This window comes from Pseudomonas sp. JDS28PS106 (genome assembly GCF_036706555.1).
Lineage (GTDB): Bacteria > Pseudomonadota > Gammaproteobacteria > Pseudomonadales > Pseudomonadaceae > Aquipseudomonas.
The window spans coordinates 1-429,936 of the sequence record NZ_JBAJGT010000004.1; the positions used below are offsets into that span (position 1 = coordinate 1).

Consider the following 429,936-nt stretch of genomic DNA (forward strand, 5'->3'; position numbering starts at 1 on the left):
ACCATAGAGCATTGGAACCACCTGATCCCATCCCGAACTCAGCAGTGAAACGATGCATCGCCGATGGTAGTGTGGGGTTTCCCCATGTGAGAGTAGGTCATCGTCAAGATTCATTCCGAAACCCCTGTTTGCGCATGCAGACAGGGGTTTTGTCTTTTCCGGGTTCTGCAAATGCAGGAGACCAGGCATAAAAAAGCCAGCGCTCGTTTCCGGCGCTGGCCAGCGGACTATCCAGGAACGTCAGAACTCGTAGCTGAGGGTTGCGCTGACATTGCGCTCTTCTCCAACGTAGCAGTAGCTCAGGCTCGCGCAGGACGCGATGTAGCTTTCGTTGGTAAGGTTATTGGCGTTGACGCGTACGTCCAGACCTTTGAGCCCCACCTTGCCGAGGTCGTAGCCCACCGAGGCGTCATACAGAGTGTAAGAAGGCACCTTCATGGTGTTCTCGGCATCCGCCCAGCTGTATCCCACGTATCGCACGCCACCGCCTACACGCAGGCCGTCCAGCGTTCCGCTGTTGAACGCATAATCGCCCCAGAGCGAGGCCATATGCCTGGGCGCCTGGGTCGGAGAGTTGCCCTTGTTCTCGATCACATTGTCCGGCGTGCTCAAGGTGCTGGGCATTGACTTCGAATACTCGATATCAGTGAAGGTATAACTGCCCAAAAGCTTGAAACGCCCGGTCAGCTGCATGTGCGCTTCGAGCTCCAGGCCCTGTGAGCGAACCGCGCCTACCGGACGATAGAAGTTTTCCTGCGGCAACTTGGACGCCAGATTCTCCTGATCGATGCGAAACACCGAAGCGGTGTACAGGTCGTCCGTGCCCGGCGGTTGATACTTGATGCCTGCTTCCCACTGCTTGCCGTCGGTAGGCGCCAGAGGATTCCCCGCGCTGTCGGAGTAGGAGTTGGGGTTGAACGACTCCGAGTAGCTCAGGTAAGGCGCGATACCGTTATCGAACAGATACAACACGCCGGCGCGGCCAGTGGTCTTGGTGCGCTTGTCATTGATTTCAGTGCCTTCGGGCCGCCCTGACTCGGCGATCCGGTTTTCATCCGACGTCTCCACCCAGTCATGGCGAAGCCCTAGAGAGAACCGCCATTGATTCCACTCGATGAGGTCCTGGGCATAGACGCCGGTCTGCTCCAGGCGCCTCAGGTAACTGGTGGGACTGTAGTAAGAGATCGCGGAGTTTCCGTAAACCGGATCGAAGCCGTCGAGGGAGGCAACCGAGCCGCTGCGCCAGTCCACGACGGTTTTGCGCCGCTGGTAGTCAGCGCCCAGTAGCAAGGTGTGCTTGGCGTTGTCGGTGAAGAATTCCGCTTGCAGCATGTTGTCGACGATGAACGAATGCAGTCGCTCGTCACCGCCGGAGTAATAGCGGTTCAGCTCATTGCTGGTCGGGCTCGTCCAGCCATAGGCATAGACCTGATCGAGCTCGACCTTGGAGTCCAGGTAGCGGAAGTTCTGCCGGGCCGTGAAGGTATCGTTGAAGCGATGCTCGAACTGGTAACCAAAGGATTGCTGATCCCGGCTGTAACCGTCCACGCCCGGCTCGCCGTCGAAGAAGTGCTCGGAGATACGCCGACCGTTGCGTTGATGCAGGCCGCCGTCAGCCGGGATACCTCCGTGGTAGCCGCCTTCGGGGTCATGCTGGAGATAGGCCTGCAAGGTCAGAGACGTGTCTTCGGAGAAGTCGATGCTGACCGTCGGAGCCAACGCATAGCGTTTCTCTTCAGCGTGGTCGAACTGCGTGTCGGACTTGTCCACGAGGCCTGTCAGGCGATAAGCGATGCGCTTGTCGTCGTCCACAGGGCCGCTGAAGTCGAATCCCATTCCGCGCTGGCCCTGCGTGTCGACCGTGGCCTGGATCTGGTGATAAGGCTCATAAAGCGGCTTCTTGCTGGTCAACGCCACCAGCCCACCGGGCGAGCTGCGTCCATAGAGAACCGACGACGGGCCTTTGAGAATATCGACCCGCTCAAGAAAGTACGGGTCCACCTGCATGGTGCTGTAGGTGCCGCTGTCTCCCATCGACTTGAGGCCATCCAGATAGATGTTATCCACAGCCCCATCGTTAAAGCCGCGCATGGCGACATAATCGTATCGGTGAGTGGCGCCATAAGGATTGGTCAGCACGCCCGGCGTGTAGCGCATCGCCTGGGAGACGGTTTGCGAGCCTTGATCGTCCATCTGCTGACGAGTGACCACCGAGACCGATTGAGAGGTTTCCAGCAGGGCTGTACTGGTCTTGGTGGCAATCTGGCTGTGTGTCGCGTTGTAGCCTTCGGTACTGCCCAGCGCGTTGCCCAGCGCGAAACCGCGGATGTCGGTGGTCGGCAAGGCCAGCGCTTCGGTTTCGGCGCGATGCAGTACATAGGCATTGCCATCCGCGGATGCGGCTTGCAGCCCCGTGCCGCTCAACAGAATCGCCAAGGCCTGATCGACGGTGTAGCGGCCCTTCAGCCCTGGCGATTGCACGCCCGAGGTCTGCTGCGGCGTGGCGGAAAGCGTAATTCCCGCCTGGCGTGCGAACTGGTTCAGCGCGTCTCCCAACGGAGCTTGGGTAACGGAATAGTCACGCACACCGGTGGCCACAACGGCCGCGTCCTGTGCCGATACGTAGCTCGGCAGGACGGCCCCGCCTAGGGCAGTCGTCAGCAGAGCCAGGCGAACCGCGACGCGGAGTCTGTTTCGCGCTGTTGCATCGCAGATCGGGTAAGCATGATGTTCAAGACGCATTCGATTGGAGACGAGTTGCCGGATCATTGGGTGTTCCGAAAGGGAGGGTGATTTCTCTTAGCCGGACGAACCCGCAAAACCCGCCAAAAAGAATGGGGCTCAAGCCCGTCCGCGCAGGGTCACCCACCAGGGCGTGCGCGAGCTGAGCTCCACAGGCAGGGTCTTTGGCAGTACTGCCAGCAGCTTGTCCGTGTCGTCGAGACGAAACACTCCGGACAAGCGCAGGTCTGCGATCTCATCCGTGCAGCCCAGATGACCTCTGCGGTAGCGGGCCACTTCGGCGAGGAAGTCCCGCAGACGCATGTTGCGGGTCACGATCAGGCCATCGACCCAGGCGCTGGCATCCATGTCCGGGTTCTGTATCAGGCCGGCCCGCCCGCTGGTCACCCAATACTCCTGACCAGTGCGGACCGGGACAGCGTCTGCACCCGGCAAGCGGATCAAGAGTTCGCCCGCGCTCACGCTCACCTTGGTCCGCTGCTCATCCTGACGCACGACAAAACGCCCGTTGAGGGTTTCGAACAGTCCATGTCGACCATGGACCTGAAGCGGCGGTAATGCACGCTGCTGACCCCCATCGGTGACTACCAGTATCTCGCCTCGGGTAAGGACGACCGACCTTCGCCCGCCGCCGAAATGCTGATCCACCGCGCTGTCGGTATTGAGTTGCAGCCGCGTGCCGTCCGCCAGACGGAAACTGCCGCGCTCCCCGACACGGGTCGCGTAATCAGCGCGCCACTGTTGCACTGGCCCCGCATCGCGCGCCAGCCAGGCCCCCGACCCCAGCACCGCCACCCCCGACAACAGCTTCAGTGCCTGTCGGCGATCAAGGCGTCGCTTACTGTTATCCAGCGCCTGAAGCGCCGCCGATGGTACGGGCAACGCCTGGAATTGGCGGTTCAGCTCGCCGTTGAGCGTCTGGACGCGCTGCCAGGCACATTCGTGTTCGGCATTCTCGGCTCGCCAGCGCTCGCACCGTGCATAAAGGCGCGAGCAGGCCGGTTCGCCTTGCAGGCGCAGCGACCACTGAATGGCCTGCCTGACCACCTGCGAAGACGGCTGATGTGTCTGCGAATCCAGGCTCATGCCTCGTATCGCAACAGGTAACAGTGATAGAGCGCGTCGGCGACATAGCGCTCGACGGAGCGCAGCGAGACACCCATCTGCGCCGCGATCTGTTTGTGGGACAAGCCCTCGCATTGCGCCAACAGAAACGCCAGTCGGACCTTGGGCTTGAGGCCATCGAGCATTCTGGCGATGCTATCCAGCAGTTCGAACACCAGTTCGCGGGACTCCGGGGACGGCGACTCAAGCTCGGGACGATGCGCAAGCGCCTCCAGATACGCCCGCTCGATTTCTTCGCGGCGCCAGTGATCGATGACCAGACCTTTGGCGACGGTACGCAGAAACGCGCGCGGCGCTTGCAGTTCGATACGATCGCGCCGATGCAGCAGACGGATAAACGTGTCCTGGACCAGATCCGCTGCATCCGCCGCGTTGTCCAGCTTGCTCCGCAGCCATCCATGCAGCCAGCGATGATGGTCGACGTAGAGCGTATGCAGGCCTTGGTCATGAGAAAGCATAAAGGCGCGTCATCCTGGCGCTACGTAAATGATAATAAGTCGCATTGTCTGAAAGCGTCGTGGGAAAAGCAACAGCCCGATACGACAAAACCCGCCGTCTACAGCCCGGCGGGTCGTTGCAGGCTCGGATCAGGCGAACAGTGCCCGAAGGTTCTGCATGGCGTCGTCAGCGAATCCCTGGAGGAAGGCTTCAAAAGCCGGTAGCGGATCGCTGCTGCCGGTCAATGGGTCGGCGATGATCGTCCAGCAAGCCACGCATTGATCGGCGCCGGTCGGCTCCACCATCATGGCGGCCCAGAGGTTGCGCACCGGCAAACTGGTATGAATCAGGCTCCAGGTCATGAACAGCGCCTCGTCATCGCGACTGTTCAATTGCTCGATCGCCACGTTGCCATCCTTGAAACGCTTGTGGCGTACCGAGCCGCGCCCTTCACCGCTGACGACGATGCTGTCCAGCGCAGGAATGAATGCATGAAAGCCACCGAAATCGCCCGCGACGGCCCACACCGCATGGGCGTCGGCAGGGATTTCCACCGTGGCGACGACCCGGCACTGCGTCGGGTTGGCGATCAAGGTGTCCGGTTGCAGATCGTGCTGTTGCATATGCATGTGTTTCTCCTCGTTCGTGCAGGTAGGCGCGGAATCAGATGAACCCGATCCGCTTCAGGTAGGCGCAGCCCTTGTGCAGCAGCGCCGGGGTTTTACCGGGATACGTCTCGCCCATTTGCCGGACCACGGCTTGAGCGTTGGCAAAATCGATCATCGAGATATCGCCAATGTCTTCTTCGAAGCCGTCCAGGTAGAACCCCAGCACGCCGAACAGCGCATTGCGGCTATCCACCTCGTTGAGTCGGGCCTGCCACTGCTCGACGCTCACCAGGTCGAAGGCCAGGCCCGTCAGCCGGAAGGTGTCTACGTAGTCGCGCCAGCTCAGCGGCAGGGGATTCTGGAGGTTGAAGACCGCGCGGCCGGGTTGATACCGGCTGGCCTGAAAGCCAATGAAGCGGGCCAGGAAGTCCACGGGCATGAGGTCGAAGTTGATGCCGAAGTCGGGAACGACGCCCAGCTGCATCGAGCCCTTGAGCATCAGCATCAGCCGGTTCTTGTCCGGCTGGCAGACGCCGCTCTTGCTATTGAAGGCAATGTTGCCGGGGCGGTAGATATTGGCCTGGACCCCCAGCTGCGTGGCGCGTCCGAGTATCCGCTCGGCCACCCACTTGCTCAGGTTGTAGCCGTTTCTGAGATAGATTGGCGGCGTATCAGCGGCGGGAAGCTCCAGCACCTGACCGTCCGCATCTACTGAACTGCACGCCGACAGCGTCGAGACGTAGTTGAAGATTTTCTTGCTGCGGCCTTCGCACAGCTTCAGGCACTCATGGATCGGCGCGACATTGTCGCGGACCAGGCTCGCGTAATCCTGTACGTGGTTCACGTTGGCCGCGTTGTGCACCAGAGAACCGAAATCCCGATCCAGTCGCTCATAGACCGCGTCGCTCAAACCCAACCGGGGCCGGGAAATGTCGGCGGCGTGAATCGTGACCCGGCTTAGATCGAGATGTTCGAGCTGGTTATCGCGCAAGGCCTGAAGGAATCGCTGCTCGGCGCTCAGTTCCGCGGTTTCCCGCACCAGGCAGGCCACCTCGGTAGCGCCCCAGCCCAGCATCGCTTCGAGGATATGCACACCGAGAAAACCATTGGCGCCGGTGACGATGACTTTATGAACATCGCCCAACCGGCTCAAAGGCAGCACCGGCATGTCCAACGGGGCGTGGGCGTCGATGAGTGCTTGCGGGCTGATCGTGCCAGCGGCCTGCGCCTGATCGTCGATCAGCGCGGCCAGCGTCAGGATCGTGGGCGCTTCGATGAACCGGTTGATCGGCACGCTGCGGCCAAATTCTTCCCGGACGCCCAGCAGCAGGCGCGAAAGCAGAATCGAATGCCCGCCAAGGTTGAAGAAGCTTTCGTCGGTGGAGATATCGGCGCCGGGCAGCTCCAGCAACTCGCTCCACAGCGTCTGCAATCGTCCTTCGGTTGGCGTTTCAGGGGCACGCCGCGACGGCGAAACGGCAATGCCGGTCTCGATGCCCAGCAGCGCCTTGCGGTCGACTTTGCCATTGCCGGCAAAAGGCAGGCTTTCCAACTCGGTATACACGGCCGGTTGCATGTAATCGGGCAACAGGCGTCGAGCGTGGGCTTCCAGGGATTGCCGAGGCGTGGCGACGTCGGCTTGCGGCTGGGCGATGAACGCCAGGATTCGGCGCTGCGCGTCGATGACAACGGCGACTTGGCGATAAAGCCCGGCGTTGCGCAGGCAATGCTCGATTTCCTCCGGCTCCACGCGAAAACCACGAATCTTCACCTGATTGTCGCGACGCCCGGTCAGCTCAATGCCTTGAGGCGTCCATTTGCCGATGTCGCCGGTGCGATACGCACGCACACGCTGACCGTCCGGCAGCGGCAGCCACAGGTAACGTTCGGCCGTCAGCTGCGGATTGTCGATATAGCCGAGGCTGACGCCGGGGCCTGCGATGTACAGTTCGCCTTGGGTCTGCTCAGGCACCGGGCGCTGCTGCTCGTCCAGTATCCACACCTGACTGTTGGCGATGGGTTTGCCCAAATTGCGATTGCTGCCGGATTTCTCGAACTCGCCCGCTGTCACCAGGACCGTGGCTTCGGTGGGACCGTACAGGTTATGAAAATGACAGCGCCCGGCCAGACGCTCGATGACGTAGGGTTCGCAGACGTCTCCGCCGGTCATCACCTGTTGCACGGGAAGCGGCTCGTCCAGCGGCAGGATGCTCAGCAGCGCCGGCGGCAGGAAGGCATGGCTGATACCCTGCTTCAGCAGTTGCAGCAAAGGTTGCGGGTCGCGCCGCTCGTCTTCGTCAGGGACAACCAGCTCGGCACCGCTCAGCCAGGTCGGAAAGATATCGATCAGCGATGAATCGAACGCGAGCGTCGAGAACTGCAACACCCGGCTGTGTTCGGTCAGGTCTGCGTAGTCGGCGTACCAGGCCGTGAAATGGCTGAGATTGCGCTGACTGAGCAGCACGCCCTTGGGCTGGCCGGTAGTGCCGGAGGTATAGAGCGCCATGCAGGCCGAGTCGCCATCGGGCGAGCGCAGTACGACCGGTCGCTGGGTGGCATCCGCCTCGATATCACTGATGTCCAGCGCTGGAAACTCTGCCGCCGCCAGCGGGTGGGACCCGTCATGCAATAAGAGGCGAGCGCCGGCATTTTCCAGAATGAATTGCTGGCGCTGTACAGGCTGGGCAGGGTCCAGCGGCAAATAGACGGCACCCAGATCCAGGATCGCCAGAATGCCCGCATACAGCGCCTGGCACTTGGGCAGGCAGATACCGATCACCAACGGCTCATCGGACGACTCCGCCCATGCCGGCGTCGAAACCAGGTGGTGTCGGATGGCGAAAGCCCGGTCCCGCAGTTCCCGATAACTGAGCGTGGCGCCTGCGACTCGCAAGGCGGGCCGCTCGGCGTGAACGAGCAGACTGTGGCGCAACCGCTCGATCAGTGGGGTTTGCGCGAGGGCGAGTAGATCCGCTCGCGAAGTCAGATTCAGCCGATGGATGAACAGCAGGCGCTCAAGCGCCTGCAGACCCAGCTGCGCAGTGCTCTGCGAAGGCTGCGCGGTGGGCAGGCTGTCCAGATGGCGGGCGTCGCGCGCCAGACGACTGACGAGCAACGCGACGTCTTCCACCAGCGTCGTCACCGCTGCGTCACGCAGCATCCGGCCGTTACCGGATGCCTCGCCCGGCAACTCGCGCTGCACAATCAGGCGCTGAGCGCTCAGCGAACCGTAGCAGAACAACAGCTCAAGCCGCGGCAGACAGCTTTCCGGATCAGGACGCTGACCTACACGCAGGCTCAGCCGGGCCAGGCTCGCCGCCGCGGTCGAGCAGAGCGGGTCGGGATCGAGGCTGCCGTCGTCGATCAGCAGGTCGGCGCGCTTCAAGCGCTCGATAGACGAATCGTCGTCAGCCATCAGATGACAGAGGTCGTGACCATGATCGGCCAGTTCAGCGCTCAATTGATTCAACGCGGCGCTGTTGCCGATCAGCACGAGGTTCAGGCGCTTCATTGCGGCACCTCCTGATCCGGCAGATAGTCGGCCAGCGCCTCGCGCACGCAGGGGGCCTGCAGCATTGAGCTGAGGCTGAAGAAGCGCATGATGTTGGCCACCAGCGGATGCTGCGGACCGATGGGAAAACTCATCGCCTGTGCTTCTTCCCTGAGGGACCGCTTGACCGCATCACGCACCGGCAACTGTTCGATCAGCCGGAAATCAAAGCCGGTCTGAATGTCGTTGGTCAGGTAGTGAGCGATGAACACCGGCAGGATTCGCGCAATGCACTGGCGGTCTGTCTCCGGCGCGGTATGCCAGTAGATCCTCACCATTCGAGCCCAGAACCCGGAATGACGACCCTCGTCCAGCAGATGATCGGCCATCAGTCCCTTCACCGATTGCTTGACCGAGTCGTCCTTGGCGAAGGCCGCCACATCATTGGTCACGGTGTTTTCGGCAATGGCGACGCAGATCAACTCCACAGCGTCGCGCAGGTGCTCTGGCGCAAGGGCCAGCGCGGCGGGAATAGCCCGGCTCAGTTCGATCTCGTCGGGCAGCGCGATGGGCTCGATCCCGGTCAGGGCGACGGTCTGCTGCATGAAGTCCATCGCCACCAGCGCGTGATAATCCTCGTCGACCACCACCGTCATGGCGTCGTAGCGACACGCGAAGGGGAAGCGGATCGCAAAGCTGTTCTTGGCGATGGCGCGTGCGGTCTTGTCGACGATCTCGGTTTCGAAGATCACGACATCATTGATGAACTTGTACAGGCTCTGTACCAGCGCGTAATCCCGCAATTCGGGACATTCCCGCAGGAAGGTGTCGCTCAGCACTAGCGGTTGGCGGCTGAGTGGATAAATCAGGCGGTCGTCGTTTTCCACGAGCCTGCGGGGACGCGTCCGAATGGTGGCGCGGCCTTCCCAGCTGTCGACGAACGATCGGTAGTCTTCTGCTTTCATGGCGGATTCTTCCTTGTCGGATCGGTAGAAGTTCGTCAGGCGCTGACCTGCATGTCCCGCATGCTCAGGCGCAAGGTGTCCCAGAGCTGCATACGGCTCTCGACCGCGGCGATAGCGGCTTGATAAACCTCGCGCTGGCGCTGTTCGTCGCCGTTTACCAGGCGTGCAAGCAATTGCTCGGCAGCGGGTCCGTGGTCCTCCGAGTCGACCTCGATATGCCGTTCCAGGTAGTAGCGAAAGGTCGGCGCCTGTCCCGCGCCGATCTCCCAGCGGTCGAGAATGGTCTGGAACATCTGTGGGATGACGCTCTCACGCCCGTGGAGAAACGCAGCGGCCACACTGTGGGCCGGCGCATGCAGGGCGGTTTGCAAGGTATGGGTAACGAAGATGGAGGCGGCCTGGTCCGCGTTTACGCGTCGCAATGCGTCGGCGTAATCCACGCCCCGGTTCTGCAGATCCACGAAATGCTCGATCTGCGAAGTACTGGCGCCGATCTCGCGCATGGCATCCAGGTATAACTCGAAGTGGCTGCAATGACCCTGGGTGAGCCTGTCGTCGGATTCTTCGCCGAGCACGATTTCGTTGATCAGCCTGGCGGCGGACGGATCCACGGGTGGCAGCCAGGGAAGCCGGGTGCAGGTCAACTCCTGCTGCAGCCGTTTGGTCAGCGACATGAAATCCCATACCGCGAATACATGGGTCTCCATGAAACGCCTCAGTGCATCCAGAGAATCGATTTCGGAAAACAGAGGGTGACGGCTCAATGCGTGTTTCTTGTGTTCCAGAAGTTGCACTTGGCAAGACATAGTCGTACTCCGTAAGTTGAATGCTTCATCCAGTTATTACAAGTTTCCGATGTTCGAACAGCAGCCGGTGCCGACAGTGGTCCGGCGTAGCCGGCCCGGGCTGCGGGCGAGCGAGAGCCTGCCAGGTTGGCTGCTGTTATCGAGTCGGTCGTGCTGGCAAAACCGGCGGTTCATTGCTGCCGCTGAGGAGCCCGGGAGGATCAGGGTTTCGCGGGCGTTTGTTTCAATTGCCGATATTGCTGCTGGAAAAAGTTAGAACAAACCAAGTGTGTTGTGCAAATGTTTTATCGAAGTATTTTTAATTGCATTAACTTGAAGTTGATCGGGTCAGTGCAAAACTTCAAAGCAAGTTTTACATGGATGTAGACAGCCCTTTCGGCCTAACTAAGCCAAAATCGGAAATGACGAACGAATGCCTCGTCCAGCGCTGCCGTAATACCGAGTTGTCGTTTGTTATTTGATAGAAGTGGGCGGTGCAGGAAACGACTTCCCATGTCTCTACGCCCGTTTGAAAAGCTCCTTCAAGCGCGTCCTAGTGAGCGGACGATCACTGCCGATTCAGCGGCGAACGTCCCCAATCAGGCGTACCGTCCAGCTGGTTGCGCCTGATCAGAAGGGAGTGTGCCTTATTCCGGGGACACGTCCGTCGGACACGGAGCAGAACGAAGTAATGGGGGGAGGGTGCGCGAGCGCAGAACTGGCTCGCGGCGAATGATTCAGACGGGAGCGTGCTTGCGACGCCGAGCGGGTTTCTTTTCGGCTTCAGCACAGGATTGCAGGTAGGCAGTGATAGCTTTCACGCCGCGATTGAGGTGCAATCGCAACGCTTCGACCGCTTCGTCGACCGACTTTTCTTCAGCGAGCCGCAGCATCAGCCAGTGGTCGTCCTGCGCCAGCTTGCCCAGATTCATTTTCTCCAGGTTGAAACGCAGGAAGCGCTCCTCCTCATTCAGGCCTTGCTCGACCAGGCGCATCAGCCGGGCATTGCGCGCCTTGGCATACAGCGCCATGTGGAATGCCCGGTTCAGCGTACCCATGTGCGAATAGTCGGTCTCCACTTCCATCAGCTCGATGCACTGCCGGGCGGTAGCCAGGTCCTGGGCATCGAGCAACGGGATCGACAGACGCAGGGCTTCCGATTCCAACAGGATGCGCAGCGCATAGGCGTCGACTGCATCCTCGGTAATGAGCGGCGCCACCACTGCGCCCTTGTTGGTTTCGACCCGCACCAGCGATTGCGCTTCCAGCTGGCGCAGGGCTTCACGCACCGGCATGCGGCTCACGCCGAACAACGACGCCAGTTCCTGCTGGCGCAATGCCGTGCCGCTGGGCAGGCTCCCATCGAGAATAGCGTTGCGCACCTTCTCCTCAATGACGGCCCGGGCGAGGTTCGCTGGAATCTGCTCGTTGCCGAGCACAGCGCACAGAAAGGCTTCCCTGTCGGATTTACGCATAGGCATGGGACTTTACGACCTGTATGGAGCGAACGAGAAGAGCGGCAGCGGGCTTGAAGCAAGGTGCAGCGAGGGCATATTCCTGTCCGGAGGAAGAATGGAGACGTATGCCGTATTTTAGCGGGTCCTTAGAAACGGATCGCATGAGGATTTATACGCTTATGGACATTCCAGCGCGTTTTTATAACCAAAGGCAGCGCAAACCGAGCGCTTGAGAATCGTTCTGATCTTTAAGGTGCATCACGGACCTGTAGGAGCCAGCTTGCTGGCGATGCGCGCAACGCGGTTTGCCTGAACACCGCGTTGCCCCGTCCTGCTGTGCCGCGCGGCAGATTGCCTACCCCGCAAACCGCCCCGACACGAAATGCTGCACGTCATTGAACCCCGGCGTGGAGGCATGTCCGGGCGTGACCAGCGAATCGATGAACGCCTCGTCCTCCGGCGTAATCCGAACCTCCAGCGCACGAACATAACTGTCCCATTGCTGCTCGGTACGCGGCCCGACGATGGCCGAACTCACGGCCTGATTATTGAGCACCCAGGCGATGGCGAACTCAACGATGCCCACGCCCTTGCCCTGCACATAATCCTGGATCTGCTGGGCGATGCGCAGCGACTCGGCACGCCACTCGGTTTCCAGAATCCGTTTGTCCTGGCGACCCGCGCGGCTGTCGCTGGCGGGCGTCACGTCCGGCGCATATTTGCCGCTCAATACGCCGCGTGCCAACGGGCTGTAGGGCACGACCCCGAGACCGTGGAAGGCGGCGGCAGTAATCTGCTCGGTTTCCGCCTGCCGATTGACGATGTTGTAGAGCGGTTGGCTGATGACCGGTTTGTCGACCCCCAGACGCTGCGCGACGTTGACGATCTCGGCGATGCGCCAGCCGCGGAAGTTCGACACACCCCAGTAGCGGATACGGCCCGAGCGAATCAGGTCGCCAATGGCCGACACCGTGACCTCCAGCGGCGTGGCGTGATCCTCTTTGTGCAGGTAGTAGATATCCAGATAGTCGGTGCCCAGACGCCGCAGGCTGTTATCGAGGGCGTTGAAGATATGCTTGCGGTTCAGGCCGGCGCGATTGGGCGTTCCGTCCGCCGGGCCGATGGCAACCTTGGTGGCGAGAATCCAGTCACTGCGCCGGGCAGCAATGGCCTTGCCGACGATCTCTTCCGAGCGCCCGGCGTTGTAGACGTCTGCCGTATCGATGAAGTTGACGCCCTGGTCCCAGGCCTTGTCGATGATGCGTGCAGAGTCTTCGGCGCTCGTCTGCTCGCCGAACATCATCGAGCCGAGGGTCAGGGTGGAGACTTTCAGGCCGGACTGGCCGAGGGTGCGATAGGTCATGAGTCCTCCATGTCATAGTCGGGTTGCAAGCCGCCCATACTGGCTGCTTCGCAACCGGCTGGGAAAGAATGAAAAGACAGGTCGTTAGAAGGATAGGATCGATTCGGGCGACGTCACGGACTGCGCGCTCGACGGAACAGTGAGGAGCCGACCGTAGCCGGCTCCAGCCCCGTGCTCAAGACGACGGCAGTGCCGGCAGACCCCAATCCTGGAGCGGAAATTCGGCAAGCGAGGTGAGCACCAGATCAGCATGCGCATACTGCTCGCGTGGCATATGCGAATCCGGCACTGCCACCGCAGCCATGCCCGCCGCCTTGGCTGCCGTCACGCCGAATGGGGAGTCTTCGAACACCAGGCAGTCTTCCGGCGCGACCCCAAGCCGTTGCGCCGCCACCAGAAAAATATCCGGAGCAGGCTTGGCCGCGCCGACCTGTGGGTCATCGGCCGTGACTACGGTTTCGAACAGCTCGAACCAGGCGCGATGCAGCGTGGTTTTCGCCTTGAAGTAATGCACCGAAGAACTGGTGCCCACGGCAATCGGAATCTCGTTGGCGGCCAGATGCCTGACCAGCGCCTCGGCCCCCGGCATCGCCGCTGAACGCGGGAAACGCTCGTCGAGCATCGGTTCGCGAATTTCCAGAAATTCATCGACGGAAATCGGCAGCTCCAGCGCTTCGATCACGTATCCGGCGAAATCCCGCGCACCCCGGCCAATCGTGTGCTGCTTTACCGACCAGTCGAAGGTCTGCCCGTAGCGGCTGGCAATCAAGTGCGTCACTTCGGTGTAGATGCCCTCGGTATCCAGCAACAGGCCGTCCATATCGAAGATCACGGCCTTGATCGTGCGTCGCTTGTTTTGCTCTGCGCTCATGTCGTCACATCCGCTCATCAATTCGTGACCAGACTAACGGTTCGATCAAGAGTGTGGCTAGTCCCGGGCCATTCGCATTTCTCCCGGAGCGAAACCGCGCGCCGACCCGCAAAAGCGGGTTACGGCGCTGGGCCGGCTCCGCGCCCGGTGATAATCTTCTCGATCCTTTCGACAGCGCAGCCGCTGTCATTCCGTGATCGCATGCGGCGAGCAGGGAAGACCTCAACCAGCAGAATGGATATCGACGAGTCATATGAACAAGACAGCAGGTATAGCGGCAGGAGTCGTTGTCGTGGTGGGCGCATTGGCAACCGCGGGCGCCTGGTACACCGGCACGCAGCTGGAAACCGCCTTGAAAGACTCGCTCCAGCAGGGCAATCAGGAACTGGCTGACACTTTCAAGGGCACCAGTACCAGCGTGACCGTCGAGATGGTGTCGCTGGACCGGCACTTCTTCACCAGCACCGCGCATTATCGTGTCGACATCCAGAACCTGGACGACAGCACCCAGAGTTCCCAGTGGCTGCTGGTCGACCATATCGAGCACGGGCCGCTGCCGTGGTCTCGCCTCAAGACCCTGAACCTGATGCCGGTCATGGCGCTGAGCAATGCCGAGATCGAAAACAACGAAAGTACCGCCAAGCTGTTCGCCTTGAGCAAGGGCGCGGTACCCGTGAAGGTCCAGACCGCCATCGGTTACGACCGCTCCGCCAAAGGCTGGATGCAGCTCGCGCCACTGGAAATGAACGACGCCGACGGCACCTTCAAGTTCTCCGGTATGCGGATGGATTTCGAAGGCTCGGATAAAGCCGAAAAGCTGGCCGTTACCGGTAACATGGACGACCTGCAAATGAACGTCGATTCTCCGGAAGGCCCGGTGAGCATCGGCATCAAAGGGCTGACGTTCGACACCGGCGGCACCAAAGGCCAGTCGGGTTTCTACCTCGGACATTCGAGCCTGAAACTGCAGGACGCCGCCTTCCAGGCCGCCGGCCGGCCTGCGGTGCGCATCACCGGTCTGACCAATACCAACATGGCCCAGGAAGAGGGCGGCAAGTTCTCCGCGCAGGTCAACTACGACGTCGGCATGATCGCTTACGCCGACAAGGACGTAGGCTCGGCGCATATGGGCATCAAGATCGGCAACTTCGACGTGGCCGCAACCCAGTCGCTCTACGATCTGTACCAGACCAAAATCCTGCCGCAGCAACAAGCCGCCGCCGCATCGGGTATTCAGCAACCGCTGCAACTCGAACCGGCTGACGAACAGCGCATGAATGCCGATCTGGCAAAACTGCTGGCCGGCAAGCCACACATCGAGCTGGAAAAACTCTCGTTGAAGACCGCCAACGGCGAAAGCCATATGCGCGTTGCCATCGACCTGGCCGATCCAGGCTCGCTGGACCAACCGGCCAACGTTCTGGCGGCCAAGGCACTGGGTCAGATCGAGGCCAAGGTCGTTCTGTCCAAGCCGATGATTCGCGACCTCGCGACCCAGCAGGCCATTCGGGAGGGCCAGACCGACCTGAACCTCATCGCCCAGCAAGCCAACGCCGCCAGCGACATGGCGAGCGTCATGGCCGAAATGATGCAACTGGCGAAAGTCGACGGCGACAACATCGTCTCCAACCTGCACTACGCCAACGACGTCGTGGACTTCAACGGCCAGAAAATGCCGCTGCAAGCGTTCCTGGCGAATGTGCTGGGCAAGGTGGGGGCGTTGAGCGGGCAGTAAATCGATGGGCACCCGTCAGAACGGACAGTATTCGTTCTGACGGGTATCGCCGGATTACTGGGTCAGACCGACCAAGGTATCGGCCAGTAGGCGGGTACGCTGCGAAGTGCCGGACGTCATTTCGCTGGAGCCTTCCAGTTCGTTGAGAAGACCGGTCAAAGTGCCCACTTCCAGCGACTGCTCTTCAATGTGTTGAGCAACCTTGCGAATCTCTTCGGCAAGGCGATCAATGTCGGTTCCGATGTCACTCGCGTTCTGCGAAGTCTTCTGAGCCAGTTGGCGCACTTCATCCGCGACCACCGCAAAGCCACGACCCATGTCGCCCGCACGTGCGGCCTCGATGGCCGCGTTGAGCGCAAGCAAGTTGGTTTGTCCGGCAATTTGCTGGATGGTCTGCACCACCGATTGAATGCGCAGGCTGGACTTGGCCAGCTCACGAGAGCTCAACACCACGTCGTCGGCCTGATCGGCAAGACTCTTGACCGTCACGCCTGCCTTGTCGATGACCTGCTCCTGATTGGAAATGGTCTGCGACAGCTCGTCCATCGAGACGTGTAGTTCGCCAGAGTAGTGACGCAACTGATCGACAATCGCTTCCTGATCCTGATGAGCCTTGATAAGCACATCGCCCAGGTCGCTCAGCCCATTGAAGACAGGCTGAATCTGATCGTCCAGACCGGTCGGGTCGATGGACTGTACGAAGTTTCGTTGTTTGAACTGGTCGATCTGCTTGACCACCACATGGCTAAGCCCCGCGAGTTTCTTGATCTGCCGACGCAGGAAAAACGCCTTGAACTCCCCGTAGTAAGCGATGAAGTTATCGGTGTACTCGTCGCGGAACGGCTGACCCTCGTCCGTTCTGAAAAAGAATACTGCGGTCAGCGTCTGGTTGAGATTCAGTCCAAGAATTTCGCCGAACGTAGAAAACCCAACCACCGGAGTATCGCCGAACACATCATTCATGCGGCCCAGCTCAGCGCCGTTGTTCAGACGGCGCAGAATGCAGTCGCTGAGCAGACCCAGCAGGGGCTTGCCCGACTTGCCTTGCAGGAAACGAGAGAAGTCTCTGCGCGTTGCATCGATCATCGACGTCCGCTTGACCATCACAAGCTCTTCGCCCGGAGCGACGTCGCAAAACAGATGCACCCGATCGTTTTCATAGTCGATGCGCGCAATGGAGCGCACGAACAGTTCTTCGCCTACCCGGATAGCGAAGGAGTACTGCGCGAGTTTGCTTTCGAGTTCACGGCGCTCGCACTGCAACGCGTCACACAGTGCAGTAACCATGCTGCAGATCTCGCCCTTGGCGTTGACCACCTGGCTGATGTAGCGCTCTTCGAGCGACGCTGTCAGGACGCTGAGACTCAGCGAGGTCGGCTCGAAATTCTGACTTTTGAACACCCCGAAACGCACATTCTTCGCGCTCTTGAGAAACACGACCTGGGCGTGGTTTTGGTAACTGCGTTTGCCGTCATGAATAAGGGTTTTCTGAAAGTCGCCCTTGCCACCGGCGGAGCCTCCGACAAACAGGCATGGAAATCGCCCCGACTCGTAAAGCGCTTCCATGAAGAAGGATTCCGATGCCGATAGCCCGTCGAACGTGACATAGGCCAGAGTGTCACGGTGGTCGATGGAAGTGCTGATCTGGACGCGCTTTATAGAGTCGGTCAGACGTGCAATACGCTCGCGCATGGAAAGATGCTTGCCCCGACCGCGAATGTCTTCACTGTGCAGCGGGATATGGACCACTTCTGCGCTTTTGATCACGCTGGCATCGAACAGCGCCAGCACGATCCGGTCCCACTGGGCACCCGCGGCGCAGTACAGGGAATCGTTATCCGAACACAGCTCGCCTGACGTAGTGCACAGGCTGATTTTTGCGCTTGGAAAGCGCGCCGCGATGGTTCGGGCAACCTGATCGAAGTCGACGTGCGGCGACACGAAACCGGTCAGGTAGACAGGATCGATGCTGACGCTCGACAGCTTGTCATTCAGATCCCGGGCCGAGGTGATGACACTGAGTACACCACCGGCTCGTGACGCCTTGGCCTGAAGACGTTTAAAAAGACTCATGTTGGATCCCGCTAAAGATAAAAGGCTCAGGACCGAAAACAGGTCTGATACCTTGCCATCGGCCAGGAAGCCGTTTAATGCAGGCCGTGGCTGGTAGATTCTATCTATAGCGCTGATTCAGAACGTCGGGATGCAGGCGCTTTTCAACTCCTGTGAAATAGAAGTGCGCGAAATTACAGAATTTCTGGCGGGGGCGATGTACGGCATGCAAAGCTCTGAAGTACCCGGCATAGGGGGCGTGGAGCGAGCAGTAGGCGGTTCTGACCCGTCAGAACAAAAAGGTTTGTCCTGACGGGGAGTAACGGTTATTGAAAGCTTTTTAATAGTCGTTCGGCCACGTGTCCTTGATGCCTTTTGATCGCCGGTACAGGTACAACGCGACGCGTAGCGATATGAGCACAAAGGCAAATATTCCTACCGTCAGCCAAGTGTCGCCCAGATGCCTTTCCAACACGTTATAAAAGTACGCTACCGGAATGGCGATAGCAGTCATTATCAAGAAATACTTCATCGTTATCCTTGGCAGTCTTCGTGTGGGTCCTTCATAGGACATTTGACGATCTGCTTACCGGTCTGCCATGCAGCCTGGGTCGCGACTGTCGTTTTGATCGTTTTCGCATGCGCTGCTTTTCGCGCAGCCAGCTTCGCAGCTCTGTTTGCAGTGTTAGCGGCCTGACCGGATAACGTCCGCAGCGCTTTCGAAGAGTTGTACACCGTCTTGGCAGAACCGAGCAGGCCCGGAGCTACCGCTCCAAAGACGCCGGAGGCTCCGACGTGCTTCCAATTGATATCAACACATTTCCATTTGATATCCGTCAGGTCTCGGTCGTTGTCCCAGTTGTCTTTCATCTGCCCGAGCACTTGCTTGCCTCCCTGCATGCCGACTTCGACTGCCGCGCCTATCGCCGCCTTGACCAACAACCCCCCGATGATCACCAACGGCACAAACAACCCACTCGGGTCATAGGCAACCGAAGGAATGTTCAACGCATACACATACGCATTCGGTCCGCCCCTGAATCCGATCGGGTCCTGGCTGGCGTACCGGCCGACATCCGGCAGGTAGTAGCGATGGCGGTTGTAGTACAGGCCGCTTTCTTCGTCGTGATACTGGCCCTGGAAGCGTATCGGCTGGTCAGTGGCGCCTTGTTGGTCGGTAACGGCGCGCCAGTCATCGGTGCTGGCCTGCCAGAGGATCTTTCCGTGCTCATCGCTCAGTTGCAGTGGGGTGCCGATCTGGTCGGTGTGGAAGAAACCGATGACCGGGTCGCCCAATGTCGGGCGGCATGGGTCCGGCAGTGGCTGGTCGGCGGCTGCCATATCCCGGCGCACCGCCAACAGGTCTGGGCTATCCGGCTCGCAGCGCTGTTCCATGCGCAGGAGCGGGATGAAACCGTCCGGCTCGTGCACAGTGGTGCGCAACCCTGTCTCCGAAGCTTCGGCGCACTGGCGCTCGCCATCCCAGCCATAGCGCGTGACGCTGTACGTATCTCCTTGGCGCACGGTCTTGGCGATGCGCCGGGATAAAGCGTCGTAGCGGTAGGTCGCCTCGATCACCGCACCGTCGGGACGGTGGCGCAACACGTGCGTCAGCCGCCCCGCACCGTCGTAGCTCAGCTGTAGCCGGTTGCCGTCGGGATCGCGACGCTCGACCAGATTGCCACAGGGGTCGAAGCGGAAAACACAACCCTCGAAACGCTCGACGCGGTTGCCCGACCAGCGTGAGGGCGATGCGTCGGTGGCCGACATGTTATTGCTGGAATCGACATAGCCAGAACGATACAGCTCGTTGTGCTCGTAATGCGTCCGGGCGCTGTTCATGTCGTCTTGATCGGAGTCCAGGCGGTTGCCGGCCGGGTCGAAACGGTAGAGCCGCTCGGCCGCGGTGCCGCGCTGACTGGCGATCAGGTGGCCGCTCAGGTCATAGCGGTAGCGCAAGTCCGAGTGCAGGCTGTCGCTGATCTGCGTCACCTGGCCGAGTGCGTCATAGCGATAAGCGCGCTGCCAGTCTTGCGCGGCGGCCAGTTTCAGATGGCTGTGCGACAGGCGCCCGCCCGTATCATATTCCCGCAGCTGGCTGAACAGCGCCTGCGGCTTGCCTTTCAGCCGGGCATCACGGTGAGTCTCGCGGTGCAGCCCGTCGCGCTCGAAGCCCAGCTCGACCGGGCCCGCCAGTACTCCATGCACATGCCCCGAACCGTACGTCAGCCAATTGACTTCGGGAGCATCGCCATAGCGACTGGCCTCGCGCACGCCGAGTGGGTCGTGCCGGTGCTCAACACTGTAGACCCAGCCGTCAGCATGAATCTGGTTTTCCAGACACAGATTGCCGGCTTCGTCGTAGGCGAAACGCACCTCGCCTGCCGGATTCCGGACGCCGGCCAGCCGGCCGTCTGCGAGCCACTGGTAATGCTCGCTGAATGCGAGCGAATCGTCGACAGCGGGATACGCTGTGCTGAGCAAACGCCCGTTGCGGTCGTACTGGTAATGGATTTCGCGCTGATCGGCATCGATGCGCGTCACTAACTCGTCGGCAGGGTTGTAGCGATACGTTTGTCGGCGCCCGTCAAAACCGGTTTCTTCCACCAGACGATCCAGCACGTCATAGCTAAACCGCGCTTCGGTGCCGTTCTGGTTAATGAGCGTGCTCAGGCGACCGGCTTCGTCGTATTGCATACGCAGTTCCTCGCCGGCCGCGTCGGCAACCCGTGCCAGTCGTCCGCTGCGGTCCCAGAAGAACTGCGTGCAGCGCCCTTGAGTATCGGCCATGTGCGTCTGTCGGCCTTGAGCATCGTAGCGGTACGCAAGGCTGGTGCCGTCCGGCAAGGTCAAGCCCAGGACTTGCCCGAGCAGGTCGTAGGCGTAGCGGGTGATCTGGCCCGTCGGGCCGGTCTCGACCGTTACCCGGCCTTCGCCGTCGTACTCATAGCGCTGGGTCTGGCCGGAGCAGTCGGTGATGCTGGCGGGCAGCCCGAGGCGATTCCATTGCAGTGTCCTGACACCGCCCTTGGCGTCGACGATGCGTGTCGGCCGATCCGGCAGGTCGGTATCGTCGTAGTGATAGCGGGTCTCCCCGGCAGGGCCGTGGGCGCGGGTCAGGTTGGCATTGGCGTCGCGCTCGAAAGTCCAGCCGCGCCCCATGGTGTCGACCAGTTCCTTGAGCTGCCCGGTCTCTTCATCCAGTGTCAGACGGTAGCGGGTCTTGCCCGGCGTTTCTTCTTCCAGCAGGCGGCCCTGGCCGTCGAGACGGCGACGGGTCTCACGCCCCAGTGGATCGCGGGTCAGCACCAGGCGGCCGAACAGATCGTATTCGAATTCGACACGGCTGCCATCAGCGCGGACCAGCGCCGACCAGCGTTTCTGGCCTTCGTTACCCGCGAACTCGTAGCGTTCGACCCGCCCCAGGCTGTCTATGACGTCCGTGGCATCGGCGTAATAGCGGAACTCGCGAGTCAGCCCTTCGACTTCGCGCTGTTTCAGCACGCGGCCGTCAGGCTCATGCTTGTCCCAGGTGTAACGGACTTCCAGCGCGCCCGGTTCACCATGCGCCACCATGATGTGGTTGTTCCAGGCAAACACCCGGACGATTTCCCCCGCCCGGTCGCGCACCGCAACCAGATCGCCGGTCTCGTTGAACTGGTATCGAACCAGCCAATCGTTGCAAAGCGCCTGCGGATCGAAGTGTTCCGGAACCGGTCCGTTCGGGTTGGCGAGAATGACACCGCACAGGCGCACCCCATCGTCACTGGCCCCAGGCTCGCAGACGTGCTGATACACCAGAACATAGCTACGGCCCGCGCTGTCGCGAATGCTGGTGAGAAAGCCGCGCTGGCTCCAGCCGAACTCGGTCTGGTAGCCGCTGCGTCCGAAGGTCGAGTGCAGGCGCCACAACCCGTCGGGCTGGCGCTTAAAGCACAGGTGACTGGTGTCCATCAGGACCACGATAGTGTCTTCGCTGTGCTGCATCGACACCGGAACCGCAGCCCAACGGCCTTTCCAGGGCTGTGGCAGTTGTCCGGGCGTCTCGCTGCCGCCCCTGCGCAGCCACAGCTGCTCGCTGCCCGAGTACAACACTTTTCCGGGCTCCAGCGCCGGGAAACGAATGGCTCGCCCTTGGGAATCAATCAGCACGCACGCTTCGGCATTCAATTCCAGCAGCATGCTTTCGCCCGGCAGCCACCAACCCTGACCCAGCCTGCCCACCCGGGGATTGCTGGACAGATAACCGCGCCCGAAACTGAACGTGTCCGGCGCCGCCAGTGCGAAATCCACCTCTTCGGGCAGCAACTTGCAGCCCAGCATCGGATTCACCGGCTGGCCGACGTTGGGAATGCATGCCGACACGCGATCGGCCATGCCGACGCCCGCACTGCCGACATGCACGGTCGGCGAGCCGGTCGCAATGACGTTGCCGGAGACTTTCTCGCCAACATGGGAAACTGGCAGCCCGCTCATGTCAGGCTCCCCGATTGCAGACCGTTGACACGCCGGCCGGAAAGATCAGCAGTTGATATCGACATTGGGGGACAGAATCTCTATTTCAGAAGCAGTGATGCGGATCGTGCTCTGGCCGCAGGTCAGGCGGATCTCCTGATCCGCGGTCAGCTCAATGGTTTTGCTACCCAGTTGAATGCTCTTGCCGTCGAGGGTGATGGTCGATCCATCGTCGGTGCCGCCCACGGCCAGTTTGTAGCTGTCGCCAACCGACAGGGTTTTCTTCTTCATGACCTGGGTGGTCTGGTTCAGGCCCACGAAGGTGTTCATTGCCATGCCGACGTTCAGGCTGTAGCCCAGGCCCACGTTTTCCATGCGCCCGAGGCCCACGTTCTGCAGCGAAGCCATCAGGATCGTCTCGGACTTGTTCATGCCGATCTTGACCGTCTCGTTACGATCGACGGTTTTGCTGCGGTGGGCATGCACGGTGATGGTTTCGTTGTTATCCACCGTTTCGGTGCGGTCACGCCGGACATGCACCGTTTCGTCGTGATCGATGGTCTTGCGGCGGTCGTGGCCCACCCAGTGGGTTTCGTCGTTCTCGACCTCGATGTCCTGATTCCGCTCCGCATGGATATACAACTGCTCCGCCCCCTTCTTGTCCTCCATGCGGATTTCGTTGAAGTTGGCCGGCGTGCCGCCTTTGCTAGAACGGCTTTTCACGCCGCTCTGGGTCGCATTGGCCGGCAGGTCGTAAGGCACGGTCTGTTCGGCGTTGTAGACGCGGCCGGTGATGATCGGGCGGTCGGGGTCGCCTTCCAGGAAGCTGACGATCACTTCCTGGCCGATGCGCGGGATCTGCATCGCGCCCCAGTTCTTGCCGGCCCAGGCCTGGGAGACGCGGATCCAGCACGAGCTGTTTTCGTTGGACTGGTCATGGCGGTCCCAATGGAAATGCACCTTTACCCGGCCGTACTGGTCGGTCCAGATTTCCTCGCCTTCGGGGCCGACGACCCGGGCGGTCTGCGGGCCTTTGACGATCGGGCGCGAGGTGTTGGCCAGCGGCCGGAAGCTCTGCTTTGCATCGATACAGGTCAGCCCGCATTCGAACTGAATGCCTGCGGTGCCGCTGCCGCTTTCCAGGCTTTCCTGGGCCACGTAGTACCGGGCGCCGATGATCAGGTATTCGCGGTTCTGATCCTGGCGACCGAAGCCGGACAGGCTGAACAGATGACCCGAACCGAGGCCGCGTGCGTTGCCGCTCAGCTCGACCCGCTCATGCAGGCTTTGCAACGCTTCCAGGCGGGTGCGGGCGTAATGTTCGCCGTCCTGACTCTGCACGTAGGTGCCGGGGTAGTCGTAGAGCGGATAGTCGCCGGCCGTGTGCGGGCGCGGCATGGCCGAGCGCACTTCGATGCTGGCGGCCGGGCGCTGGAAGTCGTAGTCGTTGAGTTCCAGCGATCCGGGCTGAACCTCCTGGGCCAGACGCCAGTCGTCGATATGATCGCGCTCGCGGTGCTGGCCGTCGGGCGGGAAGTAGGGCACCGACTCGTAGCCGAACACTGTCTGATGCGCGCCGTAGGCATCGGCCAGCACCAGCACATGGCGGTCTTTCTCATGGCGGAAGAAGTAGTAGATCCCTTCCTGTTCCATCAGGCGGCTGACGAAGTCGAAGCTGGTTTCCCGGTACTGGACGCAGTATTCCCACTCTCGATACGGCCGGCTGAGCGCGTCTTCGAAATCGGAAAAGCCCAGGTCGCGAAACACCTGCTTGATGATCTGCGGGATGGTCTGGTGCTGGAAAATACGGCAGTCCGAAGTCCGGGTCAGCAGCCATAGCCAGGGGCGCAGCGACACCTGATAGCTGGCGAACTGACCGCGTTCGACGTTCTGGCTGCAACGCGCGACCACGCCATGGAAATAGCGCTGATTGCCGCCCGCCAGTTGCAGCGCGACGCTCATGGGCTTGCCCAGCAACTGGTTGAGATCGATGGCGCCATCGGCGGAGGTCAGTTGCAGGTCGTAGTTGAACAGCCGTCCCAGCTCGTCGCCGCCGCTCAGATCCTTGAGCAGCAGAACGTCCGGCCCCAGCGGGCTGGTGACGTGCGCCAGGCGGGTGAGTTGCTGGAAATTCATCGGTTATTCCGTCGCCTGATCGCTGAACTGCCCATGATCACTGAACTGCCCATCGCTGAACCGATAGTGCAGCTCGTTGGCGCTCCGGCTGATCCGCACCCCGGCCAGCGGCTTGCCGTCCAGCATGCGGGTCAGGAACTCGCGGCTCATGTCCGGCAGCAGGGTATTGGTCAGGATCGCGTCGATCATGCGCCCGCCGCTTTCGGTCTCGGTGCAGCGCGACACGATCAGGTCGATGACCTCGTCGTCATATTCGAAGGCGACCTTGTGGGTGGCTTCGACGCGCTTCTTGATCCGGTCCAGTTGCAGGCGCGTGATGGCCTTGAGCATGTCGTCGTTGAGCGGGTAATAGGGGATCGTCACCAGCCGGCCCAGCAGCGCGGGCGGGAAGATGTCCAGCAGCGGCTGACGCAGCGCCTTGGCGATGCTGTCCGGGTCCGGCACAGCGGCGGGGTCCTTGCACAAGCCTGCGATCAGATCGGTGCCGGCGTTGGTGGTCAGCAGGATCAGGGTGTTCTTGAAGTCGATCACCCGGCCTTCGCCGTCCTCCATCACGCCCTTGTCGAACACCTGGAAGAACATCTCGTGCACGTCCGGGTGGGCCTTTTCCACCTCATCGAGCAGCACCACGCTGTACGGCTTGCGCCGCACGGCCTCAGTAAGCACGCCACCTTCGCCATAACCGACATAGCCCGGCGGAGCGCCCTTGAGGGTCGACACCGTATGGGCTTCCTGAAACTCGCTCATGTTGATGGTGATGACATTCTGCTCGCCGCCGTACATGGCTTCGGCCAGCGCCAGCGCGGTTTCGGTCTTGCCGACACCGGAGGTGCCCGCCAGCATGAACACGCCGATGGGCTTGCTCGGGTTGTCCAGCCCGGCGCGGGAGGTCTGGATACGCTTGGCGATCATCTCCAGCGCGTGGTCCTGACCAATGATGCGCTTCTTCAAGTGCCGGTCCAGGTTCAGCACGGTTTCCAGTTCGTTGCGCGCCATGCGTCCCACGGGGATGCCTGTCCAGTCGGCGACCACCGAGGCCACGGCCTGATAATCGACCGTGGGCAGGATCAGCGGGCTGTCGCCTTGCAGATCGCTCAGGCGCTTCTGGAGTTCGACCAGTTGCGCGCGCAGGGCCTGGCTGTCGCCGTCGGCAGGCTCGCTGTCCACCACGCCCGCGCTGTCTCGCAGTTGGGCGCGGAGCGCGAGCAGCTCGTCGACCAGGCCCTTTTCGTCCGCCCAGCGGGTTTCCAGTCCGGCCAGTCGCTCATGCTCGGCAAGCAGCGCGGCCTGAGTGGCGGCGTGCCGTGCCTGGGTATCGACGCCGATGGCATGTTCCCGCGCGATGATTTGCAGCTCGGTTTGCAGCGCTTCGATGCGGCGGCGGCTGTCGTCGACTTCGGCCGGGACGGCATGCAGGCTGATGGCGACCCGGGCGCAGGCCGTGTCCAGCAGGCTGACGGATTTGTCGGGCAACTGGCGGGCCGGAATGTAGCGGTGAGACAGTTTCACCGACGCTTCCAGCGCCTCGTCGAGGATCTGCACCTGATGATGTTGCTCCATGGTCGAGGCCACGCCGCGCATCATCAACAGCGCCTTGTCTTCGGACGGCTCCGCTACTTGCACGACCTGGAAGCGGCGCGTCAGGGCCGGGTCCTTTTCGATGTGCTTCTTGTACTCGGCCCAGGTGGTCGCGGCGACCGTGCGCAGCGAACCGCGCGCCAGTGCCGGCTTGAGCAAGTTGGCGGCATCGCCGGTCCCGGCCGCGCCGCCGGCGCCGACCAGTGTGTGGGCTTCATCGATGAACAGAATGATGGGTTTGGGCGACGCCTGAACGTCCTCGATGACCTGGCGCAGGCGCTGTTCGAATTCACCTTTCATGCTGGCGCCGGCCTGCAGCAGGCCGACATCGAGGCTGCGCAGCTCCACGTCCTTGAGCGCGGGCGGTACGTCGCCTGCCACGATGCGCAGGGCGAAACCTTCGACCACCGCGGTTTTGCCGACGCCTGCTTCGCCGGTCAGGATCGGGTTGTTCTGCCGGCGACGCATCAGGATGTCGACCAGTTGGCGGATCTCCTCGTCGCGACCGACGATAGGGTCGAGCTTGCCGCTGCGGGCCTGCTCGGTGAGGTCCACGGTGTATTTGTTCAGCGCTTCCTGCTTGCCCAGCGCGCTGGGTGACAGGGCGCCGCTGGCTTCGCCCGGCACTGCGCCTGCGTTGAAACCGTCGCTGGCGCCGAGCGCGTTTTCCGGTGAATCGCCGACGTATTCATCGAAGCGCTCGCTCAGGGCTTCGACCTTGATCTTGTCGAACTCCCCCGACAGGCTCAGCAGGGCATGGCGCAGGCTCGGCGTCTTGAGAATGCCGATCACCAGATAGCCGGTGCGCACTTGGCTTTCGCCGAACATCAGGCTGCCGTAGACCCAGCCGCGCTCGACCGCTTCCTCGACATGCGAGGACAGGTCGGTGATCGAGGTGGAGCCGCGCGGCAAGCGGTCCAGCGCGTCGGTCAGATCGCGGGCCAGACGGGCCGGTTCGAGGTTGAACTGGCGCACCAGGCGATGCAGGTCCGAGTCCTGGAGCTGAAGCAACTGGTGAAACCAGTGCGCCAGTTCGACATACGGATTGCCCCGTAACTTGCAGAACACCGTGGCTGCTTCGATGGCCTTGTAGGCCACGCTGTTGAGCTTGCCGAACAGTGCCGCGCGGCTGATTTCACCCATGATGGTTGCTCCCTGAAGTATGTGCGGACGCTGTCGCATCGGCGTAATGCCGGGCGAGGATCAGGTCCTTGGCGTCGTGTGCGGGCTGCCCCAGCCAGGTGTTGAAACCCAGCCGCTGGCGCCCGTTGAGTTGGAAACGCGGGACCTCGGTTCGCTCCAGAACCAGATTCAGATCCCAGTCGAGTTCATGGCCCAGGTATTCGGCCACCCAGACCACCAGTTCCTTGAACGGTCGGCCGTCCGGCAGCATGCCCATGTAATCGGCAAGCTTGAGCGGCCCCAGGCGAATCCGAAATTTGTGCTGGCGATCCCATGCGTAACGGCCCAGGCAGAAATCCTCGCCCAGCCGGTTGCAGCCGACCCCGAGCCGACTGCGCTCCGGCAGCTCCAGCCACTGGCCGACGTATTCTTCGATTTCCACCGGCAGGCCGAAGTATTCCTGCAGGATGGCGCGCAGCCCGTCGGGATAGCGCGTCTGGGCCGCCAGATGCCCGCTGAAGTGCAGCCTGGCGGTGTCCGGAATCAACCCTTCGCCCGACAGGCTGGCCATGCCGCGCCCGCTTAGCGAAGCGAGCCGCAAGGACCAGTAATCATCGTCGGGCCGGTCGTGGCTGACCGTCGGCCGGGCTTCCGCCCAGGCGCGATAGAACAGGCTCAGTAAACGATGATGGAAGACGTCCAGAAAGCGTTTGCTGGCGCTGTCGGCATTGTTGCGCTGGCGGTCGCGCACGTATTCGGTGAGATGCAACGGCAACGGACCGTTAGGGCCGCCCAGACCGAAGAAGAATTGTTCGAGGCGGGCGGGTTTGTCGCCATCGCCCGGCTGCACTGAAGCCAGTGTGGAAGGGGCGAACGAACTCTCCGGCTGCTGGCCGAGACGCAACGGGTCGTCTGCCAGACGCAGCGAGCGACCGAGGCGTGGCAAGTCCGGCGATTCGCACTCGATACGACGCAGCGCCTGGAAGAAATCGTATTCCCAGGGCCGGTCCTGCATGTCGTTCAACGTGTTCACAGGGTCGGACGGCGTCCTGGTTTGGCTTTCCATCGCATGATCTCGCCGCGTTCGGTGGTACGTATCACCGTCTCGGTAAAACTGTTGATCGACACGTAACGTGTCAGGAAGCGTTCGAACACCGCGCCGAGCAGGAAAACGCCCGTGCCGCGGAACGCGTTCTCATCGAACTCCAGGGTGATTTCCAGCCCGCGACCGAACACGATCGGCCCCGGCATCGGCAAGCGCCGGGTGCAGGGTTTGCTGCTGACGCCGCGCAGTCCTTCGATCTGTAATTGCAGGGCAGCGTCCTGATCGTCGCCATACAGGCGCAGCAGTTCGCGCAATGCGGCCGCGCCTTGGCCTTGTTCGCTCAACGACAGGTAATTGAGCGAAAGCTGGCTGATCAGTCGCCAGGCCTTGTTGTCATGGGCATGGCTGGCGCGCGGCCGGCTTGGACCGGCCAGACAGCGAATCGACAAGACCGGGGCACTGTCGGCCAGAGTGAAATCGGTCTTGCCGCTGCCCACGTTCATGAACAACGGCAGGTCGCGGTTGGTGCACAGCGCGCTCAGCCCGAGCTGGCGCAGGTCGTGCCGGTAAGGCGCCTGCTGGCCGTCGACCAGGCTGATGAAGGTCTCGCTGCCGACATAGGTCGAGCGCGCGCCTTTGCGCCGCTGCTCGGCGGACAGCACGCGCGGCTCACGGCGCAGGATGTACCACGCCTTGTCACGGCCATGGCGCGATGGATCGCGCACGGCATAGAACGGCAGGAACGGCTGGTCCGGGCCGGTGCCGTGACCGGTCACCGACTGGAGCGAGTGAATCTCGAAGTCCATCGGCCGGGTGCGGTCGGCAATGGCGTGATGCTCGTGTACCCGGTCGGAAAGATGAATGCGGTCCAGGCGACGCGGAAACAGGTTGATCGCAGGCGTGCAGAACGGCACGAACTGCGTCGCGCCGACGCCGCTTTCCAGACTCGGGTCGAAGCGATCGAACAGCACGATCAGCTCCAGCTCCTGGCCGGCGCAGCGTTGTACGGCGCGTGACAGCCGGGCGAACTCCACAAACAGAAACCGCTGGGGCAGGGCAAAGTATTCCTGAAGCAGGCGATAGCCCTGGAACGCTTGCGGAACCACCGGCAGCGCGGCCTCGCGATCATCGAAGCCGCATGGCCGTAGCGCGTCGGCGGGCAGGCGCTCGACCCAGTCCGCGCCGGGCTGACGCACGAACACCGCGCAGGCGTTGCCCAGCAGCTGCTCGTAAAGGCGAAACGGCTGCTCGTCCGCGCCGCTGAGATACAGCGGCAGGCTGTCGAGCTCCAGCTTGTCAAACGTCAGTTCGGCACCGGTACGCAATGTGATGCGCAAACCCGCCTTGGCTTGCGGTTCGCTGGCGGCGAGTCGACCCAGCACGGCGGCAGGGTTGCCAAAATACTCTGCGTCGCTGACCTTCAGCGGCCATAACTGCACTTCATGGGCGGTGCGGTACTCGCAGGAGGTCTGCGAATCGCGACCCAACGCGCCGCGCAGCACGCTGCCTCGCGGCAGGGTAAAGCCCTGGCTCAAGGACCCCTCATCGGGGTCGGCATGCATTTGCACCACGGTCATCGATGGCGTGGGCGCCAGATAGTGCGGGTAAGCGATTTCCAGCAGGTTATGGGTGAAGGTCGGGTACTCGGCATCGAGCTTGAGCTGCACCCGGGCCGTGAGATACGCGAATCCTTCCAGCAGGCGCTCGACATAAGGGTCGGCGCAGTCCAGCCCGGACAGCGTCAGGCGGCCGGCAATCTTGGGATACTCTCGGGCGAACTCGGCGGCACTTTCGCGAATGTGCTGCAGTTCCTGGTTGTACAGCCCGAGCAGGCGTGGGTTCATGAACGTCTCCGTTGTTCGGCGGGCAGGACCTTGACGTGGCCGGATTCCAGATCCAGTTCGGTGCGCAGCAGCAGGGGCAGGGCGACCGGCTGCGCCCACAGATCGCCCTGGATCTCGAAGCTCAGGGCGTTGTGGTTCATCTGGTCACGACCGACCCTGGCGCGCACGCTCAAGGTATGCGCCAGGATGCGCGGCTCGAAGGTCACGATGGCACGATGGATCAGGCTTTCCAGCACCCCGATGTCCACACTCGATGCGCTGTTGCCGGCCAGCGCCGGCAGCCCGAAGTTCACCACCGAGGTGCCAGCCGGACTGTGCAGCGTCGTGTCGGCATCCAGCAGGGAAGTGGTGTTCAGCAACCACGCAAGGTCACGCAGCACCGACGCCTTGAGCTGGTTCAGGGACAGCACCCGCTTGTCCGCGCTTTCCTGCGGGTTGCCCGGATCGTCGTCGGTCAGGCGGTCGAGCAGCGACGGTTGCAGGCGCTCGCGCGGGTTCAGGTCGTTCACCAGTCGAACTGCCAGATCAGGACTTTTTGATCCCAGTAACCCGGACCGCATGCGGCAACCCGGCTGACCGGGGATACATCCAGCTTGCCTTTGTACAAGCGGATCGACTGCAGATCGGTTGCGCATTCGGTGCTTGGGGGCGGCAGAGGCTCGCTGCGCTCGACCATGACCACCAGCGCTTTGCGGTAATCTTCCACGCGCACCTTTTTCTGCTGGTCTTCGCTGAAACGGCAGGGCCATTTCATGTCCAGAACCAACGGAGCGCTGTCAGCGCGGGCCACGGCGCATCGGCCCTGTTCATCGATCAGTCTGATCTCAAGACCGCCAAGACTTGCCGAAGTCAGTCCCTCATGACGTGGCTCGGTTTGCGCGGCGCAGGCGCTCAGGCTGATCAGTAGAGCGATCGACATCATTGCCGCCAGCAGTGCGCGCATCATGTCAGCTCCCAGAACCAGACCGCTTTGGCGCGAAAGAAGTAGTCCCCGCCGCTGCTTGCCGTAACGCCGCGGTTCCACAGATCGATATGGTCACCGCTGGGCCGACCATCGGGATCGGTTTCCTGATAGTAAAAATCCTTGAAGAAAATGATCCCGGTCTTGCCGAGCAAACCTGTGCGCTCTGCGGCGCTGTTGCCGTACACCTTCGGCGGCCCCAGCTGTTGTCTTTTCCACAACCAGTTTGCCAGTGACTCGGCACCACGGGCGTGACCGTGTGCACAGCGTGGCTCGGTATAGGTGGACGAATTGACCGGCAGCGTTCGCTCGTTGCATAGCGCGATGCTGAGACGAATGGCGCATTGATTGGGCCATGGGCCGTCGCAGGCTGGCGCTCCGGGATGCGGAGGGTATTGATTCCACAAGTTGATGAAAGAAGGCTTGGCCATATTCAGTTTCCTTACCGTATTTCTCGCGGACTTCCCTGTGTCGATTGCCCCCGGCCTGAATCGCCGGGGGCTGCCGATCAGCGCTTGGTGTTGGAGCGAATGTTCCAGCCATACTTGATCGGGCCGCCTTCCTTGGAGCCGTCGGCTTTCTGCGGCTGGTAGTCGACCGTCACCTGAGCGAAGTTCAGGGTGACGTTTTCCACCATGCGGTCATCGCTGCCCGAGCCGCCGGTGCTCAGCGAGGTGATGATCACTTCTTCCAGGTTGATGATCATGTACTCGACCTGGCTTTCGCCGCCGGCCTTGCGCACGGTCAGTTTGACCTTGTCGATGTGCTTGCCGCTGGAGCAATGCATCATCAGGTTCGGGGTGGCCTTGTCGACGTACTTGGTGATCGACAGGTCCTGAATGTTCACCTTGCCCGCGCCGCCGCCGGTGCCCTGGTGCATGTTGCCGGACTGGGACATGCCCCAGCTCCAGTTCAATACGTCGATTTCGTCCTTGTGGGCCTTGTCCATCGACTCGCCCTTGATGTCACCGATCTTGATGAAAATATCGACAGCCATGTTTTCTCCTGATGTGGCATGGGCCACTGAGTGGTACGTTCACAGGCCCGTGGCGCGCGGTTTGCCGGCGCCAGGGCCTGTGATCCGATGCATTTCCTTGCGTGACGCGTGACGGTCAGGCGCCTTTTGCCGACGGCAGTTTCGAGACGAGTCGCAGCGAGACGGTCAGCCCTTCGAGCTGATAGTGCGGGCGCAGGAAGAACCGCGAGTTGTAGTAACCCGGATTGCCTTCGACGTCCTCGACCACCACTTCAGCCGCGGCCAGCGGATGCTGAGCCTTGGTGGTTTCGGTGGAGTGCGCCGGATCGCCGTCGACGTAGTTGAGGATCCAGTCCTGCAACCAGCGCTGCATCTCTTCCTTGCCTTTGAACGAGCCGATCTTGTCGCGCACGATGCACTTGAGGTAGTGCGCGAAGCGGCAGGTGGCGAACAGGTACGGAAGACGCGCGGCCAGGTTGGCGTTGGCGGTGGCGTCCGGATCGTCGTATTCAGCAGGCTTTTGCAGAGACTGGGCACCGATGAACGCCGCGAAATCGGTGTTCTTCTTGTGCAGCAGCGGCATGAAGCCATTTTTCGCCAGCTCGGCTTCGCGACGGTCGGAGATCGCGATCTCGGTCGGGCACTTCATGTCCACGCCGCCATCGTCGGTGGGGAAGGTGTGCGCCGGCAGGTTTTCCACTTCGCCGCCGGACTCCACGCCGCGAATCCGCGAGCACCAGCCGTAGTGCTTGAACGAGCGGTTGATGTTCACCGCCATCGCGTAGGCCGCGTTCGCCCAGGTGTACTTGGCGCTGTCCGCGCCGTCGGTGTTCTCTTCGAAGGCGAAGGCTTCCACTGGATCGGTCTTGGCGCCGTATGGCAGACGCGCGAGGAAGCGCGGCATGGTCAGGCCTATGTAGCGCGAGTCTTCCGATTCACGCAGCGAGCGCCAGCCGGCGTATTCCGGCGTAGTGAAGATCTTGCTCAGGTCGCGCGGGTTGGACAGCTCCTGCCACGATCCCATGCCCATCACAGTCGGCGACGCCGCCGCGATGAAAGGTGCGTGCATGGCCGCGCAGACCTTGGACAGCTCGCCCAACAGCTCGACGTCCGGAGGCGACTGATCGAAGTAGTAGTCGCCGACCAGGCAGCCGTAAGGCTCGCCGCCGAACTGGCCGTACTCTTCTTCGTACATCTTCTTGAAGATCGGGCTCTGGTCCCACGCCGTGCCTTTGAATTTCTTCAGCGTCTTGTGCAGCTCAGGCTTGGAGACGTTGAGGACGCGGATCTTCAGCTGCTCGTCGCTTTCGGTGTTGGACACCAGGTAGTGCAGACCACGCCAGGCACTTTCCACTTGCTGGAAGTCCTGGTGGTGGATGATCTGGTTGACCTGCGCCGTGAGCTTGGCGTCGATGGCGGCAATGATCGATTCGATCGACTTGATGGCATCGTTGGACACCAGGTCGGTCTGCGCGAGCGCCTGCTCGGCCAGGGTGCGCACGGCAGTTTCCACCGCTTCGCGAGCACGCTCGGTCTTGGGTTTGAATTCCTGCATCAACAGCGAGGCGAAGTCGCTGGACTGCTCCGCAGCCACTGGCTGGGCCTGATTTTCGCGAGTCAATTCGGTCATGATCGGGGTCCTGGTTACTCGTTGGGCTCGGAGTTCTGGGGCTTGGGCGCGCTGGCCAGGGCCTGGAGCAACGCAGGGTCCTTGATGGCTTTCATGATGATTTCTTCAGCGCCGGTCTTGCCGTCCATGTACGTCAGCAGGTTGGCCAGCTGAGTACGGGCTTCGAGCAGCTTGTTCAGCGAATCGACCTTGCGCGCGACGGCGGCGGGGCTGAAGTCGTCCATGCTCTCGAAGGTGATATCCAGGCTCAGATTGCCTTCGCCGGTAAGCTCGTTGGGCACGGTGAAGGCCACGCGCGGCTGCATCGCCTTGAGACGCGAGTCGAAGTTGTCGACATCGATCTCCAGGAACTTGCGATCCGCGACCGCCGGCAGAGGCTCGGCAGGCTTGCCGGTCAGGTCGGCCATGACGCCCATCACGAACGGCAGCTGGACCTTCTTCTCGGCCCCATATAGCTCGACGTCATATTCGATCTGGACACGAGGTGCGCGGTTGCGCGCAATGAACTTCTGAGAACTGGTTTTCGCCACGTTGCTCCTCCTTGTCGCTGTTGCGACGATGTTGGCGTCATCGGTCGTTGCCGGTAACGGGATTGCGTGGCCCGTGCTGCGACGTCCATAAGGACTCAGTCAGCGTCGGGCCCGCGCAAGTTTTCGAATTGGGACATGCCGTCAGGAATCAGATTGCGCACGATGGTCTCGAAGTCCGCATGCACCAGCTTCCGGGCCCGGTTCAGCAGCATTGGCAGCGGGCTGGACGGCTCGTGCCGCGCGTACCAGGCCAGGATCTGGTCGAGGCTGCGCACCACATCGTCGCGGCTGCCGATACCGGCACTCGGCCGAGCGACGGGCTGACTGCCGACTGATGCCATCTGTTCAACCGAGTCAACGGTGGGCTCCGATCCGGCCATTGCATCGCCGGCTTCGCTTTGGGCCGCTTCGCCGAGCACCAGCAGGCCCTGCTTGAGTGGCTGTTTCAACGCGGAAAGGTCCACGCCCTGTGCCGAACCCACCTGCTCCGAAACCAGACGCTCGATGGCCTCAGCCGTGCTCCGTGCGTTTTCCAAGGCTGCGCGGACGGCGTCCAGTTGTTCGGGATCGCAGTCGCGCAGCGCGCCGGACAACTCGTCGAGGCTCAGGTGCTCGTCGCTGAAATGCTGAAGGCCGCTGGCGTTCAGCGCGGCGCGCAAGGTGATGTTGCCGAAAACCCGCGAACGGACCAGCACGCTGTCACGCAACAGGCGCACGTTGGTATCGCAGGCTAGCCCCGAGAGCGCGTTGACCCGAACGGTCGGGTCGTTGTCATCGTCGGCGTCGAGCTGCGGGTACAGATCGGACCAGTAGGTTTCGAGCAACTGGCGGACCAGTGCCAAGCCGTCGCTCAGGCCCGCAATACCTTGCAGCGCCAATGTGCTCTGGACCAGAAAGTGGGTAATACGCAGATCTTTACTGCGTTGCAGCAGGCTCGCGCTAGTTTGCTCGATGGCTCGCCACTGAGGCGGCTCGGCCGGCTGAACGGCATCGCCCATGACACGCTCGGGTTTACCCTGGGCGTCACGCTCCAGTTGCAGAAAGTCTGCGTCATATTCCAGATCGTCGCCGCACGGATAGTTCGCGGAAACAGGGGCAAGCAACAACGCTACATCCACCAAAACCGATCTCCTTATCAAATCCGATGATGTATTGCTGTTTTGTGGGAAATTTTTCTTTAGCGTGCAGGAAATAAATCGTCAGCGATTTATCTTATGATGTCACTATGGAATCATAAGCAGGCTGGCGTTGTGCATTTTTGGTGTAGTACAGATGCGTTGTCAAGGTTAAGCTATGCACCGCTTGTGGGCCGCAACCCTCCGGGATCAGGGAATGTGCGGGCTTTCACATAACTGTTTCATTTGAGTGAAGCCGCTCTTGAAAGGCGGGGTATCAATTGCAGCACAATAGAGTGCCATCGCGTTATGCGTGGCATTGTGCATGAGGCGTTAATACGGCCAGCAAACTTTTCTTGAGTGTTCCATTCATGAGCGATATATGCAGGGAGGCGCAATGTCGCTGTGCTTGACCATCACGAGTTACCACAAGATTACACCTGGACAATGCCCTGAAAAGACATTGGATCAAGGCGTGATGGCAATTGGCCGTGGCCAGGAAAATGATTGGGTGCTTCCCGATCCTGAACGGCTGGTATCACAGAAACATTGCGTTATTCAGTACAAGGACGGTCGCTATTATCTAACCGATCTGAGTACCAACGGTGTTGAACTGGTCAACGCCGGCATCCGTTTGCGACGCGGCAACAGTGAGCCGTTGCAGGATGGAGAAATCATCCGTATCGGCGAATACGAACTCCGTGCCCGTATCGAGTCCGACATCCCGCTGGCCGATATCGGGCTGACCGGCGTGGACGCATCCAATAGCTTCGAAGCGCTGATGGCGCGTCAGGGCAGTCCAGCGACTTCGGCCGCTCCCTTTGCCGCCCCGGCGTCCGAAGCTCCGGCCACCGCGCATTTCGCGGGCGGTTCTTCCCAGGACACCTTCCCTGATCTGTTCGATTTCCTGACGCCGGCCAGTGCGGCGCCTGCGCCTCGACCTGATCACGTGCCTGCCGAGCTGCACGACTTCCGGCCGCCTGCGCCCTTGAGCCCGCCCGCGCCCGCGCCCGCCGCGTCTGCGCCGGCGGCTTCGCCAGCAGGTCTGATTCCCGATGACTGGGACCCGCTGGCCGATATGTCGGCGCCCGCGCCCTTGACGGCTCCCGCTTCCCCTAAGCCTGCGGCCGCGCCGGAAATCGAGCGCCCCGTTCAGGCTCCGCTGCCCGAGCCAGTCGCGCCGCGCCTCGATGCCAGTGAGTCTCCCATAGGCAGCACTGCCAACCAGTCGGACCTGCTGCAAGCCTTCCTGCGCGGCGCCGGACTGGACAAGCTGCGGATCGATAAGGCGCAGGCCGAAGCGCAGATGGAGGCCATCGGGCGCAGTTACCGGCTGATGGTCCAGGGCCTGATCGATGTGCTGCGAGCGCGTGCAAGCCTCAAGGGCGAGTTCCGCATGCAGCAGACGATGATTCAGCCGGTGGAAAACAATCCGCTGAAGTTCGCGCCGAATGCCGACGAGGCGCTGCTGCTTTTGCTGCGTGGCGACAGCCAGGCGTTCATGGCACCGGAACAGGCGGTGAATGACAGTTTTCATGATCTGCGGGCTCACCAGCTGGCGGTCATGGCCGGCGTCGAAGCGGCGATCAAGCATCTGCTCAAGCGCTTCGAGCCCGGCGAGCTGGAAGCGCGAATGGGCAGCAAGCCGAGCGGTTTGTCGAACCTGTTCGGCGGATCGCGTCAGGCCCAGTACTGGCAGCAGTTCACCACGTTGTACAGCGAGATTTCCCGCGAAGCCGAAGACGATTTTCAGGATCTGTTCGGCCGCGAATTCAGTCGTGCCTACGAAGAACACAGTGCGCGCCTGCGCCGCTCTTGAGCGGCCCTGACAGTCAATGCCCGAGGAATAAGGATGTATCGCAGCGTTGTATTTGCAGCTTTGACCCTGTTGCTGCTCAGTGCCTGTGCCAAGGATGTGCAGCCCCCGGCCCAGCCCCGCGAAGCCGATGCGGACGTCGCGGCCACGCTCGACTTTCAGGCCGTGGCCGGACTCAATCCCGGCGCCACCGGACAGCCCGCGCCCGTACGGGTGCGGGTTTATGAACTGAAGAACAGCGCGGCCTTTCTGCGCGCCGATTACTTCTCGCTGGCCGACCGCGCGCCAGCGACCCTTGGCGTCGACCTGATCGACCAGGACGAAGTGCTGGTCCAGCCCGGCGAACAGCGAGTCGTAGTGCGTCATCTGGCCCCGGCCACGCGTCATGTAGGGCTGGTGGTCGGCTATCGCGAAATCGACCGTGCGCAATGGCGCGCCGTGCTCGATGTGCCGGCTCGCGGCGCCAGCGAACACCGGGTCACCCTCGACGCCCGCGCCATGCGCGCCGACGTCGTTACGCCGCAACCCGCCGCTCAATAGTCAATCGGAGAACCCATGTCCTGGAACAATCGAGTGGTCTGGTCGGAAGGCATGTTCATCGGAACCCAGCACTTCCAGCAGCACGACCGTTACCTTGAAAACCTGATCGATGCGCGCAGTCGTCCGCTGTCCGTCGGTGCCTGGGGGTTTTCCGAGCTGCTGATCGATCAGGGCCTGCTGGCCCAGGGCAAACTGGCGATCGTCTCCGCCCGCGGCCTGCTGCCGGACGGCACGCCGTTCAATATTCCTCAGGACGATCTGGCACCCGTCCCGCTGTGCATCGACGATAACCTGCGCGACGGCGTGGTCTACCTGGCCCTGCCGCTCAAGCGCGCCGGGGCTCGCGACACGGTGGACGAAGGCGAAGCACTGGGTGCGGCGCGTTACGTCAGCCAGGTGCGCGAAGTGCGTGACGACAATGCGCCGTTCGAGAATCGCGCCCCGGTCGCCATCGGTGCTCGTGCGCTGCGCCTGCTGACTGCGCAGGACGGCGTGGGCGACTACGCGAGCATTGGCGTGGTGCGCATCAAGGAAAAACGCGCCGACCAGGCGCTGGTGCTGGACGACAGCTATATCCCGCCCTTGCTCGACGTGACCGCCAGTCGCTCGTTGTCGGCGTTTCGCAGTGAATTGCAGGGGCTGCTGCGTCAGCGCGGTCAAGCTCTGGCGGGGCGCGTGGTGGCCTCCGGTGCCGGCGGCGCTTCGGAAATCGCCGATTTCATGCTCCTGCAACTGGTCAATCGCGCTGAGCCGCTGATCAACCACCTGAGCCAGATCAGCCCGCTGCATCCAGAGCGTTTCTACAGCGAGCTGGTCAGCCTGGCGGGCGAATTCGCGACCTTCTCCAGCACCGAGCGACGCCCGGAGGATTTCCCGCGCTATCAGCACGACGATCTGGCGGCCAGCTTCAGTCCGGTGATGCAGGCGCTGCGCGAAGCCTTGTCGATGTTGATCGACAGCAAGGCGGTTCCGATTCCGATCGTCGAAAAGGCCTATGGGGTGCACGTCGCCATGCTGGCCGACAAGACCTTGCTGGACAACGCCAGCTTCATTCTGGTGGTGCGCGCCGACATGCCCGGCGAAGCCCTGCGCGGGCGATTCAGCCAGCAGAGCAAGATCGGCTCGGTGGAGCACATTCGCGATCTGGTCAACCTGCAGTTGCCGGGCATCGGCCTGTTGCCGCTGCCGGTCGCGCCTCGGCAGATCCCGTATCACGCGGGCTCGACCTACTTCGAACTGGATCGCGGCAGCGACCACTGGAAACAGCTCATGCACTCGGGCGGTTTCGCCTTCCATGTAGCCGGTGAGTTTCCGGGCCTGAACCTGGCTTTCTGGGCGATTCGAGGGTAAGTCGCGATGCAGATCGAAGACGATTCTTCCGGGGCCGGCGCCTCCGCCGGCGACCGCACCCAGTTCATGCCGCGTCCCGGCGGCCGGCCCGCGCCGACAGGCGCCGCACCCGCGCATGCGCCCTTGAACATGGCCTCCGCGCCGTTGCCGAGCGGCCAGGCGCAGGGCCTCAACCCGCTGGAAAGCGCGGCCGGTCCTTTGCTGGCTATGCTCACCCGGCTGCGCAACACCATCGCCCATCCGGCGTCGTCCAGCCTGCGCGCGCAGTTGCTGGGTCATTTGCGTGACTTCGTCGATCGCGCAGAGGCGGCTGGGGTGGTACGCGACAAGGTATTGCTGGCGCGCTATGTGCTTTGCACCGCGCTTGATGAGGCGGTGATGAGCACGCCTTGGGGCAGCAGCAGTGAATGGGGCAAGCAGAGCCTGCTCAATACCCATTACAACGAGTCGTGGGGTGGCGAGAAAGTCTTCAAATTACTGGAGCACTGCCTGCGGAGTCCTCGCGAGAATTTGCACATGCTGGAACTCCTGTACCTGTGCATGTGCCTGGGTTTCGAAGGCCGTTACCGGGTCATGAACAACGGCCGCAGCGAACTCGAAGCGCTGCGCGAGCGCACCAGCGCGGCGATTCGCAGCGCGCGGGGCGAACACGAACGCGAACTGTCCCCGCACTGGCGCGGCCTGACCCTGGCTCGCGACCGGCTGGCCCAGTTCATGCCGCCCTGGGTGGCGGCGGCTATTGGCCTGGCCTTGCTGCTGGTGCTGCTGTTCGCGCTGCGCCTGATGCTGGCTGCCGATGCCGAGCCGGTGTTCAAGCACATTCATGCGCTGGGCGAGATCCCCGTGCAATCCATCGACCGGCCTGCGGTTCAGCCGAAACTGATCGAGCGTCCACGTCTGGCCGGGTTCCTGGCCGAAGAGATCAAGGCCGGCAAGGTCGCGGTGGAAGACGCCGTCGACCGCTCGGTGGTGACCATTCGTGGCGACCAGCTCTTCGCCTCGGGCAGCGCCAACATCGTCGAAGACTTTCAGCCGCTGATGCTGCGCATCGCCGATGCCATCCGCAAGGTCAAGGGCGATGTCCGGGTCACCGGCCACAGCGACAACCGGCCCATCGCGACGCTGCGTTTCCCGTCCAACTGGGCACTGTCCCAGGCGCGCGCCGAGCAGGTCCTGCAAATCCTCGCCGCGAAAACCGGCCAGCCGCAGCGCTTCAGCGCCGAGGGCCGCAGCGACACCGAACCGCTGGCTTCCAACGCCACCGCCGAGGGGCGGGCGAAGAATCGTCGCGTTGAAATCACTGTGTTGGCGGAGGGGGTCGAGTGAAGGCGTTTTTCGGTTTTGTCATTCGCTGGGTCGTGCCGCTGCTCGGCCTGGTCGCCCTGAGCCTGATCGTCTGGTTCGTTGGCCCGCTGCTCGACGTGCTGGTGCCGGAAGGCCGTCGCTGGGCACTGATCGTGCTGCTGTTCGCGGTCTGGGTCGGCTATCGCGTTTGGCGAATCATCCAAGCCCGCCGACAGGCTGCGCAGGTGATGGCCGGTCTGGTCGCCGAAACCGCGCCGGACCCTGCCAGTGTCGCCACCGCCGAAGAACTCGCGACCCTGCGCCAGCGCATGGACGAAGCCCTCGCGTTGCTCAAGAAGGCACGGCTGGGCGGCGATCAGCGGCGCAATCTGTATGAGCTGCCGTGGTACGTCATCATCGGCCCGCCAGGTTCCGGCAAGACCACCGCGCTGGTCAATTCCGGGCTGCACTTTCCGCTGGCCGCGCAACTGGGCGCCGGCGCGGTGCGCGGGGTCGGCGGCACGCGCAATTGCGACTGGTGGTTCACCGATCAGGCGGTCCTGCTGGACACGGCCGGTCGCTACACCACCCAGGACAGCCACGCTCAAGTAGACAAGGCTGCCTGGCTAGGCTTTCTCGATCTGCTCAAGACCCAGCGCGCCCGCAGGCCCATCGACGGCGCATTCATCGCCATCAGCCTGTCCGATCTGCTGCTGAGCAGCGAGGCCGAGCGTGAAGCGCACGCCAATGCGATCCGCCTGCGGATTCAGGAACTGCATGCCCGGCTGGGCGTGCGTTTCCCGATCTACCTGATGTTGACCAAACTGGATCTGGTCCCCGGCTTCATGGAGTTTTTCGACGCCCTGAGCAAGGACGAACGCGCCCAGGTCTGGGGCATGACCTTCGCCATGGACGACGGCAAGAGCGCCGCCGGCCCGTTGCAGGACTTCCAGCGCGAATTCGCCGCCCTCGAACAGCGGCTCAACGCACGGCTGGTCGAGCGCCTGCAACAGGAACGGGACCCGGCGCGGCGCGACCTGATCTACGGCTTCCCGCAGCAGTTCGCGGCCATTCGCCAATCGTTGCAGCTGTTTCTCGACGGCGTGTTCAAGCCCAACGCCTTCGAAGAGCGCGCCTTGCTGCGCGGCGTGTATTTCACCAGCGGCACCCAGGAAGGCAGCCCTATCGACCGGCTGATCGGCGCGATGGCGCAGAGCATGAACCTGGACCGTCAGCATCTGGCGCGTCAGACCGGTACGGGCCGCAGCTACTTCATCGAGAAGCTGTTCACGGCGGTCGCCTTCGCCGAACAGGGGCTGATGGGCGTCGACCCCAAGGTAGAGCGGCGTCGCAAATGGATGGCTCGTGGCGTGCTGGCCGCGACGGTCGCCGTGGTGCTGGCGGTAGGCGCGCTGTGGCTGGTCAGTTACAACGCCAACCGCGATTACATCGCCCAGGTCGACCGCAAGGTCGCGCCGCTGGGCCAGACTGTGCAGAACCTGAGCCCGGCGCAGCGTGACGTGCTGGCGGTGCTGCCTTTGCTCGACGCGGTCCGCAATCTGGCGGGCGATCCGCCTTCCTGGGCGCAGGGCCTTGGGCTTTATCAGGGCGACATGCTCGAAGCCGAATCGGCCAGCGTCTATCGCAAGCTGCTGATCGCGGTCTTTGCGCCACGGCTGGTGACCCGCGTCGAAGAGCAATTGCACAGCGGGGGTTCGAGCGACTATCTCTACGAGGGCCTTAAGGCCTATCTAATGTTCGCCGACAGCGAGCATTACGATCCGCACTTCCTCAAGGCCTGGATCGCGCTGGACTGGGACCGCAGCCTGCCGCGCGACCTGCCGCCGCAGCAACGGCTGGCGCTGGGCGAGCATCTTCAGGCGCTGTTCGAGCGTCACCCGCCCAAGGCCCGACTCGATCAACGCCTGATCGACGATCTGCGCCGCCAGTTGCAGCAGTTGCCGGTCGCCCAGCGCGTCTATGACCGCGTCAAACGTCAGAAACTGCCTCAGGGCGTCACTGATTTCCGTTTGAGCGAAGCGGCGGGACGGGACGCGGCACTGGTGTTCAGCCGCAAGAGCGGCAAGCCGCTGGCCGAGCCGCTCAGTGGCCTGTTCACCGCCAAGGGCTACCGCGAGGGGTTCCTGCTCAGCAGTCTGAACCAGGCCGGCACACTGGCCGAAGAGCAATGGGTGCTGGGTCGCGATCAGGCCGAGCAACTGGACGTCGCCAGTCTGGCCGCCGAAGTGCGCCGCCTGTATTTCCAGGACTACATGCGCCACTGGGATGCCTTGCTGGCCGACATCGACTTCGTGCCCATCACCAGCGTGGCCCAGGCGGCCGATGTGCTGCGGGTGATTTCCGGACCGGCGTCGCCGCTCAAGAAGCTGCTGGCTGCTGTCGCGAAGGAAACCGATCTGCAGGAAGAACAACGGCTGCTGGCCGCGCAGGGCCAGAAGGCCGAAGACAACGTCGACCAGCTCAAGCAGCGCCTGGGCTCATTGCTGGGTCAGCCACAAACGACCAACAGCGCGGCGCCAACCATCGAGCAGGACCCGGTCAGCGCCCACTTCGCCGACCTCAAGGCGCTGGTGAGTAAAGGCGAAAGCGAACCGGCCGCTATCGACGGCTTGCTGAACGACATGAACGCCTTGTATGTGCAGGTCAGCGCCATGGTCGGCGCGAGCGGCGACGCACTGCTCGGCGAAGCCAAGAATCAGGCAAGTGCCGCGGCGGCGCGGGTCAGCCTGAGCGCCGAACGCCAGCCGCCAGTGGTGCAGGGGCTGGTCAAGTCGGTTGTCAACTCCACCACCAACACCATGATGGGCGGCGTGCGCAACCAGCTCAACGCCGCCTGGGTCAGCGAAGTGGTCAACGTTTACCGTCAGTCGCTGGCCGGACGCTACCCCATGTCGCCGGGCAGTTCGCGTGACGCCACGCTGGACGACTTCGGATTGTTTTTCGGTGTCGGCGGGGTGATGGATAACTACTTCCGCCGCTACCTGCAGCCGTATGTGGATACCTCTGCCAGCATCTGGCGCTGGCAACCGGGCGCGGCGCAGAAGCTGGGAATCAACGCCGGCGTACTGCAGACCTTCCAGCGCGCCAGCGCCATCCGCGATGCGTTCTTTCGCGCCGGCGGCACCCAGCCGAGCGTACGCTTTGAACTCAAGCCAGTGGCGATGGATGCCTCCATCACTCAGTTCCTGCTGGACCTCGACGGACAGCAGATCAGCTACGACCATGGCCCCAGCCGTCCGGTCGCCATGCAGTGGCCCAACTCCGGCAGTGCCGGTGTGGTGCGACTGTCGATTTCGCCGCCCGCGCCCAGCGGTCGCTCCGGCGTGAGTCTCGATGGCCCATGGGCCTGGTTCCGCCTGCTCGATCAGTCGGACCTGACCGCAGGCAATTCTCCAGACCGGTTCAGCCTGCGCTTGCGCGTCGATGGCGTGAGCATCGCTTACGAGCTGCGCGCCAACAGCGCGTTCAACCCGTTCAAGAGTCGCGTGCTGAGCGGCTTCAGCCTGCCGGAGCGACTATGAGCGGCCCAGGTTTCTACGGGAAAATCGCCAGCCGCGGCGATTTCGTCGGCCGGGATCTACCGCAGACTTTTATCCAGCCGTGGGACACCTGGCTGGCAGCCGGAATGCTCGCCAGTCAGCAACAGCTGGGCAGCGCCTGGCTCGATGCCTATCTGGTCAGCCCGCTGTGGCGTTTCGCGCTGGCGCCAGGCGTTTGCGGGCCGCGAGCAGTGGTTGGGGGGCTGATGCCGAGCATCGACCGCGTCGGGCGCTATTTCCCCCTGACGCTGGCTTTGATCGTCGAAGATGATCAGAGCCTGGCGAGCCTGATCGGCGGTGCCGATCAGTGGTTCGAGCAAGCCGAACAAGCGCTGCTGGACACGCTTGAACCTGACACGACTTTCGAAGCATTCGAAACCGCACTACGCCAGCTGGGGCGTCCGGTTTCGATCCCGCGCGGCGCCACAAGCGAGTTCGCCGGATTGCAGCGATTCGACGCCACCACGCCCGAAGCACGGCTTGCCGCAATGGCCGAGCAGGCTTGCGTGGGCGCCAGTCTCTGGTGGGGCAAGGGCTCGCACAGCATCGCACCAAGCCTGCTGCGCTGTCAGGGTTTGCCCGCGACGGCAGAGTTCGGGCGTTTTCTGCTGGGTCAGGAGGCGTCCGTCTGATGTCGTCGACTGCCTCGCTCGTCTACAGATCCGCCAGCTACAGCCACGTCGGCATGGTCCGACAGATCAACGAAGACGCCTTTCTGGAACAGGCCTCGAACGGACTATGGGTCGTCGCCGATGGCATGGGCGGTCACGCGGCGGGCGACTACGTCAGCAGCCTGATCGTCGACAGCCTGCGCCGCGCTCACGCCGATGATGCCCTGGACGCCTGGCTGGACGGCCTGCGTTCGCAACTGGACGACATCAACAGCGCGGTGCGCAAGGAAACCCTCAAGCGCGCGGTGAGCATGATGGGCAGCACGGTGGTGTTGCTGGCCGCGCGCGAGGATCAGGCCGTGTGCCTGTGGGCGGGCGACAGTCGCCTGTATCGGCTGCGCGACGGGGTGCTCGAAAGCATCTCCCGCGACCACAGCTACGTGCAGGAGCTGATGGACAGCGGCCTGCTCAATGAAGCCGAAGCGCGAGTCCATCCCCGCGCCAACATCGTGACCCGCGCCATTGGCGTTCAGGATCGCCTGGAACTGTCGCAGGTTCGCCTCGACGTGAAGCCCGGCGACAGTTTCCTGCTGTGCACCGACGGGTTGAACAAGACCGCCGACGACCACGAAATCCGCGAGGTGCTGGGGCACCCCGACCCGTATGAAATCGCCCGCAGCCTGGTCCATCTCGGGCTGACCCGCGGCGCGCCCGACAACATTACCGTCATCGTCGTCAAAGCCGGTTGAAGAAAGAGCACATGGATATACTGATTCCTGGATTCGACATAGAAGGTGAGATCGGCGAAGGCGCGATGGCGACCGTGTACCTGGCAACCCAGCGCTCGCTGGAACGCAAGGTGGCGCTGAAAATCATGGCCGCCTCCCTGGCCGCCGATCCCACGTTCTGCGAACGCTTCCTGCGCGAAGGCCGCACGCTGGCGCGTCTGTCCCATCCGCACACGGTTACCATCCATGACATCGGCAATGTCGGTCCGCTGTATTATATGGCGATGGAATACCTGCCCAACGGCACGCTCAAGGAGCGCATCGCCGCCGGCCTGACGCCGGAGCAGGGGTTGCGTTACATCCGCCAGATCGCCTCGGCGCTGGGCTACGCCCATGAGCAGGGCCTGGTGCACCGGGACGTCAAGCCGGCCAACATCCTGTTCCGCGCCGATGGCAACGCTGTGTTGTCGGACTTCGGCATCGCCAAGTCGCTGGACGACCGCACCCAGTTCACCCAGGCCGGGTTCGCGGTAGGCACGCCCAGTTACATGAGCCCGGAGCAAGCGCGTGGCCAGGAAATCGATGGCCGGGCGGATCTGTACGCGCTTGGCGTCGTGCTTTACGAAATTCTGGTGGGCGAGCTGCCGTACAACGGCACTGACGCGCTGTCCACGGCGCTGGCGCATCTGACCGAGCCGCTGCCCGAACTGCCGGTTCATCACGGTCGGTATCAGGACGTTCTCAGCCGCCTGCTCGCCAAGAATCCGGCCGAGCGTTTCCCGGACGCCAATGCCTTGCTGGCGGCTCTGGACCGGCTGGCGCAGATGGACGATGAGCGCACGGTGTTCCAGCCCGCAGCGCAGGTGGCGGCGGAGCGGGACAGTCTGGCCGGGCTTACTCCGGTGACCCTCCAGATGCCTGGCAATCCGTCTCCAGTGACCGCCGAGCCGCCGCCAACCGTCTCGCTCGACAAGCAGCCGGTTGCCGAAAAGCCACGTGGCGGCTCGCGGCTGACCTTGCTCGCGGTGGCCGTCGCAGCGGCTCTTGGCCTGGGTGGGGCAGGTTACTGGTGGCTGAATGCGGCCCCTGCGGACTCCACCCCGAGCGCCGCCGCTACAGCGGCGGACGCGCCCAGCGTGGCACCCGTCTCTGTTGCAACCGCGACCGATGCCGACGGCGGCCAGCGGCCGCTGTTGATGCCGGGCAAGAAAACCCTGTTCCAGCGGGTGCTCAGCAAGCCCGGCGCGGCCTATGCCAGCGAACCGGGCGCGTCCGCCGGCGAGCCGCTTCCGGCATTTTCGGTGTTGTATGTCTATCAGCGCCGTACCGTCGATGGCCGACAGTGGCTGCGGGTCGGCGCGGCATCCGACGGACGCAGCGAAGGCTGGCTGCCCGCCGAGCAGACCAGCGAATGGAAACAGAGCCTGGTGCTCAAGTTCACTGAGCGTTCCGGGCGCGCGCCGGTCATGTTCGTTCGCCAGCCCGGTGAACTGGAAAACCTGATCGCCGATCCCGCCGCCGCAAAGAAGCTGCTGCTCAAGGCTCAGGCCGAGCATGCCGATGACAGCCAGGTCGTCGCGCTGGAGCCTGCGGCCAGCGCCGTGCCTCAGGATCAGTTCTATCTGCTGCCGATCTTCGAATCCCGAGAAAGCTTCGATGAAAACGGCCAGCCGGTGCAGTTGCTCAACGTGGCGTCCATCGACCCCGGCAATCTGCCCCGGCACACCGCTGCGCCCGGCCAAAGCAGTCAGGCGCGCGCCGCCGATGCCTTCAGAACAGCGGTGGTGCTGGTAGTCGACACCTCGGTATCGATGCAGCCGTATATCGATCGGGTTCGCGACGTCGTCCACGAACTGCAAGGCAAGATCGCCCAGCGCGGCGATCTGGACAGCGTCAGCTTCGGGCTGGTGGGCTTTCGCAATAACCCGGAAAAGACGCCGGGTCTGGAATACCTGACCAGGACTCTGGTCAGCCTCGATGAAGGACGCGATCCGCAGCGCTTCATGGAACTGGCCGGGCAGGTCAAGGCCACGTCGGTTTCCAGTCATTCGTTCAACGAAGACTCGTTCGCCGGTGTCATGCAGGCGGTCAACGGCATGGACTGGTCCGGTTATGGCGGACGCCTGATTCTGCTGGTCAGCGATGCCGGCTCGCTGCGCAAGAGCGACCCGCTGAGCAGCACGCAAATGAACGAAGCCGAAGTGCGTCAGGCGGCGCTCGGCAAGCAGATCAAAATCTACGCGCTGCATCTGCGCACCGATGCGGGCAAGAAGAATCATGCTTCCGCCGAGCAGCAATATCGGGTGCTGACCGCCGATGCCAACCCGCAGATCGGCGATCTTTACGTGCCCGTTCCTGGTGGCGACGTGCGCAAGTTCGGCGAGAAAGTCGACGAAATCGGCTCGGTGTTCGCCGATCTGGTGCATCAGGTGCGCAGTGGTCAGAACCAGGCACTGCCGCAGTTGGGCGCCGCACCGAGCGTGGCGCAGAAGTCCGCTGCAGTCGGCTATGCCATGCACATGGATTTTCTCGGTCGCAAGTCGGCCAGTCAGGCACCGCAACTGGTCAGCGCCTGGACGGCCGACCGCGACCTGACCAATCTGTCGCTGCCGGCGTTTCAGGTCTGCGTCATGCTCACCAAGCTGCAACTCAACGACTTGCAGCAATCGCTCAAGCTGATCGTCGACGCCGCGCGCAAGACCCGGACTTCGCCCAAGGATTTCTTCCAGGAAATCGCCAGCGCCAGCGCTTACATGAGCCGCGACCCCTCGGCGCTGCGCAAAGGCGGCAATCTGGCCGAGGGCGGCGTGCTGGGCGAATACCTCGAAGGGCTGCCGTACCGCAGCAAATCGTTGAACATGACTCAGGATCTCTGGTTGTCGCTCAGCGTGGCCGAGCAGGAAGACTTCATCGACGAACTCGACTCGAAGATTCGCTTGTACGAAACCTTCCACAACGACCTGTCCAATTGGGTCCGCTTCGGCGACGCCGAGCCGGGCGACGCTTTGTACCGTGTCCCGCTGTCGACGCTGCCATGATGCTGAGCCTGCGCGATGTGCATAAAACCCGTGGAACCGGTCAGCAAGGCTACCGGCTGGTGGTGCCTCATCTGGAACTCCTGGCAGGGCGTCACTACGCCTTGATCGGGCCGAGCGGTTGCGGCAAGAGCACGCTGCTGGATCTGCTGGCTTTGGTGCTGGCGCCGGACCGCGCGCAACGTTTTGATTTCTCCACCGCTGACGGCGAGTTTGATGTCGGCGGGCTATGGCGTAAGGGCGACCAGGATCGCCTCGCCCGGCTGCGTAGCCGCCACCTGGGGTATGTGCTGCAAACTGGTGGCCTGCTGGGCTATCTCGATGTTCAGACGAATATCGCGTTGCCGCGCAAATTGCTGGGCCTTGCCGAAGACGGCAGCGTCGAGCGCCTGGCCGGACAGCTGGGCATCGGCGAGCAACTGCGCAAGAAACCGGCGGCCTTGTCAGTCGGGCAACGTCAACGCGTGAGCTGCGCCCGGGCGCTCGCCCATGGTCCGCAACTGGTGCTGGCCGATGAACCCACCGCCGCGCTCGATCCGCTCAATGCCGGGCGGGTCATGAATCTGCTGCTGGAGCAGGCAGGCCGACAGCGCGCCTGCTGCGTGATCGCCACCCACGACGAAGCGCTGGTGCGCGACGCGGGTCTGGAGATCCTGCGCCTGGCCTGCGAGCGCGACGCCCAGGGCGGCGTGGTGGCGACACTGGAGGCGCGGCGCTGATGACCACGATGCTGCTGGCGCGGATGGCCTGGGAAGATTATCGCGCTGATGTACGGCTGTCGGCCTGCACCGTGCTGGCGCTGGTGGCGGTAATGGCACCTCTGCTGGTGCTGTTCGGCCTCAAGTTCGGGCTGATCGAGAGCCTGACAGCGCGTCTCGAAAGCGATCCCTCGGTGCGGGAAATCGTCCCAATGGGTGGAGGTCGATTCTCCGCGCAATCCATTACGACGCTTGCCGCCCGTCCCGATATCGCCTTCGTGATTCCCCGGACCCGGCAGATTGCCGCGACCGCCAGCCTGACGCTGAACGACCGGCAGGCCGACGTCGAGATGATTCCGACGGCGGCAGGCGACCCCTTGCTGGGCGCCGTGTCCGCGCCCGTCGAGCTGAACGCCGTGGTCCTGAGCGCCACCGCTGCTGAGAAGTTGGGCGCGCGGGTCGGAGATAGCCTCGACGCTGGTTTCGGCCGCCAGGTGTCCGGCCGCATCGAGGTGCGCCGTACCTCGCTAAGGGTGACGGCGGTGCTGCCCCTGGAAGCGTTTGGCCGCGACGCCTTGTTCGGCCCGTTGCGCCTGCTGGAAGCCGCCGAGGATTACCGCGACGGCCGCGCCGTGCCTGAACTGGGCTGGGCCGGCGAAACCGCTGATTCGCAAGCGCAGCGCATCTACCCGGCGTTTCGCCTGTATGCCCGCGAGATTGAGGATGTGGAAAACCTGCGCCGGTACTTCGCAGAGCGGGAGCTGCCGATGTTCACTCAGGCTGCCGCCATCGCACAGGTGCAATCGTTGAGCCGCAACCTGTCCATCGTGTTCTGGCTGATCACTGGTCTGGCAATGGCCGGCGCTTGCGCGGCGATCTTTGCCGGCGCGCTGGCTGCGGTGGAGCGCAAGCGGCGCGACCTGTCGATGTTGCGCCTGCTGGGTTTCAGCAGCGGCGCGCTGCTGTCGTTCGTCGTACTACAGGCGTTGTACAGCGGCGTCTTCGCGGCGCTGCTGAGCGTCGGGCTTTACGGCGTCGCCGAGCAGGGCCTGAATCTGCTGTTCGCGCAGGTCGCCGGTGAACACATCAGCCAGCTGCTGCCTCGTCATTATGTTTTCGCGGTGCTCGCGGTCCTGGGTGTCAGCGCGCTGGCCGCGACACTGGGCGGCCGCCGGGTGGCGCGTATCGAAGCTTCGGAAGGAATCAGAGATGTTTGAATTGCGCAGGGTCGCTCTGGCACTGCTGGTCACAGGGCTGGGCCTGACCTCATCGGGCGCCGGTGCCGACGAAAACAAGCTGGACAACCCCAAGCCGCTGGCCGACGACGTCAGCCTGCCGTTGCCATGCGGCGGCGAAATGGTCTTCCGCTACGTCTATGTCCTGGCGCAAGGCAGTCTGGATGACCGTGAAATCAGCCTGGGCTATCCGTTCAGCGAAGGCGAGGCGGGGTACAAGCAGTCGTTCATTTCCGGCTATCGGCGCGACTTCATCAGCGGCCAGTTCACGGCTCAGGACCTGTCGCCGGAATGGCGCAAGACCATCAGCCCTTTACTGCCGAAGTCCGAAGCCGGCACGCCGCTCAAGCCGATGATGTACTTCGTTGGCAAATACGAAGTCACGGCCCGACAGTACGCGCAGGTCATGGCGCAGTCGCTGGCCAGCGGCGAAGCGCCTCCGGCCTGCGACGCACCCGGCGGCATGGAAGGGCGTCTGCCCAAGGTCAAACTGTCGCGATTCGAGGCCGAGCGCTTCGCCGCGGTCTACAGCGCCTGGCTGATGAAGCATCACCGCGAGCTGTTACCGGTCAGCGGCCGCGACAAGAGCGCGGACGATGGCGGCATCGGCTTTGTGCGCCTGCCGACCGAGGTTGAATGGGAATACGCCGCTCGCGGTGCGCAGGCCGTGAGCCGGCAAGACCTTGAAGGACGGTTGTTCCCGCGTCGTCTCGAAGGCAGCGAAACCGACGGCCCGCTCAGCGACTGGGCGGTCTTCAATCAGGTCGCCGGCGGCACCGGACAGGCCGCGCGCCTGATGCCCATCGGCACCAGGTTGCCTAACCCCATCGGCATGTTCGACGTGATCGGCAACGCCGCCGAGATGGTCCAGGAATCTTTCCAGCTGGTCCACGCCGGACGTCGCCAAGGCGCCTACGGCGGGTTCGTCGCCAAGGGCGGCAATTATCTGGAAGGCGAGGGCACGCTGTTCACCGGCATGCGTCGCGAATATCCGCTGTTCGCCGCCGACGGCACCGAGCAGAGCAATGAAACCACCGGTTTCCGGGTCGCCATCGGCGCTTTGTCGGCACCGCGCTCGCGTTACAAGGAACTCTTCGATCAGTGGCAGAAGGAGGGGCGTCTCGCCGCGCTGACCGATGATATCGCCACAGACGATGACCCCACCAAGCGGCTGGACAGCATCATCGCCGCTAGCGCCGACCCGCGTCTGCAAGCCGAGTTGGGGCTGGTCAACGAAGAACTCAAACGCAATGTCTCGCTGATCGCCAGGCAGCGGGAGGAAGCGGCGGGCAACCTGATCCAGTCGGCCGCGCTGGTGGCCGAGACCATCAACAACTACAACATTCGCCTCACCAACCTGAAGAAAAGCCAGCAACAGGCCGAGGCCGCGAAAGACGCAGCCAGCGCGCAACTGTTCGGCACTGCCATCGCCAACGGACGCAGCGCGCTGGATGGTGCGGTGGCGATCTACATCGACAACCTGGCGACCGGCACCCGCTACACCGACGCGGTGATCCAGGCGCAGTTTCAGCGGGTCAAGGAAGAACTCAGCCGCAAGCCAATCATTGGCAAGAGTCTGGTGACCCGCGCCACGTTGTTTGTCAGCCATGTCAGCGACTACCGCAAGAACAAGCGCGCTGACCCGGAAACCATAGTGAAGCAACTGCTGGAGTCTGCCGGTCAGCGATGACCCGGCAGCATTCAGCTGCAAGCAAGGGGACCCGGACTGCATGACGCTGCGCCGGGCCAGTCAAAACCTAAGGAAGAGAACGCAACTATGCTTTTGTCTCGTAAACCGCTCGTATCTGCCTCCCGTAGCCGCGCCCTGATGCTGGCGACGGCTGGCTTCAGCGCCGTACTGCTGACCGGTTGCGCCGGCTCGCCGGTCTCCAAGGTGGGCGCGTCCACCAAGGTCGAGTACTACCCGTCCTGCTACGAGCCGGTGCAGCATCTGCGCCAGACCGACTCGGACATGACCCGTTCGGTCGCTACCGGCGCCGCGTTGGGCGCAGTGGGTGGTGCATTGGCGGGCGCCCTGACCGGCGATTCCGACAAGCGCGCCCGTAACGTTGCCATCGGTGCCGCGGGCGGCGCGCTGGTGGGTGGCGCGGCCGGTTACTACACCGAGCGTCAGAAGCAGATCTCGGACGACAACCAGCGCATTGCGTCCTACGCGTCCGACATCAACAAGAGCGCGGGCGACATCGATCGCAGCACGGCGTACGCCAAGGCCTCCCAGTCCTGCTACCAGCGTGAATTCACCAGCCTGATCTCCGCTCGCAAGGCCAACACCATCAACGACACCGAAGGCCGCAAGCGCCTGGCGGAAATCGTTGCCGGCCTGAAAGAGTCCAACGACCTGATCGCGGCGGTCAACGGCCGTGCCAGCGAGGACCTGAGCAGCTACACCCAGGCTTACGAGAAAGACCTGCAACAGGTTGGCGTGAAACGTAACGACGTCGTGATCGTCGCCAATGCCGACGCGGCACCGGTTGCCACAACCTCGACCAAGAAGGTCAGCAAGGCCAAGCAGCCGGCCAAGGCCAAACTGCCGAACGTACCGAAGGAAGCGGTAGGCACCGAGAAAACCCTGCAACAGGCCAAGGCCAAGCAGGCTGAAAGCCAGCAGGTCGCCAATGCCGGACAGAGCCAGGTCAACAGCATGTGCAAGAACCCGGACGTGGGTGACTGGGCGCCGGTGCCTTGCCCGAACGTCTGATGCTTGATCCGCGACACTGATCGATACCTTCACCGGCCTCCCCAGGGAGGTCGGTGAGTCGATTCAAGGAAGACCGATGTCCCAAGTCATGATCGGACTGAACAACAGTCCCTCCCAGATAATGGCGCGGCAACGCGTCGAAAGCCTCGTCGACACGCGAAAGCTTTTCGCTGTGATCGATTCCGATCCGGGAATCGTCGGGGCGGGTGTCGTTTATATCGACGCCGATTTCAATGTTGTCACCCTTCGAGAATTCACGCCGATCTGCAGTATCCACCCCAAGCGGGTGATTCTGCGCGAGGCCAAGCGGCATATCACGCCGCAGCAGTTTGCCCAGCAGGTGCAGACCAACCCCAGAGAGTCGCGGCTGGTCTACGAAGCGCTTAATACCACGCTGTCGTGCGGCGGGGCGATTCTTGGCTGGATCGCCATATTGGGCGCCAGCGCTGCCACGCCGTTCACCGCCGGAGTCAGCGCGGTGATCGCCGGCGTTGGCGTGGCGTCGACCGTGGCCAGCACCGGTCAGTGCATGATCGGCCTTGCTCGCACGGTGAACGAATGGAGCGATCCGTCGGCCAACGACATGCTGGACGATGCCGAGTGGTATCAGAACGTCTCTTCCATCCTGGACGTGGTGTCCCTGATGGGAGTCGGCACCGCCGGGCTGACGACCTTCAAGCTGATGCAGGCGCGCAAGGCCGCCACCGGCCGCAGCTGGTATGACCTGACGCGAGAGCTGAATCGCCAGCAACGCAAGGAACTGACCAGGGAGCTGTTGAAGCTGCAGAACCCCAAACTCACCCCCAAGCTTCTGAAACTCCAGCAGCGCAGCGGCGCGCTGCCCAGGCGCATGACGCCGACCGAGCTGAGACCCGCGACCGTGCTGCAAATGCAGGATGTCTGGAGCATGGGAATAGGGCTGGCCGGCAGTGGCCGGGTGCAGAACCTGGCGGTAGGGCTTTATGAGGAGCTGGCCGAGTGACCAGCAGCGCATTGAAGGAGGAAGTGAAGATTGAGTAGTAAACATCGCGACAAGATCCGCGAAGAGGTCCGCAAGGCCGGGTACTTCTGGGACCCGCTTGCGCTGCTGGCTCGCTATTTCCCGACGTTCATCTGTTCGATCTTCATGTGCATCTTTTCCATCGTGATGGCGACGGTGCTTGTGACCCGGACCTGGTTCAGCGATCACCCGCAGCGGGCGGCTTATTCATGGCTGTTCATGATGGGGGCGTCGTTGCTCCTGACCACGGGCGGCTTTCTGCTCAGTCGCGGGCGGTTGTGGGCAACCTGGATACTGGTGGGCATCCTGACGGTCTGCCTGCTTGCGGTCTTGCCCACCGTGCCGACGCGTGGGCAGACATCCGATCTGGTCGCCTACGCGCTGGGTCTGTTGTTCCCGTTGCTAGGACTGTTATCGCTCAACAGCAAACGTAGCCGGGAGTTGCGTGAACAGCTGGTTTTCAACCGCTCGGCTCGAACGTCGTTGCGGGAAGACAGCTCGCGCAAGAACAAGGCAGGCCGCAAATAGCCCGGCACTTTCCGTCAGCCAATAAAAAACCCGCCGAAGCGGGTTTTGTACAAAGACCATTCCAACTTCCTGTCGGCAGCCATCCGGGCATGGTCAATCATCCTTGATCCTGGTGAACTCCTTGTTCACCAGTTGTTGGATCCAATCTTACGGGTATAACCCTTATGCACAAAGAGCGAACCGCGTAATCGCGTGTAAGCCTTTGGCTATACCCAAGTAGGATTTCTTCAGATTTAGAGGGTCAAGGCGTAAAGGAACCGGCGACTTCACAGTAGCGTTCGCGGGCGTCGACGCTCTTTTCGTCGCTGTCCCGCGCCGCTCTGCGGGTCCATTCGCGGCACAGCTCCTTGAAGTGCACCTGCGCGGATTTGCGGCATTCGCGGCGTTCGACGGAGCGGCTGGTGAAGTTTTCGCAGACGCTGTCCTGATCAATGCGATTGTCGTACTGGCGCCATTGCGCCCGGTAGCGATCGGAGCCGTCCCATTCGCGGATGGTCATGGAAACCTGGGTATACGGCCTGCGGCGCGGTTCTTCCTTGCGGGCGGCACCGGATTTGAAGTCTGCCAGGTAGCGGTCCGACACCATGCCCTGGCTTGCTGGCGCTGCTGCGGGACGTGGAACATCGCCAAAGCGGCAATTGAGCACGCTTTCATCGATGACATTGCCGTGCTTGATGCAGTTGTCCAGCGGCTGAGCAGCTGTGGGTGGCGGTTCCTGGGTGACAGGTTGCGGAACGGTATAGGCGACCTGCTGCACCGTCGGCGGCGCACTTGGAACGGAAACCGGCTCGGGGGCGGATGGCGCAGGATGTGCCGACTGGGCAGGCGTGGCTAACGTGATCGGTGTGGCTACCGGCGCGGGTCTGGTCAGCGTCGAGCCCAGCCAGTAGACCAGCCCGGCAAACGCCAGGCAGACGATGACCAGTCCGAACGGAAGCGGACCTTTGCTTTGGCGTGCAGGTTTGCGTCGTGGGTGAGAGCCCAGTACGACATCCACTCGATTCGGATCCAGACGCTGGATATGAGTGACGCCGTCGTCTTCGGTAGGTTGTTTGCGGAAATCCATTCCAGATCCTCGGCAAGCGCAGGGGCTGACGGGACCGGGTGTCAGTGCGCGAAAGGAGAGTTGTCGCCGGGGTATCGGCTGGAAGGGGTGTTTCTTGAGATGGTAAATCGCCAGCAAGCTGGCTCCTACCGCCGTTGTAGGAGCCAGCTTGCTGGCGATCAGCTACGGCAAATCAATGCCGCCAATGACGCTTGTGCTTACGATGGCCGTAGTGCTTGCCGCGATCGCCACGGGCGTGACGGTATTCACGGCGATCATGGCCGCCACGATAGCGGCGATCGTCGTCGCGGCTTTCGTTGCCCATGTAGTTGCCGAGCGCCGCGCCCGCGCCGCCGCCAGCTGCCGCGCCAACCAGGCCGCCGGTGCTGCCGCCGACGCTGCGGCCCAGTACGTTGCCGCCTGCCGCGCCCAGGCCGCCGCCAATCGCCGCTTCGGTGCGGTTGCGACGGTCAGCGCCGACCGCGCCGCCAGCCGCGCCGCCCAGGCCCGCGCCGATGGCCGCGCCGGTGCTGCCGCCGACCTGCTGGCCGACGACTGAACCGAGTACCCCACCCAATGCTCCGCCCACACCGGACTCGAGCGTACCGCCGGCTGTGGCGAAACCGCTCGCAAGGGTGAGAGACAACAACAGAATCGAGGAATACTTCATGTGCGAATTCTCGTAGGGATGACGGCGCGATCCTGAGGTCAGGAGCCAGCCCCTGGCAACGCAAATCCGACGAGTAACACGACTGAGACACAAATAGCTAAGTTACTGTTTTGGCTCAGGAACTTAACCGGGTTTTGGCAGTCTCAGGTTTCTTGAACAAGGCCCGTTTCTCGCGAAACGGGCCTTTTTTTGTGGCGGGATTTATAGCGGGCGGATCAGAGAATCCGGCCGTTGTCGCTGGCTCGCTCAAGGCGGATTGCCACGAACTTGGACGTTGGCGTATGGCTGCCGTCGCCCACGCTTTCCAGTGGCACCAGCGGGTTGACCTCAGGGTAGTAGGCCGCGGCCTGGCCCGCCGGAATGTCAAAGGCCAGCAAGGTGAAGCCTTTGACGCGGCGCTCCACGTCATCGCTCCAGATCGACACGATGTCCACCTTCTGGCCCGGCGTGAAGCCGAGACGGATAATGTCGGCTTCGTTGACGAATAACACGTCACGCTGGCCTTTCACGCCGCGATAACGGTCGTCCAGGCCGTAAATGGTGGTGTTGTACTGATCGTGGGAACGCATCGACTGCATGATCAGGTCAGGTGTCTGGCCGGTGGCGCTGATGTTTTCATGGATCAGCGTTCCCGGCAGCACGTTGGGCTTGAAGTTGGCGCGGGTCGAAGGCGTGTTCCAGCGACGTGCGCCAGCCGAGTTGCCCAGGTAGAAACCGCCCGGATGCTGCACGCGCTCGTTGAAGTCCTTGAAGCCTGGAATGGTGTCGGCGATCAGGTCGCGAATACGGCCGTAATCTTCCGCCAGCCACAGCCAGTCGACCGGCTTCTTGCCCACGGTCGCGTTGGCGATGCCGGCGATGATCGCAGGCTCCGAGCGCATGTGCTTGCTCAGTGGCTGCAACTGGCCGTTGGAGGCGTGCACCATGCTGAACGAGTCTTCGACCGTGACAGCTTGCGGGCCATTGGCCTGCATGTCGATGTCGGTACGGCCATAGCAAGGCAGGATCAGCGCGTCCTTGCCGTGGAACAGGTGGCTGCGGTTGAGCTTGGTGCTGATCTGCACAGTCAGGTCGCACTTGCTCAGCGCGGCGGCGGTGCGGTCGCTGTCCGGGGTTGCCTGGGCGAAGTTGCCGCCCAGGGCGATGAAGACCTTGGAACGACCTTCGGCCATGGCGCGAATGGCCTCGACCACGTTGTGGCCGTTCTCACGCGGAACCTTGAACTGGAAGCGCTTTTCCAGCGCGTCGAGCAACGCCACCGGCGGACGCTCGTTGATGCCCATGGTGCGGTCGCCCTGCACGTTGCTGTGACCGCGCACCGGGCACAGACCTGCGCCCGGCTTGCCGATGTTGCCGCGCAGCAGCATCAGGTTGGTGATTTCCTGAATGGTCGGCACCGAATGACGGTGCTGGGTAATGCCCATCGCCCAGCACATGATGACGTTCTTGCTCTTGGCGTACATGCGCGCCGACTGCTCGATTTCTTCGAGAGTCAGGCCCGATTGCGCGACGAGGTCATCCCATGAGGTGTCATCCAGAACGGCCAGGTAATCCAGCACGCCCTGGGTGTGTTCGTTGAGGAAAGCATGGTCGAACACCGACGGGGCGTTAGCCGCCTGTGCCTCACGCTCCCACTGCAGCAGGAACTTGGCCATGCCGCGCAGTAGCGCCATGTCGCCGCCCAGGGCAGGGCGGAAGAAGGCGGTGTTGGTTGGGCGATCGCCGTTGGTCAGCATTTCGAAAGGCTGTTGCGGATGCTGGAAGCGCTCCAGACCACGCTCCTTGAGCGGGTTGACGCAGACCACCTGGGCGCCGCGCTTGACCGCCTCACGCAGCGGTTCGAGCATGCGCGGGTGGTTGGTGCCGGGGTTCTGGCCGAGGACGAAGATCGCGTCCGCGTGTTCGAAATCCTCGAACGTCACGGTGCCCTTGCCCACGCCGACGCTCTGCGACAACGCTACGCCGCTCGCTTCGTGGCACATGTTCGAGCAGTCGGGGAAGTTGTTGGTGCCGTAGGCGCGCACGAACAGCTGATACAGGAATGCCGCTTCGTTGCTGGCACGGCCCGAGGTGTAGAATTCGGCCATGTTCGGGCTCGGCAGATTGCTCAGGTGCTTGGCGATCAGCGAGAACGCGCCGTCCCAGCTGATGGGCTTGTAGCGGTCGGTTTCCTGGTCGTAAACCATCGGCTCGGTCAGGCGGCCCTGGTATTCGAGCCAGTAGTCGCTCTGCTCAAGCAGCGAGCTGACGCTGTAGCGGGCGAAGAACGCCGGGTCGACACGGCGCTTGGTCGCTTCCCAGTTCACCGCCTTGGCGCCGTTCTCGCAGAACTTGACCATGCCGCTTTCCGGCGAGTCGCCCCAGGCGCAGCCAGGGCAGTCGAAACCGCCGTTCTGGTTGGTCTTGAGCATCATGCGCAGGTTCTTCAACGCGTTGTCGCTGCCCAGCCAGTGCTGGGTGACGCTGATCAGAGCACCCCATCCTCCGGCCGCGCCTTTATAAGGCTTGTAGCGGGGCGTCGGGGTTTTGTCGGCTTGGTGATGCATGCTCACGGTTGAATCTCCATCGCAGGGCTGTAGACCCGCGGCGCACTGTGCTGCGGCAGGTGAATTAAATTCAGGTTATGACGGCGAGCCCATTGCAGGGCCAGGCCGGTGGGCGACGACAGGCTGACCAGCGTCTGGATGCCGGCGCGCAGCACTTTCTGGATCAGCTCCAGGCTGCAGCGGCTGGTGACGACGGCAATGCCGCCTTCGATCGCGATGTCCTGGCGGATCAGCGCGCCGATCAGTTTGTCGAGGGCGTTATGGCGCCCGATATCCTCGCGGCCCAGCAGCAGTTTTCCGTTGCTGTCCATGAAGAGCGCGGCGTGCACAGCGCCGCAATGACGTCCCAGCGGCTGGAACTCACCGATCCGCTGACGCAGGCCGTCCAGCCATTCGACAGGCGGCAAGGGCGCGCCGGGCAGTACGGCAAGGTCGGGCAGGGCCTGCTCGACCGCTTCCACGCCGCACAAGCCGCAACCGCTGGTGCCGGCCAACTGACGACGTTGTTGCTTGAGGTTCCAGAACGCACGACTGGCGATCTCGACTTCCGCCTGCATGGCCGAACCACAGCCGCTGAGCTTGAAATCGTAGATGTCGTCACGTGACTCGATAATGCCGCTGCCCAGGCTGAAGCCGACGATGAAATCCTCAAGGTCGGTGGGGCTGACCAGCATGACCGCCTGGCTGATGCCGTTGTAGGCAATGGCGAGCGCAACCTCTTCGGCGAGCGCGGCCTGTACCGACTCATCGCCTTGAAGGTTCGAATAGCTGTAGGTCTTGCTTGCTTCGGGCGCGGGCGCGGACCCGATGGCAGGCGCGGATCCCGTGTCGTCCGTGCGCTTGACGTGCATGGCTCAGATACCGGCAGATTGATGGCTCTAAGCCTAGGCCTCTTGTCCGATACCGTCTAATCGCTAGTTCTGATGCACTGATAGATGACGTCGATCAATGTTTCAACGAGACATTTCTGTCAGGAGCGCGAAACAGGCTTCCGCCAGTGCCGAGCGGGGCGCGCTGCGACGCATGATCAAGCCCAGCGGCGCCAGCGTGCGGGCATCGGCGATCGGATGCAGACGCAAATGCCCGGCCAGGGCTTCGAGTCCACCGTCCAGTGGCATGATCGAGCAACAGAACCCGCCGTGTACCGCTTGCAGCATCTGATGAACGGCATCGGTTTGCAGCACTGGTTCAGGATGCAGGCCGCGACTGTGAAAGTTGTGATCGATCGACTGGCGGAAATGCATGCCGCTGGTCAGCAGGCCCAACGGCAGCTCCATCAGCTCCGCCCAGCTCAAGGGTTGTTCGCCGAAGCTGAAGTAGCGGTGGTCGTAGAGCAGGCCCATGTCGGTTTCGCTCAAGGCCATGGAGTCGAATCGCTCGCTGTCGAGCCGTTCGAGGAAGGAGACGCCCAGATCGATACGATTGCTGGCCAGTTGCTCCAGCACCTGCTCCGAGCTGAGCGATGACAACTCGAAGCGCAGATTGGGATGCAGCTTGTGCAACGGCTTGAGCAACAACAAGGGATCGAAGCTGGACAGCGGCACCACACCCAGCCGCAAGGTGCCCACCAGATGACCGCGACAGGCGGCGGCTTCCGCCTGCAAGCCGTCGTATGCCGCCAGCACCGTGCGCGCCCAGGCCAGTACGCGCTCGCCCGGCGCGGTGAAGCCTTCGAAACGCTGCCCGCGATTGACCAGCGCCAGACCCAGCTCTTCCTCAAGATTGCGCAGACGCATGGACAGCGTGGGCTGAGTGATATTGCAGCGCGCGGCGGCTTGGCCGAAGTGTCGGGTTTCGTCGAGGGCGATCAGGAATTTGAGTTGTTTGATGTCCATCTTCACTCCGAAAGTGCGATGCAAACCGTTGATCCTGCGCGCTGCGCAGAAAAGCTGAACGGACCACGCTGGTCGGAAGTCCTAATTTTCGTCTGCCTCAAAAGCTGATGTTGTTGCGGCAGGCACGGAAAATACCATCTATAGGAGGACGAGTAATGAGTGTGTTCAGTTTCCTGAAAGAAGCCGGGGAAAAAATCCTCGACGCGCTGACACCGGGTAACGCCAATGCCGACGAAGTCCTGAAGAAGCACATTTCCGAAACAGGGCTCGGTAATCCCAACATCCAGACCAAGGTCGATGACGGCACTGTCACCGTGACCGGTGAAGTCGCCAGCCAGGAAGAGAAGGAAAAGATCCTGGTGACCCTGGGCAATATCGAAGGCGTCGAGAAAGTGGACGACCAGATGACCATCGCCGCCGGCGCTCCGGCCGCTCCGCAAGCGAAGTTCGTCACTGTTCAGAAAGGCGACACCCTGAGCGCCATCTCCAAGAAGGTCTACGGCGATCCGAATCAGTACCAGAAGATCTTCGAAGCCAACAAACCCATGCTCAAGGACGTGAACAAGATCTATCCGGGCCAGACCCTGCGTATTCCGGAATAACCTTCCGCGCTATTTATGTACGACCCGTGGGAGGGAGCTTGCTCGCGACGGACGCAGCGCGGTGTTCCAGATGTACCGCGTCGCCCTGGTCGCGACCAAGGTCCCTCCCACATATGTCCCCTCGAACTTAGAGCCCCTTGATCAACTCCCGATAATCCTCGACCGCCGCAAACTCTTCAGTGTCTTTGGGTCCTTTCTGGCTGTTGGGCTGGCGGACGGCGAGCAGGTGAGCGACGCCGAACGCGCGGGCGCTGCGCAGCACCGGCAAGGTATCGTCGATGAACAGGCTGCGCGCCGGATCGAACTGTGTATCGGCCCGAAGCGCATCCCAGAACTGCGCGTTTTCCTTGGGAAAACCGTAGTCATGCGAACTGATCAAACGCTCGAAATAAGGCGACAGCTCGATTCGCTCCATCTTCAGGCTCAGCGAGTCGCGGTGTGCGTTGGTGATCATCACCACGCGCTTGCCCGCTTGCTTGATCGCAGCGAGAAAGGTTTCGGCGTCCGGCCGCAGGGCGATCAGGTGCGCGATTTCCAGCTTCAGCTCGCGGATCGGCATTTTCAGTTCCCGGCTCCAGAAATCCAGGCAGTACCAGTTGAGCGTGCCGGCGTTGTTCTCGAACAAAGGCTTGAGCTCCAGCCAGGCCATGGCGAAGCTGATGCCGTGTAGCTCGGCATAACGCTGCGGCAGGTGCTCCAGCCAGAAATGATCGTCGTAGTGCAGATCGAGCAGCGTACCGTCCATGTCCAGCAGGACGGTATCTATGTCGTTCCAGGGCGTAGGCAGCATTCTGGCCTCGTAACGGTGGGTGAGCGAATCAAGCATATCCGAGACAGACAATCGGAAAAGCCACGGTATAGTAACCCGTCCATGCATAGGAGCCCGTCATGCGCCAGAAACCTACCGTACTTGCCCGCGCGATCGTCGCCAGCAGCCGGCTGTTCCGCGTAGAAGAGCTGCAGCTGCGTTTCGCCAACGGCGTCGAACGCACCTACGAGCGGCTGGTCGGTCGCGGCTCGGGCTATGGCGCGGTCATGGTCGTCGCGATGCTTGATGCCGAGAACGCGATTCTGATCGAGGAATACTGCGGCGGCACCGATGCTTATGAGCTGTCGCTGCCCAAGGGGTTGATCGAGCCGGGAGAAGACGTGCTCGCCGCCGCCAACCGCGAACTGAAGGAAGAAGCCGGCTACGGCGCACGGGTGCTGGAGCACCTGACCGAGCTGTCCCTGTCACCCGGCTACATGAACCAGAAAATCCAGGTCGTGCTGGCGACGGATTTGTATGAAGAGCGCCTGGAAGGCGACGAGCCCGAGCCGATCCGCGTCGACCGCATTAATCTGCGCGAACTCAGCGGTCTGGCGCAGAACGAGCATTTCACCGAGGGGCGCGCACTGGCCGCGCTTTACCTGACTCGGGATCTTTTGACTCAACGTGGACTGTTCCAACCATGACCGATTCGTTCGACACGCTCCCGCACCCGCTGCTCGCCCCGGTCATCGGACTGGTCCGACTGGCGGGCGAACTGACCTTGCCGTTCTGGCGCGCCAATGTGACCGTCACTGAGAAGGCCGATCAGTCTCCCGTAACCGCCGCCGACATCGCCGCGCATCAAGTGCTGGCCGAAGGCTTGCGGGAACTGGACCCGACCATTCACGTACTGTCCGAAGAAGACGCGGACATCTCGCTCGCCGAGCGTGCCGGCTGGGAACGCTGGTGGCTGGTGGACCCGCTGGATGGCACCAAGGAGTTCATTTCCGGCAGCGAGGAATTCACCGTAAACGTGGCGCTGATCGAACGCGGGCGTGTGGTGTTCGGCGTGGTCTGCACGCCTACCGACAACCGCTGCTGGTTCGGTGGCGATGGGCTGGGCGCCTGGCGCAGCGATGACGGCCAGCAGCACACGCCGATTGCTGTGCGTAACCAGCCGGCCGAAGGGCAGGCCTTTACCGTGGTCGCCAGCCGGCGTCACTCCAGCCCCGAGCAGGAGCGCCTGTTGAACGGTCTGAGTGCGGCCGGGCTGGGACCGCTGGAAATGACCAACATTGGCAGTTCGCTCAAATTCTGCCTGTTGGCCGAAGGTGCCGCCGACTGCTACCCGCGTCTGGCACCGACCTCGCAATGGGACACCGCCGCCGCGCAGGGCGTGCTGGAAGGCGCCGGGGGCGCGGTGCTGCAACTCGACGGCCAGCCGTTCAGCTACCCGCCTCGGGAATCGCTGCTCAATCCGTTCTTCCTGGCCCTGCCGGCCAAAGCGCCCTGGCGCGAAAAGCTGCTGGAATTGGCGCAGGGCTGAACGCCGCGGATAAACCGATCGCCAGCAAGCTGGCTCCTACATGATCATCGCCGGCAATCTGGCCTTGCGTGATCGGCGCTGTCTGTGGGAGCCAGCTTGCTGGCGATGAAGGCAACGCCCATCACCGATGCAACACGTACTGCCCGGTAAACCGCACTGCATCTTCTTCACGGTCCTGCGCGGTGATGCGGGTTTGCAGGATCAGGCGGGCGCGGCCGCGGCGTTGATAGGTGGCGATGAACCGGTTCCATTGCGCCTCCTCCGGCGCATCGCACAGCACGATGGCATCCCCGCGCACCGGCAGCGGATAACTGATCTGGCCGTCCTGAATCACGATGTGCCCATCCTCGATCCCCGCTTCGCGCAGCCGCAGATGCAGCCAGCCCCAGCCCGCCAGCACCGCGCCACAATACAGGCTGCCGCCGAACAGCGTGCTCTTGTGATTGACGTTGGGCGCTAACGGCAAATGCAGACGCAACCGCTGCCCGTTCCAGTCCATGACCCGCAACCCCAGTTCGCGCGTTAGCGGAATGTCCTGATGCAGCACGGCTTCCAGGTCCTGCGCCGCCGTCGAGTCATTCCTGCTCATCGGCCGCTCCGTTACTGTCCCCAAAGCTCAGGCCATGCTTGCGCAACTTGTCATGCAGCGTCTTGCGCGGCAGACCCAGTGCTTCGGCCAGACTGCGAACCGAGCCATGCGGCCGCGCCAGTTCCGCGGCGATCAGGGCTCGCTCGAAACTCTCGACCTGCTCGCTCAAGCCGCCACTGGCCGGCGTCATTTCCGGCGCTTCGCTGCCTTCCAGCTCCAGTTCCAGGCCCAGCGCGAAACGCTCGGCGGCGTTTTGCAGTTCCCGGACATTGCCCGGCCAGTTATGCCGCAACAGCACCGCACGCTGCGCGGGTATGAGTTCGCGCTTGGGAATGCCGTGGCGCGCGCTGGCCGCGTCGGCGTAATGCTCGAACAGCATCAGGGCGTCGTCGCCACGCTCGCGCAACGGCGGGATGCGCAGCGATGCCACGTTCAGCCGGTAATACAAGTCAGCGCGGAATCGTCCCTGATCGGCCGCCTGACGCAGGTCTTCCTTGGTGGCGGCGATGATGCGGATGTCCAGCGGGATCTGCTGGTTGCTGCCCATTCGCTCGACGACCCGCTCTTGCAGCAAGCGCAGCAGTTTGACCTGCACATCCAGGCTCATGCTCTCGATTTCGTCGAGGAACAGCGTGCCGCCATTGGCGAACTCGAACTTGCCGATCCGCCGCTTCTGCGCGCCGGTAAAGGCGCCCGGCTCATGACCGAACAGCTCGCTCTCCACTACCGATTCGGCCAGCGCACCCGCGTTGATCGCCACGAAGGGCCCGTTGCGGCGGTTGGACAAATCATGCAGCGCGCGGGCCACCACTTCCTTGCCCGCGCCGGTTTCGCCCAGGATCAGCACGTCGGCGCGGGTTCCGGCCAGCGCGCCGATCTGTTCGCGCAGACGCAGCATCGGTTGCGACTGGCCGACCAGACGGGTGCTCAGTTGCTGGCGGTCGCTGAGCGCCAGGCGCAGGCTGCGGTTGTCCAGCACCAGACGGCGCAGGGCCAGGGCGCGGCGCACGCTGTCGAGCAGCGCGTCGCTGGCGAAGGGCTTTTCCAGAAAGTCGTAGGCCCCGGCCCGCATGGCTTGTACCGCCAAGGGCACGTCGCCGTGGCCGGTGATCAGCAGCACCGGCAACTCCGGGTCTTGGCCGTGCAAGTGATTGAGCAGTTCCAGCCCGTCCATGCCGGGCATGCGAATGTCGCTGACCACCACGCCCGGCCAGTCGCGCCCGATACGGCCGGCCAGGCCCGTGGCTTCGGCCAGGGTCATGACTTTGAGCCCGGCGAGGTCAAGCGTCTGGCTCAAGGCCTGGCGCAGGTGCGAGTCGTCGTCGATCAGCACTACTTGTATCTGGCTGTCGATGGCGGTGTCCGAACTCATGCGGAAAGATCCTCTTGAAGATTGGCCCCGGAGGCTCCGGCACGCAGTTTCAGGGTCAGCAGCGCGCCGCCGCTGGCATGGTTGGCGAACAGCAATTCGCCGTCGAGCGCGCGCATCAGCGTATCGCAGATCGCCAGCCCCAGACCCAGCCCTTGCGTGCGGGTCTTGGTGGTGAAGAACGGCTCTCGTGCGCGTGCCAGCGCTTCTTGGGTGAAACCGGGGCCGTTGTCGCGAATGTAGAGGTTGACGCCCTCGCTGGTCCGCTCGGCACTTATCCACAATCTGCGCGGCGGACCTTTTTCGGTCAGCGCGTCGAGGGCGTTGGCGAGCAGGTTGCCGAGTACCTGGCGCAAGCGGGTTTCGCCCGCTTGTACCCACAGCGTAGCGTCCGGCACGTCGCGGATCAGCTCGACTTCCATGGCGCGCCGACGCTTGGCCAGCAGGGCCAGCGCATCGTCGAGCGCCGGTTGCAGCGCGACGCTCTCCGGAGCGTGCCGGTCGCGGCGGGCGAAGGCCCGAAGATGGGCGATGATCGACGCCATGCGCCCGGTCAGTTCGCTGATCAGCTTGAGATTGCCGCGCGCATCTTCGATCCGCTGGTGATCGAGCAGCACGCCGGCGTTTTCCGCGTAACTGCGAATCGCCGCCAGCGGTTGGTTGAGTTCGTGGCTGATGCTGGCCGACATGGTACCCAGCGCCGACAGCTTGCCGGCCTGGACCACTTCGTCCTGCGCGCGCACCAGTTCCTGCTGCGCCTGCTCACGTTCAAGCACTTCCTGACGCAAGCGGCTGTTGAGGCCTTCCAGATCACTGGTGCGTTCGACCACGCGCATCTCCAGTTCGCGCCGAGCCCTGGCTTCGAACGCGATGCGGTCCAGGTAATGCCGTCGCCGCTGCATGACCAGACTCAACAGCAGCATCAACACCAGCAGGGCCGCGCCGCCAACCGCCACCACGGTTCGCACCTGCCGGTCGACCAGCGCGCGGGGCGCCATGATGCTCACGTTCCAGCCAGTCTCTTCGATGGCCTGGCTCTGGGTGATCCAGGCGCGTTCATCGAGCCCCAGCGGTCGCGGGTCGCGGGTCGGGTACGGCTGGATGGCGACAATGGCTTTCTTTTCGTCTTCGCTCAACTCACGGGTGGCCCGAAAACGCCATGCCGGGTTGGATGTCAGCACCACGACGCCGTTCTGGTCGGTCAGCAGCAACTGCTCGGGCGTCTTGCCCCACAGGGTTTCGGTGTGGTCCAGATCGACCTTGACCACCAGCACGCCGATGACCCGTTCGCCATCGTGCACGGGCGCTGCGAAGAAATAGCCACGCTTGACCGACGTCGTACCCAGGCCGAAGAAACGTCCGAGCTTGCCGGCCAGCGCATCGAAGAAGTAGGGCCTGAACGAGAAGTTGCGGCCGACGAAACTGTCGCGCTGGTCCGAATTGGACGCGGCCAGGGTCAGTCCGTCGCTGTCCATGAGGTACATGACGTCGGCGCCGGTCTGGCGAGTGATATCACGTAACAGCCGATTGGCGTTCTCGCGGGTCGGCTGATCCTGCGGGGCGGCGAGCGCGGCACGCAATGCCGGCAAATCGCCGAGGATCTGCGGCAGGGTTTCGTAGCGATGCAGGGTGCCCAGCAGGTTGGCGACGTACAGGTCCAGGGTCTGGCGGTTCTGACTCGCCAAAACGCCGCGATAGTAACGCTCGGCCAGATGTTCCAGCGGCCAGAGCAGCGGTGCCAGACAAAGCGCCAGCAGCGCGAGACTGCGCCAGCGCGGGCGATGTGGAGCGGGGGTGTTCATGCTCATGTGCGGATGGCCGGGCGGATGCGTCTTGAGCCGGGCGATAGCTGTCCGGCTGGCGAACCCGCATTATGCCTGCCGCCGGGTTGCCAGGCACTCCCGTGGGAGGCAGCTTGCTGGCGACGAACGATGATACGGTGGTTCAGTCGCACCGCGTCGCGCCGGTCGCGACCAAGGTCCCTCCCACAAGGATCGCATTCCAGACTGGTAGCGAAGAAAGCCCAGACACCGCAGTTCGGCAATGCGCCGCGCCGGTCAGGCCGCGTACATCCTGTACGCGGGCCGGCCGGTGACGAGGAGGGTCAGGGGAACAGGTCCGCCTCCTGCAGACTCTTGCCTTGCTGATCCTTGGCCGACAGCTTGGGCTCGGTCGCCAGTTGCCAGTCGATCGCCAGGTCCGGATCGTCCCAGCGAATGCAGCGCTCGGCGGAGGGGGTGTAATAGTCGGTGGTCTTGTACAGGAATTCCGCGTAGTCGCTGAGCACAACGAAGCCGTGGGCGAACCCTGGCGGAATCCACAACTGCCGGAAGTTATCAGCGGACAGCTTCACTCCGACCCACTGGCCGAAGGTCAGCGAGCTGCGGCGGATATCCACGGCGATGTCCAGCACTTCGCCCGCCGTGACCCGGACCAGCTTGCCCTGAGCGTTTTCGATCTGGTAATGCAGGCCGCGCAGCACGCCCTGTTGCGAACGTGAGTGGTTGTCCTGCACGAAGCGAGGCGCGAGGCCGGTCGCCTGCTGGAAAGCGCGCTCGTTGAAGCTCTCATAGAAGAAGCCCCTTTCGTCGCCGAACACCTTGGGCTCGAGGATGAGGACTTCGGGCAACTCTGTGGCAATCACATTCACTTGGCTTCCCCCGCCAGCTTGAACAAGTACTGACCATAACCGGTTTTGCCAAAATAATCGGCATGTCTGAGCAAAAGCGCTTCGTCGATCCAGCCGTTCTGGAAGGCGATTTCTTCCAGACAGGCGACTTTCAGGCCCTGACGATGCTCGATGGTCTGCACGTACGCCGAGGCGTCGAGCAGGCTGTCGTGGGTGCCGGTGTCGAGCCAGGCGAAGCCGCGCCCGAAGCGTTCGACCCGCAGATCGCCGCGCTTGAGATAGGCATTGTTGACGTCGGTGATCTCCAGCTCGCCACGGGGCGAAGGCTGCACATCCTTGGCGATCTGCATGACATCGTTGTCGTAGAAATACAGACCGGTCACCGCGTAGCTGGACTTGGGCGCCTTGGGCTTTTCTTCGATGGACAGCGCTGTGCCGTTCTCGTCGAAATCCACGACCCCGAAGCGTTCCGGGTCCTTGACCCAGTAACCGAACACCGTGGCGCCTGTAGGCTGGGCGGCGGCGCGGTGCAATTGCTCGCTGAAATGCTGGCCGTGAAAAATGTTGTCGCCCAGGATCAGGCAGACCGGGTCATCGCCAATGAACTCCTCGCCGATCAGGAACGCCTGAGCCAGGCCATCCGGACGCGGTTGTTCGGCATACTGGAAGCGCACGCCAAACTGGCTGCCATCGCCCAGCAGGTTGCGGTACTGAGGCAGGTCGTGAGGCGTGGAGATGATCAGAATGTCGCGGATGCCGGCCAGCATCAGCACCGAAATCGGGTAGTAGATCATCGGTTTGTCGTAGATCGGCAGCAACTGCTTGGAAATGCCGAGGGTGATCGGGTGCAGTCGGGTGCCGGAACCTCCGGCGAGTACGATGCCCTTGGTCATGCGATCAGATCCTTGTGGTCAGTGAAACCCAGTCGTTCGCCTTGGTAGCTGCCATCCTGGACCCTGCGGCACCAGTCCGGATTTTCCAGATACCAGGTCACGGTCTTGCGCAGTCCCGACTCGAACGTCTCTTCGGGTTTCCAGCCCAGTTCCCTCTCGATCTTGCCGGCATCGATCGCATAACGCTGATCGTGTCCGGGCCGGTCCACCACGTAGGTGATCAGATCGTTGTAATGGTTCACACCGGCAGGCCGCTGCGGCGCCAGCTCTTCCAGCAGCGCGCAGATCCCGCGCACCACGTCGATGTTCTTCTGCTCGTTATGGCCGCCGATGTTGTAGGTTTCGCCGATCTTGCCTTCTGTCACGACCTTCAGCAGCGCGCGGGCGTGGTCTTCCACGAACAGCCAGTCGCGAACCTGCTGGCCGTCGCCATAGACCGGCAGCGGTTTGCCCGCCAGGGCGTTGAGGATCATCAGCGGGATGAGCTTTTCCGGAAAATGGAAAGGGCCGTAGTTGTTCGAGCAGTTGGTGACCACCACCGGCAGCCCGTAGGTGCGATGCCAGGCGCGGACCAGATGATCGGAAGCTGCCTTGCTGGCGGAGTAGGGCGAGCTGGGCGCGTACGGCGTGGTCTCGGTGAACAGATCGTCGACCCCGTGCAGGTCGCCGTACACCTCGTCTGTGGAAATATGGTGGAAGCGAAACGCCTTGCGCTCGGCCTCGGGCAGCGTCAGCCACCAGCTTCGGGTCGCTTCCAGCAGGCTGTAGGTGCCGACGATGTTGGTCTGGATGAACTCCGAGGGCCCGTCGATGGAACGGTCCACGTGGGACTCGGCCGCCAGATGCATGATCGCCTGGGGCTGGAAGCGCTCCAGCACCCGGCTGACGGCGGGCTGGTCGCAGATATCCGCCTCGACGAACTCGTAGCGCGTGTCGGTGGCGATGCCGTGCAAGGATTCGAGGTTGCCGGCGTAGGTCAGTTTGTCGAAGTTCAGGACTTCATGTTCGGTGTTGCTGATGAGGTGCCGGATCAGTGCAGAGCCGATAAAGCCTGCGCCGCCAGTGACGAGAATTCGCATGAGCTGGTCATCTTCCTTATATGGCCTGGATGTTGTGCAGCATAGCCTGTGCATCTAGGGACCCTGCGCAAGCAGCATTGACCATCGGCACGCTTTACGTGATGAAATCTATTGATGGCGGCTTACGTGTATGTCGGAAAACCGTCACTCTGCTGACACAGCGGCGGGAGTGGTGGCCTGACGTCACCGGCCCTATAGTTGTGCGACGCCCCCGTCCCGCCGGGACCACTGACAGAGGTTGCACATGCCGCTCGCCACACTCGTTCGCCGCTCCAGCCTGCCTTGCCCTGACATTGGCGTTGAAGTCGCGCGAAACGTTCTGCAGCATCACTACGGATTGGGCGGCACACTCAAAGAACTTGGCAGTCAGCAGGATCGTAATTTCCTGCTCGATACTGGCACGCTTCGCTACGTGCTCAAGATCTGTCATGGCGATTATTCCACCGTCGAACTGCAGGCTCAGCATGCTGCCTTGCATCACCTGGGCAGCGAACTGGAAGTGCAGGTCCCGCAGGTGATCGGCACGCTCAGTGGCGAGCAACTGCTGTCACTCAACCTCGACGGTCAGCCGGTGCACGTCCGGGTCCTGAGCTTCATCGACGGGCAATCGCTGGCGCATGTGGGGCATTTGCCGCGCGACGTGGTGACACGGCTTGGCGAAGTCTGCGCCCGCGTCGATCAGGCGCTGGCCGGTTTCGAGCATCCGGGGCTGGATCGCGTGCTGCAATGGGACCCGCGTCATGCCCTGGCGCTGGCCAGGCATCTGCTGCCGGTGGTCGAGGATGCCGACGAGCGTGCCTGCCTGCTGGAGGCGAGCGAGCAGGCGCATCGGCACCTGTTGCCGCTGATCAGCGCGCTGCCTGTGCAGGCGGTCCATCTGGACATCACCGAACACAACGTAATGTGGGCGCGCACGGCCGAGCGGCAGTGGCGGATGCAGGGCATCATCGACTTCGGCGACTTGGTCACGACCTGGCGGATCGCCGATCTGTCGGTGACCTGCGCGGCGCTGTTGCACCATGCCGAAGGCGATCCGCTGTATATCCTGCCGGCCATTGGTGCCTATCACGCCATCAACCCGCTCAAGCCCGAAGAACTGCAGGCCTTGTGGCCGCTGATCGTCGCCCGCTCGACCGTGCTGGTGCTCAGCGCCGAGCAGCAGGCCAGCGTCGAACCGGAAAACGCCTACATCCAGGCCAATCTGGCGGGCGAATGGAACATCTTCGACGTCGCGACTTCGGTCCCGATGGCGTTGATGCAAGCAGCGATTCTTCGCGCAGTGGGCATCGAGCCTGAGCCGGTTGCGCAGCCTGCTTACCTACCGTTGTTGCCTCAGCTCGACGCAAGGATGCTGATACGGGTCGACCTGGGTGTACTCAGCGAGCATTTCACGGCGGGCAACTGGGAGCAGAGCGGCATTGACGAATACCTGCTCAGCCAGGCCGCTGGAAACAGCGGCTGGGCGGCGAGCCGGTTCGGCGAATATCGGCTATCGCGCACCGTTCCGGACAGCGCCGTGGAACCGGAAACCTGCGCCTTGCATGTGGAATTGCACTTGCCACCGGCGACTGCGTTGCAGGCTCCATTCCCCGGCACGTTGCGCCTGACCGCCGACGCGTGTCTGGTGCTGCAAGGCGAGCAGGTTAGCCTGAGACTGTGGGGCGCCTTCTCCGAACTGGCCTCGGGAACCACGCTGGCCGCGGGCGACAACCTCGGCGAGGCGGCCGGGTCCTTGCTGGTGCAGCTGTGCACCGCGCCTGAGCTGAGTCCGCCGTTGTTCGCCCGCCCGTCCTGGGTCGACGCATGGCGTGGGTTCTGTCCGTCGCCGTCCGTTTTGCTGGGGGTGGACTGCGACGCGCCGCCGCTCGCCGATCCTGTCGAACTGCTGGAGCGCCGCGACGCCAGTTTCGCCCGCTCGCAAAAGCACTACTACCAGGCACCGCCGCAGATCGAGCGGGGCTGGCGCAACCACCTGATCGACATGCAGGGCCGCTCCTATCTCGACATGCTCAACAACGTGGCGGTGCTCGGCCACGGCCACCCGCGCATGGCCTCCGAAGCGGCACGTCAGTGGTCGTTGCTCAACACCAACTCACGCTTTCATTACGCGGCCATCGCCGAGTTTTCCGAGCGGCTGCTCAAGCTGGCGCCGGAAGGCATGGACCGGGTTTTTCTGGTCAACAGCGGCACCGAAGCCAACGACCTGGCGATTCGCCTGGCCTGGGCCTACAGCGGCGGGCGCGACATGTTGAGCGTGCTGGAGGCCTACCACGGCTGGTCGGTCGCCACCGATGCGATTTCCACCTCCATCGCTGACAACCCGCAAGCGCTGACCACACGGCCCGACTGGGTCCATCCGGTGACTGCGCCCAACACTTATCGCGGCCCGTTTCGCGGTGAAGACACCACCGCGCAGTATGTGCAAAGCGTCGAACAGACCTTGGCGAACCTGGACCGACAGGTCGCCGGCTTCATCTGCGAACCGGTGTATGGCAATGCGGGCGGGATTCCGCTGCCGCGCGGCTATCTGCAACAGGTCTACGAAAAAGTCCGCGAGCGGGGCGGGGTGTGCATCGCCGATGAAGTACAGGTGGGCTACGGGCGTCTCGGTCATTATTTCTGGGGTTTCGAAGAGCAGGGCGTGGTGCCGGACATCATCACCATGGCCAAAGGCATGGGCAACGGCCATCCGCTGGGCGCAGTGATCACTCGGCGGGAGATCGCCGAGGCGCTGGAAGCAGAGGGCTATTTCTTCTCGTCGTCCGGCGGCAGCCCGGTCAGTTGCCGGATCGGCATGGCGGTGCTGGACGTCATGGAAGAAGAAAAACTGTGGGACAACGCTCGGGAGGTCGGCGACCGCTTCAAGGCCCTGCTCGAAGGCCTGATCGATAAACATCCGCTGGTGGGCGCCGTGCACGGGATGGGGTTCTATCTGGGCGTGGAATTCGTTCGCGACCGCCAGAGCCTGGAACCGGCGACCGAAGAAACCGCGATCCTGTGCGACCGGCTGCGTGAACTGGGCATCTTCATGCAGCCCACGGGTGACTATCTCAACATCCTCAAGATCAAACCGCCGATGTGCACCACGATCCAAAGCGTTGAATTCTTCGTGAGCATGGTGTCGAAGGTGTTGAGCGAGTTGGAGGCCTGACCGGTGATCCGATGGGTCCGGATCGCGGATGAATCCGCTCCTACTCGACTTATATCGGCCATTTAATTTTGATTTGTCAGAAGCGGGCGTCGATTTGGCTTCAAAAGCCGATTTCTATCGGCTATAAAAGCGCCCTGAATCTTTGTGAACCCCTCGACGCTTCGCTGGAGTCCCGACCATGACCACACTCACCACCACGCCACGCGCCGACGGCTTTCACATGCCCGCCGAGTGGGCGCCGCAAAGCCAGATCTGGATGGTGTGGCCCGAACGGCCGGATAACTGGCGTCTGGGCGGCAAACCCGCGCAGTCGGCGCATGTTGCCGTCGCCAAAGCCATCGCCCGCTTCGAGCCGGTGACTGTCGCCGTGTCCGCAGCGCAATACGACAACGCGCGGGCGCGTCTGGACATGCCCAACATCCGCGTCGTGGAAATCAGCAACGACGACGCCTGGGTGCGCGACAGCGGCCCGACCTTCGTCATCAACGACCAGGGCGAAGTGCGCGGCGTGGACTGGGACTTCAATGCCTGGGGCGGTTTCGACGGTGGCCTGTACTCGCCGTGGAACCTGGACTCGCAGCTCGCGCGCAAGATCATGGAAATCGAGCGCTGCCCGCGTTATGTCACCGAAGGTTTCGTGCTTGAAGGCGGTTCGATCCACGTCGACGGCGAAGGCACGCTGATCACAACCGAAGAATGCTTGCTCAACCGCAACCGTAACCCGCACATGACCCGCGAGCAGATCGAGCAGGTGCTGAGCGACAACCTGTCGGTGGACAAGATCGTCTGGCTGCCGGATGGCCTGTTCAACGATGAAACCGACGGCCATGTGGATAACTTCTGCTGTTACGTGCGGCCTGGTGAGGTGTTACTGGCCTGGACCGATGATCCCGAAGACCCCAACTACGCTCGCTGCCACGCGGCGCTGAACGTTCTGGAAAACACCCGCGACGCGAAAGGTCGGGCCTTCATCGTGCATAAAATGCCGATTCCAGGTCCCTTGTTCGCCACCGAGGAAGAGTGCGCAGGCGTCGATCAGGTGCACGGAAGCCAGGAACGCAACCCTTTGGTGCGTTTGGCCGGTTCCTATGTGAATTTCCTGATCGTCAACGGTGGCATCATCGCACCGAGCTTTGACGACCCGATGGACGAGAAGGCGCGGGAAATTCTCCAGCAGCTCTTTCCGGAACACGAAGTGGTGATGGTACCGGGTCGTGAACTGTTGCTCGGCGGCGGCAACATCCATTGCCTGACGCAACAGCAACCAGCGTCTGTCAAAGCCGCGTTGTAAAGCCCTCTATTGCGCAAGGGACCTGCCACTCTGGTCCCGTTTTTGCTCCTTCAAGCCCATCACCTGATGGGCTTTTCTTTAAGTAACACTTTTAAAGCTGGCTATTGGTCATCAGGTGGCAAAACGCCGATTTCATTCTCTGGAATGTCACACAGCGTGGGTAAATTGGCCGCTCATGAACGAAGAGGTAGTCCCCATGAACGCAGGTATCGGCATTTATCGGGCTCGCAATATGTCTGCCAGTAACGAAGCTCGCCACACCCTGGCGAATTGGCTGAGGATGAATCGACCTCTCAGAATGCCCACGGATATTCGCACCATGTTGGTGCATCGATATCCGGCGGGACTGCTCAATGACGCCGAAGTCGAGGCACTTATCGACGTAATCGACGACTAACGCCGCTGAAAACCGCTCTGCGACGCACATTTCGCTGATTGACACTCCGTAAGCCTTGCGAATAGCATTTGGCTCCCACCGGCTGTGGCAATGAGCCATGTACGTGCATCAGTAGACCACTGCGATGATTGCGTGCGGCTTCTTCTGCTCCTGTATCAGGAGTCGAGAAGCCCGGGATGGCCTTCGGGCTGTCGCCACAGCGTTTTATCCGCAGAAAAGGAAAACAAGATGCGTCATCACCGTTTGGGCTTGCTCGCACTGGGCATCATCAGCGCAGGTCAAGCCATGGCCGCGAATCAGGCTGACTCCAAAGGCTTCGTGGAAGACAGCAGCCTGGTCATCAACACTCGCAACGCTTACATCAACCGTGACAACAAGCACGGCGCTGAAGATCGCGGCGAGTGGGGTCAGGCGTTCATGGGTATCTTCAACTCCGGCTTTACCCAGGGCACCGTCGGTGTGGGCGTCGACGCATTCGGCTTCTACGCAATCAACCTGGACTCCGACCGTTCGCGCAGTGGCGCCGGCGGTGTCGACTTCTTCAAGCGTGATTCCAGCGGCGACCCGGCCGAAGACCTGGCTCGCGTGGGCGCGGCAGTGAAAGTCCGCTACTCCAACACCGTGATCAAGTACGGCGACCAGATGCCGCAACTGCCGGTGCTGAGCTACGACAATGGGCGTTTGCTGCCGGAAACTTACACCGGCACCATGATCACTTCGAATGAAATCGAAGGCCTCGAACTGGTTGCTGGCCGTTTCACTTCCCAGGTGCGTAAAAGCGCCACTGGTCACGACAGTGGTGGCCTGAAAAGCATCAACGTCTACGGTGGTAGCTACAAGTTCACCCCTGAGTTCACCGCTGCGTTCTATGCGTCCGATGACGAAGACACGTTGAAGAAGCAGTACCTGAACCTGAACTACGTGTTCGCGCTGCCGCAGGATCAGTCCCTGACCCTGGACTTCAACGGCTACAAGACCAAGCTGGACAAGGACTACGCGAACGAAAACTTTGATGGTGAGCGTGACAACAAGATCTGGAGCCTTGCGGCGACCTGGGCTGTCGGCATTCACTCCTTCACTTTGGCTCACCAGCGCAGCACCGGTGACACTGCCTACTATCCCTACAGCGGCTACCGCAATGTTGGCGGTACCAGCGATGGCGGCAACACCATCTACCTGGCCAACTCCTACTGGTCCGACTTCCATGCCAAGGACGAGCGTTCCTGGCAGGTGGCCTATGGTATCGACCTGTCGACGCTGGTCACTCCAGGCTTGAGCTACAAGACGGCCTATGTACGTGGCACCAACATCGACGACGGTACGGATCGTGGCAACGGGAAAGAGCGTGAAATCTTCAGTCAGCTGACCTATACCGTGCAGAGCGGCCCGGCGAAGGATCTTTCCATCCGTCTGCGTAATTCGTTCCTGCGCGTTTCCAACAACGCCAGCAACTACAACGCCGACGGTAACGAAACCCGTATCTTCGTCGACTACCCGATCAACGTCTTTTAATGACGTAAGCGCGTAGCGGTACAAGAATGCCCCGGTCTGTTGATCGGGGCATTTTCGTTTGTGCGCTACGTCCGTTAGAGCGGATCAGTCGTTCAGCGTAAACGCATGGAGCGCAAGGGAGAAGACACCAAGAAACACCCAGAAAAAACTGAACAGCCATGGCGCTCGCTTGGAGAACATCAGCGACTTCTTCGGCCCGGTCTCGCTGGATTCCCAGTCGCTGAACAACGGCGAATCGTCATACGCCAGACCGATCACCGGCTCGCTGCGCAGCAACTGCGCCTGCTTGTGATGCCAGTGCATGATGATGTCGCACGCCGCCCGGATTCCCGGCCAGGCGCTCACGGAGTTCAGCAGCCCGAACAGCGCGATCATCGGCGGGATAATCAGCGTGAACAATACGCCCCAGTCAGGATTCACGTTCGCCATGGTCGAGCCGTAGGCGATCACCAGGAACGACTGCGCCGACAGATAGGCGTTGGTGCGGTTGGACAGATTCGTCGTCTCGTAATGGATTTCCCGCCGGTAGAAATCCAGTCGCTCCTTGGGGGAACCGAACAGCCTGACGTTCTGCTCTTCGACGACGTGCTGCGGCGTCTCGTCAGTGATGATTCTGGGCACAGCCGTTACCAGGTTTTTAAGGACAGTCGGTAGACCCTGCGTTTTATGAGGTGTTCGAACTAATGCACAGCGTTTGTCGATCGTTCATGCTGTAACACCGTTCCAATGGAAGGAAAACGGCATGACCCCGCTCCCCGCGAACGCCTCGATACCCCTGCAAACCGAACGCCTGCTGCTCGTCCCGCTCAGCCTCGCAGACGCGCCCGCCGTCCAGCAGCTATTCCCACAGTGGGAAATCGTCCGCTACCTGAACAACCGCGTGCCATGGCCCTACCCGGAAGACGGCGCCTTGAGCTACATCCGCAACGCTGCATTGCCTGCTGTCGCCAAAGGCACCGAATGCCACTGGACCCTGCGCCTCAAAACCGACCCCGACCAGATCATCGGCAACATTAGCCTCATGACCGAACCCGGCAACAACCGAGGTTTCTGGCTGCACCCCGACTGGCAAGGCCACGGCTACATGAGCGAAGCCTGCACCACGATCAACCGCCACTGGTTCGAAACCCTGGGCCAACCCCTGATGCAAGTCCCCAAAGCCGCCCATAACCAGGGTTCAAAACGTATCTCCCAGAAAGAAGGCATGCGCCTGATCGAAACCCGCGAAGACGACTTCGTGGGCGGCAGAATGGCGACAGAAGTGTGGGAGATGACCCGGGAAGAGTGGTTGGCGAAGCTCTAGACCGGGGCATACAGGAACGCGGCGTTTTTGAAATCGACCCGCGACCGTAGTAGCATCGCCGCGCTTTCGCCCTCCGTCCGCTTCGGAACACGAAAGTCAGGACGGCCAGACACGTTAAGGAAAACGCAATGCAAGACTTCATCCGCAAAACCTTCGGCGGCCTCTCGCGCCAATACTACCTGCGCCAACTCTTCTTCGGCGCACTGTTCTTCGCACTCATCGCCTGGACAGCCCTGCAGAGCAAACAAGGCATCAATGTCGGCATCATCGTCTTCGCCCTGATCAGCACACTGCTCTACCCATACTCCCGCTTCGTCTACGAAAGCATCATCAACTTCATCATCGGCAACAACGTCTTCTTCGGAAACGCGATCATGATGATGACCGTAAAGCTGATGACCATGGCCCTGTGCTGGAGCATGGCGATATTCATCGCACCGGTGGGGCTGGTTTATTTGTACTTCTATCATCGGCGGGCGCTCGGCTAAGCCTGTCGGCACCGTGGGAGCCAGCTTGCTGGCGATAACGCCTTCAAGCGCTCAAGAACCAACGGGCCCTCTACTACGCATCTCAAACACCATCTGACTTGCGGTAGGGCGCGACTGCGAACCCATCCAATCCGCCCACCCCACCCGTCGTAGGAGCCAGCTTGCTGGCGATAAACACTCCCACTCGGCCAGGTATCACCAGGCGGTCCGCCACATAATTTCAGGCAGCACCTGGCTTGTGGGAGGGAGCTTGCTCGCGACAGCAAAGCCCAGGTCAACACCATCAGCCAACCCCTATACAGCATGCGCACCGGCGCTTGGACAGCGTCGATGTGGTGGAAAGGGCTGCTCGCTGCCAGACCGGTGACCAGACTCACGATCAGGTTGCGTTTGGCTTCGCGTTGTTGTTCGGTTTCGTCGGGGCTGGCTTCGGAGAACAGGCCGGTCAGCACGCCTGATGCCGCTGCACCGCCGCGCCTTGCTTTATAGCGCCCGATAGTTTTGAACAGCGTTTTCACCGGTACCGCGTCAGCCTTTGGATCTAATCAACGACCGTGGAAAAAGCTTATCTGGATCAGTAGGCGGAGACCGCGCCAATTCAAGTTGCTGACAGGGATTTCCTGCTTACACCTTGGGTACAGCATACCAGTGCTCTCCCTTCATACCCATTTGGTGCTCGACCCGAGGCCATCCTCTCAAGGTTTGAGCCTTGAACAGTTTTACCCAGTACTCTCCAGGTCGATAGGGCCTCTGGGTCAAACAGGTCGTGGTCTGTCCCCTATCGTTTATTAAGGTCAGTTCACGATTGCTCTCTCTGTGCTTTAGCTGAAGAAATTTCTATAAGCTATCTCCCACATTCCCCGTTCGCGAAGTTTTTTCTTCAGTGAACGCGAGGCGGCCATCCGGTGTACGGCTGACAATGTCGATACCGTTACCACTGCGGTTCTGCACAGCGAAGATGTCAGTGTGGTTGTTGTCACGTAAGAAGACCTTGGAGATATCTTCACCTAGGTCACCGACCTGCTGATTGGTTAGCTTCGAAAGATCTTTACCTCGGGTGGCTGAAAACAGATCAAGTGTAGTACCCGAAGTAACGGCTCCGCCTGTCTGACCTAGCCCTTTTGGATCAAGACTATAACCCCCCGCGTTTTCAACCGGTCTTCCATCTACAGTGGTAGCTACAGGCCCATAACTACCATCTGTTTTAGCGCTATAAGCACCTTCACCACTAGTCCACTGCAATGCGGGCTTGGCGTCTTGCGCCTTCGCAGCGATCTCGAGTTTACCCGCATAAGACATCTTTTCAAGCTGCTGCGTCCCGACCTTGATGCCGGTCTTGGCCAGTGCAACGCCACCCTTGGCAATGCCGCCGACACCCGTAACGAAACTGCCGACGGTCCAGATGAGATTGCCCATTTCCTCGCCAAGCGCGATGGCGTTCTCGTCGCCGCCTTGTTCAAGCGCGTTCGCCATGGTGTCGATCTGGGACTTGAGCTTGGTCGCCATCCCGTCGAGCATCTGGTTCTGGGCAGCGGCGTCGGTTACCAGGGCCTTCAAACCTTCCAGGCCCGCCATCGGGTCAGCGAGGAACTGGGCCATGCCTTCAACATCGCCCCAGCCGGACTGCACTAGACCTTTGCCAAGACCGAACTGGGTCAGTACGTCCTGTTTGCTGCTGATGTAGCCCCATTTACCCAGCACCTGGGCTTTCTCGATGACGCCATCGGCTTCTTCGTATTCTTTCTTCAGCTGAACCAACTGCTGAGTCGCCAGCCAGTTGTTATCCACAGCCGCGCCGGCGGCGCTGTTGGCGGTGGTGGCGTCGAGTTGCGGGCTGTTCGCTGCCAGACCGGTGACCAGACTCACGATCAGGTTGCGCTTGGCTTCGCGTTGTTGTTCGGTTTCGTCGGGGCTGGCTTCGGAGAACAGGCCGGTCAGCACGCTCGACGCCGCGGCACCGGCGGCGCCACTGCCGCAGCTCTGGCTGCTCGCCGCTGCACCGGCGCAGGCTACGAGACCGTGAAGGGCGGCATGCAGGGGTGTGCCCTCGACGAGTTTGCCCTCGGCGACCGGATCATCGAGGTAGCCGGCGCCTTGCTGCTGGGCGTAATTGACCACCAGGCCTTGGACGAACGCGCCGTTGGTGCCGCTGATATAGCCGCTGGCGGCTACCAATGCGGTGGTGATCTGGTGGTAGGTGCCGCCCGCGCTTCACTTCTTGCAGGTCGTCAGGTGATACAGATAGAGTGAAATTTAATTACAGGTTAAGAATGCAGGATGGGCGAGGATTTCTAACCTGTCTCTGGGGGTGTGATACAGCCTCATATTATCACGTATATATGTAATCAATACTTATGCGCACGGGTTCGAGATTAAGCGTTATCTCGCAGGCCGACCAAGCCTTCCCGTTTTCGCACAGCCCGTTAGATACGTATAGCTTTCTTAAATCGACCAGTAGCATGGTTAGATTTCTGACTGCCTTGCCATCTGGCTGGAACCACTCAACTTTCCCCTGATCATTTAAATAATCAAATTCATAGCTGCCCCCGTCGTCTTCTGCAAAAAGGCGTGCACGAGTGATTATTTTTTTAGCTGAGGAAGGGCCGGCTTCATATAGAAGTTGGCCGATTTTTTGATAGATATCTTGTTCGGTCATTGTCTAACTCCTTGCGGCGAATTCGCAAAGTCAACGATAACTGGGCGATCGCCACCGATTGAATAGCTAACGTTGAACCCGTCTGGTCTAACCCCAGAGTCCAGATAAATGGGTTCAATCTTTACACTGACTGATTTACCTTCTTTGAGCGCAGCCGCCCAAGTATTCTCCATGATCTTCCACTCACCTTTGTTCAAATTCCCATTCATCGGTAGCAGATTCAAGCGTTCGCCTGGACCGTTGAAGATGCTTGCGATCAAATGGCCACCTTCATCGCCCGCGATTCCACATTTTCCGGCCACGCATTGTTGATAAGTGTTTCGGTCATTTTTGGTCAAAACGAGGTCTGACTCTACTCGTTCAACTCGACCAAGGCTGTCTGTTTGATAGGTCTTGTTACCATCCACCTTATAAATAGTGTTAGGTTGTGGCTTGTTGATTTCCTTCGTCCACGCACCTTTTCCGCCTGACGATACTTCGACAGTCCGCAAGGTAGGCGCGGGATCTATCGGGTCAAGGTCCGGCTCATTAACCGGCGGTTTGTCAGGGTCGATGACTGGAGGTTTTGGTGGCACCTCGGCCTTCGCAGCGATCTCGAGTTTACCCGCATAAGACATCTTTTCAAGCTGCTGCGTCCCGACCTTGATACCGGCTTTGGCCAGCGCAACGCCGCCCTTGGCGACGCCGCCGACGCCGGTGGCAAAGCTGCCGACGGTCCAGATGAGATTGCCCATTTCCTCGCCAAGCGCGATGGCGTTCTCGTCGCCACCTTGTTCAAGCGCGTTCGCCATGGTGTCGATCTGGGACTTGAGCTTGGTCGCCATCCCGTCGAGCATCTGGTTCTGGGCAGCGGCGTCGGTTACCAGGGCCTTCAAACCTTCCAGGCCCGCCATCGGATCAGCGAGGAACTGGGCCATGCCTTCTACATCGCTCCAGCCGGACTGCACCAGACCTTTGCCAAGACCGAACTGGGTCAGTACGTCCTGTTTGCTGCTGATGTAGCCCCATTTGCCCAGCACCTGGGCTTTCTCGATGACGCCGTCGGCTGCTTCGTATTCTTTCTTCAGCTGAACCAACTGCTGAGTCGCCAGCCAGTTGTTATCCACAGCTGCGCCGGCGGCGCTGTTGGCGGTGGTGGCGTCGAGTTGCGGGCTGTTCGCTGCCAGACCGGTGACCAGACTCACGATCAGGTTGCGTTTGGCTTCGCGTTGTTGTTCGGTTTCGTCAGGGCTGGCTTCGGAGAACAGGCCGGTCAGCACGCTTGATGCCGCTGCACCCGCCGCGCCACTGCCGCAGTTCTGGCTGCTCGCCGCTGCACCGGCGCAGGCTACGAGACCGTGCAGGGCGGCGTGCAGGGGTGTGCCCTCGACGAGTTTGTCCTCGGCGACCAGATCACCGAGGTAGCCGGCGCCTTGCTGCTGGACGTAATTGACTACCAGACCTTGGACGAACGCGCCGTTGGTGCCGCTGATATTGCCGCTGGCGGCGGCTACCAATGCGGTAGTGATCTGGCGGTAGGTGCCGCCCGCGCCCCAGTTATCGGCTATGTCATCTGCTTCGGCTTTCAACTGCCTTGCGCCATCAATCAGGGTCAGGCGCTCGGCATTGGTCAGCTTGGCGTCAGGATCGGCGGCCTTGCCCTCTGCCGTCTCAGCGGCGCGACGCTTGGCATCGACTTCTTTGGCCTTGTCCGCAAACAAAGTGCCTGCTTCATTGGCGAACGCTCCAACGATCTCGAAGCCGGCGCGAATCTCTTCTTCGTCGAAGATAGGCTTGAGCGCGCCGCTGGTGTCGCGGTCGCTGGATACATCACGGTTCAGGCTTGCGACGGTCTGCTCGGCGGTCTGGCCGGTGCGTTTCTGCTGCTCGGCCTGGTCGGTAATCACGATGGCACCGCCACTGACTCCGCTGCGCGTCACGCTACTCGCATCGTCACTGGCGCTGATCGCAATCGGCAACGTCGCGCCATAGCTGTCTTCGGTTTTCGGCAGATCGGTTCCCGGCGTTTGCAAACCGCCGCTCTGGGCGTTGCCCTGTTGGTCCTTCCCGACCTGACGCCAGCCGCCTCCGACGGCGACCGAGCTGGCGTCGTACTCCGCCTTGTTCTTGATGTCGCGGCTGGTCAGGCTGGCGGTAACCAGCTGGTTATTGCCGTCCTGCACGGCCTTGTCGCTGCTGGCGATCACGCCACCGACCAGATCGGTGTTGCCGCCCACGCAAACAAAAAAGGCCCGCCTTTCGGCGAGCCTTTTCTGGTACTGCGTATGGTGCGGCACCAAGAGTCGAAAAATAGCATAACTATCTATATTCATTAGCAATTTAAAATTAATGTATGTAGTTCTATCCCTAAAACTATCCTGATACAACCGCCCAGTCGGTTGTGCCATTTCAAATAATTACGATTTGAAATCGCTACCAGGACTTCTAAAACGTAGGTGTGGGGCGGGTTGCATTGCATCGCGCCGGTAGCCTGCAACCCTGTGACGCTGATCGTTACCAGTAGGCCAGCCATTTGCAGCCATTTAGATCTGTAGAAATGCATGGCATTTAGATGCTGTTGCAGCATAACTCATTCATTGTTATAGATTTTCTTCAAGGTCTTAGGGTACCGGCTCCACCAGTTCATGATCAGCCTGCGCTCCTCGATGAACTCGGCCTTGTGGATATAAGCGGCGCGGACGTTGTTGCGCTCCTTGTGGCTCATCTGCCGTTCAATGGCTGTCTCCGACCACAATCCTGACTCGATCAGTGCGCTGCAGGCCATCGAACGAAATCCATGCCCGCAGATATCGGTTTTGGTGTCGTATCCCATCGTCCGAAGCGCGTTGTTCACGGTATTTTCGGACATGGGCTTCCAGGGTTTGGCATCCCCTGCGAAGACCAATGCGAATTTGCCTGTGAGTGCATGGATTTTTTCGAGTAGCGCCACTGCTTGGGGCGATAAGGGTACTAAATGGATATCCCCTGCCATCTTCGTACCCCTTGTGGAAAAGGGTACTCCCTCCAACGCGGGTCGAGTGTCCGGTATCTCCCAGGTGCCGCGCTTGAGGTCGAACTCGCTCCAGCGGGCGAAACGCAGCTCGCTGGATCGTACAAACACATGCAGCGACAGCATCACCGTCAGACGGGTAAGTGCCCGGCCTTTATAGGTGTCGATCCGCTCCTGCAGTTCCGGCAGTCGCGATAAGGGTAGAGCGGGGCGATGCACCACCCGCGGGGCCTTGATCGAGCCTTCGAGGTCGTAAGCAGGGTTTATAGTGATAAGCCGGAGGCGCTTTGCCTCGCGCATGATGCTCTGCAGGTAGTTTTGTACCCTTAAAGCAACGTCTATCGTTCCGCGCTTCTTGATCGCTTCCAAGGGCTGCATAAGGTCATGGGTGTCGAGATCAATAATGGCGCGTGCGCCGATCAGCGGGAATACGTGGGTTTTGAGGCGGCTCATCACTGTCTTGGAATGGCCTGGTGCCCACTTGGCCGACATTTCCGTATGCCAGTCGAGCGCAACGCTTTCAAAGGTTCTGCCTTTGATTACGGCTTCCGCCTTAGCTCGGTGTTTGGTCTCTATGGGATCAATGCCATCCGCCAGCATTCGCTTGACTTCCAAGCGCTTGCGGCGCGCATCGGCGAGACCAATGACGGGGTAGTTGCCGAACGAGGTCAGTCCTTCGCGTCCGTCAGGTTTGACGTAACGGAGCCGCCAGCCTTTGCGGCCATTGGGTTGGACTAGGAGGTAGAGGCCATCGCCGTCGAAAAGCTTGTAGGCGCGGTCTGTAGGTTTTGCCAAGCGGCAAGCTGCGTCGGAGAGCGGAGCTGTGGTGCGCGACATAAGGGTACTCCCTTTTATCGAAGGGACCTGTATCCCAAACTCTACCCTTAAAACGGTTGGAATCCACCGGTTTCTGACGGAAACCGATGGAACGCCAAAACGAAAAAACCCGCCAGAAGGCGGGTTTTTCGGGGGTTCCAGAGATTTTGAAAGCCTTCTATGGAACCTTGTATGGTGCCGGCACCAGGAGTCGAACCCGGGACCTACTGATTACAAGTCAGTTGCTCTACCAACTGAGCTATACCGGCGTAATGGCGGCTGAGTATACAGAGCCTGTTGGGCTTGTAAAGCCTAGCTGTCTGATTCGGTTGAAAAAAACGAGCAGCGGTGTCCGGCCCCGATTGGCGCTGGCGGCGCTGGGTAGGAATCGAGGGTGCGCGAGGGTAGGGCGTTTCCTGGCAGCGGCTGGGATTTGGCTTCGTACGCCCAGGAATTCAGCCAATATCTGCCGGGATATTGCGGGTCGGGTCGCGGGACGATGGAGTAAGCAGGGCAGGACTTTGGACAAGGTCTCAGCAATCAACGGCTTGCGGTCATGCGTCGTGAGGCAGGTTCGGGCGGTGGCGTTCGGGATGGGCATTCTGCCGGTAATTGCAGGCTCGGAGTGCGTTGCCTAGGCTTGGTTTCAACGGCCGGCGCCGACGGATGAGCGGCGAGGGTCGTTACTTTTCAGCCAGTAGACATGGATGTCTCTGAACGACGCGAGGGAGTGTATCCGGGTGCCGAGGGTGCGTAAGCGGTGGCCGGGGTTCACTGAAAAGGAATGCAAATATTCTGCACCCAGGTGGGATGGCGTCGATTGACCGTTCGACGGGGCGGTGGCGGCATCTTCACTGAATCGACAGCGTGTCTGGCTTCGGCCGGTAGGCGTGATGTCGATGGATCGGGAAATGCCCGGGTCTCAGGACTCGGGCATTTCTTTTGCCGCCGATCTGCTGGAGTTCGCCCTTTGCGTGCCGATACAGTTGGTGAGCAAACGGCCGACCGCCTTGAAAGCAGGTGCAATGCAGAAAACGCCCACGCATTACGGGCTGTTGAACGTCGCTCGCGATGCTTCTCCTGACGAGATCAAGAAGGCTTATCGCAAGCTGGCGCAAAAGCTTCACCCGGATAGAAACCCAAGCGTCGCTGCCTCGGATGAGATGGGGAGGGTGAACGCTGCCCACGATGTACTGGCCGACCCTCGCAAGCGGGCGGCTTATGACGCGCAGCTGGCGGAGCAAGGGCGTCAGGTCCAGACGGCAAGTAGCGCCCCAGTGTCCGCCGGGGCAAGAGGCACAACCACAAATGCACCCAGAAAAGCCCCGGCGAATCATAAGCGCCGCAAGGCACTGCGCTGGGCTGCGGTCTTCGCGGTGTTTTGCGCCGCCGGAGCGTGGATGGGGTATCAGCCTGATGCCAGCAAGTCGTACTTTCCAACGCCGCATGCTCCTGTTGCGCAGACCTGGGTCAAGCAGCCTTCTGAACCTCGCGAGCTGATCACTGGCAATCCGGTCCGGCTGGTGGACCCCGCGCAGCCCGACTGTGAAGTGCCTGCGCTCGATCCCCTCGGCGCACCCTGGCCGGAGAAAGCCGGGTATCTGTCGGGCATGCCGTTGCGCAAGGACAATGGCTGGTCGCAGATCACCGTCGACAATACTGGTGGCGAGTCTGCGGTGTACGCGAAGGTGACCGACGCTGTAGGTCGGAACACTTTTCGGCATGCGTTCATTCCCGCCGGCGCGGTCTTTACCTTTGGCAAGATGGACGCCGGGCTTTACTTGCTCAAGTACAAGATGTTGAACACCGGTTGCGCCTTCGCGTCGAGCCGCATTCAGTTGCAGGAGACGCCGATGGGCAGTCAGGTGAAGTCGACGATGTACAAGCTGACGTTGCGCAAGTTACAGAACCGCAACGTGCAGTTTTCCACGCTGCGCCAGGACGAATTTTAAACGGGAAGGGCCGCCAGACCCGCTCTGACTCGGCGTATTTGCAGGTTTCGTCTCTTTCTTTTGAAAGACATTTCCGAGAGAATCCGCAGCCGCTTGCGCCTCTCGATTCGCGCTTTTAGTCTTCGCCGGTCGCTGATTTTCAGTGATCGGGTTTAGTCGCCCGTGTTCGAGTTGAGGCGTATCGCGCCGCTGTTTCCCAAGCCCTTCTGGCTTGTGATTAATGGCGGCTGTGCGTAGGGCACCTTCGGGTGCGCCGGTTCTTAGCTCCCGGTTCGACTAACCTGCGTACGGCTGCCACCCACCCCTCGTTTAGTCGCGACTCGGTGGCAGTACCCATCATGGAGAGAGCTAAACGTGAACAGTGTTACCGCTGAAACATTCCTGGATTCAACTGCTACTAAACCCGTCCTCGACGAATCCATCGTCAGACGCGCCCTGGCCCACTACCTTCCCGAAACCCATTCTCAGGACGAAGACGCTACCGATCTTCAACCCACTCTGAACCATGCACTGGACTTCCTGCGTTGCGCCGCCGCCACTGCCTATGAACTTGGGGATAACCTGAGTGGCTCGAAACGCGACCTCGCCTTCGCCACTCTGCACATGATGAAAATGGCAAAAGCGATGGTGGAGCGTTCGCTGGAGATCGTCGAGCGTCCCGCCAGCGCATGACGACCCGCGAGGCAGAGGCTTTAGATGTTGATCCGGTGACTGGTTTCGTGCAGTTCCAGGCTATGCACCGCAAGCGTTATGCACAAAACTTCGGAGATAGTTCCCTACTGTAGGGAATGAAGCCGACGAAACGCCAATCTTGCGCAAGCCTTTGCTTTTAGAGGCTTTCAGCTTTGCTGGTCAGACAAAATCAGGGGCTTGAGTAACTGGCGCGCAAAGGGTTTTCAACACGTTCCGGATTTTCATCAACAGAGTTATCCACAGGCTGTGCACCGTGGTCATCGATCTACGACATGGCTGACGGCTGATGCGTCAGGTCTGTCAATCGACCAAACCAGGCTCGTCGTTTTCGCCGGGAGGCTCGGTGCTCTCGGGACTGTCAGGCTCCACTTGGCCTGAGTGACGCCACCAGGCAAGGGCAGCCACAACCTCTTTGCCAGTTACCTTGCTGATCATACGAACCATGTCGTATGAGCGAACGCCATCGACATGCTCGCTCAAGCTGGCAGCGGTATTGGCCCATAGCGGGTCTAGAACGAAGTCGATGCCGTTGGTCCTGGCCAGTTTTGCGGCTGGAACAAAGTCTGAATCTCCGGCGACCAGTACGATCACATCGGCCAACTTGTTCAGCGCTAGCGTAGTGATATCCATGCCCAGCTTGATATCGACTGCTTTCTGGTCGATATCAAAATGAAAGTCATCGTTTGATAGGTCGTTCCACGCTCTCAAGCCTTTGAGCAGATCATCGAGCGTGTGGTCATTGAGTCGCCAACGGCCGCTTTTGGACAACTCGCCAAGACGCAGGGCTGTCTTGCGACTTCGCTTCAGACGATCATGAAGCTCGCCTCTTACTTTGTAGGGCGGGTGCTCTTTGAAATTCATACTGCCCGGTGTCCTGTGGCCGACTGGAGGAATCGGGTAGCGGACCTGCTTGTCGTTTGGCGGGCAGTCGTAGTAATACACGCGATAGAGCTCTCTGGACTGGGCCCCTGGGTCCTCGATGTGGGCCTTCACAAGCCAGTGCACGATCTTGCTGAGATGCTCTGAAGACAGTACCAGGTCGCGTCCAAAATATTTTCGCGTGAAAAAACGAACCCGCTCGAAGAAAAAACCGCCATCAACCAGTACTGCTGTCCTTTTCATGCCACTTTCCTTGAGGCGAAAAAAAGCCCAGGACCGCCGGGCAGGTTCTAAAGATTGCCTGCGAGCTGTACTGGGCTGCGGGACGAATTCTGAGCAAGACGAACAGGCATGTCAACGAGGTTCGGTCTACAGGCCTCAGCTTTGCTGTCGCCAAATGTGACCGACCTCCGAATCTACGTTCAGATGAGACTGAAGCGCCTGAGAAGTCAGTGATCGAAGTGACTACCCCTTTTGCGCCACCATCAACAAGTTCCGCGGCGTCAGCCGACTCTCGCAAAACGTCCCGACCCGCACCTGATATCCCTGCTCGCGAACATACAGCGCCCGATCCAGCACTAGCCATAGCTCCAGCGGGCGGCGGAACAGGTTGCGGACCAGTTCCAGATTGCGCACCTGGGCCAAACGTTCCCAGCCTGCGGCTTCCAGTTCGTCCCAGTTGCGCGCGCCGGGGGCGGGCAGTTGTTTGAGGTCCGCCAGTTCACGGCAGTAATCGGCATAGGGCTTGTCGAGCCAGGCGACGGGCAGGGAAGGCGTGGGCAGGTATTCGTCGACGCCGCGCAGTTCGCGTTGCAGCAGATCGAAGCCCAGGCGGCGCGCCATGGAGGCGTCACGTTGACGTCTGACCCGGGCGCCGGCGGTCACGGTTTCGCTCAGCGGCAGGCCGAGGTCGTCCCGCGACAGTTGCAGGGTTGATTCACGGCCTGTGTTCGACAGTGGCTGATAAAGCTCCGCGTGGGTCCGGTTGTAGCAGCAGGGCGCAATTGCCATGTGCCGGCAACCGGTCTTGGTGGCCAGTTGCATCAGGCGGACGTGCAGGTCGCCGCAGGCATGCAGCGCGACCGGGGTGTGGTCGGCTTTTAGCTGAAGCGCCGCATCGTCGGCCAGAACGTCCTGCTGTAGGTGAGTGGCGGAGATGTGCAGGCGCTCGCTCAGGCACTGTCCTGCCTCGACCAGCGCCGGGTCGTATTCCAGGCAAGTCAGCGCCTGTCCTTGCTGCGCCAGACGTCGACCCAGATGGCCTTTGCCCGAGCACCAGTCGAGCCAGTGGGAAGGTGCGTCGTCGAACGTCAGGTGACGCGCCATTGCCTCGATCTGTTGCCATTTGCGTCCCGGCACGTCGACGCTCATACGCGACGAGGCCGGGGGCAGGGCTTGTGCGGGCAGTGCGCCGACCTGGGCGAGGATCGTCGCTTCGGCGGCCAGCTGTGGGAAGGGCGCGGGTGCGTTCAGTCGTTCCGGATGATTATGGTCAAGCTCCGCCTGCTCCAGCGAGCGGCCGCGCAGCCAGGTCGCCAGCTCAGGAAAGTCGGCCTCCCAAGGCAGACGGCGTTGCGTGAACGGCTTGGGGCGCCAGAGGGCCTGATGCGCGGACAGAAACCGGTCGAGCGCGCGAAATCGATCACTCAGGGCTTCGTTCTGCAGGTAGGGATCGGAAGACATAGTGGGCCGTATCGTTCAAGGAAGGGGCTGGCCGTGCATGGCGGGCCAGCCCCTTCATATCAGCGCCCCTGGCAGGCGTCTACGCGCAGGATGCGTTCCAGTAGGCGGAAGCCCTGAACCAGCACATAGGCCATGACCAGATAGAACACGCCCGCCGCGAAGAAGATCTCCACCGGCAGATAGGTGCGGGCGATGATGGTGCGCGCCATGCCGGTGAGTTCCAGCAGCGTGACGGTGCTCGCCAATGCGCTGGCCTTGAGCATCAGGATCACTTCGTTGCTGTAGGCAGGCAGGCCGATGCGTGCCGCGCGTGGCAGGACGATGTAGAACAGCGCCTTCCACTTCGACATGCCCAGTGCCCGCGCCGCCTCGACTTCGCCGGCCGGCACGGCCTGAATCGCGCCACGCAGGATCTCGGCAATGTAAGCCGCCGTGTGCAGCGTCATGGTGATGACCGCACACCAGAACGGATCGCGCAGGTAAGGCCAGAGCGCGCTTTTGCGCACGGCGTCGAACTGCGCCAGCCCGTAGTAGACCAGGAACAGCTGCACCAGCAGCGGCGTGCCGCGGAAGAAAAAGATGTAGGCGTAGGGCAGGGCGCGCACCGGCAGATGTTTCGACGAGCGCGCGATGCCCAGCGGAATGGCGATGATCAGGCCGGCGATGACGGCGATTGCCACCAGCTCCAGGGTCAGCGTCGCACCCTGGGCGAGTCGCGGCAGCCATTTGATGATGACTTCCCAGTTCATGACGCGCTCCTCATGAAGCCGCGAGCGGCACGTTTTTCCAGGAAGTACATGCCGGTCATCGCGATGATGGTCAGGCCCAGGTACATGAACGCCGCGACCATGTAGAAGGTGAAGGCTTCTTTGGTGAAGCCCACGGCGATCTGCGCGTGGCGCATGATTTCTTCCAGGCCGATGACCGACACCAGCGCGGTGTCCTTCATCAGGATCATGAACAGGTTGCCCAGGCCGGGCAGGGCGATGCGCCACATCTGCGGCAGGATCAGCTTTATGAAGATGCGCGAGCGCGACATGCCCAGCGCCAGGCCAGCTTCACGATGCCCCTTGGGGATGGCGAGGATCGCGCCGCGAAACACTTCGGTGGCATAGGCGCCGAAGCACAGGCCCAGCGCGATGACGCCGGCGGCGAACGCGTTCAGCGCCAGGTCCTGGACGCCGAACATCTCGCCCAGCGCGCGCATGCCATTCACGGTGCCGAAATAGATCAGCAGCACCCAGAGCAGTTCAGGGACGCCACGCACCAGGGTCGAGTAGGTTCCGCCCAGCCATTGCAGCGGCTTGTACGGAGAAGTCTTGGCGAGAGCGCCGAGCAGGCCTAGCACCAGTCCCAGGCACAGGGCCGAAAGAGCGAGCTGGACAGTCATCAGCGCGCCAGCCGCGAGGGCCGGGCCGAATCCATGTAGATCAATGTTCATGTGGTAAAGGCAGGCTTTGCAGAGGACGGCGCCGCCGCGTCCCCTTGGGGAAGCACGACGGCGCGGTCAGGCGGTTCAGAGGATGCTGAACGGGAAGTACTTGTCGTTGATCTTCTTGTAGGTGCCGTCAGCGATGATTTCCTTCAGCGCGGCGTTCAGCTTCTCACGCAGCGGATCGCCTTTGCGTACGGCGATGCCGATCTTGTCGTTCTCTTCGACAGGCTCGCCTTTAAATTCGAAGCCCTGGCCCGCGTCGCTTTTCAGCCACTCGTAGCTCACGTACTTGTCGGCCAGGATGGCGTCGACGCGACCGGATACCAGATCGAGGTAGGCGTTTTCCTGGGTGTCATACAGCTTGGCGTCGACATCCATGCCCAGCTTGTCTTCCAGCCAGGTGCTGGCGAGGGTCGAACGCTGTGCACCGATGATCTTGCCCTTGAGCGAAGCGACGTCGGTCTTGAACTCGCCGCCCTTGGGTGCCAGGAATTGCAGCTTGTTCGAGTAGTACGGATCGGTGAAGTCCACGGCCTGCTTGCGTTCGTCGGTGATCGACAGCGACGAGATCAGGAAGTCGAACTTCTTGGCGTTCAGGGCCGGGATGATGCCGTCCCAGTCGGAGGTGACCACTTCGCACTGCACTTTCATCTTGGCGCACAGGGCGTTGCCGATTTCATAGTCGAAACCGACGACCTGACCGCTCGCGTCCTTGTTGTTGAACGGCGGGTAGGCCGCTTCGATGCCCATCTTCAGGGTTTCGGCAAAAGCGTTGCCGGTCAAAGCCAGAGTGGCAGCTGCAACCAGCAGCAACTTCTTGTATGTCTGCATGAGGTGTTGCTCCGTTAACGGTTACTCGACATGAATTGTTTGCACCTTACCGACCGCGGGTTATCGAACACTTGCTCGGGTGTGCCCTGTTCTTCGACCAATCCTTGATGCAAAAAGACGATTTCGCTGGACACTTGCCGGGCGAAATTCATTTCGTGAGTCACCAGCAGCATCGTGCGACCTTCGTCGGCCAGCGCGCGAATGACGTTGAGCACTTCCTGAACCATCTCAGGGTCGAGCGCCGACGTCGGTTCGTCGAACAGGATAACCTTAGGCTGCATTGCGAGAGTTCGCGCGATGGCCGCGCGTTGCTGTTGCCCACCGGAGAGCTGGTTGGGGTAGGCGTGGCGCTTGTCGGCGATGCCGACCTTGGCCAGCAGCGCTTCGGCGACCTCGATGGCTTCGGCCTTGCTCTGGCCGAGCACGCGGCGCGGCGCCTCGATGATGTTGTCGAGCACGCTCATGTGTGGCCAGAGATTGAAGTTCTGGAAGACGAAACCGATTTCGCTACGCATCCGGTTGATCTGCCGGTTGTCGGCAGCCACCAGTTCGCCGTTTTTCGCGGCCTTGAGCTTGAGCTCTTCGCCAGCGACCAGAATCTGGCCCTGATGCGGGTTTTCCAGCAGGTTGATGCAGCGCAGCAGTGTCGATTTGCCGGAGCCGGATGAACCCAGGATGGAGATGACGTCGCCGTCGCGCGCGGTCAGCGAGATGCCCTTGAGCACCTCCAGCTCGCCGTAGCGCTTGTGCAGGTCGCGGATTTCCAGGGCGGGCGTGGCCTCAGCCATGTGGGGTCCTCATTGGTAACGAGCGCTCATTCCGAACAGCCGCCGCGTAGCGCGACGCCAGAGGTGTCTGGCGCAAAGCGTAGACGCAAGGTTGCGGCTGGATGAGGCCGACAGACGCGGTAGATGCCGAAACGATGGATCCTGTCTGGCGGCTGTGCGCGAAAAAGGCGCGATGTTGCCACCTTTGCCCGACGGTTGGAAGCGGCTTTTGCCAAGCGGCGCTCTATGTTGCGCACCATAAGAGTGCTTCCTTGGTCGGGGTGGACGTTTTCGGTGCGCGCGTGTTTCCCTGTTCTGAGGTGTTCAGTAACAAATCCTTCAAAAAGCGCTGCGTTGATCCATTGCAGTGCCCCCCTGCCGGATGACACTGAATCCCTCTGGATCGGGAGCGACGTCGCTTTTGAAATATTTTGGCGTACTTTTTGCGTCCAGAATAATCAACGGCACCGTTTCTTTCTTTTTACGAGCGCTTCGGTGTGCATCGGTTGTCTTGCAAAGGTAGTTTCAATGAGCAATACCGCTAATTCTTCCGAGCTCGAACAGGGCCTCAAACCCCGCCATATCACCATGTTGTCGATTGCCGGTGTCATCGGCGCCGGCTTGTTCGTGGGTTCCGGTCACGCGATTGCCGAAGCAGGGCCGGCCGTGCTGCTGGCCTACGCCGCAGCGGGTACGCTGGTGGTGCTGGTGATGCGCATGCTGGCCGAGATGGCCGTGGCTTCGCCTGATACCGGTTCCTTTTCTACATACGCTGACCGTGCCATTGGGCATTGGGCCGGTTTCACCATCGGCTGGCTTTACTGGTGGTTCTGGGTATTGGTGATTCCCCTGGAAGCCAACGCCGCCGCAACCATTCTCAACGCCTGGTTCCCGGACGTTGCCATCTGGGTATTCACCCTGGTCATCACCTTGCTGCTGACCGCCACCAACCTGTTCAGCGTAAAGAACTACGGCGAGTTCGAATTCTGGTTCGCGCTGATCAAGGTCGTGGCGATCATCGCTTTCGTGATCCTGGGCGTTGCAGCGATCTTCGGCCTGTTGCCGACCACGCAGGCCAGCGGTGTCAGCCATCTGTTCGACACCGGCGGCTTCATGCCTAACGGCATGGGCGCCGTGCTGGCAGCCATGCTCACCACCATGTTCTCGTTCATGGGCACGGAAATCGTGACCATCGCGGCGGCTGAATCGAAGAACCCGGGCAAGCAGATCACCAAGGCCACCAACTCGGTGATCTGGCGGATCTTCCTGTTCTACCTCGTTTCGATCTTTGTCGTAGTGTCGCTGGTGCCATGGAATGACCCGAGCCTGGCTGAAGTTGGCTCGTACCAGACCGTACTGAACGTCATGGGCATTCCGAATGCCAAGCTGATCGTGGACCTGGTGGTTCTGGTGGCCGTGACCAGCTGCCTGAACTCTGCGCTCTACACCGCTTCGCGCATGCTGTTTTCCCTGGGCAAGCGCGGCGATGCGCCAGCGATGTCCAAGCGCACCAGCCAGAGCGGCACGCCGTACTGGGCGGTGATGCTGTCCACCGGCGCTGCGTTCCTGACCGTGTTCGCCAACTATGTTGCGCCGGCTGCGGTGTTCCAGTTCCTGCTCGCCAGTTCGGGCGCGATTGCGCTGTTGGTGTATCTGGTGATCGCCGTGTCTCAGCTGCGCATGCGTCAGAAGCGGATCGCGGCGGGCGAAGCTATCGACTTCAAGATGTGGCTGTTCCCTTGGCTGACCTGGGCGACCATCGTCTTCATCGTCGGCGTGCTGACCGCCATGCTGATCGGTGAAGAACACCGCATCGAGATCGTTGCCACCGGCGTGCTGAGCCTGATCGTCGTGGCGGCGGGGCTGACCGTGGCGCGCCGGCGCAAGGCCGAGCGTACGAGTGGGGCTGCGGTGCTGAACTGATCGCCTGACCAATCGCCAGCAAGACGGATCGCCGCCCGCTGGCTCCTACGACGCCTGTAGGAGCCAGCTTGCTGGCGATCTGCCGCAAAGCGGCAGCAAGACCCTACCTGCCGGCCTTCTCATTCCTCAGCATCAACAATTCCGACGCCTTGTTGTAATCAGCCTGGAAGGCCGGGCTGCCTATCCATTCGATGGCGGTGTCTTCGTCTTCGTCATGAATGATGGCGCGGTACATGATCAGCAGGCCCATCATGAAATCGGTGGCCGGCTCTTCATCTTCCTCGGCGATCACTAGCTCCAGCACCGGGTATTGCAGGAACACCGCGCACATCGCCAGCTGGCTGATGGCTTCGGCCTGCTTCATGGTCTGGAAGAGGTCGTCGTAGTCGCCCGGATCGAAGCCGTTTTCCACGATGTCCTTGAAGTCGAATGTGCTCAGATCGATTTCGACGTCATCGAACGGATGGTCCACCAGCGTGGATTCGAAAACCGGATGCAGCGCGTTTTTCACCGCTTTGCCGGAGCGGTTCTGCTTGGCCTTGAGTTTGGCGCGCTTGGCGCGTTTTTGCTGTTTGTCTGGCGAAGCCATGAACGGATCCTTGGGCAGTAGGGTGCAATGGCCGCCATTGAAACGCACAGCGGCGCAATAGCCAAGCGCGCGCCGACGCCGATGCGCTGACGTACAAAAATCGCAGACAACAAAAAACCCGCACTAGGCGGGTTTCTTGAGTGCTTTCAGGTGTGACTGGCATCACCTGAAAACGGAAGGTGGTGCCCAGAGACGGAATCGAACCGCCGACACGGGGATTTTCAATCCCCTGCTCTACCGACTGAGCTATCTGGGCAACGGGGCGCATTAGACGTGTTTTTCAGGAGGTCGTCAAGCGTGTTGTCGAAAAAAATTTTAATTATTACCGACGCTTACGACCTTCATCGTCTGAAACCCTTTACTGGGCGGGCGGAACGTAGCCTTCGGCCTGTGCGTATTCCTCGCCGGAAAGGTACTTGTCCATCTCGGTCTGGAGGAATTTGCGGTCCTCGGCGTTCATCATGTTCAGGCGGCGTTCGTTGATCAGCAGCGTCTGGTGCTTCTGCCAGTCGGCCCAGGCTTTCTGGGAAACGTGGTTGTAGATGTCTTCGCCCTTGGCGCCCGGATAAGGCGGACGCTCCAGGCCTGGCAGTTCTTCTTTGTACTTGCGGCACATTACGGTGCGGGTCATGACGGTTCTCCTGCGTTCAACACATCGGCTGCGCGTTTGAGCAGCTTTTTCACCGGGGCGGCGAGGCCCAGGCGCGGCGGGGTGGCGAGGTTATACCAGAGCCAGTCGGCCTCGGCCACGTGATGGGCCGATACCTCGACTGGCACCAGCCAGGGCTCGATGCTCAACTGGAAATGGCTGAAGGTGTGCACCAGCCCAGGCAATTCATAAGGTTTGCCCATTTCCAGCGAGTGCTGCGCGGCGAGATGCTGGAGGTCGTCGAAGTCGTCGAGTTCCGGCAGGCTCCAGAGACCGCCCCACAAGCCGGTCGAAGGACGACGATAAAGCAGGATCGCGCCTTCGTGATTGGCGAGCATCGGCATCAGGGTACGCTTTTGCGGAATGCTCTTGCGCGGCTTGGGGATGGGGTAGCGGGTTTCCAGACCGAGCAGGTGCGCCTGGCAGCCGCGTTCGAGCGGGCACAGCAGGCAGCTGGGCTTGCTGCGGGTGCACAGCGTGGCGCCGAGGTCCATCATCGCCTGGGTGTAGTTGTTGACCCGCGCATGCGGCGTGAAGCGCTCCGCGGTCGCCCAGAGCTGTTTCGCCACCTTGGGTTCGCCGGGGTAGCCTTCCTGCGCGGTGAAGCGCGCCAGCACGCGCTTGACGTTGCCGTCGAGGATTGGCGCGCGAATACCCATGCTGATGCTGGCGATCGCCCCCGCGGTCGACAGGCCGATGCCCGGCAACTCGGTGAGCTGTTCGACGCTGCGCGGAAACTCGCCGCCGTGTTCGTTCACGACGATTTTCGCGGTCCTGTGCAGGTTGCGCGCGCGGGTGTAGTAGCCCAGGCCGGTCCACAGGTGCAGCACTTCGTCTTCCGGCGCCGCGGCCAGGTCCTGCACAGTCGGCAAGGCTGCCATGAACCGGTCGAAGTAACCCAGCACGGTGCTGACCTGAGTCTGTTGCAACATGATTTCGGATACCCAGACCCGGTACGGCGTGATGCCTTGCTGCCAGGGAAGATCGTGGCGGCCATGGCGGTCGTACCAATCCAGCACGGCGCTGGAGAATTGCTCGGGTTGCATGGTTTGGTGTGGTCTCTTGGGGTGACGGTGTCAGGGGGGTGGTTATCGCCACCAAGGTGGCTCCTACAGTCGTAGGAGCCACCTTGGTGGCGATAGATCGATCAACGTTTGAACAAACCCTTGAGGGCATCTTTCAGTTCGGGACTTACCTTGTCCCCAAGCTTTTCATCCAGCTTGTCCTCGAGCTTTTCGCTGATCCGGTCGCCGGCCAGTTTCGCCGCGATGCGGCCCAGGCCTTCGCGGTCCAGACGGCAAGCCTTGGCACCCAGCTCCAGCGGGCCGCGACACTGCACTGGCCATTCGATGCCGACGTAACGCGGATTGATCTCGCAGGCCGGGTCGGGCATTTCGCTCTTGTCGCCTTCGATAACGACGCCGACGCGATAGTCCATGCCCAGCACGCGCAGATCCACGTCGCCATTGCCGTTGACCGTCAGGCCGGGAATTCGCACCTTGAGGTCCGGGTTGCTGGCGACGCCGTTGCGCAGGACCAGATTGCCGGTGAGCTGCTGGAAGGGCGTGTCCTTGCCGCGCGGCTGACCGCTGAGCGTTTTGCGATTGAGCACCGAAATGCCCTGGCAAAGCTGTTGCTCAAGGTTGGCGTTGACCAGCACGCCGTTGTTCAGGGCAAACCCGGCGGTACCGTTGAGACTGTCGACCAAGGCTTTTTCGCTGTTGCCCTTGCCGTTCAGGTCGCTGTTGAGGGTCAGTTGACCGCGCACCGGAGGATTCTCGCCCAGGCTCTCCAGGATGCGCTCGACCGGCACACGGGCCACGCGCGTCTGCACGCTGGCCACGGGGACGTCCGGCCGCGCGTCCAGGTTGCCCTTGACTTCGAAGTTACCGTTGAACAGGTCGCCGCGCAGGCTTTCGACCCTGATCAGACCGCCCGCCGCCTGGGTCTTGAACGCCGCGTTGTCGATGGGCAGCTTGTTGACGATCAGTTTGCCGAAACTCAGATCGGCTTCTACATCCAGCGTGCGCAAGCGCTCCACCGGCAGCAGGCGGGCAGTGCTCCAGGCCACTTTGGTCGGCTGCTCCGGCAGCGGCGTGTCGCCGGCCACCGCTGCGGCTTCTCCGCTTTGCACTTCCGTCTTGCGCGCCGCCCGGGCGCCCTTGGATTCTTCGCTTTCGGCCGGGCGATAGCGGTCGGCGTCGAAGGTGTTGCCCTTGAGCTGGACGCGCAACGCCTGCTTTGCAAAGTCGGTGACCGCGATCCGGCCAGTGAAATTGCTGTCGTCCACTTTCAGATTGAAATCGTCGAGCACGGCGCTGTTGGGCGTGCCACTCAGGCGCGTAACCAGTTCCACTTTGCTCAATGCACCTTCGGCCATGGGCGGCAGCGGTTGGCCGATGGAGTCGAAGAAGGCGCGCAGGTCGAACTGCGCGACGGATAATCCACCGCTGACCTGTGGGGTCTTGTCCAGGTCGCGTACGCGCAATTCGCCCAGCGCGCGCAGTTGGTTGGCGGAGATCTTCATGCCGTTCCATTCGGCGATGTTGGCGGCCAGGTCGACCAGCAACTGACCCTGGGCAGCGAACGTCACGGTCTTGCCTTGCAGCGGCTCGCCCGCGGCTTCGCCAGACAGGCGCATGTCTTCGAACTGGTAGCGTTTGAGTGCACGATCCAGCCGCAGTTGGCCGACCAGCTCGGTCTTGGCGCGGACCATCGGCTGGTTGGTGCTCAGAAAGGCAGTCAGCTTGACCGGGATGTCCGACGTTTCACGAATCGCGCCGGTGCTCAACTGGATGCTTTCGGCCAGGAAGGTCTGGCCCTTGCGGGCGTCGCTGTAATCCACGCGCGCGTTGTTGACCGTCAGGCTGTCGATGTTCATCTGCAACGGCCGCGAAGAGCGTTCGCTGGTGCCGGTCTCGGGCGCGGGTTCGCCGGCGGTGGTCGGGGAGGGCTGGCTGGAGGTCGACGCAACCGGCTTGCCGATATCTTCCCAGTTGCCGTGGCCTTTCTCGTCGCGATGCAGGCTGAGGTTCAGCCCCTCGACCCGCACGTCGCTCATCTGCACTTCGCGACGCAACAGCGGCAGGACGCGCACCGACAGGCCGAGCATCTGCACATCGGCAAACGGTTGATCGGGCGCAACCAGCGTGGCGATCCGCGCATCGTGAAGCTCCAGGCCCAGCCAGGGGAACAGGCTCCAGCCGATATCGCCGTCGAGGGTCAGCTCGACGTTGGCCTTGTCGCGGGCCAGCTGGCGAATTTCATCCTTGTAGTCGTTGGGATCAAACAGATGGGTCAGGGCGAAGCCGAGAGCCACGATGATCAGCAACAACCCGAGAATAAACAGCCCCAGGATTTTGCCGAAAGCTTTCATGGGCGAGTCCTTGTGTCGATTGTTCAAAATTTAGCCCGCGAGTATACCGCTCCCGGCCATCGCTCGGGCTTCGAATGCCGTCAGGGTCAGGACTGCGGACACCCCGGCGGCTGTCAGCAAGCGTAGTGGAGCCATCGCGTGTTGACGTAGAAGCCAGCTTGCTGGCGATTGGATGCATCGCCAGCAAGCTGGCTCCTACGGTGTGTTTATGCATTGAAGTTATAAAGCGTAATTAAAGCCCGCCAATATCTCGCCGATAATTGATTACATCTATGAGTTCATAGATCACATGGATTAGTTGAAAAAATAAAACATGTAACAGTGGACTTACATCCATCAAGTGGTGGTAGTCTCCGCCTGCGCTGACCAGGTGCGGCCATTTGCCACACTTGGAGCATCCTAAAAACAGTCATCGCCCGGCGGCATGGAAGCTGTGGATGGTCGGCGAAATGTCCTGCGAGCTTTATACATATTGGGGTTAACACAATGAGCACAAGTACAGCCTTGGGCGGCGGTGTCGCAGCCGCCCAGCCTGCGTTCTTGTCCAAGGAACGCATTATCGCCAAGCCCGGTTTCAACCGCTGGCTTGTTCCGCCCGCCGCTCTGGCGATCCACCTCTGCATCGGCATGGCCTACGGCTTCTCGGTATTCTGGCTGCCATTGTCTAAAGCCGTCGGCATCACCGCGCCTGTCGCCTGTTCCGCGGACATGGGCTTCTTCGCTCAAGTCTTCGCGTCGACCTGTGACTGGCAGATCTCCATGCTGGGCTGGATCTACACACTGTTCTTCATTTTCCTGGGTTGCTCGGCAGCGATCTGGGGCGGCTGGCTTGAACATGCCGGCCCGCGCAAGGCAGGTGTGGTGTCGGCACTGTGCTGGTGCGGCGGCCTGCTGATCTCCGCGCTGGGTATCTATACCCACCAGATCTGGCTGATGTGGCTGGGTTCGGGCGTGATCGGCGGTATCGGTCTGGGCCTGGGCTACATTTCCCCCGTTTCGACCCTGATCAAGTGGTTTCCGGACAAGCGCGGCATGGCGACCGGCATGGCGATCATGGGCTTCGGCGGTGGCGCGATGGTGGGTGCACCGCTGGCAACCGCTCTGATGAGCCACTTCGCCTCGGCTGAAAGCGTTGGCGTGTGGCAGAGCTTCGTGGTCATGGCTGCGATCTACTTCGTGTTCATGATCGGCGGCGCGCTGGGCTACCGCGTTCCTCCGACCGGCTGGAAGCCTGAGGGCTGGACCGCGCCGGCGGCCAAGGCCAAGAACGCAATGATCACCAACCGTCACGTGCACGTCAGCGTGGCCTGGAAAACTCCGCAATTCCGTCTGGTATGGCTGGTGCTGTGCCTGAACGTTTCCGCAGGCATCGGCATCCTGGGCATGGCTTCGCCACTGCTGCAGGAAGTGTTTGCCGGCAAGCTGCTGGGCAACTCGCTGACCTTCAGCGAACTGAGCGCCGACCAGCTCAAGCAGATCGCCGCCATTGCGGCGGGCTTCACCGGTCTGTTGAGCCTGTTCAACATCGGTGGTCGCTTCTTCTGGGCTTCGTTCTCCGACTATATCGGCCGTAAAGCCACCTACTTCGTATTCTTCGCGCTGGGCTTCCTGCTTTACGCTTCGGTTCCGACCCTGGGTCACCTGGGCAGCGTCGCGCTGTTCGTGGCGGCGTTCTGTGTGGTGCTGTCGATGTACGGCGGCGGTTTCGCAACCGTTCCGGCTTACCTGGCCGACCTGTTCGGTACGCAGATGGTCGGTGCGATCCACGGTCGCCTGTTGACCGCATGGGCCGCGGCCGGTGTACTGGGTCCGGTTCTGGTCAACTACCTGCGTGAATATCAGCTGAGCCACGGCGTTGCCCGTGCCGATGCCTACGACATCACGCTGTACATCCTGGCCGGTCTGCTGGTGCTGGGCTTCATCTGCAACCTGATGATCCGTCCGGTGGCCGACAAGTACTTCATGACCGACGCCGAACTGGCGGCCGAACAGGCCATCGGTCACGACAAGGGCGCCGACGCCACCACTTCCCTGGAGTGGAAAGCGTCCCAGGGCAGCAAGCCTCTGGCAATCGCCGCATGGCTGGCCGTAGGTATCCCGCTGGCCTGGGGTGTCTGGATCACCCTGCAGAAAACCGCTGTGCTGTTCAACTGATAGCCCGCGGCTGAGTCAGAAAGCGCTCGCACTTCGGTGCGGGCGCTTTTTTTGCCTTCGATTGTTACAAATGCACGGGCTATATAGCCTTGATATAGCTTCGATGCAGGCTTCCTGTCGTCTGTTCGCTTCATGCGAGGCGCTTCTGGGCCTATAATGATCGCCTTTTTCGCCCAATGATTTCGCGGAGCTGGTGATGGCCGAACGTAAGGCTTACGTCGAGCGCAATACTCTGGAAACCCAGATCAAAGCCTCGATCAACCTGGATGGCACCGGAAAGGCCCGATTCAATATCGGCGTGCCTTTTCTTGAGCACATGCTGGACCAGATCGCCCGTCACGGGCTGATCGACCTGGATATCGAGTGCAAGGGCGACCTGGACATCGACGATCACCATACCGTTGAAGACGTGGGCATCACCCTCGGTCAGGCATTCAGCCAGGCCATCGGCGACAAGAAGGGCATTCGTCGCTACGGCCACGCCTACGTGCCGCTCGATGAAGCGCTGTCGCGGGTCGTGATCGATTTCTCCGGTCGTCCCGGCCTGCAGATGCACGTGCCTTATACCCGGGCCGTGGTCGGTCGTTTCGACGTGGACCTGTTCCAGGAGTTCTTCCAGGGCTTCGTCAACCACGCCAACGTCACGCTGCACATCGACAACCTGCGTGGCGTCAACACTCACCACCAGATCGAAACTGTGTTCAAGGCTTTCGGCCGCGCGCTGCGCATGGCGGTCGAGCTGGATGAACGCATGGCCGGCCAGATGCCTTCCACCAAGGGTGTGCTCTGATGCAGACAGTTGCGGTCATTGATTACGGCATGGGCAACCTGCACTCGGTCGCCAAGGCCCTGGAGCACGTCGGCGCCGGCCGTGTGCAGGTCACCAGCGATGCCAAGGTGATCCGGGAAGCCGATCGTGTCGTGTTTCCGGGTGTGGGCGCGATTCGCGACTGCATGGCCGAGATCCGCCGCCTGGGCTTCGACACCCTGGTTCAGGAGGTCAGCAAGGACCGCCCGTTCCTCGGCATCTGTGTCGGCATGCAGGCCTTGCTCGACAGCAGCGAAGAGAACGACGGCGTGGACTGCATCGGCATGTTCCCCGGCCAGGTCAAGTTCTTCGGCAAGGACCTGCGCGAAGACGGCGAGCACCTGAAGGTGCCGCACATGGGCTGGAACGAAGTCAGCCAGGTGCTTGACCACCCGCTGTGGCATGACATTCCGGATCGCGCGCGTTTCTACTTCGTGCACAGCTTCTACATCAATGCCGCCAACCAGCGCCAGGTCGCCGGTCGCGGTCACTATGGCGTGGACTTCGCCGCCGCGCTGGCCGATGGCTCGCGCTTCGCCGTGCAGTTCCACCCCGAGAAGAGCCACACCCACGGCCTGCAACTGCTGCAGAACTTCGCTGCCTGGGATGGCCGCTGGTAAACCATGAGCAGAACCCGCGCCAGACCGCCGATTCTCACGCTGACGGCCGAACAGGAGCAGGACGCGATCCACAAGCTCAAGCGTCTGTTCGCCGAGCGTTTCGAGATGGAGCTGGGGACGTTCGAGGTCGCGGAGGTGCTGGAGCTGTTTGGCCGCGAGATCGCCCCGCATTACTACAATCGGGCGATTTTCGATATGCAGGCGCTGTTCAAGGAGCGTTTCGAAGGCATCGAAAGCGACCTGTGGGCGCTGGAAAAAGACTGAGCGCAGCTTCAGGCTGCACGAATTGACAGGTACGCATCCGCGCAGCGTGCAGCTTGCAGCGTGCGGCTTTTGACGAAGGAAAAAATATGCTGATCATCCCCGCTATCGACCTCAAGGACGGCGCCTGCGTGCGTCTGCGTCAGGGCCGCATGGAAGATTCCACCGTGTTTTCCGATGACCCGGTGAGCATGGCCGCCAAATGGGTCGACGGTGGCTGCCGCCGCCTGCACCTGGTCGATCTGAACGGCGCCTTCGAAGGCCAGCCGGTCAACGGCGAAGTCGTGACTGCCATCGCCAAGCGTTACCCGCAGTTGCCGATTCAGATCGGCGGCGGCATTCGTTCGCTGGAAACCATCGAGCATTACGTCAAGGCCGGCGTGAGCTACGTCATCATCGGTACCAAGGCTGTCAAGGAACCCGAATTCGTCGCCGAAGCCTGCCGTGCATTCTCCGGCAAAGTGATTGTCGGTCTGGACGCCAAGGACGGTTTCGTCGCCACCGACGGCTGGGCGGAAGTCAGCAGCGTGCAGGTCATCGACCTGGCGAAGCGTTTCGAAGCGGACGGCGTCTCGGCAATCGTCTACACCGACATTGCCAAAGACGGAATGATGCAAGGCTGCAACGTCCCGTTCACCGCTGCGCTGGCTGCGGCCACCCGCATTCCGGTCATCGCCTCGGGCGGCATCCACAACCTGGGCGACATCCGTGCTCTGCTGGACGCCAAGGCACCGGGCATCATTGGTGCGATCACCGGACGCGCCATCTACGAGGGCACCCTCGACGTGGCCGAAGCCCAGGCGATGTGCGATCTGGAAGCGCGCGGCTAGGCCGATCCGCGGATCCGGTGCCTTTGTAGGAGCGCGCTTGCCCGCGACCGGCCGCAACGCATTGCAGATTGTCAGGAAGGTCGTTCCGACCTTGTCGCGGGCAAGCGCGCTCCTACATTTATGGAGATTGGGGTCATGGCCTTAGCCAAACGCATTATCCCTTGCCTGGACGTCGACAACGGTCGCGTCGTCAAGGGCGTCAAATTCGAGAACATCCGCGATGCCGGCGATCCGGTCGAGATCGCTCGTCGTTACGATGAACAGGGCGCGGACGAGATCACCTTTCTGGACATTACGGCCAGTGTCGACGGGCGTGATACCACGCTGCATACCGTCGAGCGCATGGCCAGCCAGGTCTTCATCCCGCTGACCGTCGGCGGTGGCGTGCGCACCGTGCAAGACATTCGCAATCTGCTCAATGCCGGCGCGGACAAGGTTTCGATCAACACCGCGGCGGTGTTCACCCCCGAATTCGTCGGCGAAGCCGCTGCACGTTTCGGTTCGCAGTGCATCGTGGTCGCCATTGACGCCAAGAAAGTCTCCGGGCCCGGCGAAACGCCTCGCTGGGAGATCTTCACCCACGGCGGCCGCAAGCCGACCGGTCTGGACGCCGTGGAATGGGCGAAGAAGATGGAAGGCCTGGGCGCCGGGGAAATCCTGCTGACCAGCATGGACCAGGACGGCATGAAGAACGGCTTCGACTTGGGCGTGACCCGTGCCATCAGCGATTCGATCGGTATTCCGGTCATCGCTTCGGGCGGTGTGGGCAACCTCGAACATCTGGCGGCCGGCGTCATCGAGGGTCACGCCAGCGCCGTGCTGGCCGCGAGCATTTTCCACTTCGGCGAGTACACCGTGCCTGAAGCCAAGGCCTACATGGCCAGCCGAGGCATCGTCGTACGTTAAACCCCACACCCCACGTTGTAGGAGCCAGCTTGCTGGCGATAGGATCAACGCGGCGCATCACGCCAGCTGCGTTAATCCCGTCGTCACCAGAACGGGGTGCCGCCCGTTGATTCCTGCAAACGCCATCCACCCCTTGCTACATACTACTTGAGTAGATCGTAGCGCGGCGCTGAGCGCTGCCCGGACATATCTATTGCACGGCTGCACAGCGCCACCGGCAATTTGTCCGGGTCGATCAGCAGCATATCCAGAATCCGCTGGTAGCCGGTGGTATCGTCACAGTCGACACCCAGCTTGTACTCATACCCGCTCAAGCCTGGGTGCGAATACTGCCACTGCACCCTGTAACCGCCGGCGTCATCTTTGCCGATATTGAGCACTGGCATGCGTGTAGGACCCGGCTGGGCAATTTCCATTGCGATCATCATCGGGTTGTTGATGAGCGGCAGCGATGGCGACTGCTCCTCTGAATCCACCCCAAGGATGCACAGGACATACAAGCCAGGCTCAGTACCGACCGGCTCATCGATGAGCGCATCCTTCGCGATCAGTGCCTGGCTGTAGTGATGAGGGCTGGCGCATTGTTGCGGATCCCGCACGGTCTTGTGCCGGTAAAAGGGCGTGCTCAGGTCGAACGCCAGCTTCCAGGTCGGCAGAACCACATCGCCCGACGCATCGTCCTTTATCCGTTTGAAATAACGAACCCCGTGATTCTTCAGCGTGATGGAGGCCGTCGACGGTAAATCACAGCCTTCGGCTTCCGGCATCAGCCAGCCATCCACAAAGCACTGCGCCAGCGTGTCTACAGGGTGCGAATAATTGCTAGCAGGCGCCCAGTGAGGTTGACCCTCGCGCACTTCGCAGGGCGCGTTTTCGAAACAGCGGTTTTCCTCCAGAGCCATAGCTGTCGATGTGGCGAGAATGGCCAGCACTTGGTTGGAGCGCCTATCTAGCAGGGGGCCGCCCGAGCTGCCCGGTTTCAGCCCAAAACAATGGTCTTTGTAGAACCGACGGTACACCATCGGGTGCTCGATCAGCGCTTCATGCGATACCAGGCTGCACGCTGACAGACGCAGCCCCTTTTCTTCATACTGAGTTGGCGCGCCGACGATAAGCACGTCGTCGCCGATGGCCGGCGTTTTATCGGCCAGTCGCAGCGGGTTGATACCGGCATCGATCAGGGTTTGGAGTGATGTGTCCAGTTCGATAATGGCGAGGTCCCGCCCTCGCAAGCTGCTCCAGCTGACCTGTTTGACGGCATAGCGCAAATGCTTCCCGGCGGTGTCATGGAAATAATTGAAATCCACATGGCCACCGCTGGGCTCATCCACAGTAATGTTCAGACTGTCGAAGGACACACAGTGGGCAGAGCTGAGCACATACGCTGGGGCGTCACCCTCCGTCTCGCCCTCGCGGGTATCTATCAACGTTGCGGTGCATTGCGCGTCTGGAGATTCCTCGTGCAACTGCAAGCGGCCGATGCCGTTCCAGCGGTCATGCAGGCCATCTGCGTTCAATAGCACCCTGGACCCGGCCTCCGGAGTCATCCCTTCACCCAGATCGGCGTTCGCGGTGAATGGCAGCAAGCCCGCGATACAGCACGCGCCTGCGAAGATTTTGATATTCATGATCGATCCTTGATTAAAACGATGTTGCCTTCAGATGAAGACTGCGCCGTTTAATCGGAGCTTTAGCCGTTAATCAAGGATGTTTGGGACAGCGACAGGAAATGCAGACGATGCCTACTTGTGCTGCGGAATCGAATTATCACTTGGGGTGAAGCATCAGCGATAAATGCCATGGGCGCCATGTCCCGACATGGCCCTGTTGCCCCGGTGCGCAATCATGCTCGGAAGGTCGATCCATTCAACGCCCAGTGATTTGAGTCGGGGCAGCTCACGCTCCAGAACATCCAGGGTAACGGGATAAGGGTGGCCGATGACTACCGCCGAGCCTTGCTTGTGGGCCAGTTCGACCGCGATACGTAACTGGCGGGTAATGGCTTCGGCCGTGCGTTCGTCATCGAGGAACACATCACGCGATACGCTCGCCAGACCGATTTTCTGCGCCTGACCGGCAGCCACGGTCCTGGCGCTGGTCCGGCTATCGACGAAAAACAGGTGCCGACGTTGCAGCTCCGTCATCAGCCAGCTCATCGCCACCGGCTCCGACGTCATCCGGCTGCCCATGTGATTGTTGATGCCCGCAGCGCACGGCACTTTCAGCAACGCAGCGTTCAGGCGGCTTTCGAGTTCAGCGATGGGAAGGCCCGGATGCCACGCGTACGGCCCGGTCGCCGGGTCCATTGGCATGTGCAGAATCACCGTCTTGCCGGCCTTGTGGCCCTGGCGCGCGAAATCGGTGGCGTGGGGCGTGTCCGGCATGATCGCCAGCGTCACGGGACCGGGCAGCGCGAGGGTGCGGCTGTCCCGCCCGGGACTCTGACCCAGATCGTCGATGATGACGGTGAGATAAGCCGCCGGCTTGAGCGGCGCCGGCCCTGGCGCCGCCTGCGCGACGCCGGCCAGCGCAAGCGCTAGCGTGAGGAACGCCAGTAAACGCATCCGCTTACTTGCCGCGCGTGATGTTCAACCCTTTGAGCAGGCTCAGGGCCTGACCGAGCTGGAAGTCATCGTCCTGCGGACGCGCCTTGGCAGAGCCGCCTTTCACAGTAGGTTTGTCCGCGCCGCCATTGCCGTTGCCCAGATGGCCGTACAGATCGGCTTCCTTGTAGTTCTCGCCATCCGCCTCGGTGGTCACCTTGCCGCGCGGCACGACGATATCCGGGTTGATGCCCTGAGCCTGGATGGAGCGGCCGTTTGGCGTGTAATATAGCGCGGTCGTGATCTTCAGCGCCCGGTCATTGTTCAGCGGCAGCACGGTCTGCACCGAGCCTTTACCGAAGGTATCGGTGCCCATGAGAATGCCGCGTTTCTGATCCTGCAGGGCGCCGGCGACGATTTCCGACGCCGAGGCGCTGCCCCCGTTGATCAGGACCACCAGCGGCACGTTTTCGCTGGCGTCGGCCGGGTCCGCGGAGAAGCGCAGCTCGGAATTTGCAATGCGGCCCTTGGTGTAGACGATCAGACCCTTGGTGAGGAAATGGTCGGCCACCTGCACGGCCGATTGCAGCACGCCGCCCGGGTTGTTGCGCAGGTCGAGAATCAGGCCGCTCATCTTCTTGCCGTTGTCCTTGCGCATCTTCGCCAGCGCCTTGCCGACTTCTTCACCGGTCTTGACCTGGAACTGGGTGATGCGGATGTAGCCGTAGCCATTCTCCAGCATCTGCGCCTTGACGCTCTTGACCTGAATGGTCGCCCGCGCCAGCGTCACGTCGAACGGCGTGCCACCGTCACGCACCAGCGTAAGGGTGATTTTCTCGCCGATCTTGCCGCGCATCTTGTCGACCGCTTCCTGCATGGTCTGGCCCTGAGTCGGCGCGCCGTTGATCTTGACGATCAGGTCGCCGGCCTCGATGCCAGCCTTGGACGCCGGGGTGTCATCGATGGGTGAGACCACCTTGACGAAGCCGTCTTCGACACCGACCTCGATGCCCAGACCGCCGAACTCGCCGCTGGTGCTTTCCTGCAACTCCTGGAAGTCCTCGGGCCCAAGATAGGCGGAGTGCGGATCAAGGTTGCTGAGCATGCCCTTGATGGCGTTTTCCAGCAGGGTCTTGTCGTCTACCGGCTCGACATAAGCTGCCTTGACCCGGTCCAGCACCTCGGCGAAGGTGCGCAGTTCTTCGAGTGGCAGCGGTGCCCTGGGCGCGGACGCACTTGTCGCCGCTGGTGCCGGCGTGATGATCTCGGCAGCTTGCGCCAGCGGTGCGCCGATCACGAAGGCGACAGCCAGGGCCAGCGAGGTGAGGCGGGACAAATGCAGCATGTCTAACGAACTCCTGGAGATTTTGATGCCCACTTATCCTTGAGTGCGACACCATTGGGCGGGATCGCTGGGGCGACCCTGCTGACGAATAGCAAAATACAACGCTGAAGTGTCCTGACCGCCACTGTTGCCTACAGTGGAAATCGCTTCTCCGGCCTTGACCACGTCGCCGGCCGCCTTGAGCAGGCTCTGGTTGTGACCGTACAGGCTCAGGTAACCATTGCCGTGATCGAGAATGACCAGAAGCCCGGCGCCACGCAACCAGTCGGCGAACACCACTCGTCCACCATGCACGGCGCGTACCTGACTGCCGGCGGCGGCGCTGATCATGACGCCGTCCCATTTGGTTCGTTCGTCATCACCGCGCGCTTCACCGAAACGTGCAAGCAGTCGACCATCGATTGGCCATGGAAGTTTTCCCCGCGCTTCGGCAAAGGGACCGCCATATGACGTCCCCGCGCTGGAAACCAGCGCGCCGGGGGCTTTGACCGGGCGTCGTGGTGCGGGTTCATCGTCGCCGGCGCGACTACTGGCCTGGGCTTCGCGCTCCCGTTGCGCCTGCGCTTCGCGTTCGGCGATCAGCGCCTTCTGTCGTGCTTCTTCCGCTTCGCGGGCCTGTCGGGCCAGGGTTTCCTCGATGGTCTTGAGGACCTTGGCGAGGTCGGCCTGATCCTGCTGACGCGCCTGCAGTTTCTGATCGCGTGCCTTGTAGTCCTGATTCAGCCTGGCGAGCGCCTGCTGACGTTCCTGACGCACTTTCGAGAGTTCTTCGGTCTGGCTGTCGAACTGGCTTTTCTGGACCAGCAGTTGCGCGTGCTGCAGGTCGATCTGCTTCTCGACTTCGGCCAGCTGGCGCAAGGTCTCGTTGAAGCGGTGCAATTGGGCCAGACGCGCCTGACTCATGTAGTCGTAGTAGGTCAGCGTGCGGGCGAATTTCTCGGGATGCTGCTGGTTGAGCAACAGCTTGAGGTATTCCTGCCGACCGCCTTGATAGGCGGCACGCGCCTGAATGGCGATCAGATGTTGTTGTTCCTTGCGGGCACTGTTGAGCCCGGCCTTTTCACCGTCGAGCTTCTGCAGCTCGACTTCGGTCTTTTTTAATTCTTTCTGCAGGACCTCGACCTGCTTTTCCAGCTTGCCCATTTCGGTTTCGGTGGCCTTGAGGTCTTTCTGCACACCGGCCTTTTCTTCCTGGAGCTTGCTGAGCACTTTCTGCAGCTCGGCCACGTCCTGTCGCGCAGCGTCTATCTGTTTCTGGGTTTGCGCGCGCTCATCATCGGCAAACGCCGGATTGAGCAGGCAGATCAAAGCAAGAGCGATCGAGGCGCGAAGCATGAGGGTAGGCGATACCGAGGAATTGTGAGAAAAAATGTCAGGCCTAGTATGCCCGCCATACGTTGCAAAAAGAACGCCCCGCGGCCATTGATCCGGGGGCTGGTCCGATGACGGCGGCGCAGCCGTGTCGACTGCGCCTGGTCCTGACGGTTATTGCTCTACCAGAATGGAGTGGCCGGTCATCTCTTGCGGCTTTTCCATGTCCAGCAGATGCAGCAGGGTAGGGGCTACGTCTGCCAGCACGCCGCCTTCGCGGACCTTGAGCGGGCGCTTGCCGTAATAGATGAACGGGACCGGCTCGGAGGTGTGCGCGGTATGCGCCTGACCCGTAGAGTCGTCGGTCATCTGTTCCACGTTGCCATGGTCGGCCGTGATCAGCGCTTCGCCGCCGACCTTTTCCAGCGCCTCGGTGATACGACCGATGCACACATCCAGGCATTCCACGGCCTTGACGGCCGCTTCCATGATTCCGCTGTGACCGACCATGTCGCCGTTGGCGTAGTTGACGATGATCACGTCATAGCGCTGATGCTCGATGGCGTCGACGATCCTGTCTGTGACCTCCGGCGCGCTCATTTCCGGCTGCAGGTCGTAAGTAGCGACCTTTGGTGAAGGAATCAGGATGCGCTCTTCCCCGGGAAACGGCTCTTCACGGCCGCCGGAAAAGAAGAAAGTCACGTGCGCGTACTTTTCGGTTTCGGCGATGCGCAGCTGGGTTTTGCCATTGTCGGCCAGGTACTGGCCCAGCACGTTTTTCAGGCTGCCCGGAGCGAAGGCGGCAGGCGCGGCGATGCTGGCCGAGTATTGGGTCAGCATCACATAGTTGACCTTCGGCTGACGTGCGCGCTCGAAGTCGCTGAAGTCGTTCTCGACGAAGACGCGGCTCAGTTCCCGCGCGCGGTCGGCGCGGAAGTTCATGAACACCACGGCGTCGCCGTCCTCGACCTTGACCGGTTCGCCGATGCTGGTGGCTTTCACGAATTCATCGTTCTCGTCGCGGGCATAGGCGGCTTCCAGGCCGGCAACGCCGGACTCGGCGTGAAATTCGGCGACGCCGTCGACGATCAGGTTGTAGGCGGTGGAAACGCGGTCCCAGCGGTTGTCGCGGTCCATGGCGAAGAAGCGGCCGATGAGGGTCGCGGTCCGCCCCTTGCCCAGGCGGGCGAAGGTCTGGTCCATCAATTCCAGGGAGGCTTTGGCGCTGCGTGGCGGCGTATCGCGGCCATCGAGGAAGGCATGCAGATAGATCTTCTCGGCGCCGCGCTTGACGGCCAGTTCGGCCATGGCGACCAGATGATCCTGGTGACTGTGCACCCCGCCATCGGACAGCAGGCCCATGATGTGCACGGCCTTGCCGGCGCCGACAGCCTTGTCGACCGCCTCGCAGATGGTCGGGTTCTCGAAGAACTCGCCGTCGCGGATGGCCTTGGTCACTCGAGTGAAATCCTGATACACCACACGTCCGGCGCCCAGGTTCATGTGGCCGACTTCAGAGTTGCCCATCTGCCCGTCCGGCAGGCCGACGTCCATGCCCGAGCCGGAAATCAGGCCGTGGGACATCGTCTGGTACAGACGATCCATGACCGGCATTTTCGCGGCCATGATGGCGTTGCCTTCGGGACTTTCGCTGTGGCCGAAGCCATCAAGAATGATCAGGACCAGAGGTTTTGGGGTGGCAGTCATGGGACCCACTCGAGGCTGGTTGAAGGAAGTAGGAAAAAGATCGGCATTTTAGGGACAAGTTCAAACGGCGTCACTGCCGTACGGACTTTGGCCGACCTTGGGTGCTGTGTATACTGGCCGACATTTTAACGCCCTGGAACCGACCGATGGTTGCTAATCTGCTTGAATTTGCCACGACCCATTACCTGATCACCGGCGCATTCGTCATCCTGCTGGTCATGCTCATCAGCTACGAGCTGAGCAAAGGCGGTCGCAGCCTCAGCACTGGTGAACTGACCGCGCTGGTCAATGCCGACCAGGGTGTGGTCATCGACGTGCGTCCGGCCAAGGACTACGCGGCAGGCCACATCGTCGGCGCCCTGAGCTTCCCGCAGGACAAGGTGCTGACCCGCACCGCCGAACTGCAGAAGCACAAGGACAAGACATTGATCATAGTCGATGCATTGGGGCAGCATGCAGGCACCACCGCCCGCGAACTGCTCAAGTCCGGCTTCAAGGCCGCGAAGCTGTCCGGCGGGATCTCCAGCTGGCGCGCCGATAACCTCCCTTTGGTGAAATGACATGCCCCACGTTCTCGTCTATTCCAGCGACTACTGCCCGTACTGCATTCGCGCCAAGCAGCTGCTCAAGAGCAAGAACGTGGCATTCGAGGAAATCGTCGTCGACGGCAAGCCGCAGCTTCGCGCTGAAATGACCAAGAAAGCGGGCCGCACCTCGGTGCCGCAGATCTGGATCGGCACGACCCACGTTGGCGGCTGCGACGATCTGTTCGCCCTGGAACGCGCTGGCAAGCTCGACGCGCTGCTGGCGTGACCCCAACCCCATTTAGCCCATTTTTGTGAAGGATCTGACATGACCGAACAATCGAACAACGCTGCCGCCACCAACGACGAAAACGGCCCTCAGTTTTCCCTGCAGCGTATTTACGTTCGCGACCTGTCGTTCGAAGCGCCGAAAAGCCCGGCGATCTTCCGTCAGGAGTGGACGCCGAGTGTCAGCCTGGATCTTAACACCCGTCAGAAGCAGCTCGAAGGCGACTTCTACGAAGTGGTTCTGACCCTGTCCGTGACCGTCAACAATGGCGACGAAGTTGCGTTCATCGTTGAAGTGCAGCAGGCCGGTATCTTCCTGATCAAGGGCCTGGACGACGCTTCGATGAGCCACACCCTGGGCGCGTTCTGCCCGAACATCCTGTTCCCTTACGCCCGCGAAGCCATCGACAACCTGGTTACCCGTGGTTCGTTCCCGGCGCTGATGCTGGCTCCGGTCAACTTCGATGCCCTGTACGCTCAAGAGCTGCAGCGCATGCAGGAAGCGGGCGAGACGCCGACTGTTCAGTAAGCGTTACCGCTTCAACAAAAAGCGCCCTTCGAGGGCGTTTTTTGTTATCGCCAGCAAGCTGGCTCCTACGAATGGTGTAGGAGCCAGCTTGCTGGCGATAATCAGACAAACCCATTCTGCCGCCATGCCTCATAAACCGCCACGGCCACGGTGTTGGACAGGTTCAGGCTGCGGCAACCCTCGCGCATCGGCAATCTGAGACGCTGGTCCGGGCCGAGGGCATCGAGGACTTCTGGTGGCAGCCCGCGGCTTTCAGGGCCGAAGATGAACGCATCCCCTGGCTGGAAGCTTACGTCGTGGAACGGCCGCGAACCCTTGGTGGTGAAGGCGAACAGCCGTGGGTGACCGATCTTCTCAAGACAGCTCGACAGGTCTGCGTGGGTCTGCAGCGTGGCATACTCGTGGTAGTCGAGCCCGGCACGACGCAGGCGCTTGTCGTCCAGCTCGAAGCCCAGCGGCTCGATCAAATGCAGTGTGCAGCCGCTGTTGGCGCACAGTCTGATGACATTGCCGGTATTCGGCGGAATTTCTGGTTGAAAAAGGATGACGTGAAACATGCACGGCTCCGAACGAAAAGACAGGGCGCATTCTACCCCTGAAGAGGACCCCAGACCGAAGCTATGGCCGCGCGTTCTTGGTTCAATGGCGATCGTCGGCTTCACGATCGGCACGATCATAGGGCGTCTGCAGCAACCCGATCCGGTCCAGCTGACGCAGATCGAAGAATTGCCGAGCGGCCTGGCACTCTGGTTCGACGATGAACCCCGCTTCAAGGGAGAAACCGTGGACGGCGCAGTGGTGGTCAAGGTCAACGCCTACGGCCAGCCGTGGAACGGCCAGTTGCGGTTCGACAGCAAGGTCGCGCGATGGAGGGTCGAGAGGGGGGAGAATGGATTGATTCTGACGCTGCTCGCGGCCCGTCCACTGCAGGGCGAATGGCACACTGCGGAAGTGGACGGGCGCTGGAGACTGGAGGTCAGTCTCCGGGAGGAATAAAAGAGGGGATTCCCCGGCCTGCCTGTACCAAGGTCCCCAAAACTGGTGATGTGATAGCTAATGCAGAGCGCGTGCCAGTTTCGCTTTCTATGCTGAGAAAATTGCGACTGTTCCCGCAATGCCTTTGTTTTCAGGGGTTAAACGGACTCAGCCAATCACGCGTCCCTTGATTGCCCTGTCGTTCAGAGCCGTATAGGGCAGGCAGCAGGCCATTTGCGCACAAATCTGGTGCGTGCTCGCCGGTTCATGCACATTCGGCTGTCATTTCCGAGCAAATCAGTTCACTTCGATGATCCCGCCTTTTCGTGCTCGGCGAATTCATACAGATGTTTCCATGTTGGCGTTCCTTCGGCATGCCAATTGCATTGTGCTCAATGGCGCCATGACATCGTGCAGGCGTTTTTGTTCCAAAGGCTCTCCGGCACAACAGAGGTTTCCGGCGATAAATGCGTGTGTTTTGCCCCGCGACAGGTCTTGATGCAGAAGTTTTGCAGCGGGCCGACGAAGGTGAAAGCGCGCACGGTGGCAATTGTCATAATTGCTGCTACGCGTTGGTAACTGTATGTTTTAAAAGGATTTAATTGTTTTTGGTGGGGTTGGCAGAGTGGGGTTTTTGCGCCGTGAGGTCATGGAATTGCCGGTAGAGCGGCCGTTAACCAAATGATCTGACGGATGACCTGAAAATATTTTTTGGGAATTAGCGAAATTGGCCGATACACTCGGAGCCGGCTGACAGAAACGGCCAGTGTTATAGCGGATAGGTCTAAGAGTGTTACCAACGGTTACTTCTGGATTTATCGCTTTTTCACTACCGTGCAGCCACCGAAAAAAACGCGGTCTAGTCATAAAAGTCTCGGGACGCACAGCAACCATTGGCCCTTAGAAGGCCGGGACTGTCGTCTGACGCGAATCCACGGGTCAGGACCCACGTCCGGCACCGTGGACTAAAAAAATTAGATTCACGAGGAGCGTAGTAATGAAGAAGTCGACCCTGGCCCTGGCCGTTACCTTCGGCATCATGGCCCAACAGGCCGGTGCCGCTGGTTTCCTTGAAGACAGCAAAGCGTCCATCAGTTCTCGTACCCTGTATTTCGATAATGATTTCAAAGAAGGGACCGACAATAACCGTGAAACCGCCACCGGCCTGAAATTCGACTACATCTCGGGCTTCACTCAGGGCACCGTTGGTTTCGGTTTGGACCTTCAAGGCGTTGTAGGTATTCACCTAGACGGCGGTCGCGGACGTCACCCGAATGGTAGTTCGATCGTTCCTAGCGACACTGACGGTTCGGCTGTCAGCTCTTGGTCGCGTGGCGGTGCGAACGTCAAGGCTCGCTTCTCCAAGACCGAACTGAAAGTCGGTAATGCTCTGGCTCCAAACCTGCCGATCCTAGTGAGCAACGACGGTCGTTTGCTGCCACAGGCCTTCGAAGGCGCTATCCTGACCTCGAAAGACTTGGACAACGTTACCTTTACCGCCGGTCAATTGACCCGTAGCATCGGTCGTGCTTCGTCTAACTGGACTGATTTGTCGGTTAACGGCGCCACTGCAAGCAGCGATGAGTTCCGCTTCGCTGGTGCTGACTGGAAAGTCACTAAAGACCTGACGCTGCAGTACTACTTCGCTAACCTGGAAGATTTCTACAAGCAGCACTTCTTGGGCCTGGTTCACGTCTATCAGATCTCGGACAACCAGTCGTTCAAGACCGATCTGCGTTATTTTGACAGTAGCTCTGACGGAGCGAACAGTAAGGGCACTGCTGGCTACACCTTTAACAACGGTTATGCCAAGAATCCCGGCGAGATTGATAACAAGACGTGGTCCGCCATGTTCACCTATACCCTGGGTGGCCACGCGTTCATGGTCGGTCATCAGCAGGTCGGCGACGACGGCGGCTTCGTTAACCTGAACCAGGGCAGCGTTCGTGACGGCCGTGGCCGTCCGGAAGGTAACGGCGGCGCAAGCTTCTATTTGTTCACTGACTCGATGATCAACGGCTTCACCCGTGCGGGTGAGAACACCACCTTCGGTCAGTACTCGTACGACTTTGCCAAGGCTGGTATTCCTGGTCTGAAAGCTTCCTTCGTCTATCTGCGTGGCGACGATATTCGTGGTAACACCGCAGCTACCCGCAACAACGACTACTCCGAGTGGGAACGCGACATGCGTCTCGACTACGTGATCCAGAGCGGTCCGTTGAAAGGTTTCGGCACTACTGTTCGTCACGGCACCTACCGCGGCGACGGTACTACCAACACCGTAGAAGACGTCAATCAAACCCGTGTCATCTTCAACTACACCTACAACTTCATGTAAGTGTATTGAGCTCCGAAGAAACCCCGCCCTCGTGCGGGGTTTCTTTTTGTCTGCGTTTCGCTAGCGCAAAAGGTTCTAACCAAATTTATTTCCATTCTTTTTAAAATTCCCCAGCCGCAGGCAAAGTGGTCTTGACTCTGGTTTTCCCCAAAACAATCAAGGAGCAACACCATGACACTGCGACTTGGCGACATCGCCCCGGATTTCGAGCAGGACTCCAGCGAAGGCCGGATTCGTTTCCACGAGTGGTTGGGAGATAGCTGGGGCGTTCTGTTTTCTCATCCGGCAGATTTCACTCCGGTGTGCACCACCGAGCTGGGCTTCACTGCCAAGCTCAAGGACGAGTTCGCGCAGCGCGGCGTGAAAGCCATTGCCCTGTCGGTCGACCCAGTGGATTCCCACGTCAAATGGATCGATGACATCAACGTCACTCAGGACACCCGGGTCAATTTTCCCATCCTGGCGGACGCGGACCGCAAGGTGTCCGACCTGTACGACCTGATTCACCCTAATGCCAGCGATACCTTGACCGTGCGCTCGCTGTTCGTGATCGACCCGAACAAGAAGATCAGGCTGACCATCACCTATCCGGCCAGTACCGGGCGTAATTTCAATGAAATTCTGCGCGTCATCGATTCCCTGCAATTGACCGACAACTACAAGGTCGCCACCCCCGCCAACTGGGTCGACGGCGAAGACGTCGTCATCGTGCCGTCGCTCAAGGACGAAGCCGAAATCGCCGAGCGCTTCCCGCGAGGCTACAAGGCAGTCACGCCCTACCTGCGCCTGACGCCACAGCCGAATCGTTGAAAAGTCCTGCCCCTGCGCAGGCGACGCGACGTATCTGAAGGGACGCACGCAACTGTGGGAGGCAGCTTGCTGGCGACGAAGGCGGCGCGGACTTTCAGAGCCACCGCGTTGCTGCCGTCGCGAGCAAGCTCCCTCCCACGAGAAACGTACGCAACCGTAGGAGCGGATTTATCCGCGAGGCGCGTAATGGTCACCGTGCTGCTTTCTTATATTCCATAAAGAAATAATCAAATGAAAAAATAAGATTTATAGATATAAAAAACTCCTGTTACTGTCACTTCCATTCCAGGCATTCAGCCTGAAAGCTTCGCCTTACTCAGCCGCCATCGGCCGGGCAGGTGACCATCCAATTGTCTGCAAAGGAGCGCGCCATGCGCACTATCGTTTTGCGTCGAGGCCTGGTCGCTCTGTTTGCCGCGGCGGTGTCTTTCGGCGTCATCACCCAGGCCCAGGCTGAAGACCTGCGCATCGGTTATCAGAAGTACGGCACGCTTGTGCTGCTCAAGGCCAAGGGTTCGCTGGAGAAGCGTCTGGCCGAACAGGGCGTGAAAGTGCAGTGGACCGAGTTTCCCGGCGGTCCGCAGTTGCTGGAAGGCCTGAACGTAGGCTCCATCGATTTCGGCGTGACCGGCGAAACGCCGCCAGTGTTTGCCCAGGCCGCCGGCGCCGATCTGTTGTACGTCGCCTATGAGCCGCCTGCGCCCACCAGCGAAGCGATTCTAGTGCCCAAGGACTCTGCGATCACCTCGGTCAAAGACCTGAAAGGCAAGAAGGTCGTGCTCAACAAAGGCTCCAACGTCCATTACCTGCTGGTGCGCGCACTGGAAGACGCCGGCCTCAAATATTCCGACATTCAGACCGTGTTCCTGCCGCCCGCCGATGCGCGCGCCGCCTTCGAGCGGGGCAGCGTCGATGCGTGGGTCATCTGGGACCCGTACCAGGCCGCCGCCGAGAAGCAATTGCAGGCGCGCACGCTTAAGGACGGCACAGGAATCGTCAACAACCACCAGTTCTATCTGGCGACCAAGCCCTACGCGCAGAAGAATCCGACAGTCATTCAAGCACTGGTCGAGGAAGTCCGCGCCGTGGGTGAGTGGTCCAAGGCTCACCCTGAAGAAGTGACGACCCAAGTCGCGCCCTTGCTCGGCCTGCCCGCCGACATCACCCTGACTTCGGTGAAGCGCCAGGGCTACGGAGCGCTGTTCATCACGCCGCCGGTGGTCGCGGCGCAACAGAAGATCGCCGATACCTTCCACCAGCTCAAGTTGATCCCCAAGCCGCTGAACATCGCTGATGTGGTCTGGACGCCGCCCGCCGCCGTTGCGAAAGCACCATGACCGGACAGTCCTTGAAGGAGACAACTCCATGAGCGTGAGTACCTCGCAACGTTTCGTTCACCGACTGGCGCCCTGGGCACTGCCCATACTGCTGCTGGTCATCTGGCAGCTGTCAGTCAGCGCGGGCTGGCTGTCGACCCGCATCCTTCCAGCGCCGAGCGCGGTCATTACCGCGGGCGTGCATCTGGTGGTCAGCGGTGAAATCTGGACTCACCTGGCAATCAGCGGCTGGCGCGCCGGCATCGGCTTCGCGATTGGCGGCGGTATCGGTCTGGCGCTGGGCTTCATCACTGGTCTGACGCGCTGGGGCGAGCGCCTGCTGGACAGCTCGGTGCAGATGATCCGCAACGTGCCGCACCTGGCGCTGATCCCGCTGGTGATCCTGTGGTTCGGCATCGACGAGACCGCCAAGATATTTCTCGTCGCCCTGGGCACGCTGTTCCCGATCTATCTCAACACCTACCACGGCATCCGCAACATCGATCCGGCGCTGGTGGAAATGTCGCGCAGCTACGGCCTGAGCGGGTTCAGCCTGTTCCGGCATGTGATCCTGCCGGGGGCGATGCCTTCGATTCTGGTCGGCGTGCGGTTTGCGCTGGGCTTCATGTGGCTGACGCTGATCGTGGCCGAAACCATCTCCGCAAGCTCGGGCATCGGGTATCTGGCGATGAACGCTCGCGAATTTCTGCAAACCGACATCGTCGTACTGGCAATCGTGCTGTACGCAGTGCTCGGCAAGCTCGCCGACCTGGCGGCGCGAGGCCTGGAGCGCGCCTGCCTGCGCTGGCATCCGGCTTATCAAGTCAAAACGGGCGGTGCCGCATGACGATCATGAAACAACAACCTCCGCATTTGTTGCGCGGCATTCCGCTGGCCGTACGTCAGCTGAAAAAAGCCTTCGGCAGCCGCACCGTACTCAAGGACATCGACCTGCACATCCCCGCAGGGCAATTCGTGGCCGTGGTCGGTCGCAGCGGTTGCGGCAAGAGTACCTTGCTGCGCCTGCTGGCCGGGCTGGACAAGCCCACCGAAGGGCAATTGCTGGCCGGCTCCGCGCCATTGGCCGATGCCCGCGAGGATACGCGGCTGATGTTTCAGGAAGCACGCCTGCTGCCGTGGAAAAAGATCATCGACAACGTTGGCCTCGGCCTGAGCGGCGACTGGCGCGGACAAGCGCTTGAGGCCCTGGAAGCGGTCGGCCTGGCCGAACGCGCCGATGAATGGCCCGCCGCCCTGTCCGGCGGTCAGAAGCAGCGTGTGGCACTGGCCCGCGCGCTGATTCACAAACCGCGCCTGCTGTTGCTCGATGAACCGCTGGGCGCGCTGGACGCCCTGACCCGCATCGAGATGCAGCAACTGATCGAAAACCTGTGGCGCAAGCACGGCTTTACTGTGCTGCTGGTCACTCATGACGTAAGCGAAGCTGTCGCCGTTGCCGACCGGGTCATCCTGATCGAGGAAGGTCGCATTGGCCTGGACCTGATCGTGGACCTGCCCAGACCTCGGGCGCGCGGCTCGCATCGCCTCGCGGCGCTGGAGACCGAAGTGCTCAACCGAGTGCTCTCGATCCCCGGAGCACCGCCCGAACCTGAACCCACTTCACCATTGCCCACGCAATTGCGCTGGGCCAATTAATCCCGAACCTCAAAAAGGAAGCCTTGCCATGACCATCAAAGCCATCAACGTACGCAACCAGTTCAAAGGCACCATCAAGGAAATCGTCCAGGGCGACGTGCTGTCGGAAATCGACGTACAGACCGCCTCGGGCATCGTGACTTCGGTCATCACCACCCGCTCGGTCAAGGAGCTGGAACTGGTGGTGGGCAGTGAAGTGATCGCCTTCGTGAAATCCACCGAAGTGTCGATCGCCAAGCTGTGATCGCAGGCGGCACAAGACCCCGGACGGTGAAAACCCTCCGGGGTTTTTTTGTCCGCGATCAACCGATCCGCTGGCGCCCAGGCAGGAAGGGTGGAAGGTAGAGACCGAGGTAAGCATCGAACACCCGCAAAGCTTCTTCGGCCATGCGCGGGGTGATTTCGCCATGCAGTTGGATCGACCGTGCGTACACCCTGTCGCCCAGTTCCATGGCCAGCGCGAACACATCAATGTCCTCAGGGAGCGCGGGAAGCTGGAAGTGGCGGTCGAAGACTTCCTGCATCAGGCGGCCCAGTTCGAGGTCGTGCTGACGGTCGGCCTGGTTGATTTCGGCCAGGCCGTGCTGCGCGAGGATTAGCTGACGCGCGGCGGCGTCGCCGTTGTAGATCTCCAGCATGCGCTGTTCGACCAGGCGGGAGAGGTCGCGCCAGTTGGCCAGTCGTTCATGTTCGATGGGCGCTTGCAGCGAGGCGCGAAAGGCTGCATGGATATCGGCGGTCAGGGCTTCAAGCAGGGCCGGCACGCTGGCGAAGAAGTGATAGACCGACGAGGGCGGGATGCCGGCACGTTCGGCCACGCTGTAGATGGACAGGCTCGCCACCCCTTCGACGGCCAGTAGCTCGCGCGCGGCGTCGAGGATCGAATCGACACGCGCCTGGCTGGCGGCGCGAAGTTTGCGGGGTGCGGCGGGGCGGGTCATCGGTAAGGCTCTTGGTGTGGGCGGGGGCAGGTGTAGAGGGAATGGTTTGGCGGATCGCCAGCAAGCTGGCTCCTACAAACTGAATGTGTAGGAGCCAGCTTGCTGGCGATTCAGGCCACGCGCACGAACCGATCAGACGGTATGCAGATACCAGTTGTACTCAAGGTCGGAAATGGAGTGTTCGAATTCCTCCAGTTCGCTCTCTTTGCACGCTACGAAGATATCGATGTATTTCGGATCGATGTACTTCGCCATGACTTCGCTGTCGTCCAGTTCGCGCAAGGCGTCGCGCAGGTTGTTCGGCAGGCTCTGTTCATGCTGCTCGTAGGAGTTGCCCTCGACCGGTGCGCCAGGCTCGATCTTGTTGGTCAGGCCGTGATGCACGCCCGCCAGGACCGAGGCCATCAGCAGGTACGGGTTGGCATCGGCGCCGGCGACGCGGTGTTCGATGCGTACGGCATCGGCCGAGCCGGTCGGTACGCGCAGCGCGACCGTGCGGTTGTCCAGGCCCCAGGTCGGCGAATTGGGTACGTAGAACTGGGCACCGAAGCGGCGGTACGAGTTGACGTTCGGGCACAGGAACGCCATCTGTGCCGGCAGGGTCTCGAGCACACCGCCGATCGCATGACGTAATGCGGCGTTCTGCTCGGGATCCTCGCTGGTGAAAATGTTCTTGCCATCGCGGTCCAGGATCGAGATGTGCACATGCAGCCCGTTGCCTGCCTGGCCTGGGTAAGGCTTGGCCATGAAGGTGGTGTCCATCTCATGGTCGTAGGCGATGTTCTTGATCAGGCGCTTGAGCAGCACAGCGTAATCGCATGCCTTGAGCGGATCGGCGACGTGGTGCAGGTTGACTTCGAACTGGGCCGGGGCGCTTTCCTTGACGATCGCGTCGGCGGGAATGCCTTGCTCCTTGGCGCCTTCGAGGATGTCCTGTAGACAATCGACGTACTCGTCGAGGTCATCGATCAGGTAGACCTGGGTCGAGTGCGGGCGCTTGCCGGAGATTGGGGAGCGGGGCGGTTGCGGACGACCGTTCACGTTCTCCTGGTCGATCAGGTAGAACTCCAGCTCGAATGCCGCGCAGATGGTCAGACCCATCTCGTCGAACTTGGCGACGACCTGGCGCAGCACTTCGCGCGGGTCGGCGAAGAACGGGTCGCCTTCGAGTTCGTGCATGGTCATGAGCAGTTGCGCGGTAGGGCGCTTCTGCCAGGGTTCGTTGCTCAGGGTGCCGGGGATCGGATAGCAGATGCGGTCGGCATCGCCGATGTCCAGGCCCAGGCCGGTGCTTTCCACCGTCGAACCGTTGATATCCAGGGCAAACAGGGAGGCAGGCAGGTTGATGCCTTTCTCGTAAACCTTGTGGAGGCTGGTGCGTTCGATGCGCTTGCCGCGCACCACACCATTCATATCTGCAATCAGAAGGTCAACGTACAGAACCTCAGGATGTTCCTTAAGGAACGCGTTCGCTTCGTTGAGCTGAACGGCACGCGGGGGTACCGACATGATGCAACACCTTTGTTGTTAAAAATATCAATCATCGAGTATTACGGGTTTCAGTCAATCCGAAAGCCAGGATGAAGTCAATAGAGCCAAAGGCCGCCCCAAATTAGCCCTGTGCGGCTGTTTTTGCTGCCATTTGGGGCGGGCTTTTCTGGCGATTCCCTTTGCTATCCGCAAGCCTTGGCGGCCTGTTCGGGCTCCTCACTGGAAAGTTGTATAAAAAAATGAACAAGGCTAAGCTCGATTGCGACCCATAGAGCAACAAAACCGGGGGTTCGATGCCTTTTCCTGTCATGAATGACGCGTATCCACGCCGTGTGCGCAACGGTCATCATGTCTGTCACATTAGCGTCCATAATGACCTGCCGCTGTACGTCACGACGTCCGGATCACCTTACCACCCATGATTTCAAACATGCAGGTGCCACCTTACCGCGTATTCGCGCCTGCCGAAACGAGTTGTACAGCATGACGCCGACGCGTCTATAACGCCTGATCCCGATCAGGACACGACAAACCCTGAGGTATTTATGAGTACCAACCTCGACCAGCTCACCGATTGGTTGAAAGAACACAAGATCACCGAAGTCGAATGCATGATGTCCGACCTGACCGGGATCACTCGCGGCAAGATCTCGCCGACCAACAAGTTCATCGCTGAAAAGGGCATGCGTCTGCCCGAGAGCGTGCTGTTGCAGACGGTGACCGGCGACTACGTGGAAGACGACATCTACTACGATCTGCTCGACCCCGCCGACATCGACATGATCTGCCGCCCCGACCAGAACGCGGTGTATCTGGTGCCCTGGGCCATCGAGCCGACCGCGCAGGTGATTCACGACACCTACGACAAGCAAGGCAACCCCATCGAGCTGTCGCCGCGCAACGTGCTCAAGAAAGTCCTCAAGCTGTATGCCGATCAAGGCTGGCAGCCTATCGTCGCGCCGGAGATGGAGTTCTACCTGACCAAGCGCAGCGACGACCCCGATTATCCGCTGCAGCCTCCGGTCGGTCGCTCGGGACGTCCCGAAACGGGTCGCCAGTCTTTCTCCATCGAAGCGGCCAACGAATTCGATCCGCTGTTCGAGGACGTCTACGACTGGTGCGAACTGCAGAATCTGGATCTCGATACCCTGATTCATGAAGACGGCACGGCGCAGATGGAAATCAACTTCCGTCACGGTGATGCGCTGTCACTGGCCGACCAGATCGTGGTGTTCAAGCGCACCATGCGCGAAGCCGCGCTCAAGCACGATGTGGCGGCGACCTTCATGGCCAAGCCGATGACCGGCGAGCCGGGCAGTGCCATGCACCTGCACCAGAGCATCATCGACATCGGGACCGGCAAGAACATCTTTTCCAACCCCGACGGCACCATGAGCCAGCTGTTCCTGCATCACGTCGGCGGCCTGCAGAAGTTCATCCCGGAATTGTTGCCGCTGTTCGCGCCCAACGTGAACTCCTTCCGCCGCTTCCTGCCAGACACGTCCGCGCCGGTGAACGTCGAGTGGGGTGAAGAGAACCGCACGGTCGGCCTGCGCGTGCCTGACGCGGTGCCGCAGAACCGTCGAGTGGAGAACCGTCTGCCGGGTGCCGACGCCAACCCTTATCTGGCCATCGCCGCCAGCCTGCTGTGCGGGTTCATCGGCATGGTCGAAGGCATCAACCCCAGCGCGCCGGTGGTGGGCCGCGGCTACGAGCGCCGCAACCTGCGCCTGCCGCTGACCATCGAAGACGCGCTGGAGCGTCTGGAAAACAGCAAGACCATCGAAAAATACCTGGGCAAGAAATTCATCGTCGGCTATGTCGCGGTCAAGCGCGCCGAGCACGAGAACTTCAAGCGCGTGATCAGTTCGTGGGAGCGCGAGTTTCTGCTGTTCTCCGTCTGATCCATGGAGGCTGCCGCCGGGCACAGGTCCGGCGGCCTGGCCGGACCGCGCCCGATCGAACATCGCTCAACGATTCAGGAGTGCCGCATGAGTGCAAACAACCCGCAAACCCTTCATTGGCAGACCTTGAGCAGCGAGCATCATCTTGCTCCGTTCAGCGACTACAAACAGCTCAAGGAAAAAGGGCCGCGGATTATCACGCGTTCCGAGGGTGTGTACCTGTGGGACAGCGAAGGACACCGGATCCTCGATGGCATGTCCGGTCTGTGGTGCGTTGCCGTGGGTTATGGCCGCCATGAACTGGCCGAGGCCGCGAGCCGCCAGATGCGCGAGCTGCCTTATTACAACCTGTTCTTCCAGACGGCACACCCGCCGGCGCTGGAACTCGCCAAGGCTTTATCGGAAATCACCCCGCCGGGCATGAGCCATGTGTTTTTCACCGGCTCAGGCTCGGAAGGCAATGACACCATGCTGCGCATGGTCCGGCATTACTGGGCATTGAAGGGCCAGCCGAACAAGAAAACCATCATCAGCCGGGTCAATGGCTACCATGGTTCCACGGTCGCCGGGGCAAGTCTGGGCGGCATGACTTATATGCACGAACAGGGCGATCTGCCGATTCCGGGCATCGTCCACATCCCCCAGCCTTACTGGTACGGCGAAGGCGGTGACATGTCGCCCGATGAGTTCGGCGTGTGGGCGGCCGAGCAGCTCGAGAAGAAGATCCTCGAACTGGGCGTCGACAACGTGGGCGCGTTCATAGCCGAGCCGATCCAGGGCGCCGGCGGCGTAATCGTGCCGCCGGACAGCTACTGGCCCAAGATCAAGGAGATCCTGGCGCGTTACGACATCCTGTTCGTGGCCGATGAGGTGATCTGCGGTTTCGGTCGCACCGGTGAGTGGTTCGGTAGCGATTTCTACGACCTCAAGCCGCACATGATGACCATTGCCAAGGGCCTGACCTCCGGATACGTGCCCATGGGTGGTCTGGTGGTGCGCGACGAGATTGTCGCGGTGCTCAACGAAGGCGGCGATTTCAACCACGGTTTCACGTATTCCGGGCATCCCGTGGCCGCGGCGGTGGCGCTGGAAAACATACGTATCCTGCGCGAAGAAAAGATCGTCGAACGGGTCGGGTCGCAAACGGCACCATACTTGCAAAAGCGTTTGCGGGAGCTGAACGACCATCCGCTGGTGGGCGAAGTGCGTGGCGTGGGCCTTCTGGGCGCCATCGAACTGGTGAAGGACAAGACGACTCGCGAGCGTTATGCCGGCCGGGGCGCGGGCATGATCTGTCGAACCTTCTGCTTCGAGAACGGCCTGATCATGCGTGCGGTTGGCGATACTATGATCATTGCACCGCCGTTGATCATCAGCTTTGCCGAGATCGACGAATTGGTGGAAAAGGCCCGCAAGTGTCTGGACTTGACCCTGGCGGCGTTGCAGGAGCCTGTTCGCGACATGTAGGAGCGGCTTTAGCCGCGATAGCGATTGCGAAATGCGCCGGGCCTGCGGTGGATGGTGTTGATGCGAAAACCTAACGGTCAGTGATAAAAACATTGGAGCTGTTTGCATGAAAAAATTTGGCAAGACCCTTCTCGCCGTCTCCCTCATGGGCGTTGTGGCAGCAGCTGCACAGGCCGATGACAAAGTACTGCACGTGTACAACTGGTCCGACTACATCGCACCGGACACCATCGCCAAGTTCGAAAAAGAGTCGGGCATCAAGGTCGTCTACGACGTGTTCGACAGCAACGAAACGCTCGAAGCCAAGCTGCTGGCCGGCAAGTCCGGTTACGACATCGTGGTGCCGTCCAACAACTTCCTCGCCAAGCAGATCAAGGCCGGCGTCTATCAGGAACTGGACAGGTCCAAGCTGCCGAACTGGAAAAACCTGAACGAGTCGCTGCTCAAAGCCGTTTCCGTCAGCGACCCGGGCAACCAGCACGCCTTCCCGTACATGTGGGGCTCGATCGGTATCGGCTACAACCCCGAGAAGGTCAAGGCTGCGTTCGGCGGCGATGCGCCGGTCAATTCCTGGGACCTGCTGTTCAAGCCAGAGAATGCCGCCAAGCTGAAATCCTGCGGCGTGAGCTTCCTGGATTCGCCGACCGAAATGCTGCCGATCGCGCTGCATTACCTGGGCTACCCGACCGACTCCCAGGACAAGAAGCAACTGGCCGAAGCCGAAGCGCTGTTCATGAAGATCCGTCCTTCGATCGGCTACTTCCACTCGTCCAAGTACATCTCGGACCTGGCCAACGGCAACATCTGCGTCGCGGTCGGCTACTCGGGTGACATCTACCAGGCCAAGTCCCGCGCCGAAGAAGCCGGCGGCAAGGTCAAGGTGAGCTACAACATTCCGAAAGAAGGCGCAGGCAGCTTCTACGACATGGTCGCCATCCCCAAGGATGCCGAGAACGTCGAAGGTGCATACAAATTCATGACCTTCCTGATGAAGCCTGAAATCATGGCCGAAATCACCGACGCCGTGCGCTTCCCGAACGGCAACGCGGCCGCCACGCCGCTGGTCAGCAAGGACATCACCAGCGATCCGGGCGTTTACCCGCCTGAGGATGTACAGGCCAAACTGTATGCCATCGCGGATCTGCCGGCCGCTACCCAGCGCCTGATGACTCGCAGCTGGACCAAGATCAAATCGGGTAAATAAATCTGTCATAAAAGCTGTGGATGCTGCGTAGCCCGGGCTGCGCAGCCTTCAACAGACAGGAATGTTGTCGAAAACTTTGCTGGATGGATCTTTAGAAGGTAAGTTGCGCGCCGGTTTCCGTTGTCCGGATGCGCTCCGGCTTCCAGGCTCCCCCTGTTAAAAGGACCCACTCTTTGTCTATTTCAACTTTCTCCAAAGCCCTGCTGGTCGGTGCCGGGTTGACGCTTGCAGTCAGCGCCCAGGCCGAATCCACCGTGCACATCTACAACTGGTCCGATTACATCGGCAAAACCACGCTGGCTGATTTCGAAAGCGCGACCGGCATCAAGCCGATGTACGACGTTTTCGACTCCAACGAAACCCTGGAAGCCAAATTGCTGGCCGGCCGGACCGGTTACGACGTGGTCGTGCCGTCCAACCATTTCCTGGGCAAGCAGATCAAGGCCGGCGCTTTCCAGAAGCTCGACAAGTCGCTGCTGCCCAACTACAAGAACCTCGACCCGGCGCTGCTCAAGCGTCTGGAAAAGAACGATCCGGGCAACCAGTACGCCGTGCCGTATCTGTGGGGCACCAACGGAATTGGCTACAACGTCGAGAAGGTCAAGGCCGCGCTGGGCGTCGACAAGATCGATTCCTGGTCGGTGCTGTTCGAGCCGGAGAACATCAAGAAGCTCTCCAGCTGCGGCGTAGCCTTCCTCGACTCGGCTGACGAAATGCTGCCAGCCGTGCTCAATTACATGGGCCTGGACCCCAACAGCACCAAGGAAGCCGACTACAAGAAGGCCGAAGAGAAGCTGCTGGCGATTCGTCCCTACGTGACCTATTTCCACTCGTCCAAGTACATCACCGACCTGGCCAACGGCGACATCTGCGTCGCGGCCGGCTTCTCGGGCGATGTCTTCCAGGCCAAGGCGCGCGCCGAAGAAGCCGGGAAGGGCGTGAACATCGCCTACAGCATCCCGAAAGAGGGCGGCAACCTGTGGTTCGACATGCTGGCCATTCCGGCGGACTCGAAGAACGTCAAGGCCGCCAGCGCGTACATCAACTACATGCTCGACCCCAAGGTGATCGCCCAGGTCAGCGATGAAGTCGGCTACGCCAACGCCAACCCTGCATCCGGGGAATTCATGGATCAGGACATCCGCACCGACGAAGCGGTCTACCCGCCGCAGGAAGTGCAGGACCGGCTATATGTAAACAGTGAGTTGCCACCCAAGGTGCAACGCTTGATGACCCGCAGCTGGACCAAGGTCAAGTCGGGCAAATAAAAAATCAGCGCCCGGTCGTGCAGGCCGGGCTGCACTTGTGTTGGGAGTTTCACCCATGGCAGTTGCCTCCGGCGCCTACAAGAAAGCCCTCGAAGGCGGTCAGCAACCTAAGCAGGTTCTGGTCAAGATCGACCGGGTCACGAAAAAATTCGATGAAACGGTTGCCGTGGACGATGTGTCCCTGCAAATCAACAAGGGCGAAATCTTCGCCCTGTTGGGCGGTTCGGGTTCTGGCAAATCCACGTTGCTGCGCATGCTGGCCGGTTTCGAGCGTCCGACCGAGGGCCGGATTTTCCTCGACGGCGTCGATATCACCGACATGCCGCCGTACGATCGTCCGATCAACATGATGTTCCAGTCCTACGCGCTATTTCCGCACATGACCGTGGCGGACAACATCGCGTTCGGCCTCAAGCAGGACAAGCTGCCCAAGGACGAGATCGATGCCCGCGTGGCCGAGATGCTCAAGCTGGTGCAGATGACCCAGTACGCCAAGCGCAAGCCGCACCAGTTGTCCGGCGGACAACGTCAGCGTGTGGCCCTGGCCCGTTCGCTGGCGAAGAAGCCCAAGCTGTTGCTCCTTGACGAGCCCATGGGCGCGCTGGACAAGAAGCTACGCTCGCAGATGCAGCTGGAGCTGGTGGAAATCATCGAGCGGGTCGGCGTGACCTGCGTGATGGTGACCCACGACCAGGAAGAGGCCATGACCATGGCCGAACGCATCGCGATCATGCACCTGGGCTGGATCGCCCAGATCGGCAGCCCGATCGATATCTACGAAACCCCGACCAGCCGGCTGGTCTGCGAGTTCATCGGCAGCGTCAACCTGTTCGAAGGCGAAGTGATCGAGGACATGGAAGGCCATGCGCTGATCCAGAGTCCCGAACTCGAACGCCATATCTACGTCGGCCACGGCGTGAGCACGTCCGTCGAAGACAAGCACATCACCTACGCGCTGCGTCCGGAAAAACTGCTGATCACCACCGAACAGCCATCTTTCGAATACAACTGGTCGCGCGGCAAAGTGCATGACATCGCCTACCTCGGCGGTCATTCGGTGTTCCACGTGGCATTGCCCGGCGGCAAGATGGTGCAGTCGTTCGTCGCCAACGCCGAACGCCAGGGCACGCGTCCGACCTGGGGCGACGAAGTCTACGTGTGGTGGGAAGACGACAGCGGCGTGGTACTGCGCTCATGAAGATTCGCAAGGTCAAACGCGCGCTCAAGCGGATCGCTCCCAATGGCCGGCAAGTGGTCATTGGCGTTCCGTTTCTCTGGCTGTTCCTGTTCTTCGCCCTGCCGTTCCTGATCGTGGTCAAGATCAGCTTCGCCGAAGCTGACGTGGCGATCCCGCCGTACACCGAGATCTTCAGCTACGCGGAAGAGAAGTTGCAGGTCATCCTGAACCTCGCCAACTACACCCTGCTCAGCGGCGACGATCTGTATATCTCGGCGTATCTCGGCTCGCTGAAAATGGCGTTTGTCAGCACCCTACTGTGCCTCCTGATCGGCTACCCGATGGCCTATGGCATCGCCAACGCCCGCAAGGACGTGCAGACCGTCCTGCTATTGCTGATCATGATGCCGACCTGGACCGCGATCCTGATCCGCGTCTACGCCTGGATGGGCATTCTCAGCAACAACGGGCTGCTCAATGCGTTCCTGATGTGGCTGGGGCTGATCGACGAGCCGTTGCAGATCCTCAACACCAACCTGGCGGTGTACATCGGCGTGGTCTATTCCTACCTGCCGTTCATGATCCTGCCGCTCTATGCCAACCTGGTGAAGCACGACCACAGCCTGCTCGAAGCCGCGTCCGACCTGGGATCGAGCACCTTCAACAGCTTCTGGAAGATCACCGTGCCGCTGTCCAAGAACGGGATCATCGCCGGCTGCATGCTGGTATTCATCCCGGTGGTGGGCGAGTTCGTGATTCCTGAACTGCTCGGCGGTCCGGAAACCCTGATGATCGGCCGCGTGTTGTGGCAGGAATTCTTCAACAACCGCGACTGGCCGGTGGCGTCCGCCCTGGCGGTCATCATGCTGCTGGTGCTGATCGTGCCCATCATCCTGTTCAACCGCAGCCAGGCCAAAGAACTGGAGGGCAAGGCATGAAGGGCTTTCGATTCTCGAACCTGATGCTGGTCCTCGGACTGGTATTCATCTACGCGCCGATGGTCATTCTGGTCATCTACTCGTTCAACGCCTCGCAACTGGTCACGGTATGGGGCGGCTGGTCGGTGAAGTGGTACGTGGGCCTGCTGGACAACACCCAGTTGATGGGCTCGGTGATGCGCTCGCTGGAAATCGCCTGCTACACGGCGATTGCGGCTGTCGCGCTGGGCACCATGGCGGCCTTCGTGCTGACCCGGATCACGCGCTTCAAGGGCCGTACCTTCTTTGGCGGTCTGGTGACCGCGCCGCTGGTCATGCCGGAAGTGATCACCGGTCTGTCGCTGTTGCTGCTGTTCGTGGCAATGGCGCAGTTGATCGGCTGGCCTCAGGAGCGCGGCATCGTCACCATCTGGATCGCGCACACGACTTTCTGCGCGGCCTACGTGGCGGTGGTGGTCTCGGCGCGTCTGCGTGAGCTGGACATGTCCATCGAAGAGGCGGCCATGGATCTGGGTGCGCGGCCCTGGAAGGTGTTCTTCCAGATCACCATCCCGATGATCGCGCCTTCCCTGGCGGCGGGCGGCATGATGTCGTTCGCGCTGTCGCTGGACGACCTGGTGCTGGCGAGCTTCGTATCGGGCCCTGGCTCGACCACGCTGCCGATGGAAGTGTTCTCGGCCGTGCGTCTGGGTGTGAAGCCGGAAATCAACGCTGTTGCGAGCCTGATCCTCTTGGCGGTATCGCTGGCGACCTTCCTGGTCTGGTACTACACCCGCAGCGCGGAAGAGCGCCGCAAGCGCGCGATTCAGCAGGCCATCGAAGAAGCCGCCGCGGATTCCTGGAAACAGCCGGAGCCGCGTCGGGCCGCGTGACGTTATCGCCAGCAAGCTGGCTCCTACACCGTCTCTGTAGGAGCCAGCTTGCTGGCGATTCGTCTCGCTGGCTGTAGGCGTATCACAAGATACACCGCGTCGCTTCCGTCGCGAGCAAGCTCCCTCCCACAATCGATACGCGAACCGTGGGAGGGAGCTTGCTCGCGACAGGGTCGATACGGTCTATCGGACAGATCGCGTTTCTACCGTGCCGGAACCAGCCTCAAAACCCCCTCCGTATGCGCTGCCACATCTTCGTCCGTAAATCGTTGCGGCACATACTCTCCTTTCACGAACCTCTCTGCCTGATCCGCATAATGCCGGTCGAACGGCACGCCGCTCTGGCCGACCGGGTTAATGCCCAGGCTATGCGCAGGGTCGGCGAAGTCGATCAGGCGGCGGGTCGAAGGGCCGTAGTTCACCGGCCACGGTGCTCGTCGGGTTTCCGAAGACAAGTTGTTCGGCACCTCATGGGTGCCGGGCGCGGCGAAGGGGCCTACGTTCAATATCAGGTCCAGCGGTTTCTGCGAACCCAGCGGATGCGCGTGCGTCAGAGTATGGGCCTTGCCCCAGGTCCACTGCTCGGGATCTTCGCCGTACAGCGACGTCAGGCGCGCCAGGCTGTTCTGCCAGGCAGCCTTTACGATGTCGGCACGTGTTTCCACGGCCGCAGTCGCGCGATTGTCCCACCAGGGCGACTGTGCATCGGCGGCGATCCGGGGCACGGCCGAATCCAGCACTCGGGTCGAGAGCAGGGTGCCGAACATCCCGTCGCCCAGTTCATCGTGAAACGCCTTTTCCACCACATCGAACAGCAACTGGTTGAACAGTGTCGCCGCCACTGACTCGACCGGATAATCGCCGTCCCACGTCGCCAGCTTTTCGACCAGCGCCTGCTCCTTCGGGTTGCCCGCGGCGGCGCGAAGGTCGGGCAGCAGCGAGCGAAGGATGCCCGGTGCATAGTCGGTGCGGGTGCCGAGCTGAAGTTTTGCGCTGGACTCCAGATCCCACTTGACCTGTGGACCGCTCAACTGGCGATTCAACTGCTGTCCGCGTTCGGCGGGATTGTAGTAACCGGGAATCTCCATGCCGGTGGGAGACAGCGGCTGGAAATTGGCCGAGACGATATAACCGCGCGCGGGGTTCTCTTCCTGAGGGTTGGCGCTGAAAGGGTAGAAACCCTGTTTGTCGGCCTGCGTGCTGCCGTCCAGCAGGAAGGCAGAATTCACGCCCGCCGGGCGCACCGGCAGTTGCGCCGCGGCCCACCATCCGATGTCGCCCGCCGCGTTGGCCCAGACGATATTCAGGCCCGGCGACTGGATCTTCTCGGCGGCGTTGCGCATCTTCTCCAGCGTGTCGGCCCGATTGGCTTCATAGAAACCGTCCAGAACCGGGTTTTCCGACACCAAAAACGACCACCACATGGCGATCGGGGCCTGCCCGGCCAGTTTGCCCATGACGTCGTTGACGATCGGGCCGTGGGGCGACTGGCGCAGGGTGATGGTCACCGGTGGCTGGCCTTTTACGGCGATCTGCTGCTCGGTGCTGGTCATCTCGACCCATTGCCCGTGGTACCACACCTGATTCGGATTCTGCGGGTGGGTCTTCTCGACGACGAGATCCACGTCGTCGTTCTGGAACATGGTCAGGCTCCAGCCGAAGTCGAGGTTGTGGCCGAGAAAGGCAAACGGGTTGAGCGCCTGATGATGGCCGTACAGCTCGAACCCCGGCGCTGAGAGCTGCGCCTCGTACCACACTGAGGGCACGGAGAAGCGGATATGCGGATCGCCCGCCAGCAATGGCTTGCCGCTGCGGGTCCGACTGCCGGAAACCGCCCAGGCATTGCTGCCTTCGAACTGCGGCAGGCCAGCGTCCTGCAGGGCGCCCAGGCTCAGTTGCGCCAGCTGGTCGAGGCTTTTCCAGTCGCCTGCGGTCAATGCGGGCTTCGAATCCAGCATGCCTTGCGGATGCCAGTCGAGATCGAACACCTTCAGGTATCCGGCGCCCAGCTGATCGCGAACGTAGGTCAGCAGAGGTTCGGTGCGAAAGGCGGCTGCGAAACTGTAGGCCAGATAGCCGCCCACGCTCACGGTGTCTTCAGCGGTAAAGGGACGTTTCGGGATACCCAGCGCATCGAACTCCATCGGTCGGGGATGGCTGTCCTGATACTGATTGATCCCATCCAGATAGGCCTGCAACGCTTGCCAGGTCGGGGTGTTCGGGTCCTGGCGGGCGACGTAGGCCGCCGCATGCTCGCGAATACGCAGGCTGCGAAACAGCTTGTCGGTGTCGATCAGGCGTGGCCCCAGGACCTCGGCCAGTTCGCCCCGGGACAGTCTGCGCAGCATCTCCATCTGGAACAGCCGGTCCTGCGCGTGCACATAGCCCAGGGCGCGATACATGTCGGCCTGATTGCCCGCCTTGATATGCGGCACGCCGCGCTCGTCGTAGCGCACGCTGACCGGCGCCTGCAGGTGATCGAGGGCAATCTCGCCGTCGCGTTGCGGCTGCTTGCCGCGCACGTACCAGATGCCGCCGACGACCAGTGCGACGATCGACAGGAGGAGAAGAATCAGGACGATCTTGAAGCTGCGCTTCATCGGGCTTCCTTGTGATAAAGGCGTTTGCAAAGGTCTGGCAGGCTACAGACTCAGGGCTTGGCCGGGTAGTCGGGCGTCATTGTGCGCCGGGTGTCACAGTCCTGGCTGTCAGACGGTTCAGTTTGAAAAGACGTAACTTGCCATGTCTGGTTTAACAGCCGAAGATCGGTGCACAACTGTGCACCGCCTTTGCCGATCTGGATGCCCGATGTCTGCGACTTTCGAACCCGATGAATTACGTTCCAGTCTTGCGCCTCTGAATGCCAGGGCTCCCCTTGTCGCGCATGCCCAGGCCTACCAGCGTTTCTATGGCCTGGCTCCCGGAGCTGACGAGTCTCCGATCCAGTGCTGGCTGGGACGGCTGGACGTAGGCGGTTATGAAATCGTCGGTCAGGTGTGGCTACCTGAAAACCCGGTGGCGACGATGTTCGTTTTCCACGGCTTCTACGACCACATGGGGCTGTATCGACATGTGATCGACTGGGCGCTGGCCCAGGGTTTCGCGGTCATTTCCTGCGACCTGCCGGGTCACGGCCTGTCGAGCGGCAGCCGGGCCAGCATCGACGACTTCGCCGAATACCAGAGCGTGCTGGAGCGGCTGATGCTCGAAGCCGAAACCCTCGGGCTACCGCATCCCTGGCATTTGTGCGGGCAAAGCACCGGCGGGGCGATCGTGATCGATCATTTGCTGCATCACGGCGTGGACAGTCCGGCACAAGGTCAGGCCGTGCTGCTGTCACCGCTGGTGCGCCCGCGCGCCTGGGGCTGGTCGCGGCTGAGCTATTACGCGCTCAAGCCGTTCGTGAAAGGAATCGCCCGGCGCTTCACGGAAAACACCACAGTGCCGGAATTCCTGCCGTTCCTGCTGGCCGACCCTTTGCAACCGCGTCGCCTGCCGACGGCCTGGGTAGGTGCGCTGGCTCAGTGGATCGTGCGCATCGAGCGGGCGCCCGCCTGCGCGCGCAGCCCGCTGATCATCCAGGGTGATGCCGACATGACCGTCGACTGGCTGCACAACCTGACGATTCTGAAAGCCAAATTCAGCGAGCCGCGGATTCTGATGCTCGATCAGGCCCGTCATCATCTGGCGAACGAGTCACCCGAGCTGCGGGCCTGCTACTTCAAGTTTCTCTCAGAGCGCCTGCGCTAGTCAGGACTGTCCGACTTTGCATTCAAGGCTTTCAGCTTTCGCCGCAGGCAGAAGTTGTCGACAGTCAGGGCTGTCATCGTGAGCAACCCCAAGATCGCGAAGCTGTCTTCTCCCAGGCCCTGCCAGAAAAGCGAAGCAAGGAAGGCGAACGCCAGGGCCGTGGCAAGCAGCGCTAAAGAGTCTTTCATACCATTGCGAGCCTGTGGCGATAATGGGCGCGTCCCGGGACGTCGGCACGGTAGATACCTGGGTATGAACTCAAATACTTTGAAAGCCAGTCAGGTTTCAGATTGTATTTTTCGGCTGTGAACAGCACGTCTCCTAGCGACGTTCCGTTCGCCAGGGTCCGACCGGTTGCCACGGCAATACTGCCGATGACGGCGCCAGCGTAATAAGCTGCTGAAACTGCACCGATGACAGCAAGCGCTTCCAGCTTTGTAGCCGCGCCGATAATTTCTCGCAGCGTTACGCTCGGCCCAAGCTTCTCAATGATCCCGAGAATCGTTGACGCAGTGCTTACTGCCGCCGTAAGGCTGCCGAAGAGGGACTCCGGCGCCGGTAGGTTTAGAGCATCCATGTTTTCTTTGAAATACTTGTAAAAATCAGACATTTTTCATCCTTGGAAAAAGCCGTGACGAGAATCGTCTAGCGAAGTACGTTCATGACGGAAATCCGGCTCCGCCTTGATCGGACAGAATACAGAATCGAGTTGTCAGTTGGACAGGGCGGAAGCGTTCTGGCCGACCGCAAGCCCGGCGCGGATCGCCGCTAGGGCTGCCTGGTAATACGCCTGGCCTTCGGCGGATTCGGCAAACGTGGAAAACTCTTCCAGTTCAGGGTCCGACAGCTCGCGATAGACGTATAGCAGCGTGTTGTTCAGGTCCGCGCTGATCTGGGCCATCAGCCGCTCACGCTGACCTTCGAGCATGCCCTGCGCCTGCCCGCCGCCCAGCAGGCCGGGAATCATCTGACTGAGACTGTCGGCCGCGACGCCCGCGATCGCCAGACTGACCTCGGCGCCGGCCTGCTTGGCGGGCAGGGCCTGGGACAGATGACCGATCAGCAGTTGGCGGGTGGCGTCGGCTTCGATGATCGGCAGGCCCTGGGCATGCTTGGCCAACTGGTCGGGACGCGTAGCGGTGAGTTCGGCCTTGACGATCTTGCGGCCCAGCGGCGACTGGAAAAACTGCAACGCCGGCGCAGGGTCCTTGAGGCTTTCCCGCAGGCGTCGTTCGGCGCGCTGATCCATCGCCTGCGGCGAGAAACGCTGGTTGCTGTTGTTGACCAGCGCCTGATAGACCGCCGGAGGCAGGTTGTCTTTATAGCGTTGCTGGGCGGCTTTGACCGCCTCGCTGAAATGCGCCCGTTGTTCCGGCCAGCCGGCCGCCTTGTAGAGCGAATCGTAGCTGTCTGCCCAGACAGGCACGGCACACAACATCAACAGCACAACAAACAAACGACGCATTCGGGACTCCTGTCGGCAGGCCGCTATTCTCGGGGTGTGAACGGGGCTTTGTCGAGTTATGACTGCCCCTGCCGAATGAAAACTCATGCGCACCACAATGCTGTATCCGGGCCTCTGTCGGAGCGCGGGGCTTATGGATACTATGCACGCCATGCACATACCCTCCGATCACCCGCTGCTGCTCCGCATCGTCGACGACCTGGCCGTTCAGGGCTGGTCGCGGCAGGATATTTTCCTGCCCGAAAATCTGACCCGTGAACTGGCGCTGGAGTGCCGCAAACGTGCGGCCGAAGGTGAACTGGAACCGGCTGGGATCGGGCGTGGCGCGGCGCAGGAAATTCGTGAGGGCATTCGCGGCGATCGTATCCAGTGGATCGAGCCGGGGCAGGCCGGATGCTGCGACGACTATCTGGCAATCATGGACAGCCTGCGCCAGGCGCTCAATCGCGGATTGTTCCTGGGGCTCGAAGACTACGAAAGCCATTTCGCCCTGTATCCGCCCGGCGCGTTCTACCTGCGTCACGTGGACCGCTTCCGCGATGACGACAAGCGCATGGTCTCGGCGGTGCTTTATCTCAACGACGCCTGGCTGCCGGAGCACGGCGGCCAGCTGCGCATGTACCTCAAGGACGAAGGCGCCTGCGACGTGCAGCCGGTTGGGGGTTGTCTGGTGGTGTTTCTGTCCGGCGAAGTCCCGCACGAAGTGCTGCCGGCGACGCGGGATCGCCTGTCGTTGACCGGGTGGTTCAGGCGGCGGGGGAATGAGTTGTTTGCATAAGAGATGGCTGCCGCTGCGCGTCAGGTCGCGAGCAAGCTCCCTCCCACCTGGCTGCATTCCAGATGTGGAATGTGCCTGCCTGACGGGCTTTCGTCGCCGGCAAAACGGATCGCCAGCAAGCTGGCTCCTACGGCCCAATCTGTAGGAGCCAGCTTGCTGGCGATAAAAAAGGAGACCCGAAGGTCTCCTTTTTTTGTGCCTGATCAGGAATCAGAACAGAACGCGGCAACGGATGGTGCCTTTGATCTGTTGCAGCTTGGCCTGCGCCAGGTCGGAGTACTCGGCGTCGACGTCGATGACCACGTAGCCGACTTTCTCGTTGGTCTGCAGGAACTGACCGGAGATGTTGATGCCGTTTTCCGCGAACACCTTGTTGATTTCGCTGAGCACGCCGGGAATGTTTTCGTGGATGTGCAGCAGGCGGTGCTTGCCGGGGTGAGCAGGCAGCGCTACTTCCGGGAAGTTGACCGACGATACCGAAGTACCGTTGTCGCTGTACTTGACCAGCTTCTCGGCGACTTCCAGACCGATGTTCGCCTGAGCCTCGGCGGTGGAGCCACCGATGTGCGGGGTCAGGATCACGTTGTCCAGGCCACGCAGCGGGCTTTCGAAAATGTCGTCGTTGGAACGTGGCTCGACCGGGAATACGTCGATGGCCGCGCCGATCAGGTGCTTGTCCTTGATCGCATTGGCCAGGGCGTCCAGCTCCACCACGGTGCCACGCGCGGCGTTGATCAGGATGCCGCCCTTCTTCATGGCGCGGATTTCCTTCTCGCCAATCATCCACTGGGTTTCAGCGGTTTCCGGAACGTGCAGGGTGACGATGTCGGACATGCCCAGCAGCTCGGTGAGGCTGGCGACCTGAACGGCGTTGCCCAGCGGCAGCTTGGTCAGGGTGTCGTAGAAATAGACCTGCATGCCCAGGCCTTCGGCCAGCACCGACAGCTGGGTGCCGATCGAGCCGTAGCCGATGATGCCCAGCTTCTTGCCGCGAATCTCGAACGAGTTGGCCGCGCTCTTGATCCAGCCGCCGCGGTGGCAGGAGGCGTTCTTCTCGGGGATGCCGCGCAGCAGCAGGATGGCTTCGGCCAGTACCAGCTCAGCCACGGAACGGGTGTTGGAGTACGGGGCGTTGAACACCGCGATGCCGCGCTCGCGCGCTGCGTTCAGGTCGACCTGGTTGGTGCCGATGCAGAAGCAACCCACCGCAACCAGTTTCTTCGCGCAGTCGAACAGCTCTTCGGTCAGCTGGGTACGGGAGCGAATACCGATGAAGTGAGCGTCGGCGATCTTTTCCTTCAGCTCGGCTTCCGGCAACGACTTGGTGTGGTACTCGATGCTGGTGTAGCCGGCGGCCTTGAGGACGTCGACAGCGGATTGGTGGACGCCTTCGAGAAGAAGGAACTTGATCTTGCTCTTGTCGAGGGAAGTCTTGCTCATCTGCGTAACCTGTATCCCGGAGAAAATGGCAGGGGCCGGATCGGCCATCAGGCTCGATTCGCGGGGGTCGTATGCTAGCATAAGGACCCCGCGAAACCTCAGTCCTGAACGTGAACCGTTCTCAGGATGCCCATGAATGGTTCGAGAGTTGAGTCGATGAACGTTTCTGTTTTGATTGACACGCTGAAGGCCCTGATTGACCCCTGCAAGGTGTTGACCGACACCGACTCCCTCGAAGTCTATGGCAAGGACTGGACGAAGCAATTCGCGCCGGCACCGTCCGCCATCGTTTTCCCGCGAACCACCGAGCATGTGCAGGCCATCGTGTGCTGGGCCAACGAGCATCGCGTCGCGCTGGTGCCTTCGGGCGGGCGCACCGGGCTTTCTGCGGCGGCCGTTGCAGCCAATGGCGAAGTGGTGGTGTCGTTCGACCAAATGAATCAGGTGCTGGACGTCAACCTGACCGACCGCACCGTGGTCTGCCAGCCGGGTGTCATTACCCGCCAGTTGCAGACACTGGCCGAGGAAAAAGGGCTGTATTACCCGGTGGACTTCGCGTCTTCAGGCTCCAGCCAGATCGGCGGCAACATCGGCACCAACGCCGGCGGGATCAAGGTCATTCGGTACGGCATGACCCGCAATTGGGTAGCCGGGCTCAAGGTCGTCACCGGCAAGGGCGACGTGCTGGAGCTGAACAAAGACCTGATCAAGAACGCGACCGGCTACGACATGCGCCAGCTGTTCATCGGTTCGGAAGGCACGCTGGGTTTCGTGGTCGAAGCCACCATGCGCCTGGACCGCGCGCCGCGCAATCTGACCGCCATGGTGCTGGGCACCAGCGACTTCAACTCGATCATGCCGGTGCTGCATGCTTTCCACGGCAAGATCGACCTGACGGCCTTCGAATTCTTCTCGGACAAGTCATTTGCGAAGGTGATGAGCCGTGGCGACGTGCCTTCGCCCTTCGATACCCCATGTCCGTTCTATGTCCTGCTGGAATTCGAAGCGGCCACGCCCGAGCTGGCGGATGACGCGCTGACCATCTTCGAACACTGCGTGGAGCAGGGTTGGGTGCTGGACGGCGTCATGAGCCAGAGCGAGCAGCAGTTGCGCAACCTCTGGAAGCTGCGCGAGTACATCTCCGAAACCATTTCCCACTTTACGCCGTACAAGAACGACGTCTCGGTCACCGTTTCCCGGGTACCGGAGTTCCTGGCCGAAATCGATGCCATCGTCAGCGAGCATTACCCGGACTTCGAAGTGCTCTGGTACGGGCACATCGGCGATGGCAACCTGCACTTGAACATCCTCAAGCCACAGGATCTGGACAAGGACGAGTTCTTCGTCAAATGCGCCAGGGTCAACAAGTGGGTGTTCGAGACGGTCGAGAAGTACAACGGCTCGATTTCCGCCGAGCACGGCGTGGGGATGACCAAGCGTGACTACCTGACGTACAGTCGTTCGCCGGTGGAAATCGAATACATGAAAGCCCTGAAGTCGGTGTTCGATCCCAACGAGATCATGAATCCAGGCAAGATTTTCCCGCTCTGATCTTTAGCCAATAAAACCAAGCACACTTAAAAGACCCAGGAGACGTCATGAGCTACCAGCACAAATATGCCGATGGAACGAGCATCCACTTCCCGCTGGGTAAAGTGGTGTGCATCGGCCGCAACTACGCCGAGCACGCCAAGGAGCTTGGAAATCCGGTCCCGACCGAGCCGCTGATTTTCATGAAGCCTGGCAGCTGCGTGGTGCCGCTGGAAGACAGCTTCAGCATCCCGACCGATCGCGGCTCGGTGCATTACGAGGCCGAGATCGTGGTGCTGATCGGCAAACCGCTGAGCAAGAACCCGTCGGCCGAAGAAGTGGTCGACGCCATCAGCGGCTTCGCGCCGGGCCTGGATCTGACGCTGCGTGATGTGCAATCCCGGCTGCGCGAGAAAGGCCTGCCCTGGGAACTGGCCAAGTGCTTCGACGGGGCTGCGGTCATCGCGCCTTTCCTTGCGGCCGGGACCTATCCTGATCTCACCGATATCGGCATTCGCCTGACGATCAACGACAAGGTCGTTCAGGACGGCAACAGCAGCCTGATGCTCAACCCGATCGTGCCGATGGTCCAGCACATGGCGGCCAACTTCTCGCTGCAAGCGGGCGACATCATCATGACCGGCACCCCGGCCGGCGTCGGCCCTTTCGAGCCGGGCGATCGCATTGTGCTGGAGCTGACCGGTCACAGCCGCTACGAAAGCGTCGTGCGCTAAGAAAAGTCCGGCCTGCTTTGCCGAACCGTCTGACACTACCGTCAGGCGGTTTTTCGTTTTTCCCTACCTGTTCCGATGAATTGTCGTTTTTTTCACAAACGATCTGGATAATCCTGCCGGCTCCATCTGGAGCGGTCGTTGTGGTGACGTCAATCTGCTTGGAACGATTCAATGGCTACTGCTTCCTCACTCCCGCCTTTCCCCCGGTCCTGGCTTGTCCGGATTCGCCCGTTTCGTCGGTATATCTGGATGGCGCTGGTTCTTTGCATGGCCTACGGCCTGGCTTTCGCCATGCATTGGGACGACCGCGCACTGCTGTGGCTGCGTGAGTCCTGGCAAAGCAAAGCCGAGCGTCATGCCAGTGTCTGGCTGCCCGATTACCAAGTGGATATCGACGCGAAGATTCTGCCGGGCATGGAAAAGGACGAAGCTTCCGACCTTGCCTACAACCCGGTCAGCAAAACCCTGTTCGCGGTCATGGGCAGAAACCCGTTCCTTGTCGAGCTGAGCCTCGAAGGCGATGTACTGCGCAAGATTCCCCTTGAAGGCTGGGCCAATCCCGAGGGCGTGGCGGTGCTGGAGGACGATCTGATCGCGATCACCGACGAGCGCAAGCATTTGCTGACCATTTCGAAAGTGACGGCGGACACCACCCGCCTCGATATCGCCGACGCGACTCAGTATGACCTGGGTCGCTCGGACAATCAGAACAAAGGATTCGAAGGTGTCGTCTGGGATCAGGCAAGGCACCAGTTGCTGCTGGGCGAAGAGCGACCCGCGGCGATCTTCACCTGGCGAGCCGACGGCAGCGAGATTCTCAAAGGCGAGAAGCGCAACGTTTCAAGCGATGCGCTGGACGTGCGCAATCTGTCGTCGCTGAGCATCGATCCGCGTACCGACCATACGCTGGTGCTGTCAGCCGATTCCCACCTGCTGCTGGAGCTGGACCGGAACGGCCGGCAAGTCAGCTTCATGACCCTGCTGGGGGGGATGAACGGGCTCAAGAGCACGATCCCTCGCGCCGAAGGCGTGGCTCTGGATGAAGACGGCACTATCTACATGGTCAGCGAGCCGAACCTGTTCTATTCGTTTCGCAAACATTGAGGGTCGAGAGGGTGTAAACACCCTCTAAGGCATAACGCCATTAAGCTTGGCTTCATCTAGCCTTGCTATTTGTACGGGCCTGTCAATGGAGTGAGCCCCCCTCAATGCGTCGCCTCAACCGTTATTCGCTCGTCATCCTCGTCCTGGCCGTCGTGGTTGCGCTGCTGTTCGTCGTCGACCGCCGCTTCCGCTTCGCCGACCAGGCGGCGTTCAAATGGCAAATGCTCTGGCAAGCCGACTCGGTGGACTCGCTGCGACTGGACCAGTATCGGGTGGAAGTCGAAGGGCAAGTCATTCAGGGTCTTGAGGACGATGTCTCGGCGCTCAGTTACGACCCGGACCGCAAAAGCCTGTTCACGGTGACCAACCAGCGAAACGAAATCGTCGAGCTGAGCCTGGACGGCCGGATTCTGCGGCGGATTCCGCTGACCGGTTTCGGCGATTCGGAAGCCATCGAGTACATCAGCCCAGGCGTTTATGTGATTAGCGACGAGCGCCGCCAGCGCCTGATCAAGGTCCAGGTCGATGACACGACCCGGACGCTGGATGCGGCCAATGCCGAGCAACTCACCCTGGCGCTCGGCTCAGGCGGCAACAAGGGGTTTGAAGGGCTCGCTTACGATACTCGGGACAAGCGCCTGTTCATCGCCAAGGAGCGCGAGCCGGTGCAGATTCTCGAAGTGCGCGGCTTCCCGCGTAATGGCGGCGATGCCCCGGACGTGGTTGAGGTGACATCGGACGAGAAGCGCAACGCTCGTCTGTTCGTCCGCGACCTGTCCAGCCTGCAATTCGACGAACGCAGCGGCCATTTGCTGGCCCTGTCCGACGAGTCCCGGCAGATCGTGGAACTCGACACCAAAGGGCATCCCGTTGGCAGCGCGTCATTGACCTCCGGCAACCTGGGCCTGAAGAAAACCGTGCCCCAGGCCGAAGGCATCGCGATGGACGATCAGGGCACCCTGTATCTGGTCAGCGAGCCGAACCTGTTTTATGTGTTTCGCAAGCCGGAAAAATAGAACGCCCGGCGGTAGATCCCGTGATGGCCGTCGCGACCAAGGTCCCTCCCACAACGACCGGGTTGCATTGGCCTGAGGTATTTCAATTTGAAATACAGACCCTGTGGGAGGGAGCTTGCTCGCGACGCAGACGACGCGTAATGGAAGGTGGAACGCTCAACGCGTCAGCGTTTTCACACCTTCAGCCGTACCCAACAACAGCAGATCCGCCGGACGCGCGGCGAACAGGCCGTTGGTGACCACGCCAACAATGGCGTTGATCGCGGTTTCCAGCGCCACCGGGTCGGTGATGCTCATGTTGTGCACATCGAGAATGATGTTGCCGTTATCGGTTACCACGCCTTCGCGATAGACCGGATCGCCGCCCAGCTTCACCAGTTGACGCGCTACATGGCTGCGGGCCATCGGGATGACCTCGACCGGCAGCGGGAAGGCGCCGAGGACCGGCACCAGCTTGCTGCCATCGGCGATGCAGATGAAGGTTTCGGCAACCGCAGCGACAATCTTCTCGCGGGTCAACGCAGCGCCACCGCCCTTGATCAGGTTCAAGTGCTCGTCGCTTTCGTCCGCGCCGTCGATGTAGAACTCCAGATGGCTGACCGTATTGAGTTCATAGACAGGAATGCCGTGGCCCTTGAGGCGCGCGGCGGTCGCTTCGGAACTTGCAACCGCGCCGTCGAACGCGGCTTTGTGTTTGGCCAGCGCGTCGATGAAGCAGTTGGCGGTGGAGCCGGTGCCGAAGCCGATGATGCTCTTGTCGTCGAGCTTCGGAAGGATGAAATCGACAGCTGCCTGAGCGACTGCCTGCTTGAGTTGATCCTGGGTCATGCGGGCTCCACGGTGCCTGAGGTATGCAAAAGGGCCAGCATTATAACGATGGGCGTCGTTCAAAGCCTCGCTATTCGCGTGGTCGTCCATCGGAAGCCTGTGCGGTTGTGCAGCGACCGCAAGAAACCCTAGACTTCCAGCCCCGCCCCAGCTGCCAGTGATGTCGTCCGATGCTTGAACAGTACGTCAAGAAAATCCTCACCTCCCGCGTCTACGACGTCGCCGTGGAAACCCCGCTGCATGGCGCCCGCCAGCTGTCCGAGCGGCTTGGCAACCAAGTGCTGCTCAAGCGCGAGGATTTGCAGCCGGTGTTCTCCTTCAAGATCCGCGGCGCCTACAACAAGCTGGCCCAGCTCTCGGCCGAAGAACTGGCGCGCGGCGTGGTCACCGCCTCGGCCGGCAACCATGCCCAGGGTCTGGCAATGGCCGCCCGCCAACTGGGCATCGCCGCCACCATCGTGATGCCCAAGACCACGCCCGAGATCAAGGTCGAAGGCGTGCGCTCGCGCGGGGCGCAGGTGCTGTTGCATGGCGATTCCTTTCCCGAGGCGCTGGCCCACTCGCTGAAACTGGTCGACGAGCAGGGCATGGTCTACATCCACCCCTATGACGATCCCGACACCATCGCCGGTCAAGGCACCGTCGCCATGGAGATCCTGCGCCAGCAGCCCGGCGCGCTGGACGCGATCTTCGTGCCGGTGGGCGGCGGCGGGCTGATCGCCGGCATTGCCGCCTACGTGAAGTACCTGCGCCCGGAGATCAGGGTCATCGGCGTCGAGCCGGACGACTCCAACTGTCTGCAGGCGGCGATGGCGGCCGGCGAGCGGGTAGTGCTCAACCAGGTCGGACTGTTCGCCGACGGCGTGGCGGTGGCGCAGATCGGCCGGCATACCTTCGAAGTCTGCCGTCAGTACGTGGACGAGGTGATCACCGTCAGCACCGACGAGATCTGTGCGGCGATCAAGGACATCTACGACGACACCCGCTCGATCACCGAGCCGGCCGGCGCTTTGGCAGTGGCCGGGATCAAGAAGTACGTCGAGCAGACCGGCGTCGCCGGCCAGACCCTGGTGGCCATCGAGTCGGGCGCCAACGTGAACTTCGACCGCCTGCGCCACGTCGCCGAGCGCGCCGAACTGGGCGAAGGCCGCGAAGCCATCATCGCCGTGACCATTCCCGAACAGCCGGGCAGTTTCAAGGCATTCTGCCAGGCCATCGGCAAGCGGCAGATCACCGAATTCAACTACCGCTACCATACCGACCGCGAGGCGCACATCTTTGTCGGCGTGCAGACCCATCCGGTCAACGATCCGCGCCACGCGCTGATTGCCAGCCTGACCGGGCAGGGTTTCCCGGTGCTGGACCTGACCGACAACGAACTGGCCAAGCTGCACATCCGCCACATGGTCGGCGGCCATGCCGAGCGGGTGAACGACGAAGTGGTGCTGCGTTTCGAGTTCCCCGAGCGGCCCGGCGCGCTGTTCAACTTCCTCGACAAGCTGGGCGGGCGCTGGACCATTACGATGTTCCACTACCGCAATCACGGCGCGGCCGACGGCCGGGTGGTAGCGGCGCTGGTGGTACCTGAGGAAGAACGCTATCTGCTGGGACAGGCGCTGGACGACATCGGTTACCCGTACTGGGATGAAAGCCAGAACCCGGCGTATCGTTTGTTCTTGGGGTGATGCCAATTCTGTAGGAGCCAGCTTGCTGGCGATGAACGATAATGCGGTCTGGCCGACAGATCGCCAGCAAGCTGGCTCCTACAGGGCCCAGGCTTTCAGGAAGAGCACGACATGGAATACATCACTGCGCTGAAAACCCTTCACATCGTCGCTATCGCGCTTCTGCTATTGGGCGGTCTGGGTTTGGCGACCGGTTTCATCAAGGTTCGGCTGGAAGGCGACAAAGACGTGCAGGCTCGTTTGCTGCAACGCCCCTTGTCGTTCGTCTGGATGCAGATGGCTTTGTGTCTGGCGATCCTGCCGTTCACCGGCTGGTGGCTGGTCCATCTGCAAAGCCTCTCGCTAGGCCAGACCTGGATACTCGCGAGCAGCGTGATCTATACCGTGGCGATTTTCAGCTGGGCATGGCTGGTCGCCCGGCTGAACCGTTTGCGTCGAGGCGAGGGTGGCGACGGGTGGTTCACGCTGGTGCTGGCAGTGTTCAGCGCCCTGGGCTTCCTCGCGATTGCGAGCCTGCTGATTTTCAGGCCCGCTTGAACCGGCTCATTTGCGCAGTGTGATCACCGGCCAGCCACGGCTTTCCGCTTCTGCGCGCAGACGCGGGTCCGGATCGACCGCTACCGGATGGGCGACCTGTTCCAGCAACGGCAGGTCGTTCATCGAGTCACTGTAGAAATAGCTGCCTTCCAGGCTCAGGGCGTTTTCTTCCAGCCAATGCTGCAAACGGGTGACCTTGCCTTCACGGAAACACGGCACGCCGGTCGTCCGGCCGGTGTAACGGCCCTCGGCCATCTCGCACTCTGTCGCCAGCAAGGTTTCGATGCCCAGGCGCTCGACGATGGGGCCGGTCACGAAGCGGTTGGTCGCGGTAATCACCACCAGCTTGTCGCCCGCTTCGCGATGCTTTGCGATCAGTTCCAGCGCCTTGGGCAGGATGATCGGCTCGATGCAGTCGCGCATGAAGTCGCGATGCCATTCATCGAGTTGAGCCATATCGGTGCGACCCAGGATGTCGAGGGTGAAGTTCAGGTAGTCGGTCAGGTTCAGCGTGCCGGCCAGGTAATCCTGATAGAACTCGTCATTGCGGGTTTTGTAGGTCGCGGTATCGAGGATGCCGCGCTCGCAGAGGTAGTCGCCCCAGGCGTGGTCGCTGTCGCCGCCCAGAAGCGTGTTGTCGAGGTCGAATAAAGCCAGACGCATGCGGTTACTCGCTGAATTGTTTGAAGAAAGGCGCCAAGAATACGAGGTTTTCACATGTCTTCACATAAGGTGGCAAGCCTCGTTGCTGGTTTGATCGCCTTTGTGGAACAATGCGGCGACATGCGTTTGCGAGGTTGTTGCCGTGATCGACCCCGATGGTTTCCGTCCTAATGTCGGGATTATTCTGACAAACGATGCTGGTCAGGTTCTGTGGGCTCGCCGTATTAACCAAGATGCCTGGCAGTTTCCGCAAGGCGGGATCAACCCGCAGGAAACGCCTGAAGACGCGCTGTACCGCGAGCTGAACGAAGAAGTCGGACTCGAACGACATGACGTGGAAATCCTCGCCTGTACTCGGGGCTGGCTGCGCTATCGTCTGCCGCAGCGACTGGTCCGTACGCATAGCCAACCGTTGTGCATCGGCCAGAAACAGAAATGGTTTCTCCTGCGCCTGATCTCCAACGAGCAACGGGTGCGGATGGATCTGACCGGGAAACCGGAGTTCGATGGCTGGCGTTGGGTCAGCTATTGGTATCCGCTTGGTCAGGTGGTGACATTCAAGCGCGAGGTCTACCGCCGCGCACTCAAAGAGCTTGCCCCGCGCCTGTTATCGCGCGACTGACACGGAGTTCGACCCCGAGCCATGCTCAATACGCTGCGCAAGATCGTCCAGGAAGTTAACTCCGCCAAGGATCTGAAGGCGGCGTTGGGCATCATTGTGCTGCGCGTAAAGGAAGCCATGGGCAGCCAGGTCTGCTCGGTGTACCTGCTCGACCCGGAAACCAATCGTTTCGTGCTGATGGCCTCCGAGGGTCTGAACAAGCGGTCCATCGGCAAGGTCAGCATGGCGCCCAACGAAGGCCTGGTCGGCCTGGTGGGCACCCGCGAAGAACCCCTCAACCTCGAAAATGCTGCGGATCACCCGCGTTACCGCTACTTTGCCGAAACCGGCGAAGAGCGTTATGCGTCGTTTCTGGGTACGCCGATCATTCACCATCGTCGGGTAGTCGGCGTGCTGGTCATCCAGCAAAAGGAGCGGCGTCAGTTCGATGAGGGCGAGGAAGCCTTTCTCGTCACCATGAGCGCGCAACTGGCAGGGGTCATCGCCCACGCCGAAGCCACCGGCTCGATCCGCGGTCTGGGGCGTCAGGGCAAGGGTATCCAGGAAGCGAAATTCGTCGGCGTCGCCGGCTCGCCGGGTGCCGCAGTTGGCGTGGCGGTGGTGATGCTGCCCCCGGCCGACCTCGAGGTGGTCCCGGACAAGACCGTCACCGACATCGACGCCGAGCTGGCCTTGTTCCAGAACGCCCTCGAAGGCGTGCGCAGTGACATGCGCACCCTGTCGGCTAAGCTCGCCACCCAATTGCGCCCCGAAGAGCGCGCGCTGTTCGACGTCTATCTGATGATGCTCGACGATGCCGCGCTGGGCAGCGAGGTCACCAACGTCATCAAGACCGGCCAGTGGGCGCAGGGCGCGCTGCGCTCGGTGGTCAACGAGCACGTCAAACGTTTCGAACTGATGGACGACGCCTACCTGCGCGAGCGGGCGTCGGACGTCAAGGATTTGGGTCGTCGCCTGCTGGCCTATCTCCAGGAAGCTCGTCAGCAGGCGCTGGTCTATCCGGACAACACCATTCTGGTCAGCGAAGAGCTGACCCCGGCGATGCTTGGCGAGGTGCCGGAAGGCAAGCTGGTCGGCCTGGTGTCGGTGCTGGGTTCAGGCAACTCCCATGTGGCGATTCTGGCCCGGGCCATGGGCATCCCCACGGTCATGGGTCTGGTGGACTTCCCGTACTCGAAAGTCGACGGCATCGATCTGATCGTCGATGGCTATCACGGCGAGGTATTCACCAACCCCAGCGACGTCATGCGCCAGCAGTTCACCAAGGTGGTGGAGGAAGAGCGCCAGCTTTCCCAGGGTCTCGACGCGCTGCGCGAGCTGCCGTGCGTGACCCTGGACGGGCATCGCATGCCATTGTGGGTCAACACCGGCCTGCTGGCCGACGTGGCCCGCGCCCAGCAGCGCGGCGCGGAAGGCGTGGGTCTGTATCGCACTGAAGTGCCGTTCATGATCAACCAGCGCTTCCCCAGCGAAAAGGAACAGCTGGCGATCTATCGTGAACAGCTGGCCGCTTTCCATCCATTGCCGGTCACCATGCGCAGCCTCGACATCGGCGGCGACAAGGCACTTTCGTATTTTCCGATCAAGGAAGAAAACCCGTTTCTGGGCTGGCGCGGCATTCGCGTCACCCTGGATCACCCGGAAATCTTCCTGGTTCAGACCCGCGCCATGCTCAAGGCCAGTGAAGGGCTGAACAACCTGCGTATCCTGCTGCCGATGATTTCCAGCACCCATGAAGTGGAAGAGGCGCTGCATCTTATCCACCGTGCGTGGGGCGAAGTCCGCGACGAAGGCACGGATGTGCCGATGCCGCCGGTCGGCGTGATGATCGAGATTCCCGCAGCGGTTTATCAGACTCGTGATCTGGCGCGGCAGGTGGATTTCCTGTCGGTCGGTTCCAACGACCTGACCCAATACCTGCTGGCGGTGGACCGCAATAACCCGCGCGTCGCCGACCTGTACGACTATCTTCACCCGGCGGTGCTTCAGGCGCTGCAGAGCGTGGTCCGCGACGCCCACGCCGAGGGCAAGCCGGTCAGTATCTGCGGCGAAATGGCGGGTGATCCCGCTGCGGCAATCCTGTTAATGGCAATGGGCTTTGACAGCTTGTCCATGAACGCCACCAACCTGCCGAAAGTGAAGTGGATGCTGCGCCAGATCAACCTGAGCAAGGCCAAGGAGCTATTGGCGCAGTTGATGACCAACGACAACCCGCAGGTCATCAGCAGCTCCCTGCAACTGGCGCTGAAGAACCTCGGGCTGTCGCGGATGATCAACCCCGGTTCGGTCAAAGGTCATTAAGACAAACGTCCCGCCGCGTCGCGGCCGTAGGAGCGGCCGGGGCGGCGTTCCGCTTTATCCGCGAGACGGTATAACGACCGACGCATTTGTGTTGAATGTACCGACGCTTCGCGGCTGAAGCCGCTCCTACAGGCTACGCATCTGATTACGGGGTCGTCGCCCTGCGCACGTTGCGCCCCACCGGGCCGACCTGGCTTTCGATGGCCCCTTGCAGCGGCTTGAGCATCCCGAACAGGAACGCCAGTTCGGCGACCACGAACAGCGGCCCGATGATCAGGCCGGACAGGTCGTCGACGAACGCCGGTTTGCGGCCTTCGAAGTAATGACCGACGAATTGAATCGCCCACCCGAGCACAAACAACCCTGTGCCGGCGCTCAGCCACACCAGCGTGGTTTGTTGTGCCAGTGAAGCACCCGCCCACAAGCAAAGCGCCAGCGCGATGCCCATGACCACGCCAAGCGCGCGATCAAGCCGCAGGTAGAAGACCGTGCTCGCGACAGCAACCGCCAGGGCCGGCGAGCACCAGAGCCCGGCCAGGTGCGTGCCAGGGCGCGACAACAGTACCGCGACAGCGAGCACAATCATCGGGATCCCTATGAAGTGGGTCACGATATTGCGCGAGTCCCGATGGTAAGCGGCGTATTGGCTCAGATGCTCGACGAGATTTTTCATTATCATTCGTCCCCAGGAACCTGTTGTCGCATCAGTAAGAGCGTGAAAAGGGAGCGTGTCTATGAATGGAGCATTATGGCGATCGAGGCTTATGGCCGACCGCTGGTTTTCTCACTTGCCTGCCGGATTGCAGGATAGCTTGCTGGCAGCCAGCCGCCAGCGTCGCAAGACCCCCGGTAAGTTGCTGTTCGCCAAAGGCGACGCGCCTTGTGGCCTCTATGCGCTGCTCGAGGGCACAGTGCGCATGGGCACCGCCGACAATCAGCGTCTGGTACCGAGAACCGAGGAAGTGCGTTTGCCGTACTGGTTCGGCGAGGTCTCACTGTTCGACGGGCAGCCTCGACGGCTGGATGCCCTGTCCATGGACCAGACCATTTTCCTGCATGTCCCTCAGGCCGCGCTGATGGAAATCCTCGACAAGCAACCCGAATACTGGCGACCGATGGCCGATCTGCTCGGCCGCAAGCTGGGTCTGGCGTTACCGCATCCAGAGAAGCTCAGCCGGCTGCCGCTCAAGGCCCGGGTCGCATGGCGAATGCTCCTACTATGCGAAGGCTATGGCGTGCTGAGCCACGCACGCCGGCTGATACGGCTCGAAGAAATCGAGGCCGACGCGGCATTGCCCGAGGTGCTGCGGGACATGCAGGAGCGCAAGATCATTCGTCTTGGGGGGGAGTGGCTCGAAGTGTTCGATGTGAACAAGTTGCGCAAGATGGCGAATCACTCCAGGGCGCCAGTGCTGACCGGTTAACGTCGACGATCTTCAGCGGGGAAGGGCATTGCGGTATTGCGCAGGGGTCAGCCCGGTCCAGCGCTTGAAGGCACGGCTGAGGTTGTCGGCGTCGCCGAAACCCAACAGGCAGGCTATTTCGCTGAGTGAGTTCTGCGGGTCGCTCATGTGCAGCAAGGCGAGGTCCTGCCGGCATTGGCCGAGCAGCAAGTCATAGCAGTAGCCCTCGTCGGCCAGATGCCTTTGCAGACTGCGAGGGCTGAGGTTCAGCGCTTCGGCGATACTTTGTGCCGAGGGCTCGCCATCGGGTAGCAGCGCCTCGATGGCCGCGCGAACCCGCTGTTCCCAGATCAGCGCACAGGGCTGTTCGCCCTCGGCGGCCTGGTCCAGCGCGTCGTCGAGATGGCTGTCGAAGCTGTCGCTGGCGAACTCCAGCATGTTGCACGCCGCCGAGAAGAACAGCGGCGCTCGGAACAGATCGTTCCAGGGCGCCGCATCCTGCGGCGCGGCTCGTTGCAGATAAACGCCCAACGGCGCATAGCCGCGTCCCAGGCGATTGCGGCAGGTCCGCAGGTAGATCGCGGCGAACGCGTCCAGCACTTCGTCGACCTGAGTGCATTCGCCAGGCGCATTGAAGCGCAACTGGTAACGGTCTCCGCTGCGTTTGAAGTCCAGGCTCAGGGCATCTTCGCCAGCCGGGTGGTAACGGACGATGCGTTCGAACACTTCTCGCAACGAAGCGCTGGCGACCAGGGCATAGCCTAGCGCATGAAAGGCACTGGGGCTGACGAAGCGCGACACGCGCAGGCCGAGCGCAGGATCGCCGGTCGCTTGGAGTGCCAGTGCCCATAGCCGCAGCGTGGCGCCTAGCGCGAATGTTGCCTGTGAGTTGTCGGCCTCGACCGCTTCGATTCCGGCTGCGGCACACAGCGTCGCGCTGTCCAGTTCCAGCGCGTCGAGTTGCTTGCACAGGGCGTGTGTCCAACTGGCGAGGCTGCCTGGCGCGGGCATTCGACCACCCTTCCTGTCTGAGTCTGGAACAAGGATGGAAGCATTTGTGAGGTCTTCGCAAGCGCGATCTGACTGAATGCATCTCAAAGGCGTATAGCATCTGTCACAGGAATGGCACGCTGGCGTCGTATTCCTGTAACGCTGAGGGGTTAGTGTTTGAGTCGTAAGCGATTTCTATCAAGGGCCATTCCTCAAGGCAGGGAATGGCCCTCTTTTTTGTCTTCTATATTCCTTTAAGAGCTTAATAAATAGCTCCTTATTCCTTAGGGAATATAAGTTGGCTCTTTATACTTGCCTCATGAAGCGCATGCAGGAGGCAAACCCCGTGCACAACGAACCGATCCGCTACCTGATCGTGCCCGGCTGGCAAGGGTCGCCCGAGGACCATTGGCAGACCCACTGGCAAAACAGCCTGCCCAACAGTGCCCGCGTGGAACAGGCGGACTGGTGCAAACCGCGTCGCGAAGACTGGATCGGTGAACTGCAACGCAGTATTGCCGCCCAGGATTCGTCGGTCATTCTGATTGCCCACAGTCTGGGCTGCGTGACCGTTGCTCATTGGGCGCGGCTGGCGCCTATGGAAACGCTGGCACAGGTCAAGGGCGCCTTGCTGGTTGCGCCCGCGGACGTCGATCGGCCCAACTGTCCGCCTGCATTGCGCAACTTCGCGCCGGTTCCCAAAGAGCCGTTGCCCTTTCCGGTGCAAATTGTCAGCTCCGACAACGATCCTGCGGTCAGCACCCGGCGTGCGCTGGAGATGGCCCGCGACTGGGGTGCGGAGATCGGGATTCTCAGCGAAGCCGGGCATATCAACGTGAAGTCGGGTCACCGGCGCTGGGAGCAGGGCTTCGCCTATCTGTATCGCTTGCAGAATCGCCTGGAGCAGCACGCCCGCCGCCGCGCCTGATTGTCAATCGGGCGCTTGCGCTCGTCGTTTTACCACTGCGCCTGATCCCGTCCGCGGGGTTGGGCGGGAGTCTTTCATGAACCTGCACGAATTTTCCGGTCAACCCTTGCTGACCTTCCCCGATGCCGAGAAAAGCCCTCTGAGCATCCGCGCCAAGGCGCTGGTGTTCGTCGATCCACGCTCGCGCCAGTTGCGCAGCGAAATGGAGCGTCTGGCTCCTCGCTCGCTGCCGGTGCTGATCCGGGGCGAATCCGGAACGGGCAAGGAGCTGCTGGCGCGCCATATCCATCGTGGCAGCGACCGCGCAGGCCTGTTCGTCTCGGTAAACTGCGGTGCCATCAGCCCGACCTATGCCGACGCCGAACTGTTCGGCCATGCGGCCGGCGCCCACAATGGCTCGGCCAGCAGCCGTGCCGGCTGGTTCGGCTCCGCCAACGGCGGCACGCTGTATCTGGACGAAATCGGCGACCTGCCGTTACCGATTCAGGCCAGACTGCTCGCCGCGCTGGAAAACCATGAAGTCGTGCGGGTCGGGGCGCATCAACCCAGCCCGGTCGATGTCCGTCTGGTCGCGGCCACCAGTATCGATCTGGCGCAGGCAGTGGCCGCCGGCAAATTCAATGACCGGCTTTATCACTACCTGAGCGAAGGCCGTCTGGACCTTCCCCCGTTACGGGACCAGCCCGGCAATATCCTGCCGCTGGCCGAATATTTCGTGGGGATCTACAGCCAGCGTCTGAGCCTGCCGATCCAGCTCATCAGCGAGGCGGCCCAAGCCGTGCTGGAAGCCCATGACTGGCCAGGCAATACCCGTGAGCTGGAAAACGTCATACATTTCGCGCTGTTGGTGAGCAGCGGGGATGAGATTCTTCCCGAACATCTCAATCTGTCCGGCCGTGACAGCTCCTTTAGCGATATCGAACGGGAGGTTCGCAAGATCCTGAGCGATGGCGACCCGGGCCGTATACAAGCTCTCAAGCAGGCGCTCGGCTTGTGAGCTGATGAAATGGCATAAGCATTTGCTTAAAAAGTATTTTCTCGGAATAAAAAATACCGGTAATGTCCGGGGCACGCCGCAGGCGGACAGACAAGCGGCCAACCTCATGATCGGACGTCGCACGGGCGATGTCGCGAGATCTTTCGCTAAGGACATTAAATGAAAAAGACGTTGTTGATGACCGCTCTGGCGGCTGCGTTCTCTATCGGCCTGGCTCAGGCCGGTGAAAAGCTGGTGGTCGGCGCGACGCCTGTTCCGCACGCCGAAATCCTTGAGCTGATCAAGCCTACCCTGGCGAAAGAAGGCGTGGATCTGGAAATCAAGGTCTTCACCGATTACGTGCAGCCCAACGTTCAGCTCAACGAGAAGCGTCTGGACGCCAACTACTTCCAGACCAAGCCTTACCTTGACGGTTTCAACAAGGGCAAGGGCGCCAACCTGGTGACCGGCGTCGGCGTGCACGTCGAACCTTTCGGCGGCTACTCGAAGGAGTACAAGAACCTGGCCGACCTGCCGGAAGGCGCGACCATCGCCATTCCCAACGAAGGCAGCAACGCCGGCCGCGCACTGCTTCTGCTGCAGAAAGGTGGCCTGATCACCCTGAAGGACCCGACTAACGCTCTGGCGACTCCGAAAGACATCGCCACCAACCCGAAGAAATTCAAGTTCCGTGAACTGGAATCGGCCGTGCTGCCGCGCGCGCTGGGTCAGGTCGATCTGGCGATGATCAACACCAACTACGCGCTGGAAGCCAAGCTCAATCCGAAGAAAGACGCGCTGATCATCGAGGGTGCCGACTCGCCTTACGTCAACTTCCTGGTCACTCGCGAAGACAACGCCAAGAGCGAAGCCATCGAGAAACTGTCCAAGGCGCTGACCAGCTCTGAAGTCAAAGACTTCATCAACAAGAAGTACGACGGCGCGGTGCTGCCGGCGTTCTGATAGCCCGCTGGTTCCCACACCGTCTGTAGGAGCTGGCTTGCCAGCGATCTGCCGCGCAGCGGCAGCAAAACCAAACGGCGCGGTTTGTCCAGGCAGATCGCGTCATCGGCCCTACGCGTGTAGGAGCTGGCTTGCCTGCGATCTGCCGCGCAGCGGCAGTAAAACCGCACGGTGCGGTATACAGCCATACCGCGTCAATGATCATCGCCAGCAAGCTGGCTCCCACAGTTTTGTAGGAGCTGGCTTGCCTGCGATCTGCCGCGCAGCGGCAGCAAAACGGCACGGCGCGGTATATCAGCTATACCGCGTCAATGATCATCGCCAGCAAGCTGGCTCCTACACAAACCTGTCCGGATTCCTCCTCCAGTTTCTAGGCCAATCCGCGCTATGCATATGCATTAACGGTATTTAAATTCCGTTTCTTATATCTATAAAGTTCCAGCTCTCAGTCAAATCATTGTTCTGGAGTCGGAGTACTCATGCCAGCAGCCTCCCTCGCTTCTTCGTCTGTCCAAGCCGAGAGCCAAGCATTCGACGTACGTCCGTTCGCCGACAAGGTCGGGGCGGAAATCGTTGGGCTTGATCTGTCCAAACCCCTGAACGACGCCGATTTCGCTCGCGTTCACCAGGCTCACCTCGATTACCACCTGATCGTTTTCCGCGACCAGCACATCACGCCTCAACAACAGGTCGATTTCAGCCGCCGTTTCGGTGTGTTGCAGATCCACGTGCTCAAGCAGTTCCTGCTCGCCAATCATCCTGAAATCCTGATCGTTTCCAACATCGTCGAGAACGGCCAGCCGATCGGCCTGGGCGATGCCGGCAAATACTGGCACTCGGATCTGTCCTACAAAGAGCTTCCAAGCCTGGGTTCGATGCTCTATGCCCAGGAACTGCCCAGCGAAGGGGGCGACACCTTGTTCGCCGATATGCACCAGGCGTGGGATACCTTGCCGCAGCATCTGCGCGAGGCAGTGGAAGGGCGCAAGGCCGTGCACAGCTACACCGCGCGTTACGCCGAAGGCCACAACGCCGCCAACTGGCGTCCGACCCTGACGGCGGAACAACTGGCCCAAGTCGTGGAAGTCAGTCATCCCGTGGTGCGCACCCACCCGGAAAACGGCCGCAAGGCGCTGTTCGTCAGCGAAGGCTTCACCACCCGCATCATCGGCCTGCCGGAAGACGAAAGCCGGGACATCCTGAACCAGATCTACGCCCACAGCGTGCGTCCCGAGTTCGTTTACCGTCATCAGTGGCAGCCCAATGACATGGTGTTCTGGGATAACCGTTCCCTGATTCACCTCGCCGCCGGTTGCCCGGCCCATCTGCGCCGTCGTCTGCACCGCACCACCATCCAGGGCAGCGCGCCGTTCTGATCGGGAGAGTTTTCGATGAATGCTGTAGTGCAATGCCACGCGGCCAGCCACGCTACGAATTCGCCACAGGCGATTCAGCATGCCACTGAAGCCTTGTTGCAGGTTCAGGGCGTAAGCCTTGAATACCGCACCGCCGAACGTGTGGTGCGGGCGACCCATCAGGTCAGTTTCGAAGTCGACCCGGCCGACCGCTTCGTATTGCTCGGGCCGTCCGGCTGCGGCAAGTCCACGCTGCTCAAGGCTGTTGCCGGTTTCATTCAACCCAGCGAAGGCCAGATCCGCCTGGCCGGCGCTCAGGTCAAAGAGCCGGGGCCTGACCGCATCGTGGTGTTTCAGGAGTTCGACCAGCTGCCGCCGTGGAAGACCGTCATCGAAAACGTGATGTTCCCGATGCTGGCTTCACGCACGCTCAAGCGCCCGGAAGCGCTGGAACGCGCGCGGTATTACCTGGAGAAGGTCGGCCTCAGTGCGTTTGCCGACGCCTATCCGCATACCTTGTCCGGCGGCATGAAGGCGCGCGTGGCGATTGCCCGCGCGCTGGCGATGCAGCCGAAAATCCTCTTGATGGACGAGCCGTTCGCCGCGCTGGACGCCCTGACGCGGCGCAAGATGCAGGAAGAGCTGCTCGAACTCTGGGAAGAGGTGCGCTTTACCTTGCTGTTCGTCACCCACTCCATCGAAGAAGCCCTGGTGGTGGGTAACCGCATCCTGCTGCTGTCGCCCCATCCCGGCCGGGTCCGGGCGGAAATCAACAGCCATCAGTACGACCTGCAAAGCCTGGGCGGCGTGGGGTTCCAGCAGACTGCCCAGCGTATCCATCGCTTGCTGTTCAACGAAGAAGAGAGCGGGCAGGGCGAGCAGGAGCTGAGCTTTCAGGATATTCGTATCGCTTATTGATGCCTTGGCCCGTAAGCGTTGGTACATCCGGGACAAATGTGTCGGTCCTGATGACGCATCGCGGATGAATCCGCTCCTACGGGGCCGATGAAGACTTTGAGATTGCACTCATGAACCATACAACCCCGATTCGCGAAGAATACGAGATCGCCTTGGAGCCCTTTACTCAGAAGGATCTGGCGCGCGACATTCCCCTGGTGCAACGCATCTGGCAGCGCGGCTGGGTCCGCAAAAGCGTGATCATGATCGTGCTGGCGGTGCTCTGGGAAATCGCAGCGCGCATTCAGAACAACGATTTGCTGCTGCCCAGCTTCCTGCAGACCGCCACGGCGTTCTATGACGGCCTGATCACCGGCGAGCTGCCCGGCAAGGTCTGGATTTCCCTGACCGTGCTGGTGCAGGGCTACCTGATCGGCATTGTGCTGGCCTTCGCGCTGACCACGCTGGCCGTTTCGACCCAGTTGGGCCGCGACCTGTTAGGTACGCTGACTGCCATGTTCAACCCGTTGCCGGCCATCGCGCTGTTGCCGCTGGCGCTGTTGTGGTTCGGACTCGGCCAGAACAGCCTGATCTTCGTGCTGGTCCACTCGGTGCTCTGGGCACTGGCGCTCAACACCTACGCGGGCTTTCTTGGCGTCTCGGAAACCCAGCGCATGGCCGGTCGCAACTACGGCCTCAAGGGTCTGCGTTTCGTCTGGCACATCCTGATTCCTGCCGCGCTGCCGTCGATTCTCGCCGGCCTGAAGATCGGCTGGGCGTTCGCCTGGCGCACCCTGATCGCCGCCGAGCTGGTGTTCGGTGCGTCCTCGGGCAAGGGCGGCCTGGGCTGGTACATCTTCCAGAACCGTAACGAGCTGTACACCGACAAGGTGTTTGCGGGTCTGGCCGCCGTAATCCTGATCGGGCTGCTGGTGGAGAACCTGCTGTTCGCCAACATCGAGCGTCTGACCGTCAAGCGCTGGGGCATGCAGCGCTGAACCGATAGCCACTGCCAATACCACTAAAGACACTGTGAGGAATGCATGACCAGGATTTTCAAGCGTCCGGCGCTGACCGCGTTGGCTACCACCTTTCTGCTCGGCGGCCTGCTCAGCGGCACCGCTCAGGCTGAAGGCAAGATCAGCATCGCTCAGCAGTTCGGGATCGGCTATCTGATCCTGGACGTGGTGCGCGATCAGAAACTGATCGAGAAACACGGCAAGGCCCAGGGCGTGGATATCGAAGTGAACTGGAACAGCATTTCCGGCGCTACGGCCATGAACGAAGCGCTGCTGGCCGGCGCGCTGGATGTGGTATCGGCCGGCGTGCCGCCGATGCTGACCATCTGGGACCGGACCAAGGGCCGCCAGAACGTCAAGGCCATCGCTTCGCTGGGTTCGATGCCCAACTATCTGCTGACCAACAACCCCAATGTGAAGACCATCAAGGACTTCACCGACAAGGACCGCATCGCCGTACCGGCGGCGGGCGTGGGCTTTCAGTCCCGGACCTTGCAGATCGAAACCGCCAAGCTGTTCGGTAATGATCAGTTCAAGAAATTCGACAATATCTCGGTCAGCCTCGCGCATCCCGACGCCACATCGGCGCTAATCGCCGGTGGTTCGGAGATCAACTCGCACTTCTCCAGCCCGCCCTTCCAGTATCAGGCGTTGGAGAACCCGAACGTCCACAAAGTGCTCAGCTCTTACGATGTACTTGGTGGGCAGGCCACGTTCAACGTGCTCTACACCACCGAAAAATTCCATGACGAAAACCCCAAGACCTACAAGGCGTTCTACGACGCCCTGGCCGAGGCCGAGCAGATCATCAAGGCCGACAAGCCCGCCGCCGCGCAGACCTACATTCGCGTCGAACAGTCGAAGCTGCCGTTGCCGCTGGTAGAGAAAATCGTCGCTGACCCGGAGATCGACTTCACCGTCACGCCGCAGCGCACTTACATCTATGCCGAAAAGCTACATGAGCTGGGCGTGTTGAAAAACAAGGCCGCCAGCTGGAAGGATTACTTCTTCGAAGAAGCGCACGGCACGCCGGGAAGCTGACCATTCAGGGCTGGCACTGGCAGGGACACCTAGCGTTTTTGCCAGTAGCTCGTCGCGGCGCATCGGGTGATGCTGAACGCCCGTCCGCGCCCCGACGAGTGAAGCTTCATGGTCACACGAGCCACCTACCATTACGATCCGCTGGATCGTCTCGCTGTTCGTTCCGATCCCACGCGAGGCGCGGAGCGGTACTTCTATTGCGATGATCAACGCTCGACCGAAATCGGGAATGGCCGGCACCGCCGCTTTCTGCGCAGTGACCGGCGCCTGGTGGCCCAGCAGGACGGCCTGGCAACTTTACTGCTCCTGACGGACCGTGCGGACAGCGTTCTGGCCGTCGCCGGTAACTCTCCGGAAATGATGCGCTATACGCCTTACGGCCACTATATAACTGCGGACATCCTGGCCGGAGCGCCCGGCTTCAATGGCGAGCATCCCGATCCACTGACGGGCCATTATCCATTGGGCAACGGCTATCGCAGCTACAACCCGGTATTGATGCGCTTTAACGGTCCTGACAGCTTGAGTCCGTTCGGCGAGGGGGGAATAAATGCGTATGCCTATTGCGCTGGCGACCCCATTAATCGGGGCGATTCAACAGGGCATCTGGCTTCCCCACATTTTTTGAGAACGTTTATCAAATTTGTACTCCCCGGCAAGGTCATCAACCTGAAGGGACATGTGGTAGATCTCGGAAAGGCCGCGCGCTGGCAGAAAGTGCCAAGAGCACCCAAGCCAGTACTTGAGGAAATGCCACGTGAGATTAAAGAAAAGATATTGGATTACATGGCTTGGAACGAGCCGTCGACCGTGGCTCGAGTCGATCGAGTGATGTATCGCCGTGTGATGGCTGAATCGGCAGCCCGATTTAAAAGGCTCAAGATTGCTGATTTGCCTTATCGACAATGGGTAAGCAAGCTGGACCAGATCGGGTTGAATAAAGTCCCAGGCATCACGCCCGGGTATCTAAAGCAACACGGCCTGTCGCATGAGATAGTGCGGGAATTGCAACGAAGTATCCGAGATGGCGAGTTCGAAGAGGCTAGTGCTGCACTTCAAGCGGCGCAACTCCAGGCTATGAATGGTGCCGGTTGGTAACTCGTCATGCCTTGAAGCGGCACATTTTCTCCTTCATGCAGAAGAAAACCTCATACTTCTGCCAGTTTTGCGCAGCTTATCTCTGGTTCAGACTGACCGCATCCTTGCTCAGCGCCAATCGGAGCCTGCCCATGAGAGCCTGCGCTCAGCGTCCTCAACAAAGCCGCACAGTTCTGTACGCCACCGACCGCGCCGGCAGCCTGCTGGCGCAGGTACAGGCCGGACAGCCTGATCGCTTTGCCTATACCCCCTTCGGTCACCGCCCGCTGATGGCGGGCATCGGCTTCAACGGCGAACTGCCTGACCCGCTGACCGGCCACTACCTGCTGGGCAATGGCTACCGCGCCTACAACCCGGTATTGAAGCGGTTCAACAGCCCGGACAGTCTGAGCCCGTTTGGCGAGGGTGGGGTGAATGCTTATGCGTATTGTGCGGGGGATCCGGTAAACCGGAGTGATCCAAGCGGGCATGATTTTTTTGACACACTAATTTCAGCCGTCTATGTCGGGGTTGCTTTGCTGACTGCAACCATTGGCGTGGTAGGCGCGCGCGGCTCCGTTCCTGCGCTGTTCAAGGGCGTAAAGGTCAAACCACTGACAAACCCTCCTTCTTTCAGGCCTCTTACCTTGACGGAGAAAGTATCGGCGACAGTCCCGCTAGGGGCGTTGGCAGCGAGCGCCAGCTGGTCAGCAGCGTTCGTGGTTCGTACCGTTGATCCTGACTCCCCTGCCGCGCGCCCGCTTGCCGTCCTCGCTGTCGGTATTACCCTGCCGACCTTCTTCATGCGTAGCGGGTTGTTTATACGCGCCGAAATGGCGAAGCGCGCTGTCAAGCAAGCGACTGACATTCGGGTAACCCGCCTGTAAAGGCGGCCGCTTATCAACCCGGCCACCCCCACGCTGGCTGATCAAGCATCCCCTGTCCAACGATAGCGGTCTGACCCAGCACCTTCTCCAGAATGATCGAATTGCACTCAGACGTCCGCTCCAACGCTGCAATCAAACGACTCGCATGAGACACCACCCACACTTGGCACCGCTCTGAAGCCTGCACGATCAGCCGGGCCAGAGCCGGTAGCAGATCCGGATGCAGGCTGGTTTCCGGCTCGTTGAGCACCATCATCGTCGGCGGTCGGGGCGTGAGCAGGGCGGCGACCAGTAGCAGATAGCGAAGCGTGCCGTCCGACAGCTCGGCGGCCGACAATGGTCGTAGCAGACCCTCCTGATGAAACTCCAGCCTGAACTGCCCGCCCGGTATTGCACCGATTCTCAGTCGGGCGCCGGGAAAGGCGTCGCTGATCGCGTCGTGCAAGGCGTCGCGGTCACCAATTTCGATGATGGTCTGTAATGCAGCCGCCAGATCGTGGCCGTCATGGTGCAGCACCGGCGTGCGAGTGCCCAACTGTGGCTGGCGTGCCGGTGCCTGGGCATCACTACGAAAATGGTCATAAAAGCGCCAGCCGCGAATCTGCTCGCGCAAATGCAGGACTTCCGGCGAAGTGCGCAGGCTGCCGATCTGGTCGAACAGGCTGTCAAACGTCGGTGTGTGCTGCGCCACTACATCCCAGCTTCGTCCATCACGGGCGCGGACCATGGGGCCTGCACGATCGACCAGCAGGCTGGCGGGTCGATAGACAGGCCCCGCCCAGATGCATTCTCTTTTGATCTCCGGGTCCAGCGCGAAGGCCGAACGGCTGGGCTCGGGCAGGCCCAAGGCAATCGCGTAGCTGAAGTCGTCTCCGGCAAACCCGAGCCGCAAGCGCATCGCATTCTGGCGCGGCCCGCCTTGCACCGGCACTTCGCCGTTTTGCATGCGCCGACTGATCTTCTCCGGCCCCGCCCAGAACGTGGACTCTAGCCCGCCTTCCCGCGCCAGCGCATTGATGACCCCGCCCTGTGCCGTCTCCGCCAGCAGACGCAACGCGCGATACAGGTTCGACTTGCCGCTGCCGTTGGGTCCGGTGACGAGATTCAAGCGACCTAGCGGCACTACCAACTGGTTGATCGAACGGTAATGGGCGACCGCGAGTGTCTTGAGCATTCAGGCTTCCTTGCTGCGCATGAGCGGACTGCGGGGAGTTTAGCGCGCTACGCGCGCATCGGGCATTGCCCGGTGGAGTAGCAGTAAGAACCTGACAGACTTGTCAGTGGCTCGCTTCTTCACAATGAGCGATGCTCACTACGCCCCGCAAAGGAGCCGGCCATGCAGACCCAAAGCAGATCCTGTTCATATCGATACGACGCGCTGGACCGTCTGGCGCTCAGATCGGCGGAGCAAAATGCAACGCAACGCTTCTACTGCACTGACCGGCTGGCTACGAAAAGCGACGGGGACCGTCATTATTCTTACCTGCAAGCCGGCGGAAGATTGCTTGCTCAACGGAGTAACACAGTTGATGGTATCCAGAACACGCTATTGGCAACCGGTAGCGCGAACAGCGTTCTGGCGGCCTGTTCCGATTCGCTCACCCGAGTCGCCTACAGCTCATATGGTCATCGCGAAAGCGCGACGCTGCCAACTGAACTGCCCGGCTTCAACGGCGAGCAGCCAGACCCGTTGACCGGTCATTACCTGCTGGGTAACGGCTACCGCGCATTCAATCCGGTGCTGATGCGTTTCAACAGTCCTGACAGTCTGAGTCCGTTTGGAAAAGGAGGGTTGAATGCTTATGCCTACTGCTTGGGCGATCCGATCAACCGAGTTGATCCAACCGGGCACTGGGGGTGGTTGATAGGTGCCGGGCTCATGGTAAGCGCAGTGGGTGCGGGCGCTGCACATTTCGCCACCAAAAAAACGAACCCACAGGTCAGCTTAGCCCTAGGAGTAGCCGCGCTAGGCTTGACGTCTGCTTCGGTGGCGGTTTTAGGGACGACAGCATTGACTGCGTTCAGCAAAATAGGGAACAGAGTCGCCGGACGCTTCAATCAAGGGCTGAGTGGAAAAGGGGCTGCGCGCAATCGCTTTGCTACTACTTCGGCTGGTCCGAGCCAGCAGGTACCCCTCTCACCCGAGCAGCTAGCAGCCCGACATGAAGAAGTGGCGTTAGAACAGGTCCAAGGCCAGATCCGAGACCTTCGACCGCACCAGGTTTCGAAGTATCTTAGGGACAATCCTCAGAATGAAGCGTATGTAAAAAAGCTGTCTCCACAGAATCTGCAGTCCTACCTCAAGGGCTCGGGCGACCACGTTGAGTGGCTAGAGCGCCTGAATAGAGCACATACTGGGCGCGGCCGCGGTTTTCTAGTGACTGACCTCTCGGCCTATCCGGCCCAACATGATGTCGTCTCAGTCCTTAGGAGCATGGGCAGGCTCTGACGAAGGAACCCTCCCGCCCCGACACAGTCGCATATTCACGTTATTCTTGCGTGATATCACGGTAGCACCTGGCAGCCGCAAAAGGAGCCTGCATGCCTGCTCGTCCCTCCCGAGTTTTTCCCCTGGGTCCGCTGGCCGTGCTTGCGGCTGCGCTGGTGGCGCTGGCTGGTTGCAGCGAAGAGAAGGCGCCTGCGCCTGACACGCCTCGCGTGTATGTCCAGACCGTCCAGACGGCGCGGTTTTCCGCTCCGGTTGCGCTGACCGGTGACATTCAGGCTCGCGTGCAGACGCGCCTGTCGTTCCGGGTCAACGGCAAGATCATTCAGCGCAATGTCGACGTCGGTGATCGCGTCACCGCCCGACAGGTGCTGGCGCGCCTGGATCCGAGGGATCTGCAGATCAATGTCGACTCGGCGGTTGCCGCGGTCGCAGCCGATCAGGCCCGGGTGACCCAGACCCGGGCTGCCTTCGTGCGCCAGCAGAAACTGTTGCCCAAAGGTTATACCAGCCGTAGTGAATACGATTCGGCCGAGGCCGCGCTGCGCGGCAGCGAGAGCGCGCTGAAAGCTTCTCAGGCTCAGCTCGCCAATGCCCGCGAGCAACTGAGCTACACCGCGCTGGTGGCGGATACGCCGGGTGTCATCACGGCGCGTCAGGCCGAGGTCGGGCAGGTGGTGCAGGCCACCATGCCGATTTTCGACCTGGCCCGAGACGGCGAACGGGATGCGGTATTCAACGTTTACGAGTCACTGTTCGTGCAGCCGCCGACCGATCAGCCGGTGCAGGTTTCGCTGTTGGACAACCCGGCGATCAAGGTCAACGGCAGAGTGCGCGAAGTCACGCCCGCCGTGTCCGCCCAGACCGGCACCTTGCAGGTGAAGATCGCCCTCGATCCATTGCCTGCGGGCATGGACCTGGGGTCGGTGGTCAGCGTCGGCCTGAGTCCGCCGGCCAATGCCAGCGTCGAATTGCCATGGGCCGCGCTAACCAAGGACCTGGGCAAAGAACTCGGCAAACCCGCGGTCTGGGTCGTCGACGAGCAAGGCAAGGTCAATCTGCGCAAGGTCAGCGTGATGCGCTATCTGACGTCCAGCGTAATCATCGGAGACGGGCTCAAGGATGGAGAGAAAGTCGTGACTGCGGGAGGACAGCTGTTGCATCCGGATATGCAGGTGGAAATCGCCGATACCCCGCAACCCACGGCCGCGCGGGTGCAGCCATGAGGCGCTTGTCGGGTGTTGTGCTGGGCTGTCTGATGCTGGCGGGGTGCGGCAAGGACGAACCGAAGCCCGAACCGGTCCGCCCGGTGGTGTCGGTCGAAGCCCGGGCCGAGTCGATGCAGGAGTTCGGCCGTTTCGCGGGCAATATCGAAGCGCGTTACGAGAGCGTGCTCGGGTTCCGGGTTCCCGGCCGGATCGCGCGTCGTGAAGTGGATGTCGGCAGCGAGGTGAAGAAGGGTGACCTGCTCGCAGTCCTCGATCCTACCGATCAGCAGAATGCCGTGCGTGCCCGCGAAGGCGATCTGGCGCGCATCGAGGCGCAGCGGATCAACGCAGAAGCCAACGCGCGCCGGCAGCAGGAGCTGTTCGACCGGGGCGTTGGCGCCCAGGCGCAACTGGACGTGGCGCTGACCGACCTGAAAACCGCCAATTCCTCGCGCGAACAAGCGCGGGCCGCCGCCGAGCAGGCCCGCGATCAGTTGAGCTACAGCGAACTGCGCAGCGACCATGACGCGGTAGTCACCGACTGGAAAGTCGAGGCCGGGCAGGTTGTGACCGCAGGGCAGGAAGTGGTGACCCTGGCGCGTCCCGACATCAGGGAAGCGGTGATCGATCTTCCCGCGTCGCTGGCCGACCAGCTACCTGCCGATGTGAAGTTCACGGTCGCCAGTCAGCTGGAACCTTCCATCAGCACGACCGCGACACTGCGCGAGATCGAGCCTCAGCCCGACCGCTCGACCCGTACCCGGCGTGCGCGCCTGTCGCTGACCGAAACACCGCCGGCGTTGCGCCTGGGAACCGCGATCAGTGTCACCCTGACTTCGGCGATCTCCCCACGGCTGCGCTTGCCGATTGGCGCGCTTCAGGAAGTCGATGGCAAACAGCAGATCTGGGTCATCGACCAGCAGAACCAGACCGTCAATCCTCGTCCGATCACGCCTGTGAGCCGCGATGCCGATGGTTTTGTGCTCACCGCCGGGGTCAAGCCCGGCGAGCGTATCGTGAGCGCGGGCGTCAACAGCCTCAAGCCGGGGCAGAAAATCAAAGTCGATGAGGAAAGCCCGCGATGAAAGGGAGCTTCAACCTGTCCGAATGGGCGCTCAAGCACCAATCGTTCGTGTGGTACCTGATGTTCGTTGGCCTGCTGATGGGCGTGTTTTCCTACATGAATCTTGGCCGTGAGGAAGATCCTTCCTTCACCATCAAGACCATGGTCATCCAGACCCGCTGGCCCGGCGCGACGGTGGACGAAACCCTGCTGCAAGTGACCGACCGCATCGAGAAAAAACTCGAAGAGCTGGATTCGCTGGACTACGTCAAGAGCTACACCCGGCCCGGCGAGTCGACCATCATGGTGTTCCTGCGCGATACCACGGACGCCGAAGCGATTCCGGAAATCTGGTATCAGGTGCGCAAGAAGGTCGACGACATTCGCGGGCAATTCCCGCAGGGCTTGCAAGGCCCGTCGTTCAACGACGAGTTCGGCGACGTCTATGGCTCGATCTACGCCTTTACCGCCGACGGCTTTTCCATGCGGCAGCTGCGCGATTATGTCGAGCAGGTCCGCGCCGAGATTCGCGAAGTGCCGGGGCTGGGCAAGGTCGAGATGATCGGCCAGCAGGACGAGGTGATTTACCTCAATTTCTCGACCCGCAAACTCGCGGCGCTCGGCCTGGACCAGCGTCAGATCGTCCAGAGCCTGCAATCGCAGAACGCCGTGACCCCGGCGGGCGTCATCGAGGCCGGGCCGGAGCGGATATCCGTGCGCACCTCGGGCCAGTTCGCTTCCGAAAAAGACCTGGCCGCCGTCAATTTGCGTCTTAACGACCGCTTCTACCGCCTGAGCGATATCGCCGATATCCAGCGCGGCTATACCGATCCACCCGCGCCGATGTTTCGTTTCAACGGCAAGCCGGCCATCGGTCTTGCCATCGCCATGAAGGACGGCGGCAACATTCAGAGTTTCGGTGAGGCGCTGCACGCGCGCATGGACGCTTCGACGGCCACGTTGCCTGTGGGTATCGGCGTACACAAGGTCTCGGATCAGGCGGAAGTGGTCAACAAGGCTGTAGGCGGTTTCACCAGCGCGTTGTTCGAAGCGGTGGTCATCGTCATGGTGGTCAGCTTTGTTAGCCTGGGTATTCGCGCGGGGCTGGTGGTGGCCTGCTCGATTCCGCTGGTGCTGGCGATGGTGTTCGTGTTCATGGAATACAGCGGCATTACCATGCAGCGTATTTCGCTGGGCGCGTTGATTATCGCCCTGGGCCTGCTGGTCGACGACGCGATGATCACGGTCGAGATGATGGTGACCCGGCTGGAGCTGGGCGAAACCAAGGAGCAGGCCGCCACTTACGCCTACACCTCGACCGCGTTCCCGATGCTGACCGGCACGCTGGTGACTGTGGCGGGCTTCGTGCCGATCGGCCTGAACGCCAGTTCGGCGGGGGAGTACACCTTCACGCTGTTCGCGGTCATCGCGGTCGCGATGCTGGTGTCCTGGCTGGTGGCGGTGCTGTTCGCGCCGGTCATTGGCGTGCATATCCTGAGCAGCAAGGTCAAAAAGAAAGACGAAAAGCCCGGCCGTATCGCCCGTGGCTTCAACAACAGCATGTTCTGGGCCATGCGCCATCGCTGGCTGGCGATCGGCATCACCATCCTGCTGTTCGCCGCGGCGTTGTTCTCCATGCGTTTCGTGCAGAACCAGTTCTTCCCGGCCTCGGACCGACCGGAGATTCTGGTCGACATCAACTTGCCGCAGAGCGCCTCGATCTACGAGACCCGCAAGGTCGTGGACCGGCTGGAAGCCAGCTTCAAGGACGATCCGGACATCGAGCGCTGGAGTACTTATATCGGTCAGGGCGCGCTGCGTTTCTACCTGCCGCTGGATCAGCAGTTGCAGAACCCGTTCTATGCCCAGCTTGTGGTGGTCAGCAAAGGCCTCGAGTCCCGTACCGCGCTGACCGAGCGTTTACAGAAGCGCCTGCGCGAGGAATTCGTGGGCATTGGCTCGTTCGTGCAGCCGCTGGAAATGGGCCCGCCGGTGGGGCGTCCGTTGCAATACCGGATCAGTGGCGAGGACATCGACAAGGTGCGCCAGCATGCCATCGAACTGGCGACATTGCTGGACAACAACGAGCACGTGGGCGAGGTGATCTACGACTGGAACGAGCCTGGCAAGGTCCTGCGTGTCGACATCAACCAGGATAAGGCGCGGCAGCTCGGGTTGTCTTCCGAAGACGTGGCGCAGCTGATGAACAGCGTGGTGAGCGGTTCGGCTGTGACTCAGGTACGCGACGACATTTATCTGATCAACGTCGTCGGTCGCGCCGAGGAAGCCGAGCGTGGCACGCCGGAAACCTTGCAGAACCTGCAGATCGTCACCCCGAGCGGCACGTCGATCCCGCTGCTGGCTTTCGCCAACGTGGGCTATGAGCTGGAGCAGCCGCTGGTGTGGCGACGGGATCGCAAACCGACCATCACTGTGAAAGGCGCAGTGCGGGACGACATGCAGCCCACGGACCTGGTGGCGGAGCTGAAGCCGGAAATCGACAAGTTCGCCGCCGGCCTGCCGGTCGGTTACAAGGTGGCGACCGGTGGTACGGTGGAAGAGAGCGGCAAGGCCCAGGGGCCGATCGCTCAAGTCCTGCCTCTGATGCTGTTTTTGATGGCGACGTTCCTGATGATCCAGCTGCACAGCGTGCAGAAGACCTTCCTGGTCGCCAGCGTCGCGCCGCTGGGCCTGATCGGCGTAGTGCTTGCGCTGATTCCGACCGGGACGCCGCTGGGCTTCGTGGCGATTCTCGGCGTGCTGGCGCTGATCGGTATCATCATTCGCAACTCGGTGATTCTGGTCACTCAGATCGATGCCTACGAACGCGCCGGCTATCTACCGTGGGACGCCGTGGCCGAAGCCACCGAGCACCGCCGCCGGCCCATCCTGCTGACCGCCGCGGCGGCGAGTCTCGGCATGATCCCCATCGCACGTGAAGTGTTCTGGGGACCGATGGCCTACGCGATGATCGGCGGCATTGTTATCGCGACGCTGCTGACCTTGCTGTTCCTGCCGGCGCTCTACGTGGCCTGGTACCGGATCAAGGAGCCGACGGACGAAGAGCGTGAGGCCAAGGAGCAGCAGAAGCATCAAGAGGCGAGTCAGCCCGGTTGACGGGCTGACTGCGAAAGCGAAGCGGCCTTGCATCAGGCCGCTTTGTCGCGTTCTGGGTTTTCGCCTGCTACTCATCAAGGTAAGAGGCGTAGAGTTGCATGTCGGTGATCTGGGCAGGCGCGTCGGCCGCACCGTCCTCGTCTACCTTTCTTGCGCTGACGACGGACATGTACAGGCCTTCGTGATCCTTCGGGAAACGTGTTAGCCCTTGGTAATCAAAGGTTTTCCAATCATCGGTCAGGTCCGTGAACAGCTTGCTCTCAAAATGGTATTCCTGGCCGGAGCGCGCCGTGATCATCACGAAAAGCCATTTGCCCATATGGGCCTTGGCATCGATTTTCGCTCTCAGCTGAAAGTTGACGGTAAAATCCTTCGGCTCCATCGAAGCCTCAACCTGTTGATCTATCTGGGTATCCGGCCGCAGCAGAAGGCTGTAGGTATTTCGTGTTTCTTCGCTTTTGTACTCAGTAAATACAGGAGTGCCGAGGTTCGGCGAAGTCCAGGGTTCGAACTGTTGATTTATAAACATTCCGTTGCTTATCAGATTGGTCATTTTCAATCATTCCTTGATAGGGCGGCTGTTGCCTGACAGGTAATCAGGTGCGTCAAGTCTGAAGCGCTGAAGACCTGCCGGGTACTATCGAAATTGATAGTGTGCGAGGACGTAATCGTATTTATCGCAAGGTGGCAACCCCTCTCGCGGCTCAACAAACACCGAAAGCAGTGCAAATCTCTCGCGGATGAATCCGCTCCTACACTGTGGGAGCCAGCTTGCTGGCGAAGAACGATGACGCGATCTGTCTGAATGAACTGCGCCGCTCGGTTTTGCTGCCGCTACGCGGCAGATCGCGGATGAATCCGCTCCTACACTGTGGGAGCCAGCTTGCTGGCGAAACGATGACGCGATCTGTCTGAATGAACTGCGCCGCTCGGTTTTGCTGCCGCTACGCGGCAGATCGCGGATGAATCCGCTCCTACGGCGAGCGTGATTGCAGGAGCGGATTCATCCGCGAGGCGGTGTGATGCCCGGCGCATTTTTTCCGGTTATCGATCGCCGCGCCGCCAGACGCTCGCCAGCCACGGCTGCTGATCCCTGGGCAAACCGGCGGGGCGGTAGTAGTGCTCCAGCTCGGTGAAGCCGGCTTCGGTCAGCAGCGCTCGCCATGTGTCGAGGTCGTGATACGAACCGTAGCGCTCGCCTTTCCAGCCTTCCTGATTCTGGCCTCTCGGGTTGGAGCTGAACAGCACGCCGCCGGGTTTGAGCGTGGCATGCAACTGACGCAAGACACGCGGCAGTTCCTGACGCGGCACATGAAAAAGGACGGCGTTGGCGAATATTCCGTCGAAACGCTCGGCGGGCAGCTCCAGCTCCAGGAAATTCTGCTGCCAGACCTCGCAACCCGTTTCCGCGCGGGCCATCTCTGCGAATCGCCCGGAGCCGTCCAGACCCACGGCGACATGCTCCAATGCAGCGAACGTCTTCAGATCGCGGCCCGGCCCGCAGCCCAGATCCAGAATCTGCAACGGCGCGGGCGCTTCGATATGGCGCAGCAGCGCGTCGATGTTCTGGCTGACATCGTGATCGCGCGTACCTTCACGAAAGTCTTCGGCTACCCGGTCATAGTGGCCGACAGTGGTTGCGGTGATCCGGGCCAGGGCCTGCGGGTCGAGTTTCATCAGCGGCAATCCATTCAGGAGAATGCCGCCAATATACGCCCGGCGAAAGCCAGGGTCAGCGCTTGTTCAAACCCCGCGCCAGCCTGTCGCCACCCAGCTGCACCACCGCTACAACGACCACCAGCAGCACGATGACGGTCAGCATGATCTGGGTATCGAAGCGTTGGTAACCGTAGCGATAGGCGATGTCGCCCAGCCCGCCGGCACCGATCGCCCCGGCCATGGCCGAAGAGTTGATCATGGTCACCAGCGTGATGGTGAAGCCACCGACGATTCCCGGCAGGGCTTCGGGCAGCAGGACGTGCCAGATGATATGCCAGCGCCGGCAGCCCATGGCTTGTGCGGCCTCGATCAGGCCGTGATCGACCTCACGCAGGCTGACCTCGGCGATACGCGCGAAAAACGGCGTAGCGGCAATGGTCAGGGGTACGACCGCCGCCCATACCCCATAAGTCGTGCCGACGATCATGCGAGTGAACGGAATCAGCGCGACCATCAGAATCAGAAACGGGATCGAACGGAACAGGTTCACGAAAGCACCCAGCACGCGATTGACCACAGGCGCTTCGAATATCCCGTCCTTGGCGCTGGTGACCAGAATTACCGCCAGCGGAATGCCCAGTACCAGTGCGATCAATGACGAAACGCCAACCATCAGCAGCGTGTCGAGCGTTCCTTGTATCAATCGGTCAAGCCACATAGCCAAGCACCTCCACGCGGGATGTCTGTTTGCGGGCGCGTGCCAGGATGTCTTCAGGTGCGTAAGGCGAATCGGTCACCGACACGATCAGCCGTCCGATGGCGCGCTCCTGGATACGTTCGACACCGCCTTGCAGCAGCCGGACCTTGCCACCCAGGGCCGCGAACAAGGCGGCCAGATCCGGCTCTTCCCGGCCGGCGCCGGTGAAATGCACGTCCAGCAACAGTGACGCCCGCAGGGTTGTTGGCTGCGCGGTCAGACGCAAGCGCATGTCTTTGGGAAGATCGGGCTGCAAAGGCGCGAGCAGAATCTTGCTGACGTCATGGGCGGGGTCGCCGAATACCCGCCAGACCGGTCCTTGTTCGACCACCCGCCCGTGTTCCAGAACCACGACCCTGTCGCAGATTTCGCGGATGACCGCCATTTCGTGGGTGATCAGCACCACGGTCAGGCCTAGACGCTGGTTGATTTCCCGCAGCAGGCCGAGGATCGACTGAGTGGTTTCCGGGTCCAGCGCCGAGGTGGCTTCGTCGCAGAGCAGGATTTCCGGATCATGAACCAGCGCGCGAGCGATGCCAACACGCTGCTTCTGGCCGCCGGACAGTTGCGCCGGATAAGCCTTGTGTTTGTCTTTGAGACCCACCAGTTCAAGCAGCTCGGCCACCTTGCGCTGACGCTTCGCCTTGGGTACACCCGCGACCTTGAGCGGCAGCTCGACGTTCTGCCAGACCGTCTTGGCCGACATCAGGTTGAAATGCTGGAAGATCATGCCGATGCGTCGTCGCAGTTCGACGAGCCGGTCCTCGTTGAATTCGCCAATGTCCACCTGATCGATCAGCACCCGGCCGCTGGTCGGCCGTTCCAGTCGGTTGATGGTGCGGATCAGTGAAGACTTGCCTGCGCCGCTGCGGCCGATGATGCCGAAGATCTCGCCGCGCTGGATCGCCAGGTCGATACCGCTCAGCGCCTGGACCGGCCCCTGGTTGCCCTCATAGGTCTTGCCCAGGCTGATGAAACGCACGTGAGCGCGATTCAGGTCCGGGTGCAGCTCGGCGTGCTGCGCCTCATGCCCGGATTCGAGGGGCAGCTGCCGTTGCAGGGAGGCGTTCATTGTTTCCAGCCCACTTGATAGAGCGTGCCGTTGACCTTGTTCAGAGAAGCGCGGACAACCGGCGAATGCTGGTAAATGTCGACGAATTTCGCCAGACGCGGATCGTCCTTGCGTTCAGGCTTGATCACGAACTGGATCACGTATTCAGGATGGTCCAGACCGTCGAACAGCAGCGCCGACTCGGCGGGGAAGGTCTTGGCAAGGCGGATGTAGGCGGGATAGCCCTGCACCAGGTCCGCATCATCGTAAGCGCGGACCAGTTGCACGGCCTCGACCTGGATGAGCTTGAGGTTTTTCGGATTGGCCGTGATGTCGTCCTCGGTCGCCTTGTAGCCCACGCCTTGTTTGAGGGTAATCAGGCCGGCTTTTGCCAGCAGTTGCAGGCCCCGGCCACTGTTGATCGGGTCGTTGGCAATGGCGACCGTGGCGCCGTCCGGCAGCGCGGCGAGGCTCTTGTACTTTTTCGAGTACAGCCCGACGTTGTTGATGATGCCCGGTGCATACGGCACCAGCCCGAAGCCCGCTGCTTCGTTGGCATTCGTCAGGAAGGGAATGTGCTGGAAGTAATTGACGTCGATATCGCCGGCAGCCAGCGTCACGTTCGGCGCGATCCAGTCGGTGAATTCCACCAGTTCGACCTTGAGACCCTGCTTGCCGGCCTCCTCGACGGCCGCTTCCAGAGGAATGGCGAACGCCGCGGTCGTACCGACTTTCAGAGGCGCATCGGCGGCATGGGCGGTAAGGGTCAGCAGGCCAAGGGTCAGGGCAATGAATGTTCTGGTCATGAAGGCTGTCCGTTCTCGGGTATTAATAGGGCTTGAATATGCAGGGATCGTGGGAGGGAGCTTGCTCGCGACGACGGCGGTACGAACGACGTGTCCCGCCGACCTTGTCGCGAGCAAGCTCCCTCCCACAAAGACTGAGGTGTTCCCATCACTGGTTTTCCCGCCGATAGCTCGCGCCGGTGTGCTGGGGCGGCAGACGGTCCGAGCCTTGCGGGAAAAGTTTGCTGCGCAGGCTGCCTTCCTCGTAGGCGGTCTTGTACGAACCGCGTCGTTGCAGTTCCGGAATGACCAGATCGATGAAGTCCGTGTAGCTTTCAGGCGTGACGATGCGCGTCAGGTTGAAACCGTCGAGACCGGTTTCGGCGACCCAGGCTTCCAGCTCGTCGGCGACTTGTCCGGGGTCGCCGATGATGTTCACGTAACGGCCACCCAGCGCGTGCTGTTCGAGCAATTGGCGGCGGGTTGCGTCATTGTTCTTCAGGGTGCCCGTGGCGGACTGGATGGCATTGCTCTTTACGTGCGGGATAGGTTCGTCCCGCCCGTACGCCGCGAAGTCGATTCCTGTGGACGCTGCGTAATGTGCCAGGCCGGCTTCGGCGCTCGCATAGCGGCCATATTCGGCAAATTTTTCGCGGGCCAGCGCTTCGGTCGTGTCCACCACGACGTTCAGACCCGTGAAGACCTTGATGTCCTGCGGGTTGCGCCCGGCCTGTACGGCACTGGCGCGGACCTTGTCGACTTGCGCCCGGGTGCCGGCCTTGTCCCGGCCGCTGATGAACACACACTCGGCATGTCGCCCGGCGAATTGCAAGCCGCGCTCCGAGCTGCCGGCCTGGAACAGCACGGGCGTGCGTTGCACGGAAGGCTCGCAGAGGTGGTATCCCTCGACTTTATAGAAAGCGCCGTGATGGCGGATCTTGTGCACCCGGTCCGCACGCGCGTAGATGCGCTTCTCGGGATCGTTGACGACCGCGTCGTCTTCCCAACTGCCTTCCCAGAGCTTGTACAGCACCTCCAGGTACTCGTCGGCCTGTTCATAGCGACGGTCATGCTCGGGTTGCTCGTCCAGCCCCATGGCGCGGGCGGCGCTATCCAGATAACCGGTCACGATGTTCCAGCCCACCCGCCCGTGGGTCAGGTGGTCGAGGGTCGACATGCGACGTGCGAAAAGGTAAGGCGTGTCGTAGGTCAGATTCGCGGTCAGGCCGAACCCCAGATTGCGAGTCACTGCGGCCATCGCCGAGACCAGCAACAAGGGGTCGTTGACCGGCAACTGGATGGATTCCTTGAGCGTCAGGTCGACCGACTTCTGATAGATGTCGTAGACACCGACGATGTCGGCGATGAACAGTCCGTCGAACAGACCGCGCTCCAGCAGGCGGGCCAGGTCGGTCCAGTACTCCAGGCTGTTGAACTGCGTGGAGTTGTCCCGCGGGTGCGTCCACAGGCCATGATTGATATGACCGATACAGTTCATATTGAACGCGTTGAGGAGAATTTTCTTGCGGACCATCGATACGGAACCTCTAGATAACCGCCGTCTTGGCAGTGTTGATCAACAGGGTCCGGTGGTCCGGTGCATATACCGTATAGATTTATTTGGAGCTTCAGAAAGTTCTTTTGGGAATAAGCATAGATAGAGATTTCCGCCGTTTTGATAGGGTGGTCAGGTTGGCGATGACGGAGAAGCAGAGAGCACCGGATTTCGGGGCAGTGGCAGGCATCCGGGTAACGTCGATGGCGTTACTCCAGACACCTCACCATCCGAGGGCGGGGGCTCAAGAGCGCTGCCGCGCTTCGGTCAGCGGCTGAATCCGTATCTCGCGAGGCGGAGCCCACAGCGAGTTGTTGCCGACGCGATCAATGATGCAATAAGTCGCTTCCAGCCGTTGCTCGTCGCCCGCCTCCAGGATCAGATCCGGCGGCACGATCAGGTCGACTGGAACGCCGACGTTCTCGGCTGTCAGTGGGGGAAGGTCCATGCGCAGGTCGCCCCATCGCACGGTAATTTCGTCATGCGCTGCCATGTTCAGGTAGGGCTCGATGGACAGCGGCAAACCGTGGGAAATATGCCGGCTCGTCAACCCGCGACGAGCTACCGACGGCGGTACGGTCAACGGCGCGAGTCCCTGGTTTTCTTCCGAGCTGGGACTCAATAGCTGCCCGCCCGGTGCGTCCAGTTTTACCCACAGTTTGCGACAGGCCGAGACTACGGGGCTGCCGCCGACCTTCATCACCTGATAGTAGGTGCGGGCTTTTCCATTTTGCAGAAAGCTTTCCGGCAGGCGCAGTGTGATGGTTTTGCCAAGATCGGAGGCCTTGAGAATCCTGGACGCGACATAACAGCCATTCCAGAACAACTCGATAAGGTCTCCAGTATCCATGTCGTCATAGGGCTCGACATGAACCATCAGGTGCGAGGCGACTTTCATGCCGATGCCTTGGCGGGTGGCCTGCGGAATTGTGGGGGCAGGCAGCCTGGGAGAGTAAGTGTTGCAAGATGTCCGGGTCATGTTCGAATACTCATGTTATCGAAGATGCGAGTAATAGAGGTTGGGGCATAAGTTCGAGCGAAAGTTGATAGGTGTCGATAATTACCCTACCGGGCAAGCAAGTGGCAAACATTACAAAGTATGGATATATAGAGTCGTTACAAGTCTCTTTTTAACCAAGTGTTACTTGAATCGAGCTAATGGGGTTCAGGGCTTCCTGTCAATATTTCTGCCCTGCGAATGCCCGGTTTAACCGAAAATCAGACGTTTCTCACGCTATGAGGCTTTTGCTCCTACATGAGCTATCGTGCAGTCCTACAGCGGGTCATCATGAGGTTGGCGGGGCGGGAGCGATGAACGTCTGGACCCGCTCTTGCAGACAACTTGCGTAAGTTGAATCCAAAGGCTGGCCGTCCAGTCGGAAAGATCTGGAGTATCCGTTGACCTTATAAAATCGATAAGAGGTGTCGGATCTTTCGGTCTTTAAGACGAAGATTCCGATCAATCATTTCTTGTGGAAATGTAAAGGCAAGCCCTTGCGACACCAACTCGTGTCGCAACGGCCAGTTTACTTGTAGGATCAGGCGCGGCTGCGCTCAAGAAATTGCCGGGTGCGCTCGTGTTGCGGATTGGCAAACAAAGCCTTGGCTTCGCCTTGCTCGACAATGACGCCTTTATCGATGAACACCACCCGATTGGCCACGTCCCGCGCGAAGCTCATTTCGTGGGTCACGATGACCATCGTACGGTTTTCTTCCGCCAGGGCGCGGATCGCCGTGAGTACTTCGCCGACCAGTTCCGGGTCCAGGGCTGAAGTCGGTTCGTCGAAGAGAATGACTTCAGGCTCCATCGCCAGGGCCCGGGCAATCGCCACCCGCTGTTGCTGGCCACCGGACAGGCGCCGCGGATAGGCGTCCTCCTTGCCGGAAAGACCGACCTTGGCCAGCAGGCTGCGTCCGAGCGCCACGGCGCTTTCACGCGCGACTTTCTTGACCACGACCGGACCTTCAATGACGTTTTCCAGTGCGGTACGGTGCGGGAAGAGATTGAAGTTCTGAAAGACGAAACCCACTTGCTGACGCAATCTGCGGATAAGGGCTTGCTGCTGGCTCAAGGGGCGGGCGCCGTCGATTTCGATATCGCCCACTTTGATCCGGCCGCTGTCGGGCGTTTCCAGAAGGTTCAGGCAGCGCAGCAGCGTGGTCTTGCCCGAGCCGCTGGGGCCGATGATCGCCACCACTTCGCCGGCCTCGACACGCAGATCGATGCCCTTGAGCACCGGCTGACCCTTGAATTGCTTGGTGAGTCGTTCGACCACGATCATGCTTCAGGACTCCAGGTCATGGCGGTTGACTCGTGCTTCCAGGCGGTTCTGCAAGTGCGAGAGCACAGACGCCAGGATCCAGTAGATCAAGGCCGCAGCCAGGTACATGGTGAATATCTCGAAGGTCCGGGCGGTGATCAGCTGCGCCTGACGGAACAGCTCCGGCACCTGGATCGTCGCCGCCAGGGCCGTGTCCTTGACCAGCGAAATGAAACTGTTGCCCAAGGGCGGCAAAGCGGTCCGCGCAGCCTGAGGCAGGATCGCCCGGCGCATGGTCTGCCAGCGGGTCATGCCAATGCTGGCTGCCGCTTCCCATTGGCCCCGATCCACTGCGCCGATGGCTGCGCGCAGGATCTCGCAAGCATAGGCACCCATGTTCAGGGAGAAACCGACCAGGGCCGCTGGCAGCGGGTCCAGCTCCAGACCCAGTTGCGGCAGACCGTAGTAGATCACGAACAACTGCACCAGAAGGGGCGTACCCCGGAAGAACGAGACGTAGATCCGGGCGATCCAGCTGAGCACTTTGAAACGCGACAGACGCATCAGTGCCAGGCCAAAGCCCAGCAACAGTCCGAAGAACATTCCGCCAAGACTGAGAATGACCGTGTAGTAAGCGCCCTTGAGCAGAAAGGGCGCCGAGTCCATCGCGAGCTGGAGACTCTCGTCGATCATTTGGTCACGTCAGCGTTGAAGTACTTCTGCGACAGCTTGGCGAGCGTGCCATCCGCGCGCAGTTTGTCGAGGGCCTTGTTGATGGCGTCCAGCAGTTCCGGATCACCCTTGCGCAGCGCAACGCCCGACTCCTGACGAGAGAACGGCTCGCCTGAAACGGCCAGCGTGTCCTTGGTTTTGGCAACCAGTTCGAGCGCGGCCAGACGGTCTACCAGAATGGCGTCGATGCGACCTACGCGCAGGTCCTGATATTTGGTCGGATCGTCATCGTAGGTGCGCACGACGGCACCCGGTACGTTTTCCTTGAGCCATTGCTCATAGTTGGTGCCCAGACCTACACCGACCTTCTTGCCGGTCAGATCCTGCGCGGTCTTGAAGGCGCCTTCGTTTTTCTTCTGGGTCAGCGCCTGGAGGCCGGAGATGGTGTAGGGCTCGGAGAAGTCGTATTTCTTCTTGCGCTCCTCGGAGATGGTCACTTGATTGACGACCGCATCCAGCCGTCCGGACTCCAGCGCGGCCAGGATGCCATCCCATTTGGTCGGCTGAACCTTGGCCTTGACACCCAGCTCCTTGGCAATCGCCTCCGAGAGTTCGACTTCGAAGCCGGTCAGCTTGCCGTTTTCGTCGACGTAGCTGAAGGGTGGATAAGTGCCTTCCACGCCGACATTGAGCGTGCCGCTGTCCTTGATCTTCTGCAGTTGCTCGCCCGCCATGGCCTGCCCGACGAGGCCCGTGCCGAGCACCACGCTCAGGGCCGAGAAAAGAAACGTACGACGAATAGCGGAAATGTTCATGCGAGCCTCTTTGTTATTCGATTGCCAAGGATGAAATGCCAAGTGCTGCTGCAATCTTCCGACCCGTTCACAGCGCGTTGGTTGGGTCTGGTTGCGCGGCGCGACTATATAACCGAATGCTTATGAAGAAAAATAACTAAAAACGATCTTCATATCCATTCGGGAAATATAGCGGCGCTGCCTGTCGTCCCGCGGTCTCAGCCGGCGAAGACCTGTGGATAGGCGAACAACGCCGGCGCGCCGCCGGTATGCAGAAATATCACCGGTCCGTCATTGAAACGATCGCGGCCGAGTCCGTCGAGCAGGCCGGCCATGGCTTTGCCGGTATAGACCGGATCGAGCAGCACGCCTTCATGGCTGGCGACCAGTTTGATCGCGGCCAGGGTTCCGGCATTCGGTTCGCCGTAACGGGGCCCGTAATATTCGTCCCACAGCTCTACCCGGAAAGCTTCCGGCAGGGAGACGCCGAGAAGTTCGGCCGTGCGCTCGGCAAGGCCCAGGACTTTCGGTAACTGCGCTTCTTCGCTTCGCGATACGGTCACGCCCACGACCGGCAGTTCCGGCATGCTGTGGGCCAGGGCGAGCGCCAGTCCGCTGTGCGTGCCGGCACTGCCGGACGGCAGCACGACAGCCGAGAAATCCAGCCCGGTCTGGCGGATCTGCTCGGCCAGCTCCAGCCCTGCGCGTACATAGCCGAGGGCACCTACCGGGCTGGAGCCGCCGATCGGGACCAGATAGGGTTTTCTGCCGCTGGCGCGCAGCCGCGCGGCGAGGGCGTGCAGCAGCTCATCGGCGTTGTCGAGGTTTTCCACCAGCTCGACCCTGGCGTCGAACAGATCAAGCAACAAGCGATTGCCGTTGCCCAGGTAGCTGGGATCTTCGGTGCCGATGGGGTTTTCCAGCAGCGCGACGCAGCCCAGCCCGAGACGCGCGGCCAGTGCGGCCGTCTGCCGAACGTGGTTGGACTGAATCGCCCCGGCAGTGATCAGGGTATCGGCGCCCTGGGCAAGCGCATCGGCGGCCAGATATTCCAGCTTGCGAACCTTGTTGCCGCCCAGTGCCAGCGTGGTGGTGTCATCGCGTTTGATGTAGATGTCCCGGCCCGCCCAATCGGATAGCCGCTCAAGCTTTTCCAGCGGGGTAGGGGCGCTGATCAGATCCAAGCGATGAAAGCGGGCGAGCTGTTGTTCGATCATGGGGAAATAAGCCAAAGGATAATTCCCGGACTATAGGCAGACGTTTCCTACACAGCAACCTGCCACCGTCGACGCGCCGGGCAGCGGGCACCGGAGCGAATTGAATTTTTTCGCCCGAATCTTTGCCGTAGAGTGATGCAACAGCGAACGGCGGCGTCTCGCCGCTTCTTTCAAGACAAGGAGAATCCAGCGTGAGCGATATTCCAGAAGCTCAGGGTCGTTCCAGCCATTGGCAGTTGCAACGGATCGTCAGCCAGCTGCGTGACGCCCGGGACGACTGGCGGACGCGCAACAGACGAGTCAGCGGCGAGCACGGCGGTCGGGAATTGCCTTCGCGAGCGGCCATGGGCGAAATACTCGAAGCGCTGAGCGGCGCGCTGTTCCCCATGCGCCTGGGGCCAGTGGACCTGCGCGAGGAAAGCGAGGACTTTTATGTCGGCCACACGCTGGATGTAGCGCTCAACGCATTGCTGGCCCAGGCACGGCTCGAACTGCGCTACGTGGCTCAGCAACAGGGCCGTGACACCACGGACGCCGACGCGCAGGCCCTGGCGCTGATACAGGATTTTGCCATCGCATTGCCGCAGATCCGGCGCCTGCTGGATACCGATGTGCTGGCCGCGTACCAGGGCGATCCGGCGGCCCGCAGCGTGGATGAGGTCTTGCTGTGCTATCCCGGTGTCCTGGCAATCATTCATCATCGTCTGGCGCACCATCTGTACCGGGCGGGGCTGCCGTTGCTGGCTCGGATCAGCTCCGAGATCGCCCATTCGGCGACCGGTATCGATATCCATCCCGGTGCACAGATCGGCCCGAGCTTTTTCATCGATCATGGAACGGGCGTGGTGATCGGCGAGACCGCGATCATTGGCGAGCGAGTCCGGATCTACCAGGCCGTGACCCTGGGCGCCAAGCGCTTTCCCGCCGACGACGATGGCAAGCTGCAAAAAGGCCATGCGCGCCACCCGATCGTCGAGGACGACGTGGTCATCTATGCCGGCGCCACCATTCTGGGCCGTATCACCATCGGTAAGGGGTCGACCATCGGCGGTAACGTCTGGCTGACCCGAAGCGTACCGGCAGGCTGCAACCTGACCCAGGCCAATCTGTTGCAGCATAACGACGGGACGTAGCGTCATCGTTCATCGCCAGCAAGCTGGCTCCTTGGGTCCGTAGGAGCCAGCTTGCTGGCGATAAACGATAACGCGGTTGGTCTGATTCACCGCATCGTCTGGTCTTGCTGCCGCTGCGCGGCAGATCGCGGATGAATCCGCTCCTACACGGTTCGTGGGAGCCAGCTTGCTGTGGGCGGCAATCCGGCGATGAACGATGATGCGATCTGCCTGAAACACCGCGCGGTTCGGTCTTGCTGCCGCTGCGCGGCAGATCGCGGATGAATCCGCTCCTACGAACAGCACCGCCCCTGTAGGAGCGGCTTTAGCCGCGATGAACGATAACGCGGTCCACCTGAAACAACGCGCAGTTTGGTCTCGCTGGCAAGCCAGCTCCTACGTGGCTTGTGCTCTCTTCATGAAACCTCCCGACAAGCGGAACGAACCCCTCCAGCTGGGCGTCATAGCCACGCCCGGAGCGGGGTGCGGCGGCCTGCGATTAGTCATTTCAGGCTCATTCATGTTTAAATTGAACGCTCGTTCAATAAAACAGCTGGTTCGCTGCCCGCTCACAACAGGAGGCTGACCTTTGCCATATCCGCTTTTCGCAATGCCGTTTCTTGCCACAGAGGTGCACCGCCCATGAGTGCATCCAATGCTTCGTCCAGCGGCCTGGTGCGCATGAATGCACCGGTTTTCTACTTCGCCGCCAGCTTCATCCTGATCTTCGGCTGCATCGTGATCGCCTTCCCGCAAGCCAGCGGCGAATGGTTGCTGGCCGCGCAGAACTGGGCGGCCAACACGGTCGGCTGGTACTACATGCTGGTCATGACGCTGTATCTGGTCTTCGTAGTGGTCACCGCCTTGTCCGGCTACGGCAAGATCAAGCTGGGTGCCGACCACGACGAACCGGAGTTCAGCTATTTGTCCTGGGCCGGGATGCTGTTCGCCGCCGGCATCAGCATCACCTTGTTCTTTTTCTGCGTGTCCGAACCGCTGACCCATCTGTTGCAGCCTCCGCAGGGCGATGCCGGGACAGCCGCCGCAGCGCGTCAGGGCATGCAGCTGCTGTTTCTGCACTGGGGACTGCACGGCTGGGGCGTGTTTGCTTTCGTCGGCATGGCGCTGGCGTACTTCGCCTATCGCCATAACCTGCCATTGGCCCTGCGTTCCGCGCTTTACCCGTTGATCGGCAAACGTATCAACGGCCCGATCGGTTATGCGGTGGACGGGTTCGGCATCATCGCCACGATCTTCGGCCTGGGCGCGGACATGGGGTTCGGCGTGCTGCACCTCAATTCCGGGCTGGATTACCTGTTCGGCGTCGCCCACACCCAGTGGATTCAAGTGGGTCTGATCACGCTGATGATGGGCGCGGCGATCCTCGTGGCGGTCGCGGGCGTCGACAAGGGCGTGCGCGTCATGTCCGACATCAACATGCTGCTGGCCTGCGCGCTGCTGCTGTTCGTGCTCTTCGCCGGTCCGACCCAGCATCTGCTCAACACCCTGGTGCAGAACATCGGCGATTACCTGGGCGCTCTGCCGGTCAAGAGTTTCGACGTCTATGCCTATGACACTCCCAGCGGCTGGCTGGGCGGCTGGACCGTGTTCTACTGGGCCTGGTGGATTGCCTGGGCGCCGTTCGTAGGGCTGTTCATCGCGCGTATTTCGCGGGGCCGCACCATTCGCGAGTTCGTGTTTGGCGTACTGCTGATCCCGTTGGGCTTCACTCTGGCGTGGATGTCGATTTTCGGTAACAGCGCCATCGAGCAGGTGCTCAACCATGGCATGACCGCGCTGGGCGAATCGGCGCTCAACGATCCCTCGATGACGCTCTATCTGCTGCTGGAAACCTATCCGTGGAGCAAAACGGTCATCGCTGTCACGGTGTTCATCAGCTTCGTGTTCTTCGTCACTTCGGCAGACTCCGGAACGGTAGTGCTTTCGACCCTGTCCGCCAAGGGCGGCAACCCGGACGAAGACGGTCCGAAATGGCTGCGGGTCTTCTGGGGTGTCGCAACGGCATTGATCACCAGCGGTCTGTTGTTCTCGGGCAGCATCGACGCGCTGAAATCAGCGGTGGTGCTGACGTCGCTACCGTTCTCGCTGATTCTGCTGTTGATGATGTGGGGCCTGCACAAGGCGTTTTTCCTTGAATCCCAGCGGCAGATCGCCCAAGGGTACTCGCTCGCGCCGGCTTCCGGGGCGCGGCGCGGAGGCTGGCGTCAGCGCTTGAGCCAGGCGGTTCACTATCCGTCCCGTGACGAGGTTTACCGCTTCATGGACCAGACCGTGCGCCCGGCCATCGAAGAGGTTACCGCCGTATTCATGGAGAAGGGTCTGAGCGTCGAGACGCTGCCGGACCCGGCCCATGACTCGGTCAGCCTCGAAATCGGGCACGGCGAAGAGCGGCCTTTCATCTACCAGGTGCAGATGAAAGGCTTCTTCACCCCGTCGTTCGCTCGTGGCGGCATGGGCTCCAAGCAACTCAACAATCGCCGTTACTATCGGGCCGAGGTTCATCTGAGCGAAGGCAGCCAGGACTACGATCTGGTGGGCTACACCAAGGAACAGGTGATCAACGACGTGCTGGACCAGTACGAGCGCCATATGCAGTTCCTGCATCTGGTTCGCTAGCTCCGGAGACGCCGGCGCTCTGAATGCAAGAGCGCCGGCGTCAGGGCATCAAGCGCTTTCCCACCGTCGATCTGTTCTATCAGAACCGACTGATTCCCAAGCCAGTCGATATCCAGCAAGCCGTCTGGCATTGCCCATGGCCTCTGCCTGACGCTTGCCGCCAGGGTTCAATTCGACACGAGGCTTCAATGACTTATATCGCCGCTGAAAATCGTTACGACAACATGCCTTATCGCCGCACCGGCCGCAGCGGTCTGGTGCTTCCGGCCCTTTCGCTGGGGCTGTGGCACAACTTCGGTGACAGCACGCCCATCGACACTCAGCGCGCCATGCTGCGCACGGCTTTCGATCTGGGGATCAACCACTTCGACCTCGCTAACAACTACGGACCGCCCTACGGCAGCGCGGAGACCAACTTCGGGCGTTTGCTGAAAGAGGACTTCCGTGCGTATCGCGACGAGTTGATCATTTCCAGCAAGGCAGGCTGGGACATGTGGCCGGGCCCATACGGGCAGGGCGGCGGCTCGCGCAAATACGTGTTGGCAAGCCTCGATCAGAGCCTGCAACGCATGGGCCTCGATTATGTGGATATTTTCTATTCCCACCGTTTCGACCTGGACACCCCGCTGGAAGAAACCGCCAGTGCATTGGCGACCGCCGTGCAACAGGGCAAGGCGCTGTATATCGGCATCTCGTCCTATTCCGGCGCAAAGACCCGCGAAATAGCCGAGCTGCTCAAGGAGTGGAAAGTGCCTTTGCTGATCCATCAGCCGGCCTACAACATGCTCAATCGCTGGGTCGAGAAAGATCTGCTGGCCACGACGCAGGAGCTGGGTACCGGTGTGATCGCGTTCACGGCGCTGGCTCAGGGGCTGCTGTCCAACAAATACCTGAACGGCGTTCCCCAGGACGCACGGGTGAACCGGCCGGGTGGCGGGTCCTTGCAGGCCTCGCATTTATCCGAGCAGAACCTGGCGCACGTGCGCGCCCTCAACGAGATAGCCCAGCGCCGAGGGCAGAGCCTGGCCCAGATGGCGTTGGCATGGACCCTGCGCGACCCGCGAGTGACCTCGGCATTGATCGGCGCAAGCCGGCCGGAACAGATCGTGGAAAACGTTGGGGCCCTGCAGAATCTGGAATTCAGCGCCCAAGAGCTGACCGAGATCGACCGCTTCGCCGTGGAAGGCGGGATCAACCTGTGGGAGAGGCCTTCGCTGGCTGAGTAGTGCATCGGCCTTATCGCCAGCAAGCCGGACGCGCGCGTATGTAGGAGTGAGCTTGCTCGCGATCTGCCGCGCAGCGGCAGCAAAACGGACAACGCGGTGTATCAGTCAAACCGCATTATCGTTCATCGCCAGCAAGACGGATCGCCGCCCGCTTGCTCCTACGGGCGATCTGCCGCAAAACGGACGACGCTGTGTATCAGGTAAACCGCGTTATCGTTCATCGCGGCTGAAGCCGCTCCTACGGGCGATCTGCGGTGGGCTCAGCCTTCCTCCGCCTCGTCGTCTTCCCCGCCGTCCACCTTCATGCCCAGTTCCTTGATCTTGCGCGTCAGGGTATTACGCCCCCAGCCCAGCAGGACGGCGGCATCGCGGCGGCGGCCGGCGGTGTGCTTGAGGGCGGTCTCGATCATGATCCGCTCGAAGGTCGGCACCGCGCTGTCCAGCAGACTGGACTGGCCACGGGCCAGGGCCTGATCGGCCCACTGGCGCAATGCCTGTTCCCAGTTGGTGACCGGTGCGGCGTCCTGCGGCAGGCTCAGCAGTTCGGGCGGCAGGTCGCTGATATGCACTTCGCGACCGGATGCCATCACTGTGATCCAGCGGCAAGTGTTCTCCAGCTGGCGCACGTTGCCCGGCCAAGGCAGATGCTTGAGGTATTCCTCGGTCTCGGCCTTGAGCAGCTTGGGCTCCACCGCCAGCTCCTGCGCGGCGCGACTGAGGAAATGCCTGGCCAGCGTCGGGATGTCTTCGCGCCGGTCCGACAGCCGTGGAATATGGATGCGGATGACGTTCAGGCGGTGAAACAGGTCCTCGCGGAACTTGCCTGCCTGCACCAGGGTTTCCAGGTTCTGGTGCGTCGCCGCGATGATCCGCACATCGACCTTGACCGGGATGTGCCCGCCGACCCGGTAGAACTCACCATCGGCCAGCACCCTGAGCAGACGCGTCTGGGTGTCGGCCGGCATGTCGCCGATTTCGTCGAGGAACAGCGTGCCGCCGTCGGCCTGTTCGAAGCGGCCGCGACGCAGGTTTGCCGCGCCGGTGAACGCGCCTTTTTCGTGGCCGAACAGCTCCGACTCCATCAGGTCCTTGGGGATCGCCGCCATGTTCAGGGCGATGAAAGGCGAGGCCGAACGCGGGCTGTGGCGATGCAGGGCATGCGCGACCAGCTCCTTGCCGGTACCCGATTCGCCGTTGATCAGCACCGTGATGTTGGAGTGGCTCAGACGGCCGATGGCGCGAAACACTTCCTGCATCGCCGGCGCTTCACCGATGATTTCGGGCGTGCGGGTCAGCGTGGGCGCGACATCCAGACCTTGCTGCTCTTGAGCGTGCTGATTGGCGCGCTTGACCAGCGAAACGGCTTCGTCGACGTCGAATGGCTTGGGCAGGTACTCGAACGCGCCGCCCTGGTAGGACGCGACGGCGCTGTCGAGATCCGAATGAGCGGTCATGATGATCACCGGCAGACGCGGATGCTGTTCGCGAATGCGCGCCAGCAGGTCCAGGCCGCTGGCACCGGGCATGCGGATGTCGGAAATGATCACATCCGGCTGCTGACGAGCCAGGCGGCTCATCACCCCGTCAGCGCTGTCGAAGCTCTGCGTGGTCATGCCTTCCTGTTGCAGGGCCTTTTCCAGTACCCAGCGGATGGAACGATCGTCATCTACGATCCAGACAGTTTCACTACGGCTCATGTCGAAGCTGCTCCTTGTTCCAGCGGCAGGAAGATCGAGAAGGTGGTCAGGCCGGGATGGCTTTCGCACTCGATCAGACCCTGATGCTGACTGATGATGTTCTGGGTAATGGCGAGTCCCAGCCCTGTTCCGTCCGGGCGTCCGCTGACCATGGGGTAAAAAATGGTTTCCTGGAGTTCGGCCGGAATCCCTGGGCCGTTGTCGATGATTTCGATCTTGCTGACCAGCCGGTGACGCACATGGCCGATCGTGAACTGGCGCATGGCGCGTGTGCGTAACGTGATCCGGCCCATGCGCAGCTCGTTCTGGCCGCTGATGGCCTGCATGGCGTTGCGCACGATATTGAGCACGGCCTGAATCATCTGCTCGCGGTCGATCAGTACGTCCGGAATACTCGGGTCGTAATCGCGCACCAGAGTGATGCAGCCCTGGCTTTCTGCTTCCACGAGGCTCGACACACGTTCGAGGACCTCATGCACGTTGGTCATCGCCAGCGACGGCAGCTTGTTGGAGCCGAGCATGCGGTCCACCAGATTGCGCAGGCGGTCTGCCTCTTCGATGATGACGTTGGTGTAGTCGCGCAGACTTTCCTCGGGCAGTTCGCGGGCCAGCAACTGCGCCGCGCCACGGATCCCTCCCAATGGATTCTTGATCTCATGAGCCAGGCCACGCACCAGCATCTTGGTGGTTTCCTGCTTGGACAACTGCGCTTCTTCCTTGGTGATGCGCAGCAGACGATCGCGGGGATGAACCTCCAGCAAGAGGAAGGTCTGGCCCTTGTCGAGGATGGGCGTGACAGCGTAGTCGACGGTCAGCGTCTGGCCGGTCAGCGCCGTGAGCATGGCTTCGCGCTTGGTGAAAGGGTGAGCCTGCTCGACTGCCTGGCGAAGGGAATTGAGCGCTTCGGCGGACTCGGTGAACAATTCGCTGATGAACTGCCCGTGGCTGCGCTGGCCGCTAATGGCGAGCAGCATTTCAGCGGCCGGATTCATGTACTCAAGACGCAGGTCAGCGTTGAGCAGAATGGTGGCAGTGGTCAGGTTGTCCAGTAACAGTCGGTGCAGCGCGTCGCTGATAGTCATGAATCGTGTCGACCTCTCTTGGCACATCGCAGGTGCGCAGTGCAGGCGCTGGTGGGTCTTTCAAGGCGTCCAGGCCAGGCGTCCGGTGTCGCTCGACGGCAGGCCGTATCAAGGAGTTGCAAGAACCAAACCAAAGGCTCCGAAAAGAAGCGCTCTTGCGTTCGGAATCGGGATTTCCAGAATTCGCTGCCCGCATACGGCGCTTTTCCAGCCAGGCTGGTGAACCATTATGGGATGCCGTGATACGTCTTGGGGCTCATAGTGCACCAAGGTGGTGCTTGCTTTGAAGAGCCGCCGGTTCAGAAGAACGGCAGGATGCTGACTTCTTCTTCCGGCTTGTCCTTGAGCGGACATTCCAGCCGGACGCCATAATCCTCGGCCTTGCACGGACGCACGGCGCGTTTTTGCGCCAGCGTGACTCGCTGCAAATGGAAAGGCTGATTGGGGGTCTTTTCCACGACACGCCCCCAGGCATCGAAGATCTCCACTGACAGCTGATGCGTGCCCCGGTCGATGTTGTGCAGGGCAAACACCGGGCTCCGGCCCGGCTCTCCGATGGCCTGGCCGTCTAGCATCAGGCGATACAAATGACCCGCTTGCAAGGGCGGCTCACTGGTAACGGTGACCAAGACATCGCCGCTGGTGCTGCTGACCACCGAATCAGGCTCGGGGGTGAGAATCCTCAGCAACTGATAATGCGCCAAGGGCGGCGCGGCTGGCGCTGACTGGGGCTGGCGGGGTTGGGGGCTCCGCGCGGGCGGCGCGCCGCTCATGCTGTTGCTCGGCGCGATCTGCACTCGCTGGGCATGCTTGCGAGGCTGATCGGTGAAGACCCGATTGCCGTTGGCGTCGATATAGGTATACACATCCGCCGACGCCAGCAGGCTCCAGAGCGAGAGCGCGCACGCCAGCAGGCGCGCCTCAAGGCCGATTGACATGGACTCGCTGCACCGTGAGCGTGAGGGTCGGACTTTGCTGGATAACGCCATCGGCATCCCGCGCGACGACCGCGAAGCTGTGTTCGCCCCGGTCGATGTTCACTACCTGGAAGCGAGGGATGTTGGAAGGTGGTCCATAAGGCTCGCCATCTACCACTAGTTGCAGGAAATGCCCCGGTCTCAGGCGAGGCTCGATTTTTACTCCGACGGTAAACGTTCCGTTGTTTGCGCGCAGTGCTTCGTCGACGGGCAGGTCGGTGAGTTCGAGGGTGCTGTAGGCGGCCTGGGGTGGTTCGGCAGTATCCGCTTGCCGAGTCTGCGGGGCCTGAGAAGACGGAGCGGGGGGCTCGATGCTGTTAAGTGGCGGCAGCTCGACAGTCCGGGCCTTGATCCCGTCCGGCGGCTGATTGCTGTAGGCCGTATTGCCTTGAGCGTCCGTGTATTTATAGATCTCTGCGGCGACAGGCAGGCTGACCACCAGCAACAGGCAAACCAGGCTTCGATACATGCAATTCTCGAATCGAATGGTGCGAATGGGCATCAGCATAAATCACATCCGGTGCCGCGTCAGTTCGAGGCTTGAAACAGTAAAGCCCCCCGAAGGAGGCCTTTTGACTATGCCATGATGGCCGACGAACAACTGTAGGCCGCAACGCGTCAGTTTGAAGCGCCCTTGGGTGCACACAAACCGGCTGTCGCGAGGACAAGCGCCTGATCGTGAATCGGATCGATGCTGTGGCGCTTGAGGCCGGCGCTCAGAAGGCTGGCGCATTCAGGAGCGTTACGCAGCGGCTGAAAATTCGCGTAGGCCTGGAGAAGCTGGGTTTGTAGACGGTCGAGCGCCGGGCGAATGTCCCTGCTCAGGTCTTGCCGTGCTATTTCCGGCGCGTGACCGGCTGTGCGCCATTGTGCATGAAGAGCGTTCTGGACTCGTTTGTTGGCTTCGATCTGAGCGCGGAACAGTTGCTGAACGCTGTCCGCATCCAGTTTAAATTCAGCCGAGCGATTTCTGGCGCTCGCAATGACCTGCTGTTCACGCGGAATGTCTTCGATCGCTTGACCGCTGTCCCACTTGCTCAGTGCCACTTGGTCGGCAACCGCCAGACGTTCGCTGATGGCTTCCAGCAAAGGATCGAGCGGGGCCGGATTCGGCTTAGCGTGAGCGATGTTTCCTGTCAGGCATGCCAGGGCGAGAAGCGTATGGGTCAAAGACAAGCGCATGAAGGTCTCCAGGTCGAACTATCAATAGTTATCGCGGCCCTCTGAGGTCAGGCGGCACCGGGGCTATCATCCGGTTTCATCGCAATCAGCCCGATTGGCCGGGATCGCGAGATGCCGTCATGATGCCTTCTAAGGGTTTGCGATGGCGGTCATTATTTACCGTACTCCATCTTTTTTTGCCCGCAAACGAAAGAGGCCTCCCGAAGGAGGCCTCACTGACGTCAATGGATCTGACGCGACTGGATCAGCAGCTGTAGTACAGCTCGTATTCCAGTGGGTGTACGAAGGTACGTACCTTGATTTCTTCTTCGCTCTTGAGCTCGATGTAGGCATCGATGAAGTCGTCGCTGAATACGCCGCCCTTGGTCAGGAACGCACGGCCTTTGTCCAGCTCTTCCAGAGCTTCTTTCAGGCTGCCGCAAACCTGCGGGATTTCCTTCGCCTCTTCAGGCGGCAGGTCGTACAGGTTCTTGTCGGCTGCATCGCCAGGGTGGATCTTGTTCTGGATGCCGTCGAGGCCGGCCATCAGCAGTGCGGCGAATGCCAGGTACGGGTTGGCCGATGGATCCGGGAAGCGTGCTTCGATACGACGGCCGCGTGGGCTGGAGACGTAAGGAATACGGATCGACGCGGAGCGATTGCGAGCCGAGTAGGCCAGCATCACTGGAGCTTCGAAACCTGGGACCAGACGCTTGTAGGAGTTGGTCGACGGGTTGGTGAAGCCGTTCAGTGCCTTACCGTGCTTGATGATACCGCCGATGAAGTACAGAGCGGTGTCGGACAGGCCGGCATAGCCTTCGCCCGCGAAGGTGTTCTTGCCATCTTTGGCGATGGACATGTGGACGTGCATACCCGAACCGTTATCGCCATACAGTGGCTTGGGCATGAAGGTCGCGGTGCGGCCGTAAGCGTCGGCAACGTTGTGTACGCAGTACTTGAGGGTCTGAACTTCGTCAGCCTTCTTGACCAGGGTGTTGAACTTGACGCCGATTTCGTTCTGGCCGGCAGTCGCCACTTCGTGGTGGTGAACTTCGACGACCTGACCCATTTCTTCCAGAGCGTTGCACATTGCGGTGCGGATTTCGTGGTCATGGTCGAACGGCGGAACCGGGAAGTAGCCGCCTTTCACGCCTGGACGGTGGCCCTTGTTGCCGCCTTCCACGTCCTGGTCGGACATCCACGAGCCTTGCTCGGAGAAGATCTTGAACATGGAACCGGAGATGTCGGACTTGAACTTCACTTCGTCGAAGATGAAGAACTCAGGCTCGGGACCGGCGAAGACGGTGTCACCGATACCGGTCGACTTCAGGTATTCCTCGGCGCGGTGGGCGATGGCGCGCGGGTCGCGATCGTAGCCCTGCATGGTCGAAGGCTCGATGATGTCGCAGACCAGGATCAGGGTCGGCTCTTCGGTGAACGGATCGAGCACGGCGGTTTCGTCGTCCGGCAGCAGGATCATGTCGGAAGCTTCGATGCCTTTCCAGCCGGAGATGGAGGAACCGTCGAACATTTTGCCAACTTCGAAGAAGTCGTCTTCCAGCGCATCGCGTGCTGGCATGGTCACGTGGTGCTGAGTACCTTTGGTGTCCGTGAAGCGCAGATCAATCCATTTAACGTCATGATCTTTGATGAGTTGAACCGACTTCGACATAGTGTCCTCCGGGTGGCTAAGAGCCGAATTCTAGTGATCGACTCTCGAAAATGTGGTGATGCCGGCGCAGATACTCTGCCAAGGCTACCTGCCTCACAAGGGAGCAATTTGCATGCCAGTGCCCCGAGATGGGCGCGATGCCTCAAAGACAAGCATTTACGGGGGCAGTGGGCTGCATTCGACAATAAGTGCGCACCTTAATGGCGCCTTGATTCACACCAGTGACTCATTATGGTGCATCGATGACCGGCCGTACGATAACTGGTTAAACCTTGAGCAATTTCCGCTATAATCCGCGCCCCCTCTTTTCCGGCCGGCATTCAACGCACCGTTTCCATGAAGCTAATCGTCAAGGTTTTCCCAGAAATCACCATCAAAAGCCCACCGGTCCGCAAGAAATTCATCCGGCAACTGGGCAAGAACATCCGTACCGTTCTGCGTGAACTGGACGCGGATATCGTCGTGGGTGGCGTCTGGGACAATCTGGAAGTCGAAACGCAGTCGACCGATCCGAAGATCCTGCACGGCATCACCGAGCGCCTGAGCTGCATGCCGGGCATCGCCAACTTCCTGCAGGTGGCCGAATACCCCTTGGGCGACATGGACGACATCGTTGCCCGCTGCAAGGCGCATTACGGCGACCTGCTGCCCGGCAAGATGTTCTCGGTCCGCTGCAAGCGCGCCGGTCGCCATCCGTTCAGTTCGATGGACGTGGAAAAATACGTCGGCAGCCAGTTGCGTCAGCAGTGCGGCGCCGCCGGTATCGAGCTGCGCAAGCCGGAAATCGTGGTGCGCATGGAAATCCGCGATCAGCGCCTGTTCGTCATCCACGATCAGCACAAGGGCCTGGGCGGCTACCCGCTGGGGTCGCTGGAACAGACGCTGGTCCTGATGTCCGGTGGTTTCGACTCCACCGTGGCGGCCTATCAGATCATGCGCCGCGGACTGATGGCGCACTTCTGCTTCTTCAACCTGGGCGGCCGCGCCCATGAGCTAGGCGTGATGGAAGTCGCGCATTTCATCTGGAAGAAGTACGGCAGCTCTCATCGAGTGCTGTTCGTCAGCGTGCCTTTCGAGGAAGTTCTCGGAGAAATCCTGGAAAAAGTCGATAACAGTCATATGGGTGTAGTTTTGAAGCGTATGATGTTACGCGCTGCATCCGCTGTCGCCGAACGTCTGGAAATGGACGTGCTGGTCACCGGCGAAGCGATTTCACAGGTTTCCAGCCAGACGCTGCCGAACCTGTCGCTGATCGACTCGGCCACCGACAAGCTGGTCCTGCGACCTTTGATCGCAAGCCACAAACAGGACATCGTCGACCTGGCAAACGAGATCGGCACCGCCGACTTCGCCCGGCACATGCCCGAGTACTGCGGGGTGATTTCGGTCAACCCCAAGACCCATGCCAAGCGCAACCGCGTCGAGTATGAAGAGCAACAGTTCGACATGGCGATCCTCGAGCGGGCACTGGAGCGCGCGAAGCTGGTTCCGATCGATCGGGTCATCGACGATCTGAGCCGCAGCGTCGAGATCGAAGAGGTCAGTCAGGCGCTGGCCGGTCAGGTCATCATCGACATCCGTCATCCGGATGCCCAGGAAGACCAGCCCTTGCAAGTGTCGGGTATCGAGATACAGACCGTGCCGTTCTATGCATTGAACAGCCGTTTCAAGGAACTGGATAACACGCGCCAGTACCTGTTGTATTGCGACAAAGGCGTCATGAGCCGCCTGCATGCTCATCATTTGCTCAGTGAGGGGCATGCCAATGTGCGCGTATATCGACCGAGCTAAGTGCCCGGGGCTGTTTGCCTGTGGCCTGCGTCACCGGCCCCCCGACACCAGTCGCCAAGCCGTAACGGCTTTTGCCGACTCTTAACTGTTAAATGGCTGTCTGTTTTCAGTCAGCAGACCGAATCCTCTGATCGAGATACACAAGTGATCGAAAATCTACGCAACATCGCCATCATCGCTCACGTTGACCATGGTAAAACCACCCTGGTCGACAAACTCCTGCGTCAGTCCGGCACTCTTGAGCGCAACGAGCTCAACGACGAGCGCGTCATGGACTCCAACGACCAGGAAAAAGAGCGCGGCATTACCATTCTCGCGAAGAACACCGCGATCAACTGGAACGGCTACCACATCAACATCGTCGACACCCCCGGCCACGCCGACTTCGGTGGTGAAGTAGAGCGCGTCATGTCGATGGTCGACTCCGTGCTGCTGCTGGTCGACGCTCAGGACGGCCCTATGCCGCAAACCCGTTTCGTGACCAAGAAGGCTTTCGAAGCCGGCCTGCGTCCGATCGTGGTCATCAACAAGGTCGACCGTCCGGGCGCGCGTCCTGACTGGGTTCTGGACCAGATCTTCGACCTGTTCGACAACCTGGGCGCCACCGACGAACAGCTGGACTTCAAAGTCGTTTACGCTTCCGCGCTGAACGGTATTGCCGGTCTGGATCACACCGACATGGCCGAAGACATGACCCCGCTGTACCAGTCGATCGTCGACAACGTACCTGCGCCGTCGGTTGACCGTGATGGTCCGTTCCAGATGCAGATCTCCGCTCTGGACTACAACAGCTTCCTGGGCGTCATCGGTGTTGGCCGTATCGCTCGCGGTCGCGTCAAGCAGAACACTCCGGTCGTCGCCATCGACACCGAAGGCAAGAAGCGCAACGGCCGTATCCTGAAGCTGATGGGTCACCACGGTCTGCACCGTGTAGACGTTGAAGAAGCGGCTGCGGGCGACATCGTCTGCATCAGCGGTTTCGACGAACTGTTCATCTCCGACACTCTCTGCGACCCGACCGCCGTCGAAGCGATGAAGCCGCTGACCGTCGACGAGCCGACCGTTTCCATGACCTTCCAGGTCAACGACTCGCCTTTCTGCGGTAAAGAAGGCAAGTTCGTGACCAGCCGTAACATCAAGGAGCGTCTGGACAAGGAGCTGCTGTACAACGTTGCCCTGCGCGTTGAAGAAGGCGACTCCGCCGACAAGTTCAAGGTTTCCGGCCGTGGTGAGCTGCACCTCTCGGTTCTGATCGAAACCATGCGTCGCGAAGGCTTCGAAATGGCTGTAGGCCGTCCGGAAGTCATCATCCGCGAAGTGAACGGCGCCAAGCAGGAACCGTTCGAAAACGTCACCATCGACATCCCTGAAGAATCCCAAGGCAAGGTCATGGAAGAGATGGGCCTGCGTAAGGGCGACCTGACCAACATGGCGCCGGATGGCAAAGGCCGTGTACGTCTGGAATACAACATCCCTGCTCGCGGTCTGATCGGTTTCCGTAACCAGTTCCTGACCCTGACCAACGGTGCAGGCATCCTGACTTCGATCTTCGATCGCTACGACACCATGAAGTCCGGCCACATGTCCGGTCGTCAGAACGGCGTACTGGTTTCGGTCGAAACCGGCAAGGCACTGACCTACTCGCTGGAAACCCTGCAGGCGCGTGGCAAGCTGTTCATCGAACACGGCCAGGACATCTACAACGGTCAGATCATCGGTCTGAACAGCCGTGACAACGACCTGGGCGTCAACCCTACCAAGGGCAAGAAGCTCGACAACATGCGCGCTTCCGGCAAGGACGAGACCATCGCTCTGGTTCCGCCGGTTCGTCACACCCTCGAACAGGCTCTGGAATTCATCCAGGACGACGAGCTGTGCGAAGTGACGCCGAAGTCGATCCGTCTTCGCAAGAAGATCCTCGACGAAGGCGAGCGTACCCGCGCTGCCAAGAAAGCCAAGAACTGATACCGGTTCCGGCTGAATGAAAACGCCCCCTGCCGCAAGGCCGGGGGCGTTTTTTTATGTCGTTGCACTCACCTGTAGGAGCCAGCTTGCTGGCGATCTGGCGCGAAGCGGCAGTCAGACGATTCGGTTCAGGTAAACCGTGTCATCGTCTATCGCCAGCAAGCTGGCTCCTACAAGTAAGGCATCAGAACTTCAGCGGCACCCGGCCGGAGTTGGCGTTCAGCGTGCCGCTGCTCTGGCGCTCGACTGCCTTGGGTTTGTAGGCGCAATAGCCTGGGCGCGGGCCGATCTTCGGATGGTTGCGGCAAGTGTCCGGGCGCTTGTCATAGATCGTGCAAAGGCGGCTCTTGCGGTCAAGGTACAGGCAGTCGTTGTTGCTCATGCGCTGCAGCGTGAAGATTTCCGATTTCTGGTTGTAGCGCTCGACGATACCTTCCTTCTGCAACCGCTTGGCGATGTTCTTCGCCGGCTCACCACGTTCGAACTCGTCGACCAGGCCGATGCGGATCAGGTCCTTGATCTTCACTTCGACCGGCAAGGTGCAGCAACTCGATATGCAGCCCCCGCACATGTGGCTGGAGTACTTGGCCCAGGTATCGAGACGGTCGATCTCTGCGGCGGCGATCAAGGTCGATTTCATTTGAATTCAGGCTTCCGGGTGAATCGGGCGCGCGATCATACAGCGTGGCGGCGGAGTTGTCCGCGAATCCTCTGTTTCGTAGACCGGCGGATCGCATCGCCAGCAAGCTGGCTCCCACAGGATTGTGATCTACGCCCCAAATGTTGGACACCCATCCATCATTTGGGGCGCCAATCATTACCCGTGGGAGCCAGCTTGCTGGCGATGCGGTCAATCGGCTTTTGCGATCAGATCCGCGAGATCACCAACCGCTTCCTGCCGCTCCGCCTGATCCAGCCTTGGGCGCGGATTGAGGGATGACCACTGGGGATGCGCGCGTGACCTGCTCAAGGGCTCGGGAAGCCGGCCCTGGCGCCAGGTCTTGTCGTCGGGGGAGGTCAGCTCGATGCTGTTCATGGCCGCATGACCCCGGACCCCGAGCGCGATCATCAGATGCCGCTGGCGCAATGCAAGCAGGCGCAGCACGCCTTCGTCGACAGTCAGTTCCCGATGGCCCTTGATCTTGCCCAGCAAACGGCCTCCATAACTGCGTGCCGTTTGCAGCGCGCCACCCGCAATCGCACCCACCAGGGCGGCCGCGCCGAGGGTAATGCCGCCGACCATCAGGTCGACGCCGGCGCCCGCTGCAGCGCCTGCCGCCACACCGCCGCCCACGCGGATGCCCAGATGCTTGAGCGTCTCGGGGTTGAACAGATCGTCGCCCCAGCGGCCATCCATCAACGGCAGGTCACTGGTGGTGACGTCATCCTTGCGAAACGCATACAGCTTGAGCAGCGCATCGACGCAACGCTGTTCCCGCTGCCGAATCGCCTGACGGAGCGCCTCGACGGCCTGCGCTTCAGCGGCGGCGTCTGTCTCGACGCTACGCCGACACGCCGCGCAGTCGATGAGCATGTCGGCGATCAGCCGCGCGGCGCTCTGACGACGTGCCTGGCGCTGCGCTTCCTGATCCTCGATCAGCCGCTCCAGCTGAGGGCGTGCGTTTTCCAGCATCAGCGCAAGGCTTTCATAAAGACGTCGGCCGCCGTCTTCTGGCGGCGCGACACTGTCGAAACGCACCAGCGCGTGCAGGCCCAGTCGTGACAGCGCTTCGCGCCACTCGGGTTCGCGATGATCCCGACTGGTCACGAAATTGAGGACCGGCAACAGCGGCTTGCCGCAGCTGGCCAGCACTTCCAGTTCATCGCGATATTTGGACAGCACGGGCTCGCGGGCGTCGATGACATAAAGCCCGGCGTCGGACTCCAGCAGCTGACGCAGTACCTTGGCCTCCTGTTCGAATCGCTGGCGAGCTTCGCTGCCTTCCAGAAACAGGCCCAGCCGCGCCGGTCCGTCGAGGCGCTCGCCGGGACGTTCGAGGCGTTCCAGATGGTCGAGCAGGGCGATGGCGTCTTCCAGCCCGGGCGTGTCGTACAGCTCCAGAACCGGCTGGCCTTCGACGGAAAGCCGCGCGCCTTCGACATGTCGGGTCGTGCTCGGGCGATGGGACACTTCGCCGAAATGCACGTCACCGGTCAGCGTGCGCAGCAGGGAAGTCTTGCCGACGTTGGTATGACCGACCACTGCCAGCTTGAGCGGGCGAAGCTTCGCGGATTCAGTCATGTCCCTTCTCCAGCCAGATCAACGATGCCGTTTCGGACCATGTCAGTTGGTGTTTCTCCAGCGCGGCGTGCCAGTCTTCCAGCCGCTCGGGATCGAGGGGCTGGTCACCGGGAGCCGGCAACAGCCAGATACGTGTTTGCGTGGCGCAGCGCGACAGCTCGGCGATCAAGGCCAGGCTGCCGCGATCCGGCGAGCGCCGCGGGTCGCAGGCGATCAGCAGGCGCGCGGGTGGATGAGTCGTCAGTTGCTCCAGCAGACGATGCCGGGACTCACGGCTGTCCAGCACGCCGGCATTCGCGACAGTTGCCGGCAATTCCGGCGGCCAGGGATGCTGACCGTCCAGTTCGATGGCGACGAGCACGCCTCCATCGCTTTGCGCAAGGTTCGCGCCGGACTGGACTTCGTGAAGCAGGGCAGGAGCCGCGTCGTTCACGCCGAGTCGTTCGCTGCTGGGCATCAGGCTTTCACGCAGTTCTGCGTAACCGGGTAATTCGACGTCCAGCTTCAAGCCGGCCCGCCCGCGCTTCCAGCGCCACAGGCACAGGAGCGCCATCAGCAGACGCGGCACAATCCCGTACACCAGCAGCACGCCCACCAACCAGGCCGCCCAGGCCTGGCGAGCCTGTTCGATGCCCAGCACGCCGTTGCCGCTGGCGCGAATCATGGCTTCGTCCGGCACGCTGAACCCCAGCATTGCCGGCAGGGTGCCAAGCGCTTGAGTCAGGGCCACGAAAGTGTCGCCGCCGAGAATAGTCGTTTCCCAGACGAAGCCGTAGCGACGGGTCGCCATCAGTGCCAGCAGCAGCGTCATTGCACTGAGCAGCGCGACCAGCCACAGGCCATGGACCAGCAGACCTAGCGCCCAGCGATTCAGCCGGCGACGTTGCAACAGCAGGATCAGTGCCGGGGCCAATTGCGCAGCCTGGGCGTCGCGCGCCAGCTTTCCGCTCAGCCATAACCAGAGGCGACCAAGCGCGCCATCGCCGCGCCCGGCAAATACCAGCCCCAGCACCCAGCCGATCAACAGCATCAGGTTCAAGCCGAGCAGGCTTCCCAGCGCCCAGAACACGTTGACCGGCGTCTGCCCGTCGCCTAGCGCGGCGAACGCCAGACCGGCGCCGCTGATGACGGCGAACAGCGCCAGCGCCAGCAGAGCCAGACGCGCGCCCTGTTTCCAGTGGCGCAAAGCGCTCAGCATGCCGTCACGCTCGGCCAGCCAGAGTGCGCGGTGAGTGATGCGGGCGGGCAGATCGCCCTCGGCGGCACGGGCCCGGCGATTGGCTTCCTGATCGTCAAGCGTGCCGGCCTGCTGTTCACGCAGGCGCACGGCTTCGGTCAGCCACAAGGTATCGAGTGGGGTCAGAGCAGTCACACGGCGTCTCTTCAAAAAATTCAGCGGTGAGGATAACCGCAGTGATGGGACTGAGTATCGTGTATCTCGGTTCAGTCTGATCCGGGCGCGGCTCTGTTATCCTGCGCGCCATGAATACACATCTCCCTCTCAGCCTGATTGCCGCGCTTGGTGAAAACCGGGTGATCGGCGTCAACAACTCCATGCCCTGGCATCTGCCGGGGGACTTCAAATATTTCAAGGCCACCACGCTGGGCAAGCCGATCATCATGGGTCGCAAGACCTGGGATTCGCTAGGTCGGCCGTTGCCGGGGCGTTTGAACCTGGTGGTCAGCCGTCAGGCTGAGCTGGTCCTGGAAGGCGCCGAGGTTTTCCCTTCGCTGGAGGCCGCAATGGCGCGCGCCGAACAGTGGGCGCGGGAGCAGGGGGCAGACGAGATCATGCTGATCGGCGGCGCTCAGCTTTACACCCAGGCGCTGGCGCAAGCCGATCGGCTGTATCTGACACGAGTGGCGTTGAGCCCGGAAGGCGATGCGTGGTTTCCGGAGTTCGATCCGGCGCAGTGGAAGCGGGTTTCGAGTGTGGAGAATCCGGCGGTTGACGACAAACCGGCTTATGTTTTCGAGGTGTGGGAACGTCAGGCGTAACAGGGGCTGCTTTGCAGCCCATCGCCAGCAAGCTGGCTCCTACGACGTCGAGTGTAGGAGCCAGCTTGCTGGCGATTAAGCGGTTCCCGAAAATTACGGAACCAGCTTATCCAGCAGCGCCTTGTCTCGCACCGCGCCCTTGTCGGCACTGGTGGCAAGCAGGGCATAAGCCTTGAGCGCGGTCGTCACCTTGCGTGGACGCTGCTCGACCGGCTTCCAGCCTTTCTTGTCCTGCTCGGCGCGGCGTTCAGCCATTTCCGCGTCATCGATCAGCAGATTGATCGAGCGATTCGGAATGTCGATCAGCACTTTGTCGCCGTCCTGAACCAGGCCAATCGCGCCGCCCGCCGCCGCTTCCGGAGAGGCGTGGCCGATGGACAGGCCCGAGGTACCACCCGAGAAACGACCGTCGGTGAGCAGCGCGCAGGCTTTGCCCAGGCCCTTGGACTTGAGGTACGAAGTCGGATAGAGCATTTCCTGCATGCCCGGCCCGCCTTTGGGGCCTTCGTAGCGGATGATCACGATATCGCCAGCCTGGACTTCATCGGCCAGGATGCCGCGTACCGCGCTGTCCTGGCTTTCGAAGATCTTGGCGTTGCCTTCGAAAACGTGGATCGACTCATCCACGCCAGCGGTTTTCACCACGCAGCCGTCCAGCGCGATGTTGCCGTAAAGCACAGCCAGACCGCCTTCCTGCGAATACGCGTGTTCCACGCTACGGATGCAGCCGTTCTCGCGGTCGTCGTCCAGGCTTTCCCAACGGGTCGACTGACTGAACGCGGTCTGGGTCGGGATACCCGCAGGGCCGGCCTTGAAGAAGGTATGCACCGCTTCGTCGTCGGTCTGGGTAATGTCCCATTTGGCGATGGCTTCTTCCATCGAAGGGCTGTGTACGGTCGGCAGATCGGTATGCAGCAGACCGCCGCGAGCCAGCTCGCCGAGGATGCTGAAAATGCCGCCGGCGCGGTGCACGTCTTCCATGTGGTACTTCTGGATGTTCGGCGCGACCTTGCACAGCTGCGGAACCTTGCGCGACAGGCGGTCGATGTCACGCAGGTCGAAATCGACTTCGGCTTCCTGCGCCGCAGCCAGCAGGTGCAGGATGGTGTTGGTCGAGCCGCCCATGGCAATGTCCAGCGTCATGGCGTTTTCGAACGCCTTGAAGTTGGCGATGTTGCGCGGCAGAACCGACGCATCGTTCTGGCCGTAGTAGCGTTTGCAGAGTTCGACGATGGTGCGGCCGGCGGTCAGGAACAGCTGCTCGCGATCGCTGTGGGTCGCCAGTGTCGAGCCGTTGCCCGGCAAGGCCAGACCCAGGGCTTCGGTCAGGCAGTTCATCGAGTTGGCGGTGAACATGCCGGAGCACGAACCGCAGGTCGGACAGGCGCTGCGCTCGTACTCCGCGACCTTTTCGTCGCTGGCGCTGCTGTCGGCGGCGATGACCATGGCATCCACCAGGTCCAGACCGTGGCTGGCGAGCTTGGTCTTGCCGGCTTCCATCGGGCCGCCGGAAACGAAGATCACCGGGATGTTCAGGCGCAGCGCGGCCATCAGCATGCCAGGGGTGATCTTGTCGCAGTTGGAAATGCAGACGATAGCGTCGGCGCAGTGCGCGTTGACCATGTACTCGACGGAGTCGGCGATGATCTCGCGACTCGGCAGCGAATACAGCATGCCGTCGTGGCCCATGGCGATGCCGTCGTCCACCGCGATGGTGTTGAATTCCTTGGCGACGCCGCCGGCGCGCTCGACTTCACGCGCGACCAGCTGACCCATGTCCTTGAGGTGGACATGGCCGGGTACGAACTGCGTGAAGGAGTTGGCGATGGCGATGATCGGTTTCTTGAAGTCTTCGTCCTTCATCCCCGTGGCGCGCCACAAGGCACGAGCGCCGGCCATGTTGCGGCCGTGGGTGGAGGTTTTCGAGCGGTAATCAGGCATTGGAGCACTCCGGCAAATAAGGCTAATCAGTGAAGGGAGTGAGCTTCTATTGACGTCGCCCGTGAACGGCAGTGACCGAAGACAGCGACGAAACCGACACCCACGGGATCACCGTGCGCTCGGCCTGAGCTCATAAACCCGCCGGGGGATGACTGGCGATGAATGTGGCCGATTCTACACCTGTCGCGCGCTCGTGGTCAGCCCATGGGGATGAAACACCGCGCCGTCTGGCGTTGCCGCCGCTTCGCGGCAGATCGCGGCTGAAGCCGCTCCTACGGGGTGTAGGAGCGGCTTCAGCCGCGATAAGGCGATATCAGCTATTGGGCAACAACCGGCAGGTGATGCTCTTGATGTAGCGCGTTTCGACGATCGCCGGGTGAACCGGATGGTCAGGGCCCTGGCTGCCGCGTTCCAGGAATTGGATGTTGCGGTCCAGGTGACGGGCGCTGGTCAGGAGGATGTTCTGCAGGTCGTCTTCAGGCAGGTGCATCGAGCAGGATGCGCTCACCAGAATGCCGTCCTTGGTGAGCAGGCGCATGGCCTGTTCGTTCAGGCGGCGGTAGGCGCCTTCGCCATTCTTCAGGTCCTTCTTGCGCTTGATGAACGCGGGCGGGTCGGCCACGATCACGTCGAAGCGTTCTTCACCGGCCTTGAGTTCTTTCAGGGCCTCGAACACGTCGCCTTCGATGCAGGTAAGCTTTTCCGCAAAGCCGTTCAGCGACGCGTTGCGCTCCACGCCATCGAGGGCAAAGGACGAAGCGTCGACACAGGTCACATCAGTGGCGCCGAACGCGGCTGCCTGAATACCCCAGCCGCCGATGTAGCTGTACAGGTCCAGCACGCGCTTGCCTTTGACGTAGGGCGCGAGGCGCGCGCGGTTCATGCGGTGGTCGTAGAACCAGCCGGTCTTCTGGCCGTCCATGACCGGCGCTTCGAACCTGACGCCGTTCTCTTCCAGCGCCACCCATTCTGGAACGGCGCCGTAGGCGGTTTCGACATAGCGAGTGAGACCTTCGGCATCACGCGCCGCCGAATCGTTCTTGAACAGAATGCCGCTTGGCTTGAGCACTTGAATCAGCGCCGCCAGCACGTCTTCCTTGTGGTTTTCCATGGTGGCGGATGCCAACTGGACGACCAGAATGTGATCGAAGCGATCCACGACCAGCCCCGGCAGCAGGTCCGAGTCGCCATACACCAGGCGATAGAAGGGCTTGTCAAACAGACGCTCACGCAAGGACAGCGCGACGTTCAGGCGGTGCACCAGCAGCGATTTGTCCAGCGGCAGCTTGATGTCGCGTGACAGCAGGCGCGCGCAGATCAGGTTGTTGGGGCTCATCGCCACGATGCCCAGCGGCTTGCCGCCGGCGGCTTCCAGCAGGGCCTGATCGCCCGCGGCAAAGCCGTGCAACGGGGTGGCGGCTACGTCGATTTCATTGCTGTAGACCCACAGGTGGCCGGCACGCAGGCGACGGTCGGCGTTGGGCTTGAGGCGCAAGCTAGGCAGGGACATGACGTCGCTCCGAAAAAAAGAGCGGGATTATAACCCGTCCTCCCGGTCATGGACCGGAAGGACGCGAATTTACTGAGCGGTCTCAGGCCGACAAGGCTTGAATCAGCTCACGATTGAACGCGGGAATGTCGTCCGGCTGGCGGCTGCTGATCAGCTTGCCGTCGGTAACCACTTCCTGATCGACCCAGTTGGCGCCGGCGTTGACCAGATCGTCCTTGAGGGTCTTGTAGCTGGTCATGGTCTTGCCTTTGACCAGCCCGGCGGACACTAGCAGCCAGCCGCCATGGCAGATCACCGCCAGCGGCTTGTCCTGGGCGTTGATGGTTCTGACGATGTGCTGGGCGTCGGTATCCAGGCGGATGGTGTCGGAGTTCTGGACGCCGCCCGGCAGGACCACAGCGTCATAGTTATTGACGTCGGCCGCCTTGAACGTCAGGTCGACCGGGAAATCATCGGCAGGCTTGTCATGGTTCCAGCCTTTGACCTGGCCGTCCTGGCTGGAAAGAATGTCGACCTTCGCGCCGGCCTGTTCGAGCGCTTCTTTAGGTCCGGTCAGTTCCGCCTGTTCGAAACCGTCGGTCACCAGCATCGCGATGCGTTTGCCATTCAGAGCGTTGGACATGAAAACCTCCAGTTATGGGCTTGGGTTCAGCGCGCGGCAGAGCCATTGGCCAAGTGTCCGTGCGCCCGTCTCAAGCATTCCGAAGCCAGACGGTTCTCAAAGTTCAGGAAATGTCCGGTGGTGTCGATAGACCGTTGACCATTAAGACGGCAGAATCGCAGACCGGCCTGGAGTAGATGACAATGTCCGAAGAGTTGACTTCCGATCAGATCCAACAAGCCCTGCAGGGCATCAGCGTGCCCCCGCAGCCCCAGATCATGGTGGATCTGCAGATGGAGCAGTACATGCCCGACCCCGACCTTGGGGTCATCGCGCGGCTGATCTCCCAGGACCCCGGTCTTTCCGGCGCGCTGCTGAAGATCGTCAACTCGGCCCATTACGGGCTGACGAACAAGATTGCGTCGATCCAGCGCGCAGTGAATCTGCTGGGCAGCCGCTCGATCATCAATCTGATCAACGCCCAGTCGATCAAGGGCGAGATGAGCGACGAAACCATCGTCACGCTCAATCGCTTCTGGGACACCGCCCAAGACGTGGCGATGACCAGTCTGACGCTTGCCAAGCGGATCGGCTCGCAGACCGTGGACGAATCCTACGCGCTGGGTCTGTTTCACGACTGCGGCATCCCGCTGATGCTCAAGCGCTTTCCTGACTACATGGACGTGCTGGAAGACGCCTACGCCAAGGCCGGCCCGGATTGCCGGATCGTGGACACGGAAAACCGCAAGTACCAGACCAACCATTCGGTCGTGGGGTATTACACGGCCAAATCCTGGCGCCTGCCCGGTCATGTCAGCGAAGCCATCGCCAACCATCACAACGCGCTGGCGATCTTTCAGGACGATTCCTGCCGCTACGCCAACCTCAAGAACCTGCTCGCCCCGCTGAAAATGGCGGAGCATATCTGCGAGTCCTACCGGGTGCTGGGTAATCAGTCTGAGGACCATGAATGGAATCTGGTCGGCCCGCTGGTGCTCGATTACGTCGGCCTGTCCGGATACGATTTCGAAAACCTGAAAGAGAGCATTCGCGAACTGGGCGCGCGTTGAGCGGCCTCCCGAATCGGCTTTGACGAGTGACACATGCCTGAATTACCGGAAGTCGAAACTACCCGCCGAGGCATCGCGCCTCATCTCGAAGGACAGCGCGTCAGCCGGGTCATCGTCCGCGACCGGCGCCTGCGCTGGCCTGTGCCCGAGGATCTGGATGTGCGCCTGTCCGGCCAGCGCATCGTCGAGGTCGGGCGGCGCGCCAAGTATCTGTTGATCCAGGCCGAGGCGGGCACCCTGATCAGTCACCTGGGCATGTCGGGCAACCTGCGTCTGGTCGAAGCCGGGCTTCCGGCGCTCAAGCATGAGCATCTGGATATCGAGCTGGAGTCGGGCCTGGCCCTGCGTTACACCGATCCACGCCGCTTCGGCGCGATGCTCTGGAGTCTGGACCCGCACAACCACGAACTGCTGATCCGGCTGGGTCCGGAGCCGCTGACCGACCTGTTCGACGGCGAGCGGCTGTTCGAGCGCTCACGGGGCAAGTCCATTGCCGTCAAACCTTTCATCATGGATAACGCCGTGGTGGTGGGGGTCGGCAATATCTATGCGACCGAAGCGCTGTTTGCCGCCGGCATCGACCCGCGCCGCGAAGCCAAAGGCATTTCCCGGCTGCGCTACCTGAAGCTGGCGATCGAGATCAAACGCATACTGGCCTACGCCATCGAGCGCGGCGGCACCACCCTGCGTGACTTCATCGGTGGCGACGGCAAGCCCGGCTACTTCCAGCAGGAACTGTTCGTGTACGGTCGGGGAGGGATGCCGTGCAAGGTCTGCGGCACGACCCTGCGCGAGATCAAACTGGGCCAGCGGGCGAGTGTGTTCTGTCCCAAATGCCAGCGCTGACCCCTAGGTGTGGGAGCCAGCGGGCGGCGATCCGTCTTGCTGGCGATCAAGGCGATAGAAGTGTGGCGCATTCAGCGGCGCATCGCCAGCAAGCTGGCTCCTACGGCACCTTGCTTAATGCTCGACGCTGTTTATAGTGAACAACACTACATCCAGCCGTGCCCGAAGGATCCAGTCATGAGCCTGTTTCGTATTCTTGCTGCCACTCTGGCGATCTTCATCGGGTTGCAGGCGATGCCCGCGGCAGCGAACGATATTCCCGCCGGCAGCGGCGATCCGGTCTACAGCATCCAGAATCCGCCGGCGTTCGCGATGATCGGCGACCTGCTGATTGCCCGCCCGCTGCTGATTGCCGCGACGGTGATCGGAACCGGGCTGTTCGTGGTGGCCGCGCCCTTCGCGGCTGCGGGTGGCAACCTCAAAGCGACAGGCAAGGCGCTGGTGGTGGATCCGGGCAAGGCCGCCTTCGTGCGCTGCCTGGGCTGCACGACCTCAGGCTACGGCAAGAAAGAATAGCCGCGACATTACGCCTTGCCGGTGATGATCCGGTACTTTTCCATCAGCTGTTCTTTGCTTTCGACGCGATTTTCGTCCAGCGGAATGCAATCGACAGGGCAAACCTGCTGGCACTGGGGTTCGTCGTAATGGCCCACGCATTCGGTGCACAGGTTCGGATTGATCACGTAGATCTCCTCGCCTTGTGAAATCGCCTCGTTCGGGCACTCGGGTTCGCAGACGTCGCAGTTGATGCAATCGTCAGTGATGATAAGGGACATGAATCACTCCTGCCGCAGGCCTGGCCGGGGCATATGAAAACCAATGCGGCGAATTGTGCCGCATTAAGCGTCGGTATGCACCTGCGGGTTCAAGTCCAGAGCGTCAGCGCTTGAAACGCTCAGTCAGCGCGTCGGCCACGGCTGGATGCACGAACTTGCTGATATCTCCGCCCAATGCCGCGATCTCGCGCACTAGTGTCGAGGAAATGAACGAATAGCGTTCCGACGGCGTGAGAAACAGACTCTCGACGTCCGGCGCCAGTTGACGGTTCATGTTGGCAAGCTGGAACTCGTATTCGAAATCCGAGACGGCCCGCAGGCCCCGCAGCAGAACGTTGGCATTCTGCTCTTTGGCAAACTGCGCCAGCAGCGTGGAAAAGCCCACCACTTCGACGTTCGGCAAGTGTTTGGTGACTTCGCGAGCCAGTTCAACACGCTGTTCCAGCGGGAACAGAGGGTTTTTCTTGGGGCTGGCGGCAACGGCAATGACCACTTGATCGAACAGGCGCGAGGCACGCTCGACCAGATCTCCATGGCCCTTGGTGATAGGGTCGAAGGTGCCTGGGTACAACACTCGGTTCATCGCGTCGTCCTGGTCGGAGTCCGTTGTGGGACTCGGATGGTATCGCAGCCTTCCCGGTGGGCCAAGCCGCAGCGCAGCAGGTAAAGGTCGTATTGCGCCGATTATCGACCATGTTTGATCCTCGGCCGGGCCGGACGCCGTGTATATTCGATCCATCGCCCAAGAAGATATTTACAAAATGGCTGCACTCGACAATACGGCGTTGAAATCGCTCTCAAAATGCTCATTTACTTTACGTAAACTCCGCTTTTTCGACCGATTTCGCCTTGTCTTGCCTTCGTTCGCCTATTTTGTAAACACCCTCTGGAGTCTGCCATGTCCATCGCGCAACTGATCAGTCCTCGACAACTGGCCGCACGGCAACGAGCACCGGGTGTGGTGATTCTGGATTGCCGCTTCGACCTCGGGGACCCGGATTACGGCCAGCGCTGCTATGCGCTGGGGCATATCGACGGATCGTCCTTCGCGGACCTGGAACGCGACCTGAGCGGGCCGGTGACCAAAGGCAAGACCGGTCGCCATCCGCTGCCTGATCCCGAAACGCTGGTCCAGCGTCTTCAGGCCTGGGGCGTGGACAACGACAGCGAAGTCATTCTTTACGACGATGGCCCCGGCGCCTATGCCGCGCGGGCCTGGTGGCTGCTGGCGTGGCTGGGCAAGCGTGACGGCGTGTCGATTCTCGACGGCGGCCTGAAAGCCTGGCATGCCGCCGGCCTGCCGCTGAGCCTGGACCCGCCGACCCTGCGGCCCGGCACCTTTTCCGGCGAGCCGGACATGTCGCTGGTGCTCAGTGCCGCCCGCTTGCAGGGCCGGCTGGGTCGCGAGGACATGACGCTGATCGATGCGCGTGCCGAACCCCGGTTTCGCGGCGAGGCAGAACCCATCGACCCGGTTGCGGGCCACATCCCCGGTGCGCTGTGTGCCGCGTTCACCGACAACCTGGACGCGGAAGGCCGTTTCCTGCCTCCCGAGCGACTCAGGGAGCGTTTCGCCGAAAAGCTTCAAGGACGTACGCCGGATCAATTGGTGGCCTATTGCGGCTCGGGTGTGACGGCCTGCCATAACCTGTTCGCCCTGTGTCTGGCCGGTTATCCACTGGGCAAACTTTACGCCGGCTCCTGGAGCGAGTGGATTACTGACCCAACGCGGGAGATTGCGACCGGCCCTTGAGGGTGTCTACAAAATGGCTGCGCTCGCCTGTTTTGTAAACACCCTCTGAGCGGTGGATCAGGAGGGGTACGGATTGTCCCGCTCGTGGGCGACGCTCAGCCAGAGGGGAATGCGTCGCTCCAGGTAATAACCGGGTTTTTTCAGGGACCCGTCGACGAACCCGACATGGCCACCCTTGGCGTGCAGTTCGAACTCGGTACAGGCCGACAGCTCGTCAGGCTCCGGCAGGCTGTGGGGAAACACGAACGGATCGTCCGCCGCCTGAATCACCAGCGTTGGCGTGCGGATGCGGCCCAGGAAATATCGGCTTGAGGCGCGACGGTAGTAATCCTGTGCATCCGCGAAGCCGTGCAACGGCGCGGTGACCCGGCCGTCGAAATCCCAGAAGGTGCGCATGTTTTCCAGCGAACCCAGCGCGGACAACTCGGCCAGCCCTTCGCTCAACCCTTCGTGCTGGAAACGGCGCTGTTTCTCGCGGACGTAGGCGACCATTTCCCGCATGAAGTGCCGTTGATAGATCCGCGAGAACCCCTGGCCCATTCGGTCCGCGCTCTCGTCCAGGCGAAAGGGTACCGATACCGCGACGGCGCCGAGCAATTCGCTGTCGGCACCGGCTTCGCCAAGATGCTTGAGCAGCACGTTGCCGCCTAGCGAGTAGCCCACGGCATAGAGTGGCGCCAGCGGACGCAGCGCTCGCAGATGGGCGATCACTTCCGCGAGGTCTTCGCTGGCCCCCGAATGATAGCTGCGCGACAGCAGGTTCGGCTCGCCGGAGCAGCCACGCCAGTTCAGGGCGACACTTGCCCAGCCTTGCGCGGCGAGGGCTTTTTGCAAGCCAGCGACATAGGGCGAATTCGACGAGCCGGTGAGTCCGTGCAGTACCAGCACCAACGGCGCGTCTGCCTGATGCGGGCCATGCCAGTCGAGGTCGAGAAAATCTCCGTCTTCCAGCCACATCCGCTCGCGGGTGCGTTCGAGCGTCGTTCGCTTGCGCCACAACGGCCCCCACAGCGTCTGCAAATGAGGGTTGCTCAAGCCGCGCGCCGGAACGAACGGCGTGGTGAACGAGAGGTGCGAAGACATAGTGGATACAGTCTTGTGGTTCATGAACCGGTGGCTGAGAAAGCTACGTTGCCACTAAGCACGCCGCGATCCAAGAGGGGATGTCCGCCAGTGCGACTGGCGGACCTTGCAAGGGAGGCCTAGCCGCGCTGCCAGAGCGCGTAATACACCTGTCCGGCTTTCTTCTCGCGATGCAGGCGCCAGTTGCCCGGCAACCCTGTCGTCGAGGGCGCGTTTTCACTTTCCGTATAGATCCAGGCGTTGTCCGCCAGCCAGCCTCGGCTTTCCAGCGTGGCGCAGGCCGAAGCCAGCAGCCCCTGGTGGAACGGCGGGTCGAGGAACACGACGTCGAACGGTGTGGCATCCGCGGTTTCCAGATGACGCAAGGCGTCTGCCTGTACCACCTGACCGTTGGTGCAGCGCAGCGTATCGAGATTCTGGCGCAGGCTGGCGATGGCCGTGGGGTTGCTGTCCAGTGCCAGACCAATGCTTGCGCCTCTGGACAGGGCTTCGAAGTACAGAGCGCCACTGCCGGAGAAGACGTCCAGGACCCTGGCACCGGCGATATAAGGCGCCAGCCAGTTGAACAGGGTTTCGCGTACCCGGTCAGGAGTGGGGCGCAGGCCGGGTGCGTCGGGGAAGGTCAGCTTGCGGCTGCCCCATTCCCCGCCGATGATGCGTAGCTGACCCAGGCCGTTATGGCCTTTCGGGCGTGAATTGACCATCAGTGCTCTGGAACTCCGGCAGGTTGTTCTACGGGTTTGTCGACGGGGGCGGGCAGTTCCTTTTGCGCCACAGTCGGTCCGACGGTGACTACCACCATCTTGTCGGCGCTCAGGTGCTTGTTCATCGCGGCCTTGACCTGCTCGACGGTCACGTTCTGCGCCTGGGTCATGTAGTCTTCCAGGTAGGTCAGCGGCAGGTCATAGAAGCCGATGGCGCCCAGTTGGCCGACGATGGCCGAGTTGCTGGCGGCGGTCAGCGGGAAGCTGCCGGTCAGCTCGCGCTTCACGTCGTCGAGTTCTTTCTGGGTCGGGCCCTTGGCAAGGAACTCGCGAACGATGTCCTGCACCAGTTTCAGGGTGTTCTGGCTCATGTCCGCGCGGGTCTGCAGGCCGATCAGGAAAGGACCGCGCACCTGCATGGCGGTGAAGTTCGACGACACGCCATAGGTCAGGCCGCGCTTTTCGCGAACTTCAGTCATCAGGCGACTGCCGAAGCCACCGCCGCCGAGCACCGAATTGCCTACGGTCAGCGCGGCATAGTCCGGATCGTTACGGTCGATGCCCAGTTGCGCCAGCATCAGGTGCGTCTGGTTGGACGGAAACTCGATATGGGTCACGCCTGCCTTGGGTTCGACCGGCGCGGTGGTTTTCGGCAGGGCCGGGCCTTTGGGCAGCGACGCCGAAACCTGGGCGGCAACGGCCTGCGCTTGTTCGCGCGACAGGTCTCCCACCAGCGCGATGACAGCATTGCCCGCGGCGTAGGCTTTGGCATGAAAGGCCTTGAGCTGCGCAATGTCGATGGCCTTGATGCTTTCCGGGGTGCCATCGCTCGGATGGGCGTAAGGGTGATCGCCGTAGACCTTGTCGAACAACGCCTTGCTGGCAATCACACCGGGGTTCTGCTTCTGATACTCGAAGCTGGCGAGCAACTGGTTCTTGATGCGGGCCAGGGAATCTGCCGGAAAGGTCGGCTTGCCGAGCACTTCGCTGAACAGTTTCAAGGCCGGCTCGCGCTTGTCCGGTGCGCTCAGGCTGCGCAGCGAAGCGACCGCCATGTCGCGATAGGACCCGTTGCCGAAGTCCGCTCCCAGCCCTTCGAACCCTTGGGCAATGGCGGTGACGTCCTTGCCCGCGATGCCCTCATTGAGCATCGCGTTGGTCAGGGTAGCGAGGCCGGGGGCGTTTCCGTCCTGGCTGCTGCCCGCCGCGAAGGTCAGGCGCAGATCGAACATCGGCAGTTCGCGGGCCTCGACGAACAGCACTTTCGCGCCTTCGGCGGTCTGCCAGGTCTGGATGTTCAGATCGCGGCGAGCCGGGGCCTTGCCGTTCAATTCCTTGAGGGTCTGCAGCTTGCTGCCCAGCGCCGGCGTGGAGGCAGCCTGGGGCGCGGCGCTCGAAGCGGCGTTGTCGGCCATGGCGAATGGGGCGCCGAGCGTGGTGGCGAGAGCCAGGCCAAGCAGCGCGTGACGTGATGCGGTGCGCTTGATCATTGGGCTTTCTCCTCGGGCAGAACGTGCGCGATGCTCAGGCGCTCGCGGCTGAAATAGGTGCTGGCGGCTTTCTGAATGTCCTCGGGCGTGACGCTCTGCAGCGCCTGGACCTCTTCGTCCATCAGTTTCCAGGACAGGCCGACGGTTTCCAGCTCGCCGATCATGGTGGCCTGGCTGGTGATGGAGTCGCGCTCATAGATGACTTCGGCGATCACCTGGGCGCGGACCCGCTCCAGTTCCTCTTTGGAAGGCGCCTTGGTCTTCAGTTCGTCCAGCTGACGCCAGATGCCGGCTTCCACGTCGGCCAGGGTCTTGCCTTTCTGGACGTTGGGCGTGGCGCTGATCATGAACAGGCTGTCGCCGCGGGCATAACCGTCGTACTGCGCCGCGGCGCCGGAAACCAGTTCTTCGCCGCGTTCCAGGCGGGTAGGGATCCGCGCGCTGTAGCCGCCGTCGAGCAGGGCCGCGATCAGGCGCAGAGCATTCACCGAGCGCTGGTCTTCAGCCGTCGCCACGCTGGGCACGTTGAAACCGTACATCAGGCTGGGCAACTGGGTCTGCACATGCAGCGTGATATGACGCTCGCCCGGCTCCGCCAGCTCCAGGGGCTTCTTGGACGGTGGCACTTCGCGGCGCGGAACCGGGCCGAAGAACCGCTGCGCCAGGGCCTTGACCTCGTCGGGCTTGACGTCGCCGACCACGACCAGTGTCGCGTTGTTCGGCGCGTACCAGGATTCGTACCAGTGACGCAGCTCTTCGACCTTCATGCGGTTCAGATCCGCCATCCAGCCGATGGTCGGGGTGTGATAACCGCTGGCCGGGTAGGCCATGGCCTTGAAGCGTTCGAAAGCCTTGCTCATCGGCTTGTCGTCGGTGCGCAGGCGGCGCTCCTCCTTGATGACCTCGATTTCCCGGCTGAACTCGTCGGCAGGCAGCTTGAGGGTCGCCATGCGGTCGGCTTCCAGCTCCAGCGCGACGCTCAGGCGGTCGCGGGCCAAGACCTGGTAATAGGCGGTGTAGTCATCGCTGGTGAACGCATTCTCTTCGGCGCCCAGGTCGCGCAGGATCAGCGAGGACTCGCCCGGGCCGGTCTTGCTGCTGCCCTTGAACATCATGTGTTCCAGGGCGTGGGACAGCCCGGTCTGGCCCGGCGTCTCGTAGCTGGAGCCGACCTTGTACCAGATCTGCGAGACCACGACCGGCGCCCGGTGGTCTTCGCGGACGATGACTTTCAGGCCGTTGTCGAGCGTGAATTCATGAGTGGGTTGCGGATCGGCGGCCAGTGCTGTCAGGGGCAGACAAATCGTGCTGAGCAGCAGGCCTGCGGCGCGGCGGGCTAGAGCATTCATTCGTAGTTCGAACCTGTAGGACGGCCCGCGTGAACTTAGCGTCGGCGGGCGCGGGGGTGTTAGGATACTGATCCGTTTGCGACAGAAACAGCCTCCACTGGCCGAAACCACATGAAACCTGTGTCCGGGCGCAGTCGAATGCCACCCGCATGGTACGGTGAGCCAGTGAACAAGCGGTCTTTAATGCAGTCTGTTTTTCATGTCAGAATTTTCCGGAGCGCTCTCTGGCGCTTCGCTACCTTGAGATAGCCGTCCTCCATGTTTGGTTCCAACGACGACAAGAAGAACCCAGCCCCGGCTGGCGAGAAGAAAGGCCTGTTCGGATGGCTGCGCAAGAAGACGCAGCCGGTCGAGCCGCAGCCGCAGGAAACCCCCGTTACCGAGTCCGCGCAGGGCGCGCAGACGCCGCTGCCGACCGAAGCGCCGCCCGCTATTGCGCCGGTCGCGACCGCTCCGGCTCCCGCGCCGCATGAGGAAGTACCGCCGGGCGAACCCGTGGCTCAGCCCTGGCTGACATTGCCGGTGGCCGACGAATCAGTGGCGCTGATCGACGAACTCGAGCCTGCCGTGCCGCCGCCGCTGCCGAAACAGGACGAGCCGCGCCCGACCGCGCAGCAAGCGAACGTCGAAGAGACCGCCTCCGAGCCGGCGCTGGATGTCATGCCTGTCAGCGTGCCGGAGCCGGTGCTGGTGGCGCCCGAGCCGACCCCGGCTCCCGTGCTTGAACAGCCTCAGGCCGCGCTGCCGGAGCCTGTCGTTGAAACGCTGCCCGTCGAAGCGGCTCCTGTCGAGGTGCCCAAGGCTGCCGAGACCGAAACGGCCAAGGTGGGCTTCTTCGCCCGCCTCAAGCAGGGCCTGTCCAAGACCAGCGCCAGCATCGGCGAGGGGATGGCGAGCCTGTTCCTGGGCAAGAAAGCCATTGATGACGACCTGCTCGAAGAAATCGAAACCCGTCTGCTGACCGCCGATGTCGGTGTCGAAGCGACCTCGGTCATCATTCAGAGCCTGACCCAGAAGGTTGCCCGCAAGCAGCTGACCGACGCGCAGGCGCTCTATACCTCCCTGCAGGGCGAGCTGGCGGCCATGCTCAAGCCGGTCGAACAGCCGCTGGTCATCAAGGCCGAGCACAAGCCATACGTGATTCTGGTCGTGGGCGTGAACGGCGCGGGCAAGACCACCACCATCGGCAAGCTCGCCAAGAAGCTGCAGCTGGAAGGCAAGAAGGTGATGCTGGCGGCGGGCGACACCTTCCGTGCCGCCGCCGTCGAGCAGTTGCAGGTTTGGGGCCAGCGCAACCAGATCCCGGTGATCGCCCAGCACACCGGCGCGGATTCGGCTTCGGTGATCTTCGACGCCGTACAGGCTGCCAAGGCGCGCGGCATCGACGTGCTGATCGCCGACACCGCCGGCCGCCTGCACACCAAAGACAATCTGATGGAAGAGCTCAAGAAAGTGCGCCGCGTGATCGGCAAGCTCGATGAGCAGGCGCCTCACGAAGTGCTGCTGGTTCTGGATGCCGGCACCGGTCAGAACGCCATCAATCAGGCCAAGCAGTTCAACCAGACGGTCGCGCTGACCGGCCTGGCCCTGACTAAACTCGATGGCACGGCCAAGGGTGGTGTGATCTTTGCCCTCGCCAAGCAATTCGGTCTGCCGATCCGCTACATCGGGGTCGGCGAAGGCATCGACGACCTTCGTACCTTCGAGGCAGAGCCGTTCGTTCAGGCGCTGTTCGCGGAGCGGGAGCGTACATGATCCGTTTCGAGCAAGTCGGCAAACGCTATCCGAACGGGCATGTCGGGTTGCACGAGCTGAGCTTTCGCGTACGTCGTGGCGAGTTTCTGTTCGTGACCGGGCATTCCGGCGCGGGCAAGAGCACGCTGCTGCGTCTGCTGCTGGCGATGGAGCGGCCGACCACCGGCAAGCTGATGCTGGCCGGGCAGGACCTGGGCCAGATCAGCAATGCGCAGATTCCTTTCCTGCGTCGCCAGATCGGCGTGGTGTTCCAGAATCACCAGTTGCTGTTTGACCGTACCGTGTTCAACAACGTCGCGTTGCCGTTGCAGATCCTGGGTCTTTCCAAGGCTGAAGTGTTCAAGCGCGTGGACTCGGCACTCGAACGCGTCGCTTTGTCCGACAAGGCCGAGCTGTACCCCGGCGACCTGTCCACCGGTCAGCAACAGCGGGTCGGCATTGCACGGGCCATCGTCCACCGTCCGGCGTTGCTGCTGGCCGACGAGCCGACCGGTAACCTCGATCCACGTCTCGCGGCGGAAATCATGGGCGTCTTTGAAGATATCAACCGGCTGGGGACCAGCGTGCTGATCGCCAGCCACGACCTGGCCCTGATCGCCCGCATGCGCCACCGCATGCTGACCTTGCAGCGTGGCCGACTGATCGGCGACGGGGAGGCCGGAGCATGAGCGCGACCCGCAGTCCCAAGGTGTCCGAGCGCGTAGCGCCTAAGGCCGCCGACCCAATGCCTAAGAAAAAACAGCGTCACGACCATGATGACGACGGTCCGGACTTCAAGACCTTGCTGGCGGCCTGGCTGGAAAGCCATCGCACCAGTCTGGCGGACAGCCTGCGCCGGCTTGGCAAGCAGCCGATCGGCAGCTTCTTTACCTGTCTGGTCATGGCCATCGCGCTCAGCCTGCCCATGGGCTTGTCGCTCCTGCTCAGCAACGTCGAGCGACTCGGCGGGTCATGGCAACGCGCCGCGCAGATCTCCATTTACCTGAATCTGGATGCCAGCAGTGCCGATGGCACCCGTCTGCGTGACCAGATCCAGGCCATGCCCGGCGTGGCGCAGGCCGAGTACATCAGCAGCGAGCAGGCGCTCGACGAGTTCCAGCAGCAGTCCGGTCTGGGCGAGGCGCTCAAGGAACTGCCCGATAACCCGCTGCCGGGCGTCGTGGTGGTAACGCCGGATGAGGTCGATAAACCGGCGCTCGAAGCCCTGCGCGCGCGGCTCGCCGAGTTGCCCAAGGTGCAGCAGGCGCAGCTCGATCTGGTCTGGGTAGAACGTCTGGCGGCAATCCTCAAGCTGGGCGACCGTTTCGTTTTTGGCTTGACGGTACTGCTGGTCTCGGCTTTGCTGTTGGTCATTGGCAACACCATCCGGCTGCATATCGAAAACCGTCGCACCGAAATCGAAGTCATCAAGCTGGTGGGCGGCACCGACAGCTACGTGCGCAGGCCCTTCCTTTATATGGGCGCGCTGTACGGCCTGGGGGCAGGTGTCCTGTCCTGGGGCGTGCTGGCTTACGGGCTCGACTGGCTGAATGACGCGGTGACGGGGCTGGCCGGATTGTACGGCAGCGATTTCGCCCTTGACGGCGTGCCTGTCGGCGACGGTTTTTCGCTCTTGCTAGGAGCGGTGTTGTTAGGGTATATCGGTGCCTGGATCGCGGTTGCTCGCCATTTGCGTGAGCTGGCGCCACGATAGGTTAAATTTTGTTTCACCCGTTGACTTATCTTGTTGTGGGAACTTGTCTAGCGGTTCCAAGTCAATTTGGCAGTACTCAACTGCACGAGTCATGTGAGTCGGAGGTTTTTTCGTATGACCACTTCTTTGCAACCTGCTTATGCTTTAGTCCCGGGGGCGAACCTCGAGGCCTATGTGCATACGGTCAACAGCATTCCGCTGCTGACGCCCGAGCAGGAGCGTGAACTGGCCGAGAGTCTCTACTATGAGCAGGATCTGGGGGCGGCTCGGCAAATGGTGCTCGCCCACCTGCGTTTTGTTGTGCACATCGCACGCAGCTATTCGGGTTACGGTCTGGCTCAGGCCGACCTGATTCAGGAAGGTAACGTCGGCCTGATGAAGGCCGTGAAGCGCTTCAACCCTGAAATGGGTGTGCGCCTGGTGTCGTTCGCGGTGCACTGGATCAAGGCTGAAATTCACGAATTCATCCTGCGCAACTGGCGGATCGTCAAGGTCGCCACGACCAAGGCGCAGCGCAAGCTGTTCTTCAACCTGCGCAGCCAGAAGAAGCGTCTGGCCTGGCTGAACAACGATGAAGTGCATCGTGTCGCCGAAAGTCTGGGTGTCGAACCGCGCGAAGTGCGCGAGATGGAAAGCCGTCTGACCGGCCAGGACATGGCGTTCGATCCGGCTGCTGAAGCAGATGACGACAGCGCCTTCCAGTCGCCGGCCAACTACCTGGAAGACCATCGCTACGATCCGGCGCGTCAGCTGGAAGATTCGGACTGGACCGACAGCTCCACCTCCAGCCTGCATCAGGCGCTGGATGTGCTCGACGAGCGCAGTCGTGACATTCTCTACCAGCGCTGGCTGGCGGAGGAGAAGGCCACGCTGCACGATCTGGCGCAGAAGTACAACGTCTCGGCCGAGCGTATTCGTCAGCTGGAAAAGAGCGCGATGAACAAGCTCAAGACGTCCATCGCCGCCTAACGCACCCGGCAGTGCAAAACGCCCCAATTAGTTCGGGGCGTTTTTGTTTGGGGCGGGCGATACACTGAGGTTCCGTACCGTGGGAGGGAGCTTGCTCGCGACAAAGCCGACGCGGTCTGTCTGGCAGCCCGCGTCACGCCAATCGCGGGCAAGCCCGCTCCCACAATGTGGAATTAGAACCGGCGGCTGTGATTCAACCCCGCCAGATAACTGTCCCCGCCCAACTGACGCATCTGCTGGCGTATCCAGCCGGCACGACGTGACACATAGCTGCCGGGGCGACTGGCGCTCCACTGACGCGGATTGGGCAGTACCGCCGCCAGGTAACTCGATTGCTGGGTGCTCAAGGCGCTGGCATTGACCCCGAAGTGGTGCTGTGCCGCGGCCTGGGCGCCGAACACGCCTTCATCCCACTCCACGCTGTTGAGATAGACCTCCAGAATCCGCTCCTTGGACCACAGCAGTTCGATCAGCATCGTGAACCAGGCTTCCAGCGCCTTGCGCACATAGCTGCGGCCGGACCACAGGAACAGGTTCTTCGACACTTGCTGGCTCAGGGTACTGGCGCCGCGAATCGAGCCGCCTCGCTCGTTATGCAGGATCGCCGCCTGAATGGCCTCGACGTCGAAGCCCCAATGCTCGGCGAATTTCTGGTCCTCGCCGGCGATGACCGCGACTTTCAGACTGTCCGCGATCCGCTCCCAAGGCTGCCAGGTGCGTTGCAGATCGATGGGCTGGCCATCGAACCAGGATTCGATCTTGCGTTCGACCATCAAGGCCGTTCCGGGAGGCGGGACCCAGCGCAGCGCCAGGACCAGAACGAAGCTGCCCGCTGCGAACCACAGCAGGGCTTTGACAGTGCGACGGAATATTAACTGCAGCATAGAGATGGCTTGGCCGAACCCGTTGAGCGGGCCATTATACAGACCGAGCGCTTTCCCACGATTCCTCCCGGAGATCCCGATGCTTCGCAGCTTTCTGATGCTGGCCGCTTTTTTTGGCTTCACTGGCGTGGGGCTGGGCGCGTTCGCCGCCCACGGCCTCAAATCCCGGCTGAGTCCCGAGTACCTGGCGATCTTTCACACCGGCGTGCTTTATCAGCTGATTCATGCCGTCGCGCTGTTGGGTGTTGCCGTACTGGCCGCGCAGCTGCCGGGCAGGATGGTGACCTGGGCTGGCTATGCCTTCGCGCTGGGCATCCTGCTGTTTTCCGGCAGCCTCTACGTGCTCACGCTTACCGGTTTCAGCAAGCTGGGCATCGTCACGCCATTCGGCGGGCTCGCGTTTCTGGTGGGCTGGGCGCTGCTCGGGATGACTGCGTGGCGGCTGGGCGGCAGCGCCTGAGCCGAGACGAATGGCAGCGCTTTGCCTTGGTCATCCAGAGCGATCGGGCTAGAATGCGGACCCCTTGAAAATGATGGCTGCTGACGCATGCGCATTCAGTTGAACGGTGAATCTTTCGAATTGCCCGACGGAGAGACCGTCTCGGCCCTGCTGACCCGCCTGGAGCTTGTCGGCCGCCGGGTTGCGGTGGAGTTGAACCTGGACATCGTGCCGCGCAGTCAGCATGAATCCACGATCCTGTCCGAAGGGGATCAGGTCGAAGTGGTGCATGCCATCGGCGGCGGCTAGGGCTGTGGCCCGCGCCAGGGCCGCAAAGCAGTGACTCCTGTCTAGTAGAAGAGGATTTTCGATGAGCAACGTACGCAGCGACAAGCCATTCGTCCTGGCTGGCCGGACCTTTGAATCGCGCCTGCTGGTCGGTACCGGCAAGTATGCGGACATGGAACAGACCCGTCTGGCCATCGAAGCCTCCGGCGCCGAAATCGTGACCGTGGCCGTGCGCCGGACCAACCTGGGCCAGAATCCGGGTGAGCCGAACCTGCTGGACGTACTGCCGCCGGACCGCTACACCATCCTGCCGAATACCGCGGGCTGCTTCGACGCAACCGAGGCGGTGCGCACCTGCCGCCTGTCCCGTGAGCTGCTCGACGGCCGCAATCTGGTAAAGCTGGAAGTGCTGGCCGACCAGAAAACGCTGTTTCCCAATGTCATCGAAACCCTCAAGGCCGCCGAAGTGCTGGTCAAGGATGGCTTTGATGTCATGGTCTACACCAGTGACGACCCTATCGTCGCTCGTCAGCTGGCCGAGATCGGCTGCATCGCCATCATGCCGCTGGCCGGCCTGATCGGCAGCGGTCTGGGCATCTGCAACCCGTACAACCTGCAGATCATCCTGGAAGAAACCAAAGTTCCGGTGCTGGTCGATGCCGGCGTCGGTACCGCTTCGGACGCGACCATCGCCATGGAACTGGGCTGCGAGGCCGTCCTGATGAACTCGGCGATCGCCCATGCCCAGCAGCCGGTGATGATGGCCGAAGCCATGAAACACGCTGTAATTGCCGGCCGTCTGGCGTATCTCGCCGGGCGTATGCCTCGAAAACTCTATGCCAGCGCATCTTCGCCGCTGGATGGCCTGATCAAGTAAGAGCCCGTTGATGACTGATACGCACGTTCCGCCCCCAGAATCGCCTGCAACCGAACCCGGCGATGAGCGCCAGCACCGCCGCATCAAGAGTTTCGTGATGCGTGCCGGGCGCATGACCGAAGGCCAGCAGCGCGGCCTGGATCAGGGGCGGCCGAAGTTCGGCCTGACACTGACCGACGCGCCGGTGGATTTCGATCAGGTATTCGGGCGCTCCGCGCCGCGTACGCTGGAAATCGGCTTTGGAATGGGCCATTCGTTGCTGGAAATGGCCGCCGCCGCGCCGGAGCAGGACTTCATCGGTGTCGAAGTGCATTCGCCGGGCGTGGGCGCGCTGCTCAACGGCGTGCTGACCCAGGGCCTGAGCAATGTGCGGGTCTATGACTGCGACGCGATCGAAGTGCTGAACCGCTGCATCGCCGATAACAGCCTCGACCGCCTGATGCTGTTCTTCCCGGACCCGTGGCACAAGAGCCGTCACCACAAGCGGCGTATCGTCCAGCCCGAGTTCGCGGCGCTGGTGCGCAGCAAGCTGAAACCGGGCGGCGTGTTCCACATGGCGACCGACTGGGGCCCGTACGCCGAGTACATGCTGGAAGTGATGAGCGCGGCGCCTGGTTATCGGAACCAGGCCGAGGACGGCCAGTACGTCCCGCGCCCCGCCGAACGTCCGATCACCAAGTTCGAACGCCGCGGCGAACGCCTTGGGCACGGCGTGTGGGATCTGAAGTTCGAGAAGGTCTGACCTGACCATGTGGGAGGGAGCGAAGCTCGCGACGCAGACAACGCGGTCTGTCAGGCAAACCGCGCGGGTGCCGTCGCCAGCAAGCTGCCTCCCACAATAGGGCGACATGCTTGGCTATCGCCAGCAAGCTGGCTCCTACGGGTTTTTGTGGGAGCCAGCTTGCTGGCGATTGGCATTATTTCCTGTCGGCAATCACTCCGATCAGAACCAGAACCACCAGCAGCACCGGCGCCAGGCTGTAGTTGTTGAACTGGCTCAGGCCGCGTACGACCCAGGGGGTGGCGTAGATCAGCGCCAGGCCGCTGCCGATGGTGCACAGCACTGCCAGCAGCGGTACTCGCAGCGCGCCGGCCATACTGCCGATGCGCTGTTCCAGCCAGCCTTTGATATCCCCACCGAACAGCACCAGCAGACAGCCCACCAGCGCCAGGGCGATTTCCGACAGGTTATTGCGGCTCCAGCGAGAGACAGTGGCAAGCAGGTCGAGTACGAGATCCATTCAGAGTCCTTAGGTCAGAAAATACTGCAACAGGTCGTTGAGGAACAGCTGGCCTTGCGGTGTGGCCACGAGCCGGTCCGGGTCGGTGCGCAGCAGCCCGCGTCGTTCCGCTTCCCGCCGGGCATCGGTCAGAGTGTCCAGACCAAGTCCCGTGCGCGCATGGAACAGTTCGGCTTCGACGCCATCGGTCAGGCGCAGCGCATTCATGAGAAATTCGAACGGCAGCTCATCGGCGCCCAGGCGCTTGGAACCGGCCTGAAACGGCTTGGCGGGATTCAGATAGTCCTTGGGCAGCCGGGTTTTCCAGGTGCGAACGATATGCCCGTCGGCGTGACTGAGCTTGCCATGGGCGCCCGCTCCGATCCCGATGAAATCGCCGAACGCCCAATAATTGAGGTTATGCCGTGCCGGTTTGCCGGGCTGGGCGTACGCCGACACTTCGTACTGGGCAAAGCCGTTGTCGGCCAGCAGTTGCTGACCGGTTTCCTGGATATCCCAGAGAATGTCGTCTTCCGGCAGCACAGGCGGCTGGTTCCAGAACACCGTATTGGGCTCGAGGGTCAGCTGATACCACGACAGATGCGTGGGACCCAGCGCGATAGCCTGACGCAGATCGTCCAGCGCCTCGTCCTGCGACTGATCGGGCAGGCCATGCATCAGGTCCAGGTTGAAGTTGTCGAAACCGGCCTGACGCGCCATGTCGGCGGCGCGAATCGCTTCGTCGCCGTTGTGGATGCGCCCCAGCGCCTTGAGCTTGGCCTCCTGGAAACTCTGGATGCCGATCGACAGGCGATTGATGCCCAGCCCGCGATAAGCCTTGAATTTCTCTTGCTCGAAAGTGCCCGGGTTGGCCTCCAGCGTGATTTCGATGTCATCGGCAAAACGGATGCGCTGCTCGACGCCGGCCAGCAATCGTCCCAGCGCCTCGGCGCTGAACAGGCTTGGTGTACCGCCGCCAAAGAAGATCGAACGCAGCTCGCGACCTTGCACGTGAGGCAGGTCCTGATCCAGATCCGCCAGCAGGGCGTCGACGTATTCCTGCTCGGGCAGGACGGGGCTTGCGGTATGCGAGTTGAAATCGCAGTACGGGCATTTGCGCACGCACCACGGGATATGGATGTACAGCGACAGCGGCGGCAATTGCGGCAGGACGATTCCGGGGCCGGACGACGTGAAACCGTCCTGGCCCGGAAACAACGGCTGGATACGGGTCATTGCAGGCCCAGGCGTTGCCGCAGCAGCGTCATGGCGCGGGCGCGATGGCTGAGCTGGTTTTTCTCCACGGGGCTCAGCTCAGCGCTGGAGCAATCACGCTCGGGCACCCAGAACAGCGGGTCGTACCCGAAGCCGTGCTCGCCGCTCGCCGCGTGCAGGATGCGGCCGTGCCACAGTCCTTCGCACAGAATCGGCAGCGGGTCGTCCGCGTGGCGAACCAGGGCCAGCACGCAGACGAACTGCGCGCCGCGCTGCTCGTCAGGCACGTCCTTGAGCGCATCCAGCAATTTGGCGTTGTTCGCCGCGTCGCCCTTGCCGTCCGCGTAGCGGGCCGAATAAATGCCGGGCGCGCCGCCGAGGAAGTCGACCGCCAACCCGGAATCGTCGGCCAAAGCTGGCAGGCCGGACAGCCGCGAAGCGTTGCGGGCCTTGAGAATCGCGTTCTCGACGAAGGACAGACCGGTTTCCTCCGGCTCGACCTGGCTGAATTCGCCGACCGAGCGCAGCTGCACGCTGTCGCCGAGCATGGCCTGGAGTTCTTTGAGCTTGCCGCCGTTGTGGCTGGCCAAAACAAGTTGAGTAAGGTTCATCACTGGCCTGGGAATAATTCCTGGTTGAAGCTGAAGCGATGGGTGGCACCGCCAGCCTGGACGCTGATATCGAAGATCCGGGTTTCCTGTCGCGGCACGGGGAACTGGGCGAGGAAGGACACCGCGCCGTGTTCCGTCACCTGCCTGAAGCGCAGCGGCGCCGCTTCGCCGGTCAGATCGCGAATGGTTCCGGTCACCTGCGCGGGTATCGATTTGCCGGCCTTGAACACCGAGACATTGAGCACGCCCTGATCCTTGTTGCGAATCAATTCGACGCTGCGCGCGATCTCAGGCTGCAGGAACGTCGAATTGAAGGTGTTGTAGTACACGGTCACATCGCCGAACGAGGCTTGCCGGGTGCTGCTGATCGCATCGGCTGCGATGGCCGCAGGGCTCAGGCAGGCGCTGAGCAGAAGCATTGCCAGACGACCCATGTCGGTTCTCCGCGAGGACACTGGTTAAACGGCGACCTGATGATCCGTCAGGCCCGGGCTGCTGACCCGGTAGATGCCGATCTCACCCAACAGATTAGGCCATAGCTTGCTGGCCCAGCCATGTCGATGCTGCTGATCGACAGCCAGTCGATCGATGACCTGCGCCTGACGCTCGCGGCACAGCTCTTCGAAGTCTTCGAAGGTGCAGAAGTGAATGTTGGGCGTGTTGTACCAGGTGTACGGCAAAAATTCCGAGACCGGCATACGGCCCTTGCTCGCCAGATACCAGCGGCAGCGCCAGTGGCCGAAGTTGGGGAAGGTGATGATGCACTGACGGCCCACGCGCAGCATCTCGTCCAGGATCCGATCCGGGTAATGCACGGCTTGCAGGGCCTGGGTCATGACCACGATGTCGAAGCTGTTGCTGGCGAAGTTGCCGAGGCCCTTGTCCAGGTCCTGCTCGATCACGTTGACGCCTTTAGCAACGCATTCGGCAATGTTGTCCGGGTCATTTTCCAGGCCGTAGCCTGTGACCTGCTTGTTGTCGCGCAGCCAGGTCAGCAGCTCGCCGTTGCCGCAGCCGAGGTCGAGGACCCGGGCGCCGGCGGGAATCCATTCCTGGATGATTTCAAGATCGGCTCTCATGACGGGCTCACAACGAAATTCGGTTCATGTAGTTGGAGAAGGCCTGCAGGTAACGCGGGATCGGGATCAGGAAAGCGTCGTGACCCTGAGGGGCATCGATTTCCAGATAACTGACATCCTTGCGCGCCGCCATCAGTGCATCCACCAGCTCCCGCGAACGGGCAGGGGAGAAGCGCCAGTCGGTGGTGAACGACATGACGCAGAATTTGGCGGTAGCGGCGGCGAACGTCTTCGCCAGATCGTCGTCATGACCGGCGGCAGGATCGAAATAGTCCAGCGCCTTGGTCATCAACAGATAGGTGTTGGCATCGAAGCGCCCGGAGAACTCCTCGCCCTGATAGCGCAGGTAGCTTTCGACCTGGAACTCCACGCTGTGGAAGTCGTAGTTGAGCTTCTCGCTCTTCAGGCCGCGGCCGAATTTCTCGCCCATCGAATCGTCGGACAGGTAAGTGATGTGGCCGACCATGCGCGCCAGCATCAGGCCGCGCTTGGGGATCACGCCTTTTTCCTGGAACGAGCCGCCGTGGAATTCAGGATCGGTAAGGATCGCCTGACGCGCGACCTCGTTGAAGGCGATGTTCTGCGCCGACAGTTTGGGCGCCGAAGCAATGGCCAGACAGTGGCGCACGCGATCCGGGTAACTGATGGTCCATTGCAACGCCTGCATGCCGCCCAGGCTGCCGCCGACGACCGCGGCCCAGGTGTTGACACCCAGCCGATCGGCGAGGCGCGCCTGACTGTTGACCCAGTCTTCCACGGTCACCACCGGGAAGTTGGCGCCGAACGGCTTGCCGGTCTCCGGGTCGATGCTGCTCGGCCCGGTGGAACCGTTGCAACCGCCCAGGTTGTTCAGGCTTACGACAAAGAACTTGTTGGTGTCGATCGGCTTGCCCGGACCGATGCAGCTGTCCCACCAGCCCGGCTTGCGGTCGTCGGTGCTGTGGTAGCCGGCTGCATGATGATGCCCGGAAAGGGCATGACAGATCAGCACCGCGTTGCTGCGCGCCGCATTGAGCTGGCCGTAGGTTTCGTAGATCAGGTCATAGGCGGCCAGTGAACGGCCGCAGGCCAGGGCCAGGGGCTCGTTGAAGTGAGCCAGCTGCGGCGTGACCAGTCCGACAGAGTCGTGAGGGAATACGGTGGGCATTGACCCTGTTCTCGCGTGAATGAGGCGTAAGTCTAAAGACCACGGGGGGGAGCGGCAAGATTGCTATGGCGCGCTGTGTGGCATCTGCTGTTGCTGCCGCGTTGCGGCAGATCGCGGATAAATCCGCTCCTACAGAAGCACGCGCTATCTGTAGGAGCGGCTTTAGCCGCGAAAAAAATCGTCAGATCAGCAGGCGCAGTACCTGTGGCATGCCGGTCATGGCCGCCAGGTTGTTGATGACCAGCATATCCAGCAGCTTGAGCACCAGGAATGCCAGGATCGGCGATATGTCCAGGCCACCCAGGTTCGGCAGAATGCGGCGGAAAGGAGCCAGCGCGGGTTCACAGATCTGGTTGACCAGCTCGGCGCCCGGGTTGTGGCTGTTCGGGGCAACCCATGACAGGATCACGCTGACGATCAGGGCGAAGAAGAAGATCTTCAGGAACAGGGCGGTCACGCCGATGATTGCCCAGATCAGCAGATGCAGCGGATCGCCTGTGGTGCCGTAGCTGAGCAGCAGGGTCAGCGCCATCAGGATAATCTGCACGATGATCGCCAGCACCAGCGACGACATGTCCAGCCCGAACAGGCTCGGAATGATGCGCCGCATCGGCTTGAGCAGAGGCTGCGTGGCGCGCACCGCGAACTGGCTCAGAGGGTTGTAGAAATCGGCGCGTACCAGTTGCAGCACGAAGCGCAACAGAATGATCAGCAGATAGAGGCTGCCAAGGGTTTGCAGGATGTAAATTGCAGCGGTGTTCAGTCCGATCATCGATCTGCTCCGTTATAGACTCGAAAAATTACTTGCCCAACTGCTCGGCCAGTTCCGCCGCGCGGTGATCCGCCGCGGTCAGCGCGGTCTCCACCAGCGCTTCGAAACCGCCCGACTGGAATGCCTTGATGGCAGCCTCGGTGGTGCCCCCCGGCGAGGCCACGCGACGACGCAGCTCGGCGGGATCGACTTCGCTGCCGGTCGCGATCAGCGACGAGCCCAGCGCGGTCTGCAGGGTCAGCTTGCGGGCGATGTCCTCGGGCAGGCCCAGCTTTACGCCAGCCGCGGTCATCGCTTCCATCATCAGAAAGAAATAGGCAGGGCCACTGCCGGACACGGCAGTCACCGCATCCATCTGCTTTTCCTGCTCGACCCATACGGCAATGCCGACGGCGGACAGCAACTGTTCGGCCTGCGCGCGCTGCTTCGCGCTGACGCTCTGGGTCGCGTAAAGACCGCTCGCGCCCTGGCGAAGTTGAGACGGCGTGTTGGGCATGCAGCGTACCAGCGGCTGGTCGCCCAGCCAGTTCGCCATGCTCGCGCAGGTGATGCCGGCCGCGACCGAGACCACCAGTTGCTCGGGCTTGAGGCTCGGCTTGAGCTTCTCGCACACGGCTTTCATCAACTGCGGTTTGACCGCCAGCACCACGACGTCCGCGCCTTGGATAGCCTGGGCGTTGTCGGCGAAGACCTTGATGCCGTATTCATTGGCGATGCGCTCACGGGTTTCCTCGCCCGGCGCGCTGGCGCGGATCATCGACGCCTCCACGCCCTGGGCGCGCAGCCCGCCGATGATGCTGGCCGCCATGTTTCCGGCGCCGATGAAGGCGATGTGAGTCTTGCTCATGACGAGATCCTTGTATGCGAAGTTATGGCTGGCCGTAATCACGGGCGCCAAAGAGAGCGGTGCCGATCCGGACCCAGGTGGCGCCTTGGGAAATGGCGGCTTCCAGGTCGTGACTCATGCCCATGGATAGGGTGTCGAGCGGCAGATTCAGAGCCTGCTGCAGGCTCGTTACCGTGGCAAATGCAGCCTGTTGCGCTTCGATATCGTCCGTGGGCTCGGGGATCGCCATCAGACCGCGCAGTCTGAGACGCGGCAAGGCACTGATCGCCTCGGCGAGCATCGGCAGATCCTGGGGCGTACACCCGGATTTGCTGGCTTCGCCACTGACGTTCACCTGGATGCAGATATTCAGCGGCTCCAGCTGCGGCGGGCGCTGTTCGGACAAGCGTTGAGCGATTTTCAGGCGATCCACGGAGTGTACCCAGTCGAAGTGCTCGGCGATTGCACGTGTCTTGTTCGACTGAATGGGGCCAATGAAATGCCAGCACAAGGGCAGGTCGCTCAGCTCGGCCTGTTTGCCCAGAGCTTCCTGCAAATAGTTTTCGCCAAAATCGCGCAGGCCGGCCGCGAAGGCTTCGCGAATGGCGCTGGCGGGTTTGGTCTTGCTCACGGCCAGCAGGCCGACGGACGCCGGATCGCGGCGTGCGGCGAGCGCCGCGGCATGGATTCGCGATTCGAGCGTTGAAATGTTCGCTGCTATCGTGGACATTGAAGTGTGCCGGCAAGCCTAAAGTCTGCGGCATTCTATGTGATTGAGGAGCTGTATGGATATTACCGAGCTGTTGGCGTTCAGCGCCAAGCAGGGTGCATCGGACCTGCACCTCTCAGCGGGTCTGCCGCCGATGATTCGTGTCGACGGCGACGTCAGGCGCATCAATCTGCCGGCGTTGGATGCCAAACAGGTCAAGGCGCTGATCTACGACATCATGAATGACAAGCAGCGCCAGGTTTTCGAGGAACATCTTGAAACGGATTTTTCGTTCGAGGTGCCCGGGGTGGCGCGCTTCCGGGTCAATGCATTCAACCAGAACCGTGGCGCCGGCGCGGTCTTCCGGACAATTCCGTCGAAGATCCTGAGCATGGAAGACCTGGGCATGGGCAGCGTTTTCCGCAAGATCGCCGATGTGCCGCGCGGCCTGATCCTGGTCACCGGCCCGACCGGTTCGGGCAAGTCGACGACGCTGGCGGCGATGATCGACTACCTGAACAGCAACAAGCATCATCACATCCTTACCATCGAAGACCCGATCGAATTTGTTCACGAGTCCAAGAAATGCCTGGTCAACCAGCGCGAAGTGCACCGCGATACCCACGGCTTCAATGAAGCCTTGCGCTCGGCCCTGCGTGAAGACCCCGATGTGATTCTGGTGGGTGAGCTTCGCGATCTGGAGACCATCAGGCTGGCGCTGACTGCCGCCGAGACCGGTCACCTGGTATTTGGCACGCTCCACACCACGTCGGCGGCGAAAACCATCGACCGGGTCGTGGACGTCTTTCCCGCCCAGGAAAAAGCCATGATCCGGTCCATGCTTTCCGAATCCCTGCATGCCGTGGTTTCGCAATCACTGCTCAAGAAAGTCGGCGGCGGGCGCGTGGCCGCGCACGAAATCATGATGGGCACCCCCGCGATTCGTAACCTGATTCGCGAGGACAAGGTGGCGCAGATGTATTCGGCGATTCAGACCGGCGGGTCGGTGGGGATGCAGACACTGGACATGTGCCTGGCGGACCTGCTCAAGAAAGGCCTGATCACCCGCGAGAGCGCGCGCGAGAAAGCCAAGGTCCCGGATAACTTCTAATAAACGGGCCTGCTGCTGGGCAGGCCCGGATCGATCAGCGCTGGACCACTCGAAGCTCGTCGCTCTGCTTGGGCAGCACACGCTTGGCAGTCTTGTAGTGACTGTTCCAGTAAGGCTTTTTCAGCGTGTCGACGGTGACCTTCTTGCCGCGTCGTGGCGCATGGACGAAGCGATCGTTGCCCAGATAGATGGCAACGTGGTTGATCCGGCGGCTCTTGATGTTGAAGAACAGCAGGTCGCCCGGCTTGAGGTCTTTGCGATCGACTTTCTGTCCCTGAGTCTGCGCCATTGCGTTAGAAGTGCGCGGCAGATCCAGCTCGCGCACGTCATTGAACGCGTATTTGACCAGACCGCTGCAGTCCAGACCCTTGCCGGGCGTGGTGCCGCCCCAGCGATAGGGCGTACCGACCGCTTGCAGTGCGCGCTTGACGACAGCGTTGCCCTGTTTGGCATTGATCATCGCAGCGGCCTTGGCCGAAGCGGAGCGCGGGGAATTCTTTCGCGAGAAAGGCATCTGAGCATCGCGATCGTTTTTGATCTGCAATGGGAGAGTGCCCATGTTCACAGGCGTCACGCGGGTGGCGACGGTCGGCAAAAATTGACCCTTCGCGGTAAAGCCAGTGAAGCTCGCGGGGAGTTGTTGCTCACGGTTGGTGGCGTGAGCGGCCAGTGGAATCAACAGGCAAATGGATAGCCATGTCTTGAAAAAAGGACGCATTGGATTGGCTCGTGGTGATCGGCGCGCAACTTTATAACAGCTTTTTTTGGGATCCCGATCCCATTTGTCGACTCGATCACACACGGACCGTTGCAATTTACGCGACAGACTCTTTCTTTTTTCGACGTAATCCCTTTAGTGACAAGGGTTTGGACGCAGGGGAGACGCTTAGATGCCATACGTCGGATTAGTTCCGTAAAGTCACATGGCATGTGTCTATTTTTTTCTATCGAGGCAAAGAGGTATCACATGAACGACTATCGACCCGACACCCACAGCAAGGTGCTGGGCTACCTGCTCTGGATCTTCGGCTTCCTGGGCGCGCATCGCTTTTACTACGGCAAGCCGGTGACCGGGACCATCTGGTTCTTCACCTTCGGGCTGCTGGGCATTGGTTGGCTGATCGACCTGTTCCTGATCCCGAGCATGGATCGTCAGGCGGATCTGCGCTTCACGCCGGGGTCGACCGATTACAGTCTGGCGTGGGTCCTGCTGACCTTTCTGGGCCTGTTCGGCGTGCACCGGATGTACCAGGGCAAATGGATCACCGGGATCATTTACCTGCTGACCGGCGGGTTGTTTCTGGTGGGTATCCTGTATGACTTCTGGACGCTCAACGACCAGATTTCGGTGAAGAACGCCCAGAACGGGTGAAATGTCACCGTGCCGCGTTGCCTGCATCGCCAGCAAGCTGGCTCCTACGAAGGGCGGGTCCGCGTAGGAGCCAGCGGGCGGCGTTCCGTCTTGCTGGCGATAAACCATTAAACGCTATAGCTGATCCGCCCATCCACCAGGGTGTAGCGAACCGCGCCGGGAAGGCAGTGGCCCATGAATGGACAGTTGTCGCCTTTGGACAGCCAGTTCTGGCCCGCCATGGTCGACGCCTGTGGATCGAACAGCACCAGATCCGCCGCGGAGCCTGCGCTCAGTCGACCTGCTGGCAGGCGCAATGCCTCGGCCGGGCCGCTGCTCAGGCGGGCGATCAGGGTCGGCAGATCCAGCAAGCCGTCTTCCACCAGGGTCATTGCCAGCGGCAGCAGCAGCTCGACACTGCTGATGCCTGGCTCGGTCGCACCGAAAGGCGCCAGCTTGGCGTCGCGTTCATGGGGCTGGTGATGGCTGGAGATGGCCTGGATCACGCCCGCTTTCACGGCCTCACGCAAGCCGTCACGGTCAGCGCGGGTGCGCAGCGGTGGCTGGACGTGATACAGGCTGGAAAAGTCGATCAGCGCTTCGTCGGTCAGGATCAGCTGATACAAGGCGACGTCGGCTGTCACCGGCAGACCACGGGCCTGGGCCTGGGCGATCAGGGCGGCGCCGCGAGCGCTGGTCAGCTGGCTGAAGTGAGCGCGTACGCCGGTCTGCTCCACCAGCAACAGGTCACGGGCCAGCGCGACCGTTTCGGCGGTTTCCGGAATGCCGGCCAGACCCAGGAAGCTGGCGGTCGGACCTTCATGGGCCAGGCCGCCTTCGGCCAGATCCCGGTCCTGCGAATTGAAAATCACGGTCAGGTCGAAGGTCGCCGCGTATTCCAGCGCCCGGCACAAGGTACGGGTGTTGCCGAAACTGCTCAGACCGTTGCCGAACGCCACGCAGCCGGCGTCGCGCAATGCCACCAGCTCCGCCAGTTGTTCGCCTTCCAGGCCCTTGCTCAGTGCGCCGATCGGGAAGACTTTGCTGTGTCCGGCTTCACGGGCACGGTCGAGGATGAGTTCGGCGACGGCCGAGGTGTCCAGCACCGGCTTGGTCCGCGGTGGGCAGCACAGGCTGGTGACGCCGCCCGCAGCCGCGGCGCGGGTTTCGCTGGCGATGGTGCCTTTGCGGCTGTAGCCCGGCTCGCGCAGGGAGACGTTCAGGTCGACCAGCCCCGGTGCGGCGATCAGGCCCTTGGCATCAAGGGTCTGGATCGGTTCGAAACCGGCGGGGGCCGCGCCGACTGCCAAAATCTTGCAGGCTTCGATGTGAAGATCGGTGACTTGGTCGAACCCGCTGCTGGGGTCGATGACGCGAGCGCCGAGAATGCTGAGCTTCACAGGGCGTTCTCCTGCTGGAACTGACGTTGTGCGGTTTGTCCGCTCATGGCCATGGAAAGGACCGCCATGCGCACGGCGATCCCGTAGGTAACCTGGTTGAGAATCACCGAGCGTTCGCCGTCGGCCACCGCCGATTCGATTTCCACGCCGCGATTGATGGGGCCGGGGTGCATGACGATGGCATCAGGCTTGGCATTCGCCAACCGCGCGGTGGTCAGGCCGAACAGGCGATAGAATTCGCCTTCGCTGGGCAGCAGGCCGCCGGTCATGCGCTCGCGTTGCAGGCGCAGCATGATGACCACGTCGACGTCCTTCAGGCCTTGGTCCATGTCGGTGTAGACCTTGACACCATATTGCTCGATGCCGATCGGCAGCAGGGTCTTGGGACCGATCACGCGAATGTCCGGGCAGCCCAGCGTCTTGAGCGCCAGCATATTGGAGCGCGCCACTCGCGAGTGCAGGATGTCGCCGACGATGGCGACCGACAGATTCTCGAAGCCGCCCTTGTGACGACGAATCGTCAGCATGTCGAGCATGCCTTGGGTCGGGTGCGCATGACGGCCGTCGCCGCCGTTGATGATCGCCACTTCAGGGCTGACGTGTTCGGCGATGAAGTGCGCAGCGCCGGAGTCGGCGTGCCGTACCACGAACATGTCGGCCGCCATCGCTTCGAGGTTGCGCAGGGTGTCGAACAGCGTCTCGCCCTTGCTGGTCGAGGAAGTCGACACGTTCAGCGTGATCACGTCCGCCGAGAGCCGCTGGGCCGCCAGTTCGAACGTGGTGCGGGTGCGCGTGGAGTTCTCGAAGAACACGTTGCACACCGTCTTGCCGCGCAGCAGCGGGACTTTCTTGACCGCCCGCGCACCCACTTCGAGGAAGGAGTCGGCGGTGTCGAGAATCTCGGTGAGCAGTTCGCGGGGCAGGCCGTCCAGAGACAGGAAGTGGCGCAGCTGCCCCTGATGATTGAGTTGCAGCGGGCGCTTGGCGTCGAGAGGCGTCATCGCAAAGGACTCTTATAAGGCGGTGGCGGTGGAGAGGTCTTGGAGTTCGAGCGCCAGCGGCGACGGGCCGCTGAGCTTGACGCGCTCGTCGGCACCCAGCGACAGCGTGGCTCCGACCACGTCAGGGCGGATCGGCAGCTCGCCGGCGTCCAGGTCCAGCAGGCAGACGAGGGTCACGCTGGCAGGACGTCCGTAATCGAACAGCTCGTTGAGCGCCGCGCGAATCGTGCGGCCGCTCATCAACACGTCGTCGATCAGCACCAGGTGCTGGCCTTCGATTTCGAACGGCAGCTCCGACGGGCGCACCTGAGGATGCAGGCCGTTCTGGCTGAAATCGTCGCGGTAGAAGGACACATCGAGGGTGCCCAGAGGCGCGTCGCTGCCCAGGGTTTCAAGCAAGGCCTGGGCGACCCAGACGCCGCCGGTGCGGATACCGATGAAGCGCGGCTCGCCGATGTCGCGGCGGCCCAGGTGAGCGGTCAGGTCAGAGGCCATCTGGCGAATCAGTTCGGCGGGGTTGGGCAGACTCATGATTGCTCCTTTGAGGCCCGAGGCGCGCGCAGGGCGATTGGCTCGGGCGGAAACTTGAAATCCGGGTATCTGGAAGCACGGACGGCTCGGCGGGTCACACCTTCAACAGTTCGGCGTTGGCCTCCAGCCAGCCTTGCAGCAGCAGGGCAGCGGCGATGGCGTCCACCGGGTTGTCCCGATAGCTGCCGCGCTGACCGCCGCGGGCCATGCGCTCGCCCTTGGCTTCGAACGTGGTCAGGCGTTCATCATGGGTATAGACCGGGATATTGAAGCGGCCATTGAGCTTGCGGGAAAACTTCTCGGCGCGGGCGCTCATTTCGCTGGGCGTGCCATCCATGTTCAGCGGCAGGCCGACCACGATGGCATCGGGTTTCCATTCGCTGATCAGGGCTTGCACCCGGTCCCAGTCCGGAACGCCGTTTTGCGCCTTGAGCGTGCACAGCTCGCGGGCCTGGCCGGTGATGGCCTGGCCGACCGCCACGCCGATCTGTTTGGTGCCGTAGTCGAATCCCAGCAGCAGACGCAATCCAGCCATCAGGCGTGGCCCGCCTGAGTCGAGAGCAGATTGAGATTCACCCCGAGGCGCGCGGCGGCGGCATCCAGACGCATGTCGCTGTCGACCTCGAACAGGATCGCCGGGTCGAACGGGCAGGTCAGCCAGGCATTGGCGGCCATTTCGGCGTCCAGCTGGCCAGCGTCCCATCCTGCATAGCCCAGGGTGATCACATTCTGATCGGGGCCGTAGCCGTCGGCGATGGAAAACAGTACGTCCTGGGACGTCGACAGCGAGATGCCGCCAAGGTCTACCGTCGCCTGGAAGACTTGCCCGCTGGGGTGCAGGACGAAGCCGCGGTCGGTCTGCACCGGGCCGCCGGCATGGATCGGTATCTGCTGGCAGCGCACCGGCGGTGGCAGCTCCGGTCGCAGTTGTTCAAGGACATCGGCCAGGGTCAGACTTTGCGGGCGGTTGATCACCAGCCCCATCGCGCCATTGGCGTTATGCTCGACAACGTAGGTCAAGGTCTGGGCGAAGTTCTCGTCGTGCATGTGGGGCATGGCGATCAAGAACTGATGCTTGAGATAACTCGGGGAGACTTTTTTCATGAGTCCTAGTGTGGCGCTGCGCAACTGGCCTGACAACTGTCAGATGCGCCCGCGCAGAGGTTTCCGGCGGGCCGGTCAGTTGCTGGAAAGCTTGTCACCTCGGGCAAACTTCCAGGTGCGGATGATCTCCAGGCGGTCGATGTCGGCAAGATCGCCGGTGAACGGCGCAAATGGTGCCGCAAGCCGCACGATTCGCTGCGCGGCCTGATCCAGCAAGGGTTGTCCTGAAGACTCCAGCACCAGCACTTCATACAGCGAGCCGTCGCGATTGATCGAAACCATCAGTCGCAGGTTGCCGTAGATATGCTTGCGCCGGGCTTCCTCGGGATAATTGAGATTGCCGACCCGCTCGACCTTCTTGCGCCAGTCGTCCTTGTACCACGCGCCTTTGTCGCGCATGGTCGAGGCGGCATTGAGACGGTGGATTTTGGGCCGCTTGGCGTACAGCTGTTGTTCGGCGGAGAGTTCGGCTTCGAGGCTGGCGATCTCGTTGCTCAGCTCGGAGCTGTCGAACGTCGGTGCCTCGCGCTTGGCCGGCTCCGGCTTGACCTCGTCACGCCGGGCGACCGTCTTGTTGGGGCTGGGCGCGGTGGTCGCGACAGCCGTTTTCGGCGCCTGCTGTTTTTCCACCGGCTTGCTCGCCGGAGGTGGCGTCACCTTGTTGACCTTGGTGTCCTGATACGGGGCCAGTTCGGTGGTCTTGAGCGTTTCCGCCTTGTCCAGCGTGCCGCTGCCCTGCTGGTTTTCCTGGGCGAGAAAATCCGCCTGCTTTGGTTTTTCCGGGCTCTTGAACGTGGCGAGGGTGATTTCCAGCGTCTGGGAGACCTGCTCGGGTTTGACGTAGGTGAAGCCCACGCCAAGGATCACCGCCAGGTGCACCAGCGCGGCGATCATCAGGGTGAAGCCCAGACGATCCACGGGACGCACGCCCGTTCGGGAAAGCTCTAGGGGTAAGTCGTGTCTGGCCATCGATGTCATCAGCGAATCAGCATCTCTTGAGCCTGCTTCTCGAATTCGGTTGCCTGTGCAGGCCGCGCATCATAACCCACAGTCAATGACGGGTTGCTCGCGTATCGGATGAAGGGCGCCATCGAGGCGCCCTGTCCGGCGATGCCGATCAGCGCGCCTGAAGTTTGCGTTCGATGGCGTCCATCAGCATGCCGCCGATGTTGGTGCCGAACGCGTTGTCGATCTCGCGAATGCAGGTCGGGCTGGTGACGTTGATTTCGGTCAGGTGCTCACCGATCACGTCCAGGCCTACGAACAGCAGACCTTTTTCACGCAGGGTCGGGCCGACCTCGGAAGCGATCCAGCGATCCTTCTCGCTGAGCGGGCGGGCTTCACCGCGTCCGCCGGCAGCCAGGTTGCCACGGGTTTCGCCGGCCGCCGGGATACGCGCCAGGCAGTACGGCACAGGCTCGCCATCGATCATCAGAATGCGCTTGTCGCCATCCTTGATCGCCGGCAGATAACCCTGGGCCATGATCTGCTGGGTGCCGTGCGCGGTCAGGGTTTCGAGAATGACCGACAGATTCGGGTCGCCTTCGCGGTGACGGAAGATCGAAGCGCCGCCCATGCCGTCCAGCGGCTTGAGAATGACGTCGCTATGCTGGCGGGCGAAATCACGCAGAATGTCCGGACGGCGACTGACCAGGGTCGGCGGAGTGCACTGCGGAAACAGCGTGGCGAACAGCTTTTCATTGCAGTCGCGCAGGCTCTGCGGTTTGTTGACCACCAGCACGCCCGCGCGCTCGGCCTGTTCGAGCAGGTAGGTCGAATAGACGAATTCCATGTCGAACGGCGGATCCTTGCGCATCAGGATCACGTCCAGATCTTCCAGGTCGCTGTCGATTTCGGCGTCCATCTCGAACCATTTGGCCGGATCGGCGAAAACTTTCAACGGACGCATCCGGGCGCGAGCCTGTCCGGCATTCTGGTACAGGTCCTGCTGTTCCATATAGAAGAGCGACCAGTCACGTTCCTGGGCGGCAAGGAGCATGGCCAGCGAGCTGTCCTTCTTGTACGAGATGCGCTCAATGGGGTCCATGACAATCCCTAGGCGAACGCTCATGGGCAATATCCTCTGATCGATTGGGCCGCGACGGCCATGAAATTGGCGTCAGGGTGGCCCTCGCAAAGCTTTGGGTCAAGGGGGCGGCCTGCGCGCGCAGCGGCGGCGTGCTTTATGGATTGAGCGGGGAGAGTATGCTAAAAAGGCTCGGCATCGGATCCTCGGCCAAAGGGGACCGATGAGGCAGTGCCATCAGACTCTCAATGCCACGCAGAATACGCAAGACTTCGCTGCGGCGATGGAATAGCAGACATGGAATCACACGCCTCAGCATTGAAAGTCATGGTCATCGATGATTCGAAGACCATCCGCCGTACCGCCGAAACCCTGCTCAGAAACGCGGGCTGCGACGTCATCACCGCGGTTGACGGTTTCGAAGCCTTGGCGAAAATCGCCGACAACCACCCCCGGATCATCTTCGTCGATATCATGATGCCGCGCCTGGACGGGTATCAGACCTGCGCGCTGATCAAGAACAATCGAGCGTTCAAATCGACCCCGGTCATCATGCTGTCCTCCAAGGATGGCCTGTTCGACAAGGCCAAGGGGCGGATCGTGGGGTGCGACCAGTTTCTGACCAAGCCTTTCAGCAAGGACGAACTGCTCAATGCGATAAAAGCTCATGTGCCGGGTTTCGTGGCGGCAGAACACTCTATTTCGTGAGGCCTGCGCCCGGAGGGTGTCGACACTCTCCAGGCGCAGGCCCGCTCTCCGACGGGGACTATCCATCCATGGCTCGAATACTGATCGTCGATGATTCGCCGACCGAGATGTACAAACTCACCGGCATGCTTGAAAAGCACGGCCATGAAGTCCTCAAGGCCGAAAATGGCGCCGATGGCGTAGCGTTGGCGCGTCAGGAAAAGCCCGATGCCGTGCTCATGGACATCGTGATGCCGGGGCTCAACGGTTTCCAGGCGACCCGGCAACTGAGCAAGGACGCCGATACCAGCATGATCCCGGTGATCATGATCACCACCAAGGATCAGGAAACCGACAAGGTCTGGGGCAAACGCCAGGGCGCGCGGGACTACCTGACCAAGCCGGTGGACGAAGAGACTCTGATGAAAACCGTCAACGCGGTATTGGCCGGCTGATCGCCGGAACTGCCATGGCCGAACCGCGCACTGCCTTTGAACTGCTGCTCGACATCGACCAGCGCTGTCGCGCGCGGGCGGCGGGGCTGCCGTTGCAGCAGACTCATCAGCAGGACTGGAACGGCATCGGTTTTCGTCTGGGCGAGCAGCGTTTCGTGGCACCGATGAGCGAGATCGCGGAGATCCTGCCCGAACCCCGCTACACGCCCATGCCCGGGGTCAAACCCTGGATGCTCGGTGTCACCAACCTGCGCGGGCGCCTGTTGCCGATCATGGACCTGTGCGGATTCCTCGGCAGGGAGCTGTCGCCGGTGCGCAAACAGCGGCGGGTGCTGGTGGTGGAACATCAGGACACCTTCGCCGGTCTGCTGGTGGACGAAATCTTCGGCATGCAGCACTTCAGCCAGATGAGCCTGATGCCGGAAGTGCTCGAAGAGATCGATCGTGTGGTGGCGCCTTATCTGCGCGGGCAGTTTCTTCGGGAGCAGGCGTGGCCGGTCTTCAGCCCGTTCGCCCTGACCAGCGCTCCCGATTTCATGGACGTAGCCTTTTAATTCGACGGCGCGGTCGCGTCGGTTTTTGCATTCCGGATCGCAGTGGGTCCAGGCGGGGGCCTGATAATGAGTAAGACTGGCAGGTCATTGGAAGGCGCTCGGAGCCGGTCGCAGATCGCGCTGCTGTTTGTCGCGCTGATCATCTTCATCGTGCTGCTGTTCGCCAACTTCGCGTACCTCAACACGCAATCCAACTACGACAAGCAGTACATCGGCCACGCCGGCGAGCTGCGGGTGCTGTCGCAGCGCATCGCCAAGAACGCGACCGAAGCCGCGTCGGGCAAGGCCCAGGCGTTCAAGCTGCTGACCGAGGCGCGCAACGATTTCGATCTGCGCTGGGGCTATCTCAAAGAAGGCGACCCGGTGACGGGGCTGCCGGCCGCGCCGTCCGGCGTGCATGACCAGTTGCGCAACGTGCAGAACGACTGGGACGCCTTGCGCGCCAGCACCAACGTGATTCTCGCCAGCGAACAGACCGTGCTGTCGCTGCATCAGGTCGCGGCCACCCTGGCCGAAACCGTGCCGCAATTGCAGGTCGAGTACGAAAAAGTCGTGGAGATTCTGTTGCAGAGCCGGGCACCGGCCAGCCAGGTCGTGCTGGCGCAGCGTCAGGCCCTGCTGGCAGAACGGATTCTCGGTTCGGTACACACCGTGCTGTCGGGGGATGAAACCGCCGTGCAGGCCGCCGACGCCTTCGGCCGAGATGCCAGCCAGTTCGGCCGGGTCCTCAATGGCATGCTCGACGGCAATTCCAACCTGCGCATCTCCCAGGTCGAAGACCCCAGCGCCCGAGCCCGGCTGGGCGAAATCGCCGAACTGTTCCAGTTCGTCTCCGGGTCGGTGGACGAGATTCTGGAAACCTCGCCGGAGCTGTTCCAGGTCCGCGAAGCGTCGGGCAACATTTTCAACATGTCGCAGACCCTGCTGGAGAAGACTTCGGTACTGACCAACGGCCTGGAAAGTCTCGCCAGTCGCCGGACGGTCAATTCGGTCGGCGGCTATGTGCTCGGCCTGCTGGCTCTGATGTCGATCATCCTCATCGGTCTGGTCATGCAGCGCGAGACCAACCGACAGTTGCGCGAGACCGCGCAGAAGAACGAGCGCAACCAGAACGCGATCATGCGCCTGCTCGATGAGATCGAAAGCCTGGCCGACGGCGATCTGACTGTCACGGCTTCGGTGACCGAAGATTTCACCGGAGCGATCGCCGACTCCATCAATTACTCCATCGACCAGTTGCGCGAGCTGGTCGTGACCATCAACCACACCGCCCAGCAGGTGGCCGCCGCGGTCCAGGACAGTCAGGCGACGGCCTCGCGGCTGGCAGCGGCTTCCGGGCATCAGGCCTTGCAGATCAACGCCGCGTCGAGCGCCATCAACGACATGGCGGCTTCCATCGATCAGGTTTCGGCCAACGCGTCGGAGTCCTCGGCGGTAGCGGAGCGCTCCGTGGCGATTGCCAACAAGGGCAACGAGGTGGTGCACAACACCATCAACGGCATGGACAACATTCGCGAACAGATTCAGGACACCTCCAAACGCATCAAGCGTCTGGGCGAGTCGTCCCAGGAAATCGGCGATATCGTCAGCCTGATCGACGACATTGCCGACCAGACCAACATTCTTGCGCTCAACGCCGCGATCCAGGCGTCCATGGCCGGCGACGCGGGCCGTGGTTTCGCCATCGTGGCCGACGAAGTGCAGCGCCTTGCGGAACGCTCGTCGTCCGCCACCAAACAGATCGAAATGCTGGTCAGGGCGATCCAGAACGACACCAACGAAGCGGTCATCTCGATGGAGCAGACCACCAGCGAAGTGGTGCGCGGCGCGCGACTGGCGCAGGACGCCGGCGTTGCGCTGGAAGAAATCGAAGGGGTTTCCCGAGTGCTCGCCGAGCTGATCGAAAGCATCACCGACGCAGCGCGTCAGCAGGCGGAGTCGGCCGGGCAGATTTCCCGGACCATGACCTCCATCCAGCAGACCAGTATGCAGACAACGTCCGGTACGGCCGCCATGGCGGAAAGCATCGGTGATCTGGCAAAAATGGCGAGTGAGATGCGCCGCTCGGTTTCGGGTTTTACTCTGCCGCCGAATCCGGAAGTCGGGTAATGTCCAGCGATAACTCACGTGACCGGGAAGAAGGCAGGGGTTGCCATGGCTGATCGTCACGACTATGTCGCCCTGGAATGGCTCAAGGGCGAGATTGCCGAAAGTCTCGCGCAAGCGCGCCAGGCGCTGGCGGAGCACGCCGAGGCGTCCGCCGGAAGCGAAGCGATGGCGCGCTGCCTGGATCTGGTCCATCAGGTGCACGGCAGCCTGCAGATGATCGAGTTCTACGGCGCGGCGCTGCTGGCCGAGGAAATCGAACAACTGACCCTGGCACTGGAACAGAATCGCGTCGCCCATCGCGCCGAGGCGCTGGAGCTGCTCGATGACGCCATGCTCCAGTTGCCGGCCTACCTGGACCGCATCCTCGAAGCCCGCCGCGACCTGCCGCTGGTGGTGTTGCCGCTGCTCAACGACCTGCGCAGCGCCCGGGATGAAAGTCTGCTGTCGGAGACCAGCCTGTTCGCCCCGCAATTGGTACAGGTTCCCGAACTGGATCCTCAAGAACTGGCCCGCCGCGACACGCCGGAGTTGCCCGGCTTGCTGCGCAAACTGCGCCAGACGCTACAGGCCGCGCTGGCGGGACTGATGCGCGAGCAGGGCGTGCAGACCCAGTTGAGTTACATGGCGAAGGTGTTCGCCCGGCTGGAACAACTCTGCGAAGACGCGCCCCTCGGCCCGCTGTGGCGGATCGCCTCGGCGCTGGTCGAAACAATGGTCAATGGCAACTTCACCAACAGTCCGGCGTTGCGCAGCCTGCTCAAGGACGCCGACAAGGAGCTCAAGCGCCTGCTGGAGCAGGGCGTCGCCGGCATCAACCAGCCGGCTCCCGAAGAGTTGCTCAAGAGCCTGTTGTTCTACATTGCCAAGTCCGACAGCCAGGCGCCGAGGATGCAGGACCTCAAGGATCAATACGCGCTGAACGACGCCTTGCCCGGCACCGAAGTGGTTGACCGCGAACGCGCGCGCATGGTCGGGCCGGACCGCGACGCGATGCGTTCGGTCATTGTCGCGCTGTGCGAAGGGCTGGTGCGGGTCAAGGAGCGGCTCGACCTGTTCGTGCGCGGCGACCGCCAGCACGTCAGTGAGCTCAACGCGCTGCTGCCGCCACTGCGGCAGATCGCCGATACCCTGGCCGTGCTCGGTTTCGGCCAGCCACGCAAGGTCATTATCGACCAGCTTGGTGTGGTGCTGGGCCTGGCCCAAGGGCAACGCGAACCCAACGATGCGGCGCTGATGGATGTGGCCGGCGCGCTGCTATATGTCGAGTCGACCCTGAGCGGCATGCTCGGCAGCACCGAGCCTTCGGACCGGGAGGAAAGCCGGCTGCCCACCACCGACCTGACCCAGATTCATCAACTGGTCATTCGCGAAGCGCGGCTGGTGCTGCAACAGGCCAAGGATGTGATCCTCGACTACATCGACGGTCAGTGGCAGCGGCAGCGGCTCGAACCGCTGTCCGGGCTGGTCGTGCAAGTACGCGGCGCGCTGGGCATGATTCCGCTGGCACGCGCCGCGAGCCTGCTGGCGGCCTGCAACGAGTACATCGTCGAGCACTTGCTGGTCGACGAGCAGCGGCCGACCTGGCTGCAACTCGACGCGCTGGCCGACACCCTGACCGGCGTCGAATACTACCTGGAACGCATGGGCGAAGACCCCGGCGCGCCGGGCGACCAGATTCTCGATCTGGCGCAGCAGAGCCTGGCACGACTGGGTTATCTGCCGGCGCCGGAGAACGTGCCGATCCTGGAAGAGGTCGTCACCCAGGATGAACTGCTGGACCTGGACGTCAGCCCCGCACAGAACATTGCCCAGCTGCTGGCCAGCCCGCTTTCCGCCGTCAACCCGCCAGGCCGCGACTTCCCGGCCAGTCTGCTGCCGCCCCCGGCCCATGAGACGTCGGTGGATGTGGAGCTGCGCGACGTGTTTCTCGAAGAAACCGAAGAGGTGCTCGACGCCTTGCGCGAGTACCTGCCGCGCTGGTTCGCCTCCCTGAGTCGCAGCGAAGTCGGCGATGCCGCCGCGCTGACCGAGATACGCCGGGCGTTCCACACTCTCAAGGGCAGCGGGCGAATGGTCCGGGCCCTGGTGCTCAGTGAGTGGGCGTGGGCGGTGGAAAACCTGCTCAATCGTATTCTCGAAGGCAGCGTGCAGGCCGACCCGCGCGTGCAGCAACTCATGTCCGAGGTGCTGGCGCTGCTGCCGGCCATCATCGAAGACTTCGCCGAGGGGCGGCAGCATCAGCGCGATGACGTCGACCTGCTGGCCGCCCGAGCGCGTGCGCTGGCCAGCCAGCAACCTGCCGAGACGGCCGAGGGCTTCGATCCTCAGCTGCTGGAAGTCTTTCGCCAGGAAGCGCAAGGACACCTCCAGGCGCTGGAGGGTTTTCTCGACGCTGCGCAGGTCGATGAGGCGCAGGCGCCGCCGATCACCGACGCACTGCTTCGCGCGCTGCATACGCTCAAGGGCAGCGCGCACATGGCCGGGGTGCTGCCGATCGCCGAACTGGCCAGCCCTCTCGATCAACTGGTGCGTGAATACAAGGCCAACCTGATCGCGCTGGGCGCCGAGGAAATCAGCGTGCTGCGCGATGCCTTGCCGCTGCTGCGCGGTGGCCTGCGACAACTGGACAGCGACCCGCTGGCGCCGATTCCCGGCGCGGCCAGGTTGATCCAGACCGCGACCAGCCTGCTCGACGATCGACTCGCCGCAGCGCTGCGCGATTCCGACAACGGCCTGCGCATCAGACACAACCCTGGACTGATCGAATCCTTCCTGGCCGAAGGCATGGACATCGTGCTCGACGCCGAAAGCCTGCTGCGACGCTGGCGCGAGCACCCCGGCGAACGCCAGGAACTCAATGCCCTGCTAGACGAACTGACGACCCTGGGCCACGGCGCGCACCTGGCGGACCTGCCGCAAGTCGACGAGCTGTGCGAAGCCTTGCTGGACCTGTATGGCGCCGTGGAAGAAAGCAGCTTGGGCATCAGCGAGCGATTCTTCGATGAGGCTGAACATGCCCACGAAGCCCTGATCGACATGCTCGATCAGTTGGCGGCCGGGCAGAACGTTGATCCGCGACCCGAATGCATCCGTGCGCTGCATGCCTTGCTGGATGACGCCCTTGATCCGGCCCAGACAGGATTGATCGAGCGCGTTGGCGCAACGTCCAGCATCACGGCCCTGAGCGATGCGACCCAGTCGCTCGAACGGCAGGCCGGCGCAGATGACCCGGACGACGGCATCGTCGAAATCTTCCTCGAAGAAGCCGCGGACCTGCTGGACAGCGCGGGACAGGCGTTGCAGCGCTGGCTGGACGAGCCCGAAAACGCCGCGCCGCTGTCGTCATTGCAGCGGGACCTGCACACCCTCAAGGGAGGCGCGCGGATGGCATCGGTCGCGCCGGTCGGCGACCTCGGGCATGAACTGGAAAACCTCTATGAAAGCCTGATCGATCGACGTTGCAGTTATTCGGCGCCTCTGGCCGATCTGCTGCTGCGCTGTCACGACCAGCTCGCGGTCATGCTCGAACAACTGCAACGCCATGAGCCGCTGTGCGACCCCGCGCGATTGATCGAAGCCCTGATCGACGCTCGCCGGGGGAATGTGCCCGACGTGGAGGAGCCACAGCCCGCGAATCCGGCGCCCGAAGACGATTCCCGGCAGAAAGACGCCGAGTTGCTGGAGATTTTTCTGGAGGAGGGCTTCGAGATCATCGAAAGCTCCGGTGCCGCTCTGGCCCGCTGGCAAGCCGATCCACAGAACCTGCTGGAAGTCGAAAACCTGTTGCGCGACCTGCACACCCTCAAAGGCGGCGCGCGGATGGTCGAGATCGCGCCCATCGGCAATCTGGCCCATGAACTGGAGTCGCTGTACGAAGGCCTGTCGAGCGGCGCGATGCGACCCGGTCCGATGCTCATGAGCCTGTTGCAGAGCAGCCATGACGTACTGGCCGACATGCTCGACGCCGTGCGCCACGACAAGCCGCTGCCCAACGCGGCGCTGTTGATCGACGGTATCCGCAAGCTCGCCAGCCTCGATCTGGCGCCTGTATCGCGGCCTGTCGAACGGGCCCGGCCCGCGCCGGTCGCGCCACCCGCGTCGGTCGCCGCCGATTCGGAGCCGGAGCGCATCGTGCCGGAAACCGTGAAGGTGGTCGCCGAGCAGCTGGAAAACCTGGTCAACCTGGCAGGCGAGACGTCCATTTTCCGCGGGCGAATCGAACAGCAGATCATCGATACCCAGGCCACCCTCGCGGAGATGGAGACCACCATCGAGCGTATGCGCGATCAATTGCGCCGTCTGGACGTGGAAACCCAGGGCAGCCTGCTCAGTCGTGAGCAGGCCCAGGCCGAACGGCTGGGCTATGAGGAATTCGATCCGCTGGAAATGGACCGTCATTCCCAGTTGCAACAACTGTCCCGGGCGCTGTTCGAATCCGCCTCGGACTTGATGGACCTCAAAGAAACCCTGGGCACCCGTGCCCGGCTTGCCGAGACGCTGCTGTCCCGGCAAGCCAAGGTCAACACTCAGTTGCAGGAAGGGCTGATGCGCACGCGCATGGTGCCTTTCGAGCGAATGGTCCCGCGTCTTCGCCGGGTGGTGCGTCAGGTCGCTCAGGAGCTGGGCAAGAAAGTGTTGTTCGAAGTCGGCAACGCCGAGGGGCAAATGGATCGCAGCGTGCTGGAGCGCATGGTCGCGCCACTGGAGCACATGCTGCGCAACGCCGTGGACCATGGTCTGGAAAGCACTGAAAAGCGCCTTGCGTCCGGCAAGCCGGAAGAAGGCCGGATCGATCTCAATCTGACCCATGAAGGCGGCGACATTGTCATCGAACTCAGCGACGATGGCCTCGGAGTCGATCTGGCAGCCGTGCGCCGCAAGGCCATCAAGCGCGGCATGATCCACGCCGACGCCGATCTTTCCGACCATGAAGTCTTGCCCTTCATTCTTCAGGCGGGGTTCTCCACCAGCGACATCATCACCCAGATTTCCGGGCGCGGCGTCGGCATGGACGTGGTGCATGCCGAGGTCAAGCAACTCGGCGGTTCGATGCTGATCGACTCTGTTCCCGGCAAAGGCACGCATTTCCGCATCCGGTTGCCTTTCTCGGTCTCGGTGAACCGGGCGCTGATGGTGGTCTGCGGCGAAGAGCAGTACGCAGTGCCGCTCAATACCGTGGACGGCATCGTGCGGGTCATGCCCGGCGAGCTGGAGGCGTGCTACCAGGCCAGCCCGGCGCGTTATCAGTACGGCGGCCGCAGCTATGAACTGCGGTATCTGGGTGAACTGCTGAATCAGGGGCGTCCGAGCCTGATCGGCGAAATGCAGGCGCTGCCGGTGCTACTCGTGCATTTGCAGGACCAGTGGGTCGCGGTGCAGGTTGATGCCCTGGCGGGATCGCGGGAAATCGTGGTCAAGAATCTCGGCGCGCAGTTTTCGCGGGTGCAAGGGATTTCCGGCGCGACCATTCTGGGCGATGGTCGCGTGGTGTTCATTCTCGACCTGATGGCCCAGATTCGCGTGCTGCAAAGCCGGCAGCAGGCGCAACTGGCCACCGGCGCCAACCCGCCTGCCTATAGCGAGATCGAGCACACCCGACCCGTGCGGGTCATCGTGGTGGATGACTCGGTGACCATGCGCAAGGTCACCAGCCGGCTGCTGGAGCGCCACGGCATGCAGGTGCTGACGGCCAAGGACGGCGTCGACGCGTTGCGCTTGCTGGAGGATTTCACGCCGGACGTCATGCTGCTGGACATTGAAATGCCGCGCATGGACGGCTTCGAAGTCGCCGCCCACGTTCGCAAGGACGAGCGCCTCAGGGACCTGCCGATCATCATGATCACCTCGCGTTCAGGCCAGAAGCATCGCGACCGCGCCAAGAGCATCGGCGTCAACGATTATCTGAGCAAGCCTTATCAGGAAACCATGTTGCTCGAAAGCATCGCCCACTGGACACAGGTCAATGCCTGAACGCACCTTGCAGGCCACGCGCCTGACGACCCTCACCGGCCTGCTGCTGCCCCTCAGCGACCGCAGCCTGCTGCTGCCCAACGTGGCGGTGGCCGAACTGATCGATTACCAGGATTGCAGCGCCGATCCAGACGCTCCTGCGTGGTATCTGGGGCAAATCACCTGGCGGGAACTGACCCTGCCGCTGCTCAGCTTCGAAGCCGCCTGCGGCGGGCGCACGCTGGTGGGCGGGCGGGCGCGCATCGTCGTCCTCAACGCGCTGGGCGGGCGAGACGACCTGCGTTTCATTGCCATGCTCGTTCAGGGCATCCCACGCTCCTGCAAGGTCGATAGCCAATTGAGCTACGTCGACGTTCCCCTGGCGGAACTGGAAATCGCCGCCGTCCAGATCGGCGAAACCGTCGCCCGCATTCCCGATCTGGTTGGTTTGGAGCAGTGGTGGGTGAATGCCAGCCGGTGAACCGCTTATCGCCAGCAAGCTGGCTCCTACGAGATCAGGTGTAGGAGCCAGCTTGCTGGCGATCCGCACCCTGCACATCCCCACCAAAAAACCATTAACCTGAGCGTAACAATCCCGCCTTGAGCTTGATTGATGCGCTACGCCTTTCGCTCCTAAGGTGTCCCACGACAGCGAAATCGTGGAGCGAGCATGACAACTATAAATTCCCCCGACGCGCGCTGGTCGCGTCGTCGCAGCGAGAAGCAGCGGCGGCTCGAACAGGTTCGGAGCCTGGCCGACGGCGTGGTTCTGCCCAGCGACAGAATCGTCGAGGCACTGGAAGCCCTGTTGGTCTCCGGCGACCGGGTGGTCCTGGAAGGCAATAACCAGAAACAGGCGGACTTCCTCTCCAGAGCCTTGGCCAAAGTGGACGCCGGCAAGGTGCACGACCTGCACATGATCATGCCCAGCGTCGGGCGCGCCGAGCATCTCGACCTCTTTGAACAGGGCATCGCCCGCAAGCTCGACTTTTCCTTCGCCGGCACCCAGAGCCTGCGCATCAGCCAGTTGCTGGAAGACGGCCTGCTGGAAGTCGGCGCGATTCATACCTACATCGAACTGTATTCACGTCTGGTCGTAGATCTCATCCCCAACGTGGTGCTGGCCGCAGGCTTCATGGCTGACCGGGCGGGCAACATCTATACCGGTCCGAGCACCGAAGACACCCCGGCGCTCATCGAACCGGCCGCGTTCAGCGATGGCATCGTGATCGTGCAGGTCAACGAGCTGGTGGATGACGTCAGCGATCTGCCACGGGTCGATATCCCCGCTTCCTGGGTAGATTTCGTTGTCGTGGCCGACCGGCCTTTCTACATCGAACCCCTGTTCACTCGCGACCCGCGACACATCAAGCCAGTGCATGTGCTGATGGCAATGATGGCGATCCGCGGGATCTACGAGAAGCACAACGTCCAGTCGCTGAACCACGGCATCGGCTTCAACACGGCGGCCATCGAGCTGATTCTGCCGACCTACGGCGAGTCTCTTGGGCTCAAGGGCAAGATCTGCCGCAACTGGACGCTCAATCCCCATCCGACGCTGATCCCGGCCATTGAAAGCGGCTGGGTCGAGAGCGTGCATTGCTTTGGCACCGAGCTGGGCATGGAGCAGTACATTGCCGCGCGGCCTGACGTGTTCTTCACTGGCCGCGACGGCTCGCTGCGTTCCAACCGCCAGCTCTGCCAATTGGCCGGGCAGTACGCGGTGGACCTGTTCATCGGCGCGACTTTGCAAGTCGACGGCGATGGACACTCTTCCACCGTGACCCGCGGTCGCCTGGCGGGTTTCGGCGGCGCGCCCAACATGGGTCACGATCCGCGCGGTCGTCGGCACGGCACTCCCGCCTGGCTCGACATGCGTCAGCAGCAAGGCGACGGCCCGGCCGCCTATCTGGAGCGCGGCAAGAAGCTGGTGGTGCAGATGGTCGAAACATTCCAGGAGGGTGGCAAACCCACCTTCGTCGAAACCCTGGATGCGGTGGAAGTCGCGCGCAAGAGCGGCATGCCGCTGGCGCCCATCATGATCTACGGCGACGACGTGACCCACCTGCTGACCGAAGAAGGCATCGCTTATCTCTACAAGGCCCGCAGCCTTGAAGAGCGTCGGGCGATGATCGCCGCCGTCGCCGGCGTGACTGCAATCGGCCTGCGCCACGATCCCAGGGACACTGCGCGCATGCGCCGCGAAGGGCTGATCGCCTTGCCGGAAGACCTCGGCATCCGTCGCACCGATGCCAGCCGCGAATTGCTGGCGGCCAAGAGCATTGGCGATCTCGTGCAATGGTCTGGCGGACTGTACAACCCGCCGGCCAAGTTCAGGAGCTGGTGATGAGCGCACTCAGACAAACACTCCGTAAAACAACCCTGGCCGACCGGCTTGCTGATCTAGCAGTTGATGCCTTGATCGACGAAGCGGATCTGTCGCCAAAACCGGCGCTGGTCGACCGGCGTGGCAGCGGCGCGCACAGCGACCTGCATCTGGGCCTGATGCATGCCTCGGCGATGTCGCTCTGGCCCGCTTTCAAGCAGATGGCCGAAGCTGCCGGCAATATCGGCGAGATCGGCCAGCCGTTGCGTGAAGCAGTGGGCCGGCTCGGACGCGAAGGCGAAGCGGCGATGCTGGTCACGACCGGGGGCGTCAATACTCATCGCGGCGCTATCTGGGCGCTGGGTTTGCTGGTCGCCGCAGCGGCACTGGCGCCTGAAGATCTGGCGCTGGAAAGCTTGTGCGAGCGTGCCGCGCGCCTGGCCCGAATCGAGGATCGCCACGCCGGTGTGCAAGCCAGTAATGGGCGTCAGGTCGCGCAAAAGTATGGCGCCCCCGGGGCCCGGGAGCAGGCGCAGCAAGGCTTTCCCGCGGTTCGCGAATACGGCCTGCCCCGGCTGCACGCCAGCCGCAACGCCGGAAGCGGCGAGCAGAACGCGAGACTCGACGCATTGCTGGCGATCATGAGCCATCTGGACGACACCTGTGTACTGCATCGGGCGGGGCCGCAAGGACTCGACGTCATGCAGCGAGGCGCGCAACGCGTGCTGGATGCCGGGGGCAGTGCCAGCCTGACCGGGCGTCGCTGTCTGCGCGAACTCGATCAGCAATTGCTGGCCCTCAACGCATCGCCCGGCGGCGCTGCGGATCTGCTGGCCGCTTGCCTGTTCATCGATAGCCTGGAGCCTGCGCTCGGCCATCCTGCGAGGAATAACTGAATGGAAACCCTGTCTTTCGAATTCAACGCCGGGCAGCCGCCGCGCCATCGCGCATTGGTGGGCTGTGTCGGTTCGGGTGATCTGGAAGTGATGATCGAACCCGGCCAGCCGGGCAAACTGGCGATCCAGGTGGTGACCTCGGTCAACGGCGCATCACAGCGTTGGCAGCATTTGTTTGAGCGCATGTTCAATGAGCAGACCCCGCCGGCCTGCAGCATCGAGATCCACGATTTCGGGGCTACGCCCGGTGTGGTCCGGCTGCGTCTTGAGCAGGGTTTCGAGGAGGTGGGTCATGACTGATGCCGCTCGTCTATTGAATCAACACAGCTTCATCGAGCTGGGCGCGCGTCAGCGAGCGCGGGCGTTGCTGGATGAAGGCAGCTTTCGCGAGCTGCTGGACCCGTTCGACCGCGTCATGTCGCCCTGGCTGGCGATGCAGGGCGTCGTGCCTCAGGCCGACGATGGCGTGGTGGTCGCCAAGGGAATGCTGAACGGCAAACCGGTGGTCATCGCAGCCATCGAAGGCTCGTTCCAGGGCGGCAGCATGGGCGAAGTGGGCGGTGCCAAGATGGCCGGCGCACTCGAACTGGCCGCCGAAGACAACCGCAACGGCATCCCGACCGCCGCGATCCTGCTCCTGGAAACCGGTGGTGTGCGCCTGCAGGAGGCCAATCTGGGGCTGGCGGCGATTGCCGAGATTCATGCCGCGATCGTCAACCTGCGCCAGTATCAGCCGGTGATTGGCATCGTGGCCGGCAGCGTCGGCTGTTTCGGCGGAATGTCCATCGCGGCGGGCTTGTGCAGCTATCTGCTGGTCACTCAGGAGGGGCGGCTGGGCCTCAACGGTCCGCAGGTGATCGAGCAGGAAGCCGGTATCGAAGAATACGACTCGCGCGACCGGCCCTTCATCTGGAGCCTGACCGGCGGCGAGCAGCGTTTCGCGACCGGGCTGGTGGATGGATTCGCCGCCGACGACGTCGCGGACATTCGCACGCAGGTCGAGCACTGGCTTGAGCAGGGCGTACCCGCCGAGCACCGCAGCGGTCAGTACGATCTGTTCCTGCAACGCCTGGCGCGGCTGGATACCCAGTCGCAGATCGAGCCGCAGACGGTTCGCAGTCTCTATCGAGGAGCGCAATCATGAGCGAATCGCAGCGCGGTTTGAACTGGTTTCAAGGGCTGAGCGCAGACGCGGCCCCGGTGGTCGGCCTGCCGGCCTCGTTGAAGGTGGCTGACGGGCAGATCGGCGAAGTGCCGGCGCGGTTCGTGGCAGTCGTGGCGGACAGCGATAACCGCTTTCCTCGCGCCCGGCAGGGTGAAGTCGGCCTGCTGGAAGGCTGGGGACTGGCGAAGGCGATCGATGATGCCATCGAGCTGGATCGCGCCGCCGGGCAGAAGCGCGCGCTGATCGCGATCATCGACGTGCCAAGCCAGGCTTATGGCCGCCGCGAAGAAGCCCTGGGCATTCATCAGGCCTTGGCCGGTGCCGTGGACAGCTATGCCCGCGCGCGTCTGGCGGGGCATCCGGTGGTGGGGCTGCTGGTGGGCAAGGCCATGTCAGGCGCCTTTCTGGCTCACGGTTATCAGGCCAACCGGCTGATCGCGCTGCGCGATCCGGGGGTGATGGTGCATGCCATGGGCAAGGCGTCGGCGGCGCGGGTCACCATGCGCAGCGTCGAAGAACTGGAACGCTTTGCCGCCAGCGTGCCGCCCATGGCCTACGACATCGAGAACTACGCCACGCTGGGGCTGCTCTGGGAAACCCTGTCGGTAAGCCGGATCGACCAACCGACTCAAGATGACCTCGCGCAAGTCCGGGAAGTGCTGGGGGCGGCGATCCGCGATATTCAGGCCAGCGGCAGCGGCCTCAGCGGACGGCTGGGCGGCAGTAATCGCACCGCTTCCGCCCGTGTTCGCCAGATGCTGCGAGCACAGTGGTCGTGAACGGCACGCCGGCGTTCATGCCCCATGATTTGCTCTGGGGACTGGCGCCGTGTGCCTTGCCCGTGGATGTGCCGGCCTGGGCGCTGGATGTGGTCGGGCGCGGTCATCCGGTCGTGGTGCGTCGCCAACGGCTGGCACATGGCCTGATCGCCGTGGGTGTGCGTGGCCCGGCGCGTGAGCAGCGTTATGCCACGCATATGGCTAAGGCGTGTGTTCAGCGCAGGGTAGTGCCCGAGGAGTTGATCGGCGTACAAAGCTCGGGCGTGCAATGGCCCGCCTTGCGAGCCTTGCAGGAAATCAGCCCGCTGATGAACACCCTGGGCCTGCGCTGGGGCGTCACCGGCAGTGCAGGCTTCGAACTGGCGAGCGGCGTTGCGGCGTTGCACTCGCACAGTGATCTGGACCTTATCCTTCGTACGCCTTGTTTTGTAGAGCGGCACTGGGCGGCGGAACTGGTCGATGCACTGGACGGCGCGTGCTGTCGGATCGACGTACAGTTACAGGTGCCGGCCGGCGCGATCGCGCTGCGTGAATGGGCGAGGGCGGATGCGAAAGTGCTGCTGAAAACGTCAGAAAGCGCTGTGCTGGTCAGTGATCCGTGGCAAATGCAGGAGGCTTGCGCATGAGCATTCTGTGGGCGTTTCCCGGTCAGGGTGCGCAGCAGGTCGGCATGCTGCGGGACCTGCCGGACGACCCGGTGGTCCGGGAATGCCTGGCGCAGGCGGCGCTCGCTCTGGGCGAAGAAGCAACGACTCTCGACACAGCCGAAGCGCTGCAATCGACCCGCGCGGTTCAGCTCTGCCTGCTGATCGCGGGAGTCGCCAGCGCCCGGCTTTTGCAAGCTCAGGGCTGTGCACTGGATTATGTGTCGGGCCTGTCCATCGGCGCTTATCCCGCGGCGGTCATTGCCGGATCGCTGGCCTTCGACGACGCGTTGCGGCTGGTGGCGCTGCGAGGCGAATTGATGCAAAGCGCTTATCCACAGGGCTACGGCATGACCGCAGTACTCGGCCTGGACCTGGCTCAGGTGGAGTCATTGATTACCGAGGTGCACCGCCCTGATTTCCCGGTTTATCTGGCAAACATCAATGCGGACAGCCAGATGGTCATCGCCGGTCGCACTGACGCCATGACCGAAGTCGCGCGCCGGGCAAAGCAGGCGGGCGCGGCTACCTGCAAGCGACTGGCAGTCAGCGTTCCGTCCCATTGCGCGCTGCTCGACAAGCCCGCCCAGGCGCTGGCCGATGCGTTCGCGAAGGTTCGCGTGCAGCCGCCACGCATCCGTTATCTGAGCGGCAGCACCGCGCGGCCCTTGATCAAGGCCGATCAACTGCGCGACGACCTGGCGTTCAACATGTGCCGGGTAGTCGATTGGCGCAGTACCGTGCAGACCGCTTACGAGCGCGGCGTGCGCTTGCAGATCGAAATGCCGCCTGGCGCGGTGCTGACCGGCCTGGCGCGCAAGGTGTTCGAACAAGGTACGGCGGTGGCCTTCCAGGGCGCCCGTCTTGACAGTCTGGTCGCGCTCTCGCGCGAGGAGGTAAGCCGCAACCCCTAGAACGGATGCTGCTGCGAAGGACAAAAACAACAACTTCGGCAACGCAATCGAGGAATAACAACAATGATTATCTACGGCGTGGCATTTCTGGGCTTCTGTACTCTGGCGGGGCTGTTCATCGGCGAGGTCCTGGGCAAGCTCATTGGCGTCCCGGCCAACGTGGGCGGAGTCGGTATCGCGATGTTGCTGCTCATAGGTCTGGGCAGCTGGCTGGCCAAACGCGGTCTGTTCAAGGGCAAATCCGAACAAGGCGTGGAATTCTGGGGCGCCGTTTATATCCCTATCGTGGTCGCAATGGCGGCACAGCAGAATGTATTCGGCGCGCTCAAGGGTGGGCCGATGGCGATACTGGCCGGCACGCTGGCGGTCGTCGTCGCATTCGCGCTGGTGCCTGTGCTGACCCGCATGGGAAGCCATCAGCCGGAAGTACCGGCGCCTACCAAGACCGCAGGGTGACCGCCATGTACGACTCTCTCGTGAAAGTGGTTACCGGATACGGACTGATCAGCGGATTCGCGGTCATCGGTATCACGATGTGGATCTCCTACTGGATATCCGAGAACTTCACCAAGGGCCGCCTGCATGGTTCGGCCATCGCGATTCTGCTGGGGCTGGTTCTGGCGTATGTCGGCGGAGCCATGACCGGGGGCCAGAAAGGCGTGGTGGATGTGCCGCTGCTGTCCGGAATCGGCCTGCTGGGCGGCGCGATGCTGCGTGACTTTGCGATCGTGGCGACGGCCTTTGGGGTCAATGTCAACGAACTGAAACGTGCGGGGTATGCGGGCGTGCTGTCGTTGTTCGTCGGGATCGGCACTTCGTTCATTGCCGGGGTCGGCGTGGCTGGAGCCTTCGGTTACACCGATGCGGTCAGCCTCACTACCATCGGTGCCGGAGCCGTGACCTATATCGTTGGTCCTGTAACAGGCGCGGCCATCGGCGCCAGTTCGGAAGTCATGGCACTGTCCATCGCGGCGGGTTTGATCAAGGCGATTCTGGTCATGGTCGCCACGCCGTTCATCGCCCCTTTTATCGGTCTGAACAACCCTCGCAGTGCGGTGATTTTCGGCGGGCTGATGGGGACTTCCAGTGGTGTAGCTGGCGGCCTGGCGGCAACCGACCCCAAGCTCGTGCCTTATGGCTGCCTGACGGCGGCGTTCTACACGGCTTTGGGTTGTCTGCTGGGGCCTTCGCTGTTGTTCGTGTCCATGCGTGGGATTCTGGGGTAGGGCCGTCTGATCGCCAGCAAGCTGGCTCCTACAATTTCGTGCGTAGGAGCCAGCTCGCTGGCGATCGCCGCACCGCGGATTGTCTGACGGACCGCGTTTCCTGCGTCACGAGCTTCGCTCCCTCCCACATGGACGGTGTTGCCGGACGCAGTAACCGTGGGAGGGAGCTTGCTCGCGACAAGAGCGACCCCGGTTACAGCTCCTGTCCAGCCAGCCGCCCTGCATACATCCGGCATTCCGCGACCAGCGCCAGCAGGTTCGGGTCGCGTTCGCGGGATTTTAGGAACACCATGCCGATGTGCTGCTGCATCCGGTAATGCGGCTTGAGCGCTATCAGTCGCACGCGGTTCTCATAGACGGCGGCGATGCGGCCAGGCAGCAGGGCATAGCCTACTCCCGAGCTGACCATGCTCAACAAGGTGAAGATATCGTTGACCTGCATGGCCACAGTCGGCTCGAAACCGGCCTGCTCGAATACCCGAACGCCGTCACGGTGGGTGGCGAAACCCTGGGTGAGGGTGATGAACGTGGCCTCACGCAATTCGCCCAGATCCACCTCGTCCCGGTCGGCGAACGGCGAATCGGTCGGTACGGCAAGAAAGATGTCGTCGGAGAACAACGGCAGACGTTCGCAGTCCGGATCATTGGTGCTGTCGTCCAGCGAAACCAGCATGGCATCGACTTCCATGTTCTTGAGCTTGTCGAGCAGGTCCATGTTCGAACCCAGGATCAGGTCGATGTTGAGTTCGCTGCGCCGAATCTTCAGCCCCATGATCAGCTGCGGCACGGTCTTGACCGTCAGCGAATACAGCGCGCCGAGCTTGAAGCGTGCGGCTGAGAATCCGGCGGCCTGCCGCGTCTGTTCCACGGTGGTGACCACGTCCTGGATCAGCTGGTGCGCATGCTCTTCCAGCACATAGGCGCTCTTGAGCGGGGTCAGGTTCCTGCCTTCATGCTTGAACAGCGGGCAACGCAAGGCGCTTTCCAGCGAATGGATCGCACGATGCACGCTGACGTTGCTGGTCTGCAATTCGGAAGCGGCGCGGGCAAGATTGCCGGTGCGCATGAAGGCGAGGAATATCTCCAGTTTCTTGAGCGTCAGCTCGTCGTCGATCTGCATATCGTTGCGTTTGCCGTATGAGTGCGCGGGTTGCGCCCGAAGACAGGAACCGCGAAGCTTTGCGGTTGTGTCAGGGTAAATGGGTAACGAGCGGATGTATTACGGAGAGAAATTCAACGCATGGTCGCATCTCGTGGGCGCCGTGCTGGCAACGGTAGGCGCGGTGTTGCTGATTATCAAGGCCGCGCTGCAGGGTGATGCCTGGAAAGTGGTCGGCGTCGCGATCTATGGCGTTTGCCTGATCGCGCTGTATAGCGTATCGACGGTCTATCACAGCTTGCGCGGGCGGGCGAAACACATCATGCAGAAGGTCGACCATTTTTCGATCTACCTGATGATCGCCGGCAGTTACACGCCGTTCTGTCTGGTCACGCTGCGAGGCGCCTGGGGCTGGACGCTGTTCGGGATCGTCTGGGGATTGGCGCTGATCGGCATCCTGCAGGAGATCAAGCCGCGTTCGGAGGCGCGGGTGCTGTCCATCGTGATCTACGCGGTGATGGGCTGGATCGTGCTGGTGGCGGTTCAGCCGCTGCTGGCCATTCTGGGTACGGCCGGCTTCATCTGGCTGGCCGGTGGCGGGATTCTGTACACCGTCGGCATCCTGTTCTTCGCCTTCGACCATATCCGCCACTGGCACGGCATCTGGCACCTGTTCGTGATCGGCGGCAGCCTGATGCATTTCGTGGCGATCTGGGGTTATGTGTTGTGAGCGGATTTATCGCCAGCAAGACGGATCGCCGCCCGCTGGCTCCCACCGCGTGCCCAGTGGGAGCCAGCTTGCTGGCGATGCGTACTCTCTAAAAATCCCCCCACAACTGCTGCGCAACGCTGAGCGCCACCACCGGCGCGGTTTCGGTGCGCAATACACGCGGGCCGAGGCGGGCGGCGTGGAAGCCGGCGTCCTGCGCCTGGGCGACTTCGGCGTCGTTCAAGCCGCCTTCCGGGCCGATCAGGAACGCCAGGGTGCCCGGCTTGTCATGGCTGGTCAGCGGCTCTGCGACCGGATGCAAGACCAGCTTGAGATCGGCCTCGGTCTGCCTGAGCCAGTCGGCCAGCGGCATGGGTGAATGAATGACCGGCACGACCGAGCGCCCGCACTGTTCGCAGGCGCTGATCGCGACCTGCTGCCAGTGCGCCTGACGCTTCTCGGCGCGTTCATCTTTGAGGCGCACTTCGCAACGCTCGCTGACGATGGGAGTGATTTCGCTGACCCCAAGCTCGGTTGCTTTCTGGATGGCCCAGTCCATTCGCTCGCCTCGCGACAGGCCCTGGCCCAGATGAACACGCAGCGATGATTCGGCCTGGCCGGGGAAGCTTTCGGTGAGCCGGACATGCACCCGCTTCTTGCCCACTTCCAGCAAGGTCCCGCGAAACTCCTGGCCAGAGCCGTCGAACAGTTGCAGCGCGTCGCCTTCAGCCATGCGCAGCACGCGTCCGATGTAGTGCGCCTGGGCCTCGGGCAGTTCGTGATCGCCAAGGGACAGCGGAGTATCGGTGAAGAAGCGGGACAGTCTCATGGGTTGTCTCTGGCAAAAGTAAGCATTGGGGTGATTCTGATAAAGCTGTCGCGAGTCCGGTTTTAACCCGGATCGCGAAAATCGGGATGGAAGTTTTCCGGTACGGCCACCTGAATGCTGCTGCGCGTGGCAATGTCGATGCCCTCCGAGGCAACTTCGGCGAGGAAATCGATCTGCTCGGGCGTGATCACGTAAGGCGGCAGGAAGTACACGACGCTGCCCAGCGGACGCAGCAACGCGCCGCGTTTGAGTGCGTGCTGGTAGACCTGCATGCCGCGGCGTTCCTGCCACGGATAAGCGACCTTGCCGGCCTTGTCCTGAACCATCTCGATGGCGAGGGCCATGCCGGTCTGGCGCACTTCGGCCACATGCGGATGGTCGGCCAGATGAGCGGTGGCCGTTGCCATGCGCCGGGCCAGCGCCTTGTTGTTCTCGATGACGTTGTCCTGCTCGAAGATGTCGAGCGTCGCCAGCGCGGCGGCGCAGGCCAGCGGATTGCCGGTGTAGCTGTGGGAATGCAGGAAGGCGCGCAGCGTCGGATAGTCGTCGTAGAACGCGTCGTACACCTCATCCGTGGTCAGGCACGCGGCCAGTGGCAGGTAGCCGCCGGTCAGCGCCTTGGACAGGCACAGGAAGTCCGGACGGATGCCGGCCTGCTCACAGGCGAACATCGTCCCGGTGCGACCAAAACCTACCGCGATCTCATCGTGAATCAGGTGCACGCCATAGCGATCACAGGCTTCGCGTAGCAGCTTGAGGTAGATGGGGTGGTACATGCGCATGCCGCCGGCGCCCTGAATCAGCGGCTCGATGATCACCGCCGCGACGCTGGCATGATGCTCGGCCAGGGTCTGCTCCATGACCGCGAACAGGTTGCGCGAATGTTCCTCCCAGCTCATGCCTTCCGGACGGTGGTAGCAATCGGGGCTGGGCACCTTGAGGGTGTCCATCAACAGCGCTTTGTAGGTTTCGGTGAACAGCGGCACGTCGCCGACCGACATCGCCGCCATGGTTTCGCCGTGGTAGCTGTTGGTCAGGGTGACGAAGCGCTTCTTGTCCGGCTGACCGCGATTGAGCCAGTAGTGAAAGCTCATTTTCAACGCCACTTCGATGCACGACGAACCGTTGTCGGCATAGAAGCAGCGGGTCAGACCCTCCGGCGTCAGGTCTACCAGACGCTCTGAAAGCTCGACCACCGGCTGATGACTGAAGCCGGCCAGGATGACATGTTCCAGCTGGTCGACCTGATCCTTGATGCGCTGATTGATCCGGAGGTTGGCATGGCCGAACACATTGACCCACCAAGAGCTGACGGCGTCGAGATAGCGTTTGCCCTCGAAGTCCTCCAGCCAGACGCCTTCTCCACGCTTGATCGGGATCAGCGGCAGCTGTTCATGGTCTTTCATCTGGGTGCAGGGGTGCCACAAGACCTTCAGGTCACGTTGCATCCACTGGTCGTTCAGGCCCATTGGCGGTCTCCGGATAGCAACTCGCAGGATGCGAGGACAAACAATCGCGCAAGCCTATGCAATGCACGGGCGAGCGACAACCTCTTGTGTCGCCGGGACGATGGCATAGAGATGGCTGGCGGCCATCTTTGGCGTGTCGTATGCTGCGCCGCTGTTCGTAATCCCGGGCGTTCCTGGCCCTACCTTCCCTGTGATTTTTTCGGAGTTTGCAGAATGCTTTCCGGGTGGCTGCGCGCCTGCGCGCTGGTGGTAATCGGGTTGGTCAGCGTCACGACGCTCGCCGATGAAAAGAACAAGACCGCAATCGTGGTCGGCGCCGGTCTTGCGGGCCTGACCGCTGCTTATGAGTTGCAGGCCAAGGGCTGGCAAGTGACCGTGCTCGAAGCGCGCCCCAGTCCCGGCGGCCGCTCGGGGCTGGCGACCAGCGAATGGATCGGCAACGCCAAGAGCCAGCCGGTCCTGAATCGTTATCTGGATGCGTTCAAGATCCAGAGCGTCCCGGCGCCCGAGTTCGTCCGCACGCCCAGCTATCTGATCGACGGAGTCCACTTCACCCAAGCGGATCTGGCGGTCAAGCAGCCCGCTACCGCCGAAGCGATCAAGCGCTACGAAGAAACCCTGGACAATCTGGCGCGCTCCATCGAAGACCCGGAAAACCCCGGCTCCAACAGCACCTTGTTCGCACTGGATCAGATCAACGTCGCCAACTGGCTGGATCGCCTGAACCTGCCGGCCACCGCGCGCCAGCTGATCAACCAGGAAATCCGCACACGCTACGACGAGCCGTCGCGCTTGTCGTTGCTGTACTTCGCCCAGCAGTCGCGGGTCCATCGTCCGGCGGACGAGCGCGACCGCCGTGCCGCGCGTCTGCCCGGTGGCAGCGCCGTCCTGGTCCAGGCTTTCGCGGGGCAGATCAAGACCCTCAAGACCAACGCCCCGGTGTCGGCCATCGTACAGGACAAGACCGGCGTGACGGTGAAGGCCGGCGCCGCCAGCTACACCGCGGACTACGTAGTCGTGGCCGTGCCGTTGCGCGCTCTGGCGAAGATCCAGATGACGCCCGCGCTGGACACCAGGCACCAGGCCGCGCTGAAAAGCACCAACTACGGATGGCGCGATCAGATCATGCTCAAGTTCAAGACGCCGGTCTGGGACAGCAAGGCGCGTCTGTCTGGCGAAATCTTCAGCAACACCGGCCTTGGCATGCTGTGGATCGAACCGGCGCTCAAAGGCGGCGCGAACGTGGTCATCAACCTGTCCGGCGACAATGCGCGGATCATGCAGGCCTTTGGTGACAAGCAACTGGTGGATCAGGTGCTGATCCGTCTGCATGCGTTTTATCCTCAGGCACGCGGCGCCTACACCGGTTATGAGATTCGTCGCTACAGCGTCGACCCGACCACGGGCGGGTCTTATCTGGCCTACGGTCCGGGGCAGATCAGCAAATTCTGGCGGGTCTGGGAAAAGCCCGTGCAGCACGTGACTTTCGCCGGCGAGCACACCGACACCTTGTACCCGGGTTCGCTGGAAGGTGCATTGCGCAGCGGTCAGCGCGCGGCGAGTCAGGTCGTCGATCTCGCGGCGGGCAAGTCGTTCGAGCCGGTCAAGGTCGTACCGCCCGCGCCACCTGCTCCGGCCAAGGCCAAAGGCAATTTCTTCACCAACCTGTTCGGCGGCTCTGACGCTGAAGACGTCAAACCTGCAGAGCCTGCCAAGCCGGTCGAGAAAATGCCGGAACCCGCGCCTGTTCAGACTCCGATCCCGGTAGCGCCTGTGATCGCGCCGGTCGAGGCGCCCAAGCCTGTCCCGGCGAAAGCGGATGCCAAGGCACCCGCGAAAAAGTCTTCGGGCAAAGAGCCGGCAAAAAAGGAGCCGGCCAAAAAAGAACCGGCGAAGAAGAAAGAGCCGGTCAAAAAAGAGTCGGGCAGCAAGTCGGCGAAACCCGCTGAAACAAAGAAAACGCCGGCCAAGGGCGAGGCGGTAAAGAAGACTTCCGCCAAGCCGGCCAGCGAGGCAGCGCCCGCCGAGAGCAAGAACTGACTCAGCCAGGCAACAATGCGAAAAGCGCGGTTTTTACACCGCGCTTTTTTGTATGCGTTATCCCGGCGCAACACCCGTCCGGATAAATGTTTCGCGAATTCGCTCGTCCGTTGTACAAGCGGTATTCACCCATTAGCCGTTCATCCGGGCTGCCCAGCCGATAGTCGTCGCAGAGTTTTACCTGAATGGATTTGTCCCGATGCTCAGCGGCGTAACAGCGCTGAAACGCTTGCTGACGAATCTGACATCAACGGCGGTTTCCAAGTCAGCGAAGTGTCATCGAGTTTTTAGATGAGTCAGAGCGAAATTTTGCGCTTTCAATCGATAAATAAGAAGCTAGTCTGTTGGCACTTCTAACAAGGTAATGGCAATGCAGCTACATAACTCATCCGAGCGTTACGGTTTGCTCAGCATCATTCTGCACTGGGGCGTCGCCATTACAGTGTTCGGTCTGTTCGCACTGGGGTTGTGGATGGTCGGTCTGGACTACTATGACTCTTGGCGCAAGGCCGGGCCGGACTTGCATAAAAGCATTGGCCTGACGTTGTTCGCCGTGATGGTGATTCGCCTGGCCTGGCGATTGATCAGCCCACCGCCACCGCCGCTGGACAGTTACAGCCGAGTGACGCGCATCGGCGCTCACCTGGTGCATCTATTTCTGTATGCGGCATTGTTCGCGGTGATGATCGCCGGTTACCTGATTTCCACGGCTGACGGCGTCGGCATTCCGGTGTTCGGCCTGTTCGAAGTGCCGGCTCTGGTAAGCGGGCTGGCTGATCAGGCGGAGACCGCGGGCACGATTCACCTGTATCTGGCCTGGGCCATCGTTGTATTTGCGGTGCTCCACGGTCTTGCTGCGCTGAAACACCATTTCATCGACCGCGACGTGACGCTCAAGCGCATGTTGGGTCGCCACTGATCGTTCAACCAAAAACGGGAATAAAAGTATGTTGAAGAAGTCTCTCGCTGCACTGGCTCTGGGTACCGCTCTGTTGTCCGCCGGTCAGGCCATGGCTGCGGATTATGTGATCGACAAGGAAGGCCAGCACGCTTTCGTCGACTTCAAGATCAGCCACCTGGGTTACAGCTTCATCCACGGTACCTTCAAGGACTGGAATGGCGAGTTCAGCTTCGATGCCGCCAAGCCCGAGGCCAGCAAGATCTCGGTCGAACTCAAGACCGCCAGCCTGTTCACCAACCATGCCGAGCGCGACAAGCACATCAGCAGCAAGGACTTCCTGGACGTTGCCAAGTACCCGGAAGCCAAGTTCGTCTCCACCAGCGTGAAATCCACTGGCGAGAAAACTGCTGACGTGACCGGCGACCTGACTCTGCACGGCGTCACCAAGCCGATCGTGATCAAGGCCACCTTCAACGGTGAAGGCAAGGACCCGTGGGGCGGCTACCGCGCAGGCTTCGACGGCACCTCGACCCTGAACCTGAACGACTTCGGCATCAAAGGCCCAGGCCCGACTTCCCAGACCCTGGACCTGAACATCAGCTTCGAAGGTCTGCAGAAGAAGTAAGCCGCTATCGCCAGCAAGCTGGCTCCTACACATACTGTAGGAGCCAGCTTGCTGGCGATGATACAAACACAAAAACGCCCCGAACCAGTCGGGGCGTTTTTGTTTCTGTCGGCGATCAGCTATCGCGATTACGCGTCAGCAGGGCCGGCTTTTCGCCGCGTGGCCGGCTTGGCAACTGGTCCAGTTGCTCAGCAGACGGGAAACGGTCGAGCTTCGACTCTTTGTGCATGATTTTCGGTTGCGGCTGGCTGTCACGCGCATTGTTGACCGCCGGTTCCGGACGCTGGTCGCGAGCTGGACGGCGGTTACGCGCCTGACCGTCACGCGGCGCGCCGTTGCGCGGAGCCGAACCGTTACGCTTGGGCGCGCCGGTGCCGTTGCTGGAACCGCTACGGCCGCTGCCATTGGTGTTGCGACCCTGACCTGCCGGGCGAGCCGCGCCGCCAGCAGCCGGGGCGGCACCTGGACGGCGACCACGACCTTGCTGCTTGCCTTGATACGGGCTCACGTAGTCGGCACGATTACCGAAGTTATCGACATCGTCATCCAGAAACTCGTCGGGAGCGCGGTCCGGAGCCGGACGCGGAGCGCCTTGGGCGGCGCGTTGCTCGCCACGTGGTGTCCCCTGGCGCGGTTTTCTTTCGCGAGGCTGACGGGCAGGGCGTTCTTCACCGGACGCAGCCGCGGCCGGTTTTTCCTTGCCCTTGTCCTTGCCTTTGTCGCGACGGCCACCGTTGTTCTTGTCGCCTTCGCTGCGTTGTCCACGGCCACGCCCATTGCGGGTATCGGGCCGCTCACGTACTTCCGGCTTCTCGGCTTCGACCGCCGACATGTCGAAGCCCATCAGATCCCCGTCCGGAATCTTCTGCTTGGTCATGCGCTCGATGCTTTTGAGCAGCTTCTCTTCGTCCGGCGCCACCAGCGAGATGGCTTCACCGGTACGACCGGCGCGGCCGGTACGGCCGATACGGTGCACGTAGTCTTCATCGACGTTGGGCAGCTCGAAGTTGACCACGTGCGGCAGCTGGTCGATGTCCAGGCCGCGTGCGGCGATGTCGGTCGCGACCATGATACGTACGTCACCGGCCTTGAAGTCGGCCAGCGCCTTGGTGCGCGCGTTCTGGCTCTTGTTGCCGTGGATCGCGACAGCGCTCAGGCCGTGCTTGTCCAGGTACTCGGCCAGACGGTTGGCGCCGTGCTTGGTGCGGGTGAAGACCAGTACCTGTTCCCAGGCGCCGAGCGTGATCAGATGCGCCAGCAGGGCACGCTTGTGGCTCGAAGGCAGGCGGAAGACACGCTGTTCGATCCGCTCGACCGTGGTGTTGGGTGGCGTGACTTCGATGCGTTCCGGGTTGTGCAGCAACTTGCCGGCCAGCGCCGTGATGTCGGCGGAGAAGGTCGCCGAGAACAGCAGGTTCTGGCGTTTGGCGGGCAGGCGCGCAAGGACCTTCTTCACATCGTGTACGAAACCCATGTCCAGCATGCGGTCGGCTTCGTCGAGCACGAGGATTTCAACGTGGGACAGATCGACACTGCCCTGGCCGGCCAAGTCCAGCAGGCGGCCGGGGCAGGCCACCAGCACGTCGACGCCGCGCGCCATGGCCTGGACCTGCGGGTTCATGCCGACACCGCCGAAGATGCAGGCGCTGACGAACTTCAGGTCGCGGGCGTATAGCTTGAAGCTGTCGTGCACCTGCGCGGCCAGTTCGCGGGTCGGGGTCAGGACCAGCACACGCGGTTGGCGCGGGCCGTGACGCTGGGATTTGTCCGGATGACCGTTGGGAAACAGCCGCTCCAGAATCGGGAGGGCGAAGCCACCGGTTTTACCAGTACCTGTCTGTGCCGCCACCATCAGGTCGCGACCTTGCAACACGGCGGGAATGGCCCGCTGTTGCACCGGAGTAGGCTGGGTGTAGCCCGCTGCCTCGATGGCGCGGACTAGAGCCTCGGAGAGACCGAGGGAAGCAAAGGACATGAGTAATCCTGTTCTGTTGGAGCTTAAGCTCAAGGGATGTCTTGCCTGGCGCGAATGGCGTGTATGGACAACGCGATCCCGTCCGGTCCTGCGGGGTCTTTAGTGCATCTTGTCACGTCGGCGCGGGATGAAAAATGCGCTATAGGCGTGAACGAGGTGACTTCTGCAAGACCGAGCGTCCGGGCGTAAGCCTGGCGGGAAGGCTGGAGTATAACAGAGCAAACGCAGCGCGCTGCTTTCCTGCCGCTTAACGGCGCGGGTTGCGGCGCAAGGCCGCGGACCCGCGTTGGTCGGTCGATCTCAGCGGGGCAGCTTGAGATTGTTCCAGACCGCCAGGCTTGGTTCAGCCTGGTTCAAGGTGTAGAAATGCAGGCCCGGCGCGCCGCCCTGTAGCAGACGGTCGCACATTTCGGTGATGACCTGCTCGCCGAACGCCTGAATGCTGGCGGTATCGTCGCCGTAGGCTTCCAGTTGCTTGCGGATCCAGCGCGGGATTTCCGCGCCGCAGGCGTCCGAGAAGCGCGCCAGCTTGGTGTAGTTGGTGATCGGCATGATGCCCGGCACGATCGGGATGGTCACGCCCAGCTTCTCCACGCGCTCGACGAAATGGAAGTAGCTGTCGGCATTGAAGAAGTATTGGGTGATCGCACTGTCGGCGCCGGCATTGGCCTTGTTGACGAAGTGCTTGAGGTCGTCTTCGAAGTTGCGCGCCTGCGGATGCATTTCCGGGTAAGCGGCGATTTCGATGTCGAAATGGCTGCCGGTTTCTTCGCGAATGAAGGTCACCAGATCATTGGCGTGACGCAGCTCGCCGCTGGCCATGCCCATGCCGGACGGCAGGTCGCCGCGCAAGGCAACGATGCGCTTGATGCCGGCCTCGCGATACTGGGCGAGCAGGCTGCGCAGGTCTTGCTTGCTGTCACCGACGCACGACAGGTGCGGCGCGGCAGGTACTTTCACTTCGTTTTCCAGCTGCAGCACGGTGTTCATCGTGCGGTCGCGGGTCGAACCACCGGCACCGTAGGTGCAGGAGAAAAAATCGGGGTTGTAGCTTGCCAGCTGACGCGCGACGGTCAGCAGCTTTTCATGGCCAGCGTCGGTCTTCGTCGGGAAGAACTCGAAGCTGAAACGACGGACTTGGCTCATAGGGCCGATCTCATGTAGGAGCGGATTCATCCGCGAAAGCTCGGATAGACGCCGATCTCGTGTAGGAGCGGACTTGTCCGCGAAAAGGTCGGAACGACCTCCGGACAATGGTCGCGAGCGCCATGCGCTCGATCGCGGGCAAGCCCGCTCCTACAAGGGAGCAGGCATGCCCCGACAATCAGTAGCGATAGGCATCCGGCTTGAACGGACCTTCGACGGTCACGCCGATGTAGTCGGCCTGGGTCTTGGTCAGTTTGGTTACCACGCCGCCGAAGCCGCGCACCATTTCCAGCGCCACTTCTTCGTCCAGCTTCTTGGGCAGCACTTCGACGGTCAGACGCTGGGCCTTGTGCTCCGGCGACAGATCGGCGTACTTCTGCTCGAACAGGAAGATCTGGGCCAGTACCTGGTTGGCGAACGAACCGTCCATGATGCGGCTTGGGTGGCCGGTTGCGTTGCCCAGGTTCACCAGACGACCTTCGGCCAGCAGGATCAGGTAGTCGTCGTTCTGCGGATCGAACGAACCGGCGCCGGTGCGGTGGATCTTGTGCACCTGTGGCTTGACCTCTTCCCATGCCCAGTTCTTGCGCATGAAAGCGGTGTCGATTTCGTTGTCGAAGTGACCGATGTTGCACACCACGGCACGCTTTTTCAGGGCCTTGAGCATGTTGGCATCGCAGACGTTGACGTTACCGGTGGTGGTGACGATCAGGTCGATCTTGCCCAGCAGCGCCTTGTCGGTGCATGCCTCGGTGCCGTCGTTCTCGCCATTGATGAACGGCGAAACCACTTCGAAACCGTCCATGCAGGCCTGCATGGCGCAGATCGGGTCGACTTCGGTGACCTTGACGATCATGCCTTCCTGACGCAGGGACTGGGCCGAACCCTTGCCCACGTCGCCGTAGCCGATCACCAGCGCCTGCTTGCCGGACAGCAGGTGGTCGGTACCGCGCTTGATCGCGTCGTTCAGGCTGTGACGGCAACCGTACTTGTTGTCGTTCTTGCTCTTGGTGACGGAGTCGTTGACGTTGATTGCCGGGATCTTCAGCTCACCCTTGGCCAGCATGTCCAGCAGACGATGCACACCGGTGGTGGTCTCTTCGGTGACGCCGTGGATCTTCTCCAGCATCGCCGGGTATTTCTTGTGCAGGATCTCGGTCAGGTCACCGCCGTCGTCGAGGATCATGTTGGCATCCCAAGGCTTGCCGTCCTTGAGGATGGTCTGCTCGATGCACCACTCGTATTCTTCTTCGGTCTCGCCTTTCCAGGCGAAAACAGGGATGCCGGCGGCGGCGATGGCGGCAGCGGCCTGGTCCTGGGTGGAGAAGATGTTGCAGGACGACCAGCGAACTTCGGCACCCAGGGCAACCAGGGTCTCGATCAGCACGGCAGTCTGAATGGTCATGTGGATGCAGCCCAGAATCTTCGCGCCCTTGAGCGGCTGGGACCCAGCGTACTTGCGGCGCAGGCCCATCAGAGCCGGCATTTCGGATTCGGCGATGAAGGTTTCGCGGCGGCCCCAGGCAGCCAGGGAAATGTCGGCGACCTTGTAGTCGTTGAATTCTGCGGGCGTGATTACAGCACTCATTGAGAGTCTCCATTCCATAAAAATGCGAATGGGCGCCGTTGTGCGTTTAAGGCTGGCCGGCCGGTCGGCCGATCAAGCAACGCCCCATCCGAGCCTGACAGGAAACCTGCTGCAGCGCCCCTCGGACAGGTGGCGGGAACGGCATCGAGCGATGATGACCGTTTTGAAACGTCCGGCAGTATAGCCGCGCTGGGTTCCGGACCCAAGGCTTTCTATCGGTTCCTTGTGTATCGGCAGGCTCTGCCGCAGCTGTATGGCGATATATACATTTACCGCACCTTGCGTCGGCGCGGCTCGTAACCTCGAAGCCGTTCACATGGAAGCCGGCAGTTGCCGCTTTCCGTCATAGCGCGAATGCGCAAGGAGCAACACCATGAATTTCAACTCGAATGGATTCGAGTCCAGCGCCGGCGGCGTGTCGTCTGGCGAACCAGACATTCTCGTTCGCGATGCAGGCCCCAGGCATATCACTATCACCGGGCAAGCGGACGGTACCTGCCATCTGGAACTGGCCGGCGCACCCATTGCCAGGCTCATTCTGAGCGGCGGCGGAGCCAAGGGTTTCGCCTATTCGGGCGCCGTGACCGCCCTGGAGAAGCTTGGCGTGATGCCGGGGATCGCTTCGGTGCATGGCTCGTCGGCCGGCGCCATCATGGCCGCCCTGATCGCCTCGGGCATGGACGCGGCACGCTTCGATGCGCTGAGCGACGATACCGATCTGCTGTCATTGCTCGACAGCCCCAACGAAGCCGTCAGCTGGTTGCAGCGCGGTTTTGCCCGGGTGGGGGAAATGGCGGAAAAAGCCCTGCCGGGCACCGTCGGCGGCTTTACGCGACTGCTGTTGAGCGTGCTGCCACGGGTGCAATCGGAAGCCGTGCCGCTGCAAACGCTGATCCGCGATCAGACGCGCATCGCGGTGCTGTCGCTGATAAACGAAGGCCATCCCGCCGAAATCCTGGCCATTGGCAAGCGTCTGGAGGCAGGCGGAGTCGTGACCTTCAATGACCTGGCGGTGCTCAACCGGCATATTCCGCAGATCAAGCAGCTCAACATCACCGGCACGGCCATGCTGGGTGAAGTCCCCCAACTGGTGGTGTTCAGCGCGGCGCTGACGCCCGACCTGGACATCGCCATCGCGGCCCACGTTTCCGCGTCCCTGCCGGTAGTCTTCCGTCAGCCGGGCCAGAGTGGGCTCGGATTTCAGGAACTCGATGAGCTGACCTTCTTTCAGGACGGCGGAGTCCTGCTCAATACGCCAGTGCCGCAACTGGTGGACCCGGCTCTTGCGACCGACCTGCTGTCCGGGTCGGACATGCTGATTCTGAAATTCGAAAAAGCCCCTTCGTCCGGCGAGCGCGGGGGGCTGAAAAAAGTGCTGAAAGACTGGTTCGTCGGTGCCCCGGTAGCGGCGGGCCGTGAGTATCAGAATCTGACCCTCAAGACCTTTGCCGCGCAGACCGTCATCGTTCCTCTGCGCACCGAGAAGGGCGATTTTTCCAGCGCGCTGGGCGGCACGCTGAATTTCACCATGAGCCGGGAGATTCGCAACCATCTGCAGGAGCGCCTGGAGCAGGCGGTCACCGCGCATCTGGTCGAGCGCACGGCGCGGCGGGAGCGCTACGAGTTCGCGTCGCTGACCGAGGCCCTGTTCAGTCTCGATGATGCCATGCTGGCCGACATCCAGCCGCTGGCAGCCGGCAGCGTGGTCAGCGAAGCGGTGGCCTGGCGTTCCAGGACGCGTGAGATCCTGATGCGTCTGAACACGCGAGTCGAGGCGGGGGGCAGCGGTTCGGCGTTCACCCTGACCCGCGAAATGCAGAACGACATCGAGCAACTGGACGCGCTGGCAACGGATGCCACCCGTCTGCAATGGCTGGCGCTGGAGTTCAACCGCTATGACCTGCGAGGCGCCGGCCGCCTGCTCGACAGCCTGCGTGGTCAGGACCCGTCATCGACCGTGCTGGGCGCTGCGATGCGAGAAAAACGCAAGCGGGAAATTCGCACCATTGCGGGCAACATTCGCAAGGCGGTGATCTTCCCGTCCCTGCATCTGTTCATGCAGACAAGCGACAACACCGAGGTGCTGCTGCGCGCGGATCAGATGCTGTTGCAGGCGACGGCGGCGGAGGAGGTCAACCGCGTGCTGGATGAGATCATTCACAAGTATCGGTCGCGCAACCGGCTGCCGGGTAAGTGGTGGACGCCGAGAACGGTCGAGCTGGCGACGGCCTGGAAAATTCGTGAATGAAGGCGATACAGCGAAATCATGGGCGCGGGCGGGATGCTCTGCCATGATGTCGGGCATCTTTATGGCAGATGGTCAGGAGTGCACATGAACTTTCATACCCGCAAATGGGTTAAACCCGAAGATCTGAATCCCAACGGCACCCTGTTTGGCGGCAGCCTGTTGCGCTGGATCGATGAAGAAGCGGCCATCTACGCGATCGTTCAACTGGGCAATCAGCGCGTGGTCACCAAGTACATCTCCGAAATCAATTTCGTCAGCGCTTCCCGGCAGGGCGACATCATCGAGCTGGGTATCACCGCGACCGAATTCGGCCGCACCTCGATCACCCTGACCTGCCAGGTGCGCAACAAGATCACCCGCAAGAGCATCCTGACCGTGGAGAAGATGGTGTTCGTCAACCTCGGCGAAGACGGCCTGCCCGCGCCGCACGGGCGTACCGAAATCCGCTATATCAAGGACCAGTTCGACATCCCCGCAGGCGAAGGCGCATAGGACCCGTAGGAGCGGATTCATCCGCGAAAAATCGCCAAGCCCACCGAATACGGTGTCTGCCACGGCCTTTTCGCGGATGAATCCGCTCCTACAGCTGGCCGACAGCGGCTCGGCAGCGCATTCATGTTGTCGCGAGCAAGCTCCCTCCCACGGTGACCGCCTGATAAATCGGAAAGATTCGGGCACGTGGTTGCTTGTGGGAGCCAGCGGGCGGCGATCCGTCTTGCTGGCGATGCGGTGAGTCAGATACAACGCGTCGTTTGCATCGCCAGCAAGCTGGCTCCTACAGGGGTGTGTAGTTAGCGGTAGCGGATCTGTGGCTTGGGCTTTTCGTAGAACACCGATTCGCCTGGTGTGCGTTCCACGACGTCGATCAGCTTGAGCCAGGTGTCCAGATCGTCGGTGCTGATCTTGGTGTCGGCCTTGTCCTTTTTCCAGAGGCTGTCCAGCAGGTTGAAGAAGCCGGTGTCGTTGAGCAGGAACTTCGCCGCGGCCTTTTCCTTGTCGTCGCCGTCGTTGAGGATCTTTTCCAGGTCTTTCTTGCTGACGATATCGTCCTTGCCGTTCCAGTCATCCCACTTGTCGCGGATGGTTTCGATCTCTTCCTTGTGCGCTTCGTAGAAGGCCTTGTTGTAGACGTCCATCGGCAGGCCGTTGGTGTTTTCGCCGTAGATGCCGTTCTGGTCCTTGTGCAGGCTTTCGTCCAGGCGAATCATCGATGAGCCTTGGTCCTGCGGCGTTTCCTGGAAGTGTTTCCATTCCTCGGTCTGGTAATCGAAGATGCTCTGGTCCGTCGGCGCGTCCCGGCCGTCGTATTCGTAGAAGCTGTAGCGAGCGTATTCCAGCTTGTCGCCCCAGTCGTCCTGGGCGAAGCCGATTTCCGCCTGGTCCTTGAACCACTGGCCTTCCTTGTCGGTGGCCTTCTGTTTTTTCTGGTGATCGACGAACACGCTGATGATCCCGGTGATAATCCCCAGACCCGCGGTAATCAGAAACAGGGGAGCGGTCGCGCCGGCAATGGCACCGATGGGACCCAGCAAGCCCGCAATGCCGATGCCGCCGGCAATGGTGCCGGCGACGCCGGACACGATCTGCAGGCTGCCGTTGGCAATCGCCAAGTCACTGCCGGACTTGATGCCGTCCTTGATGGCGATGCCGCCCATCACGATGTCGGCGATGCTCATGATATCCGGCGCGACGCCCAACACCTTGACCACCGAACCGGCGATACGCGCGGAAACGCCCGGCACTTTCGGCGCGTCGGCACTGCCCACGCTCTCGATATTCTGGGTCACGCTCTGTACATCGAACAGACTGCCCGCGCCACCATTGCCCGCGACGGCCTGGCCCACTGACGCGCGCATGTTGTCGACGACATCGTCGGCCGGTACCGGGCGGTTGTCGGTCTCAAGCATGACGTTGATCGACTCGCGGTCGATTTCGCCGTTGCCAAGCATTTCACTCAGGTTCACCCGCTCGTTGTCGGCTGGCACCGTCTGACCGTTGCGCTCCAGCTGCTCCTCGATACCCGCCACGAAGGCTTCGCGGGTTGGCGGCGTCAGGTCGCGGGCGATGAAATGGTCGACGGCATCGGAGTACAGTTTGTAGACCGAATCCGAGTAGCTGGCGTAACCGGAGCTGGAAACGGATTCCGGAACCGGTGTGTTGGCGGCGCGCTCGAGGTCCGCTGCCAGGTTGCTGGCGTCATCGGCGTCCAGCGGCGGCAGGCCGCTGGCGGCCCGCTGCGCATCGATGCTCTGGCTGATCGTTTCCTGAGTGATGTTCAGGTTGAGGTCTTCGGCCAGTTCATTAAGGTTGCCGTATTTCGAATAATCGGCGGGCGGTGTGCCGCCGGAGCGCTTGACGATATCGTCGAGCAGCTCGCGGCTGACGTCTTGGGACAGCGTGCCGGCTTCGTTGACCTCGTTGATCAGACCGATCTGGTCCATGACGTCGCCGATGCTGCTGCCGACCCGGATACTCTCCAGCTCGTACACGCTGCCCAGCCGGCTTTCCAGCCCTTCGTCGACGCCTGGCACGTTGTGGGTGCTTTGCGCCTCATCGATTTTGGCGCCCCACAGACCTTCCTTGCCCCAGATTTCCGGTACGGATTTGCTCAGTCCCAGGAGTTCGGCAGTGTTGGTATGGGTAAACAGATCGAATACCCCGGTTTTCTCGAACTGCGCGCCCGAGCCCAGGAAAGTGATGAAATCCTTGGCGATCGCCAGACGCTCCAGCGGATCGTCGCTGAGCTGGCCGTTCTTGGCCGACAGCATGTAAATGGCGCCGCCCAGTGAAGTGAAGCCCGCCGCGGTGCCGAACACGCCGCCCTGATTGAGCTTGCCGATGGCTTTCTTGAAGCCTTCCTTGTCCTCGGCGCCGACGTACTTGCCGGCCAGGTTTTCCTCGAATTGCGCCTGAGTGATCTCGCCGGCGTTGAGCTTGTCGAGCTGGCTGGATAAGTCGCTGAGCTTGGTCTTGTCTTCCAGCAGCTCGTTGATGAACTTCTCGATGGTGTCCTGGGTGCGGCGCGGCAGATCCGCCATGCCCTTGATGCCCTGTTTGAGCGCCGAGAAGATGTCCTTGAGCGCCAGCTGTTTGTACTCGTCCGGAATGCCGCCCGGATCGGCCATCAGCTTGTCGACTTCGGCCATGACACTGTTTTTCTTCAGCTCGTTCTGAGCGTCTTTCGCCAGTTCAGGATCAAGCAGTTCGAGGCTGGAGAGCAGCCGCGCGACCTCGGCCTGGCCTTCGGAATTCTTGCCCGCCTTTTCCAGATCGTTGAGATACTCGACGAATTCCAGGCTGGTGAGTTTGCCGTGCAGGTCCTTGGCGAGCGACTCCTTGTCACTGCCGCTGACCTTCTCGATGGCCGCATCGATCTCGGCCTGGTATTCCTTGCCGATCTTGTCTTTCTCGCCGTCGCCGCTGGCGAAGAGTTCGGTCAGTGCCTTGTCGATGCTGTTGCCGTCCAGGATGTCCTGCATGTCGGCATCGGTCAGGGTTTCGCCTTCGTCATCGAACTTGCGCCAGGTCTCCCCGCCGCGCGGGTCTTCGATATAGGGTGTGATGGTACGGCCGCTTTCCATCGACGCCTTGGCCTGGATCGCCATGACCAGCTTGTAGATATCGCTGTCCTTGTCGACTTTCTTTTCGTCCACCAGCTTCTGGTACTTGTCCATCAGGTTCTTGGTGGCGAGCTCCACCACGGTCAGCTCCGCGGAGTCCTTGTCTTTCTCGTCGGACTTCACGCCGGTTTTCTTGCTGAGGATGTCCAGCTCGTCGAGATTGCCCATGCCGTGCTCGTCGCGAATCTTCTGCACGTCGCCCTGCACGTTCGAGCTGTTGACCTCGGCGACCCGGTCATAGAGTTCCTTGTTCTGGAATTCAGACACCACGTACTTTTTGCCGTCGCGCGTTTCGAACTGGATGACGCCGTTGCCGAATTCATCCCTCGAGCCGGTCAGTACGATGTCATGTTCGGCGACATACAGGTTTTCGTCCGCCAGCTCGCGCCCGGCGTTGTTGACCCGGTCCTCCAGCGTGAAGCGTGACAGGCCCATCTGCTGGGCGGCGGCGAACAGCTCGGGGGTCAGCGCCTTGGATACCGTGATCTTTTCGCCATCGTGCTTGACCAGCGTGACCACCTCGGCGGTCTCCAGGTCGCCTTGCCATTCAAAACTCTTGATGTCGCCCCAGGCCGGCATTTCGGTGTTGCGGTCGGCAACGGGGGTGCCGTCTTCGATGGCCTTGTCGATCTGGGCTTTCTGGGACGGGGACTCGTTCAGATCAAGCAGTTGGGTGAGGAATTTGAACAGTTGCGGGTTGGTCGAAGCTGCCACGATGACGCCCTGGCCATCGCGCTCGTAATGCATGTCGCCGTTTTCCAGAACCGACACCTTGGTGCCATCGATCGGCGGCCAGACTTCGTTGTCCGTAGCGATGCGATCAGGCTTCTTCGCATTCTGGTCTTTGTTGGTCGACAGGCTGCGGCGCAGTTTGGCGTCGAAGTCGGGAAGGGAATCGCCGGGCACATTGGAGTTGGGTTGAACGTTCATGGCGCCTCGCAAGATAAGGCTGACCTTACCGAGCAAGGTCCGCGAAAGAAGGGTGCGAAAAGGACTTCGCCGATTCTTACTGATCGCGGCTGTAAAATGCTGTGAAACGTTGTGATTCACGGCGAACGTGATGGCTTTATAATGGCCCGGACATTGCGCCCGGGCCATGCGGCACTACCGGCTCTGTAGAGCCCGCAGCCAGGCGAGACCTTGTGAAGTGTCGCCCTTGGGACGGTATTCACAGCCGACCCAGCCGGTGTAGCCAAGACGGTCGATTTCGTCGAACAGCCAGTTGTAGTTCAACTCGCCCATGTCCGGTTCGTGACGGTCCGGCACGCCGGCGATCTGGATATGGCCCACGCCCGCGAAATCCCGACGCAGGGTGGCGGTGACGTCACCTTCGACGATCTGGCAGTGGTAGCAGTCGAACTGCACCTTGAGATTGTCGGCACCGACCTGCTTGCAGATTGCCTGGGCCTGATCCTGACGATTCAGGAAGAACCCCGGCATGTCGCGGGTGTTGATCGGCTCGATCAGGATGGTCACGCCCGCGGTCTTGGCCTGGCCGGCGGCGTATGCCAGGTTTTCCAGGTAGACGGCCTGATGACGCTGGCGCAGTTCTTCGTTCGGCAACAGACCGGCCATCACGTGAACCTTGTCGTTGCCCAGCACCTGAGCGTATTCCAGCGCGCGGGCGACGCCGTCGCGGAATTCCGCTTCGCGGCCAGGCAGCGAAGCGATGCCGCGCTCACCCTTGTCCCAGTCCCCCGGCGGTGCGTTGAACAGCGCCTGGACCAGTCCGTTGTCGCTCAGGCGCTGTTTGAGTTCCTGCGCGGTGTACGCGTAGGGGAACAGGTACTCGACCGCGCCGAAGCCATCGGCGGCCGCGGCCTGGAATCGATCGAGGAAATCATGCTGCGGATACAGCATGCTGAGATTGGCGGCGAAACGAGGCATAGGGGCTCCAATATTCTCGATAAAGGGTCAGACGAAAGGCCAGAGCAGCAGGGTAATCACGAAGCCCAGCGTGCCCAGCAGCGTGACCAGTACCGTCCAGGTGCGCAAGCCGTCGGCCACGTTCAGGCCGGCAAGCTTGGTGAACATCCAGTAACCGGCGTCGTTGATGTGCGACATGGCCAAACCGCCACCGCCCATTGCCAGGCACAGCAGTGCCATGTGGTTGGCACTCAGATCGAGGGTCGCGATCAGCGGGCTGAGAATACCGGCGGTGGTGACCAGCGCGACCGTGGTCGAACCCTGGACCGCGCGCAGCAGCAGCGTCAGCAGGAAGCCCAGCGCCAGTACCGGCAGACCGGTCGTGCGCAGCGCTTCGGAGACTACGGCACCGATACCGGTGTCGACCAGCACCTTGCCGAACACGCCGCCGGCACCGGCAATCAGGATCACCATGGCCACACCGGGCAACGCCGAACCGATCACGTCGGACACCTGAGTGCGACTCCAGCCACGGCGCGAGCCCAGCAGCCAGGCACACAGCAGGGTATCGATCAACAGTGCGACCAGCGGAGCACCCAGTACCGTCAGCACGCCACGCAGCGTGGATTCGGCGGGCAGCAGCGTGGTCGCCAGCGTGCCGAGCAGGATCAATACGATCGGCAACAGGATCAGCGCGATGATCAGGCCGAAACCTGGCGCAGGCGCGGGCGGCAGCTTGGCGGCCAGGCTGCCGGCGCTCTCTTCGACACCTGAAGTCTGGGTGTGAGTGGCTTCGCGGACGGTGGAATAGTCGTTGCGCGCCCAGGCTTCCAGGTCTTCGTTGGTGACGTGCGGGCCGTAGACTTCAGCACGGATGTCGTCGGTCATCGGGTAAGTCTTGCGGGTCATGCGACCGGCGACGAAGTAGCCGATCACGCACAGCACGGCGACGATCGGGATGCCCAGCATCAGCACGCGACCCAGGTCGGCGCCCAACTGGCTGGCCGCCGCGACCGCACCGGGGTGCGGTGGCAGGAACGCATGCACGGCGAGCAGGGCGGCGCACATCGGCAAGGCGAAGATCAGCAGCGGCTTGCGCGCTGCTCGTGCCACGCCATAGGCCAGCGGCATCAGGATGATGACGCCCACTTCGAAGAACACCGGGATACCGACCATGAAGCCGGCGACGGTCAGGGCCAGCGGGGTGCGCTTGTTGCCGAACCGGTCGATCAGGGTGCGGGCCAGCGCTTCGGCGCCGCCGGACAGCTCGATGATCCGGCCGATCATCGCGCCCAAGGCAATGATGATCGCGATATGGCCAAGGGTCTTGCCCATGCCGCCTTCGATGGTCGCGACCAGGTCGGCGGGTTTCACGCCAGCGACCAGCGCAACGATGATGCTGACCAGCATCAGTGCCACGAATGGCTGGAATTTGTACTTCAGAACCAGAAACAGCAACAGCGCGATACCGGCGCCGGCGACAAGCATCAACATCAACGGGGTCATGCCAGCGTGCTCCCACAGGAATCGAGCGAGACGGACATAGGCGAGCGGGCAACCTGAGAATGGCAATAAGTCATGCTTTTCATTCCTGATTGTTATTGTTTTCCGGCAATGCCGGGGTGACGGATTTGAACCGGAGCTCGAGGCCTCGCAAGGCCTCGTGCCTCAGCAGCGAGCTACCACTTGGCGCCGAACACCTCGCGCAGCTCATCGAGAGCCGCGGTCTGAAGCGGTGTGGGTTTCGGGTCAGTCATCAGCCACAGACGAGCGGTTTCTTCCAGCTCTTCCAGGGCATAGCAGGCCTTGGCGACCGAACTTTCCCAGACCACCGGGCCCAGACGTTCCAGCATCACGCCGCGCACGCTGTTGGCGAGTTGCGCGACACGCTCGGCGACCACCGGCGAGCCGGGGCGCTGATAGGGAATCAGCGGGATATGGCCAACTTTCATGACCTGATAGGGCGTCAGCGGCGGCAGAATGTCATCGTCCTGCCAGACGCCGGCCAGTGTCAGCGCGACCAGATGCGTCGAATGGGTGTGCACCACGCCGCCCACTTCCGGATTGCGGTCATAGACCTGGCGGTGCAGCGCCAGCGTCTTCGACGGCTTGTTGCCGGAGACCCATTCACCGGCCAGATTGACCTTGGCGATCTCGTCCGGATGCATGCGGCCCAGGCAGGCGTCGGTCGGTGTGATCAGCCAGCCGTCATCCAGACGGGCGCTGATGTTGCCCGCGCTGCCGACCGTGTAGCCACGACCATAGAGCAGTCTGCCGACGTCGCAGATTTCCTGGCGTAAAGCCTGTTCGTCGATCATCAGGCTTCTCCCGCCAGTTGTTTGAGGGCCTTGGCGAAGAAGTCGCGCGCGCCGAAGTTGCCGGATTTGAGCGCCAGTGCCAGCGGCTGTGCGCCACTGCTGACGGTGGCCGGAACGCCCGGATCGATCTGCGCGCCGATTTGCAGCAATTGCACGCCAAGCGCCTGCACGACAGCGCCGGAAGTCTCGCCACCGGCGACCACGAAGCGCCGCACGCCTGCGTTCAGCAGGCCCTTGGCGATCTGGCCCAGTGCTTCTTCGACCATGGCGCCCGAGCGCTCGACGCCCAGCTCTTTCTGCACCGCCTTGACTTCATCCGGCGTGCTGGTCGCGTAGATCAACACGGTCTGGCCTGCATCGCGTGCGAAAGCAATGGCCTGTTCGACCACCGGCTTGCCCGCTGCCAGATCCAGAGGATTGATGCGCAGGGCAGGGCGACCGGCTTCCAGCCAGGCCGCGACCTGACCGTTGGTGGCAACCGAAGCGCTACCGGCAAGCACCACTTCGCCGCCACTGATTTCGATGCGCTGCGCGGCATCGATATCGCGCAGCTTGCCAGCCTTGCGGAAGTTGCCCGGCAGACCCAGCGCCAGACCCGAGCCGCCGGTCAGCAGCGGCAGGTCGGCGCAGGCTTCGCCGAGGGTGTAGAGGTCGGCGTCGCTCAGCGCGTCGGCGATAGCCATGCCCACACCTTCGGCGCGCAGTTCGGCGATTTTCTCGCGAACCTTGTCGGCGCCCTGGGCGACGGTGTCGTAACGCAGCAGCCCGACCTTCTTGCTGGTCTGGGCCTGCAACACACGAATCAGATTGGCGTCGGTCATCGGGGTCAGCGGATGGTTCTGCATGCCCGATTCGTTCAGCAACTGGTCGCCGACGAACAGGTGACCACGGAAGATGGTCCGGCCGTTCTCCGGAAAAGCCGGGCACGCGACGGTGAAGTTGCCGCCCAGCTTCTCCAGCAGTGCTTCGCTGACCTGGCCGATATTGCCGGCGGCCGTGGAATCGAAGGTCGAGCAGTACTTGAAGAAGATCTGCTCGCAGCCACGCTCGCGCAGCCACTCCAGCGCGGCAAGGGATTCCTCGACGGCTTCGGCGGTCGGCGTGGTGCGCGACTTGAGGGCAATGACGATGGCGTCGGCGTCGAGGCCCGCGGCCATTTCAGCCGTTGGAATGCCGATGCTCTGCACAGTGCGCATACCGCCGCGTACCAGCATGTTGGCGAGGTCGGTCGCACCGGTGAAGTCGTCGGCGATGCAGCCCAGCAAAGGGCGGGAGGAAGTCGAAGTCATGGTGATTCCTCAGTCCTTGGCTTTCGGCAGGTCGATGCCCGGGAAAATCTTGATCACGGCCGAGTCGTCTTCGCGGCCGAAACCTGCGCTGGACGCCTGCATGAACATCTGGTGAGCGGTGGCGGACAGCGGCAGCGGGAATTTGCTGGTGCGCGCGGTATCCAGGACCAGGCCCAGATCCTTGACGAAAATGTCCACGGCCGACAGCGGGGTGTAGTCGGCTTTCAGAATGTGCGGAACGCGGTTCTCGAACATCCAGGAATTGCCGGCGCTGTTGGTGATGACTTCGTACAGCGCGTCGGCATCGACGCCTTCGCGCAGGCCCAGAGCCATGGCTTCGGCGCTGGCGGCGATGTGCACACCCGCCAGCAGCTGGTTGATGATCTTGACCTTGGAACCCAGGCCATGAACGTCGCCCAGACGGTAGACCTTGCCTGCCATGCCGGCCAGCACGGCTTCGGCTTTGGCGTAGGAGTCGGCGGGGCCGGAGGTCATCATGGTCATCTCGCCAGCGGCGGCCTTGGCGGCACCGCCGGAGATCGGCGCATCGAGGTACAGCAGATTCTGTGCGGCCAGACGCTCGCCCAGCTCGACCGCGAAGGTCGGCGCGACAGTGGCACAACCGATGACCAGGCTGCCAGGACGCAGGGCCGCAACGGCACCGTTCTCACCGAACAATACGGTTTCGGTCTGCTCGGCGTTGACCACTACGGTAATGATCACGTCGCAGGACGCGGCCATGGCGGCAGGGGATTCGCAAGCCACGCCGCCTTCCTGGGCGAAAGCTTCAGTGACGCTGGTGCGCACGTCGCAAGCATGGACATTGAAGCCGCTGCGCAGCAGGGAGCGGGCAATGCCCAGGCCCATCGCGCCCAAGCCGATAACGCCAACGTTCTGAGTAGTCATGCAGTAATCCTCGATTCAGTGTCGATGCCCGCTGCGCCGGCAGTCGGACGAGAGTGTTCTGATCTGTGAATCCGATAGTGAACCTGTGAGTGAATAATGTGAAGTCTTTTTTGTTTTTAACAAATATTCACATCGAAGATTCATACGGGCACAAAAAAGCCCCTGCGTGAGGGGCTTGATGGGAGGGGGCACACGCTCCCGTAGGAGCCAGCTTGCTGGCGATAAGGCGCTGTAGTTGTGGCGTCTGGTCTGACGTTTCGCCAGCAAGCTGGCTCCTACAGGTGTAACGCAGCCTCAGCGTTTGCCGCTCACTGGCGCCAGCAACAGCTCGATCCGCTGTTTGCGAATGCCATCGGCGGCCGCTTCGGCCAGGGCGGTGTCGGTGATGATGGTGTCGAACTGGTCCAGGCTGGCGATCTTGTACATGCCGAAGGTGCCGTACTTGGAACTGGTCGCGACCAGCACCGTCTGCGATGCCGACTGCATGGCCGCCTGCTTGACCTCGACCTTCAACGCCGATGGCGTCGTGGTGCCGCGTTGCAGATCCCATGAGCTGGTGGACATGAACGCCACGTCCGTCGCGAGCTGGCGCAGCGTGGCCGCCGCCAGCCCGCCGACGCTGGACCGGTTGGGATGATCGAGCAGACCGCCGGTGTGAATCACGTCCACATGCGTCGCGTCGGCCAGCGCGTTGACGATCCCGAAGTCATTGGTCACCACGGTCATGCCGGACATGGCGGTGATGTACGGGACGATTTCCAGCGTGCTGGTGCCGGCATCCATGTAGATCGTCATGTCCGGGTGCAGCAGGCCGGCGGCGAGGCGCGCCATGGCCTGCTTGTGCGGCAGCTCCACTACGGCCTTGGACTGGTGGCTCGGCTCGCTGTGCACCTGACTGGCGATGCGCACCCCGCCGGTCACCGAATAGGCGCGCCCTTCCTGCTCCAGCAGCGCGATATCGCGCCGAATGGTCATGTGCGAGCAGTCGAACATCTCCATCAGCTGATGAACGCTGAGCACCTGATGCTTGCGCAGCTCGCGCAGCATCAGCTCGCGGCGCTGATCCGGGATCATCGGTGTGCCGCCGGCGATGGCGAGTTCCTCGTCAGTGGACATTACTGCTCCTGTGCATCGATGGACCGCCCGCGGCAGGCGGACGGTCCGGGCATCTTAGCCAAACGCGCCGGCAATGGAAGCGCCTGGCGAGACACGGCTAGTGGGAAGCGTCCTGCGGGGCGGCGGTCGAACCGGTCACCGCGCGCACCAGCTTGCCGATGGTCAGACCCTGCAACAGAATCGACAGCAGCACGACGATGTAGGTGATGCTCAGCAGCAGATCACGCTCCGGGCCAACCGGCAGCGCCAGCGCCAGGGCCACCGACACGCCGCCGCGCAGGCCGCCCCAGGTCAGGATGCGAATAGTGCCCTGCGGTACATTCCGCCAGCGGCGCAGCAACAGGATCGCCGGCGCGACGGTCACGAACCGCGACAGCAGAATCGCCACCGCCAGCAGGCCCGCGGCACCCAGATGCAGCCAGGAGAACGGCAGCAACAATAGCTCCATGCCGATCAGCGCAAACAGCAGCGCATTGAGCATGTCATCGAGCAGCTCCCAGAAGCCGTCCATGTAGCGGCGAGTCATGTCGTTCATCGCCAAATTGCGCCCCAGGTTGCCGATGATCAGACCCGCCACGACCATCGCGATAGGACCGGACACATGCAGTTCGGACGCCATGGCCGAGCCACCGATCACCAGCGCCAGGGTCAGCATCACCTCGATCTGATGCTGCTCGATGCTCTTGATCATCAGGTACACGGCGTAACCGATCAGACCACCGAACAGAATGCCGCCTATCGCTTCGTGGGCGAAAAGGATCGCGGTTTCACTGACGCTCGGCGTTTCGCCCAACTGTGCGATGCCCAGCAGAACCGTGAACACCACGACCGCCGTACCGTCATTGAACAGCGACTCGCCGACAATCGTCGTTTTGAGCGGCTTGGAAGCATTGGCCGTACGCAGCACGCCCAGTACCGCGATAGGGTCGGTCGGCGAGATCAGCGCGCCAAACAGCAGGCAGTACAGGAAACTCACGTGCCAGCCGAACAGCGAGAAGATCCAGTAGGACAAGGCGCCGATCACGGTGGTGGCGATCAGTACGCCAAAGGTCGCCAGCAGGCCGATGGGCCAGCGATAGCTACGCAGGTCGGAGAGATTGACGTGCAGCGCGCCCGCGAACAGCAGGAACGACAACATCCAGTTCATCAGCAAATCGCCAAAGTCGATCTGGCCGATCAGTTGTTGCACATGTGCTTCGAGTCCCGGAAAGCCGATGACGCTCAGACCTTGAAGTATCAGCGAGAACAGCAATGCTGTAACCATCACGCCGATGGTGGGCGGCAGACCGATAAAGCGGAAGTTCACATAGGTCAGCAGTGAAGTGAGGCAGATAAAACCAGCAGCGAGTTCAAGCATCCGTTTTCCTGTAATTCCAGTTCAAAATCCTGCCCGACAGCAGTGACTGGCTGTTACCCGGGCTTTACTAGGATGTGCGGGGGTGGACGGCGGACACATGCAATGCGCGTGTCGGGGAGGCGTTGACCACAGGAGCGGCCGTACGTTGCAAATAAGCCACGAACCTTTCGGCCGGACCTCGCTCTTAGCTTGCAGCCGGCCGGCCGGCAACAATGCCCAATCAAGAGGATGATGTATGACAGTTGCTTTCTGGTGCGTAATGGTTGCCTTCCTGCTACCGGTGATCTGCGCGGCGATCGCCAAGTTCGGCAGCGGCAAGTTCAAGTCCGGTCATAATCGTGACCCCAGGGCGTTTCTCGACACACTCGAAGGCTTCCCGCGACGTGCCCATGCGGCGCAGCAGAACAGTTACGAGGTCAATCCGTTCTTCGCGGCGGCGGTGATCATCGCGCACATCACCGACAACGCCTCGCTGGTGACCATCGATGTGCTGGCGGTGCTGTTCCTGACCAGCCGTCTGTTGTACATCATTTTTTACCTGGCCGATCTCGCCGCCCTGCGCTCGATCATCTGGCTGGTCGGCCTGGGGCTGATCATCGCCCTGTTCGGATTCGCGGCCGTCCCGGCGGGCTGATGACCCGTATTTCCGCGTAGGAGCTAGCTTGCTGTGGGCGGCATTCCGACGATCCGCGAAGCGGCAGCAAACCTGACGATGCGGTGTATCAGGTAGATCGCATCGCCAGCAAGCTGGCTCCCACGGGCGCCGGTCCGGTCATTCCATCACTCCGGCGGCTGGACCTTTTCCAGTTCCGATTGCGCGTCCTGCAGTTCCTTGCGTGATTCGGCCAGCTTGTCCTTGCGCTTGTTGATGCGTTCCGGATCGCCCTTGGTCATCGCCTTGTTGAGGTCGTTCTGCCGGCGGCTGACTTCGCGCTTGGCGTCCAGTACCTTCTGTTCGCGCTGCTTGAGCAGGGAGGTCTCGCTGCAGTTGGCGTTCACCTCGCTCAACGCCTTTTCCAGGCCGATCTGCTGATTCTTGTTCCCTTCGGCTTTCGCTTCCTGGATTTTGCTGCTGATCTCCTGGCTCTTGACCAGGCATTCAGGCACCGGCGGCGCTTCTTGGGCAGCCAGCAGCGGGGTTGCCAACAGCGTGCACCCGGTCAGCAACACCAGCGATGAGAAAAACTTCATATCAACTCCTTGCAATCCGGGCATAAACGACGATGAAACCCGGCATTGAACGTACTTAAAAACCCTTGATGCCTTGCGACCTGAGTTCGGTGCTCAACTCGCGCACCTGCGGGTCTTGAAAAAAGGCATGGAGCGCCAGGGCTCGACCCGGCCCGATGCCCGGTTGAGCCTGCCACTGCTCCAGGCTGCGGCTCGCCAGTTCGCTCCAGTTGTCCGGCAAGGACGCCTCCCCGGTCGGTGGCAGGCCGATGGCCCTGAGCCAGCTGTGGAAGGGGCGCTCCCGGGCGATCCGCGAACTGTCGAGCAGTTTAGCGCTGCTTCGAGCGGCAAAGCCCGGAATCTTATCAATCTGTGATTGCTCCAGGGACATCCAGTCGAGCAAGCCTTGTATTTGCCCGGCCTCGATCAACTTGTCCCAGGTGCCCGGCCCGATGCCGGGCAGCGCCAGACCACGCTTGCCAGCGAGCCAGACCAGCCGGGCGCGAAACTGGCTTTCGCAGCCGGGCGTCGGCTGCCAGCAACTGAGGTCGTGATAATCCTCCGCGCGAGGAATATTCAGCTCGGGCCGCTCTGCCGCCCGGGAGACCACGCTGTCGAAACGCGGAATCGTCAGGCCCGCGAGGCTCACTGCCACCAGGTCACCCGGCCGGATGTCCAGCGCCTGCCAGCGTTGCAGCGAGCCGACACTGATGCGGCTGATGGTGCGGTCATCGAGCCGGACTGGCTTGAGCTCGAGCATCGGCGTGATTCTGCCGCTACGGCCGATGTTGAAGCTGACCTTGCGCACCTCGGCCAGTGTCTGCGCATGCGGATACTTCCAGGCGGCAATCCAGTACGGCGCCCGGGCCTGCCAGCGCGAGGCGTCGGGGCGTTCGCTCTGGCGCAGGACCACGCCATCGGATGCGAACGGCATGGGATTGCGATACCAGTGCTCGCGCCAGGCACTGGCCTGCTCGAAGGTGCGCACCGGTTCGCTGAATCCGAGACTGTCGTCCAGACCCAACGCCTTGAGTCCCGCCAGCCGCTCTTCGATTGTCGACGGACCGTCCGGCCAGTCCCAGACGAACAGTCCGACATTCGCACCTTGCTCAGGGGTAATGGATGTGCGGGCCAGCAGCCCGGCAACTTTGCTCCGGGCGTTCAGGCCGCCCGCGCTGGCCTGGACGTGACCTGGAAGCTTCCAGTACAGCTCCGCCTGCAGAACGAGGGTTTTTTGCCAGGGCAGGGTGGCGGGGATTGCCGGGATATTCGCGGCATGCGGCAACCAGTTCTGACCTCGCGTTCCATCGCCCCGGCTGATCAATTGCACCAGCCGACCGTTCCGATAGGTAAGCGTCACGGCGACGCCGTCGACCTTGGGTTGAATCCAGACGTCGCTTTTGCCCTTCAGCCAGGCGTGTACAGCAAGCTCGTCGGGAAGCTTGTTCAGTCCGGTATGGGCGATCGGATGCGCGACGGGCCCGGCGGAGCGGGCAAGCGGGTCGTGCTCGTCCAGCGGAATGGAGGCGAAACAGCGCTTGAGGCTCGCGAGTCGTTGCAACGACTGGTCATAGAGTTCGTCGGCGATCAGCGAAATGCCGTCGCGGTGATAGCTCTGGTCCCATTCTGCAATGCGTGTCTGCAGAACGGTTATTTCCGACCGGGCCCGGTCGGGCTGCCAGTCGGGGCACGGGTTGGCTTCAGCCGTGATGCAGTAAAAGGCGAACGCGCCGCATAGCAGAAGGGAATAAGGCGAAAACATCGAAGCGTCCTTGCTTGGAAGATGAGCAAGGAAGGCTAGCGGGAGAGGATCAAGGAGAGAAATCGGGGTCGTTGCGGGGTTTTTCGGAGTTGTGTCAGGACACAGCTGATCGCCAGCAAGCTGGCTCCTACGGGGTATGATGTAGGAGCCAGCTTGCTGGCGATATGGCGTGCAGCCTGTTACAAACCAGCCGCTACGCGCAGCGCTTCGGCGCGGTCGGTTTTTTCCCAGGTGAAGGCGGTGAAGGTGTCGTCGCCGACGGTCATTTCGTACGGGGTACGACCGAAGTGACCATAGGCGGCGGTCGCCTTGTACATCGGGTGCAGCAGGTTGAGCATGGTGGTGATTGCGTATGGACGCAGGTCGAAATGCTCACGCACCAGCTGGATGATCTTGTCATCCGACAGCTTGCCGGTGCCGAAGGTGTTCAGAGAGATCGAAGTCGGCTGCGCGACGCCGATGGCGTAGGAGACCTGGATCTCGCAACGCTCGGCAAGGCCCGCGGCGACGATGTTCTTGGCGACGTAACGACCGGCGTAGGCGGCGGAACGGTCGACTTTCGACGGGTCCTTGCCGGAGAACGCACCGCCACCATGGCGAGCCATGCCGCCGTAAGTGTCGACGATGATCTTGCGACCGGTCAGGCCGCAGTCACCCACCGGGCCACCGATGATGAAGTTGCCGGTCGGGTTGATGTGGAACTGGGTGTCCTTGTGCAGCAATTCGGCCGGAATCACGTGCTTGACGATCAGCTCCATCACGCCTTCGCGCAGGTCCTTGTAGGACACATCCGGGTTGTGCTGGGTAGACAGTACGATCGCGTCCACGCCAACGACCTTGCCGTTTTCGTAGCGGCAGGTGACCTGGGACTTGGCGTCCGGGCGCAGCCAGGGCAGCAGGCCGGATTTGCGGGCCTCGGCCTGACGCTGTACCAGCTGATGCGAGAAGGAAATCGGCGCAGGCATCAGCACGTCGGTTTCGTTGCTGGCATAGCCGAACATCAGGCCCTGGTCGCCCGCGCCCTGATCTTCAGGCTTGGTGCGGTCGACGCCCTGGGCGATGTCCACCGACTGCTTGCCGATGATGTTCATCACGCCGCAGGTCGCGCCGTCGAAGCCGACGTCCGAGCTGTCGTAGCCGATGTCGAGAATGACGTTACGCACGATGTCTTCCAGATCGACCCAGGCCGAAGTGGTCACTTCGCCGGCGATGATCGCCACGCCGGTCTTGACCAGGGTTTCGCACGCTACACGGGCGTACTTGTCTTCAGCGATGATGGCGTCCAGTACCGCATCGGAAATCTGGTCGGCGATCTTGTCCGGGTGTCCTTCGGACACGGACTCGGAGGTGAAAAGTGAGTATTCGCTCATCTCTACGGGTTTCCTGATTGTTTACCGATGGTGAGTGTCGCCAGCCGGTCGCTGAAAATGGCGGACCTGAATCTGGAAACCATTACGTAAGCCTATATAGAGGCTTTCCCCGGGAACTAGCCCCGCAGCGATGGCCCAACGGGCCAGATCTTCCTGTTCGAAACCCAACCAGAGATCGCCACAGGCTTCCCGGGCCCAGCTCTGGTCGTGGCTGCACAATTCCGTCACCAGCAGGCTGCCGCCCGGTCGCAGGTGGCCGGCCAGCTGTTTCAAGGCGTCGGCCGGAGCGGCCAGATGGTGAAGCACCATGTTCAATACGACGCAATCGACCTGCACTTTACTGGTGTCTGCCAATGCATCGGCCAACAGCAATTCCACATGAGTCAGGTTCTGGCGCGTGCACAGCTCGCGTGCCAGCTCCAGCATGGCCGGACTGTTGTCCATCGCCGTGACGTGCTGAAAGCGGCGCGCCAGTTCCGGCAGGAAACCGCCGTCGCCAGGGCCGACTTCCAGTGCCGTCGCGCCCGGATCGAAGCTGAGCTTGTCGAGCAACGCCAGCAGGCTCTCGCGATACTGGGCGAGCCCGGCGATAAGGTCCTGCTGGGCGCGGAACTTCTCGGCCGTACGGGCAAAGAAATCCTGGCTGGCCAGCGCTCTCTGCCGATGGACCCGGTCGATTCGCTCCAGCACCTCGACCGGCAGCGTCAGTGCGTCGACTTCATCGAGCAGGGCCGCATGAAGCCTGCCCCCCGGCCGTTCCGTATGCGGCAGGGCGCGCCGATAAAAGATCGCATTGCCCTCGCGTCGGGTGGCGACCAGGCCTGCCTGGGCCAGCACCTTGAGGTGATGGCTCATGCCCGACTGACCTATGGCAAAGATCTGCGTCAGCTCCAGCACTCCGAACGAATCGTTGCTCAAGGCGCGCAGGACGTTGAGTCGCAACGGATCGCCCCCGGCCTTGCACAGGGCGGAGAGGTCGTCGCAATCGTCGGGGCGCAGCGCGGAAACGGGCAGGTTCATAAGCATCGCAGTCTAGAGAGCGATACCGAGAGTCGCAAGTTCAATATCAAAAAGTTTTGATATTGCTCGATGCCCGGCTGCGTCACCCCGCTTTGCGGGCGCTGTTGTCAGCCGGCGTTACGGGTCGATACGTCTTCGCATCGGGAAAAACCACCTATGGTTACTATCTGTCATTGCCCCCGGACAGTCCCTGAGGGAAAATGGCCGTCTTTTTCAGATCCCATTCCTTCTTTCCAGGAGATCAGCGATGCCAAGCCGTCGTGAGCGTGCCAACGCCATTCGTGCCCTCAGCATGGATGCCGTGCAGAAAGCCAACAGCGGCCATCCCGGTGCCCCGATGGGCATGGCGGATATCGCCGAAGTGCTGTGGCGCGATTATCTGAAGCACAACCCGGCCAACCCGGCGTTCGCCGACCGTGACCGTTTCATCATGTCCAACGGGCATGGTTCGATGCTGATCTACTCGCTGCTGCATCTCACCGGCTACGATCTGTCCATCGACGACCTGAAGAATTTCCGTCAGTTGCACAGCCGCACGCCGGGTCACCCGGAGTTCGGCTATACCCCTGGCGTCGAAACCACCACCGGCCCGCTGGGCCAGGGTTTCGCCAACGCCGTCGGTTTCGCTGCCGCCGAGAAGACCCTCGCCGCCCAGTTCAACCGTCCGGGCCACAACATCGTCGACCACCACACCTATGTGTTCATGGGCGACGGCTGCATGATGGAAGGCATCTCCCACGAAGTTGCTTCGCTGGCCGGCACCCTGCGCCTGAGCAAGCTGATCGCCTTTTACGACGACAACGGCATCTCCATCGACGGCGAAGTCGAGGGCTGGTTCACCGACGATACGCCCAAGCGCTTCGAGTCCTATGGCTGGCAGGTCATCCGCAACGTCGACGGCCATGATGCCGACGAGATCAAGACCGCCATCGACACCGCTCGCAAGAGCGATCAGCCGACCCTGATCTGCTGCAAGACCACCATCGGTTTCGGCTCGCCGAACAAGCAGGGCAAGGAAGAATCCCACGGCGCGCCGCTGGGTGCCGACGAAATCGCCCTGACCCGCGCCGCCCTGAAGTGGACCCACGGTCCGTTCGAGATCCCGGCCGACATCTACGCCGAGTGGGATGCGAAGGAAAAAGGCCTGGCCGCCGAAGCCGACTGGGACCAGCGTTTCGCTGCCTACTCCGCCGCGCACCCCGAGCTGGCCAACGAGTTCATCCGTCGCATGAGCGGCGAGCTGCCGGCCGATTTCGCCGACAAGGCAACTGCCTACATCAATGAAGTCAACGCCAAGGGCGAGACCATCGCCAGCCGCAAGGCCAGCCAGAACACCTTGAGCGCGTTCGGCCCGTTGCTGCCTGAATTCCTGGGCGGTTCGGCCGACCTGGCAGGTTCCAACCTGACCATCTGGAAAGGCTGCAAGAGCATCACCGGCGAAGACCCGAACGGCAACTACCTGCACTACGGTGTGCGTGAGTTCGGTCAGGCGGCGATGATGAACGGTATCGCCCTGCACGGCGGTTTCGTACCGTACGGCGCGACCTTCCTCATCTTCATGGAATACGCTCGCAACGCCGTGCGCATGGCCTCTCTGATGAAGAAGCGCGTGATCCACGTGTTCACCCACGACTCCATCGGTCTGGGCGAAGACGGTCCGACTCACCAGCCGGTCGAGCAACTGACCAGCCTGCGCACCACGCCGAACCTGGACACCTGGCGTCCGGCCGATGCCGTCGAATCGGCAGTGGCCTGGAAATACGCCATCGAGCGCAACGACGGCCCGTCGGCGTTGATCTTCTCCCGTCAGAACCTGCCGCATCAGGCTCGAGACGCGGCGCAACTGGCTGATATCGCCCGTGGCGGTTACGTGCTGCGCGATTGCGACGGCGAGCCGGAGCTGATCCTGATCTCGACCGGTTCGGAAATCGGTCTGGCCGTGCAGGCGTTCGACGCGCTGAGCGCCAAGGGCCGCAAGGTACGCGTGGTTTCCATGCCGTGCACCAGCGTGTTCGAAGCTCAGGACCCAGGCTACAAGCAGTCGGTTCTGCCGCTGCAGGTCAGCGCCCGTATCGCCATCGAAGCTGCCCATGCCGACTACTGGTACAAGTATGTCGGTCTGGAAGGTCGCGTGATCGGCATGACCACCTTCGGCGAGTCGGCCCCTGCGTCGGCGCTGTTCGAAGAGTTCGGTTTCACGCTGGAAAACGTGCTGAGCACTGCCGAAGAGCTGCTTGAAGACTGATATCAGATCTGCCCCGTTGTCGGAGCGACCTTGGTCGCGAAAAAGGACAACGCGGTGTGCCATTAGCACCGCGTTGTTGCATTCGCGAGCAAGCTCGCTCCCACTGGGGCTCATAATTTCCTTGTGAGCCAGAATGCCCCGACCCCGTCCTTACAAAGTCGCTCTGAACGGTTACGGCCGAATCGGTCGTTGCGTGGTACGCGCATTGTGCGAGCGGGGTGCCGGGGCAGGGTTTGAAGTCGTTGCCATCAACGACCTGGCCGACATGGCCAGCCTCGAATACCTCACGCGTTTCGACTCCACCCATGGCCGGTTCCCCGGCGAAGTGCGAGTCGAGGGCGAATACCTGCACATCAATGATCACCGGATTCGCGTCCTGCGCAGCCCGACGCCGGAAGGCATCGACTGGGCCGCGCTGGAAGTCGATCTGGTGCTCGAATGCTCGGGTGTCTATAACACTCGCGAAGATGGCCAGCGCTTTCTCGATGCCGGCGCGCCGCGTGTGCTGTTTTCCCAGCCGATGGCCAGCGAAGCGGATGTCGACGCCACGGTCGTGTTCGGCGTCAATCAGCACGAACTGACCGGCGATGAACTGCTGGTATCGGCAGCGTCCTGCACCACCAATTGCAGCGTTCCTTTGCTGCGCCTGCTGGACGAGGCGCTGGGGCTGGACTACATCACCATCACCACGATCCACTCGGCCATGAACGATCAGCCGGTCATCGACGCTTATCACCACGAGGATCTGCGTCGTACGCGTTCGGCTTTCCAGTCGATCATTCCGGTGTCGACCGGTCTGGCTCGCGGGATCGAGCGATTGCTTCCGGAACTTGCCGGCCGAATTCAGGCCAAAGCAGTTCGCGTACCCACGGTCAACGTCTCGTGTCTGGACATCACGCTGCAAACCGCGCGTGATACCGATGCTGTCGAGATCAACCGGATCTTGCGCGACGCCGCTACCCGCGGCCCGCTCAAGGGCTTGCTGGCCTACACCGAATTGCCGCATGCCAGCTGTGATTTCAACCATGACCCGCATTCGGCTATCGTCGACGCCAGTCAGACCCGCGTGTCCGGCCCCCGGCTGGTCAACCTGCTGGCCTGGTTCGACAACGAGTGGGGCTTTGCCAATCGAATGCTCGACGTCGCGGAGCACTTTCTGCGCGTCGCGGACCAATAACAGTAAAAACAGGAACGCCACATGACCGTGTTGAAGATGACCGACCTCGATCTGCAAGGTAAGCGTGTACTGATTCGCGAAGACCTCAACGTACCGGTCAAGGACGGCGCTGTCAGCAGCGACGCACGCATTCTCGCTTCGTTGCCGACCATCAAGCTGGCGCTGGAAAAGGGCGCGGCCGTGATGGTCTGCTCGCACCTGGGTCGTCCGACCGAAGGTGAATTCTCGGCCGAGAACAGCCTCAAGCCGGTCGCCGACTACCTCAGCAAAGCCCTGGGCCGTGAAGTGCCGCTGATCGCCGAGTATCTGGATGGCGTAGACGTGAAAGCGGGCGACGTGGTGCTGTTCGAAAACGTGCGCTTCAACAAGGGCGAGAAAAAGAACGCCGACGAGCTGGCGCAGAAGTATGCGGCGCTGTGCGATGTGTTCGTCATGGACGCGTTCGGCACCGCCCACCGCGCCGAAGGTTCGACCCACGGGGTCGCCAAGTTCGCCAAGGTTGCTGCGGCCGGTCCTTTGCTGGCTGCCGAGCTGGAAGCCCTGGGCAAGGCGCTGGGTTCGCCGGCCAAGCCGATGGCTGCAATCGTCGCAGGTTCCAAGGTGTCGACCAAGCTCGACGTGCTCAACAGCCTCAGCGCGATCTGCGACCAGTTGATCGTGGGCGGCGGCATCGCCAATACCTTCCTTGCAGCTGCAGGCCACAAGGTCGGCAAGTCGCTGTACGAGCCGGATCTGCTGGACACCGCGCGCGCCATCGCCGCCAAGGTCAGCGTGCCATTGCCGGTGGACGTGGTGGTTGCCAAGGCATTTGCCGAAGACGCCGAAGCCACCACCAAGCTGATCGCCGACGTGGCCGATGACGACATGATCCTCGATATCGGCCCGCAGACCGCCGCGCACTTCGCCGAGCTGCTGAAATCCTCCAAAACCATCCTGTGGAACGGCCCGGTCGGCGTCTTCGAATTCGACCAGTTCGGTGGCGGCACCCGCACCCTGGCCAAGGCGATTGCCGAAAGCCCGGCGTTCTCCATTGCAGGCGGCGGTGACACGCTGGCGGCCATCGACAAGTATGACGTCGCTCAGCAGATTTCCTACATCTCCACAGGCGGCGGTGCGTTCCTCGAGTTCGTGGAAGGCAAGGTCCTGCCAGCGGTGGAAATGCTCGAACAGCGCGCCAAGAGCTGAGACGGCTCAGGCAAGGGAGTGGCAGATGACCAGGGCGTTACCGTTGTTTTTCATGGCCGGCCTGCTGGCCGGCTGTGCAAGCGGACCGGCAGAGGAAGATGCGCAAGCGACGGCCCAGGCTCAGCCGCTGCAGCTCAGCTGCTATCAGGCCAGATGGCAGGCTGAGACAGTGCCTGTCATCTACAAGCGCGGCGGCCGCGAGGTATGGGATCGTTACGAATTCATGCCTCAGGTCGGCAACGTGGCGTGTCGCTGAACCGTCGCTGAACCGTTGTCGGCAACATCTGCCGCGCGTGGCGGTCTGTAGTGGTGAATCACTTTCCGAAAAGGAGTGTCGCCATGAAAATCGCCGCCCTGGCGCTTGTAAGCTGCTTTGCCGTTGCAGGCTGTAGCGGTTCCGGAACCCACGCCAGAACCTGTGAAGTATTCAGCCCGGCCTCCGTGGATGTACCAACGACCGACAACGCCCAGCGCGTCGAGTCGCGGGTCACTGGCGAGCCGGTCGACGATCGTAACCAGGAACAGAACTGCCCCTGACAGACCGAAGCGCTCGCCGAGTGCCGGTTGTCGGGCAGGCCAGGAGAATGAATGAAAGGCTTGTTGGCACTTGCGGCACTGGCGATGCTTGGAGGCTGCGCGAGCAGTCCGGCCCCGCAGCAAAGCGACCCATGGAACCATTGGCGTTGCGATAGCATGGCCGAGGTGCACTGGCGTTTCACCGATTCCAGCGAAAAGCAGGTCGATGTGCGCCTCAACGAAAGCGATCAGGTCTTCAGGCTGCAGGCCGAACCCGGCGCTTCGGAAGGGACGCTCTTCACCAACAACGTGCTGGCGTTCGTCAAAAAGGGTCACGAAGGTGTGATCTACTGGGACGCTACCAATGATTTGATCGGTCGCGGCTGCAAAGCCAGGTAATACGCAGCCGATGCACCACCCGCACGGCTGCCCGCCGCTGCGTATAACTTGAACAGCGGCCGCCGCTACGGCAGGCTTGCACGATTAACGACCCTACCGGGAGAGAGACAGACAATGGCACTTATCAGCATGCGCCAGATGTTGGACCACGCCGCCGAATTCGGTTACGGCGTTCCAGCTTTCAACGTAAACAACCTGGAACAGATGCGCGCCATTATGGAAGCGGCCGACAAGACCGACTCTCCAGTGATCGTTCAGGCTTCGGCCGGTGCCCGCAAATACGCCGGCGCCCCGTTCCTGCGTCACCTGATCCTGGCCGCGGTCGAAGAATTCCCGCATATCCCGGTCGTCATGCACCAGGACCACGGCACCAGCCCCGATATCTGCCAGCGCTCGATCCAGCTGGGCTTCAGCTCGGTCATGATGGACGGTTCGCTGGGTGTCGACGGCAAGACGCCGACCACCTACGAATACAACGTCGACGTGACCCGTCGCGTCGTTGCCTTCGCTCACGCCTGCGGCGTTTCGGTGGAAGGCGAACTGGGCGTTCTGGGTTCTCTGGAAACCGGCATGGCCGGTGAAGAAGACGGCGTGGGCGCGGAAGGCGTTCTGGACCACAGCCAGATGCTGACCGACCCGGAAGAAGCGGCCGACTTCGTGAAGAAGACTCAGGTGGACGCCCTGGCCATCGCCATCGGCACCAGCCACGGCGCCTACAAGTTTACCAAGCCGCCTACCGGCGACATCCTGGCGATCGAGCGCATCAAGGAAATCCACAAGCGCATCCCGAACACTCACCTGGTGATGCACGGTTCCTCGTCCGTTCCGCAGGAATGGCTGAAGGTGATCAACGAATACGGCGGCGACATCAAGGAAACCTACGGCGTTCCGGTCGAGGAAATCGTCGAAGGCATCAAGTACGGCGTGCGCAAGGTCAACATCGACACCGACCTGCGTCTGGCGTCCACCGGTGCAATCCGTGAGTTCATGGCCAAGAACCGCAGCGAGTTCGACCCGCGCAAATACCTGGCCAAGACCGTCACCGCCATGCGCGACGTCTGCATCGCGCGCTACGAAGCGTTCGGCACCGCCGGCAACGCCTCCAAGATCAAGCCGATCTCCCTGGACGCCATGTTCGAGCGCTACGCGCGCGGCGAACTGGATGCCAAGATCAACTGATCGACCGCGTCATGAAAAAACCCGCAGAAATGCGGGTTTTTTATGCGTCGGTGAAAAATCATCGCCAGCAAGCTGGCTCCTACAGGGTGAATGATCGTAGGAGCCAGCTTGCTGGCGATGGGAACGACGCGGTGCATCTGGAATACCGCATTTGCCGCTTTGCGGCAGATCGCGGATGAATCCGCTCCTACAGTCGATAACGTCGGATCACGCGGCCTTCATCAGCCCTGCGCAAGCGGTCTTGAAGGCTTCGTGCTGGTATTTGTTGAGGGTGCCGGGCAGGTCGAACTGATGTTTCTTGTTCTGCGCGTTGATGGTCTGGGGCGATACCAGCACCACGTCGCAATCGGTCATCAGCTGCAAGACCGTCTCGATCTTGAAGGTGGTGGGGCCGCCGGCGAATTCGCCCTTTTTGCTGCGCTTCTTGATGGCGATATGGCTGATGCCGTTCTCCCGCAGGAAGTTGGCGATCTGCGTCGCGAAGGCTTTTACACTGGCGGCTTCGTCGTCATCCGCCAGTGCCAGCTTGCGGGTCGCCAATGGCACGTGGGCGACGCCGCTGGCCGTTCGGCTTGCCAAGGCGAAGATCGCTTCGCTGCCTTTGATTTCTACACCGCAAATGATCATGAGGACGCCTGAGATTCTGGTTCAAGGATGAAACAGGTTATCTCATAAATCGCCTCATTCCTGCGCGATCGATTCCAGGTACTCGGAGCGTTCATCGCTCATGCGCGCGATGCAGTCGTTTTCGCTGATGGTGTAGGCCTTGCTCCCGGCCGCCGACGGGAAGACTTCCACCGCGCAATCGGCATCACGCAGCTTTTCCCACGCCTGCTGCGCGGTCTTGAGCTTACTGGTGAAGTCATTGAACTGGGTCTTGTTGGCGACGAATTGCGATTGAACCCGGGCCAGCAGGTTCTGGAAGTTTTCCTTGAGCAACTCTTCAGCGGTATGGCGGCTGTAGACCGAACACTCCAGGGTCTGGCTGTCGCCGTCGACACCGTCACAAGGCGTGGTTTCGGGGTCTTCGGCGGCGTGAACGGCGGTCACGGCAGTCGCCATCAAGGCCAGGGTGAGGACAAACGCTTTCATCGGGTCGCTCCGCTTCATGGATGCGCTGAATTCTGGCCCAAGCGCGCGGTAAAGAACAGGTATAAGAAGCGGGGTCGCACGGCAGTCCGCTCCAATGTCGCAACTTGACGCTTTCGGCAAACCCCCTGTCGTTTTTGCACCCGGCTCCGCCGACCCGGCGGCATATGCTGGCCCCCAACAGCACCGGCAACCGATCGGTGCGGAACATTGAAGGGGACAGCCTGATGAGCCCAGCCGAGTTGCACGCCGACAGCATCGTCATTGACGGGCTGATCATTGCCAAATGGAACCGTGAGCTGTTCGAAGACATGCGCAAGGGCGGCCTGACCATGGCCAACTGCACGGTATCGGTATGGGAAGGGTTCCAGGCCACCATCGACAGCATCTGCAGCAGCATGAAGCTGATGCGCGAAAACAGCGATCTGGTGATGCCGGTCAACACCACGGCCGACATCCGCAAGGCCAAGGAGCTGGGCAAGACCGGCATTCTGTTCGGTTTCCAGAACGCCCATGCCTATGAAGACCAGATCGGCTACGTCGAGGTCTTCAAGAAGCTCGGCGTGGGCATCGTGCAGATGTGCTACAACACCCAGAATCTGGTCGGCACCGGCTGCTACGAGCGCGACGGCGGACTGTCCGGGTTCGGCCGCGAGATCGTCGCCGAGATGAACAGGGTCGGCGTCATGTGCGACCTGTCCCACGTAGGCTCCAAGACCTCCGAAGAAGTCATTCTCGAATCGAAGAAGCCGGTGTGCTACTCCCATTGCCTGCCGTCCGGGCTCAAGGAGCACCCGCGCAACAAGTCCGACGCGGAACTGAAGTTCATCGCCGATCATGGCGGCTTCGTCGGTGTGACCATGTTCGCACCGTTCCTCGCCAAGGGCATCGATTCGACCATCGACGACTACGCCGAAGCCATCGAATACACCCTGAACATCGTCGGGGAAGACGCCATCGGTATAGGCACCGATTTCACCCAGGGCCACGGTCAGGAGTTCTTCGAGTACCTGACCCACGACAAGGGCTACGCCCGGCGCCTGACCAACTTCGGCAAGATCATCAACCCGCTGGGCATCCGCACCGTGGGCGAGTTTCCGAACCTGACTGAAACCCTGCTCAAGCGCGGTCATTCCGAGCGGGTGGTGCGCAAGATCATGGGCGAGAACTGGCTCAACGTCCTGAAAGACGTCTGGCTCGAATAACGTTTTCGCAGCCCTCTCACCGAATTGCACTCCCGCTGTCAACGCACAGCGGGAACGAACCCGAATGTCTGGAGTTTGACCCATGGCAAAGATCGCCCCGCAACTGCCCATCGAAGTCGACAGCGAAACCGGCGTGTGGACGTCCGACGCGCTGCCGATGCTGTACGTGCCGCGCCATTTCTTCGTCAACAACCACATGGGCATCGAGGAAGTGCTGGGCGCCGACGCCTATGCCGAGATTCTCTACAAGGCCGGCTACAAGTCTGCCTGGCACTGGTGTGAAAAAGAGGCCGAATGCCACGGCCTGGAAGGCGTCGCGGTGTTCGAACACTACATGAAGCGCCTGTCGCGGCGCGGCTGGGGCCTGTTCAAGATCCAGGACATCGATCTGGACCAGGGCACGGCCAGCGTCAAGCTGGAGCACTCCTGCTTCGTGTACGTGTACGGCAAGGTCGGGCGCAAGGTCGATTACATGTTCACCGGCTGGTTCGCCGGCGCGATGGACCAGATCCTCGCGGCTCGCGGCAGCCAGATCCGTACCGTAGCCGAGCAGGTTTACAGCGGCTCGGAAGAAGGTCATGACGACGGTCTGTTCGTCGTCAAGCCAGCTTAAGCAAGGCGAGGTTCAGGTTATGGCTTTCGAGGCGATGTTCCAGCCTATCCAGATCGGCAAGCTGACGATACGCAACCGCGTGCTCAGTACCGCGCACGCCGAGGTGTACGCCACCGACGGAGGGATGACGACCGACCGGTACGTCAAATACTACGAAGAAAAGGCCAAGGGCGGCATCGGCCTGGCGATCTGCGGCGGTTCGTCCAGCGTTGCCATCGACAGCCCGCAAGGCTGGTGGAAGTCGGTCAACCTGGCGACCGACCGGATCATCCCGCATTTCCAGAACCTGGCCGACGCCATGCACAAGCATGGCGCCAAGATCATGATCCAGATTACCCACATGGGACGGCGCTCACGCTGGGATGGCGACCACTGGCCGACCCTGATGTCGCCCTCCGGCATTCGCGAACCTGTACACCGCGCGACCTGCAAGACCATCGAGCCCGAGGAAATCTGGCGCGTCATCGGCAACTACGCGAGCGCCGCAGCGCGCGCCAAGGCCGGGGGTCTGGACGGCGTGGAGCTGTCGGCCGTGCACCAGCACATGATCGATCAGTTCTGGAGTCCGCGGGTCAACAAGCGCACCGACGAGTGGGGCGGCAGCTTTGAAAACCGCATGCGCTTCGGCCTGGAAGTCATCAAGGCGGTGCGCAAGGAAGTCGGCCCTGACTTCTGCGTGGGCCTGCGCATCTGTGGTGATGAATTTCACCCTGACGGCCTCAGCCACGAGGATATGAAGGAGATCGCCAAGTACTACGACCAGACCGGCATGATCGATTTCATCGGGGTCGTGGGTTCTGGCTGCGACACCCACAACACCCTGGCGAACGTCATTCCGAACATGAGTTATCCACCGGAGCCGTTCCTGCATCTGGCAGCCGGGATCAAGGAGGTGGTCAAGGCGCCGGTCCTGCACGCGCAGAACATCAAGGACCCGAATCAGGCGACGCGCATTCTGGAAGGCGGCTATGTCGACATGGTCGGCATGACCCGCGCCCATATCGCCGATCCGCATCTGATCGCCAAGATCAGGATGGGGCAGGTCGATCAGATCAAGCAGTGTGTCGGCGCGAACTATTGCATCGACCGCCAGTACCAGGGCCTCGACGTGCTCTGCATCCAGAACGCCGCGACATCCCGCGAGTACATGGGTGTGCCGCACATCATCGAAAAGTCCGCCGGACCGAAACGCAAGGTCGTGGTGGTGGGCGCGGGGCCGGCTGGCATGGAAGCGGCGCGGGTATCCGCCGAGCGGGGTCACGACGTGACGCTGTTCGAAAAGAAAGAGGCCATCGGCGGCCAGATCAGCATCGCCGCCAAGGCTCCGCAACGCGACCAGATCGCCGGCATCACCCGCTGGTTCCAGCTGGAACTGGCGCGCCTGAAGGTCGACGTGAGACTCGGCACCGCCGCCGATGTAGCGACGATTCTCGATCTGCGTCCGGACATCATCGTCCTGGCCGTGGGCGGGCATCCGTTCCTGGAGCAGAACGAGCACTGGGGCGCCGCCGAAGGTCTGGTGGTCAGCAGTTGGGACGTGCTGGACGGCAAGGTCGCGCCGGGCAAGAACGTGCTGGTCTACGACACCATTTGCGAGTTCACCGGTATGTCGGTCGCCGATTACCTGGCGGATAAAGGCAGCCTGGTGGAAATCGTCACCGACGACATCAAGCCAGGGGTCGCGGTTGGTGGCACCTCGTTCCCGACCTACTACCGCAGCATGTACCCCAAGGAAGTGATCATGACCGGGGACATGATGCTGGAGAAGGTCTACCGCGAAGGCGACAAGCTGGTGGCAGTGCTGGAGAACGAATACACCGGCGCCAAGGAAGAGCGGGTGGTCGATCAGGTGGTGATCGAAAACGGCGTGCGCCCGGACGAGGCGATTTATTACGCGCTCAAGGAAGGTTCGCGCAACAAGGGCCAGATCGATATCGACGCATTGTTCGCGATCCAGCCCCAGCCGTGCCTCAGCGAGCCGGGTGATGGTTACCTGCTGTTCCGGATCGGCGACTGCGTGGCCCAGCGCAATACCCATGCGGCGATCTATGACGGATTGCGGCTTTGCAAGGATTTTTAAAGGCTTGCTGTAGGAGCCAGCTTGCTGGCGATGCGGTTTGTCCATCGATACCTGGGTGACTGAACCGCCGCGATCGCCAGCAAGCTGGCTCCTACGGGTGTTGCGGCAAGCCGCCTGTCCAGTTCTGCCTGCAAGACCGCAAGGTCCCGGGAGCTTCACATGTTAAGCACCATTCTCCCCATCCTGCTGTTCACGGCCCTGGCCCTCGCGGTGCTTGGCGCCTGGCGGCGCGCAAGCCTGTGGCGTAACGGCCGGGCGTCGAAAGTCGATCTGTTGGGCGGCCTGCTGGCAATGCCCAAGCGCTATCTGGTCGATCTGCACCACGTGGTCGGACGCGACAAGTACATCGCCAATACTCACGTTGCCACGGCGGGCGGGGCGGCAGCGTCCATTCTGCTGGCAATCGCGGTGCATGGTTTCGGCCTGCAGCACCGTGTTTTGGGTTACGCGCTGCTGTTGACGACGGTCCTCATGTTCATCGGCACGATCTTCATCTACCGGCGTCGTATCAATCCGCCCGCGCGTCTCTCCAAAGGCCCGTGGATGCGCCTGCCGAAAAGCCTGCTGGCGTTTTCCATCAGCTTCTTCCTGGTGACGCTTCCGGTCGCGGGTATCCTGCCGACCGATTTTGGCGGCTGGTTGCTGGCCGGCATTCTGGCGCTGGGCGTCGCCTGGGGCGTCAGCGAGCTTTTTCTGGGCATGACCTGGGGCGGACCGATGAAGCATGCGTTCGCGGGCGCTTTGCACCTGGCCTGGCACCGCCGCGCCGAACGCTTCGGCGGTGGCCGCTCCACCGGGCTCAAGCCGCTCGATCTTGCCGATCCCGACGCGCCACTGGGCGTGGAAAAGCCCAAGGACTTCACCTGGAATCAGCTGCTCGGCTTCGATGCCTGCGTGCAATGCGGCAAATGCGAAGCCGCCTGCCCGGCGTTCGCCGCCGGACAGCCGCTGAACCCCAAGAAGCTTATCCAGGACATGGTCGTGGGTCTGGCGGGCGGCACCGATGCCCGATTCGCCGGCAGCCCCTATCCGTCGCTCGACGGCAAGGGCAGGCCGATCGGCGAGCATGGCGGCGCGCCGCATCAGCCCATCGTCAACGGTCTGGTCGAGCCTGAAACCCTGTGGTCCTGCACCACTTGCCGCGCCTGCGTCGAAGAGTGCCCGATGATGATCGAGCACGTGGACGCCATCGTCGACATGCGTCGTCACCTGACCCTGGAAAAAGGCGCCACGCCCAACAAGGGCGCCGAGGTGCTGGACAACCTGATCGCGACCGATAACCCGGGCGGCTTCGCGCCCGGAGGCCGCATGAACTGGGCCGCTGACCTTGACCTGCCGCTGATGAGCGAGCGCAAGGCCGCCGATGTTCTGTTCTGGGTGGGCGACGGCGCATTCGATATGCGCAACCAGCGCACATTGCGCGCCTTTGTGAAGGTGCTCAGGGCCGCAGGCGTGGATTTCGCGGTGCTGGGAATGGAAGAGCGCGACAGCGGCGACGTCGCCCGGCGTCTGGGCGACGAAGCGACCTTCCAGATGCTGGCTCGCCGGAATATCCAGACGCTGTCCCGATACGACTTCAAGCGCATCGTCAGCTGCGACCCGCACAGTTTTCATGTGTTGAAAAACGAATACGGCGCGCTTGGCGGCCACTATGAGGTCCAGCACCACAGCACCTTCATGGCCGAACTGGTGCAAGACGGCGCGTTGAAGCTCAAAGCGCATAAAGGCGCCAGCGTGACCTATCACGATCCCTGCTATCTGGGCCGCTACAACGGCGAGTACCAGGCACCGCGCGACGTGCTGCGCGCGCTGGGCATCGAGGTGCGGGAAATGCAGCGTTCCGGCTTCCGCTCCCGGTGTTGCGGCGGCGGTGGCGGAGCGCCGATCACCGATATTCCAGGCCGCCAGCGGATCCCCGACATGCGCATGGAAGACATTCGGGAAACCGGTGCCGAACTGGTCGCTGTGGGTTGTCCACAGTGCACGGCGATGCTCGAAGGCGTGGTTGAACCCAGACCGCTGGTCAAGGACATCGCCGAACTGGTGGCCGAGGCCCTGGCCGACGACGCGCCCGCCGCGCCCAGACCGGTACAGGTAAAACGTGAACCTGCGGAGGTGCTCTGATGAGCGATATTGTTCGCCGCGACCCAAGGGTTGAATGGATTGCCCGCAACCGGCTGCATCCTCTGCATGCGACCCTGCAACCGGCCCAGCTTCGCTGGATGGGGCCCAATGGCGTGATGCGCCGCATCGTTCACAGCATCGGCTTCATCGGCCCGAACGGCATCAAACGCATCGACCGCAGCGGCGCCCAGCAAACGGCGACCGGCAAGCGCCAGACCAGTGTCGAGGTACAACTGCCGCTGCATCAAGTGCCGGCCCCGGCTTTCTATATCTGCGTGGTACCGGACATGGTCGGCGGGCGCTTGAGCGCTCATGACCGGGATCTGCTCGGGCTGGCTCATCAGATGGCAGGAACGGACGGCGCTGTGCTGGCCGTGGTATTCGGCGAGCACAAGGAAAGCGCGTTTGACACGGCGGGCGTCGATCGCCTGCTGACGCTCGACGGCGAAGAGTTCGCCGGGTACGCACCGGAGCAACGTATTCAGGGCCTGCGCGCTGTGGATAACCAGTTCGGCCCGCGTCACTGGCTGCTGCCTGACAGCCGCACCGGCGGCGGCGAGCTGGGCAGACGTTTTGCCGCCAGGCTGGGCGAGCGTCCCGCGACCCGCGTCTGGCAAGCGACTGCCGAACGCTGCACGGGGCGAGCAGGCGCAGGGCAAAACGATTTTTCCCGGCCGTTGCCAAGGTTGATCCTGGCGTCCGCGGAATGTGCCGAGCCTGTCAGCGAAACCCGCCACGAGGCGCTGCCCGTGGAGTTATCCACACGTGTGCCGCGCAGCCTGCCGCGAATCGAGGATCTGGGCGCAGTGGCGGTCGATCCGGCAATCATCCCCATGGCCGAAGCCGAATTCATTGTTTCCGGCGGGAACGGCGTCAAGAACTGGGAGCTATTTCACGAAGCCGCAGCAGCACTGGGCGCCACTGAGGGGGCCTCGCGCGTCGCGGTCGACGACGGCTTCATGGGCCGTGAACGTCAGGTCGGTGCCAGCGGGACCTGGGTGACTGCCAGGGTCTACGTGGCTGTGGGTATCTCTGGCGCCATCCAGCATCTGCAGGGCATAGGCGCCTGCGACAAGGTGGTGGCCGTCAATCTGGACGTCGGCTGTGACATGGTCAAGCGAGCCGATCTTTCGGTGATCGGCGAAAGTCACGAGATTCTGTCGGCCCTGATCCGGGCGGTCGAGGCCTGGCGCAACGGGGAGAAACGCGATGCGGCATGAGTCGGCGGCACAGCCTGTGGACAACAGTGCCCTTCGTATCCTGACGCTGGTTTCGGCCGGCGCTCACCCCACGTCGGGCCGGACCCGTCGCGCCGAGCAAGATGCCCGCGCCGTCGAACTCGGTCTGCAACTGGCCGGCCAAACGCTGGAAGTGCTCCACGCCGGCGATCCTCAGGAGCCGGCGTTGCGGGCCTACATGGGCATGGGACTCGATGCGCTGCATGTGCTTGAACAACCTGCCGGCTCAGATGTAGTGCCGGCCTTGCTCGATTATCTGCGTCATCACCCGGCTCAGATCGTCCTGACTGGCAGCCAGGCGGAAACCGGCGAAGGCTCGGGCATGCTGCCCTTTCTCCTCGCGGAGAACCTGGGCTGGCCTCTGGTGAGTGGCCTGGCCGAGGTCGAATCCCTGGAAAACGGCATGGCGCTGGTTCTTCAAGCACTGCCGCGTGGCCAACGGCGGCGGCTGAAAGTCCGGCTGCCGTTTCTCGCCACTGTGGATAACGCAGGGCCAAAACCCAGGCAAAGCGCTTATGGCCCGGCCCAGCGCGGCGCCCTTGAAGTTGAGCACGTTGAAACAGTGACCGATGAGTTACTCACAAGCGACGCGCTTCAGCCCGCCAAACCGCGTCCCAAGCGCCTGAAAGTGGTCAAGGCCAAGAGCGGCGCTGACCGTATGAAAGCAGCGACCGCCAAAGCGAGTGGCGGCGGGGGTCAGGTGCTCAAAGGCATGACTCCGGAAGATGGCGCGGCCGCTATTCTCAAGTTGCTGATCGAAGAGGGTGTAGTTCGCTGATATTCGACTGTTACACACAATCCCTGTGCGTCCGGCTGTGGATAAGATGTTCGTCTCTGCCTGAAGGCCTTGTGCTGCGCGGCTTGTAGAGCATTGATCATTTAGTGATCAGCCAAGTGGTCAGATTCTTCTGTGGACAGTTTGAATTTTGGACGATGTCCGGCGCGATACTGCCCACAATCTCTGTTGGCCTCCCTGTGGACAAGATGTTGGTGGTCCGCTGCAGCCCTTGTAAAGCAACGTTCTTAAGGTTTCGATCATATTTTGACCAACGCAGACTTGCAGCTGGTGATTCGCTTGCAGACATCGTAAAACCCAATGGAAAGGAGATTTCCACAGCTGATCCGCAATCCCAGACAAGTTGTTCCCAAAGTCTGTTGGCCCTTCTGTGGATAAGGTGTTCGTCATCCCCTGCAAGCCTTGTGATTCGCGGCTTTTAAGCTTTAGATCAAAAAACGTACAGCCTGCGGAAGCCGCTGATGCTCTCCGCAACGCCGCAGATACCTCGCACCCTCACATGGAAAAAACCTTGATACTCACAATTGCTGTGGGTGGTCTTGTGGATAACTTGTTCGCGAAGCGCGAAAGGCCCGATAGGGTGGCGTTCCACTTTAGTTGGTTATTTTTTGAGCAGATTTGATTTTGGGGCGTGGATGTTGGGCTGCTTCGCAGCCCATCGCGGACAAGTCCGCTCCTACAGATACGCTCTTCTGCACAGCGGCGGACTCGTCAGGCAGCATAGTGTGAATCAGAAAAGGCTCACTCGTGATTCACTGCCACGCCTTTCAGATAAGGCGCAGGCTCGGCGCCGAGGTTGTTCAGCATGCGGGAGCTGTACCAGTCGATGAAGTTGACCACGCCGAACTCGTAGGTCTTGGAGTAAGGGCCGGGCTGGTAGGCGGTGGAGTTGATGCCGCGCTGGTTTTCCTCGGCCAGGCGGCGGTCCTGGTCGTTGGTGGCGTCCCAGACTTCGCGCATGCGCTGGACGTTGTAGTCGACGCCTTCGACCGCGTCCTTGTGCACGATCCATTTGGTGGTGACCATGGTTTCCTGGGCGCTGATGGGCCATACGGTGAACACGATGATGTGGTCGCCCATGCAGTGGTTCCATGAATGCGGCAGGTGCAGGATGCGCATCGATCCCAGGTCGGGGTTCTGGATGCGACCCATGAGTTTCTTGCAGCCGACTTTGCCGTCCAGGGTCATCGAGACGGTGCCCTTGAGCAGCGGCATGCGCACGATGCGGTTGCGCAGTCCGAAGCTGGCGTGGGCGTAGGGGATTTTTTCCGCATCCCAGGCGGCGGCCGAGGCGGCGACATGATCCTTGAAGGCCTGGTCCGCGCGGGGGTCGGTGACGTCGTCCCATTCCAGCAGAGTCTTGAGCAGTTCCGGGTGCGAGCCATTGCAGTGGTAGCACTCGCGGTTGTTTTCCAGGACCAGTTTCCAGTTGGCCTTTTCCATCAAGGTGGTCTGCACGGCCACCTTGGTGTTTTCCATGTCGTACGGCTCCATGTAGTGGCGCAGGGTCGCCAGGAACTCGTCGATGGCCGGCGGATTCTGCGCCAGGCTGATGAAGATATAACCCCCGGCGGTCTTCACATGAATGGGTTTGAGGCTGAAGTTCTTCATGTCGAAGTCATCGCCCATTTCCGTACCGGCATAGAGCAGGCGGCCGTCCAGTTCGTAGGTCCACTGGTGATACGGGCAGACCAGTTTCGCAACCTTGCCTTTTTCACTGGTGCACAAGCGCGATCCGCGGTGACGGCAAACGTTGTGAAAGGCGTTGACGCTGCCGTCCGGGCCGCGCACGACCAGCACCGGGTTCTTGCCGATCTGCAGGGTCAGGTAGTTGCCCTTGGCCGGGATTTCGCAGGTCATCCCGGCGATCAGCCACTCCTTGTGGAAGATCTCCTGCATGTCGATGTCGAACAGGCGCTCGTCGGAGTAGAACGGCTGCGGCAGCGAATAGGTGCGCTCACGGTTGTGCAGCATTTCGGCGGTGGCCTTGCGTGCAGGTTCCAGCGGGTCGCCCAGGCTCAAGGTTGCGGTGACGTCCATTTTCAAGTCCTCATGACCGCACCCGGGCGGCCTGCGAATGTGGCTAATACGGTTGTCGGAGTGTGCACGCAAACGACCGCGGTCGTTCAGCTTATGGGTAATGTTTTCGTAACGATCCGGTGCGCAGTGTGGAGCCGCCCGAGGGCCGAACCTTATCCATGGGCGACACGGCCGAATCCGTTTCCGACGCCGGAGCCGCCGTAGACCGGGGCTGGTCGCGGTAAGCATGTGAATGTCGCAGACAGGTAAACGGGCGCTTTGGGCGTTAAGCAGAATTCACATCACGAAAGGCCGGTGGTCGGCCATGGAGAGCCAGCATGTCGCAAAGTTTTCTGAGCCCGGTAACCACCCAGACGTGGGCAAACGGTCGTCATCTCGTCAGGGTCGTCAAGGTGATTCAGGAAACCTGGGACGTACGCACCTTCTGCTTCATGGCCGACCAGCCGATCATGTTCTTCTTCAAGCCGGGCCAGTTCGTGACCCTGGAGCTGGAGATCGAAGGCGTGCCGGTCATGCGCTCCTATACCATCTCCAGTTCGCCTTCCGTGCCGTACAGTTTTTCCATCACCATCAAGCGGGTGCCCGGCGGCAAGGTTTCCAACTACCTGCATGACACCCTGCATGAAGGACAGGAACTGGCCGTTCACGGACCGGTCGGGCTGTTCAACGCCATCGATTTTCCGAACCCCAAGATTCTCTATCTCAGCGGCGGCGTCGGCATTACCCCCGTCATGTCCATGGCTCGCTGGTTCTACGACACGAATGCCAACGTCGACATGGTATTCGTGCACAGCGCCCGCTCGCCCAAGGACATCATCTACCACCGCGAGCTGGAGCACATGGCGTCGCGGATCGAGAACTTCAGCCTGCACCTGGTCTGCGAGAAGCACGGCCTGGGTGAACCTTGGGCAGGCTACCGGGGTTATCTGAATCAGAAGATGCTGGAACTCATGGCGCCGGACTTCATGGAGCGCGAGGTTTTCTGCTGCGGGCCAACGCCGTACATGAATGCGGTCAAGCGCCTGCTTCAGGACAACGGTTTCAACATGGCGCAGTACCATGAGGAATCGTTCGGCGCGACGCCGCCCGAAGCACGCGCCGACGCGGTGGAGCAGGCGGAAATCGCCGCCGAGACGCCGGACGTGGATGTGGCGGACCAGCATCAGGTGGAGTTCACCGACACCGGCAAGAGCATTCGCGTGGCGCCGGGGGAAACTGTGCATGCCGCGGCGGCCAAGCTTGGCCTGATGATCCCCAAGGCCTGCGGCATGGGCATCTGCGGAACCTGCAAGGTCATGAAGCTCAGCGGCGAAGTGGAAATGGAGCACAACGGCGGCATTACCGATGATGACGTTGCCGAGGGTTATATCCTGTCGTGCTGCAGCGTGCCGAAAGGGGATGTGCGGATCGAGTATTGAGGATTACACAGTGTTGTAGGAGCCAGCTTGCTGGCGATTTAGATGGCGCGGTTTTCTGAAATATCGCGTCGTCCGGATTGCTGCCGCGTTGCGGCAGATCGCCAGCAAGCTGGCTCCTACGGGGGGCGGTAGGAGCCAGCTTGCTGGCGATGAAGACAACGCGCAGCGTCTGATTCAGGCATGACTCTGCTTGTAAGCCGCCAGCGCCGGCAGCAGTTGCTGGTCGATTGCCTGACGCACGGCCGGGAGGATGGTCGCGCGGCCGGTCAGCATCTGTTCCACCATTCTTCGCAAGGCGACGGCGCGTTCGCCGGTCAGGCCGCATACGGCCTGCGCACAGGCCTGTTCGGCCGTTGCGCCGCTGGGCATTTCGAAGCCCAGCGCCCTGAGTTGCCCAAGCAAGTCTTCCTGGTCGATCAAATCGGCGTGCATCATCGCGTTGCTTCCTGTGGACGGGGTTTACCTGATTCTGGTGGGGCCTCATGACCACGACAACCCCGCGCGACGCCCTTTGGCCGAAACACCTACGGTCAGGTCGTTTTCAGTTAAGTCGCCTGCGGCGGGATCGCCCACGACAACTTTGTTAAACTGCGCGGCCTTCCAGGAGCTGCCATGAATTACCGTCACGCCTTCCACGCCGGCAACCACGCCGACGTGTTCAAACACATCACTCTGACCCGCTTGCTGGCCCTCATGGCTCGCAAGGAACAGCCTTACGCCTACCTCGATACCCATGCGGGGCTGGGTCTTTATGACTTGCAAGGCGATCAGGCCACCCGCACCGGTGAATGGCTCGAAGGCATCGGCCGTCTGTGGGGCGCCGAAGACGTGCCTGCCCTGGCGGCGGATTACCTTCAGGTACTGCGCGACATGAACCCGGATGGCGAGCTGCGTTACTACCCCGGTTCCCCTGAACTGGCACGCCGCCTGACCCGCGAGCGCGAGCGGGTGCTGCTCAACGAGAAGCATCCCGAGGATGGCCGTCTGCTCAAGGAAAACATGAAGGGCGACCGCCGCGTGGCCGTCCACCTGGGTGAGGGCTGGCATGTTCCACGCGCGTTGCTGCCGGTGGCGGAGAAGCGCGCGGTGATGCTGATCGATCCGCCGTTCGAGCAGCTAGACGAGATGAAACGCTGTGCGGTGGCGCTCAAGGAAACCATCGGCCGGATGCGCCAGACGGTGGCTGCGATCTGGTATCCGGTCAAGGACCAGCGCCAACTCAAGCGTTTCTATCAGGACCTGGCGGAAACCGGCGCGCCCAAGTTGCTGCGCGTGGAGTTGTATGTGCATCCGCTGGATACGCCGGCCAGCTTGAACGGCTCGGGCCTGGCGATTGCCAACCCGCCTTGGGGGCTGGAGGAAGAGTTGCGGGAGCTGATGCCGTATCTGGCCGAGAAGCTCGGCCAGACCAGGGGCGGGTGGAAGATGGATTGGTTGATTGCGGAGTAAGCGATATTGAGGGGTTATCGCCAGCAAGGCGGATCGCCGCCCCGGTGGCTCCTACAGGGCCGGTGTAGGAGCCAGCTTGCTGGCGATCAGGCGCTCTAGCGCGCAACCTCGCGCATCGGCTTGCCGCGCGCCGGGCGGTCGCCGGCCTTGAAGTAGGGCGCGGTGCTGCGGGGCAGAGGCTGACGGCCGCGGATTCGGTCGGCGATCTTCTCGGCGATCATGATCGTCGGCGCGTTCAGGTTGCCCGTGGTGATTAGCGGCATGATCGAGGCATCGACCACGCGCAGTGCTTCCAGCCCGTGCACGCGGCCCTGACCATCGACTACCGCCATTTCATCGGTGCCCATCTTGCATGAGCAGGACGGGTGATAAGCCGTCTCGGCATGCTCGCGGACGAACTGGTCCAGCTGTTCGTCGGTCTGCACTTCGATACCAGGGCTGATTTCCCGACCGCGATACGGGTCCAGCGCCGGCTGCTGGATGATCTCGCGCGTCAGGCGGATCGCATCGCGGAATTCCTGCCAATCCTGCTCGGACGACATGTAGTTGAAGAGGATGCTCGGGTACTCACGCGGGTCGCGGGACTTGATCTGGACCCGGCCACGGCTTGGCGAGCGCATGGAGCCGACGTGCGCCTGGAAACCATGCTCTTTCACGCCCTTGGTGCCGTTGTAGTTAATGGCGACCGGCAGGAAGTGGTACTGAATGTTCGGCCACTCGAACTCTTCGCTGGAGCGGATGAAACCGCCGGCTTCGAACTGGTTGCTGGCGCCGATGCCCTTGCCGAGGAACATCCATTTCGCGCCGATCGGCGGCTGGTTCCACCACAGCAGCGACGGGTAGAGCGAAACCGGCTGGGTGCAGGCGTATTGCAAGTACATCTCCAGGTGGTCCTGAAGGTTCTGGCCTACGCCTGGCAGGTCGTGCACCACCGGAATATCGAACTGACGCAGCAGCTCGGCGGGGCCGACACCGGAACGTTGCAGAATCTGCGGCGAAGCGATGGCACCGCTGCACAGCAGGACTTCCTTGCGCGCACGGGCCCGGGTAGCGGTATCGCTGCCGCCTACCAGATACTCGACACCGACGGCTCGTTTGCCTTCGAACAAGATGCGGTCGGTCAGCGCGTGGGTGACGATGGTCAGAGTCGAGCGTTTCTTGGCTTCGTCCAGGTAACCGCGCGCGGTGCTGGCGCGACGGCCATTGGGCGTCACGGTCCTGTCCATGGGGCCGAAGCCTTCCTGTTGATAACCGTTCAGGTCGTCTGTCCGTGGGTAGCCGGCCTGCACGCCCGCTTCGACCATGGCGTGGAACAACGGATTGTTGCCCTGCTTGGGCGTGGTCACGCTGACCGGGCCGTCACCGCCGTGGTAGTCGTTCGGGCCGATGTCGCGAGTCTCGGCCTTGCGGAAGTACGGCAGGCAATCGAGGTAGCTCCAGTCTTCAAGACCTGGCTCCTTGGCCCAGCCGTCGTAGTCCATGGCGTTGCCGCGGATGTAGCACATGCCGTTGATCAGCGACGAACCGCCCAGGCCCTTGCCGCGACCGCACTCCATGCGACGGTTGTCCATGTACGGCTCCGGCTCGGTCTCGTAGGCCCAGTTGTAGCGGCGGCCTTGCAGCGGGAACGCCAGGGCGGCGGGCATCTGGGTGCGGAAGTCCGCGCGGTAGTCGGGACCGCCCGCTTCGAGCAGCAGAACGGTGACGCCCGGGTCTTCGGTGAGACGGGCTGCCAGCGTGTTACCGGCCGAGCCGGCGCCAATGATGATGTAATCGAATTCCTGGGTCATGAATAAGCCCCTCGTATAGATAAATCGACAGGGGAATGCGTTGCGCACTCGACCCCTAGCACCCCATGCTGGAGCGCGGCCTGAACCGGCCGGGTCCAGACAAGGCGCGCCCGTGCAACTGAGCGCGCGTGCCTGGACGAAGGTGGTGGATCAGAACACCGACGCGTATTCGCCCAGCTCGACCTGAACGGACTTGATGCGGGTGTACTGCGCCAGAGAGCTGATGCCGTTCTCGCGGCCGACGCCGGATTGCTTGTAACCGCCGACCGGCATTTCCGCGGCCGATTCGCCCCAGGTGTTTATCCAGCAAATACCGGCTTCCAGCAGGTGGATCACGCGGTGGGCGCGGTTCAGGTCGCGGGTGACGATACCGGCGGCCAGGCCGAAGTCGGTGTCGTTGGCGCGGCGCACCACTTCCTCTTCTGTGTCGTAGCCAAGAATGCTCATCACCGGCCCGAAGATTTCCTCGCGCACGATGGTCATGTCGTCGCGGCAATCGGTGAATACGGTCGGGGCGACGAAAGCGCCCTTGGCGAACTCGCCGTCAGTCAGGCGCTCGCCGCCGCACAGCAGGCGCGCGCCCTGTTCCTTGCCCTTGGCGATGTAGCCAAGCACGCCTTCCATGTGCTCGAAGCTGACCAACGGACCGAAGTTGGTGTTTTCGTTCTCGGGATTACCGGCGCGGATACGCTTGACCCGCTCGACGATCTTTTCCTCGAAGGCCGCTTTCAGCGCGTTCGGCACGAATACCCGGGTGCCGTTGGTGCAGACCTGTCCGGTGCTGTAGAAGTTGGCCATCATCGCGATATCCGCCGCGCGATCAAGATCGGCGTCGTCGAAGATGATCAGCGGCGACTTGCCGCCCAGCTCCATGGTCACTTCCTTGAGCGACGAGCTGGAGGCGCTGGCCATGACTTTCTTGCCGGTGTCGGTACCGCCGGTGAAGGAAACCTTCTCGATGCGCGGGTGCTCGGTGATCCAGCTGCCGACTTCACGGCCGCTGCCGGTCAGGACGTTGAACACGCCGTTCGGCAAACCGGCTTCGGTGTAGATTTCCGCCAGTTTCAGGGTCGTCAGGGACGTCACTTCGCTGGGCTTGAAGATCATCGCGTTGCCGGCCGCCAGTGCGGGCGCGGATTTCCACAGGGCGATCTGGATCGGGTAGTTCCAGGCGCCGATGCCGGCCACCACGCCAAGCGGCTCGCGGCGGGTGTAGACGAACGATGAGGTGCGCAGCGGGATCTGCTCACCCTCGATGGCAGTCGCCAGGCCCGCGTAATACTCCAGCACGTCAGCGCCGGTGACGATGTCGACCGCGCGGGTCTCGGAAATTGCCTTGCCGGTGTCCAGGGTTTCCAGTGCCGCCAGCTCGTCGTTGCGCTCGCGCAGGATATCCACGGCCCGGCGCAGGATGCGCGAGCGCTCCATGGCGGTCATGGCGGCCCAGATTTTCTGGCCTTTCTCGGCGCTGGCAACGGCACGTTCCAGGTCCTCTTTGCCGGCGCGCTGCACCTGGGCCAGCACTTCGCCGTTGGCCGGGTTGATGGCGTCGAAGGTTTCGCCAGTGCTGGCGTCGACATAACCACCGTCGATGTAGAGTTTTTGCAATTCAAAACGGGCCATAGAGTCCTCGCAATTCGGTTGGGGGCGGTGACTGAAGACAGTCCGGGACGAGCGGGCAGGGCGCCTCAGCTCGTCGCTTTTGCCAGTTGCAGATCCAGGTATTCACAGGCGATGCGTTGCGCCTGCTCGGTATCGAATTCGTCTCCCGACAGCGCGCCGCGCAGCCAGAGGCCGTCGATCAGCGCCGCCATGCCGCGGGCCGCGCTGCGTGCCTGCTCCAGCGGCAGAACACGGCGGAATTCACAGCACAGGTTCGAATACAGGCGGTGATCGTTGATGCGCTGCAAGCGGTGCAACGAGGGCTGATGCATGCTGGTGGCCCAGAAGGCCAGCCAGGTCTTCATTGCCGGGCCGTTGACCTGGCTGGCGTCGAAGTTGCCCTCGATGATCGTTTGCAGATGCGCTCGCGGGCTGCTGTCGCCCAGTGCCTGACGGCGCTGCGCGATGCTTTTGCTCAGGGCGGTCATCAGGTGGCGCATGGCCGCTTCGATCAGACCGTTCTTGTCCTGGAAGTAATGGCTGATGATCCCATTGGAAACCCCGGCCAGACGCGCAATCAGCGCAATGCTGGCGTCGCTCATCCCCACCTGATCGACCGCCGTGAGCGTGGCCTGGATCAGCTGTTGACGACGGATGGGTTGCATACCGACCTTGGGCATTGCGGAAGTCTCCTGGGCGTTTCACGCCGGTGGTTCTGCCAGTGGGTCGACACAGTCTAGTTATTTTTTATTGAACGATCAATCAAGAAAAACGGGTGGGCGCGTGAAAGCCCCGTAGGGTGGGGCTTTCAAGGAATGCGCTAACAGACGTAGGAGCCAGCTTGCTGGCGATAAAAGGATAAATGCGGTCTGTTTGAGGCCCCGCGTCGTTGCCATCGCCAGCAAGCTGGCTCCTACGAGATAGTGTAGGAGCCAGCTTGCTGTGGGCGGCATTCCGACGATCAGCCGTGGTTTCGGCCCAATAGCGCGTGGTACAGCTCGCTGTCGCCCAGGATGCCGACGACGCGGTTGTTGTCCTGCAGCACCAGTTTGTTGCCGGTCTGGTAGCGGATCTGCAAGGCGTCGCGCATGCCGATGTTGGAGCTCACCAGGGTCGGGCGGCGTTGCAGGCTGGCGACGTCCTGGCCGGGTGCCCAGTTCTGCAAATCCAGTTGCGTCTCGCCCTGACGCGCGCCTTTGATGACATTGCCGTCCGCCAGATCGAGCCATGAATCGCCGCTAGGGTCCAGGCACACGGAGCCGTTGATCTTGGTGCAGTCATCGACGGTGCGCATCAGGCTGCGACCGCACAGCACGTTCAATGGATTGGTGTGGGCCACGAACGAGCGCACGTAGTCGTCCGCCGGGTTGAGCACGATCTGTTCGGGGACGCTGTACTGCACGATCCGGCCGTCTTTCATGATGGCGATGCGGCTGCCCAGTTTGAGCGCTTCGTCCAGGTCATGGCTGACGAACACGATGGTTTTGCTCAGTTTGCTCTGCAACGCCAGCAGTTCGTCTTGCAGGCCTTGGCGAATCAGCGGGTCAAGCGCGGAGAAGGGTTCGTCCATCAGCAGAATGTCGGCATCCATCGCCAGCGCGCGGGCCAGACCGACCCGCTGCTGCATGCCGCCGGACAGTTCGTCGGGCTTCTTGTTGCGCCACTGGGTCAGGCCCACCAGCTGGAGTTTTTCGTCCACCAGCTTGCGTCGTTCCTTTTCCGGACGTCCCTGCATTTCCAGACCGAAGCTGATGTTTTCGCGCACGGTCAGCCAGGGCATCAGGGCGAATTTCTGGAAGACCATGGCGATGCGCTTGGTGCGCATCATCTTGAGTTCGGCCGCCGTGCAGTTGGCGATGTTGATCTGGCTGCCTTCATGCTCCACGTACAGCGCGCCACGGCTGACAGTGTTGAGGCCGTTGATACAGCGCAAGAGGCTTGATTTGCCGGACCCCGACAGACCCATCAGCACGCAGATTTCGCCTTTCTGAATATCCAGGCTGGCTTTTTCGACGCCGACGATCTGGCCGGTTTTCTTGAGGATCTGGTCACGCGAGAGGCCCTGGTCCAGCAGTTTGAGAGCCTCACGCGGATCCTTGGCGAAGATGACGTCTACCTGGTCGAACTGGATGATACTCATGCGTCGGACCCTACCTTGGCATCGGGTTGTTTGCAGATACGGTCGAGCATGATCGCCAGCAGGACGATCGCCAGACCGGCTTCGAAGCCCAAGGCGATGTCGGCGGTGTTCAATGCGTTGACCACGGGTTTGCCCAGGCCATCGGCGCCCACCAGCGCCGCAATCACCACCATCGACAGCGAGAGCATGATGCATTGGGTAATGCCGGCCGCGATGCTGGGCATGGCGTAGGGCAATTCGATCCGGGTCAGCAACTGGCGGCGTGACGAGCCGAAGGCCTTGCCGGCATCGAGCAGTTCATGAGGTACATCGCGAATGCCCAGGTAGGTCAGGCGGATCGGCGCCGCGATGGCGAACACCACCGTGGAGATCAGACCGGGCACTACGCCGAGACCGAACAGGGTCAGCGTCGGAATCAGGTAAACGAAGGTGGGGACTGTCTGCATCAGGTCCAGTAATGGCCGGATGACGGTGTAGAACATCGGTTTGTGTGCCGCAACGATGCCCAGCGGTACGCCGATCAACACGCAGACCACCGTGGCGAACAGCACCTGCGCCAGGGTCTCCATGGTTTCCTGCCAGTAGTGCAGGTTGAGGATCAGCAGGAAGGCGAGGGCGACGAAGACGGTCAGGCCCCATTTGCGCTGGATGAAGTGCGCCAGCGCTGCAATCAGGCCGATCAGCACCAGCGGATTGAACCACGTCAGGGCGAAGGTCAGGCCATGAATCATCATTTCCAGCGTCGAGGCGATTGCATCGAAATAGTCTGCGCCGTTGCGCGTCAGCCAGTCGACGAACGAGGCGATGTATTCGCCCAGAGGGATTTTATGATCAGTCAGCATGGTTCGTGTCCGCTTGCGGAAAAATAAGAAGCGGGCGGTATCGCGCCCGCGACCGGTTTACTTCGTAAGCTGAGCCTTGGCCGCTTCCAGCCCCGGTTTGCCGTCGACAGTGGTAACGCCCGCCAGCCAGCTGTCGAGCACCTGCGGGTTGTTTTTCAGCCAGGCCTTGGCGGCCGCTTCGGGTTTCATCTTGTCGTCCAGGACGTTGCCCATCAGCTTGCTTTCCATGTCCAGCGTGAACGACAGGTTCTTGAGCAACTGGCCCACGTTGCTGCATTGCTCGGTATAGCCCTTGCGGGTGTTGGTGTAGATGGTGGCCTGGCCGAAGTTGGGGCCGAAGAACTCATCGCCGCCGGTCAGGTATTTCAGCTTGAAGCGCGTGTTCATCGGATGCGGTTCCCAGCCCAGGAACACCACGTCGGTGCCGCGCCGGGCGGCACGATCGACCTGTGACAGCATGCCCGCCTCACTGGACTCGACCATCTTGAAACCGGCGCTCTTGAGGCCGAAAGCGTCCTTGTCGATCATGCTCTGGATGAGCCGATTGCCATCGTTGCCCGGTTCGATGCCGTAGATCTTGCCGTCCAGCTCCTTCTTGAAGCGCGGAATGTCCGCAAAGTCCTTCAAACCCTTGTCGTAGAGCGCCTGAGGAACGGCGAGGGTGTATTTGGCGTTTTCGAGATTGGCGCGCACCGTTTCGACGGTTCCGGCTTCGCGATAAGCCTTGATGTCGTTTTCCATGGTCGGCATCCAGTTGCCGAGGAATACGTCCATGTTCTTGCCATCGGCCAGCGACTTATAAGTCACCGGGACGGAGATCATGGTGGTTTTGGTCTTGTAGCCCAGAGACTGAAGGACCACGCTGGTCACTGCGGTGGTGACGGTGATGTCCGTCCAGCCCACGTCGGAGAAATTGACGGTGTGGCATGCGGCCGGCTCCGCAGCCTGGGCCAGCAAGGGGCTGCCGAGCGCGACTGCCAGCAACAACGATTTGGGACCTTTCATCAGATGGACTCCTTTTGATTTTTCTCGGCCGTCCGCGTGCGAGCGCCGGTGCGGCATATGTGTGGGAGAGACATTGCGGGAAAGCTCCATCACTGCGTCCGGCAACCGGTCGTCCCGATCATCCACCAGGGAAAATCAAACGCCTACAGGGGGCGTCGTAACCAGTACAGGAGGGGTCGTATCCAGTATGAGCGGCGTCGTTTACAGATTCTTCCCGTCCCGAGGACATGTAATGGCGCCGTCGAAAGCGACCTGAGGTCAGGGCGCCAGACGGAGTCGGAAGCATCGGGCTGCAACATTCAGCGTAGTCCTTTGCGCAGCGAGTACCGAGCGCCGAAGCGCTGATTTGAACCCCGGCGACGGAGGTAAGTTCAGGATCCGGATGGCGCCTGAAGGCGTGCTCGATTTGTGCTCATCCGTGGCAGCGTTCGCCACCTTTTAGCGCGAAACCGCTGATTGATAGCGCGTTGCCAGCACCCTGTGCATTGGGTAGCAGTCTTGAAACAACCCGCGCCTTTCGCCACACCCAAGTGCTACCTAAGTGCTCACTGGAGCGAGCCGGCCGACGAAGTGGCGTCGCTATTGGGCAATAACGTCGCTGCCGGATAGACACATCGCGACGTCGTTTTCTGGAGATCTTGAATGGGCATTCAAGTTTCGGCATGGGTTTTGCGATTCAACCGCAAAGCCCTGCCTTGCGCGGGGGAGATAAGAAGAGGCTTTCAGGCCTATGCCCGTTCAGCGTGAGGAGATAACGTGATGACTTCCTTGAATGCACAGCCCCAGAACCGCGCGCCGCAATCCATCGGCTTTCTCCTGTTGGACAACTTCACGCTGATTTCCCTCGCCTCCGCGGTCGAACCTCTGCGCATGGCCAACCAGCTCTCGGGTCGCGAGCTATACCGTTGGACCACGCTGACCGCCAACGGCAGCCAGGTCTGGGCCAGCGACGGCCTGCAGATCACTCCCGACGCCGCGATGCACAACGCGCCATCCCTGGACACTGTGATCGTCTGCGGCGGCGTCGGTATTCAGCGCTCGGTAACCCGCGAGCACGTAAGCTGGCTACAAGGGCAGGCGCGCCAGTCACGACGACTGGGCGCGGTCTGCACCGGCAGCTGGGCGCTGGCCTGTGCGGGTCTGCTCGACGGTTTCGAATGCAGCGTGCATTGGGAGTGTCTGGCGGCGATGCAGGAAGCCTTTCCGCGGGTCGCGATGAGCACCCGACTGTTCACCCTTGACCGCAACCGTTTCACCAGCTCGGGCGGCACCGCGCCGCTGGACATGATGCTGCACCTCATCAGCCGCGATCACGGGCGCGAGTTGTCGGCGGCGATTTCCGAAATGTTCGTGTATGAACGCATCCGCAACGAGCAGGATCACCAGCGGGTGCCGCTCAAGCACATGCTCGGCACCAACCAGCCCAAATTGCAGGAAATCGTCGCGTTGATGGAGGCCAATCTCGAAGAGCCTATCGATCTGGACGAACTGGCGGTGTATGTCGCCGTGTCGCGCAGACAGCTGGAGCGGTTGTTCCAGAAGTATCTGCATTGCTCACCTTCGCGCTATTACCTCAAGCTGCGCCTGATCCGCGCGCGGCAGCTGCTCAAGCAGACGCCGATGTCGATCATCGAAGTGGCTTCGGTGTGCGGGTTCGTGTCGACGCCGCACTTTTCCAAGTGCTATCGCGAATATTTCGGGATTCCGCCACGCGACGAGCGCGTCAGTTCGAATACGACTCAGCAGGTCGCCATGATGCCGATACCGCAGGCGCTGGTGCTGGCGCCGCTGTCCGGACCGCTGTCGGCGTTGAGCCAGGCGCGCAATGAATCGACGTTTGCGAGTGTAAGGTTGTAAGCGTTTATCGCCAGCAAGCTGGCTCCTACACATAGTCTGTAGGAGCCAGCTTGCTGGCGATGACCGGCGTTACAGGCTGAACCGCGCAACCATGGTGTTCAGATCCACCGCCAGGCGCGACAGCTCGGTGCTGGCGGCGGAGGTCTGGTTGGCGCCGTTGGTGGACTGGGCGGACAGGTCGCGGATGTTCACCAGGTTGCGGTCGACTTCACGGGCGACCTGAGCCTGTTCTTCCGCGGCGCTGGCGATGACCAGATTGCGTTCGTTGATTTCTTCCACCGCCGAGTTGATGGTGTCCAGCGCAAGGCCGGCGCCCTTGGCGATGTTGAGGGTCGACTCGGCGCGCTCGGTGCTGTTGCGCATCGAATCCACGGCATGTTCGGTACCGCTCTGAATGCTGCCGATCATGCGCTCGATTTCGCTGGTCGACTGCTGGGTGCGATGCGCCAGGGCGCGGACTTCGTCGGCCACGACCGCAAAACCACGACCGGCTTCACCGGCACGCGCCGCTTCGATGGCCGCGTTGAGGGCCAGCAGGTTGGTCTGATCGGCCAGGCCGCGAATCACGTCCAGCACCTTGCCGATGTCACGGGACTCTTCGGCCAGGTTACCGATCAGTTCGGCGGTGCTCTGCACGTCGCTGCTCATGCGCTCGATGGCGCCCACGGTTTCCATGACCAGATCACGACCGTCGCCGGCCGAAGAGGTAGCGGCTTTCGACGCTTCGGAAGTGCTGGTGGCGTTGCGGGCCACTTCTTCGACAGCGCTGGTCATCTCGTTGACGGCAGTAGCCGCCTGCTCGATCTCGTCATTCTGACGGGACAGGCCGCGCGCGCTTTCGTCGGTGACGGCATTCAGCTCTTCGGCGGCCGAGGCCAGTTGCGTGGCCGAGCCGGAAATGCGGTGCAGGGTGTCACGCAGTTTGTTCTGCATAGTCTGCATGGCTGCCAGGAGGCGACCGGCTTCATCCTTGCCATCGACCGTGATCGGCCGGGTCAGGTTGCCTTCGGCAATATGCTCGGCGGCAGTCAGGGCGTCGGCAATCGGGCGAGTGATGCTGTTGGTCAGCAGCATGGCAAAGATGATGGTCAGTACGGTGGCCGCGATCAGCAGGCCCACGACCAGATTGAACGCCGAATCATATTGAGCAGCAGCCTTTTCCTTGGTCAGAACCAGCTGATCGGTGTTGTAGTCGACCAGTTTCAGGAGCACCGCGTTCATCTCGTCCGAGTTCTTGAGCATCTCGTTGTTGAGCAGGTCCTGCAGTTCGCTGACCTTGTTGGCCAGGGTCAGGCTCTTCAGGCGCGCCTCCAGACCCCGGTATTCGTTGAGCAGCTTCACGTACTGGTCGTAGAGCGCGCGCTCTTCAGGGCTGCTGATCAGCTTTTCATAAACCGCCTGGGCATCGGTGATCTGCTTGTTGCGCATGGCGAACAGATCGAGCGTCTTCTGCTGGATGTCCGGCTCACGGTTGACCAGCAGGCGATAAGACAGCACACGCAAGCGAATGCTGACTTCGGTGAAACGGTCGAGGCTCTTGATGCTCGGCATGGCGTTTTCGGCGAGCATATCGGTGGCGCCGCGGATCTTGCTCATCTGCGAGAGGGCGAACACGCCCAGGATCAGCATCAGGCTGCCGATCAGGGCAAAGCCCAGGAACGCGCGCGGAGCGATATTCATGTTACGCAAAGACATAATTGCTTCCAGAGGTAAGGCGCGTTCCATGCGGTTTTTTCATTGGTATGAGCTCTTGCTAACTGCCTATCGGTCAAGAAATTCAAGTCTTGAGGCGTCAGTCATCGGCTTGAGCAGGTAGAGCGCGGTGGCGTGCTTCCAGTCGTGGCAGGAAAAGCGCTGTAAGCCCTTGTCAGGCTTAAACAACCGGATTATCGGTGATGGCAATAGGATGGCGCGCTGCGCTCTTTTGTCGCATGGACCGTCGGTCTGACGAACAGCAGGAACCGCTCGGCCGATTCACAGTCACAAGCCCCCTATGCATCTGCGGTAATCACCGGGTGCCGGCGGTTATCGGTTGACGCTGGCACGCGCAGTGACTTTTCTTTATCGTGTGCGCCCGTTGAAATCAGCTCGAGAAATTCAAAATGTTGGAAGCGTCCCTTAGCCAATTGGAACAACTTGTTGGTGACCTGCTGCAGCAGAACCAGAAACTGCAGGAAACGAACGCGCAACTGGCGGCGGAGCTGGCTCAGGCCAAGGACGAGAACGACAGCCTGCAACTGAGCCTGATGGAACAGGAAGAGAAGCAGGGCAGCACCGCAGCCCGCATTCAGGCGCTGGTCGAGCGCGCCACCAGCGCAAGCGCTGTCGGCGAATGAACTACGACAGGAATGGGGTAACCGTTCTTTCGATCCTGGGGAACGAGTACTCGGTCAAGGCTCCGGACGGAGAAGACCAGACTCTTCTGCAAGCGGCGGCGATGCTCAAGGCATCGCTGGCCGACACCAAGCGCAAATACCCCAGCCTGATTGGCGACCGCCTGCTGGTGCTGGCTGCTCTCAATCTGTGCTCGCAGCAGATCGAGATGAAACAGCAGCACAAGGTCGAGCTGGAGCGTTGTCAGGAGCAGATCGACGCGACCGTGGACGCGATCTCGAAGAGCCTGTCGCAGGTCTGACAGCCAGGGTCCTGTAATCAGCCGCCCATCACCAGCCGGATATCCGCCGCCAGCTCCCGCACGCGCGCTTCTTCAGTGTCCCATGAGCACATGAAGCGCGCGCCGCCGCTGCCGATGAAGGTGTAGAAACGCCAGCCCCGCGCCGTCAGGGCAGCAATCGCCGGTTCCGACAGCTGCAGAAACACGCCGTTGGCCTCGACCGGAAACATCAGCTCCACGCCGGGAATGTCCCTGACCAGTTCAGCCAGCAATTGCGCGCAGCGATTGGCGTGGCCTGCGTGCTTGAGCCAGGCGTCGTTTTCGAGAAGACCCACCCACGGCGCTGACAGATAGCGCATCTTCGACGCCAGTTGCCCGGCCTGTTTGCAGCGATAGTCGAAATCTTCCGCCAGGTCGCGGTTAAAGAACAGGATCGCTTCGCCCACCGCCATGCCGTTCTTGGTGCCGCCGAAACACAGCACGTCCACGCCGGCCTTCCAGGTCAGTTCAGCCGGCGAGCATCCGAGGAATGCGCAGGCGTTGGAAAATCGCGCGCCGTCCATATGCAGATTCAGGCCCAGCTCCTTGCAGGTGTCGCTGATCGCCTGCAGCTCGTTGGGGCGGTAGACGCCACCGACTTCGGTCGCCTGAGTGAGGGTCACAACCCGTGGCTTGGGGTAATGGATGTCCTGGCGCTTGAGCGCCACTTCGCGGATCGACTCGGGGGTCAGCTTGCCGTCCGCGCTACGGGCGGTCAGCAGTTTCGATCCGTTGGAAAAAAACTCCGGCGCACCGCATTCGTCGGTCTCGACGTGGGCGGTTTCCGAGCAGATGACACTGTGATAGCTCTGGCACAGCGCCGACAGCGCCAGCGAGTTGGCCGCCGTGCCGTTGAAGGCAAAAAACACTTCGCAGTCGGTTTCGAACAGACGGCGGAAATCATCCGAGGCGCGAGCGGTCCATTGGTCGTCGCCGTAGGCACGTTGATGGCCTTTGTTCGCCTGTTCCATGGCTGCCCAGGCTTCAGGGCAGATGCCGGAATAGTTGTCGCTGGCGAACTGTTGGCTTTGGTCTGTCATGGCCGATTCCTTGTGGACATATATGCTGCGCACTGTAGCGAACATTGTGGGGCGCAGCCACGTCTTGCGTGCGTGACAGGCCTGTACGAACGGGAGCGATATGGATCTTTCCAACCCGCCTTATCTGCCGGGGCGCGACAGGGCGCTGGACCTGCTCAAATGGCTGGCGATGCTGTGCATGGTGCTGGACCATCTGCGTTACGTCGGCTGGTCGGTGAACGAGTTGTACGTGCCGGGTCGCCTGGCATTTCCCTGGTTCTGTCTGGCGATTGCCGTCAATCTGTCGCGGCGCAGTGCGGCCCTCACGGCACCGCGCGTGCAATGGCGTTATCTGGCCTGGCTTCTGGGCTTTTCCGCGTTGTCGGAATTGCCTTACCGGATGTTCATGATCGACGCGACGACGCTCAATGTGATGCCGACGCTGGTGCTCGGCTTGCTGATCGCGCAGGGCTGGGCACACCGCAACCCGGCGACGCGGGTCATGGCGCTGGCGGCCTTGCTGGTGGCCGTGCTGTTTCAGAAATTCCTGATGTTCGGCTTGCCGGGAGCGCTGTTGCCATTTGTCTTTATGCTGGCGCAGCGGCGGGCGCTCTGGCTCGCTCTCATCCCTGGCGGGTTCTGCGTGGCGGGGAACGCGTGGCCCGAGATGTTCGCCGCTGCCGAATGGGGTGACCCGATTTCCATCGCGGCGATCATCGCCTGCCTGCTGGCGCCGCTGCTGGGCATGGCGCTGCTGCGCTACACGCTGCCGTTCAAGGTCTGGCCGATGCGGCGCTGGGCGTATGCGATCTACCCGCTGCATTTTCTGGCGTTGCTCGGCCTAAGGGTTTTATAACCCGACCGTAGGAGCCAGCTTGCTGGCGATCCGTCTTGGCGACCCCTTATTGCCAGCAGGACAAATCGCCAGCAAGCTGGCTCCTACGGTCACGGGGACGCCGAAATCGTGATGGACAAACCCCGCCGCCGCACTTATCTTGCGCAGCAGGCCGCCTCATGTGGCCAACGTCGCTCGGACGGTTCCGGGCGCTTACGTATGCGAGATACCTCATGGCTGACCAAGGTTCGCCGCGCCGCTTTGCGCGCATCGATCGACTCCCCCCTTATGTGTTCAACATCACCGCCGAGCTCAAGATGGCAGCCCGTCGTCGCGGCGAGGACATCATCGACCTGAGCATGGGCAACCCCGACGGGCCGACGCCGCCGCACATCGTCGAGAAACTGGTGACTGTCGCCCAGCGCGAAGACACCCACGGCTATTCCACCTCGCGGGGCATTCCGCGCCTGCGCCGGGCGATCTCCAACTGGTACAAGAAACGCTACGAGGTCGAGATCGACCCCGAGAGCGAAGCCATCGTCACCATCGGTTCCAAGGAAGGCCTGGCGCACCTGATGCTCGCCACGCTGGATCAGGGCGATACCGTGCTGGTGCCCAACCCCAGCTACCCGATTCACATCTACGGTGCCGTGATTGCCGGCGCCCAGGTGCGCTCGGTGCCGCTGGTGCCCGGTGTGGATTTCTTCGCCGAGCTGGAAAAAGCGATCCGCGGCTCGATTCCCAAGCCCAAGATGATGATTCTCGGCTTCCCGTCCAACCCGACCTCGCAGTGCGTGGAGCTGGACTTCTTCGAGCGCGTCGTGGCGCTCGCCAAGCAGTATGACGTGCTGGTCGTCCATGACCTGGCTTACGCCGATATCGTGTACGACGGCTGGAAAGCGCCGTCGATCATGCAGGTGCCCGGCGCCAAGGACATTGCGGTCGAGTTCTTCACCCTGTCCAAGAGCTACAACATGGCTGGCTGGCGGATCGGTTTCATGGTCGGCAATCCCGAGCTCGTCGGCGCGTTGGCGCGGATCAAGAGCTATCACGACTACGGCACCTTCACACCGTTGCAGGTCGCGGCCATCGCCGCGCTCGAAGGCGACCAGCAGTGCGTGCTGGACATTGCCGAGCAGTACCGGCAGCGCCGCAACGTGCTGGTCAAAGGTCTGCACGAACTGGGCTGGATGGTCGAGAATCCCAAGGCGTCCATGTATGTCTGGGCCAGGATTCCCGAAGCCTATGCCCACCTGGGATCGCTGGAGTTCGCCAAGAAGCTGCTGGCCGAAGCCAAGGTCTGCGTATCGCCGGGTGTCGGCTTCGGTGAGTATGGCGACGATCACGTGCGCTTCGCGCTGATCGAAAACCAGGACCGCATCCGCCAGGCGGTGCGCGGCATTCGCGGCATGTTCCGGGCGGACGGGCAGTTGCCTGGCAAGGCTGTCTGATCGCGACGCTTCTAAAAAATCCCCGGCCTGGCCGGGGATTTTTGTTTGTCTCGCTGACTTTGTAGGAGCCAGCGGGCGGCGATCCGTCTTGCTGGCGAGAGGCCCTTTCAAGCGAAATTTTTGCAATGTCTGGATTAGCGCTTCGCCAGCAAGCTGGCTCCTACAGGGCCGGCGGAAGCAGCATGTCGTAAACGCGCCTTTGTGTGACGTCCGCAGGCAATTGACCTGCCTTTCCCAGCCCTACCATCGCTTGCAAATGGACACTTGATGTCCTGCCAATAAATCGGGCGCAGCGCCGCTGGGAGAACCGCGATGTTCAGCAAGCAAGACCAGATCCAGGGTTATGACGACGCACTGTTGGCGGCGATGAACGCCGAGGAACAGCGTCAGGAAGATCATATCGAGCTGATCGCCTCGGAGAATTACACCAGCAAGCGCGTGATGCAGGCCCAGGGCAGCGGCCTCACCAACAAGTATGCCGAAGGCTATCCTGGCAAGCGCTACTACGGCGGTTGCGAGTATGTGGACAAGGTCGAACAGCTCGCCATCGACCGCGCGAAACAGCTGTTCGGCGCCGATTACGCCAACGTCCAGCCGCACTCCGGCAGCCAGGCCAACGCGGCGGTCTACCTGGCCCTGCTGCAAGCCGGCGATACCGTGCTAGGCATGAGTCTGGCCCATGGCGGACACCTGACCCACGGTGCCAAGGTGAGTTTTTCCGGACGGCTGTACAACGCCGTGCAGTATGGCATCGACACTTCTACCGGCCTGATCGACTACGACGAAGTCGAGCGTCTGGCGCTCGAATGCAAGCCGAAGATGATCATCGCCGGCTTCTCGGCCTACTCCAAAACCCTGGATTTCCCGCGCTTCCGCGAGATCGCCGACAAGGTCGGCGCTTACCTGTTCGTGGACATGGCACATGTCGCCGGTCTGGTCGCGGCAGGGCTGTATCCGAACCCGCTGCCCTATGCCGACGTCGTGACCACCACCACCCACAAGACCCTGCGCGGTCCGCGCGGTGGTCTGATCCTGGCGAAATCCAACGAAGAGCTGGAGAAAAAACTCAACTCGGCGGTGTTCCCGGGTGGGCAGGGCGGCCCGCTGATGCATGTCATCGCCGCCAAGGCGGTGTGCTTCAAGGAAGCGATGGAACCAGGCTTCAAGGCCTACCAGCAGCAGGTGATCGACAACGCCCAGGCGATGGCGGAAGTCTTCATCGCCCGTGGCTACGACGTGGTCTCCGGCGGCACCGACAACCATCTGTTCCTGGTCAGCCTGATTCGCCAGGGCCTGACCGGCAAGGATGCGGACGCTGCCCTCGGCCGTGCCCATATCACCGTCAACAAGAACTCGGTACCCAACGACCCGCAGTCGCCGTTCGTGACCTCCGGGCTGCGCATCGGCACGCCAGCGGTAACCAGCCGCGGTTTCAAGGTCGCGCAGTGCACCACGCTGGCCGGCTGGATCTGCGACATCCTCGACAACCTCGGCGACGCCGATGTCGAGGCCAATGTTGCCCGCCATGTCGCGGCACTGTGTTCCGATTTCCCGGTTTATCGCTGAGTCAGGAGTAGCCCTTCATGCAACATTACTCAGGCTTCGGCCTTTTCAAGCACTCGCTCAGCCATCATGAAAACTGGCAGCGCATGTGGCGCACGCCGACCCCCAAGCAGGTGTATGACGTGGTCATCGTCGGCGGTGGCGGGCACGGGCTGGCGACGGCGTACTACCTGGCCAAAGAACACGGCATCACCAATGTGGCGGTGATCGAGAAGGGCTGGCTGGGCGGCGGCAACACGGCGCGCAACACCACCATCGTGCGCTCCAACTATCTGTGGGACGAGTCCGCGCATCTTTACGAACATGCCATGAAACTCTGGGAGGGCCTGTCCCAGGACCTGAACTACAACGTCATGTTCTCCCAGCGTGGCGTCTACAACCTGTGCCATACCTTGCAGGACATGCGCGACTCCGAGCGCCGGGTCAGCGCCAATCGCCTCAACGGCGTGGATGGCGAGCTGCTCAATGCAAAGCAGGTCGCCGATGAAATTCCGTACCTGGACTGCTCGAAGAACACCCGCTACCCGATCATGGGCGCGACCGTTCAACGCCGCGGTGGCGTGGCTCGCCATGACGCCGTGGCCTGGGGCTTCGCCCGCGCGGCGGATGCGCTGGGCGTGGACCTGATCCAGCAGACCGAAGTCACCGGCTTTCGCAAGGAAAACGGCGTGTGCATCGGCGTGGAAACCAACAAGGGTTTCATCGGCGCCAAGCGCGTCGGCGTCGTGACGGCCGGTAACTCCGGACACATGGCAAAGCTGGCCGGGCTGCGTCTGCCGCTCGAATCCCACCCTTTGCAGGCGCTGGTTTCCGAGCCGATCAAGCCCATCATCGACAGCGTGATCATGTCCAACGCGGTGCACGGTTACATCAGCCAATCGGACAAAGGCGACCTGGTGATCGGCGCCGGTATCGACAGCTGGATCGGCTACGGCCAGCGCGGCTCGTACCCGGTCATCGAGCACACCATTCAGGCCATCGTCGAAATGTTCCCGGTGCTGTCGCGGGTGCGCATGAATCGCCAGTGGGGCGGCATCGTCGACACCACGCCCGACGCCTGCCCGATCATTTCCAAGACACCGGTTCCCAACCTGTTCTTCAACTGCGGCTGGGGCACCGGCGGCTTCAAGGCGACTCCCGGCTCGGGCAACGTCTTCGCGGCGAGCCTCGCCAAGGGCGAGATGCACCCGCTGGCCAAGCCTTTCTCCATCGAGCGCTTCTACAACGGCGCACTGATCGACGAACACGGCGCCGCCGCTGTAGCCCACTGACCGGAGAACGCGACCATGCTGCACATTTTCTGTCCTCACTGTGGCGAGCTGCGCTCCGAGGAAGAGTTTCACCCACAAGGCCAGGCGCATATTCCCCGCCCGCTGGACCCCGGCGCCTGCACCGATGAGGAGTGGGGCGATTACCTGTTCTTCCGCGACAACGTGCGCGGCCTGCATCACGAGCTGTGGAACCACGTCAGCGGCTGCCGCCAGTACTTCAACATGACGCGCAACACATTGACCTACGAGATTCTCGAAACCTATCCGATTGGCGCCCGGCCCAGCTTTACCGAAAAAGCAGCCAACGGTGAGGGAGACAAGGTATGAGCCAGAACAATCGCCTGCCCAACGGTGGCCGCATCAACCGCAGCAACGTGCTGAACTTCTCGTTCAACGGCCAGACCTATCAGGGCTATGAAGGTGACTCGCTGGCGTCCGCGTTGCTGGCCAACGGCGTCGACGTCATTGGCCGCAGCTTCAAGTACTCGCGTCCGCGTGGCATCTTCGCGGCAGGTTCGGAAGAGCCCAATGCGGTGCTGCAGATCGGCGCGACCGAAGCGACCCAGATTCCCAACGTGCGAGCCACCCAGCAGGCGCTGTATTCAGGGCTGGTGGCGACCAGCACCAACGGCTGGCCGAGCGTGAACAACGATGTGATGGGCATTCTCGGCAAGGTCGGCGGCCAGCTGATGCCCGCGGGCTTCTACTACAAGACCTTCATGTATCCGCAGTCCTTCTGGATGACGTACGAAAAGTACATCCGCAAGGCGGCGGGTCTTGGTCGCTCGCCGACCGAAAACGATCCTGACAGCTACGACGCGATGAATCAGCACTGCGACGTGCTGGTGGTCGGCGCCGGCCCGGCCGGTCTGGCTGCCGCGCTGGCGGCCGGTCGCAGCGGCGCGCGGGTGATTCTGGCCGATGAGCAGGAAGAGTTCGGCGGCAGCCTGCTGGACAGCCGCGAAAGTCTGGACGGCAAACCGGCTGCCGAGTGGGTCGCCGCCGTGGTCCAGGAACTCAAGGGCCTGCGCAACGTGACCTTGCTGCCCCGCGCGACGGTCAACGGTTATCACGACCACAACTTCCTGACCATTCACGAGCGTCTGACCGACCACCTTGGGGACCGCGCGCCCATCGGCATGGTGCGTCAGCGCATGCACCGGGTCCGGGCCAAGCGCGTGGTACTGGCAAGCGGCACCCATGAGCGTCCGCTGGTCTATGCCAACAACGATGTGCCGGGCAACATGCTGGCCGGCGCGGTTTCCACATATGTCCGCCGCTATGGCGTTGCGCCCGGCAAGAAGCTGGTGCTGTCGACCACCAACGATTACGCCTACCGTGTCGCGCTGGACTGGCTGGACGCCAGCCTGCAAGTGGTGGCGATCGCCGACGCGCGGCATAACCCGCGCGGCCCGCTGGTGGAGGAAGCCCGTGCCAAAGGCATCCGCATCCTGACCTCCAGCGCCGTGGTCGAGGCGCGTGGCACACGTCGCGTCAGCGCGGCGCGGGTCGCAGCCATCGATCTGAATGCCCATAGCGTGACCAGCCCCGGCGAGTGGCTGGAATGCGATCTGATCGCCAGTTCCGGCGGCTACAGCCCGATCGTCCACCTGGCGTCACATCTGGGCGGCCGGCCGGTCTGGCGTGAAGACATCCTCGGTTTCGTGCCGGGCGACGCACCGCAGAAGCGCGTTTGCGTCGGCGGCGTGAATGGCGTCTACAACCTGGCGGATACGCTGGCCGACGGTTTCGAAGGTGGCGTGCGCGCGGCCAGCGAAGCTGGCTTCAAGGCGGTCGAGGGCGTCATGCCCAGGGCGCTCAGCCGCGCCGAAGAGCCTGCCGTGGCGCTGTTCCAGGTGCCTCATGAAAAAGGCACTGCCCGTGCGCCCAAGCAGTTCGTCGATCTGCAGAACGACGTGACCTCGGCAGCCATCGAGCTGGCGGTCCGTGAAGGCTTCGAATCGGTCGAACACGTCAAGCGCTACACCGCGCTGGGCTTCGGCACCGATCAGGGCAAGCTGGGCAACGTCAACGGTCTGGCGATCGCCGCCCGGTCCTTGAACGTGACCATTCCCGAGATGGGCACCACCATGTTCCGCCCCAACTACACGCCGGTGACCTTCGGCGCGGTGGCCGGACGTCACTGCAAACATATCTTTGAGCCGGTGCGCTTCACCGCGCTGCATGCCTGGCATGTGAAGAACGGCGCCGAATTCGAAGACGTCGGTCAGTGGAAGCGTCCCTGGTATTTCCCGCGCAACGGCGAAGACCTGCATGCGGCGGTGGCCCGCGAGTGCAAGGCGGTGCGCGACAGCGTCGGCCTGCTGGACGCCTCGACCCTCGGCAAGATCGACATTCAGGGCCCGGATGCCCGCGAGTTCCTCAACCGCGTTTACACCAACGCCTGGACCAAGCTGGACGTGGGCAAGGCCCGTTATGGCCTGATGTGCAAGGAAGACGGCATGGTGTTCGACGACGGCGTGACCGCCTGCGTCGCCGACAACCATTTCATCATGACCACGACCACCGGTGGTGCGGCGCGAGTGCTGCAATGGCTGGAGCTGTACCAGCAGACCGAATGGCCCGAACTGAAGGTCTACTTCACGTCCGTCACCGACCATTACGCGACGCTGACGCTGTCGGGTCCCAACAGCCGCAAGCTGCTCAGCGAGGTCACCGACATCGATCTGGGGCGGGAAGCTTTCCCGTTCATGACCTGGAAGGAAGGCCAGGTCGCCGGTGTACCGGCGCGGGTGTTCCGGATTTCATTTACCGGCGAGCTTTCCTACGAGGTCAACATCCAGGCCGATTACGCCATGGGCGTGCTGGAAAAGATCGTCGAGGCCGGCAAGAAGTACAACCTGACGCCGTATGGCACCGAGACCATGCACGTCCTGCGGGCCGAGAAGGGCTTCATCATCGTCGGCCAGGACACCGACGCCTCGATGACGCCGGACGACCTGAACATGGGCTGGTGCGTAGGCCGGACCAAGCCGTTCTCATGGATCGGCTGGCGGGGCATGAACCGCGAAGACTGCGTACGCGAGCAGCGCAAGCAGCTGGTGGGCCTCAAGCCTGTCGACCCCGCGAAATGGCTGCCGGAAGGCGCGCAACTGGTCTTCGATCCCAAGCAGGCCATCCCGATGGACATGGTTGGCCACGTGACATCGAGCTACGCGCATAACTCGCTGGGTTATTCCTTTGCGATGGGCGTGGTGAAGGGCGGCCTCCAGCGCATGGGCGAGCGGGTGTTCGCGCCGCTGGCGGATGGCAGCGTGATCGAAGCCGAAATCGTTTCATCGGTGTTCTTCGACCCGAAAGGCGAGCGCCAGAACGTGGAATAAGTTCCGGCCGGTGGATGGCGATGTGGGAGGGAGCTTGCTCGCGACGAGGCCGGTACATCCGCAGCCTTGACGTGATCTGGCGAGGCAGTCGCGAGCAAGCTCCCTCCCACAAGATTGGCGTTGTGCCAGTCGCCTCCCGTACGCAACAACAGAATTCATAACAGGTGATTCATGAGCACAGTCAACGTTTACCAGCAACGCCCGGACACCGGCGCAAAAGCCGAATCGCCGCTGTTCCATGCCGGTTTCGAGACTCTGGTGGGCAAGGGCCGCGCCAGTCCTGGCGTGTTGTTGCGCGAGAAGAAGCTTCAGGGTCATCTGACCCTGCGCGGCGATGCCCATGACCCGGCGTTCGCAGCCGGCGTACACAAGGCGCTGGGCATGGAACTGCCCGCCGCGCTGTTGCTGGTGACCAGCGGCGAGCGCTCGCTGCAATGGATGGGGCCGGACGAGTGGCTGCTGATCGTGCCCGGCGGGGAAGAATTCGCCGTGGAGCAGCAGCTGCGCGATGCGCTGGCGGGGCTGCACATCTCCATCGTCAACGTCAGCGGCGGGCAGACGATTCTCGAACTGACCGGCCCCAAGGTGCGCCAGGTGCTGATGAAATCCACCAGCTATGACGTGCACCCCGACAACTTTCCAGTGGGCAAGGCGGTGGGTACGGTGTTCGCCAAGTCGCAGCTGGTGATTCGCCGGACCGGCGAGGAAACCTGGGAACTGCTGATTCGCCGCAGTTTCGCCGATTACTGGTGGCTCTGGTTGCAGGATGCATCCGCCGAATACGGCCTGGGGATCCAGGCATGAGCCGAGCGCCCGACACCTGGATTCTGACCGCTGACTGCGCCAGCGTGCTGGGCACCGTCGATGCGGTGACCCGTTATCTGTTCGAGCAGGGATGCTATGTCACCGAGCACCATTCGTTCGACGACCGGCTGTCCAGCCGCTTTTTCATTCGCGTGGAGTTTCGTCAGCCGGAAGGCTTCGACGAAGAGGGTTTCAGGGCCGGGCTGGCGGAGCGGGGCAGGGAATTCGGCATGCTCTTCGAACTGACCGCACCGGACTACCGCCCCAAAGTGGTGATCATGGTGTCCAAGGCCGATCACTGCCTGAACGATCTGCTGTACCGCCAGCGTATCAACCAGCTGGCGATGGACGTGGTCGCAGTGGTTTCCAACCATCCGGACCTGGAGCCGCTGGCTCGCTGGCACGGAATTCCCTACTACCATTTCCCGTTGGACCCCAACGACAAGCCGGCGCAGGAAGCCAGAGTCTGGCGGGTCATCGAAGAGTCGGGCGCTGAACTGGTGATCCTCGCCCGCTACATGCAGGTGCTGTCACCGGAGTTGTGCCGCAAGCTGGATGGTCGCGCGATCAACATCCATCACTCGCTGCTGCCCGGCTTCAAGGGCGCCAAGCCCTACCATCAGGCCTACAACAAGGGCGTCAAGCTGGTGGGCGCGACAGCGCATTACATCAACAACGATCTGGACGAAGGCCCGATCATCGCCCAGGGCGTGGAAGTGGTGGATCACAGCCATTACCCCGAAGACCTGATCGCCAAGGGGCGGGACATCGAAGGCCTGACCCTGGCCCGGGCCGTGGGGTATCACATCGAACGACGGGTGTTTCTCAACGCCAACAGGACGGTGGTTCTCTAACGATTTCGAAGATCCCACAATCAAGCTGATCGACAAGCAACCCATGCGTTGCGGCAACACCGATGTAGAGCAGCGCATATCTCCGCTACAACAATAAAAGCGAGGTGAAAGCATGTCTGGTAATCGCGGTGTAGTGTATCTCGGCGCTGGCAAGGTCGAAGTACAGACCATTCCCTTCCCCAAAATGCAGGACCCACGTGGCCGGCGCATCGAGCATGGTGTGATCCTGCGCGTGGTTTCCACCAATATCTGCGGCTCGGACCAGCACATGGTTCGCGGTCGTACCACTGCCCAGACCGGCCTGGTGCTGGGTCACGAGATTACCGGCGAAGTCATCGAGGCCGGGCGCGACGTAGAAAACCTTAAAGTCGGCGATCTGGTCTCGGTGCCGTTCAACGTCGCCTGCGGCCGGTGCCGCAGCTGCAAGGAACAGCACACCGGCGTGTGTCTGACGGTCAACCCGGCGCGTGCCGGCGGGGCTTATGGCTATGTCGACATGGGCGACTGGGTGGGCGGTCAGGCTGAATTCGTGCTGGTGCCCTATGCCGATTTCAACCTGCTCAAATTGCCGAACCGCGATGCGGCGATGGAAAAGATCCGCGACCTGACCTGCCTGTCCGACATTCTGCCGACTGGTTATCACGGCGCGGTAACCGCGGGCGTAGGACCTGGAAGCACGGTATACGTGGCCGGTGCCGGGCCGGTGGGTCTGGCGGCGGCGGCTTCGGCCCGGCTTCTGGGCGCGGCGGTGGTGATCGTCGGCGATGTAAACCCGACCCGTCTGGCGCACGCCAAGGCGCAGGGCTTCGAGATCGCCGATCTGTCCCAGGACACCCCATTGCACGAACAGATCGCGGCACTGCTCGGCGAGCCGGAAGTGGACAGCGCCATCGATGCGGTGGGCTTCGAAGCTCGCGGCCATGGTCATGCCGGTGCCCAGTCGGAAGCTCCGGCCACCGTGCTCAACTCGTTGATGGGCGTGGTGCGGGTCGCCGGCAAGATCGGTATCCCCGGGCTGTATGTGACCGAGGACCCGGGCGCCGTGGATGCCGCGGCCAAGAACGGCAGCCTGAGCATTCGCTTCGGTCTGGGCTGGGCCAAGTCCCACAGCTTCCATACCGGCCAGACCCCGGTAATGAAGTACAACCGCCAGCTCATGCAGGCGATCATGTGGGACCGCATCAAGATCGCCGATGTGGTGGGCGTCGAAGTTATCAGCCTCGACGATGCACCGCGTGGTTACGGCGAGTTCGATGCGGGCGTGCCGAAGAAATTCGTGATTGACCCGCATAAGTTGTTCAGCGCGGCATGATTGATCGCCAGCAAGCTGGCTCCTACAGGTGCCTGTACGGGCCAGCTTGCTGGCGATAAAACATGCGTCCAGATAGGAAAGAACCACCATCCCCAATGCCACTGCGGGAACAAGCCACCGACCCTCCAGTCCAACCGAGTGTTTTTACCGCCTACTCAAGGGCGGTTCCGGTTCAAGAGGTCGATCACATGAACACCGCACGCGGCATGGCACTGGCAACTCTGATGGCTCTGGCGGCGACGCCCGCTCTGGCCTTCAATCTCAACGACGCAGCGAATGCGGTCTCCAACGCCACTGGCGGCAATCAGAAAGCGACCGCCGCACCTGAAGCGGCAGGCCTGCTCAACGCGCTTGGCACCCAGCTCAACGTCACCCCCGAACAGGCAGTGGGCGGCACCGGTGCGCTGCTGGGGCTGGCGAAGAACAAACTCACAGGTTCCGATTATTCACAACTGAGCAAATCCGTTCCTGGTCTGGACCAGTTGTCCGGCCTGTCGGCGCTCGACAGCCTGGGCGGCAGCGGGCTGGGCAGTCTACTCGGAGACTCGAAACAGTCGGGCAACAGCTCGATGCTCAATCAGGCACTCGGCAATGTGCAGGACATGGGTGACGTGAACAGCGCGTTCAAGGCGCTGGGCATGGACAGCAGCATGGTCAGCCAATTCGTGCCGGTGATCCTGCAATACCTCGGCCAGCAGGGCGCCAGCGGCTCTGCCTTGCAGAGCCTGAGCGGTCTATGGGGCGCTGGCGGCTGATTCCTGGCGCAACTGCTCGATCCGTGCGTTCTTCTCGATCCAGAGCTGGTTGACCCAGCCCTGGATCTTTTCGCGAAACACCGGATCGTTCTCGTAGTCGCCCTGCCATAGCGAAGGGTCGAGTTCGCGGGTGCGGATGTCGACGATGACCTTCGGCACTGCGCCGCAGAGCATGTCCCAGAAGCCCGGGATGCGATCGCCCGGATAAACCACCGTCACGTCCAGGATGGCGTCCAGCTGTTCGCCCATCGCGGCGAGCACGAACGCCACGCCGCCGGCCTTGGGTTTGAGCAGGCTGGAGTAGGGCGAGGCTTGCGCGCTGTGCTTGGCCGGCGTAAAGCGGGTGCCTTCCAGATAATTGACGATGGTCACCGGCTGGCGCTTGAACAGCTCGCAGGCGGCCTTGGTGATTTCAAGATCCTTGCCCTTGAGTTCCGGGTTCTTCGCCAGGAATGCCTTGGAGTAACGCTTCATGAATGGATAATCCAGCGCCCACCACGCCAGACCCAGCAGCGGTACCCAGATCAGTTCCTTTTTCAGGAAGAACTTGAAGAACGGCGTGCGGCGATTGAGGGCCTGGATCAGCGCGGGAATGTCCACCCAGGACTGATGGTTGCTGATCACCAGATAGGAGGTGTCGGTGCGCAGTCCTTCGTCGCCGCGAATATCCCACTGGGTCGGAATGCAGGACGCGAAGATGAGCTTGTCGATCTCGGCCCAGGTTTCGGCGATCCACATGACGGCACGGGAGCAGTGATCGCGCAGATCGCCCTGAAACACCAGTTTGAGCAGGGCAAAGACCAGCAGGGGACCGATCAGCACCAGGGTGTTGATCAGCAGGAGCAGGGTAACGAAACAGCCGGTGAGCACGCGGCGCATAGAAGACTCGGGTGGGTGCAGGGCCGGCAATGATAAAGATCCTTGCCGCCGAACGCCAAATGCACAGGTGCTTACAAATGTTTCATGCGCTAACAATTTTGTCGTGCCCATTCGGGCGATAGCGAACCGATGAGTACCACACTGTCTAAAGCCTGCGCCCGTCAGGCGCTGACTCTGCGAGGAAATGCATTCGTGAAACCGATTCTGGCGCTTTTGTCCCTGTTCGCTCTGCCGGTCATGGCGGCCGAGCCGACCCTCTATGGCCGCTATGAAAACATTGCGGTCCTCGATATCGGCCAGACCTTCAAGGCCAAGATGGACACCGGGGCCCTGACCGCCTCGCTGTCGGCCAAGGACATCGAGCTGTTCAAGCGTGATGGCGATGAGTGGGTGCGCTTCCGTCTGGCGACCGAAGGCGCCGGCAACAAGACTTACGAACACAAGGTCGCGCGGATCAGCAAGATCAAGAGCCGCGCGGATGGCGAGGAAGACGAGGAAGACATCGACCCGGTCAAGCGGCCGGTCATCGATCTGGAATTGTGCCTGGGCGAGAAAAAGCGGACGGTCGAAGTCAATCTGGTCGACCGCAGCCACTTCAATTATCCGTTGCTGATCGGTGCCAAGGCGCTGCGTGAGTTCGCCGCGGCGGTTAACCCGGCCAGGCGTTATACCGCGGACAAGCCCGATTGCGATTGAGCCGCAACCGGGGCGGCGGTCAGATCCGTGGCTCGGTTGTCTGCATCGACGGTCGCAGGCTGACTTCCTGATACCAGGCGGCCAGTCCGGGGAAGGCGCTGCGCCAGTCGTAATCGGGCTGACGGAAGTCCAGATAACCCAGCGCGGCCGCCACACTGATCGAGGCGACGTCGAACGCCGCGCTCAATTCAGCGACAGCTTCACGCTCCAGAAACGCCAGCGCGCGCTGGATTTTCTGTTGCTGACCGTCCAGCCACTCTTCCCAATGCTTTTCCTGCGGACGCAGCGCTCGCTCGTAGCGGATCGCCAGCGCGGCATCCAGCAAGGCGTCAGCCAGCGAGGTGAGGGTCAGACGCCGCCAGCGAGCGGGGCCGTCGCGAGGAATCAGCGGATTGCCGACGTGCTGATGGTCCAGATAGTCGAGGATGACGCGACTGTCATGGATAACGCTGCCATCGGCCAGACGCAGCGCGGGCAGCTTGCCGGCCGGGTTGTGCTCGTTGAGTTCGGCCGACGGACTGACCGGTGTCAGCGAGGTGGCCTGCAGAGCGACTCGCTCGAATTGGCCGGTTTCGTGAAGCAGCACGACTACCTTGCGGGCGAACGGAGAAGCTGCGTTGTAGAACAGCGTCATACTGGGAGCTGACATGGGATTTCCTCGAAGGGACGGATGCCCAGCCTAAACAGCCGGCAAGCGGGGCGCAACGGCTTTCAGAACGACTGGGATTGCCTGCCTCGACGCCAGTGCCCCAAGGCCTGTTCCAGCCGCGCGGGACTGTCGATCTGCTGTTTGCGCGCATGACTGAACAGAATCAGCGCCAGTTCGGCGGTGACCAGTGCGTCGGCGCTGGCGTTATGGCGCTGTTCGGCGTGCAGGCCGAAGAAACGGGTCCAGTCATCCAGCCCCGACTGACGCGGACCGGCCTGCCCGAACAGCATCGGCGCAATCTCCGCGACATCCAGAAAAGGATGCTGCAAACGGTAATCCAGACTGTCTCTGAGCGCGCGCCCCAGCATGTGCTGATCGAAGGGGGCGTGAAATCCCAGAATGGGGCTCGGCCCCACGAACTCCATGAAATCCAGCAGCGCTTCGACCGGCTCGCTGCCGGCGGCGATCGCACTGGGGGCCAGCCCGTGCAGGAGCACCGCCGGGCTGACTTTATGGGCGGGGCGCTGCAAGGTGCGCTCGAACTGCTGGCCGAAGTCGATGGCGCCATCCTCGATCACGATCGCACCGATGGACAGCACGTGATCGCGATTCATGTTCAGGCCGCTGGTTTCGAGGTCCAGCACCACCCAGCGCTGCTGGCGCAACGGCTGCTCGCTCAAGGGCGCGGGATTGCACAGACGGGCGAGGCGTTCGGCCTGGGCCGGATCGAGCGGCGTCCTGCGCGGACGCGGCCGCAACCATTCGAACAGTTTCATAGTTGATAGCGCAGCGTCAGGCTCGACTGCAGACGCTGTGCCTGGCGGAAGGATTCGCGCAGGATGCGTCGGTCGAGGTGGTTGAGCGTGTCCGGGTCGATCCGGTTGGAATAAGCCTGATTCTGCCGGCTCTGCACCTGATGCTGCTGCATGCGCGTCTGCTGGATGAACTGATAGGCCTCTTCATAGGCCGCGCCGTCCAGCGGGTCGACGACTTCGCGTTCCACCAGCTGACGCAGGCGATCCAGGGTGCCGACCGCGCCGATACCGTTGGCCAGCGCCAGGAGGCGGGCGCCGTCGACGAAAGGCGTGAGGCCTTCCACCTTGAGGTCCAGCGTGTCCTTTTCGGCGCCCTTGCGCGCCAGCACGAAGTCCCGGAAGCGACCGACCGGCGGGCGATGGCGCAGAGCATTGTCCGCCATCATGCGCTGGAACAATCGGTTGTCGCCCACCTGCTCCAGAATCGAGCGGCGCAGTTGCTCGACGCCTTTCTCGTCGCCCCACACCACGCGCAGGTCGAAGTAGATGCTCGATGCCAGCAGGTTTTCAGGCGTGGCCTCGCGAATGAAGGCCGCGAAACGCCGTGCCCATTCAGCGCGGGACAGGCAGAGTTCGGGGTTGCCGGCCATGATGTTGCCTTTGCACAGCGTAAAGCCGCACAAGGCGAGCGCCTGGTTGATACGCTCGGCCATCGGCAGCAGCACTGCGCGGATCTCCGCTGCATGGGCCGCGTCCCGTGCCTCGAACAGAATGCCGTTGTCCTGATCGGTATGCAGCGTCTGTTCGCGGCGACCCTCGCTGCCGAAGCACAGCCAGCTGAAGGCAACGCCGGGATCGCCGCGCTCTTCCAGCACCAGTTCGATGACCCGGCTGACCGTATGATCGTTGAACAGCGTGATGATCTGAGTGATCTGGGACGCCGAAGCCCCATGAGCCAGCATCCGGTCGACCAGCTGCACGATGTCGCCGCGCAGGTTGGCGAGCGCTTCAATGCGCGGCGCCGTGCGGATGGTTCGGGCCAGGTGCACCAGATCCACCCGTTGCAGCGAAAACAGGTCGCGTTCGGACACCACGCCGCACAGGCGGCCGGCCTTCACCAGGCAGACGTGGGCGATGTGCCGGCCAGTCATGGCGATGGCCGCATCGAACGCGCTGGCATCGGGGCTCAGGTGAAAAGGCGACGGGCTCATGTGTCGTTCGATGGGCGCGCTGAAATCGGCGTTCACATCGGCGACGATCTCGCGCAGATCGCGAAGGGTGAAGATCCCCCGGGGTGACTGGCGCTCGTCGACGATGACGATGCTGCCGACCTGTTGCTCGTGCATCGCCTTGACCGCCTCGCGCACCGGAGTGTCGGGACTGCACATCACCGGATGGCGCATGGCGAGTTCGCCGAGCCGGGTGTTCAGGGAATACTGACTGCCAAGGGTTTCCGCTGCACGTTGCTGAACCTGCTGATTGACCAGATCCAGCAGGCTGCTGACGCCGCGCAAGGCGAAGTCGCGGAACACGGCCGAGAGCGCGAACAGCTTGATGAAGGCCTGTTTGTTCAGTTGCAGGCAAAAGGTGTCTTCGGCGGCCAAGTGTTCAGTGCGGGTCGCGCGCTCGCCGAGCAGGGCCGCCAGCGGGAAGCATTCGCCGGTACTGATCTCGAAAGTGGTCTGTGCACTCCCGGCGCCCGAGCTGCCACGTTCGCCGACGACCTGGCCTTGCTTGACGATGTAGAAATGTTCCACCGGGCCATCGGATGGCTTGATGATGCTTTCACCGGCGGCATAGAAACGAAGCTGGCACTGCTCGACCAGATACGCCAGGTGAGCGTCTTCCATCTGATTGAACGGCGGGTATTTCTGCAGAAACTGCATGGTCCCGTGGATGTTCTGCAACACCGCCGTCTTGCCTGCCTGGGTGAAAGCGTCTGCCTTGCTCATGAGCCATACCGCGTTTTTGTTATGGGTGTCATGGTCGGTCGCTTGCACGACAGTGCCCATTGGACGTAAGTCTTACGCGCTCTGAGGCTTTCCGGCGTACCCGCGAAATGTATAAGCTAGCGGGCGATCGCATCGCAAGGCGCTCGAACGAGGCGCGAGAAAGCCGACGAAACGTGCCGCAAGTCCTGAGGATCTGCGGTCAGAAGGAAGTCCAGGGAATGATGAGACCGTAATGATTGACCACGACATCCTGAGCGATGAAGAGCGTGACGCCCTCTCGGAAGTCATGCTGCAACCCGGTTGTGAAGCGCCGCAACGGGTCCTGATCGTCGACGACGACAGCGATGCGCGAGAGCTGCTGGCCGAAATCCTCAGCCTCAACGACATCAGTTGCCTGACCGCCTCGGGTGGCGAAAGCGCAATGCACCTGCTGCGTACCCGCCAGTCGATCGGCCTGCTGATTACCGACCTGCGCATGGCGCCCTGCAACGGCCTGGACCTGATCCGCCAGGTGCGCGACTCCGATCATGCGCAGCTGCCCATCATCATCGTTTCCGGCGACGCCAACGTGCGCGACGCCATCGACGCCATGCACCTGAGCGTCGTGGACTTCCTGCTCAAGCCGCTCAACACCAAACAGCTGGTGAAACTAGTCAAGCGCGAGCTGGGGATGAGCGACTGACCAGCCGCTGATGCACACCCGATCCCTGTAGGAGCCAGCTTGCTGGCGATCTGCCGCAAAGCGGCAGCAAAATATCTGCAGCTTTGGGCAATCGCCAGCAAGCTGGCTCCTACGTAATTAGCCAGCGCCTACCGGTGCCGACACCTACACCCCGTTGCGGGCCTTGAACTCGCGGCGCCGGCGGTGCAGCACCGGTTCGGTGTAGCCGTTGGGCTGGCGGGTGCCTTCGATGACCAGTTCGACCGCCGCCTGGAACGCGATGTTGTTGTCGAAATCCGGGGCCAGCGGGCGGTAGGCCGGGTCGTTGGCGTTCTGTCGGTCCACCACCGGCGCCATGCGCTTGAGGCTGTCCATGACCTGAGTCTCGCTGACCACGCCATGCCGCAGCCAGTTGGCCATGTGCTGGCTGGAAATGCGCAAGGTGGCGCGGTCTTCCATCAGGCCGATGTCATGAATGTCCGGCACTTTGGAACAACCCACGCCCTGATCGATCCAGCGCACCACATACCCCAGGATGCCCTGGGCGTTGTTGTCCAGTTCGTTCTGAATGTCTTCCGGGCTCCAGCTGGTATCCAGCGCCAGTGGAATGGTGAGGATGTCGTCTACCGAAGCGGGCGTACGCTGGGCCAGTTCGGCCTGCCGGGCGAATACATCGACCTTGTGATAATGCAGGGCGTGCAGCGCCGCAGCGGTCGGCGACGGCACCCAGGCGGTATTGGCCCCGGACATCGGGTGGCCGATCTTCTGTTCGAGCATGGCGGCCATGAGGTCCGGCATGGCCCACATGCCCTTGCCGATCTGTGCACGACCTTGCAGGCCGCACGCCAGGCCGATGTCCACGTTGGAATTCTCGTAGGCAGCAATCCACTTCTCGGCTTTCATCTGCGCCTTGCGCACCACCGGGCCTGCTTCCATCGAGGTGTGAATCTCGTCGCCAGTACGATCCAGGAAGCCGGTGTTGATGAACACCACCCGCTCACTGGCCGCCTGGATGCAGGCGGCAAGGTTCACGGAGGTGCGGCGCTCCTCATCCATGATCCCGACCTTGAGCGTGTTGCGTGGCAGGCCGAGTACCTGTTCGATCCGGCCGAACAGTTCGTTGGTGAACGCCACCTCCTCGGGGCCATGCATCTTGGGTTTGACGATGTACATCGACCCGGTGCGGCTGTTGCCGCGCGAGGTAGTGCCGTTGAGGTTGTGGATCGCTGCCAGGCTGGTCAGCAGGCCATCGAGGATGCCTTCGGGGACCTCGTTGCCTTCCTTGTCGAGAATGGCGTCGATGGTCATCAGATGCCCGACGTTACGGATGAACAGCAGCGAGCGACCATGCAGGGTGATCTCGCCACCCTCTGGCGTGGTGTAGACCCGGTCCGGATTCATGGTGCGGGTAAAGGTGCTGCCGCCTTTGGTGACCGACTCCGCCAGATCGCCCTTCATCAGCCCCAGCCAGTTGCGATAGACCACGACCTTGTCGTCGGCGTCGACGGCGGCGATGGAGTCTTCGCAGTCCATGATGGTCGTGAGCGCGGCTTCGACAAGGATGTCCTTCACGCCCGCCGGATCGGTCTGGCCGATCGGGCTGGAGGCATCGATCTGAATTTCGAAATGCAGGCCGTGATGCTTGAGCAGTACCGCGAAGGGGGAGTGGGTGTCGCCCTGCACGCCGATCAGTTGAGCGTCGTCCTTCAGGCCGGTGTTGCTGCCGCCCTTGAGGCTGACCACCAGCTTGCCGTCGATCAGTTTGTAGGCGGTCGAGTCCAGATGCGAACCGGCGGCCAGGGGCGCCGCTTCATCGAGAAAGGCGCGGGCGAAAGCGATGACCTTGTCGCCACGGACCTTGTTATAACCGTGACCTTTTTCGGCGCCGTCCTGCTCGCTGATCGCGTCGGTGCCATAGAGCGCGTCGTACAGCGAGCCCCAGCGCGCATTGGAAGCATTGAGAGCGAAGCGGGCGTTCATGACCGGCACGACGAGCTGAGGACCCGCCATGGCGGCGATTTCTTCGTCGACGTTCTCGGTGCTGATCGAGAATGCGGGGGCGGGCGGCAGCAGATAACCGATTTCCTGGAGGAACGCCTTGTATTCCGCCGCGTCGTGCGCCTGCCCTGCGCGTGACTGATGCCAGACGTCGATCCGGGCCTGCAGCTCATTGCGTTTGACCAGGAGCGCCCGGTTGACCGGGGCCAGGTCATGGATCAGTCGATCCGCTCCGGCCCAGAAAGCAGCGGTATCCACGCCGGTTCCAGGGATGGCTTCGTTCTGCACGAAGTCGAACAGGACTTTGGCAACCCGAAGGTCGCCGACTTGAACGTACTCGGTCATTGCTATTGCCTCACTCTGCTCAGCAGGAGCGCTCTGTTATTGGTTTTTGATATATGTAGTGCGCGCCGCGAGATACTACATGAGGCGCTGAAAGCTGCAAATGCTCCTGAATCCATTGTCCTGTAGACGGATGAAACGGCCTTCAATTGTTCCACAAAAACGCCGGACGGGTATATGCGGCCCGGAGCCGGTCCCTGCGCGAGGCTTGCCTATACTTGCTCGATGTTTGCCGGGCATGCCCAGGCCATTTCAAGAACAGCAGAGGAAGTCGCGCGTGGAACATCTCGTCGTCACAGTAGTTGCTCCGGACAAGCCCGGCCAGGTCGAACGCATTGCCGACTGCATTGCAGGACAGGGAGGCAATTGGCTTGAAAGCCGCATGTCGCGGCTCGCCGGGCAGTTTGCGGGCATCCTGCGGGTCAGCGTGCCAGCCGACAACCGGGAGGCCCTGGTAACGGCGCTGAACGGGTTGGCCGAGCATGACATTCGGGTATTGCTGGCGGAGAGCGCCGCCGAGGGCGATCCCGAGGTTGTCTGGAAACCCATTAGCATGGAGCTGGTCGGCAACGATCGACCAGGGATAGTGCGCGACATCACGCGGCTGCTGACCGAACAAGGCGTCAACGTCGAACGTCTGGTCACCGAGGTGACACCCGCGCCGATGAGCAACGAGCCGCTGTTCCACGCCGACGCGATCCTTGGCGTGCCGCAGACCCTGGCGCTGGAAGACTTGCAGGCCAGGCTCGAAACGCTGGCGGATGATCTGATGGTGGAGCTGGTGTTGCGCACGGACCTGTAGCCGGCGACATATCCAGCGTTATCCTGCACCTGCCTGTGGATAAGCTGGGGGAACTGCGCTGCAGGCCACATCTTCCAAGGCTTTGATCCGGTTGATCAAAAAATGATCAGAATGCCGCGCTTGTGCACAGTTATCTTGAGCGTGCCTGTGGATAAGCGTTGGAGAAGCGCCTGCAGGCCCCAAATGACAAGGCCTGCAGAGAGGTGATTAATTTTTGATCAGGCACGCCGGCGCAGGTTGATCCAGGCGTCGACGCTGTAGATCGCCAGCCCCGCCCAGATGAACGCGAAAGTAATCAGCGTGCTGGGGCTCAGATGTTCGTCATACAGCGAAACCGCCAGCACCAGCACGATGGTCGGCGCCAGGTATTGCAGGAAGCCCAGGGTGGTGAACGGCAGGTGACGCGCAGCCGCGTTGAAGCAGACCAGAGGCACCAGTGTGACCGGCCCGGCCGCGGCGAGCCACAGGGCCTGGCTGGTGGTCCAGAACTCGGGCTCGATACTCATGGCCGAAGAGTTGAACAGCAGCCAGGCGCAGGCGATGGGCACCAGCATCCAGGTTTCGACGACCAGCCCCGGCAGGGCGGCCACCGGCGCTTTCTTGCGGATCAGTCCGTAGAAACCGAAGGTCAGTGGCAGTATCAGCGATACCCAAGGCAGGTTGCCGACATGCCAGACCTGCTGGGCGACGCCGGTCGCTGCAAGCCCCACGGCCAGCCACTGCATGCGCCGCAGGCGTTCGCCGAGCAACAGCATCCCCAGCAGCACGTTGATCAGCGGGTTGATGTAGTAGCCCAGACTGGCTTCGAGCATGCGGCCGTTATTCACTGCCCATACGTAGACCATCCAGTTCGCCGCGATCAGGCTGCCGCTGAACGCCAGCACCGCCAGCCGCCTCGGGTTGTCACGCAGCTCGCGCCACCAGTTGGGGTGTTTCCAGACCAACAGCAGCAGCGAGCCGGACAGCGCCGACCACAGCACTCGGTGAATGATGATTTCAAGCGCCGGGACGCTGGCGATGGCTTTGAAATAGATGGGGAACAGTCCCCAGATGATATAGGCGCTCAGGCCGAGCATATAGCCACGGCGCAAGTTGGGGGTTTGCATGGGTCATCCTTGCTGCAAGAAGTGTTTCGCGGATCAACGGGTCAGATAACGGCGCCTGCCGGAGCAGGCGTTCAGGAAAGAGGCATGGTTCAGAACAACTTCAGAGGCTCCTCGTTGAGCGCCGCGAGCTGCTCGCGCAACGCCAGAATGTGCTCGCCCCAGTAGCGTTCCGTGCCGAACCAGGAAAAGCTGTGCGGGAACGCCGGATCATCCCAGCGGCGCGCCAGCCAGGCGCTGTAGTGCATCAGGCGCAAGGCGCGCAGCGGTTCGATCAGCGCCAGCTCGCGGGGGTTGAAATCGTGGAACTCCTGGTAGCCGTCCATCAGTTCCGACAATTGTCCGATACGTTCATGGCGGTCGCCGGCCAGCATCATCCAGATGTCCTGCACGGCAGGCCCCATGCGGCAGTCGTCCAGATCCACAATGTGGAAGGTTTCTTCGCGACAGATCATGTTGCCGGGGTGACAGTCACCGTGCATGCGAATGTTCTGGTGGGGCGTCGCGGCGTAAGCATCTTCCACCCGCTTGAGCAGATCGCGGGCCACGGATTCGTAGGCGGGCAACAGGCTGCGCGGGATGCAGTCGTTTTCCAGCAACCAGGTCACCGAATCGCGTCCGAAGTTCTGCACTCCGAGTGCTTCGCGATGCTCGAACGGCCGGATAGCGCCGACCGCATGGGTTCGGCCCAGCAACTGACCCAGACGATACAACTGGTCGAGGTTGCCAGGCTCGGGCGCATGTCCTCCGCGTCTGGGGAACAGCGTGAACCGAAAGCCGGCGTGCTCGAACAGGGTCGAATCGTTGTGCACGAGAGGTGCGACCACGGGGACTTCGACCTCCACCAGCTCGGCGGTAAAGCTGTGTTCTTCCAGGATCGCTTCGCTGCTCCAGCGCTGCGGCCGGTAGAACTTGGCGATCAGCGGCTGGCTGTCCTCAATGCCGACCTGGTAGACGCGGTTCTCGTAACTGTTCAGGGCCATGACGCGCGCGTCGCTGAGAAAACCGATGCTTTCTACGGCGTCGAGAACCAGGTCGGGGGTCAGTGTTGCAAACGGATGCGCCATGTTCACTCCTGCGCGCGGCAGGTTGCCGCATCGGACCGCTGATGGTATCGCAGACCGGGCCGGGTTCGCCAAACGCCGGGCTGTTTTATTGTGCGAGGTTTCTCGGTTGCGGTTGTCACTGAAACGTCACCACTCGTTCTCCGTATCGCCATCTGCAATCGTTAAGGTCGCCGCCAATGAGATCGATCTCAAGCGAGTGATCAATGCCGGATCTGAAAGCTGTGGCGCAATTGGCGGGGGTATCGCGGGCAACGGCCGCGCGAGCGTTCGCGTCGCCCGATTTGGTACGCCCCGCGACCCGGGATCAGATCTTTGCCGCTGCCCGCGAGCTGGGGTTTCGGCCCAATCGTCTCGGTCGTCAACTGCGTCTGCAAAGCACCAATCTGATTGGCGTGGTGGTGCCCAACCTGCTCAATCCGGTCTTCGCCGAACAATTCCAGGCGATGGAGCACGCGGCGCGGGCGCGGGGCTACAACCTGCTGCTGGCGACCACCGATTACGCCAGCGAGCGCGAAAGCCAGGTCGTCGAGGAACTGCTGCGGCAAAGGGTCGACGGGCTGGTGTTGACCGTGACCGATGCTGAACGCAATCAAGTGCTGCACAACCTGACCCGCGAAGACACGCCCTTCGTGCTGGCCTACCACCAGACCGAGAACCCGAACTACAGCGCCGTCTCTGTGGATAACCGCGCCGGCATGGCGCTGGCGACCCGTTATCTGCTGGCCGCCGGGCATCGACGCGTCGCGATGGTGGCCGGGCCGGCCATGCAGTCCGATCGCGCGCGGCTGCGTTACGCCGGGTATTGCGACGCCATGCGCGAGCAGGAATCGCGGATTTACCCGGTCATCGAGATGCCCGACCACACTCGCGCGGACTTCGCGGCGCTCGAACTCTTGCTGGGCGGTCCTGACGCGCCTACCGCGCTGGTCTGCTCCAACGATCTGCTCGCCATCAGCCTGATCGCCGAGCTGCGCCGCCACGGCTGCAGCGTGCCCGAGCGCGTGTCGGTCATCGGTTTCGACGGGATCGCGCTGGGCACGCAGATGCACCCGACACTGTGCAGCGTGGTTCAGCCCATTGCCGAGCTGGCGCGGACCGTCATCGACCAGTTGCTGGCGCAGATCGCCGGAGCGCCTCCTGTTTCCCACTGCCTGCCGTGCCATATCCGGCCCGGCGAAAGCGCTCGACTGAAACCCATCTCGCCCGAACTTTCCGGGCCTATCGAGGAGACGCTTCATGCTCAGCTTCAGTAAAACCCTGGCCGCTTTGCTGCTGTGCGGCGCGGCCACTCTTGCCCAGGCCGCTGAAACGGCGATCTGCTACAACTGCCCGCCTGAGTGGGCCGACTGGGGCACGCAGCTCAAGGCCATCGCCGACAGCACCGGTGTTCAGGTCCCGCTGGACAACAAGAATTCCGGCCAGTCGCTGGCGCAGATCGTCGCCGAACAGGGCGCCCCGGTGGCGGACGTGGTGTATTACGGCGTGACCTTCGGTTTGCAGGCGCAGAAAGCGGGCGTCGTCGACAGTTACAAGCCCAGGTACTGGGACGAGATTCCCGCGGGGCTGAAAGATCCGGCCGGACACTGGTTCGCCATTCATTCCGGCACCCTCGGCATCATGGTGAATGTCGACGCGCTGGGTGGTCTGCCAGTGCCGCAGAGCTGGGCCGATCTGCTCAAGCCCGAGTACAAGGGCATGGTCGGTTATCTCGACCCCTCCAGCGCTTTCGTCGGTTACGTCTCGGCGGTCGCGATCAACCAGGCCATGGGCGGCTCGCTGGATAACTTCGCGCCAGCCATCGACTACTTCCAGAAACTGGCGAAGAACTCGCCCATCGTGCCCAAGCAGACTGCCTACGCCCGCGTGCTCTCGGGTGAATTGCCGATTCTTGTCGACTACGACTTCAACGCCTATCGCGCCCGCTACAAGGACAAGGCCAACGTCGCGTTCGTGATCCCCACTGAGGGCACCATCAGCGTGCCCTACGTGATGAGCATGGTCGCCAGGGCCCCGCATCGCGCCAACGCCGAGAAGGTGCTGGATTACGTGCTGTCCGATGAAGGCCAGGCACTGTGGGCCAAGGCTTATCTGCGCCCGGTGCGCTCGAAGGTGCCGGCCGAGGTGGCGTCGCAGTTCCTGCCCGATCGCGACTATGCCCGGGCGGGCGTGGTCGATTACCAGCAGATGGCCGGCGCGCAGGAAGCCTTCGCGGCGCGTTACCTGCGTGAGGTGAAATAAATGTCCGCCTCGCTGGAGCAAGTGCGTGCCGTGGGACAAGGCAAAACGTCCTGGACTCGCCTGCGTCCGACCGCTGCAATTGCACTGGCTCCGGCAATGGCGTTGTTGACGGCGTTCTGGCTGTTGCCCTTGGCGCATCTGATCGTTCTTGGCGGCCAGGGCCGTGACGGCGGTGACAGCGGCTACTGGCAGGTATTGAGCAGCGCTCAGTATCTGGGCAGCCTGGCGCAGACCTGTCTGTTGGCGGCGGTCGTCACGCTTGTGGCGCTGGTCGTCGGCGGGATCAGTGGCGTATTTCTCGCACGCCAGCGCTTCTTTGGCCGCTCGGCGCTGGTGGCCTTGCTGACCTTTCCGCTGGCGTTTCCGGGCGTGGTCGTGGGTTTCCTGGTGATTCTGCTGGCCGGGCGCCAAGGCATTTTCGCGGCGCTGGGGATGCACTTGGCAGGCGAACGCTGGATCTTCGCCTACTCGCTGGCCGGACTGTTTCTGGGTTACCTGTATTTTTCGATTCCGCGCGTGATTCTGACCGTGATGGCGGCCTGCGAGAGCCTGGACCGCAGTCTTGAAGAAGCGGCGCGCTCGCTGGGCGCGGGGCACTGGCGGGTGGTTTGCGACGTGATCGTACCCGGACTGGCGCCGGCGCTGGTGTCGTGCGGTGCGATCTGCTTCGCGACATCGATGGGCGCTTTCGGCACGGCCTTCACCCTGGGAACGCGCCTGAATGTCACGCCGGTCGCGATCTATAACGTATTCACCAATTACGCCAACTTCACCGTGGCCGCTGCGCTGTCGGTGATTCTGGGTCTGGTCACCTGGGCGGTGCTGCTGATTGCACGGCGTCTGGTCAAGTCATCGGGGGCCGCGCTGTGAAACGCTCGTCGCTGTTCTTCATGCAACTGGCGTTCACCTTGCTGGTGTGCACTTTCATGCTGGTGCCGGTGGTGCTGTCGTTGCTCGCCGGGTTGACCCGCAACTATTTCCAGGGACTGTCGAGCGGCCTGACCTTCGACTGGCTGGCGCAAGTCTGGCAGGCCTATGCGCCAACAGTGTGGCTGTCGCTGCAACTGGCGCTGGCCTGCGCGGTTTGCGTCTGCATCATCGGCGTGCCTGCGGCCTACGCGCTGGTACGGATGAACAACAGGTTCAGCCGGGCCTTCGAAGAACTGATGGTGTTGCCGGTGGCGATGCCGGGGCTTGCCAGTGCACTCGCCTTGCTGCTGACCTACGGCCAGTTCGGCGCGTTCCGTGGCAGCTGGATCTTCATTCTGGTCGGGCATGTGTTGTTCACCTTGCCGTTCCTGGTCCGTCCGGTCATGGCAGTGATGCAGCGCCAGCAGTTGCCGGTGCTGGAAGAGGCGGCCGCCAGTCTTGGGGCCGGGCCGATCCGACGCTTCTTCACCGTGGTGGTCCCCAACAGCCGGGCGGGCATTCTTGCCGGTGTGCTGATGGTCGTCACCCTGTCGCTGGGTGAGTTCAACCTGACCTGGATGCTGCACACGCCCATGACCAAGACCCTACCGGTCGGCCTCGCTGACAGTTACGCCTCGGCGCGGCTGGAAGTCGCCAGCGCCTACACCCTGCTTTTCCTGTTGCTGATCGTGCCGCTGCTCATTGCGTTGCAGGCCATCAGCGCCCGACTTTCCCGTGGAGACAGCCAATGAGCGGAACCACCATTCGCCTGCAAGGCTGCCGCAAGGCCTTTGCCGACGGCACCGTCGCCGTGCACGACCTGAACCTGACCATCCAGCCGGGAGAAACCCTGGCGATTCTCGGCCCGTCCGGCTGTGGAAAGACCACGACCCTGCGCCTGATCGCCGGGCTGGAACGTGCCGATGTCGGGCGCGTGCTGTTCGACGATCAGGACGTCACCGACCTGCCGATCGAGCGCCGCGACGTGGGCATGGTGTTTCAGAACTACGCGCTGTTCCCGAATCTGGATGTGGCCGGAAACATCGTTTATGGCCTGAAGATCCGCGGCGTATCGCCTGCCTTGCGAAACAAGCGCTGTGCTGAATTGCTGGACCTGGTCGGGCTGCAGGATCACGGCAAGCGCGGCATTCATGAGCTTTCCGGCGGTCAGCGCCAGCGCGTGGCGCTGGCCCGCGCTCTGGCGCCGCGTCCGCGCGTTCTGTTGCTCGATGAGCCGCTCGCGGCACTCGACACGCAGCTTCGGGAGCGCTTGCGCAGCGAGCTTGATCAGTTGCTGCGCGGGCTGGGCATCACGGCCGTGTTCGTTACCCATGATCAGGGCGAGGCCATGGCGTTGGGGGATCGCATTCTGGTGATGGAGAAAGGCCGCGTGTCCCAGCTGGCGACGCCACGGGAAATCTATCAGCAGCCCGCCAATGCCTTCGTCGCGGGCTTCGTCGGCAATCTGAATGCCTTCGCGGTCAGCGGGCGTACGGCGTTCGGCCTCAAGGTCGAGGGCGGGGTATTGCCCTGGCACGACGCCCGAACGCCCGCGACCGTGTATTGCCGCCCCGAGCATCTGCGCCTTGCCACAGCCCACGCGCATGTGAGCGGGCGTCTGGTGGGGCAATTCTTCCAGGGTGCGCAGAACCGCCTGCTGGTCGACGTCGGGGCGGGACAACCGCTGCTTGTCGATAGCAGCGACAGCCAGATCCATGCGCTGGGCGCCATCGTTGGCTTGAATGTCGAGCCTCAGGTCCTGTTCACCCTGCATTCGTAATGTCGCTTTCGTAGAGAAATCATCTTGAACCAACCGTTTCTTATTGCCCAGATCAGCGACCCGCACCTCAAGGCCGGCGGCCGTCTTACCTACGGCGTCGTCGATACCCTCGCCGCGCTGCGACGGGCCGTGGAGCACATCAATGCCAGCAAGCAGCGCCCGGACATCGTAGTCATCAGCGGGGATCTGGTGGATTTCGGCCGTGCCGATGAATATGCGGTGCTGCGTCCGGAACTGGAGCGCTTGCGGATGCCGTTCTATGTCGTGCCGGGCAATCATGATGATCGGGAAAACCTGCTGGCCGCCTTCGCCGATCACGTGTACCTGCCGATCTCGCCTGCCGGCTCGCTGGACTGGGTCGTGGAAGAACACGCCGTGCGTTTGATCGGTCTGGACACGACCATTCCCGGCGAGCATGGCGGTCGTCTGGACTACCTCCAGCTCGACTGGCTCGACACCCAGCTTTCACGCCGCCCGGATGTGCCGACCGTGCTGGTCATGCACCATCCGCCGTTCATCAGCGGGATCGGCCACATGGACCTCGCGCCCTTCGGTAACGCGACGGCACTGGAGCGGGTGATCGCCCGGCATCCTCAGGTCGAGCGTCTGCTGTGCGGACATCTGCACCGGCCGATGCAACGCCGGTTCGGCGGCAGCCTGGCCTGCGTCTGCCCCGGCACCTCGCACCAGATCGTCCTCGATCTGGACGAAGCCGCACCCGCCCATTTCAACCTGGAGCCGGCGGGATACGTACTGCACCGCTGGCACCCGCAGGAGGGGTTTCTCAGCCACAACGCGGTGTTCGGGGAATATGAAGGGCCGTACCCGTTTTATGATGCGAATGGGTTGATTGACTGAGGTCGGCTGTCTGATTTGGAGTACCTACATCGCCCTCGCGGCCGCTTCGCCAGCAAGCTGGCTCCCACAGAGTGAAGGCGTGACTGGCATGCGTGGGAGCCAGCTTGCTGGCGAGGGCGGTGGTTCTGTCACCATCAAATCCAGATGGCATCCCATAATGAATAGTGGCGGATGCTGGTGACCAGACCGGCACGCAGCGGATTGGCGACGATGTAGCGAGCGTAGTTGATCAGATCTCTTTCGTCCCGAATGGCCTTGTCATGAAAACCACGCTGCCAGACCGGTCCCTCGCAACTCCTTGCCTTATTGACCGCAATTGCGGTTCTGGATTTCACCCTCTGTACCAAGCCTGGCAAAGACCCTTCTTTCAACTCCAGTAACCAGTGAAAGTGGTCCGGCATTACAACCCATGCCTTTGAGCTGACCAGATTCTGCTCTTGCGCATGCCTCATCTCCTTGACCAGCAAGCGTCCTGCCAACCAGTCCGTGAAGATCGGTGCTCTGTTCAGCGTCGTAGCCGTGACCAGATAGATCTGGCCCTGGCAGGAATAGCGACCCGTACGTAAACGACGGGAGTTGCTTCGACTGGACATTCCGTTGCCCTCGGATAGAAAACAGAACGTAATCTACCGCCGGAATCACCCAGGTAACGTCGTTCATGAGTGGCCGGATGTTACGCGGGATTGGCTTATCGCCAGCAAGCTGGCTCCTACCAGGAAGGGGGTAGGAGCCAGCTTGCTGGCGATAGCGCGAGGGCCTCAGGCGCCGATCACGCCGCCGTCTTCCCGGGTGATGACCATCACCGAGGAACGCGGTTTGCCGTTGGGCAGGTGTTCGGGGAAGGTGGAGCCGCCGTTTTCGCCCGGATGCTGGATGCCGATGAACATGGCCTTGTAGTCCGGTGAGAAGCTGATGCCGGTGACTTCGCAGCCGATCGGCCCGACCATGAAGCGGCGCAGTTCGCCTGTGTCCGGGTCTGCGCAGAGCATCTGGTTATTGCCCATGCCGGCGAAGTCGCCCTTGTTGCTCGAATCGCCGTCGGTTTGAATCCACAAGCGGCCAGCTGCGTCGAAACTCAACCCGTCGGGGCTGTTGAACATGTTCTGCGGGTTGATATTGCTCGATCCTCCCTGCGGCGTGCCGGCGTGAACCGTCGGATTGCCGGCCACCACGAACAGGTCCCATTCGAACTCCATGGCTGAGGCATTGTCCTCGGCTTCTCGCCAGCGCAGGATCTGCCCGTACTGGTTCTTCGCCCGAGGGTTGGGACCGCCGACCGGTTGACCCTCCTCGCCGCGCTTGGCGTTGTTGGTCAGGGTGCAGTAGACCTGGCCATCCTTGGGGCTGACGACGATCCACTCCGGACGGTCCATGCGCGTGGCTTTCACGACGCTGGCGGCCAGCCGAGCGTGGATCAGCACTTCGGCCTGGCTGTTGAATCCCGCGTTCGCGTCCAGACCATTCTTGCCGTGGGTCAACTCGATCCACTGGCCTTTGCCCTTGGGGCGATCCGGGTTGCTGTCACCGGCGTCGAACTGCGCAACGTACAAAGTCCCGTGATCGAGCAGGTTGCGGTTGGCCTTGGGGTCGTCGTGATTGATCTTGTCGCGGCTGATGAATTTGTAGATGAACTCGCCACGCTCGTCGTCGCCCATGTACACCACGGCGCGGCCGCCCTTGGTTTGCGCGAGGGCTGCGTTTTCATGCTTGAAGCGACCGAGCGCGGTGCGCTTGACGGGTGTGGACTTGGGGTCGAACGGGTCGATCTCGACCACCCAGCCGTGGCGGTTGACCTCGTTGGGGGTTTTCGCGACATCGAAGCGTGGGTCGTGGAGGTGCCAGCCGATTTCCTTGCTGGCGGCGACCACGCCGTAGCGCTTCAGGCCGGCGTCGAATTTCTGCTGCGGGTCGCTGCTGCCGAAGCAATCGGTGAAGTTTTCCTCACAGGTCAGATAGGTACCCCAAGGCGTCTTGCCGTTGGCGCAGTTCTGGAACGTGCCCAGGACCTGCGTGCCGCTCGGGTCGGCGGCGGTCTTGAGCCAGCCATGACCGGCTGCCGGCCCGCTGAATTGAATGGGCGTGTTGCCATGAATGCGGCGGTTATAAGGAGAGCTCTGAACGAACTGCCAACGGTCGCCGGCGCGCTGGATTTCTATGACCGACACGCCTTCGGCGGCCTGCGCCTTGCGCACGTCTTCGGCCGACTGCGGCTCTTTGCCGTGATCGTACAGATAGCGGTAGTTGGTGTATTCGTTGTTGATCGCCAGCAGTGCCCGGTCTTCATGGCCGGGCATCGGGAACAGACTCATGCCGTCGTTATTGTCGCCGAATTGCAATTCCTGGGCTTGGGCCGTGCCTTTGCCGCTGGGATCGAAGGCCGGGCCGTCGACGTGCAGCGGCTGGCCCCAGCTGATCAGCACCGAAGACCGATAACCTGGGGGAAGGCTGATGTCATCGGTGGTGGCGGCCGGGATGCCGGGGAACCCGATCAGGCTGCTCGTGGCCGCGCTGACACTGTTGGCCAGCGCGCTGCGACTCAGCAGATGGCCGCCGAGAAACATGGCGGCGCCGCATAGCGCGCCGGCGCTGATGAAACCACGGCGGGTCAGACCCACCATGTTTTCCAGATCGGTTGACTGATTTTCTTCTAATAGTTTCATCATCACGGCTCCCATCGGACATGGCAGCCACATTAGTGCGCGCGTATGACGTCTTTGTGTCCGGATGATGACGCCGTACTCGCTACACAAGCGTGCCCAGCAGGACCAGGCTCGGCGGGAATCGCACCAGCACTTGGCTGCCGGCTGCCAGATGCTGTTCGACCAGATGCGGAGCAGGCGCAAGCGCACAGAGTGTCTGGCCCCCGGACAGCCCGATGCGGACTTCGCTGGGACTGTCATGAGCCTCGCGGATATCTTCAATCAGGCCGGGCAGGGCGTTCTGCTCGTCACCCTGCGGGGTATCAGGCGATGCTATTTCCAGAGCGCCTGCCTTGATCAATGCCACCACATCGATGCCGACCTCAAGCTCTAGGCGCTGTGTGCTTTCATGGGTGATGGCAGCGTCGAGATGCAAGTTGCCCGCCAGTCGCAGGCGAATCAGATCGTGATGGCCGCTGCCAGTGATCTGCACGATGCGCCCGAGCAGCTGATTACGGGCGCTGGTGCGCAGCATCAGGCGATTGAGCAGCGCCAGATCACCGTTCTGACTGTCTTCGGCAGCGAGTATTTGAGCCTGCAGATCCTGCAATCGCAGGTACAGGCGCATGACGCGCTGCCCTTCCTCGGACAGTACCGCACCGCCACCACCACGGCCGCCGACGGCGCGCACGACCAGTGGCTTCTGCGCCAGATTGTTCAGCTCATCGATGGCATCCCAGGCTGCCTTGTAACTCATGCCCGCGCTCTTGGCCGCGCGGGTGATGGAGCCTTGCTCGGCGACGTGACGCAGCAGCTCGATGCGTTGCGGACGGCGCGACAGGTGTTGGGTCAGCGATGGAGGCAAGGACATGGCGCGGAATTCTGTGATCGTCGGTGCGGCCAGTGTAAGCCTGAGAGCCGGCTTCAGTCTTGCGGGCTCGGGGTTCTCGCCAGGCAGTAGACGTCCACCCGCTGCGCGCCGGCCTTGAGCAGAAGCCGAGCCAGGCCATCGGCGGTGGCCCCGGTGGTCAGCACATCATCGATCAACGCAACGTGCATGCCTTGCAAGCGCTCTGAATCGCGCAAAGCGAAGGCATCTCGCAGGTTACGTTTGCGCGCCCGGGCGTCCAGACCCTGTTGCGGCGGTGTTTCCTTGAGGCGCAGCAGTTGAAGGTTGTCCGAAGGAATCTTTAGTGCATTGCCGATCCAACCCGCCAGCATGGCGGCCTGATTGAAGCCTCGCTCGCGCAGACGTTTTTTTGCCAAGGGCACCGGCAGCAGGAGATCAGGCGGCTCAAGCCCTTCATCGAAGCGGTATCGCAGGTGCCGGCTGAACAGTTCACCCAGCAACCGGCCCAGCGGCCATTTGGCGCGGTGCTTGAAACGCGTGACGAGGCTGTCGACCGGAAATTCATAGCGCCAGGGCGCGATGACCTGAGTGAAGGCCGGCGGCCGGACACGGCAGGGCTCGCACATGACCGTCGGACCCAGCACCGGCAAGGCGCAGGTCTCGCATTGGGCTTCCAGCCATGGCAGGTCGGCCTCGCAGGCCAGGCACAGCGGATACGGCGCCTCGCTCGGCTCGTCGCACAACAAACATATTTGACTACTATTTAACCAGTTGTAAACCAGTCGCCTGAGATCCGGTTGACAGTTCAATGCCGATCCTTAACTATGCCAGAAATTCCTTGTTACTCCGGGGGTTGACCGTCCCCCAAGACCTCTGGAAACCCGGCTGACTCCAGCCGAGAAGAAACCCAAGAAAGCAGAAAAGGGAGCCGCCCGATGAGCGCCAGCACCACCGCCACTCTCCGTCATGACTGGACGTTAGCCGAAGTCCGGGCGCTGTTCGAACAGCCATTCAATGACCTTCTGTTTCAGGCGCAGACGGTGCACCGCGCTCACTTCGATCCTAACCGGGTGCAGGTCTCGACCTTGCTCTCGATCAAAACCGGCGCCTGCCCGGAAGACTGCAAGTACTGTCCGCAGTCCGGCCACTACAACACCGGCCTGGACAAGGAAAAACTGCTGGAAGTGCAGAAGGTGCTCGAAGAAGCCGCGCGCGCCAAGGCCATCGGCTCGACACGCTTCTGCATGGGCGCCGCCTGGAAACATCCGTCCGCCAAGGACATGCCTTACGTGCTGGAAATGGTCAAAGGCGTCAAGGCCATGGGTCTGGAGACCTGCATGACCCTGGGGCGTCTCGATCAGGAACAGACCGAAGCGCTCGCCAAGGCCGGGCTCGATTACTACAACCACAATCTGGACACATCCCCGGAGTTCTACGGCAATATCATCACCACCCGGACTTACGGCGAGCGGCTGCAGACCCTGGCCTATGTCCGTGAGGCGGGTATGAAAATCTGCTCCGGCGGCATTCTGGGCATGGGTGAGTCCGTGGATGACCGTGCCGGCCTGCTGATCCAGCTGGCCAACCTGCCCGAGCATCCCGAGTCGGTGCCGATCAACATGTTGGTCAAGGTGGCCGGCACGCCGCTGGAAAATGCCGAAGATGTCGATCCGTTCGACTTCATTCGTATGCTGGCGGTCGCCCGGATCCTGATGCCTCAGTCCCATGTGCGCCTGTCGGCCGGTCGCGAGGCTATGAATGAGCAGATGCAGGCGCTGGCCTTCATGGCCGGGGCCAACTCGATTTTCTACGGCGACAAGCTGCTGACCACCGCCAACCCTCAGGCAGACAAGGACATGCGTCTGTTCTCCCGCCTGGGCATCAAGCCTGAGGCTCGCGAAGAGCACGCCGACGAGGTGCATCAGGCTGCCATCGAGCAGGCGCTGGTAGAGCAGCGCAACGACAGTCTGTTCTACGATGCAGCGTCGGCGTAAGCCAGTATGTCCTTCGATCTGCGCGCCCGGCTCGACGCCCGGCGCGATGCGCAGCTGTATCGCCGGCGACCGCTTCTGCAAAGCCCGCAGGGCCCGCAAGTGGTGGTCGACGGCCAACCCTTGCTGGCGTTCTGCAACAACGACTATCTGGGGCTCGCCAACCACCCCGAAGTGATTCGCGCCTGGCAGGCGGGCGCCGATCGCTGGGGCGTGGGCGGTGGTGCTTCGCATCTGGTGATCGGCCACAGCACGCCTCACCACGAACTCGAAGAAGCTTTGGCCGAGTTCACCGGCCGGCCGCGGGCGCTGCTGTTCTCCAATGGCTATATGGCGAACCTGGGCGCGGTAACCGCGCTGGTGGGGCAGGGCGACACGGTGCTTGAAGATCGCCTCAACCACGCTTCGTTGCTGGACGCCGGTCTGCTCAGTGGTGCGCGTTTTTCCCGTTATCTGCACAACGATTTGCAGAGTCTGAATGCTCGTCTGGACAAAGCGATCGGCGATACGCTGGTGGTGACCGACGGCGTCTTCAGCATGGATGGTGACATTGCCGATCTGCCCGCCCTGGCGCGCGCGGCGAAAGCCCGTGGCGCCTGGCTGATGGTGGACGATGCGCATGGCTTCGGTCCGCTGGGGGCATCCGGTGCGGGAATCGTCGAGCATTTCGGGCTGAGTCTGGACGATGTGCCGGTACTGGTCGGCACCCTGGGCAAGTCGTTCGGCACGGCCGGCGCGTTCGTGGCCGGTAGCGAAGAATTGATCGAGACCCTGATCCAGTTCGCCCGCCCCTATGTTTACACCACCAGCCAGCCGCCCGCGCTGGCCTGCGCCACGTTGAAAAGTCTCCAGTTGCTGCGCAGCGAGCACTGGCGACGTGAGCATCTGGCGCACTTGATTCAGGTATTCCGGGAAGGCGCCACACGGATCGGCCTGCTCCTGATGGAAAGTGTTACGCCTATCCAGCCGATCCTGATCGGCGACGCCGGGCGCGCCTTGCAGCTGTCCCGGCTCTTGCGGGAAAGGGGCTTGCTGGTGACTGCCATCAGACCGCCAACCGTACCGGTGGGCGGGGCGCGTTTGCGGGTGACCCTGTCCGCCGCGCACAGTGAAGCCCAGGTACGAATGCTGCTGGAGGCACTGGCGGAGTGTTATCCCCTGCTGGATGCGGACGAACCGAGGGAGTCGCATCATGCGTAATCGTTTGATCCTGCTGCCAGGCTGGGGCCTTGGCGTTTCACCACTGGAGCCGCTCGCCGCTGCATTGCGCGGGCTGGACGAGCGTTTGCAGGTGGATGTCGAGCCGCTGCCCGAACTCGACAGCAGCGAAACCGCCGACTGGCTCGACGAACTCGATGCCAACCTTCCTGACGACACCTGGCTGGGCGGCTGGTCGCTGGGCGGGATGCTGGCGGCGGAACTGGCGGCGCGTCGCGGCGAACGCTGCTGCGGCTTGTTCACCTTGGGCAGCAACGCCTGTTTCATTCCACGCGGTGCCTGGCCCAATGCGATGCCCGAGGGTGACTTTGGCGCGTTTCTGACCGGCTGCAACGCTGACCCCGACGGCACAATCAAACGTTTCAGTCTGCTCTGCGCCCAAGGGGCGGCCGATCCGCGCGGGCTGGCCCGGCTGCTCAAGTCCGCGGCGCCTCACGCCGGGACGCGAGCGCTGGCCAACGGCCTCAAGGTGCTGGAGCAACTGGACACTCGCGGTGCGTTACAGACCTTTCGAGGTCCGCAATTGCATCTGTTCGCCGGGCTGGACGCCTTCGTTCCGGCCGAGGCGGCTGGTGACCTGCTGGCGTTGCTACCGGATGTCGAAGTCGGCGTCATCGAACAGGCCAGCCATGCTTTCCCCCTGGAAAACCCCCATGGCGTCGCGGCGGCGATCCATGCTTTCTTGCACGAGTCCGGCGATGACTGATCTTTCCAGACCCAAATTACCGGGCACCCTTCCGGACAAGCGCCAGGTCGCGGCGTCCTTTTCGCGAGCGGCCGGCAGTTACGACAGCGTCGCGGCATTGCAGAGAGCGGTCGGCGGCCATCTCATGGCGTCCCTGCCGCAACAGCTGCGCCCGCGGCGCTGGCTCGATCTGGGCAGCGGCACCGGCTATTTCAGCCGAACGCTTGCCGACACATTCGCCGGCAGCGAAGGCATCGCGCTGGATATCGCCGAAGGCATGCTTCGCCATGCCCGTCCGCTCGGCGGCGCGCAATATTTCGTCGCTGGCGACGCGGAGCGCTTGCCGTTGAAGGACGGCAGCCTGGATCTGATCTTTTCCAGTCTGGCCGTGCAGTGGTGCCCGGATTTTGCCGCAGTGCTGGCCGAGGCTCGACGCGCGCTGCGGCCCGGCGGCGTGTTTGCCTTCGCCAGCCTGTGCGTCGGCACGCTGTATGAGTTACGGGAAAGCTGGCGGGCAGTGGATGGCCTGGTGCACGTGAACCGTTTTCGCGAGCTGGAAGATTACCAGCGTCTGTGTGCCGCCAGCGGATTGCAGATCCGCAGCCTTGAAGTGCGTCCCCACGTGCTGCATTACCCGGATGTCCGCAGCCTGACCCATGAACTCAAGGCTTTGGGCGCACACAATCTCAACCCTGGCCGCCCGAATGGCCTGACTGGCCGCGAACGAATTCGGCGGCTGGTCGAAGCGTACGAAGGCTTCCGCGATGACGCCGGGCTGCCGGCCACCTATCAGGCGGTGTACGCCGTGCTTGAGAAACCGATGATCCAGGAACAAACCGCACGATGACCGCCGCCTATTTCATCACTGGAACCGACACCGACGCAGGCAAGACCACCGTTGCCGCAGGCTTGCTGCATGCAGCGCGTCTGGCGGGACGCAGCACGGCGGCGGGCAAGCCGGTCGCGTCGGGTAGCAACTTGTCGCCGGAAGGTTTGCGAAACGCCGATGCCTTGGCGCTGTTGGCCGAGTGCTCGCTCGATCTTCGCTATGAAGAGGTCAATCCGTTCACGTTCGAGCCAGCCATTGCGCCTCATCTCGCAGCGCGTGAAGCTGGTGTCGAGCTGAACGTGGACGCACTGCTTGCGCCGATGCTGAAGCTGCTGGGAAAGGGCGCAGACTTCACCCTGATCGAAGGTGCCGGCGGCTGGCGTGTGCCCTTGGCCGGTCAGAGCAATCTGTCCGATCTGGCGATGGCTCTGGATTTGCCGGTGATTCTGATCGTGGGCGTGCGGCTGGGCTGTATCAATCATGCACTGCTCAGCGCCGAAGCCATCGCCCGGGACGGTCTGAGGCTGGCCGGCTGGGTGGCGAACATCATCGAGCCGGACACTTCGCGGCTGAATGAAAATCTGGCAACGCTGGAAGAGCGGCTGCCGGCTCCGTGTCTGGGTCGCGTGCCAAGGTTGGGGCAGGCGAGTGCCGCGCAGGTGGCATCTTATCTGCATTTGGAGCGTCTGAGTCGATCCTGAGCGGTCGCGCTCTATCGTGCGGCGTTGTGCCATTAGTCTTTTTTTCGGGCAATTCGCGGCGTTTGCTGATTCAATAGCGCTGTTCGCATTTCTGAACCGAGGACGATGCCATGCAGATTTCCATGACCAACACGCTTTATCCAGGACTCGGTGCCATCGAGGTCGGGCAACAGCGCGTGGATCAGGCTGCCACGCAGATCGCCAGCACCAACATCGAGGTGTCCGGCAGAAGCCAGTCTTCGGATTTCCAGTTGGAAAACCTGCGTTCCGTGGAGCGCAGCCAGCGCTCCGACCTGTCGGCCAACATCGTTGAACTGGCGGCTGGCAAGGAGCAGATCCAGGCAGGCCTGGCCGCGCAGAAGGCCAGCGACGAAGCACTAGGCACGCTGATCGACACCTACGCCTGATCCCGCTGCTGTTGCCATAATGACGCCGCGCCCCTTGCGCGGCGTCATTTTTTGAATCGCTTCGCATCACCGCGCTGTATCCACGCTGTCCTCTCCCAAGCCTCTACTAGACTTTCCTCGACACGCGATTCTCGCGCCAGGCCTTTGCCTGCGCGGCGTTCAGTGCCGTGATGACGAATGGTGGTCGCGACGCTATTGACAACAATCAGGCTAAAACGTAAGTTTCAAACACCTGTTTGACCGTCAAGCATACGAGCCTCTCGTGTGTCCCGAGCAAGCCGCCGGCGATCGTTCGGTCATTCGTTCCAGGATTCATCAGCAGAGGTTTATCGCTATGCCTGATTACAAGGCCCCCTTGCGTGATATTCGTTTCGTTCGTGATGAGCTGCTCGGTTACGAAGCCCACTATCAAAGTCTGCCGGGCTGTCAGGACGCGACGCCTGACATGGTCGACGCCATCCTCGAAGAGGGTGCCAAGTTCTGCGAGCAGGTGCTGGCGCCGTTGAATCGGGTGGGTGACATCGAAGGCTGCACCTGGAGCGAAACGGGCGTCACAACGCCTGCCGGTTTCAAGCAGGCCTACAAGCAGTTCGTCGAAGGCGGCTGGCCGAGCCTGGCGCATGACGTGGAGCATGGCGGGCAGGGGCTTCCCGAGTCACTGGGGCTGGCAATCAGCGAAATGATCGGCGAGGCGAACTGGTCGTGGGGCATGTACCCCGGCTTGTCCCATGGCGCGATGAACACGATTTCCGAGCACGGCACGCCCGAACAGCAAGAGGCGTACCTGACCAAGCTGGTGTCCGGCGAATGGACCGGCACCATGTGCCTGACCGAACCTCATTGCGGCACCGACCTGGGTATGCTGCGCACCAAGGCCGAGCCACAGGCGGACGGCAGCTATAAAGTGACCGGCACCAAGATCTTCATCTCCGCCGGCGAACACGACATGGCCGATAACATCGTGCACATCGTGCTGGCGCGTCTGCCGGATGCACCGGCGGGCACCAAAGGCATTTCGCTGTTCATCGTGCCCAAGTTCCTGCCGTCCACCGATGGCGGGATCGGCCAGCGCAACGCAGTCACCTGCGGTTCGCTCGAGCACAAGATGGGCATCCACGGCAACGCCACTTGCGTGATGAACTTCGATTCGGCGACCGGCTTCCTGATCGGCCCGCCGAACAAGGGCCTGAACTGCATGTTCACCTTCATGAACACCGCACGCCTCGGCACCGCATTGCAGGGCCTGGCCCACGCTGAAATCGCTTTCCAGGGCGGCCTGAAATATGCCCGCGACCGCTTGCAGATGCGTTCGCTCACAGGTCCCAAGGCTCCGGACAAGGCCGCCGACCCGATCATCGTCCATCCAGACGTGCGTCGCATGTTGCTGACCACCAAAGCGTTCGCCGAAGGCACGCGTGCGATGGTCTACTTCACGGCCAAGCAGGTGGACATCGTCAAATACAGCCAGGATGAAGAGCAGCGCAAAGCCGCCGACGCGCTTCTGGCGTTCATGACGCCGATCGCCAAGGCGTTCATGACGGAGGTCGGTTTCGAAGCGGCGAACCATGGCGTGCAGATCTACGGCGGTCACGGCTTCATCGCCGAGTGGGGCATGGAGCAGAACGTGCGCGACAGTCGCATCTCCATGTTGTACGAAGGCACCACCGGTATTCAGGCGCTGGACCTGCTGGGTCGCAAGGTGCTGATGACCCAGGGCGAAGCACTCAAGGGCTTCACCAAGATCGTCCACAAGTTCTGCCAGGCCAACGAAGGCAGCGAAGGCGTTCAGGAATTCATCACGCCGCTGGCCACGCTGAACAAGGAATGGGGCGAGCTGACCATGAAGATCGGCATGGCGGCGATGAAGGACCGCGAGGAAGTCGGCGCCGCTTCGGTCGACTATGTGATGTTCTCCGGTTATGCCTGCCTGGCCTACTTCTGGGCCGACATGGCCCGCGTTGCTACTGAAAAGCTGGCGGCCGGAACGACCGAAGAGGCTTTCTACCGCGCCAAGCTGCAGACCGCCCGCTTCTACTTCCAGCGCATTCTGCCTCGTACGCGCACTCACGTTGCAGCGATCCTGTCAGGCGCCGCCAACCTGATGGATATGAAAGAAGAAGACTTTGGTCTGGCTTACTGATGAGCTGAGCCGCGTCCGTACTATCCAACCGCCTGGTCTTCGGATCAGGCGGTTTTTTATTGCCTGCGGTTTGGTTCTGTTAAAGAACCTTCACACTTTGCGCATAAACCTTTTGGATTTCCTGCCGTTACAGAAAAAGTCATCACTGAATGATCCTGCTGAATGCATTGTTCGCTGGATGCGGGCACAATGCCATCATTCGGCCTTTTGGCCCGGTGCCGACCAGGAGTCGTATTCTTGCTTCGTTTGTCCGCTGCGCGTGTCAGCCATTTTCTACCCGCCCTGGCGCTTCTGATCGCCGGGCTGGCGGCTGCCTACGTCAGAGACCTGAGTGTGTTCTTCACCTCGCTGTTCAACGTACTGCCGACGTTGATTCTGTTGCTGGGTGGCGCCTATTGCGGGGTATACCGGCGACAGCGCGAGCTGTTTCTGATGATCACGGTCTACGTGGCCTATTTCCTGCTCGACACCCAGACCGACTTCTACCGCGACAACGGTCGGGTGCGTGAAGACGCGGCCGTGATCTTCCACCTGATATGCCTGCTGTTGCCGGTGATGTTCGGCCTGTACGCGGCCTGGGAAGAGCGAACGCATCTGGTCCAGGATCTGGTCGCGCGTCTGGCGGTGCTGGCGGCGGTGGGCGGCGTTGCGCTGGGGCTTGAGCAGAGCTACCCGGTCGAGCTGCAGGCCTGGCTGGCCGATATCCGCTGGCCGGCGCTGCATGGCGCCTGGATGACGCTGGTGCAGCTGTCCTATGCGATGTTTTTCGTTTCCTTCGCCGTGCTGATCTGGCAGTACCTCGAAAAGCCGCGGCCCCTGCATGCCGCCCAGCTGGTCGGCCTGATCGGATTGTTCTGGGCCCTGCCGAAAACCTTCATCCTGCCGTTCACACTCAACATCATGTGCAGTCAGGTCATGCTGATGATTGCCGCGGCCGTTGCCCATGAGGCCTATCAGATGGCCTTCCGCGATGAGCTCACCGGCCTGCCCGGTCGTCGCGCGCTCAACGAGCGCATGCAGCGGCTGGGACGCAGCTATGTGCTGGCGATGAGCGATGTGGATCATTTCAAGAAATTCAACGATACCCACGGCCATGACGTTGGCGATCAGGTGCTCAGGCTGGTCGCGAGCAAGCTGTCGAAAATCACCAGCGGTGGCGGCAAGGCTTATCGCTATGGGGGCGAGGAATTTGCCATCGTGTTCGCGGGCAAGACCGTCGAAGAGTGTCTTCCGCATCTGGAGGCCATCCGCGAAACCATTGCCAACTACGAAATCCAGTTGCGTAACAAGGAGAACCGTCCCCAGGACGATCAACAGGGCCGACAGCGTCGCGGGGCAATGGCTGCGACGAGCGTGTCGGTCACGATCAGCATTGGCGTCGCCGAGCGCCAGCCTGAACACCGCACGCCGGAAGAAGTCCTGAAAACCGCCGACCAGGCGCTTTACGCCGCCAAAGGCGCCGGGCGCAACTGCGTCATCGCTCATGGTCAGCAGAACAAACGCGGCGCCGTGCGCACCTCCGAAGCCTTCGGTTGATCCTTTCGCTCCGGCATCCTCCGGGGCTCGCTTTACCCCCCGCAATTGCTCAAGCCAATGCCTGCTTATGTCGGCTTATAAGCGTGACTGTTGAATACTGCATAGTCACGACACGACCCTATGTCTCTGAAATGTTGTTCGGGTAGACTCCGAGCATCGACTCCCGGACCGGCGCAAGGCATCGCGCTCACCGGCTTCATCACGCTGTCTGCTTCTCGAATGCGAGGTTTGCCATGGCCGATTATCAAGCCCCTCTGCGCGATATGCGCTTCGTCCTCAACGAAGTCTTCGAAGTCTCGAAACTCTGGGCCACGCTGCCGGAGCTGGCCGGGGCGGTAGATGCGGAAACTGTCGACGCGATTCTCGAAGAGGCCGGCAAAGTCACCAGCAAAGGCATCGCGCCGCTGAGCCGGGGCGCTGACGAAGAAGGCTGCCACTGGAATGACACCGTGGTCACGACCCCGGCCGGGTTTCCCGAAGCGTACCGGACCTACGCGGAAGGCGGTTGGGTCGGCGTTGGCGGCAATCCGGAGTTCGGCGGCATGGGCATGCCCAAGGTGGTTTCCGCTCAGGTCGAAGAAATGCTCAACTCCGCCAGCCTTGCGTTCGGTCTGTATCCCATGCTGACTTCCGGGGCTTGCGTGTCGATCAACGCCCACGCGACCGAAGCGCTCAAGGCCAAATACCTGCCGAACATGTATGCCGGGACCTGGTGCGGCTCGATGTGCCTGACCGAAGCCCACGCGGGCACGGACCTGGGCATCATCCGCACCAAGGCGCAACCGCGGGCCGATGGCGCCTACGAAATCACCGGCAGCAAGATTTTCATCACTGGCGGCGAGCATGACCTGACCGAGAACATCATTCATCTGGTGCTGGCCAAGCTTCCCGATGCGCCGGCCGGCCCCAAGGGCATTTCGCTGTTTCTGGTGCCCAAGTTCATGGTCAATGACGATGGCAGCCTGGGCGCGCGCAATACCGTCAGCTGTGGTTCCATCGAGCACAAGATGGGGATCCAGGCCTCGGCGACCTGCGTGATGAACTTCGATGCCGCCGTTGGCTATCTGATCGGCGAGCCGAACAAAGGCCTCGCCGCCATGTTCACGATGATGAACTACGAGCGGCTGGGTGTCGGCATCCAGGGTCTGGCTTCCGGCGTGAGGTCTTACCAGAATGCGATCGAATACGCCCGCGACCGCCTGCAAAGCCGTGCTCCAACCGGCGCCCAGCACAGCGGCAAGATCGCGGACCCGATCATCGTTCATCCCGACGTGCGCCGCATGCTGCTGACCATGAAAGCCTTCAACGAGGGCGGGAGGGCGTTTTCCAGTTACGTTGCCTTGCAGCTCGACATCGCCAAGTTCAGCGAAGACGAACTCGCCCGCAAGCGAGCGGATGACCTGGTGGCCTTGCTGACCCCGGTCGCCAAGGCATTCCTGACCGATCTCGGCCTGGAAACCACGGTTCATGGACAGCAGATTTTCGGCGGGCACGGCTATATCCGCGAATGGGGCCAGGAACAGCTGGTTCGTGATGTGCGTATTACCCAGATCTACGAAGGCACCAACGGCATTCAGGCCCTGGATCTGGTCGGGCGCAAGATCGTCGGTTCCGGCGGTGCTTTCTATCAGCTGTTCTCGGATGAGGTCCGGCAATTCATCGAGACGGCAGACGCCACGCAAGCCGAGTTCACGCGGCCGTTGAGCGCGGCGCTGGAGAAGCTCGACGAGCTGACCGGCTGGGTGCTCGATCGCTCCCGCACCAATCCGAACGAGATCGGCGCCGCGTCGGTCGAGTATCTACACATGTTCGGCTACACAGCCTATGCGTACATGTGGGCGATGATGGCCAAGGCTGCAAGCGGCAAGGAAGCGGCGGATGAGTTCTACGCCAGCAAGCTGGGAACGGCGCGTTTCTACTTCGCAAGATTGTTGCCGCGGATACATTCGCTGGATGCGTCCGTGCGCGCTGGCAGTGAATCCTTGTATTTGCTGGATGCGGGGCAGTTCTAAGGGGAAATCTGCTTGTAAGCTTTTGCTTACACGATATGCCGGAAAATGCCCCTATCGCAAAAATGGATCCAAAGTTAATCTACTTTCCATGGACGCCGCGCAGGAAGCGCACTTCACAACAGGGACACGTAGGGATGCCTGCCAGGATGGTGGGACGAAAGGGAAGTCAGGGAAACAGTCTGGAAAACCCCGCTTAGGCGGGGTTTTCTTTGTCTGCGATTTGGCATTTGTCCGGCTTTGCAATCCTGACTCGCGACGTCTGCAACATTCTGCAAACAAACCCTCCCGTATAGAGTCATCCCCTGATAGCAGCCTGCCAGAGCGGGTGGAACCCTCAAGACCGGCCAGGGTCGATTAGCTGTCCGGCCTGCGAAAGGCCGCTAATCGGGAGCTTACTCATGGACATCATCCGCATCATCTTCGCCATCCTGTTGCCTCCGCTGGGTGTGTTCCTGCAAGTCGGCCTTGGCGGTGCGTTCTGGCTCAATATCCTGCTGACGATCCTGGGTTACATTCCCGGCATCATTCATGCGATCTACATCATCGTTACGCGAAAATGATGTGGGTGGGTGAATTTTTATCGCCAGCAAGCTGGCTCCTACGAGGAATGGTGTAGGAGCCAGCTTGCTGGCGATTATTTGAGCACATCGCAATAAAACTGCCACTCCGCTTCCAGCGCATGCGCCTGGTTGCTCGCCTTGCGGAATCCGTGGCGTTCATCCGCATAGAAATGCGCCTGGGCCGGAATTCCGCGCTTGAGCAACGCATCCAGCATGGCGCGGGTCTGTTCCGGGACGACCACCGCGTCCAGCTCCCCCTGGAAAAATACCACCGGCACCGTGATGCCATCCGCGTGCAGCAGGGGCGTCCGCGCGTTGTAGCGCTCCACATCCTGCACAGGATCGCCGATCAGCCAGTCCAGATAATCGCCTTCGAACTTGTGAGTGGCTTTTGCCAGGGCAATCGGGTCGCTGACGCCGTAAAGGCTCGCTCCAGCGCGAAACACCTGTTGGAATGCCAGGGCGCACAGCGTCGTATACCCGCCGGCGCTGCCGCCGCGGATGAACGCCTTGTCCGGGTCGATCAAGCCACGCTCGGCCAGATGAGCGACCACGGCGCAGGCGTCTTCGACGTCCACGACACCCCAGTTCAGATGCAGACTCTGCCGATACTCACGTCCGTAACCGGTGCTGCCACGGTAGTTCAGATCCGCGACGGCGAAGCCACGCTGGGTCCAGTATTGGATACGCGGGTCGAGCACCGGATAACAGGCCGACGTCGGCCCGCCGTGGATGAACACCACCAGCGGAGGCCTCTCTTCGCCATGCATCGCTGGGTAAAAATAGCCATGGGCGTTGCCGGAACCACTGGGATAGCTCAGCGGCTGCGGGCGGCTGATGCGCTCCGGTGGCAGCGGCGCGCCACCTCCGGCGAGGACCGTGGTGCTGTGGTCGGTGCGCGATATCGCAATCACCGCCGAGGTGCTGACCGCCGACGCGGCAATGCAGTAGATGAAAGCCTCGTCCAGCGCCAGACTCCGAAAGCGGCTGTAATCGCCGCTGTAGTCCTCGATCGTGCCGTCCGCCCCGCGCAGCCCCAGCACGCCGGTACCGTTGTCGAACCAGGTGGCGAGATAGCCACCGCTGACCGGCAGCCAAGTGCAACTGCCCAGCTGCCAGGGCGCGGACGAGTGGTCCGCCGTTGCGGCCGGCAAAGGTTCGAACCCTGAAGCTGTCTCGCCCCAAGGCTGCCAGAATCCGTTCAGGTCATTCAGGCAATACAACAGCCCGTGTGCGTCGAAGCGCGGCTGCTGCAAGGACTGTTCGGCATTGTCTCCCGAGACACAGCGCGGCGCCGACCAGCTTCCGTCATCCTGACGCTGCGCGCACATCAAGCGGGTGCTGGTCCAGGGCTGATGCGGCCGCTGCCACTCGATCCAGGCCAGACGTGTGCCGTCGGCGCTGACGACCGGCGAGGCGTAGAAGTCGGCACCCTCGGCCAACAGCGTGCGCTGACCCTCCGTCAGGTCAATGGCGACCAGCCGGTGCGTCCTGTCGTCTTCCTCGACGGCGAGGATCTGACCGTTGCTGAAGAAGACGCCGCCATAGTGCTTGTCGCCTTGGGTGAGCTGTACCGGCGTGGCGCCATCCAGCCCTTGGCGATACAACTGTTGATCGCTTTCATTGACAAACACCACTGCATCGTCCGCCAGACAGAAAGACCCGCCGCCGTATTCGTAGACCCGGCTGCGGGCACTGAACCCCTGCGGCGTCAGGCAGTGGGCTTCACTGGCGTACCAGTGCCAGATTCGGCAGGCGCCATCTTCAGGACGGTATTCGTTCCAGAACAGGCCGGCCGAGTTGACATCCAGCTCGGCAAAATCGACACCGGCTGCAACTGCCTGGGCTGCGGTCAGCGGCTCAGGAAGATTTGGCGATGAGACGTGAGTTTCGTTCATTGCGGAAGGCCAGTTGTTCGATGGTTTGAGTGGCGGTCTCGGCCTCATCCCGCGCCTGGGTAATCAACCCATGGTGTGGGGATTTACTACAGACCGGGTCGGCATTGGCGGCATCGCCGGTCAGCATGTAGGCCTGACAGCGGCAGCCGCCGAAGTCTTTCTCTTTCTCGTCGCACGAGCGGCACGGCTCGGGCATCCAGTCGTAACCCCGGAAACGATTGAAGCCGAACGAGTCGTACCAGATGTGCTGCATGCTGTGGTCGCGCACATTGGGAAACTCGATCGGCATCTGGCGAGCGCCATGACAGGGCAGGGCCGTGCCATCAGGCGTCACGGTGAGGAAAATGCTGCCCCAGCCGTTCATGCAGCCTTTAGGGCGTTCTTCGTAATAGTCCGGCGTCACGAAGATCAGCTTGCAGGGACGTCCCTCTGCCGCGATCTTGTCGCGATACTGGTTGGTGATCGCCTCGGCGCGCACCAGTTGGTCTTTGGTCGGCAGCAGCCCGACGCGATTGAGATGCGCCCACCCGTAGAACTGACAGGTCGCCAGTTCGACGAAATCCGCTTCGAGGGCGAGGCAAAGCTCGATGATCCGGTCGATACGGTCAATGTTGTGCCGATGGGTCACGAAATTGAGCACCATCGGGTAACCGTGTTTCTTCACCGCCTGGGCCATTTCCAGCTTCTGCGCGAAGGCTTTCTTCGAGCCGGCGAGCATGTTGTTCACTTGCTCGTCGCTGGCCTGAAAGCTGATCTGGATATGGTCCAGGCCGGCTTTCTTGAAATCGATGATTTTCTGCTCGGTCAGACCGATGCCGGAGGTGATCAGGTTGGTGTAGAACCCCAGCCGGCGCGCTTCGGCGATCAATACCGCCAGATCCTGACGCACCAGCGGTTCGCCGCCGGAAAAGCCGATCTGCGCCGCACCCATCTGCCGCGCTTCCTGCATGACCTTGAACCACTGCTCGGTGGTCAGCTCCTGCCCCTGCTTCGCGAAGTCCAGCGGGTTGGAGCAATAAGGGCATTGCAGCGGGCAGCGGTAGGTCAGCTCGGCGAGCAGCCACAACGGCAGGCCGGTTTCCGGCCTGGGCGGCATCAAGGGGTTGGGTGTCGCAAGGGCCATATCAGTCAAGGGTGATCCAGTTCTCTTGGCGAGCGTGCTGCATGAATTCGTCGACATCCAGTCCCAGTTCCGGAACATTGGGGAACTTGCTCTGCAGTTCACCGATGATCGCCGCCACGGTGCGTTGTCCGTCGATCAGGCCACCGATCCAGCCCGCGCTGTCATTGAGCTTGATCATGCCTTCCGGATAAAGCAGCACATTGGCGTTCTGCGCCCGCTCGAACTGAAAGCGATAGCCGGGGCGCCAGGTGGGGACGAGGTTGCGGTCGAACTTGTTCATAGGGCAATCCCTTTGTGCCAGACCCGCTGGTCTGTGACGCTGTGGTACGGCGGACGGTTCAACTCGTAGGCCATGCTCATGGCGTCCAGCATGCTCCACAAAATGTCGAGTTTGAACTGCAGAATTTCCAGCATGCGCTGCTGGCTTTCATAGGTAGTGTAGTGCTCGAGCGTAATGGCAAGGCCATGCTCGACATCCCGGCGCGCCTGGGACAAGCGCGTGCGGAAATACACATAGCCCTCGGGGTCGATCCAAGGGTAGTGCTGCGGCCAGCTGTCCAGGCGCGACTGATGAATCTGCGGGGCGAAGAGTTCGGTCAGCGAACTGCTGGCCGCCTCCTGCCAGCTGGCGCGGCGGGCGAAGTTGACGTAGGCGTCGACAGCAAAACGCACGCCCGGCAGGACCAGTTCCTGGGAACGCAGCTGGTCCGGGTCCAGCCCGACCGCCTGGCCCAGACGCAGCCAGGCCTCGATACCGCCGTCCTCACCCGGTGCGCCGTCGTGATCCAGCAGGCGCTGAATCCACTCACGACGGATCTCGCGATCCGGGCAGTTGGCGAGGATGGCGGCATCCTTGAGCGGAATGTTCACCTGATAATAGAAACGGTTGGCGACCCAGCCCTGAATCTGTTCGCGGGTTGCGCGGCCTTCATACATCGCCACGTGATAAGGATGATGGATGTGGTAATAGGCGCCCTTGGCACGCAGCGCCTTTTCAAATTCGGCGGGGGACAGCGCAATGGCTTCGCTCATGTCTTGCTCCGTTGGGTCCGGTTGAACATTCTCTACAGCTCGATGCTCATGCCGTCGAACGCGACTTCGACGTTGCGGCGGACAAGCTCGGCGCGCTCCGGAGAGTCTTCGTCGAGAATCGGATTGGTGTTGTTGATATGTATCAGCACCTTGCGCTGCCTGGCAAAGCCATCCAGCACTTCGAGCATGCCGCCAGGGCCATTCTGCGCCAGATGGCCCATCTCCCGACCGGTGCGGGTGCCGACGCCGCGGCGCTGCATCTCGTCGTCGTCCCATAGCGTCCCGTCAACCAACAGACAGTCGGCGGCGTGCATCTTTTCACGCAGCGAATCGTCCACCTGCCCCAGACCGGGCGCGTAGAACAGTTTGCCGCCAGTGCGCAGGTCTTCGACGATCAGGCCGATATTATCGCCCGGATGTGGGTCGAAGCGATGCGGCGAGTAGGGCGGAGCCGCGCTGCGCAGTGGGAACGGCGTAAAGCGCAGATTCGGACAGGCTTCGACAGTGAAGCTGCCTTCCAGCGCGATGGGGTTCCACTTCAGTCCACCGTTCCAGTGCTTCAGCATCTCGAACAACGGAAAGCCGGTGCTCAGGTCTTCGTGGACCATATCCGTGCACCAGACTTCGTGCGGGCAGCCTTCGCGCAGGCTGAGCAGGCCGGTGGTGTGGTCGATCTGGCTGTCCATCAGGATGATGGCGCTGATGCCGGTATCACGCAGCGCGCGGCCCGGCTGCATGGGTGCGAAGCCTTGCAACTGAGCACGGATGTCCGGCGAGGCGTTGCACAGGACCCAGTTCACGCCATCGTCGGAAATGGCGATGGACGACTGGGTACGCGCCAGGGCGCGCAGGCTGCCGTCGCGAAAGCCCGCGCAGTTGGCGCAGTTGCAGTTCCACTGGGGAAACCCGCCACCGGCGGCGGAGCCTAGAATCTGGATGTACATGTGAGCTTCCTGATGACCTGGAGCGCAAAAACAAAGGGCAGCGTTACCAAAATAAAAAAGCCCCGGCGAACCGAGGCTTTCCAGCGCGTTGAGATCAACGGCTAGCGAAGTACATGGTGACTTCGAAGCCGATGCGCAGGTCGGTGTAAGCAGGTTTAGTCCACGACATAGGAGACTCCTTCATGTGAATGCTACGGTGGGTGACATCATCTTAGTGCACCCCCGTGGGAATACGTTCAGATGGTTAGGGAGCTATGTTACTCAATTTAACAATTATGTTGGGCCAGAATATTCATGAAAGTCCGTTACCGTTCAGGTAAGGATTGAGTTCTGTTGCTCAGGACCCGCCAGCCAGCCGCAGCGCTCGCCAGACGGTCTGCCGCATCCAGCAGCTGCTGAGCGTCCAGCGCTTCGAAAGCATGACGCAACAGCTTGAAATACTCGGGACCATGACCTGACAAGTGGGCATGCCACCGCAGTTCAGCCAATTGCTCATTCGGCAGACTGTCAGGATCGAACTGTGCTGCCAGGGCCCGTGACTGTTCGGGCACACTGGCTGACGCGATCAGCTCCGGTAGCCGTTCGATGAAACCTTCAATATGCTGCATCAGTTCCTGAGCCGTGCACGCAGGCGACTGCGCGCCGAACAGCAGTCCGGTGCGGCCGGCGATCTGTCGTATGCCGCTGAATACCGCATAACCGAGTTGCAGCTCGACCCGCAGGCGCTGATAGAACGGCCCCTGCATCAGATGCCCGAGCATGCGCCACGCCGCTTCGCTGGCGATGGACGCGTCCGGCGCCGGACAGAACACCAGCACCGCATCCTCGGCTGATCCCGACCCGTGTACTGACCAGTGCTGACCCGGCGTGGCCGGTGGAAACGGAACAGGCGTTTCCAGAGCAAGGCCGGGCGTCAGGCTCAGCGCAGCGTTTACCGCGCTTTCATTGGCTGGCGACAGACCGACTGCAAGCGCAGTCCAGCGGGCGGTTTCCCAGACGGGTTGCGGGCGGCCGACGTCGGGCGGAGTCCCCTCGTCGAGAACGGCATCTGGCAATGCGGCCAGAAGCTGGCGAATGGGAATGGGCGGGACATCGTTGTCCGCCTGGGCGTCTTGACCGATTCCAGTCATGTCCGCACGCCGCAGAGTGCGCATCGCATGTTCGACGACCAGCGCCATTGATCGCTGGACGCCCGCCAGCCTCAGTTGCCAGTAGCGGCCATGCGCAGTGAGTGCCAGGTTGATACCCGCTTGCCGGGCGTCGTCGATCATGCCTCGCAGCAGGTCCTGTAACCGTCGCAACAAGGCTGGCTGAGCCGAATGCAATTCCCAGCGCAGGAATAGGGCCGCTTCAGTGCCTGGCTCTGGCGCCGCTTGCAGAAAAGGATTGGGCGCCGGGAGGTGCCATTCGGGAGGCTGGGCCAGGAGGTGCGGCATCGTCCGGGGTTCGAGCAGCGATTCTGGCGACAACCGCGTCAGCAGAGTGGTCAGGGCCGCTGCGCCGCCTTCGCTCAGACCGGCTGGAAGATTCCGACACCAGCGATGCGCCAGCTCCAGCGCGCCGCAGGTCTGCAGACGCAGTTGCTGCATGTCGTTGTATTCGTCGACCCGTTCGGGCCAGTGCGCCTTGAAAAACGTCAGCCAGCTGAAGAACAGCGCGGCGATGGTGTCTTGCCGGGCTGAATCGGCACCTTGGAATTCGACGTCGAGCAATAACTGGCCGTTGAATTGATAAAGGGGCGCGGCCTTTAGCGAACCGGCGAGGCCCTGGTGTTGCAACTCGGCGATCAAGCCGCCGGGTTTGGACGAGGACAGCCAGTGGCATAGGAAGGCTATTGCTTCGTCTGATTTTTCAGGCAATTGTTCGCAGGCGAAGAGTATGTGTTGCCGAGTCTTATCGCTGTAGGAGCCAGCTTGCTGGCGATTATCAAAACCCAACACAGGAGGCGCCGCCTGCGCCACTTTTTCCCCTATCCGAAACACCCCGCCATGCGCTATCGCCAGCGCCCGCAGCTCATCCAGCGACTGCGGCCCGCTCAGGCACAAGGTCAATTGCCCCGCTTGATAGAAGGTCGCGTAGTAATCCTTGAGCGCCTGCTGAAAGGCAGGGTTGGGCACCGCCAGGCTATAGCGGTTGCCGGCATGGAAACCACGAAGCGGGTGCTGTGCATCGAGTCGGGCGAGCAAGGCGGATTGATGGCGCGCTTCAGCGTCCCGGCTCCAGGCGATGAACTCCGCATGCAGCACTTCCCGCTCGCGGCGCTGCTCGTCCGGGTCCATGCGTGGATAAGCGAGCATGTCGCACAGCCGCTCCACGCCACCGGCCAATGCAGCGGCCGGTAGCTCGAAGAAGTAATCCGTGGTGCGTTCCCGGGTGCTGGCGTTGATTTGCCCGCCGTAGCCCTGCACATAGCGCATCAGATTCTGCTCGGCCGCGAAGCGCTCCGTGCCGAGAAAGAACAGGTGCTCCAGAAAGTGGGCGAGGCCCGGCCAGCGGGAAGGAGCGTCATGGCTGCCTGCCGCTACCCGCAACGAGGCCGCGCTGCGCTTGAGCCGGACCGCGCTGCACAGCACGACGTTCAGGCCATTGCTCAGGACAAGCCGTTCGATTTCAGGGACGTTCAAGGCAGGCATGGCCGCTTCCACTAAAGCACTCGATAACAGAGCGCCATGCTAGCGGATAACGCTCGCCGACCGTAAGCGATCAGGGCTTGCCCAGCGCTGTGTACAGCTCGGGACGCCGGTCGCCGAAGTAAGTATTGATAGCTCTGGAGGCGCGGACTCGCTCAGGCTCCAGCGTCGCGATCAGCAGGGTTTCGCTCCGCTCGGCCATGGCTGCCAGGCTGCCGTCCGGCGCGCACATGCTGCTCAGTCCGCAGTAATGGATATCGCCTTCGCTGCCGCAATAATTGGCGTAAACCAGATAACTCTGATTCTCGAAGGCCCGCGCCCGTACCGTGACTTCGCAGACGAAATCATAGGGCGCCATGTTGGCGGTCGGCACCAAAATCAGGTCGGCTCCGGCCAGCGCCAGTCGCCGGGCGTTCTCGGGAAATTCCACGTCGTAGCAGATCAATAGGCCCAGTCGCCAGCCATTCAGCTCGACGATGGGAAACTCATCGCTGCCGGGGACGAACATGGCCTTGTCCAGTTCGCCGAACAGATGGGTCTTGCGGTAGTTGCACAGGCTATGGCCCTTGGCATCGATCAGTTGCACGGCGTTGTAGATCTGGTCATCGATGCTGCGCTCCGGGTATCCGTAGAGGATCGCGATGCCGGCGCTCTGGGCGATGGCGGCCACCTGGGCTGCCGCCATGCCGTCGCGCGCCTGAGCCAGCCGGTTCACCGCCTCGCTGCCGATGTTGTAGCCGGTGAGAAACATCTCCGGGCACACCAGCAGCTGCGCGCCGTCGAGCGCCGCCGCCCTGGCCTGGCGCTCCAGCCGGGTCAGATTGCCGTCGATGTCCAGGGGCAGCGGCGGACATTGGTAAAGTGCAACGCGCATGAAGGTTTCCTTGTCAGTCGGCCAGGGCGATCGGGCCGATATCGTTGAACACATCGCCCGGACCCGGATTGTCGGCGTGAGTCTTGCCGCCAAAATGGGTCATGATGCCCCAGACCGCGTTCAGCGACGTCTGCACCGCGCCTTCCACCCAGGCCGGCGTCCAGGACACATCGTCGCCGGCGATGAACATGCCCCGCTGTTCGGCAGGCATATCCTGTTGCATGAAGTGCGCGTACATCCGCTGGTTGTAGCGGTAATGGCCGGGCAGGGCGCCTTTGAACGCGCCGAGGAAATGCGGATCGGCCTCCCAGGAGATGGTGATCGGGTCACCGATGATCCGCGCGGCGATATCGACTTTAGGGTAGATCTTCTTCAGCGCGTCCAGCGCGAGCTTCACGCGTTTGTCGACGGGCTGCGGGAGCATCTTCAGCGCATCGCTCATCCACGAGTACGACAGACAGATGACGCCCGGCTTGTCATCGCCGTTGTCGAACAGATAAGTGCTGCGGGTCAGGCGGTCAGTGAGCGTCATGCTCATCAGATCACGTCCGGTTTCCGGGTCCTTGTCCTTCCAGAAGGGGCGGTCGACCATCACGAAGGTTTTCGAGGACTGCATGTAGCGAGTGCGATCCAGCGCCATCCACATCTTCTGCGAGAACAGCGATTCCTCGCATTCGATCTGCGTGGTCAGCAGCCAGCTCTGGCAGGTGGTCAGCACCGCCGAATAATGGCGGGTATCACCCCAGTTGTCGGTCACGGCCAGGCTGCCATCCGCCGCCCGGGCGATGCGCTTGACGCCAGGACGAGGCGCGCCGCGGTGCAGCGAGGCCAGACTGGTGCCTTCAGGCCAGTGAGCGCATCGGTCCGGCACGTGGTTCCACAGGCCCGTCGGCACTTGCTGGACGCCGCCGACGATCAGATGCTGATGTTCATCGCAGTTGGTCATCACCACGCGAAAGATTTCCAGCATCGAGTTGGGGAAATCCGAATCCCAGCCGCCGGTGCCGAAACCTACTTGGCCGAAGACTTCGCGGTGAAAGAACGACAGCTTGGCGAAGGCCTTGGAGGTGGCGACGAAATCATAGAAAGTGCGGTCGTCCCATAGCGGCACCAGCGTGTTCCACAGCTCCTTGAGGCGTGGGACGTCGCGATCGCGGATGGCCTGCTGTATGTCGGAGAATTGCGCGCCAGTCTCCAGCGCGTCCGCCCAGGCATTGGCCACGTCCTGAAACAGCTCCGGCAGATCCGAAAGCATCTGGGCGTAATGGGTGGTGCCTTCCAGGTCGATGACCGTGCTGCCGGATGCCGCCGTCAGCGGATTGGGAAAAGGTCGCGACTCAAGGCCCAGCTTGTCGACATAGTGAAAAAACGCGGTCGACGAAACCGGAAAGCGCATGCCGCCCAGTTCGGCAATGATGCCTTTAGCGCCCTCGAATTCCTGAGAGCGCAAACGCCCCCCCATCTTCGACGCCTCGTACACCACAGGCTTGAGGCCCAGCTTCATCAGTTCGTACGCGGCCACCAGTCCGGCAATGCCCGCGCCGATGATCGCGACTTCACTGCCGTGATTTTCCTTGGGGATGCTGCCGAGTCCCGCCGGATGCTCGATCCAGTCATCGAAGGGAAACGGGAAATCTGGACCGAAAATGGTGACCGGCTTCTTGCCGTTTGCGGGGTGACGATTCGTCTTCATGACAGGACCTTGCTGACCACTGCGAAAGCAACAGTCTAGTGAAGGGCAGCGCCGTTAATAAGACGAAATATGTCGTCGGTCTGACCTGTCTCGCTGCAAAGTGACGAACTTTAACTACATTCTGTAGTTTGCCGCTAAACCGGCTGCCCGCGATCAATCTTGTTGCTGAGGATGATTGAAGTGGTGGTCTTCTCGACGCCATCGACGCTGCCGATCAAATCCAGCAGGTCGTCCAGTTGCTCCGGCGAATCGGTCCGCAACCAGGCAACGTAATCGAACTCACCACTGACCGCGCACAGTTGCTGCACTTGCGGCAGCACGCTCAGCCGGCGAAGTACCTCTTTGCCCGAGCGGGGTTGCACGGTAATGCCGACGTAAGCCTGCAATCCGCCGCCGACCACCCTCTGACTGAGCCGCACGCCATAACCGGTAATGATTTTGCTGCTCTCAAGCCGGGCCAGACGTGACGTCACCGTGGTACGGGCGATGCCCAGTTGCCGCGCCAGCGTCGCGACGCTTTCCCGCGCATTGATTTGCAGGGCGGCAATGAGCTGGCGATCGATCTCGTCGAGCGCTGGCGGTCGCGGGTCGGACATGGCGTTCCCTCAGAATTTCCAGCGCTTGGCCGTCTTGGCCAGACGCGCTTGCAGACCGTCGAGATTATGCGCCAGTTGCACGTTCATCAGGTGATAGCCCAGCAGCTCCGGAGGCACCGGCGTTTCGGATTCCAGCGTGGTGTCGGTGGTGCGCTTCAGACGTTCGGTGGCCCCGGTCTGCAACGCGCGCGCCATGCCGATCAGCTGGCGGCGAATCTGCCGGTAATCGGCATCCATCGAGGCTTTCAGCGCGCTGCCTGCCGTCTCGTCCAGATTGGCCGGGCGAATGTTGGCGAGGATCTCCAGCGCGCTCAGACACATGCGGAAATGTCCCTGGATGGCATCCAGTTCGACCATGGAAATCTTCACTTCCTTGGAAACCGACGGCAGCAGCGAACGCAGTTGCAACATGGTGCTGTTGAGTCGCGCGGTCAGCTTGAGATGCTCATCGGCGGTCACCGGCTGCCCCTGGCTAATCCGCCCGTACACCTTGGCGCAATCTCGCAAACCGCTCGCCAGGTTATAGCGCCAGGAAAAAACGGCATACAGCGGCAACGCGAAGGAAAACGCCAGTGCCAGGGCGATCCCGATCAGGATATCCACGGTACGCCATAGCCCGTCGCTGATCGGGTTGTAGCCATGACCCGCGACGATGAACAAGGTGATTGCCGACAACAACGCGGTATAACCGCCCTTGCCAATGGCGTGGTAGGCGAAGAATCCGCACATCACCGCCATCATCGAATAGGTCAGCAACGGCATCTCCAGATAACCCTGCTGCACCACGATGAACAGCCCCAACCCCGCGCCGATCAAAGTCCCGTACGCTCGCTCCACCGACTTCTTGCCGATATTGCCGTGATGCTGCAAACCGCCGATCACGATCAACATCGTCACCGATGCCCATTCACCATGCGGCAGATTCAGGCCTGTGGTCAGCAGAATCGTCACCAGCAATCCCACCGCGATCCGCGCCGCGTGAATGTAGCGCGCATGCCGGTAACGGCGATACGGATCCAGCAGCGGACGCAGCACGGGACGAAGCCAGGAAGGAATAAAAGCGGAGCGGGAATTGGTCATGCGTTAAGAGACCGCGGAGGAGGGAAAGAAGTCCGTGATTGGATGGCGGTCGCAAGCAATAAGCCACATGCATATAGGCGTGGTGGCTTGCGTCGCACTCTGACCAGTCAGGCGACCATCCTTCATATCGGTTCCGAAACGGGAAAGCTGAGTTGCGGTTTGGCAAGGACAGGATCGTCAGGATACGCATGACCAGCAGATCCCATATCTCGTACTGCGCCCGCCGCCGGGTAATCGTACGAGACATCCTTTGTCGAGCAGATCGCTCAGATGACGGGTCGCCGTGGCCTTGGATACTTTTGCGACAGCCTGATATTGCGCCGCGCTTATCCCACCCTCGAAGCCGCGCGCTCCTCCATCCAGCAAGCGGTTCAGCACCTTGATCTGCTCGGTGGAAAGATCGTCGCTGCGGTGTGCTCGCCAGAAGCGGCTCTTGGCGATAACCTGTTCTATATGTGTCAGAGAGCGCTTGATACTGTGCAAAAGCGTCCGTAGAAACCATTCCAGCCAGCTCGTGATATCCAGCGTACCTTTCTGACTGGCTTCCAGCGCATCGTAGTAACCGGCCCGGTCTTCCAGAATACTCGCAGACATGGCGTAAAGCCGAACTGCCTGATGATCGGACTGCGCAAAAGCCAGATCGGTCAGCGCCCGGGTAATACGACCGTTGCCATCGTCGAACGGATGTAGCGTGACGAACCACAAATGCGCAATACCTGCGCGTATGAAGGGGTCAAGCTTTGAGTCATTGCGGCTACTGGCAAACCACGCCAGGAAGGCGTCGAGCTCTGGCTCCAAGGATGCGCGGGGCGGAGCTTCGAAATGCACGACTGGATTGTCCAGACGCCCGGAAACAACCTGCATTGGCTCCAGACCGCGCAGTCCGCCAATGTGAATCTGCGCGGTCAGCAGGCTGCTGATATCTGCAAACAGCCAGCAGTGCCAAGTGAAAAGACGTTGCAGGGTCAATGGCTGATCGAAACCCCGCGTGGCATCCATCATCAACTCGGCCAGTCCCTCGCTGCCAGGACTGGTTTTGCCACTGTCGGTCACACCGAGCCTGCGAGCCAGAGAGGAGCGAACCGAACTGACATTGAGCTGCTCGCCCTCGATAGCGGAGGACGTGATGATGTTCTGCAACAGCGTATCGAGTCCTTCTTCCACCCGATCATAATCGACCGCCGCGCTCGCCATGCCCAATAGACAACCTTGCATCCCGGCACATTCACGAAGAAGCGGCGCAAGCCGATCGCTGTCCCAGTGAAAGCCAGGCCAATCCGGCTGTTGCCAGATCCAGAAGGGTTCAGTCATGACGAAGACTCGGCTGTGAGCCGAATAACCAGTTTATTCGGCTCATGATGTGAGCCGATTGTGGGGCGGATTCGGCTCGTCGTCCAGAGTGGGGTAGACCAGAGTCCAGAAACGCAAAAGCCGCGCAACGCGCGGCTTTGAGGTTGGTGGGCCCACACGGACTCGAACCGTGGACCAAAGGATTATGAGTCCTCTGCTCTAACCAACTGAGCTATAGGCCCTCAGTAGGTCGCGGATTATAACGGCGGTTTCGCGGCTGTGCTATCCGAAAAGTCGGAATCGTGTGTCAGAAGAAAATTCCGGCAGAAGGCATCGGGATGCAGGGGGAGGCTGATGATGTAGCCCTGGATCTGTTCGCATCCTTCGGCGGCGAGGAATTGTCGCTGTTCGCTGTTCTCCACGCCCTCGGCGATGACGGTCAGTTGCATGCTGCGTCCCAGCGCGATGATGGCGCGGACGATGGCGGCGTCGTGGGTGTCTTCCGGCAGACCGCGTACGAAGGACTGGTCGATCTTGAGGATGTCCAGCGGCAGCCGTTTCAGGTAGCTCAGGGACGAGTAGCCGGTGCCGAAGTCGTCGATTGCCAGTTGTACGCCCAGCTTCTTGAGTCTGTGCAGCACGGCCAGCGCTTCTCCGGTCTGGCTCATGATGAAGTTTTCGGTGATTTCCAGTTGCAGGCAGCCAGGTTCGAGGCCGTTGTCGTCCAGCAGTTGCTCGATACGCGTGACCAGGTTTGGTTGACGCAGCTGGGCACCTGCCAGATTCACCGACAACGGCCCGAACGGTCGATACGTCTGGCGCCATTCGCGCATCTGACGGCAGGCGCTTTCCAGCACCCAGTCGCCGATCTGCAGGATCGTGCCGTTCTCTTCGGCCAGCGAGATGAAGTGTTCGGGCGGCACTTCGCCAAAAATCGGGTGGCTCCAGCGGATCAACGCTTCCGCGCCGACCAGTTGGTTGGTCAGCACGCTTATTTTGGGCTGGAAGGACAAGCTCAGTTCATTACGCTCCAGTGCGCGCCTCAGTTCCTGTTCCAGCGCAATGCGCTCGCTGGCCTGGGAGGTGAGGTCGCGGGTGTAGCTTTCGATCCGGTTGCGGCCCTTGGCCTTGGAGCGGTACATGGCGGCATCGGCATTCTTGACCAGTGTCGCGACGTCCGTGCCATCGGTAGGGAAGAGGCTGCTGCCGATACTCGCGCTCATGTAGAACTCATGTTCTCCCGCCTGGAAGGGAGCGGTGAAACAGCCGAGCAGCTTGTTGGCGATGGTTTCGGCGTCGCCAGGCTGGGAAAGGCCGGGCAGGAGCACGATGAATTCGTCGCCCCCCAGTCGCGCCACGGTGTCGATGTCGCGCAGGTTCTCTTTGAGACGCTGAGCGATGCCTTTGAGCAGCAGGTCGCCGACCGGGTGGCCGAGGCTGTCATTGATGTGCTTGAACCGGTCCAGGTCGAGAAACAGCACGGCGCCCAAGCTTCCGGATTCAGCGCTGTGCACCAGCGCTGCCTGCAAGCGGCTTTCGAACAGGGTTCGGTTTGGAAGGCCGGTCAAGGGGTCGTGGTGGGCCTGATAATCCAGCCGTGCCTGAGCGTGCTTGAGGCTGGAAATGTCGGCAAATACCGCGACGAAATGAGTAATGGACTGGTCTTTGCTGCGCACAGCGCTGATGGTCAGCCAACTGGGATACAGCTCGCCGTTCTTGCGACGATTGCAGATTTCGCCTTGCCAGTGGCCCTCGGCGGTCAGCTGGTACCACATGGCCGCGTAAAACGCGCTGTCGTGCTGGCCTGAGGCGAGCAGGCGCGGCGTCAGGCCGATGGCTTCCTGCTCGCCGTAGCCGGTGATCTCGGTGAAGGCTCGGTTCACAGCATTGATACGCTGCGACGTATCGGTGATCAGCACGCCCTCGGCGGTACTTTCGAATACCGTTGCGGCCAGATGCAGCTTCTCCTGCATCTGCTGGCGTTCGGTGATGTCTCTGGTGATGGTGAGAATGCAGTCCTCGCCGGCAATCAGTACCGGGTGAGCGGACAGCTCACACACCCGCAGATGGCCATCCGCCGCGCGGATGTGCATGCGGAAATCCTTGACGAAGCCATGCAGTCTGAGTTGTTCGAGCAACTGTTCACGCTCGCCCGGATACGCCCAGAGCTTGAGCTCGACCGTCGAGCGATCGCGGCATTGGCGCTCGCTGTAGCCGGTCAGCCGGGTGAAACCCTCGTTGACCTCGACCACCATGCCGTCCTGTTCGCGGGTGATAGCCATACCATCGGGGGACGCATGGAAAGCCTTGGCGAATTTTTCCTCGGAAAGCTGCAGCTGCTGCTGCGCCTGTTTGAGCGGCGTGATGTCACGCACGATCACCAGAACGGCGGGGGTTGAGCTGAAATCGAAAGGCTCCGCCGACAGCAGGCCGGAAAAGGTACGACCGTCCTTGCGACGCATCGGCATTTCCAGGTTGCGAATGTTGCCTTTCTGCAAGCGCTCGATCAGCACAGGTCCTACGCCGGGTACGGCCCACAGATTGAGCTGTGCGGGGGTCTTGCCGACCGCTTCTTCGGCGCTCAGGCCGGTCAGTTCGGTAAAGGCCCGGTTGGCATCCAGAATGGATCCGTCCGACAGGCGAGCGATCATCATGATGTCCGGGCACTGGGCGAACACTGATGCAAACCTGCCTTCGGAGAGACGTAACGCTTCTTCTGCCAACTGGCTGTCACTGATTTCGATCATTAATCCACGCATAAGTGGCTCACGTCCGTGCTGTCTCAGGCTGTCGATCTAGCGGAGCGGCGACGTCTCATGACCCGGCGGGGTCGTAGCGACGCCGGAGCGTTACCGCGTTGATTATGTGGAGACGACTTCACGTCTCCTGAATGCACGATGCTGTGCCATGACTCAGGCGGAGGTTTTCTTTCAGGAACGACACATAGTTGTAGGCCAGATTGCCGGGGTTTGCCTTCCCGGCGACGACTGACCGGTCCGGCCATGAGGCGAGGGGCTTACGGCTGCCTTTCCGTTATTCATTTCGCCGCTCGCGCGCTGAATCCGCCTTTGGCATGTCAATTGGCCGCCTGTTCAATATAGTCGGGGTTCGGCAAATGAGAGGAGGTTTTGCGACAGGGTAGGAAATATTTATCTGTTCGGCTTTCGAGACAACAAAACCCGGGCCCTAGAAACGCAAAACCCCCGGCGGGCCGGGGGTTCTGGTATCAGGTGCGCTTACTCGTCGAGGAACGAGCGCAGATGCTCGCTTCTGGTCGGGTGACGCAGCTTGCGTAGCGCCTTGGCCTCGATCTGACGGATCCGCTCGCGGGTGACGTCGAACTGCTTGCCGACTTCCTCCAGCGTGTGGTCGGTGTTCATATCGATACCGAAACGCATGCGAAGCACCTTCGCTTCCCGAGCGGTCAGGCCCGAGAGTACTTCGCGGGTCGCTTCCTTGAGACTCTCGACGGTCGCCACATCAATTGGCGACTGCATGGTCGAGTCTTCGATAAAGTCCCCCAGATGCGAATCTTCGTCGTCACCGATCGGGGTTTCCATGGAGATCGGCTCTTTGGCGATCTTCAGGACCTTGCGTATCTTGTCCTCAGGCATCTCCATGCGCTCGCCCAACTCCTCGGGAGTAGGCTCACGACCCATTTCCTGCAGCATCTGGCGGGAAATACGGTTCAGCTTGTTGATCGTCTCGATCATGTGTACCGGAATACGGATGGTGCGTGCCTGGTCGGCGATCGAGCGAGTGATCGCCTGACGAATCCACCAGGTGGCATAGGTCGAGAACTTGTAGCCGCGACGGTATTCGAACTTGTCCACCGCCTTCATCAGACCGATGTTGCCTTCCTGGATCAGATCGAGGAATTGCAGACCGCGGTTGGTGTATTTCTTGGCAATCGAGATCACCAGACGCAAGTTCGCTTCGACCATCTCTTTCTTGGCGCGGCGGGCTTTCGCCTCACCGATCGACATGCGACGGTTGATGTCCTTGATCTCGGCGACGGTCAGGCCGGTTTCTTCTTCGAGCGCGGTCAGCTTCTGCTGGCAACGCTGGATATCGGGTTGCAGGCGGCCGATCGCTTCAGCGTACTTGGCCTTGCCTTTGGCCAGTGCATCGGTCCAGCTCTGGTCAACTTCGTTGCCAGGGAACTGGCGCAGGAAGTCGGCGCGTGGCATGCGGGCGTCACGGACGCACAGCTGCATGATGGCGCGTTCCTGAGCGCGGAGACGATCCAGTGCGCTACGAACGCGCTCGACCAGGCCTTCGAACTGCTTGGGCACCAGCTTGATCGGCATGAACAGCTCGGCGAGGGCAACCATCTCGGCAATGGAATGCTTGTCGTCGCGACCGTACTTCTTGAGTGCCTTGCGAGTGATTTCCATCTGCTCGGCAACGGCGCCGAAGCGCTGCTGGGCCACGACCGGGTCCGGACCGCTTTCAGTTTCTTCCTCGTCATCGGAATCGCCGGATTCGTCTTCGTCGTCCTCGTCTTCCTCGGCCTTGGCGGTCTTCGGATCAACTGGAGGCGGGACTTCCGCAGGCGGCGCAATGCCGTCGTCGGGATCGATGTAGCCGCTCAGAACGTCGGACAGGCGGCCACCTTCGGTGGTGACGCGCTCGTATTCGGAGAGGATGTGCTCGACCGTGCCCGGGAAGTGCGCGATCGCGCTCATTACTTCGCGGATGCCTTCTTCGATACGCTTGGCGATTTCGATCTCGCCTTCGCGGGTCAGAAGCTCTACGGTACCCATCTCCCGCATGTACATGCGAACGGGATCGGTGGTGCGTCCGATGTCGGTTTCAACCGCAGCCAATGCCGCCGCCGCTTCTTCTGCGGCTGCCTCATCGGTATCGGCATCGGCCAGCATCAGGGCGTCTGCATCCGGAGCACTCTCGTGTACCGGGATCCCCATGTCGTTGATCATGCGGATAATGTCTTCCACCTGCTCCGGATCTGAAATATCCTCAGGCAGGTGGTCGTTGACCTCTGCGTAAGTCAGATACTTCTGCTCACGGCCCAGAGTGATCAACTCTTTAATACGAGACTGCTGTTGCGCTTTTCCGGACATAACACCCTATCCACTGAAGGTCTTGGCGGGCAAAAAACAAGCCGAGGATTATACCCGAGCTAGGACCTCACGCGCCAGTTGAGGTCGGGTTTTGTGCAGAAACATCGCGATTGAGCAGTTTGAGCAGCAGAGCTTTCTCTTCTGCCGACAGACCCGTTTGACGTTCCTTGCTGATCAATTGATCCAGGCTTCGCTCGCGTTGGCTCGCCGATAACCTAGTTATAGTGTCGAAAAACTGTTGTTCAAGGTTGTCGGCCTCGATCAACCATTCCTTTTCCGCCAGTGCGCGCAGCAGACGACCCTGTTCGGTGCCATGCCAACGCGCTATCAACTGTAACGACCGAAGGTTCGGATTCTTTTGCCGCGCTTCGATCAATGCCACCAGCAATTGCGCTTGAGCATGGTCTTCTGCGGCGAAGTGGCTTGCATTTTCGACTTTTTCAGCCAACTCCGGGTGATGCAGCAAAGTGCGCAGCGCCGCTTGCATCGGCGGTTCGACTGCGGTCGGAACGCGTGGCGCGCGAGGTTCGAAGTCCTGACGCTTGCCTTTTTTGTCCCAGGGCTTCTTGTCCCATTTTTTCTGATTCGGACCGCCGGCTTTCTTGGGCGCCCATTCCTGCTGCGTTTCGTAACCGCCCGGTTGCTGATAATCGGCAAAATCAGGCATCGCGTCGTAGTCGACGTACGGATCGTAGCTGGGCGGCGCCTCGCTGGGCGCGCTCTGCACCAGTTGATTGACCGCCTCGCCGGTCAGGCCGGTGATTTCGCTCAGGCGCTGGCGCATTAGGGTCCGCAGGTTGGCGCCCGGCACCTTGTCGATCAACGGAGCGGCCAGCGTTGCAAGATGAGCCTTGCCTTCGAGCGACCGCGGATCGGCCTCGCGGGTCAACTGCTCGAAGAAATAGTCCGCCAGCGGCTGAGCATGCTGATTGATGCGGGCCTTGAAGGCGTCTGTACCTTCAGAGCGGACCAGAGTGTCCGGGTCTTCGCCTTCCGGCAGAAACAGAAAGCGCGCCCGCCGTCCGTCCTGCAGGCTGGAGAGCGTAGCTTCTAGTGCTCGCCAGGCGGCATTGCGGCCGGCCTGATCTCCGTCGAAGCAAAACAGGACACTGGGCACCACTCTGAACAGGCGTTTGAGGTGCTCTTCACTGGTCGCAGTGCCCAGCGTCGCGACAGCATTGCGCAGGCCTTGCTGGGCCAGGGCAATGACATCCATGTAGCCCTCGACGACGATGATTTCGTCGAGGTTACGGTTGTACTTGCGGGCTTCGAACAGCCCGTACAGTTCCTGACCCTTGTGGAAAACCGGCGTTTCCGGAGAGTTCAGGTACTTGGGCTTGTCGTCGCCCAGCACCCGGCCGCCAAAAGCGATGACGCGACCGCGCGAATCGCGGATGGGAAACATGACCCGATCCCGAAAGCGATCATAGCGCTTGCCGGTTTCAGCGTTCTCGATCAGCAGGCCGGCATCGATCATGACCTTCTGCTGAAGCGTGTCGCTGCTCAGATGCTTGTAGAGGTTGTCCCAGCCGGGTGGAGCAAAGCCAAGCCCGAAGTCGCGGGCGATCTCGCCGGACAAGCCCCGGCCCTTGAGGTAATCCACCGCAGCCTTGCGAGCGGGATGGCTTCTCAATGCCTGACGGTAAAAGTCCGCCGCAGCGGTCAATAGCGGGTAAAGCGGTGAGTCGGTCGGTTGACGAGGCTTCTGACCCTTGGAGCTCTGTTCGCGGGGCACTTCCATGCCCGCCGCCTTGGCGAGGTCCTCGACGGCCTGGGGGAAATCCAGGTTGTCGTGGTCCATGATGAAGCCAAGCGCGTTGCCGCCCGCGCCGCAGCCGAAGCAGTAATAGAACTGCTTGTCGGGGCTGACACTGAAGGACGGTGTCTTCTCTTTGTGGAACGGACAGCAGGCGGTGAAGTTCTTGCCCGCTTTCTTGAGCTGCACGCGCGAACTGACCACATCTACAATGTCGGTCCGGTTCAGCAGGTCATCGATAAAGCTTTGGGGAATCAGCCCGGCCATGGCGTTCTCGTCGTCAGGCGTATCGCAAAAATATCGTGGAGACTGTACGAGCCTCGTGCCGGTCTGTCAGCCGTCTTTTGCGCGGACGTAACGGCATGCATCGATGCGCACGGATATAAGGACGCAATCGTCGATCAGGCAATGGCTTCGTGGAAACAGGCGAGCGGCGTCGCGAGGGGGACGCTGCCTTGGCTGAGCTTCTCGCGAAGTCATCAAGGCATACTCGTCTTGCTCATCGATCGAAAAATCTCGTCCGGGCGGACGCGATCGACGGCGCCTGAGAGCAGGCAATCAAGCGTGATGCTGTAACTGTAACTGTAACTGTAACTGCAACTGCAACTGCCGACAGCCCGGCTGTAGGCCGGGCAAGGCAGAAGCTTGCGACGTCAGTCTGTAATCAGTACAGACGAACGGCGCGGCGCTGTTCGCGCTGAACTTTCTTGGCGTGACGCTTAACAGCAGCGGCTGCCTTGCGCTTACGCTCGGAAGTCGGCTTCTCGTAAAATTCGCGGCTACGAACTTCAGCCAGAACACCGGCTTTTTCGCAGGAGCGCTTGAAACGACGCAGAGCTACGTCGAAGGGTTCGTTCTCTTTAACTTTGACGGCTGGCATCCAGAGCTACCTTCATTCATTACCGGGGTCGACGCTTCAGGCAGACATTGCACAAAAGTACGTCGGTTTTTAAGGGTTGCGGATGTTAACCCCTCGCCGAGAGGAATGCAAAGCCTCTGATCGAAAACCGCTGGTCGGCGCCTTGGTCGAGGACTATCATGCGCGCCTTCAAATCTGCCCCCCACAAGGCGCAAACCCATGTTAGTACTGGGATTAGAAACTTCCTGCGACGAAACCGGCGTCGCACTCTACGACAGCGAACGCGGCCTGCTGGCCGATGCGCTGTTCAGCCAGATCGACCTGCACCGGGTCTACGGCGGCGTCGTTCCGGAACTCGCCTCGCGCGATCACGTCAAGCGCATGCTGCCCTTGATCCGCCAGACGCTGGCGGAAGCGGACTGCGTCGCCACCGATATCGACGCCATCGCGTACACGGCAGGTCCGGGTCTGGTCGGCGCATTGCTGGTCGGCGCTTCCTGCGCCCAGGCGCTGGCATTCGCGTGGGACATTCCCGCGCTAGGCGTTCATCACATGGAAGGGCATCTGCTGGCACCGATGCTCGAAGAGCAGCCACCGCAGTTCCCGTTCGTCGCTTTGCTGGTTTCCGGCGGCCATACGCAGTTGGTGCGGGTCGATGGCATCGGCCGTTATGAGCTGCTCGGCGAGACGCTGGACGACGCCGCCGGCGAAGCATTCGACAAGACCGCCAAGATGATGGGGCTGCAATATCCCGGCGGCCCGGAAATTTCCCGCCTGGCGACTCAGGGTGTAGCCGGTCGATTCGTGTTTCCACGTCCGATGACCGATCGCCCTGGCCTGGACTTCAGCTTCAGCGGTCTGAAAACCTTCGCGCTCAACACCTGGCAGCAGTGCCAGAGCACTGGGGACGACAGTGACCAGACCCGTTGCGACATCGCTCTGGCCTTCCAGCAGGCGGTCGTGGAGACTCTGACCATCAAGTGCAAGCGTGCGCTCAAGCAGACCGGCCTCAAGAGCCTGGTGATCGCGGGCGGCGTCAGCGCGAACAAGGCACTGCGTTCGTCGCTGGAAACCATGCTTGGCGAGTTGCGAGGTAATGTCTATTACGCGCGTCCGCAGTTCTGCACCGACAACGGCGCAATGATCGCTTTCGCCGGTTGCCAGCGTCTGCAGGCAGGACAAAAGGAAGATCTGGCGATCAGCGTTCAGGCACGCTGGCCGATGGAGCAACTGCCGGCCATCTAGGTAGTTCGCAAAGCGTTGTCAGAAATGCCGTTCGCGCCCGGCGAGCAGGTCGCGTAGATTGCCTCGGTGGCGCCAGACGATCAGCAGAGTCAGGACGGTCATGGGCAGCAAGGCGCGAGGTTCCTGCCAGGCCAGCAGCGGCAGGGTCAGCGGCGTGGCGATCAGCGCGGCCAGTGAGCTGGTGCGGGTCAGGTAGAAGGTGAGCAGCCAGATCATGACCGCCAGGGCAGCGGCCGGCGGATAGAGGCCCACAAGCATGCCGGCGGCGGTGGCGACACCTTTGCCACCCTTGAACCGAAAATACAGCGGAAACATGTGGCCTACTACCGCGCAGACGCCAATCCAGGCTTGTTGCATGGGACCCAGGCCGCAGGCGCTGGCAAGCAGCACCGGCAGCAGACCTTTGCACAGATCGCCCAGCAAGGTCAGCACCGCCAGTTTCTTGCCGGCCAGACGCAGCATGTTGGTCGCGCCCGCATTGCCCGAGCCGCTGATACGTGGGTCCGGGCTGCCGGTCAGACGGCTGAGCAGGATGGCGAAGGAGACGGAGCCGAGCAGGTAGGCGAGAGCCGCCAGTGACCAAAACATGCGAACCATTCCGGGCGAGGTTGCCCTGATTCTAACGGCGCATCGCGCCCTTGTCGTGCAGTGGAGAGTGGGGCTTGGACAGAGTTTTCATCGACGGACTGGAAGTCGATACGGTGATCGGCGCCTATGACTGGGAGCGCGGTATTCGTCAGTGCCTGCGCCTGGACCTGGTTTTCGCCTGGGACAACCGACCGGCTGCCGCTGGCGATGATCTGAGCAAGGCGCTGGATTACGCCAGTGTGTCGACCCGGGTGCAGGCCTTTGCCGAGCAGGCGCAGTTCCAGTTGGTGGAAACCTTCGCCGAGCGTCTTGCCGAGGTGTTGATGAACGAATTCGGAATCACCTGGCTGCGTTTGAAGGTGACCAAGCCAGGCGCGGTTCCTGCCGCTGCAGGCGTGGGCGTGGAGATCGAGCGCGGATGTCGCTGACCCGGATTTTCCTGGGGCTCGGGAGCAATATCGAGCGCGAAAAGCACCTCCATGCGGGGCTCGACGCGCTGGATTCTTTCCTGAGTGACCTGAGCTGCTCGCCGGTTTTCGAGAGTCAGCCAGTGGGTATCAAAAGTGGGCCATTCTTCAATCTGGTAGTGTCGGCGCTGACCGACCTGCCTCTGATGGAGCTGGATCGACGCCTCAAGTTCATCGAGGCCGACAACGGGCGTTACGCGCCGGATCGCAAAGGGCTGCCACTGGATATCGATGTGCTTCTGTATGGAGAGCAGGTCGGCAGCTTTGACGGCCTCGTCCTGCCGCGCGCCGAAATTCTCAAGAATGCATTCGTGCTGTGGCCGCTGTCGCTCATTGCCCCGGATCGTCCGCATCCCGGCGTGGGCATAGCGTTCGACCGGTTATGGGCCGATACGAAGATCGACCAGCAGCTCTGGCCCGTGCCGTTCGAATGGCGGGGCCTGCCGTTGACGCCGCCGGAGTTGCTGGCAGATCGCGGATGAATCCGCTCCTGCAGATCGCGCAAATCCCGTAGGAGCCAGCTTGCTGGCGATGAAGGAAGAGGCGGTGTGTCTGAAACACCGCGCTGTCCGTTTTGCTGCCGCTTCGCGGCAGATCGCGAGCAAGCTCGCTCCTACAGGATTTGCACGCGCTGTAGGAGCCAGCTTGCTGGCGATGAAGGAAGACGCGGTGTGTCTGAAACACCGCGCTGTCCGTTTTGCTGCCGCTTCGCGGCAGATCGCGAGCAAGCTCGCTCCTACAGGATTTGCACGCGCTGTAGGAGCCAGCTTGCTGGCGATGAAGGAAGACGCGGGTGTGTCTGAAACACCGCGCGGTCCGCTTTGCTGCCGCTTTGCGGCAGATCGCGGATGAACCCGCTCCTACGGGTTTTGGGCGACGATCAGCCGTTATACTCGGCCTTGTAGATTTTCAGCGCATCCAGCCGGGCGTGTTTCAGTGCGTCTCCGAGCTGCTGACCTTTCAACCCTTTTTCCAGCAAAGGCTGAACCGATACGGCTCGTGCCGCTTGCGCCGCGCCCCGTAGATAGTCGGCTTGTGGATAATCACGCTGTTCGAAGCCATGACGTCCGCGCGCATCCATTTCGCAGACGGCGATGAATTCTTCAAACCGCTGGGGTCTGCGGTATACGTCGAAGCTTTGCAGCAAGTCCAGAACGGTCGAAGGCTTGAGTTCCAGCGCCCGGTGTCCATGGGTGTGGTATTTGCCCGCCAGCAGGGCCAGTTCCTGGCAGTCCCGAGGGACGCGGAAGCGCTCGTTGACCACTTTGATCAAGCGCTGGCCGGTATGCTCGTGGGCAATGTGGCGAGGCCACTCGGATTCAGGCGTCAGTCCTTTGCCCAGATCGTGCAGCAGACACGCCCAGCGTACGGTGAGCGGGTGTTTGTGAATGGCCGACTGTTCCAGCACGCTGAGCACATGGACACCGGTGTCTACTTCAGGATGATGGGCCGGTGGCTGGGGAACGCCGAACAGCGCTTCGACTTCAGGCAATATCTCCTTGAGCGCGCCGCATTCATGCAGGACCTCAATGAACACCTGCGGTTGGGCTTCCATCAGGGCGCGGGAGATTTCCTTCCAGCTTCGCTCGGGTGTCAGGGCCTGCAACTCACCTGATTCGCTCAGCTGTCGCATCAGCTTCAGCGTCTCGGGTGCCACCTTGAACCCCAGCGGTGCATAACGCGCCGCGAAGCGCGCTACCCGCAGTACCCGCAGTGGATCTTCGGCGAAAGCGGGCGAAACGTGCCGTAACCAGCGCGTTTCCAGATCCCGCTGGCCGTCATAAGGGTCGATGACATTGCCTTGCATGTCCTCGGCCATTGCATTGATGGTCAGATCGCGGCGAATCAGATCCTGCTCCAGCGTGACGTCCGGACTGGCATGGAACACAAAGCCGCCATAGCCAACCCCGCTCTTGCGCTCGGTTCGCGCCAGAGCATATTCCTCGCCCGTGAGCGGATGCAGGAAAACCGGAAAGTCGGTGCCGACCGGCCGATAGCCTTTGATCAGCATCTCATCGGCGCTCGCGCCGACTACCACCCAGTCGATGTCGGTCACCGGCTGTCCGAGCAGACGATCCCGAACCGCTCCGCCGACTTTGTAAATCTGCATAAAAAACCTCCGTAAGCACGACAGGATAAACCTTGTCTCGCCCTTACGGAGGTTAAAACTGCCCTTGACGTGAAAGGCGCTAGAGATGAACGACCGCCAGGTCGAGTCGCGGATACTCGTTGCCGGTGTGCTCGCCGCGAGGCGGCACGTGATGTGTCTTCACGATCTGATCGCCTTGCAGAGTCTCCAGGTGGATATCGAAACCCCACAGACGATGCAGATGCTTGAGCACTTCGTCGGTGGAGTCGCCCAGCGGTTTGCGGTTGTGCTGTTGATGTCGCAGGGTCAGCGAACGATCGCCGCGCCGATCGATGCTGTAGATCTGCACGTTGGGTTCGCGGTTGCCCAGGTTGTACTGGGCCGCCAGGGTCTCGCGTATGGTGCGGTAGCCCGATTCGTCGTGGATTGCCGGGACGATCAGCTCTTCTTTCTGGTCGTCGTCGAGGATGCTGAACAGCTTGAGGTCCCGAATGACCTTGGGCGACAGATACTGGAGGATGAAGCTTTCGTCCTTGAAGCTGGTCATGGCGAATTTGACGGCCGTCAGCCAGTCGGTTCCCGCAATGTCCGGGAACCAGCGCCGGTCTTCCTCGGTAGGATGCTCGCAGATCCGGCGAATGTCCTGGTACATGGCGAAACCCAGAGTGTACGGGTTGATGCCGCTGTAATAGGGGCTGTCGAAGCCAGGCTGGTAAATCACGCTGGTGTGCGACTGGAGGAATTCCAGCATGAACCCGTCGGTCACCAGACCTTCGTCATACAGATCGTTCATCAGGGTGTAGTGCCAGAAGGTGGCCCAGCCCTCGTTCATGACCTGGGTCTGACGCTGTGGATAAAAGTACTGCGCGATCTTGCGCACGATGCGCACGATCTCGCGCTGCCAGGGTTCGAGCAACGGCGCATGCTTCTCGATGAAGTAGAGAATGTTTTCCTGGGGTTCGGCCGGGAATCGGGCGCTGTCCTCTCTGTCGAGTTTGTCGGCGCTCTTGGGGATGGTGCGCCACAGATCGTTGATCTGCCGCTGCAGATGCTCCTCGCGGTCTTTCTGCCGCCTCCGCTCTTCTTCGGCCGAGATGGGGTAGGGGCGTTTGTAGCGGTCTACGCCGTAGTTCATCAGCGCATGGCAGGAATCGAGCAGATCTTCCACGGCATCGATGCCATGGCGTTCTTCGCACTGCATGATGTACTGCTTGGCGAAGACGAGATAATCGATGATCGAACTGGCATCGGTCCAGGTACGAAACAGGTAATTGCCCTTGAAGAAGCTGTTGTGGCCGTAACAGGCATGGGCGACCACCAGTGCCTGCATGCAGATGGTGTTTTCTTCCATCAGATAGGCGATGCAAGGGTCGGAGTTGATCACGATTTCATAGGCCAGACCCATCTGGCCTCGCGTGTAAGACTTTTCCGTGCTGAGGAAGTGTTTACCGTAGGACCAATGGTGGTAGCCGAGAGGCATCCCCACCGAGGCATAGGCGTCCATCATCTGCTCGGCCGTGATCACTTCGATCTGATTAGGATAAGTGTCCAGGGCATAGCGCTCGGCGATACGGCTGATTTCCCGGTCGTAGGCCTGGATCAGTTCAAAGGTCCACTCTGACCCCGTGGATATGGGCTGGCGTTTCTGCTCTCGAGCGGTCATGACACTAACCTTCGCTGGAAGAGTTCACGGAATACCGGGTAGATATCACCGGCCGACACCAACTGCTGTTGAGCGAACGTGTCGGCGAACTGCTCGCCGATGCGTTCGTACTCGAACCACAGCGCCTGGTGTTCGCGCGGGGTGATTTCCACATAGGTGTAGTACTGCACGAACGGCATGATCTGTTTGGTCAGGATTTCCCGGCAAATGGGCGAGTCATCGTTCCAGTTATCGCCGTCGGAAGCCTGGGCCGCATAGATGTTCCACTCATTGGCGGGATAACGCTCGGCCATAATTTCCTGCATCAGCTTCAAGGCGCTGGAAACGATGGTTCCGCCAGTCTCCCGAGAGTAGAAGAACTCTTCCTCGTCCACTTCCCTGGCGCTGGTGTGGTGGCGGATGAAGACCACTTCGATCTTGTCGTAGTTACGCTTGAGAAACAGGTACAGCAGGATGAAGAAGCGCTTGGCCACATCCTTGGTGGCTTGAGTCATGGAGCCGGACACATCCATCAGGCAGAACATGACGGCTTTGGAACTGGGATTGGGCTGCTTTACCAGCAGGTTGTATTTGAGGTCGAAGGTGTCCAGGTACGGCACGCGCCGGATTCGCGCGCGCAGCCGTTCGATTTCGCCTTCGAGCTCCTGAATGTCGCCGAAGTTGTCGGGCTCTTCGCGCTTGAGACGCTCCAGCTCGTTCAACGCCTCCTTGAGCTTGCCACGGCTGCTGCCTGAAAGGGCAATACGCCGGGCATGGGCCGAACGCAGGGTGCGGATGATGTTGATACGCGATGGATTGCCTTCGTTGCTGATTCCGGCCCGTACGGTCTTGAAGGTGTCGGTGCCGGTCAGGTTGCGCTTGACCAGATTGGGCAGTTCCAGGTCTTCGAACATGAATTCGAGAAACTCTTCCTGGGTGATCTGGAAGACGAACTCGTCCATGCCCTCGCCGGAATTGCTGGCCTTGCCGGGTCCTTTGCCTGCGCCGCCGCCCTGAGGACGTGCGATACGCTCGCCGGTAGTGAATTCCTTGTTGCCAGGATGCACGACCGTCTGTTTGCCGCCGCGGCCATGATGCAACACCGGTTCGTCGATATCCCTACCGGGAATGCTGATCTGCTCGCCATGCTCCATGTCGGTAATGGAGCGACGGCTGACGGCTTCTTCCACTGCCTTCTTGATGTGATCACGATACCTGCGCAGAAACCTCTGACGGTTTACCGTGCTCTTGTTCTTGCCGTTGAGACGTCGGTCAATCACATAGCTCATAGGCCCTCCGGGCAGCTGCAAGTAGAAAGCAGCTTCAAGCCACAGGCCGGTGACGGTCGGCACAAGGGAGCTGACCGGTCGGGCTTGTGGCCTGAAGCTTGTAGCTTACCGCTGCATTACTGCGACTTGCGTACGCGCAGATACCACTCGGAGAGTAGACGTACCTGCTTGTCGGTGTAGCCCCGTTCGACCATTCGAGTGACGAAGTCGTTATGTTTCTGCTGATCCTCTTTACTGGCTTTGGCGTTGAAGCTGATGACCGGCAACAGGTCTTCGGTGTTGGAGAACATTTTCTTCTCGATCACCACCCGCAGTTTTTCGTAGCTGAGCCAGGTCGGATTCTTGCCGTTATTGTTGGCGCGGGCCCGCAGCACGAAGTTGACGATCTCGTTGCGGAAATCCTTGGGATTGCTGATGCCCGCCGGCTTCTCGATCTTTTCCAGCTCTTCGTTCAAGGCGACACGGTTGAGAATCTCGCCGGTTTCCGGATCGCGATATTCCTGATCCTGAATCCAGAAGTCCGCATACAGCACATAGCGGTCGAAGATGTTCTGCCCGTACTCGCTGTAGGATTCCAGGTACGCAGTCTGGATTTCCTTGCCGATGAACTCGATATAGCGTGGCGCCAGGTATTCCTTGATGAAGCGCAGATAGCGCTCGCGGGTTTCCGCCGGGAACTGCTCCTGTTCGATCTGCTGCTCCAGTACATACAGCAGGTGCACCGGGTTGGCGGCAATTTCATGGGGATCGAAGTTGAATACCTTGGACAGGATCTTGAACGCAAACCGCGTGGACAGCCCGTTCATACCCTCGTCGACGCCAGCGCTGTCGCGGTACTCCTGGATCGATTTTGCCTTGGGATCGGTGTCCTTGAGGTTTTCCCCGTCATACACACGCATCTTGGAATAGATGTTCGAGTTTTCGGGCTCCTTGAGACGTGACAGCGTGGTGAACTGGGCCAGCATCTTGAGCGTGTCGGGCGCGCAGTGCGCCTTGGCCAACGAGCTGTTGAACAACAGTTTGTCGTAGATCTTGATCTCGTCGCTGACCCGCAGGCAGTACGGCACCTTCACGATATAGATACGGTCGATGAAGGCTTCGTTGTTCTTGTTGTTGCGGAAGCTATGCCATTCCGATTCGTTGGAGTGCGCCAGCAGAATCCCGGTAAAGGGAATGGCGCCCAGCCCTTCGGTACTGTTGTAGTTGCCTTCCTGGGTCGCGGTCAGCAATGGGTGAAGCACCTTGATGGGCGCCTTGAACATCTCGACGAATTCCATCAGGCCCTGGTTGGCCCGGCACAGCGCGCCCGAATAGCTGTAGGCGTCGGCGTCGTTCTGCGGGTACTCTTCGAGCTTGCGGATATCGACCTTGCCTACAAGCGCGGAAATATCCTGGTTGTTTTCATCTCCCGGCTCGGTCTTGGCGACCGCGATCTGGTTGAGGATCGAGGGATACAGCTTCACTACCTTGAACTGGCTGATGTCGCCGCCGAATTCGGCAAGACGCTTGGTGGCCCAGGGCGACATGATGGTATTCAGGTAGCGCCGGGGAATGCCAAAGTCTTCTTCGAGAATCGCACCGTCTTCGCTGGCGTTGAACAGCCCCAGCGGAGATTCGAATACCGGCGAGCCCTTGATGGCGTAGAACGGCACCTTTTCGATCAGTTGCTTGAGTTTTTCAGCCAGGGACGACTTGCCCCCGCCCACCGGACCGAGCAGATAAAGAATCTGTTTCTTCTCCTCCAGACCCTGTGCCGCGTGCCGGAAATACGAAACGATCTGGTCGATGCATTCTTCCATGCCGTGGAAGTCCGCAAAGGCCGGATAGCGACGTATCACCTTGTTGGAGAAAATCCGCGACAGCCGGGAGTTGGTGGACGTGTCCACGAGTTCCGGCTCGCCTATCGCCAGCAGAAGACGTTCCGCGGCGGAGGCGTACGCACTGCGATCCTGTTTGCAGAGCTCAAGATACTCCTGCAAGGAGAGCTCTTCTTGTCTTGTAGTTTCGAAGCGTTGTTGGAAGTGGCTAAAAATACTCATGACGTCACCTCGCTCGATACGTAGAGCCGGCGGCGGATCGTCAGTCGATGCTGGCAGCAGCTGAGTATCCAGATGCTATTTACCCCCCAGAACACCATAAAGGTAACTACCGATGACCCACGCGCCGGTGTACCGGCTCTCCCCTGATTACGGATGGCCTGTGGCTAAGGATAGTTCGGTTTCTGAAAGATAAAGGCAGGATGCGCGAGAAGTGACCTTGACCGTCTGTCACGTGAGGCGCGAGCCCGCATAACACGCGGGATCGGCCGGCATAAATATTTTTTCGGATCAGCCTTGCGCGATTTCGCCGGGATAGGTCGTACGCCAGAGCTCGAAGCCGCCGTCCATGCTGTACACCTCCGAGAACCCCTGGCCGGCGAGGTAGGCAGCGGCGCCCTGGCTGGAATTGCCGTGGTAGCAGACGACGACCAGAGGCTTGTCCAGATCGGCATTGGCGATGAAGCCAGCCACCGACTGATTATCCAGATGCAAAGAGTCAGGAATGTGACCGTTTTCGAACGTCTGCGGGTCGCGGACATCGACCAGCACAGCGCCCTGTTCGCGCAAGGCGTGGGCCTGTTGCGGCGGGATGCGTTTGAATTCGCTCATCGAAGAAACTCCAGAATGGGTTTAGCGCGCGACCGGGGCAACCGTGGAAGCGGTTACGGAGCGCGTGGAGGGATTGCCTTCGGTGTTGCAGTCGCAGCGAAGACGTTCGAGGGTGTCGAGATTGAGCAGGGTCATCGCGCCTCCCCAGACGCAGCCGCTGTCCAGTGCATAGACGCCCGGTTCGTCGCAGCGGCCTTCCAGCGCGGCCCAATGCCCGAACACGATCTTCACCGATCGCGTCTTGCGATGCTTGTGGCTGAACCAGGGCGCATAGCCGGGTGGAGCAGTGTCCAGCCCTTCCTTGGCCTTGAGGTCGAGCTTGCCGTCGCGATTGCAGAAGCGCATGCGAGTGAAATAGTTGGTGATGACCCGCAGCCGCGCAACCCCGCGCAGATCGCCGCTCCACTTGGCAGGCTCGTTGCCGTACATGTCGTTGAGGAAGGGTTCGATCAGCGCGTCGTCGCGCAATACTTCCTCGACTTCCTGCGCATGCCTCAGAGCTTTCTTCAGAGTCCACTGCGGAGGGATGCCAGCATGCACCATGGCGATATTGCGCTGAGCGTCGTAGTGCATCAGTTTCTGTCGACGTACCCAGTCGAGCAACACATCCCGGTCCGGCGCTTCAAGGATTTCGGTCAGGGTGTCGGCCTTTTTCAGGCGGTCGATCCTGCGCGACGCAGCGAGCAGGTGCAGGTCGTGGTTGCCCAGCACACAGGTCACCGCTTCACGGATGCCATAAAGGTAACGCAAGGTTTCCAGCGATTGCGGGCCGCGGTTGACCAGGTCACCCACAAGCCACAGCCGGTCACGGGCAGGGTCGAAATCGACGTGGGCAAGCAGACACTTGAGAGGCTCCAGACAACCTTGCAGGTCGCCGACTGCATACTCCGCCATCAGTGGAGAGCGCCCGGTACGGCAAGGCGGAACGGTGCGATGACGGCGTCGAAGCGTTTACCGTCGTCAGCGAGCATCTGATAGGTGCCCTGCATGTTGCCCACCTTGGTGGTCATCACGGTTCCGCTGCTGTAGGTATGGCTCTGCCCCGCCTGAATCAGCGGCTGCTGGCCGACCACGCCTTCGCCACGCACTTCTTCGACATGCCCGTCACCGTCGGTGATGATCCAGTGACGTGACATCAGCTTGGCTGGAAGCTCGCCATTGTTGTGCACGGTGATGGTGTAAGCGAAAGCGAAGCGGTTCTGCTCGGGCTGCGATTGCTCTGCGAGAAAGCGGGTGACGACGCTGACGTCGACCTGGTAACGGGAATCGGACATGCACTGGGCCTTGAAAAGCTTTAGCGAAACGTCTTGAGTACGCCTTGAAGGTTGAGTCTAGGACAAGTCGGCGGAGGTTGACCAATTGCATCGCGCCGCCGACTCTCGCCAGCTGTTTTACGCTGCGGCGTTCTTGTCGCTCAGCTGGTCCGCCAGACGTACGAACGCCGCCAGGTCCAGTTGTTCCGGACGCAGGCTGCCGTCGACACCAGCGGCCTCGATTTCGTCGGCGCTGAGCAGCAGTTTCAGTGTATTGCGCAGGGTCTTGCGACGCTGGTTGAAGGCTTCGCGAACGATGCGCTCCAGCACCCGATGATCCTTGGCCGGATGCGGCAGGGTTTCATGGGGCACCAGCCGGACAATGGCCGAATCCACCTTCGGCGGCGGGTTGAAAGCGCCCGGGCCGACGTTGAACAGATGCTCGACGCGGCAGTGGTACTGAACCATGATCGACAAGCGACCCCAGTCGCCACCGCCCGGGCCCGCGGCCAGGCGCTCCACGACTTCCTTTTGCAGCATGAAGTGCATGTCGCGAATCAGGCTGGCGTTCTGCAGCAGGTGAAAGATCAGCGGCGTAGAGATGTTGTAAGGCAGGTTGCCGACCACGCGAAGCGTATTCGGCTCGGCGCCCAGGGTATTGAAGTCGAACTTCAGCGCATCGCCCTGGTGCAGGTTGAAATTGGGTCTGCCGGCGAACTGGCTGTTCAGGATCGGTACGAGGTCCTTGTCCAGCTCCACGACGTCGAGCCGCGCGCCGCTGTCGAGCAGGCCCTCGGTCAGGGCGCCTTGGCCCGGTCCGATTTCCAGCATGCGGTCTTCGGGTCTGGCGCGGATCGCGCGCAGGATCTTGTCGATGATGCCCGCGTCATGCAGGAAGTTCTGCCCGAAGCGCTTGCGCGCCCGGTGCTGGTATTGCTCGGTCATGGATGTGTCTCTGCCATCTGGTAGGCGGTTTGCAGCGCGACGCGCAGGCTGCCGGTGTCGACGTTGCCAGTACCGGCCAGATCCAGCGCGGTGCCGTGATCCACGGACGTCCGGATGATCGGCAGGCCGAGCGTCACGTTGACGGCCGCGCCGAAGCCTTTGTACTTGAGCACCGGCAATCCCTGGTCGTGGTACATCGCCAGCACTGCATCGCAGTGCTCCAGATATTTGGGGGTAAAAAGAGTGTCAGCGGGCAGGGGACCGCGCAGGTCCAGGCCTTCGCCACGCAGGCGCTCCAGGGTAGGTTCGATAATGTCGATTTCTTCGCGGCCCAGGTGTCCGCTTTCGCCGGCGTGAGGGTTGAGGCCGCAGACCAGAATGCGCGGGCGAGCGATGCCGAATTTGTTGACCAGATCGGCATGCAGAATCCGCGTCACGCGTTCCAGGCGATCCGGGGTAATGGCATCGGCCACTTCACGCAAGGGCAGGTGAGTGGTGACCAGCGCGACGCGCAGATCACCGGTCGCCAGCATCATCACCACCTGCTCGGTATGCGTCAGCTCGGCGAGAAATTCGGTATGCCCGGAAAACGCGATGCCACCCTCATTGATCACGCCCTTGTGGACCGGGGCGGTGATCATCGCGGTGAAGTCGCCATTCACGCAGCCTTGGGCCGCACGGGTGAGCGTCTCCAGGACGAACGCCGCGTTGGCCTCGTCCAGCCGGCCGGTCACGACCGGTGTCGCCAGCGGCGTATCCCAGACATAAAGACTGCCGGCAGGCGCCGGAACATCGGGAAATGCATCCGGCGTCACCGCCAACAGGCTGACGGCCACGCCCAGTTGCGCGGCCCGCTCCACGAGCAGGTCACGACTGGTAATGGCAATCAGGGGGTGGGGCTGGGCGTGACTGGCGAGCAGCAGGCAAAGGTCGGGACCGATGCCGGCAGGCTCGCCGGGTGTTACTGCGAAACGTCTGGGCTTCACTGAGCGGCCTGGGCTGCGCCAGGAAGCTTGATTTCCACGTAGGCTTCGTCACGGATCTGACGCAACCAGGTCTGCAGCTCTTCGTCGTATTTGCGGTTACGCAATACGTTGAGGGCCTGCTGATCGCGAGCCTGACTGGTGGCGTCTGTGGCGCGACGGCCCAGAACTTCCAGCACATGCCAGCCGTAAGCGGTCTTGAACGGCTTGGACAGCACACCCTGCGGGGTTTCGTTCATGACTTCGCGGAACTCGGGCACCAGCGAATTAGGATCGACCCAGTTCAGGTCACCACCATTCAGCGCCGAGCCCGGATCTTCCGAGAAGCTCTTTGCCAGCTCGCTGAAGTCATCGCCGTTCTCGATGCGCTCGTAAATCTTCTGCGCCAGACGACGGGTTTCTTCTTCGCTACGGATTTCGCTCGGTTTGATCAGGATATGGCGAACGTGCACTTCGTCACGCATTTGCGCCTGACCCTGACCGCCGCGCTTTTCCAGCAGCTTGAGGATGATGAAGCCGCCGGGCGTGCGAGCAGGAGGCGTGACGTCGCCGACCGGCATCGAACTCAGCATTTCCCCGAAAGCAGGAGGCAGCTGAGCCGCCTTGCGCCAGCCCATGTCGCCGCCTTCCAGCGCGCTTTCGCTTGCCGATTTCGCGATGGCCATCTGGGCGAAATCCGCGCCTTTCTTCAGCTGGTTGTAGATGTCCTGAGCCTGTCTAGCCGCTGCCTGGATGGCGTCCGAGGAAGCGCTGTCCGGGGTCGGGATCAAAATATTGGCCAGGTGAAACTCTTCCGAAAGCTGAGCCTTGCCCAGGTCAGAGGCCAGGAAGTTCTTCACTTCCTGTTCCGAAACCTGAATGCGCTCGGCCACCCGGCGCTGGCGCACGCGGCTGATGACCATCTCGCGACGGACCTGCTCACGAGCATCGTTATACGACACACCGTCATGGGCCAGCGCGGCACGGAACTGTTCGAGGCTCATGTTATTGCGCTGGGCAATGGTAGCGACGGCCTGGTTCAGTTCCTCGTCGGTGATACGAATGCCGGAGCGCTCGCCGATCTGCAGTTGCAGATTTTCCAGGATCAGACGATCCAGAACCTGCGACTGCAACGCTTCGGCGGGCGGAGTGCCGCCGCCGCGCTTGGCGATGGTCTGTTGAACCTCATGAACACGCTGGTCCATCTGGCTTTTCATGATCACGTCGTTGTCGACGATGGCCACTACGCTGTCCAGAGGCTGCACCGCCGCATGCGCGGCGCCGCTCAGGAGTAACGCGCCCAGCATCAGCGGGCGCAGACAATCAGAAAGCTTGGTCTTCACGTTCACGATAACCTTGGATGCCTTGGTCGAGGAAGCTTTCAACTTTGGCGCCGGTCACGCCGCCCAGTCCCTTCAACACGATTTGTAGGAATATGCCGCGGTCGCCTTTTTCATTCTGAGGCGCTTCCTGGCTGTACTCGTCGTAGTCGACCCAGTAACGGTTGATCAGACGCAGTTTCCAGCAGCAGTTGTCGTATTCGAAACCACCGAAGGCTTCAAGAGTACGGTCGCGGTTGTAGTCATACTGCCAGCGGCTGATCAGGCTCCATTGTGGAATAATCGGCCAGATGACCGAGAAGTCATGCTGCTGGATCTTGTAGTAATCCTTCACATAACCCGGAGTGCCCGGCGTACCGTAGTCGCCGCCGCCCACTGTCCATTTCCCAGTGGTCTGATCGTAACGAACCTGGTCGTTGCGATAGCGATAACCGGCGTTGATGATCTTGCCCGGATTGTCCGCTGGCTGGTAGTGGAACATCGCGCTTCCCGAACGGGTGCTGCGGCTGTCCGGATCCCAGTTGAAGTCGGACGTGAATCGCCAGTCGCGGTTATAGCGATATTCGTATTCCAGCGCGTATGGCGACACGTTGGCCTGGGCATCGTCACGATCAGCGAAAACAATGCCCGGCAACTGGACTTTACGGTCGGCGAAATAGAAAGCCTGTCCGATGCTGAAGCGCTGGCGTTCGAAACCGTTATCTTCGATCCAGCGGTTGGTAATGCCCAGCGACAGTTTGTTCTCGTCGCCAATACGGTCGTTGCCGGAGAACCGGTTATCGCGGAACAGCGAAGCGTAGTTGAAGGTGGTTTCGCCGGTGTCGAATACCGGAATGTCACTCTGATCCTTCTCTGGGACATAGAGATAGAACAGGCGCGGTTCCAGGGTCTGGCGGTAGTCTTTGCCGAACCATTGTGTATCACGGTCGAAGTACAGGCCGCTGTCGACGCTGAAGATCGGCACGCTGCGGCTCTGGCTGCTGCGATACTTCTCGCCGCTTTGCAAGCTGGTCTTGCCCTGGCTGTCCAGATCCAGATCGTATTGCGTGTAGACGTATTTCAGCTGCGGCTTGAGGAAACCGTAGGTCCAGTTCATTGGCAGGCTGACGGCCGGTGCCAGATTCAGGCGGTTGCCGTTGGCGCGAGCAAGACCGGTGACGTTGTTGTCGAGTCTAGGCTCCCCGACGGTCCCGTCCGCATTGAACGGGCCGCCATCTTCATTGAGATAGCGGCCATTGCGCAGATCGCGCTCGAAACGCACCAATTCGGTCTGATAGTCGAACTGCAAACCGCCAGGCTTGAACGGCAACCTGCCGTCCAGCGTCAGCTGTGGCATGCGGTTGTAAGGCGTGATGTAGCTGACGGTCGCCAGTTTGTACTGCTGGGCGTTAAGCCGTGCGGTGTAGCCCTCGCCGCGATAGGTCAGCGCGCCTTGCTGGTTGACGAAGTCAGTACTGGTCACGCCGATCTGGTCAGTGTCCAGATCCTGGAAGTAGTAAGGATCGCTGATGTCGGTGTAGTCGACCTCGGTCAACCAGCGCGAATCCAGGCCACCCTTGTGCTGCCAGTTGAGCATCCAGCGGGTCTTTTCGTAATCGGACTGCAGTTTGCGGTCGTCATTCTCGTCATTGAGATAGGCGCCGCCAACCTGGCCTTCGCTGCTCTTGGTCAGGTAGCGGAACTCGCCTTCCATCAGCAGGCCACGCTTGGTCATGTAGCGCGGGTACAAGGTGGCGTCGTAGTTGGGCGCCAGGTTGAAGTAGTAAGGCGTGACCAGTGTGAAGCCGTTGTCGCTGTCGCTGGCGATGGTCGGCGGCAGGAAACCGGACTGACGACGGTCGTCGATCGGGAAGTAGATGTACGGGGTGTAGAACACCGGTACATCCTTGACCCGCAGCGTGACGTTGGTCGCGGTGCCGAAACCCGTGGCCGGGTTCAGCGTGATGTTGTTGCCTTTCAGCGTCCAGGCGTTGCTGCCCGGTTCGCAGGAGGTATAGGTACCGTCCTTGAGACGGATGATCGCGTTCTCCGCACGCTTGGCGTACAGCGCGTTACCGCGGATGTTCGACTTGTGCAGGACGTATTCGGCGTTGTCCACACGGGCCTCACCGGTGTCGAGCTGCAGTTCGGCCTTGTCGCCGACGATCAGCGCGCCGTTGTCGCGCAGACGGACGTCGCCGTTCAGCTCGCCACGGTTTTCGGCCTGGTGCAGGGCGGCTTCCTGAGCCTGAACCTGCATGCTGCCCTGACGAAGCACGACATCGCCGGCCAGGGTCGCCACCTGGGCTTCCTGCTCGTAGCGCGAGGCCTTGGCGCCGACAAACAGCGGCGCTTCGTTCATGGGGGTCTTGTCATCCATGCCCGGGCGGATCGGCTCGACGTAGGCGCCGGAGCAATACGGACCGGTTTCGGCCAGTTGCGCGGGCGTGAGCTTTTCACGAGGCACCCAGTCGAGGTGACTGTAGTCAGGGCTACGCGACTTCAGGCCTTTGCCTTTGGCCTCGGTCACGAGTTGGGTCGTGGGGACGGACTCGCCGGCCTCGACAGTCTCCGAAACCACGGTGCCGTTCGAGCTGACCGACGTCGCGCTGTGCACGGGACGTGGAGGCAGCTCCGCGGCGGCGTTGGCCTTGGGAGCACAGTTCCAGCCACCCGCAGCAGAGACCGAGCAGTCATACTGTTCTGCCGCGACCACGAACTGAGTGGCTAGAGGTTGCAATGCCAGCAGACTGCCGGTTACAAGCAACGGAAATTTTTTACGAAACGCGGGGGATTTCAATGCCATCTTATTAGTCCGGGCTTCCTGCGCGCCATCTGCCCGCGGGGGGGCCGCACGCCTCTCGATGGGCTGAAAAAGATTCCGGATAATAAAGCATGACCCGCTTGACGGCTAGCGCCGTCGGAGACCCTTGTAATGCAAGATCAAGATATACGCCTGCAATCCCTCAAGCTTTGGCTCGATGAGCAGCTGCCAGCGCTATTCGCGGACCGGGATTGGGGCGCCGTGCCCCCGGCCACGTTGACCGGAGCCAGCAGCGATGCCAGTTTCCGGCGTTACTTCCGCTGGGAAGGAGGCGGGCGCACTTTTATTGTCATGGATGCGCCGCCACCCCAGGAAAACTGCAAACCATTCGTGGATATCGCTCATTTATTGAGCAAGTCCGGCGCCAATGTCCCGCTGATCTACGCGCAGGATCTGGCTCAAGGCTTCCTGCTGCTCAACGACCTGGGAACCCGTACGTACCTGGATGTGATCGATGCCGAGAACGCCGACCGCCTGTTCGCGGACGCCATCGATACCTTGCTGGCCATCCAGCAACTGCCGATGGACACTCCGTTGCCCAGCTATGACGTCGCCTTGCTGCGGCGCGAACTTGAGCTGTTTCCCGAGTGGTATGTGAAGCGCCATCTGCAGATCGAGCTGGATGCCGGACAGCTCGCCGCCTGGCAGCGGGTCAGCGACATGCTGATCGAAAGCGCGCTGGCCCAGCCGCAGGTGCTGGTTCACCGCGACTACATGCCACGCAACCTGATGCTCAGCGAACCCAATCCCGGTGTGCTGGACTTTCAGGATGCTGTCTACGGCCCGGTGACCTACGACGTGACGTGCCTGTTCAAGGACTCGTTCCTCAGCTGGCCGCAGGAGCGGGTCAGCGGTTGGCTGAAACAATATTGGGAAAAGGCGCGTGCCCTGGGCATCCCGGTGCAGGAAGATTTCGCCAGTTTCGAGCGCGCCAGCGACCTGATGGGTGTGCAGCGCCATCTGAAAGTGATCGGGATCTTCAGCCGCATCTGTCATCGCGACGGCAAACCGCGTTACCTGGCCGACGTGCCACGCTTCTTCGCCTATATAGAAGCCGTGCTGTCCCGCCGTCCGGAACTGGCGGAACTGGGTCAGCTGCTCACCAGTCTCCAGCCGCCGGCCGAGGCCCACGCATGAAAGCGATGATTCTTGCCGCCGGCAAGGGCGAACGGATGCGGCCGTTGACGTTGCACACCCCCAAGCCGCTGGTACGCGCCGGCGGTGTGCCCCTGATCGAATACCACCTGAATGCGCTGCGTCGGGCCGGTTTCGACGAGGTGGTGATCAACCACGCCTGGCTGGGGCAGCAGATCGAAGATCATCTCGGCGAGGGGCAGCGCTTCGGCCTGAACATCCGCTATTCGCCGGAAAACGAGCCACTGGAAACCGGGGGCGGAATCTTTCGCGCGCTGCCTTTGCTGGGCGACGAGCCGTTCGTGATCGTCAACGGCGACGTCTGGACTGACTATGATCCGGCCGCGTTGCGCAAACCCTTGACTGGCCTGGCGCATCTGGTGCTGATCGACAACCCGGCCCACCATCCGGGCGGGGATTTCTGTCTCGACGGCAATCAGGTGCGCGATTCAGGTTCCGGCTCGCGCTTGACCTATAGCGGCATCGCCGTGCTCAGTCCCCGGCTGTTCGCGGGCTGTACGGCGGGGGCGTTCAAACTCGCGCCCCTGCTGCGCGACGCAATGAATCGTGGCGAAGTGAGCGGCGAGCATTACGCCGGCCGCTGGATCGACGTCGGCACCCTGGAACGACTGGCCGAAGTCGAGCGCGCGCTGGCGGAGGTGCGCTGATGCTGTGGCCCGGTACGGTGCTCGGCGCGGGTGTTGGCTATGCCATCGCGGACATTCCCGGAGCGATGCTCGGTGTACTGCTCGGGCAGGCGGTCGATCGTCGTCTGCAATTGCAGACCTGGGCGCATCTGCGGGAGCGGCTCGGCGGACGCCCTGCCATTCACGGCGACGAACTGCTGTTCGTGCTGCTGGGGCGACTGGCCAAGAGCGGAGGGCGCGTCGTGGCCAGCCATATCGAGCAGGCCAGGGCGGAGATGCGCAGCCTGAACCTGGACGAAGCCGGCCAGCGCCGGGCGATTCTGGCGTTCAACCGTGGCAAGGACGGGGTCGACGGACTGCGTGGTTACCTGCGCAGTCTGCGCAATCAGCCGGACCTGGGAGACAGCCTGATACATGCCTGCTGGCGCATGGCGTGGGCGGATGGCAAGGCGACGCGGCACGAGCGCGACCTGATTGGCATCTGGGGCACATGGTTGGGCTGGACCGACGTGCGCGTCGAGGCCGTTGCGGCCGAATACGATCCGAGGCGGCGACCCAGGAGCGTCGGCGGCGCGGACGAGTACGCTGGCGCGCTCAAGTTGCTGGGCGTGCAGGCCGACTCGGACCCGACCAGTATCAAGCGTGCCTACCGGCGTCTGCTCAGTCGCCACCATCCCGACAAGATCGCCGGGGCCGGCGCCAGCCCGGTGCAGGTGCGGGCGGCGACCGAAAAAACCAGCCAGTTACATCGGGCTTACGGCGTGATCAAGGCCAGACGCGGGTTCTAGCCACTGCGTCTGTGTCACTGCGCTTCGACCCAACCGCGAACCCGACGGAAAAGCTGTTCCTGCTCGGCTTCGCTGTTGCCGGCGATATCGATCAGGCCGATCTGCGTGAAGCCCGGGCCTTTGTTGCGCTTGCTGGCTTGGAGGCGATCAGTGGCCGCACGCTGGAGCAGATTCTTGTAGACCACATCCGCGGTTTTCATCTTGAAGGTCGGGATCATGTCCAACAGCGATGGCTGGGTGTCGACCGGCTCCCTCGCGGCCACCATGACGAACTTCTGTACCGCCGCCGGGTGCCGCTCGCTGAGGTAGCGCGCCGCCCAGTAAGCGCCACTGCTGTGACCCAGCAGTACAATGCTGCGCGCCTTGTTTTGCTGCGCAAAGGCGACAGCACTGTCGATACGGGCGAATAGCCGCTCGGCTTGCGCCTTGGCGCGCTCCTCGGTAGCCGCGTTCGCTGCCTCGGCGCTGGCCTGGGCATCAGCGGCCGGTTCAGGCGGCGCCGACGCGTCTTTTTCTGCTTCAGGCTTGGCGTCGGTCTGCCCGGCTTGCGCTGCCGGATCGGCCTCGCGGGGCATCAGCGCCTCGTCCTGCACATCAGGCAACGACAGGCTCAGGGTCGACCAGCCGGCATCCGGAAACTTGCGCCGCAGCGGGCCGATGGTGTCTGGTCCGTCAGCGGATTCACCGGCACCTGGAATCAGGATCACCGCGCCCTGTGGATCTTCGGTGTTGGCCGGTTTCCACAGCGCCAGGAAGCTTTCGTCGCCGGCTTGCAGTTGTTGCAAATCCTGGCGAGGCAGTTGGCGTTCAAGGGCAATGGCGTCTTCCTGCGAGCGGGTCAGAAGCGGCGCGCGTTCGACCGGCGCCTGCTGCGCCGGGGCATCCTGCGCTGGCGCCGGATCGGCCGCCACGGCGGGCAGTGAAGAAATCGACAGTGACAGCAGCAAGGCGGAAAACGCTGCGCGGTTGGTGTATGGCATTGAAAATTCCAGGCCGGAAACTGTCCCGGCAGCCTAAAGGGTTGGGGGGCTTTTGTCAGGCATGCGTGGCTGGCCTGACTCGCAGAGACATGTAACTGGCTCGCGGCCCGCTTTGCGTTTCTATCGGCGTCCCGGTCCGACTCTTGAAGGCAAAGGCGGGACGGAGCCGCACCGCTTATGCCGATTTGCGAGTGCTTCAGGCTCATCTAGTCTGAGAGCTACGCAGACATGGCAAAGGTGCCGGTGATGAGCGACTTCGACGCAAGCGCTGAGGTGAAGAATGCTCTGGTCAGTTTCCGGGGCGTGCAAAAGAGCTATGACGGCGAAACGCTGATCGTCAAGGATCTGAACCTGGACATTCGCAAGGGTGAGTTCCTGACGCTGCTCGGTCCTTCGGGCTCCGGCAAGACCACCAGCCTGATGATGCTTGCCGGCTTCGAAGCGCCGACGGCAGGGGAGATCCGTCTGGACGGACGGGCGATCAACAACGTGCCGCCGCACAAGCGTGACATTGGCATGGTGTTTCAGAATTACGCGCTGTTTCCGCACATGACAGTGGCCGAGAACCTGGCCTTTCCGTTGTCGGTACGCGGCATGGGAAAGTCCGAGATCGGCGCCAAGGTCAAGCATGCGCTGGGCATGGTCCAGCTCGACAGCTTCGCCCATCGTTATCCCACCCAGTTGTCCGGCGGGCAGCAACAGCGCGTCGCCCTGGCGCGCGCGCTGGTGTTCGAACCGCAGCTGGTGCTGATGGACGAGCCGCTCGGGGCGCTGGACAAACAGCTGCGCGAGCACATGCAACTGGAGATCAAGCATCTGCACAGACGCCTCGGGGTCACGGTGGTCTACGTGACCCACGACCAGGGCGAAGCCTTGACCATGTCGGACCGGGTCGCGGTCTTCCATGAAGGCCAGATCCAGCAGATCGCCGATCCCCGCAGCTTGTACGAACGCCCGGAAAACACCTTTGTCGCCAACTTCATCGGTGAGAACAATCGCCTCAACGGGCGCCTGCTCAGTCAAGAGGGAGAGCGGTGTGTCGTGGAACTGGAGCAGGGAGAAAAAGTGCACGCGCTGGCCATCAACACAGGTTCACCCGGCGCGCCGGTCACGCTGTCGATCCGGCCGGAACGGGTCAGCCTCAATGGCCGCAGCGACAGCTGCATCAATCGGTTTTCCGGGCGAGTGGCGGAGTTCATCTACCTGGGTGACCACGTCCGTGTCCGGCTGGAAGTGGCCGGCAAGTCCGATTTTTTTGTCAAACAACCCATCGCCGAGCTCGATCCCGCGCTCAGCGTCGGGGATGTCGTACCCATTGGCTGGCAGGTCGAGCACGTCCGCGCGCTCGACCCCTTGCCGCCAGGGCGCTGATCAACGACCGCAACCGCAGACCAACATTGCTCGTGGGAGAAAGGACAAATGCCGACATCACTGAAGTTCACCGCTATCGCATTGGGCGTGATCTGCGCCGGGCAGGTCATGGCGGCCGACCTGACGGTCATTTCCTTCGGCGGGGCCAACAAGGCCGCCCAAGAGAAGGCCTTCTATGCGCCCTGGGAAAAAGCGGGCAACGGCAAGGTCATCGCCGGCGAGTACAACGGAGAAATGGCCAAGGTCAAAACCATGGTCGATACCCGGAGCGTGTCCTGGGATCTGGTGGAGGTCGAATCGCCCGAACTGGCGCGCGGCTGTGACGAAGGCATGTTCGAGGAACTGGATCCGTCGATGCTTGGCAGCGAATCTGATTATGTGGAAGGTGCAATCACGCCGTGCGGGGCAGGATTCTTCGTCTGGTCCACGGTGCTTGCCTACAACGCCGACAAGCTCAAGAGCGCGCCCGCGAACTGGCAGGATTTCTGGGACACGAAGAAATTTCCCGGCAAGCGCGGCTTGCGCAAAGGCGCCAAGTACACGCTGGAGTTCGCCCTGATGGCCGACGGCGTTGCGCCCAAGGACGTTTACGAGGTGCTGGCGACCAAGGAAGGCCAGGATCGCGCGTTCAAGAAGCTCGACGAACTCAAGCCGAGCATTCAGTGGTGGGAAGCCGGCGCCCAGCCGCCGCAATATCTGGCCTCGGGTGACGTGGTCATGAGCTCGGCCTACAACGGACGCATCGCCGCGGTGCAGAAAGAAAGCAACCTGAAAGTGGTCTGGACCGGCGGCGTGTACGACTTCGATGCCTGGGCAATCCCGAAAGGCTCGAAGAACGCCGAGGCGGCGAAGAAATTCATCGCTTTCACCCTGAGCCCCGAACAACAGAAGACCTATTCGCAGAACATCGCCTACGGCCCGGCCAATACCCAGGCCGTGAAGCTGCTGGATCAGGAAACCCTGCAGAACATGCCGACCACGCCGGAGAACATCGCCCAGCAAGTGCAGATGGACGTGGCGTTCTGGACCGATAACGGCGAGTCGCTGGAACAACGCTTCAACGCCTGGGCCGCCAAGTGAAATCCTGGCGTTGAATGAAGTCCGGCAGCGCATCGGCAGACGGTGCGCTGCTTCATTGCTTCAGCGGAGTTCAACATGGTTACCACGATGTCCACGACCGAAGGTTCCGGCCCCAGCCTCAAACAGCGCCTGGCTCGGGCCGAGCGCGTCAATCGCTGGAAGGCGCAGGGTCTGATCGCGCCGCTGGTGATTTTCCTGCTGCTGGTTTTTTTGGTGCCTATTGCCGCGCTGCTTTACAAAAGCGTCGAGAACCCCGAGGTCGTGACCGCGCTGCCGAAAACGGTCGAACTGCTGCACAACTGGGACGGCGCGGCGCTGCCGCCTGAAGCCATCTACAAAAGTTTCGGCGTCGAGCTGGCGGAGACCCGGCGCAATGCAACCCAGGGCGAACTCGCCAAGCGCTTGAACATGGAGCTGCCCGGTTACCGCAGCCTGTTGAGCAAAACGGCTCGCGCGTTGCCCTTCAAGACCGAGCCCGCGTCGTGGAAAGATGCCTTGGTTGCACTGGACGCGCGCTGGGGCGAGCTGGCGTATTGGCAAGCCATCCGGCGTAACGCCAGTGGCACGACCGCTTACTACCTGCTCGCCGCGCTCGATCGTCGCATCGACGAGCAGGGAAGCTGGGTAGCAACCACGCCCGATCAGGCGATCTACCTGGACATCTTTGCCCGGACGTTCTGGATGGGGCTGGTCATCACCGTCATCTGTCTGCTGCTCGCCTACCCGCTGGCGTATCTGCTGGCGAGCCTGCCGGCACGTCAGAGCAACCTGCTGATGATCCTGGTCCTCCTGCCGTTCTGGACATCGATCCTGGTGCGGGTCGCCGCATGGATCGTGCTGCTGCAATCGAGTGGTCTGATCAACAGCGCGATGCTGGCGATGGGGATCATCGATAAACCGCTGGAACTGGTCTTCAACCGGGTCGGCGTCTATATCGCGATGGTGCACATCATGCTGCCGTTCATGATCCTGCCGATCTACAGCGTGATGAAGAACATTTCGCCCAGCTACATGCGCGCCGCCGTTTCGCTTGGCTGTCATCCCTTCGCCAGCTTCTGGCGGGTCTATTTTCCACAGACATACGCCGGCATCGGCGCCGGGTGCCTGCTGGTGTTCATTCTGTCCATCGGCTACTACATCACCCCGGCGCTGCTGGGCAGTCCGAACGACCAGATGGTCAGCTACTTCGTGGCGTTCTATACCAACACCAGCATCAACTGGGGCATGGCGACCGCGCTGGGCGGGCTGCTGTTGCTGGCGACCGTGATCCTGTACCTGATTTACAGCTGGCTGGTGGGTGCCAGCCGCATGCGTCTGAGTTGAGGAGCGTCGCCATGTCCAAGCCGTACGCTTCATCCGTCGAGCGCCTGTGGTTCTACGTCCTGCGCATTTTCTGTGCGCTGGTGCTGCTGTTTCTGGTGCTGCCGGTGCTGGTGATCATTCCCCTGTCGTTCAACTCGGCGAGCTTTCTGGTGTACCCGATGCAGGGATTCTCCTTGCAGTGGTACGAGAACTTCTTCGCCTCGGCGGAATGGATGCGGGCCCTGCGCAACAGTCTGATCGTCGCCCCGGCCGCGACCGTGCTTGCCATGGTTTTCGGCACCCTGGCGGCGATCGGGCTGACCCGGGGCGATTTTCCTGGCAAGCCGCTGGTGATGGCGCTGGTCATTTCGCCGATGGTGGTGCCGGTGGTCATCATCGGGGTCGCCAGCTATCTGTTCTTCGCCCCGCTGGGGCTGGGCAACAGCTACACCGCGCTGATTCTGGTGCATGCGGTGCTCGGCGTGCCCTTCGTGATCATCACCGTGTCGGCCACGCTTCAGGGGTTCAACCAGAATCTGGTCCGCGCCGCGGCCAGTCTGGGCGCATCACCGCTCACCGCGTTCCGCCGGGTGACCTTGCCGCTGATCGCGCCAGGCGTGATTTCCGGGGCGCTGTTCGCCTTCGCCACCTCGTTCGATGAAGTGGTGGTGACCCTGTTTCTCGCCGGACCCGAACAAGCGACCCTGCCACGCCAGATGTTCAGCGGAATCCGGGAAAACCTCAGCCCGACCATTGCCGCGGCCGCGACCCTCTTGATCGCGTTTTCCGTGGCATTGCTGCTGGTGCTGGAATGGTTGCGCGGGCGCAGCGAAAGGCTCAGAACGCAGGCCGGGCCTCATTGATGCGCAATGGCAGTGCCGGCTTTTGCTGCTGTGCAGCAGATCGCGAACGAGATCGCTCTCATAAGAATTACGCTCGTTGTAGGAGCGAGCTTGCTCGCGATCTGCCGCAGGGCGGCAGCAAAATCTGACGGCACGTTCTTTCAGACGAATAGCGTCATCGATCATCGCCAGCAAGCTGGCTCCTACAAATAACTAGATCGTGCAGGTCGCGCAGGAGCGCGCTGGGGCGGATGGTTGGAGTACAATGCGCGCCACCGTGATTCCGCTCAGACAGGTGCGCCATGCAGCCCTTCGTTATTGCCCCATCGATCCTTTCCGCTGACTTCGCCCGTCTGGGCGAGGAAGTCGACAATGTCCTGGCCGCTGGCGCCGACTTCGTTCACTTCGACGTCATGGATAACCATTACGTCCCGAACCTGACCATCGGCCCGATGGTGTGCAGTGCGCTACGCAAGTACGGCGTCACCGCGCCGATCGACGTGCACCTGATGGTCAGCCCGGTGGATCGCATCATCGGTGATTTCGTCGAGGCCGGCGCCACCTATATCACGTTCCACCCCGAAGCCACCCAGCATATCGACCGCTCCCTGCAGCTGATACGCGAAGCGGGTTGCAAGTCCGGGCTGGTGTTCAACCCGGCCACGCCGTTGAATCTGCTGGAATACGTCATGGACAAGGTCGACATGATCCTGCTCATGAGCGTCAACCCCGGCTTCGGCGGTCAGAAGTTCATCCCCGGCACCCTCAACAAACTGCGTGAAGCCCGCGCGCTGATCGACGCTTCCGGCCGCGACATTCGCCTGGAGATCGACGGCGGCGTGAACGTCAACAACATCCGTGAAATCGCCGCCGCCGGCGCGGACACCTTTGTGGCCGGCTCCGCCATTTTCAATGCGCCGGACTATCGCGAAGTGATCGAGAAAATGCGCGGCGAACTGGCTGCCGCCCGCGCATGAGCGGCTTCGAGCAGCTGTTCCCAGGCACTCTGCCCAGGCTGATCATGTTCGACCTGGACGGAACCCTCGTCGATTCCGTACCGGATCTGGCCGTGGCGGTGGACAAGATGCTCGTTCAGCTCGGCCGCCCGAAAGCGGGACTGGATGCCGTGCGGCAATGGGTCGGCAATGGCGCGCCGGTGCTGGTGCGCCGGGCCCTGGCCGGTTCCATCGAGCACGCCAGCGTGGACGACGCGCTTGCCGAGCAGGGCCTTGAGCTGTTCATGCAGGCCTATGCCGAGAAGCATGAGTTCACTGTGGTCTATCCCGGAGTACGGGAAACCCTGAAATGGCTGCAGAAGAAGGGCGTCGAAATGGCGCTGATCACCAACAAGCCGGAGCGCTTCGTCGCGCCGCTGCTGGATGAGATGAAGCTGGGCCGCTTCTTCCGCTGGATCGTCGGTGGCGACACCCTGCCGCAGAAGAAACCCGATCCCGCCGCGCTGTTGTTCGTGATGAAAATGGCGGGCATCCCGGCTTCCCAGTCGTTGTTCGTCGGCGACTCGCGCTCCGACGTGCAGGCGTCGAAAGCCGCCGGGGTGGCCTGCGTGGCACTCAGCTATGGCTATAACCACGGTCGTCCGATCGAGGAGGAAGCGCCGGCGCTGGTCATCGATGATCTGCGCAAGCTGATTCCCGGTTGCCTGGAGCAGGACGCTGGGATACTGTTGCCCGACATCGAACACTCCCCCCGTAGAGATTCCATCGTGGTGGTCACTCGCAAACTCTGGATGAAAGTCATCAAGGCCCTTGCCCGCTGGCGTTGGCGCGCCTGACTCATTCAAGCCGGCTTGCCGGCACCGTTTGCCTGACTGACCGTTTTCCCTCACACCACGAGGCTCATGATGAATCGCGAAGAATTCCTGCGTTTGGCCGCTGACGGCTATAACCGCATTCCCCTGGCCCATGAAACCCTGGCCGACTTCGATACGCCGCTGTCGATCTACCTCAAGCTGGCCGATCAGGCCAATTCCTACCTGCTCGAATCGGTGCAGGGCGGCGAGAAGTGGGGGCGTTACTCGATCATCGGTCTGCCGTGCCGCACTGTGCTGCGGGTGCACGGTCATCACGTCAGCATTACTCGGGACGGCGTCGAGACCGAAAGCCATGATGTCGAGGATCCGCTGGATTTCGTGGAGCAGTTCAAGGCGCGCTACAAGGTGCCGACCGTAGCCGGGCTGCCACGCTTCAACGGCGGCCTGGTGGGCTACTTCGGCTATGACTGCGTGCGTTATGTCGAGAAGCGTCTGGCCAACTGCCCGAACCCTGATCCGCTGGGCGTTCCGGACATTCTGCTGATGGTGTCCGACGCCGTGGTGGTGTTCGACAATCTGGCGGGCAAGATGCATGCGATCGTGCTCATCGATCCTGCCCAGGATGACGCCTACGAAAGCGGCCGCGCGCAACTGGATGCCCTGATGGACAAGCTGCGCCAGCCCATCACCCCACGTCGCGGTCTGGACCTGACCCGGCCTCCGGCCGCCGATCCGGTGTTTCGTTCCAGCTTCACGCAGGACGATTACCAGGCCGCCGTCGACACCATCAAGCAGTACATCCTGGCGGGCGATGTGATGCAGGTCGTGCCTTCGCAGCGCATGTCCATCGATTTCAAGGCTGCGCCCATCGATCTGTACCGCGCGCTGCGTTGCTTCAACCCGACGCCTTACATGTACTTCTTCAACTTTGGCGACTTCCATGTGGTGGGCAGCTCGCCGGAAGTGCTGGTGCGGGTCGAGGACAATCTGGTGACGGTGCGTCCGATTGCCGGCACACGACCGCGCGGCGCCAACGAAGAAGCCGATATGGCGCTGGAGCAGGACCTGCTGTCCGACGACAAGGAAATCGCCGAGCACCTGATGCTGATCGACCTGGGCCGTAACGACACTGGCCGCGTTTCCGAGATTGGCACGGTGAAGCTGACCGAGAAGATGGTCATCGAGCGCTATTCCAACGTCATGCACATCGTGTCCAACGTGACTGGACAGCTCAAGCAAGGCCTCAGCGCAATGGACGCATTGCGGGCGATCCTGCCGGCGGGCACCTTGTCCGGCGCGCCGAAGATCAGGGCCATGGAGATCATCGACGAACTGGAGCCGGTCAAGCGCGGCGTCTACGGTGGCGCGGTGGGTTATCTGGCCTGGAACGGCAACATGGACACCGCCATTGCGATCCGCACCGCAGTGATCAAGAACGGCGAGCTGCACGTACAAGCGGGTGGCGGGATCGTGGCCGATTCGGTGCCTGAGCTGGAATGGGAAGAGACCCTTAACAAACGCCGCGCCATGTTCCGCGCGGTGGCGTTGGCGGAGCAGGGCTGAGCGCGTTCCCCCCAGACACCGCGTCATCGTTTATCGCCAGCAAGCTGGCTCCTACACAGGTTTCTGTAGGAGCCAGCTTGCTGGCGATCCCGTCTCAGAAATCCAGACTCAACGCCACGCTCGCGCCCTGATGCGTCAGGTCGTCGTTCTTGCGCCAGTTATAGTTGGCTCGCAAACTCAGGTCGCGGGTCAGTTGCTGTTTGAATCCCAGGCTGGCGCGGTTCAGGTTGCGCTGAGGTGTATAGCCCGGCAGCGTGAAGTCGAGACTGGGCACGCTGTTGAGCGACATCGTCACGGCCTGCTGATCGGTTTCGTATTCACGCTCGTGAGCGAACTCACCAAACACCTGGGTCGATGAGGTCAGCTGGAACTTGCCCTGCAAACCCACGCCCGCGCGGCGGGATTTGCGGGTCTGGTCGCCGTAGGTGAGCGCGGTGGAACGGGTGCCCTGTTCGGCGTAGCCATCGACGTCGATATGGGCATAGTCGGCGCTGATGAAGGGCGACAGATGCCAACGACTGCTGGCACCGGCAAAGTCGAAACCGAGCCGCGCACTGGCCGCCCAAAGCTCGCCATCGGTGTCGCCTTTCTCTTGGCCTTCGCCGCCGCCCAGGGCAAATTTGCGCTCCGCGTTTTCATAATCCAGCTTGCCGCTGGACGCCGACAGATCGCCCCACCAATGGTTGGCCTGGTACTGCAGGAAAACGGTGCCGATATAACCATTGAGCTTGTAGTCCGAGTCCTTGGGGCCGGCTTCCAGATTCTGCCGATACGCGCCAGCCAGCAGACCGGTCCGCCAGTGCTCGGCGAAACGCCAACTGCCGCCCAGCGCCACGTTGTAGCCGCGACCTTCCGCATCGGTGGAATAATCCTGAGCGTCGAAGTCAGTTCGCTGCCCTCCGGCGGCCAGAATGGTTCGCCATTGACCGACGCCCTGCCAGTCGCCCCAGTCGCTCAGCCACTGGCTACGCAATTCGTCCTGATGACCGCGCAGCGCGGTATTGGCCATTTCCGGCAACAGGCTTATTTCCCACGGGGCTGACAGCAATGAGTAGGCGTAGTCGGCCAGCAGACGCTGGCCGCCGGCGGTGGGGTGCACGCGATCATTGAAGAACAGGCGGTTCGGGTCTGGCGTGGCGCTGTTCAGACCGTAGGTTTCGTTCTCGTCGCAGTTGTCGCCGCTGAAGCAGGTTCCCACCAGGTCCTGATCCGCCGCGAAACCGAAGCGGGCAGGGTCGGCGAGGGTTTCCGAGATCAGCAGGGGAATGTTCAAGGGGATGATCTGCGCATCGATGCCTTCGAGGCGGCGGATCAACCGGTCATTGAAATCTTCGCTGAGTCGCGACGTGATCGATTGCAGCGGCGTGTCGTTCAGGGCGGGCGTCTGGCCTATGTCCGGCAGCATCCATATCGCGAAGTAACGACCGCCCGCCTGTTGCAAGACCTGCACACTGTCGGCGAGCTGGTCAGCGGCGTCTTCGGCGTCGCCGCTGCTCAGGACACGGCCCTGGAGGAAGTCGTTGCCACCGCCGGTCAGGTAGTAGAGCGCGTTCGGGTCGGCGCGGAAGTTGTTGGCCGGCAGATAGCCGGTCCGGGTCCGTAGCACATCACCCGAGCCACTGGTATCGGGTGTCTCCACCCGGGATTCGGACGTGATCGCGTCATAGATCTGATCGGTGCGATCGCCGCCTACCGCCCAGTTGTTGCCATCCGGCAGGCCCAATGCTGCGTTGACCGGCGACGTCGACGCGTTCAGGTCATTGGGCGAGATATTGAGCGCCCGGCCGAGCAGGGTGGAGGAATTGGGGCCGACGATCTCGCCGCTGCCGTCCCGGTAGGTGGGGCCTGTGCGATTGGTGAAGCGCAGGGTCGCGCCCGGTGGGCCGTCTTCGTCCGGGAACTGCCCGGCGTCCGAAAGACTGTCACCGAATACCACCATGGTTGAATAGGGGGAAGGCGCTGCCTGAACGCTGGCGCAAGCCAGGGACAGCAAGCAGGCCGCGAACGGCACTCGCAGTGATCGATGAATCATGGGAGGGGTCCTTGGCGTTTTATTCTCTCAAGGAACCGTAGCAAGCCTGCTCATCCCCGCCAGCGCTTGAGCCGGAGCAGGGGGCAGTAACCGCCCAATGGTGCGCCGCTCATCGAATCGGCCGCCCGCAGCCTGCTATCCGTTGCCTGTTATCCGCAGCCTGCTGGAATAATCGTCAGCTCGGGGCCTGAGGGCGCGCTGTCATATTGCACCTCATGCCCGCGTGCGCTACTGTGCCGAAACGTACGAACGAGACCCTCCCGTGACGATTGTCAGCAAACTCTTGATGCGCGTTATCAAGGCCCACGCCCGCTGGCGTTGGCGCGCCTGACTATTTCCCTGCCGGCCCCGCCGGCCCGATCCCTGTATGCCTTCGATCCACCCGCGATACCCCAGGTCCGGCCCTGCGCCGAGACTTCGCCGGGCGCGAGCGGACAACAAACCCCGAAGGCGTGAATGACTGTCAGTGAATTCCAAAGGTTGATAGCAAAATGCTGCTGATGATCGACAACTACGACTCCTTTACTTACAACGTCGTGCAATATCTCGGTGAGCTGGGCGCGGACGTAAAAGTGATCCGCAACGATGAGCTGAGCATCGCTGAAATCGAAGCCCTGAATCCGGAGCGGATCGTCGTGTCCCCCGGTCCCTGCACGCCCAACGAGGCGGGCGTCTCGCTCGACGTCATTTCCCATTTTGCCGGCAAGCTGCCGATCCTCGGCGTCTGCCTGGGCCATCAGTCGATCGGCCAGGCGTTCGGTGGCGATGTCGTGCGCGCGCGACAGGTCATGCATGGCAAGACCAGCCCCGTGGTCCATGAGGATCACGGCGTGTTCGAAGGCCTGAATCATCCGCTGGTCGTGACCCGCTATCACTCGCTCGTGGTCAAGCGGGACACTTTGCCGGACTGCCTGGAAGTGACCGCCTGGACCGAGCTGGAAGACGGTTCGGTAGACGAAATCATGGGCCTGCGCCACAAGACCCTGAATATCGAGGGCGTACAATTTCACCCCGAGTCGATTCTGACCGAACAAGGTCATGAGCTGTTCGCCAACTTCCTCAAGCAAACCGGCGGCAGTCGTCAGGGTTAAGGACTTTTATGAGCACCCCAATGAGCATCAAGACCGCGCTGGATCGCGTGGTCAACCAGCTGGACCTGAGTACCGCCGAGATGCAGGACGTCATGCGCGAAATCATGACCGGCCAATGCACCGAAGCGCAGATCGGCGCGTTCCTGATGGGCATGCGCATGAAAAGCGAAACCATCGACGAGATCGTCGGCGCGGTGTCGGTGATGCGCGAACTGGCCGGGCAGGTTCGTCTGGAGACGCTGGACAATGTGGTCGACATCGTCGGGACCGGCGGTGACGGCGCCAATATTTTCAACGTTTCCACCGCCTCGGCTTTCGTGATTTCCGCAGCCGGCTGTACGGTCGCCAAGCATGGCAACCGGGCCGTCTCGGGCAAGAGCGGCAGCGCCGATCTGCTGGAAGCGGCAGGCGTCTATCTCAACCTGACGCCCGTGCAGGTAGCACGCTGCATCGACGGCGTGGGGATCGGCTTCATGTTCGCCCAGTCGCATCACAGCGCCATGAAGTACGCCGCCGGTCCTCGTCGCGACCTGGGGTTGCGTACCCTGTTCAATATGCTTGGCCCGTTGACCAACCCGGCGGGCGTTCGCCACCAGGTGGTCGGTGTGTTCAATCAGGCGCTGTGCCGCCCGCTGGCCGAAGTGCTGCAACGGCTGGGCAGCAAGCATGTCCTGGTGGTCCATTCCCAAGACGGACTGGACGAGTTCAGCCTGGCCGCGCCGACTTACGTCGCCGAACTGAAAAACGATGAAGTGACCGAATACTGGGTGCAGCCTGAAGACCTCGGTATGAAAAGCCAGAGTCTGTACGGTCTGGCGGTCGACAGCCCGGCCGCGTCGCTGGAGTTGATTCGCGATGCGCTGGGTCGTCGCAAGACCGAGCATGGCCAGAAGGCCGCCGAGATGATCGTGCTCAATGCTGGCGCCGCGCTTTACGCCGCCGATCACGCTTCCAGCCTCAAGGAAGGCGTGGAACGTGCGCATGATTCGCTGCATACCGGCCTGGCCCGGGAAAAACTGGAAGAGTTGGGCGCCTTCACGGCGGTATTCAAGCAGGAGAATGAAGGATGAGCGTGCCAACCGTACTGGAGAAAATCCTTGCCCGTAAGGCCGAGGAAGTCGCGGCCCGGCGTGCCGCTGTCAGCCTGGCGGAGCAGGAACAGCGTGCTGCCGCAGCCGATGCGCCTCGGGGGTTTGCCAATGCGCTCATCCAGCAGGCCCGGCTTAAACAGCCTGCCGTGATCGCCGAGATCAAGAAGGCTTCGCCAAGCAAGGGCATTATCCGCGAAAACTTCCAGCCCGCTGAAATCGCCAAGAGCTATCAGGCAGGCGGCGCAACCTGCCTGTCCGTGCTGACGGACATCGATTTCTTCCACGGCGCCGACGAATACCTGCAACAGGCGCGCGCCGCCTGTCAGCTGCCGGTGATCCGCAAGGACTTCATGATCGATCCCTATCAGGTCGTCGAAGCACGCGCGCTGGGCGCCGACTGCATCCTGCTGATCGTCTCGGCGCTGGACGACGTCCGGATGGCCGAACTTGCAGCGGTCGCCAAAGGCGTCGGTCTGGATGTGCTGGTCGAAGTCCACGATGGCGATGAGCTGGAGCGTGCCCTGAACACCCTCGATACGCCGCTGGTAGGCATCAACAACCGCAATCTGCACACCTTCGACGTCAGCCTCGAAACCACGCTGGACCTGCTGCCGCGCATTCCCCGCGATCGTCTGGTGATCACTGAAAGCGGCATTCTCAACCGTGCCGATGTCGAATTGATGGAAATCAGCGACGTGTACTCGTTCCTGGTAGGTGAAGCCTTCATGCGAGCCGAGCAGCCCGGCATGGAGCTGCAGCGACTGTTCTTCCCCGAACGCGGCCCCGCGGTCAGTGCCGCGCCGCTGGACTGAGGCTCAGGTCATGTCCGGGCCGGTCGTGGAACTGTGCGTGGAGAAAGGCCTTCAGGCCGAGCTGGATTTGCTGGGCTCGGTCTGCGCTGGCGATGCTGATCATGGGTTGCTGTTCTGGCGGCCCAGTGACCGCGCGCTGGTGATGCCGCGGCGCATGAGCCGCTTTCCCGGCTTCACGGAGGCCAGCGAAACCCTGGCGGACGGCGGCTGGCCGATTCTGTTGCGCGAAACCGGCGGCGAGCCGGTTCCGCAGTCGTCGGCCACGATCAATATCGCGCTGGTCTATGCCCAGCCGGACCATGATCCGGACCGCGAGCGCATCGAGCTCGCCTACCGGCGGCTGTGCCAGCCCATCCTGGATATGTTGACCCGCGCCGGCGGCGAAGCATCTCTGGGAGAAGTGGAAGGCGCATTCTGTGACGGCCGTTTCAACGTCAACCTGGACGGTCGCAAGATGGTCGGCACCGCCCAGCGCTGGCGCCAGAGCCAGGGCGGAACTCGCCCGGTGGTGCTGGTGCATGGCGCGTTGCTGGTGGAGAACGAGCGCGAATCGATGGTCGCCGCGGTCAATCGGTTCAACGAGCTGTGCGAACTGGACGCGAGAGTCCGGGCCGAAAGCCACATTGCATTGCACGAAGCCTTTCCCGAAGCCCATGGCTTCGATCAGTTGCATGAGGCTTATCTGCGAATGCTCGAAACGCTCTGAACCAGCGCTTCAACGCGTTCCGAACACCACCATGGTCTTGCCTTTCACATGGACGAGATTCTGCTCTTCCAGTGCCTTGAGCACACGCCCGACCATTTCCCGCGAGCAGCCAACGATCCGGCCGATTTCCTGGCGGGTGATCTTGATCTGCATGCCGTCCGGATGGGTCATGGCATCCGGCTGCTTGCACAATTCCAGCAGCGTGCGCGCTACCCGGCCGGTGACGTCGAGAAACGCCAGGTCGCCCACCTTGCGCGTGGTATTGCGCAAACGGTCCGCCATCTGAGCGCACAACGAATACAGGATGTCCGGGTAGATTTGCGTCAGCTCGCGAAACTTGACGTAGCTGATTTCCAGGACTTCGCATTCGCTCTTGGCCCTGACCCAGGCGCTGCGTCGGATTTCACTGCCCGACTGGTCGAACAGTCCGAGTTCACCGAAGTAATCCCCGCTGTTGAGGTAAGCGACGATCATTTCCCTACCCTCATCGTCCTCGATCAGGACGGTGACCGATCCCTTGATGATCAGGAACAAGGACTCGGCGCGATCGCCTGCGCAGAGGATGTCGCTTTTCGCGGCACAGCGACGGCGTTGCGAGTGGGTGAGCAACTTGTCCAGGTTTTTTATTTTTGAGGGCGGGGTAATTGCGACCATGCGTGAATTCCAAAAGATCCTTCGCCAAACGGCATTGTTCTATATATCGGCTGCGCCCGATTTATCGGGAGGGATTTGACATCACTTTGACCTCATTTGGGAAATTTCCTACTTTTTTTCGTTTCAAGCTGGTCGAAAGCCGCAGCCGAGCGCTTGCCGGGCTTGTGCTAAGCTTGTCGGCCTTTTTGATCAGTGGAGACCGGGACGATGAAGGCACGCATTCAATGGGCTGGCGAAGCCATGTTTCTCGGCGAGTCCGGCAGCGGCCACGTTGTGGTCATGGATGGACCGCCCGAGAGCGGCGGACGCAACCTGGGCGTGCGTCCCATGGAAATGGTGCTGATCGGCCTGGGCGGCTGCAGCAATTTCGATGTGGTAAGCATCCTCAAGAAGTCTCGTCAGCCGGTCGAGAGCTGCGAAGCCTTTCTCGATGCCGAGCGTGCGGACGAGGATCCCAAGGTCTTCACCAAGATCCACCTGCACTTCGTGGTGAAAGGTCGGGGTCTGAAGGAAGCCCAGGTCAAGCGAGCGATCGAGCTGTCAGCAGAGAAATACTGCTCGGCGTCGATCATGCTGGGCAATGCGGGGGTGAAGATCACTCACGATTATGAAATCGTGGAGTTGGGCTAGGTAGGAGCCAGCGGGCGGCGATCCGTCTTGCTGGCGATTTGCGGCAATCGCCAGCAAGCTGGCTCCTACGCGATATGTGTTTAAGCCGGTCAGATGCGATAGGTGCTTTTGGTCATCACTTTGGCCAGCATGCTCATGCCGAACTTCACCGGCGCGGGGAAGCGGAAGCCGCCGGCGTCCAGCGCCGATTCGGCGTGGTGTTCTTCGTCAGCCAGCATCTGTTGCAGAATCGCCCTGGACTTCGCATCTTCGGCGGGGAGCTGTTCCAGGTGTTCGCTCAGGTGCTTGCAGACCTGATCCTCGGTCGCGGCAACGAAGCCCAGACTCACCCGGTCACTGATCAGCCCGGCCGCGGCGCCGATGCCGAACGACAGTCCGTAGAACACGGGGTTGAGCACGCTGGTATGACTGCCCAGCTGGCGAATCCGCTGTTCGCACCAGACCAGATGATCGATTTCTTCCTCTGCCGCGTGTTCCATCGCCTTGCGGACCTTGGGCAGCTTGGCCGTCAAGGCCTGTCCCTGGTAAAGCGCCTGCGCGCAGACTTCGCCGGTGTGGTTGATGCGCATCAATCCCGCGACGTGGCGGGCATCGGCTTCTTCCATCTTGTGTTCAGGCTGAACGACAGCCGGAGATGGACGATGGGAGTGGCCGCTCGACGGCAGCAGGGTGCGCATTGCGCTGTCGGCCTGCAGCAGCAGCCGATCGAGGGGAGAGTAGTGACGTTCGGTAGCCATTGGCACCTCCGGAATGAACCATGGCCGGAAGTCTACCGCAATCGGCCCGGCCCGGCTTGAGCTGAATCACCCTGCTAGCCGCATGCCGGCAGGGTGTCCACAGCTGACACTCAGCCCGGCGGCCAGTTCATCTGGCGCTGACCCAGCACGTGCATATGAATGTGGTAGACGGTCTGGCCACCCAGCGGATTGCAGTTCATCACGACCCGGAAGCCGTCGTCGCAACCCAGTTCCTTCGCGAGGCGCTGAGCGGTGAACAGAATATGTCCCGCCAGGCCCTTGTCTTCCTCGGCCAGATCGTTGAGCGTGCGGATCGGCTTTTTCGGGATGACCAGAAAATGCACCGGCGCCTGTGGGGCGATATCGTGGAAGGCCAGCACCTGATCATCTTCGTAGATGATGTTGGCCGGAATCTCCCGGTTGATGATCCTGGTGAACAACGTGTCCATTACCCTGTGCTCCTTGTCAGTGGATGAAGTCGCTGCGAGCGATTCCGGAGTGTACTGAACGTACCCGCATGACGCCCGCCCGATCTGGTTTCAACGTGGGCAGCACGCCTTGTTTCGGTAGCCGCTGATCTGACGCGCCAGCCAGCGCGAAACCAGTCGCGGACTGAATGCGCGCCATCTATTGCCGGCACCCGGAATGATCACCGCGCGATTCTTCGCCAGCGCCCGCACGGTGTAGAGCGCGACTTCCTCTGGCGTCATCATGTTCTGTTCATTCACCTGAAGTCGAGCGGTGCGGAAGAACGCAGTGCGGGTCGGGCCGGGGCAGAGTACCGACACCTTCACGCCACTTTTGCGGGCTTCCTCGCGAAATGCCTCGGAGAAATGCAGTACGTAGGCTTTGCTGGCGCTGTAAGTGCTCATCCAGGGGCCGGGCTTGAAGCCGGCGACCGAGGCGACATTGAGGATCTGACCTCCACCCTGAACGGCCATCAGGTTGCCGACCGTATGACACAGGCGGGTCAGCGCCAGAATGTTCAGATCGATCAGGTCCTGCTCGGTGCTCCAGTCCTGGGCCAGAAACGGACCGCCGCTTCCGATGCCCGCGGCATTGACCAGCAGATCGATCTGGTGGGCTCCGTCTTCCAGCTCCAGCAGGAAACCCGACAAACGCAGCGGCTCTCCCAGATCGCAGGCACGAAACAGCACCTCGACGTCGAAACGCTGAGTCAATTCCAGGGCGATGGTTTCCAGCAGGTCGCGCCGACGTGCCACCAGGATCAGGCTGCGACCACGGCGCGCCAACGCTTCGGCCATCGCCAGGCCGATGCCGCTGGATGCGCCGGTAATAAGGGCGTAACGGGTCATGCAGTTCTCCACTCGACGTATCGCAGGTCCGGCGATGAGACCTGCCGTCGAACGTTGGCGTCACGTTTCATGACGTCCTTCCTCACTCGGATAAATTGCACTCGGATCGATCGGTTCCACCTCGACGTCCACATCATCGTCAGCCGGCAGAGACTGCTCGTATTCGATCGTGGATGTTTCGATCTGCTCCTGCACGGCGGTAAGGCCGCCGGCCAGCGCCGCCAGGATGACCAGTGCGATGACGGCAAGCCAGGACCAGGCAAGGATTTTGACGGCGCGGGTATTGGGTGGAGCGGGTGGGCCGTAGCGGTTGGGACCGGCGTTGCCGGGCATCGCGACCAGAACCAGCGGGAAAACACTGCTGATGAAGGGTACAAGGTTGAGCAGCAGCACCCAGCCGGACCATCCGGCATCGTGGGCGCGCTGCACGCCGATCTGCACGCTGACACAGATATAGGCCGCCGCCAGAACCGCCGCGAGCAGTCCTCCCAGGGTCAGGTCGATGCTCATGATCAGCAGACAGGCGAAACCGGCCGGCAACAGCACGAGGCTCACCACCAGCATCCATGCCAGATACCGCGCGCGGCCGATCCGTCCCTGGACGCTCAGGACCTTGAGCGTGGAATATCGCGGCAACTCCGGACTGACGTCGGCGCGCGGCGGTGCGTAAGGTGACGGTTGTTGTGGGGCAGGAGCGTCGTCCAGATTGAAGGCGATCTCCTGATCGGCCTCGATCCGCGCTTCGACACCGGCATCATGCAGCGCGGTGAGGTAACGTTCGGCTTCGGCGTAGGGCACGCCACGCTTCAGGGCGACCGGATCGCCATTGAACAGTTTTTCGACGGCGGCCGGCTCGCTCTTGAACAGTCTCGCCAGATTCAGTCTGGCTTCATCCGGCGAGGTGCCCGGCCGGACCTGGCCTTCGAACATGATCTTGTAATGAGTGTCGGTCATGACGGCTTCCTTGGTCCGGACGGCACGAGCGTGCATCACGCATGGGTTAGAACGGTTTGACGACGACCAGAATGACGATGGCCAGCAGAATCAGCACCGGCACCTCGTTGAACCAGCGATAGAACGTATGGCTGCGGCCGTTTTCACCACGGGCGAAGCGTTTTACCTGCGCCCCGCACACATGGTGATAACCAATCAGCAGGACCACCAGCGTCAGCTTGGCGTGCAGCCAGCCCTGGCTGAAGTAACCGCTGGGGCTGAATGAAACCAGCCAGGCGCCGAAGACGATGGTCGCGATCATGGCCGGCCCCATGATGCCGCGATAGAGTTTGCGCTGCATCACGTTGAAGCGCTCGCGGCTGACGGCGTCTTCGCTCATCGCGTGATACACGAACAGGCGCGGCAGGTAGAACAAGCCGGCGAACCAGCAGACCATTGAGACGATGTGCAGCGCTTTGACCCATAAAAAGAGCATTTTTCTGATTCCCCAGGTTCACGGTGCCCGAATAGTAGTGGCTGGAGCGTCCATACGTCACGTTGTCGGTTGTCGCATTGTTCTCAGCCCCATATCATCGACCGCTTTCCAGTTGGTTCGTTGAGGGCAGGTTATGGTCAAGGTCGGAATTGTCGGCGGCACGGGTTACACCGGAGTCGAGCTGCTGCGTCTGCTGGCACAGCATCCGCAAGCGGAAGTGGTGGTAATTACCTCTCGCTCGGAGGCCGGCCTTCCCGTTGCCGACATGTACCCCAACCTGCGAGGCCACTATGACGGCCTGGCTTTCAGCGTTCCGGACGTTGCCACGCTGGGCGCATGCGACGTGGTGTTCTTCGCGACTCCTCATGGCGTGGCCCATGCGCTGGCGGGCGAACTGCTCGCGGCCGGAACGCGGGTCATCGACCTTTCCGCGGACTTCCGTCTGCAGGACCCGGTCGAGTGGGCCAAGTGGTATGGCCAGCCCCATGGCGCACCCGAACTGCTCAAGGATGCTGTCTACGGTCTGCCGGAAGTGAACCGCGAACAGATCAGAAATGCACGCCTGATCGCGGTGCCGGGTTGCTACCCGACGGCCACCCAACTCGGTTTTCTGCCGCTGCTGGAGGCGGGCATCGCCGATACCAGTCGACTGATCGCCGACTGCAAGTCGGGTGTCAGCGGCGCCGGCCGCGGCCTCAACCTGGGGTCGCTGTATTCCGAGGCCAACGAAAGCTTCAAGGCCTATGCTGTCAAAGGCCATCGCCATTTGCCGGAGATCAGCCAAGGACTGCGTCGCGCGGCGGGCACCGAAGTCGGCCTGACGTTCGTGCCACACCTGACGCCGATGATCCGCGGTATCCATTCCACCCTGTACGCCACCGTGGTCGATACCTCGGTCGACTTGCAGGCACTGTACGAAAAGCGCTATGCGGATGAGCCTTTCGTGGATGTCATGCCAGCCGGCAGCCATCCCGAAACCCGCAGCGTGCGTGGCGCGAACGTATGTCGTATCGCCGTGCATCGCCCTCAGGGCGGCGACCTGGTCGTCGTGCTCTCGGTCATCGACAACCTGGTCAAGGGCGCATCGGGCCAGGCGGTGCAGAACATGAACATCATGTTCGGCCTCGACGAGCGCGCGGGCCTGTCTCACGCGGGCATGATGCCTTGATGGCTTGCCGGACTGCGGGCATAGGTCCGCGATCCGGCGTACCGCTACTCTGCAAATAGTTGACCGGATTTCTAGGACAAGCGGATAATGCCCGCCATTACGCATTACGACGGCTTACGCCGGGAGATATCTGACATGAGCGTTGAATCCTTCACTCCTACGGCGCTGGAATTCACCCCCGGTGCTGCGCACAAGGTGAAAACCCTGGTCGATGAAGAAGGCAATGATCGTCTGAAACTGCGCGTTTTCGTGACCGGCGGCGGCTGTTCCGGCTTCCAGTATGGTTTTACTTTCGATGAAGACGTTGCGGACGATGACACCATCGTCGAGCGCGAGGGCGTCAGCCTGGTCGTCGACCCGATGAGCTTCCAGTACCTGGCCGGTGCCGAGGTGGATTATCAGGAAGGGCTCGAAGGTTCCCGCTTCGTCATCAAGAACCCGAATGCCACCACCACCTGCGGTTGCGGCTCTTCGTTCTCGATCTGAACTTTAGCTGCATAGCAAAACGCCGCGCATTAGCGCGGCGTTTTGCATTTCAGGGGTGCTCAAGCAGGGTAGATGGCACCCAGCACGCGCAGGCCCCGCGCACCCGTGACCGTCGGCCGGTTGGCGGGGACGCCTTCCAGACAGCAATGAGCAAGCCAGGCGAACGCCATGGCTTCGACCCAGTCCGGGTCCACGCCGAACTTCGCAGTGCTGCTGACTGCCGTATCCGGCAACAGCTCCGCCATCCGGGCCATCAACGCTGTGTTGTGCGCTCCGCCGCCGCACACCAGAAGCTCCTTGGTGCCGGTCTGCGCGGAGCGCAGCGAGTCGGTAATCGACAGAGCGGTCAGCTCGAGCAGGGTAGCCTGCACGTCTTCCGGCGCAAGGGCGGGCAACTGAGCCAGGTGCCTGTTCAACCAGCCCAGGTTGAACACTTCCCGTCCGGTGCTTTTCGGGCCTCGGGTCAGGAAGAACCCATCGCTCAAGAGCTTTTCGAGAAGTGCCTGGTTAACCTGGCCACTGGCGGCCCAGTCACCATTACGGTCGAAGGGAAGGTTGCGCTGTGCCTGAATCCAGGCATCGAGAAGCACGTTGCCCGGTCCGCAGTCGAAGCCGGAAACGGGGCAGTCGGATTCAATCAGGCTCAGATTGCTGAAGCCGCCGACATTGAGAACGGCGCGCTGATCCTTGTTGTCGTCGAAAACCGCTTCGTGGAACGCTGGAACCAGCGGCGCTCCCTGACCGCCGGCGGCGATGTCGCGGCGGCGGAAATCACTGACTACGGTGATTTCCGTCAGCTCGGCGAGCAGAGCCGGGTTGCCGATCTGGATACTGAAGCCTCGCGCCGGCTCATGGCGGATTGTCTGGCCGTGGCTGCCGATAGCGCGAATCTGCCCGGCCACCATATTCTGCTCTTCCAGCAGGGTGAGCACACCTTGCGCGACCAGTCGAACCCAGCGTTGCTCGGCCACCGCCGCCCGGGCGAGTTCGTCGTCGCCGGTGGAGCACAGTCCCAGGAGTTCGGCGTACAAGTCCTCCGGCATCGGAATGTAGTGAGTCGCCAACAAGCGCGGACGATCGTCCTGCTCCAACAGTGCGATATCGATCCCATCGAGGCTGCTGCCGGACATCACACCTATGTAGAAGGAGGCCATGGATTACCTTTTATTGGAGGCCAGAGTGGTGGCCTTTTCCTGATCCATGCGCGCCATCAACGGCTGGCTCTGCTGCATGAACCGCTGTTTTTCGGATTTGGCGATAGGGTCCGCCATTGGAAGCTTCTGTCCCAGCGGATCGACGTGCACGCCATTGACCTGGAATTCATAGTGCAAGTGCGGGCCGGTCGACAGGCCGGTCGTTCCAATATAGCCGATCACCTGGCCCTGCTTGACGCTGCCACCGGTTTTTATGCCTTTGGCGAAGCCCTGCATGTGACCGTAGAGGGTGCGATAAGTGTCGCCGTGCTGGATGATGACGGTGTTGCCGTAACCACCTCGGCGGCCGGCGAGCAGCACTTTGCCGTCGCCGGTTGCCTTGATCGGCGTACCGCGTGGAGCGGCGTAGTCCACGCCTTTGTGTGCACGGATCTTGTTGAGGATCGGGTGCTTGCGACCCATGGAAAACATCGAGCTGATGCGCGCGAAATCAACCGGAGTACGGATGAACGCCTTGCGCATGCTGTTGCCTTCGGCGGTGTAGTAATTGGTGTTGCCTTGCTTGTTGGTATAGCGGACGGCGGTGTATGTCTTGCCGCGGTTGGTGAAACGCGCTGACAGAATGTTGCCGGTGCCGACCACCTTGCCGTTCACCACTCGCTGCTCATAAACCACATCGAATTCGTCGCCCTTACGAATGTCCTGGGCGAAATCGACGTCGTAGCCAAAGATGTTGGCCATGTCCATGGTCATGCTGTGGGAGAGACCTGCGCGCTGGGCCGAGGACGACAGTGAGCTGTTGATGACGCCATGCGCGTAAGCGGTGCGCACATTGGGCTTGCTCACCTCACGGTTGAAGGTGAAGCCGCTCCCCGTTCTGGTCAGGCTGATGGCTTCCAGGTCGTTCAGTCTAGTGTGGAGCTGCTTGAGCTGCCCGTCGGCGGACAGTTCGAACTGCAGGACCTGGCCATTTTGCAACTTGCTGAACTGACGCGCCTGTTTATCGCTTGCCAGGACTTCATGCATGGTTGCGGCGGGTAATCCCACCTTTTCGAATAAAGTCGAGAGAGTGTCACCCTTTGCGACTACGATTTCCCGGTGATTGGGATCAACGGCCTTGACGGGTTCGGCTTGCGCGGTGCTCTCGGGCTGTTCCGGGCTTTCGTCGATCTGGGCGAAGGGGGAGGCCGAGGATTCAGGTGTGGCTTGAACGGCTTGCGGAGCGTCTTGAGTCTGTGCGTTCTGATTGGCGGGCATTTCCAGATCGAGCGCGAGATTCGTTCGTTTCGCTTCTACCTCGCTGGATGGGAAAACCAGGAGAGCCAGGCTCAGCAGGGCGGCGATACCGCTGGCTGCGACCAGGTGACTCTTCGGATAAAGCGGGGGCGCTTTAGGCGGCGTGTCTATCATAGGTAATTTGACTTTGAAAAAGGTGAAATGGAAAAGATGAATGACATGATGAAGATGAAATAACTGTATAAAATATAACCAAAACCTGCTCGAAGCAACCCTCGCAAGCATCGGCATCTGATTCGTGGGCGCAGGCAGGGCAAAGACTTGTAAACGGGTGCTGATCTTGTATGGTTGGTGCCCTTTGAGAAGGGGCTTGTATGAAGTCGGTTGAGGAGCAGCTGGCGCTGATCAAGCGCGGCGCGGATGAACTGCTGGTCGAGGCCGAGCTGGCCGAGAAAATCAAGCGCGGGCAACCGTTGCGTATCAAGGCGGGTTTCGACCCTACCGCGCCGGATCTGCATCTGGGACATACCGTCCTTATTAATAAGCTTCGCCAGTTCCAGGAGCTGGGGCACCAGGTCATTTTCCTGATCGGCGACTTCACCGGCATGATCGGTGATCCGAGCGGCAAGAGCGCGACCCGTCCGCCGCTGACGCGCGAGCAGGTGCTTGAGTATGCCGAGACTTACAAGGCTCAGGTATTCAAGATCCTTGATCCCGAAAAGACCGAGGTCGCGTTCAACTCCACATGGATGGACAAGCTCACCCCGGCGGACTTCATTCGTCTGTCGTCGCAGTACACCGTGGCTCGCATGCTTGAGCGGGATGATTTCGACAAGCGCTATAAAGGCAGCCAGCCGATTGCCATCCATGAATTCCTTTATCCGCTGGTACAGGGCTACGACTCGGTCGCGCTGAAAGCTGACGTCGAGCTGGGCGGCACCGATCAGAAATTCAACTTGCTGATGGGGCGCGAGCTGCAGCGCTCTTACGGTCAGGAGCCGCAGTGCATCCTTACCATGCCGTTGCTCGAAGGTCTGGACGGCGTCAAGAAGATGTCCAAGTCCCTGGGCAACTATGTAGGTATTCAGGAAGCGCCGGGTGTGATGTACAGCAAGCTGTTGTCGATGCCTGACTCGCTGATGTGGCGTTACTTCGAACTGTTGAGCTTCCGCTCGATGGAAGAGATCAACGGCCTCAAGGCCGAATGTGCGGCGGGTGCCAATCCTCGCGACATCAAGATCCTGCTCGCCGAAGAGTTGATCGCGCGCTTCCATGGTGAAGAAGCTGCGGCCAATGCTCACCGCTCCGCGGGTAATCGCATGAAGGAGGGCGAGTTGCCGGATGACTTGCCCGAGCTTACTGTCAGCGCAACTGAAGATATGCCCGTCTCGGCCGTCCTTAATAAGGCAGGCTTGGTAAAGAACGCGGCGGTGGCTCGTGACTTGCTCGCTTCCGGCGGTGTACGTATAGATGGTGAAGTCGTGGATCGCGCCTTTGTATTCAAGTTGGGCGCTACCCATGTTTGCCAGGCCGGCAAGAAGGCTTTCGGGCGTGTAACGCTGGTTGCCGAATAAAATTGAAATAAAGGGTTGACGGGCGATTTAATGTCTCTATAATTCGCCCCACTTCCGGCGCAGACGGAAACGAAAAAACCTTCTGATTCAACGAGTTACAAGGTTTTAAAGTCAAGTCAGCGAAGAAGCAGCGTCGATCCGGTTGATCGACAGCGGTGAGAAAAAAGAGTTTGACACGCGGTTGTAACGCTGTAGAATTCGCCTCCCGCTGACGAGCAACGCAACAGGTTGATCGAAGCGCAAGTGGTTGAAGTTGTTCGGTAAAATGAAAAACTTCTGAAAATAACCGCTTGACAGATACAGAGGACGCTGTAGAATGCGCGCCTCGGTTGAGACGAAAGGCTCAATCCACCGCTCTTTAACAACTGAATCAAGCAATTCGTGTGGGTGCTTGTGGTGTCAGACTGAAGTCAACAGATTATCAGCAACCCAAGTTACTCCGCGAGAAATCAAAGATGTAACCAGATTG

At 61.6% G+C, this 429,936-nt stretch carries 381 protein-coding genes, 3 tRNA genes, 1 rRNA gene, 6 pseudogenes and 1 riboswitch; of the genes and pseudogenes, 190 read left to right on the plus strand and 201 right to left on the minus strand.

Annotated elements, in window-relative coordinates:
- A 5S ribosomal RNA gene (gene rrf / locus TRP66_RS07360) occupies nucleotides 1–109 on the plus strand; the annotation flags it as partial.
- 131 nt (nucleotides 110–240) lie between these two features.
- Here rrf and TRP66_RS07365 read toward each other — a convergent pair.
- The 10 genes from TRP66_RS07365 to TRP66_RS07410 all read right to left on the minus strand — a co-directional run bounded on the left by TRP66_RS07365 (nucleotide 241) and on the right by TRP66_RS07410 (nucleotide 13,844).
- Nucleotides 241–2,742 carry a TonB-dependent siderophore receptor gene (locus tag TRP66_RS07365; protein ID WP_333401323.1) on the minus strand — a complete coding sequence of 834 codons (2,502 nt, stop codon included), beginning with the start codon at nucleotides 2,740–2,742 and terminating at the stop codon, nucleotides 241–243.
- Between the two features lie 99 nt (nucleotides 2,743–2,841).
- A complete protein-coding gene (locus tag TRP66_RS07370; protein WP_333400828.1) occupies nucleotides 2,842–3,828 on the minus strand; it encodes a FecR family protein in 987 nt (328 codons plus the stop codon).
- Entirely contained in the window at nucleotides 3,825–4,325 is a 501-nt protein-coding gene (locus TRP66_RS07375; RefSeq protein WP_333400829.1) for a sigma-70 family RNA polymerase sigma factor, read from the minus strand. Before TRP66_RS07375 ends, TRP66_RS07370 begins: the two co-directional genes overlap by 4 nt.
- Before the next feature lie 129 nt (nucleotides 4,326–4,454).
- Complete coding sequence (locus TRP66_RS07380) at nucleotides 4,455–4,934, minus strand: SRPBCC family protein (protein WP_333400830.1); 480 nt, start codon at nucleotides 4,932–4,934, stop codon at nucleotides 4,455–4,457.
- Between the two features lie 34 nt (nucleotides 4,935–4,968).
- On the minus strand, nucleotides 4,969–8,424 hold the full coding sequence (locus tag TRP66_RS07385) for a non-ribosomal peptide synthetase (RefSeq protein WP_333400832.1): 3,456 nt from the start codon (nucleotides 8,422–8,424) through the stop codon (nucleotides 4,969–4,971).
- Complete coding sequence (locus tag TRP66_RS07390) at nucleotides 8,421–9,368, minus strand: diiron oxygenase (protein WP_333400833.1); 948 nt, start codon at nucleotides 9,366–9,368, stop codon at nucleotides 8,421–8,423. The genes TRP66_RS07385 and TRP66_RS07390 overlap by 4 nt, the downstream gene beginning before the upstream one ends.
- Nucleotides 9,369–9,403: 35 nt before the next feature.
- Nucleotides 9,404–10,174: a DUF3050 domain-containing protein gene (locus tag TRP66_RS07395; RefSeq protein WP_333400834.1), complete on the minus strand. Its 771-nt coding sequence runs from the start codon at nucleotides 10,172–10,174 to the stop codon at nucleotides 9,404–9,406.
- Nucleotides 10,175–10,890: 716 nt separating this feature from the next.
- The gene (locus TRP66_RS07400) at nucleotides 10,891–11,628 is read right to left on the minus strand and encodes a GntR family transcriptional regulator (RefSeq protein WP_333401324.1); all 738 of its coding nucleotides are present in this window, start codon (nucleotides 11,626–11,628) and stop codon (nucleotides 10,891–10,893) included.
- 337 nt (nucleotides 11,629–11,965) lie between these two features.
- Nucleotides 11,966–12,973 (minus strand): aldo/keto reductase, encoded by a 1,008-nt coding sequence (locus tag TRP66_RS07405; protein ID WP_333400835.1) that lies wholly within the window; start codon nucleotides 12,971–12,973, stop codon nucleotides 11,966–11,968.
- Nucleotides 12,974–13,148: 175 nt separating this feature from the next.
- Entirely contained in the window at nucleotides 13,149–13,844 is a 696-nt protein-coding gene (locus tag TRP66_RS07410; RefSeq protein ID WP_333400836.1) for an HAD-IA family hydrolase, read from the minus strand.
- A 253-nt stretch (nucleotides 13,845–14,097) separates the two neighbouring features.
- Between TRP66_RS07410 and TRP66_RS07415 the strand changes: the two genes are divergently transcribed.
- Entirely contained in the window at nucleotides 14,098–15,579 is a 1,482-nt protein-coding gene (locus TRP66_RS07415; RefSeq protein ID WP_333400837.1) for a YdgA family protein, read from the plus strand.
- Nucleotides 15,580–15,633: 54 nt separating this feature from the next.
- Here TRP66_RS07415 and TRP66_RS23550 read toward each other — a convergent pair.
- Both TRP66_RS23550 and TRP66_RS23555 read right to left on the minus strand, forming a co-directional pair.
- Nucleotides 15,634–15,990: pseudogene (locus tag TRP66_RS23550) on the minus strand (methyl-accepting chemotaxis protein); the annotation flags it as partial.
- A 555-nt stretch (nucleotides 15,991–16,545) separates the two neighbouring features.
- A pseudogene (locus tag TRP66_RS23555) lies at nucleotides 16,546–17,652 on the minus strand (FIST signal transduction protein); the annotation flags it as partial.
- 130 nt (nucleotides 17,653–17,782) lie between these two features.
- On the opposite strand from TRP66_RS23555, the gene TRP66_RS07425 reads away from it, so the two are divergent.
- A complete protein-coding gene (locus TRP66_RS07425) occupies nucleotides 17,783–17,944 on the plus strand; it encodes a hypothetical protein (protein ID WP_333400839.1) in 162 nt (53 codons plus the stop codon).
- A 221-nt stretch (nucleotides 17,945–18,165) separates the two neighbouring features.
- On the opposite strand, the gene TRP66_RS07430 is transcribed toward TRP66_RS07425, so the two are convergent.
- From TRP66_RS07430 to tssA, 12 genes are all read right to left on the minus strand, one after another.
- The gene (locus TRP66_RS07430; RefSeq protein ID WP_333400840.1) at nucleotides 18,166–22,107 is read right to left on the minus strand and encodes an RHS repeat-associated core domain-containing protein; all 3,942 of its coding nucleotides are present in this window, start codon (nucleotides 22,105–22,107) and stop codon (nucleotides 18,166–18,168) included.
- A 45-nt stretch (nucleotides 22,108–22,152) separates the two neighbouring features.
- Nucleotides 22,153–24,222 carry a type VI secretion system Vgr family protein gene (locus TRP66_RS07435; protein ID WP_333400841.1) on the minus strand — a complete coding sequence of 690 codons (2,070 nt, stop codon included), beginning with the start codon at nucleotides 24,220–24,222 and terminating at the stop codon, nucleotides 22,153–22,155.
- A 3-nt stretch (nucleotides 24,223–24,225) separates the two neighbouring features.
- Nucleotides 24,226–26,943 carry a type VI secretion system ATPase TssH gene (tssH, locus tag TRP66_RS07440; protein WP_333400842.1) on the minus strand — a complete coding sequence of 906 codons (2,718 nt, stop codon included), beginning with the start codon at nucleotides 26,941–26,943 and terminating at the stop codon, nucleotides 24,226–24,228.
- Nucleotides 26,936–27,988: a type VI secretion system baseplate subunit TssG gene (gene tssG, locus TRP66_RS07445; protein WP_333400844.1), complete on the minus strand. Its 1,053-nt coding sequence runs from the start codon at nucleotides 27,986–27,988 to the stop codon at nucleotides 26,936–26,938. Before tssG ends, tssH begins: the two co-directional genes overlap by 8 nt.
- On the minus strand, nucleotides 27,952–29,811 hold the full coding sequence (gene tssF / locus TRP66_RS07450) for a type VI secretion system baseplate subunit TssF (protein ID WP_333400846.1): 1,860 nt from the start codon (nucleotides 29,809–29,811) through the stop codon (nucleotides 27,952–27,954). Before tssF ends, tssG begins: the two co-directional genes overlap by 37 nt.
- A complete protein-coding gene (gene tssE, locus TRP66_RS07455; RefSeq protein ID WP_442965183.1) occupies nucleotides 29,808–30,320 on the minus strand; it encodes a type VI secretion system baseplate subunit TssE in 513 nt (170 codons plus the stop codon). The genes tssF and tssE overlap by 4 nt, the downstream gene beginning before the upstream one ends.
- Nucleotides 30,317–30,757: a hypothetical protein gene (locus tag TRP66_RS07460; RefSeq protein ID WP_333400847.1), complete on the minus strand. Its 441-nt coding sequence runs from the start codon at nucleotides 30,755–30,757 to the stop codon at nucleotides 30,317–30,319. The genes tssE and TRP66_RS07460 overlap by 4 nt, the downstream gene beginning before the upstream one ends.
- Nucleotides 30,754–31,203, minus strand: coding sequence for a type VI secretion system amidase effector protein Tae4 (locus tag TRP66_RS07465; RefSeq protein WP_333400848.1), 450 nt, complete (start codon nucleotides 31,201–31,203; stop codon nucleotides 30,754–30,756). The genes TRP66_RS07460 and TRP66_RS07465 overlap by 4 nt, the downstream gene beginning before the upstream one ends.
- A gap of 77 nt (nucleotides 31,204–31,280) precedes the next feature.
- Nucleotides 31,281–31,769 carry an Hcp family type VI secretion system effector gene (locus TRP66_RS07470; protein WP_333400849.1) on the minus strand — a complete coding sequence of 163 codons (489 nt, stop codon included), beginning with the start codon at nucleotides 31,767–31,769 and terminating at the stop codon, nucleotides 31,281–31,283.
- Nucleotides 31,770–31,884: 115 nt separating this feature from the next.
- Nucleotides 31,885–33,378 (minus strand): type VI secretion system contractile sheath large subunit, encoded by a 1,494-nt coding sequence (tssC, locus tag TRP66_RS07475; protein ID WP_333400850.1) that lies wholly within the window; start codon nucleotides 33,376–33,378, stop codon nucleotides 31,885–31,887.
- 14 nt (nucleotides 33,379–33,392) lie between these two features.
- A complete protein-coding gene (gene tssB, locus TRP66_RS07480; protein WP_333400851.1) occupies nucleotides 33,393–33,908 on the minus strand; it encodes a type VI secretion system contractile sheath small subunit in 516 nt (171 codons plus the stop codon).
- Nucleotides 33,909–34,003: 95 nt separating this feature from the next.
- Nucleotides 34,004–35,026 carry a type VI secretion system protein TssA gene (gene tssA / locus TRP66_RS07485; protein ID WP_333400853.1) on the minus strand — a complete coding sequence of 341 codons (1,023 nt, stop codon included), beginning with the start codon at nucleotides 35,024–35,026 and terminating at the stop codon, nucleotides 34,004–34,006.
- 394 nt (nucleotides 35,027–35,420) lie between these two features.
- On the opposite strand from tssA, the gene tagH reads away from it, so the two are divergent.
- From tagH to TRP66_RS07555, 14 genes are all read left to right on the plus strand, one after another.
- Nucleotides 35,421–36,842, plus strand: coding sequence for a type VI secretion system-associated FHA domain protein TagH (gene tagH, locus TRP66_RS07490; protein WP_333400854.1), 1,422 nt, complete (start codon nucleotides 35,421–35,423; stop codon nucleotides 36,840–36,842).
- Between the two features lie 33 nt (nucleotides 36,843–36,875).
- On the plus strand, nucleotides 36,876–37,379 hold the full coding sequence (tssJ, locus tag TRP66_RS07495; RefSeq protein WP_333400855.1) for a type VI secretion system lipoprotein TssJ: 504 nt from the start codon (nucleotides 36,876–36,878) through the stop codon (nucleotides 37,377–37,379).
- A 15-nt stretch (nucleotides 37,380–37,394) separates the two neighbouring features.
- The gene (tssK, locus tag TRP66_RS07500) at nucleotides 37,395–38,729 is read left to right on the plus strand and encodes a type VI secretion system baseplate subunit TssK (RefSeq protein WP_333400856.1); all 1,335 of its coding nucleotides are present in this window, start codon (nucleotides 37,395–37,397) and stop codon (nucleotides 38,727–38,729) included.
- A 6-nt stretch (nucleotides 38,730–38,735) separates the two neighbouring features.
- Nucleotides 38,736–40,055: a DotU family type VI secretion system protein gene (locus TRP66_RS07505; protein WP_333400857.1), complete on the plus strand. Its 1,320-nt coding sequence runs from the start codon at nucleotides 38,736–38,738 to the stop codon at nucleotides 40,053–40,055.
- Nucleotides 40,052–43,555: a type VI secretion system membrane subunit TssM gene (gene tssM / locus TRP66_RS07510; RefSeq protein ID WP_333400858.1), complete on the plus strand. Its 3,504-nt coding sequence runs from the start codon at nucleotides 40,052–40,054 to the stop codon at nucleotides 43,553–43,555. Before TRP66_RS07505 ends, tssM begins: the two co-directional genes overlap by 4 nt.
- Nucleotides 43,552–44,205 carry a type VI secretion system-associated protein TagF gene (gene tagF / locus TRP66_RS07515; RefSeq protein WP_333400859.1) on the plus strand — a complete coding sequence of 218 codons (654 nt, stop codon included), beginning with the start codon at nucleotides 43,552–43,554 and terminating at the stop codon, nucleotides 44,203–44,205. Before tssM ends, tagF begins: the two co-directional genes overlap by 4 nt.
- The gene (locus tag TRP66_RS07520; RefSeq protein WP_333400860.1) at nucleotides 44,205–44,933 is read left to right on the plus strand and encodes a PP2C family protein-serine/threonine phosphatase; all 729 of its coding nucleotides are present in this window, start codon (nucleotides 44,205–44,207) and stop codon (nucleotides 44,931–44,933) included. Before tagF ends, TRP66_RS07520 begins: the two co-directional genes overlap by 1 nt.
- A gap of 11 nt (nucleotides 44,934–44,944) precedes the next feature.
- Nucleotides 44,945–47,950 (plus strand): serine/threonine-protein kinase, encoded by a 3,006-nt coding sequence (locus tag TRP66_RS07525; RefSeq protein WP_333400861.1) that lies wholly within the window; start codon nucleotides 44,945–44,947, stop codon nucleotides 47,948–47,950.
- Complete coding sequence (locus tag TRP66_RS07530; protein WP_333401326.1) at nucleotides 47,950–48,666, plus strand: ABC transporter ATP-binding protein; 717 nt, start codon at nucleotides 47,950–47,952, stop codon at nucleotides 48,664–48,666. Before TRP66_RS07525 ends, TRP66_RS07530 begins: the two co-directional genes overlap by 1 nt.
- On the plus strand, nucleotides 48,666–49,862 hold the full coding sequence (locus tag TRP66_RS07535) for an ABC transporter permease (protein ID WP_333400863.1): 1,197 nt from the start codon (nucleotides 48,666–48,668) through the stop codon (nucleotides 49,860–49,862). The genes TRP66_RS07530 and TRP66_RS07535 overlap by 1 nt, the downstream gene beginning before the upstream one ends.
- Nucleotides 49,855–51,570 (plus strand): formylglycine-generating enzyme family protein, encoded by a 1,716-nt coding sequence (locus TRP66_RS07540; RefSeq protein WP_333400865.1) that lies wholly within the window; start codon nucleotides 49,855–49,857, stop codon nucleotides 51,568–51,570. Before TRP66_RS07535 ends, TRP66_RS07540 begins: the two co-directional genes overlap by 8 nt.
- Nucleotides 51,571–51,657: 87 nt before the next feature.
- Nucleotides 51,658–52,599 carry a type VI secretion system-associated lipoprotein TagQ gene (tagQ, locus tag TRP66_RS07545; protein ID WP_333400867.1) on the plus strand — a complete coding sequence of 314 codons (942 nt, stop codon included), beginning with the start codon at nucleotides 51,658–51,660 and terminating at the stop codon, nucleotides 52,597–52,599.
- Nucleotides 52,600–52,675: 76 nt separating this feature from the next.
- The gene (locus TRP66_RS07550; protein WP_333400868.1) at nucleotides 52,676–53,581 is read left to right on the plus strand and encodes an NAD synthetase; all 906 of its coding nucleotides are present in this window, start codon (nucleotides 52,676–52,678) and stop codon (nucleotides 53,579–53,581) included.
- Nucleotides 53,582–53,611: 30 nt separating this feature from the next.
- Nucleotides 53,612–54,127 carry a hypothetical protein gene (locus TRP66_RS07555; protein ID WP_333400869.1) on the plus strand — a complete coding sequence of 172 codons (516 nt, stop codon included), beginning with the start codon at nucleotides 53,612–53,614 and terminating at the stop codon, nucleotides 54,125–54,127.
- A gap of 241 nt (nucleotides 54,128–54,368) precedes the next feature.
- Here TRP66_RS07555 and TRP66_RS07560 read toward each other — a convergent pair whose 3' ends face one another.
- The 5 genes from TRP66_RS07560 to TRP66_RS07580 form a co-directional block, all read right to left on the minus strand.
- Nucleotides 54,369–55,193: a hypothetical protein gene (locus TRP66_RS07560; RefSeq protein WP_333400871.1), complete on the minus strand. Its 825-nt coding sequence runs from the start codon at nucleotides 55,191–55,193 to the stop codon at nucleotides 54,369–54,371.
- 172 nt (nucleotides 55,194–55,365) lie between these two features.
- Nucleotides 55,366–55,842: a glycine zipper domain-containing protein gene (locus TRP66_RS07565; protein WP_333400872.1), complete on the minus strand. Its 477-nt coding sequence runs from the start codon at nucleotides 55,840–55,842 to the stop codon at nucleotides 55,366–55,368.
- 215 nt (nucleotides 55,843–56,057) lie between these two features.
- A complete protein-coding gene (locus TRP66_RS07570) occupies nucleotides 56,058–58,388 on the minus strand; it encodes an FdhF/YdeP family oxidoreductase (RefSeq protein ID WP_333401327.1) in 2,331 nt (776 codons plus the stop codon).
- Nucleotides 58,389–58,390: 2 nt separating this feature from the next.
- Nucleotides 58,391–59,239 (minus strand): formate dehydrogenase accessory sulfurtransferase FdhD, encoded by an 849-nt coding sequence (fdhD, locus tag TRP66_RS07575; RefSeq protein ID WP_333400873.1) that lies wholly within the window; start codon nucleotides 59,237–59,239, stop codon nucleotides 58,391–58,393.
- Between the two features lie 102 nt (nucleotides 59,240–59,341).
- Nucleotides 59,342–60,223, minus strand: coding sequence for a LysR family transcriptional regulator (locus TRP66_RS07580; protein ID WP_333400874.1), 882 nt, complete (start codon nucleotides 60,221–60,223; stop codon nucleotides 59,342–59,344).
- Between the two features lie 155 nt (nucleotides 60,224–60,378).
- On the opposite strand from TRP66_RS07580, the gene lysM reads away from it, so the two are divergent.
- Entirely contained in the window at nucleotides 60,379–60,825 is a 447-nt protein-coding gene (gene lysM / locus TRP66_RS07585) for a peptidoglycan-binding protein LysM (protein WP_333400875.1), read from the plus strand.
- A gap of 127 nt (nucleotides 60,826–60,952) precedes the next feature.
- On the opposite strand, the gene yrfG is transcribed toward lysM, so the two are convergent.
- The gene (gene yrfG, locus TRP66_RS07590; protein ID WP_333400876.1) at nucleotides 60,953–61,615 is read right to left on the minus strand and encodes a GMP/IMP nucleotidase; all 663 of its coding nucleotides are present in this window, start codon (nucleotides 61,613–61,615) and stop codon (nucleotides 60,953–60,955) included.
- 98 nt (nucleotides 61,616–61,713) lie between these two features.
- On the opposite strand from yrfG, the gene nudE reads away from it, so the two are divergent.
- Together nudE and cysQ are read left to right on the plus strand one after the other, a co-directional pair.
- A complete protein-coding gene (gene nudE / locus TRP66_RS07595) occupies nucleotides 61,714–62,280 on the plus strand; it encodes an ADP compounds hydrolase NudE (protein ID WP_333400877.1) in 567 nt (188 codons plus the stop codon).
- On the plus strand, nucleotides 62,277–63,122 hold the full coding sequence (gene cysQ, locus TRP66_RS07600; protein WP_333400878.1) for a 3'(2'),5'-bisphosphate nucleotidase CysQ: 846 nt from the start codon (nucleotides 62,277–62,279) through the stop codon (nucleotides 63,120–63,122). Before nudE ends, cysQ begins: the two co-directional genes overlap by 4 nt.
- Nucleotides 63,123–63,243: 121 nt before the next feature.
- On the opposite strand, the gene TRP66_RS07605 is transcribed toward cysQ, so the two are convergent.
- The 6 genes from TRP66_RS07605 to rfbB all read right to left on the minus strand — a co-directional run bounded on the left by TRP66_RS07605 (nucleotide 63,244) and on the right by rfbB (nucleotide 69,681).
- Entirely contained in the window at nucleotides 63,244–63,711 is a 468-nt protein-coding gene (locus tag TRP66_RS07605; RefSeq protein ID WP_333400879.1) for a thioesterase domain-containing protein, read from the minus strand.
- On the minus strand, nucleotides 63,698–65,083 hold the full coding sequence (locus TRP66_RS07610; protein ID WP_333400880.1) for a sigma-54-dependent transcriptional regulator: 1,386 nt from the start codon (nucleotides 65,081–65,083) through the stop codon (nucleotides 63,698–63,700). The genes TRP66_RS07605 and TRP66_RS07610 overlap by 14 nt, the downstream gene beginning before the upstream one ends.
- A complete protein-coding gene (locus tag TRP66_RS07615; RefSeq protein ID WP_333401328.1) occupies nucleotides 65,080–66,882 on the minus strand; it encodes a sensor histidine kinase in 1,803 nt (600 codons plus the stop codon). The genes TRP66_RS07610 and TRP66_RS07615 overlap by 4 nt, the downstream gene beginning before the upstream one ends.
- A 302-nt stretch (nucleotides 66,883–67,184) precedes the next feature.
- Complete coding sequence (gene rfbC, locus TRP66_RS07620) at nucleotides 67,185–67,730, minus strand: dTDP-4-dehydrorhamnose 3,5-epimerase (protein ID WP_333400881.1); 546 nt, start codon at nucleotides 67,728–67,730, stop codon at nucleotides 67,185–67,187.
- Nucleotides 67,727–68,602, minus strand: a complete 876-nt coding sequence (rfbA, locus tag TRP66_RS07625; RefSeq protein WP_333400882.1) for a glucose-1-phosphate thymidylyltransferase RfbA — start codon at nucleotides 68,600–68,602, stop codon at nucleotides 67,727–67,729. Before rfbA ends, rfbC begins: the two co-directional genes overlap by 4 nt.
- Nucleotides 68,599–69,681, minus strand: coding sequence for a dTDP-glucose 4,6-dehydratase (rfbB, locus tag TRP66_RS07630; protein ID WP_333400883.1), 1,083 nt, complete (start codon nucleotides 69,679–69,681; stop codon nucleotides 68,599–68,601). Before rfbB ends, rfbA begins: the two co-directional genes overlap by 4 nt.
- Nucleotides 69,682–69,925: 244 nt before the next feature.
- Here rfbB and TRP66_RS07635 point away from each other — a divergent pair, with 244 nt between their 5' ends.
- The 4 genes from TRP66_RS07635 (at nucleotide 69,926) to TRP66_RS07650 (ending at nucleotide 76,032) form a co-directional block, all read left to right on the plus strand.
- On the plus strand, nucleotides 69,926–72,832 hold the full coding sequence (locus TRP66_RS07635; protein ID WP_333400885.1) for an aminotransferase: 2,907 nt from the start codon (nucleotides 69,926–69,928) through the stop codon (nucleotides 72,830–72,832).
- Nucleotides 72,833–73,010: 178 nt separating this feature from the next.
- Entirely contained in the window at nucleotides 73,011–74,123 is a 1,113-nt protein-coding gene (gene aguA / locus TRP66_RS07640; RefSeq protein WP_333400887.1) for an agmatine deiminase, read from the plus strand.
- Between the two features lie 196 nt (nucleotides 74,124–74,319).
- A complete protein-coding gene (locus TRP66_RS07645; protein WP_333400888.1) occupies nucleotides 74,320–74,520 on the plus strand; it encodes a hypothetical protein in 201 nt (66 codons plus the stop codon).
- Between the two features lie 228 nt (nucleotides 74,521–74,748).
- The gene (locus TRP66_RS07650; protein ID WP_333400890.1) at nucleotides 74,749–76,032 is read left to right on the plus strand and encodes an OprD family porin; all 1,284 of its coding nucleotides are present in this window, start codon (nucleotides 74,749–74,751) and stop codon (nucleotides 76,030–76,032) included.
- Between the two features lie 84 nt (nucleotides 76,033–76,116).
- On the opposite strand, the gene TRP66_RS07655 is transcribed toward TRP66_RS07650, so the two are convergent.
- Nucleotides 76,117–76,653, minus strand: a complete 537-nt coding sequence (locus tag TRP66_RS07655) for a hypothetical protein (RefSeq protein ID WP_333400892.1) — start codon at nucleotides 76,651–76,653, stop codon at nucleotides 76,117–76,119.
- 121 nt (nucleotides 76,654–76,774) lie between these two features.
- Here TRP66_RS07655 and TRP66_RS07660 point away from each other — a divergent pair, with 121 nt between their 5' ends.
- From TRP66_RS07660 to TRP66_RS07670, 3 genes are all read left to right on the plus strand, one after another.
- Nucleotides 76,775–77,335 (plus strand): GNAT family N-acetyltransferase, encoded by a 561-nt coding sequence (locus TRP66_RS07660; protein ID WP_333400894.1) that lies wholly within the window; start codon nucleotides 76,775–76,777, stop codon nucleotides 77,333–77,335.
- A gap of 128 nt (nucleotides 77,336–77,463) precedes the next feature.
- Nucleotides 77,464–77,823: a hypothetical protein gene (locus TRP66_RS07665; RefSeq protein WP_333400895.1), complete on the plus strand. Its 360-nt coding sequence runs from the start codon at nucleotides 77,464–77,466 to the stop codon at nucleotides 77,821–77,823.
- A 317-nt stretch (nucleotides 77,824–78,140) separates the two neighbouring features.
- Entirely contained in the window at nucleotides 78,141–78,281 is a 141-nt protein-coding gene (locus tag TRP66_RS07670; protein WP_333400896.1) for a hypothetical protein, read from the plus strand.
- 379 nt (nucleotides 78,282–78,660) lie between these two features.
- Here TRP66_RS07670 and TRP66_RS07675 read toward each other — a convergent pair whose 3' ends face one another.
- From TRP66_RS07675 to TRP66_RS07695, 6 genes and pseudogenes are all read right to left on the minus strand, one after another.
- Nucleotides 78,661–79,998 (minus strand): hypothetical protein, encoded by a 1,338-nt coding sequence (locus TRP66_RS07675; RefSeq protein WP_333400897.1) that lies wholly within the window; start codon nucleotides 79,996–79,998, stop codon nucleotides 78,661–78,663.
- 154 nt (nucleotides 79,999–80,152) lie between these two features.
- Complete coding sequence (locus tag TRP66_RS07680; protein ID WP_333400898.1) at nucleotides 80,153–80,479, minus strand: hypothetical protein; 327 nt, start codon at nucleotides 80,477–80,479, stop codon at nucleotides 80,153–80,155.
- Complete coding sequence (locus tag TRP66_RS23560; RefSeq protein ID WP_442965185.1) at nucleotides 80,476–81,096, minus strand: DNA/RNA non-specific endonuclease; 621 nt, start codon at nucleotides 81,094–81,096, stop codon at nucleotides 80,476–80,478. Before TRP66_RS23560 ends, TRP66_RS07680 begins: the two co-directional genes overlap by 4 nt.
- Nucleotides 81,073–82,707: pseudogene (locus TRP66_RS07685) on the minus strand (hemagglutinin repeat-containing protein); the annotation flags it as partial. The pseudogene TRP66_RS07685 and the gene TRP66_RS23560, both read right to left, overlap by 24 nt.
- Nucleotides 82,708–83,048: 341 nt before the next feature.
- Nucleotides 83,049–84,305 (minus strand): tyrosine-type recombinase/integrase, encoded by a 1,257-nt coding sequence (locus TRP66_RS07690; RefSeq protein ID WP_333400900.1) that lies wholly within the window; start codon nucleotides 84,303–84,305, stop codon nucleotides 83,049–83,051.
- Between the two features lie 172 nt (nucleotides 84,306–84,477).
- Nucleotides 84,478–84,553 (minus strand) — tRNA-Thr (locus TRP66_RS07695).
- A gap of 756 nt (nucleotides 84,554–85,309) precedes the next feature.
- Between TRP66_RS07695 and TRP66_RS07700 the strand changes: the two genes are divergently transcribed.
- Together TRP66_RS07700 and TRP66_RS07705 are read left to right on the plus strand one after the other, a co-directional pair.
- Nucleotides 85,310–86,236 carry a J domain-containing protein gene (locus TRP66_RS07700; protein ID WP_333401329.1) on the plus strand — a complete coding sequence of 309 codons (927 nt, stop codon included), beginning with the start codon at nucleotides 85,310–85,312 and terminating at the stop codon, nucleotides 86,234–86,236.
- 354 nt (nucleotides 86,237–86,590) lie between these two features.
- Nucleotides 86,591–86,908 (plus strand): DUF6124 family protein, encoded by a 318-nt coding sequence (locus tag TRP66_RS07705; RefSeq protein ID WP_333400901.1) that lies wholly within the window; start codon nucleotides 86,591–86,593, stop codon nucleotides 86,906–86,908.
- Between the two features lie 321 nt (nucleotides 86,909–87,229).
- On the opposite strand, the gene TRP66_RS07710 is transcribed toward TRP66_RS07705, so the two are convergent.
- The 6 genes from TRP66_RS07710 to TRP66_RS07735 form a co-directional block, all read right to left on the minus strand.
- Nucleotides 87,230–88,051: an NYN domain-containing protein gene (locus TRP66_RS07710; protein ID WP_333400902.1), complete on the minus strand. Its 822-nt coding sequence runs from the start codon at nucleotides 88,049–88,051 to the stop codon at nucleotides 87,230–87,232.
- Between the two features lie 222 nt (nucleotides 88,052–88,273).
- Nucleotides 88,274–89,491: a methyltransferase gene (locus TRP66_RS07715; RefSeq protein WP_333400903.1), complete on the minus strand. Its 1,218-nt coding sequence runs from the start codon at nucleotides 89,489–89,491 to the stop codon at nucleotides 88,274–88,276.
- A gap of 59 nt (nucleotides 89,492–89,550) precedes the next feature.
- Nucleotides 89,551–90,240 (minus strand): ABC transporter permease, encoded by a 690-nt coding sequence (locus TRP66_RS07720; protein ID WP_333400904.1) that lies wholly within the window; start codon nucleotides 90,238–90,240, stop codon nucleotides 89,551–89,553.
- Nucleotides 90,237–90,932: an ABC transporter permease gene (locus TRP66_RS07725; RefSeq protein ID WP_333400905.1), complete on the minus strand. Its 696-nt coding sequence runs from the start codon at nucleotides 90,930–90,932 to the stop codon at nucleotides 90,237–90,239. The genes TRP66_RS07720 and TRP66_RS07725 overlap by 4 nt, the downstream gene beginning before the upstream one ends.
- A gap of 75 nt (nucleotides 90,933–91,007) precedes the next feature.
- Entirely contained in the window at nucleotides 91,008–91,757 is a 750-nt protein-coding gene (locus TRP66_RS07730) for an ABC transporter substrate-binding protein (RefSeq protein ID WP_333400907.1), read from the minus strand.
- A gap of 14 nt (nucleotides 91,758–91,771) precedes the next feature.
- Nucleotides 91,772–92,545: an ABC transporter ATP-binding protein gene (locus tag TRP66_RS07735; protein WP_333400908.1), complete on the minus strand. Its 774-nt coding sequence runs from the start codon at nucleotides 92,543–92,545 to the stop codon at nucleotides 91,772–91,774.
- Between the two features lie 507 nt (nucleotides 92,546–93,052).
- Here TRP66_RS07735 and gabP point away from each other — a divergent pair.
- Nucleotides 93,053–94,447, plus strand: a complete 1,395-nt coding sequence (gene gabP, locus TRP66_RS07740; RefSeq protein WP_333400909.1) for a GABA permease — start codon at nucleotides 93,053–93,055, stop codon at nucleotides 94,445–94,447.
- Nucleotides 94,448–94,550: 103 nt separating this feature from the next.
- Here the strand turns inward: gabP and TRP66_RS07745 are convergent, their stop codons facing one another.
- The 5 genes from TRP66_RS07745 to TRP66_RS07765 form a co-directional block, all read right to left on the minus strand.
- Nucleotides 94,551–95,036: a hypothetical protein gene (locus TRP66_RS07745; RefSeq protein WP_333400910.1), complete on the minus strand. Its 486-nt coding sequence runs from the start codon at nucleotides 95,034–95,036 to the stop codon at nucleotides 94,551–94,553.
- Nucleotides 95,037–95,216: 180 nt separating this feature from the next.
- Nucleotides 95,217–95,292 (minus strand) — tRNA-Phe (locus TRP66_RS07750).
- Nucleotides 95,293–95,394: 102 nt separating this feature from the next.
- Complete coding sequence (locus TRP66_RS07755; protein WP_333400911.1) at nucleotides 95,395–95,667, minus strand: oxidative damage protection protein; 273 nt, start codon at nucleotides 95,665–95,667, stop codon at nucleotides 95,395–95,397.
- Nucleotides 95,664–96,731, minus strand: a complete 1,068-nt coding sequence (mutY, locus tag TRP66_RS07760) for an A/G-specific adenine glycosylase (RefSeq protein WP_333400912.1) — start codon at nucleotides 96,729–96,731, stop codon at nucleotides 95,664–95,666. The genes TRP66_RS07755 and mutY overlap by 4 nt, the downstream gene beginning before the upstream one ends.
- A gap of 101 nt (nucleotides 96,732–96,832) precedes the next feature.
- Nucleotides 96,833–99,061, minus strand: a complete 2,229-nt coding sequence (locus TRP66_RS07765; protein WP_333400913.1) for an AsmA family protein — start codon at nucleotides 99,059–99,061, stop codon at nucleotides 96,833–96,835.
- A gap of 486 nt (nucleotides 99,062–99,547) precedes the next feature.
- Here TRP66_RS07765 and TRP66_RS07770 point away from each other — a divergent pair, with 486 nt between their 5' ends.
- The 6 genes from TRP66_RS07770 (at nucleotide 99,548) to hisF (ending at nucleotide 104,640) form a co-directional block, all read left to right on the plus strand.
- Complete coding sequence (locus tag TRP66_RS07770; protein WP_333400914.1) at nucleotides 99,548–101,215, plus strand: OFA family MFS transporter; 1,668 nt, start codon at nucleotides 99,548–99,550, stop codon at nucleotides 101,213–101,215.
- Nucleotides 101,216–101,411: 196 nt separating this feature from the next.
- Nucleotides 101,412–102,005, plus strand: a complete 594-nt coding sequence (gene hisB / locus TRP66_RS07775; RefSeq protein WP_333400915.1) for an imidazoleglycerol-phosphate dehydratase HisB — start codon at nucleotides 101,412–101,414, stop codon at nucleotides 102,003–102,005.
- Nucleotides 102,005–102,643, plus strand: coding sequence for an imidazole glycerol phosphate synthase subunit HisH (gene hisH / locus TRP66_RS07780; protein ID WP_333400916.1), 639 nt, complete (start codon nucleotides 102,005–102,007; stop codon nucleotides 102,641–102,643). Before hisB ends, hisH begins: the two co-directional genes overlap by 1 nt.
- A 3-nt stretch (nucleotides 102,644–102,646) precedes the next feature.
- The gene (locus tag TRP66_RS07785) at nucleotides 102,647–102,907 is read left to right on the plus strand and encodes a DUF2164 domain-containing protein (protein WP_333400918.1); all 261 of its coding nucleotides are present in this window, start codon (nucleotides 102,647–102,649) and stop codon (nucleotides 102,905–102,907) included.
- Nucleotides 102,908–102,993: 86 nt separating this feature from the next.
- The gene (hisA, locus tag TRP66_RS07790; RefSeq protein ID WP_333400919.1) at nucleotides 102,994–103,734 is read left to right on the plus strand and encodes a 1-(5-phosphoribosyl)-5-[(5-phosphoribosylamino)methylideneamino]imidazole-4-carboxamide isomerase; all 741 of its coding nucleotides are present in this window, start codon (nucleotides 102,994–102,996) and stop codon (nucleotides 103,732–103,734) included.
- Nucleotides 103,735–103,869: 135 nt separating this feature from the next.
- Nucleotides 103,870–104,640, plus strand: coding sequence for an imidazole glycerol phosphate synthase subunit HisF (gene hisF / locus TRP66_RS07795; RefSeq protein WP_333400920.1), 771 nt, complete (start codon nucleotides 103,870–103,872; stop codon nucleotides 104,638–104,640).
- Nucleotides 104,641–104,783: 143 nt separating this feature from the next.
- Here the strand turns inward: hisF and TRP66_RS07800 are convergent, their stop codons facing one another.
- The 5 genes from TRP66_RS07800 to gpmI all read right to left on the minus strand — a co-directional run bounded on the left by TRP66_RS07800 (nucleotide 104,784) and on the right by gpmI (nucleotide 111,546).
- Nucleotides 104,784–106,112 (minus strand): S1 family peptidase, encoded by a 1,329-nt coding sequence (locus TRP66_RS07800; protein WP_333400921.1) that lies wholly within the window; start codon nucleotides 106,110–106,112, stop codon nucleotides 104,784–104,786.
- 312 nt (nucleotides 106,113–106,424) lie between these two features.
- Nucleotides 106,425–107,204: a divergent polysaccharide deacetylase family protein gene (locus TRP66_RS07805; protein ID WP_333400922.1), complete on the minus strand. Its 780-nt coding sequence runs from the start codon at nucleotides 107,202–107,204 to the stop codon at nucleotides 106,425–106,427.
- Between the two features lie 4 nt (nucleotides 107,205–107,208).
- Nucleotides 107,209–108,528 (minus strand): S41 family peptidase, encoded by a 1,320-nt coding sequence (locus tag TRP66_RS07810; protein ID WP_333400923.1) that lies wholly within the window; start codon nucleotides 108,526–108,528, stop codon nucleotides 107,209–107,211.
- Nucleotides 108,529–108,561: 33 nt separating this feature from the next.
- Nucleotides 108,562–109,863, minus strand: a complete 1,302-nt coding sequence (locus TRP66_RS07815; RefSeq protein WP_333400924.1) for a murein hydrolase activator EnvC family protein — start codon at nucleotides 109,861–109,863, stop codon at nucleotides 108,562–108,564.
- Between the two features lie 150 nt (nucleotides 109,864–110,013).
- Nucleotides 110,014–111,546, minus strand: a complete 1,533-nt coding sequence (gene gpmI, locus TRP66_RS07820; RefSeq protein ID WP_333400925.1) for a 2,3-bisphosphoglycerate-independent phosphoglycerate mutase — start codon at nucleotides 111,544–111,546, stop codon at nucleotides 110,014–110,016.
- A 146-nt stretch (nucleotides 111,547–111,692) separates the two neighbouring features.
- Here gpmI and TRP66_RS07825 point away from each other — a divergent pair, with 146 nt between their 5' ends.
- The 3 genes from TRP66_RS07825 to secB are packed head-to-tail and all read left to right on the plus strand — an operon-like array spanning nucleotide 111,693 to nucleotide 112,887.
- Nucleotides 111,693–112,106 (plus strand): rhodanese-like domain-containing protein, encoded by a 414-nt coding sequence (locus tag TRP66_RS07825; protein ID WP_333400926.1) that lies wholly within the window; start codon nucleotides 111,693–111,695, stop codon nucleotides 112,104–112,106.
- 1 nt (nucleotide 112,107) lies between these two features.
- On the plus strand, nucleotides 112,108–112,359 hold the full coding sequence (gene grxC, locus TRP66_RS07830; protein WP_333400928.1) for a glutaredoxin 3: 252 nt from the start codon (nucleotides 112,108–112,110) through the stop codon (nucleotides 112,357–112,359).
- A gap of 39 nt (nucleotides 112,360–112,398) precedes the next feature.
- On the plus strand, nucleotides 112,399–112,887 hold the full coding sequence (gene secB / locus TRP66_RS07835; RefSeq protein ID WP_333400929.1) for a protein-export chaperone SecB: 489 nt from the start codon (nucleotides 112,399–112,401) through the stop codon (nucleotides 112,885–112,887).
- Between the two features lie 101 nt (nucleotides 112,888–112,988).
- On the opposite strand, the gene trmL is transcribed toward secB, so the two are convergent.
- Nucleotides 112,989–113,444, minus strand: coding sequence for a tRNA (uridine(34)/cytosine(34)/5-carboxymethylaminomethyluridine(34)-2'-O)-methyltransferase TrmL (trmL, locus tag TRP66_RS07840; protein WP_333400931.1), 456 nt, complete (start codon nucleotides 113,442–113,444; stop codon nucleotides 112,989–112,991).
- On the opposite strand from trmL, the gene TRP66_RS07845 reads away from it, so the two are divergent.
- Nucleotides 113,443–113,883 (plus strand): hypothetical protein, encoded by a 441-nt coding sequence (locus TRP66_RS07845; RefSeq protein WP_333400932.1) that lies wholly within the window; start codon nucleotides 113,443–113,445, stop codon nucleotides 113,881–113,883. The genes trmL and TRP66_RS07845 overlap by 2 nt on opposite strands.
- 371 nt (nucleotides 113,884–114,254) lie before the next feature.
- Here TRP66_RS07845 and TRP66_RS07850 read toward each other — a convergent pair whose 3' ends face one another.
- Nucleotides 114,255–114,419, minus strand: coding sequence for a hypothetical protein (locus TRP66_RS07850; protein ID WP_333400933.1), 165 nt, complete (start codon nucleotides 114,417–114,419; stop codon nucleotides 114,255–114,257).
- A gap of 440 nt (nucleotides 114,420–114,859) precedes the next feature.
- Here TRP66_RS07850 and TRP66_RS07855 point away from each other — a divergent pair, with 440 nt between their 5' ends.
- The 6 genes from TRP66_RS07855 to TRP66_RS07880 all read left to right on the plus strand — a co-directional run bounded on the left by TRP66_RS07855 (nucleotide 114,860) and on the right by TRP66_RS07880 (nucleotide 120,226).
- Nucleotides 114,860–116,200, plus strand: coding sequence for an OprD family porin (locus tag TRP66_RS07855; protein WP_333400934.1), 1,341 nt, complete (start codon nucleotides 114,860–114,862; stop codon nucleotides 116,198–116,200).
- Nucleotides 116,201–116,371: 171 nt separating this feature from the next.
- Nucleotides 116,372–117,010, plus strand: a complete 639-nt coding sequence (locus tag TRP66_RS07860; protein WP_333400935.1) for a peroxiredoxin — start codon at nucleotides 116,372–116,374, stop codon at nucleotides 117,008–117,010.
- A 371-nt stretch (nucleotides 117,011–117,381) separates the two neighbouring features.
- On the plus strand, nucleotides 117,382–118,347 hold the full coding sequence (locus TRP66_RS07865; RefSeq protein WP_333400937.1) for a sulfonate ABC transporter substrate-binding protein: 966 nt from the start codon (nucleotides 117,382–117,384) through the stop codon (nucleotides 118,345–118,347).
- 28 nt (nucleotides 118,348–118,375) lie between these two features.
- Nucleotides 118,376–119,173 (plus strand): aliphatic sulfonate ABC transporter permease SsuC, encoded by a 798-nt coding sequence (gene ssuC, locus TRP66_RS07870; RefSeq protein WP_442965184.1) that lies wholly within the window; start codon nucleotides 118,376–118,378, stop codon nucleotides 119,171–119,173.
- Nucleotides 119,170–119,982 carry an aliphatic sulfonates ABC transporter ATP-binding protein gene (gene ssuB, locus TRP66_RS07875; RefSeq protein WP_333400938.1) on the plus strand — a complete coding sequence of 271 codons (813 nt, stop codon included), beginning with the start codon at nucleotides 119,170–119,172 and terminating at the stop codon, nucleotides 119,980–119,982. Before ssuC ends, ssuB begins: the two co-directional genes overlap by 4 nt.
- Before the next feature lie 28 nt (nucleotides 119,983–120,010).
- The gene (locus TRP66_RS07880; protein WP_333400939.1) at nucleotides 120,011–120,226 is read left to right on the plus strand and encodes a TOBE domain-containing protein; all 216 of its coding nucleotides are present in this window, start codon (nucleotides 120,011–120,013) and stop codon (nucleotides 120,224–120,226) included.
- 58 nt (nucleotides 120,227–120,284) lie between these two features.
- Here the strand turns inward: TRP66_RS07880 and TRP66_RS07885 are convergent, their stop codons facing one another.
- Both TRP66_RS07885 and TRP66_RS07890 read right to left on the minus strand, forming a co-directional pair.
- Nucleotides 120,285–120,923: a TetR/AcrR family transcriptional regulator gene (locus tag TRP66_RS07885; protein WP_333400940.1), complete on the minus strand. Its 639-nt coding sequence runs from the start codon at nucleotides 120,921–120,923 to the stop codon at nucleotides 120,285–120,287.
- A gap of 132 nt (nucleotides 120,924–121,055) precedes the next feature.
- Nucleotides 121,056–122,432, minus strand: a complete 1,377-nt coding sequence (locus TRP66_RS07890; RefSeq protein ID WP_333400941.1) for a glutamine synthetase family protein — start codon at nucleotides 122,430–122,432, stop codon at nucleotides 121,056–121,058.
- A 527-nt stretch (nucleotides 122,433–122,959) separates the two neighbouring features.
- Here TRP66_RS07890 and TRP66_RS07895 point away from each other — a divergent pair.
- The 7 genes from TRP66_RS07895 to TRP66_RS07925 all read left to right on the plus strand — a co-directional run bounded on the left by TRP66_RS07895 (nucleotide 122,960) and on the right by TRP66_RS07925 (nucleotide 131,244).
- Complete coding sequence (locus tag TRP66_RS07895; protein ID WP_333400942.1) at nucleotides 122,960–124,318, plus strand: glutamine synthetase family protein; 1,359 nt, start codon at nucleotides 122,960–122,962, stop codon at nucleotides 124,316–124,318.
- 87 nt (nucleotides 124,319–124,405) lie between these two features.
- Entirely contained in the window at nucleotides 124,406–125,785 is a 1,380-nt protein-coding gene (locus TRP66_RS07900) for an aspartate aminotransferase family protein (RefSeq protein ID WP_333400943.1), read from the plus strand.
- Between the two features lie 106 nt (nucleotides 125,786–125,891).
- Nucleotides 125,892–126,989 carry a polyamine ABC transporter substrate-binding protein gene (locus TRP66_RS07905; protein WP_333400944.1) on the plus strand — a complete coding sequence of 366 codons (1,098 nt, stop codon included), beginning with the start codon at nucleotides 125,892–125,894 and terminating at the stop codon, nucleotides 126,987–126,989.
- A 173-nt stretch (nucleotides 126,990–127,162) separates the two neighbouring features.
- Nucleotides 127,163–128,257: a polyamine ABC transporter substrate-binding protein gene (locus TRP66_RS07910; RefSeq protein WP_333400946.1), complete on the plus strand. Its 1,095-nt coding sequence runs from the start codon at nucleotides 127,163–127,165 to the stop codon at nucleotides 128,255–128,257.
- Nucleotides 128,258–128,312: 55 nt separating this feature from the next.
- Nucleotides 128,313–129,455 carry a polyamine ABC transporter ATP-binding protein gene (gene potA / locus TRP66_RS07915; protein ID WP_333400948.1) on the plus strand — a complete coding sequence of 381 codons (1,143 nt, stop codon included), beginning with the start codon at nucleotides 128,313–128,315 and terminating at the stop codon, nucleotides 129,453–129,455.
- On the plus strand, nucleotides 129,452–130,372 hold the full coding sequence (locus tag TRP66_RS07920) for an ABC transporter permease subunit (RefSeq protein WP_333400949.1): 921 nt from the start codon (nucleotides 129,452–129,454) through the stop codon (nucleotides 130,370–130,372). Before potA ends, TRP66_RS07920 begins: the two co-directional genes overlap by 4 nt.
- Nucleotides 130,369–131,244 (plus strand): ABC transporter permease subunit, encoded by an 876-nt coding sequence (locus TRP66_RS07925; protein ID WP_333400950.1) that lies wholly within the window; start codon nucleotides 130,369–130,371, stop codon nucleotides 131,242–131,244. The genes TRP66_RS07920 and TRP66_RS07925 overlap by 4 nt, the downstream gene beginning before the upstream one ends.
- A 203-nt stretch (nucleotides 131,245–131,447) precedes the next feature.
- On the opposite strand, the gene TRP66_RS07930 is transcribed toward TRP66_RS07925, so the two are convergent.
- The gene (locus TRP66_RS07930; RefSeq protein WP_333400952.1) at nucleotides 131,448–133,844 is read right to left on the minus strand and encodes a penicillin acylase family protein; all 2,397 of its coding nucleotides are present in this window, start codon (nucleotides 133,842–133,844) and stop codon (nucleotides 131,448–131,450) included.
- A gap of 208 nt (nucleotides 133,845–134,052) precedes the next feature.
- On the opposite strand from TRP66_RS07930, the gene TRP66_RS07935 reads away from it, so the two are divergent.
- Nucleotides 134,053–134,994 carry an alpha/beta hydrolase gene (locus TRP66_RS07935; protein ID WP_333400953.1) on the plus strand — a complete coding sequence of 314 codons (942 nt, stop codon included), beginning with the start codon at nucleotides 134,053–134,055 and terminating at the stop codon, nucleotides 134,992–134,994.
- On the opposite strand, the gene TRP66_RS07940 is transcribed toward TRP66_RS07935, so the two are convergent.
- The 3 genes from TRP66_RS07940 to TRP66_RS07950 all read right to left on the minus strand — a co-directional run bounded on the left by TRP66_RS07940 (nucleotide 134,991) and on the right by TRP66_RS07950 (nucleotide 136,459).
- Nucleotides 134,991–135,182, minus strand: coding sequence for a hypothetical protein (locus tag TRP66_RS07940; RefSeq protein ID WP_333400954.1), 192 nt, complete (start codon nucleotides 135,180–135,182; stop codon nucleotides 134,991–134,993). The genes TRP66_RS07935 and TRP66_RS07940 overlap by 4 nt on opposite strands.
- Entirely contained in the window at nucleotides 135,179–135,604 is a 426-nt protein-coding gene (locus tag TRP66_RS07945) for a hypothetical protein (protein WP_333400955.1), read from the minus strand. The genes TRP66_RS07940 and TRP66_RS07945 overlap by 4 nt, the downstream gene beginning before the upstream one ends.
- Nucleotides 135,605–135,706: 102 nt before the next feature.
- Complete coding sequence (locus TRP66_RS07950; RefSeq protein WP_333400956.1) at nucleotides 135,707–136,459, minus strand: DUF2059 domain-containing protein; 753 nt, start codon at nucleotides 136,457–136,459, stop codon at nucleotides 135,707–135,709.
- A gap of 142 nt (nucleotides 136,460–136,601) precedes the next feature.
- On the opposite strand from TRP66_RS07950, the gene TRP66_RS07955 reads away from it, so the two are divergent.
- Nucleotides 136,602–137,237, plus strand: a complete 636-nt coding sequence (locus tag TRP66_RS07955; RefSeq protein WP_333401331.1) for a 2OG-Fe(II) oxygenase — start codon at nucleotides 136,602–136,604, stop codon at nucleotides 137,235–137,237.
- Nucleotides 137,238–137,447: 210 nt separating this feature from the next.
- Here the strand turns inward: TRP66_RS07955 and serA are convergent, their stop codons facing one another.
- Nucleotides 137,448–138,677: a phosphoglycerate dehydrogenase gene (serA, locus tag TRP66_RS07960; protein WP_333400958.1), complete on the minus strand. Its 1,230-nt coding sequence runs from the start codon at nucleotides 138,675–138,677 to the stop codon at nucleotides 137,448–137,450.
- Between the two features lie 156 nt (nucleotides 138,678–138,833).
- On the opposite strand from serA, the gene TRP66_RS07965 reads away from it, so the two are divergent.
- The 4 genes from TRP66_RS07965 to TRP66_RS07980 all read left to right on the plus strand — a co-directional run bounded on the left by TRP66_RS07965 (nucleotide 138,834) and on the right by TRP66_RS07980 (nucleotide 143,061).
- Nucleotides 138,834–140,228 (plus strand): FAD-binding oxidoreductase, encoded by a 1,395-nt coding sequence (locus tag TRP66_RS07965; RefSeq protein ID WP_333400959.1) that lies wholly within the window; start codon nucleotides 138,834–138,836, stop codon nucleotides 140,226–140,228.
- Between the two features lie 47 nt (nucleotides 140,229–140,275).
- On the plus strand, nucleotides 140,276–140,941 hold the full coding sequence (locus TRP66_RS07970) for a fumarylacetoacetate hydrolase family protein (RefSeq protein ID WP_333400961.1): 666 nt from the start codon (nucleotides 140,276–140,278) through the stop codon (nucleotides 140,939–140,941).
- Nucleotides 140,942–141,112: 171 nt separating this feature from the next.
- Nucleotides 141,113–142,045, plus strand: a complete 933-nt coding sequence (locus tag TRP66_RS07975; protein WP_333400962.1) for an SdiA-regulated domain-containing protein — start codon at nucleotides 141,113–141,115, stop codon at nucleotides 142,043–142,045.
- A gap of 104 nt (nucleotides 142,046–142,149) precedes the next feature.
- Entirely contained in the window at nucleotides 142,150–143,061 is a 912-nt protein-coding gene (locus TRP66_RS07980) for an SdiA-regulated domain-containing protein (protein ID WP_333400963.1), read from the plus strand.
- Between the two features lie 156 nt (nucleotides 143,062–143,217).
- On the opposite strand, the gene rpiA is transcribed toward TRP66_RS07980, so the two are convergent.
- A complete protein-coding gene (rpiA, locus tag TRP66_RS07985; protein ID WP_333400964.1) occupies nucleotides 143,218–143,889 on the minus strand; it encodes a ribose-5-phosphate isomerase RpiA in 672 nt (223 codons plus the stop codon).
- A 170-nt stretch (nucleotides 143,890–144,059) separates the two neighbouring features.
- On the opposite strand from rpiA, the gene ilvA reads away from it, so the two are divergent.
- Nucleotides 144,060–145,574, plus strand: a complete 1,515-nt coding sequence (gene ilvA, locus TRP66_RS07990) for a threonine ammonia-lyase, biosynthetic (protein ID WP_333400966.1) — start codon at nucleotides 144,060–144,062, stop codon at nucleotides 145,572–145,574.
- A gap of 111 nt (nucleotides 145,575–145,685) precedes the next feature.
- The gene (locus tag TRP66_RS07995) at nucleotides 145,686–146,111 is read left to right on the plus strand and encodes a DUF2269 family protein (protein WP_333400967.1); all 426 of its coding nucleotides are present in this window, start codon (nucleotides 145,686–145,688) and stop codon (nucleotides 146,109–146,111) included.
- Between the two features lie 6 nt (nucleotides 146,112–146,117).
- On the opposite strand, the gene TRP66_RS08000 is transcribed toward TRP66_RS07995, so the two are convergent.
- Nucleotides 146,118–146,774, minus strand: a complete 657-nt coding sequence (locus TRP66_RS08000; protein WP_333400968.1) for an HAD family hydrolase — start codon at nucleotides 146,772–146,774, stop codon at nucleotides 146,118–146,120.
- 142 nt (nucleotides 146,775–146,916) lie between these two features.
- Between TRP66_RS08000 and TRP66_RS08005 the strand changes: the two genes are divergently transcribed.
- A complete protein-coding gene (locus TRP66_RS08005; RefSeq protein WP_007252747.1) occupies nucleotides 146,917–147,396 on the plus strand; it encodes an RNA pyrophosphohydrolase in 480 nt (159 codons plus the stop codon).
- Between the two features lie 21 nt (nucleotides 147,397–147,417).
- On the plus strand, nucleotides 147,418–149,697 hold the full coding sequence (gene ptsP, locus TRP66_RS08010) for a phosphoenolpyruvate--protein phosphotransferase (RefSeq protein WP_333400969.1): 2,280 nt from the start codon (nucleotides 147,418–147,420) through the stop codon (nucleotides 149,695–149,697).
- A gap of 145 nt (nucleotides 149,698–149,842) precedes the next feature.
- Here ptsP and TRP66_RS08015 read toward each other — a convergent pair whose 3' ends face one another.
- Nucleotides 149,843–150,370 (minus strand): Mpo1 family 2-hydroxy fatty acid dioxygenase, encoded by a 528-nt coding sequence (locus TRP66_RS08015; RefSeq protein ID WP_333400970.1) that lies wholly within the window; start codon nucleotides 150,368–150,370, stop codon nucleotides 149,843–149,845.
- Nucleotides 150,371–150,431: 61 nt separating this feature from the next.
- Here TRP66_RS08015 and TRP66_RS08020 point away from each other — a divergent pair, with 61 nt between their 5' ends.
- Complete coding sequence (locus TRP66_RS08020) at nucleotides 150,432–151,121, plus strand: Crp/Fnr family transcriptional regulator (RefSeq protein WP_333400971.1); 690 nt, start codon at nucleotides 150,432–150,434, stop codon at nucleotides 151,119–151,121.
- A 12-nt stretch (nucleotides 151,122–151,133) separates the two neighbouring features.
- Here TRP66_RS08020 and TRP66_RS08025 read toward each other — a convergent pair whose 3' ends face one another.
- On the minus strand, nucleotides 151,134–152,111 hold the full coding sequence (locus TRP66_RS08025) for an AraC family transcriptional regulator (protein ID WP_333400972.1): 978 nt from the start codon (nucleotides 152,109–152,111) through the stop codon (nucleotides 151,134–151,136).
- A 325-nt stretch (nucleotides 152,112–152,436) separates the two neighbouring features.
- On the opposite strand from TRP66_RS08025, the gene TRP66_RS08030 reads away from it, so the two are divergent.
- The 9 genes from TRP66_RS08030 (at nucleotide 152,437) to TRP66_RS08070 (ending at nucleotide 161,233) form a co-directional block, all read left to right on the plus strand.
- Nucleotides 152,437–153,018: an alpha/beta hydrolase gene (locus TRP66_RS08030; RefSeq protein ID WP_333400974.1), complete on the plus strand. Its 582-nt coding sequence runs from the start codon at nucleotides 152,437–152,439 to the stop codon at nucleotides 153,016–153,018.
- 76 nt (nucleotides 153,019–153,094) lie between these two features.
- A complete protein-coding gene (locus tag TRP66_RS08035) occupies nucleotides 153,095–154,015 on the plus strand; it encodes a sigma 54-interacting transcriptional regulator (protein ID WP_333400975.1) in 921 nt (306 codons plus the stop codon).
- 159 nt (nucleotides 154,016–154,174) lie between these two features.
- Nucleotides 154,175–154,957: a MetQ/NlpA family ABC transporter substrate-binding protein gene (locus tag TRP66_RS08040; RefSeq protein ID WP_333400976.1), complete on the plus strand. Its 783-nt coding sequence runs from the start codon at nucleotides 154,175–154,177 to the stop codon at nucleotides 154,955–154,957.
- A gap of 479 nt (nucleotides 154,958–155,436) precedes the next feature.
- Nucleotides 155,437–156,333: a TauD/TfdA dioxygenase family protein gene (locus TRP66_RS08045; protein ID WP_333400978.1), complete on the plus strand. Its 897-nt coding sequence runs from the start codon at nucleotides 155,437–155,439 to the stop codon at nucleotides 156,331–156,333.
- A gap of 15 nt (nucleotides 156,334–156,348) precedes the next feature.
- Nucleotides 156,349–157,230 carry an ABC transporter ATP-binding protein gene (locus TRP66_RS08050; RefSeq protein WP_333400979.1) on the plus strand — a complete coding sequence of 294 codons (882 nt, stop codon included), beginning with the start codon at nucleotides 156,349–156,351 and terminating at the stop codon, nucleotides 157,228–157,230.
- Between the two features lie 110 nt (nucleotides 157,231–157,340).
- On the plus strand, nucleotides 157,341–158,207 hold the full coding sequence (locus TRP66_RS08055) for an ABC transporter permease (RefSeq protein ID WP_333400980.1): 867 nt from the start codon (nucleotides 157,341–157,343) through the stop codon (nucleotides 158,205–158,207).
- Between the two features lie 45 nt (nucleotides 158,208–158,252).
- Nucleotides 158,253–159,269, plus strand: a complete 1,017-nt coding sequence (locus TRP66_RS08060) for an ABC transporter substrate-binding protein (protein ID WP_333400981.1) — start codon at nucleotides 158,253–158,255, stop codon at nucleotides 159,267–159,269.
- Between the two features lie 108 nt (nucleotides 159,270–159,377).
- A complete protein-coding gene (locus tag TRP66_RS08065) occupies nucleotides 159,378–160,367 on the plus strand; it encodes an RHS repeat-associated core domain-containing protein (RefSeq protein ID WP_333400982.1) in 990 nt (329 codons plus the stop codon).
- Between the two features lie 11 nt (nucleotides 160,368–160,378).
- The gene (locus TRP66_RS08070) at nucleotides 160,379–161,233 is read left to right on the plus strand and encodes an RHS repeat-associated core domain-containing protein (protein WP_333400983.1); all 855 of its coding nucleotides are present in this window, start codon (nucleotides 160,379–160,381) and stop codon (nucleotides 161,231–161,233) included.
- Nucleotides 161,234–161,246: 13 nt separating this feature from the next.
- Here TRP66_RS08070 and TRP66_RS08075 read toward each other — a convergent pair whose 3' ends face one another.
- Nucleotides 161,247–162,407, minus strand: a complete 1,161-nt coding sequence (locus TRP66_RS08075) for an AAA family ATPase (RefSeq protein WP_333400984.1) — start codon at nucleotides 162,405–162,407, stop codon at nucleotides 161,247–161,249.
- A gap of 162 nt (nucleotides 162,408–162,569) precedes the next feature.
- Here TRP66_RS08075 and TRP66_RS08080 point away from each other — a divergent pair, with 162 nt between their 5' ends.
- The 4 genes from TRP66_RS08080 to TRP66_RS08095 all read left to right on the plus strand — a co-directional run bounded on the left by TRP66_RS08080 (nucleotide 162,570) and on the right by TRP66_RS08095 (nucleotide 169,067).
- Nucleotides 162,570–163,682: an RHS repeat-associated core domain-containing protein gene (locus TRP66_RS08080; RefSeq protein WP_333400985.1), complete on the plus strand. Its 1,113-nt coding sequence runs from the start codon at nucleotides 162,570–162,572 to the stop codon at nucleotides 163,680–163,682.
- 92 nt (nucleotides 163,683–163,774) lie between these two features.
- Nucleotides 163,775–164,905 carry an efflux RND transporter periplasmic adaptor subunit gene (locus TRP66_RS08085; RefSeq protein ID WP_333400986.1) on the plus strand — a complete coding sequence of 377 codons (1,131 nt, stop codon included), beginning with the start codon at nucleotides 163,775–163,777 and terminating at the stop codon, nucleotides 164,903–164,905.
- Entirely contained in the window at nucleotides 164,902–165,972 is a 1,071-nt protein-coding gene (locus TRP66_RS08090) for an efflux RND transporter periplasmic adaptor subunit (RefSeq protein ID WP_333400987.1), read from the plus strand. Before TRP66_RS08085 ends, TRP66_RS08090 begins: the two co-directional genes overlap by 4 nt.
- A complete protein-coding gene (locus TRP66_RS08095; RefSeq protein WP_333400988.1) occupies nucleotides 165,969–169,067 on the plus strand; it encodes an efflux RND transporter permease subunit in 3,099 nt (1,032 codons plus the stop codon). Before TRP66_RS08090 ends, TRP66_RS08095 begins: the two co-directional genes overlap by 4 nt.
- A 67-nt stretch (nucleotides 169,068–169,134) precedes the next feature.
- Here TRP66_RS08095 and TRP66_RS08100 read toward each other — a convergent pair whose 3' ends face one another.
- The 11 genes from TRP66_RS08100 to TRP66_RS08150 all read right to left on the minus strand — a co-directional run bounded on the left by TRP66_RS08100 (nucleotide 169,135) and on the right by TRP66_RS08150 (nucleotide 179,818).
- The gene (locus TRP66_RS08100; RefSeq protein ID WP_333400989.1) at nucleotides 169,135–169,620 is read right to left on the minus strand and encodes a hypothetical protein; all 486 of its coding nucleotides are present in this window, start codon (nucleotides 169,618–169,620) and stop codon (nucleotides 169,135–169,137) included.
- Nucleotides 169,621–170,111: 491 nt separating this feature from the next.
- Nucleotides 170,112–170,744, minus strand: coding sequence for a class I SAM-dependent methyltransferase (locus TRP66_RS08105; RefSeq protein ID WP_333400991.1), 633 nt, complete (start codon nucleotides 170,742–170,744; stop codon nucleotides 170,112–170,114).
- A gap of 55 nt (nucleotides 170,745–170,799) precedes the next feature.
- Nucleotides 170,800–171,444, minus strand: coding sequence for a methionine ABC transporter permease (locus TRP66_RS08110; protein WP_333400992.1), 645 nt, complete (start codon nucleotides 171,442–171,444; stop codon nucleotides 170,800–170,802).
- Nucleotides 171,434–172,555 (minus strand): methionine ABC transporter ATP-binding protein, encoded by a 1,122-nt coding sequence (locus TRP66_RS08115; protein WP_333400994.1) that lies wholly within the window; start codon nucleotides 172,553–172,555, stop codon nucleotides 171,434–171,436. Before TRP66_RS08115 ends, TRP66_RS08110 begins: the two co-directional genes overlap by 11 nt.
- Nucleotides 172,552–173,340 carry a MetQ/NlpA family ABC transporter substrate-binding protein gene (locus TRP66_RS08120; protein ID WP_333400995.1) on the minus strand — a complete coding sequence of 263 codons (789 nt, stop codon included), beginning with the start codon at nucleotides 173,338–173,340 and terminating at the stop codon, nucleotides 172,552–172,554. The genes TRP66_RS08115 and TRP66_RS08120 overlap by 4 nt, the downstream gene beginning before the upstream one ends.
- Nucleotides 173,341–173,488: 148 nt before the next feature.
- Entirely contained in the window at nucleotides 173,489–174,853 is a 1,365-nt protein-coding gene (locus tag TRP66_RS08125) for an LLM class flavin-dependent oxidoreductase (protein ID WP_333400996.1), read from the minus strand.
- Nucleotides 174,854–175,118: 265 nt separating this feature from the next.
- Nucleotides 175,119–175,853 carry a hypothetical protein gene (locus tag TRP66_RS08130; protein ID WP_333400998.1) on the minus strand — a complete coding sequence of 245 codons (735 nt, stop codon included), beginning with the start codon at nucleotides 175,851–175,853 and terminating at the stop codon, nucleotides 175,119–175,121.
- Nucleotides 175,854–176,412: 559 nt separating this feature from the next.
- A complete protein-coding gene (tcyN, locus tag TRP66_RS08135) occupies nucleotides 176,413–177,156 on the minus strand; it encodes an L-cystine ABC transporter ATP-binding protein TcyN (protein ID WP_333400999.1) in 744 nt (247 codons plus the stop codon).
- A 3-nt stretch (nucleotides 177,157–177,159) separates the two neighbouring features.
- Nucleotides 177,160–177,828: a cystine ABC transporter permease gene (tcyL, locus tag TRP66_RS08140; RefSeq protein ID WP_333401000.1), complete on the minus strand. Its 669-nt coding sequence runs from the start codon at nucleotides 177,826–177,828 to the stop codon at nucleotides 177,160–177,162.
- Entirely contained in the window at nucleotides 177,825–178,622 is a 798-nt protein-coding gene (tcyJ, locus tag TRP66_RS08145; RefSeq protein WP_333401001.1) for a cystine ABC transporter substrate-binding protein, read from the minus strand. Before tcyJ ends, tcyL begins: the two co-directional genes overlap by 4 nt.
- Before the next feature lie 197 nt (nucleotides 178,623–178,819).
- Nucleotides 178,820–179,818: a D-cysteine desulfhydrase gene (locus tag TRP66_RS08150; RefSeq protein WP_333401332.1), complete on the minus strand. Its 999-nt coding sequence runs from the start codon at nucleotides 179,816–179,818 to the stop codon at nucleotides 178,820–178,822.
- A 191-nt stretch (nucleotides 179,819–180,009) separates the two neighbouring features.
- On the opposite strand from TRP66_RS08150, the gene epsC reads away from it, so the two are divergent.
- The 3 genes from epsC (at nucleotide 180,010) to mgrA (ending at nucleotide 184,793) form a co-directional block, all read left to right on the plus strand.
- Nucleotides 180,010–180,951: a serine O-acetyltransferase EpsC gene (gene epsC, locus TRP66_RS08155; RefSeq protein WP_333401002.1), complete on the plus strand. Its 942-nt coding sequence runs from the start codon at nucleotides 180,010–180,012 to the stop codon at nucleotides 180,949–180,951.
- Nucleotides 180,952–181,611: 660 nt separating this feature from the next.
- Nucleotides 181,612–183,567: a choline transporter BetT gene (gene betT, locus TRP66_RS08160; protein ID WP_333401333.1), complete on the plus strand. Its 1,956-nt coding sequence runs from the start codon at nucleotides 181,612–181,614 to the stop codon at nucleotides 183,565–183,567.
- 188 nt (nucleotides 183,568–183,755) lie between these two features.
- Nucleotides 183,756–184,793 carry an L-glyceraldehyde 3-phosphate reductase gene (mgrA, locus tag TRP66_RS08165; protein WP_333401334.1) on the plus strand — a complete coding sequence of 346 codons (1,038 nt, stop codon included), beginning with the start codon at nucleotides 183,756–183,758 and terminating at the stop codon, nucleotides 184,791–184,793.
- A gap of 260 nt (nucleotides 184,794–185,053) precedes the next feature.
- Here the strand turns inward: mgrA and ntrC are convergent, their stop codons facing one another.
- The 6 genes from ntrC to glnA all read right to left on the minus strand — a co-directional run bounded on the left by ntrC (nucleotide 185,054) and on the right by glnA (nucleotide 191,382).
- Nucleotides 185,054–186,490, minus strand: coding sequence for a nitrogen regulation protein NR(I) (ntrC, locus tag TRP66_RS08170; RefSeq protein WP_333401003.1), 1,437 nt, complete (start codon nucleotides 186,488–186,490; stop codon nucleotides 185,054–185,056).
- Nucleotides 186,487–187,572, minus strand: a complete 1,086-nt coding sequence (gene glnL / locus TRP66_RS08175; RefSeq protein ID WP_333401004.1) for a nitrogen regulation protein NR(II) — start codon at nucleotides 187,570–187,572, stop codon at nucleotides 186,487–186,489. Before glnL ends, ntrC begins: the two co-directional genes overlap by 4 nt.
- A gap of 299 nt (nucleotides 187,573–187,871) precedes the next feature.
- Nucleotides 187,872–188,510, minus strand: coding sequence for a DUF4124 domain-containing protein (locus TRP66_RS08180; RefSeq protein ID WP_333401005.1), 639 nt, complete (start codon nucleotides 188,508–188,510; stop codon nucleotides 187,872–187,874).
- Nucleotides 188,494–189,018 carry a DUF4124 domain-containing protein gene (locus TRP66_RS08185; protein ID WP_333401006.1) on the minus strand — a complete coding sequence of 175 codons (525 nt, stop codon included), beginning with the start codon at nucleotides 189,016–189,018 and terminating at the stop codon, nucleotides 188,494–188,496. The genes TRP66_RS08180 and TRP66_RS08185 overlap by 17 nt, the downstream gene beginning before the upstream one ends.
- Before the next feature lie 149 nt (nucleotides 189,019–189,167).
- A complete protein-coding gene (locus TRP66_RS08190) occupies nucleotides 189,168–189,731 on the minus strand; it encodes a chorismate mutase (RefSeq protein WP_333401007.1) in 564 nt (187 codons plus the stop codon).
- Between the two features lie 244 nt (nucleotides 189,732–189,975).
- On the minus strand, nucleotides 189,976–191,382 hold the full coding sequence (gene glnA / locus TRP66_RS08195; protein ID WP_333401008.1) for a glutamate--ammonia ligase: 1,407 nt from the start codon (nucleotides 191,380–191,382) through the stop codon (nucleotides 189,976–189,978).
- A 336-nt stretch (nucleotides 191,383–191,718) separates the two neighbouring features.
- Here glnA and thiI point away from each other — a divergent pair, with 336 nt between their 5' ends.
- Together thiI and typA are read left to right on the plus strand one after the other, a co-directional pair.
- Nucleotides 191,719–193,173 carry a tRNA uracil 4-sulfurtransferase ThiI gene (thiI, locus tag TRP66_RS08200; protein ID WP_333401009.1) on the plus strand — a complete coding sequence of 485 codons (1,455 nt, stop codon included), beginning with the start codon at nucleotides 191,719–191,721 and terminating at the stop codon, nucleotides 193,171–193,173.
- A gap of 144 nt (nucleotides 193,174–193,317) precedes the next feature.
- Nucleotides 193,318–195,138 (plus strand): translational GTPase TypA, encoded by a 1,821-nt coding sequence (gene typA / locus TRP66_RS08205; protein WP_333401010.1) that lies wholly within the window; start codon nucleotides 193,318–193,320, stop codon nucleotides 195,136–195,138.
- Between the two features lie 184 nt (nucleotides 195,139–195,322).
- On the opposite strand, the gene TRP66_RS08210 is transcribed toward typA, so the two are convergent.
- From TRP66_RS08210 to TRP66_RS08220, 3 genes are all read right to left on the minus strand, one after another.
- Nucleotides 195,323–195,778, minus strand: a complete 456-nt coding sequence (locus tag TRP66_RS08210) for a YkgJ family cysteine cluster protein (RefSeq protein ID WP_333401012.1) — start codon at nucleotides 195,776–195,778, stop codon at nucleotides 195,323–195,325.
- Nucleotides 195,779–195,988: 210 nt separating this feature from the next.
- Nucleotides 195,989–197,380: a GTPase/DUF3482 domain-containing protein gene (locus TRP66_RS08215; protein WP_333401013.1), complete on the minus strand. Its 1,392-nt coding sequence runs from the start codon at nucleotides 197,378–197,380 to the stop codon at nucleotides 195,989–195,991.
- The gene (locus tag TRP66_RS08220; RefSeq protein WP_333401014.1) at nucleotides 197,373–198,752 is read right to left on the minus strand and encodes a DUF2868 domain-containing protein; all 1,380 of its coding nucleotides are present in this window, start codon (nucleotides 198,750–198,752) and stop codon (nucleotides 197,373–197,375) included. The genes TRP66_RS08215 and TRP66_RS08220 overlap by 8 nt, the downstream gene beginning before the upstream one ends.
- 110 nt (nucleotides 198,753–198,862) lie before the next feature.
- On the opposite strand from TRP66_RS08220, the gene TRP66_RS08225 reads away from it, so the two are divergent.
- Nucleotides 198,863–199,378, plus strand: coding sequence for a dihydrofolate reductase (locus TRP66_RS08225; protein WP_333401015.1), 516 nt, complete (start codon nucleotides 198,863–198,865; stop codon nucleotides 199,376–199,378).
- 93 nt (nucleotides 199,379–199,471) lie between these two features.
- Here the strand turns inward: TRP66_RS08225 and ilvD are convergent, their stop codons facing one another.
- The 3 genes from ilvD to TRP66_RS08240 all read right to left on the minus strand — a co-directional run bounded on the left by ilvD (nucleotide 199,472) and on the right by TRP66_RS08240 (nucleotide 203,451).
- Entirely contained in the window at nucleotides 199,472–201,319 is a 1,848-nt protein-coding gene (ilvD, locus tag TRP66_RS08230; protein ID WP_333401016.1) for a dihydroxy-acid dehydratase, read from the minus strand.
- 313 nt (nucleotides 201,320–201,632) lie between these two features.
- A complete protein-coding gene (locus TRP66_RS08235; protein ID WP_333401017.1) occupies nucleotides 201,633–202,829 on the minus strand; it encodes a class I SAM-dependent rRNA methyltransferase in 1,197 nt (398 codons plus the stop codon).
- An 82-nt stretch (nucleotides 202,830–202,911) separates the two neighbouring features.
- Nucleotides 202,912–203,451: a type 1 glutamine amidotransferase domain-containing protein gene (locus TRP66_RS08240; protein ID WP_333401019.1), complete on the minus strand. Its 540-nt coding sequence runs from the start codon at nucleotides 203,449–203,451 to the stop codon at nucleotides 202,912–202,914.
- Nucleotides 203,452–203,687: 236 nt separating this feature from the next.
- On the opposite strand from TRP66_RS08240, the gene TRP66_RS08245 reads away from it, so the two are divergent.
- From TRP66_RS08245 to TRP66_RS08255, 3 genes are all read left to right on the plus strand, one after another.
- Nucleotides 203,688–204,500 carry an HDOD domain-containing protein gene (locus TRP66_RS08245; RefSeq protein ID WP_333401335.1) on the plus strand — a complete coding sequence of 271 codons (813 nt, stop codon included), beginning with the start codon at nucleotides 203,688–203,690 and terminating at the stop codon, nucleotides 204,498–204,500.
- 33 nt (nucleotides 204,501–204,533) lie between these two features.
- Nucleotides 204,534–205,346: a bifunctional DNA-formamidopyrimidine glycosylase/DNA-(apurinic or apyrimidinic site) lyase gene (gene mutM / locus TRP66_RS08250; protein ID WP_333401021.1), complete on the plus strand. Its 813-nt coding sequence runs from the start codon at nucleotides 204,534–204,536 to the stop codon at nucleotides 205,344–205,346.
- Nucleotides 205,347–205,523: 177 nt separating this feature from the next.
- Nucleotides 205,524–205,862: a multidrug transporter gene (locus tag TRP66_RS08255; protein WP_333401336.1), complete on the plus strand. Its 339-nt coding sequence runs from the start codon at nucleotides 205,524–205,526 to the stop codon at nucleotides 205,860–205,862.
- Nucleotides 205,863–205,870: 8 nt separating this feature from the next.
- Here TRP66_RS08255 and TRP66_RS08260 read toward each other — a convergent pair whose 3' ends face one another.
- Nucleotides 205,871–206,122, minus strand: coding sequence for a YfhL family 4Fe-4S dicluster ferredoxin (locus tag TRP66_RS08260; RefSeq protein ID WP_333401022.1), 252 nt, complete (start codon nucleotides 206,120–206,122; stop codon nucleotides 205,871–205,873).
- A 103-nt stretch (nucleotides 206,123–206,225) separates the two neighbouring features.
- Nucleotides 206,226–206,705: a pantetheine-phosphate adenylyltransferase gene (gene coaD, locus TRP66_RS08265; protein WP_333401023.1), complete on the minus strand. Its 480-nt coding sequence runs from the start codon at nucleotides 206,703–206,705 to the stop codon at nucleotides 206,226–206,228.
- Nucleotides 206,706–207,020: 315 nt separating this feature from the next.
- Here coaD and TRP66_RS08270 point away from each other — a divergent pair, with 315 nt between their 5' ends.
- The gene (locus TRP66_RS08270; RefSeq protein WP_333401024.1) at nucleotides 207,021–207,875 is read left to right on the plus strand and encodes a sulfurtransferase; all 855 of its coding nucleotides are present in this window, start codon (nucleotides 207,021–207,023) and stop codon (nucleotides 207,873–207,875) included.
- Nucleotides 207,876–207,932: 57 nt separating this feature from the next.
- Here the strand turns inward: TRP66_RS08270 and TRP66_RS08275 are convergent, their stop codons facing one another.
- The 4 genes from TRP66_RS08275 to TRP66_RS08290 form a co-directional block, all read right to left on the minus strand.
- Nucleotides 207,933–208,958, minus strand: coding sequence for a hydrolase (locus TRP66_RS08275; RefSeq protein ID WP_333401025.1), 1,026 nt, complete (start codon nucleotides 208,956–208,958; stop codon nucleotides 207,933–207,935).
- A 119-nt stretch (nucleotides 208,959–209,077) separates the two neighbouring features.
- A complete protein-coding gene (gene rsmD / locus TRP66_RS08280; RefSeq protein WP_333401027.1) occupies nucleotides 209,078–209,662 on the minus strand; it encodes a 16S rRNA (guanine(966)-N(2))-methyltransferase RsmD in 585 nt (194 codons plus the stop codon).
- Nucleotides 209,662–211,152 carry a M16 family metallopeptidase gene (locus TRP66_RS08285; protein WP_333401028.1) on the minus strand — a complete coding sequence of 497 codons (1,491 nt, stop codon included), beginning with the start codon at nucleotides 211,150–211,152 and terminating at the stop codon, nucleotides 209,662–209,664. Before TRP66_RS08285 ends, rsmD begins: the two co-directional genes overlap by 1 nt.
- Nucleotides 211,149–212,501 carry a M16 family metallopeptidase gene (locus TRP66_RS08290; RefSeq protein ID WP_333401029.1) on the minus strand — a complete coding sequence of 451 codons (1,353 nt, stop codon included), beginning with the start codon at nucleotides 212,499–212,501 and terminating at the stop codon, nucleotides 211,149–211,151. Before TRP66_RS08290 ends, TRP66_RS08285 begins: the two co-directional genes overlap by 4 nt.
- Nucleotides 212,502–212,759: 258 nt before the next feature.
- Here TRP66_RS08290 and ftsY point away from each other — a divergent pair, with 258 nt between their 5' ends.
- The 4 genes from ftsY (at nucleotide 212,760) to rpoH (ending at nucleotide 216,918) form a co-directional block, all read left to right on the plus strand.
- On the plus strand, nucleotides 212,760–214,256 hold the full coding sequence (gene ftsY / locus TRP66_RS08295; protein WP_333401030.1) for a signal recognition particle-docking protein FtsY: 1,497 nt from the start codon (nucleotides 212,760–212,762) through the stop codon (nucleotides 214,254–214,256).
- Complete coding sequence (gene ftsE, locus TRP66_RS08300; RefSeq protein WP_333401031.1) at nucleotides 214,253–214,924, plus strand: cell division ATP-binding protein FtsE; 672 nt, start codon at nucleotides 214,253–214,255, stop codon at nucleotides 214,922–214,924. Before ftsY ends, ftsE begins: the two co-directional genes overlap by 4 nt.
- A complete protein-coding gene (gene ftsX / locus TRP66_RS08305; RefSeq protein ID WP_333401032.1) occupies nucleotides 214,921–215,949 on the plus strand; it encodes a permease-like cell division protein FtsX in 1,029 nt (342 codons plus the stop codon). The genes ftsE and ftsX overlap by 4 nt, the downstream gene beginning before the upstream one ends.
- A 114-nt stretch (nucleotides 215,950–216,063) precedes the next feature.
- The gene (gene rpoH / locus TRP66_RS08310; protein ID WP_333401033.1) at nucleotides 216,064–216,918 is read left to right on the plus strand and encodes an RNA polymerase sigma factor RpoH; all 855 of its coding nucleotides are present in this window, start codon (nucleotides 216,064–216,066) and stop codon (nucleotides 216,916–216,918) included.
- A gap of 173 nt (nucleotides 216,919–217,091) precedes the next feature.
- On the opposite strand, the gene mtgA is transcribed toward rpoH, so the two are convergent.
- The gene (mtgA, locus tag TRP66_RS08315; RefSeq protein ID WP_333401034.1) at nucleotides 217,092–217,802 is read right to left on the minus strand and encodes a monofunctional biosynthetic peptidoglycan transglycosylase; all 711 of its coding nucleotides are present in this window, start codon (nucleotides 217,800–217,802) and stop codon (nucleotides 217,092–217,094) included.
- A gap of 79 nt (nucleotides 217,803–217,881) precedes the next feature.
- Here mtgA and TRP66_RS08320 point away from each other — a divergent pair, with 79 nt between their 5' ends.
- The 4 genes from TRP66_RS08320 to trmB all read left to right on the plus strand — a co-directional run bounded on the left by TRP66_RS08320 (nucleotide 217,882) and on the right by trmB (nucleotide 220,148).
- Nucleotides 217,882–218,262, plus strand: a complete 381-nt coding sequence (locus tag TRP66_RS08320; RefSeq protein WP_333401035.1) for a DUF423 domain-containing protein — start codon at nucleotides 217,882–217,884, stop codon at nucleotides 218,260–218,262.
- Between the two features lie 87 nt (nucleotides 218,263–218,349).
- Nucleotides 218,350–218,550 (plus strand): sulfur carrier protein ThiS, encoded by a 201-nt coding sequence (thiS, locus tag TRP66_RS08325; protein WP_333401036.1) that lies wholly within the window; start codon nucleotides 218,350–218,352, stop codon nucleotides 218,548–218,550.
- 61 nt (nucleotides 218,551–218,611) lie between these two features.
- Nucleotides 218,612–219,406 carry a thiazole synthase gene (locus TRP66_RS08330; RefSeq protein ID WP_333401037.1) on the plus strand — a complete coding sequence of 265 codons (795 nt, stop codon included), beginning with the start codon at nucleotides 218,612–218,614 and terminating at the stop codon, nucleotides 219,404–219,406.
- A gap of 97 nt (nucleotides 219,407–219,503) precedes the next feature.
- A complete protein-coding gene (gene trmB / locus TRP66_RS08335) occupies nucleotides 219,504–220,148 on the plus strand; it encodes a tRNA (guanosine(46)-N7)-methyltransferase TrmB (RefSeq protein WP_333401337.1) in 645 nt (214 codons plus the stop codon).
- 175 nt (nucleotides 220,149–220,323) lie between these two features.
- Here the strand turns inward: trmB and TRP66_RS08340 are convergent, their stop codons facing one another.
- The 9 genes from TRP66_RS08340 to TRP66_RS08380 form a co-directional block, all read right to left on the minus strand.
- Nucleotides 220,324–220,647, minus strand: coding sequence for a DUF3392 domain-containing protein (locus TRP66_RS08340; RefSeq protein ID WP_333401038.1), 324 nt, complete (start codon nucleotides 220,645–220,647; stop codon nucleotides 220,324–220,326).
- Nucleotides 220,648–220,656: 9 nt separating this feature from the next.
- Nucleotides 220,657–221,862 (minus strand): radical SAM family heme chaperone HemW, encoded by a 1,206-nt coding sequence (gene hemW / locus TRP66_RS08345; RefSeq protein WP_333401039.1) that lies wholly within the window; start codon nucleotides 221,860–221,862, stop codon nucleotides 220,657–220,659.
- A complete protein-coding gene (gene rdgB, locus TRP66_RS08350) occupies nucleotides 221,859–222,455 on the minus strand; it encodes an RdgB/HAM1 family non-canonical purine NTP pyrophosphatase (RefSeq protein WP_333401040.1) in 597 nt (198 codons plus the stop codon). The genes hemW and rdgB overlap by 4 nt, the downstream gene beginning before the upstream one ends.
- A complete protein-coding gene (locus TRP66_RS08355; protein WP_333401041.1) occupies nucleotides 222,452–222,886 on the minus strand; it encodes a DUF4426 domain-containing protein in 435 nt (144 codons plus the stop codon). Before TRP66_RS08355 ends, rdgB begins: the two co-directional genes overlap by 4 nt.
- Nucleotides 222,887–222,910: 24 nt before the next feature.
- Nucleotides 222,911–223,531, minus strand: coding sequence for a methionine biosynthesis protein MetW (gene metW, locus TRP66_RS08360; protein ID WP_333401042.1), 621 nt, complete (start codon nucleotides 223,529–223,531; stop codon nucleotides 222,911–222,913).
- Nucleotides 223,532–223,538: 7 nt separating this feature from the next.
- Nucleotides 223,539–224,678 carry a homoserine O-succinyltransferase MetX gene (gene metX, locus TRP66_RS08365; protein ID WP_333401044.1) on the minus strand — a complete coding sequence of 380 codons (1,140 nt, stop codon included), beginning with the start codon at nucleotides 224,676–224,678 and terminating at the stop codon, nucleotides 223,539–223,541.
- 181 nt (nucleotides 224,679–224,859) lie between these two features.
- Complete coding sequence (locus tag TRP66_RS08370; protein ID WP_333401045.1) at nucleotides 224,860–225,450, minus strand: YggT family protein; 591 nt, start codon at nucleotides 225,448–225,450, stop codon at nucleotides 224,860–224,862.
- 28 nt (nucleotides 225,451–225,478) lie between these two features.
- On the minus strand, nucleotides 225,479–226,297 hold the full coding sequence (gene proC, locus TRP66_RS08375) for a pyrroline-5-carboxylate reductase (protein WP_333401046.1): 819 nt from the start codon (nucleotides 226,295–226,297) through the stop codon (nucleotides 225,479–225,481).
- 22 nt (nucleotides 226,298–226,319) lie between these two features.
- On the minus strand, nucleotides 226,320–227,006 hold the full coding sequence (locus tag TRP66_RS08380; RefSeq protein WP_333401048.1) for a YggS family pyridoxal phosphate-dependent enzyme: 687 nt from the start codon (nucleotides 227,004–227,006) through the stop codon (nucleotides 226,320–226,322).
- A gap of 55 nt (nucleotides 227,007–227,061) precedes the next feature.
- Between TRP66_RS08380 and TRP66_RS08385 the strand changes: the two genes are divergently transcribed.
- On the plus strand, nucleotides 227,062–228,096 hold the full coding sequence (locus TRP66_RS08385) for a type IV pilus twitching motility protein PilT (protein ID WP_333401049.1): 1,035 nt from the start codon (nucleotides 227,062–227,064) through the stop codon (nucleotides 228,094–228,096).
- A gap of 34 nt (nucleotides 228,097–228,130) precedes the next feature.
- Here the strand turns inward: TRP66_RS08385 and TRP66_RS08390 are convergent, their stop codons facing one another.
- The gene (locus TRP66_RS08390) at nucleotides 228,131–228,814 is read right to left on the minus strand and encodes a C40 family peptidase (protein WP_333401051.1); all 684 of its coding nucleotides are present in this window, start codon (nucleotides 228,812–228,814) and stop codon (nucleotides 228,131–228,133) included.
- A gap of 249 nt (nucleotides 228,815–229,063) precedes the next feature.
- Here TRP66_RS08390 and TRP66_RS08395 point away from each other — a divergent pair, with 249 nt between their 5' ends.
- Nucleotides 229,064–229,468 carry a TM2 domain-containing protein gene (locus tag TRP66_RS08395; RefSeq protein ID WP_333401052.1) on the plus strand — a complete coding sequence of 135 codons (405 nt, stop codon included), beginning with the start codon at nucleotides 229,064–229,066 and terminating at the stop codon, nucleotides 229,466–229,468.
- Nucleotides 229,469–229,575: 107 nt separating this feature from the next.
- Here TRP66_RS08395 and TRP66_RS08400 read toward each other — a convergent pair whose 3' ends face one another.
- The 7 genes from TRP66_RS08400 to gshB form a co-directional block, all read right to left on the minus strand.
- Nucleotides 229,576–230,847: a dihydroorotase gene (locus TRP66_RS08400; protein WP_333401054.1), complete on the minus strand. Its 1,272-nt coding sequence runs from the start codon at nucleotides 230,845–230,847 to the stop codon at nucleotides 229,576–229,578.
- Nucleotides 230,844–231,848, minus strand: coding sequence for an aspartate carbamoyltransferase catalytic subunit (locus TRP66_RS08405; RefSeq protein ID WP_333401055.1), 1,005 nt, complete (start codon nucleotides 231,846–231,848; stop codon nucleotides 230,844–230,846). The genes TRP66_RS08400 and TRP66_RS08405 overlap by 4 nt, the downstream gene beginning before the upstream one ends.
- 12 nt (nucleotides 231,849–231,860) lie before the next feature.
- A complete protein-coding gene (gene pyrR, locus TRP66_RS08410) occupies nucleotides 231,861–232,379 on the minus strand; it encodes a bifunctional pyr operon transcriptional regulator/uracil phosphoribosyltransferase PyrR (RefSeq protein WP_333401056.1) in 519 nt (172 codons plus the stop codon).
- A gap of 94 nt (nucleotides 232,380–232,473) precedes the next feature.
- Nucleotides 232,474–232,914 (minus strand): Holliday junction resolvase RuvX, encoded by a 441-nt coding sequence (gene ruvX / locus TRP66_RS08415; protein WP_333401057.1) that lies wholly within the window; start codon nucleotides 232,912–232,914, stop codon nucleotides 232,474–232,476.
- The gene (locus tag TRP66_RS08420) at nucleotides 232,914–233,483 is read right to left on the minus strand and encodes a YqgE/AlgH family protein (RefSeq protein WP_333401058.1); all 570 of its coding nucleotides are present in this window, start codon (nucleotides 233,481–233,483) and stop codon (nucleotides 232,914–232,916) included. The genes ruvX and TRP66_RS08420 overlap by 1 nt, the downstream gene beginning before the upstream one ends.
- A gap of 75 nt (nucleotides 233,484–233,558) precedes the next feature.
- The gene (locus tag TRP66_RS08425) at nucleotides 233,559–234,461 is read right to left on the minus strand and encodes an energy transducer TonB (protein ID WP_333401059.1); all 903 of its coding nucleotides are present in this window, start codon (nucleotides 234,459–234,461) and stop codon (nucleotides 233,559–233,561) included.
- A 139-nt stretch (nucleotides 234,462–234,600) separates the two neighbouring features.
- The gene (gene gshB / locus TRP66_RS08430) at nucleotides 234,601–235,554 is read right to left on the minus strand and encodes a glutathione synthase (RefSeq protein ID WP_333401060.1); all 954 of its coding nucleotides are present in this window, start codon (nucleotides 235,552–235,554) and stop codon (nucleotides 234,601–234,603) included.
- A gap of 252 nt (nucleotides 235,555–235,806) precedes the next feature.
- Between gshB and pilG the strand changes: the two genes are divergently transcribed.
- From pilG to madM, 16 genes and pseudogenes are all read left to right on the plus strand, one after another.
- Entirely contained in the window at nucleotides 235,807–236,217 is a 411-nt protein-coding gene (gene pilG / locus TRP66_RS08435) for a twitching motility response regulator PilG (RefSeq protein WP_333401061.1), read from the plus strand.
- Between the two features lie 68 nt (nucleotides 236,218–236,285).
- Nucleotides 236,286–236,651 (plus strand): twitching motility response regulator PilH, encoded by a 366-nt coding sequence (gene pilH, locus TRP66_RS08440; RefSeq protein ID WP_333401062.1) that lies wholly within the window; start codon nucleotides 236,286–236,288, stop codon nucleotides 236,649–236,651.
- A 14-nt stretch (nucleotides 236,652–236,665) separates the two neighbouring features.
- Complete coding sequence (locus TRP66_RS08445) at nucleotides 236,666–237,205, plus strand: chemotaxis protein CheW (protein WP_333401063.1); 540 nt, start codon at nucleotides 236,666–236,668, stop codon at nucleotides 237,203–237,205.
- 66 nt (nucleotides 237,206–237,271) lie between these two features.
- The gene (locus TRP66_RS08450) at nucleotides 237,272–239,314 is read left to right on the plus strand and encodes a methyl-accepting chemotaxis protein (RefSeq protein ID WP_333401065.1); all 2,043 of its coding nucleotides are present in this window, start codon (nucleotides 237,272–237,274) and stop codon (nucleotides 239,312–239,314) included.
- A 45-nt stretch (nucleotides 239,315–239,359) separates the two neighbouring features.
- Nucleotides 239,360–243,350, plus strand: a pseudogene (locus TRP66_RS08455) (Hpt domain-containing protein); the annotation flags it as partial.
- A 65-nt stretch (nucleotides 243,351–243,415) separates the two neighbouring features.
- Nucleotides 243,416–245,284, plus strand: a pseudogene (locus tag TRP66_RS23565) (hybrid sensor histidine kinase/response regulator); the annotation flags it as partial.
- Nucleotides 245,277–245,744 (plus strand): chemotaxis protein CheW, encoded by a 468-nt coding sequence (locus TRP66_RS08460; RefSeq protein WP_333401067.1) that lies wholly within the window; start codon nucleotides 245,277–245,279, stop codon nucleotides 245,742–245,744. The pseudogene TRP66_RS23565 and the gene TRP66_RS08460, both read left to right, overlap by 8 nt.
- Nucleotides 245,745–245,933: 189 nt before the next feature.
- Entirely contained in the window at nucleotides 245,934–247,610 is a 1,677-nt protein-coding gene (gene mdcA / locus TRP66_RS08465; protein ID WP_333401068.1) for a malonate decarboxylase subunit alpha, read from the plus strand.
- Complete coding sequence (locus TRP66_RS08470) at nucleotides 247,610–248,485, plus strand: triphosphoribosyl-dephospho-CoA synthase (protein WP_333401069.1); 876 nt, start codon at nucleotides 247,610–247,612, stop codon at nucleotides 248,483–248,485. Before mdcA ends, TRP66_RS08470 begins: the two co-directional genes overlap by 1 nt.
- On the plus strand, nucleotides 248,486–248,785 hold the full coding sequence (locus TRP66_RS08475; RefSeq protein ID WP_333401070.1) for a malonate decarboxylase subunit delta: 300 nt from the start codon (nucleotides 248,486–248,488) through the stop codon (nucleotides 248,783–248,785).
- Nucleotides 248,778–249,629: a biotin-independent malonate decarboxylase subunit beta gene (locus tag TRP66_RS08480; protein WP_333401071.1), complete on the plus strand. Its 852-nt coding sequence runs from the start codon at nucleotides 248,778–248,780 to the stop codon at nucleotides 249,627–249,629. Before TRP66_RS08475 ends, TRP66_RS08480 begins: the two co-directional genes overlap by 8 nt.
- Nucleotides 249,626–250,429, plus strand: coding sequence for a biotin-independent malonate decarboxylase subunit gamma (gene mdcE, locus TRP66_RS08485; RefSeq protein WP_333401072.1), 804 nt, complete (start codon nucleotides 249,626–249,628; stop codon nucleotides 250,427–250,429). The genes TRP66_RS08480 and mdcE overlap by 4 nt, the downstream gene beginning before the upstream one ends.
- A complete protein-coding gene (locus tag TRP66_RS08490; RefSeq protein ID WP_333401073.1) occupies nucleotides 250,420–251,055 on the plus strand; it encodes a malonate decarboxylase holo-ACP synthase in 636 nt (211 codons plus the stop codon). Before mdcE ends, TRP66_RS08490 begins: the two co-directional genes overlap by 10 nt.
- Nucleotides 251,052–251,987, plus strand: coding sequence for a malonate decarboxylase subunit epsilon (gene mdcH / locus TRP66_RS08495; RefSeq protein WP_333401077.1), 936 nt, complete (start codon nucleotides 251,052–251,054; stop codon nucleotides 251,985–251,987). Before TRP66_RS08490 ends, mdcH begins: the two co-directional genes overlap by 4 nt.
- 63 nt (nucleotides 251,988–252,050) lie before the next feature.
- On the plus strand, nucleotides 252,051–252,443 hold the full coding sequence (madL, locus tag TRP66_RS08500; protein WP_333401079.1) for a malonate transporter subunit MadL: 393 nt from the start codon (nucleotides 252,051–252,053) through the stop codon (nucleotides 252,441–252,443).
- A 5-nt stretch (nucleotides 252,444–252,448) separates the two neighbouring features.
- Nucleotides 252,449–253,213, plus strand: a complete 765-nt coding sequence (gene madM / locus TRP66_RS08505) for a malonate transporter subunit MadM (RefSeq protein ID WP_333401081.1) — start codon at nucleotides 252,449–252,451, stop codon at nucleotides 253,211–253,213.
- A gap of 193 nt (nucleotides 253,214–253,406) precedes the next feature.
- On the opposite strand, the gene TRP66_RS08510 is transcribed toward madM, so the two are convergent.
- Nucleotides 253,407–254,333: a LysR family transcriptional regulator gene (locus TRP66_RS08510; protein ID WP_333401082.1), complete on the minus strand. Its 927-nt coding sequence runs from the start codon at nucleotides 254,331–254,333 to the stop codon at nucleotides 253,407–253,409.
- Between the two features lie 94 nt (nucleotides 254,334–254,427).
- Here TRP66_RS08510 and trhA point away from each other — a divergent pair, with 94 nt between their 5' ends.
- The gene (gene trhA / locus TRP66_RS08515) at nucleotides 254,428–255,042 is read left to right on the plus strand and encodes a PAQR family membrane homeostasis protein TrhA (protein ID WP_333401338.1); all 615 of its coding nucleotides are present in this window, start codon (nucleotides 254,428–254,430) and stop codon (nucleotides 255,040–255,042) included.
- An 88-nt stretch (nucleotides 255,043–255,130) separates the two neighbouring features.
- Here the strand turns inward: trhA and TRP66_RS08520 are convergent, their stop codons facing one another.
- Entirely contained in the window at nucleotides 255,131–255,850 is a 720-nt protein-coding gene (locus TRP66_RS08520) for a 16S rRNA (uracil(1498)-N(3))-methyltransferase (RefSeq protein ID WP_333401083.1), read from the minus strand.
- Nucleotides 255,851–255,912: 62 nt separating this feature from the next.
- Entirely contained in the window at nucleotides 255,913–257,319 is a 1,407-nt protein-coding gene (locus tag TRP66_RS08525; RefSeq protein ID WP_333401085.1) for an adenosylmethionine--8-amino-7-oxononanoate transaminase, read from the minus strand.
- Between the two features lie 213 nt (nucleotides 257,320–257,532).
- On the opposite strand from TRP66_RS08525, the gene TRP66_RS08530 reads away from it, so the two are divergent.
- From TRP66_RS08530 to TRP66_RS08540, 3 genes are all read left to right on the plus strand, one after another.
- The gene (locus TRP66_RS08530; protein WP_333401086.1) at nucleotides 257,533–259,359 is read left to right on the plus strand and encodes a flavin monoamine oxidase family protein; all 1,827 of its coding nucleotides are present in this window, start codon (nucleotides 257,533–257,535) and stop codon (nucleotides 259,357–259,359) included.
- A 370-nt stretch (nucleotides 259,360–259,729) separates the two neighbouring features.
- Nucleotides 259,730–260,278, plus strand: a complete 549-nt coding sequence (locus TRP66_RS08535) for a cytochrome b (RefSeq protein ID WP_333401087.1) — start codon at nucleotides 259,730–259,732, stop codon at nucleotides 260,276–260,278.
- Nucleotides 260,279–260,306: 28 nt separating this feature from the next.
- On the plus strand, nucleotides 260,307–260,885 hold the full coding sequence (locus tag TRP66_RS08540) for a YceI family protein (RefSeq protein ID WP_333401088.1): 579 nt from the start codon (nucleotides 260,307–260,309) through the stop codon (nucleotides 260,883–260,885).
- 115 nt (nucleotides 260,886–261,000) lie between these two features.
- Here TRP66_RS08540 and TRP66_RS08545 read toward each other — a convergent pair whose 3' ends face one another.
- From TRP66_RS08545 to ahcY, 3 genes are all read right to left on the minus strand, one after another.
- Entirely contained in the window at nucleotides 261,001–262,860 is a 1,860-nt protein-coding gene (locus TRP66_RS08545; protein WP_333401089.1) for a DEAD/DEAH box helicase, read from the minus strand.
- Between the two features lie 300 nt (nucleotides 262,861–263,160).
- A complete protein-coding gene (gene metF, locus TRP66_RS08550) occupies nucleotides 263,161–264,006 on the minus strand; it encodes a methylenetetrahydrofolate reductase [NAD(P)H] (protein WP_333401090.1) in 846 nt (281 codons plus the stop codon).
- 178 nt (nucleotides 264,007–264,184) lie between these two features.
- Complete coding sequence (gene ahcY / locus TRP66_RS08555; RefSeq protein WP_333401091.1) at nucleotides 264,185–265,594, minus strand: adenosylhomocysteinase; 1,410 nt, start codon at nucleotides 265,592–265,594, stop codon at nucleotides 264,185–264,187.
- A gap of 23 nt (nucleotides 265,595–265,617) precedes the next feature.
- Nucleotides 265,618–265,723: riboswitch (S-adenosyl-L-homocysteine riboswitch) on the minus strand.
- A 244-nt stretch (nucleotides 265,724–265,967) separates the two neighbouring features.
- Between ahcY and TRP66_RS08560 the strand changes: the two genes are divergently transcribed.
- Both TRP66_RS08560 and TRP66_RS08565 read left to right on the plus strand, forming a co-directional pair.
- Nucleotides 265,968–267,842 (plus strand): patatin-like phospholipase family protein, encoded by a 1,875-nt coding sequence (locus TRP66_RS08560; protein ID WP_333401092.1) that lies wholly within the window; start codon nucleotides 265,968–265,970, stop codon nucleotides 267,840–267,842.
- Nucleotides 267,843–267,926: 84 nt separating this feature from the next.
- Nucleotides 267,927–268,334: an acyl-CoA thioesterase gene (locus TRP66_RS08565; RefSeq protein ID WP_333401093.1), complete on the plus strand. Its 408-nt coding sequence runs from the start codon at nucleotides 267,927–267,929 to the stop codon at nucleotides 268,332–268,334.
- Nucleotides 268,335–268,633: 299 nt separating this feature from the next.
- Here the strand turns inward: TRP66_RS08565 and TRP66_RS08570 are convergent, their stop codons facing one another.
- The 8 genes from TRP66_RS08570 to TRP66_RS08605 form a co-directional block, all read right to left on the minus strand.
- A complete protein-coding gene (locus tag TRP66_RS08570; RefSeq protein WP_333401094.1) occupies nucleotides 268,634–272,392 on the minus strand; it encodes a hypothetical protein in 3,759 nt (1,252 codons plus the stop codon).
- Between the two features lie 174 nt (nucleotides 272,393–272,566).
- Entirely contained in the window at nucleotides 272,567–273,349 is a 783-nt protein-coding gene (otnI, locus tag TRP66_RS08575) for a 2-oxo-tetronate isomerase (RefSeq protein WP_333401095.1), read from the minus strand.
- 27 nt (nucleotides 273,350–273,376) lie between these two features.
- The gene (locus tag TRP66_RS08580; protein WP_333401096.1) at nucleotides 273,377–274,834 is read right to left on the minus strand and encodes a GntT/GntP/DsdX family permease; all 1,458 of its coding nucleotides are present in this window, start codon (nucleotides 274,832–274,834) and stop codon (nucleotides 273,377–273,379) included.
- Between the two features lie 173 nt (nucleotides 274,835–275,007).
- Nucleotides 275,008–275,646: a 3-oxo-tetronate 4-phosphate decarboxylase gene (otnC, locus tag TRP66_RS08585; protein ID WP_333401097.1), complete on the minus strand. Its 639-nt coding sequence runs from the start codon at nucleotides 275,644–275,646 to the stop codon at nucleotides 275,008–275,010.
- Entirely contained in the window at nucleotides 275,646–276,935 is a 1,290-nt protein-coding gene (otnK, locus tag TRP66_RS08590; protein ID WP_333401098.1) for a 3-oxo-tetronate kinase, read from the minus strand. Before otnK ends, otnC begins: the two co-directional genes overlap by 1 nt.
- A gap of 9 nt (nucleotides 276,936–276,944) precedes the next feature.
- A complete protein-coding gene (ltnD, locus tag TRP66_RS08595; protein WP_333401099.1) occupies nucleotides 276,945–277,841 on the minus strand; it encodes an L-threonate dehydrogenase in 897 nt (298 codons plus the stop codon).
- 294 nt (nucleotides 277,842–278,135) lie between these two features.
- Entirely contained in the window at nucleotides 278,136–278,957 is an 822-nt protein-coding gene (locus TRP66_RS08600; protein WP_333401100.1) for a DeoR/GlpR family DNA-binding transcription regulator, read from the minus strand.
- 97 nt (nucleotides 278,958–279,054) lie between these two features.
- Nucleotides 279,055–280,314 (minus strand): cation:proton antiporter, encoded by a 1,260-nt coding sequence (locus TRP66_RS08605; RefSeq protein WP_333401101.1) that lies wholly within the window; start codon nucleotides 280,312–280,314, stop codon nucleotides 279,055–279,057.
- Nucleotides 280,315–280,549: 235 nt separating this feature from the next.
- Here TRP66_RS08605 and TRP66_RS08610 point away from each other — a divergent pair, with 235 nt between their 5' ends.
- Nucleotides 280,550–280,948 (plus strand): MAPEG family protein, encoded by a 399-nt coding sequence (locus tag TRP66_RS08610; protein WP_333401102.1) that lies wholly within the window; start codon nucleotides 280,550–280,552, stop codon nucleotides 280,946–280,948.
- Between the two features lie 146 nt (nucleotides 280,949–281,094).
- Here the strand turns inward: TRP66_RS08610 and TRP66_RS08615 are convergent, their stop codons facing one another.
- The 4 genes from TRP66_RS08615 to TRP66_RS08630 form a co-directional block, all read right to left on the minus strand.
- Nucleotides 281,095–281,505: a DUF1090 domain-containing protein gene (locus TRP66_RS08615; protein ID WP_333401103.1), complete on the minus strand. Its 411-nt coding sequence runs from the start codon at nucleotides 281,503–281,505 to the stop codon at nucleotides 281,095–281,097.
- Between the two features lie 55 nt (nucleotides 281,506–281,560).
- Nucleotides 281,561–283,246 carry an NAD-dependent DNA ligase LigB gene (ligB, locus tag TRP66_RS08620; RefSeq protein ID WP_333401105.1) on the minus strand — a complete coding sequence of 562 codons (1,686 nt, stop codon included), beginning with the start codon at nucleotides 283,244–283,246 and terminating at the stop codon, nucleotides 281,561–281,563.
- A gap of 179 nt (nucleotides 283,247–283,425) precedes the next feature.
- On the minus strand, nucleotides 283,426–284,616 hold the full coding sequence (gene metK, locus TRP66_RS08625) for a methionine adenosyltransferase (RefSeq protein WP_333401106.1): 1,191 nt from the start codon (nucleotides 284,614–284,616) through the stop codon (nucleotides 283,426–283,428).
- A 21-nt stretch (nucleotides 284,617–284,637) separates the two neighbouring features.
- Nucleotides 284,638–285,636, minus strand: a complete 999-nt coding sequence (locus tag TRP66_RS08630) for an ArsR/SmtB family transcription factor (RefSeq protein WP_333401107.1) — start codon at nucleotides 285,634–285,636, stop codon at nucleotides 284,638–284,640.
- Nucleotides 285,637–285,883: 247 nt separating this feature from the next.
- Here TRP66_RS08630 and tkt point away from each other — a divergent pair, with 247 nt between their 5' ends.
- The 8 genes from tkt to TRP66_RS08670 all read left to right on the plus strand — a co-directional run bounded on the left by tkt (nucleotide 285,884) and on the right by TRP66_RS08670 (nucleotide 292,516).
- Nucleotides 285,884–287,881, plus strand: coding sequence for a transketolase (gene tkt / locus TRP66_RS08635; RefSeq protein WP_333401108.1), 1,998 nt, complete (start codon nucleotides 285,884–285,886; stop codon nucleotides 287,879–287,881).
- 133 nt (nucleotides 287,882–288,014) lie between these two features.
- Nucleotides 288,015–289,058 (plus strand): erythrose-4-phosphate dehydrogenase, encoded by a 1,044-nt coding sequence (gene epd / locus TRP66_RS08640; RefSeq protein WP_333401109.1) that lies wholly within the window; start codon nucleotides 288,015–288,017, stop codon nucleotides 289,056–289,058.
- 21 nt (nucleotides 289,059–289,079) lie between these two features.
- A complete protein-coding gene (locus TRP66_RS08645; RefSeq protein WP_333401111.1) occupies nucleotides 289,080–290,243 on the plus strand; it encodes a phosphoglycerate kinase in 1,164 nt (387 codons plus the stop codon).
- A gap of 25 nt (nucleotides 290,244–290,268) precedes the next feature.
- A complete protein-coding gene (locus TRP66_RS08650; protein WP_333401112.1) occupies nucleotides 290,269–290,499 on the plus strand; it encodes a hypothetical protein in 231 nt (76 codons plus the stop codon).
- 83 nt (nucleotides 290,500–290,582) lie between these two features.
- The gene (locus TRP66_RS08655) at nucleotides 290,583–290,780 is read left to right on the plus strand and encodes a hypothetical protein (protein WP_333401114.1); all 198 of its coding nucleotides are present in this window, start codon (nucleotides 290,583–290,585) and stop codon (nucleotides 290,778–290,780) included.
- A gap of 51 nt (nucleotides 290,781–290,831) precedes the next feature.
- Nucleotides 290,832–291,158: an MliC family protein gene (locus TRP66_RS08660; RefSeq protein ID WP_333401115.1), complete on the plus strand. Its 327-nt coding sequence runs from the start codon at nucleotides 290,832–290,834 to the stop codon at nucleotides 291,156–291,158.
- A 114-nt stretch (nucleotides 291,159–291,272) separates the two neighbouring features.
- Nucleotides 291,273–292,337: a class II fructose-bisphosphate aldolase gene (fba, locus tag TRP66_RS08665; protein ID WP_333401116.1), complete on the plus strand. Its 1,065-nt coding sequence runs from the start codon at nucleotides 291,273–291,275 to the stop codon at nucleotides 292,335–292,337.
- Nucleotides 292,338–292,348: 11 nt separating this feature from the next.
- The gene (locus TRP66_RS08670; protein ID WP_333401117.1) at nucleotides 292,349–292,516 is read left to right on the plus strand and encodes a hypothetical protein; all 168 of its coding nucleotides are present in this window, start codon (nucleotides 292,349–292,351) and stop codon (nucleotides 292,514–292,516) included.
- 28 nt (nucleotides 292,517–292,544) lie between these two features.
- Here TRP66_RS08670 and TRP66_RS08675 read toward each other — a convergent pair whose 3' ends face one another.
- Both TRP66_RS08675 and TRP66_RS08680 read right to left on the minus strand, forming a co-directional pair.
- Nucleotides 292,545–292,964 carry a DUF3010 family protein gene (locus TRP66_RS08675; protein ID WP_333401118.1) on the minus strand — a complete coding sequence of 140 codons (420 nt, stop codon included), beginning with the start codon at nucleotides 292,962–292,964 and terminating at the stop codon, nucleotides 292,545–292,547.
- Between the two features lie 54 nt (nucleotides 292,965–293,018).
- Entirely contained in the window at nucleotides 293,019–293,429 is a 411-nt protein-coding gene (locus tag TRP66_RS08680; RefSeq protein ID WP_333401119.1) for a lysozyme inhibitor LprI family protein, read from the minus strand.
- A gap of 224 nt (nucleotides 293,430–293,653) precedes the next feature.
- On the opposite strand from TRP66_RS08680, the gene TRP66_RS08685 reads away from it, so the two are divergent.
- The 6 genes from TRP66_RS08685 to etfB all read left to right on the plus strand — a co-directional run bounded on the left by TRP66_RS08685 (nucleotide 293,654) and on the right by etfB (nucleotide 301,464).
- Nucleotides 293,654–294,631 carry a dipeptidase gene (locus TRP66_RS08685; RefSeq protein ID WP_333401121.1) on the plus strand — a complete coding sequence of 326 codons (978 nt, stop codon included), beginning with the start codon at nucleotides 293,654–293,656 and terminating at the stop codon, nucleotides 294,629–294,631.
- An 82-nt stretch (nucleotides 294,632–294,713) separates the two neighbouring features.
- On the plus strand, nucleotides 294,714–295,244 hold the full coding sequence (locus TRP66_RS08690; RefSeq protein ID WP_333401122.1) for a DUF5943 domain-containing protein: 531 nt from the start codon (nucleotides 294,714–294,716) through the stop codon (nucleotides 295,242–295,244).
- 19 nt (nucleotides 295,245–295,263) lie between these two features.
- Nucleotides 295,264–297,324, plus strand: coding sequence for a dimethylglycine demethylation protein DgcA (gene dgcA / locus TRP66_RS08695; protein WP_333401123.1), 2,061 nt, complete (start codon nucleotides 295,264–295,266; stop codon nucleotides 297,322–297,324).
- Nucleotides 297,325–297,483: 159 nt separating this feature from the next.
- The gene (gene dgcB, locus TRP66_RS08700; protein ID WP_333401124.1) at nucleotides 297,484–299,448 is read left to right on the plus strand and encodes a dimethylglycine demethylation protein DgcB; all 1,965 of its coding nucleotides are present in this window, start codon (nucleotides 297,484–297,486) and stop codon (nucleotides 299,446–299,448) included.
- Nucleotides 299,448–300,668, plus strand: coding sequence for an electron transfer flavoprotein subunit alpha (etfA, locus tag TRP66_RS08705; RefSeq protein ID WP_333401125.1), 1,221 nt, complete (start codon nucleotides 299,448–299,450; stop codon nucleotides 300,666–300,668). Before dgcB ends, etfA begins: the two co-directional genes overlap by 1 nt.
- Complete coding sequence (gene etfB, locus TRP66_RS08710; RefSeq protein ID WP_333401126.1) at nucleotides 300,658–301,464, plus strand: electron transfer flavoprotein subunit beta; 807 nt, start codon at nucleotides 300,658–300,660, stop codon at nucleotides 301,462–301,464. The genes etfA and etfB overlap by 11 nt, the downstream gene beginning before the upstream one ends.
- Before the next feature lie 759 nt (nucleotides 301,465–302,223).
- On the opposite strand, the gene gbcA is transcribed toward etfB, so the two are convergent.
- Nucleotides 302,224–303,522 carry a glycine-betaine demethylase subunit GbcA gene (gene gbcA / locus TRP66_RS08715; RefSeq protein WP_333401127.1) on the minus strand — a complete coding sequence of 433 codons (1,299 nt, stop codon included), beginning with the start codon at nucleotides 303,520–303,522 and terminating at the stop codon, nucleotides 302,224–302,226.
- A gap of 317 nt (nucleotides 303,523–303,839) precedes the next feature.
- On the opposite strand from gbcA, the gene gbcB reads away from it, so the two are divergent.
- Complete coding sequence (gbcB, locus tag TRP66_RS08720; protein ID WP_333401128.1) at nucleotides 303,840–304,940, plus strand: glycine-betaine demethylase subunit GbcB; 1,101 nt, start codon at nucleotides 303,840–303,842, stop codon at nucleotides 304,938–304,940.
- A gap of 174 nt (nucleotides 304,941–305,114) precedes the next feature.
- On the opposite strand, the gene TRP66_RS08725 is transcribed toward gbcB, so the two are convergent.
- Nucleotides 305,115–305,375 carry a hypothetical protein gene (locus TRP66_RS08725; RefSeq protein WP_333401129.1) on the minus strand — a complete coding sequence of 87 codons (261 nt, stop codon included), beginning with the start codon at nucleotides 305,373–305,375 and terminating at the stop codon, nucleotides 305,115–305,117.
- A gap of 177 nt (nucleotides 305,376–305,552) precedes the next feature.
- Here TRP66_RS08725 and TRP66_RS08730 point away from each other — a divergent pair, with 177 nt between their 5' ends.
- Nucleotides 305,553–306,389 (plus strand): 23S rRNA (adenine(2030)-N(6))-methyltransferase RlmJ, encoded by an 837-nt coding sequence (locus tag TRP66_RS08730; RefSeq protein ID WP_333401131.1) that lies wholly within the window; start codon nucleotides 305,553–305,555, stop codon nucleotides 306,387–306,389.
- 95 nt (nucleotides 306,390–306,484) lie between these two features.
- On the opposite strand, the gene betA is transcribed toward TRP66_RS08730, so the two are convergent.
- The 6 genes from betA to TRP66_RS08760 form a co-directional block, all read right to left on the minus strand.
- Nucleotides 306,485–308,179, minus strand: a complete 1,695-nt coding sequence (gene betA, locus TRP66_RS08735; RefSeq protein WP_333401132.1) for a choline dehydrogenase — start codon at nucleotides 308,177–308,179, stop codon at nucleotides 306,485–306,487.
- A 150-nt stretch (nucleotides 308,180–308,329) separates the two neighbouring features.
- Nucleotides 308,330–309,802 (minus strand): betaine-aldehyde dehydrogenase, encoded by a 1,473-nt coding sequence (gene betB, locus TRP66_RS08740; protein ID WP_333401133.1) that lies wholly within the window; start codon nucleotides 309,800–309,802, stop codon nucleotides 308,330–308,332.
- Nucleotides 309,803–309,867: 65 nt separating this feature from the next.
- Nucleotides 309,868–310,461 carry a transcriptional regulator BetI gene (betI, locus tag TRP66_RS08745; RefSeq protein ID WP_333401134.1) on the minus strand — a complete coding sequence of 198 codons (594 nt, stop codon included), beginning with the start codon at nucleotides 310,459–310,461 and terminating at the stop codon, nucleotides 309,868–309,870.
- Nucleotides 310,462–310,742: 281 nt separating this feature from the next.
- Nucleotides 310,743–311,921, minus strand: a complete 1,179-nt coding sequence (choV, locus tag TRP66_RS08750) for a choline ABC transporter ATP-binding protein (protein WP_333401135.1) — start codon at nucleotides 311,919–311,921, stop codon at nucleotides 310,743–310,745.
- Nucleotides 311,918–312,763, minus strand: a complete 846-nt coding sequence (choW, locus tag TRP66_RS08755; RefSeq protein WP_333401136.1) for a choline ABC transporter permease subunit — start codon at nucleotides 312,761–312,763, stop codon at nucleotides 311,918–311,920. The genes choV and choW overlap by 4 nt, the downstream gene beginning before the upstream one ends.
- A 57-nt stretch (nucleotides 312,764–312,820) precedes the next feature.
- Nucleotides 312,821–313,768 (minus strand): choline ABC transporter substrate-binding protein, encoded by a 948-nt coding sequence (locus tag TRP66_RS08760; RefSeq protein ID WP_333401137.1) that lies wholly within the window; start codon nucleotides 313,766–313,768, stop codon nucleotides 312,821–312,823.
- Nucleotides 313,769–314,527: 759 nt separating this feature from the next.
- Here TRP66_RS08760 and TRP66_RS08765 point away from each other — a divergent pair.
- Nucleotides 314,528–315,625, plus strand: coding sequence for a GlxA family transcriptional regulator (locus TRP66_RS08765; protein ID WP_333401138.1), 1,098 nt, complete (start codon nucleotides 314,528–314,530; stop codon nucleotides 315,623–315,625).
- Nucleotides 315,626–315,694: 69 nt separating this feature from the next.
- On the opposite strand, the gene TRP66_RS23570 is transcribed toward TRP66_RS08765, so the two are convergent.
- Both TRP66_RS23570 and TRP66_RS23575 read right to left on the minus strand, forming a co-directional pair.
- Complete coding sequence (locus TRP66_RS23570; RefSeq protein ID WP_442965186.1) at nucleotides 315,695–316,567, minus strand: methyl-accepting chemotaxis protein; 873 nt, start codon at nucleotides 316,565–316,567, stop codon at nucleotides 315,695–315,697.
- Nucleotides 316,550–317,350: pseudogene (locus tag TRP66_RS23575) on the minus strand (MCP four helix bundle domain-containing protein); the annotation flags it as partial. The pseudogene TRP66_RS23575 and the gene TRP66_RS23570, both read right to left, overlap by 18 nt.
- 377 nt (nucleotides 317,351–317,727) lie before the next feature.
- Here TRP66_RS23575 and TRP66_RS08775 point away from each other — a divergent pair.
- Nucleotides 317,728–317,961, plus strand: coding sequence for a hypothetical protein (locus TRP66_RS08775; protein ID WP_333401140.1), 234 nt, complete (start codon nucleotides 317,728–317,730; stop codon nucleotides 317,959–317,961).
- Nucleotides 317,958–318,260 carry a cell division protein ZapA gene (locus TRP66_RS08780; protein ID WP_333401141.1) on the plus strand — a complete coding sequence of 101 codons (303 nt, stop codon included), beginning with the start codon at nucleotides 317,958–317,960 and terminating at the stop codon, nucleotides 318,258–318,260. The genes TRP66_RS08775 and TRP66_RS08780 overlap by 4 nt, the downstream gene beginning before the upstream one ends.
- Before the next feature lie 17 nt (nucleotides 318,261–318,277).
- Here TRP66_RS08780 and TRP66_RS08785 read toward each other — a convergent pair whose 3' ends face one another.
- Nucleotides 318,278–319,318, minus strand: coding sequence for a threonine aldolase family protein (locus tag TRP66_RS08785; protein ID WP_333401142.1), 1,041 nt, complete (start codon nucleotides 319,316–319,318; stop codon nucleotides 318,278–318,280).
- Nucleotides 319,319–319,418: 100 nt separating this feature from the next.
- On the opposite strand from TRP66_RS08785, the gene TRP66_RS08790 reads away from it, so the two are divergent.
- The 10 genes from TRP66_RS08790 to TRP66_RS08835 all read left to right on the plus strand — a co-directional run bounded on the left by TRP66_RS08790 (nucleotide 319,419) and on the right by TRP66_RS08835 (nucleotide 331,486).
- Nucleotides 319,419–320,153: a TraX family protein gene (locus tag TRP66_RS08790; RefSeq protein ID WP_333401143.1), complete on the plus strand. Its 735-nt coding sequence runs from the start codon at nucleotides 319,419–319,421 to the stop codon at nucleotides 320,151–320,153.
- A gap of 212 nt (nucleotides 320,154–320,365) precedes the next feature.
- On the plus strand, nucleotides 320,366–321,583 hold the full coding sequence (alaC, locus tag TRP66_RS08795) for an alanine transaminase (protein WP_333401144.1): 1,218 nt from the start codon (nucleotides 320,366–320,368) through the stop codon (nucleotides 321,581–321,583).
- A gap of 312 nt (nucleotides 321,584–321,895) precedes the next feature.
- Nucleotides 321,896–323,149: a serine hydroxymethyltransferase gene (gene glyA / locus TRP66_RS08800; RefSeq protein ID WP_333401146.1), complete on the plus strand. Its 1,254-nt coding sequence runs from the start codon at nucleotides 321,896–321,898 to the stop codon at nucleotides 323,147–323,149.
- Nucleotides 323,150–323,166: 17 nt separating this feature from the next.
- Nucleotides 323,167–324,417, plus strand: a complete 1,251-nt coding sequence (locus TRP66_RS08805) for a sarcosine oxidase subunit beta family protein (protein WP_333401148.1) — start codon at nucleotides 323,167–323,169, stop codon at nucleotides 324,415–324,417.
- 15 nt (nucleotides 324,418–324,432) lie between these two features.
- Nucleotides 324,433–324,744 carry a sarcosine oxidase subunit delta gene (locus TRP66_RS08810; RefSeq protein ID WP_333401149.1) on the plus strand — a complete coding sequence of 104 codons (312 nt, stop codon included), beginning with the start codon at nucleotides 324,433–324,435 and terminating at the stop codon, nucleotides 324,742–324,744.
- Complete coding sequence (locus TRP66_RS08815) at nucleotides 324,741–327,761, plus strand: sarcosine oxidase subunit alpha (RefSeq protein WP_333401150.1); 3,021 nt, start codon at nucleotides 324,741–324,743, stop codon at nucleotides 327,759–327,761. Before TRP66_RS08810 ends, TRP66_RS08815 begins: the two co-directional genes overlap by 4 nt.
- 171 nt (nucleotides 327,762–327,932) lie before the next feature.
- A complete protein-coding gene (locus TRP66_RS08820) occupies nucleotides 327,933–328,565 on the plus strand; it encodes a sarcosine oxidase subunit gamma (protein ID WP_333401151.1) in 633 nt (210 codons plus the stop codon).
- Complete coding sequence (locus TRP66_RS08825; RefSeq protein ID WP_333401152.1) at nucleotides 328,562–329,419, plus strand: formyltetrahydrofolate deformylase; 858 nt, start codon at nucleotides 328,562–328,564, stop codon at nucleotides 329,417–329,419. Before TRP66_RS08820 ends, TRP66_RS08825 begins: the two co-directional genes overlap by 4 nt.
- Nucleotides 329,420–329,531: 112 nt before the next feature.
- Nucleotides 329,532–330,731 (plus strand): formaldehyde dehydrogenase, glutathione-independent, encoded by a 1,200-nt coding sequence (gene fdhA / locus TRP66_RS08830; RefSeq protein ID WP_333401153.1) that lies wholly within the window; start codon nucleotides 329,532–329,534, stop codon nucleotides 330,729–330,731.
- 188 nt (nucleotides 330,732–330,919) lie between these two features.
- A complete protein-coding gene (locus tag TRP66_RS08835) occupies nucleotides 330,920–331,486 on the plus strand; it encodes a DUF2780 domain-containing protein (RefSeq protein WP_333401154.1) in 567 nt (188 codons plus the stop codon).
- On the opposite strand, the gene TRP66_RS08840 is transcribed toward TRP66_RS08835, so the two are convergent.
- Nucleotides 331,466–332,365 (minus strand): acyltransferase, encoded by a 900-nt coding sequence (locus TRP66_RS08840; protein ID WP_333401155.1) that lies wholly within the window; start codon nucleotides 332,363–332,365, stop codon nucleotides 331,466–331,468. The two genes, TRP66_RS08835 and TRP66_RS08840, sit on opposite strands and share 21 nt — an antisense overlap.
- Nucleotides 332,366–332,557: 192 nt before the next feature.
- On the opposite strand from TRP66_RS08840, the gene rloA2 reads away from it, so the two are divergent.
- Nucleotides 332,558–333,061 carry a retropepsin-like aspartic peptidase RloA2 gene (gene rloA2, locus TRP66_RS08845; protein ID WP_333401156.1) on the plus strand — a complete coding sequence of 168 codons (504 nt, stop codon included), beginning with the start codon at nucleotides 332,558–332,560 and terminating at the stop codon, nucleotides 333,059–333,061.
- A gap of 19 nt (nucleotides 333,062–333,080) precedes the next feature.
- Here the strand turns inward: rloA2 and TRP66_RS08850 are convergent, their stop codons facing one another.
- The 3 genes from TRP66_RS08850 to TRP66_RS08860 all read right to left on the minus strand — a co-directional run bounded on the left by TRP66_RS08850 (nucleotide 333,081) and on the right by TRP66_RS08860 (nucleotide 336,417).
- Nucleotides 333,081–333,710 carry a glutathione S-transferase family protein gene (locus tag TRP66_RS08850; RefSeq protein ID WP_333401157.1) on the minus strand — a complete coding sequence of 210 codons (630 nt, stop codon included), beginning with the start codon at nucleotides 333,708–333,710 and terminating at the stop codon, nucleotides 333,081–333,083.
- A gap of 62 nt (nucleotides 333,711–333,772) precedes the next feature.
- Nucleotides 333,773–334,486 (minus strand): 3'-5' exonuclease, encoded by a 714-nt coding sequence (locus tag TRP66_RS08855; RefSeq protein WP_333401158.1) that lies wholly within the window; start codon nucleotides 334,484–334,486, stop codon nucleotides 333,773–333,775.
- Nucleotides 334,483–336,417, minus strand: a complete 1,935-nt coding sequence (locus TRP66_RS08860) for a putative nucleotidyltransferase substrate binding domain-containing protein (RefSeq protein ID WP_333401159.1) — start codon at nucleotides 336,415–336,417, stop codon at nucleotides 334,483–334,485. The genes TRP66_RS08855 and TRP66_RS08860 overlap by 4 nt, the downstream gene beginning before the upstream one ends.
- Before the next feature lie 232 nt (nucleotides 336,418–336,649).
- On the opposite strand from TRP66_RS08860, the gene TRP66_RS08865 reads away from it, so the two are divergent.
- Nucleotides 336,650–337,099 carry a response regulator gene (locus TRP66_RS08865; RefSeq protein WP_333401160.1) on the plus strand — a complete coding sequence of 150 codons (450 nt, stop codon included), beginning with the start codon at nucleotides 336,650–336,652 and terminating at the stop codon, nucleotides 337,097–337,099.
- A 144-nt stretch (nucleotides 337,100–337,243) separates the two neighbouring features.
- On the opposite strand, the gene TRP66_RS08870 is transcribed toward TRP66_RS08865, so the two are convergent.
- Nucleotides 337,244–339,421 (minus strand): malate synthase G, encoded by a 2,178-nt coding sequence (locus tag TRP66_RS08870; RefSeq protein WP_333401161.1) that lies wholly within the window; start codon nucleotides 339,419–339,421, stop codon nucleotides 337,244–337,246.
- A gap of 274 nt (nucleotides 339,422–339,695) precedes the next feature.
- Here TRP66_RS08870 and TRP66_RS08875 point away from each other — a divergent pair, with 274 nt between their 5' ends.
- On the plus strand, nucleotides 339,696–340,220 hold the full coding sequence (locus TRP66_RS08875) for a glycine cleavage system protein R (RefSeq protein ID WP_333401162.1): 525 nt from the start codon (nucleotides 339,696–339,698) through the stop codon (nucleotides 340,218–340,220).
- Between the two features lie 218 nt (nucleotides 340,221–340,438).
- On the opposite strand, the gene rarD is transcribed toward TRP66_RS08875, so the two are convergent.
- Complete coding sequence (gene rarD / locus TRP66_RS08880) at nucleotides 340,439–341,326, minus strand: EamA family transporter RarD (protein ID WP_333401163.1); 888 nt, start codon at nucleotides 341,324–341,326, stop codon at nucleotides 340,439–340,441.
- A gap of 89 nt (nucleotides 341,327–341,415) precedes the next feature.
- Entirely contained in the window at nucleotides 341,416–342,390 is a 975-nt protein-coding gene (locus TRP66_RS08885) for a serine/threonine protein kinase (protein WP_333401164.1), read from the minus strand.
- Between the two features lie 203 nt (nucleotides 342,391–342,593).
- On the opposite strand from TRP66_RS08885, the gene TRP66_RS08890 reads away from it, so the two are divergent.
- Genes TRP66_RS08890 through TRP66_RS08915 form a run of 6 tightly spaced genes read left to right on the plus strand, consistent with a single transcriptional unit; the run spans nucleotide 342,594 to nucleotide 348,175 of the window.
- Nucleotides 342,594–343,643 carry a LacI family DNA-binding transcriptional regulator gene (locus TRP66_RS08890; protein ID WP_333401165.1) on the plus strand — a complete coding sequence of 350 codons (1,050 nt, stop codon included), beginning with the start codon at nucleotides 342,594–342,596 and terminating at the stop codon, nucleotides 343,641–343,643.
- On the plus strand, nucleotides 343,627–344,628 hold the full coding sequence (locus TRP66_RS08895) for an ABC transporter substrate-binding protein (protein ID WP_333401166.1): 1,002 nt from the start codon (nucleotides 343,627–343,629) through the stop codon (nucleotides 344,626–344,628). The genes TRP66_RS08890 and TRP66_RS08895 overlap by 17 nt, the downstream gene beginning before the upstream one ends.
- Nucleotides 344,629–345,498, plus strand: coding sequence for an ABC transporter permease (locus TRP66_RS08900; RefSeq protein ID WP_333401167.1), 870 nt, complete (start codon nucleotides 344,629–344,631; stop codon nucleotides 345,496–345,498). It begins immediately after the preceding gene.
- Nucleotides 345,495–346,289 (plus strand): ABC transporter permease, encoded by a 795-nt coding sequence (locus TRP66_RS08905; protein WP_333401168.1) that lies wholly within the window; start codon nucleotides 345,495–345,497, stop codon nucleotides 346,287–346,289. The genes TRP66_RS08900 and TRP66_RS08905 overlap by 4 nt, the downstream gene beginning before the upstream one ends.
- Nucleotides 346,286–347,317, plus strand: a complete 1,032-nt coding sequence (locus TRP66_RS08910; RefSeq protein ID WP_333401169.1) for an ABC transporter ATP-binding protein — start codon at nucleotides 346,286–346,288, stop codon at nucleotides 347,315–347,317. The genes TRP66_RS08905 and TRP66_RS08910 overlap by 4 nt, the downstream gene beginning before the upstream one ends.
- A 24-nt stretch (nucleotides 347,318–347,341) precedes the next feature.
- Nucleotides 347,342–348,175, plus strand: a complete 834-nt coding sequence (locus TRP66_RS08915) for a phosphodiesterase (protein WP_333401170.1) — start codon at nucleotides 347,342–347,344, stop codon at nucleotides 348,173–348,175.
- Nucleotides 348,176–348,309: 134 nt separating this feature from the next.
- Here the strand turns inward: TRP66_RS08915 and TRP66_RS08920 are convergent, their stop codons facing one another.
- The 4 genes from TRP66_RS08920 to TRP66_RS08935 form a co-directional block, all read right to left on the minus strand.
- A complete protein-coding gene (locus TRP66_RS08920; RefSeq protein ID WP_333401171.1) occupies nucleotides 348,310–348,768 on the minus strand; it encodes an REP-associated tyrosine transposase in 459 nt (152 codons plus the stop codon).
- A 165-nt stretch (nucleotides 348,769–348,933) separates the two neighbouring features.
- On the minus strand, nucleotides 348,934–350,835 hold the full coding sequence (locus tag TRP66_RS08925) for a PhoX family protein (protein ID WP_333401339.1): 1,902 nt from the start codon (nucleotides 350,833–350,835) through the stop codon (nucleotides 348,934–348,936).
- Nucleotides 350,836–350,917: 82 nt separating this feature from the next.
- Nucleotides 350,918–351,685 (minus strand): TOBE domain-containing protein, encoded by a 768-nt coding sequence (locus TRP66_RS08930; RefSeq protein WP_333401172.1) that lies wholly within the window; start codon nucleotides 351,683–351,685, stop codon nucleotides 350,918–350,920.
- 53 nt (nucleotides 351,686–351,738) lie between these two features.
- Nucleotides 351,739–352,473: a ComF family protein gene (locus TRP66_RS08935; RefSeq protein ID WP_333401173.1), complete on the minus strand. Its 735-nt coding sequence runs from the start codon at nucleotides 352,471–352,473 to the stop codon at nucleotides 351,739–351,741.
- A gap of 126 nt (nucleotides 352,474–352,599) precedes the next feature.
- Between TRP66_RS08935 and bioB the strand changes: the two genes are divergently transcribed.
- From bioB to TRP66_RS08985, 10 genes are all read left to right on the plus strand, one after another.
- Entirely contained in the window at nucleotides 352,600–353,658 is a 1,059-nt protein-coding gene (gene bioB / locus TRP66_RS08940) for a biotin synthase BioB (protein ID WP_333401174.1), read from the plus strand.
- A gap of 6 nt (nucleotides 353,659–353,664) precedes the next feature.
- Nucleotides 353,665–354,855 (plus strand): 8-amino-7-oxononanoate synthase, encoded by a 1,191-nt coding sequence (bioF, locus tag TRP66_RS08945; RefSeq protein WP_333401175.1) that lies wholly within the window; start codon nucleotides 353,665–353,667, stop codon nucleotides 354,853–354,855.
- A complete protein-coding gene (locus TRP66_RS08950) occupies nucleotides 354,848–355,579 on the plus strand; it encodes an alpha/beta fold hydrolase (protein WP_333401176.1) in 732 nt (243 codons plus the stop codon). The genes bioF and TRP66_RS08950 overlap by 8 nt, the downstream gene beginning before the upstream one ends.
- Nucleotides 355,572–356,405, plus strand: a complete 834-nt coding sequence (bioC, locus tag TRP66_RS08955) for a malonyl-ACP O-methyltransferase BioC (protein WP_333401177.1) — start codon at nucleotides 355,572–355,574, stop codon at nucleotides 356,403–356,405. The genes TRP66_RS08950 and bioC overlap by 8 nt, the downstream gene beginning before the upstream one ends.
- Entirely contained in the window at nucleotides 356,402–357,088 is a 687-nt protein-coding gene (bioD, locus tag TRP66_RS08960) for a dethiobiotin synthase (protein ID WP_333401179.1), read from the plus strand. Before bioC ends, bioD begins: the two co-directional genes overlap by 4 nt.
- Before the next feature lie 110 nt (nucleotides 357,089–357,198).
- On the plus strand, nucleotides 357,199–357,495 hold the full coding sequence (locus TRP66_RS08965; RefSeq protein WP_333401180.1) for a pyrroloquinoline quinone biosynthesis protein PqqE: 297 nt from the start codon (nucleotides 357,199–357,201) through the stop codon (nucleotides 357,493–357,495).
- A 334-nt stretch (nucleotides 357,496–357,829) separates the two neighbouring features.
- Nucleotides 357,830–359,635, plus strand: a complete 1,806-nt coding sequence (locus TRP66_RS08970; RefSeq protein WP_333401181.1) for a phenylacyl-CoA dehydrogenase — start codon at nucleotides 357,830–357,832, stop codon at nucleotides 359,633–359,635.
- A 237-nt stretch (nucleotides 359,636–359,872) separates the two neighbouring features.
- Nucleotides 359,873–361,171: a GGDEF domain-containing protein gene (locus TRP66_RS08975; RefSeq protein WP_333401182.1), complete on the plus strand. Its 1,299-nt coding sequence runs from the start codon at nucleotides 359,873–359,875 to the stop codon at nucleotides 361,169–361,171.
- Nucleotides 361,172–361,404: 233 nt separating this feature from the next.
- Nucleotides 361,405–363,183: an acyl-CoA dehydrogenase C-terminal domain-containing protein gene (locus TRP66_RS08980; protein WP_333401183.1), complete on the plus strand. Its 1,779-nt coding sequence runs from the start codon at nucleotides 361,405–361,407 to the stop codon at nucleotides 363,181–363,183.
- Nucleotides 363,184–363,581: 398 nt separating this feature from the next.
- Nucleotides 363,582–363,743, plus strand: coding sequence for a YqaE/Pmp3 family membrane protein (locus tag TRP66_RS08985; protein ID WP_333401184.1), 162 nt, complete (start codon nucleotides 363,582–363,584; stop codon nucleotides 363,741–363,743).
- 74 nt (nucleotides 363,744–363,817) lie between these two features.
- Here the strand turns inward: TRP66_RS08985 and TRP66_RS08990 are convergent, their stop codons facing one another.
- The 17 genes from TRP66_RS08990 to rpsU all read right to left on the minus strand — a co-directional run bounded on the left by TRP66_RS08990 (nucleotide 363,818) and on the right by rpsU (nucleotide 384,623).
- Nucleotides 363,818–365,641, minus strand: a complete 1,824-nt coding sequence (locus TRP66_RS08990) for a S9 family peptidase (protein ID WP_333401185.1) — start codon at nucleotides 365,639–365,641, stop codon at nucleotides 363,818–363,820.
- Nucleotides 365,604–366,764: a pyrroloquinoline quinone biosynthesis protein PqqE gene (gene pqqE / locus TRP66_RS08995; protein ID WP_333401340.1), complete on the minus strand. Its 1,161-nt coding sequence runs from the start codon at nucleotides 366,762–366,764 to the stop codon at nucleotides 365,604–365,606. The genes TRP66_RS08990 and pqqE overlap by 38 nt, the downstream gene beginning before the upstream one ends.
- A 1-nt stretch (nucleotide 366,765) precedes the next feature.
- Nucleotides 366,766–367,044 (minus strand): pyrroloquinoline quinone biosynthesis peptide chaperone PqqD, encoded by a 279-nt coding sequence (gene pqqD / locus TRP66_RS09000; RefSeq protein ID WP_333401186.1) that lies wholly within the window; start codon nucleotides 367,042–367,044, stop codon nucleotides 366,766–366,768.
- On the minus strand, nucleotides 367,041–367,796 hold the full coding sequence (pqqC, locus tag TRP66_RS09005) for a pyrroloquinoline-quinone synthase PqqC (protein ID WP_333401187.1): 756 nt from the start codon (nucleotides 367,794–367,796) through the stop codon (nucleotides 367,041–367,043). Before pqqC ends, pqqD begins: the two co-directional genes overlap by 4 nt.
- 32 nt (nucleotides 367,797–367,828) lie before the next feature.
- A complete protein-coding gene (pqqB, locus tag TRP66_RS09010; protein ID WP_333401188.1) occupies nucleotides 367,829–368,740 on the minus strand; it encodes a pyrroloquinoline quinone biosynthesis protein PqqB in 912 nt (303 codons plus the stop codon).
- Nucleotides 368,741–368,834: 94 nt separating this feature from the next.
- Nucleotides 368,835–368,909, minus strand: coding sequence for a pyrroloquinoline quinone precursor peptide PqqA (gene pqqA, locus TRP66_RS09015; RefSeq protein WP_003422658.1), 75 nt, complete (start codon nucleotides 368,907–368,909; stop codon nucleotides 368,835–368,837).
- 136 nt (nucleotides 368,910–369,045) lie between these two features.
- Entirely contained in the window at nucleotides 369,046–371,373 is a 2,328-nt protein-coding gene (pqqF, locus tag TRP66_RS09020) for a pyrroloquinoline quinone biosynthesis protein PqqF (RefSeq protein WP_333401189.1), read from the minus strand.
- A gap of 70 nt (nucleotides 371,374–371,443) precedes the next feature.
- Nucleotides 371,444–372,244: a carbon-nitrogen hydrolase family protein gene (locus TRP66_RS09025; protein WP_333401191.1), complete on the minus strand. Its 801-nt coding sequence runs from the start codon at nucleotides 372,242–372,244 to the stop codon at nucleotides 371,444–371,446.
- 13 nt (nucleotides 372,245–372,257) lie between these two features.
- Entirely contained in the window at nucleotides 372,258–373,937 is a 1,680-nt protein-coding gene (locus tag TRP66_RS09030; protein ID WP_333401193.1) for a flavin monoamine oxidase family protein, read from the minus strand.
- A 134-nt stretch (nucleotides 373,938–374,071) separates the two neighbouring features.
- Nucleotides 374,072–374,533 (minus strand): Lrp/AsnC family transcriptional regulator, encoded by a 462-nt coding sequence (locus tag TRP66_RS09035; protein WP_333401194.1) that lies wholly within the window; start codon nucleotides 374,531–374,533, stop codon nucleotides 374,072–374,074.
- Between the two features lie 9 nt (nucleotides 374,534–374,542).
- Nucleotides 374,543–375,613: an FUSC family protein gene (locus TRP66_RS09040; protein WP_333401195.1), complete on the minus strand. Its 1,071-nt coding sequence runs from the start codon at nucleotides 375,611–375,613 to the stop codon at nucleotides 374,543–374,545.
- 177 nt (nucleotides 375,614–375,790) lie between these two features.
- Entirely contained in the window at nucleotides 375,791–376,924 is a 1,134-nt protein-coding gene (locus TRP66_RS09045; RefSeq protein WP_333401197.1) for a Fic family protein, read from the minus strand.
- Between the two features lie 144 nt (nucleotides 376,925–377,068).
- A tRNA-Ile gene (locus TRP66_RS09050) sits at nucleotides 377,069–377,145 on the minus strand.
- A gap of 15 nt (nucleotides 377,146–377,160) precedes the next feature.
- A complete protein-coding gene (locus TRP66_RS09055; protein ID WP_333401341.1) occupies nucleotides 377,161–379,650 on the minus strand; it encodes a sensor domain-containing protein in 2,490 nt (829 codons plus the stop codon).
- Nucleotides 379,651–380,139: 489 nt separating this feature from the next.
- Nucleotides 380,140–381,987 carry an RNA polymerase sigma factor RpoD gene (gene rpoD, locus TRP66_RS09060; protein ID WP_333401198.1) on the minus strand — a complete coding sequence of 616 codons (1,848 nt, stop codon included), beginning with the start codon at nucleotides 381,985–381,987 and terminating at the stop codon, nucleotides 380,140–380,142.
- A gap of 67 nt (nucleotides 381,988–382,054) precedes the next feature.
- Nucleotides 382,055–384,010 (minus strand): DNA primase, encoded by a 1,956-nt coding sequence (gene dnaG, locus TRP66_RS09065; protein WP_333401199.1) that lies wholly within the window; start codon nucleotides 384,008–384,010, stop codon nucleotides 382,055–382,057.
- A 397-nt stretch (nucleotides 384,011–384,407) separates the two neighbouring features.
- On the minus strand, nucleotides 384,408–384,623 hold the full coding sequence (rpsU, locus tag TRP66_RS09070) for a 30S ribosomal protein S21 (protein ID WP_002551877.1): 216 nt from the start codon (nucleotides 384,621–384,623) through the stop codon (nucleotides 384,408–384,410).
- Nucleotides 384,624–384,821: 198 nt separating this feature from the next.
- On the opposite strand from rpsU, the gene tsaD reads away from it, so the two are divergent.
- Nucleotides 384,822–385,847 carry a tRNA (adenosine(37)-N6)-threonylcarbamoyltransferase complex transferase subunit TsaD gene (gene tsaD / locus TRP66_RS09075; protein ID WP_333401278.1) on the plus strand — a complete coding sequence of 342 codons (1,026 nt, stop codon included), beginning with the start codon at nucleotides 384,822–384,824 and terminating at the stop codon, nucleotides 385,845–385,847.
- Nucleotides 385,848–385,865: 18 nt separating this feature from the next.
- On the opposite strand, the gene plsY is transcribed toward tsaD, so the two are convergent.
- A complete protein-coding gene (gene plsY / locus TRP66_RS09080; protein ID WP_333401280.1) occupies nucleotides 385,866–386,435 on the minus strand; it encodes a glycerol-3-phosphate 1-O-acyltransferase PlsY in 570 nt (189 codons plus the stop codon).
- Between the two features lie 74 nt (nucleotides 386,436–386,509).
- Between plsY and folB the strand changes: the two genes are divergently transcribed.
- Genes folB through TRP66_RS09095 form a run of 3 tightly spaced genes read left to right on the plus strand, consistent with a single transcriptional unit; the run spans nucleotide 386,510 to nucleotide 387,754 of the window.
- Complete coding sequence (folB, locus tag TRP66_RS09085) at nucleotides 386,510–386,863, plus strand: dihydroneopterin aldolase (protein WP_333401282.1); 354 nt, start codon at nucleotides 386,510–386,512, stop codon at nucleotides 386,861–386,863.
- Nucleotides 386,854–387,384, plus strand: coding sequence for a 2-amino-4-hydroxy-6-hydroxymethyldihydropteridine diphosphokinase (gene folK, locus TRP66_RS09090; RefSeq protein WP_333401284.1), 531 nt, complete (start codon nucleotides 386,854–386,856; stop codon nucleotides 387,382–387,384). The genes folB and folK overlap by 10 nt, the downstream gene beginning before the upstream one ends.
- Before the next feature lie 40 nt (nucleotides 387,385–387,424).
- Nucleotides 387,425–387,754 carry a hypothetical protein gene (locus TRP66_RS09095; protein ID WP_333401286.1) on the plus strand — a complete coding sequence of 110 codons (330 nt, stop codon included), beginning with the start codon at nucleotides 387,425–387,427 and terminating at the stop codon, nucleotides 387,752–387,754.
- A gap of 28 nt (nucleotides 387,755–387,782) precedes the next feature.
- Here the strand turns inward: TRP66_RS09095 and TRP66_RS09100 are convergent, their stop codons facing one another.
- The 11 genes from TRP66_RS09100 to TRP66_RS09150 form a co-directional block, all read right to left on the minus strand.
- On the minus strand, nucleotides 387,783–389,012 hold the full coding sequence (locus TRP66_RS09100; protein ID WP_333401287.1) for a multifunctional CCA addition/repair protein: 1,230 nt from the start codon (nucleotides 389,010–389,012) through the stop codon (nucleotides 387,783–387,785).
- 79 nt (nucleotides 389,013–389,091) lie between these two features.
- On the minus strand, nucleotides 389,092–390,654 hold the full coding sequence (locus TRP66_RS09105; RefSeq protein WP_333401288.1) for a SpoVR family protein: 1,563 nt from the start codon (nucleotides 390,652–390,654) through the stop codon (nucleotides 389,092–389,094).
- Nucleotides 390,651–391,922: a YeaH/YhbH family protein gene (locus TRP66_RS09110; RefSeq protein ID WP_333401289.1), complete on the minus strand. Its 1,272-nt coding sequence runs from the start codon at nucleotides 391,920–391,922 to the stop codon at nucleotides 390,651–390,653. The genes TRP66_RS09105 and TRP66_RS09110 overlap by 4 nt, the downstream gene beginning before the upstream one ends.
- A gap of 116 nt (nucleotides 391,923–392,038) precedes the next feature.
- Nucleotides 392,039–393,961 carry a PrkA family serine protein kinase gene (locus tag TRP66_RS09115; protein ID WP_333401291.1) on the minus strand — a complete coding sequence of 641 codons (1,923 nt, stop codon included), beginning with the start codon at nucleotides 393,959–393,961 and terminating at the stop codon, nucleotides 392,039–392,041.
- Nucleotides 393,962–394,249: 288 nt separating this feature from the next.
- Nucleotides 394,250–394,570: a thiosulfate sulfurtransferase GlpE gene (glpE, locus tag TRP66_RS09120; RefSeq protein WP_333401292.1), complete on the minus strand. Its 321-nt coding sequence runs from the start codon at nucleotides 394,568–394,570 to the stop codon at nucleotides 394,250–394,252.
- A 21-nt stretch (nucleotides 394,571–394,591) separates the two neighbouring features.
- Complete coding sequence (locus TRP66_RS09125) at nucleotides 394,592–395,464, minus strand: symmetrical bis(5'-nucleosyl)-tetraphosphatase (RefSeq protein WP_333401293.1); 873 nt, start codon at nucleotides 395,462–395,464, stop codon at nucleotides 394,592–394,594.
- Nucleotides 395,464–395,844: a Co2+/Mg2+ efflux protein ApaG gene (gene apaG / locus TRP66_RS09130; protein ID WP_333401294.1), complete on the minus strand. Its 381-nt coding sequence runs from the start codon at nucleotides 395,842–395,844 to the stop codon at nucleotides 395,464–395,466. Before apaG ends, TRP66_RS09125 begins: the two co-directional genes overlap by 1 nt.
- 117 nt (nucleotides 395,845–395,961) lie before the next feature.
- Complete coding sequence (gene rsmA / locus TRP66_RS09135) at nucleotides 395,962–396,768, minus strand: 16S rRNA (adenine(1518)-N(6)/adenine(1519)-N(6))-dimethyltransferase RsmA (RefSeq protein ID WP_333401295.1); 807 nt, start codon at nucleotides 396,766–396,768, stop codon at nucleotides 395,962–395,964.
- Nucleotides 396,765–397,754, minus strand: coding sequence for a 4-hydroxythreonine-4-phosphate dehydrogenase PdxA (pdxA, locus tag TRP66_RS09140; protein ID WP_333401296.1), 990 nt, complete (start codon nucleotides 397,752–397,754; stop codon nucleotides 396,765–396,767). Before pdxA ends, rsmA begins: the two co-directional genes overlap by 4 nt.
- Nucleotides 397,751–399,073 (minus strand): peptidylprolyl isomerase, encoded by a 1,323-nt coding sequence (locus tag TRP66_RS09145; RefSeq protein WP_333401297.1) that lies wholly within the window; start codon nucleotides 399,071–399,073, stop codon nucleotides 397,751–397,753. The genes pdxA and TRP66_RS09145 overlap by 4 nt, the downstream gene beginning before the upstream one ends.
- Nucleotides 399,054–401,855 carry an LPS-assembly protein LptD gene (locus TRP66_RS09150; protein WP_333401298.1) on the minus strand — a complete coding sequence of 934 codons (2,802 nt, stop codon included), beginning with the start codon at nucleotides 401,853–401,855 and terminating at the stop codon, nucleotides 399,054–399,056. Before TRP66_RS09150 ends, TRP66_RS09145 begins: the two co-directional genes overlap by 20 nt.
- 129 nt (nucleotides 401,856–401,984) lie before the next feature.
- Here TRP66_RS09150 and TRP66_RS09155 point away from each other — a divergent pair, with 129 nt between their 5' ends.
- From TRP66_RS09155 to TRP66_RS09165, 3 genes are read left to right on the plus strand one after another with little or no spacing between them, the layout of a single operon-like run.
- Nucleotides 401,985–403,010: an aminoglycoside phosphotransferase family protein gene (locus TRP66_RS09155; protein ID WP_333401299.1), complete on the plus strand. Its 1,026-nt coding sequence runs from the start codon at nucleotides 401,985–401,987 to the stop codon at nucleotides 403,008–403,010.
- Nucleotides 403,007–403,675: an N-acetylmuramate alpha-1-phosphate uridylyltransferase MurU gene (murU, locus tag TRP66_RS09160; RefSeq protein WP_333401300.1), complete on the plus strand. Its 669-nt coding sequence runs from the start codon at nucleotides 403,007–403,009 to the stop codon at nucleotides 403,673–403,675. Before TRP66_RS09155 ends, murU begins: the two co-directional genes overlap by 4 nt.
- Nucleotides 403,675–404,442, plus strand: coding sequence for a TerB family tellurite resistance protein (locus tag TRP66_RS09165; protein ID WP_333401301.1), 768 nt, complete (start codon nucleotides 403,675–403,677; stop codon nucleotides 404,440–404,442). Before murU ends, TRP66_RS09165 begins: the two co-directional genes overlap by 1 nt.
- Before the next feature lie 14 nt (nucleotides 404,443–404,456).
- Here TRP66_RS09165 and TRP66_RS09170 read toward each other — a convergent pair whose 3' ends face one another.
- Entirely contained in the window at nucleotides 404,457–405,422 is a 966-nt protein-coding gene (locus TRP66_RS09170) for an alpha/beta hydrolase family protein (RefSeq protein ID WP_333401302.1), read from the minus strand.
- A gap of 246 nt (nucleotides 405,423–405,668) precedes the next feature.
- Between TRP66_RS09170 and TRP66_RS09175 the strand changes: the two genes are divergently transcribed.
- The 7 genes from TRP66_RS09175 (at nucleotide 405,669) to trpE (ending at nucleotide 413,351) form a co-directional block, all read left to right on the plus strand.
- On the plus strand, nucleotides 405,669–406,793 hold the full coding sequence (locus TRP66_RS09175) for an ABC transporter ATP-binding protein (RefSeq protein WP_333401303.1): 1,125 nt from the start codon (nucleotides 405,669–405,671) through the stop codon (nucleotides 406,791–406,793).
- Between the two features lie 48 nt (nucleotides 406,794–406,841).
- The gene (locus TRP66_RS09180) at nucleotides 406,842–407,873 is read left to right on the plus strand and encodes a polyamine ABC transporter substrate-binding protein (protein WP_333401304.1); all 1,032 of its coding nucleotides are present in this window, start codon (nucleotides 406,842–406,844) and stop codon (nucleotides 407,871–407,873) included.
- Nucleotides 407,874–407,948: 75 nt separating this feature from the next.
- Entirely contained in the window at nucleotides 407,949–409,196 is a 1,248-nt protein-coding gene (locus TRP66_RS09185) for an ABC transporter permease (protein WP_333401305.1), read from the plus strand.
- Nucleotides 409,197–409,207: 11 nt separating this feature from the next.
- Nucleotides 409,208–410,038, plus strand: coding sequence for an ABC transporter permease (locus tag TRP66_RS09190; protein WP_333401306.1), 831 nt, complete (start codon nucleotides 409,208–409,210; stop codon nucleotides 410,036–410,038).
- 281 nt (nucleotides 410,039–410,319) lie between these two features.
- Nucleotides 410,320–410,994, plus strand: coding sequence for a ribulose-phosphate 3-epimerase (gene rpe, locus TRP66_RS09195; RefSeq protein WP_333401307.1), 675 nt, complete (start codon nucleotides 410,320–410,322; stop codon nucleotides 410,992–410,994).
- Entirely contained in the window at nucleotides 410,991–411,809 is an 819-nt protein-coding gene (locus TRP66_RS09200; protein WP_333401308.1) for a phosphoglycolate phosphatase, read from the plus strand. The genes rpe and TRP66_RS09200 overlap by 4 nt, the downstream gene beginning before the upstream one ends.
- 69 nt (nucleotides 411,810–411,878) lie before the next feature.
- On the plus strand, nucleotides 411,879–413,351 hold the full coding sequence (gene trpE, locus TRP66_RS09205) for an anthranilate synthase component I (protein WP_333401309.1): 1,473 nt from the start codon (nucleotides 411,879–411,881) through the stop codon (nucleotides 413,349–413,351).
- Between the two features lie 94 nt (nucleotides 413,352–413,445).
- Here the strand turns inward: trpE and estP are convergent, their stop codons facing one another.
- Nucleotides 413,446–415,383 (minus strand): esterase EstP, encoded by a 1,938-nt coding sequence (gene estP / locus TRP66_RS09210; RefSeq protein WP_333401310.1) that lies wholly within the window; start codon nucleotides 415,381–415,383, stop codon nucleotides 413,446–413,448.
- Nucleotides 415,384–415,874: 491 nt separating this feature from the next.
- On the opposite strand from estP, the gene TRP66_RS09215 reads away from it, so the two are divergent.
- From TRP66_RS09215 to TRP66_RS09230, 4 genes are read left to right on the plus strand one after another with little or no spacing between them, the layout of a single operon-like run.
- Nucleotides 415,875–416,474 carry an aminodeoxychorismate/anthranilate synthase component II gene (locus TRP66_RS09215; RefSeq protein WP_333401311.1) on the plus strand — a complete coding sequence of 200 codons (600 nt, stop codon included), beginning with the start codon at nucleotides 415,875–415,877 and terminating at the stop codon, nucleotides 416,472–416,474.
- A 20-nt stretch (nucleotides 416,475–416,494) separates the two neighbouring features.
- Nucleotides 416,495–417,544 (plus strand): anthranilate phosphoribosyltransferase, encoded by a 1,050-nt coding sequence (gene trpD / locus TRP66_RS09220; RefSeq protein WP_333401342.1) that lies wholly within the window; start codon nucleotides 416,495–416,497, stop codon nucleotides 417,542–417,544.
- Nucleotides 417,541–418,377 (plus strand): indole-3-glycerol phosphate synthase TrpC, encoded by an 837-nt coding sequence (gene trpC, locus TRP66_RS09225; RefSeq protein ID WP_333401312.1) that lies wholly within the window; start codon nucleotides 417,541–417,543, stop codon nucleotides 418,375–418,377. Before trpD ends, trpC begins: the two co-directional genes overlap by 4 nt.
- Nucleotides 418,378–418,387: 10 nt before the next feature.
- Nucleotides 418,388–419,083, plus strand: a complete 696-nt coding sequence (locus tag TRP66_RS09230) for a lipoate--protein ligase family protein (RefSeq protein ID WP_333401313.1) — start codon at nucleotides 418,388–418,390, stop codon at nucleotides 419,081–419,083.
- Nucleotides 419,084–419,092: 9 nt separating this feature from the next.
- On the opposite strand, the gene crp is transcribed toward TRP66_RS09230, so the two are convergent.
- Entirely contained in the window at nucleotides 419,093–419,737 is a 645-nt protein-coding gene (gene crp, locus TRP66_RS09235) for a cAMP-activated global transcriptional regulator CRP (RefSeq protein WP_333401314.1), read from the minus strand.
- A 207-nt stretch (nucleotides 419,738–419,944) separates the two neighbouring features.
- On the opposite strand from crp, the gene TRP66_RS09240 reads away from it, so the two are divergent.
- Complete coding sequence (locus TRP66_RS09240) at nucleotides 419,945–420,367, plus strand: OsmC family protein (RefSeq protein WP_003372688.1); 423 nt, start codon at nucleotides 419,945–419,947, stop codon at nucleotides 420,365–420,367.
- An 89-nt stretch (nucleotides 420,368–420,456) separates the two neighbouring features.
- On the opposite strand, the gene coq7 is transcribed toward TRP66_RS09240, so the two are convergent.
- The 5 genes from coq7 to hemJ all read right to left on the minus strand — a co-directional run bounded on the left by coq7 (nucleotide 420,457) and on the right by hemJ (nucleotide 423,849).
- On the minus strand, nucleotides 420,457–421,104 hold the full coding sequence (coq7, locus tag TRP66_RS09245) for a 2-polyprenyl-3-methyl-6-methoxy-1,4-benzoquinone monooxygenase (RefSeq protein ID WP_333401315.1): 648 nt from the start codon (nucleotides 421,102–421,104) through the stop codon (nucleotides 420,457–420,459).
- A gap of 110 nt (nucleotides 421,105–421,214) precedes the next feature.
- Entirely contained in the window at nucleotides 421,215–421,553 is a 339-nt protein-coding gene (locus tag TRP66_RS09250) for a histidine triad nucleotide-binding protein (RefSeq protein ID WP_333401316.1), read from the minus strand.
- Between the two features lie 90 nt (nucleotides 421,554–421,643).
- On the minus strand, nucleotides 421,644–422,420 hold the full coding sequence (locus TRP66_RS09255; protein WP_333401317.1) for an SDR family NAD(P)-dependent oxidoreductase: 777 nt from the start codon (nucleotides 422,418–422,420) through the stop codon (nucleotides 421,644–421,646).
- 60 nt (nucleotides 422,421–422,480) lie between these two features.
- Nucleotides 422,481–423,374, minus strand: a complete 894-nt coding sequence (locus TRP66_RS09260) for a DUF805 domain-containing protein (protein ID WP_333401318.1) — start codon at nucleotides 423,372–423,374, stop codon at nucleotides 422,481–422,483.
- Between the two features lie 46 nt (nucleotides 423,375–423,420).
- Nucleotides 423,421–423,849: a protoporphyrinogen oxidase HemJ gene (gene hemJ / locus TRP66_RS09265; protein WP_333401319.1), complete on the minus strand. Its 429-nt coding sequence runs from the start codon at nucleotides 423,847–423,849 to the stop codon at nucleotides 423,421–423,423.
- A gap of 133 nt (nucleotides 423,850–423,982) precedes the next feature.
- On the opposite strand from hemJ, the gene argC reads away from it, so the two are divergent.
- Entirely contained in the window at nucleotides 423,983–425,017 is a 1,035-nt protein-coding gene (argC, locus tag TRP66_RS09270) for an N-acetyl-gamma-glutamyl-phosphate reductase (RefSeq protein WP_333401320.1), read from the plus strand.
- 135 nt (nucleotides 425,018–425,152) lie between these two features.
- A complete protein-coding gene (gene erpA / locus TRP66_RS09275) occupies nucleotides 425,153–425,503 on the plus strand; it encodes an iron-sulfur cluster insertion protein ErpA (protein ID WP_125832447.1) in 351 nt (116 codons plus the stop codon).
- Between the two features lie 59 nt (nucleotides 425,504–425,562).
- Here the strand turns inward: erpA and TRP66_RS09280 are convergent, their stop codons facing one another.
- Nucleotides 425,563–426,657, minus strand: coding sequence for an anhydro-N-acetylmuramic acid kinase (locus TRP66_RS09280; protein ID WP_333401321.1), 1,095 nt, complete (start codon nucleotides 426,655–426,657; stop codon nucleotides 425,563–425,565).
- Between the two features lie 3 nt (nucleotides 426,658–426,660).
- Nucleotides 426,661–428,067 carry a peptidoglycan DD-metalloendopeptidase family protein gene (locus TRP66_RS09285; protein ID WP_333401343.1) on the minus strand — a complete coding sequence of 469 codons (1,407 nt, stop codon included), beginning with the start codon at nucleotides 428,065–428,067 and terminating at the stop codon, nucleotides 426,661–426,663.
- A gap of 200 nt (nucleotides 428,068–428,267) precedes the next feature.
- On the opposite strand from TRP66_RS09285, the gene tyrS reads away from it, so the two are divergent.
- Nucleotides 428,268–429,467, plus strand: a complete 1,200-nt coding sequence (gene tyrS, locus TRP66_RS09290) for a tyrosine--tRNA ligase (protein ID WP_333401322.1) — start codon at nucleotides 428,268–428,270, stop codon at nucleotides 429,465–429,467.
- Nucleotides 429,468–429,936: the final 469 nt, after the last annotated feature.

Excerpts from the sequence above, each read along its gene's own strand:
- TRP66_RS07365 (WP_333401323.1), bottom strand. The coding sequence starts at position 2,742 with ATGCGTCTTGAACATCATGCTTACCCGATCTGCGATGCAACAGCGCGA.
- TRP66_RS07370 (WP_333400828.1), bottom strand. The coding sequence starts at position 3,828 with ATGAGCCTGGATTCGCAGACACATCAGCCGTCTTCGCAGGTGGTCAGG.
- TRP66_RS07375 (WP_333400829.1), bottom strand. The coding sequence starts at position 4,325 with ATGCTTTCTCATGACCAAGGCCTGCATACGCTCTACGTCGACCATCAT.
- TRP66_RS07380 (WP_333400830.1), bottom strand. The coding sequence starts at position 4,934 with ATGCATATGCAACAGCACGATCTGCAACCGGACACCTTGATCGCCAAC.
- TRP66_RS07385 (WP_333400832.1), bottom strand. The coding sequence starts at position 8,424 with ATGAAGCGCCTGAACCTCGTGCTGATCGGCAACAGCGCCGCGTTGAAT.
- TRP66_RS07390 (WP_333400833.1), bottom strand. The coding sequence starts at position 9,368 with ATGAAAGCAGAAGACTACCGATCGTTCGTCGACAGCTGGGAAGGCCGC.
- TRP66_RS07395 (WP_333400834.1), bottom strand. The coding sequence starts at position 10,174 with ATGTCTTGCCAAGTGCAACTTCTGGAACACAAGAAACACGCATTGAGC.
- TRP66_RS07400 (WP_333401324.1), bottom strand. The coding sequence starts at position 11,628 with ATGCGTAAATCCGACAGGGAAGCCTTTCTGTGCGCTGTGCTCGGCAAC.
- TRP66_RS07405 (WP_333400835.1), bottom strand. The coding sequence starts at position 12,973 with ATGACCTATCGCACCCTCGGCCAGTCCGGCCTGAAAGTCTCCACCCTG.
- TRP66_RS07410 (WP_333400836.1), bottom strand. The coding sequence starts at position 13,844 with ATGAGCGCAGAGCAAAACAAGCGACGCACGATCAAGGCCGTGATCTTC.
- TRP66_RS07415 (WP_333400837.1), top strand. The coding sequence starts at position 14,098 with ATGAACAAGACAGCAGGTATAGCGGCAGGAGTCGTTGTCGTGGTGGGC.
- TRP66_RS07425 (WP_333400839.1), top strand. The coding sequence starts at position 17,783 with ATGCAGGCGCTTTTCAACTCCTGTGAAATAGAAGTGCGCGAAATTACA.
- TRP66_RS07430 (WP_333400840.1), bottom strand. The coding sequence starts at position 22,107 with ATGAGCGGGCTGCCAGTTTCCCATGTTGGCGAGAAAGTCTCCGGCAAC.
- TRP66_RS07435 (WP_333400841.1), bottom strand. The coding sequence starts at position 24,222 with ATGAATTTCCAGCAACTCACCCGCCTGGCGCACGTCACCAGCCCGCTG.
- tssH (WP_333400842.1), bottom strand. The coding sequence starts at position 26,943 with ATGGGTGAAATCAGCCGCGCGGCACTGTTCGGCAAGCTCAACAGCGTG.
- tssG (WP_333400844.1), bottom strand. The coding sequence starts at position 27,988 with ATGGAAAGCCAAACCAGGACGCCGTCCGACCCTGTGAACACGTTGAAC.
- tssF (WP_333400846.1), bottom strand. The coding sequence starts at position 29,811 with ATGAACCCACGCCTGCTCGGGCTGTACAACCAGGAACTGCAGCACATT.
- TRP66_RS07460 (WP_333400847.1), bottom strand. The coding sequence starts at position 30,757 with ATGATGCGCGCACTGCTGGCGGCAATGATGTCGATCGCTCTACTGATC.
- TRP66_RS07465 (WP_333400848.1), bottom strand. The coding sequence starts at position 31,203 with ATGGCCAAGCCTTCTTTCATCAACTTGTGGAATCAATACCCTCCGCAT.
- TRP66_RS07470 (WP_333400849.1), bottom strand. The coding sequence starts at position 31,769 with ATGGCTGTCGATATTTTCATCAAGATCGGTGACATCAAGGGCGAGTCG.
- tssC (WP_333400850.1), bottom strand. The coding sequence starts at position 33,378 with ATGACCGAATTGACTCGCGAAAATCAGGCCCAGCCAGTGGCTGCGGAG.
- tagH (WP_333400854.1), top strand. The coding sequence starts at position 35,421 with ATGTCGCTGTGCTTGACCATCACGAGTTACCACAAGATTACACCTGGA.
- tssJ (WP_333400855.1), top strand. The coding sequence starts at position 36,876 with ATGTATCGCAGCGTTGTATTTGCAGCTTTGACCCTGTTGCTGCTCAGT.
- tssK (WP_333400856.1), top strand. The coding sequence starts at position 37,395 with ATGTCCTGGAACAATCGAGTGGTCTGGTCGGAAGGCATGTTCATCGGA.
- TRP66_RS07505 (WP_333400857.1), top strand. The coding sequence starts at position 38,736 with ATGCAGATCGAAGACGATTCTTCCGGGGCCGGCGCCTCCGCCGGCGAC.
- tagF (WP_333400859.1), top strand. The coding sequence starts at position 43,552 with ATGAGCGGCCCAGGTTTCTACGGGAAAATCGCCAGCCGCGGCGATTTC.
- TRP66_RS07520 (WP_333400860.1), top strand. The coding sequence starts at position 44,205 with ATGTCGTCGACTGCCTCGCTCGTCTACAGATCCGCCAGCTACAGCCAC.
- TRP66_RS07525 (WP_333400861.1), top strand. The coding sequence starts at position 44,945 with ATGGATATACTGATTCCTGGATTCGACATAGAAGGTGAGATCGGCGAA.
- TRP66_RS07530 (WP_333401326.1), top strand. The coding sequence starts at position 47,950 with ATGCTGAGCCTGCGCGATGTGCATAAAACCCGTGGAACCGGTCAGCAA.
- TRP66_RS07535 (WP_333400863.1), top strand. The coding sequence starts at position 48,666 with ATGACCACGATGCTGCTGGCGCGGATGGCCTGGGAAGATTATCGCGCT.
- TRP66_RS07540 (WP_333400865.1), top strand. The coding sequence starts at position 49,855 with ATGTTTGAATTGCGCAGGGTCGCTCTGGCACTGCTGGTCACAGGGCTG.
- tagQ (WP_333400867.1), top strand. The coding sequence starts at position 51,658 with ATGCTTTTGTCTCGTAAACCGCTCGTATCTGCCTCCCGTAGCCGCGCC.
- TRP66_RS07550 (WP_333400868.1), top strand. The coding sequence starts at position 52,676 with ATGTCCCAAGTCATGATCGGACTGAACAACAGTCCCTCCCAGATAATG.
- TRP66_RS07560 (WP_333400871.1), bottom strand. The coding sequence starts at position 55,193 with ATGGATTTCCGCAAACAACCTACCGAAGACGACGGCGTCACTCATATC.
- TRP66_RS07565 (WP_333400872.1), bottom strand. The coding sequence starts at position 55,842 with ATGAAGTATTCCTCGATTCTGTTGTTGTCTCTCACCCTTGCGAGCGGT.
- TRP66_RS07570 (WP_333401327.1), bottom strand. The coding sequence starts at position 58,388 with ATGCATCACCAAGCCGACAAAACCCCGACGCCCCGCTACAAGCCTTAT.
- fdhD (WP_333400873.1), bottom strand. The coding sequence starts at position 59,239 with ATGCACGTCAAGCGCACGGACGACACGGGATCCGCGCCTGCCATCGGG.
- TRP66_RS07580 (WP_333400874.1), bottom strand. The coding sequence starts at position 60,223 with ATGGACATCAAACAACTCAAATTCCTGATCGCCCTCGACGAAACCCGA.
- lysM (WP_333400875.1), top strand. The coding sequence starts at position 60,379 with ATGAGTGTGTTCAGTTTCCTGAAAGAAGCCGGGGAAAAAATCCTCGAC.
- yrfG (WP_333400876.1), bottom strand. The coding sequence starts at position 61,615 with ATGCTGCCTACGCCCTGGAACGACATAGATACCGTCCTGCTGGACATG.
- nudE (WP_333400877.1), top strand. The coding sequence starts at position 61,714 with ATGCGCCAGAAACCTACCGTACTTGCCCGCGCGATCGTCGCCAGCAGC.
- cysQ (WP_333400878.1), top strand. The coding sequence starts at position 62,277 with ATGACCGATTCGTTCGACACGCTCCCGCACCCGCTGCTCGCCCCGGTC.
- TRP66_RS07605 (WP_333400879.1), bottom strand. The coding sequence starts at position 63,711 with ATGAGCAGGAATGACTCGACGGCGGCGCAGGACCTGGAAGCCGTGCTG.
- TRP66_RS07610 (WP_333400880.1), bottom strand. The coding sequence starts at position 65,083 with ATGAGTTCGGACACCGCCATCGACAGCCAGATACAAGTAGTGCTGATC.
- TRP66_RS07615 (WP_333401328.1), bottom strand. The coding sequence starts at position 66,882 with ATGAACACCCCCGCTCCACATCGCCCGCGCTGGCGCAGTCTCGCGCTG.
- rfbA (WP_333400882.1), bottom strand. The coding sequence starts at position 68,602 with ATGACCAAGGGCATCGTACTCGCCGGAGGTTCCGGCACCCGACTGCAC.
- rfbB (WP_333400883.1), bottom strand. The coding sequence starts at position 69,681 with ATGCGAATTCTCGTCACTGGCGGCGCAGGCTTTATCGGCTCTGCACTG.
- TRP66_RS07635 (WP_333400885.1), top strand. The coding sequence starts at position 69,926 with ATGCCGCTCGCCACACTCGTTCGCCGCTCCAGCCTGCCTTGCCCTGAC.
- aguA (WP_333400887.1), top strand. The coding sequence starts at position 73,011 with ATGACCACACTCACCACCACGCCACGCGCCGACGGCTTTCACATGCCC.
- TRP66_RS07645 (WP_333400888.1), top strand. The coding sequence starts at position 74,320 with ATGAACGCAGGTATCGGCATTTATCGGGCTCGCAATATGTCTGCCAGT.
- TRP66_RS07650 (WP_333400890.1), top strand. The coding sequence starts at position 74,749 with ATGCGTCATCACCGTTTGGGCTTGCTCGCACTGGGCATCATCAGCGCA.
- TRP66_RS07660 (WP_333400894.1), top strand. The coding sequence starts at position 76,775 with ATGACCCCGCTCCCCGCGAACGCCTCGATACCCCTGCAAACCGAACGC.
- TRP66_RS07665 (WP_333400895.1), top strand. The coding sequence starts at position 77,464 with ATGCAAGACTTCATCCGCAAAACCTTCGGCGGCCTCTCGCGCCAATAC.
- TRP66_RS07680 (WP_333400898.1), bottom strand. The coding sequence starts at position 80,479 with ATGACCGAACAAGATATCTATCAAAAAATCGGCCAACTTCTATATGAA.
- TRP66_RS23560 (WP_442965185.1), bottom strand. The coding sequence starts at position 81,096 with ATGTCTTATGCGGGTAAACTCGAGATCGCTGCGAAGGCCGAGGTGCCA.
- TRP66_RS07690 (WP_333400900.1), bottom strand. The coding sequence starts at position 84,305 with ATGTCGCGCACCACAGCTCCGCTCTCCGACGCAGCTTGCCGCTTGGCA.
- TRP66_RS07700 (WP_333401329.1), top strand. The coding sequence starts at position 85,310 with ATGCAGAAAACGCCCACGCATTACGGGCTGTTGAACGTCGCTCGCGAT.
- TRP66_RS07710 (WP_333400902.1), bottom strand. The coding sequence starts at position 88,051 with ATGAAAAGGACAGCAGTACTGGTTGATGGCGGTTTTTTCTTCGAGCGG.
- TRP66_RS07715 (WP_333400903.1), bottom strand. The coding sequence starts at position 89,491 with ATGTCTTCCGATCCCTACCTGCAGAACGAAGCCCTGAGTGATCGATTT.
- TRP66_RS07720 (WP_333400904.1), bottom strand. The coding sequence starts at position 90,240 with ATGAACTGGGAAGTCATCATCAAATGGCTGCCGCGACTCGCCCAGGGT.
- TRP66_RS07725 (WP_333400905.1), bottom strand. The coding sequence starts at position 90,932 with ATGAACATTGATCTACATGGATTCGGCCCGGCCCTCGCGGCTGGCGCG.
- TRP66_RS07730 (WP_333400907.1), bottom strand. The coding sequence starts at position 91,757 with ATGCAGACATACAAGAAGTTGCTGCTGGTTGCAGCTGCCACTCTGGCT.
- TRP66_RS07735 (WP_333400908.1), bottom strand. The coding sequence starts at position 92,545 with ATGGCTGAGGCCACGCCCGCCCTGGAAATCCGCGACCTGCACAAGCGC.
- gabP (WP_333400909.1), top strand. The coding sequence starts at position 93,053 with ATGAGCAATACCGCTAATTCTTCCGAGCTCGAACAGGGCCTCAAACCC.
- TRP66_RS07745 (WP_333400910.1), bottom strand. The coding sequence starts at position 95,036 with ATGGCTTCGCCAGACAAACAGCAAAAACGCGCCAAGCGCGCCAAACTC.
- TRP66_RS07755 (WP_333400911.1), bottom strand. The coding sequence starts at position 95,667 with ATGACCCGCACCGTAATGTGCCGCAAGTACAAAGAAGAACTGCCAGGC.
- mutY (WP_333400912.1), bottom strand. The coding sequence starts at position 96,731 with ATGCAACCCGAGCAATTCTCCAGCGCCGTGCTGGATTGGTACGACCGC.
- TRP66_RS07765 (WP_333400913.1), bottom strand. The coding sequence starts at position 99,061 with ATGAAAGCTTTCGGCAAAATCCTGGGGCTGTTTATTCTCGGGTTGTTG.
- TRP66_RS07770 (WP_333400914.1), top strand. The coding sequence starts at position 99,548 with ATGAGCACAAGTACAGCCTTGGGCGGCGGTGTCGCAGCCGCCCAGCCT.
- hisB (WP_333400915.1), top strand. The coding sequence starts at position 101,412 with ATGGCCGAACGTAAGGCTTACGTCGAGCGCAATACTCTGGAAACCCAG.
- hisH (WP_333400916.1), top strand. The coding sequence starts at position 102,005 with ATGCAGACAGTTGCGGTCATTGATTACGGCATGGGCAACCTGCACTCG.
- TRP66_RS07785 (WP_333400918.1), top strand. The coding sequence starts at position 102,647 with ATGAGCAGAACCCGCGCCAGACCGCCGATTCTCACGCTGACGGCCGAA.
- hisA (WP_333400919.1), top strand. The coding sequence starts at position 102,994 with ATGCTGATCATCCCCGCTATCGACCTCAAGGACGGCGCCTGCGTGCGT.
- hisF (WP_333400920.1), top strand. The coding sequence starts at position 103,870 with ATGGCCTTAGCCAAACGCATTATCCCTTGCCTGGACGTCGACAACGGT.
- TRP66_RS07805 (WP_333400922.1), bottom strand. The coding sequence starts at position 107,204 with ATGCGTTTACTGGCGTTCCTCACGCTAGCGCTTGCGCTGGCCGGCGTC.
- TRP66_RS07810 (WP_333400923.1), bottom strand. The coding sequence starts at position 108,528 with ATGCTGCATTTGTCCCGCCTCACCTCGCTGGCCCTGGCTGTCGCCTTC.
- TRP66_RS07815 (WP_333400924.1), bottom strand. The coding sequence starts at position 109,863 with ATGCTTCGCGCCTCGATCGCTCTTGCTTTGATCTGCCTGCTCAATCCG.
- gpmI (WP_333400925.1), bottom strand. The coding sequence starts at position 111,546 with ATGACTGCCACCCCAAAACCTCTGGTCCTGATCATTCTTGATGGCTTC.
- TRP66_RS07825 (WP_333400926.1), top strand. The coding sequence starts at position 111,693 with ATGGTTGCTAATCTGCTTGAATTTGCCACGACCCATTACCTGATCACC.
- grxC (WP_333400928.1), top strand. The coding sequence starts at position 112,108 with ATGCCCCACGTTCTCGTCTATTCCAGCGACTACTGCCCGTACTGCATT.
- secB (WP_333400929.1), top strand. The coding sequence starts at position 112,399 with ATGACCGAACAATCGAACAACGCTGCCGCCACCAACGACGAAAACGGC.
- TRP66_RS07845 (WP_333400932.1), top strand. The coding sequence starts at position 113,443 with ATGCACGGCTCCGAACGAAAAGACAGGGCGCATTCTACCCCTGAAGAG.
- trmL (WP_333400931.1), bottom strand. The coding sequence starts at position 113,444 with ATGTTTCACGTCATCCTTTTTCAACCAGAAATTCCGCCGAATACCGGC.
- TRP66_RS07850 (WP_333400933.1), bottom strand. The coding sequence starts at position 114,419 with ATGACAATTGCCACCGTGCGCGCTTTCACCTTCGTCGGCCCGCTGCAA.
- TRP66_RS07855 (WP_333400934.1), top strand. The coding sequence starts at position 114,860 with ATGAAGAAGTCGACCCTGGCCCTGGCCGTTACCTTCGGCATCATGGCC.
- TRP66_RS07860 (WP_333400935.1), top strand. The coding sequence starts at position 116,372 with ATGACACTGCGACTTGGCGACATCGCCCCGGATTTCGAGCAGGACTCC.
- TRP66_RS07865 (WP_333400937.1), top strand. The coding sequence starts at position 117,382 with ATGCGCACTATCGTTTTGCGTCGAGGCCTGGTCGCTCTGTTTGCCGCG.
- ssuC (WP_442965184.1), top strand. The coding sequence starts at position 118,376 with ATGAGCGTGAGTACCTCGCAACGTTTCGTTCACCGACTGGCGCCCTGG.
- ssuB (WP_333400938.1), top strand. The coding sequence starts at position 119,170 with ATGACGATCATGAAACAACAACCTCCGCATTTGTTGCGCGGCATTCCG.
- TRP66_RS07880 (WP_333400939.1), top strand. The coding sequence starts at position 120,011 with ATGACCATCAAAGCCATCAACGTACGCAACCAGTTCAAAGGCACCATC.
- TRP66_RS07885 (WP_333400940.1), bottom strand. The coding sequence starts at position 120,923 with ATGACCCGCCCCGCCGCACCCCGCAAACTTCGCGCCGCCAGCCAGGCG.
- TRP66_RS07890 (WP_333400941.1), bottom strand. The coding sequence starts at position 122,432 with ATGTCGGTACCCCCGCGTGCCGTTCAGCTCAACGAAGCGAACGCGTTC.
- TRP66_RS07895 (WP_333400942.1), top strand. The coding sequence starts at position 122,960 with ATGAGTACCAACCTCGACCAGCTCACCGATTGGTTGAAAGAACACAAG.
- TRP66_RS07900 (WP_333400943.1), top strand. The coding sequence starts at position 124,406 with ATGAGTGCAAACAACCCGCAAACCCTTCATTGGCAGACCTTGAGCAGC.
- TRP66_RS07905 (WP_333400944.1), top strand. The coding sequence starts at position 125,892 with ATGAAAAAATTTGGCAAGACCCTTCTCGCCGTCTCCCTCATGGGCGTT.
- potA (WP_333400948.1), top strand. The coding sequence starts at position 128,313 with ATGGCAGTTGCCTCCGGCGCCTACAAGAAAGCCCTCGAAGGCGGTCAG.
- TRP66_RS07920 (WP_333400949.1), top strand. The coding sequence starts at position 129,452 with ATGAAGATTCGCAAGGTCAAACGCGCGCTCAAGCGGATCGCTCCCAAT.
- TRP66_RS07925 (WP_333400950.1), top strand. The coding sequence starts at position 130,369 with ATGAAGGGCTTTCGATTCTCGAACCTGATGCTGGTCCTCGGACTGGTA.
- TRP66_RS07930 (WP_333400952.1), bottom strand. The coding sequence starts at position 133,844 with ATGAAGCGCAGCTTCAAGATCGTCCTGATTCTTCTCCTCCTGTCGATC.
- TRP66_RS07935 (WP_333400953.1), top strand. The coding sequence starts at position 134,053 with ATGTCTGCGACTTTCGAACCCGATGAATTACGTTCCAGTCTTGCGCCT.
- TRP66_RS07940 (WP_333400954.1), bottom strand. The coding sequence starts at position 135,182 with ATGAAAGACTCTTTAGCGCTGCTTGCCACGGCCCTGGCGTTCGCCTTC.
- TRP66_RS07945 (WP_333400955.1), bottom strand. The coding sequence starts at position 135,604 with ATGTCTGATTTTTACAAGTATTTCAAAGAAAACATGGATGCTCTAAAC.
- TRP66_RS07950 (WP_333400956.1), bottom strand. The coding sequence starts at position 136,459 with ATGCGTCGTTTGTTTGTTGTGCTGTTGATGTTGTGTGCCGTGCCTGTC.
- TRP66_RS07955 (WP_333401331.1), top strand. The coding sequence starts at position 136,602 with ATGCACGCCATGCACATACCCTCCGATCACCCGCTGCTGCTCCGCATC.
- serA (WP_333400958.1), bottom strand. The coding sequence starts at position 138,677 with ATGAGCAAGACTTCCCTCGACAAGAGCAAGATCAAGTTCCTTCTTCTC.
- TRP66_RS07965 (WP_333400959.1), top strand. The coding sequence starts at position 138,834 with ATGAACGTTTCTGTTTTGATTGACACGCTGAAGGCCCTGATTGACCCC.
- TRP66_RS07970 (WP_333400961.1), top strand. The coding sequence starts at position 140,276 with ATGAGCTACCAGCACAAATATGCCGATGGAACGAGCATCCACTTCCCG.
- TRP66_RS07975 (WP_333400962.1), top strand. The coding sequence starts at position 141,113 with ATGGCTACTGCTTCCTCACTCCCGCCTTTCCCCCGGTCCTGGCTTGTC.
- TRP66_RS07980 (WP_333400963.1), top strand. The coding sequence starts at position 142,150 with ATGCGTCGCCTCAACCGTTATTCGCTCGTCATCCTCGTCCTGGCCGTC.
- rpiA (WP_333400964.1), bottom strand. The coding sequence starts at position 143,889 with ATGACCCAGGATCAACTCAAGCAGGCAGTCGCTCAGGCAGCTGTCGAT.
- ilvA (WP_333400966.1), top strand. The coding sequence starts at position 144,060 with ATGCTTGAACAGTACGTCAAGAAAATCCTCACCTCCCGCGTCTACGAC.
- TRP66_RS07995 (WP_333400967.1), top strand. The coding sequence starts at position 145,686 with ATGGAATACATCACTGCGCTGAAAACCCTTCACATCGTCGCTATCGCG.
- TRP66_RS08000 (WP_333400968.1), bottom strand. The coding sequence starts at position 146,774 with ATGCGTCTGGCTTTATTCGACCTCGACAACACGCTTCTGGGCGGCGAC.
- ptsP (WP_333400969.1), top strand. The coding sequence starts at position 147,418 with ATGCTCAATACGCTGCGCAAGATCGTCCAGGAAGTTAACTCCGCCAAG.
- TRP66_RS08015 (WP_333400970.1), bottom strand. The coding sequence starts at position 150,370 with ATGAAAAATCTCGTCGAGCATCTGAGCCAATACGCCGCTTACCATCGG.
- TRP66_RS08020 (WP_333400971.1), top strand. The coding sequence starts at position 150,432 with ATGAATGGAGCATTATGGCGATCGAGGCTTATGGCCGACCGCTGGTTT.
- TRP66_RS08025 (WP_333400972.1), bottom strand. The coding sequence starts at position 152,111 with ATGCCCGCGCCAGGCAGCCTCGCCAGTTGGACACACGCCCTGTGCAAG.
- TRP66_RS08035 (WP_333400975.1), top strand. The coding sequence starts at position 153,095 with ATGAACCTGCACGAATTTTCCGGTCAACCCTTGCTGACCTTCCCCGAT.
- TRP66_RS08040 (WP_333400976.1), top strand. The coding sequence starts at position 154,175 with ATGAAAAAGACGTTGTTGATGACCGCTCTGGCGGCTGCGTTCTCTATC.
- TRP66_RS08045 (WP_333400978.1), top strand. The coding sequence starts at position 155,437 with ATGCCAGCAGCCTCCCTCGCTTCTTCGTCTGTCCAAGCCGAGAGCCAA.
- TRP66_RS08050 (WP_333400979.1), top strand. The coding sequence starts at position 156,349 with ATGAATGCTGTAGTGCAATGCCACGCGGCCAGCCACGCTACGAATTCG.
- TRP66_RS08055 (WP_333400980.1), top strand. The coding sequence starts at position 157,341 with ATGAACCATACAACCCCGATTCGCGAAGAATACGAGATCGCCTTGGAG.
- TRP66_RS08060 (WP_333400981.1), top strand. The coding sequence starts at position 158,253 with ATGACCAGGATTTTCAAGCGTCCGGCGCTGACCGCGTTGGCTACCACC.
- TRP66_RS08065 (WP_333400982.1), top strand. The coding sequence starts at position 159,378 with ATGGTCACACGAGCCACCTACCATTACGATCCGCTGGATCGTCTCGCT.
- TRP66_RS08075 (WP_333400984.1), bottom strand. The coding sequence starts at position 162,407 with ATGCTCAAGACACTCGCGGTCGCCCATTACCGTTCGATCAACCAGTTG.
- TRP66_RS08080 (WP_333400985.1), top strand. The coding sequence starts at position 162,570 with ATGCAGACCCAAAGCAGATCCTGTTCATATCGATACGACGCGCTGGAC.
- TRP66_RS08085 (WP_333400986.1), top strand. The coding sequence starts at position 163,775 with ATGCCTGCTCGTCCCTCCCGAGTTTTTCCCCTGGGTCCGCTGGCCGTG.
- TRP66_RS08090 (WP_333400987.1), top strand. The coding sequence starts at position 164,902 with ATGAGGCGCTTGTCGGGTGTTGTGCTGGGCTGTCTGATGCTGGCGGGG.
- TRP66_RS08095 (WP_333400988.1), top strand. The coding sequence starts at position 165,969 with ATGAAAGGGAGCTTCAACCTGTCCGAATGGGCGCTCAAGCACCAATCG.
- TRP66_RS08100 (WP_333400989.1), bottom strand. The coding sequence starts at position 169,620 with ATGACCAATCTGATAAGCAACGGAATGTTTATAAATCAACAGTTCGAA.
- TRP66_RS08105 (WP_333400991.1), bottom strand. The coding sequence starts at position 170,744 with ATGAAACTCGACCCGCAGGCCCTGGCCCGGATCACCGCAACCACTGTC.
- TRP66_RS08110 (WP_333400992.1), bottom strand. The coding sequence starts at position 171,444 with ATGTGGCTTGACCGATTGATACAAGGAACGCTCGACACGCTGCTGATG.
- TRP66_RS08115 (WP_333400994.1), bottom strand. The coding sequence starts at position 172,555 with ATGAACGCCTCCCTGCAACGGCAGCTGCCCCTCGAATCCGGGCATGAG.
- TRP66_RS08120 (WP_333400995.1), bottom strand. The coding sequence starts at position 173,340 with ATGACCAGAACATTCATTGCCCTGACCCTTGGCCTGCTGACCCTTACC.
- TRP66_RS08125 (WP_333400996.1), bottom strand. The coding sequence starts at position 174,853 with ATGGTCCGCAAGAAAATTCTCCTCAACGCGTTCAATATGAACTGTATC.
- TRP66_RS08130 (WP_333400998.1), bottom strand. The coding sequence starts at position 175,853 with ATGACCCGGACATCTTGCAACACTTACTCTCCCAGGCTGCCTGCCCCC.
- tcyN (WP_333400999.1), bottom strand. The coding sequence starts at position 177,156 with ATGATCGTGGTCGAACGACTCACCAAGCAATTCAAGGGTCAGCCGGTG.
- tcyL (WP_333401000.1), bottom strand. The coding sequence starts at position 177,828 with ATGATCGACGAGAGTCTCCAGCTCGCGATGGACTCGGCGCCCTTTCTG.
- tcyJ (WP_333401001.1), bottom strand. The coding sequence starts at position 178,622 with ATGAACATTTCCGCTATTCGTCGTACGTTTCTTTTCTCGGCCCTGAGC.
- TRP66_RS08150 (WP_333401332.1), bottom strand. The coding sequence starts at position 179,818 with ATGATCGAACAACAGCTCGCCCGCTTTCATCGCTTGGATCTGATCAGC.
- betT (WP_333401333.1), top strand. The coding sequence starts at position 181,612 with ATGAATGCACCGGTTTTCTACTTCGCCGCCAGCTTCATCCTGATCTTC.
- mgrA (WP_333401334.1), top strand. The coding sequence starts at position 183,756 with ATGACTTATATCGCCGCTGAAAATCGTTACGACAACATGCCTTATCGC.
- ntrC (WP_333401003.1), bottom strand. The coding sequence starts at position 186,490 with ATGAGCCGTAGTGAAACTGTCTGGATCGTAGATGACGATCGTTCCATC.
- glnL (WP_333401004.1), bottom strand. The coding sequence starts at position 187,572 with ATGACTATCAGCGACGCGCTGCACCGACTGTTACTGGACAACCTGACC.
- TRP66_RS08180 (WP_333401005.1), bottom strand. The coding sequence starts at position 188,510 with ATGTCAATCGGCCTTGAGGCGCGCCTGCTGGCGTGCGCGCTCTCGCTC.
- TRP66_RS08185 (WP_333401006.1), bottom strand. The coding sequence starts at position 189,018 with ATGTATCGAAGCCTGGTTTGCCTGTTGCTGGTGGTCAGCCTGCCTGTC.
- TRP66_RS08190 (WP_333401007.1), bottom strand. The coding sequence starts at position 189,731 with ATGCGCTTGTCTTTGACCCATACGCTTCTCGCCCTGGCATGCCTGACA.
- glnA (WP_333401008.1), bottom strand. The coding sequence starts at position 191,382 with ATGTCGAAGTCGGTTCAACTCATCAAAGATCATGACGTTAAATGGATT.
- thiI (WP_333401009.1), top strand. The coding sequence starts at position 191,719 with ATGAAGCTAATCGTCAAGGTTTTCCCAGAAATCACCATCAAAAGCCCA.
- TRP66_RS08210 (WP_333401012.1), bottom strand. The coding sequence starts at position 195,778 with ATGAAATCGACCTTGATCGCCGCCGCAGAGATCGACCGTCTCGATACC.
- TRP66_RS08215 (WP_333401013.1), bottom strand. The coding sequence starts at position 197,380 with ATGACTGAATCCGCGAAGCTTCGCCCGCTCAAGCTGGCAGTGGTCGGT.
- TRP66_RS08225 (WP_333401015.1), top strand. The coding sequence starts at position 198,863 with ATGAATACACATCTCCCTCTCAGCCTGATTGCCGCGCTTGGTGAAAAC.
- ilvD (WP_333401016.1), bottom strand. The coding sequence starts at position 201,319 with ATGCCTGATTACCGCTCGAAAACCTCCACCCACGGCCGCAACATGGCC.
- TRP66_RS08235 (WP_333401017.1), bottom strand. The coding sequence starts at position 202,829 with ATGTCCCTGCCTAGCTTGCGCCTCAAGCCCAACGCCGACCGTCGCCTG.
- TRP66_RS08240 (WP_333401019.1), bottom strand. The coding sequence starts at position 203,451 with ATGTCCAACGCTCTGAATGGCAAACGCATCGCGATGCTGGTGACCGAC.
- mutM (WP_333401021.1), top strand. The coding sequence starts at position 204,534 with ATGCCTGAATTACCGGAAGTCGAAACTACCCGCCGAGGCATCGCGCCT.
- TRP66_RS08255 (WP_333401336.1), top strand. The coding sequence starts at position 205,524 with ATGAGCCTGTTTCGTATTCTTGCTGCCACTCTGGCGATCTTCATCGGG.
- TRP66_RS08260 (WP_333401022.1), bottom strand. The coding sequence starts at position 206,122 with ATGTCCCTTATCATCACTGACGATTGCATCAACTGCGACGTCTGCGAA.
- coaD (WP_333401023.1), bottom strand. The coding sequence starts at position 206,705 with ATGAACCGAGTGTTGTACCCAGGCACCTTCGACCCTATCACCAAGGGC.
- TRP66_RS08270 (WP_333401024.1), top strand. The coding sequence starts at position 207,021 with ATGTCCATCGCGCAACTGATCAGTCCTCGACAACTGGCCGCACGGCAA.
- TRP66_RS08275 (WP_333401025.1), bottom strand. The coding sequence starts at position 208,958 with ATGTCTTCGCACCTCTCGTTCACCACGCCGTTCGTTCCGGCGCGCGGC.
- rsmD (WP_333401027.1), bottom strand. The coding sequence starts at position 209,662 with ATGGTCAATTCACGCCCGAAAGGCCATAACGGCCTGGGTCAGCTACGC.
- TRP66_RS08285 (WP_333401028.1), bottom strand. The coding sequence starts at position 211,152 with ATGATCAAGCGCACCGCATCACGTCACGCGCTGCTTGGCCTGGCTCTC.
- TRP66_RS08290 (WP_333401029.1), bottom strand. The coding sequence starts at position 212,501 with ATGAATGCTCTAGCCCGCCGCGCCGCAGGCCTGCTGCTCAGCACGATT.
- ftsY (WP_333401030.1), top strand. The coding sequence starts at position 212,760 with ATGTTTGGTTCCAACGACGACAAGAAGAACCCAGCCCCGGCTGGCGAG.
- ftsE (WP_333401031.1), top strand. The coding sequence starts at position 214,253 with ATGATCCGTTTCGAGCAAGTCGGCAAACGCTATCCGAACGGGCATGTC.
- ftsX (WP_333401032.1), top strand. The coding sequence starts at position 214,921 with ATGAGCGCGACCCGCAGTCCCAAGGTGTCCGAGCGCGTAGCGCCTAAG.
- rpoH (WP_333401033.1), top strand. The coding sequence starts at position 216,064 with ATGACCACTTCTTTGCAACCTGCTTATGCTTTAGTCCCGGGGGCGAAC.
- mtgA (WP_333401034.1), bottom strand. The coding sequence starts at position 217,802 with ATGCTGCAGTTAATATTCCGTCGCACTGTCAAAGCCCTGCTGTGGTTC.
- TRP66_RS08320 (WP_333401035.1), top strand. The coding sequence starts at position 217,882 with ATGCTTCGCAGCTTTCTGATGCTGGCCGCTTTTTTTGGCTTCACTGGC.
- thiS (WP_333401036.1), top strand. The coding sequence starts at position 218,350 with ATGCGCATTCAGTTGAACGGTGAATCTTTCGAATTGCCCGACGGAGAG.
- TRP66_RS08330 (WP_333401037.1), top strand. The coding sequence starts at position 218,612 with ATGAGCAACGTACGCAGCGACAAGCCATTCGTCCTGGCTGGCCGGACC.
- trmB (WP_333401337.1), top strand. The coding sequence starts at position 219,504 with ATGCGTGCCGGGCGCATGACCGAAGGCCAGCAGCGCGGCCTGGATCAG.
- TRP66_RS08340 (WP_333401038.1), bottom strand. The coding sequence starts at position 220,647 with ATGGATCTCGTACTCGACCTGCTTGCCACTGTCTCTCGCTGGAGCCGC.
- hemW (WP_333401039.1), bottom strand. The coding sequence starts at position 221,862 with ATGACCCGTATCCAGCCGTTGTTTCCGGGCCAGGACGGTTTCACGTCG.
- TRP66_RS08355 (WP_333401041.1), bottom strand. The coding sequence starts at position 222,886 with ATGGGTCGTCTGGCAATGCTTCTGCTCAGCGCCTGCCTGAGCCCTGCG.
- metW (WP_333401042.1), bottom strand. The coding sequence starts at position 223,531 with ATGAGAGCCGATCTTGAAATCATCCAGGAATGGATTCCCGCCGGCGCC.
- metX (WP_333401044.1), bottom strand. The coding sequence starts at position 224,678 with ATGCCCACCGTATTCCCTCACGACTCTGTCGGACTGGTCACGCCGCAG.
- TRP66_RS08370 (WP_333401045.1), bottom strand. The coding sequence starts at position 225,450 with ATGATCGGACTGAACACCGCTGCAATTTACATCCTGCAAACCCTTGGC.
- proC (WP_333401046.1), bottom strand. The coding sequence starts at position 226,297 with ATGAGCAAGACTCACATCGCCTTCATCGGCGCCGGAAACATGGCGGCC.
- TRP66_RS08380 (WP_333401048.1), bottom strand. The coding sequence starts at position 227,006 with ATGTCCACGATAGCAGCGAACATTTCAACGCTCGAATCGCGAATCCAT.
- TRP66_RS08385 (WP_333401049.1), top strand. The coding sequence starts at position 227,062 with ATGGATATTACCGAGCTGTTGGCGTTCAGCGCCAAGCAGGGTGCATCG.
- TRP66_RS08390 (WP_333401051.1), bottom strand. The coding sequence starts at position 228,814 with ATGCGTCCTTTTTTCAAGACATGGCTATCCATTTGCCTGTTGATTCCA.
- TRP66_RS08395 (WP_333401052.1), top strand. The coding sequence starts at position 229,064 with ATGAACGACTATCGACCCGACACCCACAGCAAGGTGCTGGGCTACCTG.
- TRP66_RS08405 (WP_333401055.1), bottom strand. The coding sequence starts at position 231,848 with ATGACGCCTCTCGACGCCAAGCGCCCGCTGCAACTCAATCATCAGGGG.
- pyrR (WP_333401056.1), bottom strand. The coding sequence starts at position 232,379 with ATGAGTCTGCCCAACCCCGCCGAACTGATTCGCCAGATGGCCTCTGAC.
- ruvX (WP_333401057.1), bottom strand. The coding sequence starts at position 232,914 with ATGGCTGGATTGCGTCTGCTGCTGGGATTCGACTACGGCACCAAACAG.
- TRP66_RS08420 (WP_333401058.1), bottom strand. The coding sequence starts at position 233,483 with ATGAAAAAAGTCTCCCCGAGTTATCTCAAGCATCAGTTCTTGATCGCC.
- TRP66_RS08425 (WP_333401059.1), bottom strand. The coding sequence starts at position 234,461 with ATGACATCGATGGCCAGACACGACTTACCCCTAGAGCTTTCCCGAACG.
- gshB (WP_333401060.1), bottom strand. The coding sequence starts at position 235,554 with ATGAGCGTTCGCCTAGGGATTGTCATGGACCCCATTGAGCGCATCTCG.
- pilG (WP_333401061.1), top strand. The coding sequence starts at position 235,807 with ATGGAATCACACGCCTCAGCATTGAAAGTCATGGTCATCGATGATTCG.
- pilH (WP_333401062.1), top strand. The coding sequence starts at position 236,286 with ATGGCTCGAATACTGATCGTCGATGATTCGCCGACCGAGATGTACAAA.
- TRP66_RS08445 (WP_333401063.1), top strand. The coding sequence starts at position 236,666 with ATGGCCGAACCGCGCACTGCCTTTGAACTGCTGCTCGACATCGACCAG.
- TRP66_RS08450 (WP_333401065.1), top strand. The coding sequence starts at position 237,272 with ATGAGTAAGACTGGCAGGTCATTGGAAGGCGCTCGGAGCCGGTCGCAG.
- TRP66_RS08460 (WP_333401067.1), top strand. The coding sequence starts at position 245,277 with ATGCCTGAACGCACCTTGCAGGCCACGCGCCTGACGACCCTCACCGGC.
- mdcA (WP_333401068.1), top strand. The coding sequence starts at position 245,934 with ATGACAACTATAAATTCCCCCGACGCGCGCTGGTCGCGTCGTCGCAGC.
- TRP66_RS08470 (WP_333401069.1), top strand. The coding sequence starts at position 247,610 with ATGAGCGCACTCAGACAAACACTCCGTAAAACAACCCTGGCCGACCGG.
- TRP66_RS08475 (WP_333401070.1), top strand. The coding sequence starts at position 248,486 with ATGGAAACCCTGTCTTTCGAATTCAACGCCGGGCAGCCGCCGCGCCAT.
- TRP66_RS08480 (WP_333401071.1), top strand. The coding sequence starts at position 248,778 with ATGACTGATGCCGCTCGTCTATTGAATCAACACAGCTTCATCGAGCTG.
- mdcE (WP_333401072.1), top strand. The coding sequence starts at position 249,626 with ATGAGCGAATCGCAGCGCGGTTTGAACTGGTTTCAAGGGCTGAGCGCA.
- mdcH (WP_333401077.1), top strand. The coding sequence starts at position 251,052 with ATGAGCATTCTGTGGGCGTTTCCCGGTCAGGGTGCGCAGCAGGTCGGC.
- madL (WP_333401079.1), top strand. The coding sequence starts at position 252,051 with ATGATTATCTACGGCGTGGCATTTCTGGGCTTCTGTACTCTGGCGGGG.
- madM (WP_333401081.1), top strand. The coding sequence starts at position 252,449 with ATGTACGACTCTCTCGTGAAAGTGGTTACCGGATACGGACTGATCAGC.
- TRP66_RS08510 (WP_333401082.1), bottom strand. The coding sequence starts at position 254,333 with ATGCAGATCGACGACGAGCTGACGCTCAAGAAACTGGAGATATTCCTC.
- trhA (WP_333401338.1), top strand. The coding sequence starts at position 254,428 with ATGTATTACGGAGAGAAATTCAACGCATGGTCGCATCTCGTGGGCGCC.
- TRP66_RS08520 (WP_333401083.1), bottom strand. The coding sequence starts at position 255,850 with ATGAGACTGTCCCGCTTCTTCACCGATACTCCGCTGTCCCTTGGCGAT.
- TRP66_RS08525 (WP_333401085.1), bottom strand. The coding sequence starts at position 257,319 with ATGGGCCTGAACGACCAGTGGATGCAACGTGACCTGAAGGTCTTGTGG.
- TRP66_RS08530 (WP_333401086.1), top strand. The coding sequence starts at position 257,533 with ATGCTTTCCGGGTGGCTGCGCGCCTGCGCGCTGGTGGTAATCGGGTTG.
- TRP66_RS08535 (WP_333401087.1), top strand. The coding sequence starts at position 259,730 with ATGCAGCTACATAACTCATCCGAGCGTTACGGTTTGCTCAGCATCATT.
- TRP66_RS08540 (WP_333401088.1), top strand. The coding sequence starts at position 260,307 with ATGTTGAAGAAGTCTCTCGCTGCACTGGCTCTGGGTACCGCTCTGTTG.
- TRP66_RS08545 (WP_333401089.1), bottom strand. The coding sequence starts at position 262,860 with ATGTCCTTTGCTTCCCTCGGTCTCTCCGAGGCTCTAGTCCGCGCCATC.
- metF (WP_333401090.1), bottom strand. The coding sequence starts at position 264,006 with ATGAGCCAAGTCCGTCGTTTCAGCTTCGAGTTCTTCCCGACGAAGACC.
- ahcY (WP_333401091.1), bottom strand. The coding sequence starts at position 265,594 with ATGAGTGCTGTAATCACGCCCGCAGAATTCAACGACTACAAGGTCGCC.
- TRP66_RS08560 (WP_333401092.1), top strand. The coding sequence starts at position 265,968 with ATGAATTTCAACTCGAATGGATTCGAGTCCAGCGCCGGCGGCGTGTCG.
- TRP66_RS08565 (WP_333401093.1), top strand. The coding sequence starts at position 267,927 with ATGAACTTTCATACCCGCAAATGGGTTAAACCCGAAGATCTGAATCCC.
- TRP66_RS08570 (WP_333401094.1), bottom strand. The coding sequence starts at position 272,392 with ATGAACGTTCAACCCAACTCCAATGTGCCCGGCGATTCCCTTCCCGAC.
- otnI (WP_333401095.1), bottom strand. The coding sequence starts at position 273,349 with ATGCCTCGTTTCGCCGCCAATCTCAGCATGCTGTATCCGCAGCATGAT.
- TRP66_RS08580 (WP_333401096.1), bottom strand. The coding sequence starts at position 274,834 with ATGACCCCGTTGATGTTGATGCTTGTCGCCGGCGCCGGTATCGCGCTG.
- otnC (WP_333401097.1), bottom strand. The coding sequence starts at position 275,646 with ATGATCGACGAACAGGCTTTACGCCAGGAAATCTGCGACGTCGGCAGA.
- otnK (WP_333401098.1), bottom strand. The coding sequence starts at position 276,935 with ATGACTTCGACTTCCTCCCGCCCTTTGCTGGGCTGCATCGCCGACGAC.
- ltnD (WP_333401099.1), bottom strand. The coding sequence starts at position 277,841 with ATGACTACTCAGAACGTTGGCGTTATCGGCTTGGGCGCGATGGGCCTG.
- TRP66_RS08600 (WP_333401100.1), bottom strand. The coding sequence starts at position 278,957 with ATGTCCACTGACGAGGAACTCGCCATCGCCGGCGGCACACCGATGATC.
- TRP66_RS08605 (WP_333401101.1), bottom strand. The coding sequence starts at position 280,314 with ATGCTTGAACTCGCTGCTGGTTTTATCTGCCTCACTTCACTGCTGACC.
- TRP66_RS08610 (WP_333401102.1), top strand. The coding sequence starts at position 280,550 with ATGACAGTTGCTTTCTGGTGCGTAATGGTTGCCTTCCTGCTACCGGTG.
- TRP66_RS08615 (WP_333401103.1), bottom strand. The coding sequence starts at position 281,505 with ATGAAGTTTTTCTCATCGCTGGTGTTGCTGACCGGGTGCACGCTGTTG.
- ligB (WP_333401105.1), bottom strand. The coding sequence starts at position 283,246 with ATGTTTTCGCCTTATTCCCTTCTGCTATGCGGCGCGTTCGCCTTTTAC.
- metK (WP_333401106.1), bottom strand. The coding sequence starts at position 284,616 with ATGAGCGAATACTCACTTTTCACCTCCGAGTCCGTGTCCGAAGGACAC.
- TRP66_RS08630 (WP_333401107.1), bottom strand. The coding sequence starts at position 285,636 with ATGAACCTGCCCGTTTCCGCGCTGCGCCCCGACGATTGCGACGACCTC.
- tkt (WP_333401108.1), top strand. The coding sequence starts at position 285,884 with ATGCCAAGCCGTCGTGAGCGTGCCAACGCCATTCGTGCCCTCAGCATG.
- epd (WP_333401109.1), top strand. The coding sequence starts at position 288,015 with ATGCCCCGACCCCGTCCTTACAAAGTCGCTCTGAACGGTTACGGCCGA.
- TRP66_RS08645 (WP_333401111.1), top strand. The coding sequence starts at position 289,080 with ATGACCGTGTTGAAGATGACCGACCTCGATCTGCAAGGTAAGCGTGTA.
- TRP66_RS08650 (WP_333401112.1), top strand. The coding sequence starts at position 290,269 with ATGACCAGGGCGTTACCGTTGTTTTTCATGGCCGGCCTGCTGGCCGGC.
- TRP66_RS08655 (WP_333401114.1), top strand. The coding sequence starts at position 290,583 with ATGAAAATCGCCGCCCTGGCGCTTGTAAGCTGCTTTGCCGTTGCAGGC.
- TRP66_RS08660 (WP_333401115.1), top strand. The coding sequence starts at position 290,832 with ATGAAAGGCTTGTTGGCACTTGCGGCACTGGCGATGCTTGGAGGCTGC.
- fba (WP_333401116.1), top strand. The coding sequence starts at position 291,273 with ATGGCACTTATCAGCATGCGCCAGATGTTGGACCACGCCGCCGAATTC.
- TRP66_RS08670 (WP_333401117.1), top strand. The coding sequence starts at position 292,349 with ATGAAAAAACCCGCAGAAATGCGGGTTTTTTATGCGTCGGTGAAAAAT.
- TRP66_RS08675 (WP_333401118.1), bottom strand. The coding sequence starts at position 292,964 with ATGATCATTTGCGGTGTAGAAATCAAAGGCAGCGAAGCGATCTTCGCC.
- TRP66_RS08680 (WP_333401119.1), bottom strand. The coding sequence starts at position 293,429 with ATGAAAGCGTTTGTCCTCACCCTGGCCTTGATGGCGACTGCCGTGACC.
- TRP66_RS08685 (WP_333401121.1), top strand. The coding sequence starts at position 293,654 with ATGAGCCCAGCCGAGTTGCACGCCGACAGCATCGTCATTGACGGGCTG.
- TRP66_RS08690 (WP_333401122.1), top strand. The coding sequence starts at position 294,714 with ATGGCAAAGATCGCCCCGCAACTGCCCATCGAAGTCGACAGCGAAACC.
- dgcA (WP_333401123.1), top strand. The coding sequence starts at position 295,264 with ATGGCTTTCGAGGCGATGTTCCAGCCTATCCAGATCGGCAAGCTGACG.
- dgcB (WP_333401124.1), top strand. The coding sequence starts at position 297,484 with ATGTTAAGCACCATTCTCCCCATCCTGCTGTTCACGGCCCTGGCCCTC.
- etfA (WP_333401125.1), top strand. The coding sequence starts at position 299,448 with ATGAGCGATATTGTTCGCCGCGACCCAAGGGTTGAATGGATTGCCCGC.
- etfB (WP_333401126.1), top strand. The coding sequence starts at position 300,658 with ATGCGGCATGAGTCGGCGGCACAGCCTGTGGACAACAGTGCCCTTCGT.
- gbcA (WP_333401127.1), bottom strand. The coding sequence starts at position 303,522 with ATGGACGTCACCGCAACCTTGAGCCTGGGCGACCCGCTGGAACCTGCA.
- gbcB (WP_333401128.1), top strand. The coding sequence starts at position 303,840 with ATGTCGCAAAGTTTTCTGAGCCCGGTAACCACCCAGACGTGGGCAAAC.
- TRP66_RS08725 (WP_333401129.1), bottom strand. The coding sequence starts at position 305,375 with ATGATGCACGCCGATTTGATCGACCAGGAAGACTTGCTTGGGCAACTC.
- TRP66_RS08730 (WP_333401131.1), top strand. The coding sequence starts at position 305,553 with ATGAATTACCGTCACGCCTTCCACGCCGGCAACCACGCCGACGTGTTC.
- betA (WP_333401132.1), bottom strand. The coding sequence starts at position 308,179 with ATGACCCAGGAATTCGATTACATCATCATTGGCGCCGGCTCGGCCGGT.
- betB (WP_333401133.1), bottom strand. The coding sequence starts at position 309,802 with ATGGCCCGTTTTGAATTGCAAAAACTCTACATCGACGGTGGTTATGTC.
- betI (WP_333401134.1), bottom strand. The coding sequence starts at position 310,461 with ATGCCCAAGGTCGGTATGCAACCCATCCGTCGTCAACAGCTGATCCAG.
- choV (WP_333401135.1), bottom strand. The coding sequence starts at position 311,921 with ATGAGTATCATCCAGTTCGACCAGGTAGACGTCATCTTCGCCAAGGAT.
- choW (WP_333401136.1), bottom strand. The coding sequence starts at position 312,763 with ATGCTGACTGATCATAAAATCCCTCTGGGCGAATACATCGCCTCGTTC.
- TRP66_RS08760 (WP_333401137.1), bottom strand. The coding sequence starts at position 313,768 with ATGAAAGGTCCCAAATCGTTGTTGCTGGCAGTCGCGCTCGGCAGCCCC.
- TRP66_RS08765 (WP_333401138.1), top strand. The coding sequence starts at position 314,528 with ATGACTTCCTTGAATGCACAGCCCCAGAACCGCGCGCCGCAATCCATC.
- TRP66_RS23570 (WP_442965186.1), bottom strand. The coding sequence starts at position 316,567 with ATGCAGACTATGCAGAACAAACTGCGTGACACCCTGCACCGCATTTCC.
- TRP66_RS08775 (WP_333401140.1), top strand. The coding sequence starts at position 317,728 with ATGTTGGAAGCGTCCCTTAGCCAATTGGAACAACTTGTTGGTGACCTG.
- TRP66_RS08780 (WP_333401141.1), top strand. The coding sequence starts at position 317,958 with ATGAACTACGACAGGAATGGGGTAACCGTTCTTTCGATCCTGGGGAAC.
- TRP66_RS08785 (WP_333401142.1), bottom strand. The coding sequence starts at position 319,318 with ATGACAGACCAAAGCCAACAGTTCGCCAGCGACAACTATTCCGGCATC.
- TRP66_RS08790 (WP_333401143.1), top strand. The coding sequence starts at position 319,419 with ATGGATCTTTCCAACCCGCCTTATCTGCCGGGGCGCGACAGGGCGCTG.
- alaC (WP_333401144.1), top strand. The coding sequence starts at position 320,366 with ATGGCTGACCAAGGTTCGCCGCGCCGCTTTGCGCGCATCGATCGACTC.
- glyA (WP_333401146.1), top strand. The coding sequence starts at position 321,896 with ATGTTCAGCAAGCAAGACCAGATCCAGGGTTATGACGACGCACTGTTG.
- TRP66_RS08805 (WP_333401148.1), top strand. The coding sequence starts at position 323,167 with ATGCAACATTACTCAGGCTTCGGCCTTTTCAAGCACTCGCTCAGCCAT.
- TRP66_RS08810 (WP_333401149.1), top strand. The coding sequence starts at position 324,433 with ATGCTGCACATTTTCTGTCCTCACTGTGGCGAGCTGCGCTCCGAGGAA.
- TRP66_RS08815 (WP_333401150.1), top strand. The coding sequence starts at position 324,741 with ATGAGCCAGAACAATCGCCTGCCCAACGGTGGCCGCATCAACCGCAGC.
- TRP66_RS08820 (WP_333401151.1), top strand. The coding sequence starts at position 327,933 with ATGAGCACAGTCAACGTTTACCAGCAACGCCCGGACACCGGCGCAAAA.
- TRP66_RS08825 (WP_333401152.1), top strand. The coding sequence starts at position 328,562 with ATGAGCCGAGCGCCCGACACCTGGATTCTGACCGCTGACTGCGCCAGC.
- fdhA (WP_333401153.1), top strand. The coding sequence starts at position 329,532 with ATGTCTGGTAATCGCGGTGTAGTGTATCTCGGCGCTGGCAAGGTCGAA.
- TRP66_RS08835 (WP_333401154.1), top strand. The coding sequence starts at position 330,920 with ATGAACACCGCACGCGGCATGGCACTGGCAACTCTGATGGCTCTGGCG.
- TRP66_RS08840 (WP_333401155.1), bottom strand. The coding sequence starts at position 332,365 with ATGCGCCGCGTGCTCACCGGCTGTTTCGTTACCCTGCTCCTGCTGATC.
- TRP66_RS08850 (WP_333401157.1), bottom strand. The coding sequence starts at position 333,710 with ATGTCAGCTCCCAGTATGACGCTGTTCTACAACGCAGCTTCTCCGTTC.
- TRP66_RS08855 (WP_333401158.1), bottom strand. The coding sequence starts at position 334,486 with ATGAAACTGTTCGAATGGTTGCGGCCGCGTCCGCGCAGGACGCCGCTC.
- TRP66_RS08860 (WP_333401159.1), bottom strand. The coding sequence starts at position 336,417 with ATGAGCAAGGCAGACGCTTTCACCCAGGCAGGCAAGACGGCGGTGTTG.
- TRP66_RS08865 (WP_333401160.1), top strand. The coding sequence starts at position 336,650 with ATGATTGACCACGACATCCTGAGCGATGAAGAGCGTGACGCCCTCTCG.
- TRP66_RS08870 (WP_333401161.1), bottom strand. The coding sequence starts at position 339,421 with ATGACCGAGTACGTTCAAGTCGGCGACCTTCGGGTTGCCAAAGTCCTG.
- rarD (WP_333401163.1), bottom strand. The coding sequence starts at position 341,326 with ATGCAAACCCCCAACTTGCGCCGTGGCTATATGCTCGGCCTGAGCGCC.
- TRP66_RS08885 (WP_333401164.1), bottom strand. The coding sequence starts at position 342,390 with ATGGCGCATCCGTTTGCAACACTGACCCCCGACCTGGTTCTCGACGCC.
- TRP66_RS08890 (WP_333401165.1), top strand. The coding sequence starts at position 342,594 with ATGCCGGATCTGAAAGCTGTGGCGCAATTGGCGGGGGTATCGCGGGCA.
- TRP66_RS08895 (WP_333401166.1), top strand. The coding sequence starts at position 343,627 with ATGCTCAGCTTCAGTAAAACCCTGGCCGCTTTGCTGCTGTGCGGCGCG.
- TRP66_RS08900 (WP_333401167.1), top strand. The coding sequence starts at position 344,629 with ATGTCCGCCTCGCTGGAGCAAGTGCGTGCCGTGGGACAAGGCAAAACG.
- TRP66_RS08910 (WP_333401169.1), top strand. The coding sequence starts at position 346,286 with ATGAGCGGAACCACCATTCGCCTGCAAGGCTGCCGCAAGGCCTTTGCC.
- TRP66_RS08920 (WP_333401171.1), bottom strand. The coding sequence starts at position 348,768 with ATGTCCAGTCGAAGCAACTCCCGTCGTTTACGTACGGGTCGCTATTCC.
- TRP66_RS08925 (WP_333401339.1), bottom strand. The coding sequence starts at position 350,835 with ATGAAACTATTAGAAGAAAATCAGTCAACCGATCTGGAAAACATGGTG.
- TRP66_RS08930 (WP_333401172.1), bottom strand. The coding sequence starts at position 351,685 with ATGTCCTTGCCTCCATCGCTGACCCAACACCTGTCGCGCCGTCCGCAA.
- bioB (WP_333401174.1), top strand. The coding sequence starts at position 352,600 with ATGAGCGCCAGCACCACCGCCACTCTCCGTCATGACTGGACGTTAGCC.
- bioF (WP_333401175.1), top strand. The coding sequence starts at position 353,665 with ATGTCCTTCGATCTGCGCGCCCGGCTCGACGCCCGGCGCGATGCGCAG.
- TRP66_RS08950 (WP_333401176.1), top strand. The coding sequence starts at position 354,848 with ATGCGTAATCGTTTGATCCTGCTGCCAGGCTGGGGCCTTGGCGTTTCA.
- bioC (WP_333401177.1), top strand. The coding sequence starts at position 355,572 with ATGACTGATCTTTCCAGACCCAAATTACCGGGCACCCTTCCGGACAAG.
- bioD (WP_333401179.1), top strand. The coding sequence starts at position 356,402 with ATGACCGCCGCCTATTTCATCACTGGAACCGACACCGACGCAGGCAAG.
- TRP66_RS08965 (WP_333401180.1), top strand. The coding sequence starts at position 357,199 with ATGCAGATTTCCATGACCAACACGCTTTATCCAGGACTCGGTGCCATC.
- TRP66_RS08970 (WP_333401181.1), top strand. The coding sequence starts at position 357,830 with ATGCCTGATTACAAGGCCCCCTTGCGTGATATTCGTTTCGTTCGTGAT.
- TRP66_RS08980 (WP_333401183.1), top strand. The coding sequence starts at position 361,405 with ATGGCCGATTATCAAGCCCCTCTGCGCGATATGCGCTTCGTCCTCAAC.
- TRP66_RS08985 (WP_333401184.1), top strand. The coding sequence starts at position 363,582 with ATGGACATCATCCGCATCATCTTCGCCATCCTGTTGCCTCCGCTGGGT.
- TRP66_RS08990 (WP_333401185.1), bottom strand. The coding sequence starts at position 365,641 with ATGAACGAAACTCACGTCTCATCGCCAAATCTTCCTGAGCCGCTGACC.
- pqqE (WP_333401340.1), bottom strand. The coding sequence starts at position 366,764 with ATGGCCCTTGCGACACCCAACCCCTTGATGCCGCCCAGGCCGGAAACC.
- pqqD (WP_333401186.1), bottom strand. The coding sequence starts at position 367,044 with ATGAACAAGTTCGACCGCAACCTCGTCCCCACCTGGCGCCCCGGCTAT.
- pqqC (WP_333401187.1), bottom strand. The coding sequence starts at position 367,796 with ATGAGCGAAGCCATTGCGCTGTCCCCCGCCGAATTTGAAAAGGCGCTG.
- pqqB (WP_333401188.1), bottom strand. The coding sequence starts at position 368,740 with ATGTACATCCAGATTCTAGGCTCCGCCGCCGGTGGCGGGTTTCCCCAG.
- pqqF (WP_333401189.1), bottom strand. The coding sequence starts at position 371,373 with ATGCCTGCCTTGAACGTCCCTGAAATCGAACGGCTTGTCCTGAGCAAT.
- TRP66_RS09025 (WP_333401191.1), bottom strand. The coding sequence starts at position 372,244 with ATGCGCGTTGCACTTTACCAATGTCCGCCGCTGCCCCTGGACATCGAC.
- TRP66_RS09030 (WP_333401193.1), bottom strand. The coding sequence starts at position 373,937 with ATGAAGACGAATCGTCACCCCGCAAACGGCAAGAAGCCGGTCACCATT.
- TRP66_RS09035 (WP_333401194.1), bottom strand. The coding sequence starts at position 374,533 with ATGTCCGACCCGCGACCGCCAGCGCTCGACGAGATCGATCGCCAGCTC.
- TRP66_RS09040 (WP_333401195.1), bottom strand. The coding sequence starts at position 375,613 with ATGACCAATTCCCGCTCCGCTTTTATTCCTTCCTGGCTTCGTCCCGTG.
- TRP66_RS09045 (WP_333401197.1), bottom strand. The coding sequence starts at position 376,924 with ATGACTGAACCCTTCTGGATCTGGCAACAGCCGGATTGGCCTGGCTTT.
- TRP66_RS09055 (WP_333401341.1), bottom strand. The coding sequence starts at position 379,650 with ATGATCGAAATCAGTGACAGCCAGTTGGCAGAAGAAGCGTTACGTCTC.
- rpoD (WP_333401198.1), bottom strand. The coding sequence starts at position 381,987 with ATGTCCGGAAAAGCGCAACAGCAGTCTCGTATTAAAGAGTTGATCACT.
- dnaG (WP_333401199.1), bottom strand. The coding sequence starts at position 384,010 with ATGGCCGGGCTGATTCCCCAAAGCTTTATCGATGACCTGCTGAACCGG.
- rpsU (WP_002551877.1), bottom strand. The coding sequence starts at position 384,623 with ATGCCAGCCGTCAAAGTTAAAGAGAACGAACCCTTCGACGTAGCTCTG.
- tsaD (WP_333401278.1), top strand. The coding sequence starts at position 384,822 with ATGTTAGTACTGGGATTAGAAACTTCCTGCGACGAAACCGGCGTCGCA.
- plsY (WP_333401280.1), bottom strand. The coding sequence starts at position 386,435 with ATGTTTTGGTCACTGGCGGCTCTCGCCTACCTGCTCGGCTCCGTCTCC.
- folK (WP_333401284.1), top strand. The coding sequence starts at position 386,854 with ATGTCGCTGACCCGGATTTTCCTGGGGCTCGGGAGCAATATCGAGCGC.
- TRP66_RS09100 (WP_333401287.1), bottom strand. The coding sequence starts at position 389,012 with ATGCAGATTTACAAAGTCGGCGGAGCGGTTCGGGATCGTCTGCTCGGA.
- TRP66_RS09105 (WP_333401288.1), bottom strand. The coding sequence starts at position 390,654 with ATGACCGCTCGAGAGCAGAAACGCCAGCCCATATCCACGGGGTCAGAG.
- TRP66_RS09110 (WP_333401289.1), bottom strand. The coding sequence starts at position 391,922 with ATGAGCTATGTGATTGACCGACGTCTCAACGGCAAGAACAAGAGCACG.
- TRP66_RS09115 (WP_333401291.1), bottom strand. The coding sequence starts at position 393,961 with ATGAGTATTTTTAGCCACTTCCAACAACGCTTCGAAACTACAAGACAA.
- glpE (WP_333401292.1), bottom strand. The coding sequence starts at position 394,570 with ATGAGCGAATTCAAACGCATCCCGCCGCAACAGGCCCACGCCTTGCGC.
- TRP66_RS09125 (WP_333401293.1), bottom strand. The coding sequence starts at position 395,464 with ATGGCGGAGTATGCAGTCGGCGACCTGCAAGGTTGTCTGGAGCCTCTC.
- apaG (WP_333401294.1), bottom strand. The coding sequence starts at position 395,844 with ATGTCCGATTCCCGTTACCAGGTCGACGTCAGCGTCGTCACCCGCTTT.
- rsmA (WP_333401295.1), bottom strand. The coding sequence starts at position 396,768 with ATGACCGAGCAATACCAGCACCGGGCGCGCAAGCGCTTCGGGCAGAAC.
- TRP66_RS09150 (WP_333401298.1), bottom strand. The coding sequence starts at position 401,855 with ATGGCATTGAAATCCCCCGCGTTTCGTAAAAAATTTCCGTTGCTTGTA.
- TRP66_RS09155 (WP_333401299.1), top strand. The coding sequence starts at position 401,985 with ATGCAAGATCAAGATATACGCCTGCAATCCCTCAAGCTTTGGCTCGAT.
- murU (WP_333401300.1), top strand. The coding sequence starts at position 403,007 with ATGAAAGCGATGATTCTTGCCGCCGGCAAGGGCGAACGGATGCGGCCG.
- TRP66_RS09165 (WP_333401301.1), top strand. The coding sequence starts at position 403,675 with ATGCTGTGGCCCGGTACGGTGCTCGGCGCGGGTGTTGGCTATGCCATC.
- TRP66_RS09170 (WP_333401302.1), bottom strand. The coding sequence starts at position 405,422 with ATGCCATACACCAACCGCGCAGCGTTTTCCGCCTTGCTGCTGTCACTG.
- TRP66_RS09175 (WP_333401303.1), top strand. The coding sequence starts at position 405,669 with ATGAGCGACTTCGACGCAAGCGCTGAGGTGAAGAATGCTCTGGTCAGT.
- TRP66_RS09180 (WP_333401304.1), top strand. The coding sequence starts at position 406,842 with ATGCCGACATCACTGAAGTTCACCGCTATCGCATTGGGCGTGATCTGC.
- TRP66_RS09185 (WP_333401305.1), top strand. The coding sequence starts at position 407,949 with ATGGTTACCACGATGTCCACGACCGAAGGTTCCGGCCCCAGCCTCAAA.
- TRP66_RS09190 (WP_333401306.1), top strand. The coding sequence starts at position 409,208 with ATGTCCAAGCCGTACGCTTCATCCGTCGAGCGCCTGTGGTTCTACGTC.
- rpe (WP_333401307.1), top strand. The coding sequence starts at position 410,320 with ATGCAGCCCTTCGTTATTGCCCCATCGATCCTTTCCGCTGACTTCGCC.
- TRP66_RS09200 (WP_333401308.1), top strand. The coding sequence starts at position 410,991 with ATGAGCGGCTTCGAGCAGCTGTTCCCAGGCACTCTGCCCAGGCTGATC.
- trpE (WP_333401309.1), top strand. The coding sequence starts at position 411,879 with ATGAATCGCGAAGAATTCCTGCGTTTGGCCGCTGACGGCTATAACCGC.
- estP (WP_333401310.1), bottom strand. The coding sequence starts at position 415,383 with ATGATTCATCGATCACTGCGAGTGCCGTTCGCGGCCTGCTTGCTGTCC.
- TRP66_RS09215 (WP_333401311.1), top strand. The coding sequence starts at position 415,875 with ATGCTGCTGATGATCGACAACTACGACTCCTTTACTTACAACGTCGTG.
- trpD (WP_333401342.1), top strand. The coding sequence starts at position 416,495 with ATGAGCATCAAGACCGCGCTGGATCGCGTGGTCAACCAGCTGGACCTG.
- trpC (WP_333401312.1), top strand. The coding sequence starts at position 417,541 with ATGAGCGTGCCAACCGTACTGGAGAAAATCCTTGCCCGTAAGGCCGAG.
- TRP66_RS09230 (WP_333401313.1), top strand. The coding sequence starts at position 418,388 with ATGTCCGGGCCGGTCGTGGAACTGTGCGTGGAGAAAGGCCTTCAGGCC.
- crp (WP_333401314.1), bottom strand. The coding sequence starts at position 419,737 with ATGGTCGCAATTACCCCGCCCTCAAAAATAAAAAACCTGGACAAGTTG.
- TRP66_RS09240 (WP_003372688.1), top strand. The coding sequence starts at position 419,945 with ATGAAGGCACGCATTCAATGGGCTGGCGAAGCCATGTTTCTCGGCGAG.
- coq7 (WP_333401315.1), bottom strand. The coding sequence starts at position 421,104 with ATGGCTACCGAACGTCACTACTCTCCCCTCGATCGGCTGCTGCTGCAG.
- TRP66_RS09250 (WP_333401316.1), bottom strand. The coding sequence starts at position 421,553 with ATGGACACGTTGTTCACCAGGATCATCAACCGGGAGATTCCGGCCAAC.
- TRP66_RS09255 (WP_333401317.1), bottom strand. The coding sequence starts at position 422,420 with ATGACCCGTTACGCCCTTATTACCGGCGCATCCAGCGGCATCGGCCTG.
- TRP66_RS09260 (WP_333401318.1), bottom strand. The coding sequence starts at position 423,374 with ATGACCGACACTCATTACAAGATCATGTTCGAAGGCCAGGTCCGGCCG.
- hemJ (WP_333401319.1), bottom strand. The coding sequence starts at position 423,849 with ATGCTCTTTTTATGGGTCAAAGCGCTGCACATCGTCTCAATGGTCTGC.
- argC (WP_333401320.1), top strand. The coding sequence starts at position 423,983 with ATGGTCAAGGTCGGAATTGTCGGCGGCACGGGTTACACCGGAGTCGAG.
- erpA (WP_125832447.1), top strand. The coding sequence starts at position 425,153 with ATGAGCGTTGAATCCTTCACTCCTACGGCGCTGGAATTCACCCCCGGT.
- TRP66_RS09280 (WP_333401321.1), bottom strand. The coding sequence starts at position 426,657 with ATGGCCTCCTTCTACATAGGTGTGATGTCCGGCAGCAGCCTCGATGGG.
- TRP66_RS09285 (WP_333401343.1), bottom strand. The coding sequence starts at position 428,067 with ATGATAGACACGCCGCCTAAAGCGCCCCCGCTTTATCCGAAGAGTCAC.
- tyrS (WP_333401322.1), top strand. The coding sequence starts at position 428,268 with ATGAAGTCGGTTGAGGAGCAGCTGGCGCTGATCAAGCGCGGCGCGGAT.